We start from the raw sequence: 433,878 nt of genomic DNA on the forward strand, positions 1-433,878 counted from the left end.
GACAGACGGCCGACCCGACCCCTCAGTGGTGGTTTCGCGGCGTGAAAGAGGCGGCAAACCCTTAACTATCTAGTTCGTGAAGTGGAACGTAATGGCCAGTGAGTCGACGGAGGAGGGGGCCGTCACGGTCGAGCTGCCGGCGGAACTCGACGAGTGGCTCGACGAGCGGGCGAGCGCGCTCGGGGTGGAGCGTGCGGAACTCGTTCACCAGTTGCTGGCGTCGTATCGGGTGGCGACCGACCAGGACGACGCCGAGTCCGTGGCGGCGCTGTTCGACGCCGACCGGGCCGTCGAGGAGGCGATGGGCGACCGGTTGGACGCCGTCGTGGCCGCCGCCGTCGACGACGCCGTCGACGGGCGCGTCCCACCGGCCGTCGAGTCCGCCGTCGGCGACCGCCTCCCGGACATCACCGACGCCGTCGAGGGGCGTCTCGACGCCCGGTTCGAGACCGTCGAGGACGACTTTCAGGAGAAGATAGACGACGTCCGGAGCCGGGTCGTCCAGCTCAAACGCGAGCTCGACGGCAAGGCGGCGGCCGACCACGACCACGAGGAACTGGCGGCCATCGAGGACCTCGAGGCCGACCTCGCGTCGCTGAACCGCGACCTCGCCGCGGCCCGGAACGACCTCGAAGACGACCTCCAGGACCAGTCGGCCCGCGTCGACGACGTCGAGCAGCGGCTCGACGACCTCGACGACCGACTGGACGACGTCGAGGAGAAACTCACGCGCGTCGCGTGGGTCGTCAGCGACCTCCGCAACGACCAGGGGGGCCGCGACGCCCACCAGAAGGCCGTCGACCGAATCAAGCGCGCCGCCGCGCAGGAGGGCGTCTCGACGGCGTCCTGCGAGAGCTGCGGCGAGTCGGTCGACATCGGCCTGCTGACGGACCCGCAGTGCCCCCACTGCGGGTCGACGGTCTCCGACGTCCGGCCCGAGGGCGGCATCATCCGCAAGAAAGCGCGGCTCGTGACTGCCGCACAGCTGGAGGCCGGGCCGAGCGATGAGTGACGACGACCCAGAGGACCCCTTCGAGGAGTTCGACGTCCCCGACGACCGGTCGGGCGACCCGTTCGAGGAGCTGGAGGGGCCGGCCGAGAACGACACCGAGGGACCCGGCGACTCGCTGGACCCGGTGGCCGACGTGACGGCGGACACCGGAGTCGACGGCGCCACGCCGCCGGACGACCAGCCGCCGACCGACCCAGAGTCGGCCGCCGACGCGGCGTCGACCGTGGCCCCGCCGCAGTCGGGCGAGCGCGACGCGGACCCGTTCTCGGAGATGGGTGAGCGCGGTGGCGACCCCTTCGCCGACGGCGAGAGCGTCTTCGAGTCGGTCGACGTCGGCTCCGTCGACCCGGACGAGGTGTGGGACTCCCTCGGCGACGACGAATCGGCGACCCCAGCCCCCGACGGGAAGCGCTACGCCGAGGTGTCGAAACACCGCTACTGCGAGCAGTGCGAGCACTTCTCCGGCCCGCCGGAGGTCCGCTGTACGCACGAGGACACCGAGATTCTGGAGTTCCTCGACATGGAGACGGTCCGCCTGCTGAACTGTCCGGTCGTCGCCGAACAGCGAGAACTCGGCAACGAGGAGTAAGAGTAACGTCTTTTTGTCGCCGTCGCGGATGGCCGAGCATGCAGTTCTGCGACGACTGTGGCTCGATGATGCACGCCGACGGCGACGAGATGGTCTGTCAGTCCTGCGGCGCTCGCGTCGCCAAGGACGCGGACAGGGCCGCGGACTTCGTCAGCACGGCCGAACAGAGCGACGACGACGTCATCGAGACGGAGGAGGGCGCCGACTTCGAGGGCAAACCGACGGCCGACGACGTCACCTGCGAGGAGTGTGGCCACGGGAAGGCGTGGTACACCATCAAACAGACCGGGTCCGCCGACGAGCCGCCGACGCGGTTCTTCAAGTGCCAGGACTGTGGCTACCGCTGGCGGGAGTACAACTAAGCCGTCCGCGGCCCGCCATCACCCATGACACTCGAATCGCGGACCCGCGACGCGGTCCGCACGGAGCTCGAGCGCCTCATCGACACCTACGGCGACGTCCCGGTCCGGCGAGACACCGTCACCAACGCGCCGGACTTCTTCGAACGGGGCGAGAAACTCGCCGCGGAGGGGTGGCTGGGCGACGCCGGCGCGTGGGTCACCGACGACGCGGGGCGCGTCCTCCTCATCAGGCATCGCGGCGCGCCGGAGACGTGGGGCACCCCCGGCGGCGGCCACGAACCCGGCGAGGGGCTGGACGACACCGCCCGCCGCGAGGTCCGCGAGGAGACCGGCGTCGACTGCACGCTGACGGGGCTGTACTACGCCCGCTGGAAGACCATCGTCCACGCCGACGACGCGGACCGGCGTCTCCACATGCTGACCGTGGAGTTCGACGCCGAGGCGACCACCGAGGACATCGCCGTGAACGACGACGAGGTGCTCGACGCCCAGTGGTTCGAGACGGTCCCCGAGGAGCTCCACGAGATCCCGGCCACGCGGAGCACCGACGAGTCGGCCTGAACGCTCAAAACGCAGCCGGAGCCTCCTGAAAGCACTTACACCGGCCGCCGGTAGCCCGGGTATGCGCCGCCGCACCCTCCTCGCGCTCTGTGGCTCGCTCGTCGCCGGCAGCGGCTGTCTCGGCGTGGGCAACGACACTACCCCGGGCGACGAGAGCGTGACACCAGCACCCGAACCGACCACCGAGAGCGACACACGCGCCGGGACCGGTGTCAGCGTGCAGTCGGCCGTCGTCCAACCGGGCGTCGTCGCACCGGACAGTCCGGACTCCATCGGCGTCCACGCCGACGCCGGTCAGTACCTCCTCGTCGACGTCGCCGTCGACGGCCACCCGCCCGCCCACTCGGCCTTCGGGTGTCACTTCGACGACGAGACGTACCGACCGACGAGGTTCCACAGCGGGCTCTACCGGAACGGCGAGTGGGGCGCCGGCTACGGCGACGGGAGCGGCGGCGTTCTCGTCTTCGCACTGCCGGCGACTGGCGACGCCAGCGACGCTCGACTCACGTGGAAGCACGGCGAGTGGGCGCCGCCGGCACGGGTGCGCTCTCGGCTCGAAGACTCGCTCCCGTCCTTCTCGGTCGCCCTCGACGGTCCGACGACCGTGACGGCGGACGACGACCCGACCGTCAGTATCCGCATCACCAACGAGGGCGACCGAACCGGTCGGTACGCGTTCGCGCTGAACCGGTCCGGCCCGCGAGTCGCGTCCGCGCCGGTGGCACGCGTCGTCGGCGAACTGGGCCCCGATGCACCCACGACCCGGGAGGTGGACGCCGAGAGCCCTTACGTCGCCGACCCGCCCCGCGAGGCCGTCTATCGACTCGACGCGGCCAGCGAGGAAAACGACGCCCGGCTGACCATCTCGCCGGCCGAGACGGGGACGGCGACAGACACCGCGACGTCGGCGGAGTGAGCGGCCGGTTCAGGCGGCGACGACGACCCACGCGAGGACGACGAGCGCCCCGCCGGCGACCGTCGACCCGACGGCGTGGGTCCGGAGCTCGTCCAGCAGGTCGTGGGAGTGTTCGTGCAGGGAGCAGACCTCGTCGATCTCGCTCCCGGCCTCGCAGTTCGGCAGGAAGTCCATCGCGACGTGGAGGAAGATGCCGGCGGCGAACCCGAACACGACGGCGTTGACGACCGGGGTCTGTGGCACCGGCAGGAGCGCCGAGGGAATCGCGGTCAGGCCGACGCCGGCCGCCGGGAGCAGGAGCGCGGTCGCGGACTTCCCGTCGCGGTTGAGACGGCGAGCGGCGGCGTAGCCGGCGGGCCCCTTGTGCGAGACGATGGCGAGGCCGAGGAGCAGCCCCAGCGTCGGCATCGAGGCGTAGACGAGCCCGATGATGAGGCCCGCCGACAGGGCGTGGGCGGCGATGGCCGCGGTGGTCGTGTCGAAGGCCGTGTCGACGTGGGTCAGGCGGTGCCCGACGGTGTGGGTACCGTACCCGGCGACGATGCCGGCGGCGATGCCGATACCCCCGATACGGGGCGTGCCGGCGGCGCTTCCCAGGCCCATCGCCTGCGGGACGAGGAACATCGCCGCGGAGGCGACCATCGCTCCGCTCGCGAGGCCGTACCCCCAGACGAGACGGTGGGGGTTCGTCTCTGCGGCCCGGGCACCGAGCCACGCGCCCAGTCCCATGGCCACGAACGCGACCCACGAGATGACCAGGACCTTCCGGAGGCCACCGGTGGCCCCGACGGCCGAGAGCGCGAGGAGGCCGACGACGCTCGCGAGGCCGACGAGCGACAGCCCTCCGTTGTTATTAACTACGCTTGTACTGTTAATAGCCATTGACTAATGCAACCGCAGTATTACTAATAAACCCGTCGGTCGCCGGTCAGCGGGTCGCTCGGCGGTAGTCGCCCCAGTCCAGTATCGCGCCGTCTAGGTCGTCGGCGGGGGCGTCGGTGAGCGCCCAGACCACCATCTCGGCCACGTCGGCGGGGTCACGGCCGCCCTCGCCCGAGAGGTCGGTGCCGACCTTCCCCGGGTCCACGGCGCCGACCGGCACCTCGAGGTCGGCGGCGAACCCGCGGGCGACGGCCTCGGCCGCGGCCTTCGAGACGGCGTAGGAGCCGTATCCGGGCATCCCCTCTCGGGCCACGGCCCCCGTCGGGACGACGACCCGGGCGGCCGGTGCGAGGTAGGGGACCGCCTCGCGAACCGTGGCGAACACGCCGCGGGCGTTCGTCCGGAGGTGGTCGTCGAACGCCGCGTACGACTCCTCGGCGAGCGGCGTCTCGCCGGCCTCGCCGTGGTAGACGCCGGCGTTGGCGACGACGGCGTCGACGTCGCCGTTTATCCGGGCGGCCGTCTCGAGGAGTCGTTCGACGTCGAACTCGTCGCGGACGTCGGCCCGCACCGCAGTGACCGCGCCACCGTCGTCAGCGATGTCGTCCGCCACCGCCTCGAGCGCCGTCCTGTCGCGGGCACAGACGACGGCGTGTCCGCCCGCCGCCGCGACGGCGCGTGCGACCTGCTCCCCGATACCCCGACTGGCGCCGGTCACGACCACTGTCGTGTCCTCCATGGGGTCGTATTCGGACTCCAACCACATCTCCGTTGCCACCGTCCGGGCCGGGGTCAGCGGGCCGGCGTCGCGCTCCCGTGCCCCAGTCTGCCACACCAATCCAGTTTGGCCGCGTGTTTATTGTTCGTCCGGGCCTCAGAGATGCACAATGAGTGACCTGTCCGGAGAAGACGTCGTCGTCGTCGGCGGTGGGTTCGGTGGCCTCTCGGCCGCGTGCTACCTGGCCGACGCCGGTGCGGACGTGCGGTTGTTGGAGAAGAACGAGCAGCTGGGCGGTCGCGCCTCCCGTCTGGAGGCCGAGGGGTTCAAGTTCGACATGGGGCCGTCGTGGTACCTCATGCCCGACGTGTTCGAGCGGTTCTTCGCCGACTTCGGGAAGGAGCCGAGCGACTACTACGACCTGACCCGACTGGACCCCCACTACCGCATCTTCTTCAAGGACGGCGACCGGCTCGACGTCACCGGCAACAACGACGAGATGCGCGAGAAGTTCGAGGAATACGAGCCCGGCGCGGCCGAGGCGTTCGACGAGTACCTCGCGACCAGCGAACGCCACTACGAGACGGCGATGGACAAGTTCGTCTACGAGGACCGCTCCACCCTCCGCGACTGGGTCGACCTGGACGTGATGACGGCCGCGCCCATCGGCCTGCAACTGCTCGGGTCGATGCAGGGCCACGTCGAGGACTACTTCGAGCACCCGAAACTCCAGCAGATAATGCAGTACACGCTCGTGTTCCTCGGCGGGTCCCCGAAGAACACGCCCGCACTGTACAACATGATGAGTCACGTCGACTTCAACCTCGGCGTCTACTACCCCGACGGCGGTATCGGGGCCGTCGTCGACGGCCTCGTCGAACTCGGCGAGAGTCTGGGCGTCACCTACGAGACGGACAGCGAGGTCCGAGAGATATCCCGTCGGAAGGAAGGATTCCTCGTCGAGACGGTCCACGGCGACACGCGCCACCCCGACGAGGTGGTCGTCAACGCCGACTACGCCCACGCCGAGCGCGAACTCCTGCCGGACCACGAGCGCCAGTACGACGACGACTACTGGGACGACCGGACCTACGCCCCCTCGGCCTTCCTCATGTACATGGGCGTCGAGGGCGACGTCGACCCGCTGGAGCACCACACGCTCGTCCTGCCGACCGACTGGGAACCGCACTTCGACGACATCTTCGAGGAGGCCGACTGGCCCGACGAACCGGCCTACTACCTCTGTGTCCCGAGCGAGACGGACCCGTCGGTCGCCCCGGAGGGCCACTCGAACCTGTTCGTCCTCGTCCCCATCGCGCCCGGACTGCACGACGGCGACGCGATCCGTGAGGAGTACCGCGAGAAGATTCTGTCGGATATCGCCGAGAACACCGGCGTCGACCTGCGCGACCGCATCGTCTACGAGAAGCAGTTCGCCGTCTCGGACTTCGGCGAGCGCTACAACGCCACCGAGGGGACGGCGCTGGGACTGGCCCACACGCTCCGCCAGACCGCGCTCCTGCGCCCGAACAACCGCTCGTCGGCGGTCGACGGCCTCTACTTCACCGGGTCCTTTACCACGCCCGGCATCGGCGTCCCGATGTGTCTCATCAGCGGCGAACACACCGCACAGCGACTCATCAGCGACAACGAATGAGCACCGTCACGGACCGCCTGAGCGAGGTCGCCCCCTCCGAGGACACGCGACTGGGCTACCTGTTCTGGCTCTCGCGCCCGCGGTTCTGGCTGTATCAGGGCGGCCCCGTCGTCGTCGCGGTGACCTACGCGGCCGACGGGCCGGGCGAACTGTTCTCGCCGCTGGCCGTCGCCCTGTTCCTGTACTTCACCGTCCCCGCGAACGTCTTCCTCTACGGCGTCAACGACGTCTTCGACCGGGACGTCGACGAGCACAACCCCAAGAAGGACGAGGGGCGGGAGGTGAGCTACCGCGGTGACTCGGTGGTGGTGGCGACTATCGTCGGGTCTGGCCTGCTCGCCGCCGCGTTCCTCCCGTGGCTCCCGATGCTCGGCGTCGTCGCGCTGCTCGCTTGGGCGGCCCTCTCGGTGGAGTACTCCGCCCCACCGCTGCGGTTCAAGACGACGCCGTTCCTGGACTCGCTGTCGAACGGCCTGTACATCCTCCCCGGCGTCGTCGCCTACGCCGCCATCGAGGGCGTCGCGCCGCCGGCCACCGCCGTCGCGGGCGCGTGGCTCTGGACGATGGGGATGCACACCTTCTCCGCGATTCCGGACATCGAACCGGACCGCGAGGCGGGCATCCAGACGACGGCGACGTTCCTCGGGGAGTCCAACACCTACTACTACTGCGTGATGTGCTGGCTCACCGCCGCGTTCGTGTTCACGTACACCCACTGGGTGTTCGGCGCGCTCCTGCTCGTCTACCCGGGTCTGGTCTTCGGCATCCTCGCCGCCGGCGTCGACATCGAGGAGGCCTACTGGTGGTACCCGGCCATCAACTCGCTCGTCGGCATGGTGTTCACGCTCGTCGGCCTGTGGGTGATGCTGTATGGCTGAGACGCCGCGACTGCCGGCCGACCGGCACGAGGCGGGCGCGCGACTGGACGCGCTCGTCCGGGAGCACCGCTTCACCATCGCCGTCGTGTTCCCGCTGGTCGGCGCGGTGACGCTGCTGGCGAGCGCCGAGGGACTGCTCCCGCCGCCCCTGGCGTTCAACCCCTTCTTCGTCCTGTTCGGGACGCTCGTGATGCGTCTGCCGCTGGTCGCGGGCGTGTTCCCCCTGCTGGACCGGAAGGCGGCGCTCGCGCTCGTCGCATTAACCGCCTACTCCTACGGCATCGAACTGTACGGCGTGACGACCGGGTGGCCCTACGGCGAGTTCTCCTACGGCGTCGACCTGGGGCCGATGCTGTTCGGGGAGGTGCCGCTGGGACTCCCGGTATTTTTCTTCCCGCTGGTGTTGAACGCCTACCTGCTGGTCCTCCTGCTGCTCGGTCGGTGGGCCGAGTCGACGCCGGTGCGCCTGCTGGCGACGCTGGCGACGGTCATGCTCGTCGACCTCGTCCTGGACCCCGGCGCCGTCGCCATCGGCTTCTGGGAGTACGAAGTCCAGCAGTTCTACGGCGTCCCGTGGCAGAACTACCGGGGGTGGCTCCTCTCCGGGACCGTCGCCGTCGTCCTGTTCGACTGGGGGTTCGACCGGGCCGGGCTTCGCCGCCGCCTCGAACAGTGCGAGTTCATGCTCGACGACCTCGTGAGCTTCGTCCTCCTCTGGGGCGGCATCAACGCCTTCTACGCGAACTGGGTGCCCGTCGCGCTGGCGGCCCTGCTGGGCGCGGGCCTGCTGTGGACCGACCGGTTCGACTTCGACCTCTCGGAGACGCGGCTGGGCGGCGTCGTGTTGCGGTGAGCGGCCCGTAGCGTCGGCAGGGCCGGCGTTAGTCGGTCGACGGCGCCCGCATCCAGCGACCGTGTGAGGACTATCTGGCTCGTCTGTTCGGTCACATGGGAATCTTCGAAGTGATATACGGCGGCATACTGTGCTAATAACTACCACGGTCGGTGTCGAATCCGACGTAGAGCGCCTCTCGGCGGAGCGCGCTCACCGTGGAAAGTGATTACAATGGCTACCGAACGACAGACTGCGGGCGGTGAGGAGGGACAGTTCGAACTCGGCTCGCGGCTTCGGCAAGGGTCGCTGTTGATGGCCCTGGCCGGCGTCGCGTTCATCGGCTATGGCATCGTCTTCCTCGTGATGAACTTCGTGGGGAGTGGCTTCGAACTCGGCGTGCGTACGCTCGACGGCACGACGAAGGCGGCGTTGAACCCGACGGTGGCGTACTACATCAGCCACCTGCACGTCGCGACCGCCGCGTTCATCATCTCGACGGGCATCGCAGTCACTGCCCTGTCGTGGTACGGCGTTCGACAGCGACTCAGATGGGCGTGGGCTACCGCAGTACTCGCAGCCGTCGTCGGGCTGGCGCTCGCGCTGCCGATGCACTACACCGCAGACGCGTTCGCCCACGACTGGCTGGTGCATCTGGGGCCCATCTATCTGGCGACGGTCGTCTTCGTCGTCGGTGTCGTGCTGTCCTACCGGGGCGTGCGCGCCGCGGAAGCAGGCAGCGCGTGAGACAGTCAGAGCGACCCCGTCCGCGCTCGGCGTGCTGCGTTCGCCGACCCGTCGAGCGGCTGGTCCGACAGCGGGTCCCCGAACGTGTGGTCACGCGACACCGTCCGGCTTCCGGCAACGCCGACGTTCGCCCGTGCGGTTATCCGACTCCGCCGCCAACCCCTGCCGATGACAGCACTGTTCTCGCCGCTCGACCTCCGAGAGACGACGATACCGAACCGCGTGATGGTCTCCCCGATGTGCCAGTACTCCTGCGAGGACCGGGACGGCCTCGCCACCGACTGGCACCGCACCCATCTGGGTTCGCGGGCCGTCGGCGGCGCCGGCCTCGTGATGACCGAGGCCACCGCCGTCGAACCCCGCGGTCGCATCTCGCCGGAGGACCTCGGCATCTGGAGCGACGACCACGCCGCGGCGCTCGAACCCATCACCGAGCAGATTCACCGGCAGGGTAGCGTCCCCGGCATCCAGCTGGCCCACGCCGGCCGGAAGGCCTCGACCAGTCGGCCGTGGGACGGGCACGACCCCCTCCAGCCGGACGCGGGCGGCTGGGAGACGGTCGGGCCGAGCGGCGACCCGTGGCCCTACGAGGACGGCGCGGCGCCACCCACCGAGCGACTCGACCAGGACGGTATCGAGGGCGTGCTACAGTCGTTCCGCGCGGCCGCCGAGCGCGCCCGCGACGCCGGCTTCGAGGTCGCTGAGGTCCACGCCGCCCACGGCTACCTCCTCCACGAGTTCCTGTCTCCGGTGACGAACCACCGCGCGGACGACTACGGCGGCGACTTCGAGGGCCGAACGCGACTCGCCCGCGAGGTCACGGCCGCGGTGCGCGAGGTGTGGCCCGACGGCAAGCCCGTGTTCGTCCGCATCTCCGCGACCGACTGGCTCCCGGACCGCGACTCGTGGACCGTCGACGACTCCGTGCGACTCGCCGACCGCCTCGCCGAGGCCGGCGCGGACCTGATAGACGTCAGCGGCGGCGGCATCCACCCCGAGTCCCGCCCGGCGTACGCCGGCCCGAACTACCAACTCCGCTACGCCGAGCGCATCCGCGCGGAGACCGAGTCGGACGTCGGCGTCGGCGCCGTCGGCGGCATCACGACGCCGGAACAGGCCGAGGCCATCGTCGCCAACGACCGGGCCGACCTCGCCATCGTCGGCCGGGAACACCTGCGGGACCCGTACTTCGCGATGCACGCCGCCGAGGCGCTGGACGCGACCGACGAGATAGAGGGGCCGCCGCAGTACCGTCGCGCGTTCGGGTTCTGACGGCCGACGCTCCGGCGGTGTCGAACGCGGCGACGGACACGGTCACACCGAGTCGAGGTCGAGGTCGACGGCGTACCAGTCAAGCACCAGCAGGAGCGCCGCGCCCACGACGGCCGCGCCGGCGAACGCCACCAGCACGTCCGTCGAGAAGCCGACCTCGGTCCGGACCTCGAACACCGGCGCGCGGAGCGCCCCGACGACGAGGGCCACGAGGAACGCCATCGTCGCCCGTCGGTTCCGGTCGAGCGCGCGGCGGACGGCCCGCGAGATGGTGAACAGGCCGACCAGTCCGCCGAGGACGAAGGTCACGACGACGACGCCGACGTCGACGACCTGTGTCACGGACCCGCCGGTCACGAGGCCGACGAGGGCGTCCACGAACTCGCTCAGCGCCGTCGACATCCGGGTGTACTGCCCGAGGATGACCAGCAGCAGCGACCCGGAGATACCGGGCAGGATCATCGCGCTGACGGCGATGGCGCCGGCGACGAACACCAGCAGGAGGCCGTCGCTGGCGAGGAACGGCGTGGGCCCCGAGAGGACGAACGCGACGAGGAAGCCGACGACGGCGGCGCCGACCTGGAACGCCGACTCGAAGCGGAGTTCCTTCAGGAGGACGACGGCCGAGGCGGCGATGAGGCCGAAGAAGAAGCCGAACAGAAGCGTCGGCGCGTCCTCGCTGAGGACGTGGACGGCCCGCGTGACGACGACGACGGCGGTGGCGACGCCGGCCAGCAGCGCGAGGCCGAACCAGCCGTCTATCTCCTCCCAGACCCCGACCGCCGCCCCGACCGAGACGCCGCCGTCAGTCGGCACGAACGCGGTCAGGAGGTCCCAGACGCGCTCGGGCGTGATGGCCGTGATCATGGCGATGAGGCGGCCGTAGATGCCCGCGATGAGGGCGATGGTCCCGCCGGAGACGCCCGGCACGGCGTCGGCGCTCCCCATGCAGATACCGATGGCGAACGTCCGCGCCCACTCGCGCAGCGGGGGGACGGAGCCACGGAGGGTCGGCGACGCGTCGGCGGTCTGGTCGGCGGCAGTCATTGCCTCATCGTACCGCCATCTGTCTCAAGTCTCTTGTGGAGTCGCCCGCCACCCAAACGGGAATGTGGGTGCGGCGCCAAGTCGGGCCGATGTCCTCGTTGGACCTCGACAGACCGGACGGCGTGGTGTTCACTGGGGTACTCCTCACCGTGGTATCGACGTTCCTCCCGTGGCAGCGACCCGGTGGGGGACTCCCCGACGCCACCGCGACGGCCGGGTACGAAGGGCTGGGCTTTCTCGCCGTCGTCGCCGCGCTCGCCGTGTTCGCCACGGCGGCGGTGCTGCGGCACGACCGGACGAGCGCGCTGGTCGCCGTCGGCGGCGGCGTCGGCGTGCTGGCGCTCGCGCTCGTCGCGTTCGTCCGCCTCGGCGGCCCGATGCGGCCCGGCGTCGGCCTGTTTCTGGCGGCCGAGGCCGGCGTCGTCGTGAGCGCGGGCGGGCTGCTCGGCCTGCGCACCTACGCCTGAGTCAGTCGTCGCCGGCGACGACGAGGACGCCGTTGTTGAGCGACGCCGTCCCCCCGGACGCCGGGAGCGAGACGTCGTACTCCGTGTGGTAGACCGGCGTGTCGACGGCGACGACGGCCGTGTCGCCGAGCAGTTCGACGGTCACCGCCTCGTCGTCGACGGGGTAGAGGTCGACGGCGACGGTCCAGCCGTCGCCGTGGTCGGCCCGCGAGACGTCCAGCTCGTCGGTGTCGTGTGTCGCGTCCATCGGACGTGGGTAGGTCCCACAGCCGTATAGGGGGCCGTTCGGCGCGTGCCGAATCAGAGGTACCCCCACGCCTGCAGGCGGTCACCGTCGCCGCCGGGCCGGTCGCTGGCGTCGGTGTACCACCGGTCGCCGATGTCCGTCCGGTAGAAGCAGTTTGGCATGAGGACGTTCCGCGCCCGGTCGTAGGCCCGCTCCTGTGCCTCGCGCATCGTCTCGCCCTTGCCGGTGGCGACGAGGACGATGCCCGAGGTGCCGGCGACGCGCCACTGGCCGTCCGGGTAGACGGCACCGGCGACGGCCTCGTCCGTCCCCTCGTCGCCGACCGGCACCCGCTTGACGTCCTCGATGTGGTACTCCTCTCGCACCGCGTCGTCGTCCAGCGCCACGGGCGCGTTGCGGGTCGTCTCGTCGAACAGTTGCTCGTCGTCGTAGGGGAACGGCGGCATGCACACGCGGACGCCGACCTGGTACCCCGAGTGGACCCGCAGGTCGGGGTCCCGGCCGTTCGCGATGGCCTCGAAGAACGCCCCGATGGGCGTCTCCATCCCCTCCTCCTGGATGTAGATGGACGGGTAGCCGAAGCGCGGCGTGAACTCCAGCGGGTAGACCCCGTCGGCGTTGACGATGCAGTTGACGTCCATGCTCCCGACGTACCCCTCCTCGGCCAGCAGCGGTTCGAGTTTCCCGAGCGTCTGCTCGAACAGCGGACACCGGTCGGTCCAGAACATGCTCGTTCCCATCTCGCCGGTCGAGGGGCCGATGTTCGAGGGGAACAGCTTCTTGTGCTCGAAGTTGACGTTTATCGGTTCGACGAACCCGTCGCCGTTGCAGAAGCCACAGATGGCGACCTCGACGCCCTCGATGCGCCGCTGCAACTGGAACCCCTTCATCCGGTGGCCCCACGCCTTCTCGTAGGCCTCGAGTACGGACACCACGTCCGAGCCGTCGTCCTCCCGGCCGACGTACAGCAGCCGTTTGACGTTCTGGACCTCGCCGAGCGGTTTCACGACGTACGGCGCCGGGTTCTCCCGGACGTACTCGATGCCGGCGTCGAAGCGCTCGAACTCGCGGTGGGGGAGCGTCTCCACGCCGTGGTCCTCCAGGGTCTCCATGGCGAACCCGCGGTCGTCCTCCAGTCGGTCGGTGAGTTCGGTGCCGCCGACGACGGCCTGGCCCTCGGCCCGCAGCTCCTCGGAAATCTTGCCGGTACCTACGTCGCTGCCGTCCCAGATGTCGTCGAAGACGACGACGTCGGCCCACTCCAGGTCGGCCCGCCAGTCCTCGCTCTTGGTGACGAACCCGTCGCCGATCTCCCGTTCGGCGGGGTAGTGGTTGCTGATGAAGTAGCGCACGTCGTGGCCCTCGCGTTCGACGCGCCACGCGATGTCGGCGATGAGCGGGGCGTCCAGCGAGCAGAAGAGGAAGTTCGCCATACCCGACGTGCACCCGCCGGCGGCCTAAACGTTCGCCCGTCAGCGACAGGTGCAAGATTCTGCACCAAGGGAACCGTTTTAACCTCGTTGGCAGAACGTCCGAGTATGACACGAGATGCACTCGCGACGGCGAGCGACCTCCTCGAATCGGCCGCCGACGACACCGCCAGCGACGACGCCAGCGAGCGACTCGGCGACCTCGCCGACCAGTTGGAACGGCTCTCGACGGCGGACCGGGGCCCCGACCACGGCCGCCTCGCCCGCATCCAGTCGGCGTTGAACGACGTCGCCACGGGCGACGGCGCGGACGTCGCCGACACCATCGACGAGGCCGACGACGCCATCAACGAGTACCGCTCCGACCTCGAAGGGGTCTGAGACGTCGAGACCCCGTTTCCTGCTGGTACTGTTCCAGACTGAGTGGGAACGCGCGGTCGCGCCGGTGTGGACACCGGTATCGACCACGCCGCCCACGTCAACCCCGAGGCGCCGACCGAGACGGCTCCAGAAGACGACTGGGCGGTCGACGACCCCGGAAAACCGCGTTAATTCGGCTGAATCCCGGTCGACGGACTGACCGGTTCTTGTCCGTCCACTCCCTCGACTCGGGTATGCCAACACACGGACTCGTACCGTTCGGACTCGTCGAGGCATTGGTCGCGTTCGTCGTCAGCCTGCTGGTCGGCGCGACGGCCATCCACGTCGCGTCGCTGTACGTCTATCGGGACACCGACCAGTACCTCCGGTTCAAGTACGCCCTCGGCACCGCGGTGTTCGGTGCCCTCGCCTGGGTCCTCACCTCGTGGCTCCCGCTCGTGGGTGGGGTACTGGCGCTGGTCGCCTGGGTGGCCGTCGTGCGATGGCGGTACCGGGGCGGTTGGACCCGGGCCGCGACCACAGGCGTCCTGGCGTGGGCGCTGGCCGTCGTCGTCGTCGCCGCGCTGGAACTGCTGGGCGTCCGGGCCGTCTCGGCCTTCGGCGTGCCGGGCGTCTGACAGACCGCGACGAGTGTCGGCGTCGTCGCCCTCGGTGCCGGGTTCACGGTCGTCGTCCGCCGGGTCACTGCTCGTAGGCGGTTCGTAACGGGTGTCGGTACCGGCACAGCGACGTATCGATGCCGGCCCACGGTCCGACGACTCCCGCCGACGACGTGGCCGGCTACACCTCGCCGTCCAACTGCTCGGCCAGCATCGGGACGAACGTGCCGATGTCGGTGACCATGCCGACGGCCTGTGCACTGCCGCGGTCCAGCAGCTGGGTGACCGTCGAAGGGTTGATGTCGACACAGACGACCCGCGTCGTCGAGGGGAGGCAGTTGCCCACCGCGACGGAGTGCAGCAGGGTCGACAGCATCAGCACCATGTCGGCCTCGTGGGCCTGTTCGCGGATGGCGTTCTGGGCCTCGACGGCGTCGGTGATGGTGTCGGGCAGGGGGCCGTCGTCGCGGATGGACCCCGCCAGCACGAACGGCCGGTCGTTCTCGACGCACTCGTACATCACGCCGGACTCGATGGTGCCCGACTCGACGGCCGCCTCGATGCCGCCCTCGCGGATGACCTCGCTGATGGCGTAGATGTGGTGTTTGTGGCCGTGCCGGGCGTGGTCCAGCGTCTCCGTGTCGACGCCCAACGACGTGCCGTAGAGGTCGCGCTCGATGTCGTGGACGGCGAAGCCGTTGCCGGCCGAGAGCATGTCGACGTACCCCTCCCGGACGAGGTGGGCCATGTCCTCGCGGGCGCCCGAGTGGATGAGTGCGGGGCCACAGACCGCCAGCACCTTGCCGCCGTCACGCTTCGTCTCCTCGATGGCGCCCGCTATCTTCTGGATGGTCGACTCGGAGGGACGCTCGGCGGAGACCCCGCCCTGCATGAAGCCGAAGGCGCCGCCGGAGTCGCGGGGCCGCGACGGCGGGTCGACCCTGATGCCCGTCTCGCCGACGACGATGCGGTCGCCCTCCTCGACGGCGTTGAGCACCTTCGTGTAGGCCCGTGGCTCCGCACCGTCCTCGACGACGACCGCACAGTCCATCTCCATGTGTTCGACCTCGAGCCACTCGCCCTCGTAGCGGATGTACGTGGGATGGTTCGTCGTCGAGTAGAACCCCTTCGGGACGACCTGGTCCGCGGGGGCCTGCTGGAGCTTCGCGTCTTTCGGGTCGGCGGGGTTCGCGCCGTGCTGGTGGAGCTCGTGGACGATGGACTGGAGCGTCGCCTCGTCCTCGGCCTCCACCAACAGCCGGGCGTAGGACTCCTCGTCCTTGCGCCGGCCGATGTCGAACTCCTCGACGGTGAACGAGCCCCCGAGGTCCATGATGGTCCCGAAACTGGACTCCATCATCCCCGAGTCGATGATGTGGCCCTCGAGCTCCACTTCGCGAGAGACAGCCATGCACGGGGAATGGCGGCAGTCGCGTAAGACGGTTTTGGGTGCCCGCTACCCGGACCGGCGACGCACCACGACGTCGGCCTCCTCGCAGTAGGCCCGGAGGCGCTGCTCGAACGCGCCCTCGCCCGGCCACTCGACCGGTGCCCCGAGCGCGTCGGGGTCGCCGACGTAGCACTCGACGGTCCCGTCGCCGGCGGCGAGCGGCAGCGAGAGCCGAACGTACAGCCCCCGGTCGACGCCCTCGTACTCGTCCAACGCCGCGACGTCGGGCGTCCGGAGGAGCCGGCCCTCCGTGGTTCCGCCCGGCGCCAGCGTCGGGTAGCGCCCGTCGACCCGCCGGAGGCCGACCAGCTCCGCGGCCCCGCGGTAGTCGTAGGTGTCGAGCAGCGACCGCGCCGTCGCGTGGTCGGTCAGCGTCCCGTAGACGAACACGTCCATCGTCATCCCCGCTGGACTCGGACCGGCGCGCCGCCCGTGACGGTCGCGAGCGGGTCCACGTCGTCTATCTCGGCGACGACGCTCACCGGCGAGGCGGCCCGCGGTTCGTCGCCGCGACTGGCCGGCGTCGGCCCCCAGAACAGACACAGCGCGTTCCCCTGTGGCCAGTAGGCGACGGCGCCGACGGGCACCTCGGTCCGTGTGTCCTCCGGCGGTACGTCGACCGGCACCGCGAGGTAGAGTTCGTCGCCCCACCGCGTCGCGTCGCCCGAAACCGGCAGCGCCTCGACGAGTGCGTCCCGGGTCTCGTGGTTCCCGTCGGTCCACGACGCGGTGAGCGTCGCGTCGCCGACCCGCAGGCTGAGGTCGCTCATGCCCGTCGGTGTGGGTGGCAGGCCCAAAGCTTCACGGGACGCCCCGTCCAACCTGCCGCGTCCCCGCCGGTCAGGCCTCGTCGACGGAGCGCTCGACGCGCCACGAGCGGTCCGGGTCCCGCGCGCAGAGCCGCTCGTAGAACCGCCGCAACCCCGCCGACTCCGTCGTCGGGAGCACGTGCAGGCGGACGGTGCCGTCGCGCACGGCCACCCGGAACACGTCCGCGGTGCCCTCGTCCCGGACGAGCCACAGCGGCATCGGCAGGTCGTGGAAGTCGCCGTACCGGTACGGCCCGTCGGCGAGGATGTCGGCCACGACGCCGGCGAGGTCCGACGTCGGCAGGTCCGGGTCCGGGCGCAGTTCGAACTCCGTCCCGCCCTCGTACTCGACCCCGCTCCCGTGGGGGAACCGGCGTTCGGGGCGCCGCGGAATCGAGAACGAGGGGTCCGTCGTCATGTGCCTTCGCGCCACGGTAGGGCGCGGTCCCGTTTAAATTCGCGGGCGGCAGCTCTCTCAGGGCGTCTCGTCGCCGTCGGGGCGCGTCATCGCGACGCTGTACATCGTCCCGGCGAACTCCTCGCCGATGGCCTCGACCAGACGCTCGGCCCGGCGTTCCAGCGGGTCGCCCAGCTCCGGCGGGAGGTCCTCGATGGCGTCCGTCACGACGCCCGCGTGTGCAGAGAGGTGGCTCGCGGTCCACGGCACCGGGTCCAGCAGCGTCCGTTCCCTGTCGAACGTCCAGCCGTGACCGGCGAAGACGCGCCTCAGCAGAGCCGCCGGGTAGAAGGTCAGCGCCGAGCGGCCGGCGGCCAGTTCGCTGGCGGCGTTCTCGACGGCGAAGAGGTCGCGGACGGCGGCGCTCTCGGGGAGCGGTTCGTAGTCGTCGACGACGAGGTGACACCCGGCGGCCGCGACCCGCGAGAGCTCCGCCGCGACGGCCGCCAGCGCCGCGGGGTCGAGGAGGTTACAGAGCCCGTGGGCGGTGACGAGGTCCACCGAGTCCGGACGGAGAGGGGTCCGTCGGAGGTCGGCCTCGACGACGACGAGGCGGTCGGTCGCGCCGTCACAGCGGTCCCGTACCGTCGCGGCGTGGTCGGGGTCGTCCGTGACCGCGTAGACGCGTTCGGCCCCGGCGGCCAGCAGGCCGGCCGTCGCGTTGCCGACGCCGGCGCCCGCCTCGAGACAGACCCGTCCCTCCACCGGCCGGTCGGCGAGCGCCGCCTCGACCGTCTCGGGCACGGCCTGCGACGCTGACTCCCCGGCCACGGGTCAGTGGTGGAGCTGTTCCGGCACGGGGCTGTCGTCGTGGCGCGACTGCTCGATGAGGCTCCGCTGTGTCGCCTCGTCCATCCCGTCGTAGCGGCCGGCGGCGTCGAGCACCATCGAGACGAGTTTCGGGTCGCCCGGCGTGACGACGGTGCTCAGGCCCTGCGAGGCGGCGAAGTCGAACCGGTCGCGGATCGCCTCGGGGGTGTCGACCGGTTCGTACCAGTTCGCGTACGGGCGGTCTGCCTCGGGGAGTTCGGACGTGGGCGGCCACGACCCCTTCGCGAACGCCTTGATGCCCAGCGTGCCGATGTCCTCCGCCTCGGCCCGCTCCAGCACCGCCTCGTAGTCGTGCTCGTCGTCGTCCTTCCCGACGACCACCGGGTTCAGCGGGAACATCAGCGTCTCCAGGTCGTCGATGCGGTCGATGGCGTCCCGAATCAGTCCGGGGTTCCCGTGGCTCGTCAGCCCGATGTGGGCTATCTTCCCCTCGGCCTTCGCCTCGCGGATGGCCGCGAGCGCGCCGTCGTCGCCGGTGATCTCGTCCAGTTCGGACTCGTACTCCAGCCCGTGAATCTGGTAGAGGTCGATGGTGTCGACCCCGAGGCGGTCCAGCGACCGCTCCAGTTTGTCGGCCGCCCCCTCGTAGCCCCGCTCCTGGGTCTTACAGCCGAGGAAGATGTCCTCGCGGTGCTGCCGGAGCTTCGGACCGAGCTTCAGTTCGGCGTCGCCGTAGGTCGGTGCCACGTCGAAGTGGTTGACGCCGTGGTCCAGGACGTGCTCGACCATCTGGTTCGCGCCCTCCTGTTCCAGCCAGTTCAGAGCGATGGCACCGAACGTCGCCACGGTGCTCTCCTGTCCGGTCGCGCCGAGTGGTCGGGTCTCCATACCGGGGCGTCGGCCCGGACGCGCAAAACTGTTGGTGAGGCTTTTGCCGCTCGCCGCCCTCGCTCGGAGTATGTGTGGCCGTTACAGCCTGTTCGCCCCGCCGGCGGACGTCGAAGCCCGGTTCGACGCGTCCTTCGACTTCGCGTTCGAGCCCCGCTACAACGCCGCGCCGAGCCAGTCCCTGCCGGTCGTCACCGACGAGGACCCCGACACCATCCAGCGCATGGAGTGGGGGCTGATACCCTCGTGGGCCGACAGTCGCTCGGACCACGGCTACATCAACGCCCGGGCAGAGACCCTCGGGCAGAAGCGGTCGTTCGCCGACGCCTACGAGTCCCGCCGCTGTCTGGTGCCGGCCGACGGCTTCTACGAGTGGACCCAGCGGGACGGCGGGAAACAGCCCTACCGCGTCGCGCTCCCCGACGACGCTATCTTCGCGATGGCGGGTCTCTACGAGCGGTGGGAACCGCCACGGCGCCAGACCGGTCTCGGGGAGTTCGGCGGGGGTGGCGGCGACGGCGGCGAGGACGACGTGATAGAGACGTTCACTATCGTCACGACCGAACCCAACGACGCCGTCCGCGACCTCCACCATCGGATGGCCGTGATTCTCGACCCCGACGAGGAGGCGACGTGGCTCTCGGCCGACACCGACGTCGCCGCGGACCTGCTTGACCCCTACGACGGCCCGATGCGGACCTACCCCGTCTCGACGGCGGTCAACAGTCCGAGCAACGACCGCCCGGAACTCGTCGAGGAGGTCGAGGCGTAGGGTTTCGACACCCGCAGTTTTCTGGTGGGGGCCTTACCCCGACCAATCGTGAAGGCCGCGATATGCAATCGGTCGCGGCGCCACCGGAGACACGCACAGTCGCATCGGACGTGACGGACCTCGTCGGCGACACGCCGCTGGTCCGTCTCGATTCGTTCGCCGAGAATCTGCTGGGGAAGTACGAGGCGGCCAACCCGTACTCGGTGAAGGACCGCATCGCCGCCTACATCGTCGAGGCGGCCGCCGAGTCGGGCGAACTACCCGATGGCGGCACCGTCGTCGAGGCGACCAGCGGCAACACCGGCATCGGACTCGCGGCGGTGTCGGCCGCCCGCGGCTACGACTGCGTACTGACGATGCCCGAGTCGATGAGCGAGGAGCGGCGGCGCCTGCTGTCGGGGCTGGGCGCCGAGCTGGTGCTGACGCCCGCCGACGACGGCATGAGCGGGGCCATCGAGCGAGCGGACGAACTCGCCGCGGCAGACGACGCCGTCCGGGCCAGCCAGTTCGAGAACGCGGCGAACCCCCGCGCTCACCGGGAGACGACCGGCCCCGAGATATGGCGGGACACGGACGGGGACGTGGACGCCGTCGTCGCGGGCGTGGGCACCGGCGGCACCATCACCGGCATCTCGGAGTACATCAAGGAGGAGCGGGGTGCGGCCCTCACGTCCGTCGCCGTCGAACCCGAGGCCTCCCAACTGCTGTCGAACGACGACCCGGACAGCCACGGCATTCAGGGCATCGGGCCGGGGTTCGTCCCGGACGTCCTCCGGACCGACCTGCTGGACGAGGTGCGCGTCGCCAGCGAGGCCGACGCCGTCGCGGCGACCCGTCGCCTCGCCGCCGAGGAGGGGCTGATGGTGGGCATCTCGGCCGGGGCGGCCCTGCACGCCGCCACCGAGTACGCACACGACAACCCCGACGAGACCGTCGTGGTGGTCCTGCCGGACACCGGCGAACGCTACCTCTCGACGGACCTCTGGGACGGCGACGAGTAGTCCGGTCCTACCGGACGAACTCGTGGGGGTCCGTGTCCTCGGTCAGAGCGCGCCCGCCGTCGTCGTCCCGAAACGCCTCGCCGGCCAGCAGGAGATAGAGCGAGCACCCGGTCGAGAGCAGGACCCCCGCCAGCGGCACCGCCAGCGTCGCCCCCGAGAGCAGCGGAAGGAGTTGCACGACCGCGAGGCCGCCGAACGCGACGACCCCGACCCAGCGGCCCCACGGTCTCCGGAGGGCGACTCCGACGCCAGCGGGGACGAGGAGCAGTCCGAGGAACGACTGAGCGACCCCGAGGACGAGCGTCGGGACACCGACCGCCGAGAGGACGGCGAGAGCGCCCGCGGCGGCGTTGACGACGCCGAGGCCGAGCGCCACCGCCGCGACCACGTACAGTCCGCCTTCGCCGCTCTCGTCGACCATAGCACGGACTGGACGGGGCGACGACAAGTGCTTTCGGTAGCAGAAACCGCTCGCGGGACGGCTTACTGGACGCGACCGAACGCCAGCGTCCCGCTGATGCTCTCGATGTAGGCGTTGACGACCTGGCCCTCGCGGGCGCCGGAGACGAAGATGGTGTACTTGCCCTTCTCGGCGACGCCGTCGCCCTCGCGGCCGGTGCCGGTGATCTTGACCTCGTAGGTCTCGCCCTCCTCGAGCGTGGGCGTCTGCTGCTGGGTGTTCTTGCTCGCGCTCTTCGAGACGGGCCGGAACGCACCACAGGCCTGACAGCGGAGCATGTCGACGCCGTCCTCGGTCTTGAGGACGGTGTCGGGGAGGCCACACTCCGAACACGTGACGTACTCGGCCACGTAGGCGTCGATGGCGGCCTGGAAGTCCGCGACGTCGAACGACCCGTTGTAGCGGGCCTCGCCGCCGTCGAACTGGCCGTTGGTCCCGAACTCGCGCTGGATGCTGCTGTGGAGGTGCTGGGCGTCTCGCGAGAGGGCGTCGGCGATGGACTCGAGGTTGGTCAGTCGTGTGAACGCCCCGTCTGTCTGTCCCTCGGGGTCGGGGATGGAGAGTCGCTCACCCGCCTCTCTGGGCTGGTCTGGAAGCACGTCGTACGCTCGCTGGAGTGCGGCCTCGTAGTTCATACCTGCTAGAGCGCGTTCTGACGTAAATGGGTTCCGTGATAGCCGCTGCCAGGTCCCGGCGACGGGGCCCAGGACCCCGTAGGCGGCGGGTAAGCTCGGCTTCACGAATCGCCGTCGAGATATGCGCAGTATAACAAATTCCTACTCTCCGGTTGCGTTCGGTATGACGGACACTCCGCCAGAATCGGTGAACCGACGCCAGTTCCTCGCGACGACGGCGACGGCCGCCGGTGGGCTCGCCCTAGCCGCCGGGTCGGTCACCGCCCACGACGACAGCTTCGTCGTCGAGCAGGGCGACCGGTGTTTCCGTGTCGAACCCCTCTCGGGCGACGAGCCGGTTCGGGACCTCTACCGCTGGGGGCAGGAGGACTACTACTACAGTTCCACCGGGACGACGGACCTCCAGCGGGCGGACACGAGCATCCTGTTCCTCTACGACGGCCCCGACGGCCTGAGTCTCGTCGTCGTCCACGACAAACTCGACGACGACACCGACGGCGGCTCCGTCTCGTTCACCATCGAGAACATCCCCGTCGAGGCGACGTGGGTCGTGAAAGACGACTTCTACGAGGGCGACTCGAACTACGACCGCTGGGACATCGACGACACGGAGACGACCGTCGACTGGACGTGGGCCGCCGAGCGAACCGACGGCGGCGCGCTCCGGGGTCTCGACGACGACGACCTCTCGCTGGTCATCAGGCCGCGGTTCAACGAGGACGCTGCCCTCTTCGAGGAGTACTACGACGGGCGCATCGACCGCTGGGAGTTCCTCTCGGGCGACCTCGACGACCCGGACCGGTACCGGCTGTCGCTCGGGCGGCGCCTGCGTATCCGTCGCGGGTCCTGTGACGACGACCACCACCACGACGATGACGACGATGACGACCACGAGGACCGCGACCGCGACGACCACGACGATGACGACGATGACGACCACGAGGACCGCGACCGCGACCGCGACGACCACGACGACGATGACGACGATGACGACCACGAGGACCGCAGGAAACGCGGGCGCGACGAGAAGGACGAGGAAGACGGGAAGGAACGGGGGCCACCGGACCACGCGGGACCGCCGGACCACGCCGGCCCGAAGGAGGACTCGAACGCACCGGACCACGCGGGACCGCCGGACCACGCCGGCCCGAAGGACGACGACGAGGACGACGACTGACCGCTCAGCAGTCGCCGAGCGGAATCCGGAGGCCGGCACCCTCCCGTTCGACGGTGGTGCCGAACGGGGCCGAGAGCGAGCGCATCCGGTCGCGTAGCCACGCCGCGGCCGCGTCGCCGGCGGGTGTCACCTGCGAGTCCTCGATCTCGACCGGCACCAGTTCGAGCGCCGAGAGGGTGCCGTCGTCGACGACCAGTTCGAACAGGAGGCTCCGGTCGTTGTGCAGGCCGTCCTTGACGAGGTAGTCGTCGACGAAGTCGCCGGCGTCGTAGACGATTGGTCGGCCCCGGTACGTCTCGACGCCCTGTATCACGTGGGCGCTGTGGCCGTGGACGACGTCGGCCCCGCGGTCGACGAGCCACCGGGCGAACGACCGCTGTGCCTCCGAGGGCGCGGTCTCCCAGTTGGGACCCCAGTGCAGGGAGACGACCAGCAGGTCAGGGTCGAGCTCGCGGGCCCGTGCCAGCGCCCCGCCGACCCAGTTCCGGGTGAGCCGGTCGCTCCGTCGCAGCGGGGCGTAGGCGGCCCCTGCGGCGTCCGCGCGGGCGGCGTAGCTGGGCGACTGGTCGGTGACGGCGACGACGGCGACGTCGAGGCCGCCGACCGTGAGGTGGGCCGGTTCGAAGGCCGACTCCCTGTCCGGTCCAGCGCCGGCCGTGGGGACGCCGGCGTCGTCGAGGTGTGCGAGCGTGTCGGCCAGCGCTCGCGGACCGAAGTCGAGGACGTGGTTGTTCGCCAGCCCGGCGAACGCCGTCCCGGCGCTGTCGAGAGCGGGCACCGCCCACGAGGGATGGGCCCGGAAGTGGTAGGTCCGGCCGGGCCGCGGGTCGCCGCGAGCGGAGACGCAACACTCCAGGTTCAGGAACAGGCCGTCGAGGGCGTCGAGGCGGTCGGCCATCCCGTCCCAGACGCCGGTCGGGTCGTCGCGCCAGCGCTCGTCGACGTTGCGGCCGAGCATCACGTCGCCGACGAACCCCAGCCGCGCGCTCCCGTCGCCCTCGACGGGGGCCGGACACTCGACGGACACCTCGCCAGCACTGCCCAGACAGCCACCGAGGCCTGCGAGCGACGACGCGAGGAGGCTCCGACGAGTGAGCACGACCTTGCCCGATACGACTGTCCCACCCGTATTGAAGCTCCGGGGCCAGCGTCCGCTCACGACACACGGCCGGGTGGATTACTTTCGGTAACTGGACGGTGCCCCGTGTCGTCGGCGCCGACGAGGACGTTCCGCCGCCAGTCGGGGCCCGTCTCGGGGAAGTCCGTGCGGTGGTGTGCGCCCCGTGACTCCTCGCGTTTCCCGATGACCAGCGGTTCGACGCCGTGTTCGGCCAGTTCGATGGCGACGCGGGCCCCCGCGGCCCCACCGCCGACGAGGAGCACCGGCACCGACACCGTCTCGTACTCGACGTCGTAGTCTCGTGGCGACGGCGCACTGCCCGTCCGGAGTCGGTCTCGCATGGTCGCACGTAGGCGTCGCGTCGCAAGCGCGTGGGCGCGACCCCGGACTCGCCCCCGGACTCCACAAGAATTTCAGGCCGTCACGTTCATCGATACGGGCTAGATGGAGACGGACTCGGACCGCCGTGCCCGCCTCGGTGGCCTGACGCTCGTATCGCTCGGTCTCGTGATGGCGGCCGTCGCGTCCTACGACGTCGTCGAAGACGTCCTCGTACAGGGTGACCTCGTCGTCCTGACGCTGCTCGAAAACGCCGTCCCGTTCGCGCTGGCCCTCCTCGTCGTCGGTGCCGGCGTCCGCGTCGCCACCGACGACGGACCGGTCGAGGACCGGTTGGCGGTCGTCCGCTGGGCGCTGGTCGGGACCGGTGGCGTCGCGCTGATGGTGCTGTGGACGCTCGGGTTCCAGCTCTGGCAGGGGACGGTCAAGCCCGCGTTCATCGTCTCGTACACCGCTATCTGGGGCTGTGTCGCCGGCCTGCTCGTCGGCGTGTACGCCGTGAGACAGCGCAGACGCGAGCGGACCATCGAACGGGTCACCGACGTCACCGCCGAACTGTGGAACGTCGACACGGCGCTGGTCGGGGCGTCCTCCCGCCCGGCGATGGAGCGGGCCGTCTGCGAGCGGCTGACCGACGTCGGTCGGTTCGACTACGCCTGGATAGGCGACGCGACGTCGGAGCGCGACGATGTCGAACCGCGCGTCGAGAGCGGGCTGGACGGGTCGCCCGGCGGCCCCGCCGTCACCGACGGCGGCACCACCATCCAGCAGGCGGCCCGGCGCGACGGCGAACCCGCGGTGGACCCGTCACCGAGGGGGTCGCTCGCCGCGAGAATCGCCGTCCCGGTCCAATACGACGGCGCGCCCTACGGGGTCCTGACGGTCGGTATCGACAGCGACGCCGAGTTCGGGCAGTTCGAACGCGAGGCCCTCGACAACCTCGGCCGGCGGCTGGGCGACGCCATCCACGCGCTCCGCTCGCGGGAGGCGCTGCTCTCGGACACGCTCGTGGAGTTCACCGTCGAGGTCACCGGGGCCGAGCAGTTCTGTACGTCCGCGACGACGGCCACCGACGCGACGCTCGAACTGTCGGCGGCCGACGCCACGGTGGACGCGCCGCTTGCGTTCTTCACCGTCCACGAGGGCGACCCGGAGGCGGTCGCCTCGGCCGCCGAGGCCCACGACAGCGTCGCGGAGGCCGTCACGCTCACCGACCGCGAGGCCGACCCTGGACTGCAGGTGGTCTACGACGACGTGCCCTTCTTCGCGACCGTCACGGAGGGCGCAGGGAGACTGGCGGACGTGCACGTCGCCGACGGCACGGCGACGGTGGAGGTCTGGTACCCCCGGTCGGCCGACACTCCCGAGGCGTCGCAGTTGCTCGACACGCCCCCAGAGAAGACGGAGCTGGTCGGGCGCCAGACCGTCGAGGTCGATCCCGACCACGTCGAGGCCGTCGAGGACCGGGTCCTCGACTCGCTCACCGAGCGACAGGCGACCGTCGCACGGACGGCGTACTACGGCGGGTACTTCGAGACGCCCCGGGAACGCACCGGGGAGGAGCTCGCCGCGTCGCTGGACATCACGTCGCCGACGTTCCACGACCACCTCCGGGCGGCCGAATCGAAGCTGTTCGAGGCGGTGTTCGAACCCGAACAGGGGGACTGACACTAATTTATGAGCCATGGCCTCTTTCAGGTCGGGGAGCGAAGTGTGACGATATGTTTACTGACACCGCCCCTCGGGTTCGTCGGGAGGTCGCCGAGCCAGAGGCGTCGCTCGCCGTGGTCGTCACCCGCGCCGTGGCCGACGCGAAGGGGGTCGACCCGACGGTGCTCCGCCCGTTCGACACCGTCGTCCCGAGCGATGCGCTGTCGACGCTCTACGAGGACTCGGAGACGGAGTTCGCCGTCCAGTTCGAGTACGCCGACCACCCGGTCGCCGTCCGCGAGGAGGGGGAGGTCCGTGTCTACCCCGCCGACGCCTCGCTCGGGGAGTGAGTCAGCGCTCGACGGCGACGACGTGCGCGTCACTCGGGTCGAACCCGACGACGACGTCGTCGCCCGGCGGGTCGGTGGTCCGTAGCCGGAGCGTCCGACCGCCCCAGTCGAGGTGCGCCCGCGTCGCTTCGCCGAGGAACTCCGTGCTCGTCACCGTCGCCGACAGCGTCGTCTCCCCACCGTCGAGCGAGAGCCGCTCGGGTCGGAGACAGAAGGTGAGCCGGTCGCCGACGCCGGCCTCGTGCCGGTCCTCGAGGCCGACGGCGAGCGGTTCGCCGCTCACGTCGACGGTCGCGACGGGACCGTCCGAGCCCACGCTGACGTCGGTCACACGCCCCGAGAGGACGTTGTTGTCGCCGACGAACGAGGCGACGAAGCGGGTGGCGGGTCGGCGATATATCTCCCGGGGCGTCCCGACCTGTTCGACGGTCCCGTCGCGGACGACGGCCACGCGGTCCGAGACGGCCAGCGCCTCCTCCTGGTCGTGCGTGACGTACACCGTCGTGATGCCGAGCTCCTGCTGGATCTCGCGGACCTGCACGCGCAGTCGCTCGCGGAGTTTCGCGTCCAGCGCGCTCATCGGTTCGTCCAGCAGGAGGAGGTCCGGCCCCGGCGCGAGCGCGCGGGCCATCGCGACGCGCTGCTGTTGCCCGCCCGAGAGCGTGTCCGGGTCGCGCTCTTCGGCCCCGGCGAGGTCGACCAGTTCCAGCAGGGTCGACACCCGCTCGTCCCGCGAGACGCCGCCCGGCGGGTCGGTAAAGCGGAGGCCGTAGGCGACGTTCTCGCCGACGCTCATGTGGGGGAACAGCGCGTAGTTCTGGAAGACGACGCCCACGTCGCGGTCCTCGGGCGGGACGCCGGCGACGCTCTCGCCGCCGAACCTGACGGTGCCGTGCGTCGGCGTCTCGAACCCCGCGAGCAGGCGGAGCGTCGTCGTCTTCCCACAGCCGGAGGGGCCGACGAGCGTGAAGAACTCGCCCTCCCGGACCGACAGCGAGACGTCCCTCAGCGCGGTGGTGTCGCCGTAGCGTCGGCTGACGCCGTCGAGCGCCACCGCCGGCGGCTCAGAAGCCACCGTCGGCACCCCCCAGTCGGTCGATGACGACGAAACTGCCGGCCGTCACCACGAGCAGGACGACGCCCATCGCCGTCGCGGGACCGAGCCGTCGGCCGATGAACCGCTCGATGGCGACGGGCATCGTGAACTGGTCGGTGCCGGTCGCCAGCACCACCGTCGCGGAGAACTCGCCGACCGAGATGGCGAACGCGAAGGCAGCCCCGGCGACGACGGCCGGCCACACCAGCGGCAACTCCACGTCGCTGAGGACCCGGGCGCGGGGCGCACCCAGCGCCCGCGCCGACTCGACGAGCGACTGGTCCAGCCCCTCCAGTCCGGGGGCGACGGTGCGGACGACGAACGGGTACCCGGAGACGGCGTGGGCGGCGACGATGGCGAGGGCACCGCCGACAGCGAGGCGCGTCCCGCCGACCTCGACGCCGAACACCAGTCCCCGGAGGAGGCCGATGCCGACGACGATGCTCGACACCGCGAGCGGGGCCATCCCGACGGCGTCGACGACTTTCCGCCCGCGGTACTCGCGGGTCGTGAGGACGGCGACGACGACCCCCATCGGCAGGGCCAGCAGGAGGGACCCGACGCCGAACAGCAGGGAGTTTCGCACGGCGTCCCACGGCGTCACCTGGAAGGCCGCGGCCGTCGCCTGTCGCCGGACGAGGAACTGGTAGTGGACCAGCGTCAGCCCGTCCGGCCCGCTCACGCTCGCGTACACCATGCTCGCGATGGGGGCGACGAAGACGGCGAGGGCGACGACGCCGTACGCCGCGAGACCCGCCCTCGGGAGCAGGTCGCCGAGCGAGCGCGACGGCGGGCGGAGCGGCCGCCGGGGGAGCGGGCGGATGCCGCGCGACCGGACGCTGTGGCGCGCCTCGTACCGGAGGTAGGCGTACAGCAGGCCCAGCGAGATGGCGAGTTCGACGACGGCCAGCGCCGCGGCCTCGGCGTACTCGAAGTCCCGGATCAGCTGGTAGACGAACACCTCGACCGTCGCGAGCTGGAACCCGCCCAGCGCGAGGACGATGGGGAAGGTACCGAACGTGAACACGAACGTGAGCGCCGCGCCCATCAGCACCGAGGGGTACAGTTGCGGCGCGACGACGTCGAGGAACGCCCGGCGCGGACTCGCCCCCAGACTCCGGGCCGTCTCGACGGCGCTGGCGTCGACGGACTCCCACGCCGCCGTCGTCACCCGCGCCACGAGCGGCGCGTTGTAGAACGCGTGGGCGATTATCACGGCCTCGAGCGTGAACAGCAGGCGGACCTCGCCCAGCCCGAGCGCGCCCAGCACGGCGTTCAGCGTCCCGTTCTGGCCGAACGTGGCGACGAAGCCCACCGCGACCATGATGGAGGGGAGGACGAACGGGAGGATGGTCAGGGAGCGCAGCGTCCGGCGGCCGGGGAACTCGTAGCGGGCCAGCAGGTACGCCGCCGGCAGCCCGAGGGCGACGCTCGCCACCGAAGAGAGCGCCGCCTGGTAGGCTGTGAACCCGACGACGCCGAGCCGCCGGTCCGGCGAGAGGAGGTCCCCGAGCACGGCCAGGGGCGACCTACCCGCCGCCAGCCCGGCGAGGTCGCCGACGTAGAACGGGTCGGTGAGGATACCGACGAACACCGACAGCGTCGCCCGGCCCTCCACGACGACGCTGTCGACGAACACCGTCGCGACAGGGTAGTAGAAGATGCACAGCAGGAGCAGTACCGTCCCGGCGGCCAGCGTCGGGAGCGCGTACCGTTCGAGACGGACCCGGACCTGTCCCGCCGCGGTACCGCGTCCGCTGTCCGTCCGCTCGGCGGCGTCGGTCACGTCAGTTCTGGGCGAACTGCTGGCTCCAGTCCTCCACCCAGCCGCCGACCGAGCCCTGCAGTTCGTCGTAGGTGAACGTCACCGGCTCGGGCGGTTCCAGCGCGAACTCCGCGTAGTCGCTGGGGAGGTCGGCGTTCGTCGTCGCCGGGAACGCGACGTTCCGCACCGCGATCTCGCCCTGCACCTCGGGGCGCAGGAGGAACTGCATGAACTCGCGGGCGAGGTCGGGTTCGTTCGCGTTCTCGAAGACGGCCATCCCCTCGGGGTTGGCGTACCCCTGGTCGTTCAGGAACCGGATGCGGTGCTTCTCCAGGTCCTGGTCGTAGCGGTTCGCGTACACCCGGTCGGTGGAGTAGGAGGTGACGATGGGGGCCTCGCCCTCCGACCACGCGCTGTACGAGTCGTCCCACGACCCCAGCACGCGGACGTCGTTGGCCTGCAGGTCGGCCCAGTAGTCGAGGTAGCCGTCGGCGCCGAACTGCTTGACGGTGTGGAGCATGAACGCGCGCCCGGTGTCGGAGCTGCTCGGGTTCTGCGTGATGAGGTCGCCGGTGTGGTCCTCGGTCAGCAGCCCGTCGAACGTCTCCGGGGCCGTCGTCGCCGTCCCGTCGAAGACGAGGCTGACGTAGCCGGTGTCGAACGGCACCGCCCGGCCCTCGGGGTCGAAGGTCAGCCCGTCTTTCACGTCGTCCTGCCCGCTCAGGTCGCCGGCCTCGGCGAACAGCGACTCCTCGAGCGTCTCGTCGACCCGCACCAGGTCGTCCGCGTTCACCCCCACGTAGAGGTCGGCCTCGACGTCGACGCCGGCCTTCCTGCGCTCGATGTAGTGGTTGAGCTCGTTGCTCGGCGTCTGCCACACCAGTCGGGCGTCGAACTCGCTCTCGAACCGCTCTTTGAGCCACGCACCCGGGCTGGAGGAGGGCGCGTCGATGAACGGGCTGTACGTCCCGACCACGAGCGTCCGTCGGCCGCTCTCGGTGCCGGTCTCACCCGTGGTCCCGATTCCGCTACACCCTGCCAGCGAAGTGGCGACCGTCGCGCCGGCCGCCGCGAGGAAACTGCGTCTCTCCATTACCCCGTGGTCACACCCAGTGGTACTTAACCCCCGTGTTCTCCGAGGACGCGGCGTGGGTCCACGGAACCGGCCGCTCGCCGGGGTCGTCTCGCCGGACTCAGCCGAACAGGAGGACGGCGTTGTAGCCGGCGACGCCGACGGTGACGGCGGCGAACAGCGCGAGGAAGACGGCCGCGTCGCGGTCCGAGAGCAGGGCCCACCCGCCGACGAGCCACACCATCGCCGCGAACTTCACGAGCCAGAGGCCGGCCACGCCGAACTCCGAGATGAGCGCCGCCACGACGACGTTCCCCTCGCGGTAGCCGGCCGCCAGCCCCGAGAGCGTCAACAGGACGTCGGCCACCGTCGACGCGAGGATGAGCGCCCAGAGGACGGCGTGCGCGCGGGTCATCCGCCGCGCCCGCCGGAGGGTGAACAGCGCGTCGTCGTCCTCGTCGGTCGAGACCACGGGCATCGACGGACCCAAGGGCTGGACCGGCATGAGAGCTCGGGTCGGTGGGCACCCGGGACCGAGTTTTAGAGGCCGGGCGGCGTAGCCCGACGCGATGGACCTCGTCGGCAAGTGCCCGCCGGACCCCGACTCGCTCGACGCCGCCGCCGACCGTGGCTTCGACAGCGTCGAACTCCACCTGCGACCCGCCGACCTCGACGACGTGGCGGCGACGGCCGCGACGGTCGACGCGTCGCCAGTCGACGCCGCCACGGTGCACACGCTCCACGCCCGCCCGGACGACGCCGAGCCGTTCCGCCGGAGCGACGCGCTGGCCGCCCGCCTCGACGCCTACCTCGTCGTCCACAGCCAGTACGCCCAGCACACCCACGTCGACACGCTGGAGGGCTACGGCTTCGAGGCCCGGTACGGCTACGAGAACAACCCCGGCGCGACCCCGTTCCACCTGCGGAACCTCCTGCTGGACCGGGGCCACGACCTCGTGCTGGACACGGCGCACCTGTTCATGTCCCAGCCGGACTACCTCGACGGCCTCCGGGACCTCCTCCGGGCCGACGGCGACCGTCTCCGGGTGGTCCACTTCAACGACGCGACGCCGACGGTGGACGGCCTCCCGGTCGGCGACGGCGAGGTGCCCCTCGAACGCACCGCCCGACTCCTCGACGCCCACTTCGACGGGCGCGTCGTCCTCGAGGTGATGCCCGACCACCAGGCCGACGCACTCCGGCAGGTCCGGGAGTGGGTGGGCTGACCCCGTTCCCACGCACCTTTTTGCCGGTCTATCCCGATTGTCCCGACAGGATGGCAGCCGACGTACTCGACCGGGCGCCGGACGACCGTGTGCAGGTGCTAGACGCCGACGGCGAGGTGGTCGCACCGGACCTCCTCCCGGACCTCGACGACGAGGCGCTGGTCGAGATGTACCGCGACATGCGCTTCGCCCGCCGGTTCGACGAGCGCATGATAAGCCTCCAGCGGCAGGGCCGACTGGGGACCTACTCCTCGCTGGCCGGTCAGGAGGGCGCACAGGTCGGGTCGACGTACGCGCTGGCCGACACGGACACGCTGTTCTACCAGTACCGGGAACACGGGGCGCTCGTGGCGCGCGGCCTCCCGTGGGAGTACCTCCTCTACTGGATGGGCCACGAACGGGGCAACGCCGCCCTCGCCGACGTGAACGTCTTCCCGCTGAACATCTCCATCGCCGGCCACATCCCCCACGCAGTCGGGTGGTCGTGGGCGGCCAAACGCGACGGCGACGAACAGGTCGGCGTCGTCCACTTCGGCGACGGCGCCACCTCGGAGGGGGACTTCCACGAGGCGATGAACTTCGCCGGCGTGTTCGACACCCCGACGGTCTTCGTCTGTAACAACAACCAGTGGGCCATCTCGGTGCCCAGAGAGCGCCAGACGGCCAGCGACACCATCGCCCAGAAGGCCGCCGCCTACGGGTTCGACGGCGTGCAGGTCGACGGGATGGACCCGCTGGCCACCTACGTCGTCACGAAGGCGGCCCGCGAACGGGCGCTGGACCCGGCCGAGGGGGAACGCCGGCCGACGCTCATCGAGGCGGTCCAGTACCGCTTCGGCGCCCACACGACCGCCGACGACCCGGAGGTGTACCGCGACGAGGACGAGGTCGAGGCGTGGCGCGACCGGGACCCGCTGGCACGGTTCGGCGCATTCCTCTGGGACCGGGGCCTGCTGGACCAGGAGCGCCTCGACGCGATGAACGAGGCGATAGACGACGAGTTGGCCGACATCGTCGACCGGGCCGAGGACGTGGCCGCCGACCCGACGGACCTCTTCGCCGACGTCTACGCAGAGTCGACCGACGAACTCGACGCACAGCGCGCGTATCTGAGCGAACTGCGAGCGCGCCACGGCGACGACGTCCTGCTGGACGAGTGAGTGCGGCCCGGCGGATTCGAGAGACGGCGCCGGGACCGGTGGCCGAACGTACGCGTATCCACACATACATGGGCGTGGTTGTGGTATGGCCCGTATGGTCCACATCGACCTGACCACCAGTCAGGAGCAGACGCTGACTGCGCTGGTCAACCACCACCGCTCCGGGGACGGGCCGGTGAAAGGCCAGACCATCGCCGACGACGTCGACCGGAGTCTGGGCACCGTCCAGAACCAGATGCAGAGCCTCGCCCAACTCGGCCTCGTCGAGGGCCACTCCGGTCCGGAGGGGGGGTACGTCCCGACCGACCAGGCCTACGCGTCGCTCGGGCGCGACCCCGACGCCGAGACGGAGTCGCTCACGCTCGCCCGCGAGTTCGAGCGGCTCGACGTCACCGTCGACGGGATACGGTTCACGACCGTCAACCACCCCGACGAGTGTCGCGCACAACTGCACCTCCAGCAGTCCGTCGGCCAGTTCTCGGCCGGGCAGGCCGTCGCGGTCGGGCCGACGCCGAAACACAACCTCGTCGTCGCCGGGACGGTCGTCGCCATCGACGACACGCAGAACACGCTCATCCTCGACGTCGCACAGGTCGAGGCGCCGGTGGAACCGCCGGAGTGAGCCGTCGTGGCGTCAGCCGCCGCGCTTCCGGTACCAGACGCGCTGGCCGACCGGTGACGCTCCCGCCTCGACGTCCAACCTGCCCAGGAAGAGGTCCCGCACCGCGAACGTGACGACCAGCTCGACCGTCTCGCCGTCGTCGGACGCGACGGTGACGACGCAGTGCCCGTCGCGCTCGCCGATGCGCTCGATGGTCCCGACCGACCACTTCTCGACGTGGTGGCTCGGCTCCCGTGCGTGGATTCGGTCGTGGTTCACGTTTCCCTTACGTCAAGCACGGTGTTGAGCGTACTGCTCTCGCCGCCGGAGGCGGTCGATTTACCCGCCTGCGGGCCGACCCGCGGGTATGGGAGACCCCTTCGACGACTTCGACCACGAGACGCACATGCGGCGGGCGTTCGAACTCGCACGCGAGGCGGCGGACCGCGGGGACCGTCCCTTCGGGTCCGTCCTCGTCAGGGACGACCGGATAGTGCTCGAGGCGTCCAACCGCGTCGTCACCGAGGACGACGTCCGGCGCCACCCCGAACTCGACCTCGCGATGCGGGCCCGCCGCGAGTTCTCGCCCGCCGAGCGCGCCGAGACGGTCATGTACACCAGCACGGAGCCGTGTCCGATGTGCGCCGGCGGCATCCGCCACGCCGGTCTCGGCCGCGTCGTCTACAGCGTCGGCGGCCGCGACATCGGCGACTTCACGGACCAGAGCGCCCCGGTCCAGTCGGCGGCGGTGCTGGCCGGCGTCACGGAGGTCGTCGGCCCGGTGCTCCACGAGGAGGGGCGGGCGATACACGAGGCGTTCGACTGGTAGTCACCGCTGCCACTCGTAGAACCACCAAGCGCTCCCGAGCAGCATGAGGCCCGCGCCGAGCGCGGAGGTGGCCGGTTCCGGGATGACGAACAGGACGAACCCGGCGACCAGCATCGTCACGGGCTCTATCTCGTCGTAGTAATCGATGAGAGACATGCGGCGACAGTACGACGGCCTCCCTCAAAGCGGTTGGCACCCGTGGCCTCTGGCAGAGCCACGTCGCGGCGGTGGCCGAGTGGACGCGCCGGCGGCTTGCATACTCCGGGTGGGGCTATATGCGCCCAGACGTGGTAGCTACGGGCGAGCCATGACTGCTGTCCAGAACTCGCCGCTGAACAGACTCAGCGTGCTCTCGACGCTCGTCGACGCCGCGCTCGCCTTCGTCCGCGGTCGGACGAAGAGCGGCCTCGTACTGCTCGGTGCCGCCGCCCTCTCCAGACGGGTCCCCGGCATCGGAACCGCCGCCTCGGTATTGCTCAGACTGGTTCGACGGCTCCGGTGACGACGTCGTCGGGCGACCGCGACGCGGTGTGGTCGCTCTGGGACTGGTCACCGCCTCGAAGCGGTCCGCGGACGCCCTCCCACAGCCGTGTCTGTGGCCGGGCGTCCCGCGACGGCCTTACGCGTCGGTCTGTTCGACGCAGTCGTCGCCGCCGTCGTCGCCGGCGCGCTCCTCGACGGCGAGCGAGGCGTCGGTCGCGGTCCCTGCACTCTGTGCGTTGACGGTGAGTTCGACGGGGTAGTCGCCGGCCGACGCGGGGTTCTGCGCGTCCTCGAAGACGAGGACGACCTCGTCACCCCGCTGGAGCTGGTAGCTCCCGCCGAACCCGACGGTCAGCGTCGTCCCGTCGTCACTGGCGCCGACGCCGCTCAGGTCGTCGGCGACGGACTCGTCGACGGCCGCCCCGTCGGCGTCGTCACCGCGGTCGATACCGACGGCCCTGACGTCTCCCTGCCCGACGTCGGAGACGTCGGTCCCGTTCTCCCCGTAGGAGACGGCGAGGGAGTTCAGGGAGCTCCCGGCCGCGTCACCGTCGACGGTGACCGTCGCCGTGTGCGCGGCGGTCGAGTCAGCTGTCTCGGGGTCGGCGGCGATGCTTCCCTCGGTCGCTGCGCTGGCGACGAGCGGGCCAGCGGCGACGAGCGAGACGACGACGGCGAACGTGACTCCGAGCTGCCGGAGCCGGGACGTGTCGGACATTGCTTGTCGAAGGGCTCGGGGACGTCGGGACGGCAGTGCGTGACGCCACACGAGCGGGTCGACCGTTCGGATGGGTCCCGGAATATTATCGGCGCGGTAAGGGTCGAATACCCGATTATCGCCGCGTTAATGCGACGTGGATACCACTAAATACGGGGTTCGTCGGTGGCGTCGGCCGCTCGACGGTCTCGCTGCGGCACGGAGGCCGTCGGCCTCACTCCATGTAGCCCAGCGACTCGAGACGGCTCTCGACCTCCTCGCGGTCGACGGCGTCGTAGTTCGCGTCCTCGTCGTCCGAGACGGACGCGAGGACCTCCTCGACGACGAACTCGACGTAGGCGCTCGCGTCGTCGAAGTCGGTGTACTGGAGGCGCTGTTCGACGTCGTCGACCAGGCCCGTCGGCAGTTCGACGCGTGTGACGTTCTCGGCGGGGACATCGGACCGTGACATGGACGACGGGACCGGGGGCTAGCATAAAAACGGCCCCTACTGTTCAGCCGTGACATCGTACAAATAGCGCGTTTACCGGCTGAAAAAGCCGGCTTACGTGCTGAATAGTAACCCCCGCTCTCCGACTCCCAGAGGGCACATGCCCGACGACCAGAGCGTGGTCCTCGTCACTATCGACAGTTTCAGAACCGACTACTGCGGCGCCGCGGCCGGCGATGCTGACACGATGCCGACACTCGCGTCCCACGCCGAGGACGGCCTGGTGTTCGAGAACGCCGTCGCCCCCGGCGCGGCGACGTTCGCCTCCGCGACCTCCTTCCTGACGGGGACGGACCCCGTCGAACGGCCCGGCGCCGACGGCGCGACCCGCGAAGACATGAAGGCACACGTCCGGGAACACATGGCCGCTCGACGGAGCGTCGCCGAGGAGTTCTCGGAGCGGGGCTACGAGACGGCCGCGTTCACCGCCAACCCGTGGACCTCGCGGTACTTCGGGTTCGACGAGGGGTTCGACCACTTCGAGGACTTCATGGAGGACGACGCGTCGAGCGACCTCCTCGAAGGCGGTGAACAGGAGAGTACCGTCGGGACGCTGGCGATGAACGCCGCCAACTGGTGGCAGGGACAGGACATGTTCATGTCGTGGGAGGCCCTCGCCGACGAGATTCAGGAGTGGACGGCACAGGCCGACGACCCGTACTTCCTCTGGGTCTTTCTGGTCGACAGCCACCTCCCCTACCTCCCGCCCGAGGAGCACCGCACCCAGTCCCGTCTGAAGACCTATCCCGCGAACATGGGCCTGTTCCTCAGTCGGGACCTCCCCTTCGAGTCCGTCCTCCGGGACGTGCTGACGACGGCCTACGAGAACTCGCTGGCCTACACCGACGAGTTCCTCTCCGTGCTCACCGAGGCGGTGGGCGAGGACACCCTGACCGTCGTCCACGGCGACCACGGCGAGGCCTTCGGCGAACACGGGATGTACGGCCACGGCCGCCAGCTGTACGACGAACTCGTGAACGTCCCGCTCGTGGTCTGTAACGGCCCCACGGGACGGGTCGAGGAACCGTTCTCGCTCGGTCGACTCCCGGCGCTGCTGCACGGCCTCGCCAGCGGCGACGAGACGGTGCCCGACCGGCTCACCGAACCGTACGTGTTCTCCTCGACGCGGATGCCGAACGTCGCCGTCCGCGGGCGGGACTGGAAGTACATCTGGTCGCCCGACGACCGGGAACTGTACGACCTCACCGACGGCGAGGCGGCCGAACTCGACGACGAGCAGCTGCGCGACGTCGGGCAGGCCCTCGTCGACTTCTGGCGCGGGTCACAGGCCGAGAAAGAGCGGGTCGTCGCCGCCGCACAGGACCTCGCCGAGAGCGGGCGGGTGTAGGGACGGCCGGTCACAGCGACCGCTCGGGGTCGCCGTGGAGGAGCATGTCCGCGACCATCTGGTCGAAGGCGTCCTCGTCGACCGACTCGACCACGCGGGTCCGTGGCTCGCCGTCTGTGATGCCGAGCTCGTCGACGAGGCTGTACCCTCGCGTCATCCCCTCGCGCTCGTCCACGTCGACGAAGTACGTCCCGGCCTCGGTGACGATGTCGGGGTTGAGGAGACACGCCATCGCGAGCGTGTCGGGTTGGGTGGCCGCGTCGACGCCGAACCGCTCCTGGGAGAACTCGCGGGCGTGGCTCGTTATCTCGGTGAAGAACTCGGCGTAGGGCGTCTCCGCCGCCGCGAACCGGTCGAGTGCCTCGCCGTCGATGGTCCCGTGGCGGACCGTCAGCCCCCAGTCGACGAGCGTCAGGTCGAGTTCGTTCACCACGATCTTCGCGGCGTCGGGGTCGACCCAGAAGTTGAACTCCGCCGAGGGCGTGTCGTTGCCCAGCGTGTTCACCGCACCCCCCATCACCCACACCTCGTCCAGCAACTCGTCGAGGGCCGGTTCGCGCCGGACCGCCATCGCCACGTTGGTCAGCGGGCCGATGCAGGCCAGACTCACCTCGCCCGGGGACTCCCGGGCGGCCTCGACGATGGCGTCGACGGCGTGGCCGTCCGCCGAGGGGATGCCCGTGTCTGGGTAGAGGTCACCGCCCAACCCCCCGTCGCCGTGGACGTGGTCGACGTGGTCGAACTCCTTGAGCAGCGGCCGGCGCGCCCCCTCGTAGACCGGCACCGCGTCGGCGACGCCAGCGAGGTCGAGGGTGTACTTCGCGTTCTCGACCTCGTAGTCGAACTCGACGTTGCCCGCGACGACGGTCAGCGCCTCGACGTCGACGGAGTCGGCGAGAGCGGCCATGAGGATGGCCTGCGTGTCGTCGCCCGCGGTGTCCGTGTCGATGATGAGTCTCCGTACCACGGTACGAGTTCGCACGCAGTTTACTTAATCCTCCCGACAAGACGTGTCCCTCGGGGTCCCGTGACCCGTACAGCGAATCGGCCGTGGCCGGTTTGACCGCTCGCGACCGACGACTCGGCGAACCCGGACGTTCGCCGTTTCTGTACTGCCTCTGTGACCACATCCCGACCGAGCGGACGCCGTCAGTTCTGAGCGGCGAGTACGGGGAAAGGGGCCTCGGCACTCATAGGGTTCGTCACCGTCGGGGAGTCACCCCGACTCGGAACGCGCTGTCGTCATCGGCCATCGGGGCTACCCCCTCCGACGGCAAGACGGTTCCCCCTCGCCGCCGCACAGGAGAACAAACGATAAACCGGGTCGAACCCTTCCGGCGACTATGAAGCGACGACGTCTGCTGGCGCTGGTGGGGACGGGGACCGTCGGGGCGCTCGCGGGGTGTGGCGGTGGCAGCGACGCCACGGGCGAGTCCATCGAGGACCACCCGGCGGCGGCGAACTACCGCGAGCAACCGCGACTGGGTGAGCTGGGCGGCCACGTCGTCCTCGCGTTCGAGGACCCCTCCTGCCAGCGGTGTGCGGCGTTCCACGAGAACACGGTGCCGGAGATTCGCTCGAACCTCGTCGACTCGGGGGCGGGCGCGTACGTCGTCCGCACGTACCCGGTGGTCTACCCGTGGGGCGAGCCGGCGACGCAGGCGCTCGAAGCGACCTACGCCCGCGACGACGCCGCGTTCTGGTCGCTGTTCGAGCACTACTTCGCGACGCGGTCGCAGTTCACCGTCGACAACGTCCTCGAGCGGACGGCGTCGTTCCTGAACGCGGAGACGTCGCTGGACGGCGACGCCGTGGCCACGGACGCACGCGAGAAGGCCTACGACGACGCCGTGCAGGCCGACATCGCGGCCGCGGAGGACGCCGGCCTCGGCGAGACCACCCCGGTCATCCTCCTCTTCCGGGACGGCGACTTCGTCACGAAGGTCAACGGGAGCGTCGGGTACGACGTCATCGCCGAGGCCCTCGGGGAGGCGAACTGATGCGCGCGGTCCGGATCGGTCGGCGGCTGCCGGTCCGTGGCCGCGACTGGCGCCTGATGGGTCGGACGGCCCGACTCGTGCTGACGCTCCCGCTGTACGCCGCCGTCGCCGCCGTCGCGGGCGTCGCCTCGCTGACGGCGTTCGTCGTCTCGCTGAACGTCCCGCTGGTACTGGACCTCGTGATCGGCGGGTCCCTGCCGCTGGCGAGTCGGCTGACGGTCCTCCTCGAACTCTACCCGTTCGTCGGCACGTTCTTCCACCCGGCACAGGGCGTCCTGCTGGTGGCCGTCGCCGCGCTGACCGGCGTGGACGTGGCGATGGCGACCTACCACTTCCGCGAACACGGCCTGCAGATACGACAGGGCGGGGCCGGCGCCGCGGGCGTCCTCCTCGGGACGCTCGGCGCCGGCTGTGCGGCCTGCGGGTCGGCCGTCCTGCTGGGGTTGCTCTCGCTGCTCGGCGTCTCGACGTCGCTGCTCTTCCTCCCGCTGGACGGGCTGGAGTTCGCCGTCGGCGCGCTCGTCGTCCTCACGCTCTCTATCTACTGGCTCGCCGACGGGATGCGCGGCGGCGAGATAAACGGCTGTCCGGTCGACGTCTGACCGTCGTCAGTCGGTCGTCGCGCGTTCGCCGGCGGCGCTGGCGCCGGCGTCGCCCGCGGCGTCGGTGTGGTACTGCTGGAGTTCGAACTGCAGGCTCTCAGCGTCGGTCGCGAACGTGTCGACGCTGTCGACCATCTCGCCGACGAGGGCGTCCTGCTGGTCGGCGGTGCTGGCCACCTCCTCGGCCTCCGTCGCGGTCTGGTCGGCGATGGCGCTGATGTCGTCGATGAGGGCGACCACCTCCTGTGCGCTGTCGGCCTGCTGGTTCGTCGCGCGGTCTATCTCCTGGATGCTGTCGTTGACGTCGACGGTCGCCTCCACGACCTCCTCCAGCGTGGTGATGGTCTCGGAGATGGTGTCGCTCCCGCGGTCGACCGCGGACTCCATCGTCTCCATCGCCGCGACGGAGTCGCCGACCTGCGAGCGGAGCGTCTCGATGAGGGTCTCGACGTCGGCCGTCGCGTCCCTGGTCTCGGTGGCGAGTTGCTTTATCTCGTCGGCGACGACGGCGAACCCGTCGCCGGCCTCGCCGGCGCGGGCGGCCTCGATGGAGGCGTTCAGCGCCAGCATGTTCGTCTCCTCGGCGATGCTGTCGATGACGTCCAGAATCTCGGCCACGTCCTCGGCGATCTCGTCGAGGCGCTCGACCTCGGTGGCCGCGGTCGTCGACTGGTGGCGGATGGCGTCGACGGCGCTCTGGGCCTCCGAGGAGGAGCGCTGGGCGTCGCGGCCGAGTTCGGCCGCGGTGTCGCTCCGGTCGGCGATCTCCGTGACCGAGGAGGCCATCTCCTCGACCGTCGCCGAGAGGTCGCCGAGTTCGTCGGCGGCGTCCCCGAGCTGGGCGCGCTGGGTCGACGCGCCGTCGGCTATCTCGTCGACGCTCTCGGTGACCGACGCGGTCTCACTGCGGACCCGCTGGCCCTGACTCGCGACCCGGTCGCTCTCGTCGGCGATGCGCGCCGAGATGGCCTGTCCCTGCGCGATGGCCCGTTCGAGCGCGTCCAGCGTCTCGTTGATGGCCGTCCCGACGTCGGCCATGGCGTCGCTCATGCTCTCGTCGTCGACGCGGGCGGTCAGGTCGCCGTCGGCCGCGGCCGCGAGCGTGTCGCGGTACTGCGTGGCCTTCAGTTCGAGGTGGCTGGAGAGCGCTTCCATCTCGCTGCGCTCGCGTTCGGCGTTCTCCGTGGCCGCCTCGGCCTCTTCGCGGGCCGCCTCCGCGCGCTCCCGTGCGCTCTCGGCCTCTTCGATGGACTCGCCCAGCGAGTGGGCGGTCCGTTCCAGCGTGTCGTACGTCTCGCCGATCTCGTCGACCCGGTCGACGCCGAAGTCGATGTCGTACGCGCCGTCGTCGACGGCAGTCGCCTTCTCGTTGATCTCGATTATCGCGCGGTAGAGTTCACAGTAGCCCAGGAACCCGGTACAGAGGACGATGGCGGCGGCGAAGGCCACTGCGGGGAGCGCGTCGGCGAACAGCGTCGCCGCGACGGCCGGCCCGACGACGACGGAGACGAACGCCAGCAGGAACAGACGGACACCGAAGTCCCGGCGGAGGGGACCCGGGAGGTACGGTTCGACGGCCATCGGGACGGCGCCGACAGCCACCAGCAGTCGGCCGACGAGGCGTCCCTCTGCCGTGTCGGTACTCATCGAGCCCCCTCCGTGGGACAGGCAACCCCGACGAGTGACGGCCGGCGGGATATCGAATCGGACATACCCGAGATAGCGGCCCGGAGGCCCAAAAACGACGACCCCGGATTATCACAGTTGATGTTCGCGGGCCGGCGTCGACCGCTCAGTTCGTCGTCGTGATCTCGACGACGTCGCGGTGGTCCAGTTCGGTGTCGGCCCCGACCTGCCGCCCGGAGCGCACGTCGTGGGCGTGGAGGAAGCCGTCGCCGATGTCGGTGTGCAGGAAGTACGCGAAGTCCTCGGCGGTCGACCCGTCGGGCAGGACGAAGCAGTCCTGCAGGAACGTGCCGTCGTCCTGTGGCTTTCGCGCGCCGGGGAAGACGGCGATGGCGTCCAGTTCCTCGAACAGGGCCGTCTCCAGGGCCCGCTGGACGCCGGTGCCGTCGAACTCGTCGACGAACGAGCGGATCTGTTCGAGGCCGGCGGCCTTCTCCTCGGGGAGGTCCGCGGTCACCTCGAAGTCGTCGTCGCCGGGGCGGTAGTCGAGGACGCCCTGCTCGTCGCCGTTCTTCAGCGCCTTCTCGGCGTGGGCCGAGACGGGGACGAACGTGAGGTGTTCGTACTCGGGGTCGGAGGTGACCGTCTCCCAGTTGTCCTGTGCCGTACCGGTGTCCATCTTGTTGGCCGCGATGACCATCGGCTTGGTGCGGATGCGTATCTCGCGGGCCAGCGCCTCCCGGTCCGCCTCGTCCCACGCGTCGGGGTCCAGTTCCATGTCCAGCGCGAGGACGACCTGCTTTATCTCGTCCTCGCTGATCTTGAACGCCGACATCTGCTCGGCGAGGTCGGCCTCGATGTCCTTGTCCTCGCCGTGGTAGCCCGAGCGGTACCGCTCGATGCCCTTCTCGAGGATGTCGAGGTACCACATGTCGAGTTCGTTCTCGAGGAAGTCGATGTCCTCGCGGGGGTCGTGGTCCTCGGTGGGTTCGCCCTCCAGGTCCGTCTCGCCGGTGAAGTCGACGACGTGGACGAGCACGTCGGCCTCGTTGAGGTCCGAGAGGAACTGGTTCCCGAGGCCTTTGCCCTCGTGGGCGCCCGGAACGAGGCCGGCGACGTCGACCAGTTTCGTCGGGACGAAGCGGACGCCGTCAGCGCAGTAGCCGTGGTTGGGGGTACAGCTGTGCTCGAACTCCGGAGCGGCACACTCGACCCGGACGTACGCCTCGCCCATCGAGGGGTCGATGGTCGTGAACGGGTACGCCCCTTCGGGGACGTCGTTCATCGTCGCCGCGTTGAAGAAGGTGGACTTGCCGACGGAGGGCTTGCCGACGAGTCCGATCTTGTAGCTCATTGAGAGCTAGGAGACGAATCGGCGGCTAAAACGTTGCCAAACGGAGCGAGGGCGAGTGAGAGTGCCAAACACGGCCCTCCTCTCCGTACCGACGAGCAGGTGCTGTGGCGACGGTGACACGGCCGTAGCGACCCCCAGCGAGGTCCCCCCACTGCGGCCCCCCACCGCTGCTCGACAGCCGCCGTCGGTCGCCGTCTCGCGTCGAGGCGCCTCACCTCGGCCGGGTCCCCGCTAACTCCACAACGACAGCTCGTAGACGTTCACCGGCAGCTTCTCGTCGCCGAACCGCTCCTGCCGGCGGTCGACGTGGTCGAAGTGCTTCCGGTAGAACGCGTTCCCCATCTCGTTGTCGACGAGCACCTCGTCGCGAATCTTCCGGACCGAGAGGCTCTGGAGGTGCTTCTCGCCGCGGTCGAGGAGCCGGGTCCCGATGCCCTCGCCCCAGTAGTCCGGGTGGACGTAGAGGTCGAGGTCGCCGATGCCGGCCGGGTCGGTCATCCCGCAACTGGCGTACCCCACCACGTCCTCGTCCGCCGTCGCGACGAACAGGCCGATGTCGTCGAAGTCGACCATCTCGCCGAGGTGGTCGTCGTCGTACCCCTCGGCCAGCAGCTCCTCCACCTGCTCCTCCCCGAGGATGTCGTCGTAGATGGCGTGCCAGGAGGCACGGGCGACCTGCCGAATCGACGAGATGTCCGTCTCGTCCGCTGGTCTGATGTTCAGCTGGAACGACATATGTGAACGTATCACGCCCACACCCATAGAACTAGCCCGGCGAGCCCGGGGACGTCGCGCTATTCGCCGGCGCGTTCGCGGGCGGCGGCGACGACCAGTGGCAGCGTGATGGTCGCGTCGGCGTACACCGAGACGTTCCGTGCGTCCTTCTCCAGCTTGCCCCACGAGCGGGCCTCGTCCAGCGTCGCGCCGGAGAGCCCGCCGGTGTTCGAGGGGTCCATCGTCAACTGGACGGCGTAGTCGTAGGCGTCCGGCGAGACGAGCATCGTCTGGAGGACGTAGTTCTTCGGGACGCCGCCGCCGACGACCATCGCGCCGGCGCTGTCGGCCTCGTAGGCGATGTCCGTAATCTGGGTCATGTCAGCCAGCGCGTCCACGGTGAACTCGCTCGTCTGGGAGTACATCCAGGCCTGCAGGCCCAGCACGGAGTCCTGGAACGCGGGGCAGTACACCGGGACGTCGTTCTCGTAGGCCGCCGCGAGCACCCCGGCGTCCTCGGCGACGTCATCGCTGGCGTTGACCTCGCTGTTGGCCCGCCCGAGCTCCTCGGTCATGCGCTGGATGGACACCGTGCCCTCGTCCTCCAGCACCGAGAACACCTCCTCGCGGAGGTGGCCTTCGAACAGCGCGAAGTGCTCCTGCGGGAGGTAGACGTTGTAGATGCGGTCGACGCCCTCGTCGCGCAGGGTCTCGTCGTGTTCGCGCTCGGTCCGCTCGGGCGGCGTGACCTCGCCGTGGTGGTGCTTGCCGCCGATGGCCTCGATGGTGTCGTGGGTCAGGTTCGCGCCCGTCGTCACCAGCACGTCGACGTGACCGTCCCGGATGAGCTCCGAGACTACGGCGCGCATCCCGGTCGGCACCATCGCGCCGGCCAGTCCGAAGAAGGTGGTCACGTCGTCGGCCAGCATCTCGGCGTAGACGTCGACGGCCTCGTGGAGGTCGTTCGCGCCGATACCGGCCTCGCCGTAGCTCTCGGCCAGTTCGCCGACGGTCATCCCGGCCCGGGCCTCCGCGTGCCCGATGGGGTCGTGACGGAACGTCTCGCGGTCCTCGTGGTCGCTCATTGTCGGTCCCGAGTCGGTCCGTCGGCTTGAACGGCGTGGTTCGTCCCGGCGTTGGCTCAGACCGTCCCCGCCGGGACGACCCCACCCGCCACAAGACCATTGACCCTCCCGCCCGTCGGATGGTACGATGCCCGCGTCGAACGTCTCGTCGTCGCTGTCCGAGCACACACGGACACGGTTACAGGGTGGGGTTACACACGTCGCCGACCGCGACCCGCTGCCGGTCCGGAGCCCGTTCACCGGCGAGGAGCTGGGCGCCGTCCCGGCGTGCCAATCGGCCGACGTCGCCGAGGCCGTCCGCAGGGCACGGGCGGCACAGACCGACTGGGCCCGGCGACCGCTCGAGGAGCGAGCGGCCGTCCTCCAGCAGTTCGCCGACGAGGTGCTGGCCCACCGCGAGGAGCTGCTCGACGTCGTCCAGTTGGAGGCCGGCAAGGCGAGACTCGACGCACACGTCGAACTGCTCGACGTCGTCCTCAACGCCGACTACTACGCCCGCGAGGGGCCGAGTCACGTCGCGTCGACCCGGCGAGGCGGCGGGTTTCCGCTGCTGACGAGGGCCGTCGAACACCACGACCCGGTCGGCGTCGTCGGCCTCGTCGAACCGTGGAACTACCCCCTGACGCTCGCTATCTCGGACATGCTGCCCGCGTTGCTCGCGGGCAACGGCGCGGTGCTGAAACCCGCCGAGGCGACGCCGTTCTCCGCGCTCCGGGCGGTCGAACTCCTGAAAGACGCCGGCGTCCCGGACGACCTCGTCCACGTCGTCACGGGTCACGGTGAGACGCTCGGGGAGCCACTGATTTCGAGCGTCGACTACGTCACCTTCACCGGGAGCACGGAGACGGGCCGGACCGTGGCGTCGCTGGCCGGCGAACACCTCGTCGACGCCTCGATGGAACTCGGCGGGAAGAACGCCGCGGTGGTTCTGGACGACGCCGACGTCCCGCAGGCGGTCAGGGGGACCGTCCACGGGAGCTACGCCAACGCCGGCCAACTGTGCATCTCCTTCGAGCGAATCTTCGTCCACGAGGCCGTCTACGACGAGTTCGTCGACCGGTTCGTCGACGCGACCGAGTCGCTTGACCTCGGCGCGTCGCTCGCCTTCGGCCCGGACGTCGGGTCGCTCATCGGCCAGCACCAGCTCGACACGGTCGAGGACCACGTCGCCGACGCCCGCGAGCGCGGCGCCACCGTCGAGACGGGCGGGCGCCGACGCGAGGCGGTCGGGCCGCTGTTCTACGAACCGACGGTGCTGACGGACCTGCCCGACGACGCCACCGCCGCCTGCGAGGAGACGTTCGGCCCCGTCGTCTCGATAACCCCCGTGGCCGACGCCGACGAGGCGGTCGCACGCGCCAACGACACCGACTACGGCCTCCACGCCAGCGTCTGGACCGGTGACGCAGACCGTGGCGAGGCGCTGGCCCGCCGCATCGAGGCCGGGTCGGTCTGTGTCAACGACGCCTACCTCGGCATGTGGGCGTCGACGGACGCACCGATGGGCGGGGTCGGCGACTCCGGTATCGGCCGCCGCCACGGGCCCGCCGGTATCCGGAAGTACACGGAGTCCCAGACGGTCACGACCCAGCGCCTCCACCCGCTGGTACCCGTCGAGGGTCTCCCGAACCGCCTCGCTGCCACCGGTGCGACGCTGAGCATCCGTGCGCTCCGTCGACTCCGACGGATCTCACCGCTGGGCGGGCGCTGATGCAGTTCCTCACCGGCTTCCCCGGCTTTCTCGGGTCGGCGCTCGTCGGCCGACTGCTCGACCGGAGCGACGACACCGTCACCTGTCTGGTCCAGTCCGCCTACCGGGAGACGGCGGAGCGCCGGGCCGGCGAACTGACCGACGACGCTGGCGTCCCCCGTGAGCGCGTCCGGCTCGTCGAGGGCGACGTGACGGCGCCGGACCTCGGACTGGCCGACTACGACCGCCTCGTCGAGGCCGCGGCGACGGTGTACCACCTCGCCGCCGTCTACGACCTCGGGGTCGACGCCGACGTAGCCGACCGGGTCAACGTCGACGGGACCGACCACGTCCTCGACTTCGCCGAGGCCGCCGACGTCGAGCGGTTCCACTACGTCAGCACCTGCTACGTCAGCGGCCGCTACGACGGGACGTTCACCCACGCCGACCTCGACGTGGGCCAGGACTTCCACAACCACTACGAACGCACCAAGTTCGAGGCGGAGGTCGCCGTCCGAGAGCGGCTGGAGGCGGGGCTCCCGGCGACGATATACCGGCCGGCCATCGCCGTCGGCGACAGCAGGACCGGCGAGACACAGAAGTACGACGGCCCGTACTACCTCCTGTCGCTGCTGCGCCGCCAGCCCCGACTCGCGTTCGCACCGGCGCCCGCCGCCCCGGACCGCTACCGCCTGAACGTGGTCCCGCGGGAGTTCGTCGTCGACGCCATCGCCGAACTCTCCGGGCGGGACGACACCGTCGGCGAGGTGTACCAGCTCTGCAACCCCCACCCGCCGACCGTCGGACGGCTGGTGCGCGCGCTGGGCTGGGCCAGCGACCGCTGGGCCGTCCCGGTTCCGGGGACCGTCGGCCCCTCGTACGCGGCGCTGTCCCGCCTGCCGCGACTCGCCGACAGGCTCGGCGTCGAACCCGAGACGCTCCCGTACCTCTCTCACGCGACGCGGTACACCGACGAGAACACGCGGCGGGCGCTCGCGGGCACCGGTGTCAGGTGTCCGCTGTTCGAGGCGTACGTCGACACGCTGGTCGCGTACGTCCGCGAGCACCCGGCCGTCGACGACGCGGCGATGGTGTAACACCCGGGCCACCGTCGCGTGTGCCCACGTCCCGTAGAGTTATGTCGCCCGGTTGTCTACTTCCGACGATGGAGCCTGAACACGCGTTCCTCCCGCTGTTCGCGGTCGTGCTCTCGCTGGGCGTCACCGGGCTTCTCGTCGTGCCGTCCTGGTCGATGCTGTTCGCCGCCCTCGCGGCCGTCTCCTGTCTCGGCATCGGTGTCGTCGCCTACGCCACCTACTGGTGTTGACCCCCGTCAGACGACCCGCGCCACGGCCTCCGAGAGCCCCGACAGCGGGACCGTCTCCACGTCGACAGCGGGCGCGTCTACCTCGCGTTCGGTGAACCCCGTCCCCGTGGCGACGAGGACGACGTCGTCGCCGGCCGCGAGGTCGCCACGGTCGCCCAACCGGCGAGCGCCCGCCAGCGCCGTCGCGCAGGCGCTCTCGACGAACAGGCCCGCGCCGCTCGCAAGCGCGCGGCGCGCGTCGAGGATGGCGTCGTCGTCGACCGCGAGGACTCCGCCGCCGGTCGCGCGGGCGGCCGCCAGCACGCGGTTGCCGCTCGGCGGGTCGGCGTTGGCGATGGAGTAGGCGACCGTCTCCCCCGCCTCGACGGGTGTGACGACGTCGTCGCCCCGGTCCCACGCCTCGGCGATAGGTGCACACGCCGCCGCCTGCACGAAGTACAGTCGCGGCATTCGGTCGAGGCGGCCCGCGGCCGAGAGGTCCCGGACGGCCTTCCAGACGCCGCTGGCGTGGCCGCCGCTGGAGACGGGGAGCACGACGGCGTCGGGTACGTCGGGCGCGAACGACTCGGCGACCTCGAGGGCCGTCGTCCCCTGGCCGGCCACGCGGAGCGGGCTGTCCGAGTTGACGAACCGGACGCCGGCCTCCGACCCGACGCGGAGCGACTCGCGGTAGAGGCGGCCGTAGTCGCCGTCGACCCGGAGTATCGTCGGGTCGTAACGAGCGAGCAGCGCCAGCCGTTCGACCGGGACGTCCGCCGGCACCAGCACCAGACAGTCCAGCCCGACGCTGGCGGCGTGCGCGGCCATCGACCGGGCCATGTTGCCGTGCGAGACGGTGCCGACGGCGTCGTCCCCGGCCGCTGTGGCCGCCGCGACGCCGACGGCGCTCCCGCGGTCCTTGAACGTCCCCGTCGGGTTCGCCCCCTCGTACTTCACGTGGACGGTCGCGCCGACGTCGTCGTCCAGTCGGGGCGCGCGCACCAGCGGCGTCCCGCCGGCGCCGGCACCCAGCCCGTCCGGGTCGACGTCCGGCAGGAGGGCCCGGTACCGCCACAGCGAGCGCTCTGTGGTGGCGGGCCAGTCGAACCCCGACGGGTCGGTCCGGACCCAGTACGGTTCGCCGCAGTCACAGCGGGGCCCGTCCGCCAGCATCGCCGTCGCCCCGCAGGCGTAACAGGAGAGCGACAGGTCCATACGGGCGGTTCGGCCGTGGGGAACCTAACGCTGCCGCCGGTCAGTCCAGCGCGAGTTCGGCGCCACAGCAGTCCGAGCGGTAGCGCGCTCGCTCCCGGACCAGTTTGCAGTCCCGGTAGCGCCGCGCGACGAGGTCGCCGCAGTCGCTACACGACAGCACGTACTTCGGGTCGGCGAACGCGGGGCAGTGGACGTCGGTGTCGAGGGCGGCGGCACGCGCCCGGAAGGCCGCGCCGTGGTCCGTCGTCCCGTCGCGCTGGTACTGCTCGACGTGGACGAGTTCGTGGCGGAGGGTCGCCTCCCACTCGCCCCGGTCGAACGCCTCGAACGCCGCGCGAGTCAGCGACAGCGTACAGGGGAGCGGCCGGCCGTCGGCCCCGTCGACCGCCGCCCAGTCGTACGGCACTCCCACTTCGGCGTCCGGGAGTCTCGGCCGCTTGACCGCCGCGGCGCGGCGCTTCGCGCGGGTCGACACCTCCCAGTCGACGAGGTCGAAGCGCACGTCGACGCCCCGTTCCCGCCGCACGTCCCGGCAGTACGCGCGGGACCACGCGACGATGTCGGCGTCGGTGGTCACCGCGTCGTAGGCGACGGCGTCGCCCATCAGAGGCCGGTCGGGCAGTCGACGAAGGTCGTCTCCAGCCCCCACTCCTCCAGCCGCGACTGGAGCGAGCGGACGCCGAACGTCTCGGTGGCGTAGTGGCCCGCCAGCACGACGCTGATGCCGGCCTCGCGGGCCTCGTGGTACACCTGCTGTTTGCCCTCGCCGGTGACGAGGACGTCCGCCCCGACGTCGACGGCTTCGTCCACCCAGTCGACGCCGCTCCCGGTGACGACGGCGACGTCCTCGACGAGCGACGGGCCGAAGTCCAGCGTCCGGATGGACTGCCCGCCGGTGTCGAGGTCGGCTTCCAGCGTCTCGGCGAGGTCCGCGACGGTCGTGGCCTCGGCCAGTGTCCCGCGCTGGCCGACGTACTCCGCCCCCAACTCGCCGAACGGGGCGCGGTTGTCGAGGTCCAGCAGGTCCGCGAGGCCGGCGGCGTTGCCCAGCGACTGGTGGCCGTCCAGCGGGAGGTGGGCGACGTACAGCGAGAGGTCGTCGTCGACGAGCGGCGCGACCCGCTGGTAGGTCGTCCCGGTGAGGCGTTCGACGCTCCCCCAGACGACGCCGTGGTGGGTCACCAGCATGTCCGCGCCGGCGTCCTCGGCTCGCTCGATGGTCTCGACGGCCGCGTCGACCGCCAGGGCGACGTGGTCGACCGGTCGGTCGGCCGGGCCGACCTGCAACCCGTTGGGGCTGGCGTCAACGTCGGCGTACGAGGCTACGTCGAGTTCGTCGTCGAGTCGGGCGGCGATGTCGCCTGTGTGCATGGCCGGGTGTTCAGCCGCCGGGGTGGTAGGCCTTACTCCGCCTCGACGAACTCGCCGTCCTCCTCGGCGATGAGGCCGCGGTCGACGGCCGCGTCGATGATGGCGTCGAACTCCTCGGGTTCGATGTCGTAGGCGTTGACCGCCACCGCCCGGATCTCGTCGCGGTCGACCGGCAGCTGGCGGTTCTGGAGCAGGCGCATCACCTTGCTGTACTCCAGCCGGGTCAGCGACGGGCCGTCGTCGCCGGCGTCCTCGGTCGCGTCCGGTCCGCTGTCGGTGGCCGCGCCGGACGACCCGGCCTCCGTCGCCGCCGCCTCGGCCGCGCTCGGCGAGGTCGTCTCTGTGGGCGACGCCTCGCGCTGTTCGTCCGTCTCGGCCTCGGCCATCGGATGTGGGCGGTCGGGGGCCGTCTCCGCACCCGCGGCGTCCTCGTCGTCGAGCAGTCCCCCTGCGTCGGCGTCCGGCTCGCCCTCGCCGGTCTCGCTGGCGTCGCCGACGGCCATCGGGTCCGGTTGGGGCGCCATCCCGGACTCGTCCATCAGGCCGCTCTGGTCGGCCGGGTCCTCCTCGGTCGCGGCGACGACCCGCTTCAGCACCGCCGCGAGCTTCCGCCGACAGGTCGGACAGAGCGTGACCTGCTGGTCCGGCGTCGACTCCGTCTGGAGGGCCTTCGGAACGACGGGGTACTCGGAGAGCGAGGCGTCGAGGGCCGCACCGCAGAAGTAACACGACGAGAGTCGGTCCATGGTGACACGTCCTCGCCCCTCGGTCTTAAAACCGGCACGCCCTAGGTCGGACAGCCTCCCATCATGGCCTTCTCCCGGACCTCGGCGGGGACCGTCACCGCGACGTGCTCGCCGTAGTCGCGGTACCGGGTCCCGAGCGTCGCCGTGGCCGTCTCGCCGTCGCCGGAGACGACCACCGTCACCTCGCTGCGGACGGGTCTGTTCGTCTCCGCGTCGAGCCAGAGGGCGACGGTGAGGCTGTCGACGTTCGGTGACCCGAACAGCGGTCGACTGCCGGCGCCCTCGCCGTAGCGGTCGAGTTCCGACTTCGAGGGCGACCCGGTGAGGTGCACCAGCTCACGACCGTCGACGGTCTCCGTGCCGTTGTGGTAGAGGTCGCCCGTCGAGAGCAGCGCCAACTGGCGGCCTATCGGGGTCGTCTCGCGCCAGTCGCGCTCGGCCGGGACCTCCTCCTGGCCCCAGAAGACGCTCGGCCCGCCCCCGACGCCGGGACACTGGACGTACGCCGTCCGGTTGTCGACGTAGGACCGTCTGGTGGTCCCGTCGACAGTCAGGTTGGTGGCGGCGTGCCGCGTCGTCAGGTTGATCCGGCCCGTCCCGCTGCCCCCGACGCGGCGACTGCTCGTCGACGACTCGACGGTGAACGAGAGGTCGTAGCGGTACGAATCGAGCGTGGCGGCGCGCTCGCGGGCGGCGTCCAGTCTGTCGACGGCCGCCTGCTCGCGGACCGGGCCATCGCCGAGGACGGAACACCCCGCGAGGACGAGACAGACAGCCAGCGCTAGGTGGAGGGCAGGGCGCATAACCGGGCTACTCCCGCCGACAGAATGAAACTTGTGTCAGGGTGCGGCGTGGGCGAAGACGAACGCTCGCAGGAGCTTCGCCGCCAGCGTCGCGGCCTGTCCGTCGTCCCGGTCGTTGACCTCGACCACGTCGAACCCGACGGCCCGCGGCGCGACCGACCGCACCACGTCGCGCAGCTCGCGGGGCGCCAGCCCGAACGGCTCGGGCGTGCCGGTCCCGGGCGCGAACCCCGGGTCGGCGGCGTCGATGTCCACCGAGATGTACGCCGACTCGCCGTCGAACGACGGCGTCCAGTCGGCCACGTCCTCCGGCGGGACGACCGTCACGTCCTCGGCCGCCGCGCGGTCCCACTCGGCCTCGCTGCCGGTGCGGGCGCCCAGTACGACCGCGCGGTCGGCCACCGACAGCGCGTGGCGGGTCACCGTCGCGTGGGAGTACTCGTCGCCGGCGTAGGACTCCCGGAGGTCCAGATGGGCGTCCAGACAGACGAACACGTCGGGGTCGAGCGCGCGGACGGCGGCGACGCTGACGGTGTGTTCCCCGCCGACCACCAGCGGGACGGCCCCGTCCCTGTCGAACTCGGCGACGGCGCTCCGCAGGAAGGTCAGGTACTCGGCGGTGTCGGCCGTCGGGCCGACGTCGCCGTGGTCGTACACCCCCAACTCGGTGAAGCGGTGGCCCGAGCGGCGGTCGTAGTCGTCGAACTGTTCGGCGAACTCGCGGACGCGGCGCGGGCCGAACCGGGCGCCGGGACGGAAGGAGGTCGAGGCGTCGAGCGGCGCCCCCACGAGGGCGTAGTCCGCGGCCTCGCGGTCGGCGACCGCGCCGGGGAACATCGTTACGAGCGGGTGATCTTGCGCTGTTCCTCGTACTCGAGGTACTCGATCTCGTCGTCGGGCTGGAGGTCGACGTCGTCCGGCATGAGCATCGTGAACGTCTCGTAGGTGTCGAGGTCCATGACCTGCGCGTCGTCGCCGCTGACGGAGACGACCTGCCCCTGTTTCCGGTCGATGATGGGGACCCACACCTTCGCGTCGACGGGCTGGGAGAGCGAGCGCTTCTTGCTGTCGAACACACCGCGGGCGTCGATACGGGCCTTCGCACTGCCGTGCTTGCCGGGCTTGGCCGTGCTGTAGGAGTCGATCTTACACGGTGCGTCGTCGATCATGACGTAGCTGCCCTCGTCGAGTTCGCGAACCTCAGTCTGCTCTCTTGCCATACGGCCGGGTTGCCCCTGTTGGGGTATAAACGGTTTGGAATGGCGCAGTCACCGTCCTCCGGCCCGAACTGCGGTCGCACCCCCGTTCAGGCGTCCTCGTCGTCGAAGGCGGTCGTCATCCCGCCCGCGCTCTCGCCCTGCCGTTCGCGCATGCTCTGGCGCGTGAACTGCGGTTTCGCCCGGACGCCCTTCTTCGAGCGGAACGACCACCACAGCGCGCCCCCGAGGCCGACGACGCCCGCCCCGGCGACGGCGGCGACTACCGGCGTCGCCTCGGCGTAGAGGAACGCCGTCGAGAACACCGTGCTGGCCAGCAACATGCCGAGTATCAGACGCTTGGTCATGGTCGCCAGCAGGCGGTCGGAGTCCTCGATGTCGGCCCGTATCTGGAGGTCCTCTCGCTCGACCCTGTCGAGGACGGACTCGAGCTTCGGCGGGATGCGGACCGCCGACTGCGCGGCGTCCTGTACCTCGTTCGCGCGGTCCTCGACGTAGTTGCGGACGCCGGCGGCGATGTACCCCTCCTCGCGGAGGTACTCGGTCGCCACCGAGATGAAGTCGAAGTCCGGGTCCAGGGTCACGCAGACCCCCTCGACGACCGTCGCCACGCGAAGGACGAGCGCCAGGTTCGAGGGCAGGCGCAGCGGGAACTCGTAGATGGTGTCCTCGACCTGCTGGATGATCTGCTGGACGCGGTACTGCTCGATGTCCTCCCCGCGGGCGTCGGCGATGGCCAGTTCCATGACGTCCCCCATCACCTGCCGGTCGGCCTCCGGGGAGAGGGTGCCCATCTCGATGAGGGCGTCGAGGATGGCGTCGATGTTCTGGTCGGCGACGGCGGCGTAGAAGTCGACGATTTTCTCCTGGACGAACGGGTCGACCCGACCCGACATCCCGAAGTCGTAGAACACGAGCTTGCCGTCGTCCTGGACGGCGAGGTTCCCGGGGTGGGGGTCGGCGTGGAAGACCCCGTCGTCGATTATCATCTGGAGGTAGGCCTGCTGGAGCGTCTCTGCCAGTTGGGTCCGGTCGAAGCCGCGCTCGTCTAAGTCCTCGATGTCGTTGATCTTCGTCCCGGGGACGTACTCCATCGTGAGGACCCGCCGCGTCGAGTGGGAGTCGACGACCCGGGGGATGCGGACGCGGTCGTTGTCGGCGAAGTTCTCCCGAATCTCGCCCAGCATCCGGGCCTCGCGCTCGTAGTCCATCTCCTCGCGGATGGTCTTCGCGAACTCGTCGGCCAGCGTCTCCAGCGAGAACGACCGGGACTCGTCGATGAAGTACATCAACAGCGGGAGCGACCAGCGGATGACCCGCAGGTCGGCCTCGACGAGGTCCTCGATGTCCGGCCGGCGGACCTTCACCGCGACCGACTCGCCGTCGACCTCCGCGCGGTAGACCTGTCCGAGCGACGCCCCGCTGATGGCGTCGGTCTCGAACTCGGCGAACCGCTCGTCGACCGGCCCGAGTTCGGCCTCGAGGACGCGTCTGGCCCGGTCCCACTCGGCGGGGGGCACGCGGTCCTGCAGTTTGGAGAACTCGTCGATGTACTCGGGCGGGAGGATGTCTGGGCGTGTCGAGAGCAACTGCCCGAGTTTGATGAACGTCGGCCCGAGGGTCAACAGCGAGTCCAGCAGCGCCGCCGCCCGCTCGCGCCGCTGTTCGCTCGTGACCTGTCGCGAGGAGCCGAACAGCAGGAACCGGTTGCGGTCCCGTGCGTACGCGAGCAACAGCGGGAGGAACTGCCATGCGACGACGAAGAACCGTCGGTACGCGCGGAGGTTCACCTACAGGGTCCCCCGCTCAGCCCTCGTCGATGGGAATCGTCGTGCTCGGCGCGGCGGTGGCCTTCGGGAGGGTGAGCTCGAGGACGCCGCGGTCGACGGTGCCCTCGGCCCCCTGTCCGGTCGCGTCCGGCGGGAGCGGCAGTTCCACGTCCAGGAACACCGACCGGTCCTCGCGGACGAACCGGAACTCCCGGGGAACGTCCTTACTGCGCTGTCCTTCGATGACCAGACGGCCGCCTTCGACGCTGACGTCGAGTGTCTCCGCGGTCACGCCCGGCAGGTCCAACACGAGCAGGTACGCCTCCTCGGACTCGAGCACGTCCGCGAACACGGCGTCCGGGAGGTCCCGCAACGCCTCACGCAGCGCTGACATGGGCAGGTCTAGGGAGGGCGGTGCGTTAAACCCGGCGGTATCGGCAGGCTCAGGAGTGGGCTCGGGTCGCCGCCGCCGTGGTGTCACAGGACGAGCGGGACCGCGAACAGCAGGCCCAGCACGGCGAGGCCGAGTCCCAGACCGACCTGCCAGAGGCCGCCGCGGGCGATGCGCCACGCGGTCCCCCGCTCGGACGTGTCCGAGACGACGAAGACGGGTGTCCCGTCGCCGTCGGAAATCACGGCGTCGACGAGGTCGCTCCCCCACTCGACGGGCGGTCCGCGACCGGCCTGTCCGTAGACGTAGACGGACTCACCGACGTCGAGGCGGCGCTCGGTGAACCGCTGTCTGTTCCCGACGTGGAGCTCGGTGACGAGCAGGTTCACCGTGGCGTCCTGCGGGTCGACGGCGTCCGTCTCGGCGACGTATCGGGCGAGCCTGTCGGGCAACTCCGTCCCCGGTGAGACGGTCACGGTGTGGTCGCCGAGGCGGACGTCCGCCCCCGTCGGGTCGACGCGCACCCGGTCCGTGCCGTCGTCGACGACGAAGTCCACGCCGTCCATCCCCTCGTCGAGCGTGTGCCAGGAGGACTGTTTGCCCGACGACCGCAGTTCCTCGACCTCGTAGGTGTAGGCCAGACACGCCGACCCGGTGAACGGGGCCGTCACCGTCCCGTCCTCGCCCGCCACGGCGGTCCCCGATATCTCGACCGGACCGGTGTAGCCGTGGAGCTCTCGGACGGGGACCGGGTCGTTCCGGAGGACGTGGTACACCGTCGTGAGTTCGCGGCCGCCGGTGTAACAGAGGTAGCCGGCGACGGCGAGGGCGGCGAGGGCGACGACCTGTGGGAGGACCATGCCCGGACCCGCGGCGGCGAGGCGCAAAAGCGTTCCCGAAGCGCCGGTGGAATTGCCACACTCCGGAGTCTTTTGCCGTCGCAGTCCCAACGACGGGTATGGCCGGGGCTTCGCCGACGGACACCGAAGAGTGCAGCCTGGAGACCGCCCGCCGCCAACTCGGGAGCTACGCCGTCCCGGTCGACCGGACCGACCGCATCCCCCTGTCGGTGGCCGTCGGGCGGGTGCTGGCGACGGACGCGACGGCCAACGAGCAGGTGGCCGACGCCGCGCTCGACGTCGGCGAGACGGTGTTCGAGCGCGGGCGTCAGGTCCGGCCCGCCGACGTGGGGCTCCTCCAGAGCGCCGGCGTCACCGAGCTGCTCGTCCGGCAGCGGCCGCAGGTCGGCATCCTGCCGACCGGCGACGAACTCGCGCGCCACGTCTCCGGGGCGGACACTCGCATCGAGACGGCGGGGTTCACGCTCGCCCAGTACGCCGACCGCTGGGGCGGGAAGGTCACCTACCGCGACCCGGTCGCCGACGACCCGCCGGCGCTCCGGATGGCCGTCCAGCGCGACCTGACGCGGGACGTACTCGTGGTCACCGGGACCGAACCGGGCGACGCGCTCCGGGAGGTCGTCCGCGAGCTCGGCGACGTCGTCGCGGACCGGGTCGCCCTCTCGCCGGGCCGGGAGACCGGAATCGCCGTCGTCGAGGACCGGCCGGTGCTCCTGTTGCCGGAGTCGGCGGTCGCGGCCCGCGTCGGCGCGCTCCAGTTGCTCCGCCCGCTGCTGAAGGCCTTCGGCGACGCGCCGCTCACCCCCCACCCGACGCGGACGCTCCCGCTCACCGACGGCATCGACGCCGACCCGTCCCGACACACGTTCGTCCCGGTCGCGGTCGACGAGGCGGGCGCCACCCCACTGCCCGGCACCGACGTCGCCACCGCGACGCGGGCCGACGGCTGGGTGGCCGTCCCGGAGGGCGTCGCGGGACCGGCCGCCGGCGACGGTGTCGACGTCGAGGACTGGGACTACCTGCCGTAGCCGGTCGTCGGAATCGGGACGGCAGTTCGGCGGACGACCCCCCTAGAGGTCGAGCAACGACGTGACGCGGTGGTCGCCCCGCACGCACCGGTCGGTCGAGACGGGCGACTCGCGGTGGACGTGGATGCCGTCCAGTCCGGCATTCCAGGCGGCGCCGATGTCGCCGGGGTTGTCGCCGGCCAGCGCGCCGACGTGGCCGTTTCGCCCGACGCCCATCTCGCCCATCGCCCGGCGGACCGGTTCGGGGTCCGGTTTCCAGCCGATGTCGTCGTCACAGCAGACGACCGTGTCGAACCAGTCGGCGATGTCGAGGTGGTCCAGCACCGGTTGGGTCAGGTAGTCCTGACAGTGTGTCACGAGCCCCACGGGGTCCGTCCGGTCGGCGAGGAACTGCTCGGCGTCCTCGTAGAGGTACGTCGCCTCGGCGCGGGCCTGCGGGTCCTCCTCGTCGTGGAACGCGGCCCAGAACCGCTCGGGCGCGACGTCCCGTTCGGCGAGGAGTTCGGCGCGGGTATCGCCCTGCCCGTACCAGAGGCGAGCGGCGTCCTGTTCGGTGAACCCCTGACCGAGGCGGTCACCGACTCGGGCCATGACCTCGACCGGGTACGACGGGTCGACGTCGACCAGCGTCCCGTCGAGGTCGAACAGCCAGAAGTCGTAGTTGGGGGGCATGGGGACACGTTTGTAGGACAGTTCCGGGTATAGTCTTTCTGCCCCTAACGGCGGCCTAGAGAGCAGCTAACACGGTCGCGAAATCACTCGACGCGGATGGAGCTCCCGAGGTACTTCGAGAGCACCTCGGTGACGTTCTCGGCGTTGAACGCCTCGAGGTCGGCGGCGATGGCCGCTCGCAGGTCGTCCAGATACGCCTCGTCGGTCTGGAGTTCGCTGAACGACGCGGACTCGACCGGGACGCCCAGCGCGTCCTCGGCCTGCCGGCGGAAGTGTCCCTCGTCGGCGAGCTCGCCGCGCCAGAGGTTGTCCCGGAAGAACAGCCACCCGTCCTCGCCGGGTGGGTCCGCCGCCCGGTACAGCACCGTCTCGAAGTGGTCCGGGTCGGCGGCGAGGCCCTCCCCCGGCGCGAGGCGGTAGGTCACGCGGAAGACGTAGCGGGCCGCCGCGTCGTCGGGGTCGGTCACGGCCCTACTCGTAGATGCCGTTCAGCCGGTCGGCCATGTCGATGTCGTTGTCGGTGATGCCCCCCGCGTCGTGGGTGGTCAGTCGGACCTCGACCTCCCCCCAGCGGACGGTCATCTCCGGGTGGTGCCACGCGTCCTCGGCGACGCCCGCCGCGGCCGCGAGGAACCCCGACGCGTCGAGGTAGGCGTCGAACTCGTAGGTGCGGACGATCTCGTCGCCCTCTCGCTCCCAGCCATCGGGGAGGCGCTCGGCGATCTCCGTATCGGACAGCAGGTCTGCCATACCCTACCGGTGACGTGCCAGCCGCAAAACGGTTGGGTCGGTCGCCCCGACGGCGAACGAGCGGCGGTGAGACCGCCTAGTCGTCGGCCAGCTGCTCGAGGACCGCCGGCGGTATCTCCTCGCGCATCCCCTCCGGGATGTCCTCGATGGCCATGTCCTCGAACGCGGCCGGCGGTTCGCCGGTCTCGGGGCCGAACTCGGGGTCGAACAGCTCCAGCGCCGTCTGGATGGTCGTCCAGTCGTCCTCCTCGGCGGCGTCGCGGAGGCTCCGGGTCGGCGCCGCGAGCAGTTGCGAGACGATGGCGTCGGCCATCGCCTCGACGACCTCGCGCTGGTCCTCGTCGAAGTCCGCGCCGGCCATCGCCGTGTTGAGTTCGGCGGCCTTGACCTGTTCGGCGCTCTCGTACATCGCCGAGATGACGCGGTCGGCCCGCTTGCGCTTGTACTGGGTCAGCAGGTGGTCGAACTCCTCGTCGACGAGGCGCTCGACGGCCTCCGCGGCCCGCCGACGCTGCGCGCGGGTCTCCTCGGTGACCGACTCCAGCGCGTCGAGGTCGTAGACGGTGACCCCGGGGACCTCGTCCGCACCGGCCGGGACGTCCCGCGGCTGTGCGATGTCGACGACGTACGTCTCCCCGCTGCCGGCGAACGTCTCGGCGTCGAACACGTGGTCGTTGCTCCCGGTCGCCGTGACGACGATGCGGGCCTCCTCGAGGGCGGCCTCGGCGGCGTCGAGCGCGACGGCGCTGGCGTCCGCGTCGATGGTGTCGGCGACGTGTTCGGCGTGCGGGACGGTCCGGTTGGCGACGATGACGCGGTCGACGCGCGTCGAGAGCGCCTTCGCGGCGAGCTGGCCCATCTCGCCGGCGCCGACGACCAGCGCCGTCTCGCCGTCCAGCGAGCACTCCCGGTCGACCAGCCTGACGGCGGCCGACGCCAGCGAGACGACGCCCTCGTTGATGCGCGTCTCGTCGCGGGCGCGCTCGCCGACGTGGATGGCCTTCGTCACACCGTCCTCCAGCAGGGGGCCGACGCCGCCGACGCCGCGGGCGTCCTCGTAGGCGTCGCGTAACTGGCCCAGAATCTGGTCCTCGCCGAGCACGATGGACTCGAGGCCGGCGGCCACGCGGAGCAGGTGGCGCAGGCTCTCCTCGTGGTCCATCGTGACGACCACGTCGTCGGGGATGTCGCGGGTGAACAGCGAGAGGGCGTCCAGTCCCGTCTCGTGGTCGGGCGCGACCACGTACCCCTCGGTCCGGTTGCACGTCTGGAGGGCGAGCGCCTCCTCGACGCCCGGTCTGGCGAGCAGCGACTCGACGGCGTGGCGCTGGCTGTCCGTCGCTGCCGTCTCCAGTTGGTCGACGCTCGCACGGTCGTGCGAGACGCGTACACCGACGATGACGCCGTTGTCCTGCATCACGTGGTCTCACCCGGGAAATCTCCGATCACGTCTTCAGCTACCTGTCGAGCTTTGGGTCTTCCACTATCTAAAGCCTTCCAAACCGCTCGGTCCCTGACGACGGTGCGGACGGCGTCCCGCCGTTCGGCCGGCGGGACACCCTCCGATTTGAGGGTCTCTCGCAGGTCGCCGGTCAACTCGGCCATCTCGCCCGCGCCGGCGAACTCCGATTCGAACCGCTCGCGGAGGTGCTTCGACAGCGCCGGCGCCCGGCCGCCGGTGGCGACGGCCATCGTCACCGGGTCGTCCCGGACCGTCGCTGGCACGACGACGTTGCCGACGGACTGGGCCCCGTGGTCGTCGGCGCGGTTGACGAGCGCGCCGCGCTCCCGGGCGGCCGACTCGGCGGCCGCGTTCAGGGCCGGGTCGTCCGTCGCGGCGACGACCAACGCGGGGTCCGTTCGCGCCACCCACCCGCGGACCTCGTCGGCGTCGGGCGCGGCCCGAACCAGCTCGGCCCCGCCGAACTCGCGCTCGCCGAACTCGGGGCTCACGACGACGACGGACGCCTCCTCGGCGAACCGGCGGGCTTTCCGCGCGCCGACGGGGCCGCCGCCGACGACGAGCACGGTCTCGCCTTCGAAGTCGTGGAGTAGTGGTATCATCCCTGGTCGGGGGCCGATTCGACGTTCGCCTCGGCTCTGTCCTTAACTCTAATGCCCGTCTTCTTCAATATTCGTGTCGAGAACAGGGTGTCCCAGTCGTCGTCGCCGACGTCCCAGTACTCGGACATCCGGTCGTGGACCTGCTGGATGCGGCGCTCGCTCTCCGCCTCGGTTCGCCCGTGGGTCATCGCGAAGAAGTTGTACGGCCAGACGTCCTCGTGGCGCGGCCGCTCGTAGCAGTGGGTGACGAAGTCGAACTCGGCGATGGCCGGCCCCACCTCGTCGACGACCTCGTCCGGCACGTCCCAGACGGTCATCCCGTTCTCCGAGTAGCCCAGCGCGTAGTGGTTCGGGATGGCGCCGACCCGGCGGACCTTCCCCTCCTGGTCGAACCGCTTGATGGTCTCTATGACCCACTCGGTGTCGGCGTCGATAGCGTCGGCCACGTCGGCGTACGGCGTCTCGGTGATTGGGAGGCCGCCCTGAATCTCCAGTACGAGGTCCAGTTCTTCGGGGGTCAACGACTGCCGGTCGGTGGGTGTCACGTCCGGGCCGGCGTCCGAGCAGTCGACGGCCTGGGTCTGTGGGCCCTCGACCGGGAACTTCGCGCCGACGTGGAACTCCTGCTGTTTGGGGAGGTTGAACGTCGGCTCGCCGGTCTCGGCCTCTATCTCGGCCAGTACGTCCTCGACACGGCTCTCCTCGGCCACCGAGAGGACGAACCACATGTTGAGGTAGGGGTGTTCGCGCTCGTAGTTGTGGGCCACCTCGGGGTGGGCGTTCACCATCTCGGCGTGCTCGTCGTAGGCGTCTTCGGGGGCGTGTGTCGCCACCAGCGTCGCCGTGCCACCGATCTCCTCGGCGTTGATGAGCGCGCCGAAGCGCGTCAGGACGCCCTCCTCGTCGAGTCGATGGACCCGTTCGAGGAGGTCGTCCGCGCTCACGTCCACGCCGTACTCGGCCAGTGCGGCCGCCGCCGGTTCGAACGGCCGCTCGACGACCGGGAACCCGCCCTGAAACGCGTTGAGGATGGCCCTGTCCACCCGCCCGAGGTCTTCGCTCATGCACGAGGGTCGGGACTCTGTGGATAAAAACGGCGCGGGAGCGGTATCGCCCCACACGGGCGGGACTGGCCGGTCAACGGCCCGCTCCGTTCCGCTCGACACAGCGCTTTAGCGCCTCCAGCACGTACTCGTCCCGTGCAGATATCCACCGCTGAACTGGCGGTGCGGTTGCTGGTCTACTGCTTCGTACTGGTGGGTGCGCCGCTCTCGTTCGTCCTCATGTTCCGCCTCATGGACTACGCAGCGAAGGACTCGCTCGTCGAGCAGTTCAGCGGCCGGCGCGCCGGCCCCGACACGGGGCAATTGAACGCCTACTTCGAGCAGGCTGGCGTCGAGGCCCGGACCTGTCGGTTCTGTGGGTCAGCGAACGGTCCGGACTACAGCTACTGCCACAACTGTCAGGAACGGCTGGCTGACTAGTCGCCGCGGACGCCGGTGACCGCGAAGCCGCGGTCCTCGACCGCGTCGAGGATGGCCTCGTGGTCCGCGCTGGCCTCGTAGTAGAAGACGAGGTCGAACGACCCGTCGCGCAGGAGCTGCTGGCACTCCCAGACGAACTCCTCGCCGTCCAGCGTCAGGCCCTGGTGCTGGTTCGACGCGAACTCGGGGTCGTCGCTGCCGGAGTAGACGAACGTGTCGCTCGGGTCCATCCCGTACCCCTCGGCGATGTCGTCGCCGACGTCGATGGTGGCCTGCATCATCTCTATCTCGTCGCTGCCGTCGTACTCCGTGTGGACGACGGCGCCGTTGAGCTGAATCTCGCCGGGCTCCAGCAACTGCTTGGTCCGGCGGTACAGGTCGTCGTCGAGTGCGTCGGCGTCGCTCATACCGTAGGCTGAGTCTGGGGCCGTCTAATGCACTTCGGATTCAGACGGCGTGGCGGCCGCTCTCGCCGCTCCGACACGCTCGTCGCGACGAACGTGTTCGCCTACAGGCGCTTCACGTTCTCCGCACGCGGCCCCTTGTCCGCCTGCACGATGTCGAACTCGACCTCCTGCCCCTCTTCGAGGTCGGGGCCGCCGACGTCCTCCATGTGGAAGAACACGTCCTCCTCGGAGTCCTCCGTCTCGATGAAGCCGTACCCGCCCGTGTCGTTGAAGAAGTCGACTGTGCCTGTCGCCATCGTCACAACCTCTGGAGGTTCTTCGCGCGCGGACCCTTGTCCGCCTGCTCTATCTCGAACTCGACCTCCTGGCCCTCCTCGAGGTCGGGGCCGCCGACGTCCTCCATGTGGAAGAACACGTCCTCGTCCGCGTCGTCTGTCTTGATGAAGCCGTAACCGCCCGTATCGTTGAAGAAGTCTACCGTACCGGTCGCCATTGCGTCCGAACGTAGACGCCGGGGGTATTAAAACTATGCGGCGGTGTCACACGGGCGGTCGGAGCCACAAACGCCTTATCGCTCGGTTGATATGCTTCGGGTGATGCAAGACAGGGTCCGCAGTCTCGGCTACGCCGCCTACGAGCGACTGCTCCGCTGGGAACTGTCCGGGACCCCGAGCCACGTCGCCGTCATCCAGGACGGCAACCGACGCTACGCCCGCGAGCGAGGCGTCGACGCGAACCGAGGCCACAGCGAGGGCGCCGAGACCACCGAGGCGCTGCTGGACTGGTGTGACGAGCTCGACGTCGACGAGGTGACGCTGTACGCCTTCTCGACGGAGAACTTCGACCGCCCGAAGGACCAGCGCGAGCACATCTTCGACCTCGTCGAGCAGAAGCTCCGCACGTTCGCCGACGCCGACCGCGTCCACGACGCCGAGGTGTGTATCCGCGCCATCGGCGAGACGGAGATGCTCCCGGAGCGGGTCCGGGAGGCCATCGACTACGCGGAGGCCAGAACGGCCCAGTACGACCGCCTGAACCTGAACGTCGCGCTGGCCTACGGGGGGCGCGCGGAGCTCCTCGGCGCGGCCCGCGACGTGGCCGAAGCCGTCGAGGCGGGCGAGTTGACGCCCGAGGACGTCGACGTCGACACCGTCGAGGAGCGCCTCTACGAGGGCCCGACGCGGGACGTCGACCTCATCGTGCGCACCGGCGGCGACGAGCGTACCTCGAACTTCCTGCCGTGGCACGCCAACGGCAACGAGGCCGCGACGTTCTTCTGTACGCCCTACTGGCCGGAGTTCCGGAAGATAGACTTCCTCCGGGCCATCCGGACCTACGAGAACCGCGAGGAGTCGTGGCGGACCACCCGCGCGCGCCGGGCGCTGACGCTCGTCCGCGCGGTGGAGAACGCCGAGGTGCCACAGGCCCGCCGGGTGCTGGGTCGGTTCCGCGACGCCCTCCCGAACGGCGAACGGGAGGCCCTCGACGAGGAGTACGAGGCCGCGGACTGAGCGCGGTGACAGGCGGACGCGGGTGTCCGGGACGGGACGCGCCGGCTACCGTTCGGTCACGGAGAGGACGCGACCGGCGGCGACGGTCTGGCCCATGTCCCGCACGGCGAAGCTCCCGAGTTCTGGAATCTCGTCGCTCGGCTCGATGGACAGCGGCTTCTGCGGTCTGACCGTCACGACGGCCGCGTCGCCCGACTCGATGAAGTCGGGGTCGGACTCGAGCGCCTCGCCGGAGGACGGGTCGACCGTCCGGTCCAGCGACTCGACGGTACAGGCGACCTGCGCGGTGTGGGCGTGGAAGACCGGCGTGTACCCCTCGGTGATGACCGACGGGTGCTGCATGACGAATATCTGGGCCTGGAACGTCTCGGCGACGGTCGGCGGGTCCGCCGCGGGGCCACAGACGTCGCCCCGCCGGATGTCGTTCTTGCCGATGCCGCGGACGTTGAACCCGACGTTGTCGCCGGGTTCGGCGAGGTCGACCTCCTCGTGGTGCATCTCGATGGAGCGGACCTCGCCGCTGGCGTCCGAGGGCTGGAACGAGACGTCGTCGCCGGGCCGCAACTGCCCCGTCTCGACCCGGCCGACCGGGACGGTCCCGGCGCCCTCGATGGTGTAGACGTCCTGAATCGGCAGGCGGAGCGGCGCGTCCGTCGGCGGTTCGGGCTCCTGCAGGTCGTTCAGTGCGTCGAGCAGCACCCGGCCGTCGTACCAGTCCATGTTCGCGGACCGCTCGGCGACGTTGTCGCCCTGCAGCGTTGTCGCCCTGCAGGGCCGACATCGGGATGAACGAGGCGTCCGACGTGGGGAACTGGACCTGATCCAGCAACGCCGTGACCTCCTCGACGACCTCCCGGAACCGTGCCTCCCCGTAGTCGACCATGTCCATCTTGTTGACGGCGACGACGAGTTCGCCGATACCTAGCGTGCGGGCGAGGAAGACGTGTTCGCGCGTCTGCGGCTGGACGCCGTCGTCGGCGGCGACGACGAGGACAGCGTTGTCCGCCTGACTCGCCCCGGTGATCATGTTCTTCACGAAGTCCCGGTGGCCCGGACAGTCGACGATGGTGAAGTAGTACGCATCCGTGTCGAACTTCTGGTGGGCGATGTCTATCGTCAGCCCCCGTTCGCGCTCCTCGGCGAGGTTGTCCATGACGTAGGCGAACTCGAAGCCGCCCTTGCCCTTCTCCTCGGCCTCCTCCCGGTACTGCTCGATGACGTGTTCCGGAACGCTCTCGGTCTCGTACAGCAACCGGCCGACCAGCGTGCTCTTTCCGTGGTCGACGTGGCCGATCATGGCCAGATTCTGGTGCGGTTTGTCGGTGGTCATTGGTCCCACCTCGCAGCGTTCGGAGAGTACGACGCGCGTGAGCAAAAAGGCACGCGTCCGTTCGTTCGGTTGACACGCTGCGGTCGGGTCGCCCTACCGACCGAACCGCCGCTGGCGCTCCTGGTAGTCCCGCAGCGCCCGCAGGTAGTCCCGGCGGCGGAAGTTCTGCCAGTTCACGTCGGTGAAGTACAGTTCGGAGTAGACCGACTGCCATATCATGAAGTCGGAGAGCCGCTCGGCACCCGTCTTGATGACGAGGTCCGGGTCCGTCGGGAAGACGAGGTGGTCCTCGACGGCGGCCTCGTCGATGTCCTCGGGGGCCAGCGTGCCGGCCTCGACGTCCTCGGCGAGCTTCTGGACCGCCGTGGCGAACTCCGACTGGCCGCCGAGACCGATGGATATCTGTATCGGCGCGTCGGCAGCCGTCTCGTCGTCCGGCCCGCGGACGGCGACCGGTTTCGGCGTGCGAAGATCGGCCAGTTCCCGCCGGATCGTCGGCACTACGTCCTCGTCGAGGACGCTCACGTACACCACGAGCGTCGTCGCTTCGTACTGGACCGCCCAGTCGAAGAACCGCTCCAGCGTTGTGTACGCGCCCTCTGTCAGCAGGTCCCGCTCGGTGATGACCAGCGCCACCGTCTCCGGCAGGGCCGCGTCGCTCATCCGGAGGCGCGCGGCGAGATACCTATCGTAGACACCCACACCGACGGGTACAGTCACAGTTCGCCTAAAGTTCACGGTCCGGGGCCGGCGACCGAGCGTGCTCGCAACGTACTGACGGATAGCCCGCAAGTTCGGAAAGGGTAAGTGGCTCTCGGGGATACCGGCGGGACGTGACTTCGACAGTCAGACGCGCCGGGGCGTTCGCCGCGGTCGGCACGCTGGCCTTCGTCGTGCCGGTCGCGACCCGCATCCAGTCCCCGGCCCTCGCGACTGTCGCCGCGACGGCCCCGTTCTTGCTGGTCGCGGTCCTCGCCATCACCGTCCTCGAACAGGGGACGGTGCTGTTCGAGTTGTTCGCCCGGCCGGGCGACTACGAGGACGGCAAGCTGTACGGCCTCGCGGCCTTCGCGCTCGCCGCCGCCGGCCTCGCCCTGCTCGCGGTCCAGTTCGAACTCCCCGTCTGGGTGTTCGTCGGCACCGTCGTGCTCGTCGCCTACGGCAACCTCGGCCAGCGACTGGCCGCCCGAGTTCGGACGGACGAAGTCGTCGCCTCGGCCGGGTTCGTCGTCAGCGGGTTCGCCACCGGCGTCGCCGCGCAGGTCGGCGCCGCACGGATACAGGGCGCGACGGTGGCGTTCCCGGACACGCTGTTCCTCGCCGCCAGCGGCGCTCTCGTCGCCGCGTTGCTCAGGTCGGTGCTGTTCGAGCGCGACGACCCGCTGGTGATGCTCTCGGTGGGCTTGCTGCTGTGGCTGTTCTTCGAACTCGACCCGTCGGTGGCCTCCCAGCGGGTGTTCGTCGCGCTCGGCATCTCCGCCGTCCTCGGCTACGTCGCCTACGCGCTGGACACGGCCTCGCTACCGGGGATGCTCACCGGCGTCCTCCTGTCGCTGTTGACCATCGTGCTCGGTGGGTACGGCTGGTTCGCCATGCTCATCACCTTCTTCGGCCTCGGCGGCCTCTCGACGAAGTACCGCTACGAGGAGAAGCAGGACCGCGGCATCGCCGAGGAGAACGAGGGGGCCCGCGGGAGCGGGAACGTCCTCGCGAACTCCATCGTCGCGCTGGTCGCCGTCCTCGCGTGGGCGGCGAGTCCGAGCCACATCGCCGTCGACCCGGACCTGTTCCTCTACGCGTTCGCCGGCGCCGTCGCCGCCGCCATGACCGACACCTTCTCCAGCGAGTTCGGCGGCCTCTACGACAACCCCCGACTCATCACCACGTTCCAGCGCGTCGAACCCGGCACCGACGGTGGCGTCACCTGGCAGGGCGTCGTCGCCGGCCTGGTCGGGTCGGGCATCATCGCCGGCATCGCCGCCGCCACCATCGGCGCGGTCGGGTCGGTGGGCGCGACGGTGATCCTCGCCTGTGGGTTCGTCGGCATGACCGTCGACAGCCTCCTCGGCGCGACCGTCGAGGGCTCCCTCGTCGGGAACCAGGGCGTCAACGCGCTGGCGACGCTCGCTGCGGCGCTCACCGGCGTCGCCGTCGCCGTGGGCCTCGCGCTGGTATGATCCGCCCAGCCACGGAGGCGGACCGTGACCGCCTCGAGGCCGTCCAGTCGGCCGCACTCGACCACCCGTGGCCGGGGCTCCTCGACGTCGCCATCGACGGGCCGCCGGTGGTGCTCGTCCTCGACGAGAACGGCCCGATAGCGTACGCGCTGGTCGTCCCCGACCACCCCGTCGCCTACCTCGCGGAGTTCGCCGTCGCGCCACCGCTGCAGGGACAGGGCTACGGGACGCGACTGATGGACGGGCTGCTCGACAGGCTCCGCTCGGAGGGGTTCGAGACGCTCAGACTCACCGCCCGGGCCGACGACGAGCGAGTCAGGTCGTTCTACGACGGGTTCGGCTTCGAGCTCGTCGACCACCTCCCGGACCACTACGACGACGGCGACGGGGTCCTGCTGGCGCTCGCGCTCTAGCCGACGGTCCGGACCTGCACGCTCGTCGGCTGCTTGACGTACTCCCCGTCGCCGGTGGCGACCACGACGTCGACGCCGCGCTGGGCGGCGACGTCGAGCACCTTCTGCGAGCAGGTGTCGTCGAGGACTATCGTCCGCGGCGTCCCCTCGCAGCCGTCGACCAGCGAGACGACGTCCGCGGCGTCCCCCTCCGCGAGGACGGTCAGGTCCTCGTCGAGCAGTCGGACGGTCCCGCTCCCGCTCCGGATGACCGCGTCGACGTGGTCCGAGAGCCTGCTCGGCTCCGTCTCGTCCGTCTCGTCCGCTCCCGCGGTGGACGCGGTCTCCCGTGCTGCCGTCCCGTCGGCGGCCTCCTCTCCCGCCGACGACGGTGCCGCGGGGTCGGGACCGTCGACCGCCGCTGGCGGCGTCGTCTCGCGGTCGTCCGTGCCAGCCTGTGCCCCGTCGACGGTCCCCGCCCCGTCGGCGCTGGTCTCGACGGCGTCGAGCGCGGCCGCCGGCGACTCCGCGTCGGCGACGGACTCGTAGGGCACCTTGTCGCGGAGCGCCTTCATCGCGTCGGCGCGCGAGAGGTCCTCGACCGACCGGCCCCGGGGTGCGACGGCCACGTAGTCGACGTCGCCGACCTGTGCCAGCTCCTTCAGGATGAGGTCGCCGCCCCTGTCCCCGTCGAGGAAGGCGGTCACGGTCCGCTCGCTCGTCAACTCGGCGACGGCATCGGGGACGTCGGTCCCTTCGACGGCGATGGCGTTCTTCACGCCGTACTTCAGCAGCTGCAGGACGTCAGCGCGTCCCTCGACGACGACGATGGCGTCGGAGTCGGCCACCCGCGGGCCGGCGGGGAGCCCCTCGTACTCCGTGATGTCCTCGACGCGGGCCCGCTGTCGGACCGTCTCGACGATGTCCTCGGTCTGGACGGACTGTTCCTCGAAGTCGGCCAGCAGCTCCGTCGCCCGGTCGACCACCTCGCGGCGTTTGGCGCTCCGGACGTCCTCGATCTCCGAGACGGCGATCTCGGCCCGGCAGGGCCCTATCTGCTCGATGGTCTCCAGCGCCGCGGCGAGGATGGCCGTCTCGACCTTGTCGAGGCCGCTCGCGACCGTTATCTGGCCGAACGACTGCCCGCTCTCGGAGCGTATCTGCACGTCGATGCGACCGACCTTCTTCGAGTCCTGCAGGTCCCGCAGGTCCAGTTCCTCGCCGAGCAACCCCTCCGTCTGTCCGAACACCGCGCCGACGACGTCGCTCCGCTCGACGACGCCGGCGGCGGTGATGTCCGCGTGTATCAGATATTTCGCTGTGTCGTGCATTATCCCGGACTCCCGGCCCGTCGCAGAGACCGTCGACAGACCGTTGTCACTATCCTTACGTTGGCGACGACGCTCCAAATAAGCTTGGCGTCGGCGGTCTGTCTGGTGGTTAGTCCCACGCAGTGACGGCGGTCACCGCGCCAGTACGCCCTCTAGGACGTCGATACCGTTCTCCATCGAGGCTGTCGGGTCCGCGGGGTCGTCGTGTTCGAAGACCAACCACTCGGTCCCGGCGTCGCGGGCGGCCTCGACGACCCCTGGCAGGTCGACGACGCCCGCGCCGAGTTCGGTGGGTTCCCCCGCGGCGGTCACGTCCTTGACGTGGACGACCGGCACGCGGCCGGCGAGCTCCGAGAGGAGCGCCGCCGGGTCGCGGCCGGCCGCCTCCGCCCACCCCACGTCGAGTTCGAACCCGACGGCCGTCTCCGCGGCGAGGCGGTCGAACGCCGTCTCGGTCCCCACGGGGACGAACTCGTGGTCGTGGTTGTGGTAGAGGAGCGGTCTGTCGAACTGGGCCGCGAGGTCGTCCAGCATCGCGGCGGTCTCGGCCACCGTCGCCGCGTCGGCGAAGTGGTCCGTGTCGAGATACGGGACGACGACGTACGGGACGCCGAGCGTGTCGAGTTCGGCGGCGACGCCGGCCGGGTCCGCCCTGAGTTCGTCGGCGCCGACGTGAGCGCCGGCCGCCACCAGTCCCACCTCGTCCATCGCTCGGGCGGTCTCCGGCGGGTCCTCGATACCGGCGAACTCGACGCCGTCGTATCCGGCGGCGGCGACCCGGTCGAGTAGCGCCGGCGTCGAGGCGTCGAGGTTCCGGAGCGTCCACAACTGGACTGCCGTGTGCATACCTCCCTCTGGCGGCGCGACTGTCATATAACCGGCCCCACAATACGGTCCCATGGGATTCAGCGAAGCGAGCATCGACCCGGCACGGTTCCTCGAGGACGTGGAGATGCGCGTCGGCGAAGTCGTCGACGTGGCGGACTTCCCCGAGGCGCGAAAGGACGTCTACAAACTCGAGGTGGACTTCGGCGAGGAGACCCTGCAGTCGGCGGCGGGCCTCACCGACTGCTACGACCACGAGGACCTGCTGGGCGCACAGGTCGTCGCCGTCGTCAACCTCGGGACCGTTTCCATCGCCGGGTTCGAGAGCGAGTGTCTGGTCACCGGCGTCGACGGCGACGACGGCGTGGTCCACCTGACGACCGAGCGCGACGTCGACCCGGGGACCCGCGTGTACTGAAGAGAGAAATTCTTCATAACTTCGCTGTGAAGGTTCGATACCCATTAGTATCGCCAGTGTCTACCGTTCGTCAATATGAGCGTCGTGCGAACCGTCGGCTGGACAGTCGTCGCCGTCGTCCTGATGGCGCTGGCCGTCCCGTGGTTCCTCTGGGACAGTGCGGGTGTCGCGTTCGGTCTGCCGGTGTGGCTCTGGTGGCACGTGGGCTGGATGGTGCTGGCGAGCGTCGTCTTCGCCGTCTTCGCCAGGACCGACTGGGGCCTCGGCGTCGAGGGGGTGCACTGAGATGGCCGACACCGCACTCCAGCTGGGTATCGTCGGCGCGTACATGGTCGTCGCGCTGGCGGTGGGCGTCGTCGCCTATCGCCTGACCGACCGGAGCGCCGAGGACTACTACCTCGCGAGTCGGACGCTGGGGACCGTCGTCCTCCTCTTTACGACGTTCGCGACCCTGCTCTCGGCCTTCACCTTCTTCGGTGGGCCGAACCTCGCCTTCGCCGCCGGCCCCGAGTGGATTCTGGTGATGGGGCTGATGGACGGCATCATCTTCGCCGTCCTCTGGTACGTGCTGGGGTACAAGCAGTGGCTGGTCGGCAAGCGCCACGGCTACGTCACGCTGGGGGAGATGCTGGGCGACCGGTTCGGTTCGACGCCGCTCCGGGTCCTCGTCGCCGGCGTCAGCCTCGTCTGGCTGTTCCCGTACGTGATGCTCCAGCAGAAGGGCGCCGGGCAGGCCATCGTCGGCCTGACCGAGGGCGCGGTGCCGTTCTGGGTCGGCGCGGGCGGCATCACGCTGTTCATGATCGCCTACGTCGCCGTCTCCGGGATGCGCGGCGTCGCGTGGACGGACACCTTGCAGGGCCTGTTCATGCTCTCGCTGGTCTGGGTCGCCGTCGCGTGGATTCTGACCGCCGTCGGCGGCGCGGGCGAGGCCACCGCGGCCCTCGCCGAGACGAACCCCGAGTTCCTCGCGCTGGGCGGCGGGCTCTACTCCCCGCAGTGGATGCTCTCGACGGCCATCAGCATCGCCTTCGGCGTGACGATGTTTCCCCAGATAAACCAGCGGTTCTTCGCCGCCGGGTCGAAGACGGTGCTGAAGCGGACGTTCGCGCTGTGGCCCGTCCTCGTCCTCCTGCTGTTCGTCCCGGCGTTCATGCTCGGCGCGTGGGCCGCCGGCCTCGGCGTGACGGTGCCGGAGGGGAGCAACGTCGTCCCGGCGCTGCTGGCCCAGTACACGCCGACGTGGTTCGCGGCGCTGGTCATCGCCGGCGCGATGGCCGCGATGATGTCATCCAGCGACTCGATGCTCCTCTCGGGGTCCTCGTACCTCACACGGGACGTCTACCGCCCGCTGAAGCGCGTCTTCGGCGCGGGCGAGGCGGCCGCCGAGGACGCCCGCGAGGCGCTCGTCGCCCGCCTCGGCGTCGTCGTCTTCGCGACGCTGTCGTTCGTCGCCAGCCTCTACACGCCGGGGACGCTCGTCCAGATAGGCGACACCGCCTTCAGCGGGTTCGCCCAGCTGACGGTGCCCGTCGCGCTGGCGCTGTACTGGCAGGGCACCACCCGCTACGGGATGTACGCCGGCATCGGCGGGACGCAGGTGTTCTACGTCCTGCACGTCTTCCCCGTCGTCGAGACGCTCGCCGGCCTCGTCGGCGCCACCGTCGCGCTCCCGACCGCGTACATGGGCTGGACGCCCGGCGTCGTCGGTATCCTGCTCGGACTGGTCCTGACGGTCGGCGTCTCGCTGGTCACCTCGACCGCGCCGGAGGAGGACCCGGCGGTCTACCGGGTCGACGGCGTCGACGCGGACTGACGCCCGGCGACTCCGCGTGTGCCGACCGGGCGCACGACCGGGCGACCGTTATCAGTCGATGCGGCCAACGCCGGGTGCATGACGCTGGAACAGTCGCAAGCGCCCGATTTCACACTCCAGAGTACCAGTGGCGAAGCGGTCTCACTCTCGGACCACCTCGGCGACGGCCCGGCGGTCGTCCTCGTCAACCGCGGCCACTGGTGCAGTTTCTGCGCCGAACAGCTCCAGACGTTCAGCGAGGTCTCCTACGACCTCTGGTTCAACGACGGCGTCGACATCCTGCCGGTCGTCACCGACCCCATCGGTCCCGTGACGGAGATGCGGGACCGCTACGACCTCGACATCCAACTGCTCGCCGACCCCGACGGCGAGGTCGCGGAGCAGTACAGCGGCACCGAGGAGACCAGTCACGGTCTCACCGGCATCGCCGCCACCTACGTCGTCGACGAGTCGGGGACGGTCCGGTACGAGCAGGTCGCCGACCACCCCGGCGACCGGACCTACGGCAACTGGGTGCGGTACTTCATCCGGAACGGCTACGAGGACCCGTTCGGCGAGTGAGGTGGAGGCCGCCGTGGCCGAGACGTGAACCTACAAGGGCGTCCGGGCCGACGCTCCGACATGGACGTTTCAGAGAACGTCGGCGGCCGCGACAGACTCGCCCGTGCAGCCCTCGCAGTGGTCCTCACCATCGCCGCGATCCGCTCGTTCCGGAACGGCAAGCGCATGCGGGGCCTGCTGGCCGGTGCCGGTGCGCTCGTCTTCGGCTTCAACGCGAGCACGAAGTACTGCGGCGTCAACGACGTCCTCGACATCGACACGTCGGTCGGCGTCGCCGAGGACGAGGCCGACGACGACACGGCAGTGGTATCGACCGACGACGAGACGACCGACTCGGCGACGGAGAGCGCGACCGCCGGCGCGTCGCTGACCTGTGCCGCCTGCGGCGAACCCATCGTCGTCGGCGAGTCCCGAAGCCCGAACGAGGACGGCGAGACGGTCCACGACGCCTGTAAGTAACTGGTCGGACGCCCCGTCGCCGACGCGGCGGGACTCTGCAGGTTTTTATAACCGTCCGTGACGGGAGTTGGGGTATGCAGACCCACATCGTCCCGGTCGGCTTCGACTACGACCGGCTCATCGCGCCACTGGTGCGCGAGCAACTCGACGTGGACCGCGTCATCCTGCTGGAGGGCGCCGTCGGCTCCGAGGCCAACGTCGAGTACTCGCGCAACCTCGCCGAGAAGCTGGAGAAAGACTACAGCAACCTGCTGGGCGCCGAGACGGAACGGGTCGTCGTCGCCGACGTCTACGACTACGACGAGGCCTTCGAGCAGGCGTTCGAACTCATCAACGCCGAACTCGACGCCGGGGGCGAGGTGTGGGTCAACGTCTCCGCGATGCCCCGGACCGTCTCCTTCGCCTTCGCCACCGCCGCCCACTCCATCATGGTCGAACGCGAGGGCGACCGGGACCGCATCCACACCTACTACACCGTCCCCGAGAAGTACCTGGAGACGGAGCTCGCCGAGGAACTGCGCCGGCAGGTCGACCTCCTGCAGGACCTCCGCGAAGGCGAAGGCGTCGACGACCGGGTCGACGAGCGACTGGCCTCCGCGCTGGACCTCTTAGACGAGTTCGACGAGCGCGGCACCACCATCGGCGCCAAGGAGATAGACGGCTCGCACATCGTCGAACTCCCGGTCGCGTCGTTCTCGAACGTCAAGCCCTTCGAGGAGGTCATCCTCTTCACGCTGGGCGAACACGGCGAGTTCGAGTCCGTCTCCGAACTGGCCCAGGAACTGGCCCGCGATTTGGGCGAGGAGTACACCGACTCGTTCCGCTCGAAGGTCATCTACAACGTCGACCGACTCGGCCCCGGCGGCAAGGGATACATCGAGCAGGAGGAACACGGGAAGTCCTACCGCACCCGCCTCTCCCGCATCGGCGACCTGTGGGTCCGCGCGCACTCGGCCGACGAGCGTCCGCACGAACTGCCATAGGGACCGCGACGACCGTGTCGGGACCGACCCGCCTCGCTCCGAGCCCCCCGCTCGGCCACTGTGCCACCGTCAGCAAACCGAAGTCGTTTAGCCCCCGGTTGGCCCACATACACGTAATGGCGCGTCGAGCAGTCTCCGGAGCCGTTCTCGTACCCGTCGTAGTAGGGGCCCCCACGCCCCACTAACCCCACACCTCGACGCCCGCACCGTTTTCGACCGACACGCCGCAGTTCAGACATGAGTGACACACAGGACCCACCGACCGAGGAATCGCCATCCGACCAGTCCGAGAGCATCGACGGGGAGTACGACCCCCGCGAGATAGAGCCCAAGTGGCAGGACCACTGGGTGACCGAGGACACCTACGCCTACGACGGCGACGCCGACACCCGCTTCACCATCGACACGCCGCCGCCGACGGTGTCGGGCAACCTCCACATGGGCCACCTCTACCAGTTCACCCTGCAGGACTTCGTCGCCCGCTACCACCGGATGGCCGACGACACCGTCTACTTCCCGTTCGGTTACGACGACAACGGCATCGCCTCCGAGCGACTGACCGAGCGCGAACTGGACATCCGCCACCAGGACTTCGAGCGCCGCGAGTTCCAGGAGAAGTGCCGCGAGGTCTGTACGCGCTACGAGGACGAGTTCACCGAGGACGTCCAGTCGCTGGCCATCTCCGTCGACTGGGACAACACCTACAAGACCATCGCGCCGGAGGTCCAGCGGGTCTCCCAACTGTCCTTCCTCGACCTCTACGAGCAGGGTCGGGAGTACCGCCAGCGCGCGCCGACCATCTGGTGTCCCGACTGCGAGACGGCCATCTCGCAGGTCGAACAGGAGGACGAGGACAAGCACACCAAGTTCAACGACATCGCCTTCGACCTCGTCGAGGACGGCGACGGCCCCGTCGAGGACGAGACGTTCACCATCTCGACGACGCGCCCGGAACTCCTGCCGGCCTGTGTCTCGGTCTTCGTCCACCCCGACGACGACGCGAACCAGCACCTCGTCGGCGGCACCGCGCGGGTCCCGCTGTTCGGCCAGGAGGTCCCCATCATCGCCGACGAGCGCGTCGACATGGAGACCGGCAGCGGCCTCGTCATGTGCTGTACGTTCGGCGACCAGAACGACATCGAGTGGTACCAGGCCCACGACCTGGACCTCCGCCTGGCCATCGACGAGTCGGCGACGATGACCGAGGTGGCCGGCGACTACGAGGGGATGAGCACGACGCAGGCCCGCGCGGCCATCATCGAGGACCTGGACGTCGAGGGCTACCTGCTGGAATCGCGTGACCACGAACACACCGTGCAGGTCCACGAGCGCTGTGGCGTCGAGGTCGAGTACCTCGTCACCGAGCAGTGGTACATCAAACTGCTGGACAAGAAAGAGGAGTACCTGCAGGCCGGCCGCGACATGGAGTGGTTCCCGGAGAAGATGTACAGCCGCTACCAGCACTGGATAGAGGGGCTGGAGTGGGACTGGTGTATCTCCCGCCAGCGCGACTCCGGCATCCCCATCCCGGTCTGGTACTGCGACGAGTGCGGGGAGCCGGTGTTGGCCGACCCCGAACAACTGCCCGTCGACCCGCTCTCGGACGACCCGCCGGTCGACGGCTGCCCGGAGTGTGGCCACGACACGTTCACGCCCGAAGAGGACGTCTTCGACACGTGGGCCACCTCCTCGCTCACGCCGCTCGTGAACGCGGGCTGGGACTGGACCGCGGACGGCGACGCCGACGCGGACGGCCCACAGTCCGTCGCCGACGGCACGTTCGAGATGGAGATGCCGGAGCTGTACCCGTTCGACCTCCGCCCGCAGGGCCACGACATCATCTCCTTCTGGCTGTTCCACACCGTCGTCAAGTGCTACGAGCACACCGACGAGGTGCCCTTCGAGAACGTCATGGTCAACGGGATGGTGCTGGACGAGAACCGCGAGGCGATGTCGAAGTCGAAGGGCAACGTCATCCCACCCAGCGAGGTGCTGGAGAACTTCCCGGTCGACGCCGCCCGCTACTGGGCCGCCGGGACCTCCATCGGCGACGACTTCCCGTACAAGGAGGGTGACCTCGAAGCGGGCGAGCGCCTGCTCCAGAAACTCTGGAACGCATCCCGACTCGTCGACCAGTTGACCCCCGCTCACGACGCGGTCGGCGACGTCGACGCGGCCGACCTCTCGGCCGTCGACCGCTGGCTACTGGCGGAACTGGACGCCACAATCGAGTCGGTCACCGCGAAGTTCGAGGACTACGCGTTCTCGAAGGCCCGCAACGAACTGCGGTCGTTCTTCTGGAACACGTTCTGTGACGACTACCTCGAAATCGCCAAACAGCGCCTCTCGGACGGCGGCGACGCCTCGACGGAGTACACGCTCCTGACCGCCCACCGCACGTTCCTCAAACTGTTCGCGCCGTTCCTCCCCCACATCACCGAGGAGCTCTGGCATCGCGTCTACGACGAGGCCGAGTCGGTCCACACGACCGACTGGCCCGTCGCGGGCGGCTACGAGGCCGACCTCGAAGCGGGCGAGACGGCGATGGAGGTCGTCTCCGCGCTCCGGCGCTACAAGACCGAGAACGGCCTGCCGCTGAACGCCGACCTCGAACACGTCGAGGTGTACGGCCACGTCGAGGGGTTCGCCGCCGCCATCGCCGAGGCGATGCACGTGGAGACGCTCGAGACGTTCGAGGACGCCCCGGACATCACCACCGAGGTCGGCGACATCGACCTCGACTACTCCCTCGTCGGCCCGGAGTTCGGCAGCGACGTGGGCGCCATCGACAGCGCCATCGAGTCGGGCGACTACGAGATAGACGGCGACACGCTGGTCGTCGCCGGCGGCGAGTTCGAACTCGACGCCGAGATGTTCGAAATCGAGGAGTCCCGGACCTACTCCGGCGAGGGCGAGATGACCGAGACGGAGACCGCCGTCGTCGTCGTGCGGTAAGCGACCGCAGTCTCGCCAGCCGTCGTCGCGTGTCTCGCCGAGACCAGTAGCGTCAATGTCGCCCGGACGGTACGTCCGTGCATGCAGGACGAGGCCGCGATACGCGACCGCATCGAGGCGCTCCGCGACGAGTACGACAGCCACGACCCGCCGTCCTCCGAACTGGAGGACGAGGCGGAGGTGGCGATTCTGCGCGCCATCGAGGAACTGGAGTGGGTGCTAGAGGAGCGCGACGCCGACGACTCCTTCACCATCTGAGCCGCTCACTCGGTCGCCGACCGGCGCTTCAGTTTCTCGACCCGCGTCGACAGCGCCCAGAACGTCGCGGCGAGGGTCAGGAGGACGGCCCACCCGGCCGCGAGGTCGTGGGCGAGGACGGTGTGGTCGAACGTGTACGCGCCCACCAGCGGTTCGCCGCGGAGCCACGTGTGGTGGGGCCCGCCCAGCACCGGCACGAAGTAGTCGACGACGTCGTTGAAGCCGTACCAGAACACGGCGACGGCGACGGCCGGCACGGAGAAGCTCGCGTAGCGATGGATGAGGCACGCCTCGACGGCCATCGCCAGGTGCGAGAGGATGAGGAACCAGTAGAGCCACGCCGCGATGCCGCCCGGGCCGTTGACGACCAGCTGGACGAACGGCGTCCACAGGCCGAGTTTGATACAGCCGAAGAAGGCGAGCATGTGTAACCACTCGACGTCCCAGTCGAGTCGCCACGCGGCGAACGAGAGGCCGATGAACAGCGTCGCCACGGGCGAGTCGGGGATGAGTGGGTAGGCCAGCACCGGCGCGGCCCCCAGTTGCCCCTCGACGAGCGGCGGCGCGAGGTTCAGCGGCCGCCCGGCGTAGTACCAGAACCCGAAGAGGGTCCCGACGAGGTTGACGAGCGCGATGGGCCACGCCAGCCGCAGGCCGACGTTCTCGAGCCACTCGGGGAGCGGCGCGACGTACCGGGGCAACCCCTCTGTCGCGGGCACCGGCCCGTCGAACACCCGCGCGACAATCGCCTCGATGCGCCCGCCGACGCCCTCCTGCGTGGCCATGTCTCCGCTGTGGGATGGGGCGGGGAAAACGCTATCGGGCAGGTCCGGCGCCCGCGCTCAGACGCGGACCTCGAACCGCGCGCCGCCCGCCTCGCTCTCGGTGACGTCGACGGTCCACCCGTGCCGGTCCGCGACGGTCTCGACGATGGCGAGCCCGAGGCCGGTCCCCCCGACGGCGGTGGTGTACCCCGTCTTGAACACCCCATCGCGCTCGTCCTCGGGGATGCCCGGACCGTCGTCGGCGACGAAGAACCCCGCCCCGTCGTCGAGGGGGCCGACGGTCACCGTCACGTCGGCCCCGGCGTGGTCGATAGCGTTGTCGACGAGGTTGTCGACGAGGCGGTTCAGTTCGGTCGGGTCCGCCTCGACGGTCGGGAGGTCGCCGACCGACAGCGTCGCCTCGCCGGTGCTGTGGCTGGCCCACGCTTCGGTGACGGTGTCGGAGAGGGCCACGGGTTCCGGCGTCGGTTCGACGTCGCCGTGTCTGGCGAAGCTCCCGAGCTCGTCGGCCAGCGCGGCGATGCGGTCGTGGCTCCGTTCGATAGCGTCCAGTCGGTCGTCGTCGTCGACCGTGTCCCGGAGCAACGCGACGTTCGAACTCGCGACCTGCAGCGGCGACCGGATGTCGTGGGCGACCTCGGCGAGGAACTGTTCGAGGCGCTCCGTGTGGCGCTCCAGGGACTGCTCGTAGTGTTTCCGGTCGCTGATGTCGAACGTGATGCCGATGAGACCGACGATGTCGCCGTCCTCGTCGCGCCACGGCACCTTCGAGGTGAGCGCCCACTCGTTGTACCGTTCCTTGTCGGTGACGACGTCTTGCTCGTAGTTGTCGTCCAGGTGGTCGAAGCTGTACGTCTCGCCGACCTCGTCGATGGTCTGTTCCTCCTTGTGGATGATCGGTTCGCCCGTCTCGATGACCGACATGTCGTCGGCGTAGGTACCATCGGCGTGAGTCGCCGGATACAGTTCGGCGTCCGTCTTGCCGATGGCCGCCTCGGGGTCGTCGACGTGTGCGTGACTCATCCGGAGGTGACGCCCCTCCTCGTCCTTGACGTACATGTGGTGGGGAATCTGCTCGAATATCGTGTCGAGCAGACTGCTCTCGTAGGCGAGCCGCCGCTCGGTGCGTGCGTGGTCGACGGCGTTCTCGATGCGGTTCTCCAGCATCTCGAACGTCTCGCTGTCCCCGCTCTTCTGGACGTAGTCGGTGACGCCCGCGGAGATGGCCTCGCTCGCCACCTCCTCGCTCCCCTTCCCGGTGAACAGGATGAACGGCACGTCCGGGTGTGTCTCCCGGACCTCGCGCAGGAGTTCGAGACCGTCGACGGGCTCCATGTCGTAGTCCGACACGATACACTCGACGTCGCCGTCGGCGAGTCGCTCGGTCACCGCCGTCGGGTCGTCGACGGGGACGACGTCCAGCGTCTCGGACTGGCGAGCGAACAGCGCCGTCGCCACCTCCAGGAAGTCCGCGCTGTCGTCGACGTGGAGGACCCGTATCTGTCCGGTCCGGTCGGTCGGGGGCCACTCCGGATTCATTGGCGATGTATCGTCTGCCGGGGATAAAATACCACTAGCACGGAAGCGACCGCCGGCGTCGGTTCCTGTCCCCGCCAAGGACACGCGTTAAGTAAATCCAGTCCCAACCCACCCTCAATGCCTGAAGCTACCGATTTGGAGGACCTCCGCCGCGGTACCGACCTCGTCAAGCGCGGGTTCGCGAAGATGCAGAAGGGGGGCGTCATCATGGACGTCGTCACGCCAGAACAGGCCCGCATCGCCGAGGACGTCGGTGCCGTCGCGGTGATGAACCTCGAGGCCGTCCCCGCGGACATCCGCAAGCGCGGCGGCGTCGCCCGGATGGCCGACCCCGCCTCGCTGCAGGCGGTCATCGACGAGGTGTCCATCCCGGTGATGGGCAAGGCCCGCATCGGCCACACGAAGGAGGCCGAGATTCTCGAGGCCGCGGGCGCCGACATGCTCGACGAGAGCGAGGTGCTCACGCCGGCCGACGACCGCTACCACATCGACAAGCGGGAGTTCACCGCGCCGTTCGTCTGTGGGGCCCGGAACCTCCAGGAGGCGCTGCGCCGCATCGACGAGGGCGCGGCGATGATCCGGACGAAGGGCGAGGCCGGCACCGGCGACGTGAACCAGGCCGTCCACCACCAGCGCAACATCAAGGGCGCCATCCGCAAGCTCGAGGGCATGAGCTACGAGGAACGCGAGAAGTGGGCCCGCGAACACGAGGCGCCCGCGGACCTCGTCCACGAGACGGCCGACATGGGCCGGCTCCCGGTGGTCAACTTCGCCGCCGGCGGCATCGCGACGCCCGCCGACGCCGCGCTGATGATGCACCACGGCTGTGACGGCATCTTCGTCGGCTCGGGTATCTTCGGCGCCGAGGACCCCGAGGCGATGGGCACCGCCATCGTCGAGGCCGTCAACAACTGGGACGACCCCGAGCGGCTCACCGAGATCAGCAAGAACGTCGGCAAGGGGATGAAAGGCGACGCGAACGCCGACCTGCCCGAGGAGGAGCAGCTCCAGGGCCGCGGCGTCTGAGCGGGCGACGCACCTTCTCCGTCCTCACTCTCGCCAGAGAGCGGTGTAGCCTCGCTCTCGGGGCCGGAAACGAAGACACAAGTCACTACGGGGGTGATATGGGGGTGTGCAGGCGACGGACACCACGACGGCGGCCGCGGACCGGTCCAGCCAGACGCTGCTCGACCTCGTGCAGGCGCTGCAGGAGTCACTCGAGGCGCTCGCGTCCTCGGAGGGCCAACTCGCCGCGACGGCCATCCTCCTCGGCGTCCTCGTCTTCGGCGTCGTGGTCCTGCCCGCGCTGCTCGACCGCCTGCGGACCCTCGCGGTCGACCAGCTGGAGTCGGGGTGGCTGACCCGGCTGGCCCGGTACACGCCGACGTCGTTCCGCGGCATCCTCTTCCGGACCGCCCAGGTGACGCTGCTGTTGCTCGTCGTCGTCTCCTTCCTCGTCGTCTGGGACCTCGTCGACGTCGTCGGGTCGCTGCGCCCGTACGTCGAGAGCGACGACCCGACGCTGTTGCGGACGCTCCAGACGGTGTTGCTGACGGCCGTGGCGTTCGTCCTCTCGGACCAGCTACAGCGGACCATCGACCGCCTGAGCCTGGCGCTCGACGACTTCACCGAGCACCAGGAGGAGATACTGCTCCGCCTCGGGCAGGTGACGATATTCGTCACCGCCGGGGCGACCATCCTCGCCATCTGGGGCATCAACATCGGCGGCCTCCTCGTCGGGGCCGGGTTCCTCGGCATCGTCGTCGGGTTCGCGGCCCGCCAGACGCTGGGGTCGCTCATCGCCGGGTTCGTCCTCATGTTCTCCCGGCCGTTCACCATCGGCGACTGGGTCGTCGTCGGCGAGCAGGAGGGCATCGTCACGAACATCACCATCTTCAACACCCGGCTGGAGAACTTCGACGGGGAGTTCGTCATCATCCCGAACGACCAGGTCAGCAACGAGGCCATCACCAACCGGAGCCAGAAGGGACTGCTCCGGCTGACCCTGGACGTGGGCATCGACTACGACGCCGACGTGGAGGCGGCGATGGACACCGCGGAGGCCGCGATGGCCCGCGTCGCCGACATCGTCGACTCGCCGCCGCCGCAGGTCATCCCGAAGTCCTTCGGCGACTCGGCCATCGTCCTCGAACTCCGGTTCTGGATCGACCACCCGACGCCGCCCCGCAAGTGGCGCGCCATCTCGGCCGTGGTCCAGGAGATAAAGGCGGCCTTCGACGAGGAGGACATCTCCATCCCGTTCCCCCAGCGGACGCTCAAGACCAGGGGCGAGGGACAGGTCGAAGAGGCCGTCCGGTCGGTCGGCCCGGAGGCGGAGGACTAGTCGAACAGCCCGTCGAGCACGAGCCCGGCCCCGAGCAGCCAGCTCCCGGCGAGCAGGCCGAGCGCGCTCGCGTGGAACAGCCACGCACGGCCGTACCCACCGACCAGCGGCGCGTCCGCCGCCGCGAGCACCGCGTCGACGCCGGCCGCCAGCGTCGGTGCGTCGACGACCATTCCGGCGCCCGTTCCCACGACCAGCGGCAGCGTCGCCGCGGCGAGGGCCAGTCCGGCCCGCGTCGCCCGCCGACCGACGACTGCCGGGTCCCCGGGGGTGGCCGTGTCGACCCTCGAGCGCCGCTGTGACATGTCGTGACATAGCGCTCGGGAAGGTATAAATCCCCCAGAACAAGGGGTGCCACCGGCCGCCCCACCCTTCGAGTAGTATCCGCTTGCATCCGGGTGGTCTGACGGCGACACGGCGGTAGGCGTCGCCTGTCGAAGCTATTATCCCCGGGCGCACGAACGGAGTGGTATGAGCACTCCGCCGGGGGAGTATTACACCGAGGAACGCTGGCAGAACTGGCTCGACCGCATCGAGGAGGAGGGTGTCGACCCCGAAGACGAGGACTCGGCACGCCTCCTGTTGAACCTGCAGGACGACGCCGCCATCGCCATCGCGAAGATACTCACCGACTACGAGGACGGTACGCTTGACGAAGAGACGACGCTCGACGAGCTGGCCGGGGTCAGAGAGATCGTTCTCGACGACATCGAGATGGACGACGAGGAGACGCTGATGCTCATCGACGGCGTCCAGACATCGCTGGTCTGTGTCTTCTACGCCGCCGAGGAGTACGTCGCCGAGGGTCCGGCCGACGAGGCGACCGTCGCCGACTACGTCGGGGCCGCGGCCGACGCCGAGGCCGAGGAGGACCTGGACGCGGCGCTGGGCTACTGTGTGCAGGCCGGGACGCGCATCATCGACGGCGACGAACTGGCGATGGACGTCGCCGAGGACCTGGAGTACGGGCTGGTCTCCGAGTGGGTCAACGGGCTGGACAGTCTCCAGACCGCGATGAGCGACCCCGAAGTCGTCGAAGAGGAAGACGAAGACTGAACCGCAGCCGTCACGCCGCAGTCCCGCACTCGGCTGTTGAGCCGGCGGACAGGTTTTTACCTACCAGTACGTAACTACGTTGCATGGATTTGGTGGGTGACGAGCGAGGGCAGTCGGTGCAGATCGGGGCTGTGCTGTTGTTCGCCGTCCTCATCGTCGCCTTCTCGTCCTATCAGGCGTTCGTGGTCCCCGACCAGAATCGCGCCGTCGAGTTCGACCACAACCAACGGGTGCAGTCCCAGATGCAGGAGTTGCGGAACGTCGTGGTATCGACGACGGGAGAGACGAGCGCCAGGGCGATTTCTGTAGCACTCGGGACACAGTACCCGAGCCGAGCAGTGGCGGTCAACCCCGGACCACCGACAGGGGCATTACGGACGGTCGGAACGACAGATAGCGACGTTACTTTCGACATCGACAACACGACCGCCACTGGTGAGGCAGACGATTACTGGGACGGCTCACTCAGGCAGTACAATACTGGCGGTATCGTGTACGCACCGAACTACAACCTCTACACGAACGCACCCACCACCGTCTACGAGCACACAGTCGTCTACAACGAGTTCCGGACCGACTCACTGCCGAAGTCAGGCCAGATACTCGTCGACGGCCGCGACATCACGGTCGTGACGCTGAACGGGTCGCTGTCGCGCACCTCCGCCGGTACCGCTAGCGTCGACGTCCGGCCAGTGAGTACCTCCGAGCGGTCTATCGACGTGGAGAACTCCGGCGGTCGGATCAACCTCTCGTTCAGGTCCCGGCTCGACAACAGTACGTGGGAGGCGCTACTCGACTCGGAGTACGACGAGGCCGACGGCGACGCGAGTCCGGACAAGTACGTCGCCAACATCAGCTCGACGGACCTCGGGAACGGGCTGTACCGCATCGACATTCTACTGGAGCCCGGCACCTACGACCTCCGGATGACGAAAGTCGGTGTCGGGACACGGGTCCGGAGCGAGGAGGTCAGTTACCTCACGAACGTCACGACCAACGGCACGTCGGCGACTGCGGGTGAAGCGACGAAAGTCGTTGTCGAGGCACGTGACCGGTACAACAATCCCGTCTCTGGGCGGTCGGTCAACGCGACGAGCAACGCGACCGGTGCGCTGGCGAGGACGACGGCCACGACGGGCGACGACGGGCGGGTGGCGTTCAGGTTCAACGCGTCGAGTGCGGGTACCTACCGCGTCCGGACGAGTCTCGATAGTATCGGTGGCGATTACGCGGCAAGCGGCCAGCGGAACGTGACGGTCGTCGTCGACGTCAAAGCGGCAGCGACAGACGGGAATGGCGGTAATGCGGGTTCATCGACGGGCGCGGGGGGAAGCGGCGAGTCGACGTACTCGACCAGCGACAACTCCGAGACCGTCACCGACGAGAACGGACTCTGGAAGAAGATTCAGTACACCGACCAACTACGGTTTAGTCAGGGCCAGCGGGTCATCCTGCCGGAAACGAGCACGCAGAGCGACCGTCTCGTAACTGGGTTCACACTCAGCAACGAATCGAGCGATACCAAGTATGCGGTGCGGTTGGAACTCGTAAAGAAGGCCAGTGGCAGTTACAACACCAAGAAGGTCTTCATCACCTACTATGCCCCGAATAACCAGAATCAGAACTCGCTGTCTCTCACCAGGCGGGCTGCGGACCGAATATTCAATGCGACGGCCTACGACGGGACGAATCTCCTGAACCCGGAGATCTACCTCTCGAATCCGAGTTACAGCAAAGGGTCGTTCGGCGACTACCAGGACAACATCACGCGGATGGATGATTCTACGGTCACGCTGACGTTTTCGGAGCAAACCGGTCGAACGCAGCTAACGCTGTGGGACCGAACGCTCATTCAGTCGGTCTCGCCGTCCCCCGACTCGCCTGCCGCGCTCGACACCGATGACGATGGGGAGTTCGTGGCCCTGCACTTCCGGAGCCCGGTGGACACCACGGGTTGGACCATTGAGGACGACGAGGGCGACGTGACTTCGCTCCCCAGCAAGACGTTGAACGGCCGAATATACTTCGCCAAGGACGAGGCCGCCTTCGAATCCGAACGCGGTATCGCCGACGACAGAGCCTACTCGTTGGACACGCCGTTGGACAACAGCGGTGACGCACTGAAACTTGTCGACGCGAACGGCGACCTCCGCGACGAGTTCGCTTACGAGAACGGCACCTCCCCGACGACCTCGAACGGGACGACGGTCGCCGTGGGGAAAGGTGGGGTGGCGAATCGGACGAGCGACGGCGTGTTCAAGCGTGACACCGATACCGAGACGGACTGGAACGTCGTCGGCGAGAACACGTACTTCGACCGGACGCCCCAGCCCGGGGTCGCGTTCACCGACGGCGGGACGTTAGCGTCGTACTCCAGACTAGGCGAACTGACGACCTACGCACAGTCGGCTTCTGCGGTCGGTAGCAAAGTCGTCGACTTCGATTCCAACGGCGAGGCCGACGTGCCGTTCGTCAACGCGACCGGGAACAGACCGGGCCTGTACGTCACCGACTCAGAGACGACGAGGGAAATCTCTGCCAACAACAACAACCTGAAACTCAAGCCCACCAATATCGGTGTCGGTGACTTCGACGCCGACGGTGACGACGAGGTTTATTTCATCAGGGACAACGGGAAGATTCGACGCGGTACGCCGGGCAATAGCAACGATGTCACAAACGCGGACGCGATTGCAATAGCCGGTCTAGCCGACATCGATGGCGACGGAAGCACCGAGATCGCGTACTGGGGTGGAAACGGTGTATCCTCGCTGAAATATGTCGATGATGACGGCGCGGTTATCGACACGACCTATAGCGCTGTCGGTACCGCCGACGGCATCGGGGTCGGCTCACCCGCTGACTTCGACGGTGATGGCACCGCCCGAGTCCCTGTCGTCACCAGTGACCAGGACATCGTGCTGGTCGACGAAACCGGAGCAACCGAGACGATACTGAGCGGGGCATCCCCGCAAGAGTCGTCGATAGCCGCGTTCGACATCGACGACGATACCGAGGTGGAAATCGTCTACCTCGATGGCAGCGGCCGGTTGACGAAACTCGAATACAACGGTGACACGACGGTCTTAGAAGATACGGCAGGAAACGACGTGACAGCAGACAGTAGCACCGGGACCAGATAACCGGTTCGACATTCGTCGAAACACCAGTCGACAGTAACTTATCCACCCCCGTCGACCCTCCAGCTATGACAGCAGTCGGTATCGACGCGATGGAGATATGGACAGGCAAGCTGAAACTCGACCTCGCCGAGACGTTCGCGCCGGCGCAGGGCGACGACCCGGGGAAGTACACGAAGGGGCTGGGGCTGCACGCCTCCTCGTTCCCGGACGTCTACGAGGACATCGTGACGATGGCGGCCAACGCCGCCCACCGACTGATGGAACGCAAGGGGCTCGAGCCGGCTGACATCGGCCGCATCGACGTGGCGACGGAGTCCTCCTTCGACAACTCCAAGCCGGTCTCGACGTACGTCGCCGGCTGTCTCGAACAGGTGTACGACGGCGACTTCCACCACGCGAACAAGGGCGAGCGGAAGTTCGCGTGCATCTCGGGCACGCAGAGCCTCGACGACGCCTACAACTGGATTCGCGCGGGCCGGAACCGGGGTCGCGCGGCCATCGTCATCGCCACGGACACGGCGCTGTACGCCCGCGACGACCCGGGCGAGGCGACGCAGGGGGCCGGCGCCGTCGCGATGCTCGTCGACGAGGACCCGAGTCTCGTGGAACTCTCCACCGAACAGGGGTTCGGCAGCGCCGACGAGACGGACTTCCTCAAACCGAACCAGCAGTTCCCCTCCGTCGACGGGAAGCGCTCGGTGAACGTCTACCTCGCACGGATGCGCGAGGCGCTTGACGACTTCGCCTCGCAGGTCGGCGACATCCACCCCGACGACTACCCGCTCATCCCGTTCCACACGCCGTTCCCCGGGATGGTCCGGAAGGCCGCGGCGCTGGGGTACCGCCACATCATCCGCGGCACCGACGTCGAGGAGCTCGTCGCCGAGGAGATCGGCCACCAGCCGATGCGCGAGGACTTCGAGTCCGACGACGAGTTCCGCGACGCCATCCGGGAGTACACCGACGCGCTGACCGAGACGGAGCGCTATCAGGACTGGTACGCCGACACCATCGACCCGACGCTGGAGATATCGCGCGAGGTGGGCAACTGGTACACCGGGTCGGTCCACATCGCCCGCGCCGCCGGGCTGAAACACGCCCGCGAACACGGTCGAGAGCTGGACGGGCAGCAGCTACTGGTCGCCTCGTACGGGTCCGGCGCACAGGCGGAGGTCCACGCCGAGACCGTCGTCCCCGGCTGGGAGGAGGAGATCGCGCAGTTGAACATCGACAAGCAGAACCGCGAACGGTACGACCTCTCCTTCGAGGAGTACGAACAGATCCACGACGTCCACAACCACGACACGGAGGCCGACGTCGAGGAGTTCACCGCGCCGGAGTCCGAGTTCGTCTTCGACGGCTGGGGCCGGATGGGTGAACGGAAGTACCGGTACGTGGAGTAGCGAGGCACCGAGCGAAGCGAAGGTCACCGAATCGAAGCGACGAACGGGGCGAGACATCCCGCAGCCACACGGCCACCGTGGGCGGCGGCGGACGCTGACGAGAGGCGCGCGATACGGGGGCCACGAACGCGAACGTACTTTCTTCGACCCCCCGTCGGCTACTCACCGAGAGACACGCTGATGGGAATCCAACGGCTTGAGCCGCCGGACTGACGGCTTCAGCCGTGGCGCACCCTGTTCTGACCACCGGCACATTTTTACTTTAGATTAGTCTAATCTAGACTATGCTAACATCTAACAAGGTGTCGCCAGCCGGCCTTTCGGTACGGGCGAGTTCTGGGGGAGGTGCGGTCTGATGTCCGACGACGGGCCACTGCCGGCCGGCGACCACGGGGACGCGGCGGCACTCACGGAGTCGCTCACGGACAGACTCGTCAGTGCGGTCGAAGACGACGCGGCGGTCAGCCGTCGTGCGGTGTTGGGTGGTCTCGGCCTCGCGGGCGCGAGCGCCGTGGGCCTCGCCGGCGGTGCCAGCGCGGCCGGAGACCAGGAGGACAGGGCGTCGCCGCACGGTCGCGCCGGCGTCGTCGGCGAGTTCCAGTCCGCCGACTTCGACCCGCACGAGTTCCTCCGAACCTTCGAGACGGGGACCGTCAAGACGGAGGGCGGACAGCGGGTCCGGGAGTTCGAACTGGACGCGTCGCTGCGGGAGATAGAAATCGCACCGGGCGTCACGTTCCCGGCGTGGACCTACGACGGGCAGGTCCCCGGCCCCACCCTGCGGGCCGTCGAAGGAGAACTCGTCCGCATCCGGTTCTCCAACGGGCAGGAACACCCCCACACTATCCACCCGCACCTGAAGAACGTGAACCCGCGGATGGACGGGATTCCGCAGAACGGGCCGGGCGTCGTCGAACAGGGCGAGCGCTTCGTCTACGAGTGGCAGGCGAAACCGGCGGGCTGTCACTTGTACCACTGCCACTCGATGCCGCTGAAAGAGCACATCCACCGCGGCCTCTACGGGGCGATGATCGTCGACCCCGACCCCGAACGGGTCCGGGAGCAACCCCGGGAGTACGTCAACTACCACGGGCCGATGACCGACGACCTCCGTGCCGAACTGGTCACGGAGGCCGAACTGCGCAACCACGAGTACCGCGCCGACGAGGTCGACGAGATGGTGATGGTGATGAACGGCTTCGACACCAACTTCGACGGCGACAACGAGGTGTACGCCGCGAACACGCGGGCGTTCGCCTACGGCGTGGGGTCGACCGACGCCGAGAACGGCGAGTGGGAGGCCGGCGAGACGGTCCGCCCGATACGGATTCGGCGCGACCAGCGCCAGCGGGTGTACCTCGTCAACGCCATCGAGTTCGACCTCGTCAACTCCTTCCACACCCACTCGCAGTTCTTCGACTACTACGACCACGGGACGACGCTCAAACCGACCCACAAGACCGTCGACACCGTCATGCAGTGTCAGGCACAGCGAGGCATCGTCGAACTGGACTACTCGGACCACGAACCCGGGTTGTACATGTTCCACGCCCACCAGTCGGAGTTCGCCGAACTGGGCTGGATGAGTTTCTTCGAGGTGCAGGCATGACCCGCGAACGCACCGACGGCGGCGCGACCGTCGCTCGCGGCGGGATGCCCTTCGGCCTCCCGACGTGGGTCGGTGCCGTCGCTCCCCTCGTCTTGCTCGCGGTCGTCGTCGCCGGGTTCGTCCTCCTGAACCCCTTCGCCGGACTGGCGACCGGTGGCGCGCTGCCCGACATCGCGGTCACGCACACGTCGCTCCCGAACGACGAGACCGTCGTCCTGCACGTGACGAACAACGGACCGAACCCCGTGACAATCAACCAGGTGCTCGTCAACGACGCCTACTGGGACTTCACGCTGTACGCCGGCGGCGAGGCGACGAACACCCTCGCGCCGATGGAGAGCGGGCGCGTCGTCGTCCCGTACCACTGGACGCCCGGGTGGGACCTGCACGTCGGCCTCGTCCTCAGCGACGGGACGACGTTCGCCCACACCATCACGGCGCCGCAGGTGTCGCCGGGGCTGACCGGCGAGTTGCTGGGCTTGCTCGCCGTCGTCGGCCTGTTCGTCGGCGTCGTCCCCGTCGCGCTGGGGATGCTCTGGTTCCCGGTGCTGCAGGAGATGAGCGACCGCTCGCTGCACGCCGTCCTCCTGTTCGCCGTGGGCGTGCTGGCGTTCCTCGCGTTCGACGCCGGGTTCGAGGCGTTCGAGTTGGCGGCCGAGGTGCCCGGCGCCTTCGAGGGGGACCTCCTCGTCGTGCTGGGCATCCTCGGGGCGCTCCTGCTCGTACAGGCCGTCTCGGCGTGGAACGGCTCGGGTGACGTGAACCCGCTGGGAATCGCCTACCTCGTCGCGCTCTCTATCGGCCTGCACAACCTCGCCGAGGGACTGGCCATCGGGAGTTCGGTGGCGCTGGGCCGCGTCTCGCTGGGCGCGTTCCTCGTCGTCGGCTTCATGATTCACAACGTGACGGAGGGGCCGGCGGTGGTCGCACCCGTCGCCGACGGCGAGCGCCCGGCCCTCTGGCACTTCGCCGCGCTGGGGTTCGTCGCCGGCGCGCCGGTCGTCCTCGGCGGGTGGATAGGGAGCGTCGCCTTCTCGCCGACGCTGGGGGCGCTGTTCCTCGCCATCGGCGTCGGCGCCATCCTGCAGGTGAACTGGGAGATAGGGACGATGGTCCGCAGGCGCGGGTCCCTCGGGATGCCGACGAACGTCCTCGCCTTCCTCGCCGGCCTCGCGGTGATGTACGGGACGGACCTGCTGGTCACGCTGTGAGCGACGCGGCCGCCGGTGTTACGGGAGGCTCCGCAGTCCGTCCAGTACGTCCTCCAGGTCGCTGTCCGTGACGGCCAGCGAGAAGTCGTCGATGCGCGCCAACTCGGCCGCCTTGTCCCACACGTCGTCGCTGTCGAGCCCGTGGAGGACGACGGCGTTCGGCGTCGGCGAGACGACCCGCATCGCCACGAGCGGCGACTCCCCGCGGGTGACGTTCGTGAACACGAGCGCCCGGTTGGTCGACTGGCCGTACAGCTGGTAGAACTCGTCGGAGGAGAGCCGCGTGATGGCGGCGATAGAGTTGATGACGGTGTGACCGGCGACGGTGTCCTGCCCGCCGCGGTGGAGTTCCTCGGCGCCGATGGCGTCGTACACGCGCTCGACGCCGACGTTGGCCGAGTACTCCCGCAGGTCGTGGACGACGTCGCTGTCGAACCCCGAGGAGAGGACGCGGGCGTGCTGCCGGATGTGGTCGCCGCCCCGCTCCTCGTCGATGTCGAGGAGCGCACCGACGAGCCGCCGGACGACGGCGATACCCGGGTTGTCCCGGCGCCCGCTCTCGTAGTCGGAGACGACCGACGGTGAGACGTCCAACCGGTCGGCCAACGCCGTCTGTGCCACGCCGAAGTCGGTACGCCACTTCCGCAGAGTCGCCCCCGGGTCGTCGCTGAGTGCCACTTCGCCGGCTATCTTCTCGGCGAGTTGGGCGCGCGCGCCGCGTGTCATTAGTTAGCAAGAATATCGGACTGGAACAAAAACGTACCGGAACGACGGTGCCCATCAGGACGCCGTCAGCGACTCTTCGACGACGACGGCGCCCGTCGGCGCGTGGACGACCCGGACGGTGAACCGCTCGCCGTCGGCGAGGGCACACTCGCTGGTCGCCAGCCGGAACTGGGCCGTCTCGCCGGCGCTCCACGTCCCGTCGTCGTCGACGTCGCCCGTCCCGATGGGGCCCTCGACGGCGTCGTAGGCGTTGTCGAAGACGTCGTCGCCGCGGACGTACTCGTCGGTCGGCCGCAGGTCGTCGCCCGTCGCCGGGAGGTTCACCAGACGCCCCGTCTTCCCGCAGGCGTCCTCCGCGTCGACCACCAGTTCGAGGGCCGCGACGCGCAACGGGTCGCCGGCGAGGTGGGTGAGGCGGACTATCTGGTCGGTGTAGTGGCCCCCGCCGGCCGCGTACCGCTCGAACTCGCCGCTGGACTGCGCGACGGTCGGTGCGGGGTCACGCAGTTCGCGTGCGTACCCGACGGTCGCGGCGGTCACCGAGGCGGCGAGGACGACGACGAGCGCGACGAGCAGCACCACCCCGACGACGGGCGTGGCCGCCCGCTGGTCTTCGGGCTGGCTCCGGGCTGGACGTGCCACGGCCGTCGGTGGTCACGCCTTCCCACCTAAACGTTCGCGTCAGTCGCCGCCGAGGACCGTCCCGAGGGCGGCCCCGAGCGTCCCGAAGACGACGGGGTAGACGACGCCGGCGAGGACGACGGCGGTCAGGAGGTCGGGCGACCCGCCGCTCCCCTCGCCAACCCTGACGGCGAACAGCACCGCCCCGACGACCGCCAGCGGGAGGTAGCCGAGCGTGACCGCCGGGCCGACACGGAGCGCACGCGCCGTCTCGACCGCGCCGTCGACGCGGGCGGCCGCGAGGCCGGCGGCGGTCAGGAGAGCCGGCGGAATCAGGTACAGCACGGGCGAGAGCGCGTCGCTCTCGGCGATGAAGTTCACCGCGTCGGTGCCACCGAACAGCGGCACGTCGACGGTGATGGTCGTCGTGACGAACTGGGCGTTGAAGAACACCCAGCCGACGATCTTCCAGGCGGCGTTCTCGTCGCCGAACGCCTCGGCGATGCCGGTCAGTATCGAGTCTCTGACCACGGAGATGCTGAGGGCGTACACCAGTACGTACGCGAGGACGAACGCGACGGCACCCGCCGCCGCGGCGGCGACGTAGCTACGGCTGTCTTCGTTCATGGCGGGTCAGACGGGGCCTCCCGCCGATAAATGTCTTCGGGCCGCTCGTCGGGTCGCGCACGTCCGCAACCCCTAAACGCCGGTCGCACCAACCACGAACCAATGGACTGGACGGAGAAGTACCGCCCGAGTACGCTCTCGGAGGTACGGGGCAACAACAAGGCCCGCGACGCCCTGAAGGAGTGGGCCGACACGTGGGAGAACCACCGCGAGGCGGTCGTCCTCCACGGCACGCCCGGGGTGGGCAAGACCTCCGCCGCACACGCGCTGGCCAACGACATGGGCTGGCCGACCATCGAACTCAACGCCAGCGACTCGCGCACGAAGGACGTCATCGAACGGGTCGCCGGCGAGGCCGCCAAGTCGGGGACCCTGACCGCCGGCGGCGCGGGCCGTCGGCTGGTCATCATGGACGAGGCCGACAACATCCACGGCAACGCCGACCGTGGCGGCGCACGGGCCATCTCCTCGCTCGTGAAGGAGGCCAACCAGCCGATGATACTCATCGCCAACGAGTACTACGAGATGTCCAACTCGCTGCGCAACAGCTGTCAGGACATCGAGTTCTCCGCGGTGCAGAAACGCTCCATCGTCCCCGTCCTCCGTGACATCTGCCGGAAGGAGGGCATCGAGTACACCGACGCCGTCGTCGAGGACATCGCCGAGCAGAACAGCGGCGACCTGCGCGGGGCCATCAAGGACCTGCAGGCGACCGCCGAGGGCCGCGACCGCATCGAGGCCGACGACTACGTCTCCGGCGAACGGGACACCTCCGAGGGCATCTTCGAGTACCTCGACGTCGTGCTGAAGGAGGGCACCGCCGAGGAGGCCCTGAAGGCCAGTTACGACGTCGACGAGACGCCCGACGACCTCATCAACTGGATAGAGGACAACATGCCCAAGGACTACGAGGGCGCCGAACTCGCGCGGGCCTACGGGTTCCTCTCGAACGCCGACCGATGGCTCGGTCGGGTGCGGGCGACCCAGAACTACTCGTTCTGGCGCTACGCGGGCGACAACATGACCGCCGGCGTCGCCGCCGCCCGCGACGGTACGAAGGGCGGGTGGACCCGCTACGGGCCCCCCTCCTACTGGTCGAAACTCGGGCGCTCGAAGGGGACGCGCCAGACCCGCGACTACGTCGCCCAGCAGATAGCCGCCGTCGACGGCGTCTCGATGCGGACCGCTCGCCGCGAGATCATGCCGTTCCTCGCGACGATGACCCACCACTGCACGAACCGCGAACTGACGGTGGCGATGGCCGCCACCTACGACATGGAGGCCGAACACGTCGCCTTCGTCACGGGGTCGGGCGAGGACACCAACAAGGTCCAGTCCATCGTCGAGGACGCCGAACGGTTGCAGGAGGAGGCCGCCGTCGAACACTCCGGGGGCGCGTTCGCCGGCGGGTCGGCCAGCGGTGCCGAGGCGAGTGCGGACGACGAGGCCGACGAAGACGACGGCGACGACGACTCGCAGGCGACGCTCGGTGGCGTCGCCGACGAGGGCGAGACCGGGGACGACGAGGAGGTGCCCGACAGCGAGTCCGCCGACGAGGACGACCAGCAGTCGGGTCTCTCGGACTTCATGTGAACACTCACCGCACATAAACGCCAGTAATACTCCCGTCCAGTCGGTTTCTGTCCCCCTGCCCACGATCCGGCCATGAGCGACGGCTACGCCATCGTCGACCCCGAGTCGGTGCCGGACGACCAGTTCCAGACCTGCGAGTCGACCGTGCGGCGACTCACGGACCCCCTCGGCGCCGAGGCGATGCGGGTCAATCAGGTCGTCGTCGACCCGGGCGAGGTGACGACGCCGCACACCCACGACGGGCAGGAGGAGGTGTTCGTCGCGCTGACCGACGCTCAGATAGCCATCGAGGGCGAGGTACAGGACGTACCGGCGAACGGCGTCGTCCGCGTCCACGAGGACACCGTCAGGAACCTCTGTAATCACACCGAGACGCGGCACGTCTGGCTCGCGTTCGGTGCGCCGCCGGTCGGCACCGCCGAGGACTTCGGGGCCTACGTCGTCGAAGACGACGGGTAGTCAGGCCTGTCGCTTCCCGCCGATGCCGGGGACGGACGTGCGCTCCTCGACTATGTTCATCAGGAGCGACGCGGAGACGACCAGCGCGAGGTAGAACAGCGCCGCCAGCACGAACAGCTCCGTGTAGCGGAAGGTGTCGTTGGCGATGGACTCGGCCTGGAAGAACAGCTCACGGACCGTGATGAACGCCGCGAGCGAGGAGTACTTGATGAGGTAGACCAGCTCGTTCGACCAGCCGGGGATGGCGTACCGGAGCCCCTGCGGGAGGACGACGTAGCGGATGCCCGCCACCTTCGAGAGGCCGATGGAGCGCGCGGCGGTCAGCTGGCCGACGTCGACGGACTCCAGCGCCGACCGGATGTACTCGGCCTGGTACGCCGCGCTGTTGAGCGTGAAGCCGATGATGGCGACCCACACCGCCGTCGCCGGGACGAACCCGACGCCGACGCCCGGCACCTCGCGGATTATCTGGGTCAGCGGCAGGCCGAAGTACAGCACGAACAGCTGTGCGAGCAGCGGCGTCCCCCGGATGAGTTCGGTGTACGACAGCGAGAGCCACCGCAGCCCGCGGCCGCCGTACACCCGGGCGACCGACAGCGGCACCGCCAGTACGAACCCGAAGGCGATGCCGGCGACGGTGAGGACGATGGTGAGCCACGCGCCGCGGGCGAGCGAGGGGAGCGAGGGGATGGCGCCGGCGACGAACCCGAGCAGTCCCGCGACCACGTCCAGCGGCGCGCCGGCGACGCCCAGCGAGGCGGCGGTCGCACCGAGCGACTTGGCGGCCGCCGCGAACGGCGCCGCCGGCACGAACGACTGGTCGCTCGGGAACGCCATCCCGTCGGGCAGGAGGAAGTCGTTCGTCCAGCGCAGGAGCAACCAGCCCCAGAACGCCGCGAGGCCGACGAGCGCCCACGGCCTGTCGGTGTCGACGGTGACGGTGGTGCGGACCTCGTCGGCGACGGACGGCTCTTCGGCGCTCATCAGTGGCCGTTCGACTGGAGTCCCGTCAGGAACTCGCTGGTGCGGTCGTGTTCCGGCCGCTGGAACAGCTGTTCGGGGGGCCCCGACTCGACGATGCGGCCGCTGTCGAGGAAGTGGATGTCGTCGGCGGCAGAGCGGGCAAAGCCCATCTCGTGGGAGACGACGAGCATCGTCATCCCGCGCTCGGCGAGGTCGCGCATCACCTCGACCACCTCGCCGACGAGTTCGGGGTCCAAGGCGCTGGTCGGTTCGTCGAACAGCATCAGCTTCGGCTCCATCGCCAGCGCGCGGGCGATGCCGACCCGCTGTTGCTGGCCACCCGAGAGTTCGGCGGGGTAGGAGTCGGCCTGGGCGGCCAGCCCCACCTGTGCGAGGTGGTCGGCGGCGCGGTCGGTGGCCTCCGCCGCCGACATGCCGAGGACCCGTTTGAGGCCGAGCGTGATGTTCTCCAGCGCGGTGAGGTGGGCGAAGAGGTTGAAGTCCTGGAACACCATCCCCACGTCCTGCCGGAGTTCGTTCACGTCGGTGTCGGGGCCGTAGACCGGCGTCCCGTCCAGCCAGACGTCGCCGCTGTCGATCTCGGTCAGCCGGTTGATGCAGCGCAGCATCGTCGACTTCCCGCTGCCGCTGGGGCCCATGAGGACGTCGACGTCCCCGCGGTCCATCTCGAAGCTGACGCCCTTCAGTACCTCCTCGTCACCGTAGGACTTGTGTACGTCCTCGACTCGTAGCAGTGTCATGCGTTCTCACCCGACGGAATCGCGTAGTAGTCGCTCAGCCGGTCCAGCGCCCGGTTCGTCCCGAAGGTCAGCACGAAGTAGATGGCGCTTATCGCGACGAAGACCTCCAGCACGGCCGTTGACCGCCCGCTCTGCGTGAACAGGTCGTAGCCACGCGTCAGCAGTTCCGCGAGGCCGATGGCGAAGGCGATGCTCGTGTCCTTCAGGACGATGGTGAACTCGTTCTGGAACCCGGGCATCGACCGCCGGAGGGCCTGCGGGACGACGACGTACCGGATGGCCTCGAACCGGCTCATCCCGACGGCGCGAGCGGCCTCCATCTGCCCCTCGTCGACGCTCTGGAGCGCCCCCCTGAATATCTGTGACTGGTAGGCCGCGCTCCGCAGGCCGAGGCCGACGGTGGCCGTCACGAACGCCGACTTCGATATCGAGACGACGAAGAAGAGGACGAGCATGATGACGACGATGGGCGTCCCGCGCAGGACGACGCCGCTGACGCTCACGACCCGTTCCGCGAGGCCGTCGCCGTACACCTCGACGGCTCCCGCCGGGAACCCGACCAGGAAGCCGAGCAGGAGGCTGGTCAGCGTCAGCCCGACGGTGACGGCCGCGCCGGTCAGCAGGTAGTCGAAGTTGCCGACGACGAACGCCCAGTCGCCTGCCTGCAACATCGGTCTACTCGCCGAACCACTTCTGGGTCAGTTCCTCGTAGGTGCCGTCCTCGCGGACCGTCGAGAGGCCGGCGTTGAGCGCCTCCTGTCGGGCGTCGTCGTCGGTGCGGACGCCGAAGCCGAACTTCTCGCCCGTCTCGTAGACGAACGCCACCTCGACGGGGCGGTTCGCCGCGAACGTGTTGGCGACCGGCACGTCGATGACGACGGCGTCGACGTTGCCGTTCTCCAGGTCCTGTATCGCGAGGACGTAGTTGTCGTAGGCGTTGTACTGGTTCTCGGTTATCTCGTCGCCGACGAGTTCGTCCTGCACGACGCCCTCCCCGGTGGTCCCCTTCTGGGCACCGATGGAGCGGTCGGCGAGGTCCGAGAGGCTCCCCGGCGAGAAGTCGCCGTCCGCGCGGACGACGATGGCCTGGTCCGAGGAGTAGTACGGGTCGCTGAAGTCGATGGTCTCGTCGCGCTTCTCGTTGATGGTCATCCCGGCCGCGATGACGTCGATGTTGTTGTTGGTGAGCGCGGGGATGAGCGAGTCGAACTCGAACTCCTCCCAGCCCTCGAAGGAGTAGTCGGTCTGTTCGACGACGGCCTCCAGCAGGTCGATGTCGAAGCCGACCAGTTCGCCGCCCTCCTTCATCTCGAACGGCGGGAACCCCGGGGCGGTCCCGGCGGTGATGGTCTGTTCGCTGCCGCCGCCGCTGCCGCCGTCGCCGGAGCAACCGGCGACCGAGAGCGTCACTGCCGTCCCACCGACGGTGGTGAGGTACTGTCGTCGCGAGAGTCCTCTGTCTGACATAGACGGTACATCGTCGCTGGCCGGGATTAGTGTTACGAACCGGTTACTACCGGTGTTGTACGTTCTTCGAAAAGAACGGGCGGAACCGGACAGTCAGTCGGAACTCGGGCTGGCGTCCGTGTCGGCCGTCGAGTCGCCCGTCGCCGCCTCCGACCTGGTTTCGGCGGGCGACCCGGTGTCGTCGAACGTCCACGCGGTCGCCGCGACCAGCGCGGTCAGAATCGTCAGCGCGGCGGCGTGGTGCAGCACCTGCGCCGTGGCACCGAAGTTGATGATGGTGTTCGCGCCCAGCAGTATCTGGACGGGGAGGACGACGGTGGCGACGGCGGTGGCGTACTTCACCCGGGTCGAGTAGCCGCCGCGCCACGCCGCGACGGCCGACCCGAGGATGGCGAACCCGGTGACCATCGCGACCAGCCGATGGAACCACTCGACGAAACTCGCCCAGTTCGCCGGGAACAGCCCCATCCACCCGTCACAGAGCGGCCACCGCGCCCCGCAGGTCAGTCCCGCGCCGATAGCACCGGTGTACACGCCGAGCAGGATGAGCCCGAAGGTCATCGCCGTCGTCGCCGTGAGCAGCCGACGGAAGCGGTCGGTCATACTCGATTCTTGGTGCGCTCGTATTTATCCCCTTCTTTGAGTGACCGACGGGCGAACGACGCCGCCGAAGTGACGCGTCCGACGGCCAGCGGGCCGTGGCCACGGCGGCGGGAACTGCCGTCGAGGGCGAGAGTGCCGACGAAGAATTTCGACAAGCGTTGTTGTCGGATACGTCGTTTGACGCGAAACCCGCCTTTTTGACGACCGGGGACGACGTCTCGATATGGGACTTGACGAAGACGCGCTCGACTACCACAGCCGTGACCCGCCCGGCAAGATAGAGATCGCGACGACGAAACCGACCAACACACAGCGTGACCTCTCGCTGGCGTACTCTCCGGGGGTCGCCGCTCCCTGTGAAGAGATAGCGAAGAACCCCGAGAAGGCGTTCACCTACACCGCGAAGGGGAACCTCGTCGGCGTCGTCTCCGACGGCTCTGCCGTCCTCGGACTGGGCGACATCGGCCCCGAGGCCGGCAAGCCGGTGATGGAGGGGAAGGGCGTCCTGTTCAAGCGCTTCGCCGATATCGACGTCTTCGACATCGAACTGGACACCGACAGCGCCGACGCGATGGTGAACACGGTCCGGGCGATGGAACCGACCTTCGGGGGCATCAACCTCGAGGACATCGCCGCCCCCGAGTGTTTCGAGGTCGAGCAACGCCTCCGCGAGGAGATGGACATCCCGGTGTTCCACGACGACCAGCACGGCACCGCCATCATCTCGGGGGCCGCGCTCGTCAACGCCGCGGACATCGCCGACAAGGACCTCGCGGACCTCGACATCGTCTTCTCCGGGGCCGGCGCGAGCGCCATCGCCACCGCCCGCTTCTACGTCTCGCTGGGCGCGACGCGGGAGAACATCACCATGTGTGACTCCTCGGGCATCATCACCGAGGACCGTGCCCAACACGAGGACCTCAACCAGTTCAAGCGGGAGTTCGCCCGCGACGTGCCCGAAGGTGACCTCGCCGACGCCATGGCCGGGGCCGACGTGTTCGTCGGCCTCTCCGTCGGCGGCATCGTCGACGAGACGATGGTCCAGTCCATGGCCTCGGACCCCGTCATCTTCGCGATGGCCAACCCCGACCCCGAGATCGACTACGAGACCGCCAAACAGGCCCGCGACGACACCGTCATCATGGCCACCGGCCGGTCGGACTACCCCAACCAGGTCAACAACGTGCTGGGGTTCCCGTTCATCTTCCGCGGGGCCCTGGACGTGCGCGCCACCGAGATCAACGAGGAGATGAAGGTCGCCGCTGCCGAGGCGCTGGCCGACCTCGCCCGGCAGGACGTCCCCGACGCCGTCGTTAAAGCGTACGGCGACCAACCGCTCCAGTTCGGCCCGGAGTACATCATCCCCAAACCGCTGGACCCCCGAGTGCTGTTCGAGGTCACGCCTGCTGTCGCCAGAGCAGCCATGGACAGCGGCGCCGCGCGCAAGGAACTGGCCCTCGACGACTACGTCGAACGGCTGGAGGCCCGACTGGGCAAGTCCCGCGAGATGATGCGCGTCGTGCTCAACAAGGCCAAGAGCGACCCCAAACGCGTCGTCCTCGCGGAGGGCGACGACGAGAAGATGATCCGGGCCGCCTACCAGCTGGTCGAACAGGGCATCGCCCAACCGGTCCTGCTGGGCGACGCCGACGAGATAGAGGCGACCCGTCGCCGGTTCGGCCTGGAGTTCGACCCCGTGGTGGTCGACCCCGAGACAGCGGACGTCGAGGCGTACGCCGACCGCCTGTACGAACTCCGCCAGCGCAAGGGCGTCACCCGGCGCGAGGCCGAGGAACTGGTCCGGGACGGCAACTATCTGGGTAGCGTGATGGTCGAGATGGGCGACGCCGACGCGATGCTGACGGGGTTGACCCACCACTACCCGTCGGCGCTGCGCCCGCCGCTGCAGGTCATCGGCACGGCCGACGACGCCGAGTACGCCGCCGGCGTGTACATGCTGACGTTCAAGAACCGGGTCATCTTCTGCGCGGACGCGACGGTCAACCAGGACCCGAACGCCGACGTGCTCGCGGAGGTCACGCGTCACACCGCCGAACTGGCCCGCAGTTTCAACGTCGACCCGCGGGCGGCGATGCTGTCGTACTCGAACTTCGGCAGCGTCGACACCGAGGGCACCCGCAAACCCCGCGAGGCCGTGGCGAAGCTACAGGCCGACGAGCGGGTGGACTTCCCGGTCGACGGGGAGATGCAGGCCGACACGGCCGTCGTCGAGGACATCCTCAACACCACCTACGAGTTCTCAGAGCTCGACGACCCGGCGAACGTGCTCGTCTTCCCGAACCTCGAAGCGGGCAACATCGGCTACAAACTCCTCCAGCGGCTGGGTGGCGCCGAGGCCATCGGGCCGATGCTCGTCGGCATGGACAAACCGGTCCACGTCATCCAGCGTGGCGACGAGGTCAAGGACATCGTCAACCTCGCGGGCGTGGCGGTCGTGGACGCCCAACAGGAGTAGCACGGCGACGCAGTCGCCGTCTCGTCGCTACGTCCGACCGCGACGCGGGGCAGTGGTCACCCCCCTGTCGGCGGGTTGAGGAAGAGGGCGTCGACGACGGCCGTCAGCGCCAACACCGACCCGGCGGCGAGCGCCTTCGGAACCGCCACGTCGGCCAGTCCGGCGGCGACGACCGTCAGCAGGAACGCCGTGGGGATGAGAGCGAGCACGAAGTCGTACCGAGAGACCGACGGTAGCGGTGCCGTTCGGTCCGTATACTGTCCGTCCGAACCGCGAGTCCTGCTGCTACTGGTACTCATCTTCCTGTCACCTCCCAGGGTATACTATACATCCACTCCCACTTAAAGTTTGAGCTGTGTGACGTTGGGGGAACGTTTTCGAAGTCACGAACGAACGTCTCTATAACTTATGCGGTGCTAACCCCTCTCCACTCGATACAAGTGTATACTGGCGGACACGTGCCACGGAGGTTTTCCCGTCGGCGTCTCACCGACGAGGTATGCCCGAGACAGTCGCGGTCACCGGCGGCAACGGCCGAGTGGGACAGGCGGTCCTCGAACACCTCGGTTCGGAGGAGTACCGCACCGTCAACCTCTCTCGCGGGAAGCCCGACGAGTCGCACTCGGACGCGTATCTGACGACGGACCTGCTGGACGCCGGCGAGGTGTACGGGTCGCTCGCGAAGAGCGACGCCGACGCAGTCGTCCACCTCGGGATGCTCCCGACGCCCGAGCGAACGCCGGGGTACCGCACGTTCGAGAGCAACGCCATGTCCACGTACCACGTGCTGGAGGCCGCCGGCGAACTCGGCGTCGAGACGGTGACGCTCGCGTCGAGCTTCAGCGCCATCGGCGGCGGCTTCGAACCGGACCCCATCACCGTCGACTACCTCCCGGTCGACGAGTCCCACCGACTCACCCCGTCGACGGCCTACGGGGTGGGCAAGCAGACGCTGGAGACTATCGCCGACGGGTTCGCGCGACGGGCCGACGACCGACCCCGCACCATCACCTCCCTGCGGTTCCCGTGGGTCGTCGACGACGAGCTGGCCCGCGAGGCGTTCGTCGAGGCCGACCGGACGCTCGACGGCCTCCGGGCGGCCGACGCGCTCCACACCCAGCGCAACACGCTGTTCACCTACGCGCACGTCTCGGACGTGGTCGACCTCGTCCGGCGCACCGTCGAGGCGAGCTTCGACGGCCACGAGCGCGTCTGGGTGTCGGCCCCCGACACGAGCGCCGCGACGCCGACGAAGGCGGTAGTCGCCGACCTGTTCCCCGACGCCGAGGTTCGGGCGGACCTCTCAGACCACGCCGCGCTGGTCGACACCGCGAAGGCGGAACGGCTGTTCGACTGGACGCCGTCGTGGCGCTGGCGCTCGCTCGAGTGACGGGTGGTCGCGGTCGATTAGGTGTCGTATAAGCCGCGGAGCGGGCGCCGTCGACGTCTACGGGCGCGCCTGAGTCGCCGACCCGCGCGACCGGTCAGTCCGAGGCGCCGCCGCGCTCGGACCGGGAGGGCGGCGGCACGCGCTCGTCCGTCGACGTGGTTCGCGGGAGGACACAGCGGTCCGGTTCGCCGTTGACGTGGGCGTACTGGTCCGGCGCGTTCGCGAGCGGGTGGGCCGGGTTCCGGTCGCTGGAGATGCGGGCCGCCCGGACCTCGCCGAAGCTGTTGACGCGGGCCTGGATGCCGCGCCAGTGGAGGCCGGTCGCCGGCGGCACCGAGACGCTGTGGGGCGGGTCGTAGGCCGACCCGTGTGTCGCCAGCACCTCGGCGTTGACGTTCTCGGCGAGCTGGTCGTGGTCGATGAGCAGGCCGACGCGGGCGTCGGCCGGCGCCCGTGTCGCGAGGACGTCCAGCCCGAGGTGGAGCGCCCGGTACTCGGCGACGTTGTTGTCCGGCGCGTTGTCCGGTACCGAGAGGCGGACGACTCGCTCGCCGTCGAGCGTCTCGACGACGACGCCGAGGCCACCGCGCTCCGTCGGGCCGCCGTCGCCCGCGACGGGGTCGACGCCGTGCTGTCGGAACGACCCGTCTGTGGCGATGTAGAAATCCCGGTGGTGGCTGCGAGGGGGGTGCGCGATGTGCGGCGTCGGTGACTCGTCGAACAAATCTCGTAAGGTCGGCCGGCCGTAAGCGGCCATACGACCCTTTAGACGACTGGGATTATAAATATGTGGCCCCGACTCACCGAGTGAGACGCCGCGAGGGGACCGAGCGCGGCCACTCCCGTCGTCTCACTCCCGGGCGTACGAGTGCCCGAGGAGCAGCGCGACGGCGTTGCAGGCGACCAGTGCGGCGAAGGCCGTCCTGACCGCCGGGGTCTGCAGGCCGGAGGCCAGCAGGGGGAGGTAGAGGAACGGGAGGGCGATGGCTGTCCAGAAGGCGATGCCACGGAGGGACTCGAGGAGGGTCTGGGGAACGTTCGGGACCGTTTCGTCGAGGCGGGCGAACAGTTCGTGTGCTGACGAACTCGACATGGGGTGACCTGCTCACCCGTAGCACGGAGACCGGCTTATAACCGCGAGAGCCTTCGCCCGATTTCGTCTCGTTTCACGCGAAGCCCCGCGACGGCCCGACGTTTCACGACCCGGTCAGAGGCACGGAGACCTTTTAGAAACCGCTCTCTCCCCGTGGACGGTGGTTCTATAGCACTACGGAACGGTACGGACGCCGCCGTCTCTCACGGCCCCAATATAGAGACGGTAAGTTCCTGGTCTACAGCCGGCACCGTCACCGTCTCGACGACGTGGTCGAGTATCTCCGCTCGCCACTCGTCGACGCGCCGTTCGTGGTAGGTCCGATGGCGCTCCACGGAGTAGGTCCTCTCGGCGTCGGCGCGGAGCTCGTCGGCGGTGTCGTCGGGCGTCGGATAGGGGGGCGCCGCGTCGGCCACCAACCGCTCCGGGGGGACGTGGAGCGTCTCGTCGCCGTCCTCGTCCGCCTGTACCACGTGGAGACGGGCCCGCATCCGACCGCTGTACGGCGGCGTGGCCCGGAGCACCGTCTCCGGACCGTCACGGGTGGTCGCCTCCAGTGCCGCGACGAGGTCGTCGGCGCTGACGGCCAGCGAGCGAACGACCGACGGGTCGGGTGACATCGACGGCTGTACGACGGCCAGCCACAAAGCCCCGACGCATCGGTTCACATCCGGTCGCTGTAGTCCCACGAGTGCAGCCGGTCCGGCGTTATCGTGATGGTCACCTCGCGTCGGTCCGGGGAGAGGAGCCGCTCGGCCAGGGGCGAGTCGGTCCCGCCGAGGTACCGGTCCATGAGGGCCCGGAGCGTCTCCTTGTCGTCGTCCGGCGCGACCGACGCGCTCCCGTTGCCCCTGACGCCACGGTACGGGGGGTCGTTGGTCGACACCTCGAAGCTGACGACGTCGTCGTGCTCCAGATAGCGGACGACGTCGGCGTCGGCGGCGGTCGCACACCGTATCGTGCCGTCCTCGTAGCGATACCACAGCGAGAGCATCCAGGGGTCGCCCTGCGGCCGCCGACAGCCCAGTCTGATCGGCACCGTCGTCGTCTCGAGGAAGTCGGTGAGTTCGTCGGTGGACCACGGACCCGTGACAGAGACCATCGGGTGCCGATAGGTCGGCCGTCGTAAACTGCTCTGGGGTGGCTCCCCTCGGTCCACCGGTTTCAGAATCACCACTGATAATCCGAGAGGTGGATTTATTACAGCTATCCGGCAAGAACGAGACCAGAACAGCCGGGCGGGACACGACGATGGAGAGAGAAAGTGTGCACGTGGGAACCCGAACTGCGACGGCGACCGTGCTCGTGGTCGACGACGAACGCGACGTGGCCGAACTGTACACGACGTGGCTGCAGCGAGACCACGACGTTCTGAGCGCCCACGACGGCCAGACCGCACTGGAGAAACTCGACGCGGGCGTCGACGTCGTCTTCCTGGACCGGCAGATGCCGGGGATGTCGGGCGACGACGTCCTCGACGCTATCGACGACCGGGGTATCGACTGCCGCGTCGTGATGGTCACCGCCGTCGACCCGGACTTCGACATCGTCGAGATGCCGTTCGACGACTACCTGACGAAACCGGTCGACCGCGACGACCTCCTCGACGTCGTCGGCGAGATGCTCGTCCGTGACTCCTACGACGACCACCTCAAGCAGTACTTCGCCATGGCCTCGAAGAAGGCGACGCTCGAGTCCGAGAAGAACGCCGCCGAACTCGACGCCCACGAGGAGTACCACGAGGTCTCACAGCGCGTCGAGGAACTCCGCCGGCAGGCCGACCAGACCGTCTCCGAGTTCGACGACTTCGAAGCCGCGTTCCGCGACTTCGGCGGCTGACCCGGTCCCTACCGGGGGCTCGAGACCACGTCTGCGTCGGTCGGCCCCTGCCCGTCGTATCTCGCGACGAACGAGTCGAGTCTGTCGGCGTCGTCGGCCCCGGGGAGCCGTCGCGTCGCCGTCTCGCAGTCGGCGTCGACGTCCAGTCGGTCGCAGACGAGGTCGGTCGTGCTCTCGGCCATCTGCCGGTAGGTCGTCAGCTTCCCGCCGACGACGCTGACCAGGTTCTCGACGCCGTCCGCGGCGTGGTCCAGCCTGAAGAACCCCCGCGAGATACCACGCCGGTCGCCCTCGCCCTCGTCGGGGGCGTACAGCGGTCTGACCCCCCACCACGTCCGGACCTCAGGGGCGTCGGCGACCGGCGGCAACATCGCCGCACACTCCTCGACTGACCGCTCGACCTCCCACTCGGCTCTCTCGTAGTCGTCGGGGTCCGAGACGGGGACGCTCGTCGTGCCCAGCACCGCCTCGTCCTCGTGCGGGACGACGATATCGCCGTCGTCCGGGTCCCGACACCGGTTCAACACCGGGCCGAGCGCGTCGTACTCCACGGAGACCATCACGCCGCGTGCGGGCGCCATCTCGACGTCGAGGCCGGCCTTCGCCGCGACCTGTCCCGCCCAGGCACCGGCCGCGTTGACGACGTAGTCGGGCGCGACCGTCTCGTCGGCGTCGCCGCCGAGCGTTGCGGTCGTCACCCGCCCGTCGGTGACGGTCAGCGACTCGAGCGGGGCGTGCGGGTGGATCGTCGCGCCGTTGGCCTCGGCGTCGGCCGCGTTCGCGGCGACGAGGCGCGAGGGGTAGATGACGGCGTCGGGTACCCGCATCGCACGCTCGACGTCGTCGGTCAGGTCCGGGACCAGCTCGCGGGCGGCGTCCGGGTCGAGTTCTGCCGTCTCGATGCCGACGGCCTCGCAGGCGTCGCGTTTCGCCTCGAAGTAGTCCGGGTCGTCGCCGGGCAACTGCACGAACAGGCCGCCGGTGTCGCGGATGCACTCGCCCGCGATGTCTCTGAGGACACGGTTCTCCTCGATACACTCCTCGGCGCCCGTCGCGTCGGCCTCCGCGTAGCGCGCACCGCTGTGCAGGAGGCCGTGCGAGCGACCGGAGGTGCCGCTGGCGAGGCCGCCGCGCTCGGCCAGCGTCACGTCGACGCCCCGCAGCGAGAGGTCACGGGCGACACCGACACCGGTCGCACCGCCGCCGACGACCAGTACTGTGGTAGTGCGTGTCATCACTAGGTGTTGGTCTGGAAACACATGGGTCTAGCGCTCGGCCCGACCGCCCGGCACGCCCTACGGTTTGACGAGCACCTTGATGGCGTCACGTTCGTCCATCGCGCGGTACCCCTCCGGGACGCCGTCCAGGTCGACCGTCTTCGTGAAGATGGGCGACGGGTCGAGCGTCCCCTGCAACACGTCGGCCATCAGGTCCTCGGCGTAGGCCCGGACCGGCGCCACGCCGCCGCTGAGCGAGATGTTGTCGCCGAACATCCCGAAGAGGTCGAGGCCGTCCTCGTTCACGCCGTGCGGGACGCCGACGTAGCCGACGGTCCCGCCCGGTCGACAGACGTCGATGGCCGTCTCCATCGCCGACGCGGCGCCGACGCACTCCAACACGTGGGTCGCACCGCCGTAGGTCGTCTCTCGGGCCTGTTCGACGGCCGCCTCGCCGCGGGCGCTGATGGTCTCGGTGGCGCCGAACTCACGGGCCAGCTCCAGTCGGTCCTCGTGGTGGCCCATCGCGACGATGCGCTCGGCGCCGAGCCGACGCGCGGCGAGGACGCCACAGAGACCGACCGCGCCGTCGCCGACGACGATGCAGGTGTCGCCCTCGTCGACGCCCGCGCTCACGGCCGCGTGGTGACCGGTGCCCATCACGTCGGTCAGCGGCAGCAACGCCTCCAGCGTGGCCTCGTCGTCGGCGTGTCGGTCCGGCACCCGGACGAGGGTACCGTCGGCCTCGGGCGCGCGGACGTACTCGCCCTGTCCGCCACCGTTGTCGCCGCCCCACGAGTCGCCGTTCACGCAGGACGTGTGCAGGCCCTTCCGACAGAACTCGCAGCGTCCGCAGCTGACGAGGAAGGGCGCGAACACCCGGTCGCCGGGTTCGACCGAGCGGACGTCCTCGCCGACCGCCTCCACGATGCCCATCGGTTCGTGACCGACGCGGGAGCCCTCCTCCCGGTCGCTCTCCCCGCGGTAGAACCACAGGTCGGAGCCACAGACCGCCGTGTGCGTCACACGGACGACGGCGTCGGTCGGCGACTCGACCTCGGGTTTCGGGACCTCTTCGACGGTTATCTCGCCGGGACCGCGAAAGATGGCTGCGCGCATACCCGGCGTTCGGCCCGCCCGTGGAAAACCGTTCGCCCCGCAGGGATAAGGGCCGTCGAGCGCTACGCCCGCACATGGACGCCCGAGCGACGATCCACGACTACTACGACTCGCTACGCCACGGTGCGCCGCTGGACACCTTCTTCGCCGACGACCGGCCGGCGGACGACCCGATCGTGAAGTTCGGCGTCTCCGAGCGGTTGGTCGGGTCCGACGCCATCCAGACGGGGCTCCGCGACCAGACGGCCTCGACGTCCGACTGGACCGTCGACAGCCACGACCTCCGGGTCACGGAGCGCGACAGCGTGGCGTGGTTCAGCGACGTCGTGGCGCTGTCGTGGGACGAGGGTGACGCCCACCACGAGTGGTTCACGCGCTGGAGCGGGACGCTCGAACACCGCGACGGCGACTGGCGGTTCGTCGGGATGCACGTCAGCGTCGCGGCGGACCTCTGAGGCCACGCCGTTCGCGACGCGTCCGCTCACAGACCGAGCGCAGTCGCTCGCCGATGCGAGCCACAGACAAAGTATGCCCGGGGAGGGCTCCGAACCCTCGATCTCCGCATAACCCAGGTCCGGGGCGTGACGAGCACCCCTCGGGTCATGCCGGTTGGTACCGCATGAGTCGTAAGACCCTATGAGTGCGGCGCTATGTCCAGCTAAGCCACCCGGGCGCGAGTGCACTCGGTCGTTGGCCGCTTGCCGTCTTGAAGGTTCTCATCTGCCGTGGGGCTGTGGGACTCTCCCACGGCGGCCGGTCACTCGGGGGACCCACGGATTTAAGCCATCACGCTAGTATGCACCCTGCATGGAGATTCCCGACCTCGTCCGGCAGGAACTCGGGGACGAGGAGATCCAGGCCGGCGTCAACCTCGGTGACGAGGACGCAGTGTGTTTCACGCCGACCCGGACGCTCGTCTACCGCGGCGAGGGGCTGCTCAGCGACGAGAAGGTCGCTGCACACCCCCACGACTTCGAGCGACTGACGATATCCGAAGGCCGGCGCAAGACCAAGTTCACGCTGTACTACACCGACGAGAAGCGTGACTTCGGCGTCCCGAACGACCGCGCGGGGACCGTCCTCGAACGCCTGCTGGAGGGCACGCTCCGCGTCTCGAACGGCATCGCCGCCGACGAGAGCGTCACCGGCGTCTTCCGGTTCAGCGAACTCACGCTGGTCGTCACCGACACGCGACTGCTGAAACACCTGGGCAACGTCACGTGGGACGCCGACTACGAGGCCTACGCCTTCGAGGACGTCACCGGCCTCGACTTCGAGGAGGGGAGCGTCGCCACGGCAATCGTCCTCGGCGTGAACGACCGGCCCGAACGAATCAAGGCGCCGGCCGAGCAGGCCCCGAAGGTCCGCAAGACCCTGCAGGAGGCGCTCTTTGCCTTCCACGACGTGTCCTCGCTGGCCGACCTGAACGCGAAGGTCGGCACCGACCCCGAAGAGGGGAGCGACGCCGGCGGCGGCCTCGGCCTCGAATCGGGCATCGACCCGCTCGTCGGCGACGACGAGGGGGCCGACGAGGACCAGTCCGAGCAGCGCCCCACGCAGTCCGCCGCGGCCGCGACACAGCACCAGTCGTCGACGACCGACGCCGAGCAGACGACCGAGTCGCCGGTCCAGCCGTCCGCGTCGGCCGACAGCGCCGGCGACATCGAGGCCCTCGAACAGCAGGTCGCCGAGCTCACGGCCGCCGTCGAACGCCAGAACGAGCGCATCGAGAGTCAAGAGGAGACCATCAAGACGCTCATCAAGGAGCTCCGACAGGGCCGCTGAGGCCGCGGTCACGGCCCGCGAGGGTCGCCACCCGCTACTCCCGTCCCAGCACCTTCCTGATGCAGGTCGACCCGAACGGGCCGAGCTCGCCGCCGTCGAACTGGACGAAGTGGCCCGTCGAGATGCTCGCGCCGCAGCGCTCACAGGAGAAGTCGCCCTCGCGGACCACCACGTCGCCCTCGAAGCTGACGTAGGTGCCCCGCGTCCGGGGGCGCACGAGGCCGTCCTCGCGGTCGATGACGCCGCGCATCGCCGCGGTGTCGAGTATCTCGCGCTGGAGGCCGGGGTTGGTCGTCACCGTCTCGATGCGGTCCATGGCCTCGGCCACCGAGAGTGCCTCCTGTTCGAGGTGGGCGAGCAGTTCCACCCCGAGTTCGACGGGGTCGCTGTCGGCGTCGTCCACGGCGGCATCTCGTCCGCCACCGGATTAACGCTTACCACAAGAGGTTTGCCGCTCGCTGTCTCTGTCTCGGGTAGATGGACCGTCTGGTGAAGCGGCAGGTGCTGGGGTCGGCCGCACTCGCGGCCGTCGTCGCCGTGGCCGCCCTGATTCTCTCGCCGGCCCGCATCATCGCAGAGGCGATGCATCTGGCGGACCACCCCGTGTATCTGGCGGGCCTCATCGTCGCGCTCTACCTCGTCCGGCCGCTGTTCGCGTGGCCGACGATGCCGCTGTCGGCGTTCGTCGGCTTCGTCCTCGGCGTCGAGTGGGGGTTCCCCGTCGCGCTGATGGGCGCCCTCGTCACCTGTCTCATCCCCTATCGCTTCGCACAGAAGGCGGGCGAACAGGGCGGGATGTTCGGCTGGCTGGGCGAGTCCGGCCAGCGGATCATGTCGGTGACCGGAGAGACGCGGGGCGTCCTCGCCGCCCGCCTCTCGCCGGTCCCGGCCGACCCGGTGTCCTACGGCGCTGGCTTCGCCGACGTCTCGACCCGGGCGTTCGTCGTCGGCACGTTCCTCGGCGAGATTCCGTGGGTCGCCGTCGAGGTGATCGCCGGCGCGTCGATGCGGTCGCTCACGCTGACCGGCCTGTCGATCGAGGCGCTGCCGCACCTCCTGGCCCTGTTCGGCGCGATGGCGGTGCTGGTGCTCGCCGGCCCGACCTACCGGCACTTCAGCGGTCGGCCGGAGTCGTCCTGAACTCGAAGCGTGCGCCGCCGGCCGCACTCTCGCTCGCGTCGACCGACCACCCGTGGGCGGTCGCGATGTCCTCGACGATGGCGAGACCGAACCCGGTCCCGCTCTCGCTGGTCGTGTAGCCGCGCTCGAAGATCCGCTCGCGTTTCGACGGCGGTATTCCCGGCCCGTCGTCGGCGACAGCGAAACCGGTGGGCGACGCCCCGTCGGTCATCGTGTCGACGGTCACGGTCACGGCCGTCGCCGCTGACTCGTCGCTCCCGGCCGGTCGGTCGGCGCCGCCCTCGACGCGGCCGCTCGCGTCGCTGTGTTCGATACTGTTCCGGAAGAGGTTCTCAAGCAGTTCGCGCAGGCGGGCCGGGTCGGCCTCGACCGTCGTCGTGTCGGCACACTCCAGCGCCGCCCCGTCGGTATCGACGTTGGCCCACGCCTGCTCGGCGGCGGTCCCGACGTCGACGTGCTCCGTCGTGCCGACGGTCTGGCCCTGTCTGGCCAGCGACAGCAGGTCGTCGATGAGCCGCTCCATCCGGTCGGCCGCCTCTGCCGCGTCGCCGATGTGGTCGACGTCGCCGGTCTCCTCGGCCAGCGCGATGCGCCCCTGCACGACGTTGAGCGGGTTCCTGAGGTCGTGACTGACGACGGACGCGAACTCGGCGAGGCGCTCTTCGCGCTCCTTCCGCTCCGCGATATCGCGGACGACGCCGGCCGTCCCCGCGAACTCGCCCTCGGGGGCCGGCAGCAGCGCCATGTTGTTCTCCGAGGGGATCCTCTCGCCGTCCCGCGTCACCACGTCCATCTCCAGCGTGGCGCTGTCGGCCGCCTCGCCGGCCAGCAGGTCCTGTACGACCTGTTCACCGCGCTCCAGTCCCTCGTCGGTCATGATGACGCCGATGTGCCGGCCGACGAGCGCCTCGGGGCTGTAGCCGGTCATCGGTTCGATGGCCTCGTTGACGAACGTGAACACGCCCTCGTCGTCGAGCGTGTAGACCGGGTCGTCGACGGCCTCGACGATGGTCTCGTAGCGTTCGAGTTCCCGTTCGCGTTCGATCCGCTCCGTGATGTCCCGGATGACGCCGACGGACCCGACGAACTCCCCCTCGTCGTTCACCAGTGGGGCGACCTTGTCCTCGTTCACCGTCCGGTTCCCGTCGGCGTCGACGGTGCGCATCTCGAACGTGGCCCACGTCCGGTCGGGGTTCGACAGCAGGTCCTGGATTATCTCCCTCGCCGTCTCGACGTCCTCCGGCAGCATGAAACTCGTCGGGTCGGCGCCGACGATCTCCTCGCGGTCGTAGCCGAGGTGGTCCGCCATGGCCTCGTTGGCCATCTGTATCGTCCCGTCGGTGTCGAGGACGTACATCGCGTCGCCGACGTTCTCGACGAGGGTCGCGTACTGTTCGAGTTCCCGTTCGCGGGCCTTGCGCTCGGTGATGTCGCGTGCGATGCCGGCGATACCGAGCACGTCACCGTGGGGGTCCTCGATGAGCGACCCGCGGAACTCGTGGCGGATCAACTCGCCGTCTTTGGTCTCCACGGGCAGTTCGAGCGTCGCCTGCCCCTCGGCGACGGCCGCTTCGAGTCGGTCCAGCAGCTCGTCGTGGTACGTCTCGGGGACCAGGTCGAACGCGTCCATCGACGCGAGCGCCGCGTTCGTGTACCCGGTCACGTCGAGGACGGTGTCGTTCCACCGGAGCAGGTCTCCCTCTGGGCTGACGAGGTAGAACGCGTCGTCGATGGCGTCGACGAGCGTCTCGGTGAACTGTCGCTCCTGTTCCAGTTCGCGCTCGCGCTGCTTCCGGGCGGTGATGTCCGTGACGAACCCCTCGAGCAGTTCGACACCCTCGTCGTCGGTGTCGACGACCCGGCCGCGCTCCCAGAACCAGCGCGTCTCGCCGTCGGCGGTCTCGACCCGGTAGGTGACTTCGAACGGCTCGTCGGCGGCGAGGCAGGTCTGGACCTGCTCCCAGAGCCGGTCCGTCTCCTCGTCCACGATGATGTCTCCCCAGGACACCTCCCCCGACTCTATGGTCTCCGACGCGTAGCCGACCAGCTCCTCGCTGCCGTCGCTGACGAACTCCATGGGCCACCCGGGTTCGTTCCGTGCACGGTAGACCATCCCCGGGAGGTTCGAGATGAGCGTCGAGAGCTGTCGCTCCGACTCCTCGAGGGCCGTCTTCGCCCGGTTCTCCCCAACGGCCCGTCTGATCCGGTTGGCCAGCACCGTGTACTGGTCGGTGCCGACGTCCTTCTGCAGGTACTCGGTCACGCCGGCCGAGATGGCGTCGCTCGCGATCTCCTCGTTGCCCTTCCCGGTGAAGAGGATGAACGGCAGCTCGGGGAACTCCTCGCGGACCGCCCTCAGGAGCTCCAGACCGTTCATGTCCGGCATGTCGTGGTCGCTCACCACGCAGTCGAACGGCTCCGACCGGAGCCGGTCGAGCGCCTCACAGGCGTCCTGTTCGGTGGCGACGGCGACGTCCTCGTCCACCCGTTCCAGATGCATCGCGGCGACATCCCCGAACTCCGGTTCGTCGTCGACGTGGAGGACGCGAATCTCGCCATCGCTTTCCATTGTAATACGTCTGCGGTTCCATCGTAATAAATCCGCCAGCAGTCCGTCAGTAGAACGTGTCGGCACAGTCGTAGACGACGCCGTGTTCCGGACAGACGTACTTGCAGTGCCGATGGTACATCGCGCGGTCGCACATCGGACAGGGCCGGCCGCCTGACGCGTCGCTCATACGCGGTGGGACGGACTCCCGACGCTTCGCTCTTTGGGGTCGAAATTGGAACAACGCCTTTTGACGGGTAGCGCCTTCGAGCGAGTATGACCGACGACGTTCTCGACACGAGGGGTGGACGGGTGCTGGTCAGCGTCGCCGCCGGGGTGGCCGGCCTCGCCGGTTCGTACGCCCTGACGGGGGCCGCGCCGGCCTTTCTGGCCTCCCCCGTAGAGCGGGCACTCGCCCGGGCCATGCCCGGTGCGATAGTCTCGTTCGCCATCACGACCCTCGGGAGCCTCGGCCAGCAACTGAACTTGCTGACCGCCGTCGCCGTCGCGGGCCTGTTCGTCGCGCTCGCGGCCCGGGCGGCCATCCTCGCGGGCGCGGCGGCCAACAACCGCCTCCTCCCGGCGGTCGGGACGGCCGTCGTCACGTGGGCCGTCGCCGTCGCGCTCACGGGTGAACTCGTCCTCTCGGCAGGCGCGGCGCTCCCCGCGGCCGGCGTCGTCGCCCTCGCACAGGCGCTCGACGCGTTCGGCGCCGACGCGGCGCCCATCTCCTCGAAGCGGCGCCGCGCGCTCTCGACCGTCGGCGTCGCGCTCGGCGCCGGCGTGCTCGGCTACCGACTCGGCGGCCAGCGGTCGCCCACCGCGACGGCATCCGGCGCTCCACCCCTCGCCGCGCCCGGGGCCGATACGGAGGACGCACAGACGAAGCTCGACGCCGCGAGCGACGCCTCGCTGGCCGTTGACGGCCTCGACTCGCTGGTCAGCGAGACGTTCTTCGAGGTGGACATCAACTCCATCGACCCGCAGGTCGACGCCGGCGACTGGACGCTCTCGGTGACGGGCGCCGTCGAACAGGAGGTCACGCTCGACTACGACGAGCTGCGGTCGATACCCGCCGAGAACCGCTTCTCGACGCTCCGCTGTGTAGGTGATTCCCTCAACGGCAAGAAGATGGACACGGCGCTGTGGACCGGCGTCCCCGTCGACAGGTTGCTCGAGGAGGCCGGCGTCCAGAGCGGGTGCGAGTGCGTGATGCTCCGGGCGACCGACGGCTACTACGAGGAGTTCCCCATCGAGGCGCTCCGCCGCGGCCTCCTCGTCTACGGCATGAACGGCAACGTCCTCCCGCGCGGGCACGGCTACCCGGTCCGGGCGCTCGTCCCGGGCCACTGGGGCGAGGTCAACGTCAAGTGGCTCACCGAGATCGAGGTCCTCGACCGCGAGGCCGAGGGCTACTGGGAGCAACGCGGTTGGCAGGGCACCGGCCCGGTCAAACCCGTCGCCAAGCTCCACCACGCCGAACGGCTGGACGACGGCCGCCGCCGACTGGCGGGTCACGCATACGGCGGCCTGCGCGGCGTCTCCCGCGTCGAGGTGTCCACCGACGGCGGTGCGACGTGGGCCGACGCGACCCTCTCGGACCCGCTCCCGGCCGTCGACGGTGACGGAGCGGCCGAGGACGCGTGGCGCCAGTGGGCGTACACCTACGAGCCACCCGGCGGCGGCCACACCGCCGTCGTGCGGATGGTCGACGCGGCGGGCGACGTCCAGACCGCCGAGGAGACGGACCCCGTCCCGAGCGGTCCCTCGGGCTGGGTCAGTCGCGAGTTCGCCTGAACGGACAACACACATCCGTCGGGACGCCGTCTCCCCGGTATGACCGAGACGATAACGGGCGAGGTCGTCCACGTCGTCCCGCCCGACGACCTCGACGACTACGACCTCGACCCCGACCTGCGCTCGCTGGCCGACTCCCGATACGTCCTCGTCTGTCGGAAGGGCGGTCGCCCGTCGTGGGTCGAACGGGTCGTCGCCTTCTTCCGGCGGACGCCCATCGAACCGGTGACGCTCGTCGCCGACACGGCCGCCGAGGAGGGCGAGGACGTGACCGCGAGCGTCGAGGCGACCGGCGTGACCGGCGTCTACGACGTCGTCGAGTTCCGATAACGAACCGCGTCGGGCGAGGTGAAAAACGGGCTCCGGTGTCACACGCTCCGTCTGGCCGTCCCTACCTCAGCACTCGGACCAGCCACAGGACTCGCAGGTCTTGCAGCCCTCCGAGTAGTACAGCGAGAGCGACCCGCAGTCGGGACACTCCGGGCTCTCGCCGGCGTCGATGAGGTCCTGCTGGTCGCCGGTCGTGCCGGCGTCGGCGTTCGGCCCGTCGGCGGTCTGGGTGCCGCTCGGTTGGGCCTGCGGGCCGCCGTCCGTCTGGGTGGCGGCGTCACGCTCGGCCTCCTCCTCTTCGGCCGTCTCCTCCAGCGTGACCTGCTGGGGATAGGCCTTGTCGACGTCGCCGTCGAGGTACCGGCGCAGGGCCGTGCCGATGGCGTCCGGGATGGACTGGATCTGCTCGCCCTTGTCCCAGGCCACCTTCGGCGAGCGGATGCCCTGCAGTTCGTCGGCTATCTCCTCGGGGTCGACGCCCGAGCGCAGCGCCGTCGAGATGGTCTTCGCCAGCGCCTCGGTGAAGGAGGCGGTGAAGCCCCCGCTGTTGCCGATGTTGGCGAACAGCTCGAACGGCCGCTCGGCCTCGGGGTCCTCGTTGATGTTGACGTACAGCTTCCCGTAGCCGGTGTCGATGCGCTGGGTGACGCCGTGGAGGACGTCGGGCCGCGAGCGCTTGCGGGCGAAGTCGGACTGCTCGCCGTCGGCGACCGAGAGCATCCCCTCGACGGACTCGTCGAGAGCGGCCTGGACGGCCTCGTCCTCGAGGAAGCCCTCGATGCCGCCGAACATCTCCTCCAGTTGGGCGACCAGTTCCTCGGTGTCCATGTCCGAGAACTCGGTGTTCTGGGCACGGGTCGTCAGCACCTGCTTCGAGCGGGTGCCGTCGCGGTAGTAGGTGACGCCCTTGCCGCCGTGTTCGTAGATGTACTCGAACACCTCGGCGGCGTCCTCGACGGTCGAGTCGTTCGGGGCGTTCACCGTCTTCGAGATGGCGGAGTCGACGCCCTCCTGGCAGGCGACCTGGACGCCCGCGTGGTCCTGCGCGGAGAGGTCGCCGGTCGTGACGAACAGCTCGCCGATGGCGTCGGGCACCGTCGTCAGCCCGTCGACGCCGTCGAACTCGTTGTCGGCCATCTGCGCCTGGGCTTCCTCCTTGACGGCCTCGACGTCGATGCCGTTCTCCTCTAGCGCGCGGAGGAAGTAGTCGTCGAACTCGACGAGCATCTCGTCGCCCTGGACGTCGTCGGAGACGTTCTTGTAGTAGGCGACGTTGTAGATGGGCTCACACCCGCCGGTGGTGTTGCCGATCATCGACGTGGTGCCGGTCGGCGCGATGGTCGTCGTGTTGTGGTTGCGGATGGGGAAGCCGTCTTCCCAGTCGTCGGCGTCCTCGCCGGTCTGCTTCTCGAACCACTCGCGGTACTCGGTCGGGTTCGCGTACTTGGAGTTGTCCCACTCCTCGAAGACGCCGCGGTCCTCGGCGAGCTCGCGGCTGGCCTGCTTCGAGCCGTGGTTGATGTGGCGCATGACCTGCCGGGCGATCTCGTTGGCCTCGGGCGAGCCGTACTCGACGCCGAGCTGGATGTACAGCTGGGCCAGTCCCATGATGCCCAGCCCGATCTTGCGCATCTCCCGGACCTTCTGCTCTATCTTGTCGACCGGGAAGTCCGACATCGTGACGACGTTCTCGAGGAAGCGGGTGCCGAGTTCGATGCGCTGGTCGAGCTCCTCGACGTCCAGCGCCTCGTCGAGGAACGCCGAGATGGCGGCCTCCTGCGAGTCGTACTCGTCGGCGTGTTCCTCGGCCCAGACGCGGTAGTCCGGGGCGTCCATCGCGGCCAGCGTCGAGAGGTTGATGTGTCCGAGGTTACAGGCCTCGTACTCCTCCAGCGGCTGCTCGCCGCAGGGGTTGGTCGCGAGGATCTGGTGCTCGGGGTGCTCCTCGACGTCGAAGGAGTGTTGCTTGTTGACGCGTTCGAGGTAGATGACGCCCGGTTCGCCGTTCTCGTGGGCGCCCTCGACGATGCGCTCCCAGAGCTTCTCGGCGGGAATCGAGAGTTCCTCGCCGACCTCGACGTACTCGCCGAGGTCGAACATCTCGTACAGCTCCTTCGTCTCGGCGGTGGCGACGTGGGGTTCCTCGGTGCGCGGGTTCGTGAAGGTGAACTCCTCGCCGTTCTGCAGCGCCTCCATGAAGTCGTCGGTGACGCCCACCGAGATGTTGAAGTTCGAGAGGTGGCCCTCGACGGCGTTCCGGAGGTGCTTCGGGACCTTGCCGTCGTCGTCGATGAGTTCGCGGGCCTCCTCCAGTGCCTCGGCGAAGGAGTTGTGCGTGAAGTCGTCCGGGTCGTTCAGCCGGAGCGTCTCGGCCAGCGAGACGTCCTTGTTCTTGGCGTGGATGAACTGGATGACGTCGGGGTGGGAGACGCGCATGACGCCCATCTGGGCGCCGCGTCGGGCCCCGCCCTGTGCGATGGTCTCGCACATCTGGTCGTAGGTCCGCATGAAGGTGATGGGGCCGGAGGCGATGCCGCCGGTCGAGCCGACGGGGTCGCCGTACGGGCGGAGCTTCCAGAACGCGTAGCCCATGCCGCCGCCGGACTGGAACACCTGTGCCGCCTCCTTGGCGGTCTGGTGGATGTCGTCGATGTCGTCGCCGGGCGAGTCGACGAAGCAGGCCGAGAGCTGCTGGAGCTCGTCGCCGGCGTTCATCAGCGTCGGCGAGTTCGGCATGAACGAGAGCTGTTCCATCTGCTCCTGGAACGCGTCGGCCGTCTCCTCGACGTGGGTGCGGACCTCGTCGGGGAGCTCGGGGACGACCGTCTCGTAGGCGAACTTGTTGACGTTGTACACCGAGAGCGTCGTCTCGACGTCGTCCTCGGCGGTGGTGCCCTTGCCGAACACCTCGGCGGCGAGCTCGTCGCGCCGGGGGTGGTCGGGCTTGAGCTGGTCGGGCGTGACCGTGACCTCGACGTCGCGCTTCTCGGCCTCGAAGACGGCCTCGGCGAGCGCGATGTTCTTCGCGACCCGGTCGAAGAGGTCCTCCGGGTCCTCGACGAGGTCGCCGTTCGCGTCCTTCCGCAGATAGCGAGCAGGCAGAATGTTGTTGTAGGCGTTGCCCGTCAGTCGCTCCTGGATGGTGTCCCCGTCGGTACGCTTGATAGGCAGCGTGAGTTCGTCGGCGGAGAGCTCTGCGTCGCTCATACGTCGGTCCTCCCCCCGACAGCGTCCGTCTGCCGGTCGATACCCCTCTCGACTGCTGGCCGAGTTCCTGTCATTTCTGGCGGCGAATACGTAGTCATGGATGGCGTATAACGCTTGCTTTCTCCAACTTCTGTCAGATTCCGTAGCTATCAGAGAGTCGGTACTACGGTGGTTGTCGGTCGGTCTCGACGACGCGCACGGCGCGGCCGTGTACGACCACTAGCAACGTCGGTCACTCCTTAATGGTGAGTAGACCGCAGTGAAAGTAAAATGTTCCCACCACCAACCGCAGGACCGCGACCAGAAATCCAGTAGAAATCGGCGGGGGTTTCGGGTGGAGATTCTGACTTCGATTCACCTACACAGTCGGTGAAAACTGTGCGTCAGACGCTCCGCAGTCTTGCGGTTATCGGGCGACAACGGTGCCGTCCTGCGGTGCGGGCCAGTTCCCAACTAGCCACGAAGTATATGTGTCCGTCTCGCGTTCCCCTCCGTATGCTCTCGCTGTTGCAGCTGGGGCCGCTCGGGTCACCGCCGTCGTTGCTCGTCGGACTGGTTCTCATCGCGCTCGTGTTGCTCGTGGGCCGGTTCGTGATGAAGGTGGCGTGGCGACTGGTCATCCTCGCCATCGTCGCCGTGACGGTGCTGTGGGTGCTGGGTATCCTCGGCTTCAACGTCGCGTTCTAGACGCCGTCGAGGAAGTTCCGGATGACGTCGTGGCCCACCGCGGTCAGCACCGACTCGGGGTGGAACTGCACCGCCTCGATCGGATACTCGCGGTGACGGACGCCCATCACCAGGTCCGTCCCCGCCTCGGTCGTCGTCGTGGCCGTCACGTCGAACGCGTCGGGCACCTCGTCGGCGACCAGCGAGTGATAGCGGCCGCCCTGGAACCCCTGTTCTAGGCCGCGGAAGACGCCCTCCCCGTCGTGGTCGATGGGGAACGCCTTCCCGTGGATCGGTTCCGGGGCACGGCCGACGGTGCCGCCGTAGGCGTACACCGCGGCTTCGAGGCCGAGACAGACGCCCAGCGTCGGCACCTCGGGGCTCAGCTCACGGAGGACGTCCATCGTCACGCCGACGTCGCGGTCGTTCTTCGGGTGGCCCGGCCCCGGCGAGAGGATTATCGCGTCGGGGTCGAACGCGCGCACCTGTTCGAGCGTCGCCGTGTTGCGGACGACCTCCGTCTCGGCGTGCTCGGAGACGTACTCGACGAGATTGTAGGTGAAGGAGTCGAAGTTGTCGACGAACAGCACGCGCAGGTCGTCGAGCGCGTCGTCGGCGGCCTGCGTCTGCGCGCTCATCGGTCCACCTCCGTCGTCGCCGCCGTCAGGTCGTCGGGCGTCTCGATGCGCTCGAGGGCCGCGAGGACGCCGTCCATCTTCTGTTCGGTCTCGACGTACTCGCTCTCCGGGTCCGAGTCCGCGACGATGCCGGCGCCGGCCTGCACCGTCACGCGGTCGTAGCGTTCGTCTGCGTCGGGTCCGGCGTCCGGGAGCGCCACGCCGTCCTCGACGGTGGCCGACCGGATGACGATGGCGAAGTCGGTGTCGCCGTCCCAGTCGAAGTAGCCGACGCCGCCGCCGTACGGGCCCCGGGGCGAGCGCTCGAGTTCGTCGATTATCTCCATGGCGCGTATCTTCGGCGCGCCCGAGAGCGTGCCCGCGGGGAACGTCGCCCGCGCGGCGTCGAAGGCGTCGCAGTCCGCGGCCAGCGTCCCCGTGACCGTCGACTCGATGTGCTGGACGTGACTGTACTTCAGGACGTTCATGAACTCCTCGACGCGGACCGACCCGGCCTCGGCGACCCGGCGGACGTCGTTCCGTGCGAGGTCGACGAGCATCGTGTGTTCGGCCCGCTCCTTCGCGTCGGCGAGCATCTCGCCGGCCAGTCGCCGGTCCTCGACGGGCGAGTTCCCGCGCGAGCAGGTGCCCGCGATGGGGTTCGAGACGACGCGGTCGCCGGCCACCGAGACCAGCGTCTCCGGACTCGCACCGACGATAGAGAGGTCGTCGTAGCCGAGCAGGTACATGTACGGCGAGGGGTTGACCTCTCGGAGCGCCTCGTACAGCCCCAGCGGGTCGACGTCGCCGTACAGCTCGCGAGTCCGGGAGATAACGCCCTGATAGATGTCGCCCGAGAGGACGTACTCCTTCGCTCGCTCGACGGCGTCCTCGTACTCGTCCTGCGGCCCGGCCACCTCGGCCTCGCGGGTGAACCCGCCGGTCGAGAGCTCGTCGGCCCCCGAGAGCGCCGCTTCGACGCGTTCCGCCTCGGCGACCAGTTCGTCGTAGCGCTCGCCGGCGTCGTCGCCCACGCGGACGACGGGGGTGAAGAGGAGCTCGACGCTCCCCTCGGCGTGGTCGAACCGGAGCGTCGCCGTCGTCAGGACGAACTGCGCGTCGGGGAACCGCGAGTCCGGGCGGTCCAGTCCGACCTCGTCCAGCCAGAGGTCGTAGACGGCGTCGTACGAGAGGAAGCCCACGAGGCCGCCCTCGAGGTGCTGGCGGTCCATCTCGGGGAACCCGCGCAGTTCCACGTCGGGCATCGCCGCCCGCAGGTCGTCGACCACGTCGCCGCCGTCGGTCGTCACGAGGTCGGCGTAGCGGTCGTCGAACACCTCGACGTCGCTCTCCGCGCCGGTCACCGTCACGACCGCTCGGGGGTCGTAGCCGACGAAGGAGAACCGGGCGTGCCGGTCGTCGGTCTCCGGGGCGAACGCGCCGTCGGGGTCGCTGGAGGCGACCTTCTCGGCGCTCTCTAAGAGGAAGGTGTAGTCGTTCGATTCGACGTCGCTGGTGCGACCCGACAGGGCCGCGTAGGCCGCCAGCGGTTCGACGTCGACGTCGAGTTCGGCCGCGGCCCGGACGACCACCGGCCGGTCGGCCTCGGCGTACTCGAGGAACGCCTCGCGGGAGACGTCGAGGGTCACGCCGACACCTCCGCGTCGGCGGCCGCGACGGCCGCGACGAACCGCTCGACGGCGTCGTGGTCCTTCACGCCGCCGCTCGACTCCACGCCGCTCGCAGTGTCGACGGCGAACGGTCGGACCGTCTCGACGGCCTCGGCGACGTTCGCGGGCGTGAGCCCGCCCGCGAGAACCACCGGCACGTCGACGGCCTCGACCAGTTCGCGGGTCCGCCCCCAGTCGTGGGTCTCGCCGGTGCCGCCCGCGCCCTCGTCGTCGACGGAGTCCACGAGGACGGCGTCGGCGTGGTCGGCGTACTCGGCGAGGTCGTCGGCCTCGGCGTCCACGACGGCGATGACCTTCTGGGTGACGCGCCGGGAGAGCGCACCCAGCTCCGGCGGTGTGAGGCCGTCGTGGACCTGCACGGCGTCGGGCTCGACCTCGTCGACGCGGACGACGGCCTCCTGGACCGTCGCCGGCATCGTCACGAGGACGCTGGTCACGAGCGGCGGAACCCCGTCGACGAGGGCCGCGGCGGTGTCCTCGTCGACTTCGCGGGGAGTGTCGACGGGGACGCCGTGGATGACGCCGACGGCGTCGGCCCCCGCCGCCACGACGGCGTCGCGGTCCTCGGGGGTGGTCACGCCACAGAGCTTGACCCGCGTCATGCGCCGACGAGGTCCTCTAGCTTGGCGGCGGCCGCGCCCGAGTCGATGGCCTCCCGGGCGAGTTCGACGCCCTCGGTGTGCGTCTCGGCGACGCCCGCGACGTAGATGGCCGCGCCGGCGTTCGCGAGGATGATGTCGCGCTTCGCGCCGGTGACCTCGCCGGCGACGATGCCGCGCAGGTCCTCGGCGTTGGCCTCGGGGGACCCGCCGGCGACGGCCTCGATGTCGTGGGTCGCCAGTCCGATGTCCTCGGGCGTGATGCTGTACTCCGAGATGGAGTCTCCGGTCACCTCGGCGACGGTCGTCTCGCCGTGGATGGCGATCTCGTCCAGCCCGCTCCCGTGGACGACGAGCGCCCGCTCGACGTCGAGTCGGGCCAGCGCCTCGGCCATCACCGGGACGAGGTCGGGGTCGTAGACGCCCAGCACCTGCGCGTCGGCGTCGGCGGGGTTCGTCAGCGGGCCGAGGATGTTGAAGACGGTCCGCATCCCGAGTTCCTTCCGCGGGCCGATGACGGCCTTCATCGCGGGGTGGAAGACGGGGGCGAGCATGAAGCCGATGCCGTCGCGCTCGATGCGCTCCTCGACGGCCGGCGGTTCGGCGTCGACGTCGACGCCGGCCACCTCCAGCACGTCGGCACTCCCCGAGGAGGAGGACACCGAGTAGTTGCCGTGCTTCGCCACAGGGACGCCCGCGCCCGCCGCGACGATGGCGCTCGTCGTCGAGACGTTGATGGTGTCGTAGTCGTCGCCGCCGGTCCCGCAGGTGTCGACCAGTCCCTCGCGGTCCGGTTCGATGGTCCGGGCGGCGTCGCGCATCCCCTCTGCGAACCCGGCGATCTCGCTCTCCGTCTCGCCTTTCGCCCGCAGTGCGGTCAGCAGGGCGCCGATCTGGGCTTCCGTGGCTTCCTCGAAGACGAGCGTCGCGACCTCGCGTGCCTCGTCCTGTGTCAAGTCCTCGCCGTCCGTGACGCGTTCGATGTACTCCTGCATGACATTCACCAATGAGCTATTTCGTGTTGTGATGTACAAATCCGTACACTGACTTAAGGCTATCGGGCCGACCACCGTCCCGGCGGCGTGTGCGCACAATCAACAGACGACGTTCGGGTCCGGAATTCGAAACCTTCAATTATACCCCCCGGCAACAGAGAGGTGTACGAGGCAGCGAGGGTTCGTGGTCTAGGTCGGTTATGACACCTCCTTGACATGGAGGAGGCCGGCGGTTCAAATCCGCCCGAACCCACTACTTCTGTCGCGAACGAGTCCCCCCCAGCGACGCAACCGTCTTCGTGACGTTCTCTGCGAGTCACGCGTTCTCGGCGCGCCCGACCGGCTCGACGTCCGTAGCGTCGCCTACGCGGCCCGGCGCGCCAGTCGTGGGGTTCCCCACGCGTGGGAACGTTCCAGTAGTTTCTTAGCCGAGCCATCGTAGCGACGGATATGGAGGAGACTCTCCGGTCGACGCGGTCGTTCGAACAGTTCGTGCTTCTGTCGGTCGTGGAACTGTCGCTTGCGGGCGAGACGCCGGCACACTCCTACGACGTGACGCAGGCGGCGAAGGCCCATCTCGACGACCTGAGCCGGGACCCCTTCGGCGGCGTCGAGCGGCAGGAGGTCATCTCGGCGCTGCGGTCGCTGGCCGAGGTCGGGCTACTGGCGAAAGACCAGACGACGTCCGCGACGGGCAAAGGCCGACCCGCCTACGCCCTGGCCGTGGACGCCGACGCGGTGCTGGACGAACTAGCCGAGGCCGAGGCCGTCGGGCCGTACGTCGAGACGCTCAGGACGAAGGCGTAAGTTCAGACGATACTCACGTCGGCGGCGGTCCGTTCGAGCGCCGGCGGCGCGCCGTTCTCGAGGCGCTCGAGCCGGTCCATGATCGTGTGGACGACGTCCCCGTCCGTGCAGGGCGCGACGTGTGCGAGCTCGCCGTCGTGGTACTCGGCCAGTCCCATGACCGGGAGGACCATCGCGTCGTAGGCGCCGTCGGTGACCTCCGACCCGACCTCGCTGGTCTGGTAGAACGACTCCAGCGAGACGTTGTTCGAGAGCGCCCACTGCCGGAACTCGGCGACGCGGTTGAGGATGTACGTCCCCTCCTCGGTGTTGGCGGCGGCCGACTCGGGGGCTATCTGCTTCCCCCAGACGACGACGTTGTACCCGGCGATCTCGTCCTCCCGGTCGAGTCGGTCGAGGTGGTCGATGACGGCCTCCTGTCGCTCGTGGGCCCCGTCCGGGAGCAGCGACCGGACGTACAGTTCGATTCGGGGCGTCGGTGTGTCCTGGCTCATGTCTGGGTGGAGTCATGAAGTCGATGCCACATATGCGTTCCGTGAGAAGTGTATGCACGTCTCGGGACAATATATACTCCTAATAACCGCACGAAGGCGCGCGGTTGCGATGTTGGAAATTACCATCGTTATTCTCGTCTCGCGGGCGAGTTAACGATGGAAAACCCACATGAACGGTGTGTGATACGACGTCACGACTCGTCGCGGCGACGGAGGTTCTCGTGGATGCCCAACACGAGTGCCGGGACGACGACCATGAAGATGTGCTCCTCGATGGGGATGCCGAGCAGGTCGACGCCGGTCCGCAGTCTGATGGCGAACACGCCCACCTCGAGGGTGTACCAGTCCCAGACGTACGCGACCGGGTAGAGCACGACGATGGTCCGGCCGGCGAGACGGAGGGCGTCGGCCCGCCACAGCAACACCAGTGCGACGGCCCCCCAGACGACCTCCGTAACCAGATACGTGTAGGGACCGAACACACCGATGTCGGGAAGCATATCTGACAGACGGCCCGGGGTTCCTAAAGTTTGGCCCACCTCTCGTGACACGGGAACTAAACCAACCTTGATAACCCTTCACGTAGAATCTGCGGACGTGAAGCACGATGGACATTGCTGACATCGCCACCAGAGAGTTCGTCGAGGTCGACGCCAACAAGCGCCTCGGGAAGGTCCGTTCTATCTTCGAGCGGGAGAACCCGAAGGGCATCATCGTCACCGAGGACGGTGCGTACGCTGGCGTCATCACGCAGAAGCAGTTGGTCCAGTCCCACGTCGAGGACGACGCGAAGGCGGGGGCGATGACTCGCTCGGCGCCGAAGGTCGAGCGGACCGACGACGTGCGCGAGGTCGCGCGCGTCTTAGTCGAGGGCGGGACGAAGATCGCCCCGGTGTTCCAGGGCGACGAGCTCTGGGGTATCGTCACCGAGGACGACATCCTCGAGGCGGTCCTCGAGAACCTGGACGCGCTGACCATCGACCAGATATACACCGAGGACGTCATCACCATCAGGGAGGACACCAACGTCGGGCAGGTCGTCAACCTCCTGCGGAAGCACGGCATCTCCCGGCTCCCGGTCCTCGACGACACCGATTCCCTCACGGGGATGGTCACCCGACACGACATCGTCGACGTCGTCGTCCGGGACATGAACAAGGCCACGCGGGGCGACCGCTCGGGCGAAATCGAACGGGTCCTCGACCTGCCAGTCTACGACGTGATGAACAGCCCCGTCGAGACGGCCAACCTCGGCGACTCGGTGCGCGACGCCGTCGAGCGGATGCTGGAGCACGACTTCGCCGGCCTGGCGGTGACCGCGGACGACGACGACAGCCACGTCGTCGGCATCCTCACCAAGACGGACGTGCTCCGGGCACTGACCTACACCGAGGAGGACCACATGGACGTCCAGATCACCAACATCTCCCTGCTGGACACCATCAGCCGCGAGGACATCCGGGCCGACATCAGCGACGTCGCAGACAAGTACCAGGCGATGCAGGTCCAGCACGCCCACGTCCGGTTCCACGAACACAAGGAGAAGCTCCGCGGCACGCCGCTCATCCAGTGCCAGATCCGCCTCCGGACCAACAAGGGGCAGGCCGCCGGCTCCGGCGAGGGGTACGGCGCCGCGACGGCGTTCAACGTCGCGCTGGACAAGCTCGAACGGAACGTCCTCGAACTGAAGGGCGTGCAGGCCGACGAGGAGTACCGCGGCCAGCTCCTCCGGAAACTGGGCGAACTGTAGCGACGCCCCACTCTTCGAGTTATTTTTCGGCTGTCGAGACGTCAACCGTGACAGCAGCAGGTGCGTCGACACGTCGTCTCCGCGTCGTCGGGTCCTGCCGCTCTCTGTTCGGTGTCGTCGCGTCGATTTGGCCGCCGCTCGTGGAAGTTAGAGCGACGGTTTAGGGCAGACAGCGGTAACCGCACGTGGAAACCACGCGGGTTGAAAGGTAGCCGTCTGACCGTGCCGTCTACCACTATCTCTCTCGGTGCCGCGTAAAACCCCTCCGATACGCGAGTGCGGTAGGTCACTGTCTCGGATGGCCTCGCAAACGGCGTCGTCGGTGGCGAACTGGGACGGCCGTGGCTGCTGGCGTGAGCAGAGAGTGGTGGCCGCAGACGACCGAAGAAATCCGACGAAATACGAAGTGGTCGCTACTGGAAGCCGATGCGACCGCCGCTGCCGGCCTGCCGCTGCGGGCTGGACCCGCCCTTGAACTCCTCTTGCATCTGCTCGTAGTACTCGCGGATGTCGTCCGTGATGGTCGGCCGGACGCTGTCCATGGCCTGGCGGAAGTGGCGCATCTCCACCTCCTCGGCGTCGTCGGACTCGCGCAGCGCCTCGATGGCGGCTTCGCGGGCAATGGACTCGAGGTCCGAACCGACGAAGCCGTCGGAGCGCTCGGCGAGTTCACGCAGGCTGACGTCGGGTGCCAGCGGCGTGTCGTCGGTGTGGATCTTCAGTATCTGCTCGCGGCCCTCGACGTCGGGCTCGCCGATCATCACGAGGCGGTCGAAGCGGCCCGAGCGGATGAGCGCCGGGTCGATCATGTCCGGGCGGTTGGTCGCGCCGATGACCATCACGTCCTCCATCTCCTCGAGGCCGTCGAGTTCGGTCAGGAGCTGGTTGACGACCCGCTCGGAGACGTTCGAGCCCATGTCGCCGCCCCGGCCCGGCGCCAGCGAGTCGAGCTCGTCGAAGAAGATGACCGTCGGGGCCACCTGCCGGGCCTTCCGGAACGTCTGGCGGATGGCCTTCTCCGACTCGCCGACCCACTTGCTGAGCAGCTGCGGGCCGCGCACCGAGATGAAGTTCGCGTCCGTCTCGTTGGCGACGGCCTTCGCCATCAGCGTCTTCCCCGTCCCCGGCGGGCCGTACAGCAGGACGCCCGAGGGCGGCGTGACGCCCATGCGCTCGAACTTCTCGGGGGAGTTCATCGGCCACTCGACGGCCTCCTGGACCTGCTCTTTGGCGGGGTCGAGACCGCCGACGCTGTCCCACGACACCTTCGGCAGTTCGACGAGGACCTCCCGCATCGCGCTCGGGGACACCTCGTTGAGCGCGCCCTTGAAGTCCTCGCGCTTGATTATCATGCGGTCGATGAGGCTCGGCGGGATGTCCTCCTCGTCTAAGTCTATCTCGGGGAGGTACCGGCGCAGGGCCTTCATCGCGGCCTCCTTCGTCAGGCTCTCGATGTCGGCGCCGACGAAGCCGTGGGTGTCGGTCGCCATCTTCGCGAGGTTGACGTCGTCCGAGAGGGGCATCCCGCGGGTGTGTATCTGGAGGATCTCCTCGCGGCCCACCTCGTCCGGGACGCCGATCTCGATCTCGCGGTCGAAGCGGCCCGGCCGTCGCAGCGCGGGGTCGACCGAGTCGACGCGGTTCGTGGCGGCGATGACGATGACCTGCCCCCGCGATTCGAGGCCGTCCATCATCGTCAGCAACTGGGCGACGACCCGGCGCTCGACCTCGCCGGTGACGTCCTCGCGCTTCGGGGCGATGGAGTCCAGTTCGTCGATGAAGATGATGGCGGGGGCCTCCTCGCTGGCGTCCTCGAATATCTCCCGGAGCTGCTGTTCGGACTCCCCGTAGTACTTCGAGATGATCTCCGGCCCGGCGATAGAGAAGAAACTGGCGGAGGTCTCGTTGGCGACGGCCTTCGCGAGCAGGGTCTTCCCCGTGCCCGGCGGCCCATGGAGCAGAACCCCCTGGGGCGGCTCGATGCCGAGCTTCTTGAATATCTGGGGGTGTTTCATCGGCAGTTCGACCATCTCGCGGACCCGCTGGATCTCGTTCTGGAGGCCGCCGATGTCCTCGTAGGTGATGCCGCCGCCGGTCTTCTCGAAGCCCGAGATGGGCTCCTCTCGCAACTCGACCTCGGTGTCCTCGGTGATGAGGCAGACGCCCTCGGGTTCGGTCTCGACGGCGATGAGCGGGATGGCCTGGCCGGGCGAGCGCATGAACGGGTGGTTCGTCGAGGACATCACCGGGACGATGTCGCGCTCGACGACCGGCCGCTTCAGGATCTGGCGTTTGACCATGCCGGCGGCGTCGGAGCCGAACTGCACCGACGCCTCCTCCGGCGGTGCGAGCACCAGCTTGTCGGCCTTCTCGGCCTCGGCCTTGCGGATGGTCACCCGCTCGCCGATGCCCACGTCGGCGTTCTGCCGCGTGAAGCCGTCGATACGCACCGTGTCGGTGTTCCAGTCCTGCCGGTCGGCACGCCACACCTTTGCGGCCGTCGTGTCGCTCCCCTCTATCTCGATGATGTCGCCGGGCGAGAGTTTGAGATGCAGCAACGTGTCGGGGTCGAGGCGGGCGATGCCGCGTCCCGAGTCGTTCGGGTACGCCTTCGCCACTTCCAGTTGCACTTCGTTCATAGTAGAGTCGGGCTACAGAGAACTCGGGTAGCACGAGAGATATGCTTTATGCTACCGGCGGGCAGGACGCGACAGCGACGGGTTTATATGTGAACTGCTACCATGCGTCAGTCGACGCCCGACGGCGCCCCGTTCTCGACTCGTTCGACCCACACCCGGCCCGGACCGACCGTCCTTCCGTTGCCCGGTGCCCGGCCGATACGCTACACCGACTGCCGCCACCGCCGCGTTTGATAAGGCTGGGCGCGATAGCGCCGGTATGGTATTTCTCGTTCCCTTCGACGGGTCGTCGCTCGCAGAGGCCGCACTCGACCGTGCGGTGACCTACGCCGCCGCGATGGACGTCGACGTCGTCGCCGTCAGTCTCGTCCCGACGGGGTCGGACTACGCCCAGCGCCGCCGCCGCGTCGACCCCCACGAGGACTTCGCCGCCGAGACGGCAGCCTCGGACCTCCGCCGGAAGATAGAGGAGGCGACCGACGACGCCGAGCTCAACTACGAGGACGTGAGCGCGTACTCGGCGAACGAGCTCTCGGAGACGGTTCGACAGGTCGCCCGCGACGTCGACGCGAGCGTCGTCTTCCTCGGGAGCGCGGACACCGAAGACGTCGTCGTCCCCATCGCCGAACTGGCCGAGGAGGACGCCTACGACGTCCACATCGTCCGGCGCTCCTGAGGCCGCTGTAGCAGGCCTTTTCTCCGGCGGGTGCGAGGGGCCGAGTATGCGAACACTCGCCTTCGACGGTCGGATGGGCGCCGCCGGCGACATGCTGCTTGGTGCGCTCCTCGCCGCCGGTGCCGACCGGACCGTCCTCGCCCCCGTCGAGGCCGCCCTCGACGTCGAGTACGCCGTCTCGACGGTCGACCGCAACGGCATCGGCGCCACACGCGTCGAGGTACTGCTGGCCGACGCGGACGACGAACACGGCCACGACGACGCAGGCCAAACACACGACCACGGCGACGGTCACGACCACAGCCACGCCCACGACGGGGACCACTCGCACGACCACAGCCACGACCACACGCACGCTGAGGGCCACGGTCCGACCCGAAGCTACGCCGAGGTGGTCGACATCGTCGAGGGGATGGACCTGCCCGACCCCGTCGAGGCCGACGCCCTCGCCATCTTCGAGATTCTCGGCGCGGCCGAGGCCTCCGTCCACGGCACCGACCTCGACGACACGCACTTCCACGAGGTCGGGGCCGACGACGCCATCGCGGACGTCGTGGGCGCGGTGCTGTTGCTGGACGACCTCGGCGTCGACCGCGTGGTGACGACGCCGCTCGCGACCGGCGGCGGCACCGTCGAGATGAGCCACGGCACCTACCCGGTACCGACGCCGGCCGTCGTCGAGATAGCCGAGCGCGCCGACTGGTCGCTCCGGGGCGGGCCCGTCGACGCCGAACTCCTCACCCCGACCGGTGCGGCCATCCTCGCCCACGTCGCCGACGGCGTCGACCGACTCCCGACGCTGACCGTCGACAGCTCGGGGTACGGCGCCGGAGGCTGGACCTTCGAGGACCGACCGAACGTCCTCCGGGCGATGGTCGGCCAGAGCGAGGGCCGCCTCCGGCGGGACGACATCACGGTGCTGGAGACGAACCTCGACGACGCGCCGCCGGAGCTGCTCGGCGACCTCCAGCGCTCGCTCGGGGACGTGGGTGCACGCGACGTCTCCGTCCTGCCGGCGACGATGAAGAAGTCCCGGCCCGGCCACCTCGTGAAGGTCGTCTGCAAGCCAGAGGACGCCGACCGGGTCGCCCGCCGACTCGCCGAGGAGACGGGAACGCTCGGAGTCCGCGAGCACGGCGCCGGCCACCGCTGGGTCGCCGACCGGACCTTCGAGACGGCGACGGTCACCGTCGACGGCGAGGAGTACGCGGTGGCAGTGAAGGTCGCGAGCGACGTCGACGGCGACGTCTACGACGTGAGCGCCGAGTTCGACGACGCGGCGGCCGTCGCCGAATCGACGGGGCTGCCGGTCCGCGAGGTGCTCCGGCGGGCAGAACAGCAGGTCCAGCAGTCGGACTAGCGCTCGGTCGGGTCCGGACCGTCGCGGTCGGTGTCCTCGCCGCGGTGTTCCGCCAGCGCGTCCTCGATGGTGAGCTCGCCGTCCGCCACCCGCCGGGCGAGTTCGGCGTCGATGGCCCGGTTGGTGTCGCTGGCCTCGCGCGAGCGGTCCTTGATGCGCTGGAGTTCGCCGGCCGTCGGTTCGACGTCGCGGCTGACTATCTCCTCGCCCTCCAGCCGGGCGATGTTGACCGCCGCGAGCACGTCGCCCATCCCGCGGGCGCCGGTGCCGAGATACGGCGTCGTCCCCGTCTCGTCGACCAGTTCGACCGGGACGTCCTCGATGTCGTCGATGACCCGTGAGCCGACCAGCCGTGCCCCGTCGCCGATACGGACGAGGGGGTCGACGGCGTCCTCGACCTCTCGGCCCACGACCGCCGCGGCGTCGGCGGCCGGCACCTGGAACGTGGCGACGACCATCTCGCCGTGCAGCACGGCGATACCGGGCCTGTCGCCGGGGTCGATGCCGACGACGGTCCGACCGGTCTCTCCCCGGAGCGCCTCGATGGCCGCTTCGACGGCCCGCCGCGGGCGGTCGGGGTCTGCCGCTACGAGGTCGACGCCGTCCGGAATCGCCACGTCCTCGCCAGCAGCGACGACAGCCACCGCCGTCTCCTCTGGCCAGTCGTCGTCGGGTTCGATGGTGGTGAACGTCACGCCGCGGTCCCGTAGCTCCGTGACCACGCCGTGGTACACCTCGAAGTCACCCGTCGCGACGACTATCACGCACCGGACTTGGGCGGGTACCCACTTACGAGTGCTGGGTCGTGGTGCCGGACCGGGCGTCGACGACCACTTTCCGGAGGACGGCGACGCCACCGACGAGTACGAGCGCGATAGCCACGACGTCGACGACGAGGCCCAGCGCGGCGAACACGGTCGCGAGGACTCCTGGCAGGACGCCCGCACCGAGTGCGTGTGCGACGTTCAGTATCGGATACGGGTCGACGGTCAGGTCGAACAGGAGCAGTCCGGCGACCACGACGGCGTACAGTCGGCGGAAGGTCGGTCCAGTCGCGTACGACAGCAGTTCTCGGGGGTCCTCGGAGGGCATGCGCCACGGTTCGGACAAGGCCGGAAAAAGCGTGGCGGCCACCTGACCACCGACCGTTTTTTGTCGTGGCACCGAAGGAGACCCTATGTCGCCCTCCACCGGCAGTGACGGTTCGCAGCGGGACGCTGACCCGCTCTTCGGCGTCGTCGTCGGCGGCTACCTCGCACTGCTCGCCGCCCCGCCCGTCGTCCTCGCCGTCGACCGACTCGTCTCGCCGTCGTCCGGTGGGCCTACGGCGTCGTCCTCGTCACGTTCGTCGCCGTGACTGGGCTGGGGTGGCTCACGAGCGCTCGATGGCCCACGCTCCCAGTCCGCCTCGGCCGGACCGTCGCCCGGTGGGTACCGGTTGTGGTCCCGGCCGGGTACGCGCTCGTCGGGTTCGCCTCGCTCGGCGCGACCGGCGTCGCCGGCGTCCTCGCGTTCTTCTTCGGCCTGTTCGCGATGCTACTCGGGTTCGCACTGGGCGTGATGGCCCGGACGCGATACACGGACACAGTCACCGCCGACGCCGCGACGGACTGTACGTTCACCGCCGGGTGGCCGGAACGGGCACGGCGCCGATTGCTGTACGTCGCCGGGACCCTCGTGACAGTCGCCGCCGTGGGGTTCGTCGCCGGCCTGCTCACGGACCGGTTCTGGCTCCGTCTCGGGTCACAGATACTCTTTCCCGTCGGCATCGTCCTCGGCACTGGCGGCGAGGAACACGCCTACGCCGTCACCGACGCGGGGCTCGAACACCGGATTCCGGTCGCGAGACGCCTGTTTCCGTGGTCGGCGTTCGACGGCTACGTCCGAACCGACGACGCGCTGGTGCTCCGTCGCCCGTGGCGAGTCGACGTCAGGCTAGCACTCGCGGACGTGGACGACCCGGACGTCCTCGAGAGCGCGGTCGCCCGGTATCTCGACTGACCACAGGTGCGAGCGTTTTTATCCGAACGCGTCGAAGACGGCAGCGTGAGCGACCACGTCTCGACCGGCTGTGACCCGCTGGACGAGCTGTTGGGAGGGGGACTGGAGCGCGGCGCCGTCACGCAGGTGTACGGGCCGCCGGCGGCCGGGAAGACGAACCTCGCGCTGTCCGCGGCGCTGGACGTCGCCGCCGACGGCGACGCTGCACTCTACGTCGACACGGAAGGGCTCTCGCCCGACCGCATGGAACAGATAGCCCGCGGGCGCGCCGCCGGGACCGACCAGACGGTCGACGACCTCGCCGGCCGTCTCATCGTCTCGGAGGTGTACGACTACGACGAGCAGACCGAGGCCGTGCAGGACGCCGCCGAGTTCGCGGCCGAGATCGAGCTGATCGTGCTGGACAGCGCCACGGGCTTCTACCGACTGCGACGCGACGACGCGGACGGCGGCGAGACGCTCCGTGACGTGGCCAGACAGATAACCCACCTCCTCTCGCTGGCCCGCAAGCACGACCTCGCGGTCCTGTTCACGAACCAGGTGTTCACCGACCCCGACAGCGACCGGTCGACGGCGCTGGGCGGGCACACGCTGAACCACTGGTCGGGCGCCATCCTCCGACTCGACCGGTTCCGGGGCGGCAACCGCCGCGCCACGCTGGAGAAGCACCGCGCGAAACCCGCCGGCGACACCGTCCAGTTCAGCATCACCGACGACGGCCTCGTCGGCGACGACGCGGTCGAGACGCCGCGCTGAGCGACGACCGGTTTCAGTGTCTGATAGCGTGACGGACGGATTTTTAAGCGAGAGGGACGCCGATGCGGATAGTCGTGAACTACGTCGCCGATCTCAGGGCGTTTCTGGAGGGGTTCGTCACCACGGAGGCACGGGTGGCGGCGACAGTCGTACTGTTGCTCGCGGCGCTCGTGACGGCCATCGTCCTCGCGCCGCGGGTCGTCGGGACCGTCCACCGGTCGGTGAAGTACCTCGTGTTCGGGAGCGACAGGGTGCCGTTCGAGCCGCCGGAGTTCGACTGGCGGCTGCCCGTCACGGCCCTGGTCCGGACCCTCCAGTTCGCGGTGCTGCTGGGCGCCGTCCTCGCGGTGCTGGTCGTCTGGGGGTTCGTCGACCTCGCGGCCGTGGCGGTGACGACGATGGCCGGCCTGATTCCGACGCTGGCCCAGGGGCTCGCGACCATCGTCCTCGTCGGTGGGACGCTGGCCGGCATCGACGTCCTTGAGACGGCCATCGAGCAGTACGCCGAGGAGTCCGACGCCCTGAACCAGCACCAGCAGGGCATCGTCTTCCGGGTCCTCCAGATCGTCGTGTTGCTGGCGGCGGGGCTCGCCACGCTGACCGTCTGGGGCGTCCCGCTGGGGAGTCTGGCCGTCGGTGCCGGCTTCCTCGGCATCGTCGTCGGGACGGCCGCCCGGTCGACCATCGGGTCGCTCATCGCCGGGTTCGTGCTGATGTTCGCCCGACCGTTCGAGATCGGCGACTGGGTGGCCATCGACGGCGACGAGGGCATCGTCACGGACATCACGATAATCAACACGCGGATGCGCAACGCCGCCGGCGAGGAGATCGTCATCCCGAACGATGTCGTCTCGAACGCGACGGTGACCAACCGGACGAGTCTCGAACGCCTCCGCCTGTCGGTGGACGTGGGCGTCGACTACGACACCGACGTCGAGGCGGCCGAGGCCCTCATCGCCGACGTTCTCGACGACGTCTCGGGAGTCCTCTCGAACCCGACGCCACAGGTCGTCCCGAAGTCGTTCGGCGACTCGGCCGTCGTGCTGGAGTGTCGGTTCTGGATCGACCACCCGAGCGCCGCCAAGCGAGCGATGACGACGGCTGCCGTCGTCCGCGAGGTGAAAGCGGCGCTGGACGAGGCGGGTATCAAGATCCCGTTCCCGCAGCGCGAACTCCTCGGTCGCGAGGAGTCCGGCGGGTTTCAGGTCGCCGACGGCGACGGCACCGGGTCCCCCCGGCCGACCGCCGAGCAGTTCGAGCGCAGTCAGTAGATGAGGTCGTCGTCGTTCTCGACCATGTACAGCGTGCGGGCGGCGATGTTGACGGCGTGGTCGCCGACCCGCTCGATGTCCCGAATCGTCAGCAGCAGGCGCGAGACGTCGGCCATCAGCTGCTCGATGTCCTCGTCGCTGGAGTCGGCGTCTATCTCGCGTTCGATGAGGTCCCGGACGACCGTCTCGGAGGCCGTCTCACAGCGCTCGTCGACCTCGTCGTCGGTGTCGGCGATGGTGTAACAGAGGTCGGGGTCCTCGCGGTCGTAGGCGTCCATCGCGTTCTCGACCATCCCGATGACGACCTCGGCGACCTCCTGGATGTCGACCTCCGGGAACACGTCGCGTTCGGCCTCCAGCGAGTACTCGCCGAGGTTGGTCGCGAGGTCGCCGATGCGCTCGAGGTCGGTGATGATCTTGAACGACGCGGCGATGAACCGGAGGTCCGAGGCGACCGGCTGCTGGAGGGCCAGCAGGTCGATACAGTCCTGCTCGAGGTCGAGATACAGCTGGTTGATCTCGTCGTCGCCGTCGATGACCTGCCAGGCCATCTCCTCGTCTTTCTGTTCGAGGGCGGAGAGCCCCAGTCGCAACCGGTCGAGGACGACTTCGGACATGTAGAGGACGTCCTCGCGGAGCGATTCGAGGAGCTCCTGATACGATTCGCGTGGCATGGTCGGGACTCCCCCGGCCGGGCGTATCAGCCTTTCCCTTCTCGTAATATACGCCTCCCGAGAGCTACGTAGCTCCCGGTAGTCGCCGCCACCGGCGACGGCGCGGTCAGTAGACGAGGTCGTGGCTCCCCGTCACCATGTACAGCGTGCGGGCGGCGACGTTGACGGCGTGGTCGCCGACCCGCTCCAGGTCGCGGACCGTCAGGAGGTAGCGCTTGGTGTCGGCCAGCAGCGCCTCGGTGTCCCCGTCGGCCGGGGAGTGGCGCGCCAGGGTCCGGACGAGGTCGTCGGCGGCGGCCCCACAGCGCTGGTCCAGGTCGGTGTCGGCGGCCGCCACCTCGCGGCAGCGCTCGGCGTCGCCGTCTTCGTAGGCGGTCAGCGCGCCGTCGAGCTGGGCCAGCGCCATGTCGGCGATGTCGGCGATGGGGACGTTCGGGATGGTGTCCGACTCCATCGCCTCGACGTACCCACCGAGGTTGGCCGCGAGGTCGGCGACCCGTTCGACGTCGGTGAGTATCTTGAACGACGCGACGACCACGCGGAGGTCCGAGGCGACCGGCTGGTACAGCGCCAGCAGGTCGATACAGTCCCGTTCGAGCGCGAGATACCGCTCGTTGACGGCGTCGTCCGTCGTCGCCACGGCCCGCCCCATCGCCGGGTCGCGCCGCTCGTAGGCCGTCGTGGCGCGGTCGAGCCGGTCGACGACGTCGGTGCCGAGAGCGGCCACGTCGGCCCGGAGGCGGCCGAGCCTGTCCTCGAAGGCGTCGCGCGGCATCCGTTCGTGATGTGGTGTGCGCGTCGGTTTAGCGTGTCGGTGGCGGGGCCTGCGGTCCAGCGTGGCTCGGACCGCTGGCGACTCTGGCAGTTTTAATAGGCTCCCCTCGCCACCACACGATGAAACGGATGACCGGTGACACGGGCGTCGCGGCGCCGTCGGGCCGACTGGTGGGGTCGGGGCGACGGCGTCACACAGGGACGGAGAGCTCGCGCGTCGACGCCACTGGGGTCGACAGATGAACACCATCGTCGACTGGCGCAAGAGCGTCGCGCTCACCGGCACCGTCGTGAAGTACCTCTCGGTGGCGATGCTCGTGCCGCTGGTCGTCGCGCTGGTGTACGGCGAGGACGCGGGCGTCTTCGGCGTCGCCATCGTCGGCACCGTCCTGCTCGGACTGGCCGTCGAGCAACTGGACCCCGGGACCGAACTCCGGGAGCGCGAGGCGCTCCTGTTCGTCGCGCTCACGTGGTTCGTCGTCGCCGTCGTCGGCGCCGTCCCCTACGTACTGGCGGGGATGGGCACCGAGTCGACGCTCGCCCATCCCGTCAACGCCCTCTTCGAGTCGATGTCCGGGTTCTCGACCACCGGCGCGACCGTGATGGGCGACATCAGCGTCGGCGCCCACTCGCACGCCATCATGATGTGGCGGCAGGTCACCCAGTGGCTCGGCGGCATGGGCATCATCGTCCTGATGGTCGCCATCCTGCCCGAACTGGCGGTCAACGGCGCGCAGCTCATCAGCGAGGAGGCCCCCGGGCCGACGCTGGAGAAACTCACGCCGCGCATCAGCGAGACGGCGCGCATCCTCTGGCAGGCGTACTTCGCGTTCACGGTGTTGCTGGCCGTCCTCCTCTATAGCCTGCACCTGACCGGGTTCGCGCCGAACATGGACCTGTACAACGCTATCGCCCACGCGTTCTCGACGCTCCCGACCGGCGGCTTCTCGACGAAGGCCGAGAGCATCGCCGCCTTCTCGGCGGCGGTGCAGTGGGTCATAATCCCGTTCATGGTCGTCGCCGGCACCAACTTCGCGCTGTTCTGGTACCTCTTCGACGGCGAGGTGAGGGCCGTCTTCGAGGATACCGAGTTCCGGGCCTACGCGGGCGCGACGGCCGTCTTCACCGCCGTCCTGTTCGGCCTCCTGTTCTCCGGCGCGGCCCCGACGCTCGCCATCGGCGGGACCACGGAGGGCGCACTGGAGAACGCCCTGCGGCAGGCCGCGTTCCAGGTCGGGTCGCTGATGAACTCGACCGGGTACGCCACCAGCGACTTCGCACAGTGGGAGGCCCACAGCCAACTCGTCTTGCTACTGGTGATGTTCGTCGGCGGGTCCGCCGGGTCCACCGGCGGCGGTGTCAAGGTCGTCCGCTGGCTCATCGTCCTGAAGACGCTCCGGCGGGAACTGTTCCACGCGAGCCACCCGGACGCCGTCTCGCCGGTCAGACTCGGGGACGTCGTCGTCGACGAGGAGGCGATACGGGGCGTCGTCGGGTTCACGCTGCTCTATCTGCTGCTGTTCGGCGTGGCGGCGGTGTTCATCATCTTAGACGCCGCCCGCGTCGGTATCGCGCTCACGCCGATGGAGGCCGTCGGTGCGAGCCTGGCGGCTATCGGCAACATCGGCCCGGCGTTCGGCCGACTCGGGCCGTTCGGGTCGTACCTGATGCTGCCGGACACGACGAAGGTGGTGATGATCCTCCTGATGTGGGCCGGGCGACTGGAGATAATCACGGTCCTGGTCGTGTTCACGCGCTCGTTCTGGCGGCGCTGACTCGCTCAGAACAGCTCGCCGGGGACGCACTCCTCGTTCTCGGCGAGCAGACAGACGACGGGTTCTATCTGCTCGAACGCCGGGCCGCGCGTGACGACGCCGGTGTCGCGGTCCCACTCGACGACGCCAGCGTCTGCCAGTTTCGGGAGGTGGTTGTGGTACAGTTCGATGGCGACCGTCGAGTCCGTCGCCGTCGCTCCATCACCGGCCACCGCGGGCCGGCTCTCGGCACTGGCGCCACGCGTCAGAATTGCCTCTGGGAGCTCGACGGACTCCGAATCGCAGAGCGTGAGCAGTATCTGCCGCCGGTAGTCCGCTGCTAACAGTTCGAACACCGACGATGCCCCCAACACAAAGTAACAATTTAACGACATTCCTAATAAATGTTACCGCACAGTCAGGAGCGCCAGTAGGCCCGCGTCAACAGCACGAACACTGGCAGGATCTCCAGCCGTCCGGCCCACATCAGGAAAATCATGTACACCTTACTGGTCCACGCGAAGCCCGTGTAGCCGTTCATCGGCCCGACGGCGCCGAATCCCGGCCCGACGTTGCCAAGCGTCGCGGCGACGGCGGACATCACCTCGAGGACGGACAGCGAGTAGCCGACGCGGGCGCAGTCGACGAAGACGACGGCGACGCTGACGAAGAAGATGACCAGATACAGGAGCGTGAAGGCGTAGATGCCGCGGAGCGCTCGCTCGTCGAGGACGCGACCGCCGAGCCTGACCGGCGAGACCGCCTCCGGGTGAATCGTCGTGAACAGCTCCCGGCGGAGCGACTTCAGGATGACGAGCCACCGGACCATCTTGATGGCCCCGCCCGTCGACCCGGCGGACCCGCCGACGAACATCCCGAACAGGAGAAGGTACTTCGTGGCGTCGCTCCACGTGTTGAAGTCCATCGAGGCGTACCCCGTCGTCGTGACGATGGAGGTGACCTGGAACGTCGCGTGCCGGAGCGACCGCTCCGCGCTCCCGCCGATGGGGAGGACCTGCTCGGGCAGCGACGCGAGGCCGGGGCCGAGGCCCGCGAACAGCAGGCCGGCGATGACGGCCGACAGCGCGGCCATCACGCCGGCGTAGAACCGGAACTCGCTGTCCTCGCGGAACACGCCGAGGTTCCCCTGGGTGGCCCGCCAGATGAGCGCGAAGTTGGTGCCGGCGACGACCATGAACGGGATGACGACCCACTGCACCGCCGCCGAGAACGCCTCGATTGAGCGGGCGGCCGGCGAGAACCCGCCGGTCGGCATCGTCGTCAGCGGGTGGGCAATAGCGTTGTACAGGTCCATGTTCGGCGCGAACCCGGTCAGGTGCAGCCCGTAGAGGAGCAGGAACTCGAGGACGGTGAACCCGAGGTACGCCAGCCACAGCGCGCGGGCCGTCTCGGCGATGCGGGGCGTGAGCTTCTCGATGCCGGGGCCGGGGGCCTCGGCGTCCATCAGCTGGGCGCCCCCGACGGAGAGCTCCGGCAGGATGGCGACGGCGAGGACGACGATACCCATGCCGCCGAGCCACTGGGTCAACTGCCGCCACAGCAACAGCGCGTGGGAGTGCCGTTCGAACCCGATGCTCCCCATGACCGTCGCCCCCGTCGTCGTGAACCCCGACATGGACTCGAAGAGGGCGTTGACGGGGTTCGCGAGCGTCGACTCGGTCCCCATCCCCGCCAGTACGTAGGGGACGGCGCCGACGACGGTGACCGCGAGCCACGTGAGCGACACCATCAGGAACGCCTCCCGCGCTCCGAGGTCCGGGTCCGCGTCGAGGCGCTCGAGGGCGATGCCGCCGAAGACGGTCAGGACGATGGTGACGCCGAAGACGCCCACGTCCTCCCCGTAGTACAGCGCCAGCAGCATCGGCGCGAGCATCGCCACCGAGAGGTACTTGACGACGCTCCCGACCAGCGACACCGCCGCTCGCCAGTCGACGCGGAGGGTGCGTGACTGCGCCGTCGTCCCGAGCATGGTCAGAGGACGGCGCTGGCGGCTTCGAGCGACTCGGCGTCGACGAACAGGACGACGTGGTCGCCCTGCTGGATGACGGTGTCACCGCGCGGGATGACGAGTTCGCCCGCGCGGGTGATGGCGCCGATGACGACTCCGTCCGGGAGGTCGGTGACCGACTCCCGGATGGGGCGGTCCGCGAGGACGCTCTCGGCCCCGACCTCTATCTCCAGCACCTCCGCGCGGTCGGACTCGATGATGGCGACGTTCTCGGCCTGATGTTCGCGGGTGAACCGCGTTATCTCCTCGGCGGTCGCCTCGCGCGGGTTGACGGCCACGTCGACGCCGACGGCCTCGAACAGGGGGACGTACGCACCCGAGTCGACGACGGCGACGGCGCGGTTCGCGCCGAGGCGTTTCGCCAGCAGGCTCGCCAGCAGGTTCTTCTCGTCGTTGTCCAGCGCCGCGACGACGATGTCCACGTCGGCGACGTGTTCGCGTTCGAGGAACTCCCGGTCGGTCGCGTCGCTCTCCAGGACGGTGGTCCCGTCGAGCTCCTCGGCGAGCTCGCGGGCGCGGTCGTGGTCCTGCTCGACGAGTCGCGGCTTCAGCCCCCGGTCCTGCAGTAGCCGTGCGGTGTGGTAGCCGACGTCGCTCCCGCCGACGACGAGGACGTTCCGCGCGCCGTCGACGTCGGGCGCTATCTCGTGGGCGAAGGTGTGGACGCTCTCCTGGCTGCCGATGACGATGACGTCGTCGCCCGGTTCGAGGACCGTCTCCCCGCGCGGGATGACGACGTCGTCGTCCCGGAGGATGGCCGCGAACGTGAGCGACTCGTAGCGGTCGGCCTCCTGGACCGTCTGGTCGGCGACGGGGCTCGACTCGGCTATCTCGAACTCGGCCATCTGGACGAGGCCGTCGGCGAACGTCTCGACGTCCTGTGCGGCCGGCAGTCCGACGACCCGCGTGATGGTCTCTGCTGTCAACAGGTTCGTCGCGACCATGTGGTCGACGCCGAAGGCGCGCTCGGACTGCTGCCACGTCCGGAGGAACTTCGCGCTCTTGACCCGGGAGATGGTGAACGCGTCCGTCACTGTCATGGCGGTGCCACAGGTGACGATGTTCGTCTCGTCGTCGTCGGTGCTGGCGATGATGATGTCGGCCCGTTCGACGTTGGCGTCCTCCAGCGTCGAGAGGTCCGCGCCGTCGCCCTCGACGCCCAGTACGTCGACGTCGTAGACGAGTTCCTCGACCCGGTCGCCGTCGATGTCGATGACGGCCACCTCGTGTGTGTCGGCCAGACTCCCCGCGATGGCCGACCCGACTTCACCGGCGCCGACGATTACGACGTACATCTGCGACCCTCCGCGTCGTACATACCCGGCCCGTTCTGCGGGCCGGGTGAAGTGTATTTCCATCTCACCGACTCCGGGCAGACGTGAGGGTTAAGGGTTCTGCGCGACTGGGAAGGGATATGTATTGGCCAGCCACGGTTACGTCGTCAGACCGCCGACAGCACGGGCGAACTACGGGGGGACGGTGCCATGGCTGACCTGCTCGACCGGGTCGTCGTCCCCGTCGCGAGCGAAGCGGACGCCGAGGCGTCCGCTCGCGCGCTCGCACGGCAGTCCTACGGCGAGGCCGTCTTCGTCCACGTCGTGGAGAAGGCCGGCGGCGCGCCGGACAAGGCGGGCGTCGAACAGCGGGAGTTGGAGGCCCAGGAGATGTTCGAGGCGGCGCGGGCCGTCCTCGGTGACGTCGAGACGGACATCTACTACGGCACCGATGTCGTCGAGACGATATTCGACGCCGCCGAGGACGTCGACGCCTCCGCCGTCGTCGTCACGCCGCGGGGCGGGAACCGCCTCGTCCAGCTCGCGACGGGCGACGTCGCACTGCGGTTGGTGACGGAGAACGACCGGCCGGTGGTCGTCCTCCCGGCCGACGGAGACGCCGAGGACCCCGAGGACGGGACATGAGTGACGAGGAACTCGCGAAGGACCTCGGCCCGCTGGCCGCGCTGACCATCGGCGTCGGGACCATGATCGGGGCGGGCATCTTCGTCCTGCCCGGCGACGCCATCATCAAGGCCGGGTCGATGGCCTCCGTCGCGTTCGTGCTCGGCGGCGTCATCGCCATGTTCACCGCGCTGTCGGCCAGCGAACTCGGGACGGCGATGCCGCGCTCCGGCGGGGCGTACTACTACGTCAACCACGCGCTCGGGCCGCTCTTTGGCTCGGTCGCCGGGTGGGCCAACTGGCTCGGACTGGCCTTCGCGAGCGCGTTCTACATGGTCGGGTTCGGCCGCTACATCGCCCGCATCTTCGGCCTTTCGGGGACCCTCGGCGTCGGCCCCGTGTCGATATCGGCCGTCAAACTGGTGGCGCTGGCCGGCGCGGCGCTGTTCGTCTTCATCAACTACGTCGGCGCGAAGGAGACCGGGCGCCTGCAGAACGCCATCGTCATCCTGCTGGTGGCCATCCTCGCCGTGTTCACGCTGCTGGGCACGCTCCGGGCCGCCCCCGAGAACCTCCCGGAGGCCCGGAGCGTCGTCACGACCCTGGAGACGACGGGTCTCATCTTCGTCTCCTATCTGGGCTTCGTCCAGATCACGAGCGTCGCCGAGGAGATACAGGACCCCGGGAAGAACCTCCCGCGGGCGGTCATCGGGAGCGTCGTCCTCGTGACGGTCATCTACGCGCTGGTGCTGGTCATCATGAGCGCGGCCGTCCCGCAGGGGTTCATCGCGGGCCTGTACGAGAACCTCGCGCCGGGCGAGACGGCCCCCATCGCCGTCGTCGAGGTGGGCCAGTACCTGCAGGGCGCAGCGATGGGCGGCGCGCTCCTGTTCGGCGGCCTGCTCGCCACCGCCTCCTCGGCGAACGCCTCCATCCTCGCGTCCTCGCGCATCAACTTCGCGATGGGGCGCGACCGCATCGTCACGCCGGCGCTGAACGAGATCCACCCCCGCTTTGGCACGCCGTACCGGGCCATCGGCATCACGGGCGGCCTCATCCTGCTGTTCATCGTCGTCGGCGACATCACGCTGCTCTCCGGGGCCGCCTCGGGGCTGCACCTCATCATCTACGGCCTGCTGAACGGCGCGCTGGTCGTGATGCGCTACGTGAACCCCGAGGAGTACGCCCCCGACTTCACCGTCCCGCTGTTCCCGCTGCTCCCGATTCTCGGCGGCCTGCTCTCCTTTGCCCTGCTGGCGTTCGTCGCCTCGGACGCGCTGTTGCTCTCGTTCGGTATCGCCGGCGCGGCGATACTCTGGTACGTCCTCTACGCGCGTACCCGCACCGAGAAGCAGGGTATCCTCTCGGAGCACATCCTCTCCCGCTCGGAGGAACTGCCCGACGCGGCCGTCAGCGCCGCCGCGGGCGTCCAGCCCGACGGCGGCCAGTACCGCGTGATGGTGCCGCTGGCCAACCCCGAACACGAGAAGGACCTCATCACGCTGGCCAGCGCGCTGGCCAAGCAGCGCGGCGGGACCGTCGTCGCGACCCACATCGTCACCGTGCCCGACCAGACGGCGCTGGCCGGCGCCGCCGAACGGGCCGACGAGATAGACGAGACGTCCGAACACCTCCTGAACCGGGCCCGCGAGGACGCCGAGACGTTCGGCGTCGACGTCGAGACCCACACCATCATCTCGCACAAGTCCTTCGAGGCCATCTTCGACGCGGCCCGGACCCACACGGCGAGCCTCGTCGTGATGGGGTGGGGCCCCGACGCGCACGGGTCGCCCGGGCGCGCCGAGTCCGCGATGGACGAACTCACCGAGGCGGTCCCCTGTGACTTCCTCGTCCTGCGCGACCGCGGCTTCGACCCGTCGCACATCCTGCTCCCGACCGCCGGTGGGCCGGACTCGGACCTCTCGGCGTCGGTGGCACAGATGCTCCAGGCCGAGTACGACTCGGAGGTGACGGTGCTCAACGTCACCGACGACGACCCGGCGGACGCCGAAGAGTTCCTCCGGACGTGGACGGCCGACCACGGTCTCGACGACGCCCAGATACGCGTCGAGGAGGGCGACGTCGAATCCGCCATCGCGACGGCCGCCGAGGACGCGACGCTGTTGCTCGTCGGCGCGACGGAGGAGGGCCTGCTCCGTCGCCTCGTCTCCGGGTCGCTGGTCATGGACCTCGTCGACGACGTGGACTGCTCGGTGCTGTTGGCGGAGAAACACCGGAAGCGCGGCCTGCTCGAACGCCTGTTCTAGCGGCCGTTCTCCCACATCGCGAGTATCTCCTCCAGCGTCTCGTCGTCCATCTTCTCCCCGTTGGTCCGCGGGACGTAGGCGTCCTGCTCGTTCCAGTGGACGGCCCGCTGGACGTCCGCGAGCCCGATGTCGCCGTCGCGGGCGACGACGCGGGGGACCGACAGCGGTTCGATCTCGGTCACCGGCGGGTCGAGCAACTCCGTCAACATCGTCGAGGGTTTGATGACGTCGAGCCCGCGTTCGGCGATGCCGGTCATGGTCTCCCGGAAGGCCGACTCGGATATCCAGCCGCCCGTCCCGACCTGGTGGTAGGCCAGGACGACCGTCTGGCCGTACTTCTCGGCGAGGTCCAGCGTCGCCTCGACCTGGTCGCGGTTCTCGCCGAACACGCGGCCGACGGTGAGCGGCCCCGTCAACCGCGCGCCGTGTGGCATACTGCCGTCGGTGAACGCCAGATAGTGGTAGTCGCTGACGATGCTGCGGATGCGCGGCGAGGTGCCGCTCCACGGGTAGGTGAATATCGACGACCCGACCTCGAACCCCCGGTCGAGGAGCCACTGCTTGGCCTCTGCGACCTGCCGCCGCGCCGCCTCGTTCGAGAGCTCCGGGAGGTCCAGGTGGTCGACGGTGTGGCTCCCTATCTCCCAGCCGGCGGCCCGCATCTCGCGCATCTCGGACTCCCCGAGGTAGTCGTCGCGGTCGACTCGGCCGGTGTTGACACACGCGACGGCGGGGAAGCCGTACGACTCCAGAATCGGGAGCGCACGCGTGTACTGGGTGATGCCGCCGTCGTCGAACGAGAGGACGACCCGGCCCCCGTCGACCCGCGGGCTCGTCCCGAGGTCGTCCAGCCAGACGAGCATCGGGGCGTCGGAGTCCCGGTTGAATTGAATCCGTATCTCCTCGACAGAGGAGAGGTCGGGGTCGCCGGACTCGTCGGTCACCCCGAGGTCGATGCGGAACCACCCGTACGTCGGCGAGATGGTCCGGCGGTTCATCTCGACGTAGTCGCCGTCCTCGTCCTCCACCTCGACGACGAGTTGTTCGGTGTCCGGGTCCCCCAGACGGAGCGCGAGCGAGAGGTCGCGGTCCGAGAGGTCCAGTTCGTCGAACTCCCTGCTGATGGCGAGTCCGTCCGCGTCGCTGTTGGCGGGCGTCGAGAGCCGCGCGGACTGTGACCCGCGGTACACCTCGCTCGTGTCGGCGCTCAGCGACCCCTCGTCCTCGCTCCACGCGTCCAACTCCTCGAAGTCGTCGAGACGCTCGTCCGGGTCGGCGTAGCGGTCCGTGCTCTCGAAGTCCGTCGTGAGCAACGGGTGGCGCTGCTGGGCGCGTGCCCGTCCGAGGGTTCGACCGCCGCTGGCGAGCGCGAGGGCCGCGGCCCCGTGCTTCAGTACGGCTCGGCGCGAGACCGGCGGGATGTCGGTCATTCGACCCCGACTAACGGTGATTCGGGTATTGTTATTGCGAGCTTTGTCACCGGGGTGGCGTTACGCGGCGTTTACTCCGGTGACGGGAAAGCGCCGCTTACCCTGACAATGCGGCCATAACAAACCGACGTGAAGCCCGGCCTACTGACACCGATGGTTCCGCTTCGGCGTCCAGCCTCCCCCACGGTGTCGACGAGTGACCACCCGCTGCGACGAGGTCGGCCGGCGTGATGACCGTGTCACGTCGCCGCCTCGTCGCAGTCGCGCTCGCGCTCCTCGCCGTCGTCGCCGTCCCGTCGGCAGTCGCGGCACCGGACGACGCCGTCACGGTCGAGCAGTCCCTGACGGCCGACAACGTCGCCCCGGGCGAGTCGGTGGGATTCACGGCGACCGTCGCGGTCGAGGACGTCGACGCGCCCGCGATCGACGTCTCCGTACCGGCGAACTGGACGATCGAGGTGGTGGACGACGGTGACAGCGACGCCAGCTCCGGCAGCGCGTGGCTCTGGCGGGACGGGGACGAACACACGGTCGAGCTGACCCTCGGAATCCCCGAGACCGCCGACGGCGGGAGCTACGAGGTCGCCGCGACCGGGTCCGGCATCTATCAGGACACCGGCGACCGGGTCACCGACCGGACGAGCGACGAGGTCGAGGTCGGCGGGCCGGTCGCGGTGACGGCCGACGCGGGCGAGAACCGGACGGTCACCCCGGAGACGAGCGTCGAACTGGACGGGAGCGGGTCGACGGCTCCGGACGACGCGGAACTCACGTACCGCTGGACGCAGGTGAGCGGTCCGTCGGTCGCGCTGGCCGACAACGGGACGGCGACGCCGTCGTTCGCCGCCCCCGACGTGACCGACGCGGCGACGCTCGGGTTCGAGTTGACCGTCGCCGACGCGAACGGGACCACTGACACCGACCGCGTCGCCGTGACCGTCGAACGGCCGAACCGGCCGCCGACGGCGAGGGCTGGTGACGACCGTTCGGTCGCGCCCGAGACCACCGTCGAGTTGAACGGGACGGGGTCGACCGACCCGGACGGCGACGACCTCGCGTTCGCGTGGCGACAGGTCGACGGGCCGAACGTCACGCTGACCGACGCGAGGACGGCGACGCCGGAGTTCGAAGCCCCGGCCGGCAACGACACGCGACTGACCTTCCAGATGGCCGTCAGCGACGGCACCGCGGAGGCGGTCACCGACACCGTCGCGGTGACCGTCGCGGATACGAACGCCGCACCGACGGCGATCGCCGGGCCCGACAGACGCGGGGACCCCGGGACGACCGTCGAACTGACGGGGACGGGGTCGACCGACCCGGACGGCGACGACCTCGACTACGAGTGGACGCAGGTCGACGGGCCGAGCGTCGACCTCGACGACGCCGACAGCGCGACGCCGGCGTTCGTGGTCCCCGAGACCGACGGCGCGGCGCGGCTCACCTTCGAGTTGACCGTCAGCGACGGCCGGGAGACCAGCACGGACAGGGTTACCGTCACCGCCGAGGGTGCCCCGTCCCCCGTCGCGGAGGCCGGTGCCGACCGCTCGGTCGTCGAGGGGAACACCGTGACACTCGACGGGACGGCCGACGACGCGCCCGACGCATCCTACGAGTGGACGCAGGTCGGCGGGCCGTCGGTGACGCTGGACGACGCCTCGGCCCGGACGCCGTCGTTCGGCGCCCCCGCCGTCGACGGCGAGACGACGCTCACCTTCGAGTTCACCGTCACGGACGACCGCGGCCGGAGCGACACCGACTCGACGGCCGTGACGGTGCGGCCCCAGTCGGACGGTGGGGACTCGGGTCAGAGCGACGGCGACGACGGCGGGAGCGACTCCGGCGGGAGCCGAGACACCGACGAACGTGACGCAGGCGGCGGTGGTGGCGGTGGGGGCGGCGGTGGCGGGTCAGCAGCGCCGCCGGAACCGAGCGGGCCGACCGTCGGCATCGACCGACCGGACGGCCGGAGCGCCATCGTCAGCGTCGCCGCGGCCGACGACGACCCGGTCGGCGTCACGCCCCGGGTGGCGGACGACGGTCTGCGCTTCGAGCGACTCAGCGTCGCGCCGAGCGCGACGCCCGCTATCATCCGCGTGGCCGGACCGAACAACACGAGCCGCGCCGTCGTCGGCGTCGGACCGCTCGGCACGCTGGCGACCGACACCGCCGCCAACGCCACGGTGACGGCGACGTTCAGCGTCGCCGGGGCCCGCCTCGGCGACACCGACCCCGCGTCGGTGACGGCGTTCCGCGTCGACGACGGGGCTGTGACCGCCCTGAACACGACGCTGGTCGAAACGAGCGGTGGCCGGCACGTCTACAACGTCACGACCACGGCTCCCGCCGAACTCACCGTCGGCGTCCCGGTCCCGGCGCTCTCGGTGACGGACGTCAGGACCAACGTCTCCGAGGTCGGCGTCGGTGACCCCGTCGAAGTGACGGTCACGGTGACCAACGCGGGCCGGAGGGAGGGGACCGAGACGGTGCGACTCGACGACGCGGGCACGACGGCGAACCGGACCGTCACGCTGGCGGCCGGCGAGACGACCGAGACCACGTTCGTCCGACGGTTCGAGTCGGCCGGTGACCGGACGGTCCGCGCCGGCGACGCGTCGGCGACGGTGACCGTCGGCGAGGCGTCCACGCCCGCGTCCGGTGGCTCCGCCACGCCGTCGTCGGCCGCCGGGACAGACACCGAGGGGCGGACCGACGGCCAGACGACCGGCGGGTCCGGCCCGGGGCTCGGCGTGGCTGTCACGCTGGTGGCGGTCGTCGTGGCCGCCCTGTTAGCCCGCCGTCGCTGATTTCGCCCCTCCCCAAAGCTATTCGTCCGGTGGCACCTACGCCAGATAGTGTCATCGTACATGAAATTGTCACCAGCTACCACGGCAGCGTACGTGGTCGTCGTCACCGCCGCCGTCGTGACAGCGGTCGTCCTGGGCCCGGTGGTCTGGGACGTCACCGCGAGCGCGGGCGGTGACCGGGAGCACGTCGCCGTCGTCACTCTGCGCGGCGGGACCACCGACGCCAACGTCGCCGCCGTCACGCAGCGGCTCAGACAGATACGGGGCAACGACTCCGTCGCCGCGGTCGTCCTCCGCGTAGACAGCCCCGGCGGCCCCGTCGACGCCAGCGAGGAGTTCTACCTGGCGGTCAACCGGACCGCCAGCGAGATGCCGGTGGTCGCCTACGTCGAGGGGACCGCCGCGTCCGGCGGCTACTTCGGGATTTCGCCGGCCGACGAGATAATCGTCAAGCCGAGTTCGAACGTCGGGAGCATCGGCGTCATCGTACAGGCCCCCCGGAGCGCCATCGAGGACACCGCGCGCCAGCAGGAGCAGTTCGTCCGGTCCGGGCCCGACAAGGCCCAGATAAGCCTCGACAGCCTCCGCCAGGACATCGAGACCCTCCAGCGGGCGTTCGTCGGGACGGTGCTGCGCCACCGGGGCGACGAGCTCACGCTGAGTCGGTCCGAGGTGGCCAGCGGCCGCACGTACCTCGGAACGCGCGCGGTTCAGAACGGGTTCGCCGACCGTATCGGCGACGTCGGGACGGCCATCGAACGGGCCGCCGAACTCTCGCCGGACATCGAGGGCGACCAGTACGACGTGGTCTACGCCGACACGCAGCGCCCCGTGCAGGTGTTCGTCCTGGACGGGAGCGTCGAACGGGTCGAGGGCGACGTGGTCTACGTCGACCGGCCCGACGACACCCGGGAGCAGGAGTTCCAGCGCCCGGTCGAGTACTACGCCGTCTGGGGCGTCCCCGCGGGGAACGCATCCGACGGGGAGGTGTACGTCTATGACTGAGGGTCGCGTCGTCACGCTGGTCGCGACGTACATCGTCGTCGCGGTCCTGCTCGTCGGCGCGACGGCGCTGCTCGGGCTCCTCGTCGGCGGGACGGTCGGGACGCCCGACGGTGCCGGTATCGAGGGCCAGTCCCCGGCACAGTTCCAACCGGACCGCGTCAACCCCGAGGTCGACCCCGAGACGGGGCGTATCGCCGTCGACCGGGGTGACGCTCGCATCCTCGTCGACACCGACCACGGCAACCAGTTCGAGGAGTCGGACCTCGAACCCACCGTCGAGGCCGCGTTCCGGGCCGGCCACACGGTGACGTTCTCCGACGACGTCGAGGCCGACCGGCCGTACAACCGGACACTCGCGGGCCGGTCGGGCCTGCTGGTCGTCCAGCCCACGGAGGGGTTCTCCGACGGCGAACGGGCGGTCATCCGCAACTTCACGGCCGAGGGCGGCCACGTGGTCGTCCTCGCGGAACCGACCCAGTCGCGCGTCTCGACCGGCCTGTTCGGCGGCGGGGCCACCTCCGTCTCCTTCGGCGCGAACGACCTGACCGAGTCCTACGGCGTCCGCATCGGCGCCGAACCGCTGTTCAACGTCGAGGACTCGGCCAACGACAACAACTTCAAGAGCATCTACAGCTCGCCGCGGGGCGACGACCCGCTGACCGACGGCGCCGAGACGGTCACCTTCGACGCCGGCGGTTACGTCGTGGTCAGCCGGACCAGCGACGCCGAGGTGGTGTACCAGTCTGCCCCGGGGACTCAGACGCTCGACTCCCGCCGCGCCGGGCAGTACCCCACCGTCGCCCGCACGGAGAACCTCGTGTTCGTCGCGGACACGACCCTGCTCGAGCGGTCGGAGGTGTACGACGCCGACAACGAGGTGTTCGTCGGGAACCTCCTCTCGTTCCTCGCCGCCGGGGACGCGCCCGAGAGCCTCCCCGGGGCGCCCGAGCCCGACGACGTTGACGGCACGAACGGCGGTCAGACCGGCAACGGGACCGCCACGCCGACCAACGAGACGCCGACGCCGTCTACCTGAGCGGGCGATAGGAGTGCCCGAGACGGCTCCCGTCCGACCAGACTACACGGTTCCCGAGTGTCGACGTCGCTTTGAGACAGTACTGCCGCTCGTGGGCTCGCTCTGAAAGAATGCGGTGTCGGGAACCGGGTGTAACCGACCGGAAGTCGTGGTGCGATACGCGGCGGCTCAGCCGAACATCTGGCGCATCATCGGGTGCATCTCCATGAGCTGCTCCTCGGCGATCTCCTCGTACAGCTTGTACGTGATGGAGACCGTCAGCAGCAGCCCCGTCCCGGAGACACCGCCGATGGTGCCCAGCATGTTGGCCATGACCGCCAGCAGCCCGACCAGGGCACCGCCGATGACGGTGACCTGCGGGATGTATCGTTCGAGCACCTTCTCGATGACGCCGACGTTCTGCCGGAAGCCGGGGATCTGCATCCCGGAGTTGTGGATCTGCTTCGCCGTCGCCTCCGGCCCCATGTCGGTCGTCTCGACCCAGAAGACCGCGAAGACGGCGCCGCCGACCAGCATGAACGTCAGGTCGATACCGACGCGGATGAGTATCTGCCACGCCGGCTGGGCCGTCGTCTCCAGCCACCACATCCAGTCACCGGGCGACTGGATAGGCGCCAGGTAGTAGAACAGGCCGCCGGTGGCCTGTCCGTTGTCGTAGGTGCCCAGCCACGCCGGGAGCGAGCCCAGCTGGGACTGGAGGATGCGGCCGAGGAACTGGATGTTCGCCTGCAGCGCCCGGACGAGAATCATCGGCAGGACGCTGGCGTAGATGAGCTTCACGGGGAAGCGACCACGCGCGCCCTTCACCCGGGCGTTCGAGAGCGGAATCTCGACGCGGACGGACTCGGCGTAGACGACCACCGAGAAGATGAGGACGGTCGTGATCAGGGCCAGCAGCCGGCCCTGCCCCATGAAGAGGGTCTGGAGCCCGGACGCACCGAGCACCGGACCGATGGACTGCTCGCCGACGATGAACAGGTACCAGGTGTGCAGGATGCCGCTCTGCCCGCCGATGAACGGCGTCGCGAGCAGACCGCCCAGCAGTCGCTGGCTCACGCCGGCGACGATGAACAGCCCGATACCGGAGCCGACGCCCCACTTCGAGATGACCTCGTCCATGAACAGGATGAGGACACCGCCGACGAATATCTGCGCGAAGATGAGCCACTGGACACCGGTCTCGCCGATACCCAGCGACTGCGCGACGGCCGTGTCCGCCGGCAGGAAGCCGCCCGCAAAGACCATCGGCAGTCCCGTCAGACAGATCATCACCAGGACCAGCAGCTTCTGGAGGCCCTGATAGAGGATCTGGTCACGCGGGTCGTCCTGCGTGTTCAGCCCGAGCAGGTTCGCCCCACCGAGCAACTGCAACACGATGGACGCCGTGACGATGGGTCCGATACCCAGCTGCAAGATGCTCCCCTGTCCAGAGGCGAGAATCGACCCGAATCGGCCGAAGACGTCCTGACTGGCGTCGATGTCGAGGCCGAACAGCTTGACGTTCGTCAGGAAGAAGTACAGCATCAACACGCCGCCCGTCCACATCAGCTTGCGCTTGAACGGGACGTGGCCCTCCGGACGCTGCACTGCCGGCATCCGGACGAGCAGCGGTTCGGCGGTGTCCTTCCAGCTCATAGGTCCTTATTCCTCGTCGTCCGCGTCGTCCTCGGCGGCTTCTTCGGCGGCCTCCTGCCGCTCCTGGCCGAGTTCGGTCAGTTCGGTCTCGCCACCGGCGGCCGATATCTTCTCCTCGGCACCCGCGGAGAAGTCGTCGGCGACGACGGTGAGCTCGTTCCGGACCTGTCCGGCACCGAGCACCTTCACGACGTCGGCGTCGTCGGCGTCCTCGACGACCTCTCGGGCGTCGATGTGGTAGCCGTCGCCGTCCTCCTCAGCGAGGCCGTCGGCGACCAGCAGCGGGGCGTCCTCGTCCAGTTCGCGGACGTCGACCGTCGCGACGGTCTCCTGGACCTTCTCGGGACGCGTGAAGCCGCTCTTGCCGAGCGGCTCGTAGTTGTGCATCTCGTGTTTGGCACGCCCGGCGGCCCCGCGGCCACCGCGGTGCCCGGCACCGCGTCGGTTCTTGTGCGAGCCGCCGCCGTGGGTGCGGGACCCGCGCTGTCGTCGTTTCTTGCTCGTCATTATCGCATCGCCTCCAGCAGTGCGTCGATGCCCTCGGAGTCGTGCCGCCCGAGTTCACCGCCCTCCTTGGTGGGGTGCTTGATGCCGTCGTGACCGCCGCGCGGCGGGTGGAGACGGAGCGTCGGCGAGAGGCCCTGGTCCTGCAGCGTCGTCTCCTCGGAGACGAGCGCCCACGCCAGGCCCTCGATGTCGTCGTAGTCGGTGTTCTCGGCGACCCACTCGTCGTCGACGTCGGCGTCGCCCTCGGCGGGTTCGGCGCGCTTCTCCAGGAGCAGTTCGACCGTCTCCTGGCTGGGTTCGCCGAAGGCCACGAAGTCGTTGACCTTCGAGACCATCCCGTTGTACGTGTCCGTCTCGGGGACGAACGTACAGTGGTTGACGTGGTGGATGTTCAGCATCTTCAGCGTGTCGTGGATGTCCGTATCCATGTTCACGTCGCCGCGGATCTGAACGAGCGCTTGCATCACTCGATCACCTCGCGCTTCTCGAAGGTCCGCTCGGGGACGCGCGCCTCGGCCGTGTTCTTGAGGGCGTTGAACGTCGCCTTCGCGAAGTTGACCGTGGTGCGCGTGTTCCCACTGGAGCGGGTCCAGATGTCCTCGATGCCGGCCAGTTCGAGCACCTTGCGGACGGTCTCCCCGCCCGCGAGGCCCAGCCCGCGCGGGGCCGGCTGGAGCTCGACCTCGACGCTCCCGGCCTTGCCCTCGGTGCGCAGCGCGACCGTGTGGGGACGGCCACAGCCACACTCCCAGGACCCGCAGCCGCGGGAGACGTCGATGAGGTTCAGTTTGGCCACGTCGATGGCCTTCTGGATGGCACCGCCGACCTGGTCGTCACGCCCTTCGGCGTAGCCGACGAGGCCGTCGCGGTTGCCGACTGCGACGACACAGCGGAACTTCACCCGCCGGCCGGAGTCGGTCATCCGCTGGACCATGTTGATGTCCAGCACTTCGTCTTCCAGGTCGGGAACGAGCTGGTCGACGACTTCCGATTCTTTCAGGGGAAGCCCCGAGTTCAGCGCCTCCTGCATGGAGTCGATGTCGCCCTCGGCGACCTGCTTGCCGAGGCGTGTGCGGGGTTCCCAGCCGTTGTCAGCACTCATAGTTCGATGTCACCTTCCAGTAGGGTCTCCCGTACTTCGTCGAAGTGTTCCGGGAGGTCTTCGGCGTCGAAGTCCCCGCTGTACAGCGGGTCGTCCAGCTGCTCGGCGTACTCGGCGATGTGGGCACCGCGGGTGCGCTGCCAGTCGGCGAGCACGTCGTCGTTGTGGGGGACGTCGAGCCCGGCGTCGATTGCGCCTTCCTGTATTGCGAATACTTTGCTTCCGGGGGTCGGGGAGTTGAGGCCGATGTCCAGCACCGCTTCCTCGACGCCCGCTTCCTGTGCGCGAAGGCCGGCCAGCAGGCCGGTGAGGTACGCCGAGGGCATGTTGCCCGTCGGGGCCTCCCAGCCGTAGTCGGCCAGGTCACTGGAGTGAGCGGACGCGAGCGTGCGGTCGCCGTCGGGGCCCAACGTCACCAGCTGCGCCCTGACGTGCTTGTTGCTCTTTCGAGCAACGAGGCGGGGCTTGCCGGATTTCAGCAGGCGCAACCGCTGATGGTAGTCGGTACGGGCCTCGCGGCGTCGCCGCATCGGCACGTTGTATCGTGGTCCTGTCGCCATTATTCGTCACCGTGGTTTGCGTCGATGTATCGTTCGAGGTCGGCGACACTGTCGAACTCGCCACCGCCGGCCTTGTCGTACAGGTCGCGGTACTGCGAACTCGAGAGTGTGCCGTCGTCGCGCAGCTCGCGCAGTTTCTTGCGCTGGGCGCGGATGCGCGACTCCCATTCCTCTTTGGGGTCCTGTCGTGCCCCGGCCTTGCCCTTCCGGGAACCGGCTCCCTTCTGGTGGCCGTAGGCGCGCTTCTTCTGGCGTTCCCGGGCGCGGCCGCGGGAGTTGCCCTTCTTGTCTTTCGCCTGGATGGCGCCCTCATCTACCAGTTCGCGGACGTCCTCGCGGGTGATGGCGTCCGCGATGTCGCCCTGCCGGTCGGGGTTGAACCAGACGCGGTTCTTCCCGACGTCGAGGACGTCTGCTGCGAGTCGCTTCTGTGCGGAGAGGTCCGTCATTACTCGTTCACCTCGACTTCTTCGTAGGTGGGGTTGAGCACGCGGATACCCGCGTCCTCGGCCTCCTCCTCGATACGCTCACGCTTGCGAGCGCCGACCTTGGAGGCGATGCGGACCGCCTCGACGTCCCCGTCGACGCCCTCGAGGTCGGCCACGTTGTGCACGCGGACCTCCTCGAAGCCGGAGGGGTGTCGACCGCGGACCGCCTTCGGGGAGCGGAAGCCCGCCTCGACCGTGTCGCCCTTGCCCTTGATGCCGCGGCGCTGCTTCGAGAGCTGGCCGCGCGGGCGGCGCCACGACGTCGAGACGCGCTTCTTCTTGTGGTGGTCCTGTCGGTTGAACTGCGGCGTGCCGACGCGGTGTCGCTGTGCCAGCAGTCGAGCCTCCTCGTCGTCGAGGTCGGGCGTCTTGTCGGCGAGCCCGCGGGGCTGGAGCTCCGTCTCCACGTCCGCCTCGGGCTCTTCCTCGGCGCCTTCCTCTTCGACTTCGGCCTCGGTCTCGGTGTCGACCTCGAGCCCGCCGACGTCGGCCTTGATACGGGCCGCGAGGGCGTTCCCGACGCCGTCGACCTCCGCGAGTGCGGACTGGTCCGCGGCGCGGACGTCGTCGACCGTCTCGAAGCCGGCCTCGCGGAGCGAGTCGGCCTTCGAGTCGCCGACGCCGCTGATGTCGGTCAGCTCCATCTCGTCGTCGCTGTCGGACTCGGCCTCCTCGGCGACCTGGTCGGCGTCCTCGGCCGGCTCGCCGTCGAGCGGCTGCTCCGACTCGACGTCGGCCTCGGGGGCGCCGCCCTGCGTGAGCGCTTCCTCGTTCGCGTCGGCGTCGCTGCTCTTGTTGTCGGGGTTGTCTGCCATCAGGCGTCACCTCGGTTCGGTTTCTGGGTGATGTACACCCCGTCCTGGAACACGCGCACGTCCTTGTCGTTGATGCGCGTGAGCTGTTCGATGTCCGCGGCGGTCTGACCGACGGCCTCGATGTCGGGGCCAGTCAGCGTCAGTTCCTCGCCGTCGACCTGGACGTCGGTCTCACCGTGGACGGTGGTCCGACGCGCGGCCTTCTCGCCGAGGAAGTTCTCGATGACGACTTCGTCGCCTTCGACGTCGACCTGCATGGGGAAGTGAGAGTAGAAGACCTCCATCTCGTACTCCCAGCCCTCGGTCACGCCGTGGAACATGTTCTCGATGTGGCTCTCGAAGGTACCGATAGTCGACATCGTCTTCGCGTCCTCCACCTCGGACTCGACGACGACGGTGTCGTCCTCGACCGAGACGTCGATGTCGGGGTACCAGAGCCGACGTGTGACACTGCCGTTGGGCCCCTCGACGGTGAGGTCGAGATGGTCCAGTTCGGCGGTCACGTCCTCCGGAATCTCCAGTTCTACTCGTGACATTGTCAGTATACGTACGCGATGACCTGGCCACCGACGCCCTCTTCGCGGGCCTCGTAGTGGCTCATGATGCCGTGGCTGGTCGTGACGACGAGGGTCCCGTAGTCACGGGCGGGGAGGAACCGCTTCTCCCACTTCTCGAACTCGTCGGCACCCGCAGAGTAGCGGGGCTTGACCGGGCCACACTCGTTGATGGCACCTTTCAGTTCGACCTCGAACTCGCCGGCCTTGCCGTCGTCGACGAAGGTGAATCCGTCGATGTACCCGCGGTCGTAGAAGACCTCGAGGACAGAGCCGATTTCGTTCGAGGCGGGCGATACCGTCTGCTCCAGATGCCCGACGCTCTCGGCGTTATCGATGGCCGACAGCGCGTTGGCGAATGGGTCGTTTCCTGTCATGGTTAGCTGTACTTCTTGAAGCCCATTCCCCGAGATATCTCGCGGAAGCACTGGCGACACAGCCAGATGTCGTACTTGCCGACGAGCCCCTGTTCGCGCCCGCAGCGCTGACAGGACTCGAGCTGGCCGGTCCGCTCTGTCTCGGCGGCGTCGGGCTCTTCTGTGGTTTCACTTTCGCTCATTCACTGACCTCCACGTCGAATGTCGACTCGATGAACGCCGTCGCGTCTTCGGGGTTGAGTCGGTGGTTCGACGGAATCGAGCGCGACGCCTTGTCGCGCTTGGCGACGCGGTACCCCGGGCGGACGAGGTTGACGGTGACGTCCAGCCCGTAGATTCCGATGCTCGGGTCGTACTCCTGGCTCGGGAACTCCGTGTGTTCCTCGACGCCGAAGCTGAAGTTGCCGGTGTCGTCGAACTGGGTCGCCGACAGGTCGGCGAGCGGCAGGGCCGTCTCGAGGAACTCCTCGGCGACCTCGTCGCGAAGGGTGACCTTCGCACCGATGGGGTCGCCCTCGCGGATGTCGAACTCGCCGACGGTCCGCTTTGCCTTCGTCCGGACGGGGCTCTGGCCGGTGATCTCGCCGAGGATGTCCTCGGCGTTGGCCAGGTCGCGGCCACCGTGGCCGATGCCCATGTGGACGACGACCTTCTCGACGCTCGGCTCCCGCATCTCGTGGAAGTCGGCGGACTCGCTCTCCGAGCTCATTCGTCGTCACCTCCGCCCGTGAAGTTCTCGTCGATGACGACGACGTACTCTTCGACCGTCTCGAAGCCGCCGTCGTCCTGGGAGACGAGCACGTTGTTCTGGGCCGAACCGGGCGTGACCTGAATCTCGTCGATGGTGCCGATCTCGCCGGCGTGTGCGCCGTCGACGGCCGTGACGAGAGCGCCCTCCTCGTACTCGAAGTGGGCGATTATCTCGCTGGACTCGTTGTCGACGACGATGGAGTCGCCGCCGGCGTAGGTCTGGTCGTCCTCGACGACGAGGGTCTCGCCGTCGTGGAGGCCGAGCTGGACCTCGCCACCGTCGACGTGGGTCTTGGTGACGATCTTGCCCAGCTTGGACTCGGCGGCGTCCGCCTCGATGGCGGTCAGGGCCAGCCGACCGCCCTCGCCGGGGAACACTCGGTAGTACTCTTCGCGCTCGGTGAACGCGAGGATGTCGAACATCCCGACAGGGCGCTCCTCGTCGGAGACGGCCTTGCCGTTGATGAGGACGTTGTCCTCGTTGAGCGCGTAGCGCGCTTCCTTGCGGTTGTCGGCGTAGCCCAGCACGTCCCGCAGGACGATGAGCAGGGGGACCCCCGACTCACCGTGCGGGCCGGCGCCGGCCTTCACCGTGAACGTTGCCGTCTTGCGCTCTACGGGCCAGCTGTTGGGGACCGAGAGGCGCTTCTGGTGGTTACTCATGCGGAATCATCCTCCGATTCGAGACGCGATTCCCGCTCGTCGTCCTCGAGGTCCAGGTCCGTGACCCGAACGTTCGAGGTGTCGAGCGGGCGAGGGACCTCTTCGCCGTCCGTCTTCTCGAGGGTGACACCCTCGACCTCGATGGTGGCGTCCTTGAGGTCGACGTCGACGACCTCGCCCTCTTCGCCGGCGAAGTCACCGCGGAGCACCTCGACGGTGTCTCCGGCGTTGACGCGGACGTTGCGCTGGCCGTACTCCTCGCGGAGGTCGGCCGACAGCGTCGCCCGGACCTGCTTGTGACGCTCGTGGAGCGGGGCGCGTCGTTGACTCGTTCGCTGTTTGTGTGGTTGCTCACTCATGGTTCTATACGATCATCGTCGCCGCGGAGGCGACACTCCCGAACCGCTCTGCGACTTCCCGCGAGATGGGGCCTTTCAGCTCGGTCCCGCGCGGGTCCTCGTTCTCGTCCACGATGACGGCCGCGTTGTCTTCGAACTTGACGCGGGTGCCGTCGGGACGGCGGATGGGCTTTCGCTGACGGACGACCACGGCCTCGAGCACCTGGCGACGCATCTCCGGCGTCCCCTTGGTGACCGAGACGGTGATCTTGTCGCCCAGACCGGCCTTCGGGTGTCGGCTCTTCGTCCCCGAGTAGCCGTGGACCGAGATGACCTTCAGCTCGCGTGCGCCCGTGTTGTCGGCACACGTGATGAGCGAACCCTTCTCGAGTCCCTGGGTGACGTCTGCGTTCAGCGCCTCCATTATTGCTCACCGTCCTCGATCGCCACGACGACGTGGCTCTTCGTCTTCGAGAGCGGTCGACACTCTGCTATCGTGACCGTGTCACCGACCGCGAGGTCGAGACAGTCCGGTGCGTGAGCCGGAACGCGGCTCCGCCGCTTCATGAAGCGGTCGTATTTGGGCACCTTCACGTCGTACTCGCGCTCGACGACGACGGTCTTCTCCATGTCGGTGGAGGCGACCTCACCGTCCAGTGTCTGACCGCGCACGGAGAGCTCTCCGTGGAACGGGCAGTTCTGGTCGGTACAGGTCGTCTCCGGTTCCTGTACGTTCAGTCCTAGCGCCATTTGGAATCACCTGATTTCTCTGTGCGGCGAGCGGGACGGGCGACGAGTATCGAACCGTCCACCCGGACTCGCTGTCCCGATGGCAGGTCGAAGGCGAACGTCGCGCTGTCCTTCGGCACGTGCCACACCCGGTCGGCTCCTTCGACGGCCAGCGTCTGGGTCGTCTCCACGACGACCGTCCCGCTGATACCGACGGCGTCCGGGCTGGACGCGGCGACGACCTCGACGTCGAGGCCGACGAGTTCGTGACGTGGGAGCGTCTCGGGTGTCAGTGGCATTATTCGTCCTCCGGCTGGAGGTCGCCTTCTTCGCCCTGAATCGTCTTGATCCGGGCGATGGCCTTCTTCAGTTCCTTGATGCGGCCCGGGTTCTCCGGGGCGCCACCCGCGGCCTGCACGGCCCGGGCGTTGAGCAGTTCCGTCTTCAGGTCGTCGAGTTCCGCCTCGCGTTCGGCGGGCGTCATGTCACGGATCTCCTGGACGTGTAGGACGGTCATTCTTCGTCATCCTCCATCTCGTCCATGAGCTCTTCCGCTTCGGCTTCGACGTCCTCGTCGAGTTCCTCGTCGACTGCGTCTTCGAGTTCCTCGACGTCCACGTCGTCGACGTCGTCGTCGGTCGGGACCTCGACGTCTTCCTCGACGATCTCCTCTTCGACGACCTCTTCGTCGATTTCCGCTTCGGTCTCGTCGGGCTGGTCGTGACCAACCTCGGTCGTCTCGGCGTCGTCTTCCGCTTCGGGTTCGCCTTCGAGGAGTTCCTCGACCGACTCGCCGTCGGTCTCGGCGACGTACTCCTCGACCTCGACGTCCTCGTAGATCTCGAAGTCGTCGGGGAGTTCGGCGTTCGGCGGGATGATCTTCACGCGGACGCCGATGGTGCCGAGCTTCATCACGGCGACGCCGACGCCGCTGTCGACGATGTCCTCGGCGGGTTCGCCGTTGTGCTTGATGTAGCCGCGGTTGAACTTCTCGACGCGCGAGCGGGCACCCGTGACCTTCCCGGAGAGGACGATCTCGGCGCCCTTCGCGCCGGCTTCCATGATCCGGTCGATGGTCGTGTGACCGGCCTTGCGGAAGTACCAGCCGCGCTCGAGGGCGTTCCCCAGACGGTCCGCGACGATGCGGGCGTTGAGGTCCGGCTCCTCGACTTCCTGGACGTCGATCTGCGGGTCGTCGAGGTCGAACCGCTCTTCGAGTTCCGTCGTGATCTTGCGGATGTTCTTTCCGCCCTTGCCGATGACCATGCCGGGCTTCTCGGCCTTCAGGACGATCTGGGTCCCCATCGGGGTTTTGGCGACGTCCATGCCGCCGTACCCCGCGCGACCGAGTTCGTCCGCGAAGAACTCGTCAATCTGGGTCCGCTGGAGGCCGTCCTCGATGAACTGCTGTTCGTCGGCCATCAGTTCTCGACCTCCTCGAGGATGAGTTCGACGTCGACCAGCGTGGAGTTCCACGCGGACGCACGCCCCATCGCGCGGGGCTTGCGACCCTGCTGTTCGCCGACCTTGTGGGCGGCGACGTGCATGATCTCCATGGCCTCACCGTCGAAGCCCTGGTGGTCGGCGTTGCCGACGGCGTTCTCCAGCAGGTCGATGAAGGCCTCGGAGGCCTTCTCCGGGTAGCGACCGGCGTCCCACCCGTCGACCTTGCTCTTGTGACCGACGCCCGAGTTGTGCTGCTTGAACGCGACCGGCTGGTCGCCCTCGATGACAGCCTCGAGGAACTCGACGGCGTCGCCCGCCGTCTTGCCCTTGATCTCTCGGGCGATGGCCTTGCTGTGCTTGTGGCTCATCTGCCGCTCACGGAGCATCGCTTTCGCGGTCGTGTCCGGATCGGCGTCGACTGAGTAGCTGATTCCCATGATTACTTGAGCGGTACGAACTTCGAGGAGCGTGTCGCTCCGATGCCGGCCTGACCGTGTTCGACCGAGGTGCGGGTGAGCTGGAACTCACCGAGGTAGTGACCGAGCATCTCGGGCTCTACCTTCACGCGCTCGAAGCTCTGGCCGTTGTGGACGGCGAAGGTGATGTCGACCATCTCCGGCAGCACCGGCATGTCGCGCAGGTGCGTACGGATGGGGTCGTTGGCCGTCGCCTCCTCGTCGGCCTCGCGGGCCTTCTCGAGCAGTTTCTGCTTCTCCTCGGTCAGACCGCGCTTGATACTTCGCCGCTGGCGTGCGGGGAGCAGTTCCGCGACTTCCTCGAGCTCCATCTCCTGCAGCTCGTCGAGCGTGTGGCCTCGGAAGGAGAACTCTCCTTCGTGGCCGATTTGATATTCCGAACTCATTCGTCACCACCTCGGCCGGTTCGTTTCGAGGCGATGTCCCCGACCTTCCGGCCTGGCGGAGCGTTGCGGGAGATCGATTTGGGCTTGCCGGGGTGCTGTCGGCCGCCGCCACCGAACGGGTGGTCGACGGCGTTCATCGCGACACCACGGACGTTTGGCCACTTCGTCCCGCGGGCTTTCATCTTGTGATACTTGTTGCCGGCCTTGACCATCGGCTTGTCAGTGCGGCCGCCACCGGCGACGACGCCGATGGTGGCGCGGCACTGCGGGTCCAGGCGCTTCATCTCCCCGGAGGGGAGCTTCACGACCGCGACGTTGCGGTCGTGGGTCAGCAGCGTCGCGTTGACACCCGACGCGCGGGCGAAGCGCCCGCCGTCGCCGGGGCTGGACTCGACGTTACAGACCGGGACCCCTTCGGGAATCTCCGCGAGCGGGAGCGTGTTCCCGGGGGCGATCTCGGCGCTGACGCCGACCTGCAGTTCGTCGCCCACGCCGACGCCTTCCGGCGCCAGCACGAGGCGGTGGTCGCCGTCCTCGAACTCGACGGCCGCGACGGGCGCCGAGCGAGCGGGGTCGTGTTCGATGTCCACGACGGTCCCGGCGACGAGGTCGCCGTCTTCGACTTTACGGTGCTGAAGGTCGGCCTTGTAGCGGTGCGAGGGCGCCCGGAACGTGGACGTCCCGCGACCGCGTCGTTGTCCCTGAATTCGTCGTCCCATCGTTAGAACACCCCGATCCTGGAGGCGACTTCCTGCGCGTCGTCGTCCTCGGAGAGGCGAACGACGGCCTTCTTCTCGCCGTCCATCGTGTTCTGTGTGTTCACGTCGACGACGGTGACGTCGTACTGGGACTCGACGGCCTCGGTGACCTCCGGCTTCCCAGCCGCGTCGTCGACGACGAACTGGAGCTTGTTGTCGAAGTCCATGTCGTTCATGGCCTTCTCGGTGACGTGGGGGTACTTGATGACGTCCCAGCTCATCGTTCGGCCACCTCCTCGAGTGCGGACTCGGTGAAGACGGTGAGCCGACCGGGCTGTGCGCCGGGTGCGAGGTCCTCCGCGTTGACCTCCCGGGCGGTAGCCACGTCGACGCCCGCGAGGTTGCGGGCGGCCTTCGAGGGCTTGTCGCTGGTCACGAACAGGATGGAGGAGGGGCGGCGGTACTTCCGGCCGCGTGCCTTCCCCTGTCCGGCCTTGATCTTCGTCTCGTCGGCGCGCTCGACGTCGGCGTGGACGTCCAGCGCTTCGAGGACGTCGACGACCTCCTGGGTCTTGACGAGGTCCTCGAAGTCGTCGGAGACGACGACGGGCACCTCGTCGCGGTCGAACTCGTGGCCGCGTTCGGCGACGAGCTCGGCGTCCGTCGTGGCGGCGAGCGCCGAGCGGACGGCGAGCTGCCGTTCCTTGTCGTTGATGTCGACGGAGCGGTCCTTCTCGGCCTTCGGCGGGTGGGCGCGTCGGCCCTTGACCGCCTGCGGGACGCGGCGGGCACGGCCGTCCTGCTTCGGGACGTGTGCCTGGCCGCGGCCGCTACCGAAGGACTCGGCCGGCGTCCGGAGACCGGCGTACTCGTCGGAGCCGTAGTCCTGCTTCCGGTTTGCCTGGGCGGCGGTGACGGCCTTCTGGATGAGGTCGGGTCGCACGGGCGTCTCGAAGACGTCCGGCAGGTCGACCTCGCCGTCGGCCTCGCCGTCCAGAGTGTAGATTGTTGCCTGCATGGGTTATCCCTGGTTCGATTCTGTGGAGACGTAGCGCACCTCGGGGTCGAGGCGCGGCTGGTCGTTCGGACGCACCGCGGGCCGGAAGCGAACCAGACGCTTGTCCGGACCGGGCACCGACCCCTTCACGAGCGTGTAGGGGCCGTCGACCTCGCCGTAGTTGACGAAGCCACCGTCGACGGTCGCGTCGTCGCCCTCGCCGATGTCGATGAGGCGCTTGTTCAGTTCCGTGCGCTGGTGGTAGCCGGTCTGCCCCTGCTGGGGGACCGTCGAGCGCACGCGGGAGGGGTTCCACGGGCCGAGGTTGCCGATCCGGCGCCGCCAGCCCTGCCGGGCGTGCTTGCCCTTCCGCTTCTGGACGCCCCAGCGCTTGACGGGACCCTGGGTCCCCTTGCCCTTCGTGACGCCGGCCACGTCGGCGTACTCGCCGGCGCGGAAGACGTCGTTCATCGAGTGCTCGCCGCCGTCGGCGACGAGTTCGAGGGCGTGGCTGAGGCGGTCCTCGAGGGAACCACCGCCGACGCGAGTCTCCATCACGTCGGGCTTCTTCTTCGGGACGCTCTGGACGGCGTCGGGGACGGTGTGCGTGATGAGGCGCACGTCCCCGAGGTCACCGGCCTCGAGTGCGTCGCGTACCTGTTCCTCTGCAGCGTCCGGGTCGTGGTCCTCCGGCAGGTTCAGTGTCCGGTCGAGCTCCCCGTGGAACTCGTCCGTCCAGACCTCCGTCAGCGGACGCTTGCCGTACGGCGTATCTTCGTACGCTCGCAGGGCGACGGCGCGCATCGGCGGCGTCTCGACGACCGTCACCGGGACGGTCTCTTCCATCCCCTCGCGCGGGGAGTTGGGTTCGTCGTTGACGAGCACGACGTGAGTCATGCCCGCCTTGTAGCCGGCGAACCCTTGAACGCCGGGCTGGCCGTCGTCGGACGGCCAGCTGTTGAAGCGCGGCGTCTCGCTCGTCGAGCGCTTGCGCGGGCCGAAGCCCAGCGAGCCTTTGCGTGGTCTGCTTGATTGTGGCATACGTTTACTCCGTGAGGGTTAGACAGGCGAGGGAGGCGAACAGTGCTTCTTCCGTCCGCACGACCTCGCTGCCCTGGTTCGGAACCGTATTCAGCCAGAGGTCGAACCCTGTGGGGTCGTCGTCTGTCTGGTCTCGTCCGACGGAGCCCGGGTCCACGTCGAGTATCGACGGTAACCCACGCTCGGGGGCTCCGAAGGCGACTGTCATGCCGCCCTCGGCGTCCCGTCGCTCGGCCAGACGGCCGAGACGGTGTGTCGTCGCCGGCTCTCCGTACCTCGAAGAGGCGATGGTGAGCCCGGCGTCGTCACGCGAGAGTGCTGCATCGAGGTCCGCGGAAACGACGTCGAACCCCGGCGTGGGGTGGTCGACGAGTTTCGCCCGGACCGGCCGTCGCGAAGAGACCCTGACGGTCACGCGCTCCCCCTGTCCCACGTCCAGACCGTCTGGAACGGGGAGGGAGATCGGGTGTTGCATGCCGCAATTGACCCGTACGCGCCCATCAGCTCCGACCTCGGTCACGATTCCCTGTCTTAACGACCCCGAACCCTCAGATCCGGAGCCGGTCTGTGAACGCACGCGGAGCGGCGGCAGGACGCCGACGTACTCTAGTTCGTCCCGCTTGCCCCACATCTCCTTTCGGAGGTGCGGCGGCGTCGCGGCGTACCGCAGCACGGTTTCGACGAACCCGTCTTCCCACTTGCCCCGCCCGTCCGGGTCGGGGAACACCGTCAGCCGGTCGACCCGGAACACCGTGGCCGCGCGGGCCACGTATCCGAGCTTTCGAGTCGCCTCGCGGCGGTCCTCGGCTTCCCGTGTGAGGGAGTCGGGCACGAGTACGCTGGTCGTCATGCCGTGACGCTTCCACGTCACGCCACTAGACTGTAGCGATACTTCTCCGTCCCTACGGTAAAAAGACCCCGCTTCGCGCACGCGTTGGGACGCGTTCACACGGCCCGTCACAGTCCGTAGCCCGTGAACCGCCCACACGGGCCTTGCCGGTTCCGAAAGGCCGTGGCGTGCTATCCACTCTCGGGAGACCTATGCGCCGAATGCCCTCACGTCCCACGATTGTCCTCGGAAAACGGAAGGCTTTTTACCGTCACCCTCGCCAGATTGGAATGCAGAGAGGCGCAGTGCGCCACGCTGGGCGCTGGTAGTGTAGTTGGTATCACGTGACCTTGCCATGGTCACAACCTGGGTTCAAATCCCAGCCAGCGCATTTCTGTCGACGCCGACCGACGAGCGAAGCGAGTCGCGTCGCGAGACGAAATCGCCCTGGATTTGAAGCACGGAAATCCGAGGGAAGCGAGGATTTGCATCGGGTTCAAATCCCAGCCAGCGCATTTCTCGGACCTCGACCCGTGAGCGGAGCCGCCAGTACTCACTCGGAGTCCCGGTAACAACCGCTCACTGTTCGAGGTCGCGTTCGACGCCCTCGCACTCGTCGGCTATCTCGTCGAGCTCGGCCTCCAGGCGGTCGATGTCCGCTTGCAGGCGGCGGAACTCCTCGTTCTCGCCGAGTTCCGGCGGCGACTTCTCCTGTGCGAGGACGTTCCGCTTCACGCGCTTCTGGCTCAGGTCTCGGTACGTCTCGTCGTACTCGGCCAGCGAGAGCAGTCGGTCGACCGCCTCCTGTACCGCCTCGGTCGTGACGGGCTTGACGAGGTAGTCGTCGACGCCCATGTCGATGATGTCGAAGTCGGGTTCGATGGCGGTCACCATCGCGACGTAGCAGTGGTCGGTGCGGGCCTGTACCTCTCGGAGGAGGTCCTCCCCGTCGACGTCGGGGAGCGTGCGGTCGAGGAGGACCACGTCTATCTCGTCTGTGAGGCGGTCTATCGCCGCCTCGCCAGTCGTGGCCGTCGACACGTCGTAGGACTGCGAGAGGACCCGTGAGTAGGCCTCCCGGAGGGGTGGTTCGTCCTCGACGAGGAGGACCGATGGGCGGGAGTCGCTCACGACACCCCTTTTTTGTGTTGGGATGGCAATAAATCTAGGTGTCGAGACCCGCGAACGCCACAGTTAGGACGCCGCCGCCCGACGACCAGGTATGACCTGTATCGGCTTCCTGTCCGTCGCACCGGTCGTCGAGGAGAGCATGGCCCCCTACGTCGCCGACGCCGTCGCGGCCCTCGAGGCGTTCGACGTCGAGTACGAGACGACGCCGATGGGCACGATAATCGAGGCCGACGACAGCGAGGAACTGTTCGCGGCGGCCCACGCTGCCCACGAGGCCGTCGGCGCGCAGTCCGACCGCGTCGAGACGTTCCTGAAGATAGACGACAAGCGCGGCGTCGACCAGCGTGCGAGCGAGAAGGTCGACGCCGTCGAGTCCGAGCTGGGCCGTGCCGCACGGAGCGACGGGTCCGAAGGCGGAGATTAAAAGGCAGGCTGCCAAAGACCGCGTATGGACAGTCTCAACCGGATGGCCACGGAGCTCGTCGACGAGGCCATCGACTTCGCCGACGAACTCACGATAGACGTACACGCGCTCTCTGGCGACGCCGCGGTGCTGGACTTCGGCGTCGAGGTGCCCGGCGCCGTCGAGGCCGGGCTGGTCCTCGCGGAGATACAGACCGCGGGGCTCGCGACGGTCCAGTCAACGATGGACGCCGTCGCCGGCGCGCCGCTGACCCACGTCGAACTGTCGACGGACCACCCGGCGCTGGCGCTGCTGTGCTCGCAGAAGGGCGGCTGGGAGCTCTCGGCCGACGGCTTCGAAGGGCTGGGGAGCGGCCCGGCCCGCGCGCTCGTGGCCGAGGAGGAGGCGTTCCAGCGCATCGGCTACCGGGAGGAGGCCGACTTCGCCGTCCTCGCGGTGGAGACGGACGAACTGCCGGACGAGGCCGTCGCCGCACAGGTGGCCGAGCGCACCGGCGTCCCCGAGACGGGCGTGTTCCTCCCGGCGTTCTCGTCGGCGAGTGTCACCGGCAGCGTCGTCGCCGCCGCCCGGGCGGCCGAACTGGCCGTCTTCCGGCTGGCCGAACTGGGCTTCGACCCGGTCTCGGTGCTCTCGGCGAACGCGCGCGCCCCCGTGGCGCCCGTCGCCGGCGACGAGGCGACGGCGATGGCCCGGACGACGGACGCGCTGGCCTACGGCGGCGAGGTCCACCTCACCGTCGACGAGTCGTTCGACCGGTTCGACGAGGTGGCCTCCGTCGCCGGGCGCGAGTACGGCGAACCGCTGGAGGCGGTCTTCGAGGCGGCCGACTGGGACTTCGCGGACCTCCCCGTCGAACTGTTCGCGCCGGCACAGGTCACCGTCGACGTCGTCGGCGGCGACACGCACGTCGTCGGCGACACGCACGAGGACGTCCTGGCCGAGAGCTTCGGGCTCTGATGCGCTACAAGGTGGCCCCGCCGGCGCGGTCGCTGTCCTTCCTCGACGACGCGAGGGCGGCGGTGCCGCTGGTCCCGGACGACGAGTCGGACTGCTGTCGTGCCATCCAACGGGCCACGGACGTCCCGGACCGCGAGAACGCGCGCGAATACCTGACGTTCCTCCGGGCGCTCGGCCTCGTCGCGGAGAGCGAGCGGGGGTACTACCGCACGCGGACCGACCCGGACGGGGAGACGCTGGCGACGGCGTTCCGCGAGAACGTCTTCGGCGCGGCCGAGGTGCTCGATACGCTCGGGAGCGACCCGCTGACCGTCGACGAGGTGTTCGCCGCGGTGCGGCCGGCGATTCCGCGCTGGGAGCGAGAGCGACACGTCGACTGGGAAGGTGTCTGGCACACGCGGGTCGAACACCTGCTGGGGTGGGCGACGGTGTTCGGGGCCGCACGGGACACCGATGCGGGGTTCGTCGCGGCGTAGCCGTCGAGTCCAGGCCACCACAGCTTCTTGCCGTCGGCACTCGTCAACCAGCTTATGCGAACGACGCCTACGGAAGGGGTAGCATGAGCACACCGGTCTGGCACGGCTATCCGCCGTACAGCCCGGGGACACAGCCGGTCTCCGCTCGCGCGTACGGGTTCGACGCCGCCTACGCCGGGGCCCCCGCGTGGGACATCGGTCGCCCGCAGCGGGCGTTCGTCGAACTCGCGGAGGCGGGCGAACTGCGCGGCCGGGTCCTGGACGTCGGCTGCGGGACCGGTGAGCTGTCGCTGTATCTCGCGGCCCGCGGCCACGAGGTCCTGGGCGTCGACTTCGCGCCGCAGGCCATCGCACAGGCGCGCCAGAAGGCGCACTGGCGAGGGAGCGACGCACAGTTCCTCGTCTGGGACGCCCTCTCGATAGGCGACCTCCCGTTGCGGTTCGACACGGCGACGGACTCGGCGCTGTTCCACTGTCTGAACGACGCCGAGCGCGACCGGTACGTCGCGGCGCTCCGAACGGTCCTCCGGCCCGGCGCGGGCTGTTTCGTCCTCGCGGCGGCCGCGCCCGAACGCTGGGGCCGACGACCCGGCGGCGTCGCCTACTCGGAGTTCCGGTCCCGGTTCGGCGAGGGCTGGGACCTCCGGTGGGTGCGCAACGCTGCGTTCGAGAACCGGCGGTACCCCTACCAGCACCCGGCGTATCTGGCGAAGGCGGTCCGTCAGTAGGCGATACCGACCCGCGCCCGGTGGTAGGTGTCCTCGACGAGCGTCTCGTAGAGGAACGCCGCCACGTCACCCGTCGAGACCGACTGCCCGCCGTCCGGGAGGTAGTCGACGGCCGTCCGGTAGTGGTTGGTCGGCGTCCCCTCGGGCATCCGCGGGGGACAGACGAGCGTCCAGTCGACGGTCGAATCCCGCAGGCGTTCGTAGACGTCCTGGTGGGCCGTCGCCACCTGCCGCAGGTGGTCGGGGAACTCCGGCGTGTCGAGCCGGAGTCGGTTCGGCGTCGCCTGCAGGATGCCGGCCGCCCCCACGGTGACGAGGCGGTCGACGCCGCTCGCCGCCATCGCCGCGAGCACGTTCTCGATACCGACCGATAGCACCGCCGGGGACTCGCCCGCGTCCGGACCGACGGCGAGACAGACGGCGTCGTGGCCCGGGACGGCGGCGGCGACCGCCTCGGCGTCGGTGACGTCACCTTCGACGACCCTGCTCCCTGCCGGGGCCGCCGCGGCGTCGCGGACGAACGCGGTGACGGCGTGGCCGTCGCTGGTGGCGTAGTCGCAGATACGACGGCCGACCCGACCGCTCGCGCCGAAGACGAGAATATCCATGTCCGTCTAGACCGCGTCGACGGATAAAGCCGTAGTACCTAACGGGTCAGTCGGTGACGATGTCGGTGACGGTGCCGACGCCCTTCGAGCGGCCCTCGCGGAAGACGAACTTCTGGCCCTCCTCGACGAGATACGGTCTGAACTTGAACTCGACGGTCGTCTCCCCGGCGTCGCCCGGCAACAGCTGGCCGTCCGAGGGGTGGAAGACGGCGGCCTCGCTGACGGTCTCGAGGTGGACGACGGGTTCGTACCCGTCGCCGATGCGGGTCGGGTGGTTGAGCACCATCACCTCGGCCTCGAACTCCCGGACCGGCGTCGGGTCTGCGTCCCTCGGGAGCAGGACCATCCCGCGCTCGACGTCCGCCTCCCGGACGCCCTTCAGCGCGATGCCGACGATGCGACCGGCCTTGGCCTCGTCGACCCGGTAGTAGTGCATCTCGATGGAGCGGACCTCCACCTCACGGAAGGCGCCGTCCTGCATCGGGCCGAGGAGGAGTTCGTCCCCGGCCTCCACCTCGCCGGACTTGATGGTGCCGGACGCGACGGCACCGACCCCCTGGACGTTGTACGTGCGGTCGACGTACATCCTGAACTCGCCCACTTCGCCGGCGGTCTTCGGGAGCGCCTCGAACATGGCGTCCAGCGTGTCCATGCCCGCCTGCGTCACGGCGCTCGTCGTCACGACGGGGACGACCGTCTCGGATATCTCCTCGATGGCGGCGTCGACGCCGTGGCGCTCGACCCGGAGCGGCGTCTTGTCCACCTCGCGGAGCGCCCGCTCGACGCTCCGCTCGACCTCGGTCACCCGCTCCTCGGTCACGAGGTCCGTCTTCGTGATGGCGACGATGGTCGGCAGGTCCGTCGCGAGCAGGATACCCAGGTGCTCCCGTGTCGTCTCGGTGACGCCGTCGTCGGCGGCGACGGTAAGCAGGCCGTAATCGAGCTTCTGCCCGACCAGTCCGCGGATCGTCGTCCGGAGCCACGGCTCGTGACCGACGGTGTCGACGAACGACACCAGCCGGTCGGACTCCTCTACAACGCGTGCGCGGTCACTTTTCCGATGCGGGTTGTCCATCCGGACCGGCCCGTCGTCGTCGAAGCCGTAGACGCCGTAGGAGAGGTCCGCCGAGAGGCCGCGTTCGACCTCGTGGGGCTGGACGTCGAGGAACCCACGCGTGTTGCCCTCGCCGTCGTCGGGCTCGCCGGTCACCAGCGACCCGACGAGCGTGGACTTGCCGTGGTCGACGTGGCCGGCGGTGCCGACGACGATGTGGTCGTCGTCTTCGAGTACCGCCCCCTCTCTGACCGTGGCGACGCCGACGATGCCCTCCGGCCCGTCGCTCTCGCCGGCCGCGTCCGAGACGCCGTCGACGCCCCACGTCTTGACCTCCTCGATGTGGGCGCCGGCCTCCTCGGCCAGCAGACTCAGCACGTCCATCGACTCGGAGAACGCTTCGGGGGCGATGCCGGCGAGGCCGCCGTCGTCGGTGACGCCGACGACGTAGGTCGCCTCACCGTCGCCCGAGAGGACGCGGTGGCGGAGCTGCGCGGTCAGGGATTCGAGCCGACCCTCCGAGAGATGCAGGTCCTCGGTGAGCCGTTCCTTGAACTCGACGCTGCCGCCCTCCTGTTCGCCGCGCTCCAGCGCGCGCCGGAGGACAGCCCGGTCGGGGCTCATGGGAGTCCGTAACGGAGGACGAGATAAAAGCCTTCCCCGGGTTCGGGGCCGCTTACCGGTGTTTTCGGCTGTGGACGAGTCTGTCTCTCACAGTAGCGCCCTGTGCGTCGACGGACCGGAACGGGCTGACGGCTGGCCCCGAGACACAGCCCTACAGGGCCGAGGAGACGTGACACTCACCGACGCCTACGGCCGGTAGGGGGCCACCGCCTCGAGGAAGCCGTTGGCGTACCGGGCCTCGGTCACCCGGTCGGCACGGGCCTTCGCCGTCTCGTCCGCGTTCGCGACGGCGACGGCCTCGCCGGCCACGTCGAACGCCTCCGCGTCGTTCTCGGAGTCGCCGACCGCGAGGAACGACGACGGGGCGATTCCCAGCTCTGCACAGACCGCCTCCAGACCGGTCCCCTTGTCGACGCTCGGGTCGGTGACGTGGTACGCGAAGCCGGTGTCGAGGACGACGAGCCCGGCCTCCTCGGCCAGCCGTTCGAGTGGCTCCAGCGGCTGGTCGAGGCTGACGACGAGTTCCGTCTCGCGCCAGCGGTTCGCGAGGTCGACGGTTCCGAAGCCGAGTTCGTGGCCCAGCTCCCGGTAGCCCTCGCCGACGGCGAGACAGGCCTCGTGGTCGCCGCGCAGCTGGAGTTCGTCGGTCGCCTCGACGAACACGACGCCGCCGTTCTCCGCGACGACGGCTCGCTCGATACCGAGGAACTCACACAGGGCGATGGGATAGGGCATCGCCTTCCCGGTCGCGACGACGACGGGCTCGGGCCACTCGCGCAACACGGGGAACACGCGCGGGTCGACGGCGCGGGACGCGTCGGTGAGCGTCCCGTCGATGTCGACGAGTAACGGGGGCGTCTCGGACATACACGTACTGGCGACCGGACCGGTTTGGCCGTTGCGATACGACTGGTCGGTCTGTGGTGCCAGTGGCTCGCCGGGGGTCGAGCGGCCGGTCACGACGACCGGTTCAGTCGTCGGTCAGCATCTCGTAGGCGGCCTTGACGCGCTTGAACTCGGCCTCGGTTCCGGTGTCCGTATCGGGGTGGACCTCCTTGACGCGTTCCCGGTAGGCCTGTTTGACCGCCTGTTCGTCGGCGCTGGGGTCGAGGCCGAGACGGTCGTACGCCTCCGACAGCGTCGGGCCGTTCGACTGCCCAACGGGCCCGCGCTGACGCTGCTGGGCCTGGCGGCGACGTCGCTGTTGGCGGGCCTGGCGGGCGCGTCGGCCGAAGCCGTCCGCCCGCCGCCCGTCGCGTGGCGGGGTCCACTCCTCGCGCGGCCCGGCGCCGAACCCACCCCGCCGACTCCCGCCGGACTCGGTGGCCGCGCGCCGCTCGACGCGCTCGTAGAGGTTGGCAGCCATCTTCCCACTCAGATGGTAGTACATGAGGTACGTGGAGGCGGCGAACATCAGGGCCAGGAAGAGCACGGCCGGGTTCACCAGTATCCCCACCACCGTCAGCAACGCTGTCAGTACCGCGAACACCGCGGCGACACCCGTGATGAGCCGGTCGTACTGCACGATTCGTGGTTCGGCCTACAGGACCGTAAGCGTCTCGCCTGTCGCCCCAAGCGTTCAATACGCCGAGCGTGCTAGTCCGTGACATGAGCGTCTCCGGGCTCTGTGACCTGTGTGACCGGCCCGACGTCGACCACGGCTGTGACCGCTGCGGGCGACTCGTCTGTGACCGTCACTGGGACGAGACGACCGGGCTGTGCGTCGAGTGCAGCGTCGAGGCCGGGCAACCGGGCGACCGAACTGACCCCGAGGACCTGCCCGACGGCGTCGACACCTACCGGTTCTGACCTACCGGAACCGGTTCAGTTGCTCCTTGAGTCGCTTCGCCGACTGTCCGGCCGCCTCGAAGAACTGCTCGGGGGCCCCGCGGTCGGCGGCGTCTTCTCCGGCGAAGATGATACCCCGCGAGGAGTTCACGAGGCCGACGCCGTCGGCGAGTCCGAACTCCACGGCGGCCTCCGCGTCGCCGCCCTGCGCGCCGACGCCGGGGACGAGGAACGGGATGTCGGGGACGAGTTCGCGTATCTCCTCGAGTTCTTCGGGCGCGGTGGCGCCGACGACGAGGCCGACGTTCCCGTTGTCGTTCCAGAGGTCGGCGAGGTGGACGACCCGTTCGTACAGTTTCTCGCCGGAGGCCAGTTCGAGGTCCTGCAGGTCGGCGCCGCCGGGGTTCGAGGTGCGCCCGAGGACGAACACGCCCTTGTCCTCGTGCTGGAGGAACGGCTCCAGCGAGTCGCGACCCAGGAACGGGTTGACGGTGATGGCGTCGGCGGCGGGGCCGTGCTCGTCGTCCAGGACCGTGGCGTACTGGCGGGCGGTGTTCCCGATGTCGCCCCGTTTGGCGTCCAGCAGGACCGGAACGTCCTTCCCGTGGGCGTACGCGATGGTCTCCCGGAGCGCCCGCCAGCCGTCGGGGTCCTCGTAGAACGCCGCGTTGGGTTTGTAACAGGCGGCGTACTCGTGGGTCGCGTCGATGATGCGGCGGTTGAACTGCCAGCGGGGCAGGTCGGCGTCACGGACGGCGTCGGGGAGGCGGGCCGGGTCCGGGTCCAGTCCGACGGAGACGACGCTGTCCGCGGCCACGATGCGGTCGTGGAGCCGGTCGAAGAAGTGCATAGGTAGCGGGCCGCCGGCGACGGATACAAGCGTTTCCCTCTGTGGCCGCGGCCCGCGGCTGAGAATCAATTCTGAGAATCAGACCCCGAGTCTATTTCACACCCCGAATGAAACTGAGCCTATGGACCGTTCCCTCGATGTCGGGCACGTCGCGGAGACGCTCCCGGACCTGCGACAGGCACTCGAGGACCCCCGGCTGCGGCCGTTCGGACTCGTCGGCGGCGTGGGGCTGCTCGTCGTCGGTGCGCTACTGTCGCTGATGCCCACGTCCGGGTCGTCGGCGTTCTGGTCGAACGCCGTCGCCGCCACGCTCGTCTTCGTCGGGGTTCCGCTGTTCTGCCTCGGCCTCGCGGCGCGGGAACCCGCCTCGGACTCGTGGTTCCACATCGGCGTCGACCTCTCGACCAAACAGCGCCAGGCCGTCGCCGTCGGCACGCTCTGTATCACGCTCGCCCCGATAGTGATGGCGGTCGGCTCGCCGCTCGGACTCACGGTCGTCGTGCTCGCGACGGCCGCGACGATGACGTTCGTCGGGTCGGCGCTGGTGCTCACCGGGTTCATCGCGTGGACGGCCGAGACGCTGGCCGAACCGGGGTCGACCTGACTACCCCAGTCGGTCGGCGAGCACGTCGACCAGCGCCTTGACCGCCGCGCCGCTGTGGGCGACGACGACGGTGTCGTCCGCCGACTCCTCGACGGTCACGTCCTCGCGAGCGACGTCGACGGCCACCGACCCGGAGAGCCGCAACCGCGCCGTCTCGGGCGTGACGTGGACCTCGGCGAGCCGGGTGCCGTCGGCCTCGATCCCGAAGGCGAAGGCGCCCTCGGGCGTCGGGTCCACGTCCGGGTCGGCGTCGACAACCGACAGCGTCCCGAGCGCCCCCCGTTCGAGCCCCGTCACCTCGGAGGCGAGCAGCTGACCGATTCGCTTCCCGTCGGTGATGCGGTCCTCGACCATCAGACCTCCTCCCGCGCCTCCTCGGCGATGCTCTCGACGGCGACGCCCTCGCTGCGGGCGTAGACCACGGCCGCGGCCTCCAGGGTCACGCCGAGATCCGACTGCAGCGAGTTGATGCCGGCGACGGCCGTCTGCTTCTCCACGCCGCTCTCGACGACGGCGTCCAGCACCCGCTCGAACGTCGACCGTGACTGGAGGACCTCCTCGCCGGGCGAGAACCCGTCCGGAACGTCGACGCTCCCGGCGTCGAACGTGACGAGGAGGGCGTCGGACTCGCGTTCGACGAGGCCCTCGCTGGCGGCGACGTCGACCAGCGACTTCGCCTGGTCCGGCGAGAACCAGTTCCGGTCGAGCGACAGGGCGACGACGAACTCGCTCTCGGCCATCCGGTCGGTCCCGCGCTGGCGGAACGGCGCGGCCACGGCCGTCTTCAGACTCATCGTTCGGGCAACCGTCTCGCCCCCGGGTAACGATTACGGTTACGCCGCCGCCCGACGCGTCGGGCGATGTGCGGGCCGTCACGCTCCGACACACTCCGGTCCGGCATCGAACGCTTCAAGTAGCCGCTGGGTCATGACTCGGGTATGAAAGACCAGGGACGCTCCCCTCGCAAGCGCACAGGCGGTCGACGACGCCCGAACCACAAGAAGAAGAAGCACGAGCTCGGCCGTGAACCGACGGAGACGCAGGTCGGCGCCCAGAAGCTGAAGGTCGTCGACTCCCGCGGCAACACCCAGAAGATCCGCGCCGTCACGACCGACGTCGCGAGCGTCGCCGACGGCGCCGAGACGGTCGAGGCGACCATCGAGAACGTCGTCGAGAACCCGTCGAACCCCAACTACGCCCGCCGGAACATCATCACGAAGGGCGCCATCGTCGAGACCTCCGAGGGCGAGGCCCGCGTCACCTCCCGTCCCGGCCAGGACGGCCAGGTCAACGCCGTCCTCGTCGAGTAACCCGTTCTCGCGGCCTTCTACACACGCCTCGCCCTCGCCAGCGGCCGGTCTGGCCGGGCGCCGACGTGCCGGTCGGTGACGATAGCTGGTGCAGGCCGTCGTCGAGATGCCGCTCCGAGAGCGACGGCGACGACCACCCCGTCGGGATGCTGACGGTGAACGACGGTACCTGAAAACGAGGGGCCCGGCGGAGACGTCGGTAGAACGGCTTCGCGACTAGGGGCGCGGTGCGGCCTTCTGGAGCGCGCTCTCGGCGATGTTGCCGCCGTAGTCGGCCGTCCGCGAGAGGGAGTCGACGACGCGGCCGAGGATCTGTGCGCTCTGTGGGTCGAGTTCGCGGACGTCGGTGTCGACCTCGCGGGCCGTCTCGTCGACGCTGGGAATCTGGCCACGGGCCTCGTTGGCCAACTCGACGGCCTCGTCGGAGTCCTCCGCGAGGAGGGCGTCCATCGCCGTCTCCGAGACGGCGGTGGCCTCCTCCTCCAGCTGTCGGAGCAGGTCGGCTGTCTCGCCGGTTATCTCTCCGATCTCCTGGGACAGGCCGGCTATCTTCGTCGCGTGGTCGGCGATGCGCTCCAGCTGGCGGGCGCTGGACTGGTAGTCGAACACCGTCTCGCGGGGGAACCCGATCTCGTTGGCCGCCGTCGGGTTCCGGAGGACCGTCCGGAACACCCGCGAGACCATGTACCAGAGGCGGTCGACGTCGTCGTCCCGTTGCATCACGTCCTGTGCGAGGTCGTCGTCGTCCTCGATGAGCGCCTCGACGGCGTCCGAGAGCATCGTCAGCGAGACGAGTCGCATCCGCGTGATGGCGTTGTGGACCGACAGCTCCGAGGAGTCGAGCAGGTCCTGCAACACGACGCGGTCGGAGGTCTCCTCGATGACCTCCAGCCCCACCAGCCCCTGTGTGGCGTCGCGGATGATGCGGCGCTGTTCGGCGGTGATGCGGGGCGCCTCGAGACGGATGACGTCGAACCCGCTGACGTACATCGTCATCACCGCGCGCGTGAGCTCGTGCTTGTTGTCCAGCCCGCCCACGTCCAGCGTCCCCTCGACCCTGTCGTCGTCGCGCTTCGGTGCGAGCAACAACAGGTCCTCCTCCGCGTGGAACTCGACGACGCTGCCGGCGCTCACGTCGTTCTCCGTGGCCCAGTCTTTCGGAAGCGAGACGGTGTACGTCGAACCGCCGGTCACCTGCACCTTGCGGGTCTCCATGTACGTCCGTATCAGTCCCCCCGCGACATAAATCCCGCCCTATCTATATATTCGATGACCTGTCCACCCGTACAGGAGCGAAATGCGCCGAAAACAGCTGTAGAGCTACCTGTGTGCGTAATCGGGTGTCGAGTCGAGTGGACCGGGCGGCTGCGCGAGAATTCCAGTTCTGCTGCCGTTTCGGGCGTCGAGAGGGTAATATCCGTATCATACCAGTCCCCCTGACACACGTTCTCAACTTTTTCCTATATAGACAACGTAGCCAACTATACACGTCATAGTAGAGTACTTATTTATCACTGGTCTCCGTCCCGATGATGACAGACTCACCGAACCGCGGCGTCTCGCGTCGTAGTTTTCTGGCAAGCACCGGTGCCGTCGGAGCGCTCGCCCTCGCAGGATGTACCGAAGGTCCGTCCAGTGGTGGCTCCGGCGACGGCGGCGGTTCCAGCGGTGACGGCGGTTCGAGCGGTCTCTCCGGCGAGATAAACATCACCGGGAGCAGTACGGTCTACCCCGTCGCGACGGCCGTCGCGAACCGGTTCCAGCAGGAACACTCCGGCGTCGACATCAGCGTGAGTTCGACCGGGTCCGGCGGTGGGTTCAGCAACCACTTCTGTGTCGGCAACTCGGAGTTCAACAACGCGTCCCGCCCCATCTCGGAGGAGGAGAAACAGCTCTGTAGCGACAACGACATCGAGTACCACGAGGTCAACGTCGCCACGGACGCGCTGACGGTCATCGTCAACAGCGAGAACGACTGGGTCGACTGCATGACCCCCGACCAGCTCAAGCAGATATGGCGCGCCGACGGCGCGTCGAACTGGTCCGACGTCAACAGCGAGTGGCCCGACGAGCCCATCAGCCGCTTCGGCGCCGCCGACACCTCCGGCACGTTCGACTACTTCAGGGAGGCCATCCTCGGTGAAGAGGCCAACCACACGAGCAACTACGAGGCCACCGAGCAGGACAACCTCATCCTCCAGGGCGTCCAGCAGGACCAGTACGGTATCGGCTACTTCGGCTTCGCGTACTATCAGGGCAACAAGGACGCCGTGAAGGCGCTGGGCATCGACAACGGCAACGGCTGCGTCAAGCCGTCGCTCGAAACGGCGAAGGCAGGCGAGTACAAGCCCCTCTCCCGCCCGCTGTTCACGTACCCCAAGAAGAGCGCGCTCGCCGAGGAACACGTCGCCGAGTTCGCCCGCTACTACGTCGAGCAGAGCGCCAACTCCTCGCTCATCGCCGACGAGATCGGCTACGTCCCGAAGACCGAAGAGGGCATGCAGGAAGAGCTGGACGCGCTGAACGAGGTCATCGACGAAGTCCAGTAGCGACTACGTATCCCGATATTGAGACACAATAGCCCTATAGATACAATCCGGGTACTTTTTCCCGAGATACGGTATATGACTCAACGACCACGATGAGCAACGAGGGACAGACTCCGGACCTCACAGGGGACCGGGGGTTCAGGACGGTCCGGGAGTCGACGTACAGATACGCCCTTGCCGGGTGTGCCGTGTTGTCCGTCCTGACGACCGTCAGCATCATCGCGGTGCTGGTGCTCGACGCGGCCGACTTCTTCTCGGTCGTTCCGATCGCCGAGTTCCTCGGCGGGACGCGGTTCAGTCCGAACCTCCAGCCCCAGAGTTTCGGCGTCCTCCCGCTCATCCTCGGGACGCTGCTCATCACCATCGGGGCCGCGGTCATCGCGCTCCCCGTCGGCCTGCTGACGGCCATCTACCTGAGCGAGTACGCGACCCAGCGGACCCGGTCGATTCTCAAGCCCATGCTGGAGGTGCTCGCCGGCGTCCCGACCGTCGTCTACGGCTACTTCGCTATCGTCTACATCACGCCCGCGCTGAACGTCGCTCTCGACTGGCTGAACTCGACGCTCGGGCTCGGGCTCCCCAACCTGGGCCTGTTCAACGGGCTCTCCGCCTCCATCGTCGTCGGCATCATGATCATCCCGATGGTCTCCTCCATCAGCGAGGACGCGATGAGCTCCGTGCCCGACTCGCTACGACAGGCCGGCTACGGCCTCGGGGCGACGAAGTTCAACGTCTCGCTCCGCATCGTCGTCCCGGCCGCCGTCTCGGGCATCGCGTCGTCGTTCATCCTCGCCATCTCTCGGGCCATCGGCGAGACGATGGCCGTGGTGCTGGCCGCCGGCTCACAGCCACCGGACATCCCGGCGGTCCAGTCGGCCTTCGGCATCCCGTACGTCGCGCCGGGTGACCTCCTCGGACTGTACACGGAGAGTTCGGCGACGATGACCGTCGCGATGATCGACATCGCGAGCGGGGACATCTCGGGGGGGTCGACCGCCTACAAGTCGCTGTTCGCCATCGGCCTCACGCTGTTCGTCATCACGCTGGCGATGAACGTCGTGAGCGACGTCGTGGCGAGCCGATACCGGGAGGAGTACGAGTAAATGGCGACACAGACACCGACACAGGAGACGACGGAGTTCGGCGAAGTCAGCCGGCTCAAGGGAATCGTGTTCAAGTACACCTCGTTCGCCGCGTCCATCGTCGGTATCCTCGCCCTGGGGGTCCTGCTCGCGTACGTGTTCTGGGACGCCTTCGGGCTGGAGTCGGCGGGGACGACGTGGTACCTCGCCTACACCGCGACGCTGCTGGTGCCGCTGCTCGCCTTCTTCGCGTACGCACGGACGAGGCCCGACGTCGTCGCCGGGGCGTTCGAACTGTTCAGCCTCACGCTTGGCGGCGTGATGCTCACCGTCGCGACGGTCATCGTCCTCTCGGTCATCGCCAGCCCACCGGTCTGGTTCGCCTACTTCCTCACCGTCGTCGGTCCGGCCATCGGCATGTACGTCTACGGCCAGTACGATCGGGAGGCGACGTGGGTCGGACTGGGCATCCTCGCCGCCGTCGTCGTCGGCCCCGTCGTCGGCACACTGGCGCTGGACACGCTCGGTTCGCTCGGCGCCATGCTGGGCGCACCGGGCATCTACTTCCTGTCGCTGGTCCTGCCCGGGGCGGGGCTGGCCGCCTTCCTCGCGTACGACCGGCTGGAGCTCTCGAGGCGACAGAGCGCCGGCATCGGCGTCGGCCTCCCGGTGCTGGCTATCGTCGGCGTGCCGGTCGTCGACATGGTTCCCCAGATCGCTCGCTCGGTGTGGCTCATCGGCCTCGTGATGTTCGGGTTGCCCGTCGGCTACACCGTCGTCAACACCGCGCAACGACGCGAGCGGTGGGCCGCCTTCGCGTTCCCCGCCATCGCCGTCCTCGGGTTCCTCCTGGGCGAGTTCGTCGTCGGCGTCGTCGGCGCGACCGAGCCCTCGCCGTGGCTCGACTGGCAGTACGTCACGAGCGGCCCCTCGATCTCCAACGCCGCCGAAGCGGGGCTGTACCCGGCCATCATCGGGTCGGTGTTCCTCATCGTCCTCGTGAGCGTGTTCACGTTCGTCTTCGGCGTCGGCACCGCCATCTACCTCGAGGAGTACGCACCGGCAACCGGCCCGGTCGGGACGATCACGCGACTCGTCAACGTCAACATCTCGAACCTCGCCGGCGTCCCCTCGGTCGTGTACGGGCTGCTCGGGCTGGGTATCTTCGTCAACATCGACGCCCAGCTCGGCCCGATTACCTACGCCGGGTTCGGCGTCGGGACGGTGTTCACCGCGTCACTGACGCTCTCCCTGCTCATCCTCCCCATCGTCGTCATCTCCGCACAGGAGGCCATCCGGTCGGTGCCCGACTCGCTCCGGCAGGCGTCCTACGGCATGGGTGCGACCCGGTGGCAGACCATCCGGAACGTCGTGTTGCCCCGGTCGCTACCGGGCATCCTGACGGGGACGATTCTGGCGCTGGGTCGGGCTATCGGCGAGACGGCACCGCTCATCATGATCGGTGCGGCGACGACGAAGTTCTCGCCGCCGTCCGGACTGTTCAGCAAGCTCACCGCGATGCCGATGCAGATATACGCGTGGGCGTTCCAGCCCTCGCCCGACTTCCGCTACGGCGTCGTCGCGGCCGGGGTCGTCACCCTGCTCATCGTCCTGCTGACGATGAACAGCGTGGCGATTCTCGTGCGGAACAAATACCAACAGGAGGCTCACTAATGACGACAGAGGACATGGCGACAGAGACCGAGGCACAGGACGACGAGGCAGACGAGGAGTCGCTCATCAGCACCGACCCCGGCAAGGGCGGGTTGGACGAGAACGCCGACCGCGGCGGCGTCACCGCCGGCAAGACCATCATCCAATCGCGCGACCTGGACGTCTTCTACGGCGAGACGCAGGCACTCCAGGACATCGACCTCGAGATACCCGAGAACCAGGTGACGGCGATGATAGGCCCCTCGGGCTGCGGGAAGTCGACGTTCCTGCGGTGTATCAACCGCATGAACGACCTCATCGACATCGCCCGCGTCGAGGGGGAACTCTCCTTCAAGGGCAAGAACGTCTACGACGACGACGTCGACCCGGTGGCGCTCCGCCGCCGCATCGGGATGGTGTTCCAGCACCCCAACCCCTTCCCGAAGAGCATCTACGACAACGTCGCCTACGGCCTGCGAACGCAGGACAAGACCGAGAACATGGACGCGGTCATCGAGGAGTCCCTGAAGAAGGCCGCCCTCTGGGACGAGGTCAAGGACCGCCTCGACGAGTCCGCACTCGACCTCTCCGGCGGGCAACAGCAGCGACTCTGCATCGCCCGGGCCATCGCCGTCGACCCCGAGGTCGTCCTGATGGACGAGCCGGCGTCGGCGCTGGACCCCATCGCCACCTCCCAGATAGAGGACCTCATCGAGGAGCTCTCCGAGGAGTACACCGTCGTCATCGTCACCCACAACATGCAGCAGGCGGCCCGCATCTCCGACAAGACGGCCGTCTTCCTCACCGGTGGTGAACTCGTCGAGTTCGACGACACGGACAAGATATTCGAGAACCCCGAGAGCCAGCGCGTCGAGGACTACATCACTGGCAAGTTCGGGTAACGCCGTCCGCTTTCCTCGAGTCGCCTCACTCGGACAGCGTCGCCTCGGTGTCGATACCGTACACGGCACGCGGCGTCTCGACGTGTGCGGTTCGCACCGCCTCCTCGTGGCCCTCCTCCAGCAGCCAGCGGACCCGACGCGGTACCGTCTTCGGCCCCAGTACCGCGCCGGGTCGGTCCGGGTCGTCGATGTAGTCGGTCTCCATCAGGAACGGGTCGCCTTCCTCGATAGCCACCTCGAGTTCGTCCTTGTCCGCGAGGACGGACTTCGTCGGGCCCCGCAGCCGGCCGCCGGAGTAGTGCTTGACGACCTGCTGGCGGTCGAGGCCGCGCTCCTCGGCCCACTGGGCCACCTGCTCAAAGTCCTCGCCGCCCTCCGTGTGCAACTGCACGGCGAAGCCCCCGTCGGCGGCCAGCTCGAACGCGTGACACATCACTTCGTTCGAGGCGTCCCAGACGGCCTCGGCGACGTCGTAGTGGGGACGCCCCGACTTGATGGCCAGCGCCGGGCCGTCGCTGACGTACTCGGCGGCCACGTCCAACCCCGTCTGCATGATGTCCCGGGCTTCCTCGGCTGTGTAGCCGTCCTCGACCAACTGCGAGACCAGCGCCGGATGGACGCCCAGCACCGGCCACGCACGGCCCGGCAGCACCTCGGTCGCCGACTCGACGGCGCCGACGGTCAGGTCGAACGCCTCGCGGAAGGTGTCCTCGTCGGTGGCGGCCTCCACGAGGTGCCACGACGGCTTGTTGAGGACGAGCAGGTGGGTGCCGCCCTGTTCGGCGAACTCCTCGACGGCCTCGACGTTCCGGCCCTGTACCGGGTCCAGATGCATGTGGTTGTCGAGCACCGGCGTTGCCTCGATGTCCATGTCCCGGGGTCCGGCCCGCGCGCAAAAGGGGTTGGCTATTCGACGTCGGCTTCCAGCGACAGCGAATCCTGGGCCGCGTTCTGCAGGGCGTCCGACTTCCCGTGCTCGCCGGGCGCCAGCGCGACGGTCCGGACGCCGTTCCGGGCGGCCACCTCGAGTGCCGGTTTGAAGTCCGTGTCGCGCGAGGCGACCACCAGCACGTCGATACGGTCGGCCGCGACGGCCTCCGTCGCGTCGACGGCCAACCGGACGTCGACGTCGCCGCTGGTCGTGACGACCTCGAAGCCCCGGGCCTCGCCGGCCTGTATCAGGCCCGGCGAGGCGTTCTCGTCGAGGTAGAGTCTGGTCGCCGTGAGCGGGCCGTACGATTCGGCGATGGTCCTGACCTCGTCCAGGTCGACGTCGAACTCGCTGCGCAACACGTTCGGCCCGTCGACGAACAGGCCCACGCGCGTCCGGTCGTCGGTGTCCTCGCCGACGAGGCGACGGAACAGGTTCATGAGGCTTCTCGCCCGCCGCTGGGCTTATGTGTGGCGTTTCGGGTGTCTGGCTCCGACCGAGCGGTAAACAGGATATCGCTATATCGAATCCGTCGCTGACCGCGACAGCAGCGGCATCGACTGGTCGCGAGCGCCGTCCGAGTGTCCTCGAAAGCGGTGCCACAGACGCCGGTCCGCGCTCCTCACGCGCGCCCGGTAGGTTCCGCCCGGACCGTCCGGTCGCGCTTCGGCTCCGTCGAGGGTGTCGAACGGCGTTGCGTGCGGGAAGGGGGAGGCGACGAACAGGAGGGCCCCGCTACCTGGGCCTCAGCCCGCCGACAGGGTGCCCCGAGCAGCCGTCGCAACTGTGCGTAGTCGACCTTCCCGTGCGGGCGCGTTTGAATAGATTGCCCGACGCTCCCTCGCGCTCGATACCGGCAACACCGATGGCGACGGGCGCCTGCAGGGCGCCGCCGAGTGCGGCGAACCAGTCCGAATCGGCGCCGAGACAGTCGACGGTGTCGGCCACCGATTCGGCTGGTCCGGTCGCATCGGCTCGCCCGGGCCTGACCTACCATCGGGTAGTTCGACAGTGGGGCTGTGGTCGTGGATGCGAACCCGAGGGTCGTCGTCCTACATCGACCGGTGAACGGGGCGGCGGGACTTCTGTCCGTCACCCTGCGACGATACGCCCTCGTGGCGTCGCCGCGCCCAACTCGCCGACAGTGTCTCCATCGACGAGGTCCCATCTCCCCACCGGTCGACCGCGCGGGGGAAGACGAGGAACGAGACACGCGGACCGAGCCGGCGACCCGGCTTCGGCCGCAGACCGGTCAGAGCTGTGGGGCCCGCGCTTCGGCCGAGAGGGACGAGCGAGCCGTTGTCTGCCGCCCGGACAGAGCCGAGCTCTACGAGGTATTCGAACATTTGATATCGCGCTATGCGGTTCATGCGTCGGGTTGGAAGCGCGGTCCCACGGCAGCGGAGGCCAAGTAGTAAGGTGGCCGGGGGCGATTTCCCGGCTATGACACTCCGCTCACCCCCGCTCGCTGGAGTCCACCAGGCGGCGGGCGCAAGCATGACCGACTTCGGCGGGTGGGAGATGCCGGTCGAGTTCGCGTCGATACGGGAGGAACACGCCGCCGTCCGGTCCGCCGTCGGGAAGTTCGACGTCTCGCACATGGGCGAGATAACCGTCGACGGTCCCGACGCAGAGCGCCTCACCCAGCGGCTGACGACCAACGACGTGGCGGCGCTGGACCCGGGCGAGGCACAGTACGCGGCGATAACGGACGAGGACGGCGTCATGCTCGACGACACCGTCGTCTACCGCCTCCCGGAGGGCGAGGCAGACGAGTTCCTGTTCGTCCCCAACGCCGGCCACGACGAGGAGATGGCCGAGCGGTGGGCATCGCACCGCGAGGCGTGGGGCCTCGACGCGACGGTGACCAACCGGACGACGGAGTACGCGATGGTCGCGGTCCAGGGGCCCGACGCCCCGGACCTGCTCGGCGAGGTGACGGACCTCTCGCTGAGCCGGCTGAACCAGTTCGACGTCGGACGCGGGACCGTCGGCGGCGTCGACTCGCTGGTCGCGCGCACGGGCTACACGGGCGAGCGCGGGTTCGAGATACTCTGTCCGTGGGACGAGGCCGAGGCGGTGTGGTCGGCGCTGGAGTGCCAGCCGTGCGGCCTCGGCGCGCGCGACACCCTCCGTCTGGAGATGGGTTTTCTCCTCTCCGGGCAGGACTTCGACCCCGAGGACGAACCGCGGACCCCGTACGAGGCCGGCATCGGGTGGACGGTCGAACTCGGCACCGAGTTCGTCGGCCGCGACGCGCTCGAACAGCAGGACGCCGAGGGCGTCGCGGAGAGACTGGTCGGCATCGAACTCGTCGACCGCGGCGTGCCGCGCCACGGCTACGAGGTCACCTCGCCCGACGGCGAGCCGCTCGGCCACGTGACCAGCGGGACGATGAGCCCGACGCTCGGCGAGGCCATCGGGCTGGCGTACCTCCCCACCGCGTACCGCGACCCCGGCACCTCGGTCCGCGTGGTCGTCCGCGGCGAACCGAAGAAGGCACGTACCCGGGCCACGCCATTCATCGACTGATGAGCTTCGACGTTCCCGACGACCTGCGATATCTGGAGTCCCACGAGTGGGTGCGCGTCGACGACGGTACCGCGCGCGTCGGTATCACCGACTTCGCACAGGACGAACTGGGCGACGTGGTCTTCGTCGAACTGCCGGACGAGGGCGCGGACCTGACCGCCGGCGAGGAGTTCGGCGTCGTCGAGTCGATAAAGGCCGTCTCGGACATCTACGCCCCTGTGTCGGGCGAGGTGACCGCCGTCAACGACGCCCTGTTCGACGAGCCGGAACTGGTCAACGAGGCTCCCTTCGGCGAGGGCTGGATGCTCGAGCTCGAGCTTGCCGACGAGGGCGAACTCGACGCGCTCCTCTCGCCGGACGCGTACCGCGACCAGATAGCGTAGGCCCGCGTTCGCCCGCGTGCGAGTCTCTCGCGCGGACCGGGGGAAGGAGTAGGCTAATGTGCAGCCAGTTGTTAGCACCACCCATCCTGTCCACCCGTGCGGATGGGCCTTCCGACCTATGAGCGAGAGAGACGTACCCACAACTGGCAGTCCGTACGCACCGCACACGCCGGCCGAGACGGCGGCGATGCTCGACGCCATCGGCGTCGACGACGTCGAAGCGCTGTTCGACGTGCCCGACGCGGTCGCCTTCGACGGCGAGTTCGGCATCGACGCCCGCGGCGAGCGTGAGACACGCCGGGAGGCGGCCCGCCTCCTCCGGCGCAACGACGACCTGACCGAGTTCCTCGGGCGGGGCCACTACGACCACTACGTGCCGAGCGTCGTCGACGACCTGTCGAAGCGGTCGGAGTTCCTGACCTCCTACACGCAGTACCAGCCGGAGGTCGCACAGGGGTTCCTGCAGGCCCTCTTCGAGTACCAGTCGCTGCTGGTCGAGCTGACGGGGCTGGGGGTCGCCAACTGCTCGATGTACGACGCCGCGACGGCGCTGGGCGAGGCGGCGACGCTCTCCCAGCGGGTCCGCTCGGTGTCGGGCGACCGGATTCTGGTGCCCGAGCACCTGCGCGAGGGCAAGCGCGCCGTCCTGGAGAACTACGCCGACGGCCCGGACCTCGCCGTCGAGTCGTACCCGATGACCGACGGCCAGGTCGACGTCGCCGCCCTCGCCGAGACGGCCGACGAGGACGTGGCGATGGTGTACGCCGAGACGCCCAGCGTCCGGGGCGTCGTCGCGGAACGCCTCGCCGACGTGGGCGACGTGACCGACGACCACGACGCCCTGTTCTGCCTCGGGTCGGACCCGGTCGCGCTGGCGCTCCTGGAGCGGCCCGCGGACGTGGGCGCCGACGTGGTGGTCGGCGACGCCGCCACGCTGGGCATCGGCACCGCATACGGGTTCGGCCTCGGGATGTTCGTCACCCGCGAGGCGTACCTGCGACAGGTCCCCGGCCGCCTCGTCGGGGCCAGCGACGACGCCGACGGCCGGCGGGCCTACACGCTCACGCTCCAGACCCGCGAACAGCACATCCGCAAGGAGCGGGCCACCTCGAACATCTGCACGAACCAGGCGTGGGTCGCGCTCCGCACCGCGATGCACGCGGCGTGGCTGGGCCCGCAGGGCCTGGTGGACCTCGCAGAGGAGTGCGTGACCCGCGCCCGCGACCTCGCGGCCGAACTCGACGACGTCGTCGGCCTGCAGGCGCCGGTCCACGACGGCCACCACTTCCGGGAGTTCGTCGCTCACACCGACCAACCGGCGCGGGCGGTCGTCGAGGACCTCGCCGCGCGCGGCTACGCCGTCCACGCCGTCGACGAACACCTGATACAGGTGTGTGCGACGGAGGTGACCGCCGACGAGGAGGAGGCGTTCGTCGAGGCGATGGCGGAGGTGGCCGCATGAACTACGACCAGGCCCGCTGGACCGACGACGACGGCGAGCGCTACGAACCGCTCCTCTCGGAGAAGGCCAACCGCGAGGTCGAGGTCCGGGACTCGCCCCTGCCCGAGGACCTGACCCGGGACTCGCTGGAACTGCCCGACCCCGCCGAACCGGAGCTCGCCCGGCACTACACGCGCCTCTCGCAGATGAACTACGGCGTCGAGAGCGGGCCGTTCCCGCTGGGGTCCTGTACGATGAAGTACAACCCCTCGTTCACCGAGGCCGTCTCCCGGCGGGCCGAGGCCGCGGTCCATCCCGACCGGCCCGACAGCACCGTCCAGGGGACGCTCGCGCTCTGTCACCGCCTGCAGGACTACCTGGGCCGCATCGGCGGGATGGACGCGGTGACGCTCCAGCCACCGGCCGGCGCCGCCGGCGAGTTCACCGGCATCCAGATAGCGAAGGCCTACCACCGGCACAACGACGACGAGCGCTCGGAGGTGGTCATCCCCGACTCGGCCCACGGGACGAACTTCGCCACCGCGGCGATGGCGGGCTACGACGTGGTCGAACTCCCCAGCGGCGAGGACGGCCGCGTCGACGTCGAGGCACTGGAGGCGGCCGTCGGCGAGGAGACGGCGGCGCTGATGCTCACCAACCCCAACACGCTGGGGCTGTTCGAGCGCGACATCGAGCGAATCGCCGACGTCGTCCACGACGCCGGCGGCCTGCTGTACTACGACGGTGCGAACCTCAACGCCCTCCTCGGTCGCGCCAGACCGGGCGACATGGGGTTCGACGTGATGCACTACAACGTCCACAAGACGTTCGCGACGCCCCACGGCGGCGGTGGGCCGGGTGCCGGCCCCGTCGGCGTCACCGAGGCGCTGGCGGACTTCCTGCCCGACCCGCACGTGCGGTCCAGCAAGGGCGGCTACGAGTACTACACGCCCGACCACTCCATCGGCAAGGTCCACGGCTTCTACGGCAACTGGCCGGTCCTCCTGAAGACGTTCGCCTACGTCACCCGACTCGGCGACGCGGGACTGGCCGACGCCAGCGCGAAGGCCGTGTTGAACGCCAACTACCTCGCCGAGCAGATCCCCTACGAGGTGCCGTTCGGCCCGTTCCACCACGAGTTCGTCGCGAGCGCCAGCCCGCAGGACGCCGCCGACGCGGCCAAGCGGATGCTCGACCACGGTGTCCACCCGCCGACGACGAAGTGGCCCGAGATCGTCGACGAGGCGCTGATGACCGAGCCGACGGAGTCAGAGAGCAAGCGCTCGCTGGACCAACTGGCGGCGGCGTTCTCGGCGGTCCACGGCGAGGACGACGAGACGCTGGCGTCGGCGCCCGAGCGGACGGCCGCCGGGCGCATCGACCAGGTCGAGGCGGCGAGGAACCCACGGCTCTCGTGGCAGGCGCTCGATTCTGATACCTGATAATCTGGGCCGGGTTTATTAGTACGTGGCACTCGGTTACGTTGTAACCACCAGCATGTCCGAGCAGTCTGTCGTCTTGCACGTCCGTCCCGCAACGGTGGCCGACGGTGTCACCTCGCTCTCGCTCTCGGCGGGTCCCGGCGTCGAGGTGACGTCGGTCACGTCTCGCGATGCAGCCCTCGACGCAGCCGCTGCCGTCGACCCCGACGTCGTCGTCTGCGACCACGTCCCCGACGCCGGCCTCGACGGCCTCGCCGTCATCGACGCCTTCAGCGACCAGCACCCCGGCGTTCCGGTGTTGCTGTGTACCCCCGACCCCGACGGCAGCGTGGCCGCCGAGGCGACGCGCCGGGGCGCCACCGAGTACGTCCCCCGGAGCGAGACGGACCCGGCCGAGCGGGTCCGGGCGGTACGAGCGGGACGGGACGGTCCGGAGAGCGGCGACACCGGCGCCACCATCGCGTCGCTGCCGACCGACCTCTCGGCGTCGTTCGACGCCATCGCCGGGAGCGTCTCGGACGCCATCGTCACCATCGACGCCGACAGCACCGTCGTCTACGCCAACGAGTACCTCGCGGAGCTGACCGGCTACGACCGCGAGGAGCTGGTCGGCGAACCGTTCGTCAAACTCATCCCCGAGCACCTCCGTTCGGCCCACGAGGAAGGGGTCGCCCGGTATCTGGACACCGGCGAGAAGTCCCTGGACTGGGACTACCTCGAGCTCCCGCTCGTCGACGCCGACGGGACCGAGCTGACGGTGTCGGTCTCCTTCGGCGACTTCGAACGCGACGGCGAGTGGTACTGTACGGGCGTCATCCGGAACATCTCCGAGCGCAAGGAGCGCGAACAGCGACTCATGGACACCAACCGTCGGCTCGACCTCGCGCTCGACGGCACGGAAACCGGCGTCTACGAGTGGAACCTCGAGACGGGCGAGGTGACCTGGGACGAGGCGACCGCCGCGCTGTTCGACACGACGCCGGAGGCGTTCGGCGGGACCGTCGAGGACTTCCACCAGTACATCCACCCGGACGACCGCGAGGAGTTGGAACGCGCCTTCCGGGCGGCGCGCGAGCACGACGAGCAGTACGAGGCGGAGTTCAGGGCGCTCCTCGACGGCGAGACGCGGTGGCTCTACACCAACGGGGTCATCGAGGAACGCGACGCACAGGCCCCGCGGCTTGTCGCCATCGCCACCGACATCTCCGAGCAGAAACAGCGTGAGCACGAACTCCAGACGAACAACGAGGCGTTGCGGGAGCTGACGCGACTGGCGACGCGGGACGACCTCACGAACGCCGAGACCATCGACGCGGTGCTCGAACTCGGCGCCGAGCGACTGGACATGCCGGTGGGGTACATGAACCGCATCGACGGCGAGGACTACGAGGTCGTGCAGGTCGTCGGCGAGAGCGACGTGCTCGAGCCCGGTCTGACGACGGAACTGGCGAACACGTACTGCAAGCGCATCGTCGAGACCGGCGAGACGCTCAGCGTCCTCGACGCGCCGGCCGAGGGGTGGGCCGGCGAACCGGCCTACGAGATGAGCGGGTTCGCCTGCTACTTCGGCGGCGCGATACACGTCGACGGCGAGCTCTACGGGACGCTCTGCTTCGCGGGGGAGCGGGCCCGGAAGGAGCCGTTCACCGACGCCCAGCGGCGGTTCGTCGAACTCCTCATCGAGTGGGTGAGTCGGGAGCTCGAACGGCGCCTGCGGGAGGACGAACTCGAGCGCTACGAGGACATCATCGAGGCCGTGGACGACGGCGTCTACGCGCTCGACGACGAGGGCAACTTCGAGTTCGTCAACGGGGCGATGACCGAGCTCACGGGGTACGACGAGGACGCGCTCCTGGGCACGTACACCGGTGCGGTCAAGAACGACGCGAGCGTCGAGCGCGCGGAGTCGGTCATCCGGGAGATGCTGTTCGACGACCGCGACGACGAGGCCACCTTCGACCTCGAGATACAGCGGGCCGACGGCACCTCGTTCCCGGCCGAAGACCACATGACGCTCCTCTACGGCAAGGACGAGTCGTTCGTGGGGAGCGCGGGCGTCATCCGGGACGTCACCGACCGCGTCGAACGCGAACGGGAGCTCCGGGAGGCGCGCCAGCGCATCCAGCAGATACTCGACCGCATCGGCGCGGCCTTCTTCGCCGTCGACGACACGTGGGAACTGACCTACTGGAACCACCGCGCCGAGGAGGTCCTCGGGGCAGACGCCGAGATGGTGATGGGCGAGAACCTCTGGGAGATGTTCCCGGAGGCCGTCGGGTCCACGTTCTACGAGGCCTACCACGAGGCCATGGAGACGCAGGCGCCGGTCTCCTTCGAGGAGTTCTACCCGCCCGTCGAGAAGTGGTTCCGGGTCAACGCCTACCCCTCGGAGAACGGGCTCTCGGTGTACTTCCACGACATCACCGACCAGAAGGAACGCGACCAGAAGCTCTCGGGCCTCCTCGAGACCACGCGGTCCCTGATGCAGGCCCACACCGCGTCGGAGGTGGCCGAGACGGTCGTCGACGCCGCGCAGGACCAGCTCGACTTCGACCTCAACCTCGTCAGACTCCACGACCCGGAGACGGACACCCTGCAACCGATCGCGGGGTCGGACTCCCTGCCCGACCGCCCGGTCTACGACGACGACGAGGCGTTCCCCGGCGAGGCGTTCCAGCGCGGCGAGCCGATTCGCGTCGACGACTTCGAGGAGGTCGAGTCGTACGACAACCGCCACGCGAACGCCGCGATGTACGTGCCCATCGGCGACCACGGCGTCCTGAGCGTCGCCGCCGCGGAGACGGACGGGTTCGACGACGCGGACCTCTCGGTCGCCGAGATCCTCGCGTCGAACGCCGCTGCCGCGCTGGACCGCGTCGAACGCGAGCAGGACCTCCTGCGCTACGAGACGGCCGTGGAGAACGTCCGTGACATGGTGTACGTCCTCGCCGAGGACGGGACCTTCCAACTCGTCACCGAACCGCTCGCCGAGTGGCTCGGCTTCGATCGGTCGGAGATGCTCGGGCAGCACCCCCGGACGGTGCTGGACGACCACTCGGTGGCCGCCTTCGAACAGCGCATCCGCGACCTCCGACAGCAGAGCGACGACGGGTCGATGCAACTGGAGACGTCGCTCGTCACGGCCGACGGCGTCGAGCGGCCGGCCGAGATAGAGGTGTCGCTCATCGACGACGACGTGTTCCGGGGGACGGTCGGCGTGGTCCGGGACCTGACCGAACTCAAACAGGCCCGCGAGGAGCTCCGCGACGAGCGCGACCGCTTCTCGTACCTGTTCAACAACCTCCCGGACGCCGTCGTCGAGACTGAGTTCACGGCGGACAGACAGGCGGTGCGCTCGGTGAACCCCGCGTTCACCGAGGTGTTCGGGTTCGACCACGCGACGGTCCTCGACCAGGAACTGACGGACCTCATCGCCCCGCCGGACGAGGCCGCTCGGCTGGAGGCCGACCGGCTCGCGGAGGCCAACGCGAGCGGCGAGTCGGTGCAGGCCGAGATCCGCCGTCGGACCGACCACGGGTTCCGCGACTTCCTCTACCGGGGGGTCCCCTACCAGCGCGACGACGGGCGGATGTGGGGCTTCGGCATCTACACGGACATCACCGAGCAGAAAGAGCGCGAGCGGCGGCTCGAGGTGCTCAACCGCGTGCTACGGCACAACCTCCGGAACGACCTCACCGTGGTGATGGGGCTGGCCGACGAACTGGCCGAGCGACTCGACGACGAGACCCGCCTCTCGCTGGTCGAGCGCCTCCAGCGGAAGGCCGCCGACGTGGCCTCGGTCAGCGACCGGGCCCGCGACATCGAGCGTGCGGTGCGCCGGGACGACGCCGGGACGAGACCGGTGGACGTCCCCGACGCCGTGGCCTCGCTGGTCGAGACGTACGCCGACGAGTACGGGGGGCGCATCGAGACGAACATCCCGTCGGTCGACGCGTCGGCCGCCGACGGCCGCTTCACCCGCGTCGTCGGCGAGTTGCTGGAGAACAGCCTCGAGTACGCCGGGCCCGACCCGACCATCACCGTCGACGTCGACGTGAGCGCCGACCGCGTCTCGGTGACGGTGGCCGACGACGGGCCGGGGATTCCCGACCACGAACTGGACGTGGTGACCGGCGACGAACCGATCACGCAGTTGAGTCACGGCAGCGGCCTCGGCCTGTGGCTGGTCATCTGGGTGACGGAGTCCTACGGCGGGACGGTGACGTTCGACGAATCGGCGACGGGCGGTACGTCGATAACGCTCGACCTCCCGCGGACGGACGTCTAGACGGCGTCCCGGATGCGCTCGGCGAGCGTGCGGTACTGCTCGGTGCCGGTCCCCTTCTGGACGAACGCGGTCACCCCGGCCTCCGTGGCCGCCGGCTGTACGTCCGCCGGTTCCCGCGCGCTGAACAGCAGGAACGGGAGCGACTCGTCCTCCTCGCGGATCGCCGCACACAGTTCCAGCCCGTCGAGCCGCGGCATCTTGAGGTCGCTGACGACCGCGTCGTACTCGCCGGTCAGCGCCATCTCGAGGGCCGTCTCGGGGTCGGCTTCGCTCGTCACCGAGAGGTCGTCCTCCTGACCGAGGAACGTCGCCACGATCTCGAGCACGTCACGGTCTTCGTCGACCAGTAGGACCTCCAGACTCATCATGCAGTAGTTCCGGTCCGAGGTGGTAAAACTCCCGGTCACTGCATCTCGTCCAGCGCGACGAACGCCGACCGGTCGGCCGTGAGCCACGTCGACATCCGCGGCACGCCGGAGAGGCCCGGCGGGTACATCGTACAGCGGTCGGGGCCGTCGGAGTACTGCACGACCGTCAGTGACAGGTCGACGTCGCGGTCGTCGGGACCACTGCGCGCGTCACCGGCCGCCCAGTCCGGGTCGAGGCTCATTGGCTCTATCCGACGGCTCGCCCACCACCGACAAAACGACTGCTAAGAGCACTCCGTACGGCTATTGAGCCGTCTATGCGGTCTGCCCGGTGTCGACCTCGCCGTCGATGCGGACGAAGCCGTAGTCACACTCGGGGCAGTGCCACTTGACCTTCGTCCCGAGGTGCATCGTCGTGCTGGCGACCTTCCAGAAGTCGCGGTACTCCTCACACGCCGGACAGTAGTGCTCCAGTTCGAGGCTCATACGGGACGCTTCTGTACGGCCCCAATTGAAGGTCCCGGTTTCCGCCGGTTCGCACCCCGTCGTGACCCGAAGACGCAAACCGATCGCGCCCGTCCCGCGGGTATGGGACGACCGGACCGCGAACCGACGCGCCCGACCGCACTGGCACTCGACGCCGCCGCGCCGCCGCCCGAGGCGACAGCGACGGCGACGTTCGGCATGGGCTGTTTCTGGGGGCCCGACGCCCGCTTCGGTGCCATGCCCGGCGTCGTCCGGACGCGCGTCGGGTACGCGGGCGGGAGCGACCCGGACCCGAGCTACTACTCGCTCGGCGACCACACCGAGGTCGTACAGGTCGAGTACGACCCGACGGAGGTCGCCTACGAGGACCTGCTGGACGCGTTCTGGGCGAACCACAGTCCGTTCTCGGCGCCGCACAAGCGACAGTACCGCGGCGTCGTCCTCGCCCACGACGACGCCCAGCGAGAGGCCGCAGTCACGTCGAAGGCGGCGCTCGAGGACCGGACCGGAAAGTCCGTCCAGACGCCCGTCGAAGCGCTGTCTGCGTTCTACCGGGCGGAGGACTACCACCAGAAGTACGAGCTCCGCTCGACGCCGGTCGTCGCCGACGAGCTCGAGGACGTCTACGGGCCGGCGTTCGTCGAGTCGACGGTCGCCGCCCGTCTCAACGGGTTCGTGGCCGGCCACGGCGACGACGACCGGCGCCGCGAGCTGCTCGCCGACCTCGACCTCACCCCGGCGGCCCTCTCGGAGGTCCGCCGACGGCTCTGACCCGCGCACCCTCGCCGCCCGCGTCGCGACGCGCCCAAACGGTTCGCCCACGGCTATAAGAGCGTGGCAGACCCACCTCCTCTATGACCATCTACACCGGCCGCGGCGACCAGGGGCAGACGGACCTGCGGACGATGGACCGCGTCTCGAAGGACTCCCGCCGCATCGAGGCCTACGGCACCGTCGACGAGGTCAACGCCCTCGTCGGCGTCGTCAGACCGACGGGCTACGACGACCTGGACGACCACCTCCGGGAGGTCCAGAACCACCTCCACATCGTGCAGGCCGACTTCGCGAACCCGCAACCCGACGAGGACGACCCCCAGATAACCGAGGCTCACGTCGAGGAGATAGAGGCCATCATCGACGAGGCCAACGAGGAACTGGACCCGCTGGAGTCGTTCATCCTGCCCTCCGGGTCCGAACCCGGCGCGAAGCTCCACCACGCGCGGGCGGTCTGTCGCCGGGCCGAGCGTCGCTCCGTCTCGCTGGCCGCCGAGGAGGCCGGCGTCAACGAGACGGCCATCGTCTACCTGAACCGCCTCTCCGACGCGCTGTTCACCCTCGCGCGGCTGGTGAACAAGCGCGAGGGCGTCCGCGAGGAGAGCCCGGACTACTGAGGACTTTCTCTGCATTTTTCCGCGTCGGGCTGTTCCGTCGAGGCAAGAATGTCGGACACAGTCGCGCCTGACGTGACGGTACGGGGTCCCGACGGCGACCCCGAAGTGACGGTCGTGGCGGGGATACACGGCGACGAACCCAGCGGGGTGCGCGCCATCCAGCGGGTCCTCGACGCGGGCCACGAGTTCGAGCGCCCGGTGCAGTTCGTCTACGCGAACCCGCCGGCGCTGGCGGCCGACCGCCGCTACGTCGACGTGGACCTGAACAGGGCGTTCCCGGGCGACCCGGACGGCGAGGCCCAGGAGGAGCGACTCGCCGCCGAACTGCTCGACGTCGTCGGCGACACGCCCACGCTCTCGCTGCACGCGACACACTCGCAACCGGAACCGATGACGCTGGTCTCGCGCGAGTACCCGACGGCGCTCGAGACGGCGGCGGCGCTCCCGACGCCGTCGGTCGTAGACACGAGTCGGAACGTCGACGGGACGCTGAACCAGTTCGCGCCCGTGGTCACGGTCGAGGCGGGGCGACAGCGGACCGAGGACGCGACGGACACGGCGACGATGCTCGTCGAGACGTTCCTCCGGATTCACGACGTGCTCCCGGGCGCCATCCCCGAGGGCGACCCGACGTTCTACGAACTGGACGATGTCGTGGAGAAGCCCGACGACGCGCCGCCGGGCGCGGCGTGCAAGGAACTGTACGACCTCGAGGCCGAGAACTTCGAACTGGTCCAGGAGGGCACCGTCTGGGCGACCATCGACGGCGAACAGGTCCTCGCGGACGAACCGTTCGTCCCCATCCTGATGTCCGAGTGTGGCTACCAGGACATCTTCGGCTACAAGGGGTTCGTCGCCGGCGAGACCCTCTCGGACGCGCGGACGTACTGGGAGCGGGACTGACCGTCGAGAGCCGACGGGAGTGCTCGTCGGCTCCGGACGGTCTGCCCACCAGCTACTTGTCGGATGGTACCGTGGTGCAGACCGATGGCAGCGACGTTCGAACTATACACCGACAGTGCAGACCAGTGGCGGTGGCGGCTCCGCCACTCGAACGGCAACATCATCGCCGACAGCGGCGAGGGCTACGCCAGCAAGGCGAAGGCCAAACAGGGTATCGAGAGCGTGAAGTCCAACGCCCCGGACGCCGACGTCGAAGCGCAGTGACGACCGGCACGGGTTCGCAATAGCAAAGTGACCGGCCCGGAACGGTGAGGTATGAAAGCGACCGCGAAAGCCCACCCCATCCAGGGGCTGGTCAAGTATCACGGGATGCGCGACGAGGAGCTCCGGCTCCCGTACCACGACAGCATCTCGGTCTGTACGGCGCCGAGTCACTCGAAGACCACCGCCGAGTTCGACCCGGCCCGCGAGGACGACACGTACGTCATCGACGGCGAGGCGGTCGAGGGCCGCGGGGCCGAGCGCATCGACGCCGTCGTCGACCACGTCCGGGAACTGGCGGGCATCGACCACGGCGTCCGCTTCGAGTCGACGAACAACTTCCCGACCAACATCGGCTTCGGCTCGTCCTCGTCGGGCTTCGCCGCCGCCGCGATGGCGCTGGTCGAGGCCGCCGGACTGGACATGACGCGACCGGAGATATCGACGGTCGCCCGCCGCGGCTCCTCGTCGGCCGCCCGCGCCGTCACCGGCGCCTTCTCGCATCTGCGGACCGGGATGAACGACAAGGACTGCCGGAGCGAGCGCATCGAGACCGACCTCGAGGACGACCTGCGCGTCGTCGCCGGGATGGTCCCGTCCTACAAGGAGACGGAGGCCGCCCACGCCGAGGCCGCCGACAGCCACATGTTCGAGGCCCGGATGGCCCACATCCACGGCCAGATATCCGACATGCGCGACGCCCTCTACGACGCCGACTTCGACCGGGCGTTCGAACTCGCGGAACACGACTCGCTCTCGCTGGCGGCGACGACGATGACCGGGCCCGCGGGGTGGGTGTACTGGCAACCCCGCACCATCGAGATTTTCAACGCCGTGCGGGAACTGCGCTCGGAGCACGACGTCCCGGTCTACTTCTCGGTGGACACCGGCGCGAGCGTCTACGTCAACACCACCGAGCAGTACGTCGACCGGGTCGAGGAGACGGTCGTGGACTGCGGCGTCGACACCCGCGTCTGGGAGGTCGGCGGCCCCGCCCGCGTCCTCGGCGAGGACGCCGCGCTGTTCTGAGCCGACTTCTGACCGACCGGCTGGAACAGGACTATCCCGCTCCGGACCCTACCAGTGGCCATGCGCGTCGCCGTTCTCGGTGCCGGATACGCCGGCCTGACACTCGCTCGCTCGCTCGAACGGACACTCCCGGAAGCCGCGGACCTCGTCGTCGTCGACGAGCAACGCGACCACCTCGTCCAGCACGAACTCCACCGGGTCGTCCGACGACCCTCGCTCGCCGACGACATCACGGTCCCGCTGACCGAGGTGCTCGACTGCGAGGTTCGGCGGGCCGCGGTCACGGAGGTCGACGCCGATGCGGGCGCGGCGACGCTACGAACGGGAGACGGTGAGGAGACGCTGGAGTACGACGTCGGAGCGGTGTGTCTGGGTGCCGAGACGGCCTACTACGACCTCCCGGGTCTGCGAGCGCACGCGACGCCGCTGAAGCGCCTCGACCACGCCCGAGAGATACGCGAGGACTTCCTCGGACTCGACGACGGCGACCGGGTCGTCGTCGGCGGCGCGGGCCTCTCCGGCGTCCAGGTGGCCGGCGAACTCGCGGCGCTGGCCGACGAGGAGGGCGTCGACGTCGAGGTGCTCCTGTTGGAACAGGAGGACGCGGTCGCACCGACGTTCCCCGAGTCGTTCCAGCGAGCGGTCCACGACTCGCTGGTCGACGCCGGCGTGACGGTGCGAACGGGAACTGGCGTCTCGGGCGCCGAGGCGGACTCCGTCCGACTCGAGTCGGGCGAGGACCTCGCCTACGACCAGCTCGTCTGGACCGGCGGGATTCAGGGGTCGGCAGCGCTCCACGACGAACGCCCGGTCGTCCGGGCGGACCTCCGACTGGGCGAGTCGACGTTCGCGGTCGGGGATGCCGCCCGCGTCGTGGACAGCGACGGCGAGGCGGTGCCGGCCAGCGCCTCGGCCGCCATCCGCGAGGCCCGGGTCGCGGCCGACAACGTCGCGGCACTCGTCGACCACCGCCTCGACGGCGACGGCGGGTTCGAACCGCGCCTCACGCAGTACCACTTCGACGTGCCGGGGTGGCTCGTCTCCGTGGGGAACGACGCCGTCGCGAAGGTCGGTCCGACGGTGCTGACCGGCCGGGCGGCGCTCGCGCTGAAGACGACGGTCGGCGCGGGCTACCTCGGGAGCGTGGGTGCCATCCAGAACGCGACGGACCTCGTCCGAGAGGAGCTGAACGTGGCGGTCGACGAGGCGGACGTCGACGCGGACGTCTCGGACGTGGTCGACGTCTCGGAGAAGTAGGCCGCTCAGTCCTCGCCGGTCGCCGCCGCGAGCGCGTCGTCGGGTTCGACCCAGATGACGAACTGGTCGTGGTCCTCCCGGTCGACGACGCCGCGGACGTACTCGGCGTCGACCGGCGGGTCGTTGACCTCCGACTCGGCGACCGGGACGACCTGCCGGACGCTGTCGACGACCCACCCGACGGCGCCCTGCTCCTCGAACACCTCGGGGTCGAAGACGACGATGAGGTCCTGACTGCCGTCCTCGGTTATGTCCATCATCTGCTTCGGTTCGAGGATGGTCGTGATCTGGCCGCGCAGGTCGACGACGCCCTCGACGTAGTCGGGCGTGTTCGGGACACGCGTCACGGCGTCGCGCTTGACGATCTCCTCGACGTACTCGATGTCGAGGCAGTAGTACTCCTCGCCGAGGGCGAACTCCAGCACCCGGACGAGCTCCTCGGTCTGGGTCGACGCCTCGTCCACCCCGGCACCGCGCGCGCCCTCCGTCCGACCGGTCCCGCCGGCCGCCATCGCCTCCTCGAGGAGCTGCTGGTCGGGTAGTTCGACGCCGGTCGGTCCCTGCATCGGGGACGCCGTCGCCGAGACGTCGCCGGTCTGGGTCCCCGCACCGACGTCGGCGTCGGTCCCCTCGCCCGTGATCTGTGCGGCGGCGGCCGCAGCCCGTTGGGCGACCTCCGTCGGGTCCGCCTCGGAGCCCGGGTCCGCGCCGTCGACCTCCGTCTCGGCGTCGCCCTCTGTGGCCGTCTCGACGGGGTCGTCGTCGGCGTCGTCGGCCGTCGAGGCCCGGTCGGCGGCGCCCTCGTCTACCGGTTCGGCGCCGGTCGCCTCGTCGTCCGCCTCGCTGTCCGTCGACGCGTCCGACTCGCCGTCGTCGGGTTCGTCGTCGTTCCTGTGCCCCGTGCGCATCTCCCTGATGCGCTCTGCTCGGTCCATGCGGTCGTCGTCACTCATGCTGTTACCTCCGTGTAGCCGAACTGCTCGTCGAGCGTCGCGGCGATGTCGCTGAAGACGTCGGCCATGTCACAGCGCTCCTCGGTCGCGAAGACGGACTTCCCCTCGGTGTAGGCCCGCTGGAGGGCCACGCGCTTGCGGACCTCCCACACGGGGCTGTCCGGGAACGCGGCGTCGAACCACTCCAGCATCATCTCGTCCTCCGAGGTCGTCTCGATGCGGTTCGCCACCACGCCCAGCGTCCCGACGGTGGCGCCGGTCTGGCGCTCCATGGCGGCCATCTGGTCCATCAGGAGCTCGATGGCGCGCTCGGAGGTGGCCTCCGCCAGCGCCGGGATGAGGATGTGGCCGGCGGCGTACACGCCGGTGTCGGTCAGTTTCCCGTAGAACGGCGGGGAATCGATGACCACGTAGTCGTAGCCCGTCACCGTCTCCAGGGCGCGGTCCAGCGTGTCCAGCGCGTGGTCGCCGGTCACCGTCGCCGGCGTGACGTTGACGGCGAACTGCGAGAGCGCCGCCGGGTCGACGTCGTGCCCCTGCGTGCGGACTCTGGCGATGAGGTCCGCGATGGTCAGTTCGTGTTCCGCCTGGAGCATGTCGATGCTGGAGGGGACCACGTCCATCTCCTCGTGTTCGACCACGAGGTCACCCAGCAGCGCGGGGTCGCCCGTCAGGGCGTCGAACAGCGTCGGTGGCTGGGCGTCGTACGCCTCGGTCAGGCCCAACCCCTCCGTCGCGTTGCCCTGCGGGTCGAGGTCCACGAACAGGACGTCCCGGCCGCGGTCGTTCAACGCACCGGCTACGTTGATGGCTACCGTCGTCTTGCCGGTCCCGCCCTTCGCGTTCGTCACGCAGATGCGGGCGGGGTCGGTCGTTGCGTGCCGGCTCATCGTCGAAGTGGCTCCACCTCGGTCGTGGGTCACTATAAAAATACGCCCCCGATTATCAACGGCGTAACTCGGGGCCGGCGGACGAATCGGCGGGCAGGCGGCGTGAGCGAGCGTCTGACGGCAGTCAGACGGGGTGCAAGATTTAACTTAGCGTAGATAAAATGGAGACAACATGACTATCAATCCGCGCGACTACGACCTCGACGAGTTGCGCGAGATGGCTCGCAAGCGCGGTGACCGGAGCGGTGGGCTGGGTGACGACGAGGAGATGCCCGACCCGTCGAACCTGGGCGTGGGACTCGAAGACGCCGACGAGGAGGTGCTGGCGGGCAGTTCCTTCCGGTCGGGGCTGTACCGCGAACTGCTCCCGTTCCTCGCCGGCGACGGGCAGGAGAAACCGTATCTCGCCTCGCTGCCCGAGACGTACGCCGCCGAGTTCGTCGTCTTCGAGTGGCTGGAGTTCCTGCTGATGCACTCCGGGTACCAGGGCGCCGACGAGGCGCTGGCCTACTACGAGTCCATCGACTGGATAACCGAGGAGGTCGAGGCGGCCCTCTCGGACTACCTGCTGGGCATCGACGAGTCCTCGACCAACGACGCCAACGACCTCAGCGTCGACGACCACATGCTGAGTCTGGTGTACATCGCGAAGCTCACCGCGATGACCTGAGGTCGGTATCAGCGCTGATTCTTGACGTGAGGTTATATACCGGGCCGGCGACAACACGCCACCGTACATGAGTGACGACGACGCGGAGGCCAGTGGTGGAAGCGGCCGTTCGGTCCCTATCGGTGTGAAACTCGGTAGCACCCGGACGGTCATCGCCCTCCCCGACGAACACGGGACCGAGAACCGCATCATCAAGACGCTGACCTGCATGGCCACCTACGAGGACGCGCTGACCGGCGAGGAGAAGGTCCTCTACGGCGAGGAGGCCGCCCGCGAGTACCCCGACCGCGTGCAGTACATGCTCCGGTCGGGCCTGCCGGAGGACAGCGACCGCGCGGAGATGACGAAGACGTTCTTCGAGGCCCTCATCGAGGAGAACGACCTCCCGGCCGACAGCGGTGTCGTCTACGCCATCCCGACCATCGACAACCCGGCCGGACTGGAGAACCTCCGGTCGGTCATCGAGGACTCCTCCATCGGCCTCGACATGGTCGAGAGCTACCCCGAGTCGCTGTGTGGCTCTATCCCCGCCTTCGGCGACGACCTTGAGGCCATCGACGAGATCTTCATCTCGGTGAACATGGGGTCGACGAACCTCGAAGCGTCCGCCTACCGCCGCGGCGAGCAGCTCGCGCCGTTCACGACGGGCGCGGTCACCGGCAACGAGGTCGACCGGATGATAGCGAACTACGTCGAGGAGGAGACACAGGGCCGGGTCAACATCGACACCCAGACCGCCCGCGAGTACAAGGAGGAACACGCCGACTTCGAGGCGTTCGAGCCGTTCACGGACATCATCCAGCAACCCGGCGGCGGCACCCACGAGTTCACCATCGAGCGCTCGGTGATGGACGCCGTCGACGAGTACCTGGACGACGCCGTCGACGAACTCGCCAACACGTTCCTACCCGAGCTGGCCAACGACTACATGAAGGTGTACCAGCTGGCGCTGGACCGCCCCGTCGTCCTCACCGGTGGGATGGCCTGCATCCCCGGCATCGTCGAGGAGTTCGAGCGGCGGCTCAGCGAGGAACTGAACCGCGAGATAGCGGCGACAGCGGCCGACCAACCGGACGTCGCGCCGACCGTCGGGGCACAGCGCATCGCCGCCCGCCTCGTCGAGAACAGCTGACTACCCGCTCCAGCAGTCGAGCCACCGCTCGACGACCGGCCGCATCGCCCGGTCGCGCCGCGGCCGCTCACCCGAGAGGATGGCGAACACGTCGGTGTCGATCCGGACGTCGAGTCCCCCCTCGACACGGTTCTGTCCCCCACTGTGGTCCGTCGTCTCCAACCGTACCCGTGGCATGGCGCTGGCTATGCAACCATGAACTGTAAACCTCAGTCAGACGCCCGTCTGCCGTCCTGTCATCGGAACCACTTCACACGAAGGTAACTGCTGGACGGCTCCCGAATCAGCCCGGCGGACCGAGAAAGTAAGGCGGATACCGGAAAATTCCACCGAATATTATCGGATTAGATAAGTGAATATCATAGTCACCGACGCTGTACGTCGCACTGATGGGTCAGGTTATCAAAGTAGATAATCGAGGGGGTGCGACGCCCGACGTGCTCACTCGGACCGGACAGGGTGGGTTCCTGTCCGCGGGCTATCTCTGCGACCAGCCGGCGGTGGCGGTCCTCGACGACGCCGAGACGCCGCAGTTCGTCCTCACGAACCGCAAGAACGGCGTCAGTATCGAGTCTCCGGAGTCGACCGATCACGTCACGCCGGGCAGCGGGTATCGGACGGTCGCCGTCCTGACCGACCGCCGCGTCGTCGTTCTGGTGGGTGACGCGGACGGCGACACGCAGTTCTCGGTGCCGCTGGTCGAGGTCGAACAGGTCGAACACACGACGAGCATCCGGCGCGGTCGGCTCACCTTCCGCCGCGAGGGTGGGTCGACGTGGCACGTCCACACCGGGACCGACGGCCTGGCCGAGGTCGCCGACTACCTCGCCGCCGCCTCGCAGGCCTGGATACGCGTCGAGAACGAGTGCAACAGGGTGACACAGACGCTCGTCACCGCCAGGGACCACCGGGACGACGGCGCGTACGACGAGGCGCTCTCGACCGCCCGCCGCGCCGAGGACCACCTCGAAACCGCGCGGGCGACGGCGTTGCGGTTCTCGACGGACCGGCCCGGCGACGCCCTCCGGAAGCGACTGGACCCGGTCGAATCGCGCTGTGTGAACACCGTCGCCGAGATCCGGGTCGGCCGCGCCAGACAGGCCACGGACGAGGGCGAGGCCCGCTGGCGCGAGGACGACTACGAGGCCGCCTACGAGGCCTACGAGCGCGCCCGGAGCGAGTACGAGGCCGTCCTGTCGCTCGACCAGACCCGCCTCGACGACGTCGAGTCGATACGCGAGGAACGGGAGCGCCTCGACCGGATCGTCGGCCACCTCGAACAGTCGCCGCTCCGCCGCGCCGTCAGGGCCGACAACGCGGCCGCGGACGCGGACGACCCGGCGGTCGCGGCCGACCGCTGGACGGAGGCGATGGCTCACTACCGGCGCGTGCTGGAACTGGACTGGGGGAGCGGCGACCGGCGTTTCGCCGGGGACCCCGAGAAGGTGCGCGAGCGACTCGGGACGGTCGCGGAGCAACTCACCGGGGCCCAGCGGGCAGTCGCCGTCGACGCCATGCGGGCCGGCGACTGGTACAGCGACGCCGAGCAGTACGAGGCCGCGCTCGCGGAGTTCGAGGCCGCGGCCGAGGCCTTCGAGACGGCGCTCGCGACGGCCCGGGACTGCTACCCGGACGCCGTCGACCACCTCGAGGCGGAGCGCGAGGCGGTCTCCCAGCGTATCGAGCGGACCGAAGCGATACTGGCCGGCGACGAGGTGGGCGACCACATCGACGGGGACGGCGACCCGGACCACTCGGTGACGGCGACCATCGGCGACCCGGTCCCCGACGACGACGGGCCGACGGCTATCGAGGCGGCCATCGAGGCCACCGCGACCCGACCCGGACCGTCGCTCACCGGCGGGGGTGTCCCGGAGTCGACGGCGGCGCGCCTCCGCCGACTCGACAAGCGGGAGCTGACGACGGTGGTGGCCGAGGCCCTCGACGAGACGGTGTGGTCGGCGGCCGAGGCCGACGGGTCGCCGTTCGACCTGCTCGCCCGGCGGGACGACCACGTGATGGGCGTCGTGGTCGCCGACACGCGGGACGAGACGGTGGGTGCGGCCGCCGTCGAGCGCTGCGCGGACCGCGCGGCCGAGGGCGACGTCGACGCGGTGGCGCTCGCGGCGGCGGTACCGCTCGAGGACGGGCTCTCGTCGCTCGCGGCCGAGCGCGACGTCCGGGTCCTCGACGGTGGGTCGCTCTCGGCTATCGTCGACGCACAGGACGTCGCGCTCCCAGAGTCGACGCGGCGCGTCCTCGAAGAGTAACCGACACCTCGCGCGGTCCGCGCAGACGCCGAACACCGGCCGCGCGACCCGGTGTACCCTCGGTCCGGCCTCGGCGCGGGCCGACTCGGTGGCGCTCTGGCGGGCGAATCGACCGAGAGCGCCCCGGGAGAACCAACGCTTAATACCGGCGACAGTCTATCATCAACTATAATGTACTGTTCGCACTGTGGGACACGGATGACGTACAACGACGAGACGACGAAGCTCACGGAGTTCGTCTGTCCGGACTGCCACGACACGCTCATCGACTGGAAGGCGGAGGCCCGGGGCGCGCGCATCGACTGACACGGGGGTTCGGTTCTCGCCCGGTCTGCGGACGGTTCTGCCGCCCGTCCGCGCACGTTCGCGCAGGAACAGACACGAACGATTGCCGAATCCTTTTATATTTGAAGGGGTGAGTACCTCCAATGGTAGAGTCGCTACGTGTCGGTTGTCTGTTCGTCGACGCCTGTTCCGACGAACAGGCAGCAGCGTACGAGTGGTGCGAGGAGGCGTTCGACGACGTCAAGCGGTGTTCTCTCGCAACTGTCGACCCGACCGACTACGACGTCCTCTGGTGGCACCGCGACGACCCCTTCGACGGCGACGCCGTCGCGGGCCCCGCAGGGGAGGCACTCGCTGCCTACGTCCGGTCCGGCGGGGCGCTCCTGCTGACCCTCGGTGCGATGACCGCCGTCGAACCGCTGGGGTTCGACCCGGTCGGCCCCGACGCGGTCGGGTGGGAGGAGATTCCGGAACCCACGGGCCCGCTCTGGAAGGCGCTGTACGCGGACCACCCGGTCGCCGAGGGGTTCGACACGCTCCGCGTCCACACCCGCGGTCCCGGGGTGACGGTGCCCTACGCGCGCTACGAACACGTCGCGCCGATGGAGGGCGACGTCCTCGCCAGCACGGCGCGGGGCGACACCGACGTGGTGAAGGGGATGGCCACCGTCGTCTGGCACCCCGACGAGGGCCGCGTCCTCGGTATCGGTTCGGCCGTCTCCTTCCGCCAGCCGACCCACGACATCTGTCACCGCAACCGCGAGACGCTCGTCTCGAACGCCCTGACCCACCTCGCCGACGGCGACGCGGTCCGGTTGACCGGCCGCCCGAAGGACGTGGCGACGCTCACGGCGATGCGCGAGGCGCTGGGCGACGACTCGCTCCGCCCGACGTACCACGTCACCTCGCCGGCCAACTGGCTCAACGACCCGAACGGCCTCATCCACTGGAACGGCCAGTACCACCTGTTCTATCAGTACAACCCGACCGGCCCCTTCCACAACACCATCCACTGGGGCCACGCGGTCAGCGACGACCTGATACACTGGGAGGACAAGCCGGTCGCGCTCTCGCCGTCGCCGGACGGCCCGGACCGGGACGGCTGTTGGTCCGGGTGTGCGGTGGACGACGGCGGCACGGCGACCATCCTCTACACCGGCGGGCGGGACAAGAAGCAGTTGCCCTGTATCGCGACGGCGGCCGACGAGGAGCTCTCCGCGTGGGTCAAAGACCCCGACAACCCGGTCATCGAGGCGACGCCCGCCGAACCCGAGGTCCTCCGGACCGAGGACTGGGAGGGCGAGTTCCGCGACCACTGCGTCTGGCGCGAGGACGGCGTCTGGCACCAGCTCATCGGCGCGGGCATGGAAGACGGCGGCGGCACGGCCCTGCTGTACGTCTCCGAGAACCTCCGGGACTGGGAGTACCGCGGCCCCATCCTCAGCGGTGACCGCGACACCGCGGGCACCGTCTGGGAGTGTCCGGAACTGCTGGACTTCGGCGACCGGCACCTCCTGCACGTCTCGAACTACGAGGACGTGGTGTACTTCCTCGGCACCTACGAGGACGGGGAGTTCACGCCCGAACGCCGGGACAAACTCGACCACGGCGACTTCTACGCGCCCCAGTCGATGTGGACCGACGACGGCCGCATCCTCACGTGGGGCTGGATTCCGGAGGCGCGGGACGTGAGCGCACAGTGGGACGCTGGCTGGTCGGGCGCCATGTCGCTCCCGCGGGAGCTGACGCTGGCCGACGACGGCGGCCTCTGTCAGCGGCCCGCGCCCGAACTGACGGACCTCCGCGGGACCAACACCCACCACGACGAACTCCGGCTCTCCAGCGGTGACCGCCGGCGCCTGGACGTCGAGAGCCGCGCGTTCGAACTGCGTGCGACGGTCCGACTCGAGGACGCCGAGGCGGTCGAACTCTCCGTGCTGGAGACGCCCGACCGCGTCGAACGGACGCCGGTCCGCTACACGCGCGACAGCGAGATACACGTCGACCGCTCGGAGTCGAGTCGGGACCCACAGGCGACGACCGCCACCCAGCGGATGCGGGTCACGCCGTACGACTCGCCCCTGTCGCTGCGCGTGTTCGTCGACGGGAGCGTCGTCGAGGTGTTCGCCAACGAGCGCCACTGCCTGACCAGCCGCGTCTACCCGTCCGACGAGGACGCCACGGGCGTCTCGCTGGCGGCCGAGGGCGGCCGCGCGACGGTGGCGTCGCTCGACGTGTGGGAGATGGAGAGCGCGTGGGCCGCCGAGCGGGACCCGAGTTCCCGATAGAACCGTCCGCGGCTCAGGCGCCGTAGCCGCCCCGGCCGTCGTCCTCGGCCCGCGCACGGCGTATCAGTTCCCGCTCGGTCGGCGGCAGTCGCTCACCGGTCATCGGGACGTGCCAGTGACCGAGTTTCCCGACGATGCGCGTCGTCGTCCCCTGCACGTCCAGCCGGAGCGTCGGACCGAGCGTCCCGCCGAACCGCCGCATCTGCTCCGACTCCGGGAGGTGTGCGATCTCGTCCAGCGTCTCCCCCGCGAAGTCGTAGTAGTTGAAGAAGCTCTGGACGAGCACCTCGTCGTCGTGGGGGAACGCCATCCACGAGTACGACTGGAACGGCGCGTTCTCGGGGTTCGTCGCGACGAGACCCGACCCGTTCAGCGGGACGTAGTCGCCCCGGAGGTCCTCGGCGACGAAGCCGTACAGCGCGTCGTACCCCTCCAGCCCCGGGGCGAACGTGTGGAGGTGGCTGGAGATGAACAGGTAGTACAGGCCGTCCCTGTAGACGATGTGCGGGCGTTCGAGCTCCTGGTTGACGCCGACGGCGTCCAGTAGCGGGTCCTCCAGTTCCCACGCCAGCGGGTCGCCCGTCGGCGAGCGAGCGATGCCGACGCTGCCGTTGTACCCCTGCTGGGCGGCGTCGCCGTCGCAGACGTCGCTCCCCTCGGGGACGGGGGAGTTGGCCTCGAAGAGGAGCCACGTCTCGCCCGTCTCGGGGTCCTCGAAGAACCACGGGTCCCGGAAGGTGTATATCATCGCGCGGGACTGGTCCTCGCGCTCGTAGCGCTCGCCGTCGGGGTGGAGGAGTTCGTGGTGGGTCCACGGACCGCGCAGCGAGAACCCGTCGGTCGTGTCGATGGTGCCACCGCCGGCGCCGACGATGCGCTGGCCGTAGGTGAGGTCGTCCGCGCCGTCCTCGCCGGCGGCGGTGTAGAACAGGTACACCGAGCCGTCGTCGTCGTACAGCGCCGACCCGGCCCACTGGCGCTGGCCCAGCGCGTCCTCGAAGACCGGGCCGCCGTCGGACCAGTTGCGCCCGTCGTCCGAGTAGAAACAGCGGATGGTCGCCACGTCGTGGCGCTTGCCCGGCAGGAGGTCCGAGGGCGCGGTCAGCGAGAAGCAGACGCGGTAGCCGTCAACCTCGGCGAGTGTGCCGTCCCGGTTGCGCAGGAGCCACGTGTCCCAGATGTGGAGGTGCGGAATCTGGTCGTCCTCGGGCGGGTAGAAGACGGGCGCGACGGTGTCGTCGCTCCGCTCGATGCGTGCCGCGTGCTCGCGTGTCCAGCCGGCGCGGGCTCTGAAACCCGGTGCCCCGTCGCCGAGCGAGTCGTGGGTCATGCATCGGTGTGCGTCCACGACCGGGATAAGGGTTTCTGGATGACTACAACTGCTGTTGTATATGCGTTTCTGTCCGTTTCGGGACCACCTACTCCGCGGTCCCCTCGAACTCCTCGGCGTCGACGCGCGAGAGGCGCATCGCGTTGCCGGTGACGCCGACGGTCATCCCGGCGTCACCGAGCAACACCGCCAGCGCGACGCCGACGTAGCCGGTGACCGCGCCGACCGCCAGCAGGAGCTTCAGGCCCAGACTGGACCAGACGTTCTGCTGGATGACGCCGGTGGCCTTCTTCGAGAGGGTCGCGAGGTAGGGGAGTCGCGCGATGTCGTCGCCCAGCAGCGCGATGTCGGCCGTCTCGATGGCCGCGTCGCTCCCGGCCGCCCCCATCGCGATGCCGACCGTCGCCGTCGCCAGCGCCGGCGCGTCGTTGACGCCGTCGCCGACCATCGCCACGTCGTCGTACTCCGCCAGCAGTTCCTCGACGGCGGCCACCTTCTCGTCGGGCAGTAGCTCGGCGCGGTAGTCGGTGATGCCGACCTGTTCGGCGATGGCGCGGGCCGTGCGCTCGTTGTCGCCGGTGAGCATCACCGGTTCGATGCCGAGGTCGCGCAGGCGCTGGACCGTCTCGGCGGCGCCCGGGCGCAGTTCGTCGGCGACGGCGACGACCCCCTCGAGCGAGTCCTCCGTCCCGACCAGCACCACGGTCTTGCCCTCGTCCTGTAGCCGCGGGATGGTGTCCTCGACGAGGTTGAGACAGCCCTGCCGGTCACACAGCTCGCGGACCTCGCCGGCCAGTTCGCCGGAGGGGTCGACGACGTGGGCGTGGTCCAGTTCGAAGCCGAGGTCGTCGAACAGGCCGGGCTTGCCGGCGTAGTGGCGCGTCCCGTCGAGGGTCGCCTGCACGCCCTCGCCGGTCAGGCTCTCGAAACTCGTCGGCTCGGTCGCCTCGACGGCCGCCGCCTCGGCGTGGGCGACGATGGCCTCGCCGATGGGGTGTTCGGACCGCGTCTCGAGGCCGCGCGCACACCGGAGCACGTCCGTCTCGGTGCGGTCACCGACGGGCACGACGTCGGTGACGGAGAGTTCGCCCTTCGTCAGCGTCCCCGTCTTGTCGAGTGCTATCGCGTCGACGCCGCCCATCGCTTCGAGGTGGGTGCCGCCCTTCACGAGGACGCCGTGGCGGGCGGCGCTGGTGATGCCCGCGACGACGGTCACGGGCGTCGAGATGACGAACGCGCAGGGGCAGGCCAGCACGAGGAGGGTGATGCCGGTGACGAACCACTCGAGCCACGGCGCGCCGAGCAGGAGGGGTGGGCCGACGGTGACGGCGACGGCCAGCGCCACCATCAGTGGCGTGTAGTAGTTCGAGAACCGCTCGACGAACTGCTCGCGCTCGGTCTTCTTCGCCTCGGCGTCCTCGACGAGCCGGATGACCTGCGAGAGGGTGTCCTCGCCGGGCGGTGCGGTCACCTGCAGTTCGAGGTAGCCGCCCTCGTTCATCGTCCCCGCGTAGACGGCGTCGCCGGGGACCTTGTCGACCGGGACGGACTCGCCGGTGACCGGGGACTCGTCGACGGCCGACTCGCCCTCCAGCACGTCGCCGTCGGCCGGTATCTTCTCGCCCGGCCGGACGACCACGCGGTCGCCGACACGCACGTCGTCGACGGGGACGGTGACCTCCTCGCCGTCCCGCAGGACCGTCGCCTCGTCGGGCGCGAGGTCGACCAGCTCCCGCAGGGAGTTCCGGGCGCGGTCCATCGCGTACCCCTCCAGCAGCTCGGCGATGCTGAACAACACGGCGAGCGTCGCCGCCTCGACGTACAGCGTCTCGTCGCCGACCACCGAGGCCGTGATGGCGCCGACGATGGCCGCCGACATCAGGAAGTCGATGCCGAGGTTCCGCTGGCGGGCGGCGACGACGCCACCGCGCAGTATCTCCTGGCCGGCCGCCGCGACGGCCCCCAGGAAGAGGAGGTCCGCGAGCGCGAACTCGACCAGTCCCAGCGGCCCGACCGGGCCGACGGCGGCGACCGGTATCGGGGCCAGTCCGAACTCGGCGAGGAGGCCGACGGCGAGCAACACGGCGCCGACGGCGGTCTTCTTCGCGCGGGCCGACTGCCAGACGGACGCGCGCTCGTCGCTCCTCGGCACGTCCGTCTCGTCGCCGTCGCTCGCGCTCTGGACCGGGTAGCCCGCCCGTTCGACGGCCGAGACCAGCGTCTCCCGGTCGACCGCGTCGGGGTCGAACGTGACTACCGCGATACCGCTCCCCGGGCGCGTGTCGACGGCCGTCACACCGGGGAGGTCGGCGACCGCCGAGTCGACCGTCGCCGCACAGGACGAACAGTCCATCTCCGGGATACGGAGGCGGAGGGTTCGTGCGTCCTCACTGCTCATACGCGACGGTAGTCGGCGGAATCTTATTAATCCAGCTGCTACGAAACCCGGTATAGTTGGTCTTTGTTAATAATTTAGATGGCGCGCGTTATTATTCTTCGACGGAGTCCTCGTCCTCCGGGAGGCCGACGCCGTCGGGGGCGCTGATGTCGAGCGGCCGGACCCACTCGTACCAGATGTACACGACGCCGAGGCCGTACCCCAGCGCCCAGACGGCGCTCCCGACCCACGGGTACCCCATCTGGCTCAGGAACCCGTTCGCGAGGCCGGGGACGATCACCACGGCGGCGATGGTGACACCGAGGACTATCGTATCGTCGCGGTTCATCGACACCGCACCCCCGCTCCGGGGACAGTCATGGCCGCACGTACGCGCTGGCAGCGTTTAGGCGTGGCGTTTGCCCGACAGCCGACGGCCGAGAGCGGGGACCGCCCCTCGCCCCACAGCCAACCCATTTTTATTAGAGTACGCCCTACGCCGGGTGACGGGAATGTCTCAGAACCACACTGGCCGGTCGTCAGAAGAAGATATTGAGTGGTGCTACGACGCCGTCCACCGGGTCTCGCGGACGTTTAGTTTGACAATTGCGGAACTCGACGAGCCGATGGCACGCGACATCTGTGTCGGGTATCTCCTCTGCCGCGTCGCCGACACCATCGAGGACGCGGGCCACATCCCCCGGGGGTACAGGCCGACCTCCTCCGACTGTACAGCCGGACGCTGGACCCCTCGGCGGACGCCTCGATTCGCGCGTTCGACGAGGCGGCCGGGGAGTGGCTCCCCGCCACAATGACCGACGACTGGGAGGTCGTCGACAACGCCGGTCGCGCGGTCGGCGTCTTCCGCTCGCTCGACACCCACTCGCTGGACGCCATCCGCGGCCCCGTCCGCGAACTCGTCGACGGGATGGCGATGTTCGTCGACCGCTACGCCGACGAGGGCGGCCTGCGCATCAAGACCCTCGAGGAGCTAGAGGAGTACTGCTGGTACGCCGCCGGCACCGTCGGCACCCTCGTGACCGGGCTCGTCTCCCACGAGGCCACCGACGAGCAGGTCCAGCGGATGGAAGAGAACGCGCGCTCGTTCGCCCTCCTGCTCCAGTTGGTCAACGTCGCGAAGGACGCCGCGACCGACATGGAGGAGGAGAACAACGTCTACCTCCCGCTGGAACTGCTCCGCGAGGAGGGGCTCGACCACGGCGACGTGGGCGACCCGAGCAACGTCGACTCGCTGGTCCCGGTCATCGAGCAGGTGACCGCCCGGGCCGAGAGCTACCTCGACGGGGCCCAGACGTGGCTCGACGCCATGCCCGAGACGCGGGGCAACTCGCTGTCGGCGTGGGCCATCCCCTTCCTCCTGGCCGTCGGGACCATCCGGGAACTCCGCGCTCGCCCGGCCGACGTCATCGAGCAGGGCAACGTGAAGATAACCCGCGAGGAGGTCCACGCGGTGTGCCAGCAGTTCGTCGGCGACGGCGACCCGTCCATTGGCGACCTGCGGCGGAAGATCCGCCAGCGACCCCTCCACGAGTACTGACGCGGCGACCGTCGGGACATTCCTCTCCGCGGACCGGGCGTGGTCCGCACAACCCTGAAACGTCGGCCACCCGTAGCCGTGGCCATGAGCGAGACGCTCGAACTCCCGAACGGCGACGCGGTGTCGCCGGACGACGTCTTCCTGTACAACGACTACCCGTACCGGCTCGTCTGGCTCGATAGCGACACCCACGCCTTCGAACTGTCGCCGCTGTACTGGGGCGACAGCGGGATGGACATCCCGTTCCGCGACCGGGCGGCGCTCGTCGACCAGTGGGAGACGGACTCGCGGGGCTTGCTCTCGGACGACGAGTGGGTCGAGTGGTTGGAGTCGGCGGTCTCGGACCCGCGGTTCGGCGACGAGGAGGTGGCGGAGCTGGCCGAGGAACTGCCCGTCGACTGGGAACCGCCCGGCAGCGACTCCTCGTCGACCGGCGGTCTCCGGGACAAGCTCGGGCTCTGAGCGGGGCGGGCCGCCCGGCCGCTTTTGTTTCGCGGGCGCCGATGCCGACGCGTGACCTTCAGCATCTGCGTTCGGGAGTCCTACGAGGACGAGAGCGGGGCCGAGCAGACGCGGTACGGCGTCGCCGTCACCACGCGACTGGCCGGCGTCGGGACGCTGTGTCCGTTCGCCAACGAGCACGGCGCCGTCGCGACACAGTCGCTCGTCAACGTCGAGCTCGGCCGGAAGGGCGTCGAGTACCTCGCCGACGGCCTCGCCGTCGACGACGCGCTCTCGGCGCTGCTGGCGGCCGACGAGGGCCAGCCCTCGCGGCAACTCCACGGCGTCGACGACGACGGGACGTTCGCCTTCTCCGGCGAGGAGTGTGGCGAGTGGTTCGGCCACCTCGAACGCGAGGGGCTGACCGTCGCCGGGAACCTCCTCACGGGCGAGACCGTCATCGAGGCGACGGCCGACGCGTTCGAGGACGCCGACCCCGACGCGCCGCTCCCGGAGCGTCTGATAGACGCGCTGGCGGCGGGCCACGCGGAGGGCGGCGACAAGCGGACCGACCTCGAGATCCAGTCGGCCGCGCTGAAGGTGACGACCACCGAGGAGCGGGAGATGGAACCGTACGACGAGGACCTGCGGGTCGACGCCACTCGAACGCCCGTCGAGGACCTCCGCGAGACGTACGAGCGCGCGGGCGAGAGCTTCGCGGCCGCCGTCGCGAAGTACGAAGACGAGTACGAGGCCGACAGCCTCGACGACGAGTGAGCCCGACTCTGCAACCTATTAGGACGCAGGGCCTGAGACACCGGACATGGAACTCATCTGGTTCGCGGCCGGCGGCGGCGTGCTGGTCCTCGTGCTGGGGCTGGTACTGCTTCGACGCCGAGGCTCGTCGGACGCGGCACAGTCCAGACGCGCCCACGAGGACGCACAGCAGCGCGACCCACCGGTCGACATCGGCGAGACGTACGAGTTCGGCATCACGGAGTTCACGGACCACCACTCCGGCGACCGCGTCGCCGTCGGGAAGGTGGAGGGGTTCGTCCTCTTCACCGAGGACGTCCCGTCATCGCTCTCGGAGGGCGACGTCGTCCGCGCACGCGTACTGTCGTTCAACCGGGGCCACACCTCCGCCGACGCACAGTTCGTCGAGACGGCGTAACGCAGCGCGCCACGGGCCGTTCTCCGCTGTACCGTGAGACGTTCTCGTCGGGAGACTCCGGGCAGTCGCCGGGTCTGTCCATCCCACCGCCGAGCCCCTGTAAGTATAACAGTACTAATATTTGTCCTCGTAGTTCGTAGCCGGTCACAGTATGGTACACACACTCACTCGAATCGCCGTCACGCTCGCCGTTCTGGTCACCGCCGTCGTGGGGCTCTCGATGCCTGCCGCCGCCGTTCCGCTGGACGGCGACGACGGCGACGTGGCCGTGCTGCCGGGGGACAACGTGCAGGCTCCCGGGCAGGTCGGCGTGATGCCCGGCGACAATCAACAGGTTCCCGACGGGACGTTCCTGAAAGCGAAGAAGGCCTTCGACGAGCACGTCCCCAAGACGAGTGCGTGGGGTGCGCGGGACCGACTCTTTACGAGTGACTGAACCGTGTCTCACCGACTCGGAGCACGCACAGTACTCCCAGCGTGAGTCTGGGTGGAGGTGGACCGGAGAAAGACTCGCTTCTTCGTCTATCGGGGTCCGAAGCCGCCACACGCATCGCTGCTCACGGTCTGGTCGCAGGAAAATGGGTTGGGGCGGATTCGAACCGCCGACTTCCTCCGTGTGAAGGAGGTATCATAACCGGACTAGATCACCAACCCGGCTACACCGGTGGCTATTCGACCGGATACATTAAGAATTGCGTTCCGACTACGCTTCCGTCTCGTCTTTCTGGCGGTAGGACTCGATCTTCGACCGCGCGTCGGCGATGGCTTGCTCTGCCTCACCCTCGGCGTTCTGCTGGAGTTCTTTCAGGTCGGCCTTGACCTTGTCGAGGCGGCCCGGCTCCGGTTCGCTCTCCTTACCGGTCAGCTCTCGGAACCGCTGCTCGACGGGTTCGAGTTCCTCTTTGACGCCCTTGCTCGCTGTTTCGCCGGCGCGCTTGAGGTAGTACCGAGCATCTTCGAAGTGCTTGTTCATATCTGTCCCTTGGCGAACGACGAATAAATCCTTTGTGCCCGACCGGGCGTGTGCGAACTGTTTTCCATCCCGCCATACATCGTCGTGGTATGTTCACACGTGTATCTATCCCGACGCCGTTCCAGGTCGGGGCGGTCAACGCCTACGTCGCCGGCCGGACCGTCGTCGACCCGGGGCCGGACAGCGAGGAGGCGTGGTCGCGGCTGCTGGAGACGCTGGAGGCGCGGGAGCTCACACCCGGTGACGTCTCACAGGTCGTCGTCACCCACCCGCACCCGGACCACTTCGGACTGGCGAGTCGGTTGCGCTCCGAGGGGGCCCGCGTCCTCGCCAGCCCCGAGGCCGCGGCCATCATGCGGGACTTCGCCGCCCGCCTGGAGTACGAACAGTCGTACTTCTCGGACCTCTTCGAGCGCTGTGGCATCTCCAGAGAGACCGCAGAGGCGGTCACACAGCTCCCCGAGGCGTTTCTGGCCTACGCCCAGAGCGTCGCCACGGACCGGGAGCTGACGGCCGGTGACACGCTCACCGTGGACGACGAGCGCGTGTCCGTCGACAGCGTCGCCGGGCACGCCGCGGGCGAACTCATCTTCTCGTACGACTACGACGGCCGACGCGAGGCCATCGTCGGGGACAACGTCCTGGGCGACATCACGCCGAACCCGTTCCTCCAGCCACCCGAGGACCGCGGCGGCCAGCGGCCACGCGTCCTGCCCGCGTTCAACGACTCGTTGCGCTGGCTCCGCGAGCAGGGCCACGACCGGTTCCTGACCGGTCACCGCGAACCGGTCGAGTCGCCGCGTGACCGCATCGACGCCATCCTCGCCGAACACGACCAGCGAAGCGAGGAGGTCGCCGACATCGTGAGCGAGGGGGCGACGACGCCCGCGGACGTGATGACGGCGCTGTTCGGCGACCTGCCGGCGACGGAGTACTTCTCGGGGATGAGCGAGGCTATCGGCCATCTGGACGTGCTGGAAACGCAGGGTCGCGTCGAGAAACGGGAGAGCGGCGGCGTCTTCCTCTACGAGCTACAGTAGCTCGACGGCCCGGAACGCGAGGCTGGAGACGTAGTCGAAGCCGGGGACCAGCAGCACCGTCACGACGGCGGCCGAGACGATGGCGGTGTAGAGCCCGGTCGGGTACGACTCGATGGACCGGTCGCCGGTCGGCTCCTCGATCCACATCGCCTTGACGACGCGGGAGTAGTAGAACAGCGACAGGGCGCTGTTGATGACCAGCGCGGCCGCGAGCGACCACGCGCCGACGTCGAGCGTCGCCGAGAACAGGTAGAACTTCGAGAAGAACCCGCCGCCGATGGGCAGGCCGGCGAGGCTGAAGAGGAAGACGGTCATCGCGGCACAGGCCAGCGGGGCCTGCCGACCGAGGCCGTTGTAGTCCTCGAAGCGGCGACCGACGCCCCAGTACTCGGCGAGCGCGATGAACAGGAACGCGCCGGTGTTCATGAACCCGTAGACGAGCAGGTGGGCCATCCCGGCGCTCATCGAGAGGGCCATGCCGTCACCGGAGGCCGACAGCGCGGCCAGACCGATGAGGATGTAGCCGGCGTGCCCGACGCTGGAGTAGGCCATCATCCGCTTGACCTTCTCCTGGGTGGCCGCGGCGAAGTTCCCGATGAACATCGTCGCGATGGCCAGCACCTGGAAGACGACGAACCAGTTCAGCGCCTCGCCGCTGGAGACGAGCGCGCCGATGGGGAAGGCGACGGCGAACGCGCGGAACGCGAGCACGAACCCGGCGGCCTTCGAGGCCGAGGAGAGGAACGCCGAGATGGGTGCCGGCGCCCCCTCGTAGGCCTCCGGCGCCCAGAACTGGAACGGGACGGCGGCGATCTTGAACGCGACGCCGCCGATGACCATCATGATGCCGACGCCCAGCACGGACATCGGGACGGCGGGCGACCCGGCCTGGGCCTGCACCGTGCCGTCGACGATGGTCTGGACGGTGCCGCTCTCGATGGCCGTCGCGACGGCGTCGAACCGGAGGACGCCCGTCGCGGCGTACACCAGCGAGATGCCGTAGGCGAACACCGCCGAGGACACCGCGCCGATGAGGAAGTACTTGAGCCCGGCCTCGACGCTGCCGCGGTTCTTCTTGAGGAACGCGACGAGCGCGTAGGAGGGCAGCGAGACGAGCTCCAGGGCGACGAACGCCGTCGCGAGACTGTTCGCGGCGCTCAGCACGGACATCCCCGTCGCGGCCAGCAGGACGAGCGCGTAGAACTCCGCCTGGTAGGCGTGGTTCTCGACGTAGTCCGTGCTGGCCAGCGTCACGAGCGCGGTGACGCTCGCGACGATTATCATGAAGAACAGGGCCATCTGGTCGACGACCAGCTGCCCGTTGAACAGCACGGGCGTCCCCTGGCCGCCCTCGCTGGTCGGGATGCCGGTGCCGCCGAAGATGAACCACACGGCGAACGCCAGCGACGCCAGCGACCCGACGACGGAGACCCCGCCGAGGAGGCTCGTGTTCGTCGTGTCGGGGTCGACGCTGTCGACCAGCAGCAGGACCAGCGCCGTCGCGGCGAGTGCGAGTGCCGGCGCGAGACCCGCCCAACTCGGTAGCTGATGGACCATCTATGCACCACCTCCAGTGAGCGGCGTGATCGCGTGTTGAATCATGTCGTACGAGAGGTCGGGGGCGACACCGAGCAGGATGACCAGCAGGAGGAGGACGGCCAGCGGCGCGACGTCGTGGAACGCCGCCGGGCCGACCTCGTAGTCGGTCTCCAGACTGAAGCCACCGAACAGGGTGCGTTGCATCGCCCACAGCAGGTAGCCGGCGACGACGACGATACCGAACATCGCGGCCGAGGTCAGCACCGGCGCGGCGCTCCCGAGCGTGGCCGCGTCGAACGCGCCCTGGAAGATGAGGAACTCGCCGGCGAACCCGGCCATCAGCGGCAGGCCCATGTAGCCGAACGCGGCGGCCACGAAGATGCCGACCGTCCACGGCATCCGGTCCGCGAGGCCGGACATGTCGCCGACCATGCGCGTGTGCGTCGTGTTGTAGATGACGCCGACGGTCATGAACATCAGGCCCGAGATGAGGCCGTGGGCGACCATCTGGAACGTCGCCCCGCCCATGCCGTGGGGCGTGAACGCGACCAGTCCGAGGATGACGTACCCCATCGACGAGATGGAGGAGTACGCGACGATGCGCTTGAGGTCACGCTGGGCCAGCGCCAGCATCGCGCCGTAGATGACGCTGACGACGCCGACGATGGCCAGCGGGACCGCGAGCGCCTGGGCCGTCTCCGCGAGCATCGTGAAGTTGAACCGCAACAGCGCGTAGGTCCCCATCTTCAGGAGGACGCCGGCCAGCATCACCGACACCGGCGTCGGCGCCTCGACGTGGGCGTCCGGCAGCCACGTGTGCAGGGGGAAGACGGGTACCTTCACCGCGAACCCGAAGAACATCAGGACGAACGAGATGGTCGCCAGACTGAACCCGGCGATGGTCGGCAGCCCGGACGCGGTCCGGAACGCCTCGGCCATCGCGGGCAGGGCCAGCGACGTGAGGTCGGTGTTGAACACCAGCGCGAACAGCCCCGCGAACATGATGAGCGAGGCCACGTTCGTGTAGACGAAGAACTTGATAGCGGCGTACTTCCGCCGGGGACCGCCCCAGACGCCGATGAGGAAGTACATCGGGATGAGCACGCCCTCCCAGAAGACGAACCAGAGGAAGAAGTCGAGCGCCGCGAAGACGCCGATGAGGCTCGTCTCCATGAACAGCATCAGCCCGTAGAACTGGGACTGACGCTCGTCGATGGGCGTCCACGCCGAGACGATGGCCAGCGTGGTCAGGATGGTCGTCAGCGCGAGCAGCGGCATGCTGACGCCGTCCAGCCCGACGTAGTAGGACACCTGGTAGCCCGCGAGGTCTATCCACGGGACCTGCTGGCCGAAGGCCACCTCACCGGGCGAGAGGAGGGCGTTGCCCGCCCCGCCGTTCTGGGTGAGGAAGACGTAGTACATGTACACCGAGGCGAGCGCCGGGACGGCGCTGATGGCGGCGGCGAGCTTGCCGGCGTAGCGGTTCGGCGAGAGCATGACGGCGGCGCTCCCGAGCAGTGTCACCGCGAGGAGTGCAGCGACCCACATTCAGAACCACCCCCCGGCGAGGCCGAAGACGGCCAGCAGGAGCACCAGCCCCAGCGTCAGCAGCGCCGCGTAGTTGTTGACGACGCCCGATTGGATGCGGCGGATACGGCTCCCACCGAACAGGCTCACGCTGGAGACGCCGTTGACGACGCCGTCGACGACGCCCTGGTCGAACTTGTCCATCGCACGGGCCAGCGGGTGGGTCAGCCCCGTCGCCAGCCACACCTGATACTCGTCCTGGTAGTAGTTGTGCATGAGTAGCGTCTTCAGACCGCCCAACTTGTCCGTGTGTTCGACCGGGTCCGGGCCGCGGTACAGCATCGTCGCGGCGCCGGCACCGGCCAGCGCCAGCCCCAGCGAGACGGCCGCCGAGGCCAGCAACGTCCCGGTCGAACCGAGTGGTTCGCCCGCAGCGACGCCCGCGACGTCGTGGAGCAGTTCCTCGTAGTGGTGGGAACTGGTCACGAGTGCGGCCGGCCAGCCGCCCTCGTCGGGTCCGGCGAGCCACGCGTGCAGGAAGTCGATGTGCGCGCCGGTCAGTTTCGCGACGGGCTTCATGTTGATGAACCCGACCGTCGCCGCCAGCACTCCCAGCACCGCCAGCGGCCCCTTGACGTTCCAGCGAACGCCGTGGGGGTCGCGTGCGGTGTCAGAGCGGGCGTCACCGTGGAAGGTGAGGAACACCATCCGGAAGGTGTAGAAGCCGGTGAAGAAGACGGCCAGCAGCCCCATCGCGTACGCGAGGATGTAAGTCGTCGCGAGACCGCCCTCGCTGCCGAGCCCGTGGATGAGTGCCTCGTACAGCACCTCGTCCTTGGACCAGAAGCCGGCGAATGGCAGGATGCCGGCCAGCGCCAGCGACCCCGAGAGGAACGTGTAGTAGGTCACTGGCATCTTCTCTTTCAGACCGCCCATGTCCCACATGTTCTCGTTGTGGTGCATGGCGATGATGACCGACCCGGCGCCGAGGAACAGCAGCGCCTTGAACACGGCGTGGGTGGTCAGGTGGAAGACGGCGGCGATGTAGCCGCCGGAGCCCAGCGCGAGCATCATGTACCCGTACTGGGAGATGGTCGAGTACGCGAGGACCTGCTTTATCTCCTGTTTGACCAGGCCCATCGTCGCGGCGAACAGCGCCGTGAAGCCGCCGACCAGCGCGATGACGGCCAGCGCCGTCGGGGAGATGGCGTAGAAGCCGTACATGCGCGCGACGAGGTAGACACCGGCGGCGACCATCGTCGCGGCGTGGATGAGCGCGGAGACGGGCGTCGGACCCTCCATGGCGTCCGGGAGCCACGTGTGCAGCGGGAACTGTGCGGACTTGCCGATGACGCCACCGAGGACGAGCAGCCCCAGCACCGTGAACCAGGCCTGTGCGCCGAGGCCGACGGTGTCGAGCATCGCGATGGGGCCGGTCTCGCCGTCGACGACGGCGTGCTCGGCGAGCACCGGGAAGCTCTGGGCGACCACTTCGCCGTTCTGGGTGACGGGGGCGAAGAGGCCGGTCCCGAAGGTGGCGAAGATGCCGACGACGCCGATGAGGAAGAAGTAGTCACCGAAGCGGGTGACGAGGAACGCCTTCTTCGCGGCGCTCGGCGGGCCGTCCTCGCGGAACCAGAACCCGATGAGCAGGTACGAACACAGGCCCACCAGTTCGAAGAACATGAAGGCCATCAGCAGGTTGTTGGCGACGACGAACCCGAGCATGCTCGCCGTGAACAGGCCGAGACCGGCGTAGTAGCGCGGCAGGCCCGTCTCGCCCTCGTCGTTCATGTAGCCCAGCGAGAAGATGTGGACGAGGAACGAGATGAGCGTCACGATGAGCAGCATCAGCGCCGAGAGCGGGTCGAGCAGCAGGCCGAACCGGAGCGTGACCGACTCGACGCCGGCGACCCACGTGTAGATGAACTCGTTGTGGTAGCCACCGCCGGCGACGGTGAGCGCGACCCAGATAGAGAGCAGCAGCGACCCGCCCGTCGCGGTGATGCCCGCGAGCGCGCCGCCTTTCGGCATGCGGTCGCCCGCGAACAGTGCGACGAGGAACGATACGAACGGCAGCAGGACGATCGCCGGAGCGTATGTGAATGCAGCCATCTGTTACCACCTCATCGTCGTCGCCTTCGTGACGTCCACGTCACTGAAGTTGCGGTACAACACCAGGATGATACCGATACCGATAGCCACCTCGGCCGCGGCGAGTGCCATCCCGAACAGGGCGAACACCTGCCCGGTGAGGTTGCCGTGCTGGAGCGAGAAGGCGACGAAGTTGATGTTCGCCGCGTTGAGCATCAGCTCGACGGACATCAGGAAGACGAGCGCGTTCCGCCGGGTCAGGATGCCGAACAGACCGATGCAGAACAGCGCGGCCGAGAGCAGGAGGTACAACTCCGCCGGAATCACGACTCGTCACCTCCCACGCCGTCCGCGTCGCCGCCGTCGGCCGCGACGGCTGGTTCGTCGGTGTCCGTGTCGTCGACGCCGAGGTCGACTATCTCGCCGGCCTCCTCGCGGCGGGCCAGCATGATGGCGCCGACCAGCGCCGCGACCAGCACGACGTCGATTATCTCGAAGGCCACGAGGAACCCTTCGCCGGGCACGGCGGCCTCGTTCTCGCCCATAATCGCGCTCGGGGCGATGTCGAACATCGCCGCGCCCAGGCTCTTCGTGATCGCGGCGGACTCGCCGAACCCGACCGGGTTCGGGAACGAGGCGCCGAGGAACACGACGCCGAGAACGACGAACAGGGCGACCGCCGCGAGCCCCGCGACGAAGCTCCCCTCGGTGTTGAGTTCCGGTTTGCTGGTCATGGTGCCACCTCGATGACCGACTCGTCCTCCCGAGTCAGCATCACCGCGAAGGTGATGAGGATGAGGACGCCGCCGATGTACACCAGAATCTGCATCGTTGCGACGAACGCCGCCTGGTTCATGACGTAGAACACGGCGACGCTGACCAGTGACACACCCAGTAACAGCGCCGAATGCCAGACGTCCCGGACTAACACGACGCCTGCCGCGCTGCCCACCGTCACCAACGCGAACAGCGCGAACGCGATTGACTCGTACAGTGCCATCTTACTTTGAGACTCTTTCCGGCGTCCCTTTGAAGATTCCTCTTTCGTCTCGCCTGCAGAGGGGTCTGTCACCGGACCGTCCGGTGTCGGCGACGGAAAATCGGCACTCGTCACACACGGACGGGACGTCGGAGAAAGAACCGAGCGGTTACTGGTAGTCCACTTCGCCGTCGCCCTCGCCGATCCACGCGCCCCGGTCGGGTTCGCGGGACTCGAGCGGGTCGATGTCCTTGTACCACGGCACGTTCTTGAGTTGCTCCTTGTCGTAGGCGAACTCGTCTTTCGTGTCTGCGGTGAACTCGAAGTTCTGGGTCAGCAGGATGGCGTCGGTCGGGCAGACCTCCTCGCACAGCCGGCAGTAGATACACTGGCCGATGTGGAGGTTGTACTGCTCGCCGTTGCGCTGGTCGTCCATCACGATTTGGATGGTGTTGTTCGGACAGACGTTCTCGCACTGCCGACACCAGATACACCGCTCTTGGCTCCACTTGTGGACGCCGCGGAAGCGGGGGCTCACCTCGGGGGCGACGTCCGGGTACTCCACCGTGAACGTCTCCCCGTCGAGGGCGTGTTTCATCGTCGTCGCCATGGACTTCAGGATGCCAATCATTGTGGGTTACCTCCGATAGTCGCGGGTGCGGTCATCAGGCGATCACCCCGACGATGACCGCGGTCAGCAGCAGGTTCGCCAGCGAGAGGACGAGCATCCCCTTCCAGCCGATCTCGATGAGCTGGTCGATGCGGACGCGCGGAACCGCCGAGCGGGCCCACTGCGTGAACAGGAAGACGCCCCATATCTTGACGAGGAACCAGACGATGCCGAGGCTCGCCGGGCCCGGCCCGGCCGGGCCTCCGAGGAAGATGGTGGCGATGATGGCCCCGCCGAGGAAGATGTGGATGAACTCGCCCAGGTAGATGAGGACGAAGTACACCGAGGAGTACTCGGTCTGGTACCCCGCCACGATCTCGGTCGGTGCCTCCGGGATGTCGAAGGGGTTGCGACCGACCTCGGCGAGGTTCGCGATCATGAACAGCACGAACGCGAAGGGGTTGACGAACGCGTACCACGAGGGCAGCGGCCCGATGAGGGTCTGCTGCTGGGCCGCGACGATCTCGCTCATCTGGAGCGAGCCGGCGAAGATGACCACCGACGCCCCGGTGAGGATGAGCGGGATCTCGTAGGCCACGTTCTGTGCGACGGCGCGCAGGCCGCCGAGGAACGAGTACTTGTTGTTCGACGCGTAGCCGGCCATCACCAGCCCCACCGACGCGATGGAGGCCGTCGCGAAGACGTAGGCCAGCCCGACCTCCGGGTCCGCCAGGTGGATGCCGCTCCCCATCGGGATGACGGCGAAGCCCAGCAGCGCGGAACTCGCGATGATCAGCGGTGCGAGGTCCCACGCGGGGCGGTCGACGCCGTCGGGCACGATGAGCTCCTTCGAGAGCAGTCGGACCGCGTCGGCCACGATGATGAACAGGCCGTACGGGCCGATACGGTCGACGGCGATACGGTCGGTGAACGCGGCGGTGATCTTCCGCTTCGCCCACGGCCCGGCCAGCGCCGTGTTGGTCATCATCAGCGTCCCGATGAGCGCCGCGCCGACGAGGCTCATCAGGATCATGACCGGCGTGCTGTTGGGGTCCAGCCCCACGAGGTTGGCCAGCGTCTCCGGGAGCGGGGCCGACTGCATCAGCGGTCCACCTCCCCGAGCACGATGTCGAGGCTACCCAGCGAGGCGACCATGTCCGGGACGTACTCGCCCTGGGACATCTCGGGCAGGGTCTGGAGGTTCGAGAAGCACGGACTCCGGATCTTGAACCGGGCGGGCTTGTCGGTGCCGTCAGACCGGATGTAGATGCCGAGTTCGCCCTTCGCGCCCTCGACGGCACGGTAGATCTCCTTGTCCGGGTCCGGACGGAGCGTCCGGGGGACGTTGGCCTGGATCTCGCGCTCGTCTTCGGGCCACTGCTCCAGCAGGTCGACACACTGCTCGATGATGCGGGCCGACTCCTCGACCTCGCGCATGCGGACGAGGACGCGACTGAAGTTGTCGCCGCCCTCCTCGGTGACGACGTTCCAGTCGAGCTCGTCGTAGTAGCCGTAGGGGTCGTCCCGTCGGAGGTCGTAGTCGACGCCGGAGCCGCGGGCGACCGGGCCGGTGGCGCCGTACTGCTTGACCATCTCCTCCGAGAGGACGCCGGTGTCGACACACCGCATCTGGAAGATCTCGTTGCCCGTGATGAGGTCGTGGTACTCCTCCAGCTTGTGCGGCAGGTCGTCGAGGAAGTCGCGGGTCTTCTCGAAGAACTCCTCGCGGGGCTCGGGCAGGTCCCACGCGACGCCGCCCAGGCGCATGTAGTTGAACATCAGGCGCTGGCCGGTGAGGTCCTCGAGGATGTTCTGGACGACCTCGCGGTCGCGGAACGCGTACTGGAAGATGGCGGTGAAGTCGCCGAAGACGTCCAGCGCGAACGTCCCGAGCGCGAGCATGTGCGCGGCGATGCGGCACAGTTCCGCGCTCATCGTCCGGATGACCTGCGCGTACTCGGGGACCTCGATGTCCGCGAGGTCCTCGGCCGCGCGGGCGTACGCCCACTCGTTGAGGATGCCGGCCGAGACGTAGTCCCACCGGTCCGGGTACGGCATTATCTGGTGCCGGTAGGTCCCGTTCTGGCACATCTGCTCCTCACAGCGGTGGAGGTAGCCGATGTCCGGTTCGATGTCGGCTATCTGCTCGCCGTCCAGCACCGTCTTCACGTGCAGGACGCCGTGGGTCGCCGGGTGGTGGGGACCGATGTTGACGAACATCGTGTCCGGGTCGTCCTCGCTGCGGTGGTCCTCCTCCAGCGGGTTGGCGTTCTCCCGCAGCGTGACGATCTGTGGCTGGTCCTGGTTGTAGTCCTGCGAGAGCGGGTGGCCCTGCCACGTCTCGGGCAGGAGGATGCGACGCAGGTCGGGGTGGTCGTCGTAGTCGATGCCGACGAGGTCGTAGGCCTCCCGCTCGTGCCAGTCGGCCGTGTCGTAGACGCGGGCGGCCGACTCGTTGTGCGGGTCGTCCTTCGGCGACGGGACGACGACCGACAGTTCCTGCGTCGGGTCGTCGAACTTCCGGAGATGGTAGATAGACTCGTACCGGTCGTCGTACTCCTGTGCCGTGACGCAGGCGCAGTGGTCGAACCCGGCCTCGTTCTTCAGCGTCGAGAGGACCTCCTGCACCTCGTCGGGACGGATGACGAACCCCTCGGCGTTGACGTGTTCCTCGCGGTCGAGGACGTGGCCGCCGAGCAGGTCCGCGAGCGCGTCGTAGTCGAGGCCGTCCTCGGTGACGCCGACCTCGGTCGCCGTGTCGGGAGTGGGTTTTTCGAGACTCATGGTTATGGCGAGTTGTCCCAGTTGTACCGCATGACGAGGTCGTCCTCGTCTATCTCGTCGGCGAGCTTGTCGACGAGTTCGTCCTGTTCGAGGTCACCGAACTGTTCGAGCTCGTACGGTTTGACCGTCACCGGCGAGGACTCGCCGTTGGCGATGCGCTCCTGCAGTTTCGCGACGCCGTAGACCAGCGCCTCGGGGCGCGGTGGGCAGCCGGGGACGTGGATGTCCACGGGGATGACCTCCTCGGCGCCCTTGACGACGTTGTACCCCTCCTGGAACGGGCCGCCGGAGATGGTACAGGACCCCATCGAGACGACGAACTTCGGCTCGGGCATCTGGTCGTAGACGCGCTTCATCCGCGGGGCGAACTTCGAGACGATGGTCCCCGGGACGATGATGACGTCGGCCTGCCGCGGCGACGCGCGCGGAATCCCGGCGCCGAAGCGGTCGAGGTCGTGCTTGATGGCGTAGGTGTGGATCATCTCGATGCTGCAGCAAGCGATACCGAACTGCAGCATGAACATCGAGGAGCCCCGGACCCAGTTCATGAACTTGTCGAACTTGGTCAGGATGAACGGCGTCGACCCGAACGCCTCGCGAAGCGTGGAGTTGAACCGGTCGTCAGCGCCGTCACCCATGCGGGCTTCCTGCGTCGATACGTCTTCGACCGCCGGTGGTGTCTGGTCACTACTCATATGTGTCTGCCCCCTTCGTGGCACGCGGACTGCGCACCCATCTCACTGCGCCGTTACGCCACGCCCAGCCGAGTCCGACGACGAGCACGCCGATGAACACGACCATCGGCAGCAGGACCTTCGACATCCCGACCGCGCCGACGGCGTCGCGGTAGATGACCGTCCACGGGAAGATGAGGACGGTCTCGATGTCGAAGACGACGAACAGCAGGGCGACCATGTAGTACTGGATATTGAACTTGATCTGCCTGCTGCTGCCGGTCGGCACCTCACCGGACTCGTAGGTGGCGGTTTTGCCTTGTTCGGGCACGCGCGGACGCAGGAGGCTCGACACCACCATCATCGTGATGGGGATAGCGAGCGCCACGACCGCGAGTGCGCCGATGGCGATCCATGGATTACTCATTCCGAAATCTCCTATCGTGCGACGGTTAGAAGTACTGGCATATAAGGGTTGATAACCACTACGGCGCCGGATTTCGGGCGGTTCGGCGGTCCTTAAAACGGGCGGCCCGTGCGGTCCTCAGTCCCAGTATTCGTCCTTGAACCCGGGCGTCCCGAGTTCGTGCAGGTCGCGCGAGACCTCGCCGACCTCCGCCTGGAGCCCCTCGTGGTACTCGACCAGCCGGTCGCGGAGCTCGTCGTGTTCGCGGGAGAGCATCTGGACCGCGGTCAACGCGGCGTTGAACGACTTGCCGGCGTCGACGGCGGTTATCGGCGCGCCCTGGGGCATCCCGATGACGGAGTCGACCGACTTCTCCTGGACGGGGACGCCGATGACCGGCAGCGGATAGGCGATGCTCGCCGTCATGTTCGGCAGGTCGGCGGACTTCCCGCCCGCGCCGGCGATGATGACGTCGACCCCGCGGGCCTCGGCCGTCTCCGCGTACGCGTACATCAGGTCCGGCGTTCGGTGGGCCGAGCAGACGAACGTCTCGAAGGTGAAGCGGGCGTCGGGCGCGTCGGTGTAGTCCGTCTGTTCCTCGAAGCCGAGTTCGTCGGCGAGTGCGGCGTAGGCCCCGGGCCGTTTCCCCTTCCCGCCGGCCATCGTCGGGAGGTCCGAGTCCGACCCCATGACGATGCCGACGTCGGGCGTCAGTTCGTTCGGGCGGTCCATCTCGGCTTCCGCGTGGAGCTGGTCGACGAGCGACTGGACGGAGTCGGCGGTCATACGCGGGTGTCCGACCGGCGGGGGTGTAAGTGTAGGCGATTTCCGCTCGTCACTCGGCGTCGAGCACCGTCGCGAGCGCGTCGTAGCACGCCTGCGGGTCGGCGGGGAACAGCCTGAGCGGCCGGGTCCGGCCGGAGACGCTGACCCTGAGCGCGCCGCGTTTCCGGTAGGTGAGCGCGGTGCTGACCAGCCCGGCGACGACGAACAGGGCCGCGAACGGGAGGTTCCGACCGACGGAGGCGAGCCCGAACCCGACGAGCCCCAGACTCATCACGACGAGGAACCAGTCCACGTCCTGCAGGGTCACGTCGACGACGCCGGAGAGCGGGACGGCGACGGACTCCCCGTCCGGCCGGTCCACCAGCAGTCGGTCACCGGTGACGGTAACCCGGCCTCCACGTCGTAGCGGGCCGTCGTACACGGTCTCCCGTTCGTCGGGCATCGGGAGTCAGTCGTCGCCCGAGACCGGCGGCTTGTCGCCGCCGCGACCGCGGACGCGGTCGAACGCCGAGACGAACTCGTCGTCGTCCTCGGTGAGCTCCGCCCACGCGGTGAGGCCGCGCTCCTCGCGGGTACCGGGGATGGTGTTGTCGAGGACGAACGCGACGATGCCCCCGACGACCATCCCGGTGCCGCCGACGACGAACAGCGTCGTCGCGACGACGTCGGTACCCAGCACCGCGCCGAGCACCGGGACGCCGGCGAGGCCCTGCTGGAGCGCCGTCGCGCCGCCGGCATCGAGCCCCTGCCCGACCTGGCTCATGTACTCAGGGACGGCGAGGCCGGCGAACAGCGCGAACCCGACGATGAAGATGTTGCGGTTGGCGTCCAGGTCGACGTACTTCAGCTGGGAGAGGCCGACGGCGGCTATCTGGCCGAACATGACCATGTAGAGGCCGCCGATGATGGGAGCGGGGATGGTCGCGAACAGTTCACCCATCGGCCCGAAGTAGCCGACGATGATCATCACCGCAGCGCCTATCTGGACGACGTAGCGGGAGGCGACGCCGGTGATGGCGATGGCGCCGACGTTCTCCGTGTAGGAGGTACAGCCGTTCCCGGTACCCATGATACCGGCGAAGACGTTGCCGACGCCCTCCATCCCGATGCCGTGGTCGATGCGCTTCGCGCTCGGGGCGCCTTTCCCGGCGATGCGGGCGACGGAGTGGTAGTCGCCGAAGCTCTCGACGACGGAGGCGAGCATCCCCGCCATCATGCCGACGACGAACCCGGGAGTGAACTGCGGCAGCCCCCACTGGAACGGGTAGATGGGCTGGAGCAGGGGCGCGCTCGTGACGCTCCCGAGGGCGACGTAGCTCACCGACCCCTCCGCGAAGACGCCGGTCACCGAGAGCACGGCGGCGACGCCCCACGCGAAGGCGATTCCGAGGAGCACCGGGAACAGTTTGAACGCGCGGTGGCGCCGGTCGAGGTACTGCGAGAAGACGACGATGGCGAGCATCGTCAGCCCCAGGAGCCACCAGTTCTGGCCGGTGCCGGGCGCGGCGAAGTTCGGGTTCGATATCTGGGGGACGTTGAACAGCGCGAGGCCGATGAGCGCGATGACGGGCGCGATGACGACCGGCCCCATGTACCGCTTGAGCTTCCCCATCACGCCGGTGTAGCCGATGGCCATCTCCACGAGGCCGGCGACGATGACCGCCCCCTGCAACTCGACGAGCATCGTCTGCCAGTCGGCCCCCTGTTGTGCGAGGACGCCGATGATGGCGAGGCCCGGCGCGAGCATCGAGAACGTCCCGCCCTGCACGATGGGGTAGCGGTTCCCGATGGTCGTCTGGGCCAGCGTGGCGATGCCCGAGACGACGAAGAACGTCCCGATGAGCCGGCCGACCTGACCGGGCGCCGCCTCGAACATCCCCATCGCGCCCGCGAGCCCGAGCGGGATGGCGACGGACGCGCCGATCATCGTCAGGTAGTGCTGCACGCCCAGCAGTATCGACTCGCCCCTCGGGGGTCTGTCCTCGATGCCGTACTCCACGAACCCGGCGGCCGACGTCTCGCCCGCGACGTCCGGCCCCTCCGGGGTGAAGTCCTTCTCCACTTCCTCGAAGTCGTCCGCGCTGTCAGAGCCCATATGCCAACTATAGTGGTCCTGAGCGTGGGGCCACAAATTTCTTGCCAGTTGGCTCGCTCCCTGCTGCAGGGAGCGCTGGACGCCCACACGGAAAGGAAAACGCTCTTAGCCCGGACCGACACATCTGCGTACATGAGCAACGGGGACGACGAGACCGCCGAGGACGCCCCTGCCGAGGAAGACGGCGCGGGCGTCGGTAGCGAGGAACTCGAATCGCGGCTCGACGAGGCCAGCGAGGGCCTCGAGGCCGCCGAGACGGAAGCGGACCTCGACGAGGTCGAAGCGACGCTCGACGGCGTCGAGAGCGACCTCGAGGCCGCCGACCTGCCCGAACCCGACGAGGACGACGAGGACGCGGAGGACCCCCGAGAAGCGCTCGAATCCCGCCTCTCGGACCTGCGCGACGACCTCGAATCCCAGCGCGGACCCTACGCCGAGGACGTCGTCGATATCGTCGAGACCGCACAGGGGACCGTCACCGACAGCGAGTGGACCGACGACGGCGAGGCGGAGGCCCACGAGGCCGTCGAGACGTTCCTCGCGGCCAGCGAGGAGTACGTCGACCACGACGCCGACGCCGGGTCGGACCTCGACGCCGCGGCCGACGCCCTCGGGACGGTCGCCGACGCCGTCGAGAGCGCGAACTTAGACGCCGACGACGACGCGGAGACCATCGCCGGCCTCCTCGAGGCCGCCGAGACGCTCGACGACGACCTCGAAGCGGCGGAGGTCTGGGACGACCTCACCGTCCACGAGCAGCTCGACGCCAAGGGGTTCTACGACGTCCTCACCAACGAGAACCGCAAGGACTTCCCGGCCGAGTGGAACGCCGCGAAGATCCACGCCAAGGAGGGCAACCTCGACGTCGTCCTCTTCGCGCTGGACAAACTGGGCTCCGAGTTCATCGAGGAGTACTTCGTCGACATCCTCTATCACCTCGGGAGCGACGCCGAACCCGCCTTCGACGTGATGCACCAGCGTGCCCAGAAGCGCGACAAGGGCCCCATCAAGGTGCTCGGGAAGATAGGCGACGACCGCGCCACGGAGACGCTCCACGACTTCATCGACGGGGACGGCGACCCCGCGCTCCAGAAGGTGACCATGCGCTCGCTGGGCGCCATCGGGAGCCCCGAGTCGGTCCAGCCGGTCGCGAACCGACTCGACGCCGACAACGACGAGGTTCGGTCCGTCGCGGCCCGGTCGCTGGGACTGCTCGGCGACACCCGTGCCGTCGACCCCCTCGCGGACGTCCTCGAGAGCGACGAGAGCGACGAAGTCCGCGCCTCCGCCGCGTGGGCACTCCGCCAAATCGGTACCGAGGCCGCGCTCGACGAGGCGGCGAAGTACGCCGACGACCGCGCCTACCTCGTGCAAGCCGAGGCCGAGAAGGCCGAGAGCGCGTAGCCCCGAGCTTTTTGTACGGAGGGGCGACCAGCCCCGCCGATGCAGTCGTCCCCCGCACGGCAGGTCGGTCGGAGACGGACAGCGACGCTGGTCGGCGCTCTCGGACTCACCGTCCTGGTGCTCCTCGCGACCGTCACCGCCGCGGCCGGCGTCGCGGCCCCGCCGCAGTCGGCAGACGACGAGCGACCGAGCATCCACGCCGTCTACCCGGACCCGGTGGCCGGCGGCGACCGTGGCGAGTTCGTCGTCCTCGACGTGCCCGAGATAACCGACCTGGGCGCGTACGCGCTCACGGACGGCCACACCACCGCCCGACTCCCGAACCGGACCGCACAGGGGCGCGTCTACCTCACGGCCCACCCCGACCGCGTACGGAACCTGACGGGCGAGTTCGTCTACGGCCTCGACTCTGCCGTCGCCCTCGCGAACGGGGGCGACAGTCTCCGGTTACTCCGGAACGGCACCGTGGTCGACAGGGTGCGGTACCGCGACGCCGACGAGGGTTCGGTCGGCGTCGTTCGCGGGTCGACGATGCGCTGGCGGCCGCTCGGCGCGACGGACCGGCCGGTCGTCTCCGGCAGAGCGGGCGAGGTCCGAGCCTTCACGCTCCCCGACGCCCCGACCGCACCGCTCGCACCCCTCCGGGACGCCGACGACCGACTGTATCTCGCCGGCTACACCCTCTCGTCGGCCCGCGTCGCGGACGCACTCGTGGCCGCCCACCGCCGCGGGGCCGACGTGCGCGTCCTGCTCGAGGGGTCGCCGGTCGGCGCCCGTACTCGCGCCGAGGCCCGGACGCTCGACAGACTCGCCGCCGCGGGCGTGGACGTGCGACTCGTCGCCGGACCGCACGCTCGCTACACGTACCACCACGCGAAGTACGCCGTCGCGGACGGCACCGCGGTCGTCCTCACGGAGAACTGGAAACCGGCCGGAACGGGCGGGAACAGCAGTCGGGGCTGGGGCGTCACGACGGGCCAGCCCCGGGTCGTCGAGGGCCTCGACGAGACCTTCCGGGCCGACGCCGGGTGGCGGGACGCCGTCCCGTGGGCCGAGTACCGCCGCGGGCGGCAGTTCGAGCGGGGCGAACCCGCCGACGAGACGTACCCGTCACGGTTCGACGCAGAGTCTCTCGCCGTCGAGCGGACCGATCTGCTCGTCACGCCGGACAACGCACAGCGCGAACTCGTCGCCGAACTCGACGCCGCCGACGAGTCCGTCGCGGTCGTGCAACCGACCGTCGGCGGGTGGGACGAGCCGCTGCTGAGGGCACTCCGCCGGGCCGCCGACCGCGGCGTCGAGGTCCGACTCCTCCTCAGTTCGGCGTGGTACGTCCGCGAGGAGAACCGTCGGACCGTCGACCGGTTCGAGGCGTGGGCAGCGCGGACGGGTGCCCCGCTGTCGGTCAGGTTGGCCGACCCCGGCGGTCGCTTCGCGAAGATACACGCGAAGGGGGCGGTCCTCGACGGCGAGCGAGTGGTGCTGGGGAGCCTCAACTGGAACGAGCAGGCCGCCACGACGAACCGCGAGGTCGTCCTCGTGTTGCACGGCGAGGGGGTCGCCGAGTACTTCGGACGGGTCTTCGCAGCGGACTGGTCCGGGGGCCGCCCGGCGGTGCCGCTGGGGCTCGTCGGTGCCACGCTCGGCGCCCTCGCCGTCGGCGCGCTCGCCGCCAGACGAGTGCGGTTCGAGAGATAGTGCGTCGAGAACGTGTCGTCGCGCCGCTCAGACCTCTTCGGGGAGTGCGGTCGAACTACCGAGCTCCTCGTCGATCTCGGCCTCGGCCATCTTCTCGACGAGCGCCTCTATGACGGTGTCGCGCATCCCGGAGACGAACTTGATGGAGCCGACGACGAGGTGCCCCCCGCCGGAGACGCCGCCGCCGTCGACCTCCTCGGTCAGTTCCGAGACGTAGCGCGGGATGTCGAGACGCACGCCGTCACTGCGGAGAACGGCGAAGTCGGGGCCGTAGCCGATAGTGATGACGGGGTCGCCCGTCTCCGCTACCTTCCGGTCGTGGATCTCGCCGGTCGTCTTCCCCGGCGCGGGGTAGGTAAAGCGGTGGGCGTGGTTCTCGACGTCGATGCGGTAGAGGTGGGCGCCGTTGTCGAGCCGCTCGTGTTCGACGTGGCTCATCGCCGCGTCCAGCTGGTCCTCGACGTCGCGCTCGGCCTTCTCGGCGAGGAAGTCGACGAGTTCGCCGTGGCGGTCCCGGTCGTCCGAGTCGACGTTGAGTACGTCGCTGATGAGTTGCTCGCCGGAGCTGTACCGGAGCCAGTGGGTGGCGTAGTCAAGCGCCTCGCCGATGTCGCGCAGGTCCGACTCCTCGTACCCCTTCTCGCTGGCGAGGGCCAGGTAGTCGCCCATCGCCTCGGCCTCGGAGCGGTCCGAGAGGCCGGCGACGGCGGGGACGTGCTGGAGGTCGTCGGTCAGGTCCGGGTCTATCATCCGGGCCAGCTCCACGCAGAGCATCCCCGTCGTGATGCGGTAGTCCTCGTCGTGGAGGTAGGGGTTGACGTGCTGTTCGATGAGCGGCTCGACGGCCTCCGGGTCGGGGTGGTGGTGGTCGACGACGACGACGGGGATGTCGTAGTGCCGGAGGTTGCGGTAGGCGGGCGTGTCCTCCTCGGTCGACCCGTTGTCGAGCATCAGCACGAGGGGGAGCTTCTGGCCGTGGCGGGTGCGGTCCTCCAGCGCGAAGTTGAGGTCCCGCGTCACGTCCTCCATCTCGTAGTAGGGGGCCTTGCTCGGCAGGCGCTTGAGGAGGTGCTGGGGGGCGTCCCCGTCCTCGTAGTGGTCGGCGATGAACCGTTCGAGGGCGACCTGCAGGGGGACGCTGGCACAGAGGCCGTCGCCGTCGGCGTGGTGGCGCATCCGGATGGGGCGCCCTTCGAGGACGGTCTTCCGGAGTTCGGTGGCGACCTCGCGGAGGTCGTCCCACAGCTTCTCGAAGGCGGGCCACTCGACCAGCGGGTCGATGTCGGTCGGTTCCGCGGCGGCGGCCAGCGCCTCGTCGAGTGCCGTCTCGACGGCGGCGGCCTCGTCACCGCCGAGGACGGTCAGCGAGTCGACCTCGACCTGCACGCCGCCGTCCCGCTCCTCGGCGCGGCCGGAGACCCGGACGACGTCGTCCATCTCGACGTCGGGGTAGGCCCGGACGCCGGCCTCCTCGAAGGCGGCACACGGGACGATACCGGTGCCGTCACGGACCTGGAAGACGGTCGGGCCGCCGGTCTGTTTTATCTGGACGACCTGTCCCTCGACGACGACGGTGTCGCCCGTCTCCTCGTCGAGGTCCGTGACGTCGGCGGCGGTCCCGTGCGGGACGTGTTCCTCCTCGTAGTCGGTCAGGCGGACCTCCTCGAAGCTGAGGTCGCCGTCGGGGCGGACCTCGCCCAGTTCGACGACGAGGTCGTCGCCGACCTCGTAGGCGCCCAGCAGGTTCGAACTGTGGACGAGCCCGGACACCTCCTCGGAGAGGTCGACGAAGACGCCGTAGTCGACGACGCCGTTGACCGTCGCTCGGTAGCGGGCACCTTCCTCTACGTCGTCGGCGGTACACTCGGCAGCGAGATCGTAGACGATGGTTCCCCCGTCGGGAACCGCGGCACCGTCGTCGGTGCCAGTTGGCGGAGACATTTGGCGTCACTTCGGCACTCCCCCGTTTGTACCCTTCGGAATCGCTGGCTAGCCGATGCGGGCAACCAGCGCCGTCCGACCAGCGCGGCGAGTGACACCGACCTGCCGAGAGCGGAACCCTTAGAAAGCGCCCGACCCGAGCCTACAGGTATGGGGCTGTTTCGTTCGGGCGGCATCCTCGGCATCGCCGAGTCGGCGCTCGACTTCGCGCGGGCCGCGTCCGAGGAATCCCATCCGAACGAGTACATGGGACTGCTTCGCGGCGACGACGCCGCCAAACTGGGACTGGACGAGGACGGCACCGTCCTCACGGACGTCCTCGTCATCCCGGGGACCGAGTCGAACCCGGTGAGCGCGACGGTCAAGACGAGCATGGTGCCCAACGACATGCGCGCCGCGGGGTCGATCCACTCACATCCCAACGGGGTCCTCCGACCGAGCGACGCCGACCTCGCCACGTTCGGCCGGGGGGACGTCCACATCATCGTCGGCTACCCGTACGGACCGGACCACTGGCAGGCCTTCGACAACGAGGGCGAACCGGTCGACCTGCCGGTACTCGACGTCGACCCGCCCGAGGAGTCCTTCTTCGACTTCGACCAGAGCGACATCGACCGGGAACTCCGCGAGGAGGAGTTCGACTCGTGAGCCGCGTCGTCGCACAGGGGACCTTCGACATCCTCCACCCCGGGCACGTCCACTACCTGCGGGACGCGAAGGCGATGGGAGACGAACTCCACGTCATCGTCGCCCGCTCGGTCAACGTCACCCACAAGGAACCACCGGTGATTCCGGACGAACAGCGCAGGGAGATGGTCGCCGCGCTCAAGCCCGTCGACGAGGCCCACCTCGGCCACCCCGAGGACATCTTCGTCCCCATCGAGCGCATAGACCCCGACGTCATCGCGCTGGGGTACGACCAGCACCACGACGAGGAGCAACTGCAGGCGGCGCTGGCCGACCGCGGCATCGACTGCGAAATCCGGCGTGCGAGTCCGCTGGACCGGGAGGACTCCGACCGTCTGCTCTCGACGGGCCGCATCATCGACAGGGTCCTCGAAGAACGCGCGTAGACGGTCGGACGCCGCTTTTGCAGACCGGAGCGGGGCTTTCGACGGTCCAGTCCAGCGGGCAGGTCTGACCGTCACGGCCGGCCGGCCGCTGAACGAGCGAGGACGGTCCCTGCCGGGCACCGAGTCGCGTCGGCGACGCTTTCGCCCCGGTCTTGCGGCTGACGGGCTATCAGAGGGCCCACGGGACCTACACCCGGCCAGCGTTCTGGGAGCGCCACGTCGAACAGCCGGTGGTCTGACGACCGCCGGTGGCACAAGACACTTATCTGTCATCCGAGCACCGTCCGATATGCCCTCCACCCGCAGGTCCTTCCTCGCAGCCACGGCGGCCACCCCGTTCGCGCTCGGCGTCGCCGCCGCAGACGGGGCGCTCGGCGTCCAGTGGCGCCAGTCGTTCCCGGGGGAACGGCTCAGAGACAGCACCCGCGTCGGCGACACGACGGTCCTGCTCACCGGCCGCCCGGACGAGTCGGGGACGCTCCGGGCCGTCGCCGACGACGGGTCGCGCCGCTGGGCCCGTCCCGTCGCGGAGCCCCCCGCCGTCGAGGCCGTCACCGGGACCGCCGACGGGGGCGTCCTCCTGGCTGGTCGGGCCGAGACCGGCGACGACCACGTCGTCGTCGCGCGCCTGACTCCCGACCGCTCGCTCGCCTGGCGCCACCGTGTCGGCGTCGGCTACCACGACGACGAACTCCGCGTCCGGCCGCTCGGTGACGGTGCCGTGCTGGTCTCGAACGAACTCGGGACCCACGCCGTCTCGACGCGGCTCCAGCACGTCGTCGCGGACGGCACCGTCCGCTGGGACGACACCCGGGACGGCCTCGCCGGCCTCGTCACCGGCACCATCGACGGCGACCTCGCCGTCGGCGGGTACGCCTTCGAGTCCGAGTTCCACGGCTGGCTCGACCGGATAGCCCCGGACGGCGGGACGGTCTGGGCGCGCCGGTGGCCGACGTACCTCGACGTCGCCAACGCTGGCCCCGCCGGCGGCGTGACGGTGGCGACCCTCCCGGACGACGAGGGCGGCCCCGGCTGGCGGTACCGCTACCTCGCGACCGACGGCGTGACCGAGCGTACCTGGAGGCACAACTTCGACGGCGACGCGCCGACGCCGGTGGCGACCGCACGGCTGGCCGACGGCGGCGCGATGACCGTCGCCGACGTCGACGAGTCGGGCCGCGTGTTCTTCCTGCGGACCGGACCCGAGGGCAGCCCCGACTCCGCCACCGTCGTCCCCTACGAGAGCGCTACGGTCCCGCGGGCGGTCTATCCGCTAGCCGAGGGGGCCATCGTCGCCGGACACGCGCAGTCCGCCACCGACCCCGGCGCCTGGGTCGCCCGGCTCGCTCCCGGGGCGCCACAGCAGCCGACCGACGCCGGGACGCCGACGGGGACCGACACGCGGACCCGGACGACCCGGACGGCGACCGACACCGAGGTGACGCCCTACCCACCGCCGCCGACGACCACGTCCGAGACGACGACCGGGGACAGCGGCCCCGGATTCGGCCCGCTGGCGGCGCTGGCAGGCATCGGGACGGCGACGCTCGCGAAACTGCGAGACGACGAGAAGGGGGTCTGATTAGATGAGGTCGTGCTCGGCCAGCCGGTCGACGGCCTCCTGCAGGCGCTCCTTGCTGTTCGCGTAGGAGATGCGAGCGTAGCCGGGCGTCCCGAACGCGCTGCCGGGGACGGTGGCGACCTGCGCGTCCGAGATGGCGGCGTCGCACCACTCGGTGTCGTCGCCGTCGGGCGCTATCTCCGGCATCATGTAGAACGCGCCCTGCGGTTCTGGGACGTGGACGCCGTGGTCCTCGAACAGGCCCATGAGGAACTCGCGGCGCTCGGCGAAGGCCTGTCGCATCTCCTCGACGGCCTCGTCGGTGTTGGTGAGCGCCTCGATACCGGCGTGCTGGACGAAGTTCACGGCACAGGAGACCGAGTGGGAGTGGACCTTCCCGGCCTGCGAGACGAGCTCCTCCGGCGCGGCGAAGTAACCCAACCGCCACCCGGTCATCGAGTACGCCTTCGAGAAGCCGTTGAGCGTGACGGTACGGTCCTCCATCCCGTCGAGGGTGCCGAGGCTCGTCGCCTCGACGCCGTCGTAGGTAATCTCCTTGTATATCTCGTCGGAGATGACGGTGATGTCGTGTTCGACGGCGAGGTCACGGACGCCCTCCAGCGCGGCGTCGGAGTAGACGGCCCCGTGGGGGTTGCCCGGCGAGTTGACGACGAGCAGTTCGGTGTCGTCCGAGACGGCGTCGGCGAGGTCGTCGAGGGCGCCCTCCAGCTGGAAGTCGTGGGCGGCGGTGTCGACGCGGGTCAGCGTCCCGCCGGCGAGTTTCGCCATCGCCTCGTAGGAGACCCACGCGGGGTCCAGCAGGGCCACCTCGTCGCCGTCGTCGATGACGGTCTGGAAGACCTCGTAGAGGGCCTGCTTGCCGCCCGGCGTGACGATGAGGTTCTCGGTGCCGTACTGCGTGAGGCCGTCGTCGTGGAGTTTGTCGACGAGGGCCTCTTTCAGTTCGGGGATGCCGTTCGAGGGGGTGTACCCCGTGTGGCCGGCGTCCAGCGCGTCCTTCGCGGCGTCCTTGATGTTCTCGGGCGTGTCGAAGTCGGGTTCGCCGACCGAGAGGTCGACGACGTCCTTGCCCTCGGCCTCGAGTTCGGCGGCCTTGTTGCTGATCGCGAGTGTCGCGCTCGGTTCTACACGTTCGACGCGGGAAGCGAAGTCCATAGTCATAGGTTTGCGAGTTCGATGGCGCTCGTGACGGCCGACCCGCCCTTGTGGGTGCGGGCCTCGGCCTCGTCCTTGCTCATGCCCGGACCGATGATGCCCAGCGTGACGGGGGTGTCCCGGTCGAGCGAGACGTCGGTCAGGCCCTGTGCGGCGGCGTCGGCGATGACCTCGTCGTGGTCGGTGTCGCCTTCGATGATGACCCCCAGCACCGCCACGGCGTCGACGTCCTCCCGACGTGCCAGTCGGTCGGCCGCCAGCGGCGTGTCGTAGGCCCCGGGCACGGTCACCGTCTCGACGATGTCTGCGTCGTGGTCGGCCGCGGCAGCGCTGGCCGACTGTCTCATCGCCTCGATGACGGCACCGTGTTTGTCGTACTGGGCGACGACCAATCCGAGCTGCACCATATCTGTGTGGGTGGCTGTCGTCCCTAAAGAACTACCGTTCCGGCACGGCGAACCAGAAGGGTTCTAATCCTGCCCCTGCTTGCCACCACCATATGGCTACGTCGAGCGGTTTCCTGCCCGCCCTCCAGAACGCGCGCCGCCGCGTCAGTTCGTGGGTCAGGGCCGACGAGTACGCGACGGTCAAACTCGTCGTCGGCATCACGCTCCTCGCGCTCGTCCTGCGACTGGTCTCGCTCGGACAGCGGGTCGCACACTTCGACGAGGGCCGCGTCGCCTACTGGGCGTGGCACTACGGCGACACCGGCTCGTTCGCCTACCGCTACATCATCCACGGGCCGTTCATCCAGCACGTCGACCGCTGGCTGTTCGCCGTCGTCGGCCCCTCGGACTTCGCGATGCGGCTCCCCGTCGCCGTCGTCGGCGGTCTCATGCCGCTGGTCGCCCTCCTCTTCCGCCGCCACCTCCGCCGGACGGAGGTCGTCGCCGTCGCACTCCTGCTCGCGGTCAACCCCGTCCTCCTGTACTACTCGCGGTTCATGCGCAGCGACATCCTCGTCGCGGCGTTCATGTTCGTTGCCTTCGGCTGTATCGTCCGGTTCTACGACACCCGGCGACCGCGCTACCTCTACGCCGTCGCCTTCTTCATGGCGCTGGGCTTCGCCTCGAAGGAGAACGCGCTCGTCTACGTGTTGACGTGGCTCGGCGCGACGGGGCTCCTGCTCGCGAAGGTGCTCGTCCTGCCGAACGGCTTCCGCGACGCCGTGCTGTTCATCACCGATACGCCCTCGGCCGGCGAGATTCGCGACCGCGTCGTCGGCCGGGTGCGGGGCGACGTCGCGCTCGTCGTGGAGACCGTCCGGTCGTTCCGCGACCGCCACGACAGTCCGCTCGGTGTCTTCGGCGTCTACGCCGGCCACGTCGCGCTCGGCGTCCTCCTGTTCGCCGCCGTCTCGCTGTTCTTCTACGCGCCCCGCGGTGCCGGCGTCGCCGGCATCCAGCACCCGCCGGCCCCACCGTCCGGCGGGTCGGTGGGCTTCTGGGAGGGCGTGACCAACCCGGCGCTGTTCGGCGAGATGGTCCAGACGACCGTCGACCGCGTCGTGGACCAGTGGAGCGAGTGGCTCAACCCCGCCTCCGAGAAGACCGCCTCGGACTACGAGCGACACCTCGGCGTGTTCCTCAAGGCGATGGCGTACGCCTCGGCCCCGCTGACGGCGTTCGCCGGCCTCGGCTACGTCCTCGACCGACTGGGGTACACCGCGCCGCGCCACCTCGTCCCGTTCCTGTTCTACGGCGGGTTCGTCTCCATCTTCGGCTACCCGCTGGGGACCGACATCGGCGCGCCGTGGATCGTCGCCCACGCCGTCGTCCCCCTGGCCGTGCCCGCGGGCGTGGCTCTCGCGGCGGTGTTCCGCTGGGGGCTGGAGTCGCTGTCGACCGACGACGAGACGGGCGTCGCCATCGCGACCGTCGTGTTCCTCCTCCTGACGGTGCTGGTCGCCAACGTCGCTGTCACGCGCGTCTACACCAACACGACCGCCGACAGCAACGAGCTCGTCCAGTTCGCCCAGCCGGACCAGTCGGTCAGGGAGGCCCTGACCGAGATGGACCGCATCGCCGCGGCCCACGACGGCGGCCCGGACGTCGTCGTCTACCACGGCGAGTCGGGCGACGACTACGACGAGAACAACGCCTACGTCGAGCAGAGCAGGGACACGTGGGACGAGGGGTGGTGGAACACCTTGCCGACCTGTATCAAGTGGTACAACACGCTCCCGATGCCGTGGTACTTCGCGGCCAACGACGTCTCGGTGGCCTGCGAGAACGAGGAGACGGCGCTGGGCGTGCGCGCGATGCAGAACCAGCCGCCCATCGTCATCACGCAGGTGTACGACTCGACGGTGCCCGGCGAACGCCTCCGGGCGGCGGGTTACACGAACGAGAGCTACATGATGCGCACCAGCGGCTACAAGAACACGTTCACCGTCTGGACCCATTCGGAGTACGCGGCCAACGCGACGGCCGAGTGACGCCGCACGACGCCCCGGTCGCTCGCCGGGCCAGAAATCAACGCTTATGCGCTCGCCAGCGAAAGCGCGCCACATGACACGCACGTCTCCCGGCCCGACCGTCGGCGTGGTCGGCGGGGGCCAACTCGGACGTATGATGGGCGAGGCGGCCGCGCCGCTGGGCGTCGAACTCGTCGTCGCCGACCCGACGCCGGACTGCCCGGCCGCACCGGTGGTCCGCGACCAGCTGGTCGGCGGCTTCGACGACGAGGAGACGTTCCGCCGGCTGGCCGAGCGCGCGGACGTCCTCACCTACGAGATAGAGCTGGCCGACCCCGACGTCCTCGAACGCGTCGCCGAGGAGACGGGGACGCCGGTCCACCCCGACCCCGACACCCTCCGCACCATCGAGGACAAACTCGTCCAGAAGCGACGGCTCTCGGAGGCCGGGGTGCCGGTCCCCGAGTTCCGCGCCGTCGAGACGGCCGACGAGCTGCGCGAGGCCTGCGAGGAACTGGGGTACCCGGCGATGCTGAAGGCCCGCACCGGCGGCTACGACGGTCGCGGGAACGTCCCCGTCTCCGGCCCCGAGGACGTCGAGGCGGCCATCGACGACGTCGCCGGCCCGGCGATGGTCGAGGAGATGGTCGACTTCGAGCGGGAGCTGGCGGTGATGGGCTGTCGCGGCGACGGCGAACGCGACGCCTTCCCGGTCACCGAGACCATCCACGAGGCGGAGATACTCCGCGAGAGCGTCGCGCCGGCACGCGCGAGCCAGGCGGTCCGTGACCGCGCCCACGAGGTCGTGCTGGACGTCTTAGACGTGATGGACGGCCGCGGCGTCTTCGGCATCGAACTGTTCCAGACGGCCGACGACGAGATTCTGCTGAACGAGATCGCCCCGCGGCCGCACAACTCCGGCCACTGGACCATCGAGGGCTGTCACACCTCGCAGTTCGAACAGCACGTCCGCGCCGTGCTGGGGATGCCGCTGGGCACGACCGAACAGCGCGACCCCACCGTCTCCGCCAACATCCTCGGGGACGTCGACGAGCGCCAGCCAGCGGCGCTGTACGGCGACGAGACCGTCTTCGAGACCGACCGCGCGCACCTCCACTGGTACGGCAAGCACGAGGTGTACGAACTGCGGAAGATGGGTCACGTCACGATGCCCGGCGACGGGGACGTCGACGGGTTGCTCGCCGACGTCCGGGAGCTGCGCGACGGCCTCACGTTCCGGGACTGAGTCTCTCGAAACGCCCGTGGACACCGGCTGGTCGCCGCGTCGAGCGATTCGCGAGGCCGGCCCCCACTCGGTCGGACGTCAGGCCGACTGTCGACCGGTCTGCTTCTCCTCGACGAGTTCGAGAAAGCGTATCTCCGGGTCGCCTTTCACGCCCGCTTCGTCCATCTTCTCGCGCAACGCCTCGGAGTCGACGAACTCGCGGGCACCGTCCATCGAGTCGAACTCGAAGACGCCGAGAACCTCGTTTTCGTCCGCCGCCGAGCGGAACAGTCGGTAGCCCTGTTGGCCGTGCTCGACCCGGCGCTCGTCGTCCTCGTCGAACACCGGTTTCCACTCCTCGAAGTCGGCCACTTCGTGTCGAATCAGTACGGATGGCATTGGGGTCACTCCACGGAGATATTGTTGGCGAGCCATCATAACTTGCGGTTGCCAGATACCAGTTCGTCGTGGCCCTGTTACTCCCAGCGGTGTTTCTCCTCGCCCGTCCCGAACCGAGGCGTCTTTGTCCGTCCGGTCCCGATGCGGGCGTATGGAGCGACGGGCCTTCCTCCGGGCGGTCGGACCGGCCGCGGCGGTCGGACTGGCCGGGTGTATCGGCGGACGCGGGGCGAACACCGACTACGACGTCGGCATGGGCGCGAAGGTGTACCGCCCGCAGGAGCTTCGGGTCGAGCCGGGGACGACCGTGACGTGGCTCAACACGAGCAAACAGGGCCACACCGTCACCGCCTACGAGGACACCCTCCCAGAGGGGGCCGACTTCTTCGCCTCGGGCGGCTTCGAGAGCGAACAGGCCGCCCGTGACGCGTGGGGCAACGGCACGGAGGGGACGCTGTTCCAGGGCCAATCGTTCGAACACACCTTCGAGGTGCGCGGGGAGTACCCGTACTTCTGCATCCCGCACGAGCGCGGCGGGATGGTCGGGACCGTCGTCGTCACTGACGACCCGGGACCGACCGAAGAATAGCGCGTTCGAGTGCCGAACGGAGTTAGGCTTCCTCGACCTCGACGTCTTCCTCGTCGACGTCGACGGCCGTCTCCTCTTCGGCGGCGACCTCCTCGGGGCGAGCCTCGAGGGTGGTCTTCTGGATCTCGACGCGGCGGAGCGGGTAGATCTCCTTGGCCTCGCCGTAGATGGCCGAGGAGAGCCGCCCCTCGACGACGCTGTCGACGAGCTCCTCGAAGGTGCGGTCCTTCGCGGTCTCCTCGACGAGGTCGATCATCGTGCGTCGGATGGCCTTCTCCTGGGAGGCGTCGGCCTTCTTCGTCGTGACGGCGACCGGCTGGATCTGGACGCGGTAGTCGTCCGTCGTCAGCACGGTCACGAAGGCCTCGACCTTCGAGGAGCCGCGGCGGACGAGCGAGCGCAGGTAGTCCCGCGTCAGCTCGTGCTTGACGAACTCCGTGTACGCGGAGTCGCTGGCGACCTCGTTGATCTTGAAGGTCAGCTTCGTGTTGTTCTCGCTGGCGTCGTTCTTCAGTTCACCCAGCGTGGTTTCGATGGTGCGACCGAGCACCTTGTCCGGTTCGTCTGCGGGTGTCTCACCGAGCACCTCCCGGTCGAACTGTTCGGGAGCCTGCACGGTGTACCACCGCTTCTGCTGTTTGCGCTTGGAGACGCTTCGTTCACTCATGGTTGGATTGTGTTGGTTGGTCGGAGAGCTGTGCTGCGACCCGGAGGTTGACGATGTAGTCGTCGACGGTCGACTGCAACCCGCCCGTCGAGTCGCGCTCGACGGTGGTGACCACCGCGTCGCCGTCGACGCGGGTGGTCATCTCGGTGGTGTTGTCCGGCCGGAGTGCGGCCGCGACGCGCTCGGCCCGGGCCGGCGTGCCGTGCGTCGTGCGGATCTCGGCCCGTCTCATAGTGCCTCCCTGAACGCCGTGATGAAGTCGGCGGTCGACACGTCGAACCGCGCGCTGGCGCGGGCGCCGTGTCCCACCGATTCGCCGTCGACGGCGTCGGCGGCGGCCCGCATCGCCGCGGCCACGTCCCGGCCGTCGGTGGCGCGGGCCGCGGCCTCGCCGTCCGTGACGACGAGCGTCACGGGTTCGGGCGCGCGGAAGTCGGCCACGAGACGCGCGACGGTGCCGACGGGCATCCGGTCGCCGCGGGCGACGAACAGGCCGTCGTACCGGCCCGTCGTCGCGTCGGCGACGGCGGCGTGAGCCCGGCGGGCGTGGGTCCGCCACGCCGAGAGGGCGTCCGCGCGGACGCTGTCGTGGCCGAGCGCCAGTGCGATGCCGACCCCGGGGCGTTCCCGGGCGACGGCGTCGAGCACGTCGGCGTAGCCGCCGACCGTCTCGAACGGCCCGCCCACGTACGGGTGGAGGACGCGACCGAGGGCGTCGGCGGCCCGCGGCGGCGCGTCGTCCGCGCCCGTGACCGACAGCGCGACCAGCGACGCGACGCGCCGGTGGTCGTCGTCGGTCGGCTCGGCGGGCAGGTCGAGTTCGGCCAGCGTCGCTCGTGCCTGCTCCTCGTCCCCCGAGAAGGGGCCCGAGAGCAGCGTCGAGTGGGCCAGCCCGTCGGCGAGGTCCGCGACCGGTATCGCGAGTCCGGGGCGGCGGTCGAGGCCCGCCTGTTCGGCGGCGCTCTCGACCGACCCGTCCACGTCGCCGCCGGCGATGGTGCCGGCGAGCGCGAGGGTCGGACTGGTCGCGGTGCCGAGTTCGCGCGCGGTCTCGAAGGCGGTCGCGGCCGGCCGGTCGGCCAGCGCGTGGTCGGCGGTCGGGAGCGAGCGACCGAGGGCGACTGTCACGTCGGCCTCCGTCGTCCGGTCGGGGTCTGCGAAGGGGGCGACGACGCTCGCCTGGAACGGCGTCCCGGCGGCGTCGAGTGCCCGCGCCAGCACGCCCGTCGCGGCCAGCGCGGCGCCGGTCGCGTCGCTGACGAGCCGAACGAAGTCGGCGGCGCCGAGCGACGCGGCGACGTCACTGGGAGCGGGGGCTGGCGTCTGTTCCCGACCGGTGGTCGACATTATTCGTCGTAGAGCAGCGCGACGGCCTTGTCGTAGCTGTAGGTGAAGTCCTCGTCGAGTTCGTCACCGCGGTAGTAGTCGACGAGGCGGCGGATCTTCGACTGCGTGTTCTGGAGTGCACGCTTGTTCTGGTGGTCGCCGGGGTTCTCGTCCATGTGGTCGCGCAGGCGGACCGCGCGCTCCATCAGGTTGCGGAGGTCCTCGGGCAGGTCGCCCTCGGCGTCGTTCTCCTCGAGAATCTCGGTGACCTTCTTGCCGGTCGCGAGCTTGACGTTCGGGACGGGCGTGCCCTGGACGCCTTCGTCGCGTAGTTTGAGGCCGATCTCGCTGGGCGAGTGGCCCTGTTCGGCGAGTTCGACGACGCGTGCCTCGATGGCGTCGTCGTCGACGTCGCTCCACTCCGGGGGTTCGTCTGCCGCGGGCTTGTCCGAGTCGGACGAGCCACGACGGCGTGTGTGCATTCGTGCCATTGTTGTCGATTGGAACCGCACGAACCGCTCGTCGCTGCCGGTAGCGAGGCGTATCGGCATCGGTAGATGCCAAACACGGCCGCAATCCCGAGCCGTGGAATCCCACGGCGTGTCAGATTTGCGGTCGTGCTGTTCCCGTTGGAGGGTCGTCGGTCGCGCGACTAAACCGTTTCCATCTCGGGCTCGTGGCCAGTAGACATTTGTACTGGTACGTCAACCGAGCGTGCATGGATAGACGTGCGTTCCTCCACAGCGGTGTCGCGGCCGCCGGTGTGGCACTGGCCGGGTGTGACAGCGACGCGCCGATGGGGACGCTCGCGACGTACGTCAGCGACCAGCCTGGCGACATCGGGGACTTCGACTCCTGTGTCGTCGCCGTCGACGAGATTCGCGTCCTCCCGAGGGCGGCCGCGACCGAGACGGAGGACCACGAGGGCGACGAACTGACCTTCTCCGTCGGCGGCGTCAGTCTCGACCTCGTCGACCTGACCGGCGAGGCGGCCGCGCTCGCCGACACCGTCGAACTCCGGACCGGGGAGTACGCGTACCTGAAGCTCGGTGTATCCACCGTCGAGGCGTCGCTGGCCGACGGCGGGACGGCGATGATGTCGATCCCCGGGAACGCTCTCCTGAAGTTCCCGCAGCCGTTCGAGATCCGCGCCGACGAGACGACGCGCTTCACAGCCGACGTCACGCCCGTCGCTCAGGGCGAGACCGGCCGATACGTGCTCAGTCCGGTCGCCGAGGAGACGACGGTCAGGTACGAGTGAGAGTTCGCTACATCCGCGACGAGACCCGCTTTCACCAGCAGACATCCGGATTACAATTCGGATTGTGTGGCGGACCGTTGGTGAGTGCGATATTCGCACCATCGGTCCTGCAGGCAGGGTCGAGGTGACCTCGAAAAGTACCGTCTCGCCACGCCTCGGTCAGCGGCTCTGGAGCTCTGGTGGATGCCGCTGAAGAACCGGCCGTGAGGTACGCGGTCCACCGCGTGCGGCCAGAGCGTTTATCACGTTTGATAGGTAAGGGTGCACGATGAGCAGAGGCCGGGGTCACGTCGGTGAGCGACGGCGCGCGCAGTCGTCGCCGCTGGGGCTCACACTCGTTATCGCGCTGGTCATCGCTTCGACGACGGCGGTCGTTGCGCTCGGTGCCGGTGCGATATCAGACACGCAGGCACAGCTCGACGTCGAGCGAACGGAAAAGACGATGACTCAGCTCGATTCGCAGACGGCGCTCGTCGCACTCGGCGAATCCGACGTCCAGCAGGTCGATATCGCGTCACCTGGGTCCAAAGGATACCGGGTCGAGAGCAGTGCGGGCCGGATGAAGTTGTCCTACGAGAATGTGAGTTCGGGTGTTGAGAAGACTATCTTCTCGACCGAGATGGGGCGGGTGGTCTACGAACTCGACGACGGGACGACGCTGGCGTATCAGGGCGGTGGAGTCTGGCGGTCCGCCCGTGACGGCAACTCGGTCATGGTCTCGCCACCGGAGTTCCACTACAGGGAGGCGACGCTGACGCTCCCACTGGTGACAATCGGCAACGACGGGTCCGTCGACGGTCGCGCCGTCGTCACGCGGAACGACACCAAGCAGTACTTCCCCAACACGTCGATAAACAACGAGTTCCGGAACCCGCTCGAAAACGGGAAGGTGCAGGTCACCGTGACGAGCGACTACTACCAGGCGTGGGGGCGGTACTTCGAGACCCGTACCGACGGGCGTGTCGAGTACGACCACCCGAACGACAAGGTGACCATAACCCTCGTCGCGCCGCTCCAGAACACCAAAATCACGTCGGCGACCTCGAGCCTCTCCGCGAGTGGGTCCTTCGAAATCAACGGCGGGACCAACGTGCTCTGTGGTCCCAGCGTCTACACGAACAGCTACAACTCCAGTGGCACGGACGACGGCTACTGCGCCCAGTCACCGGGCCGAGCTGGCGACGTGGTCTACGGGGGTGACGTCGACATAAGCAACGGTGCAGGTACCAACGATATCAAAGGTGACGTCGTCTCGGGCGGGACCGTCTACGTGGGCAGCGGTGGCGGTGGCGGGAAACCGGAAGTCTACGGGAACATCAGCTATACAGACAACTGCGAACCGTCTGTCTCCGATTGCGAGGACCAGATTACCTACGGACCGGGGACCGTGAGCCAGATCAGCGGCGTCGACGAGGCACCGTCGATAGACGGGCTGATCACTACCAGAGTCGACGAGGTCGCCACCGACAACGACAACAGCGCGACGGGAAACATCTCTTCTAACAGCCTCGACTTCGCCAACGCTGGCACCACAGACACCGTCGAACTCTCACAGGGGACGTACTACCTCTCCGACCTCACTGTCTCCTCCTACGATACAGTCTTCCTCAACACGACGGAAGGTGACGTCGTACTGGTCGTCGAGGACAATGTCAAACTCGAGAACGACGCGAACATCACCGTCCTCGGAGACGAATCGGCAAGCGTCTACGTCGACGGGACGGGCACGTACAACGGGAACCACCTCTACATGGGTTCGTCGAGCAACATCACCAACGCTGGCGACGACGCTGCCCAGTTCCGTATGTACGGCAAGTCCAACTTCACCGCGATGATCGGGAGCGGGGCCGGCGGCAACCTCGCGAAGTTCGTCGGCGTCATCTATGCTCCGCCCGGCGAGAGCGGGACCGGAAGCGTGACCCTCGACGGTGGGGACGTGTACGGTGGCATCCTCACCGGAACGACCACCATCGACGGCGGGAACGGTGGGAGTATCCACTACGACGAGGCGCTCCAGACACAGCGGGTGCTCGAACGGAGTGGCACAATCACCAAAGTCACGTACATCCACGCGTCGGTAAATCAGGTCAACGTCACGGGTGCCTGAGGCCCGACGTCCGTCCGACCGGCGTCATCAGCCGACGTCGCCGGTCACTGGTCGATGTTGACCGCGATGTCGTGGTAGACGACGTAGACGCGGTTGATGCCGCTCCCGTACTCACACGAGACGGTGTTGGCAGTCGTCGCCGTGTCGTCACACACCCGACTGAAGTAGTCCGCCCAGAGCGACTGTCGCGGCGAGTCGGTTAGGGTGATGCGAATCTCGTCTGCCGCACCCGTCGCGTTCGCGTAGGCCATCTCCGTTCGTCGTTCGTCGGTTCTGACGAGCACTGTAGAGCCACCGAGGCTCTGCTGAGTCGGCCGGTTGAGGCCGACCACGGGCACGAGGACACGGTCACTCCGGACGATGAACGGTGGCTCACGGACCACGACACCGCCGTCACGAGTCGTCCGGAACACGGCGCCGAGTTCGTAGGCGATGGCGCGCTCTCGGTTTCCCCTGTACTCGATTGGACGCACCGTCCAACTGCCGACGGTATTGAACCCGCTTCCTTCGTCGACGTCGACCGTGACGGTGACGTTTTCGCCGGTCACCAACTGCTGCTGGCCGAGGCTGATCTCGGTCGCTCGGCTCGGGGCACCTCGCTGGTGGATGTCCGCGACGTTGTCGGCGAGGACGTCGAAGGCCCGTTCGGCGTTCTCCATCTGCTCGGCGTCGCGGGTATCCTGCAGACTCCCCAGGCCGGCCACGGATACGACAGCGACGGAGGACAGAATGAGCCCGAACACGAGCGAGTAACTCAGGACCTCGCTCACTGCTCGCTCAGACATCCTGCACCTCCAGTGACCCACTATCGTACGCGATCTGGACGACACCGCCGTCCGCGGCAGTGTCGGCTAGCGGCGTCTCCGTCTGGACGCTGACGCTCACAGATATCTCCGGTCGGGCCGACCTGAGCACCACGGCTGGTCTGGACGAATCGAGTGTTATCTGGTAAGTACTCCCCGTCACCCGGTCCGGAAACTGTTGGGATATCTCGACAGTGGGGGTACTGCTGTCCGCGGCGACGACCAGTCGGTCTGCGCGCATGAGGTCCGAGACGATCTGCTGGCCGACGACCGTGAGTTCGTTCCTGATGACCTGTTCGCGGCGGTCGTCGACGTAGTTGCCACCAGCGACGAGCAGGCCAGTCACGAGCGTCGCCGCTATCGCGAGCGTCAGCGTGTACCCGAGCGCCGTCGAGACGGCACGGTGGTCACGCATCTGGTTCACCCGGAGCGACCCGTACATCTGTCTCGTAGCGCATGTTCGCTGTCTCGTAGGTGTAGCGTACCGTCACTTCGTACAGCGCATCCGTGTTGAACGGTTGGCCGCTGCCGATGAGGCCGAGGTTCGGCAGGACGAGGTTCCCGTCGTCGTAGACGACCAGCGAGAAGTTACCCGAGATCTGGTCCGCGTTCTTGAAGTAGATGTCGTACTGCTGATTCGTTCCCGGGTCGACACCGGTGCCGGACCCGAAGTGGAAGTTCCGGCCGTCAGGCGTCGTCCGAAGCGCGTCGCAGGGCTCGTCGTCTATCGTACCCTCTGTGACGTCGACACGGAACGTCGGGCTGGCACTGTCGACGGTGACCTCACAGTCCTCCTGACGGTTGGTACCGCTCTCGTTCCGAATCGTCCGTACGTGTACCGTGTCTGTCCCGTCACGATAGAGGCGCATCCGCCAGCTGTTCCGGTTGCCGACGGCACCCGACTCGTTGACCTTGACCTCGAACGCCGAGCTGTTGGACGTCGCGGCGATACTGCTGGCGTTGATGCGGAACGCTCGGGTCCCGTTGCCTCCACTGACCCGCTCAACGTCGCCGGCCAACTCGTAGTCTGTCGCGCCGCCACTGGACTCGAACCCGTCGGACTCGTTGTGGACGATACGGACCCCGTTCTGTTTACTCTGGTAGGTGACTTCCACTACCCGTCCCGTCCGTGCCTGCTGATACCCCGTCTGTGTACTGACGTTCCTGACGCTCGCCTGGACGGCGTCTTCGAGGCCGGCATACCCAGCGGAGGCGTTTCGCCGATTGGCGACCGCCACGGCCTCGCCGACGTTCGCTTCGACCATCGCCCGCATGTCGAGTGCGTCGTCGCTGCCGGCCGTCTCGCCACGGGTCGCGAGGTTCTCGGAGTAGATGGCCGAGTTCACGATGAGCGCCAACACGACGAATATCACGGCCAACGCGAAGGCCGCGAGGAGGATTATCTGTCCGCGGTCCGACCGGCTCAAATCCGCCACGCGACCACCTCCACGCGAACTGTGTTGTACAGGTTGCTGCCTCGGTCGGGCATCGGGTACGTCGAGTTCTCGTCACCCAACTCTGTGGCGTTGCGGGTCCCGTCGGCTTCGACGAGGTGGTCGTCGTCGACGAGGACGATCGTGTGCGTCGCAGTCACGGCGTTGTCGCTCGGGACGCCGTTGTAGATGTACCGCCGCGTAATCGATTCTTCGTCGTTGTTCTGAAATCGGAGATAGACGTTGTACGCGATGCCGCGTTCGTTGAACGACCGTTCGAGCATCGTCCCGAACGTGTTGTTGGGAGGTGCGCTAGAGTAGTATCCGAGGTCCTCGCTGCTGTCGTGGAAGCGGCGAGAGCTGTTGTTCCAGTAGAGGACGGCTGATTTCAGCGCGTCTGTCTCTGCTGCCGACGCCAGGACGCCTTGCCCGGTCGCTTGCTGCTGGTTCTCGATGTGTTGACTGGAAGTACTCGCAGACAGCGGCGTGACCGCAGTCATCTGGAGCGCGAAGATGAGACTCGTGAGCAGGAGTAGGGCCCCGACGGTCGCTTCGAGCGTGTGTGCCTGGCCGCGCATGTTACCACATCACCACGTACACTGTCACGTCCGTCGCATCGAGCGAGACGACTCGCAGTGCGGTCACCGAGGCGTCGTTGTCTTTCGGCGGCCGGTCTCCCCGAGTGAAGGGCACGTCGCAATCACTGTTGGTCGCTTCGAGAAGACCCGTTTCTTGCCCGTCTGCTTCCCAGCAGAGAAGGTCCTGACCGGCCCCGCTCGTAGAGACGTTCCCCCGGATCGTGACGTTGAGATTTTGTCGGGCTCCGTCCAACTGAAATTGTGACTCGACACTCCCCGAGCCGTAGTTACACTGTGCTGGACTGTTGCCATCGAAGAACTCGACCGTACAGTATTCGTCTAGAGCATATGGGTTCTCAGGGTGAGCGAGAACGCTCTTCGTGAGGTCGTCTGCCACTCTGTTGGAGATGACCGTCTCCTCCTGTGTACTGTCGGTGAACGGCGCCAGCACCCCGGGGATGAACAGGAACACGAAGATGAGCACCGCCAGAAAGAGGCTCATCCCGATGGCAAAATCGAGCGTCGTCTGGCCGCGCATCAGTGTTCTCGCCCCGCTTCGTGGCCGCACCGCTCACGGCCACCCGGTCTCTCAGTGCCAGTTCCCTTGCCGTACATGTATCGCCTGCGCAGTCCCACGCTACGCGGTGTCTGACGGAGTGTCGCACTGGACACTCTTGTACATTGTGGCGGTCCCATCCGGGAGTGCGGGACGGCAGCGACTCCCACGTCCGCCCCGGTTCGATGGGTTTAAGAAAGGTCGTCGGATACGATTGAGTGCAGCGAGGGCTCGTAGATCAGGGGTAGATCACTCCCTTGGCATGGGAGAGGCCCCGGGTTCAAATCCCGGCGAGTCCACTTGAAAATAGCCGTGGTGACGGGGGAACCCCGAACCGCGTTTTCACCGTCCTCAAACGCTTAGCAGAGCGTTTCGGATTTTTAACGTCTCCCTCCGCAAATCGAGATGACCAGCCGAACAAACGGGGGGCTCGCCCTCCGGCTATTTCGCGGAGGGAAATTTGCCGCTACTGCGGCGACTACACCGACCGGCACGAGATGTGTCCCGCCCTCGCCGATGGGAGGTGTCGGCCATGACGCCGACCCTGGAGACGCCCTGTCTCACGCAGGGCAACTGGGTCCGGCGACCGCGCGATTCCCGGGACGTCGACGGGCGCGACCTCTGTGACCAGTGTTTCCCTGACGGCTGGGACACAGTCATCGAGAAAGACGTCGAGACGTTCCTGACGACGCGGCGGACCGGTGCGAAGCTCCACCGTAGCATCGACACGGGTGACGACGCCGACACCAGTGAGTTCGGTGACCACGACTACCCCGACCGAACGCTCGCCGCTCGTCTGAGCTCCGGTGACGTCACCGTCGATCACGAGTTCGAGTGGGACCGCGCGGGAGGTGACGTGTAGATGGTCTCGCACGACGACGAGTGCGCGTCTCATTCGTTCTGGTGGCGGTTCCGGTCGCTACCCGTAGCTGTCTGGTCGGTGCCGTCGTCCGTCGCTGGCGTCGGGTGATCGGTGTCGGCTCTCGCCCGGTCGACGGCGTGTCGGGTGCCCTGTCGGCTAGCGACCTACAGCGTCCCCAGCACGAGCGGGAGTGCCAGCAGCACTGCCGACAGGCCGGCCCAGTTCGCCGTCGCGAGGATCGACGCGATGGTCGCGTAGCCAGCCAGGTGGACGAGCGTGGCGCGGTCGTTCATGTGCCACCTGCAAGGAGTTCGCCGACGAGATCGCGGCTGGCGCCGGCCGCCTCACGCCGTGCTCGCTCGCGCCGTCGTTCGTCGACGTTTCGCCAGTCGGTTCGGTACGCTCGAATCGCGGTGTCACCCGCGCAGTCCGGCGGTTCGTCGCCACCGGACGGGTGATCAGTCATGGGTAGGGGTACAGGCCCGCGGTTCGACCGCGGGTTGGCCGCGAATGTGACTATCAGGTGATATACCCGCCGTTGAAATAGGGAACAGTGCCAGCCTGTGGCCAGAAAACCGTGATAGAAGATACGTTTAATAGCCTAGATATGGCCCATCCGCTATGCAACAACTCCAGACCCGAGGTGGGTCAGGACTGGTGACGGTGCCGAAGGACTTTCTCGAACGTGACGGGCTTCTCGACGAGAACGGTGAACCGAACGACGCACACCTGACCGTCGAGCGGTTGGGTGAGCGCGCGTACGTTGTCCGGGTCTGTGACGGCGACGTGCCCGAGCTGGCCGAGTGTGAGTTCATCCAGCGCATCGCCGCCGAGCGCGTCCTCAATGAGGACGTGCTAGGGCGACGGCACGGTGAGTGAATAAGTGAAAATCTGGCGTACGAGGCAAATGAAATGTGTCGCAAAAAATAGGAACTGCGAACTTTTTATGACTCGTCTGCGCCAACCTCGCCGTTGACTTCCCCACCGGTCGTTGCCGTCGCACTCCGGTTGTTGACCGTCACAGTGAACGTCGCGGTATCGCTCGACTCGATTAGTTTGGTGCCGCCGTTTCCAGGCTCTCCATTGTACACGGCACAGGTGAACCGCATCTGCACGTCCGTTTCTTGCTTACCGCCGTCATTGTCAGCCTCGAACACGGACGTGCTGTACTTGTTGGCTGCGTCACGAAGGTCTGGGTCGCTCCCAGCGATTGCGTAATCTTCGTTTCCGTTTTCGTCACCGTAGTTGAATTCGAAGTACCCGTCGGTTCCGGTTTGCTGCGTTTCGTCGTTCGAGCCGCCCCAGTTTGCACCGAGTTCACCATAGTCTTCACCGTGGCTGCGCCAGCTACTGAAGCCGCCACCAGTGTTCACGCGTGACTCGGTTTTGTAGTACCCGTAGGTGGCATTCTGGTCAAGGCCATCCCACGTGAAAATCAGGCGCCCGCCGAAGGCGACCCATTTGATCTCTCCGTCGTCGGTGGTGACCGCAGACGGACTCGTTGCCTGAAGGTCCGTATCTGATGCTGCTGCACTGCCGGTGAAGGCCGCAAATCCGACACCGGACGCCGCGACAGCTCCGATTCCGCCAATTCCTTTCAGTATGGAACGTCGTTTCATATGTTTACCTGCCCCCACAGCCCTTCTCCGTGCCGTCTTCAGCACCCATTCGCTGCGGGAGACAACCAATACGTGACCGTCGCTTCCATTTATTCATCAACTCACTAAGGTATAGTCAATGAATGCTATCTCACTAGTTAGAGAGTGTATACTCTATGATATCTGTCTCTGTTGAAACCCTCAGACCGTGACAGGAGGTGCGTGCTAAATATAGAGGATACAGTCAGCACAGTACCTCCGTTTCTTTCAGGTACCTCCTACTGAATCAGCTGCTCAGTGTGAGTGCGTAGTTACCAGTCGTTGCACCAGCCGAACCGATAAGTGACAGCTATTGATTGCGGTTCCCCCCGAACTGATGGTATGCACGACGGGACAACCAAATTGAGGCGCGTTCTTTGTACGTTCGGTCTTGGGGCGCTGCTGGTGGTCGCGGGCTGTACTGCCCTTCCATTCAGTGGCTCGTCCGTTCAAGAGCGCCCGGTTACGGTTATCCTTAACAACTCGGCAAGCACAAATCACACGTTCGAAGTGTCAGTGGTAGAACTACCGGCTGAATACACCCTTCGCTTAAATGACGGCCGTGTTGACACCACCTCGATTGGCCAAGGAATCCGCTCCCACAATCCCGGAGATAACCAGACATTCACGACAGTCGAACTACCCGAATCGGCCCGTCTCCATGGACGGTACACGCTTGCTGCTGGCGAAACAAGTCAGACTTCCATTGAAGATTTCCCTCGACGCTTTGCCGTGGTTGTTGTCGTCTCTCGGGAGGTGGGGGAAATCGTGTGGTACGTCACGGTCAATTGTCATGAGCAGGCTCTTGCAGGGTTCGAAGTCATCCGTTTCTCCGATTGGGTCGGTGTCTCACACTCGTGCGTTTGAGACTCGTGTAGTCCGTGGCGGTAGTTCCCTCCCCTGTATCGACCGCTCAGTAGGTGTGCGAATGTGTGGTCAGGGCGTAGACGGGTAGTATGTTGCGGCTATTCACGGACTTGTAGCGCCATCTCGTGGTATGAACCGCCGGACATACTTGGCGGCGGCAGGGACTGTCGCCCTCAGTGGATGTCACGGGAGGTTCACCGGGAACTCCCGCCAAAGTCCTGGGGAAGTTACCTGCACCGCTGACCTCCCACCGAGCTCGTCAAGCGGGCCCGGTAACGGCTCGTGGCTGACCGAACTCCACGATATGCAGAATACCGGCCAGACGGATGCCGCGGGACCGTCTGGGTGTGTCGAGACGCGGTGGACGTGGACCCAAGAACGGCGGCTATTTGGGACACCGGTTATTGACAAGGGTTCCGCTTACGTACCCCATTCGGTGATTGATGACGTTTCGTTCGTTGTTCTCGCTGCCGAAACGGGCGACGAACAGTGGCACTACGATGGGGTTCCATTGACGCCCAGACGGACACCGACGCTCGTCGACGACACACTCTATCTCGTGAGTTACTCAGCCATCGATGCAGTCGATGTGCACGCACAGACATCCCGCTGGCACATTCCATTTCATCTCGAAGGGGAGCTGTCTCACATCGAGGGGTTACAGCCGCCACGCGTCGCGAATGGCGTCGTATACCTCGCGGCTGACCCCGGGGCGGTCCTCGCATTAGATGCAGACACCGGCGCGCTTCGGTGGATCCACGATATCGAGGGACTCCCCCCGACCGTTCGCATCGAGGGCGATAGCGAGGAACACGCGGCGGTACGCCGCCAAGGAAAACCTTTCGCGCCGGTAGCGGTGACGGACCAGCGTGTCTACGTCTCCAGTTGGGATCTCTCGCTGTACGCGCTCACCGCCGAGACTGGCGAGCGTGAGTGGGCGTTCTCCCCCGGGATGGATCACTTGGATATGCTGCACGCGCCCACGGTTGTCGACGGTGCCGTCTACACCCAGACGGAGGATGCTGTCCTGTACGTCCTTGATACCGAGACAGGCGACCTGTTGTGGACGTACGACGAGTACGGCGAATCCTCCGATGGCGTCTCACCAGTCGTCGATGAGGAGTCGGTGTACATCATCGCCGGGACCTCGACCGAGAACCTGTTCTTGGTAGCACTGAACCAAGCGGATGGCACCGTCCAGTGGGAACGCCCCGTCGGACCGCCATTCCAAGACCCCGTCGCAGACGAAAACACGATTTATCTCGACCAGGGGCGGAATGTAGATGCGATCGAGAAAGCGACGGGAGAACTGAAGTGGGAGCTTCGAATGAACAGCGCGCTCGCTGCACCCGCGACAATCGTGGATTCGGCCATCTTCGTGGCGGATACGGCGGGAACTGTCTATGGTGTCTGGTAAGTCTTCTCGCGCTCTCTAGATCCCCATCGAGCGGGAAGTCCTTTTTCTGTACTGACCGCTCATCATCTTTCGATGATTGGCCCTGAAGCGTGCTGACTATGCGCTCTGTATTCAGCACGGCTCCTGAAACCTATCACCGATTAAGGAGTTTAACAAGGTCAGCATTCAAATGCGTCTGATAGCACGTCTAATTCGGATATTTCTGTCACTCCGTGTCGACGGTGACCGTGCGCTCGACGGCAACATGCATCTCGCGCGTACTGAGGCGGTCGGCGACCTCGGCGAGGACGTCGTCGCCAACGTGATCCGCGAGGAAATCCAGCGCGTCACGCTTTGCGCTGAGGTCCTGATGGGCGTGTTCGGTGGCGTGGATGACCGCAGCGGTGTTGTTGCCGACGCCGAACACGTCTTTGGCCTGCTGGATGGACTCGTAGCGGTGGGCATAGCCGTCGTCGGCATCGGTTCGGATGCGGACCTGACTCGGAATGTCCTGACTCATGTCTGTGGCCACGGCCCCCAGAAGCCTAGTTTTTCCGGCTCCCTCGAATTTGCTGAGTATATAAAGACCGGCCGAATCCTACAGACGCCGCGGGTTGAGGCGGGGGCGTGCCGCGGTCGTCGCGACCAGCTCGGCTGCGTAGTGGCCACGAAGTGAGCGGGTCTCGTGGCCACTATCGCGAATCGGTTTCTCTCGACGTGCGACCCCCAGTGGTCATATCCAGATCCATCTGAATGGTCTTCACACTGTGACGGTTTCTTGAGTTGCGGTTACGAGGGGCCAATGCCAGCCCGATCACGGTTGATAACCCAGTATACCGAGTAAAATCCGGTTGTCTGTTACGACTTGTACAAGCAGTCGTGTCTTGTGATTACTTCTCAATGGGCTTTCTCAGATTCTGTAACCGGAGCATTGTATTTACGTATCCAGACCGCCACAATCTGGTAACTGCCGAAAACGAGTGGGAAACCCCCACCCGAGCAACTGGAGTTGTCTGCGTGGCAACTTGTGCGTTTCCCTCGTTTCGGCGGGTAAGACAATGAAATTGCAAGAAATACTCAACAACGACGATGCTGTATCACCTGTTATCGGCGTGATACTTATGGTTGCGATTACGGTAATCCTTGCGGCCGTGATTGCGACCTTTGTTCTCGGTCTCGGTGATCAAGTTAGTAACACCGCCCCACAAGCCAGCTTCTCATTTGATTACGATAGCACTGCCACTAGTCCGTCTAACACTACTCTGGGGAGTGATGGTGCTCTAACGATCACTCACGACGGTGGAGATACTATAAACAGCGCTAATCTCTATATACAGGATAATGATGGAAATAGCGTCACAGACTCTTATGCTGAACACTTCTCTGGTTCTGGTTCTACCGGAGTGGAAGTGAGTGCGGGAACTTCAGCTAAGGTCCGAGTAGGCAGTGGTGATACCATTCGCGTTACTTACCGGGATTCGTCTGCGGATTCCTCGGCAACACTCGCGAAATGGACCGGACCCGACGCCTAACACTCGCTACTCTTTTTATCAGTCGGCCGTGGTGAATCGCCAGACGTAGCTTGATTTCACGAGTTCAGCGATTGCTTGATGTTGTGAACCGCACACATCAGGACGAGTTCACGAAATTCAGCGTACCAGGTTCGCGCACGCACGGCGTCGCCGAGCGTGCGCTTGATCGTCGAGAAGACGGTCTCACACATCGCTCTCTGGCGGTATCGAGGCCCATCGATCCGCGCGTTGTGCGCGTGATCGATGGGCCGGAACTCACGATGTTTGATCAGCGGTCTTACGCCCTCTTCGCGGAGTTTCTCGCGTAAATCCATCCAATCATAGCCTTTGTCGGCAGCGAGGCTGGCGAGGTCGCCCGCGTTGCGGCGGGCGACCTGCCAGCCGAGCTGTGTGTCGTGGCGTTTCTCGGTCGTACAGTGAACGTCCAGAATGGCTTGGCTTTCTGTGTCGACGAGAGCAGTCGTTTTGAGCGTCTGAACCTGGTAATTCGTCCGCCGACAGTAGTGCTTGCTAGCGTTTTCGCGGTCGAAGAATGTTGCGTCAATGGCGGCGTGACCAGATAGCTCGTGCAACTGCGCCGAGAGGCGCAGCAACACTCGCCAGAGTGCTGTCTTGATTCTGTCAAACCACTTGATTAGCGTGGAGTGATCGGGGAGATCGGCCGCTTCAAGGCCGATATCCCCGAGTATTTGTGGCATCCCACTCAGCAAATCAAGTGCTTCTCGGTAGGATTTTTCCAGGTAAACCCGCAGACAGTGCAGCGACACCACCGCATACTCGGCGAAGCCGCCACCCCCTTCGGGGGCGGCGACTTCGCCTCGCTCACCAACAGCATTTTTAGCTAACTGGGCCGCTTTCTTCGTGAAGCGGGAGATCTTCGACATGAACCATCGGCGGTTTCCCGCTTCAACTCCCTAGTTCTGACGGTCGAAACCGACGCCATCCAGTGATTCACCAGAGCCTATCAGTCCAATATTCTACAAACTTGTCGGCGAAGTTACAAATCTGCAGGGATTGGTGGAGGCCTTTGCGGAAACATATGCGTCCGCAAGTACATTAGATTCGTGGGAATTGGTCCAACAGTATCAGCATGTAACTGGATATTCCGCAAATCACCCGAACAAAGATCTGCTGCGGTGGCATCGGCACTGGAGCTGCCACGATCAAGAATTCGACTGTGGGTTGACGCCAACGGACAACCCGACGTTGTCCGAGGTATGCAACAAGCAGCAGTAAACGGCTGGCTTGACCTCACCTGAGACGAATCGACAATTCGTCATCTCACGATTCTTGTTGTGTGGATATTCAGCACAGTAGCGTGAATGAGAACTATCAACCCGCTTTTGCCGTGGATGAGGTGCCAGTAGTATTGTCGAGGCAACACTTGATGAGCTTGGAACCGGTGCGCTCGCATTCCGTGAGGACGACCTAGAACGGGCAACAGAGGTCCGTCCTGATGTAGATGCGAGCATATTGGGTCGTCTTTTAGTTGCGCTGGGTGCACCAGTTGGTTTCAAAAACTGGGACCGCGAAATAGGCCTCTCCGAGTATCTTGCTGGTGCCCCAGAGGATATTCGCCTTACATTTGTCATGATATACGGCATGAATCGGGTACTGACCGATCGGCCCAGCCTTCAACACTGATCCAATTAGCTGAACAGCGGGATACCGTCTTTCAGGGTCAGTTGAACCATTGTTCGAGTCTTTGACCACTGCTGATGCCCTCCGTGGTGATGCTGAATCCTATCGCCTTTCTGCTGATGCGGCTACAACACTTGGAAAGGTGCCGCCAGTTATCTCAGATGATGAGTCCTCAGCGTAGTTCTGTTAGACAGCCCTCAAAAGTACTCAAGTGCAATTTCAAGGCCGACTTGAAGGTTTACAGCACTGACTTGGAGGCCCTTCAAACAACATAACCGACTACTACTTTTATTACAATTGATAACCGTGGGTCTTCTGTATGGATCTTAAGCAACTCTTAAACGACGACGATGCGGTATCACCGGTTATCGGTGTGATTCTCATGGTCGCGATTACGGTGATCCTCGCGGCCGTGATTGCATCATTCGTACTTGGGCTCGGGGATCAGGCTCAGCAGACGACGCCCCAGGCGAGCTTTAGCTTCGACTTCGATAGTTCAGTCTCAGTGACTAGCGGTAATGAACTAACAAATAGTACTGTAAAGTCCAGTGACGGTGAATTAACCATTACTCATGACGGGGGGGATACTATTGACTCGAGCAGGCTCAGTGTGAAAGATAGTGAGGGTAATTCAATATCACCATTTAGTGGAGAGGTTAGTGCTGGCTCATCTGTCGACCCAGAAATTGACAGTACCGACACAATTAGAGTCGTTTATAGTGGAGAGAGCGGAGACAATTCAGCAACACTCGCTACCTACAACGCACCCAATGCATAACCATGGATATTAAAAAACTCATTCCGCCAATCTCCGATGACGATCAAGCTGTCTCGCCCGTCATTGGCGTGATTCTAATGGTTGCGATTACGGTTATCCTCGCGGCCGTGATTGCTTCGTTCGTACTCGGGCTCGGGGATCAGGCACAACAGACCACTCCGCAGGCGAGCTTTAGCTTCGATTTCACAGACAATGCAGGTGGTGCGGCTGACGAATTGGTCGTTACTCACGATGGTGGGGATACGATTACAGCGTCCACCCTCGCATTCAAAGCAAGTGGTGTTGAAGGTAATGACAGCGACGGATCTGCATACAGTTCCGATGTGAGGATTGTAAATGCCAATAGTTGGAGTGACATTGGTAGTTCCGGTGACGTGGCGGCTGGATCTTCCATCACTCTAGATGGTGATGAATTCGTGTATGATCCGTCAGGTTCAACTAACGCACTTGATTCGTCTGCAGATAAAGATGGTGACACAAACGGAGACTATGTTGAACTCGAAGGTGCTACGATCCGCATCACGTATACGAGCGAATCTGGCGACAACAGTGCTACGCTTGCGACGTGGGAAGGTCCTGACGCGTAATCGTAGCTAATTCATTTTTTATTTTTAGCGCTTACGAGTGGAAACACAATCACTTTCACTCCGAGCATGGCTTGTCCTTTAGTTTCTACTTGTTCACCAGACATCTACAATGCTCACGGACGCCCGGGCTATAGACCCAGAGTACGTTCCTCGTGACCCTCACCACCGTGAAGGTCAGATAGATTACCTCTCATCAATTCCTGCGCCATCATCACTCGAATACGCGGAGGACATCTGCACCTTTGGCCTTCCGGTGCTGGAAAGATGACTTTCGCGAAGTACACGCTCGCCAGCTCAAACGTGAGATGGTGAATCTTAGCTGGGGTTACGTGAACTGCCTGCGAGACAACTCTGTCGGTGCGGTCGTCCATGCCTTCGCTCGCGATGTCGGCGCCGGCGCAGATCTCCGATTTGAAGGGACGCCGACGTTGATTCGACGTCTTCGGGACCATGATCAGCAGGTCATTGCAGTCCTTGATGAGGTCACCGTAATCGACAAGGAACCACTGCTGGCCTTGTACGAAATCTCGAACGTTTCGCTCATCTGTCTCATCACTGCTGAAACGGAGTGGTTGAACTCGCTGAATCAAGCGGCCACATCACGGATGCAAAACGCTGCGACCGTCCGTCTGGAGAAGTACAGTCACTCGGAACTGGTTGACATTCTTGATGCGCGGGTCGCCCACGGGCTAATCTCCTCTCGCGTCGCCGACGGTGCGATCGAACACATCGCAGACCTGCCACCGGCGATGTCGGGATGACATTGCTTTTCTCCGGCGAGCGGCGGTTCACATTGAGCGCGACGAGATGCGTGAGCTGACCGCAGAGGTTGTCGACGCGGTCGCGGACGACGCCGAGCCGGATATCCACCAGCGTCGTATCCGCTCGCTGAGAACTCATTAGCGGTTTCTGTTCCGCATCATTGACGGGGCAGGCGAAATCGACAGCGGGACGCTTCACGCACGATACGAGGAGCGGGCCGATTCGCCGAAATCTCAGTCATCACGTAGTCGGTATCTTCGGCATCTCGAACGATACGATCTCATCGAATCCGAGGGGTCTGCCAGAAACCGATGCTACCACTCGGTCTCGATTTTCACATGTTCATAGAACTCTCAGATAGCGGCTCTCTTACCTACTTTTACCCATCACCTACCCATTCACCCCGACCCTCAAATTCGGCCGTGACAGTCCAAATTACCAATCCGGTTAATCGAGATACTCGTGTAGCACGCACGGATGAACCGGCGTCGCACTTATCCGTCACGGGCACGGCTCTACCCCACGAGGGTAGCGGACGCCCGGCTAGAGTAGCGGTCGCGTCGTCTCAGACGTCGGCCCGTAGCTCCCGGTCGTTTTCGCCGACGCCGTAGAGAAACAGACAGACGAGCGTGAGCCCGAGCAACCAGAGGCAGACACCGGTGAGGATAAGGTCTGACATACCCGGGACGTGGGCGGGACGCCACATTGCTATGAACAGCCTAACTCACCGGTGCCGTCCGCAGAGGCGAGTCCACAACTGCAGACACGGGTGGCGCACGACTGTCTCTCGTTGGGCCGGCGTAGCAACGCTGACGATTCCGGTGGTCTTCCGGGCCGTCTGGGTCGCGGTCTCGCAGGTCCGGTTCGCTCGCCGCGGCGAGCGAGCGGACCGATCACCCCACGGCCATCCACACGACGAGCGCTATCGTCGAGAGGACGACGGCGAACTTCACGCCCGCCATCAGGTTCACCTCGCGGATGTAGCCGGCGATGAACGAGGAGAGGAGCGCCTGCAGGGTGACGGCGTGGAAGAACAGCATCGACAGGAGGTCGACGTCGACGCTGCCGCCGAAGCCACCCCCGGGTGCGCCGGACCCGCTGGCACCGGAGGCCTGGGTCGCCAGTCCGGACATCACGTCCAGGAACTGCGTCTTCAGCAGCGCCATCACGCCCAACAGGGTGAGGTAGGTCATGATGATGATGACCATCTGCATCCGGGTGCGTGACTTCCGCTCGCGGGCGATGTCGTCCTGGTTCTCGGAGGCCTGTGCGGCCGTCGAGAGCACGTCCTGGATCTGGCTCGAGGCCTCCTGTGCCTCGGCGATGAGCTTCACCGTCCGGGCCAGACGCGGGACGTGGTACTTGTTGTTGAACTCCCTGAGAGCCTCCTTGAGGCTGGTCCCGTAGTTGACCTTCGCGTGCATCGTCTCGAACTCCTCGGAGAGCTTCCCCGCGGACGTCTCGGAGACGACCTTGATGGACTCCAGGAGGGTCATCCCGGTGTCGTTCGCCGAGGCGAGCTTCCGGAGGTTGTCCGAGAGGTTGCCGATGATGGCCTTCCGCGAGCGCTGGTTCCACTCGTAGAAGATGGTGAGCGGGACGAAGTTGATGTACATCGGGACGTACACCCAGAAGAACGTCCCCGGGACGGGCCGGGCTATCATCCCCTCGAGCGACAGCGGTGCCTGCCCGAGGACGACGGCGGCGACGATGGCGAGGATGGAGAGCGGCACCGTCAGTCCGAGGACGAGCATCGGGTGGTCGCGGAAGAACAGGTGTGGCTGCTTGAGAATCTGGAGGAGCTCGTGGGTCCCCTCGCGGCTCTTCACGCGGTCGAAGACCGCGTAGCTCCCGGTGTACTGCTCGACGAGGCCGAGGTTGAACACGCCGATGCCCTCGTCGACGACGATGTCGTCCTCGCCGGCGTCGGGGCGGAGGTAGCCGTCGCCGATGGAGTCCTGCGTGACCGTCGAGACCAGCACGAGGAAGGCCATCCCGGTCAGCGGGATGAGGCCGTAGACGGTGCCGTAGATGAGCGTCTGCTGGGCGTTGCCCATCATCGACATGATGACGAGGATGATGATGAGCAGGAGGGGGAACAGCGAGAGGGTCATGTACATCTCGCCGAACAGTTCCAGCGTCTCCAGCATCTTCTCCTGTTCCTGTCGGGCGGTCCGCATGTGCTTCTCCTTCTGGTCCTCGAGGAACGAGGTCATGTCCCCCCCGGAGTTGATGATAGAGAGCATGTCGGTGAGGAACTGCGAGAGGCTGTCGGAGGGCGTCTCGAGGGCCTGGTTACGCACCGCGGTCCGGTAGTCCGTGTCGAAGTACTCCGTCTCCAGCACGATGGACTGGAACTCCTTTGCCACCTCGCCGTAGGTGTCGTCGGCCTTCCCCATCGCCTGCAGGATCTCGAGCTGGTTCAGCCCGCCCACCGAGAGGGCGTACATGAACGAGATGGCGTCCGAGAGGAGGATGTTGATCTCGCGTTCGCGGGCGCTCGCCCGGAAGTACGGGATGGAGACGAGCGACCCGAACCCGATGCCGAAGCCGATGGCACCGAAGACGATGCCGGTCACCAGCACGAGGAAGGGGATCTTCAGCGCGTCGATGACCGCGAGCAGCGTCTCGTTCTGGATGACGATACCGATGAACGTCGGCCCCTCCGAACCCGAAAAGAGCAGCGTGACGAGCAGGTAGCCCAGGAGCGTCCCGACGAGCCAGAGCGCCAGCCCGGCGATGACGCCGACGGCCAGCGCCCGCGCGAGGAACATCTCGACGTTGTCGGCCATCCGGGCCTCGGCGAGCTTCGTCTCGACGCTGTCGACGAAGTCGCCCTCCTCGTCGAACAGCGTCTGGAAGGCCGGGTAGAAGGCGTCGCCGAGAGCGCCACCGCTCCCGAGCTGTTGCTGCCCCTTCGTGTCGAGGCTCATCCGCTATCTGCCTCCTTCCCGGCCTTCGGGACGAACTGCCCGAAGCCGCTCTCGTCCTCGTCTTCCTCGGCGTCAGCGAGCGCGTCGCCGTCCATCAGCGCCGAGACGATGTCGGTGGTGTCGCCGCTGGTGAACTGGTCGAACAGCGGGTCGGCGTTGTCGAGCACCGATTTGGTCTCCTCGACCATCTCCGGCGGGGCGTCGGGACGCGGGACCATCTCCTCTTTCTCGGGGTCGATGTTGATCTTGACCGACTCCATCTCCCGCAGGTCCTCGAGGGACTGTTCGAGCTGGTCGTTGGCGATGAGCGTGAGGATGGTCTCGGGGTCGTTGATGAACGCCTGGATCGTTGCGGCGACCTGCGTGTAGGTGTTCAGTCCCTGTTCGATGAGGTACGCGAGGACGACCTTCCGCTTGAACAGCTCCTCGTCGAGCTTCTCCTGGGTCCACCCGCGGTCGAACTTGACCTCCTCCAAGGTGTTGGAGTTGCCCATCTGGATGTACTCGTCCGTCTCGGCGCGCCACTCGTAGACGTCCCGGACGTTGATCTCGTCGTTCTCGGCGGAGTACTCGTTGATCTCCGTGAGCGACTTGTTCCGGCGGACCTTGTTGCCGTCGACGCGGGTCTGGGTCTGGATGGAGACGAGGTCCAGCGCCGTAAACAGCGTCTTCGAGACGTTGATGGGTTCGGTCGTGAACCGCTTGATGACCTCGCCGACGGAGTCGGCGTGGAACGTGGTGTAGGTGGTGTGGCCCGTCGACATGACCTGGAACAGCGTGCGACCCTCCTCGCCGCGGATCTCGCCCATGACGATGTAGTCCGGGCGCTGTCGGAGCGCGGCCTCCAGCAGGTCGAACTCGTCGACGTCGCCGGTGTCGTCCTCGCCGAAGGAGGGGCGAGTGACGCTTGCCACCCAGTTGCGCTGTGGCAGTTCGACCTCGCGGGTGTCCTCGATGGAGACGATCTTCGAGTTCGAGGGGATAAAGAGCGAGACGGCGTTCAGGCTCGTCGTCTTCCCCGAGGCCGTCCCGCCGGCGAAGATGAGCGACTTGTGGTTCTCGATGCAGAGCCAGAGGAACGCCATCTCGTCCAGCGAGAACGTGTTCCAGTTGATGAGGTCGATCGGAGTGAACGGGACGTCCTTGAACTGCCGGATGGTGTAGTTGGTCCCGTGGTCCGAAACCTCCCGGCCCAGCGTCAACTGGGCACGCGACCCGTCCGGCAGCGTCGCGTCGACCTGTGGCTGTCGCTTCGAGATACCCTTCCCCGAGCGCTGGGCGAGCTTCACGACGAAGTCGTCGAGTTCCGTCTGTCCGTGTTCGACGTTCGAGATGATCTGTTCGTAGTCGGTGTGGTAGACGAACACCCGCGAGTTGTAGCCGTCACAGGAGATGTCCTCGACGTTGATGTCGTGTTTGATGGGGTCGATGCGGGCGTAGCCGATGAAGTCCCGTTTCAGCTCGTACAGCAGCTTCTCGACCTGGTACTCGTTGAGCGTCGCCGGGTCGTCCTCGAGAAACGCCGGTTCGGGCCGGGCCGAGATACCGTCGAGTTGCCCGACGTCCTCCGGTTCCTCGTCCGCCTCGCCCATGTCGAACAGCTCCTTCATCTGGTCGAGGATGCCGCCGCCCTCGCCGGTGTCGGCCCCGACCGTCCCGTCGTAGAGGTCGTACCTCGAGAGGAGGTTCTCGGCCTCGCGCTGGATGACCTCGGCCCGGTCGGCGTTGGACCCCTGGACGATGACCTCGTCCTCGGAGTACTTGATGGCGGTCTTGAGCTTCCCCGAGAGGAACTCCTTGAGGTCGCCCTCGATGGGGTTGAGATACGGTTCGACGACGTAGTACTTCTTCTCGTTCTCCTTGCGGGAGTGGAAGATGACGACGCAGGCGTAGGGCTTGTTGACCCAGTACCGCTCCAGCTCCTTGAAGTGGGACTTCTTGCTCTGCGGGACGGCCTTCTCGAGGTCGTAGCGGTTGACGACCGTCGTGTGCCCCCGTCTGGTCGAGAAAAAGGCGTCCTCGTCCAGCTCCGGGTTGACGTCGACGGTGTTCTCGTCGACGACGTCGGCCAGTTCCGACGCGAGGTCCTCGGCCCGCGAGAGGCGGTTCTCGGTGTGGTCCGGGTCGAAGCCGAGGTGCTCCTCGGCGTCGAACGGGACGACCTCGCCCTCACCGTCCCGCGGGAGCGCGCCGTCCTCGTAGTAGTACTCCTGTTTGAAGTGCTCCCACGTGTAGACGTCCTTGGTGACGGGCGTCGTCGTCGGGTCGAGGTACGCCTCGAACGGCCCGTTCAGCGTGAGTGCCGCGCTCGCGGCCGCCTCCAGTTTGTCCTCGAGCTGTCGTGGCTCGAATCCGAGGTACTCGCTCCGGTCGAATCGCCCCCCGTCGTGGAACTCCCGTCGCACGTCGTCCCACGTGTACTCCCCCACGGCGGCTGGCCGGTCGGCGTCGGTCCCACCCTCGCCGACCTCGCCCGGCTCCGTCCCCCCCGTGTCATCAATTGCCATTGTGTTTCATCTGCTGGTTGGTGTGAAAAAACTTGTTGCCAGTGAGCTGACCCGCGACTCCCCTGACGGTGACCCTGACCTGCACAGTTTGAGCGTGATTGAGGAGGAACTATCCTTAAGCTTTCGGCACCTCTATTATGCTTGATAACTGGGCGCCAGCCCCGGTCCGAGACGGTGCCGTCGCCGTTACTGGAGGAACGACTCCATGCGGTTCATCGCCTCCTTGAGGTCGTCCAGTCCCGTGGCGTACGAGAGGCGGAGGTGGCCGTCGCCGCCCTCGCCGAAGGCAGTCCCCGGGACGACGGCGACCCCCTCGGACTGGAGCAGTGCCTCGGCGAACTCGCCCGCGTCGTCCCACGGGCACTCGGGGAAGGCGTAGAAGGCACCGGCCGCGGGGAAACAGTCCAGCCCCATCCCCCGCAACCGCGAGAGGACGTAGTTCCGCCGCCGGTCGTACTGGGCGGTCATCTCCTCGACGTCCTCCCAGCAGTTGTCGAGCGCCTCGATGGCGGCGTACTGGGCGGTGGTCGGCGCCGACAGCATCGTGTACTGGTGGACGCGGTTCATCGCCTCGACGGCCTCGGGTGGGCCCATCGCGTAGCCGAGCCGGAACCCGGTCATCGCGAACGCCTTCGAGAACCCGTTGAACACGACGGTCCGTTCGCGCATCCCCGGGAGCGTCGCGATGGAGGTGTGGTCGTGTTCGTAGGTCAGGTCGGCGTATATCTCGTCGGCGAACACCACGAGGTCGTTCTCGCGGCAGAAGGCCGCCACCTCGCGGAGTTCCTCGCCGGTCATCGTCGCGCCCGTCGGGTTGTTCGGGTAGCAGTAGACGAGGGCGTCGGCGTGGGCCGCCCCGGACTCCTCCAGCACCTCGCGGGTGAGTTTGAACTCGTCCTCGACGCGGGTCGGCACGTCGACGACGTCGACGCCGGCGAACGTCGCGCCGGGGACGTAGGAGACGTAACACGGCTGGGCGACGGCGATGCTGTCGCCGGGGTCCAGCAGCGCGCGAAAGGCCAGGTCGAGGCCCTCGCTCGCGCCCGCGGTGACGAGTATCTCGTCGTCGGGGTCGTACGACAGGTCGTGTCGCTCGGCCTCGTAGCGGGCGATGCGGTCGCGCAGTTCGCGCTTGCCGCGGTTGGCGGTGTAGGAGGTCTGGCCCCGTTCCAGCGAGGTGATGGCGGCCTCGCGGGCGGCCCACGGCGCGGAGAAGTCCGGTTCCCCCACGCCCAGCGAGATGATGTCGTCCATCTCCTCGGCCAACTCGAAGAACCGTCGGATACCCGACGGTGGCACCGCGTCGACGCGGTCGGCTGGTTCGAACGTCATGGCGAGACGGAGAGCCGGTCGTCGTCGTCGTGGTCGTCGAACTTCATCCCCTGTTCCTTGTACGACTCCATGATGTAGTGGGTGACCGTCTGGGTTATCTCGGGGATGGGCGCTATCTTGTCGCTGATGAAGTGCGACACCTCCCGCATGGAGTCGCCCTCGACCTCGAGGTCGAAGTCGTAGTCACCGCTGACGAGCCGCAGCGAGGTCACCTCGGGGAACTTCCCGATGCGGTCGGCGATGTCGCTGTAGTTGGTCTCGCGGTCCAGCGCGACGTTGAGTTCGACCGTCGCACGGACCCGCTCCTCGTCGGTGTCGACGGCGCTCCAGTCGACGACGGCCTGGTACCCGCAGATGACGCCGGCCTCCTCGAACTCGTCGACGATGGTCTCCACCTCGCTCTCGGTGAACCCCGTCATGTGGGCGAGGTCCTCCGTCGTGTAGCGGGCGTTCTCCCGCAGCAGGTTCAGAATCTCGCGGCGACTGCTCATACACAGAGGCGGACGGTCCCGAACAAAAGCCTTGCTCAATGGTGAGAGGGACTGGCACGCCGCCGGTCGGTCGTCGAAACCGACGCGAGGTTTAATTGGGTCGCGTCCATCGGGTCGGTTGATGTTCGAGGACGCCGCGAACGAGACGGGGGTCGACACCGGGTGGGGACACGTCGCGTCGCACGACGGCGCGCCGGCCGTCATCGACGCGCTCCTGCGGCTCGACGCCGACGCCACGTACACGAAGACGGAACTGAGCGACGAGGCCGGCGTCCCGCTGAAGACGCTGTATCTCGACGGGACGCTCGACCACCTCGTCGAGATGGGCTTTCTGGAGAAAGAGGCGACAGAGGGCGAGGAGGTGCGGTTCGCCGTCGACACGGAGACCGGCGTCTACGAGGCCGCGGCGGCGTTCGACGCGGCCATCGCGGACCGGCTGGCGGGCGGGAAGTGACGCACGCCGAACCACACCGTTCTTTGCGGGGGCCCGCCCACAGGGGACTACCGTGGTCTCCGACGCCCAGTCGCGCCTCGTCGTCGGTCTGGTCGGCGGCTCGCACCTCGTCAACCACGCCTACTTCATGCTGCTGCCGCCGATATTCGGCCCGCTGAAGGCCGACCTCGGCCTGACCGACGCCCAGCTGGGCATCGCGCTGGGGACTGTTGGCGTCGTCGTCACGGCGCTCCAGCTGCCGTTCGGGTCGCTTTCGGACTCGCGGAGTCGGACGTCGGTGCTGGCCATCTCGCTCACCTTCGGTGCCCTCGGTGCGGTTCTCACGGCCACCGCCCAGAGCTACGGGTGGCTCCTCGCCGCGAGCGTCGTCACCGGCGTCGGTATCGCCGGCCATCACCCCGCTCACTACCCGCTCATCGGGGCCGCGACGACGGCGGACACCCGCGGTCGGGCGTACAGCGTCCACGGGTTCACCGGGGCGCTCGGCTTCGCCGCCCCGCCGGCCGTCGTCGCGACGGCGAGTACGCTCGGCGTGGACTGGCGGGTCGCCATCGGCGCCATCGCAGCCGTCGGCGGCGTCTACGGCGCCGCGTGCCTGCTCGCGTTCGACCGCCGCGTCGACGAGTCGATTACGCACCCGACGGGGGCCGAGCGGTCGAGCGACGCCCCGCTCGCGGCGCGAATCCGGAGCGAACTCCGCTCGGTCCTCGCCTCGCCGCCCATCGTCGCGCTCACCGTCCTCTGGTTCGTCACGTCGATGGCCGGCTGGGGTATCAAACAGTACACGGCGACGCTGCTCTCGTCGGGCTACCCGATTCCCGACGCGACGGCGAACTTCGCCGTCTCGGCGATGCTCGTCACCGGCGCGGTGCTCATCTTCGCCGGCGGGTGGCTCACCGACCGCTACTCGCCGGGGCCGGTGCTGGTGGGCGGGTACGCCGCACTCGTGGTCGTCGCCGGACTGCTGGCGCTCGGGACGCTCCCCGTTCTCGGCGCGCTGGCGCTCGTCCTCGTCCTCTCGGCCACCGTCGACGGCAGCAGGCCCGCCCGGGCGTCGCTGGCCGACGCGCTCTCCTCGGCGGACTCGGCGGGCAAGAACTTCGGACTGCTCACCGTCGGTATCTCCGGCGGCGCGGCCGTCGCCCCGCCGGTCCTCGCCGTCGTCGTCGAACGGGCCGGGGTCGCCGCGGCGTTCTGGGCCGTGGCGAGCATCGGCGTCGTCGCTATCGGCCTGACGGCCGTCGTGCTGGCCGTCGGCGGCGGGAGTCGGCGACAGAGCTTCCAGCCCGGCGACTGAGTGGTCCGTGGGCTTTTATCGAAAGACAACGTAGCGCCGGACGACATGGTCTCGCTCGACTCTGACTCCGAAGTACTCGAACGTGGCGACGTCGCACCGCCGTTCGAACTGCCCGGCGCCGACGGGGAGACGTACGCGCTCGACGACTTCGCCGGCTACGAAGCGCTGCTGGTCGTGTTCACCTGCAACCACTGTCCCTACGCGAAGGCGAAGATACCGGAGCTGAACCGCCTCGCCGAGGAATACGACGACCTCGCGGTCGTCGGCATCAACCCCAACGACGCCGAGGCGTACCCGGACGACTCCTTCGAGCGGATGCAAGAGCTCGTCGAGAGCGGCGAGGTGGCCTACGACGCCTACCTCCGCGACGAGAGCCAGACCGTCACGGCGGCCTACGGGGCCCGCTGCACGCCGGACCCGTTCCTGTTCCGCAACGACGGTGGTCGGTTCCGACTGGCCTACCACGGGCGGCTCGACGACGCTCCGAACCCGGACGACGACCCGAGCGATAGAGAGATGGCCGGCCACGTCGAGACGCTGCTGGCCGGCGACGAGGTCACGAGCGCCGAGAAGCCGTCCCGCGGCTGTTCCATCAAGTGGGCCGCCGGTAACGAACCCGACTACTGGGACGTCTGACCGGCCAGCCACCCGCGCGAGCCCGCCGACCGAGCCCTCGTCACCGGTCCGGTGACCACCCGGGACGGTCACGTGCCCGTGTCGCCGGAAAACACACGCGTCCGTTCCTCTCGCCACGCTCGCTCATCTTTAAGGACTAGTGAGACGATTGTCACCACGTACCATGAAGAAGCTCATCAACGACCCGGACGACGTGGTCGACGAGATGCTCGACGGGATGGTCGCGGCGTATCCGGACCGCGTCCGTCGCCTCGACGGGACGAACGTACTGGTCCGCGGGGACGCCCCGGTCGACGGGAAGGTCGGCGTGGTCAGCGGCGGCGGGAGCGGGCACGAACCGACACACGCGGGCTACCTCGGCGAGGGGATGCTCGACGGCGCGGCCGCGGGCGAGGTGTTCACGTCGCCGACGGCCGACGAACTCGAGGGGATGGTCGGCGCCGCCGACAGCGGCGAGGGCGTCCTGATGGTCGTCAAGAACTACGAGGGCGACGTGATGAACTTCGAGACGGCCGGCGAGATGGTGGAGATGGAGGGCACCGAGGTGGCCGAGGTCGTCGTGAACGACGACGTGGCCGTCGAGGACTCGCTGTACACCTCCGGTCGGCGGGGCGTCTGTGGCACCATCCTCGTCCACAAGGCCGCCGGCGCGAAGGCCGCCGAGGGGGCCGACCTCGAGGAGGTCCAGCGGGTCGCCCAGAAGGTGGTCGACAACGTCGGCACGATGGGGATGGCCCTGACCTCCTGCGTGACCCCAGAGAAGGGCGAACCGACGTTCGACCTCGGCGAGGACGAGATAGAACTGGGCATCGGCATCCACGGCGAACCCGGCGTCGAACGGACCGACATGATGGACGCCGACGCCATCACCGAGGAGCTCACCGAGACGGTGCTCGACGACCTCGACCTCGACGAGGGACAGGAGGTCGTCACCATCGTCAACGGGATGGGCGGCACGCCCCAGATGGAGCTGTTCGTCGTCAACCGGCGGCTGCAGGAGCTGCTCGGCGACCACGGTCTGGAGACGTGGGACGCGTGGGTCGGCGACTACATGACCTCGCTGGACATGATGGGCTGTTCCATCACGGTCTGTGCCGTCGACGACGAGCTGAAGGACCTGCTCGGCGCGCCGGCCGACACCCCGGCGCTGACGGTCCGATGAGCGACGACGGTGCCGCAGTCGTCGCCGCCGTCCGGGCCGTCGCGGAGCGGATAGAGGCCGAGCGGAACTACCTCACCGAACTCGACTCCGCCATCGGCGACGCCGACCACGGGGGGAACATGGCCCGTGGCTGGAAGGCGGCCGCCGAGGAGGTGGCGGCGCTGGACGACCCCGACCCGGCGACGGTGGTCAAGACGGCCGGGAAGACGCTGCTCTCGGAGGTCGGGGGTGCGTCCGGACCGCTGTACGGCGGGTCGCTCGTCTTCGCCAGTCAGGAACTCGCCGACGGCATCACCGCCGAGACGGCCGTGGCGTTCGCGGAGACCTACCTCGAGAAGGTCCAGGACCGCGGCGACGCCGGCGTCGGCGACAAGACGATGGTCGACGCGCTGGTGCCGGCCGTCCACACGTTCAAGAAGTCCGTCGAGACGGACGACCTCCCGCCGGTCGAGGCGCTGGCGAAGGCCGTCGCGGCCGCCGAGCGGGGCGTCGACTTCACGGTCCCCATCCGCGCCTCGAAGGGCCGGGCGTCGTACCTGGGGTGGCGCTCGGTGGGCCACCAGGACCCCGGCGCGACCAGCACGCTGTACATCATGGAGGAACTGCTCGACGTGGCGACGGACCACGCCGACGTCGCCGAGGCGCCCGCCGTCGACGCCGCGTCGCCGACGGTACCGGACGGCGAGGAGGCCGCCGAGGACTGATGGTCGGCCTCGTCGTCGTCTCACACGGTCGGAAAGCCGCGGAGGGCATCGCCGAGGTGGCCACCGAGATGGGCGGGGACACCCGCATCGAACCGGTCGGCGGCGACGGACAGGGCGGGTTCGGGACGGTGCCCGACGACATCGAGGACGCCCTCGCGGCGGCGGACGACGGCGACGGCGTCGTCGTCCTCGTTGACCTCGGGAGCGCGGTGATGAACGCCGACGTCGCCATCGAGATGAGCGACGTGGAGGCCGTCATCGCCGACGCGCCGGTCCTCGAAGGGACGGTCAACGCGGCCGTCGCGGCGACCAGCCCGAAGGCGACGCTGGACTCGGTCCGCGAACAGGCCGAGGCCGCCCGCGACGTGGACAAACTCTAGGCCCGGTCGAGCCGTGCCGCCACCGCCGACCGCGTCTCGCAGGCGAGGACCTCGTCCGCGAGTTCGGCGGCCTCCCCGCTGTCGATCTCTCGAACCCGGGCCTTGACTGCCGGCACCGTGACGGCGCTCATGGAGAGCTCGTCGAGGCCGAGGCCGACGAGGAGCTCGGTCAGGTCGGGGTCGCCGGCCATCTCGCCGCACATCCCGACCCACGCGTCCGCGGCGTGGGCGGCGGTCACCGTGCGGTCGATGGCCCGGACGACGGCGGGGTGGAGCGGGTCGTGCAGCGCCGCGACGCCGTCGTTCTCCCGGTCGGCGGCCATCACGTACTGCGTGAGGTCGTTCGTGCCGATAGAGAGGAAGTCGAGTCGGTCGGCCAGCGCTCCGGCGACGTAGGAGGCCGCCGGCGTCTCCACCATCGCCCCGAGGCTGGGTATCGCGTAGTCGACGCCCTCGGCGTCGAGCGTCGCGGCGACGGCCTCGACACGACTCAGCACGTCCTCTATCTCCTCGACGCGGGCCACCATCGGCACCATCACGGCGAGCCCGTCGCCGGCGTCGGTCGCCGCGGCCCGGAGGAGCGCTCGCAACTGCGTCTCGAAGAGGTCGGCGTGGTCGCCCAGCGAGAGGCGGACGCCGCGCTGGCCGAGGAACGGGTTCGGTTCGTCGGGAAGGTCCAGATAGGGGACCTGCTTGTCCCCGCCCACGTCTAGCGTCCGGACGACGACGCGCTCGCCGGGAAAAGCCGCCAGCGCGGCCGTCATCGCCTCGTACTGCTCGTCCTCGTCCGGCGGCGCGTCCCGGTCGAGGAAGAGGAACTCCGTCCGGTAGAGCCCGACGCCGTCGGCCCCGCGGGCCGCCGCGGGGTCCAGCTCCGCGGGTCGACCGACGTTCGCGGCCACCTCGACTTCGCGCCCGTCGGCCGTCTCGACGTGGTCGGTGACGACGGGGGCCTCGACGCCCGCGGCGGCCGCCCGACGGTCCTCGTCCGGGTCTACGACCACCTCACCGGCCTCTCCGTCGACGAGTACGGTCGCGTCCTCGGGGACGGCCTCGAGGCCCTCGCCGACTCCGACGACCGCCGGAATCGCGAGCGACCGGGCGATGATGGCGGCGTGGGAGGTCCGCCCGCCGGTCACCGTCGCGATGCCGGCCACCGCGTCGGGGTCCAGAGCCGCGGTGTCACTCGGCGTGAGGCGGTCGGCGAGCAGGACCGTCCCGTCGGGGAGCGCCCCGAGGTCGGCCGTCTCCACGTCCAGCAGTGCCCGGAGGAGGCGGTCACGGACGTCCCGCAGGTCGTCGGCGCGTTCGGCCATCCGGCCCTCCATCCCCTCGAACTGGGCGATGGCGTCGGCGTACGCGTCGTCGACGGCGTGTTCGGCGGGCGCCCCGTCGTCTATCGCGGCCTCGACGGCGTCGACCAGTTGCGGGTCGTCGAGGAACTGCTCGTGGGCCTCGAAGACGGCGGCCTCGTCCTCGCCGACGGCCTCGGCCGCCCGGTCGCGCGCCGCGCGGATGGCCTCGCGGGCGGCGTCCCAGGCGCGCTCGAACCGATCTCGCTCCGCCTCGCTGTCGACGGACGCGGGGTCGGGTCGGTCGGGGAGGTCGAGCCCAGACGGCCGGTACCAGCGGGCGGTCCCGACCCCCGACAGCGGCGTGCTCCCGACGCCGGTGAACGTCTCCACGCCGTCTCACCCCTCGCCGTCGACCGGCGTCGTCAGTATCGCTTCGAGGGCGTCGAGGGCCTCGCTCGCGTCCGCGCCCTCCGCGACGATGCGGACCGACTCGCCGTGTTCGACGTTGAGACCGGTGACCGCGAGCATGCTGTTGGCGTCGACCATGCCGGCCTCGCCGTCGTCGGCGCGGCCGACCGTCACGGTGGCGTCGTACTGGGTGACCGTCTGGACGAACTTCGAGGCCGGGCGCGCGTGGAGGCCGGCCTCCGGGACGACCGCGACTGTGCGTTCCATACGCCCCAATGGCGTGCGTGAACCATTACCGTGTTGCCGGCACCCAACGGTTTAGTCCTCCCCTCTCGTCGGGCACTGGTGTGAGTCGTCCAGTCGGGTATCTGTCGCTCGCGGCCGCCGTCGTCTCTGCCGGCGGCGTGGCACTCGTCCAGCGGGTCGGGGTGGAAGGGAGCGTGGAGGGCATCGCGGTCGCCTTCCTCGCCGTCAAACTGCTCTCGCTCGCGGCCGTCGGGTTCGCCACGTACGGCTGTTACCGCATCCTCCTGAGCGTGTACGACCAGCGGACGGCGGACAAGCGGCGGCGACACGACGCGAAGAACCTCTTCCGGCTCGGGTTCGGGCTCGCCGGGACGCTGGCCGCGCTCGGGGTCGTCACCGAGCAGTGGGTCGGCCTCCTGTTCTCGCTGGGTATCGTCGGGTTCGCGGTCACCTTCGCGCTCCAGCAACCCCTGTTCTCGCTCATCGGGTGGCTGTACATCATGGTAAAGCGGCCGTATCAGGTCGGGGACCGCGTCGCCATCGAGGACTCGAAGGGCGACGTGGTCGAGGTGTCCTTCCTCGTGACGACGCTGTGGGAGATAAACGGCGACCTCGTCTCCTCGAACCAGCCGTCCGGGCGGAGCATCACGCTGCCCAACAGCGTCGTCCTCTCCTCGCACGTGAAGAACTTCACCCAGGAGGAGTTCCCGTACGTCTGGAACGAGCTCTCGGTGCAGGTGGCCTACGAGACGGACTTCGAGTTCGCCACCGAGACGATGCGCAGCGTCGCCGACGACTATCTGGGCGACGAGATGGCCGCCCGCATCGGCCGGTACCGGGAGCGCCTCGACGAGACGCCGGTGGAACTGGAGGTACAGGACCGGCCGACGGTCAACGTCGTCCAGGAGGAGTCGTGGGTGGAGTTCCGCCTGCGCTATCTGGCCCACCCGCGACGGGGACAGCGGGTGAAGAACGAACTGTACCGGCGCATCCTCGCGGCGTTCAACGAACACCCCGACCGGGTGAAGTTCCCCGTCAGCCGGAACCGGTGAGGCGAGGGTTTACCGCCCGCCCGGTCTGACGCCCCTGTATGGACGAGACGCCGCTACCGGACGTGACCGAACAGTTCGCACGGACGCTGGCGCCCGACCGGGACGAGGTCATCGCCGAGATGGACGCGAAGGCGGACAGCGAGGGGTTCCCGACCGTCGGCCCCGCCGTCGGGGGGTGGCTCCGGATGCTCGCCCGCATGACCGACGCCGACCGCGTCTTCGAGTTCGGGTCCGGCTTCGGCTACTCGGCGTACTGGATGGCCCCGGCGATTCCCGACGACGGCGAAATCGTGCTGACCGAGGTCGACGCCGACGAACTGGCCGAGGCCCGCGAGTTCCTCGCGCGCGGTGGGTTCGCCGACCGGGCCGCCTTCGAACACGGCGACGCCATCGAGGTGGTCGACGACTACGCCGGCCCGTTCGACGTGGTGTTGATAGACAACGAGAAGGACCGCTACGCGGAGGCGTTCGAGGCCGTTCGCGAGAAGGTGCCGGTCGGTGGCGTCGTCGCCGCGGACAACGCCATCGAGGCCGGACCGCTGGAGTTCGAGGACGTCCGGGCGCTCCTCGCGGGCGAGGACGTGGACGCCAACGCGACGAGCCGCGGTATCGCGACGTACCTCGAACGGGTCGGCGACGACCCCGACTTCGAGACCGGGCTGTTGCCGCTGGGCGAGGGCGTCGCGGTGAGTGTACGAGTGGCCTGAAATTTCAGGCTGTTCGTCGGCCGACCCGAAGAGTGATTCGTGTCCGTGTTGATAGTTCACGCACACCATGGCAGAGAGTGGTTCGGATTCCACGGCGGACGTGTTCGGGCTCGACGGTGCCGTCATCGACCGGACGGCCGAGAAGGCCGAGATGGAGACGGACCGGTTGCTGGGTGCGCTCGACATCCTGCACGCCGAACTCATCGGCCGACACTCGAACCTCGAGCGGACCACGGAGTACGTGACGGAGGGCGGCGTCCGCGCGTACCGCGTCGAGGAGTCCGTCTGGGACGACTTCTTGGGCGAGTTCGACTTCGCGTCGAACACCGAGGCCGCCGTCCGCTACGCCCACACCGAACAGGCCCGCCTCCTGTTCGCCAAATCGGTCCGGGGCGACGACCACTTCGGCTCCGACGAGGAGGGCGTCGTCGTCGGTATCGACACGGCCGAGCAGTTCTGAGCGGCCCCCATTCTCGCCTGCGAAAATGGGGGTGCATAGCTTATGTGGCAGGCCCGGCAAGTCAGCGCCACCCGAACACTCATGAGTCTGATGATAGATATCCGGAAACTCGGCCTGTTCAACCAGATGGCGAAGGAGGGGGGCAACACCGTCGCCAACCATCTGAGCCAGATGACGGGGATGGAGACGGAGATGGAGATCACCAAGATCAACTTCATCGACATTCCGGACATCAAGACCCACGTCGGCGACGAGAAGCAGATCGGCATCAGCATCGAGATGGTCGAGAAGCCCCACGGGCACATCCTCTTCCTGTTCAACGCCCGGAGCGCGAAGGACCTCGCACACGGCATGATCGGCGACATGGGCGAGACGGACCCCAACGCGAACGGCTTCACCGACATGGAGCGGTCGGCGATCCAGGAGATCGGCAACATCATGACCAGCGGGTTCATCGACGGGTGGGCGAACGTCCTCGAGACGACCATCGACATCTCGACGCCGAGTTTCACGTTCGGGCCCGGCAGCGGCATGGTCGACCAGTTGGTCGGCGGCCGCGACAACGAGATGGCGCTGATGTTCGACTCGCGGGTCCACGCGCTGGACTCCGACATCAACGTGAAGGTGTACACGTTCCCCGAACTGGAGGAACTGGTCGACCTGATGCAACAGATAGAGGTCTGAGGTGAAACAACGCCGAGTCCTTCACGATTAATTTACCGACCTTCTTGTAGGATGCGCTCTACTCACACGGTATGCCAGGTGGCTCAGCCCAGACGCTGCGACCGTTCCTGTGGCGCGCGGACCAACTGTACCCGGACACCGAGATCGTGTCCCGCACACACGAGGGTCTCGTCCGCTACGACTACGACGAGTTCGCCGACAGGGCCGCTCAGCTAGCCAACGCGCTCGACGAGGCGGGGTACGGCGACGGCGAACGACTCGGGACGTTCTGCTGGAACCACCACCGTCACTTCGAGACGTACTTCGGCATCCCGGGGATGGGGGCCCAACTCCACACCATCAACCCGCTCCTGCCGGACAAGCACGTCCAGTACATCGTCGAGAACGCGCAGGACCGGACCATCTTCGTCGACCAGTCGCTGCTGCCGAAACTCGAGGGCGCCGTCGCCGACGACCCCGAGCCGTTCGAGTCGGTCGAGCGGTTCGTGGTGATGGGCGATACGGTACCGGAGACGGAGTTGAACGCCGTCGCCTACGAGTCGTTCGTCGGCGACCAGCCGACGACCTACGACTGGCCGGCCCTCGACGAGGACCGCCCGGCGGGCCTCTGTTACACCTCCGGGACGACCGGGCGGCCGAAGGGCGTCGAGTACACCCAGCAGATGCTGTGGGGCCACACGATGGCCATCCAGTCCCCGCAGGGGATTCCGCTGGACGACGACGACGTGATGATGCCCGTCGTCCCGATGTTCCACGTCAACGCGTGGGGCCTGCCGTTCTCGGCGACGGCCGGCGGCGCCAAACACGTCTATCCCGGCCCGCAACCGGAGCCGGCGGACCTCGCGAACCTCATCGAGGAGGAGGGCGTCACCGTCACCGCGGGCGTGCCGACGGTGTGGCTCGGCCTGATGGAGTACGTGAAAGAGCACGACGTGGACCTCTCCTCGCTGGAGCGGTTGGTCGTCGGGGGGAGCGCCGCGCCCGAGGCGATGATCCGGTTCTTCGACGACCACGGGGTCGAACTCGTCCACGCGTGGGGGATGACCGAGACGTCCCCCGTCGGCTCCGTCGCCCACCTGAAGTCCGACCTCGAGGAGGCCGACTACGAGACCCAGCTCCAGAAGCGGTCGAAACAGGGGCTCGTCACGCCCGGACTGGAGTACCGGGTCATCGACGACGACGGTAACGAGATTCCCCACGACGGCGAGGCCTTCGGCGAACTCCAGATCCGCGGGCCGTGGGTGACGACCGAGTACTTCCAGCGCCCGGAGGCCAACGAGTCGGAGTTCGAGGACGGCTACCTCAAGACCGGCGACGTCGTCTCCGTCGACGAGGACGGCTACATCAAGATCGTCGACCGCGCGAAGGACGTCATCAAGAGCGGCGGCGAGTGGATCTCCTCGCAGGAGCTGGAGAACACGCTGATGGCCCACGACCACGTCTCGGAGGCGGCCGTCATCGGCGTCCCGCACGAGCGGTGGCAGGAGCGACCGCTGGCGCTGGTCGTCCCGAGCGAGGGGGCCGACGCGGACACGCTGGCCGACGAGCTGCGCGACCACGTCCTCGAGGAGTACCCGAAGTGGTGGGTCCCGGACAACGTCGTCACCATCGACGAGGTGCCGAAGACGGCGACGGGGAAGTTCAACAAACAGGCGCTCCGTGAGGAGTACGCCGACGAGTCGCTCGTCGAGGGCCGCGTGCCGGAGGACGCCTCACCGGAGTAAGGGGCCGCTACCGTCGCTCGGGGTTCCTCACTGCACGCCGGCAATCAGCGAGCGGACCTCCTCGCGGTAGGCCGCCGGTTCCAGACCGAGGTCGACGTCGACGGTGACGCTGATGCCCGAGCTCAGGTCGTTGTCGATGCTCTGTGCGAAGTTCTCCCCGGGGTAGGCGCCGCCGGACACCAGCACGTAGTCGCCGTGGTGCCACACCGCCAGCACCGCGTCGATGGCGATGTCCGCCGGCGGTATCTCGACGCTCTCGGACTCGCTGACGTCGAAACTGATGCCCTCGAAGGGGTAGACGGCGCTCAGGGTCACCGTCTCGGCCGTCTCGCCCGTGTCGACGTCGATGCTCCCGGTGCCGGTCTGTTCGATGTCCGTCAGCCCCTGCTTCCGCATCTGCTGTTCGAACTGGTCGCGTGCGTTCGCCTGTACTTGGTCGATTATCTGCTGTTGGCCGACGCCGGCAGGGAGGTTGTCCAGGTTCGGGCTGAAGTCGATGCGGGAGGCGAACCACACCGACAGCGCCGTCTGGACCTGTCCGAGGGTCCGGTCGGCCACCGTCCGCGCCAGTGCTGCGTCCTGATACTGGAGGGTGTGCTGGACCGCCGTCACCGTCACCGGGCCGTAGGACTCTTCGAGGACGGTGCCGCTGTTCTCCCCTGTCTCCTCCCATCCACCGGATTCCAGTCGGTCGGTCGGTACCGACGGCCGCGGCGTCTCCGCGGCGGCGAAGAACGACGAACACCCGCTCAGCCCGGCGGCGCCGACACTCGCACCGATAGCCAGATACTCACGACGGTTCATACCGGTGGGTCGTGACTCCGTTCAAAAAGTGTGCGGTTCCGATTATCAGTATTTTCGAGGGAACAACCCCTCCGAGGTTTCTGCGAGTTCCACGAGGTATATGGTGACACCGTCCATGATACACTCCATGGAGTTACTCTCTGATTACCCGGTCCCGGACCACGCCCTCGAGGTCAAGCAGGCGGCCCGGGAGTTCGCCGACGAACACATCGCACCCAACGCCGCCGACTACTACGAGTCGGGCGAGTATCCCCACGAGATCCTCGAGGCGGGGATGGACGCGGGCCTCGTCGCACAGGACCTCGGAGAGGAGGTGGGTGGCAAGGGGTACGACTTGCACCAGGTGCTGGCCATCGCCGAGGAGTTCTACAAGGCCGACGCCGGCATCGCCCTGACGCTGCAGCTGGCGAGCTTCGGCGCGGAGATCGTCGAGGAACACGGCGCCGACTGGCAACACGAGGAGTTCCTCCGCCCCGTCGCCGAGAACGACCAGATCACCGGCCTCGCCGTCTCCGAACCGGAGACCGGCAGCGACCTCGCCGGCATGACCACCAGCGCCGAGAAGGACGGCGACGAGTGGGTCCTCAACGGCGAGAAGTACTGGGTCGGCAACGCCGTCGAGGCCGACTGGCTCACCCTCTACGCGAAGACCGGCGACGACCCGAACAACCGCTACGGCAACTACTCGATGTTCATCGTCCCGACGGACGCGCCGGGCTACCACGCCGAACACATCCCGGAGAAGATAGCGATGCGGGCCTCGAAACAGGGCCACATCGTCCTGGAGGACTGCCGCATCCCCGAGGAGAATCTCGTCGGCGTCGAAGGCGCGGGGTTCTACATGCTCGCGGAGTTCTTCAACCACGGCCGCGTCGTCGTCGCTGGCCACGGACTCGGGATGGCCGCGGCCGCAATCGAGGAAGCGTGGGAGTTCGTCCACGACCGCGAGGCCTTCGGCAAGACGGTCGACGAGTTCCAGGCCGTCCAGCACAAACTCGCCGACATGCACCTGAACTTCCAGTCCGCTCGGTCGCTGACGTGGGACGCCGCCGACCGCGTCGCCAACCAGGAGAACGCCGGCTACTGGGCCGCGCTCGCGAAGACGAAGGCGACGGAGGCCGCGACGGACTGCGCCGAGAAGGGGATGCAGCTCCACGGCGGCCGCTCGGTGCTGCAGGAGAACCGCATCTCCCGGGTCTACCGCGACGTGCGCATCCCGGTCATCTACGAGGGGGCCAACGACATCCAGCGCAACCTCATCTACCGGCAGGCCCCGCAGTAGGGCCGGCCCGACTCCGTCCCGCTCGGGCGGCTCGTGTGGCTCTCCCGGTCTTGTGAACTCTTCTCACGCCGCGTTTTTGCTCTCAGACGCCCTCTATAGCACATGGACGATATCAGCGTCACCTTCGTGGACCGCGGGCGCGTGCAGGCGGACCGCAACTTCGTCGTCGACGGCACCAGCGTCGCGACGGCGTCGAACCCCGACCCCGACCACGAGTACGAGACGTACGTCGTCTGGAACCTCGTGATAGAGACGCCCGAGCGGACGGTCCTCTGGGACACCGGCTCGCATCCCGAGGCCGGCGACGGCTACTGGCCCGAACCGCTGTACGAGGCGTTCGCCCACGTCGACGCCGCCGAGCACTCGTTGACCGACGACCTCGGGGCCGCGGGGTACGACATCGCGGACATCGACGCCGTCGTGATGAGCCACCTCCACCTGGACCACGCCGGCGGCCTCTACAACTTCGCCGGCACGGACGTTCCCATCTACGTCCACCGCGAGGAGCTCCCCTTCGCGTACTACAGCGCGAAGACCGACGAGGGCTCCATCGCGTACCTCGCGAGCGACTTCGACCACGACCTGAACTGGCAGATAGTCCACGGGGACTCCTACCACCTCACCGACGGCGTCAAACTGCTCCACCTCCCCGGCCACACGCCGGGGCTGCTCGGCGCGCTCGTCGACCGCCCCGACGACCCCCTGCTGGTGGTCGGTGACGAGGCCTACGTCGAGGCGAACTACGCGGGCGCGCCGATGGCGACCAGTCTCCTCTGGAACAACGGCGCGTGGAAGGACAGTCTGGAGCGGTGCCGGGACGTCCAGCGCGAGACCGGCGCGGAGGTCCTGCTGGGCCACGACCTCGCCGTGTTCGAGGACCTGGCGTAATCAGCCCTCCTCGGGGACGAGCGTCAGGACGTCGCCGTCCTCGGTCCGGACCGTCCACACACCGTCGGCCCTGTCGACGGCGGCCCAGACGCCGAAGAAGAGGTGCAGGTCCAGCTCGACGGCGTTGACTCGTCGTCCGGTCTCCTCGATTCGGTACGTCTCAGGGTCGGTGGCCATCGGACTGGAAGGTCGGTCTCGCCGTCGCGTCACACCGGGCGCCCGGCTACTACTGCTCTACGAACCCGTAACTCGTCTCCAGGTGCTCGATTATCCAATCGACCGTGTCCCCGTCGTACGTCCAGAAGCCGTAGAACTGCCTGGGCTCGCGTTCCTCGGCCAACAGGGCACACTTCTGGCTGGGGTCGCCCCCGCCGTCGAAGACGACGAACCACGAGTCGGCTATCTCGTCGCTCCGTTCGAGGTGGAGCGTGAAGGTGCTCTGGTCGGGTGGTTCGACGTCCGGCACGGCGTAGGCGTGGACGTCGACGGCGGACTCGCCGAGCCGCTCGTACAGGTCGAGTTCGCCCTTCAGCGTCGAGAGCGTCTGGAACCCGGCGTACAGGGCCCCCTCGCCGACGCGCCACGCCCGGTCCTCGATCTCGCGGGAGGCCGCGACCATCCGGGCGATGGACCACGAGGTGAACATGGTCTCGTCGAGGTGGTCGAGGATGGACCGGTACGGCCGCTCGTCGTCGGTGAGGTGCCGGTCGCGGTCCGCCAACGACTCGTAGAACGCGTCGAGGTCCGTCGCGGTGACGACGCCGTCCTCGTCGCTCAGCGTGATGAACTCGCCGGGACGGCCGCTCTCCGTCCGCTCCGTGACGACGCGGACGTTCCGGTCGGCGAACTGCTCGCGCAGCTCGTCCGCGGCCGTCTCGTCGGCGTTGAACACCGTGAGTGTTTTCTCGTGGTGTTCAACACCAGCGATGAGTTCCGTGAGCGACATTCACACGAACAGTGTGGTGAGCGACCGATTTAGGCCTTGCGACGAGGCCGTCTCGTCCGGGTGCCACGGTCGGGTATTCGTTTCGCCGTTTCCGCCGCAAATCTGAGTCACAGGCCCCATTAATCACGATTAATGAACCTTGATGTAGTGGAAAATCTTTAGTCGTGGCCCCCCAATCTCCCGGTACGGCACCAGAGCTGGGGCCGAGGATTTCACCATGACAGACAACGAACTAATCTGGCGAATCGCTGGTGGTTCCGGGGACGGAATCGACTCGACCAGCCAGAACTTCGCGAAGGCCCTGATGCGTTCGGGACTTCACGTTTTCACACACCGTCACTACCCGTCGCGCATCCGGGGCGGCCACACGTACGTAGAGGTACGCGCGAAGGACGAACCCGTCCAGTCGCGCGGCGACGGCTACAACTTCCTGCTGGCGCTGGGTGACTCCTTCGCCCGGAACCCGCAGGAGGAGGCCTACTACGGCAAGGAGGAACTGAAACCGCTGTACGAGAACTTCGACGAACTCCGCGAGGGCGGCGTCCTGCTCTACGACGAGGGGCTCCTCGACGAGGAGGACGTCGAGGAGATCGAACTCGAAGAGGCCGCCGAGGAGAACGGCTGGCACGTCGTCCCGATGGACCTCCGCGGTATCGCCAAGGAGCACGGCCGCGAGATCATGCGGAACACGGCCGGTATCGGCGCGACCGCGGCCATCCTCGACATCGGCACCGAGGAGTTCGAGGGCCTCATCAAGCAGAACATGGCCGGCGACATGCAGGAGGCCAACCTCAACGTCCTGCAGGACGCCTACGAGGCGGCCTCGGAACTCGACATCGACCACGACATCGAGGTGCCCGAGAACTCCCACGACGAGGAGCAGGTCATCCTCTCCGGGTCCAACGCCATCTCCTACGGCGCGCTCGACGAGGGCTGTCGGTTCATCTCCGGGTACCCGATGACCCCGTGGACCGACGTCTTCACAATCATGTCCCAACACCTGCCGGAGTTCGGCGGGATCTCCGAGCAGGTCGAGGACGAGATCGCCGCGGCGGCGCTCGCCCTCGGTGCGTCCCACGCCGGCGTGAAGGCCATGTCCGGGTCCTCCGGCGGTGGCTTCGCGCTGATGTCCGAACCGCTCGGACTGGCGGAGATGACCGAGACGCCCATCGTGCTTGTCGAGGCGATGCGTGCCGGTCCCTCGACCGGGATGCCGACCAAGCCCGAGCAGGCCGACCTCGAACACGTCCTGTACACCTCGCAGGGCGACTCCGCCCGCGTCGTGTTCGCGCCCGCGAACATCCGCGAGTGTTACACCCAGACCCGCGCCGCCTTCCGGATCGCCTACGAGTACCAGATTCCGGCCATCGTCGTCTACGACCAGAAGATCCAGGGCGAGCTCCGGAACCTGCCGGCGAGCCACTTCGACGAGGAGCCGAACGCCGACCCCGGGTCGGTGCTGACCGAAGAGGAGATCCAGGACGCGGCACACCACTCCTCGGGCAAGTTCCAGCGGTTCCTCCACGAACCGGAGGACGGCTCGAACGTCAGTCCGCGCTCGGTCCCCGGCCAGAAGGACGGGCGCTACCTCGCCACGGGTAACGAACACAACCCGTCGGGACACATCAGCGAGGACCCCGAGAACCGCATCGCCCAGATGAACCGTCGGCTGAACAAGCTCGACGACATCCGGGCGGACTTAGACGAGAACGCGGGCCACCAGACCTACCACGGTCCGGAAGACGCCGACTACGGCGTCCTCGTCTGGGGGAGCCAGCAGGACACCGTCTTCGAGGCCGTCGACCGCCTCAACGAGAACGGCCACTCCGTGAAGGCGCTGGGCGTCTCCGACATGATGCCCTACCCCGTCGAAGAGGTCAGCGAGTGGCTCGACTCCGTCGACGAGGCGCTCGTCGTCGAGATGAACGCCACGGCGCAGTTCCGCGGCCTGACCCAGAAGGAGATCGGCAAGTACGGCGACAAGATGTCGAGCCTCCTCAAGTACAACGGCAACCCCTTCGAGCCCGCCGAGATCGTCGACGGGTTCGAATCCAGTATCAACGGCGAGGACCTCGCCGCGACCAACATGAAGTACCTCCCCGCAGCGGGTGACTAACCATGAGTGCATTCAGTGCAATCGGCGAAGAACGCGAGATAGACCGTGACGAGTTCACACCCGGCATCGAACCGCAGGCGACGTGGTGTCCGGGCTGTGGTGACTTCGGCGTCCTCAAGGCGCTGAAACAGGCCATGCCCGAGGTCGGGAAGAACCCCGACGAGGTCGCGCTGTTCACGGGCATCGGCTGTTCCGGGAAGCTCAACAGCTACTTCAACAGCTACGGGTTCCACACCATCCACGGCCGCTCGCTGCCCGTCGCCCGGGCCGCGAAACTGGCCAACCCCGAACTCGAAGTCATCGCCGCCGGCGGCGACGGCGACGGCTACGGCATCGGTGGGAACCACCTCATCCACACGGCCCGTGAGAACCACGACATGACGTACATCGTGTTCAACAACGAGATCTTCGGGCTCACGAAGGGCCAGACGTCGCCGACGTCGCCGAAGGGTCACAAGTCGAAGACCCAGCCACACGGCTCGGCGAAGTCGCCCATCCGACCGCTCAGCCAGTCGCTGAACGCCGGTGCGACGTACATCGCCCGCACCGCGGCGGTCAACCCCAACCAGGCGAAGGAGATCATCGCCGAGGCCATCGAGCACGACGGCTTCGCGCACATCGACTTCCTGACCCAGTGTCCGACCTGGAACAAGGACGCGAAACACTACGTCCCGTACACGGACGTCCAGCAGTCCGACGACTACGACTTCGACCTCTCGGACCGCGCGGAGGCCGCCGAGATGATGCGCCAGACCGAGGAGAAGCTGTACGAGGGCGAGGTCCTGACAGGCCGGATGTACGTTGAGGACGCGCGCCCGTCCTACGGGCAGGAGAAGCGCGCCATCGGCGAGATGCCGGAAGAGCCGCTCGCAGAGCGGTACTTCGACGAGGACGCGGAGTGGGAGCGGACCTACGACAACCTCCTCGAACACCACAAGTAACCGTCCGTCCCGGGCGTCCCCGCGCTGTGTACGGGGTGCCCGAACCCGGGTTTCCGGTTCGGAAGATATTTTTTCGTCCACGGAAAAGAAACGTACATGAGTGCCGAGTCTACGGAGCGTCGAATCCTGTCGGTTCTGGAGGACGATGCGCAAGCATCGTACGCAGAGATAGCGAACAGAGCGGACGTCTCGAAGCCGACCGTCCGCAAGTACATCAAGAAACTCGAAGAGGAGGGCGTCATCGTCGGGTACTCCGCCGACGTCGACCCGAAGAAACTCGCCGGGCAGTCCATCGCGATGGTCGGCATCGACGTCGCCAGCGAGCGCTACGTCGAGGCCACGCGCAAGCTCAAGGACATCGACGCCGTCGAGTCGCTGTACACGTCCAGCGGCGACCACATGCTGATGGCCGAGGTCCGCGCGACCGACGGCGACTCGCTGGCGGCGGTCATCGAGGACGACATCCTCTCGCTCGACGGCGTCACTGCCGCCCACCCGTCGTTCCTGCAGGAACGACTGAAGTGACGGGTTTTTAGACGCTCCGGAGCGGACCGGAAGGTATGCCGTCTCGGTTGGTCCTCGGAGCGGGTTCGACCGCACTGGCGCTCATCGACGCCGCAAGCGACGGTCACGACCCGCTCCACGTCGTCACCGACGACGAGCACCGAGCCGAGACGATACGGACCGACAACGTCGCCGTGACCGTCGGCGACCCCGCCGACAGGGCGACGCTCGCCGCACTCGACCTCGACCCGGACAGCGTCGTCGTCGCGACCGAGGCCCCATCGGTCACCGTCGCCGCCGCTGAGACCGCGGGGACGCTGTTCGCCGACGCGTTCCTGTTGGGCTACCTCGGCACCGACGCGACGGCCGACCAGCGCGAGCGGCTCGACGCCGTCGCCGACCGCGTCGTCGACGGCGCGACGGTCGTCGTCGACAGGCTGTACCAGACCGTCGGGAGCGACGGGACGCGGACCCGGCACCTCCAGCAGGTGCTCCGAGACATCGACGGGCACCTCGCGATCGTCGCCCACGACAACCCGGACCCGGACGCCATCGCCAGCGCCGTCGCACTCGGGAAACTCGCGGAGCGGGCCGGCTGTACCGTCTCAATCTGCTACTACGGCGACATCTCCCACCAGGAGAACCGCGCGTTCGTGAACCTGCTCGACTACGACCTCGTGAACCTCGCCGACGACGACCCGGACGCGCTGGAGGAGTACGACGGCTTCGCGCTCGTCGACCACTCGCGGCCCGGTGTCAACGACCAGTTGCCGGAGGACCTCCCGATCGACATCGTCATCGACCACCACCCGCCGCGGCTCCCGGTCGAGGCCCGCTACGTCGACCTGCGAAGCGCCGCCGGCGCGACCAGTACCCTGCTCGTCGACTACTTCCGGCGCTTCGACGTCGACATCCCCGAACCCATCGCGACGGGGTTGCTCTTCGGCATCCGGGTCGACACGAAGGACTTCCGCCGGGAGGTCTCCGCCGAGGACTTCGAGGCCGCCGCCCACCTCGTCCGACGCGCGGACATGAGCGCGCTCCAGCGCATCGAGGACCCCAGCGTCAGCGCCGAGACGCTGTCGGTCATCGGGCGAGCCATCGACAACCGAGAGCAGGAGGGGTCGGTGCTGCTGAGCTGCGTCGGCGAGCTCGGCGACCGGGACGCGCTGGCCCAGGCCGCCGACAGACTGCTCGATCTGGAGGACGTCCACGCGACGATGGTGTACGGCGTCATCGACGGCACCATCTTCGCCTCCGCGAGGGCCCGCGGTGCGGACATCGACCTCGGCGAGGCCCTCCGGGACGCCTTCGGACAGATCGGGTCCGCCGGCGGCCACGCCGACATGGCCGGGGCCCAGATAACGCTCGGGGTGCTCGACTCCATCGACGACCGGGACGAGTCCCTGCACGAGATCGTCCGCTCGGTTGTCAACGACCGGTTCCTCGAGGCGGTCCAGTCCCGCTCGCACCGCTTGCTCGGCAGCGTCTACGGCTCCTCGGAGTACGGCCCCGAGACGTACGCCGAGATGCGACCCGACCCGCTCGGGAACCCGGCGGGCGAGGGCGAGGAGTAGCCGAGACTTTTTCATCGTCCCCGGCCAACTCGAAGTGATGGACGAAGCGAGTCGGCCGACGGTCGGGGAGTACATGACGCGCGAGGTGGCGACCGTCGAACTCGACGACACGGTCGGTGAGGTGGCGAAGCGCATCGCCGAGAGCGACGAATTCAGCGGCTTCCCGGTGACCGACGGCCGGCGCGTCGAGGGGTTCGTCAGCGCCCGCGACCTCTTGCTGGCGGGCGACCACGAACCGATGTTCCGGGTGATGACCGGCGACATCCTCGTCGCCCACCCGGACATGGCGGTGCAGGACGCCGCCCGGGTCATCCTCCGGTCGGGCATCCAGAAGCTCCCGGTCGTCGACGACGCGGGCCACCTCGTCGGCATCATCTCGAACGCCGACGTCATCCGCTCGCAGATCGAGCGGGCGACGCCGGACAAGGTGGAGAAACTCGGCCGCACGCTGGAGAACATCCACGGCATCACCACCCACGAGGAGCGCCGCGAGGTCGAGCTGGCCCGCCTGACCCCGACCCAGAAGACGGTGTACGCCGACGAACTGGAGGGCCGCGTGTACGAGCTCGAACGGGGACTGGCCGAGCCGCTGGTCGTCATCGACAACGGCGGCGACCTGCTGCTCGCCGACGGCCACCACCGGGTGAAGGCGGCCGACAGACTCGGCGTGGACCGGATGGACGCCTACATCATCGTCCTCGAGGGCTCCGTCGAACTCGGGATGGCCGAGACGGCCGCCGACTCCGATCTGGAACGCATCGACGACATCGAGGTGGTCGACTACGCGCGCCACCCGCTGGTCGAGACGACCCAGCGGTTGCAGGACGAGTGACCGTCTACTGACACCACGCGGTCGTTCGCCCGGCGGTCGCCGGCCGACCCGCCGGCCCGGTCGCCGTGGGCGGCGGGACGACCGCCCGAACACTCTTGCGGACTGGTGACATATGTCGCGGTATGTACGACGAGGATGACCTCCAGCGGATACGGGACGCCAAGGGCGAGTGGGAGCGTGAGACACTCGACCCGGTACTCGACGCCTACGGCGAACGCAGCGAGCGGTTCGCGACCGTCTCGAACCTGGAGGTCGACCGCCTGTACACCCCGCTGGACGTGGCCGACACCGACTACGAGGCCGACCTCGGGTTCCCCGGCGAGGAACCGTACACCCGCGGCGTGTATCCGACGATGTACCGCGGCCGGCAGTGGACGATGCGGCAGTTCGCCGGGTTCGGCACGGCCGAGGAGACCAACGAGCGGTTCCACTACCTCATCGAGGAGGGACAGACCGGCCTCTCGACGGCGTTCGACATGCCGACGCTGATGGGTCTCGACTCCGACGCCGCGATGGCCGACGGCGAGGTCGGCAAGGAGGGCGTCGCCGTCGACACGCTGGCGGACATGGAACGCCTCTTCGACGGCATCGACGTCGGGGAGGTGTCCACGTCGTTCACCATCAACCCCAGCGCCCCGGTCGTCTACGCGATGTACCTCGCCATCGCCGACCAGCAGGGCGTCCCGCGCGAGGAGGTGCGGGGGACCCTCCAGAACGACATGCTCAAGGAGTTCATCGCACAGAAGGAGTGGGTCGTCCCGCCGGAGCCCTCGCTGAAGTTGGTCACGGACGTCATCGAGTTCGCCAGCGAGACGACGCCGAAGTTCAAGCCCGTCTCCGTCTCCGGCTACCACATCCGGGAGGCCGGTGCCACGGCCGTCGAGGAGCTCGCCTTCACGCTGGCCGACGGGTTCGCCTACGTCGAGGACTGTCTGGACCGGGGACTGGACGTCGACGAGTTCGCCCCGCAACTCTCCTTCTTCTTCAACGCCCACAACTCCATCTTCGAGGAAGTGGCGAAGTTCCGGGCCGCGCGACGCATCTACGCCCGCGTGATGGACGAGTGGTACGACGCCGAGGCCGACGCCAGCAAGCAGCTGAAGTTCCACACCCAGACCGCCGGCCAGTCCCTGACGGCCCAGCAACCGCTCAACAACGTCGTCCGCGTGACGATCCAGGCCCTCGCCGGCGTGATGGGCGGCACCCAGAGCCTCCACACCAACAGCTTCGACGAGGCGCTCGCGTTGCCCTCGGAGGACGCCGTCCGGGTCGCCCTGCGCACCCAGCAGATCATCGCCGAGGAGTCCGGGGCGGCCGACATCGTCGACCCACTGGGCGGGAGCTTCGCCGTCGAGGCGCTGACCGACGAGATAGAGTCGAAGGCCATGGCCCACATCGACCACGTCCGCGACGAGCTGGGCGACGGGTCCGTCCGCGACGGCGTCCTCGCCGGCATCGAACAGGGGTACTTCCAGCGGGAGATACAGGACTCGGCCTACGAGTACCAGCGACGCGTCGAGGACGACGACGAGGTGGTCGTCGGCGTCAACGCCTACACCGTCTCGGAGGACACCGAGCCGGACGTACTGACGGTCGACGAGGACGTCCAGCGCCGCCAGCGGGACCGCCTCGAGGCGGTCAAGGCCGACCGTGACGACGCGGCCGTCGAGGCCGCCCTCGACGACGTGCGGGCGCGCGTCGAGGCCGACGAGAACGTGATGCCGGCCATCGTCGACGCGGTGAAGGCCTACGCGACGATGGGGGAGATCATGGCCGTCTTCGAGTCAGCGTACGGCACCTACCGGGAGACTGCCGGGGTCGTCTGACGCCGCTCACTGCGGGTCGCGCTTGCCCGCTTCGTCGTCGGTCCGCCGCGAGACGACGACGACCAGCGCCAGCAACACGCCGAGGCCGAGGCCGACGGTGACCAGACCGTAGATGGCGACGCCGAGCGGCGTCGGCGGGAGGGCGATGAAGCCGAACAGCTCCGGTTCGAGGTCGGCCGGACGGATGTTGCCGAGCACGAACCCCATCACGCCGGCGAGGGCGACGATGACGACGTACAGCTGGACGACCACCCGCTCTCCGGACCGCCCGGCCGATTGCTCGCTCATGCTCCCGGCTAGGTGACAGAGACGATTAGCCTTTTTCACTTCCAGCCCGTAGCGTGGTTATGAGCCAGAAGGAACTGCTGTTCGTCGTCCTCGCCGGGATTGCCGTGATGATGTTCGTGACGGCCATCGTGCTCGTCTCGGGCGCCTGAGGCGCGGCGGTACGAACAGCACTACGACGTCGTTACTCGTCGGAGAAACGGACCGCGTTCAGTCGTCGCTTCGAGCGCCGGTCAGTGCGGACTGCTCCTCGTCCTCGCCGCCGTCGGTGACGGCCGTCTCCAGTTTGCGGTCGAACCACTGGAACTCGCGGTCGAGCATCCCGTCGCGCTCGAGGTTCCACGGGTCGCCGTCCTCGACCTTCGGGCCTTCGAGCCACGACTGGACGACGTTCCAGACGAAGATGAGCTGGCCGACGAACAGGAGCACTGCACCGGCGGTAGCGAGCAGGTGGTACGTCTGGACCTGTGCCAGCGGCGCGATGGCGCCGTCGAACTGGTAGGTGGCGTACCGGCGCGGCATGCCGAGGTAGCCCAGCGCCAGCATCGCGAAGAACGTGACGTTGGTCCCGATCATCGAGAGCCAGAAGTGGGCCTTCCCGAGGGTGCGCTGGTACATCCGCCCGGTGAACACCGGGAACCAGTAGTAGATGCCAGCGAAGGCGGCGAAGCCGATGGCGCCCATCACGATGTAGTGGAAGTGCCCGACCACGTAGTAGGTGTCGTGCAGCACGAGGTCCACCGGAATCGCGGCGAGGAAGACGCCGGTGACGCCGCCGATGATGAAGTTCGAGACGAAGCCGATGCAGAACAGCATCGGCGTGGTCAGTCGGAGGCGGCCGTTCCACATCGTCGTGATCCAGTTGAACGTCTTGACGGCGCTCGGGATGGCGATGGCCAGCGAGACGGCCATGAAGGAGGCCCGCAGGCGCGGGTCCATGCCCGTCGAGAACATGTGGTGGGCCCAGACGCCGAACGAGAGCACACCGATAGCCAGCGTGGAGTAGACGACGAACTTGAAGCCGAACAATTTCCGGCCGGCGAACTTCGGCAGGATGAGGCTCACCAGTCCCATCGGCGGCAGGACGAGGATGTACACCTCGGGGTGGCCGAAGAACCAGAACAGGTGTTGCCAGAGCAGGGGACCGCCACCCTCGACGGCGAAGAACGTCGTCGCGAGGTTCCGGTCCAGCAGGAGCATGACGATGGCGCTCCCCAGCAGGGGGAAGGCAAAGAGGATGAGCGCCGACTGGGTGAGGATGGTCCACGAGAAGATGTCGAGGTTCGCCCACGTGACCTCCTCGTCACGCTCGGTGAAGACGGTCGCGATGAAGTTGATGGCGCCCATCGTGGCCGCGACACCGGAGAGGTGCAGGCCCAGCAGCATCAGGTCGACGCCGGGGTTGGCCTGTTCGACCGACAGCGGGGTGTACATGGTCCACGCTGTCTGAGCGGGTTCGATCATGTTCTCGGTGACCGGCGCGAGGAAGAAGCCGGCCCAGATGAGCAGAGCGGCCGGTGGGAGGAGCCAGAAGGCGATGGCGTTGATGCGGGGGAACGCCATGTCGTCGGCGCCGATGAGTAGCGGGATGAAGTAGTTCGCGAACGCGGCGATGATGGGCGTCCCGAACAGGAACAGCATGGTGATGCCGTGACTCGTCAGGATGGAGTTGTAGGCGTTCGCGCCCAGCAACGCCCCGCCCGGAGTGACGAGTTGCAGACGGATGAGCAGCGCCATGATGCCACCGACGGCGAAGGCGATGACGGCGTAGACGCCGTACAGCAGCCCGATGTCCTTGTGGTCGACTGTGGTTAGCCAGCGAACGATACCTGCGGGTTTCTCACGGTGGACGACGGTCTCGCCCGTGGCGGTGCCGCCGCCCGCCAGCGGCGTGTACGACCGCCAGTTCTCGATGCGCGTGAGAAGCGCTGCGATACCGACGAGGAGGACGGCCATCAACCCCGTCAGCACTAGATCTCCTGCTGCCATGGTCGCACGTCAGGACTGGCAGATAATGAAAGGGTCGGTTCCGCGGTGGGTGGGTTTGAATCCGATTACTCGTCGTCGCCGTCCGCCGAGCCCTCGTCCAGTTCCGACGGCGCCTCCTCGCCGTCCTCCAGCCCGGTGACCTCGCCCTCCGGTTCGTTCACGGCGCTGGCCTCCTCGAGCGACTCCTGTTTCTGCTCTGCGTCCTCGATGGCCCGGCCGGCGTAGTACGTCAGCACCGCCAGCAGGAGGAACATCGATATCATCAGCGCGAACTGCAGGCCGCTGAACACGGGGTCGGTGCCGAACGCCGGCACGACCGCGAACGCGGCGATGAAGAAGAGGATGATACCGAGTGGGATGACGTTGACGGTGAGGTCGAGTAGGGTATCCTTTTCGAACCCGAACAGTGCCATGTATGGTTCGGCGTTGGCGCAGGCCAGTAAATAGACTGTTGGTTTCGCTCAGACCTTGGTCTGTTCGGCGACGGACCCCGCGCCCCCCATCGCGACCATCACGGCGCCGGCGACGACGATGGCGACGAGACGGGTGAACAGCGGTCCCTCGCCAACGTTCGCGAGCGTGAACGCCGAGGTCGGCAGCTGGAGGACGGCGACGAGCGCCGCGAGCGAGGCGAGCAACACGCCGACGCCGACGAGCGTCGGCCACGGGCGGGTGGCGTAGCCCGACTCCGTGAGGATGCCGGCCACGCTGCCGCCGAAGAGGATGAGACCGAACACCGCGACCGGGAACAGTCCGATGAAGACGCCGACCTCCGAGAGTGCGAGGCCGAGAGCGACGAACACCGGCCACGGACTCGACATCCGATACTGGTCACTCAGACCCGGTTGCTCTTCCATACTCTCCGTTCGGACTCGGTCGGCATATGCCCATCGGACTCGCCGTGACGCGGCCCCTGAGCGGGTGGGACACGGCGTCGAACCCGTCTGTGTCTGGGAGTACCGACGGAAGCGGTCACCGGGGAGACACGTGTCTGACGGGGCACAAACTATTTGTCTGCCATGCGGCTTCATGAAGGTAATGAGTACGCAGACGGTAGAGCTGGTTTCAGAGTGGGACTCGGTGCCTTTCGACGGCGGGTACGAGGGGCTCCGGGCACTCGCAGACCAGGAGTTCTCCGGCGCCGTCGTCACCGGTCCGACCCGGCTGTTCATGTTGAACGGGACGGTGGTCGGCATCCTGGACGGCGACATCGAGGCCTTCGAGTCCGGTAGTGGTACCGCCCGCGAAGCACCGCACGAGGCCCTCCCCCTGCTGGCAGTCATGCAGGCGCGCGCGGACGAGGTCCGGGCCAAGTACTACACCCAGGAGACCCCGATATCCGACGTCGACCGCACGCTCTCTGACGGGAACTTCACCGGCTTCGTCGAACTCTCCGAGAACGTCCTCTCCGGCGACTACTATCTGGTCTACCATCAGGGTCGCTCGATGAGCGTCGCCTGGGTCGGGAGCGCCGAGCGACTCGTCACCGACGACGAGGCGTTCGAACAGGCAGATGACGAAGTCGGCATCTACGAGGTGAAGCCCGCCGAGATATCGCCCATCGAGATTCCGGCGCCGTCGACGGGGACGGAGACGGCCGACCAGGCGGGTGCTACCGACGCGACCGGTGCCGTGCCCGCGAGCGACGTGGCCGACGACACCACGGCGCCCGACGACACTACGGAGCCCGACGAGGACCCGGTCGACGCCGACCAGTCCGCGGAGAGGGACGTCGCGGACGCCGACCGCGGCGCGGCCGAACCCGACACGGACGAGTCGGCCGTCGACCTGGGACCAGGACCGGCCGCCGGTGGTCCCCCGGGGTCGAAGGCCGCCGGCGCGAACCAGGGTGCCGCGGCGAACCGCTCGGAGACGGTCGAGTCGTCGGACGAGGAGACCGAACCGGAGCAGTCCCAGCAGTCCCAGCAGGGCCAGTCACGGACTCGGGACGACGTATCGGAGACTGCCGACACGTCCGAGCGGTCGGCCGAGACCGACCAGCGACAGTCCACGCCGACCTCGACGGAGTCGGCGGCTTCGTCGGCGTCCCCTCGACAGCGCACCAGCGACCCCGAGCCGGCACCCCAGCCAGACTCGGACCCCCGAGACCGCCGCTCGCCCGTAGAGCCGGGGGCACACTCGGAGACGGCTCCGTCGAACGGTGCGAGCCGAGACAGTGGCGGTGGCGGCGCCGTAGCGACGACGTCGGACCTCGAGACCCGTTCCATCCCGTCGCTGGACCCCGAGCTGTCCGCGAACTCGCCGGACACGTCGACCACGAGCGAGGACGCGGCCACCGTGTCGAGCCGCGACCGTCCTCAGCAGAGCCAGCCTGCCGACACGCAGGCCCAACCGGCGACCACGGAACCCACTACACAGACGACCGAGGAGGCGGCCGCCCAGTCGCCGGCGCCCGGGGCGGTGGCCGACCTCGAGGCGGAACTCGACGGCAAGGAGGCCGAGATCGCGCGACTGGAGTCGGAGATAGACGACCTGGAGACGACGAACGAGGACCTCCGGGCCGAGCGTGACCGCCTCCAGTCCGAACTGGAGGAGGCGAGAGCGGAGATAGAGCGACTCGAAGACGGACTCGCGGAGGCCCGGAGCGACGAGGCCCCCTCGGCCGGGACTCGCCTCTCCGTGCCGGAGGCCATCGACGGGACGAACCTCTTCGTGCGCTATCACTCGAAGGGGGAGGCGACGCTCGCCGAGGCCCACGACGGGAACGCGGACCCGACGCAGGTCGAGGAGAACCTCCGACTGGAGTACCACACGCAGTTCGACGCCTCCGACGCCACGGTCGACGGCACCGACTTCGAGACGTTCCTCCAGGACAGCCTCCACTACCGGTTCGTCGAGTGGCTGATCCGGAACCTGCTGTACGAGATCCGCGACACCGGTCACGCGAGCGCGATGCAGGTCCTGTACGACGCCCTGCCCGAGATAGACCGGGCCGAACTGAACGGGAAGGTGACGGTCACCTACGTCGAGGACGGACAGGAACACCGCTCACAGGAGCAGTTCGACGTCGTCGTCCGCGACCGGATGGGGAACCCGCTGCTCGTCGCGAACATCAACGACAGCCGGCAGCCGGCGACCGAGGGCCAGATGACCGACATCGTCCGGAACGCCGAGCGCGTCGGCAACGCCTCGGACTCGCTGGCGGCGGCGTTCCTCGTCACGAGTAGCTTCTTTGAGCCCGAGGCGCTCGAGACGGCCGAAGAGGCGACCTCCAGCGGACTGTTCAGTCGCGACAAGCGCAAGAGCTTCGTGAACCTCTCGCGGAAGGACGGATACCACCTCTGTCTCCTCGAGGCGAGAAATCAGGAGTTCCACCTCGCGGTACCGGAACTCTGAGAGCAGAGCGGAAACGCGTTAGCCTTCTATCTCGGCCGCGTCCTCGATCTTCATCCCTTCGAGCTTCTCGATTATCTCGTCTATCTTCTCGTCCAGGTCGTCGACGAATTCGCCCGTCTGTTCGGTCGTGATGGCACCCTGGCTGGAGGGCTCGATGAGGTTCTCCTCTTCGAGGACGCGCAGCGAGTAGCGCACCTTGTGGTGGGGGTAGCCCGTCTCGTTGGACATCTTCACGATACCGATAGGCTCGTTCTCAATAACCATGCGGAGCACTTGCAGATGGCGCTCCAGCATGTCGACTTCCTTCTCAAGCCTGTCTATCATGGCAATTGTTAACTTGTGTTTGCGGGATTTAAAAGTTGCCCTCGCACACCCGTCTTTGCCGGTTTTTGCGTTCGAAGAGGTGGGTATTAAATGCGTCGTAACGTCTCCCATGCCAACCTGTCTCGCCCGGCGACCGGACCGAGAGGGACCGTAATCTGTTTATCACGGTGGCCGGAACGTCCGTGCGATGACCGTAACCATCGTCGGCTCGCAACTCGGCGACGAGGGGAAGGGCGGCATCGTCGACCTGTACGGCGACGACGTGGACGTCGTCGCGCGCTACCAGGGCGGCGACAACGCCGGCCACACCGTCGTCCACGAGGGCGAGGAGTACAAGCTCTCCCTGGTCCCGAGTGGAGCCATCCGCGGCAAGGTCGGCGTCCTCGGCAACGGGTGCGTCGTCAATCCGCGAACGCTGTTCGACGAGATAGATACCTTGCAGAACCGCGGCCTCGACCCGGACGTCCGCGTGGCCGAGCGTGCACACGTCATCCTGCCGTTCCACCGCGTGCTGGACGGCATCGAGGAAGAGGTCAAGAGCGAGACGGACGACGAGGTGGGGACGACCGGCCGCGGTATCGGCCCGACCTACGAGGACAAGGCCGGCCGCCGTGGCGTGCGGGTGGGCGACCTGCTCGACGGCGATGTCCTGCGCGAGCGCCTGGAGTACGTCGTCCCGCAGAAACGGGCCGTCGTCGAGGACGTCTACGGCCTCGACGTCGAGGACCTCGAGGACCCCGACGCGCTGGACGTCGACGCCCTCTACGAGGAGTTCCGCGAGTTCGGCCGCCGCTTCGAGGCCGAGGGGATGACGGTCAACGCCGGTGCCTTCCTCACCGAGGCCATGGAGAACGGCCAGAACGTCATGTTCGAGGGGGCACAGGGGACCATCATCGACATCGACCACGGCAACTACCCCTACGTCACGTCCTCGAACCCGACGGCCGGCGGCGCCGCCGTCGGGACCGGCGTCAGTCCCGGCGTCGTCGGCGGCGGCGAGGTCGTCGGCATCGTCAAGGGCTACCTCACCCGCGTGGGGAGCGGCCCGCTGCCGACCGAACTCGGCGGCGTCGTCGGCGACACGCCCGGCTACGACGAACAGGGCGAGGGCGAGAACGAGGACCTCGCACACTACATCCGCGAGGAAGGCGGCGAGTACGGCACCGTCACCGGGCGCCCCCGACGCGTCGGATGGCTGGACATGCCGATGCTCCGGCACGCGACCCGGGTCTCCGGGTTCACGGGTCTGGCCATCAACCACCTCGACGTGCTGGCGGGCCTCGACGAGGTGAAGGTCGGCCACACCTACACCCTCGACGGCGAGGAACTGACGTCGATGCCCCCACGCACCGAGCAGTGGGCGGAGTGCGAGGCGAACCTCCGGCGCTTCGAGGGCTGGGACGAGTTCGACCCCGCCACCGTCGCGAGCGAGGGCTACGAGGCCCTCCCCGAGAACGCTCGGACCTACGTGGAGTACATCGAGGCCGAACTCGACACGCCGGCCTACGCCATCGGCGTCGGCCCGGGCCGCGGCGAGACCATCGTCCGCGAGTCGCCGTTCTAACGGTCCAGTATCTCCGTCTCGAGGTCCGCGACCGCCGTGAGCACCCGCTCTCTGTCTGGCTGGTCGACGTCGTGCGCCCGGAGCGCCGCGTCGAGGTGGCCGGCCACGGCCGCGAAGTCGTCCTCGGTCAGGTCAAGGTGGGCGTGGGCGGCCCGCATACTCTGGCCGTCGTAGCTGTCCGCGCCCCCGGTGACGGCCGCGAGGAACTGCCGCTGGTGCTCCCTGAGCGCCTCGACGTCCGTGTCTTCGAAGTACTGGACGAGCGATTCGTCGGCGAGCACGCGGTCGTAGAACGTCTCGACGACCGCTTCGATGGCCGCCTCGCCGCCGAGGCGGTCGTACAGCGTCTCGCTCATGCGATTGGAAGCGGACTCCGTGACCAAATACTTCGCGGCTCGCGCCAGACAGTACGCTTTTAGGGCTACCGGACCGACGCAGGAGTATGAAAGAGGACCTGATGGACATCATCTGCTGTCCGCTGGACAAACACAACCTCGACCTCGAGGTCGAGGACCGTGACGACGAGGAGATCCTGTCCGGCCAGCTGGTCTGTACGGAGTGTGGCGAGGTGTTCCCCATCGAGGACGGCATCCCGAACCTGCTCCCGCCGGACATGCGCGACGAAGCGCCGGCCTGAGTCGCCTGAACCTTTTTTGCGTGTCCGCGCCGAGACTCCGACGTGCCTGACTCGCTCCCCGTCCACGTCAACCGCGAGGAACTCCACGGGCTAGAGGTGCCGGCGACGTTCGAGACGAGCGAGAGTTTCGACGTCCGGCTCGTGAACCACGGGGAATCGACGCACGTCCACCTCCACCTCGACGACGCGCTGTCGAGCCTCGCGAGCGTCGAGGCGCCGAACCACCACGTCGAGCGGGACAGCGAGCGCCGGGTCCGGGTGACCCTGACCCGCGATGGGGCGGTCCGGGGCAAGCTGAAGGTCGTCACGGCCTACGGCGCGACGACGCGCTACGTCGACGTCGTCGTCACCGAACCGGACCGGAGCGACGACCCGGTCGAAGTCGACGAGGACCTCGCGAAGCCCCAGCCGAGACCCGACCCCGGGTCCGACTCCGTCCTCGCCGACGTCCCCGACGCGCCGGTGCTCGCGGTCGGTGGCGTCGCCCTCCTCGCGGCCGTCGGCGCCGCGTTCTTCGTCCAGAACGTGGTCGTGTCGCTGGCGTCGCTCGTGGTCGTCGTCGGCGTGCTCGCGACGGTGTACGCGGTGCTCTCGACCTAGTCGTCGCCGTCGGACGCGACGCCACAGAGGTTGCCGTCGTCGTCGAACAGCTTCGCCCTGAGGAACCGCACCCGGTACCGGTTCGCCCCGTCGGAGGTGTCGGCCTCGCGGATGTCGGCGGCCCGGCCGTCGGCGACGGCGTCGACGATGGCCTCGACCTGCTCCTTCTCGCTGGGGGTCAACTCGAACTCGTAGGTCCGGGGGTCCTCGGCCTCGAGCTTGGTCCACTTGCGCGCGGCCGAGACGACGAGCGAACACGGCTCTCGGCAGGGGAACTCGCCGTCGCCGCCGTCCACGTCGAGGTCGGTGTCGGCGTCGTACCCCCACTCGCGGCGTTTCAGACACTGCGAGTCGTCACAGCAGGCCTCGGCGACCCAGTTGACGTGTTCGTACCCCTCGCCGCGGTCCCACGTCTTGACGACGCCGTAGATGCCGGTCTGGCGTTCGACGGTCTCGTGCCAGTGGGTCACGTCCAGCTCGCCCGCCCGTTCGCGGTACCAGTTCTGCACCGTCGCGGGGTAGAACGTGTGGACGGCCTCGACGAGCGCGGCGGGGCCCAGCGACGGGAACGCCCACCCGCTCCGGAGCGACGGTGCGGTCTTGAGCGGCCGATAGCGTCCGCGCTCGTCGTGCTTCGCGATGTCACGGGCAGCGGTGGGGTCCTCGTACGTGTCCAGGTCGTCGACCGGCGTCCCCACGTCGGCCGCGTGCCGGAGGTCGTACACCCGCCCGCCGTCCTCGGTCAGCGAGACGGTGACGGCGAGTTCGCCCCACTCGGTCGTGCGGCCGTCGGAGAGCGCGTCGTACCGCTCGGGGACCGGGGTCGACTCGGCGCCCTCCAGCCACCGGAGGAAGGCCCACCGCGGTTCGGCCTGCGGGGCGGTGGCGTGCCAGAAGTACCAGTTGGTGACGTACGGCGCGTAGTCCGCGGCCACGTCGCCGAACTCGTCGGTTGCGACGACTGTCGCCGAGCCGTCGGCCGTCTCGACGGCGTAGCTGTCGCCCTCGACCTGCGCCTCGATGCCGTCGAACGAGATACCGTCCGACGCGGCGTCGGCGAACGCCTCGACGTGGGTCTGGTCCATACCGATGCGGTAGGGTTCGGACCGCAAAAAGCCGCCCGTTCCGCCGCGCGAACTACCGCTAGTCGCCCGTCGCCGGGTTCCCCCCGCCGGTCTCCTGTCGGACCTGCTCGATGGCCCCGCTCACGTCGGCGCCCGCGTCGGCCGCCCGCTCCAGCACCACGTCGGCCATCAGCGGCTCGGTGCCGACGGCGCCGGCGTACCAGATGTCGTGCCCGTCGACGGTCTCGGGGGTGTCCCACCCGGTCCGGTAGTCGTCAGTCAGCCCCATGTCCTCCGGGATGTCCTCCTGCGTGTGGTAGCCGTCGGCGATAAAGAGGGGGACGACGACGACGTCCTCGCTCTCGAAGTAGTCGGTGACGTCGTCGACCTCGGGGTCCTCGTCCATGAACAGCGCCTGCACCTCGTCGAAGCGGTCCATCGCGCCGATGCGTTCGGCGTGGTACTCGATGGCCTTCGCGGAGTTCTCGTTGCGCTCGGTGCCGTGGCCGACGACGGCGAGGCCGAACCCCTCGCCCACCTCGGGGTCGCCCGTCACCGACTTCGCCCGCTGGACGATGACGTCGCTCATCGAGTCGTGGGTGCCGACCGGCCCGCAGTAGTGGACGGTCTGGCCGGTGTCGTCGGCGGACAGCGTCGCGTGCGTGGCGCTCGTGCCGTCGGAGTCCCACAGTTCGGGGTCCCACCCGTCGAGGCGGAACTCCCGCGGGATGACCTGTTCGGTGAAGTACCCCTCCGAGATGAACAGCGGCACCAGATACACCTCCTCGGCGTCGACGGTGCGCAGCCCCTCTCGGAACGACGGTTCCTCCTTCCAGAAGGCCTCGCGGACCTCGTCGAACGCGCCGGTCGCGCGGATGGTGTCCGCGTGTGAGAACGTCGGCGTGCTCGACTCGGCGTTGAGATGCGAGCCGTGGGCCGCGATGACGAGCGCTTGGTCCATACCTCGCCGTTGGGCCGAACCGCTCTTAGGGGCTTCGCTGGCGGTCCACACCGCACCGGCGCACGCTGTCCGGTCACCGCCGACCGGTTCGCGCACCCGTCGCTACCGTCGTCGCCGTCGCGAGAACGTGCCGGTGGTGGTGTCGAGCGTCGACGCCACCGGGTCACAGCGCCGTCAGCAGCATGAACGCCAGCACGACCGCGGCCCCGACCAGCGTGGCGTGTCCCGCCGCACCGACCGCGAGGACGATTCCGGCGACGATGCGCTCTACCGGTGCGAGCGGCTGCCCGAACGCCGCCCGCTCTCGTTGTGCGATAGCCATCTGTCTTCCCTCGTTTGGAGAGACGCACCGGCCCCTATCAATACCGCACGACGGTTCTCAGTCAGTGGGAGCGCCGATGGAACGGTTTTTGCGCCTCCCCGATGACCACCCGGTATGTCACTCGCCGCCGCCACTCGCGACGCCGTTCGAGCGCGCCCGTTCCTCTACGACGCGCTCCGGGCCGGCGTCGTCAACTACACCGCCGCCGCCCGCACGTTGGACGTCGACGGGGACACCGACGCCGTCGCCACGGCGCTGCGCCGCTTCGCCGAGGAACTGCCCGAGGACCCGGCCCACGAGAGCGAGGCGCGCGTCTCGATGCGGAGCGGACTGGGGCGGTCGGACGTGGCCGGAAGCGACCCCCTCCTCGCGATCGGCGACGCGGCGTTCGTCGAGGGCACCGGCTCGCTCACTGGCATCGTCGCCACCGGGGCGCTCTCCCCGGCGGCACTCGGCGACGTGCTGGGCCGCCTACGGGCCGCAGACGTGCCCGTGGAGGCGGCCGGCGTCGCCGACGACTCGCTCGTGGTGGTCGTCGAGCGACGCGACGGGCCCGACGCCCTCCGGGTCGTCGAGGCCGCGGTGGGCCGCTGAGCGGGACGCTCACAGCCCGGTTCCGACGCCTTGAAGCGGCCCGGCGCAGTGTCGTTCGACAATGACGCTCCGCGTGACGAACACGCTGACCGGCGAGACAGAGCCGTTCGAGCCACGCGACCCCGACTCCGTTCTGCTGTACTACTGTGGCCTCACGACCTCCGACCCGCCGCATCTGGGCCACGCTCGCGGCTGGGTCCACGTCGACGTGATGTGCCGCTGGCTGGAGTGGCTGGGGTACGACGTCCGCCACGTCGAGAACTTCACCGACGTCAACGAGAAGATCGTCGCCCGCGTGGGCGAGGACGGCGACAGCGAGGCCGACGTCGCTCACCACTACGTCCGGCAGGTCATCGAGGACATGCGCTCGCTCAACCTCGACCGGGCCGAGGTGTACCCGCGGGTCTCCGAACACGTCCCGGAGATCATCTCGCTGGTCGAGCGACTCGTCGAGAGCGGCCACGCCTACGAGGCCAACGGGTCGGTGTACTTCGACGTGACGAGCTTCGAGGAGTACGGCAAACTCTCGAACCAGACCGTCGAGGACATCGAGGCGCAGGGCGAGGACGCCGAGCGCGAGAAGCGCCACCCCGCCGACTTCGCCCTCTGGAAGGCCGGCGGCGTCGACCCGGACGACATCGAAGAACACCGCCACCCCGAGGCCGCGCCCGCCGAGGAGGCCTGCGAGACGGCCCAGACGTGGGACTCGCCGTGGGGCGAGGGTCGACCGGGCTGGCACATCGAGTGCTCGGCGATGTCGATGACCCACCTCGACGAGACCATCGACGTCCACGTCGGCGGGCAGGACCTCGTCTTCCCCCACCACGAGAACGAGGTGGCCCAGAGCGAGGCCGCGACCGGCCAGCGGTTCGCGGACTACTGGCTCCACGTCCGCCTGCTGGAGACGAAAGGCGAGAAGATGTCCTCCTCGCTGGGGAACTTCTTCACCGTCGCCGACGCCGTCGAGGAGTTCGGGGCCGACGTCCTCCGGACCTTCCTGCTCTCGACGGCGTACTCCTCGCGGGCCACCTACAGCGAGGCGACCATCGGCGAGGCCGAGGAGCGCTGGGACCGGCTGCAGCGCGGCTACGAACGGGCCGTCGAGGCCTGCGACAGCGTCGACGCCTACGCGAAGGTGGCTGACGAGACGCTCCGGGACGCCGTCGACGAGGTCCGCGCGGAGTTCGAGGCGGCGATGAACGACGACTTCAACACCCGCGAGGCGACGACGGCGCTACTCGACCTCACTGGCGCCGTCAACACTCACGTCGACGGCCACGAGGCGGCCTACGACTACCGCGGTCTGCGGCGGGCCGTCGAGACGTTCGAGGAGTTGGGCGGCGGCGTCCTCGGCCTCTCCTTCGGCGCGGAGAGCGAGGAGGGCGACGTCACACTCGCCGGTGACCTCGTGGAACTCGTCCTCGACGTGCGCGAACAGGAGCGTGCGGACGGCAACTACGAACGGGCCGACGAGCTGCGCGACGAACTCGAGGCGCTCGGCGTCGAGGTGCAGGACACCGACGACGGGCCGACGTACCGACTCTGAACCGACGCCGAGACGTAGCGTACCCGACACTACTCGGCGGAAGTCGTCGTGGACACGTGCTATCCACTGACAGTACGTACTTATATCCTCTCGGGATGATTATATATTCGTCATGATTACTCTACCGTATAGCCCTCGGATACTCACGCTCGTGGTGGTCTTCGCACTGGTCTTCGGGTCGACTGCCGGCCCGGTGGCTGCCCAGAGCGACCAGCCGGCGTGGGCCGACGAGATGTACGCCGAACTGGAGGGGATGGTCGGCGTCTACAACGAGAACGTCGACGCCAGCGACCTCGGCGTCGCCGGTGACCAGTTGAAGAACGAACGCGTGAACCTCGTGGTGACGGACCCGAACGGGACGGCGGCCACGGCCTCGTTCCGGATGGACGGCGACCTGCGGATACAGGAACTGAGCCAGGGCACCCGTGACGACGCGACGATGAAGATGACCACCGACCGCGCGACGCTGACCGGCATCGTCGAGTCGAAGGACCCCGCGAAGGCGTTCCAGAACGCCATCACCGGTGGGGACATCACCATCGACGGTCTCGGGACCGTGAACGCCGTGAAGTGGGTCGTCATCAACACCATCGTCGGGCTGTTCGGCTGACGCCGGCGAACAGCTTTTTTACGCCGCACCGTCTCGTAGTCAACACTGATGCGAAAGCCGTTGCTCTCCGCGCTCGTCGCCCTCCTCGTCGTCTCCGCCGGTTGTACGGGTCTCATCACCGGCGAGACGGTCGCCTTCGAATCCGAACCGGCCACCGTCGAGGACTCGGCGCGCCAGTCGGCGGGGTACGAACTGACGAACTCGACCGAACAGAACATCACCCGCCAGGTCACCTTCGCCGGCCAGGACCGCACGATTCGGGTCGTGAACCACGTCCAGCAGTACCAGCGCGGCGTCGACCTCGGACCGCTCGGGTCCATCCCGCTGGCCCAGTTCGTCGTCGTCTCGACGCCCGGCGCGAAGGTCGCCGGCCAGACGCTGAACCCGGCCGCACAGTGGTCGAACCGCCGTGTCGTCGAGCAACTCGCGAGTCGGACCGGAAGCGTGAGCGACGTCCAGTCGGAGGGCAACCGGACCGCCGAGATCCTGGGCGAACCCCGTGACGTCGGGATGTTCTCCGGCACCGTGACCGTAGAGGGCCAGGAGGTCGACGTGACGATGCACGTCGCCAGCTTCGAACACGAGGGCGACGTGCTCGTCGTCCTCGCCGTCCACCCCGACCAGATAAACGAGCGCGCCAGGGTCGACACGATGTTCGGCGGCATCACCCACAGCGGGGACTGAGCCTCGGGGTACGCTTTTTTACCGGCACCGTGATTGGTGGGGCATGCAGCCGGTCTCGCTGGCGGGCGCCGCCCTCACCGTCGCCGGAATCCTCGGCTACGCCCTCGGCGTGACGACGCCGTATCCGGGGCGGTCGTTCTCGATGACCGCGCTCATGCTCGGTCTGACCGTGCTCGCGGTCGGCCGGTCGAACCGGTCGGAGGGTGACTCGTGATATCGGCGCTGGTGTACGCCGACGGGACGGCGGTCCCCTACGACGACCTCGACAGCGCCCGCCGCGCCGTCGGGACGACGTGGGTCCACGTCGCCGAGGCCACCGACGACGAGATAGACGCCGTCGCCGCGGCGTTCGACCTCCACCCGCTGGCCATCGACGACGTGCGGGGCGACGTCAGGGCGAAGACGGAGGAGTACGCCGACCACACGTTCGTCCTCGTCAAGAGCGCCGCGCTCTCGCCCGGCGAGACGACCTTCGAGAAGGAGGTCCGGACCGCCCCCATCGCCATCTTCATCGGCCGTGACTGGGTCGTCACCCTGTCGACCGGGGCGGCCACCCCGGTACGACGGGTGATGGACGCCGTCGAGCGCGGGGACGAACGGCTCCTCCACCGCGGTCCCGACTTCACGGCCTACCGCGTCGTCGACGTGGTGGTCGACGCCTACTTCGACCTGCTCGACGACGTCGAGACGGACATCGAAGAGATAGAGGAGGAGGTCACCGTCTCGACGGACATCGAGACGCTGGAGAAGATAAACGACGTCCGCCGGGACCTGCTGTCCTTCCGCAAGCAGGTGTGGCCCGCCCGCGAGGCCGTCGGCGTCCTCGCCCGCGGCGACCCACAGCAGATACAGCCACAGACGGAGAAGTACTTCCGCGACGTCCACGACCACCTCGTCCAGATCGTCGACCTGACCGAGACGTACCGGGACCTCGTCGCCGGCGCGCGCGACATCTACCTCAACACGCTCTCGCAGTCGACCAACGAGGTGATGAAGGTGCTCACCGTCGTCGCGACCATCTTCATCCCGCTGACGTTCGTCGTCGGCGTCTACGGCATGAACTTCGGCGAGAGCGCCTACAACATGCCCGAACTGGGCTGGACCTTCGCCTACCCGGCGACCATGCTCGGGATGGTGCTGATGGTCGCGGTGATGCTCGTTCACTTCCGCCGTCGGGGTTACCTATAAGACGAGGGGGACCAGCAGGACCCCCATCAGCGTGGCACGCCGGCAGTCGAAGCGCGGCGGCAGGTGGCCGACGAGCGTCGCGGCCCCGAACGCGGCGACGCCGACCGGCCCCGCGAACACCCCGGAGAGGACGACGAGGGCGGCCAGGACCGACACGGAGAGCCACGCCGGGTCCAGTCGACCGACGGTCCGTAGGTACCGGTCGCCGAGCCACGGGACGAGCACGGCGCCGGCGACGGCCGCGACGGCCACGGCGGTCAGGAGCGTCGGGAGCGCGAGCGGGACGCTCGCCCGGTCCAGCGCGACGAGGACGCCGGTCCGTGCGTCGCCGAACGTGACGAGGGCGAACAGCGCGAACACCGCCGTCGCCGTGTTCACGCCGCTGGTCGTGACGACGAAGGCGCGGGGCCCCCGCGTGGAGGTGAGGCCCAGCGCCAGCGTCGCCGCGATGGCGCTCGAGACGCCCGGCAGGTAGCCGACGACGGCCCCGCACAGCGTCCCGACGGTGGCCAACGTCGCGACCGTCCGACCCGGCGTCGTCACTGCCGGGTCCGCCTGCGGCGGGACGCCGTCGCCGCCGATGGCCGCGAGCAACACCGGTGCGCCGAACAACCCCGCGAACAACGGGACGAGGACGTCGGCGACCGGCAGGACGCCCTCGACGGGTGCGTCGAGGAACATCAGCCCGAGGCCGCCACTCGCGCCGAGCGACGCCGCCGCTCCGACGCGTCGCCGGCCCCCTCGCTCCGTCAGCACGAGCAGGGCCGCGATGGCCGCGAGCACGACAGAGAGGTTGGCCGACACCACGGGATATACACGTCTCATGACGGCGGTGACCGGGAGCGCCAGCGGCGCCGCGAGCAGGACCGCGCCGCCGCTCCCGAGCGCCGACAGGCGGAGCGCTTCGCGACCCCGTCCCTCGACCACGAGTCGGTGCCCCGGGAGCGCGCCGGCGGCCATCGCCGGGTCGGGGACGCCGAGTGCCAGCGCCGGCACCACGTCGAGGAAGGTGTGTGTCACGCCGGCCGCCAGCATCGCGGCGCCGACGTACACGCGGGGGCCCGGGACCTGGCCGGCCGTCGCCGCGAGCAACAGCGCCAGCGTGTTGGCGTGCAGGCCGGGGACGAGGCCGCTCAGCGTCCCGAGGCAGACACCGCCCGTTATCGCGACCACCACTCCCGCGACTGCCAGCGGGTCCGCCGTCAGCCTGACCGGGAGCATACGCTCGCTGGCCCCGGCTTCCTACTTCAAGGTCCGGACGGCGCGACCGCTGGTCGGTCGGGCGCGAAAGAAATCCGGTTCGAGTACGGCCGAGTTAGCCGAAGAGCTCGCCGAGGCCCTCGCCGCTGGCCTCGTCGTCCTCGTCGTCGTCGCCGTCGTCGCCGTCGTCTGCGGCCTCTTCTTCGGCCTCGTCCTCGTCGCCCTCGTCGGCGCTCTCGTCACCCTCGGCGGGTGCGGCGGCGCCGCCACTGGCGGGGACGGGCGCGGCAGATGCCTGCTCGACGGCCTCCTCGATGTCGACGTCTTCGAGGGCGGCGACGAGTGCCTTGACGCGGGACTCCTCGACGTCGACCCCCGCGGCTTCGAGGACGTCGGTGAGGTTGTCTTCGTTGATCTCTTCGCCCGATTCGTTCAGGATGAGTGCAGCGTAAACGTATTCCATTGTTCTGTAGTGGTGGTAGTGTTAGAACATCGCTCCGAGCGCGTCGCCGGCGTCTTCGTCGTCATCGTCGTCGTCCTCGGCCTCGTCAGCGTCGGCCTCGGCGTCGTCGGCGTCGTCCTCGGATGCGGTGTCCTCGGTCTGGTCGTCGGTCGATTCCTCGGTGGCCGGGGCGGCATCCACGTCCTGGAGCTCCTCCGGCAGCGCCTCTTTGTCGTCGATCTGCGAGGCGAGGGCACGGACCTGTGCATCGGCCTTGCTCACGAGGTCGGGGACGACCTCGGGGTCCTCGATGGCGGCCTGGAGCGCGAGGCTCTTGGCGTCGCCACGAGCGGACTGGAGCATGGTCGGCAGGGTCTGTGCGGTCGGGTATCCGGCGTTGACCGAGAGGTTGAACGCCTGCCCGGCGGCCGCACGGATGTCCTGCTCGTACTCCTCGACGTCGAGTTCGAGTTCCTCGGGTTCGAAGAGGACGCCGTCGGCGAAGACCCCGCGGAGGTCGAGTCCGACCTCTTTGGGTTCGATGCCGAGTTCGTTGAGGACGTTCGCGAGGTCCTGGGAGACCTCCTCGCCGGCGTCGAGCACCGTCGAGTCGGAGAGGACCTGGATCGACCCCTCCTGGATGCGGGCGTCCGCACCGATAGCCTGCAGTTCGCCGACGAACGGCCCCGGGTCGACACCGGTGTCACCCTCGGGGATGACGATGTCGTTCGGAGCGACCTCGCCGGCGCCGATGGGCGCGGGCGTCTTCGACGCTTCGAGTTCCTGGAACAGCGAGAACGGGTTGCTGTTCGTGCCGATGAGGCCGACCTGCCCGCTGACGAACTGCGTCAGCTCTTCCAGGCCGTCGTCGACCTCCTCGAGGGCGCGTCGGAGCAGCGTGTTCCGGGAGACCCGGAGCTCCGCGGTGCCGTGGAGGTCGCGGCGCATGTCCTGCAGCTGCCGGGACGGGATTCCGGCGATGTTGACGACGCCGACGCTCTCGTAGGACTCGACCATCTCGACGATGGAGTCGACTTCGTCCTGCTTCCACTGCGGGATGGTCTCTGTCTTGCGTTCGGCGCTCATATCAGGCCACCTCCACAGCGGGGCCCATCGTCGTCTTCACGAAGACGGTGTCGATGTTGAGCGGCCCCTTCTCGAGGTCGGCGTGCAGTCGACGGATGATGACGTCGATGTTGTCGGCGATGTCCTCGGCGGACATGTCTTCGGCGCCGACGCGCGTGTGGAACGTCCGACGCTCCCCGCTGCGCAGCTGCACGGTGTTCTTCATGCGGTTGATGACCTCGACGACGTCGTCGTCGGGGTCGAGCGGTTCCGGCATCTTCCCGCGTGGGCCGAGGACGGTCCCGAGATATCGGCCGATGTCCTGCATCATGTCCTTCTCCGCGATGAAGAAGTCGGTCGCATCGGCGAGGTCCTTGGCGGCGTCGTCGTCGCCACCGAGTTCCTCGAGTTCGTCCTCGTCGAGTACGTCGTCTGCTGCCTCCTCGGCACGGAGGGCTGTCTCGCCCTCGGCGAAGACCACGATGGTGGTCTCCTGACCGGTGCCGGCAGGCAGAACGACGGACTCGTCGACGCGGTTCGACGGGTCGTTTAGGTCCAAATCGCGCAGGTTGACTGCGAGGTCGACCGTCTCGCGGAAGTTCCGCTCAGGTGCGTCCTCGAGTGCGCGAGAGACTGCGTTCTCTATTTCCTGGTCTGCCATTGTTCACCTCCGTAGTACGCCAAACGGCTTCTACGGGTCAGTGAAACAGGCGGATGCCTGTCTCGTACGGGGAGAGGCCAATGCGACACTTAAAGCCGTCGAACCGACACTAGCGGCGGCAGCGGGCGGGGTCGCCGACACCGGTCGCTGTCCAGCTCGGTACCGGAGAGAAGACGGCAGAACCGCTCCGCGGCGCTCGTGACTCGTTACGCCGCGGCGGCGGCGAACTCGTCGTCGTACTCGCCCTCGTCGATGCGCTTCTTGAACTCGCGCGGGTCGTTGCCCTCGATGGTGACGCCCAGCGAGGTGCAGGTACCGACGACCTCCTTCGCGGCGTTCTTCAGGTCGTAGGCGAGCAGGTCGGACTGCTTCTGCTCGGCTATCTGCATGACCTGGTCGACGGTGAGGTTGGCGACGAACTCCTCGTGGGGCTCGCCGCTCCCGGTCTCGAAGCCGGCCTCGTCCTTGACGAGTTCGGCCGTCGGCGGGACACCGACGTCGATGGTGAACGAACCGTCGTCCTCGTACTCGATGGTGACGGGGACCTCGGTGCCGTCGAACGCCTCTGTCTGGTCGTTGATCTCCTGCACGACTGCCTGCACGTCCACGGGGGTCGGACCCAGCTCGGGACCGAGGGGCGGGCCAGGGTTGGCCTGCCCGCCAGGGACGAGCACTTCGATAGTTCCAGCCATGTACGGTCAATCCGTCCCGGCAGTTTAAAGGATTGCGTTTCACCCAGCGCCGCGTGAGGCCCACACACGGTCCCTGTGCGGACGGCCGGTGGTCGCCGGCCGTCGTCAGCAGAGAACCGTCGACGCCGCCACCGGTGGCCGCGTCAGGCGAAGGTCACGCCGTTCATCGCGAGGAAGTCGCCAGCGTCCTTGATCTCGACGGGTGAGCCGATGATGCGGACCTTCGGTCCCTCCTTTCGGACCGTGACCATGAACCGGCTCTCGAGTTCGTCGCGGATGCCGTCGAGTGCACCGGCGGGTAGGAGGATCTGCGTGCTGTCGCGGAACCGATCAGCACCTGCCATTATCGAAATTTGACAGCGGGCATCGTATAGGTGTGTCGGAATCGCAGAGCCGTCGCTCCGCACACACTTCCGCCGAATCCGCGACGACACGGCGGGAGACGCTTTCTCGTCAGTGATACTGTGGGGACGCCGGCCGCGATACGGGCCTCGCCGGAGAGGGAAGAAAACCTTATTCGGGACGAGGGGCCGACGTACAATCAATGGGGCTCGAAGACGAGATACAGGAACTCGAAGACGAGATAGCGGACACGCCCTACAACAAGTCGACGGAGGCCCACATCGGTCGGCTGAAGTCGAAACTCGCCGAGAAGAAGGAGAAACTCGAGCAGCAACAGTCCGGGTCCGGCGGCGGTGGCGGGTACGGCGTCGAGAAACACGGCGACGCCACCGTCGCGCTCGTCGGCTTCCCGAGCGTCGGGAAGTCCACCCTGTTGAACGCCCTGACCAACGCCGAGTCCGAGACCGGGTCCTACGAGTTCACGACGCTGGACGTCTACCCCGGGATGCTCAAACACAAGGGGGCGAACATCCAGATACTCGACGTCCCCGGCCTCATCGAGGGCGCGGCCGGTGGCCGCGGCGGCGGCAAGGAGGTGCTCTCGGTCGTCCGGACCGCCGACCTCATCGTCTTCATGGTCTCCGTCTTCGAGATAGACCAGTACGACCGCCTGCGCGAGGAACTGTACGCGAACAAGATCCGCCTCGACACCGAGCCCCCGCGGGTGAACATCCGCAAGAAGGCCAAAGACGGGCTGACGGTCAACAGCTCCGTCGACCTCGACCTCGACGAGGAGACCATCAAGAGCGTCCTCCGCGAACACGGCTACGTCAACGCCGACGTCACCATCGGCGAGCAGGTCGACCTCGACAGGCTCATCGACGGCGTGATGGACAACCGCGAGTACGTCCCCTCCATCGTCGCCGTCAACAAGGCCGACCTCATCGAACCGGACTACCTCCCGACGGTCGAGTCGGAACTGCGAGAGCGCGGCATCGACCCCGAGGAGGCCATCTTCATCAGCGCCGAGGAGGAGAAGGGGCTCGACGGCCTGACAGAGCGCATCTGGGACGAACTCGGGCTCGTCCGCATCTACATGGACAAGCCGGGCCGCGGCGTCGACTACGAGGAGCCGCTCATCCTCCGCGAGGGCGACACCGTCGACGACGCCTGCCGGAAGCTCGGCGGGAGCTTCGACGAGCGGTTCCGGTTCGCCCGCGTCACCGGACCGAGCGCCAAACACGACGAACAGCAGGTCGGGCGGGACCACGAACTGGCCGACGAGGACGTCCTGCGCATCGTCGCCCGGAAGTGAGCGCCGCTCGGCACGGCCCCGCACGTAATCTCGACCGTTCACGCGTGCGGGTGCCGAGGACGAGTAAGAGACAAGGCGACGAGGCCCTGCCCTCCGGTATGGCCGCTGCCCCCCGTCGCCGCCTCGCCGCCGTCCTCGTCGCCGGCCTCGTCCCGTGGACGGTCCTCGTCGTCGGCGGCGAACTGACGATGGTGTTCACGGTGGGTCTGTTCAACACGAACCCGCCACAGCTGGTCTCGATATACGACTTCTTCTTCCGGTTCACCGACGGCCTCCCCCCGTTCATCGAGTCGTGGGGGACCGGCGTCGCGCTGTACCTGCTCGCACTCGGGAGCGCGCTTTCCGGCGTCGTCTGGCGCGAAGACCCCCGCATCACGGCCCTCTCGCTGGTCGGTGCGGGACTCACGCAGGTCGGCCTCGCCGTCGGGTTCAACAGACGTATCGGCTACGTCGCGCTCCCGGTGGGCACCGTCGTCCTCCTCGCCCTCGCGTGGTGGTACTACTGGCCGCTGCTTCGGCCACCGTCGAGCCCCGCGACGGAGTGAGCCGGCGTCGCCGGGTACGCCACGGGTCCTGCGCTCCGACCACGGTCCCGAGAGCCGTGGCGACCGGACGGTCACGCGGGACCACACGGGGACGAAGCCGAGATGGTGACGGGGTGACACCAGCCCGCCAGAAGCCCGAGTCTCCCGACGGCCGGGACGACCGACGCGAGTGCGCTCGGCGTGCACACACCGGTGTAACGACAAAGCATATAGGCGGGATTAGCCAACGTAGGGACGAATGTATCCGCCCGTCCTGCAGTCCACCGTGACGCTCGGTGGGTTCAGTTTCGACCCGCTGGTGTGGTCGGAACCGCTGATGTGGCTGGTCCTCGCGGCGTTCCTCGGCAGCGCGGTGCTCCACCAGTTCGAGACGGGGTGGGCGCGCCGTGTCGCCGTCGCCGGGTGGGGGCTGTTCGCCGCGTTCTGGCTGGTGCTCACGCCACACTTCGTGCTGACACAGAAGAGCGCCATCGAGGGCGTGGGCGGACTCGCCGCGGTGCCGCTCTCGCTGTACGCGGGCTACCTGCTGTGGAACGGGCGCGACTCGCTGTTCGTCCTGACGCGTGCGGTGGGGCTCATGGGCATCGTCTACGTGCCGTTCATCACCATCGACCCGCTCAGGCAGTGGCTCGTCGAGGTGGTGACCGACCAGACGGCGTTCCTGCTGTCGCTGGTCGGCGTCGACCCGCTCGTCGTCGACGGACTCTCACACGACGGCATCAGAATCGCGACGAAGCAGTACCCCTACGAGAGCACGTTCTGGTTCGACCACGACGGGGGGCCGATCACGTACAACATCCTGCTGGCGTGTACCGGGATGGGGAGCATCTCCATCTTCGCGGGCGGCATCCTCGCCGTGTCGGCGCCGTGGCGCCGGAAGCTCCGCACCCTCGCGATGACGGTGTCGGTCATCTACGTGCTGAACCTGTTCCGGAACGTGTTCATCGCCATCTCGTTCGGGCAACAGCGGATGCAGTGGTTCGAGGGGACCGTCATGTCGCTGTTCGGCCTCTCGGACCCACGGATGGTGTCGTACTACGTCGCGGACCGCATCCTCGCACAGACGGGGTCGGTCGTCGTCCTCGTGGGCATCACGTGGTTGCTGGTCCGCGAGCTCCCGGAGATAACGGTTCTCGTTGAGGACCTGTTGTTCCTCGTGACGGGGACGGAGTACGACCTCCAGAGCGCGTTCGACATCGAGGGCGAGGAGACGGAGGCGGCCGCGACGCCCGGCGACGACTAGGGCAGCCCGGCGACGGCGTCTAGCGCGTCTTCTTCCATCGGGTGGAGGGTACCCGGAATCACGAGGAGGTGGAGCGGGTCGCCGAACGTTCGCCCGGCGAGTTCCGGGAGTGTGTCCGCGACCACCGACGGCTCGGGACTCCCCGCCCGCGCGACGACGACGCCGAGCGTCTCGGGGAACGCCTCCGCGAGCAGGCCGGCTGCGTGGTCCGCGGTCATGTAGGTGTCGTCGCTGTCGTCCCAGTGGGGGTCGTCCACCTTGATGTCCAGATACACCAGGGTGTGGAGGTCCCGTGAGCGGTTGTCTTCGATAGTCGCGACGACGCTGTCGGGGACGCCGTCCCCGCCGTGGGCCTGTTCGAACGGGAGCGTCGTCGCCTTGCCGAACCGGTAGTTCTGGAGGCCGGTCAGGGAGCCGGCAGCCGTCTGTGCCGTCGTGCCGTGGACGACGCGGGTCTCGATGCCGCGTTCCTCGGCGCGCAGACGGAGGTCGGTGTGGGTCGTCGAGACCATCGTGTCGCCGGCGGTCAGGAAGACCACGTCGTCGGTCTCGGCGGCGTCCAGGACCGGTCCGGGGTCCCGTTCGACGCCGGCCCGGTCGCGGACCTCGATGGTCGTGTCGTGGTACTCCTCCAGCGATTCGAGGTCGGTGCCGACCAGCCGACTGGTGTAGAACTCCGCGAAGACGCGGTCGGCGTCCCGTATGGCGTCCCGCCCGGCGACGGTGACCGAGCGCTCGTCGTAGAGGCCGAGGCCGACGAAGGTGAGCATACCCAGCGTCGGTCGTCGCGGGGGATAAAGGGCGCGAAGCGTCAGGCTTACCGCCGGCCGTCGGGGAGAGAGGGTATGAGCGTTCCCTGCGTTCGCGTCGCACGCGAGGACGGCGAGGCGACTCGCCGGCGGCTGGCCGAGTCGGACCTCGTGGACGACGGCTACGACATCACGGTCGAGGACGGGTCGCTGTACGTCCCGGTCACCGACCCGACGGCCGTGCCCGAGGACCTCTCGGTCGTCGAGTTCGACGCGCCGGTCCGCGAGGGCCAGACGATGCCGGCGGACGTCCTCGGGTTCGACCCGAGCTACGAGCGCATCGGGGACATCGTCATCGTCGACGAGGACGACCCGGCGAGGGCCCGGGAGATAGCGGCCGCCGTGATGGATTCGGACCTGCCGGTCGAGGGCGTGCTGAACCGCGCTTCGAAGATAAAGGGCGAACAGCGGGTCCGGGACTGGGAGGTGCTGGCCGGCGACACCACCGAGGTCGTCCACCGCGAGTACGGGTGTGCCTTCGAACTGGATCTCGCGGAAGTGTACTTCTCGCCGCGGCTCGCCACCGAGCGGCACCGCGTCGTCGAACAGGTCCGCGAAGGCGAGCAGGCGTTCGACATGTTCGCCGGCGTCGGGCCGTTCGTGGTCCCGTTCGCGAAGCGGGGCGCGACGTGCGTCGGGACGGACATCAACGAGACGGCCGTCGAGTACCTCCGACGGAACGCCGAGCGCAACGGCGTCGCCGACCGCGTGACCGCCATCTGTGGCGACGTCCGCGACGTCGCCGCCGATTACGAGGGGTGGGCCGACCGCATCGTGATGAACCTCCCCCACAGCGCCGACGCGTTCCTCGACACCGCGGTCCGGCTGGCCGGCGACGACTGCACGCTCCACTACTACGACATCCAACCCGACGAGGACCTGTTCGGGCCGGGTGAGCGGGCGATTCGCGCGGCGGCCGGCCCCGAGTACGACGTGACCGTCGAGACGCGGCGGGCCGTGCGCTCGTACGCACCGGGCGAGCAGAACGTGGTGTTGGACGTCAGACTACGGCGCTGACCGACGGTTCGGGCCCGTACAGGTGACGAACAGTTATGTGGGTCGGGCAGGTGATGCGAACTAGCGACAGATGGGTGTGAGCGCGGCCGACGAAATCGACGTACGTGACATCTCGCCCACGGCGTGGCGACTGCTCCGCGTCGCGGCCGGGTTCGGACAGCGAGAGGTCGAGACGGAGGTCGACGACATCATGCAGGCACACGTCTCGATGTTGGAGAGCGACACGCGCAGTCTCTCGGAGGCGCGGCTGGAGGACCTGTTCGAGCTGTACCGCGCCGAGATCACCGAGGAGCAGCTGTGCGTGCTGGTGGAGCACTTCTGACCATGATGGGGGTACACACGCGACCGACGGACGGGACAGTGAGGGGAGACCGGTGTGAGCGGTGGTGGTGGCCGTGACGTGGAACGGACACGCCAGGCCACGGCGACTCGTCGTGGCGCTCGTCACCGCCGTCGTCGCCACGGCGCTGGTCGCCGCGGCGCCGACGCCGACGGGACTCGACCCGGCCGCACAGTACGCGCTGGCGACGATGGTGCTCGCGGCGAGCCTCTGGGTCACGAAGGCGCTGCCGCTGCCGGTGACGGCGCTGCTCATCCCGGTGGCGCTGACCACCTTCGGCATCTACGACTCGATGGAGCGGGCGCTGTCGGGCTTCGCCGACCCGCTCATCTTCCTCTTCATCGCGGGGTTCATGCTGGCGGAGGCGCTCCAGACCCACAACATCGACCGGCGACTGGCGCTCACTCTCATCAACCGGATGGGGCGGTCGCCGCGACTGCTCATCCTGGCCATCATGCTGGCGACGGCGTTCATGTCGATGTGGGTGTCAAACACCGCGACGACGGCGATGATGACGCCCGTCGCGCTCGGCGTGCTCGCGCAGGTGGTCGGCCGCGAGTCACCCGAGGGCGAGGTGTCGAACATGCGCGTCGCGACGCTGCTCGGGACGGCCTACGCCGCGAGCGTCGGCGGGGTCGGGACGCTCATCGGGACGCCGCCCAACGTCGTGGCCGTCGCCTTCCTCGACCGACTGGTCGGCGTCGAGATATCGTTCGCCCAATGGCTGGCCGTCGGCCTCCCGATAGTCGCCGTCACGCTGCCGCTGACGTGGTACGTCCTGACGTTCTGGCTGTACCCTCCGGAGATAGACAGCGTGCAGGGCGCACAGGAGCAGGCCGCGACGTACCTCGAGGAGGAGGGGGACCTGTCCCCCCGTGGTCGGCGGGCCGCCGTCATCTTCGCCGTCACGGCGGGGCTGTGGATACTCGGCGGCCTCGGGTTCCTGTTCGAGGGCCTCCTGCCGGACCCGTGGTTCGTGACGCTGTTCGGGGGCGACGGCGAGAGCGTCTTCGGCCTCACCGGTCACCGAGGGGTCCTCTACTTCGTCGTCGTCGGACTGCTGGCCATCCCGGCGCTGGTGCTCTCCGACGCCGACGACTGGGACAACCTCGTCGACATCGACTGGGGGACCATCGTGCTGTTCGGCGGCGGCATCTCGCTGGCGGACGCGCTGGCCGAGACCGAGGCGACGAACTGGCTGGCCCGGAGCGTCTTCGACGCCGTCGTCGGCGCACCGCTGGTGCTGGTCGTCCTCGCCGTGGTCGTGTTCACCGTCCTCGTCACCGAACTCTCCTCGAACACGGCGACGACGACCATCCTCGCGCCGATCCTCATCGGACTGGGGAGCGTCCTCGCGGGCACGCTCGGCGTCGACCCGATCCCGGCGGCGGTGTTCCTCACGGTGACGGGCGCCATCGCGGCCAGTTTCGCGTTCGCCCTCCCGGTCGCGACGCCGCCCAACGCCATCGTCTTCGGGAGCGGCCACCTCGAACAGCGGGACATGATACGTGCCGGCGTCGTCCTGAACGTGCTGATGACCTTCGTCCTCACCATGTTGCTCGTCGTCTTCTTCTCCGTGCTCTGGCCGACCGTCCTCTGGTGAGCGGTCGGTCGGTAACCGTGTCGTTCCCGCGTACGCTACCGGCTACCGAACAATCCTTAATGTTTAATAGGCCGTGTCACATTGGCCCGTACAGAGCGTGTATCATTGATACACGCCACTACCAAACCCATGACGCGAAAACAAGACCGACGGCAGTTCATCAAGGTTGCAGGGAGCGCAGGCGTGTTAGGATTGACCGGCCTCGCGGGCTGTTCCGGCGACGGCGGGGACGGCAGCGGCGACGGCGGCGACGGCGGTAGTGACGGTGGCAGCGACGGCGGCAGCGACGGGGGGTCCACCGGCGACGGCGGGAGCGGCGAGTCGAACGTCCTCCGGCTCGGGGGGTCGATGAGCCTCTCCGGGGACAACGCCGACCTCGGCCAGCTGTACAAGGACGCCTACGAACTCACCATCCAGCGCATCAACGAGTCCGGCGGCGTCGAGGCCGGCGACGGCAACACGTACGAACTCGAGATGGTGTTGCGGGACGACGGGACCGACGCCTCGGCGTCGAAGTCGATATACCAGGAGCTCATCGACCGGGAGAACATCGACTACCTGCTGGGGCCGTACTCCAGTACGGTGACCCTACCGGCCAGCGCCGTCGCGGCGCAGAACGGGAAGCCGATGGTCGAGGGCGGCGGTGCCAGCCCGGAGATCTTCGCGCAGGGCAACGAGTGGATCTTCGGCCTCCTGCCGACGGCCAACAAGTACGCGAAGAGCTACATCGACATGTGCCTCGCGCAGGACTCGGCGCCGGAGTCCATCGCCATCCTCGCGGAGGACGGCACCTTCAGCCAGTCCACGGCCGAGGGCGCCCGCAACAAGATATCGAACACGGACCTCGAACTCGTCGTCGACGAGACGTTCCCCTCGGACACGTCGGACCTCTCGACGAACCTCGGGAAGGTCCGCGAACAGGGCGCTGACATCCTGCTGCTGTGTGCCCACCAGAAGCACAACATCATCCTGGCCAACCAGATGGAGAGCCAGAACGTCAACGTCGACGCGGCGATGGGGACCGTCGGCAGCCTCAACGAGTCGTTCAAGAACGAGGTCGGCCCGAACGGCGACTACATGTACGGCCCCTCCTCGTGGGCGGTCAACGCCAACTTCGACGACCCCGTGTTCGGCAACACGCAGAACTTCGTCTCGGCCATCGAGGAGAACTACGACTACACGCCGGACTACCACAGTGCGGCCGCCGAGGGCGTCATCCTGACGTTCATGAACGCCTTCCAGTCCGTGGACGAACTGGGCCCGACGCCGGTCCGCGACCAGATCCGGAACTCGGACTTCTCCTCGGTGTACGGCAACGTCGCCTTCGACGACAGCGGGGTCATCGACAAGAACATGCTGGTCTACCAGTGGCAGCCCGACCCCGGCCTCCAGATCACGTACCCAGAGAACGTCGCCCAGTCTGACCCCATCTACCCGATGCCGGACTGGAGTGAACGGTAACACAGATGGCGTTCACGCAGTTCGTCGTCAACGGCCTGCTCATCGGGGCGCTGTTCGCGGCGGTCGCCGTGGGCTTCGCGCTCATCTGGGGCGTCGTCGACATCATCAACCTCGCCCACGGCGAGATGGTGATGCTCGGCGGCTACACCTCCTACTGGGTGCTGACCCTCCTCACCGGCAACGCCGAGGGGTCGCCGTTGCTGTTCCTCGTGACCATCCCGGTGGCCATCCTGGTGCTGTTCGGCGTCGGGTACGCGCTCCAGCGGACGCTGGTCTCGCGGGTCATCGGGACGGACATCTTCCTGACCTTGCTGGTCACGTTCGGCATCAGCATCGCCATCCAGCAGCTCGCGCTGCAAGCGTGGTCGGCGAACCCACGCTCGATACAGGTCAGCTTCGGCGACCCGTCGTTCACGGTGGCGGGGCTCGTCGTCCCGAAGATGAAGCTGGTCGCGTTCGTCGGCGCCATCGTGCTGACCGCGGCGCTGTACCTGTTCCTCCAGAAGACCCGGACGGGGCGGGCCATCCGCGCCGTCTCGCAGAACCCGGAGGCGGCGGCGCTGGTCGGCATCGACGTCGAACACACCCGCGCGGTGACGTTCGGCGTCTCCTCGGCCATCGCCGGCGGGGTCGGCGCGTTCATCGCGACCATCCTCAACATCCAGCCGCAGATGGGCCTCATCTACACGCTGAAGAGCTTCGTCATCGTCGTGTTCGGCGGCGTCGGCTCGATTCCCGGCGCGCTGGTCGGCGGACTGCTACTCGGCTCCGTCGAGGAGCTGACCGCGGGGTTCATCTCCTCGCGGTGGACGCTGGCAGTGAGCTTCACGCTGCTCATCGTCCTCCTCGTCGTCAAACCGCAGGGCCTCTTCGGTGAGGGGGCGGAACAATGAGTGCGGAATCGGAGAACAACAGCGGGCTGCTCCGCTCACTCGTCCCGCCGGACCAGGTCGACCGCCTGTTCGGCGTCTGCGGTGCCCACGGGTGGAAACTGCTGGCGGCCGGCGCGGTGGTCGGTGCGCTCCCGCCGCTGCTGGGCCTCCAGCAGGGGTACTACATGACCGTCGTCTCCGAGATGTTCCTGTTCGCCATCCTCGCGCTGTCGTGGGACATCGTCGGCGGACAGACCGGCTACCCGAGCTTCGGGAACATGGCCTTCTTCGGCATCGGTGCCTACACCACCGCCATCCTCATCAAGGACTTCGCGATATCCTTCCCGGTCGCTATGGTCGTCGCCGGCCTCGTCGCCGTCGCCTTCGCGGCGGTCATCGGCGCCGTCGTGTTGCGCCTGCGGGGCCACTACTTCGCCATCGCGACGCTGGGCGTCCTGCTCGCGGCCCAGCAGATATCACGGAACCTGGACATCACCGGCGGTGCCAGCGGGAAGATCCTGCTGGAGGTGCCCTCGGGGACCGTCTTCTACTACCTCTTCCTCGGCGTCCTCGTCGTGGAGATGGCCGTGGTCTACTACCTCTCGAACACGCGCTTTGGCTTCATCCTGAACGCCATCCGCGACGACGAAGAGAAGGCCACCGCCATGGGGTTCAACACGACCTACTACAAGACGGCCGCGTGGATGCTGGCCAGCCTCTTCACCGGCGTGGCCGGCGGCGCGTACAGCCTGTTCAACACGTTCATCGACCCACAGACCGCCTACAACGGCGCGTGGAACGTCGAGCTCATCGCCATGGCGCTGCTGGGCGGGTCCGGCACCGTCGCCGGCCCGGTCATCGGCGCGTTCGGCCTCCACACCGTCATCGAGGTCGTGGAGACGGCCTTCGTCGGCTGGCAGCTCGTCTTGCTCGGCATCGTCGTCATCGTGACGGTCATCGGGTTCCCGGAGGGGGCCGTCGGCACCCTCCGAGAGTACGCCAGCGAGATGGAGTACTACAAGCGCGGCGGCATGGCGGCCGCCGACAGCGGCGAGGAGGTGAGTGCCGATGAGTGAGGCCACCGACGCGGCCGCCACCGACCCACAGGGCGAGCGGGCAGTCCTGCGGACCGACGGCGTCACCAAGCGCTTCGGCGGCCTCACGGCCGTCGACGACGTCGACGTCGAGGTGCAGAACGGCGAAATCGTCGGCCTCATCGGCCCGAACGGGGCCGGGAAGTCGACCCTGTTCAACTGCATCACCGGGACGCTCAACGCCGACGAGGGGCGCGTCTACCTGCAGGGACAGGACGTCACCGACTGGCCCGAGTACAAGATCGCCCGGGCCGGCCTCGGGCGGATGTTCCAGGAGACGCGCATCTTCGGCGACATGACCGTCCGCAAGAACCTCCTGCTGGCCGCACAGGAGGGCGGTGCCGGCGTCGGGAACCTGCTGCGTCGACCCGACGACTCGCTGCTCGAACGCACGCACGAACTGCTCGACTACGTCGACCTCGGCGGCCTCGCGAACACCCGCGCGGGCCGGCTGAGCTTCGGCCAGCAGAAGCTCATCGAGTTCGCGATGGAACTGATGGCGGAGCCGGACCTGCTGTTGATGGACGAACCGGCGGGGGGAATCAACCCCTCGATGCTGGAGAACCTCATCCAGTACATCCGCACCGCCAACGAGGACGAGGAGGCGACAATCTTCCTCATCGAACACAACATGGACTTCGTGATGGAGATCGCCGACCGCATCTACGTCCTCGCTCACGGGGAACGCATCGCCGAGGGCACCCCCGAAGAGATCCAGAACGACCAGCGCGTCCTCGACGCGTACCTCGGGAGGGAGTGAGATGGCCACGACAGACTCAGACACCACGACGACAGAGGACCCGATACTCGCGATGGACGACGTGACGTCCGGGTACGGCAACACGACCGTCCTGCACGACGTCAGCATGGCCGTCGAGGAGGGACAGATAGCGTGTCTCATCGGCCCGAACGGGTCGGGCAAGTCCACGCTGATGAAGAGCATCTACGGCTTCGCCGACGTGCAGTCGGGGAGCGTGACGTTCCGGAACGAGGACATCACCGGGCGCTCGCCACAGGAGAACCTCAAGAACCGGATGAGCTACGTCCTGCAGGACGCCAGCGTGTTCCCGGGCATGACCGTCCACGAGAACATGCTGATGGGCGGTTACGTCTTCAACGACGACGAAGAGGCCGCCCAGCGCGCCGAGGTGCTGTACGACGAGTTCCCGGTGCTGGGCGACATCCGCCAGCAGAAGGCCGGCACCCTCTCCGGGGGCCAGCGCCGCCTGCTGGAACTCGCCCGGGCGCTCATGGTCGACCCGGACCTGATGATGCTCGACGAACCGTCCATCGGGCTCGAACCGCGGTTCATCGACGATGTCTTCGAGCGCATCGAGCAACTCAACGACCTCGGGACGACCATCCTGCTCGTCGAACAGAACGCCGAGAAGGGACTGTCGGTCGCCGACCGCGGGTTCGTCCTCGCCAGCGGGGAGATAAAGTTTACCGGCACCGGCACCGAACTGCTGAACGACGAGGAGGTCGGACGACTCTACCTCGGTGGCTAACATGTACCGGATACTCGTACCCGTCGACGCCGACCCGGACCGTGCCCGCGGCCAGGCCGCCTTCGTGGCGGAACTGCCGACAGCCGCGGAGAACATCGAAGCGATAGTGACCCACGCGCTGACCCCGGATGAGATCGACGCGCCCGACGAACTCCAGTCGGTCGACCGCGTCGAGACCGTCCGGCTGGTCCGCGACTACCTCGAGGAGCGCGACGTCGCCGTCCAGTTGGCGGAGGGCAGTCTGCCGCCGGCCGACGGCATCCTCGAACTCGCCACGGAGTTCGACGTCGACCACATCGCGATGGGGTCCCGAAAGCGCTCGCCGACGGGGAAGGTCGTGTTCGGGAGCGTCGCCCAGCAGGTCCTGCTGGAGTCGGACGTCCCGGTCACCGTCGTCGGTGCCCGGGAGGCGTGAGAACGCGTCTCTCGACGCCCCTGATTCGCAATCCTTATTGCGGTTATCGCTGCAAGTACCGTGTGCAGACAGGCACACCCGAGACGAGTCGTCGTCACGTGCGTCTGGCAGTGTGTGCCCGCGCCGGTGTAGCTCAGACTGGCAGAGCGAATCCTTCGTAAGGATTAGGCCGAGGGTTCAAATCCCTCCACCGGCTCTTTCTGACCGAGTACCACGAGGTCGAAAGAGACCTCTGTGGAGGGATTTGAATCAGGGAGGAGCTTCGCTCCGACCGTGGTTCACAATCCCCTCCACCGGCTTCCTGCGACGAACGAACGTGAGGAGCGGCAGCCAAACAGGGATTTGAACGGGACCGAGGTTCTGCGCGAAGCGCAGGTTCTCGGGCGTAGTTCACAATTCCCTCCACCGGCTTGCTTCTCCGGACACTATCAGTCGGTGGCGTCGTCGTTCGCTACTCGCCAGTCTCGAACTCGAACGCGGTAATCTCTCCCCGCCAGTACGGCAGTTCCCCCTCCGGAAGGTTCCACGCTACCTCGCCACGAGTCGGTACGACCAGCCCGCCTCGCTCGGCGTACTCCCCGAACCGTCCGGTCCAGCGGGCCGTCTCGAACCCGTGGCCGACGGCGCGGTGTCGCCGGTCGGCGACCACTCGCTCGACCAGATTGTCGTCGTCGAAGTGGAAGTCCAGCGACGCGGTCACGTCGCCGTCCGCGAGGGTGGCGCGGGCGGTGCTGTCGTCGACTGGCGCCCACTCGACGCCGTTCTCGGGTAGCAGGGCCGTCGGGAACCAGACGGCCTCCGCGAGGTAGCGGCTCAGTTCGCCGGCGTCGAGTTCCGGCGACGGGTCGGCGTCGGCGACCGGCACCGTCCAGAGGAGGTGGGCGGTCAGCGAGCCAGTGCCGCCGACGTAGCTGTCGACCACGTGCACCGGCACCACCGACCGCAGGCGAACCGTCGCGTCCCAGACGAACCCCGGCGGGTCGACGGCGTACGTCTGGGTGGCGTCGAACGGGTGCCACGCCGAGTCGGCGTCGCCGAGGCGGAACGTACCACGCTGGGTCAGCGTCGCCGTCCGGACGTAGGGCGTTCCGGGTTCGAGGACCGTCTCGAAGTACCGGCGGGCCGGGACCGGGAGGTCCGCGTAGTCGTCTTCGGTGACGACCCGAGGAGAGGTATCGCCGGGTGCGGCAGACAGGTCGGCCGTCAGTCGGGCCATCCGCGACGCTCGTCGGCGTCTGCCCGCGAGGACCGTCCCGACGGCGGCGCCCGTCAGCCCGAGCAAGACAGTGCGACCCGATACCCGTCGCGTCAGGGCCTCCGACGCGGCGTGAGTGGTGAGTGGTGGAGTCATCGTCGCTCGTGTGCTGGTCGTCCCGCAGCCGAGAAATAGGTGAGCCGGGCGCGTGATAGCACGGCGGTACCGCGGACGCCCGAGCGCCCGCTTCCGCCCTACCGGTATAAACGTCCCTCACAGGTGACGCAGTAGACAGACTCGCCGCGGGGTCGAAGGACCGACCGAGAGATGACACGACATCGACGCCGACGAGCCGGAGCGCCCGACGACCACGGCCCGTGCGGAGGTGACTGACCGTGTCGTATCGGAACGCGTGGCACCGCGACGGCGGCGAGGTGACCTGTCTCGCCTGCGGCGAGTCGGTGCCCCGCGACGACGCCCGCGAGTACGACAAGCACGGCGACCGCTGGGACCGGGACGAGAAGGAGTTCGAGTTCCTCTGCAAACCGTGCTACCGCGAGTGCTGTCACAGTCCACGGCGGGGGCTTGAGGACCGGCTGGTCGAGGCCGGCGCCGGAACGACGGACCGCGAGACGTTCCTGCGGCGGTACTGCGCGCTCGCAAGCGAGGAGGCTCCCGAGCGCCAGCCCTGACCGGTCCTCAGGGCGTGATGACCGCCCGCCCCTCTATCTCACGGTGTTCCAGCTTCTCGGCCACGGTGTTGATCTCCTCCAGTTCGTACTGGGTCGTGTGCAACTGGACGGCGTCGCGTTCGACCAGTGCGACCAGTTCCTGTAGTTCGGTGTACTGGCCGACGATGTTGCCCTGATAGGCGAACTCCCCGTTGACCAGCGCCTGTGCGGGCTCGTGGATGTGGCCGCCGTAGCCGATGATGTGGTGGTCGCCGCCGGCGGCGCAGATGTCCGGTGCCAGCGCCGTCGTCTCGTCGGCGCCGACGAAGTCCAGCACCTGTGCGGCGCCGACGCCGTCGGTGATGTCGGCTATCTCGCTCGCCACGTCCTCGCTCGTCGGGTCGATGGTGTAGTGGACGCCGAGGTCGGTCGCCAGCTCCCGGGCCTCCTGCTTGATGTCGACGGCGACGATGTCGGCGGCGCTCATCTCGTCGATGCACTGCAGGCCGATGTGACCGAGGCCGCCGATGCCGACGACGACGCAGGCGTCGCCGGGGTTCAACCCGCGGACGGCCTTCTTCGCCGCGTGGTAGGCGGTGATACCGGCGTCGGCGTGGGGTGCGATGTCGGCCGGGTCGACGCCGTCCGGCAGCGGGATGACGGACCGTTCGCTCGTGTGGAGTTGATCGGCGAACCCGCCGTCGACGGTGAGACCGTTGAACGCGTCGTTCTCGCAGTACATCGTCTCGCCCTGCCGGCAGGGCCGACAGGTCCCACACGTCTGGACCGGGTGGCAGATGACCTGGTCGCCCTCCGAGACGATGGTCACCTCGTCGCCCGTCTCGACGACGGTGCCGGCGTTCTCGTGGCCCAGTGTCAGCGGGAGTTCCTGGGGGACGTACTCGGTCCACATCCCCTCGATGATGTGGTTGTCCGTCTGGCACCAGCCGGCCCCCTCGACCTCGACGACGACGTCGCCGCTGTTCGATACCTGTGGGGCGTCTACGTCGTCGATAGAAAGTCCGTTCGCCATGTCGTCGGTGTACTCGTGGAGTCGTGCTGCGCGCATCGGTTCAACGTGCGGCGGTGGCCATCATAAACATACATTATAATATATATTTCATATGTATTATCGACAGACAGTCCGCCACTGGGACTGAGAGTGTAAAGATTACCTATAATACCTAATTATTTTCAATGATAGTTATTTGGGTGGCGTCCTCAGTCGGGGTTGCATGTACGAGGCAAACGGCGAGGAGATATTCGTCATCGACGGACACGTCCACCTGTGGGACGCGACCGAGGAGAACATCAAACACGAAGGCGGGGAGCAGTTCATCCAGTGTTTCTACGACTATCACACGGGATTCACACCGGAGGAGCGGGAGTGGACGCTCGAGGAGTACCGGAAGTACGGGGCCGACCGGATGGTCCGGGACCTCTTCGAGAACGCCGCCGTGGACATGGGTATCTTCCAGCCGTCGTACCTCACCGATTTCTACGAGGAGGGGTTCAACACAATCGACCAGAACGCGGAACTGGCCGAGGAGTACCCGGAGCGGTTCGTCAACAACGGTCGGTTCGACCCGCGGGAGGGCGAGGCGGGCTTGCGTGACCTCGAACGGCAGAAAGAGGAGTACGACATCGAGGGCGTGAAGGTGTACACGGCCGAGTGGAAGGGCGAGTCGAAGGGCTGGCGACTGGACAGCGAGGACTCCTTCGAGTTCCTCGACAAGTGCGTCGAACTGGGTATCGACAAGATACACGCCCACAAGGGGCCGACCATCCGACCGCTCAACCGGGACGCCTTCGACGTGGCCGACGTCGACGACGCGGCCAGTTCCTACCCCGAACTGGACTTCATCGTCGAACACGTCGGACTCCCCCGACTCGACGACTTCTGCTGGATCGCCGCGCAGGAACCGAACGTCTACGGTGGTCTCGCCGTCGCCGCCCCGATGGCGCAGAACCGACCCCGGAAGTTCGGCGAGATAATGGGCGAACTGCTGTACTGGCTGGGCGAGGACCGCATCCTCTTCGGCTCGGACTACGCGCTCTGGAACCCGGACTGGCTCGTCGAGACGGTGATGAACGCCGAGATGACCGACGAGCAGAAAGACGAGTACGGCGTCGAACTCGACATCGACGTGATGAAGAAGATCATGGGCGAGAACGCCGCCGAACTGTACGACATCGACATCGAAGCGAAGAAAGAGCAGTTCAAGAACGACGATATCTCCGAACAGTTCGGACTCTCGGACCACTACGGCGCCCAGGACGCCGCGGCCGACTGATGTCCGGGAGCTCTCCCGGCCGGACCGAGGCGACCGGCCCGGCGGCCGGTGGGTCGGTACCGGCCCGCGAAGCGGTCTGGGACCGACTCGACCGCGTGGACGACCCGGAACTCGACACCTCCATCGTCGAGCTCGACTACGTCGACCGGGTCGACATCGAAGACGGCGCGGTCGACGTCGCGTTCACGCTCCCGACGGCGTGGTGTTCGCCGGCGTTCGCGTGGATGATGGCCACCGACGCCCGCGACGAGATCGAGTCGCTCCCCGGTACCGAGTCCGTGCGCATCGAACTGCGGGACCACATGCACGGCGAGGAGATAACGCGGGGCGTCAACGACCGCGACTCGTTCGGGTCGGTGTTCCCCGACGCCGACGGCGGCGTGGACGCGGTCCGGGCCACGCTGGACGACAAGGCCCGCTTCGCCCGGCAACACGACGCCGTCGCGGCGTGCAGAGCGGCCGGTCTCTCGCCAGCGCAGATAGTCGGTCTCACGCGCGGCGACGTCGACCTGACCGAGACCGGGGCCGTGGTCGGACTCGACGGCGTCAACGTCGTCGTCGAGCGGGGGCCCGTCGCCGAGTATCTGGAGAAGGCACGGGCCAGCGGCCACGTGACCGACGCCGACGACCTTCTCTTCCGGACACAGGACGGGGACCCGATTCCGGTCGAGCGGTTCGAGCTGCTGCAGAAACGGACCCGTCTGGCCAGCGTCAACGTCGACGGACAGGGGGCGGTCTGTGACGCCCTGAACGAGTCCAGACGGGCGAAACTGGACCGGGACTGACCGAGACCCGCGCCCGCGGTCGCTTCTTCACGGTCGGCGGGCCAGCAGGAGGGCCACGGAGAGGACGGCGACGGCGGCGGCGGTGACGCCGAACCCGGGTCCGAACGCGGAACTGGGAACCTCGCTCCGTGCGCGAATCGGTTCCTCGACGGGTTCGTCGGCGCTGTACTCCCAGACGGCCGTCCGGTTCTCGACGAGGTCGGCGTTCGACGCGGCGACGTCGCCGGGCATCGTGAGCTCGTAGCGGACGGCCACGCCGTCCCCGAGGGCCACGTCGTCGTCCTCCTGGACGGTGACGAACGTCCGGTCCACGTATGTGAGGTTGCCGTTCCGGACGGTGGCGTTCACGTCGCTGTCCGGCCCGGGGTTCCAGTCTGTGAACTGCATCCGGACGGTGACGTTGTCGCCGTCGAGCGTCTGCTCGTAGGTCATGTTCGCCATCCGACTCTCGTTGACGCCGTCGGTCAGGTACGCCTCGACGGAGTCGTACCCCTCGCTCTCGGCGGTGCTCTGCAGCGCGTCGAAGACGGTCCCGCTCATCTCCAGGTCCACCTCGTAGGCGGCGACGGTCCCGTCGGCGTCGACGGTGGCGTCGACGGTGGCGGTCATACACCCGGAGAGGGCGAGCAGGACGACGAGGGCGACGGGCAGGAGGGAGTGTCGCATACATCGCCGTCTCCCACCGGCGGAATAAACGTTGCCGCTAACACGAGTCAGTGGGTCAACACGAGCAGCTGGTCGTCGGTCCGGACCAGACAGAACGGGCTCCCCGGGTCGCCGAAGCTGTTCGTCCGGTTCTCGCTGACGAACAGGCGCTCGAAGGGTTCGCCGCAGGCCGGACACGCGAACCCGTCGCGGTTCGCCAGCGTCATCGTCCCGCGGTCCTGTCGCAGGAGCTTCAGGCCGTGGCGGTAGTCGTGGACGTCGAAGCCGTCGCTGACGTCGAGTCGGTCCATGGAGAACAGAGAGCGGACGGTCGCTTAAAGCTTAGACGAGGTTCGCGCCCATGTAGAGGACGACGACGAGGAACACCCAGACGACGTCCACGAAGTGCCAGTACATCGAGGCCGTCGAGACGGAGGTGTGCCGTTCCGGTGAGTACTGACCGTAGTACGCCCGGACGAAGACGATGCCCAGCAGGACGGCCCCCATCGTGACGTGCAGGCCGTGCAGGCCCGTCAGGCCGTAGAACGCGGAGCCGTAGATGCCCTGCGCGATGGTGAAGTTCTCGTGGACGATGAACTCGTAGTACTCGTACACCTGCCCGCCGATGAAGACGATGCCCAACAGGAGCGTCAGGCCCAGCAGCTTCATGAACCGCGAGCGGTTCCCGTTCAGCAGGGCGACGTGGCTGTAGTGGAGCGTCACCGAACTGACGAGGAGGATGACGGTGTTGACGACGACGAGCGAGCCCCAGACGTGCGGGATGGCGGCCTGTGTCCACACGTCCGTCCCGCGCACGATGAAGTAGTAGACGAAGCCGGCACCGAACGTCGCCACCTCGGACCCGAGGAACAGCAGCATCGCGAACTTCAGCGTGCGGCCCGAGTGGTGGTTCGTGCCGCGTTCCCAGAAGTCAGAGACGAAGGCGTGGTAGAGCCAGCCGTATATCCCGACGAGGAACAGGCCGACGCTGGCGACGGTGGCGCCGGCGCCGATGGTCGTACTCACGAGTGCGCTCTCGCCCAGCGAGAGGACCAGCAGTGCCGCGCCGACGTAGATGCCCGACCCGCCGATGGCAGTCACGAACGGCCACCAACTCGCCTCGCCGAAACCGCGGGGCCAGTCCTCCGTGGCCGGGAGGTGGTGGTCCCCGTGTCCGCTCTCCGTGTGTTCTTCGATCTGGCTCATACGGACCCCTTGCGAAGCGATTACTAAAAGCCCATCCAATTCCGCGCGCCCGACGCGGGCCGATGTCGGAACCTACTCCACGCCGAAGTCCGTACCCCCGACGATGACAGCACGCCGACGCAGCCTCCTCGCGGCCGCCGTGGGGTCGCTCTGCTGGCTGTTCGCCGTCGGGACGGCCAGCGCTCACGGCGGGAGTCTGGCCGCGGGCGGCCGCGAGTCGCTGACGATTCCGACGTGGCTGTTCCTCTCGACGGGCGGGGCCGCCGTCGGTGCGTCGTTCCTGCTTGCCTCGTTCGTCACCGACCGGTCGTTCGTCGAGCGCGTCCACGACTGGGGGACGCCGCTCGCCGACGGCGGGGTCCGGATTCCGCGGCTGCTCGGCCGCGCGGTGGGGCTCGTCGGCCTCGCCGCCGTCCTCGTCGTCGGCTTCCTCGGTCCGACGACGCCCCGGACGAACCTCGCTATCCTGCTCGTCTGGGTTGGCTGGTGGGCGGGCCTCGCCATGACGACGTACCTGGTCGGCAACAGCTGGCGCGTCCTCAACCCGCTCTCGACCCTCGCGCTCGCCCTCCCGTCGCTGGACCGCGACTACCCCGAGCGACTGGGCGCCTGGCCCAGCGTCGTCGGCCTCTTGGCGCTCGTCTGGCTGGAGGTCGTCAGTCCGCTGGCCGACGACGCGCGACTGCTGGCGACCGTCGTCCTCGGCTACAGCGTCCTGACGCTCGCCGGGGCCGTCGTCTTCGGCCGCGAGACGTGGTTCGCCGAGGTGGACCCGGTCGAGCGGGTCTTCCGGTACTACGGCCGCGTCGCGCCGGTCGGCCGCCGCGCGGACGGTTCGCTCCACCTCGGACTGCCCGCGATGGCGCTCTCCGAGCGGCGACTGGTCGACGGGGCCGACGAGGTGGCGTTCGTCGTCGCGCTCCTCTGGGTGACCACCTACGACGGCCTCGTGACGACGCCGGGGTGGCGCGACCTGACGACGCCGCTGGTCGACGCGGGGCTCCCGGCCCACCTCCTGTATCCGCTCGCCCTCGTCGTCGGGTTCGGCCTCTTCCTGGGCGTCTACCGACTCGCCGTGCGGGTGAGCACGCGGACGGCCGAAACGTACCTCGTGCCCGACACGCTCGCCGAGCGGTTCGCCCCGCCGCTGCTGGCCATCGCCGCGGGCTACCACTTCGCGCACTATCTGGGCTACTTCCTCTTCCTCGCGCCGGCGCTGGGGACGGCCACGCTCGCCCCGTTCGCCGACCCCGCGTCGGTCCCCGTCTACCAACTGCCGGCGTGGTTCGGCGGCGTCGCGCTGGCGTCGGTCATCGTGGGCCACCTGCTGGCTATCTGGGTGGCCCACGCGGCCGCGTTCGACCTGTTCCCCTCGCGGTTGCAGGCCATCCGCTCGCAGTACCCGTTCGTTGCCGTGATGGTGTTCTACACGATGACCAGCCTGTGGGTCGTCTCCCGCCCGGAGGTGCCACTCCCCCACCTATGACCGACCACGACTACGACGTGCCCGCCGACGCACCGGTCTACGAGTGTGCCTACTGCGACCGCCCGTTCGCCCGCGAGGAGTGGCTGGCGCTCCACCGCGGCCTCGACCACCCCGAGGCCCTCGACGACGACGAGGTGGCGGCGTTCCGGGCGGCCCACGCCGAGGAAGAGGACGACCTCGGGACGTTCCGCCTGCAGGCGCTGGGCGCGCTCGTGGCGATATACTTCGTCCTCCTGATGGTCTACGCCCTCGTCTGACCCCGGCCCGCCTGTCGCCGGTGTATCCCGACTACGGAGAAGCGACACGTTGATGGGTCGCTGAGCGAGTACACGTAGCCATGGACCTTCGCGTCATCGACAAGTCGGACACGGAACTCTCTATCGAGATTGCGGGCGAGGACCACACGTTCATGAACGTCATCAAGGGCGCCCTGCTGGAGACGGAGGGCGTCACCGCGGCGACGTACGACGTGAACCCCGAGCAGTCCGGCGGTCAGACAGACCCCGTCCTGACAATCAAGACCGAGGAGAACGTCGACGCGCTGGACGCCCTCGAGGACGGGACGGACCGCGTCATCGAGAAGGCAGACAGCCTCACCGACGCGTTCGAGGCCGCCGCGTAAGCGCCTCGCCCGCTCTCAGCAGACGACGTAGGTGACGAACACGCTGCCGTCCGGCGCGACGTGGACGTCGACGCCGACGGTGCCCGCTTCTGCCGCGCGGAACCGGTTCCCGCGCTCGACGTAGCTATCGACCAGCGACGACGCCAGCGCCGCCTCGCCGTCGAAGTCGCTCACCGACCGGCCGGTCCGCTCGTAGGCGACCTGATACGCGACGACGCCGGGCCGTTCGCAGGCGAGGTCGAACCGCTGGAAGGCGTCGCGCTCGGGGCCCGACCCCTCGCCCGCACGGGCCGCGACGATGGCCTTGTTGTAGTAGGCCGCGGCGTCGTCAGCGGTGGCGTTCCGTGTCAGCGCGCCCGCGCCCTCGCTCGTCCGCCGTTCGTTCAGCGCCGCGACGTAGGCGTCCTCGGTCTCGGCGAGCGAGAGCCCGCCCGCGGTGTCCGCGCTGCCCGGAGCGTCGGGAATCGCTGGCGGGCCGGCGGCCGCCTCGCCCCCGAACCCCGGAAGCGTGACGACGCCGAACACCGACAGCAGGACGACGCCCAGCAGGAGGGCGACGGCGGCGTAGCCGGCGACGTACTTCGGTTCGATGACGTCCCGCCAGCTCGTGCCGATGTCCGCCATCGGGTCGGTGTCGGCCACCCGTTCGCGCTCGAAGTTCGCGCTCCCACACCGCCTGCAGGGTGGGGAGTTGCGCTGGTGCTGGCGGCCACAGTCCTGACAGACCCAGACGGAGCCGCCGTGGACCTCGCCGTCTGCGGACCGGGTCGGACCGACGGGCTGGACCGCCCGCTCGTACGTGCCGTGGCCGCAGTTGTCACAGGGCGGGTCGTTCTCCTCGTGAGGTTTGCCGCACCACTCACACCGCCATTCCATTGGGTAACCGTAGGTGACCGAGCTACAAAGAGTGCGCGGAACTGGCGTGTGACCGCGCTGGGGGCTGGCCCCACGACGGTCGCCGACCCGCCCTACAACCGGACCGGGATGCCCTTGCTGTCCAGATACCCCGTTCCCACCTTTTCCGACTCGGGTGCGCCACGGGCGCACCACTCCTCGCAAAAACGTGGGCGAAAAAAGCGCGTCGTCGCTCGCGGTGCTCGCTCCGCCCCGTCCTACAACCGGACCGGAATCCCCTTGCTGTCCAGATACTCCTTCGTCTCCGCGATGGAGTACTCGCCGAAGTGGAAGATGGAGGCTGCGAGGCCGGCGTCGGCGCCGGCGTCGACGAACACCTCCTCCATGTCCGCGGGGCTGCCACAGCCCGAGGAGGCGATGACCGGCGTCGAGACGGCGTCACAGACCGCCTTCATCAGCGGGATGTCGTAGCCGTCCTTCGTCCCGTCGGCGTCGATGGAGTTGACGAATATCTCGCCGGCGCCCCGTTCCTCGGCCTCCATCGCCCACGCGACGGCGTCCAGACCGGTGCCCTCGCGGCCGCCCTTGACGGTGCACTCGAACCAGCAGGACTCGCCGTCCACATCGACGTAGTGCTCGCCCTCGTCGTCGAAGCGGCGGCGGGCGTCCAGCGAGATGACGATGCACTGGCTGCCGAAGGCGGCGGCGCCCTCCTCGATGAGTTCCGGCTCGGCGATGGCACCGGAGTTTATCGACACCTTGTCGGCGCCGGCCCGCAGGGTCTCCTTGATGTCCTCGCGGGTGCGGATGCCGCCGCCGACCGTGAGGGGGATGAACACCTCGTCCGCGACGGCGGAGACGGTCTCGAGCATCGTCTCGCGGCCCTCGGCGGAGGCGGTGATGTCGAGGAAGACGAACTCGTCGGCCCCGGACTCGTTGTAGGCCTTCGCCATCTCGACCGGGTCGCCGGTGTACTCCAGGTCCTCGAAGTTGACGCCGGTGTAGACGGCCGCCTCCCCGTCCTCGTCGACGTCGACGTCGATGCAGGGGATGATTCGCTTGGTGAGGGTCATCTGATACCCGCACCTTCGCCGCAGGGCCGTTTGACGGTTTCGACTGGCGCAATCCGCGGGCCGTCAGTCCCGCGAGAGCGCGAACAGCCCGTCGTGGCTCCCGACGAAGACGCGGTCGCCGACGACCGCCGGCGTGGCGGAACTGTACCCGACCGGGACCGACCAGCGCCGTTCGCCGTCGGCCAGCGAGACGGCGTAGCAGTTACCGTCGTTGCTCCCGACGTAGGCCGTCCCGCCGTCGGGGGCGACGGCCGGCTGGGTCACCAGCCAGTCGTCGGCGTCGAAGCGCCACCGCTGGTCGCCGGTGTCACGGCGATGGGCGTGGAGCGACCCGCTGGCCGTGCCGAGCAACACCGTGTCGCCGGTCACTACCGGCCGACTGTCGGCGAGCGCCTGTCCGGTGTCGACCCGCCAGCGCTCGCGGCCGTCGGCCGCGTCCAGTGCCACCAGCTCCCCCCGGTCCTCCTCGGGGTCGCTCGTCGCGACGTACACCGTCCCGTCGACGAGCGCGGGCGTCTGGGTCCGGTGGCCGCCGAGGTCGGCGTGCCAGCGCTCGGCGCCGTCGGCCGCGTCCAGCGCGTAGACGGTGCCGTGGTCGCTCCCGACGACGACAGTCTCCGCGGTCGCCCCCGGGGGCGTGAGTCCGTCGGCGTCGTCGAGGGCCGTCCACCGGACCGTCCCGTCCGCGCCGTCGAGGGCCGTCAGACCGCCGCCGCTCACGTACAGCCGCCCGTCGACGGCGGTGATCGACTCCAGCGACGACACGTCCGGCGTCTCCCAGAGGACGCTCCCGTCGTCGACTCGGAGCGCCTGCGCGCGTCCACAGCCGGCGACGAACGCGCGGTCGGTGCCACCGACCTCGTCGACGGCGAGGCCCGAATCGTAGCAGACGGTGTCGCCGGGCTCGTCCAGCAGGACGCGCCAGCGTTCGGTTCCGTCCGCGGCGAAGGCGAGCGCGCGCCACGTCGTCAGGACCGTGAGCGTGCCGTCGGCGGCCGCCAGCGCACCGATGGTGCCCTCCGTCGTCCGCCGCCACACGACGCGTTCGTGGCGCTGGCCGGTGACGCTGTCGAGACAGCCAGCGACCCCCGCACTTCCGAGGGCACCGACCGTTGCCAACAGCCGTCGGCGAGTGTACTCCATGGTCGTCATCGACCCGGTACCGGAAAGTGTCTTCAGGTCGCTCAAACCCGGCTTTGACCGAGCGAATCCGACAGGTACAGGTAGGCGCTTCCAGAACGCACGTGCATGGGAGACGACCACCACGCCGAGGACCGTCCGGAGTTCGACCCCGAGAACGTCGACCTGCCGTCGAAGGAGCCGCCGCTTCGCGAGACGGCGCCCCAGAGCGACTTCACGATGTCGCAGGTGTCGACCGGCGCCGTCGTCGCGCTCGTCGGCCTCGCGCTCACGTTCGGTATCGCGTTCGCGCTGGTCTAAACTGCCCTTCCTCTCTCCGGTCGAAGCAGCCGCGTAGCCGACGGTTCAGGCCAGCTCGTCGTCGATGGTCGACCGGAGGTCGGCGATTTCGCCCGCGTGGTACTGCAGCGTCTCGTCGTTGAGCGTGAGGTCGAGGTGGTTCGACCCGTTCGCCTCGCCCAGTTCCGTCACCGGGGCGACGCCGTCGAAGGCCTCGCGCACGGCCGCGGGGTCGGTCGTCTCGAAGACGACGCGGCCGGGCCGTTCGTTGAACAGGAGGCGCTTCCGGGTGCCGCGCTCGACCGTCTCCATCTCGACGCTGGCGCCGGCGTCCTCGTGGACCATCTCGGCGAGTGCGACCGCGAGGCCGCCGTGGCTCACGTCGTGGCTGGCCAGCACGTGGTCCTCGTCGGCCACCTCCGCGATGGTCTCGACGAGGCCGGTCGGGTCGGCCGGCAGTTCGGGGAAGGCGTCGGTGCCGCCGAAGACGGCGGTGTACTCGGAGCCGCCGAGACGCGGGTCAGCCTCCCCTTCCAGGGCGGCGTCGCCGACGACGACGAGGGTGCCCTCGCCGGACAGTTCCATCGGCGGCGCGTCGTACCCCTCCTTGACGCCGACGAGCGCGAGCGTCGGCGTCGGCGGGATGGGGCCGGCCACGGAGTCGTTGTACAGCGAGACGTTGCCGCCGACGACGGGGACGTCTAAGTCGCTGCACATGTCCGCGAGGCCGTCGACGATGCCCTTGAAGCCGCCGTAGACGTCCGGCTTCTCGGGGTTCCCGCCGTTGAGACAGTCGACGGCGGCGTGGGGGGTCGCGCCCTTCGCGGCGACGTTGGTGGCGTTCTCCAGCGCCACGGCGCGGGCGCCCTCGTAGGGCGCGGCGTCGGTCCAGTTGGGGTCCGCGCCGGCAGAGAACGCGAGTCCGGTCCCGGCCTCGCGGATGGCGAGGAGGGCGGCGTCGTCGCCCGGCAGGACGCTCGTGCGGACCTGCACCTCGTGGTCGTACTGGCGGTACACCCACCGCTTGGAGGCGGTGTTTGGGCTGGCGACGATGCGCTCGAACGCCTCCGAGAGGTCGACCGTCGGCAGGTCGCGCTCCTGTTCCGGCGGGTCCTCCGCGGGCAGGTCGTTCATCGGCGCGCCGTCCCCGAGGAACTCGGCCTCGACGTCGACGACCGTCTCGCCCTCGAAGGTGCAGACGTAGTTCGTGCCGGGTTCGGTCAACTCGCCGATGACCGAACAGCCGAGGTCGTAGCGTTCGGCCAGTTCGGCCACGCGGTCGACGTTCTCCGGCGCGACCTCGTACACCATGCGCTCCTGGCTCTCGGCGAGCAGGTACTCCATGGCGTTCATGTTGGGTTCGCGCTCGTGGACGCGGTCGAGTTCGATGCGGGCGCCGAGACCGCCCTTCGCGACGAGTTCGGAGGATGCCCCGCCGAGCCCGGCCGCGCCGAGGTCGCGGGCCGACTCGACGAGGTCCTCGTCGAGCAGCGCCTCGTTGCACTCGATGAGCAGCTTCTCCGTGTACGGGTCCCCGACCTGCACGGCCGGTCGGTCCTCCGTCTCGGCGTCCTCCGCGAGGTCCTCGCTGGCGAAGGAGGCGCCGCCGAGGCCGTCACGGCCCGTCGAGTTGCCGACGAGGACGAGCTTGTTACCCGGTTCCTGCGCCTCGGCGGTGATGGTGCGCTCTGGCTCCATCAGGCCGATGCAGGAGACGTTGACGAGTGGATTGCCCTCGTAGTCGTCGTGGAAGGCGACCGACCCGGTGACCGTCGGTACGCCGATGCAGTTGCCGTAGTGGGAGATGCCCTCGACGACGCCCTCGAAGAGGTAGCGGGAGTGTTCGCGCTCGAAGTCGCCGAAGTACAGGCAGTCGGCGAGCGCGATGGGATAGGCGCCCATCGAGAGGGTGTCGCGGACGATGCCGCCGACGCCGGTGGCGGCGCCGTCGAACGGGTCGACGTAGGACGGGTGGTTGTGGGACTCGACGCCCATCGTGATGTACATCTCCTCGCCGTCGCCGTGGCTCGGGAGCGAGACGACCGCGGCGTCGTCGCCGGGGCCGATGACGACCTGATCGCCCTCGGAGTCGAACGCCGTCAGGAGCGGTCGCGAGGAGCGATAGGCGCAGTGCTCGCTCCAGAGGTTCTCGAAGAGAGCGGCCTCCGCCCGGGTGGGCTCCCGACCGATCTCGTCGACCACGATGTCGTGGTCCGCGTCGGACAGGCTCATTAGGTTCCCGTGGCCCCCGGCCGGCTAAATCGCTTTCCATGCAGTCGCGCCGACGCCGACGACGCCGGCGTTCACCCGTCTGCGGGCGCGAGCAGGCTGTCGACGTACGCCGCCCAGCCGGCGCGGAGGTCCTCCCCCACGTCCATCTCCAGCGCGACGTGGAACCCGGTCGACCCGTCGGCGGCGGCCAGCAGGAACGCGGCGGTCGCTCGCGGGTCCACGTCCCGGAAGACGCCCGTCTCGACACCCTCGGCGACGATGCGTTCGAGCTCGTCCAGCGTGGCCGATTCGAGCGCGAGCAGCGGCCCCCGGAGCGTCTCGTTGTACGGCGCGTGCGAGAGCAGTTCCATGACGGCGACGTGGACGCCCGCGGCCTCCTCGCCCGGCGAGCGGAACAGGTACTCGCAGGCGGCCCGCAACTCGGCCTCCGGGCCGTCGGCGGAAAGCGCCGCCAGCTCCTCGCCCAACCGGCCCGCGGCGGCCTCGAGGAACGCCGCTATCATCTCGTCCTTGCTGTCGAAGTAGTAGTACAGGCCCGCCTCGCTGTTCTCGTACTCGTCGGCTATCTTCGCCGTCGTGAGGCGTTCGTAGCCGTGTTCGGCGAGCGCCCGTCGAACCGCGCTGACCACCTCGGCGCGGGCCTCGGCGTCCATCTCCGGCATACGTTCGAGTGAGCGCTCACTCGCTTCAGCCTTTCGCCCCGCCTCACTCGACGACGTACGAGCGGTGCTCGCCGCGGCTCTCGACGTCGACGAACCGGTAGCGCCGCGCGTCTGTCAGCTGGCCGGCGAACGCCGCGTCGTCGGCCCCGTCGACGTCGTACACCTCGTCGGCGCCGACGAACCCGCGGGCGCGGAGCGTCTCGACCACGTCCTCGGGGAGGTCCCGGTCGGCCGGGAGTTCGACGACGAGCAGCCGGTCGGTGAAGCTCTTGGCCGTCCACGCGTCGGCGACGTCTGGGCGGGCGGCGAGGTCGGCGGCCAGCGAACGGGCCGTCTCGTCGCGGTCGGACATACGCGTGGGTTCGCTCCCCCGCCGGGAGTCGACAGTCCCGAAGGTGTTCGCCCGTTCAGAACGGCGTCTCGACGTCGGTCTCGTCGGGCATGCCGTCGTCGCCGTCGTCGTCCACATCCGCCGGTATCTCGCCGGTCTCGCGGTAGGTGTCCTCGAGCTGTCGCAGTTTGCCGTTGATGGCGACGCTCTGGTGGTGCATCGGGTCGACGCGCACCTTCACGAGGTCGTACTCGTGGCGCCCCCCGAGGCCGTTCCACGCGCGGAACGCGCCGACGGTCAGCGTGTCGCTCTGCGGGCAGAACTCCGTCGTCGGGGTGAACTCGGCCCGTAGGACCGCCGGGTCGTCGGTCTCGCGCGCGTACCGGAACCCGGCGTCTGGGTGTCGGTGGTCCAGGTTCAGGCGCGCGAGGTTGTAGCCGAAGGTCATGTCGTAGACGCCGCGCTCGGCGAACAGGTCCATCGTGAGGCGGTGGAACGCGGCGTGGTCGGCGCCGGTCAGGGCCTCGTGGCCCTCGAGGAACTCGCCCGCCTCGGGGACGTGTTCTGGCGCGAACGAATCGTAGTCGTCGAAGCCGGTGTCGTCGCCGCCGCGGATGCCCGAGAGGAGGCTCATGGGCGGACGTACGCGTCGCGGCCCACAGACAGTGTCCCCGAACACGTTCGGCGGAACCCCCTCCGGCGGCTGGCGCCCACGTCCACGTGATGGTCACCACGAGCATCGACGCCGAACGCGAGTACGTCGACGACGGGTTCTCGGCACAGACGATTCACGAGACGCCGAACCAGAAGGTCGTGCTGGGCTACTTCGAACCCGGACAGTTCATCCCCGTCCACGCGCCCGACAGCGACGTGGCGATGACGGTCCTCAACGGCGAGGGGACGGTCCGCGACAGCGACGAGGAACGCGCGGTCGAGCCGGGCGACGTGGTCGCGGTACCGGCCGGCGAGGACCGCGGTATCAGAGCCGAAGGGGGCCGACTCGAGGCGACGCTCGTCACCGCGCCGCCGCCGACCGACGCCGAGCACGAACCGGTCCGGCGGGGCCTGAAGCGCGGCGAGTTCGACCCCGGGTGACGAACACGTTCGGGAGAAGTCCCTCCGCCGGGGCGGGGGAAGGTTCGGGTGATGCCCGCCGCGAAACTCGACCTCCGGAACATGGCACCGCCCGAGCGACACCCGACCATCCACTCCGCCTTCGACGAGCTGGACCCGGGTGAGACGCTCCGCATCGTCAACGACCACGAACCGAAGCCGCTGTTCTACGAACTGCAGGCCGAAGTCGAGGAGTTCGACGCCGAACGCTACGACTGCCGCAAGGAGGGGGAGGGGAAGTACGTCGCCGACCTCCCGAAGGAGGCATGAGCGGCGCCGACGCCGCCGGCCTCGAACGCGTCTCGCTGTCCGACCTCGACGGCTCGGGCCGCGCCCAGCTGTTCGAGGGCGAGCCGAAGACGGTTCGGCTGACGCTCTCGGAGGGCGAGGCGATTCCGGCCCACCAGCACCCGGGTCGGGACATCGTCTTCCACCTGCTGGACGGCGAGGTGGACCTCACCCTCGGCGAGACGACGCTCTCGCTGACCGCCGGCGACGTCGCCCGGTTCGACGGCGACCAGGACATCTCGCCGGCCGCGGTTACCGACTGCGAGGCGCTGCTGGTACTGGCCGCGGCCGAGTGACCGCTCCCCGCCTGCGGTCCTGACGGGACGGACGACGTTTTCAGGCCGGACGACCTAGAGCGGGTATGGGTGTTACGGGACGATGGACGCTGACGACCGCCCGGAGGCGACGGCCGTGACCGAAGACGAGCCGGTCGACGACCACCCCGTGCTGCTGTTCGACGGCGTCTGCAACCTCTGTAACCGGACCGTACAGTTCGTCATCCCGCGCGACCCGACCGGAATCGTCCGGTTCGCACCGCTCCAGTCCGAGGCCGGGACGGAACTACTGGAGCGGGTCGGTCTGCCGACCGACGAGATGGAGTCCGTCGTCCTCGTCGAGGGCGAGGACGTGTACCGGAAGTCGGCCGCGGCCATCCGCGTCGCGGAACTGCTCGGGTGGCCCTACAGCCTCGCCAGCGTCGGGCGACTCGTGCCCGACGGACTGCGTGACGCGGCCTACGACGTCGTCGCGGAGAACCGGTACGACTGGTTCGGCCGCAAGGACCAGTGCATGGTGCCCGACGACGACGTGAGCGACCGCTTCCTCGGCTAACCGAACAGCTCGACAGCCGTCTCGACGGTCCCGTCACCGACGGTGCTGGACCGGCGGAGACTCGCCCGCGGGACCGCGAGCAACCGCTCGGCGAGGCGCTCGCTCAGCCGTTCGACGGCGGCCACCTGTTCGTCGGTCAGGTCGCCCTGCGCCCGCAGCTGTTCGAGCGCCGCCTCGAGCTGTTCGGCCCGTATCTCCGCGGCGCGGGCCTCCATCTGTCCGATGGCCTGTTCAACGTCGGTCGTCGTCTCGCGGGTGTCGTCGTTCACACTCATGCTTTCCAGATGACGGTCACGGTCGCGTCGTCGGTGTCGACGGTCGCGTAGTCGTAGCCGCGGTCCTCGAGCTTCGGGTAGAGGTGCTGTGGCGCACGGTCGTTGTACTGGACGAGGACGGTGTCGTCGTCCAGTTCCGGCAGGCGTTCGAGCGTCTCGGCCAGCGGCTTCGGCGGCCCGAGTTCGCGGACGTCCAGTCGCTCCGTCGGGGCGTCGGTCGGGGCGTCCGTCTCCGCGACGACGGCGTCGGGTGCCAGTGACATGGGTGGACGTTGACGCTCCTGTGCGCCGACGGTTTCCCCGAACGTGTTCGGCCACACCGACAGCAGGCCGGGGCCCGAACCGACGAGTGATGAGCGCGATACCCGGAGACGTCGACACGGACGCGGGCCCGCCGATGACGATTCCGCTTCGGCACTTCGTCGTCGCGCTGGCCTTCCTCGTGGCCGGCGTGGCCGTCGGGGTGGCGGGCGGTCGCGGCGGGCACCTCGCACAGGTCCACCTGCTGCTCGCCGGCTGGGTCTGTCTCACCATCATGGGTGCGATGACGCAGTTCGTCCCCGTGTGGTCGGGCGTCGCCCTCCACTCGCGTCGCCTCGCCGCGCTGCAGTTGCCCCTCGCGGCCGCCGGCTTCGCGGGACTGGCGGCCGGCCTCCTGTCCGGTGTCGCGGCCGTCCTCCCGGTGGCCGGCGCGCTCGCTGTCGCCGGCGTCTGGACGTTCGTCTACACCGTCGGCCGGACGCTCGCGGCCGCCGAGCGGGACGTGACGGCGGCGCACTTCGCCGCCGCACTCGGCTTCTTCGTCCTCGTGACGAGCGCGGGCGTCGCGCTGGCGCTCGACCACGCCGTCGGCGTCCTGCCGGTCGCGGGGCTCACGCGGGCGGACCTCCTGCTGGCCCACGCCACGCTGGCGGTGTTCGGCGCCGTCCTGACCACCGTCGCGGGCGCGCTCGCGCAACTCGCACCGATGTTCACCCAGACCGACGGGACTCGCGTCGGCGACGCGCTCCAGCGGGCGGAGACGGTGGGCTACCCACTCGGCGTCCTCCTCCTCGCCGCCGGGCGCCTGCTGGGTCGTCCGACCGTCGCCCGCGTCGGCGCGCTCCTCGTCGCCGGGGGGTTGGCCGTCGTGGGCCTGCTGGTGGGCCGGCGACTCCTCGCTGCCAGCGTCGAGTGGACGCCGATGCTCTCCCGGTACGCCGTCGTCGCCCTCTCGCTGGCGGTCTGGGCACCGCTCTCGGCGTGGGCGTGGTGGCAGGACCCGCTCGCCTACGGCGCGCTGTTCGGCCACCCGGCCCTCGGGCCGCTGCTGCTGATGGGCGCCGTCGGGTTCGTCGTGCTGGGGACGCTGTACCACGTCGTCCCGTTCGTCGTCTGGGTCCACCGCTACAGCGACCGCCTCGGCTTCGAGGACGTGCCGATGATAGACGACCTCTACGACGACCGGGTCGCGCTCGCGGACGGCCTCTGTCTGGGCGCCGCGACGGCCCTCGCCGTCGGGACCGGGGTCGGGTCGGTACCGCCGGGAACGGGCCTGCTCGTGGGCTCGCTCGCCCTCGTCGGGGCGGTGCTGTTCGCCGGCAACCTGCTCGCGGTTCTCGTCGAACACGGGCCACAGTCGCTGCCGGCGCTGGTCGGCGGTCGGTTCGTGGACGAACCCGAGCCCTGACCCGTTCATTCCTCGCTGGGCTGGTCGGTGTACAGCGAGTACGTCAGGACGGCGAACCCGGCGGCGGTGAACACGCTCTCGACGGCGGTGCTCGTCGCCACCGGGAACTCGAGTATCTGGTGGAGGCTCCCGGCCAGCAGCGCCCCGGCAGTCACGAGCCCGATGCCGACCCAGAGGGCTCGCATCGCGGTCGCTCTCGTTCGGTTGTACGCCCTGTACGTCAGCGTCGTGAGGACGGCCCCGCAGACGAGCGTCACCGTCTTGGCCGCCACGAGCAGCACGGTACTGGGGTGCATCGTCGTGCGGAGTGTTCCGCGACTCTGGACAATATAAACCGGCGCGCGTTGCCAGCGAGTGAGAAGCCCCGCCTCAGCGCACGTACAGGGAGTAGAGGATGATACCGAGGCCGACTGCCGTCAGGGCGCTGGAGACGAAGACGCTCGTGTAGATGAGGTTCACTCCGAAGTAGGTCCCGACGACGAGGTCGAGCACACCACCGAGTATCGCACCGAGCGTGACGACGCCGAACCCATAGGTGAGCCACTTGTGCTGTGGCGTCCCGGTCCGGTCGTAGGCCTGATACGAGTAGTAGGTTATGAGCCCACCGATGATGAGGATGAGCGTCTTCGAGACGACGACACCGACCTGTGAACTTGGTATGTGTACCATGTGTTACGTCTCCTTGCGAACTTCCGACCAGAGGTTCTCCAGCCGCTGGTCCGGGGACCGGGCGCGATGCGTGATGTCGACGGCGAACTCCCGGTTCTCGTCGAGCGCGATGACCACCTCCTCGAAGTCGACCGCGTACCGGCTGGCGTGCTGTCCGTCCGGTCGGACCTCGACGCCCTCGTACAGCAGCGACGAGTCGGTCAGTAGTTCGAGCTTACGGTAGGTCGTCGACAGTGGGACGTCACTCTGCTCCGAGATCTCGCTCGCGGTCATCGGCTCGTCGAGCACGCTGACGATGTCCCGGCAGTCCTCGTCGTCCAGTGCGTCGAGAACCGTGGTGAGCTCCGGTGTCTCGTCGTCAGCGAACGGGTCCCGAACCATCCTTGTCGCCAACTCATCTCCCGCACCCTTTAACCTAACCGACTCACGGCGACCGTCGGAAACCGGCACTTGAGGGGTGTATGCCCGAAGTATTCGGGGTCACACGTGATCGTGCTCGCACCCCATTCCCAGCGTCTGAGAACGGTTCTACCCCGGTGAGAACGTCCCTGCGGGGGTTTATACACACACTCGTTACGTTCAGGTGTCCATGAGCAAACGAGTCGGTGCACCTGGTTCAGGTATCTCGCGTCGTGACTTCGTGAAGGCCTCCGGCCTCGGCGGAACGCTCGCTCTCGCTGGCTGTACGGCACCGGGCGACCCGCAGGAAGCCGTCGACACGTCGACGGAGACGGCCGCCAGTCAGACCGGCGGCGACCTCCCGTCGACGTCGCCGCCCGAGATCGTCAACGTCGACGAACAGGGCGGCGAGGTGACGCTCTCGTCCGTCCCGGCACAGCACCACGCGCACCCGGGCGAGTCGATGGGTGGCCCCGTCGAACTCCCGCAGGTATGGGCGTTCAAGGCCGACGACGGCGACCCGAGCGTCCCCGGCCCCATCCTCCGGACCACCGAGGGCGAGGACATGGAGGTGACGCTTGACAACACGAACGGGATGCGCCCGCACACGGTGCACTTCCACGCGGTCTCGAAGAAGTGGGAGGACGACGGCGTCCCGACGACCACCGGCGTCCGCGTCGACCCGGGCGAGAAACACACCTACACCATCCCGGCCGACGTGCCCGGCACCCACCTCTACCACTGCCACTACCAGACCCCGCGGCACCTCGACATGGGGATGTACGGCATCTTCCGCGTCGACCCGAAGGGGTACGAACCGGCCGACAAGGAGTACTTCCTCTCGCTCAAGGAGTGGGACTCCCGCCTCAACCGCCAGATGGCCGGGATGGACGCCACTTACGACCCACGTAACCGCCGGCCGGACACCTTCACGGTCAACGGCAAGTCCGCGCCGCGCACGCTCCACCCCGAGGACGGCTCGCCCATCATCGTCGAACAGGGCGACACGGTCCGCCTGCACATGCTCAACGCGGGGTACATGGACCATCCGATGCACATCCACAACCACCGCTTCGAGGTGACCCACAAGGACGGCGGCGAGATTCCCGACGCCGCCCGCCACGAGCAGGACGTCTGCTCGATTCCGCCGGCGGGGCGACGGACCGTGGAGTTCACGGCCGACGCCGACCCCGGCATCTACCTCATGCACTGCCACAAGGTCAACCACGTGATGAACGGGAGCGCCTACCCCGGCGGGATGCTCACCGGCGTCGTCTACAAGGAGGCGATGCAGACGGACATCTTCAAACAGTTGATGGAGTACGCGGGGTACGAAGGCTGAGTGAAACGAAGCCTTCGGAACGAGCGGGCGGCGTAGCCGCGAGCAGCGAGGGTTGAGCGAAGCGAAGCCCTCGGACCGAGCGAGCGGGGAGCGACCCGTGAGTCACGAAGGCTGAGCGAACCGCCCCCTCGGCCTAATCGCGGGGGCCGGAACGAGTGTGAATCGCCCGAACCGAGACGACCGATTTCTCCGCCGACCGTCCACGAGCGACCAGCGAGCGGTGGGTCCACGTCGTCCGCCCGACGGTAGCCACGCGGTGTCGCCGTGACAGCCGGACCTACACGATTGTTTAGGCAAGCCTAAACGAAAAGGTCGGCCCGAATTTGTTCGCACCCGTCGTCGGTCCCCGAGAACTGGGGTTGCCTACAAACCCGAGGCCGGAGAACCGTCGCCTGTATGGAAGTATCACGACAGACGCTCGCGAAGCTGCTCGTCGCCGCGTTCGTCGTCAACCTCGTGGTGATGGGCGCGGGCGCCGCGCTCGCCTACGAGAAGGCGCCGCCCATCCCCGACCGCATCGTCGGTCCCGACGGCGAGACCATCGCGACCAGCGAGGACGTACAGCACGGGAAAGAGACCTTCCAGAAGGACGGCCTGATGAACCACGGGTCGATACTGGGCAACGGCGCGTACTACGGCGTCGACTACACCGCCGACACGCTGGACCTGAAGGTCCAGTACATGCGCCAGTACCACGCCCGGCAGGAGTACGGGAATGACTTCGACGCGCTCTCGGCGGAGCGACAGGCCGCCATCGAGACGCGCGTCGAGCAGCGCCTCGACCGGCAGGCGGCCGGCGACGTGGTGGAGTACTCCGCCGCCGAGGTGTACGCCCACGAGCAGATCCGTGAGGAGTACGTCGAGCGCTACCACGAGGGGAGCCACGAGCGCGGCGTCCCCGAGGACATGATCGCCAGCGAGGACGCCGCGCGCGACTTCGCCGACTTCGCGCTCTGGACAGCGTGGTACTCCCACGCCGACCGGCCGGCGGGTGACCACTCCTACACGAACGAGTGGCCCTACGCACCCGGCGCGGGCAACGACGCCACCGCCGCGGCGATGACCTGGAGCGTCGTCGCCATGGTGTTGCTCGTCGCCGGTGCGGGCGCGGCGGTGTGGCTCTACCGCAGCATCGACCTGCCCGAACCCGAGGTCGAGGGCATCGACGTCCCCGCGCCCGACGAGGTGGCGCTGTTCCCCGGCCAGCGGGCGGCCACGCGGTTCATCCCCATCGCCGCCGGGTTGTTCCTCGGGCAGGTGTTGCTCGGCGGTCTGCTCGCGCACTTCTACGTCGAGCGCGCCTCGTTCTTCGGGCTGGGCGAGCTCGTCGGGGTGAACGTCCTCCAGTGGCTCCCCTTCGCCATCGCGAAGACGTGGCACATCGACATGGGTATCCTCTGGATAGCGACGCTGTGGCTGGGCGCCGGCCTGTTCCTCCCGCCGCTGTTGACCGGCCACGAACCGAAGCGACAGGGCACCCTCGTCAACGTCCTGCTGGGCGCGCTCGTGGTCGTCGTCGTCGGCGGCCTCGTCGGCATCTGGCTCGGTATGCAGGGCTTCTTCGAGGGCGACCTCTGGTGGTGGCTCGGCAACGAGGGGCTGGAGTACCTCGAGGTCGGCCGCGTCTGGCAGCTCGGCCTCCTCGCCGGCTTCCTCATCTGGGCCGGGCTGGCCTACCGCGGCTTCAAGCCGCTGCTGGACGACGAACCGAAGTACGGCCTCTCCCACCTCATCCTCTACGCCGGGGGCTCTATCGCCCTGCTGTTCACCGCCGGCCTGCTGTACACCCCGGAGACCAACATGGCCGTCACGGAGTTCTGGCGCTGGTGGGTCGTCCACATGTGGGTCGAGGGCGCCTTCGAGTTCTTCATCGTCGCCATCGTCGGCATCACGCTGGTGTCGATGAACCTCCTGAAGCGCCAGAGCGCGGCCAAGGCCGTGATGTTCGAGGCGCTGCTGGTGATGGGGACCGGCGTCATCGGCGTCTCCCACCACTACTGGTGGATCGGCATGCCGGACCTGTGGGTGCCCATCGGGAGCGCGTTCTCCACGCTGGAACTGGTCCCGCTGGTGTTCATCCTCTACGAGGCCATCAACGAGTACCGCGCGATGGCCACCGGGGGCGAGAGCTTCCCGTACACCATCCCGTTCATGTTCATCGTCGCCTCCGGCGTCTGGAACTTCGTCGGGGCGGGCGTGCTCGGGTTCTTCATCAACCTGCCGCTCATCAACTACTACGAACACGGCACCTACCTCACCGTCGCCCACGCCCACGCGGCGATGTTCGGCGCCTTCGGCTTCCTCGCGCTGGGGATGGCCAGCTACATGCTCCGCATCACCGTCGACCCGAGCGACTGGGACGGCTCGTGGCTCCGCGCCGCCTTCTGGTGCTGGAACGTCGGCCTCGCGGTGATGGTGCTGGGCTCTGTCACCCCGGTCGGCTTCCTCCAGCTGGAGGTGGCGTTCACCGAGGGGTACGCCGCCGCCCGGAGCGTCGCCTTCTACGAGCGGCCGCTCGTGGAACTGCTGTTCTGGGCGCGGATGCCCGGTGACACGCTCATCATCCTCGGGACGACCATCTTCACGGCCGACGTGCTCCGGAAGCGGTTCTCCCTCCGGTCGGTGTTGGCCGGCGACGACGAACCGGTCTCGGACCCGGTCGTCTCCGACGACTGAGGACCGTCGCGGTATTCGCTTCGCTGCGTCTCGACGAACGGCGGCGACCGACGCGAGAGCGCGAGCCGCCTTACGGCCGCCCCCGATAAACTGCATGCGACTGTATCGAACCCGGACGGGTTCGTCCGGGTTCCCATCGCATGAGAACACGGTACACCCGTTTTTTGTGGGGCAGACAAGTGACGCGTATGGGAGAACTCGACCACGAGGTGGACGCCCCGCGCGGCGCGACCAGCCGTGAGTGGGAAGTGTTCTGTCGCGAGGCGTCGTCGGACCCGCTGACTCACGTCGGCAGCGTCAGCGCACCGTCGCCCGACATCGCCCGCGAGCAGGCGACCCGACTGTTCGCCCACGCCGCCGAGGCCCTCTGGCTCTGCCCGGCCGACGAGACGGTCCGCGTCCAGGACGAGTCGCTGGCGCTTGACCCCGCGTCGGACGCGGCCGACGCGACGATGGACGAACAGGCGATGCACGCCGAGACCCTGCGAGGTGAGCGCGAGTGATATCCGTCTCGAAACTGCTGACCGACCTCGACGCCGAGGGGGACGGCCTGCGCTACGACGCCGCCGAGGAGTCCACGAAGTCCCAGATACGCGACGAGAAACAGCGCCGCCCGGTCGTCGTCTGGAACGTCACCAAGCAGTGCAACCTCTACTGCGACCACTGCTACGCCGCCGCCGACACCGACATCGCAGACGGCGAGCTGACGACGGCTGAGGGGAAGGCCCTGCTCGACGACCTCGCGGACTACGGCGCGCCGGTGATTCTGTTCTCCGGCGGCGAACCGCTCGTCCGTCAGGACCTCGAGGAGCTCGTCGCCTACGCGAACGACGTGGGCGTCCGTCCGGTGCTCTCGACCAACGGCACCCTCATCACCGAGGAACGCGCCGAGTCGCTGAAAGCGGCGGGGCTGAAGTACGCCGGCGTCTCCGTCGACGGCCTCCCGGAGCGCAACGACGACTTCCGCGGGATGGAGGGAGCGTTCGACGGCGCCGTCCAGGGCATCCAGAACTGTCTGGACGCGGGCCTGAAGACCGGCCTCCGCTACACCATCACGGAGCGCAACGCGCCCGACCTGGAGGGGGTCGTCGACCTGTTGACCGACGTGGGCGTCGACCGCTTCTGCTTCTACCACCTGGACTACGGCGGGCGCGGCACCGAGATCGTCGACGCCGACCTCACGCCCGTCGAACGCCGCGAGGCCGTAAAGCGGGTGTGTGACATGACCCGCGAGTACCACGACCGGGGCGAGGAGATAGAGACGCTGCTCGTGGGGAACTACGCCGACGCGGCCTACCTCGTCGAGTACGCCCGCGAGCACATGGGCGACGCGCAGGCCCGCCGGGTCTACGAGTACCTCCGGGTCAACGGGGGCGACCCGACCGGCGAACGCGTCGCCGACGTCGACTACCAGGGCAACGTCCACCTCACGCAGTTCTGGCAGGGGTACTCGCTGGGCAACGTCCGCGACCGGCCGTTCGGCGACATCTGGGAGGACGAGTCGAACCCGCTCCTCCGGGCGCTCAGGGAGCGCGAGGACCGCCTCACCGGGAAGTGTGCCGACTGCCGCTACTCGGACGTCTGTCGCGGCGGCTCCCGGCTCCGGGCGCTCACCGTCGAGGACGACCTGTTCGCGCCGGACCCACAGTGTTACCTCGACGACGAGGAGGTCCGCGGTCCGGAGCCGTTCGCCGGCGGCGACGCGACGAGTCCGGCGGACTGAGCGCCGTCAGGGCGCCGCCTCGTCGATTCGGCGGGCCACATCAAACCCCCCTGTGCTGAGGCCACGGCCTGATTCGGCTTCACGCAGTACGTCCACGTGCGGCCGTCGTACCACGGTCGCGACGTATCGTGTCAGTGACTCCAGTCTCGTGGGAGTGAGCAGTACGGTTCGTTCGGGCTACCGACCGCCCGCTGGGCACGGGCGGTCACTGCTCGCGTTCTCTTTCAGTGACAGTACGGCCGGTGTACCGGGGCGCTTTTGCCCGGGCCACCTCTATGACCGTCCGTGCTGTCGGTCGAGCTTCACACGCACTCGGCGCTGTCCCACGACGGGCGCGACCCGGTCGAGCTACTGCTGGCGCAGGCGGAGGCCGTCGGACTGGACGCGCTGGCGGTCACCGACCACGACGAACTCGACGCGAGTCTGGCGGCCGCCGAACTCGCGCCCGACTACGGCCTCGTGGGCATTCCGGGGATGGAGGTCACGTGCGCGGCGGGCCACGTCCTCGCGCTGGGCATCGAGTCGCCGATTCCGGCGGGCCTGTCCTTCGCCGAGACGCTCGACCGCATCCGCGACCAGGGGGGCCTCGCCGTCGTCCCGCACCCGTTCCAGGAGTCCCGTCACGGCGTCCTCGAACACATCTCGAAGGACGAGCTCGCGACGGCCGACGCCATCGAGGTGTACAACTCCCGGCTGCTGACCGGGCGGTCGAACCGGCAGGCAGAGCGGTTCGCCCGACGGCGGGGCCTGCCGATGACCGCCGGGAGCGACGCCCACATCGCCGAGATGGTCGGGCAGGCGGTCACGAAGGTCGACACCGACGAGCGGTCCGTCGACGCCATCCTCGACGCTATCGAGGAGGGGCGGACGACCGTCGAGGGCGAGCGAACGCCGTGGCGCATCAGCTTCCGGCAGGCCGCCGGGGGCGCGAAGCGCCGCGTGAAGAGCCGGCTCGGGAGCTTCCTGGACTGATGGCGGGCGCAGACGAGGCGACCGTCCGCGCCGCCGTCGAGTCCGGTGACCCGCTCCCGGGCACGGCCGGCTTCGCGGGGCGACTCGACGGGGCGCTCGTCCGGGACGTCCTCGGGCGGTACCCCCTGTTCGTCGAGCGCGGGGCCTCCGAGTGGCCGGTCACGGACGCCGACTGGAGTGCCGACCCCACCGACCTCGACGACCCAGAGCCGTTCCCGGCGGGCCACGTCCGCGACGCCGACGGGACGCGCGCGGTGTGGTCGCTGCCGGACCCGGCCCCCGTCTCGGACCGAGCGACGGCCGTCGCGGCCGTGCGGGACGCCGTCGAGACGAGCGTCGACGCCGTGGACGCGGACGGCCTCGCGGTCGCGTTCTCCGGTGGCGTCGACTCCGCGTTGCTCGCCGCCCGACTGGACGCGCCGCTGTACGTCGCCGGGTTCCCCGACAGCCACGACGTCGAGGCGGCCCGGTCGGCGGCCGACCTGCTGGACCGCGAGGTGCGCGTGGTCGAGTTGACCCACGACGCCATCGAGCGCGTGGTCCCCGACATCGTCGCCGCTACTGGGCGGACGAACGCGATGGCCGTCCAGATAGGGCTCCCGCTGTACCTGACCGCCGAGCGCGTCGCGGCCGACGGGTTCGACCGCCTCGCGCTCGGACAGGGGGCCGACGAGCTGTTCGGCGGCTACGCCAAGGTGGCGAAAGCGCCCGAGGACCCCCGCGTCGAGGCCGACACCGTCCGCGGTGCCCAGCGCGAAGTCCTCGCGACGCTCCCCGACCAGCTACCCCGCGACATCCTGACGCTCCGGGCCGCGGGCGTCGAACCGGTGACGCCGCTGCTCCACGACCGCGTGGTGGCGGCGGCCCTGCAGCTGGACGACGAGCTGCTCGTCGACGGCGAGACGCGCAAGTGGGCGCTCCGGCAGGCGGCGCTCGGGTCCCTGCCCGAGGCCGTCGCCATGCGGGACAAGAAGGCCGCCCAGTACGGGTCGCTGGCCGCCCGGGAACTCGACCGACTGGCCCGACAGGCCGGCTACAAGCGCCGGATGGACGACCACGTCACCCGGTACGTCGAGTCGCTGGTCGAGTGATCACTCCCGCGTCGCGCCACTCCCGGTGACGGCGACGGGGCGCTCGGAGTCCAGGATGACCGCCTGACTCACGCTCCCGAAGACGAGCGCGCCGAGCGGCGAGCGCTTCCGGCCCCCGAGGATTATCATGTCCACGTCGTGGTCCTCGGCGGCGGCCACGATGCGTTCCTCCGCGTCACCGTATGTGGTCAGTGTCTCGACGCTGACGCTCGCCTCGCGCAGTGCCTCCACCATGGCCTTGCCGGCCGGCGTCTGCTCGACGGTGGTCTTCTCGGCCATCGTCTCGTCGTCGAAGACGTGTAAGACGATGGCCTCCACCTCCTCGTCGGCGTACGGCAGCGCGGTCGTCGCGGCCACCTGTGCCGTCGCCCGCGCCTCGCTCGCGTCAACGGGGAGTAACACCTGATACATGCCCCCCGAGACGCGACTCTGCGGAATAGTTATCGACCGCTTACCGCCTCGATGGCTCGGGTCCCTATCTCCACGACGTCGGCCGGAATCTCGTCGCGCCGGTCGGCGAGGTCCGCGGCCGAGAACCACGTCCAGTCGGCGGCCGGTTGCTCGCCGGGCCCGGGGTCGATGTCGCGGGACGGGGCCTCGCCGTAGAAGATGAAGTCGACGTGCTGGTGGCCCACCTCGCCGCTCTCGTGGACGTCGATGTCCTCCAGCAGGAAGTGCTGTGGCTGCGGAATCGAGCGGACCGTCTCGCTCTCGATGTCCTCCTGTGGGGCGACGAGGTCGACGGTCATGCCCAGTTCCTCGCGGGTCTCCCGGAGCGCGGCCTCGTGGGGCAGTTCGTCCCGGTCGACGTGGCCGCCCGCGGGCAGCCACATGTCGAGCTTGTCGTGTTCGTGCAGGGCGACACACCCCTCGCTGACGGCGTAGACGGTCGCGACGAAGTGACGGGTCGTCTCCATACGACGGCGGAGGGAACAGAACCCCCTCTACGTTACGAAGTTCAGGGGTGGACGCTGTCTTCCGCTTCCAGCAGTTCGTGGTAGCGGTTCCTGATGGTGACCTCGGAGATGTTCGCGACCTCGCTGACCTCGCTCTGGGTGACCTTCTCGTTGGTCAGCAGCGAGGCCGCGTAGACGGCGGCGGCGGCCAGCCCGACGGGCGACTTCCCGGAGTGGACGCCCTCCTCCTTGGCGTTCTTCAGCAGCTGGCGGGCACGGCGCTCGACCTCCTCGGAGAGGTCGAGGTCCGAGGCGAACCGGGGGACGTAACTCTCGGGGTCGGCGGGCTGGATCTCGAGGCTGAGCTCCCGGACGACGTAGCGGTAGGTGCGTGCGATCTCGTCTTTGCCGACCCGCGAGACGTTGGCTATCTCGTCGAGCGACCGGGGCGTGCCGGCCTGTCGGGCGGCGGCGTACAGCGACGCCGTCGAGACGCCCTCGATGGAGCGCCCCGGAAGCAGGTCCTCGTCCAGCGCGCGGCGGTAGATGACGCTCGCCGTCTCGCGGACGTTCTCGGGGAGGCCGAGCGCGGAGGCCATGCGGTCTATCTCGCCCAGCGCCTGCTTGAGGTTGCGCTCCTTGGAGTCGCGGGTGCGGAACCGCTCGTTCCACGTCCGGAGCCGCTGCATCTTCTCGCGCTGGCGCGAGGACAGGGAGTTGCCGTAGGCGTCCTTGTCCTGCCAGCCGATGTTCGTCGACAGCCCCTTGTCGTGCATCATGTTCGTCGTCGGGGCTCCCACGCGGGACTTCTCGTCTTTCTCCTTCGAGTCGAACGCTCGCCACTCGGGGCCGGGGTCTATCTCGTCCTCCTCGACGACCAGCCCACAGTCCTCACAGACGGTCTCGCCGCGCTCGCTGTCGGAGAGCAGTGAGCCACCACACTCGGGACAGACGAGCTCCTCGTCTGTCCCCTCTGTCGTCTCCTCCACGTCGGTTTCGTTTTCATTCGTGTATCGGCGGATGGTGGTATCGGTCATTGGTTGCGAACTGACGGGTCTGGGTACCCGAAAAACGTCTCTTGTACCCTTTTGTTGTGGCCGGAGCAACTTAAAACCTTTCCCAAATCGCAAAGCTATCGTTTCCTTTTCGAAAAACACAGTTGGCAGTTCTTGCCGAAATACTCCTCTATCGAGAACAGCCCCCAACAGTTTGGACCCCTGTTTCGAAACGCTTACCGCCGGCCCGATACTCCGGCCGGACATGAGCGACAACGCTGTCGACCCGAGCGAGGTGCGTCACATCGCCGACCTCGCCCGTATCGACCTCGACGACGACGAGGTCGAGCGGTTCACCGAGCAGTTCGGCGAGATTCTGGCCGCCTTCGAGGCGCTGGACGAGGTGCCGGAGACCGACCGCGAGGCCGACCTCGCGAACGTCATGCGCCCCGACGAGGTCCGCGAGAGCCTGAGCCAGGAGGAAGCGCTCCGGAACGCCCCCGAGTCCGAGGCCGGGCAGTTCAAAGGGCCGAAGGTGTCGTGAGATGACCGACTACAACGGCTACATCGCCACCGAGACCATCGAGGGCGCCGACGACGGCCCCCTCGCCGGTCGCACCGTCGCGGTCAAGGACAACATCTCCACCGAGGGCGTCCAGACCACCTGTGGGTCCGCGATGCTGGAGGGGTACGTCCCGCCCTACGACGCGACGGTCGTCGAGCGCCTGAAGGAGGCCGGTGCGACCATCCCCGGGAAGACCAACATGGACGAGTTCGGGATGGGGACGACCACCGAGACCTCGGCCTACGGTCCCGTGGAGAACCCCGCCGCCGACGGGCGGGTCCCGGGTGGTTCCTCCGGTGGCTCCGCGGCCGTCGTCGCGGCGGGTGACGCCGACATGGCGCTGGGGAGCGACACGGGCGGGTCCATCCGCTGTCCGGCCGCCTTCTGTGGCGTCGTCGGCATCAAGCCCACCTACGGCCTGGTCTCCCGGTACGGCCTCGTCGCCTACGCCAACAGCCTCGAACAGATAGGCCCCATCGCGCCGTCCGTCGAGGAGGCCGCGGAGCTGCTGGAGGTCATCGCCGGCCCGGACGAGCGCGACGGGACGACGCGAGACGCCAGCGAACAGGTCGCGGACTACGCGTTCGCCGACGCCGCCGACGGCGACGTCGACGGCCTCTCTATCGGCGTCCCGACGGAACTGCTCGACGGCGCCGACGAGCAGGTCGTCGAGACGTTCTGGGACGCCATGGCCGACCTCGAATCCCAGGGCGCGAGCTACCACGAGGTCGACCTCCCGAGCGTCGAGCACGCCGTCGAGGCGTACTACGTCATCGCGATGTCGGAGGCCTCCTCGAACCTCGCCCGCTTCGACGGCGTCCGCTACGGCCAGTCGGGCGGCTACGAGGGCAACTGGAACGAGTCGTTCGCCAATTCGCGCGAGGAGGGCTTCGGCGAGGAGGTCAAGCGCCGCGTCCTGCTGGGCACCTACGCCCTCTCGGCGGGCTACCACGACAAGTACTACAAGAAGGCCCAGGACGCCCGCGCGTGGGTCAAGCAGGACTTCGACGAGGCGCTCTCGGAGGCCGACGTGCTGGCGTCGCCGACGATGCCGGTCCCGCCGATGAAGCGCGGCGAGAGCCTCGACGACCCGCTGACGATGTACCTGGCCGACGCCAACACGACCCCCGTGAACCTCGCGAACCTCCCGGCAATCTCGGTGCCCGCCGGCGAGACCGAGGACGGCCTCCCCGTCGGCCTGCAACTCGTCGGGCCGGCCTTCGGCGAGCGGACCATCATCCGGGCCGGCAGCGCGCTGGCGTAACGACGCGGGCGTGCGTCCGGGTCGGCGGCTCGCCGCCCGGAGAGGGACGCTTTTGTCACTCCGTCTCTACGGTCGGGTATGAGCGACGACGACGGACGACTGGCGTGGATCCACTGGCCGACGATGGCGAAGGGCGTCGCCGTCGGGGTCGGCGTCGGCCTCATCCTCGCACTGGTGCTGGAGGACTTCGCGTTCGGGATGCTGTTGGGCGTCGTGAACGGGCTCGCCTTCGGCATCGGGTGGTCCCGCTCGCGGTGATACCCCGGTAATCAGGTGCCACGCTTTTGTCCGACAGCGACCAACCCGAACCGTGAGCGACGTCGTCGTCTGGCACCGAGCGGACCTCCGAACGGTCGACAACGCCGCGCTGGCGGCCGCGGCCGACGCCGACCGGGTCGCGCCGGTGTTCGTCGTCGACCCCGAGTACTACGGCCCCGGCGGACTGGCCTGCGACGCCCGCCTGCGCTTTCTCCACGAGTGTCTCGCGGACCTCCGCGAGCAGTACCGGTCGCTCGGGAGTGACCTCGCCCTGTTGCACGGCGACCCCCGAGAACGGGTGGCCGACCTGCTCGCCGAGGGCTACGAGGTGTACGTCAACCGTGACGTGACCGCCAGACGGGGGCTGGACCGCGACCGGGCGCTGTTGGACCGCGAGGGCGTCACCGTCTTCGCGGACGACGGCCTCCGCCGACCCGACGCGCGGGCCCCGGACGGGACCGTCGCCGCCGACACCCGCGAGGACTGGGACGACCACTGCGAGGCGTACTTCGAGGGCGACCAGCGTCCGCGGCCCGAGTCACTCGGGCCGAACCCGCTTGACGGCGACGTGACCGTCGCGGACGTCGAGGCCCGCTACGACGTGTCGCCGTCGAAGTCGAGCGTGCCGGAGGGCGGCACCGTCGCCGGGAACGAGCGGCTCTCGGCGTTCGTCGACCGACTCGGGGAGTACCCGAGCGTCGTCTCGCCGCCGGCCGCCGCCGAGGCGCGCTCTTCGCGGCTCTCGCCGTACCTGAAGTTCGGCGCGCTCTCCCACCGCGAGGTGTACCAGCGGGTACAGGCGGCCCCGTCCTCGCGGGGGCGGTCGATGTACACCTCGCGGCTGTACTGGAACCGCCACTACCACCAGAAGCTCGCCGACTGGCCCGGCTGGACCGACCGAGCGGTCAATCCCGTCTTCCGGGGGCTGTTCCGGGACCGCCACGACCCGGAACTGGACCGGGCGTGGCGCGAGGGCCGGACGGGGTTTTCGGCCGTCGACGCCGCGATGCGGGCGCTGACCGAGACGGGCTACGTCAACTTCCGCTGGCGGGCGCTGGTGGCGACCTTCTACGTCTACGTCCTGAAGCAGTGGTGGAAGCGGGGGGCGGACTTCATGTACTACCACCTCGTCGACGCCGACCCCGCCATCAACTACACGCAGTGGCAGTCTCAGTGCAACCTCACCGGCGTCCACCCGGTGCGGGTGTACGACCCGGCCAAGCAGGTCCGGGAGTACGACCCCGACGGCGAGTTCGTCCGCGAGTACGTCCCCGAACTCGCACCGCTCCCAGACGAGCACCTCGCGCGCCCCGAACAGACGCCGGTCCACGTCCAGCGGGAGTGTGGCGTCGACGTCGGCGAGGACTACCCGTACCCCGTCGTCGACTACGACCACGAGGCCGAGCGTGCGCGGGACCTGTACGCCTCGCTGGCCGACCGGGCCGAAGAAGCGCTCTCGGACCCGCGGGTCCGCCGTCGGTGTTCGTTCTCGAACCGGGGTCGGCGCCGGACCGACGGCGACGACGACGCGTCGGGACAGGCCAGCCTCTCGGACTTCTGAGCTACAGGATGGAGTCGTAGACGGTCGCCAGCCGGTCGACGGCGTGGTCGACGCTGACCTGCTCCCGGCGCCCCAGACAGTTCTCGCTGAGTCGGTCGCGTTCGTCCAGCGTCCGCTCGATGGCCCGCCGGAAGCCCGCGACGTCGCCCTCGTCGTAGGTGTACCCCGTCTCCCCGTCGTCGATGGTATCGGAGAGCGCGCCGGCGTCGACGCCGGCGACCGGCGTCCCACAGCAGTTGGCCTCCAGCGCGACCAGCCCCTGCGTCTCGACGGGACTCGGGAACGCGAAGACGTCCAGCGCGCCGTACAGCTCCGGGAGTTCCTCGCGGTCGAGGAAGCCCAGAAAGCGGGCGTCGACGTCGCCCTCGGCGGCCGTCGCCTCGAGCTCCTCGCGGGCGGGCCCGTCGCCGCCGAAGACGACGGTCACGTCCAGTCCGTCGCAGGCCGTGAGGACGTCCTCGAGGCACTTCTCGTGGCCGTGTCGCCCGGTGTACCCCACGAGGGGGCCGTCGGGGAGGTCGTGGCGCGCCCGGAAGTCGCTGTCCGGGCGCGGCGCGAAGAACTCGGTGTCGACGCCGTTCGAGATGACCTCGACGCGGGCGTCGGCGCCGACCGTCTCCCGGATGTGGGCGGCGGCGCGTTCGCTCGGCGCGACGACGACGGCGGCGTGGTCCAGAAACCACCGCTCGTAGTGTTCGGCGCTGGACTGGACGGCCGCCTCGACGGTGGTGTTCGAGGAGACGTACTCGGCGTACTCGCCGGTCGGCGTGTGGTAGGAGGCCACCAGCGGCGCGTCGAGCTTCCGCGCGAGCCGCTGGCCGGCCATCCCCAGACTGAACGGCGTGTGGGCGTGGACGACGTCGGCGTCGTCGACCGCGTCGGGGATCTGGGGCATGCCGAGACGGAACCCCTCGTAGAAGGGGAACGGGAGACTCCGGACGGGGAACTCCCCGGGCTCGGGGTCGTGGTCGCTCTTCGGGTAGACGACGTCCATCCGGCCGCCGCGGGCGTGCCAGCGGTCCCGCCACGTCTTGACCGTGTACGTCACCCCGTTGACCGTCGGGAGGTACGTGTCGGTGAACGCGGCCACCTGCGGCAGTGTCATCGACGCGGCGTAAACAGACCAGCGGGTAAACCCTTGCTATTGGCCGCGATGCGAGCCTCCGCCGGTGCGTTTTTGAGCCCCCGCCAAGTGCATCTGCCAATGGCTTCGGACCGCTGGCTGTACGCGTGGGCACTGGGGTCGGTCGCGTTGGGGGCGGCATCGCTGCTCGTCCCGTTGTACTTCGTCACCATCGGCGGGAGCACGCTCCTGTTGGGCGTCCTCGCCGGCGTCGCCGCCGCGGCGGGCGCACCCGGCGCGCTCCTCTTCGGTCGCATCGCCGACCGGACCGGCAGACGGCGCTCGCTCGTCCTCGGAGCGCTCGGTCTCGCCGGCGGGTCGATACTGCTCGTCGCCCTCACGGACGTCGAGTGGGTCGTCATCCTCGGCAACGGCCTCCTGTGGTTCGCGGCGGGCGCGGCCGCTCCCGTCCTCACACTGCTCGTCACCGTCGGCGCGCTCGAGCGCGAGTGGCCCGGCCGGTTCGCGACGCTCAACCGCTATCAGGGGTGGGGCTGGGCCGGTGGCCTCGTCCTCGGGCTGGCGTGGACGGCCACCCTCTCCGGACCGCTCGGGACGGAAGTCGCCCAGCAGACGCTGTTGTGGGTCTGTGCCGGCGTCGCTATCGTCTCGGCGGTACTGGGCGCGAAGTGGCTGCCGGCCGACCCGGAACAGGGGTTCGACCGGCCACGCCCCAGTCGCATCGCCCGCGCCATCGCACGCTCGCGGCGACTCCCCGTTCGGAGTGCGACGTTCCCGGTCGGCCCGGCCCGCGTCTACTGGCTCACTCGCTCGATGCACCCGCGGGAACTCGCGGCCCGTCTCACGCCGGCCCTCTCGCTGTACTTCGCCGCCGTCGTCGCCGTCTTCGCCGGGTTCGGCGTGTTCTGGGGGCCGCTCCCGTCGTACCTCGCGGGGACGCTCGGCTACGGGTCCAGCGTCATCTTCGCGCTGTACCTGGTCTCGAGCCTCGGGTCGGCGCTGTGTTACGGCGTCGCGGGTCGGCTGGCCGAGCGCTACGACGCCACCGGCCTACAGACCGGCGGGCTACTGGCCCGCGCCGCGCTCCACCCCGCCGTGGCCGTCGTCGGCGCGCTGCTCCCGGTGACGGCGGTCGGACTCGTGACGAGCGGCGTCGTCTTCGTCGGCATCGGCGTGGCGTGGGCCGTCGTGGCCGTCACCGCCGCCAGCATCGTCACGCGCCTGGCACCACCGGCCATCAGGGGACAGGCACTCGGCCTGTACACCGCGCTCTCCGGCCTCGCCAGCGGCGTCGGCTCCGTCCTCGGCGGCTGGCTGGCTGGGTACGGGTTCACCGTCGCGTTCGGTGCCGCCGGCGCGCTCGTCCTCGTCGGTACCGCCCTCGTGGCGGTCCTCTGGCGGCGCAACCCACAATCCACGACGAACGTCGCCCCGACGGCGGACTGAGGCGGCCGCTCAGACCAGTTCCTCGTACGTCTCGACCAGTCGCTCGCCGACCCGGTCGAGGCCGTGGTCGCGGGCCGTCGCCTTCGCGTTCTCGCCGAGTCGGTCGCGGAGGTCGGGGTTGGCCTCCAGACGCGCCAGCGCCTCGCGGAACTCCGCCTCGTCCGAACAGATGAGACAGTCGTGGCCGTCCTCGTAGTACTCGCGGAAGACGGGGATGTCCGAGAGGACGACGGCCTTCCCGCAGGCCATCGCCTCCAGCACGACGATGCCCTGGTTCTCGACCTTCGAGGGGAACAGGAACACGTCGCCCGCGCCGTAGGCGCCGCGGACGTCCTCGACCCACCCGGTGAAGGTGACGTTCTCGGGCGGGTCTGCGGTCCACTTCCGCACCTCACTGGACCCGTGTGGACCGTCGTCGTAGGTGCCGAACCACGCGAAGTCGTGGTCGGTCTGCTGGGCCAGTTCACAGAACGTCGTCAGCCCCTTCCGCTCGAAGACGCTCCCGACGGCGAAGACGACCATCCCCTCGAGGTCGTACCTGTTCCGGTACTCCTCGCGGAACGACTCGAACCCCTCGAGCGGGGCCGTGTCGACGCCGTTCGTGACGGGGCGGATGGGGGCGTCGACGGGGTACTCTTCGAGGACCCCCTTCGTGTACTCGGAGGGACAGAGCACCGTATCCGCCTGCGAGTAGAACCACTTGAGGTACTCGCCCAGCGCCGGCGCGACGAGGTTCGACCCGCGGAAACTCCCGCGGAAGTCCTCGCGGGTGACGTGGGCGTGGAGGACCAGCGGGATGTCGTTGCGCGTGGCGTGGCGGGCGACGGCGACGGACCCCGGCCCGATCATGTTGCAGTGGGCCACGTCGTACTCACGGAAGACGGGGTCGTCGAACGCGACGTTGCCACCGACCGCCCACCCGGGGTGGCCGTCGGTCCACGGGGTGGTGAGGACGTCGACGTCGGTGTCGGCGAGCGCCTGTCGCTGGTGGTCGACGGACGTGCCGATGCCCGACCGGTCGAGGCGGTCGGCGAGTTCGAGGTAGTTCAGGACGCGCACGGACGGTCGGACCGTTGCCGCCAGCAAAACTGTACCGACTCCGTTCGCAGTCCGGAAGGCGTTTTTACGCGCCGGCCGAGAGAGGAGTGATGACAGACGAGGCGACCATCGCCCGCGAGCGCATCGACCGCCTCCAGTCGATGGCCCGCGAGGCCGTCCGCGAGGGCCGCGAGGACCGGGCCCGCGAGTACGTCGGGCGTGCGCGCCGCATCGCCGAGCGGCACCGCCTCCGTCTCCCGCGGGCCTTCGAGCGGTCGATATGCCGCTCCTGTGATACGTTCCTCGTCCCGGGGCGGAACGCGCGGGTCCGGACCCAGTCCGGCCACGTCGTCGTCACCTGTGAGTGTGGGTCACACGCTCGCTACCCCTACGACTGAGTTTCTTTACGACTGTTGGTTTTAAACGTATCGCCGCCCTTTGTCCCTCCATATGCCCGAGACGTCTCGCGAGCAGCGAATCCACGAACTCGACGCGACACTTCGCGTCGGAAAGAACGGTATCGAACCGGTGGTCGACGAACTCGACACGCAGTTGAGTGACAACCAATTCGTGAAGGTGAAGTTCCTGCGGTCGGCCCGCGGCGGCACCACGACCGAAGCGCTCGCCGACGAGATGGCCGACCAGGTGAACGCGTCGGTCGCACAGGTGCGAGGTCACACCGCGGTGTTCGAACGATGATGCTCCAGCAGGGACTCACACCTATCGCGCGCTTCCTCGATAGCATCGGCGTGCCGGCGGCCGACGCCATCGGGTCGGCCCTGACGTTCTTGCTCGTCTTCGTCGTCATCTACCTGCTCGGTCGTGCCTTCGTCGTGCCGGTCGTCGACCGGGTGCTCAAGCGCCGCGACCTCGACGAGCACGCTCGCAAACCACTGAACAAGGTGACGAGTATCGTCCTCGTGTTCGTGGGCATCGCCGTCGCGTTCGGCATGGCGGGTTACGGCGATTTCCTGCAGTCCCTCGCGACGGTGGCCGCGGCCGCGACGCTGGCCATCGGGTTCGCGATGCAGGACGTGCTGAAGAACTTCGTCGCCGGCATCTTCATCTTCACCGACAAGCCGTTCCGCATCGGTGACTGGATCGAGTGGGACGGCAACGCCGGCGTCGTCGAGGACATCAGCCTCCGCGTCTCCCGCGTGCGCACGTTCGACAACGAACTGCTGACGGTCCCGAACTCCGAACTCACCGACGGCGTCATCAAGAACCCAGTCGCGAAGGAGCAGCTCCGCCTGAAGTTCGTCTTCGGCATCGGCTACGACGACGACATCGACAAGGCGACCGACATCATCCTCGAGGAGGCCGAGAGACACGAGGGCATCCTCGAGGACCCGGCGCCCTCCGTCCGGCTGGTCGAACTCGGCGACTCCTCCGTCGGTCTCCAGTCCCGCATCTGGATAGACAACCCCAGTCGCTCGGACTTCGTGAAGACCCGCGGCGAGTACGTCCAGTCGGTCAAGGAACGGTTCGACGATGAGGACATCGACATCCCGTACCCGAACCGCACCATCGGCGGCGGCCTCGAACTCGCCGGCATGGACGGCGTCGTCGAACCGGCCGACGACTGACGACGCCTCGTTTCTCTGTCTTCGCCGTCACTGCCGAGCGACGGCCGTGCCGACCGCCCGACCTCGGGAGCGCCGTGACTACGCTGTCCGTCGGCAGGTCCCGCAGGATTACCGGTTCGCGGAGCCTCGGCTATCGGGCGGTGATACCGGATGAATGGACGGACAGCCGGGATTGCCCGACGTTCGGGCGTGGGTAATCCCGTTTGCCTCCTCCACCCCGCGACCCCACGAGCGACGGGTGTCCGATGGTCCGCTGCTCACTTCCGTGCCTGACGGGCTGCCATCGATCAACCACGTGGGCGCATCCCTGCAGATGCGACCACGTGGACCGCCGTCCCCGTGGGACGAGGCTTCTACGTTGGCTCACGGGGTCCACGTCCGTCTGACCGGACGCCCCCGGGGTTCGGTCCCCGCTCATGACCACAGTGCGGGCGAGGAGGGGGGCCAAGCCCCCCGACCTAGTCCACTTCGATGGTCCGCCGCCGCCCCATAAGGGCCTTTCGGAACATCCGGGGACCGCGCGGCGATACGCTCAGAAGAGGCCGAGCGCGCGAGCGAACCACGCCGACCCGACGGGCACGGGGACGCTGGCGAGGACGACCGCCCACCGGTGGTGTTCGATGAGCGTCGACTCCGAGAGGCCCAGCACGAGACTGACCGGCACCGTCGCCGCCCAGACGAGGCTCAACCCGACGATGAACAGGCCCAGGACGAGCGTCGCGCCGGCGGCGATGCTGGGGTCGGTCCGCCCCTCCCGACCAGCCGCGAGGACGATGATGGCGACCAGCGCGAGCACGCCCGGGATGACCGGTGAGACGCCGCCAGACCCGTAGTAGGCGCCGACGGCGCTCGTCGTCTCGACGACGAGGTACGGCACCGCGAGCGAGAGCAGATAGAGGACGCAACCGGCGATACCGACGGTCGGTGCGGTCCGGAGGTGGTTCATACCCGCGCTCCGGCCGGCGGCGTCTTAACACCGACGTTCGAGCGAAACGAGGAAATGGCCGCTCGCTCTAGCCCCGGACATGGGATTCGGTTCGACGGCGAAGAAGATACAGAAAGTGGCCGACGTCGCCGACAAGCTCTACACGAAGGTCAACGAGCTGAAGACACAGGTACAGGAGCTCAGCGAGACGGTCGAGGACACGAACGGCCGCGTCGACGACGTCGAGCGCCAGCTGGCCGAGCAGCGCGCACTGTTGGAGGCGCTCGCCGAGGAACGGGACGTCGACGTGGACGCGGTCCTCGCCGAGTCGGTTGAGCAGGCACAGGCCGAGGAATGAGCCCGCCGGTCACAGGTCGACGGTCCGTGTCTCGCGATTCGGGAGGCGAACCGTCGCAGTCCCGTCGCCGGTCAGTTCGACGGTGCCGTCGAACAGGTTGGTGAGGGCGGCTACCGTCTCGTCGTCGTGGGCCGTCGCCGTGAGCGTGTAGAACCCCACCGCGTCGGCGTTGGCGACGCGCGACGTGAACACGTGGACGAACCGGAACACGCTCTGGTGGGACGAGTAGACCAGTAGCGGCGAGAGCGAGTCTACCAGCACGCGGGTCCGTTGGATGCCCTGTGCCGTGTAGTGGGACCGGACGAACTCGGCGAACTTCCTGTTGATACCGCTCGTGTCACTGGGTGACGACGTGAACTTGGTGTCGCCGTCGCCCGCGACCGAGTGCCCGATGGTCTCCGAGACGGCGTCGACGACGCGGAGCGTCGGTTCATCTCGGTTCTCTCCTGCGAACAGTACCCGGTAGTCCGAGCGCACCCTGTCGGCGGTGTCCCGCGTCGTCACGACGAGGGCGCCCTCACCCTGTCTGGACCCGGTCGCGAGCGCTCGCATCCCGAAGCGACGTTTACCGCAGAGTGGTGGCCCCGTGACGAGGACGTTCGTCCCGGGTTCCAGCGCGAAATCGAACGGTCCGTGTCCGATGTCGTACATTCCGGCCTCACTGGTCCGCTGAGGGTAGCGGGCGTATCGACGCGATGTTTGTACGAGTATCCGAACAGACATATAATCCTTGTCCTGTCGAATCCCAGAGAGGCGACGACGTCGCGGAGCCGTGCGTGGGGGTCCCTCACGAGCGCGATACGGAACCGGTTGGTTTAAACCGGAACGCCGAGTTACGTCTCCACGTAGGGCGCTTAGCTCAGCCTGGACAGAGTGCTTGGCTTCGGACCAAACCGTCGGGGGTTCAAATCCCTCAGCGCCCGTGCAACGAACCGACGAGCGATGCGAGTCGGTGACGTGAACCGGCACTTCGGATTCGAACCCTGGAAGACGAACGAAGTGAGTCTTCCTCCGGTTCAAATCCCTCAGCGCCCGTGACTTCTCCGCGAACGACAGTGAGTGCCGAGGTGTGGCGACCCAGGATTCGGACCAGTCCCCTCGAAAGCAATCCCTGGGAAGCGTACGCCAGTCGTGGCAGTGGGGCCGCCTCACTCTCCGCCCGTCGCCTGACTTCGCGTCGAGAGCCGTCCGGTGGTCCGCCGCTCGTCGGTCTCCGCTTCCACCGGGTAACCCACCGACGGAGCGGGAACGACCGCGGACGCCCCGGCGCCGGTATAAATAGGTTATAGGATTAAGCTACAGAACAATGCCCTCACACGCCCTCTCTCTACGTGTATGACGCAGAGAGCCCGTCGCGACGACCGAAGCAGAGCTACCGAACCGGACTTCTACATCCCCGCGGGCACCACCGGGTCGTTCGTGGCCAGTCGCATCGAACGTTTCTGGGCGACGCTGTTCAACCACGGCATCAGCCCATCGGCGTAGCTCCGGACGACCGCGTCGAGACAGTCGGTCGACGGCGACCGCACTGCTTTCTGAGCGGGTTCCCTCGGCCCGACCGACGTGTACGAGAGAGAAGTAGTGAACAGCAACTCAGTGCCCCGAACCCGTTACCAATCGACTCAGTTAAGTCGCCACGCGGCCACCTCTACGTCCCTGACAGCGAGTCCCGGCCCGTCGATTCGCACCCGGCGGCTCGAAAGCGCGCGCCCTCGAACCGAGAAAGTCGATACCACTCGTTCTACAGAACATGACTGATATCAAAGCGGTCGTCCGCGTCGAGCACCCGGACATAGTGCTCACAGAGACAGTCGCCCACGACCGACGTTCGAAAGTCAAGTCCGTGTCAGAGGCAGGAACCGACCCGTCGTCGGGGAAGTTCTTCTACCACATAGAGTCGCCCGACTTCTCCGAGTTCGAGGACGGGCTGCGGAACGACAACACCGTCGGCGGATTCGAACGCGTCATCGAGACCAGAGACGACGAGGCGATATACAGCTTCGAGTACACGGACGAAGCGAAGCTCCTCTCGCCCGTCATCTCGACCGCCAACGGTGTCATACTCGAGATGCAGAACGAAGGACAGGCCTGGATACTGTCGATATGGCTCCCCGAGCGGACGAACCTCGTCCACCTCTGGGACTACGCCCAGCAGAACGACATCGACATCGAGTTGCTGCGGGTGAACGAGTACGCCAGTCTGGGCAACACCGACGCCGGACTGACCGACAGCCAGCGGGAGGCGCTCCTCGCCGCGTTCGAGACGGGGTACTTCGAGGAACCGCGTGACGCGACGCTCGGCGAGGTCGCCGCCGACCTGGACATCTCCCAACCGGCAGCCAGTGGACTCCTCCGGCGCGGTATCAAGCGGCTCATCGTGTCGTCCCTGCTCGACGACGGCGCGGAGCAGGAGTGACCGACGGCGACCGTCGGCGCGGGGCCCGTCACGATGACCCTGCGGCGCTCGGTCTGGCTACGTCCCCGGTGGCACCCACTGACTGAGCGGGTCTCGCAGGCGGTTAATGCGCTATTCTGTTCGGAGACGCGAGCGACACGTCGCGGGTACTCCCCGCAGAACCGGACTACGACCGGTCTCGATGCCCGCATCCCGACGGAACCCCCGCGGTGACGGCTCCACGTTTCGGTGACACTGAGACGGTGCGAACACGGACCGTGTCGAATCGAGCGCGTCGGGGTGAGGCGTTTAGACAGGTGCTAAGCCCCGCGTGGCCGCGTGAAGCGTCACGGGTACCTAAGAGCCACCGACACTACTCGAGTCTGTGAGCGAGGAGACGAAGCACACCCGACGGAGAGCCCTCCAATCGATTTGCGGCGTCGCCATCGCCGGTCTCGCCGGCTGTACCTCGGTCGGCTCCTCGGATTCGACGGGCGACCCCACCGAGACACCGACTGGGACCGAGACACGAACGGACACGCGAACGCCCGAGCGGACGGCTACCGAGACCTCCGACGGCGCCCAGTTCGTCGAGAACCCGGCGGCAGTCCATCCGACGCTGGTCGAGGAGACGTCGGTCCCGGACGACGAGGTCCTGCTCGGCTTCCGTCTCGAGGACTCGTCGCTCCCGTTTACGACCGAGGTGTATCACGCGCCGGACGACGCCGAGATACAGGCCACGGAGACGTACGACACCCAGGACCTCTCTGCGGTGGGGCTGGTGCCCGAGTCGCCGCGGGCGCTCGACACCGTCGAGACCGACCGCGAGGACGTCCACTACGGGACCACGACTGTCGGTGAGCCACTGGCGGTCACGCTCGTCGCGCGCCACGACGGCGAGACGTTCGACTGGAGCGCCTGGTCCCGGACCGGCTACCCGCACGACGGCCACGACGAGTCGGACCCCGCGCTGCGCGTCGACTGTTACTGCGGCGGCGCCATCTACACCGCCCCGGGTGGCGGGACGTGGGCGCGGGTGATTCAGGTGACGCCGACGGAGCGCGTCGACCCCGGGACGAGCGTGGTGCTCAACTGGACGTCGAGCCGGGCCTGAACCCCGGCCCCGGGTCCACGGACGTCACCACCGACCGCACCGGTTATTGCGCTCCCGGTACTGGCAGGGGCTGTGACAGACTGGCCACCGGCCGAGCCCGCCGACGCGACGGCGGTCGCCGAACGAAGGGACGAACTGGTCGAGGCGGTCCGCGACCACGCCGGGCAGATCGCCTACCAGTTGGCCCGCCTGCAGGGCGGCGACTACGGACAGGCGACCGTCGAGACGGACGGCGGCGAGTGGACGGTCAAGTACGAGGGCGGCGACCTGGAGTACCTCCGCTACGACCCCGGTCGGGGGCAGGAGGTGTACGTCATCTCGACCAAACAGCCCCCAGAACCGGACGCACTGGCCGACGCGCTGGTCGACTACCCGGCCTTCGTCGAGGGGTTCCGCGACTACGTCGAGTCGCTGGACGGGGTCCTCGACGACGTCGGGACCGAGTTCCCCGAGGTGGCGACCACCGACGGCGTCGTCGGCGAGCGCGACCGCGTCCTCGGCCGCATCCGCGAGGTGTGCGACCGCATCGCCGGCGAGCTCCAGCGTTACGAGGGCGGCGACTACGGCACCTACGCCACGCGGATCGACGGCACCCGCTGGGAGCTGAAGTGGGAGGGTGCGCGGGCGTCGTACCTCCGGGTCGGCGGCACCGGCGGCCTCTACCTGCTCTCCCAGTACGAACCGCCGTCGGCGGCCGACATCCGCGAGTACGCGCCGCGGTTCCGGGGGTTCGTCGCGGCGTACAACGACCACGTCGCGGAACTGGAGTCGGACCTCGCGACCGTCGAGTTGTGAGCGAGTCCGGCGACGGGCGTGACCCGGCCGGCACGCCGGTCGTCGTGTCGGTAGACCTATACGCACGGGCCGCCCCTCTCCACCGTGGATTCTAACGACGTCCGTGACGAGTGGGCGGACCGTTCCGGCGAGTACTCGCCGACGTACTACGCCCACTACGGCCCGGACGAGACGAGCGAGTTGGTGCAGTCGATTCTCGACGCCGAAGTCGGGCGAGCCGCGAGCGTGCTGGAGGTTGGGTGTGGCGTGGGCCGCCACCTCGCCGCGCTCGCCGAGGCGGGCTTTACGGACCTGACGGGCGTCGACGTCAACGCGGAGGCGCTCGACGTCCTCGCGGAGACGTACCCCGAACTGGCCGAGACGGGGTCGTTCCACGCCGAGGCCATCGAGGCGTACGCCACCGACGTCGCCGACGACGCCTTCGACGCCGTGTTCTCCGTGGAGACGCTCCAGCACATCCACCCCGACGTCGAGTGGGTGTTCGACGACCTCGCGCGTATCGCCGGGGACTGCATCGTCACCGTCGAGAACGAGGGCGGCGAGTACGGCACGGTCAACTACGTCGACGAGGACGTCCCGCTGTACTACCGGGACTGGAACCGCGTGTTCACCGACCGCGGGTTCGTCGAGACCACCTCGTCCGAGCGCAAGCGCGACACGGTCCGCGTGTTCCGGCGGGCAGAGCAGTAGGTCGCGAGACTCAGTCCGCCCCCTCTCGCGGGACCCAGCCACAGTCGCCGCAGGTCTCGATAGCGCTCCCGCGACGGAGACGGCCCCCACAGGAGGGACACGGCGCTCGGGAGTCTGGTGCAGCGGTCATCTCAGTCGTCGTCGCTGGTGACGATGTCCGCCGAGAGGCCCTGCGCCATCTGGATGTCCTTCGAGTTGTTGAGCGTCCACGCCGTCCGGTCGGTGACGGCCTCGATGATCTCGCGGGCCGACGGGTAGCCGTTCCCGGAGCGTTTGACGCCGCCGAAGGGGAGCTGGACCTCCGCGCCGATGCAGGGGAGGTTGCCGTAGGCGAGGCCGAGCTCCGCGTGGTCGCGGTAGTAGTTTATCTGGCGGTAGTCCTCGGAGACGATGGCGCCGGCCAGTCCGTATGGGGTGTCGTTCTGGATGTCGACGGCGCGTTCGATGTCACCGTCGTACTCCAAGAGGGCGACGTGGGGGCCGAACACCTCCTCGTGCGTACAGCGCAGGTCGGCGTCCGGGTCGGCCTCGTAGACGAACGGCCCGACCCAGTGGCCGTCCTCGTGACCCTCCGGAATCTCCTCGGGGTCGAGTTCCGTGCGGTCGACGAGGACGTTCACGCCCTCCTCGCGGGCGAGGTCGTTGTACTCGGTGACCTTCTCGCGGTGGTCGGCCTCGATGAGCGGGCCCATGAACGTGTCCTCCTGTAGGGGGTCGCCGACGGCGACCTTCGAGGCCACGTCGACGAACCGCTCCTTGAACTCGTCGTAGACGTCCGTGTGGACGACGAGGCGCTCCGAGGAGACACAGCGCTGGCCGGTGGTCTTGAACGAGGACATCACCGCCGAGTGGACGGCGATGTCCATGTCGGCTTCCTCGGTGATGACGACGGCGTTCTTCCCGCCCATCTCGCAGGCGGCGCGCTTGCCGGAGACGCCGCCGACCGAGTCGGCGATCTGGTGGCCGACTTCGGCCGACCCGGTGAAGAGGACCGTCTCCACGTCGTCGGACTGGACGATGGCGTTCCCGGCGTCGCCGTACCCCTGCACCATGTTGAACACGCCGTCGGGGACGCCCGCCTCGTCGAACAGTTCGGCGATGACGTTCGCGCATCTGGGCGTCTGCTCGGCCGGTTTGAACACGACGGTGTTCCCCTCGACGAGCGCGACGGCCATGTGCCAGTAGGGGATGGCGATGGGGAAGTTCCACGGGGTGATACAGCCGACGACGCCGCGCGGCTTGCGGCGCATGTAGGCGTCCTTCGCGGGAATCTCCGAGGGGACGATGTCGCCGCTCGGGTGGCGGGCGTCGCCGGCGGCCCACTCGACCATGTGCGCGGCCTCGACGACGTCGGCGCGGCCCTCGCTGATCTCCTTGCCGCACTCGCGGGTGACTATCTCGCCGTACTCGTCGACGTTCGTCTTCAGTTCGTGGTAGACGTCCCAGAGGTACTCCGCGCGGTCGATGCGGGAGAGTTCCCGCCACTCGTCGTAGGCCGCGTCGGCGGCCTCGACGGCCCGTGCTACGTCCTCGGGCGTCCCGCGGCGGAACTCGCCCAGCGTCTCGCCCGTCGCGGGGTTCCGGCTCGCGAACGTCTCGGAGCCCTCGCCGTCGGTCCATTCGCCGTCGATGTAGTGCTGATGTGTCGCTGCCATATCATCTTCTACGCCGAGCGAGCGCCAATAGCCCCATCCGACCATGGACGGGTGGACGATTCAGGGCCGCACAGGTCGCGGGTGGTAAAAGGGGGCCGACCATGGTCGGCAGGGGTTTGTGAAAGCGTCACGTACATACTCGGATAGAGGCTACCTATACCCATGAGCATACAGAAGCAGGTACCGGGGACGAGGCTGACCCTCGACCTCTGGCACCCGAACTGCTGGGCCATCGACGCCACCGAGCAGACGGGCGGCGGGGTACTGGCACACGCGATATACAACTCCCCGGCGACGAGCGGCGAGATGCCGACGTCGGTCAACGGGCTGTTCACGGCGTTCGGGGACACCGAGGCGGAGGTCGAGCAGTTGCTCGAAGCCATCAGCGAGTCGGACCGGGCCGGCGAGCTGCAGGAACTGCAGGAGCGGTTCGGTCGCCAGCGCAACGCCCCCGGCAACGTCGTCCGTGAGTTCTTCCTCGAGTACGACCCCGACGACATGGTGTGTCCCACGCTGCTGGAGAACGGGTTCGTCCACAGCGCGCCGGTCCGTATCGAGGACGGCCGCGAGGAGTGGCAGGTGTGTTTCGCCGACGAGCGCTCGAAGATAGAGCCCGCCCTCGAGCGGGTCCGCGAACAGGCCGGCGCCGAGGTGAGCGTCGCCGCCATCACGGCCTCCGAGTCGGCCACCTCGGAACGCGAACAGCGCCTCGACTCGCTGACCACCGCCCAGCGCAACGTCTTCGAACACGCCCGCGACTCGGGGTACTACGAGTGGCCCCGCGAGACGTCGACCCGCGAACTGGCCGACGACATGGACGTCTCGAAGACGACGCTGTTGGAACACCTGCGGAAGGCCGAAGCGAAACTGCTGGACCCGTAGTCAGCGACCGACGACGGCCCGGAGCGCGAACAGGGCGTTGGACTTCCGCTCGCGGATGCGCCGGTAGAAGTACGAGAACCACTTCTCGCCGTAGGGGATGTACTGATAGACGGTCACGTCGTTCGCGAGGTCGAACTGCGCGCGTTCCCGGACGCCGGTGAGCATCTGCACCTCGTAGGGGGTCCCGTACTCCGCGTGGAGTTCGCGGGCGTACTCTATCATCGCCGGGTCGTGGCTCCCGACGGCGATCCCGCCCTCGAAGTGCCGGAACATGTACTCGAGGTACTCGCGGTAGACCTCGTCGACGCGGGCCTTCTCCCGGTAGGCGACCTCCGCGGGCTCGTCGTACGCGCCCTTGACCAACCGGACCTTGCCCGGGAGGTCGGCGAGGCGTTCGAGGTCGTCGCGGGTGCGTCTGAGGTTCGCCTGCACGCAGACCCCCACGTTCCCGTCGGTCTCGCGGGCGTGGCGCTCGAAGGCGTCCAGCGTCACGTCCGTGGTCGTGTGGTCCTCCATGTCTATCCAGACGAGACAGTCCGCGGCGTCGACGATGCGGGCGAGGTTCTCCTCGAACACCTCGTCGTCGACGTCGAGGCCGATCTGACTCGGCTTGACGGAGATACAGGCGTCGGTGTCTCGCGCCGCGAGCGCCCGCACGAGGTCGACGTACGCCTGCGCGTCCGCGTCGGCGTCCGAGCGGTCGTCGTAGTGCTCGCCGAGGAGGTTCAGGATGCCGCGCACGCCACGGTCGTTCAGGTCGTCGACGTGGTCCATCGCCGCCGACGCCGTCTCGCCCGCGACGAAGTTGCTGGCGATAGGTGGTATCATACACACAGGCAGGGACTACCCCCACCTATAACGGCTCCCGACCAAATATTACAGTCTTATTGCGGGGGGAAAAATCAGCGATGCCCTCGCCGGACGGGCATCGACCGGCCGGCCCGTCCATGGTCGGGACTGCGTTAACGATGGTCCTTGTGGCATGAGGTACATAGACATGGAGTCAGACGATTCATCGAAGCAGCTCGACCGTCGAACCGTCCTCAAAGCGTCAGGCCTCGCCGGCCTCACCGGCCTCGCCGGCTGTGTCAGCACCACCGACGACGGTGGCGACGGGGGCGGTAGCGACGGGAGTGACGGCGGGAGCGGCGGTGACGGCACCGAGACCGACGGCGACGGGGGAAGCGGCGACGGCGGGAGCGGCCCCTACACCATCGGGATGGTCAACTCCCTGACGGGGTCGCTGTCGGCGTTCGGTGAGCGCAACAAGCGCGGCAAGGAGCTCGCCCTGGAGGCCGTCAACGAGGTCGGCATCGACGGCCGCGAACTCGCCATCACCGTCGAGGACTCCGAGAGCGAGAGTCAGGGCGGCGTCTCGGCGGCCCAGAAACTCGTCAACCAGGACGGGGTCCCGTTCCTCATCGGCGCGGTGGGGTCCGGCGTCTCGCTGGCCATCTACGAGAGCGTCGTGCAGGGGACCGACGTCGTCCAGTTGAGCCAGAACTCGACCGGCCTCTCACTGACGGACTTCCCCGGCCTGCTCCGGATGTCCCCGACCGGCCGGACCCAGTCGACGGCGCTGGCGAACATCATCACCGAAGACGGCTACGACAGCGTCGCGCTGACCTACGTCAACAACGACTACGGTCAGAGCCTGGCCGACGCGTTCGTCGAGGCCTACGAGGGCGAGGTGGCCTACAACAGCCCCCACGACCAGGAACAGCAGTCCTACTCCTCGGTCGTCTCCGAGATGAACTCCTCGGGCGCGGAGGCGTGGCTGTTCATCACCTATCAGGCCGAGTTCGCGACGATGGTCAACGAGGTGTACTCCAGCGGCTACGAGGCGCAGTTCTACGGCGCTGACTCCGTCTCCGGGGACAACGTCATCGAGAACACCCCCGAGGGGAGCATGGAGGGGATGAAGATCGTCGTCCCCTCCGCGCCGGTGGAGGAAGAGAACTACAAGCAGTTCGCGTCGGACTTCGAGGCGGCCTACGGCGAGCAACCGACGGCGTGGTCGGCCTACGCCTACGACTGCGTGGTCACGGCGGCCCTCTCGATACAGGCCGCCGACGAGTTCACCGGGGCCGCCCTACAGGAGACGGTCCGGGACGTGACCCGTCCGGAGGGCGAGCAGGTCACGTCCTTCGAGGCCGCGAGCCAGATTCTCGCCGACGGCGGCGGGCCCAACGACGTCGACTACCAGGGCGTCAGCGGCCCAATCGACTTCGACGAGAACGGTGACCCGGTCGGCTTCCTGCAGATCCTGACCGTCCAGGACCACGACTACGTCGGCACCGGCTTCCTCGAATCCTGAGTCGGCTCATGGTCTTCGACTATCTCGCCAGCGGGCTCGTGTTCAGCAGTATCATCGTGCTCGGCAGCATCGGCCTGTCGCTCATCTACAGCATCGCCGACTTCGCGAACTTCGCCCACGGGGACACGATGACCGTGGGGGCCTACGCGGCGTTCGTCACGTTCGGGGCCGTCGGCGGCCTCGGGACCAGCGTCCTCGGTCTCCCCGTGGGGTTCTTCGTGGCGTTGGTGGCCGGCATCGTCGTCGCCGCAGTCGTCGCCGTCGTCACGGAGAAGGTCGTCTACGACGGGATGAACGCGGGGTCCATCGAACTGCTCATCACGTCCATCGGCATCGCGTTCGTCTACCGCGCCATCATCCAGATCGGCTTCGGCGCGGACTTCACGCGCTACGAGGTCCAGACGCTGCGGCCCATCGAGGCGCTGCTCCCCTACGGCGTTCGCGTCACGGAGCACGACGTGGCCATCGTCCTCTCGGCGTTCGTCCTCGTCGGCAGCCTGCACGCCCTCCTCCAGTACAGCGACCTCGGCCGGAAGATGCGCGCCATGGCGGACAACCCCGACCTCGCGCGGGTCAGCGGCATCCGCACCGACCGCGTGAAGCTGTGGACCTGGATAATCGGCGCCGGCCTCGCGGGGTCCGGCGGCGTGTTCCTCGGGCTGTACAACCAGCTCTCGCCCCGGATGGGGTTCAACCTCCTCCTGCTCATCTTCGCCGCCGTCATCCTCGGCGGCATCGGCTCCGTCTACGGGGCCATGCTCGGGGGGTTCCTCATCGGGATGATAAACCAACTGACCCCGGTGCTCTCGGACATCGCGCTGCTGACCGACATGGGCGCGCTGTTGCCGCTCGTGCCCGACAGCTTCGGCATCACCATCGGCATCGAGTACGCCAACGCCATCGCGTTCGTCATCATGGTGGCCGTGCTGCTCGTCAGACCGAACGGCATCGCCGGGGAGGCGAACTGAGATGCGCGTGCTCTCCGACCCGAGCGGGTACTGGGGGGACCTCACGCGGTCCGAACGGGGCGTCGTCGCGTTCGTCGTCGGGTTCGCCGGCCTGCTGTTCGTGGGGCTGCTGACGGGCGCGCTCGCGCCGACGTACTTCCTCTATCTCGTCGGCCTCGCGGGGATGTACGCCCTGCTCTCGTTCGGCCTGAACTCCCAGTGGGGCTTCACCGGCCTCATCAACTTCAGCGTGGCCGCGTTCTTCGGCATCGGGGCGTACGGGACGGCGCTGATGAGCGCCAGCAGTTCGCCCATCGCCGGCGACCTGCTCCCCATCGTCGGTCTCGTCGTCGCACTGGTCGTCGCCGGCGTGCTGGCGCTGGCCATCGGGATTCCGACGCTCCGCCTGCGGGCGGACTACCTCGCCATCGCCTCGCTCGGACTGGCCGAGGTCGTCCGCCTCGTCGTCCTCAACGAGCGGCAGTTCACCAACGGGAGCGCCGGCGTGCGGGGCATCCCGCCGTTCTTCGAGGGGTTCCCCGTGCTGGCGGACTTCCCGCAGATGATGCCCGGCCTGGCCATCCGCCCGCTCCCCGGGACGACCATCGTGCTCGAGACGCCGTTCTGGGGCGCGCTGCTGAACGTCGTCGTCGTCCTCGGGTTCGTCGGCGGGAGCTACGCCGTCCTCCGGCGGGCCCACCGCTCGCCGTGGGGGCGCGTCCTCCGGACCATCCGCTCGGACGAGGACCTCGCGCGGGCGCTGGGGAAGAACACCTACGGCTTCAAGATGCAGTCGTTCGTCCTCGGGAGCCTCGTCATGGCGCTGGCGGGCGTGTTCTACGCCCATCTGAACCTGTTCGTGAGTCCCGGCGACCTCGACCCGGTGACGACGTTCTACGTCTGGGTCGCGGTCATCCTCGGCGGGAGCGGGTCGAACCGCGGGGCGCTGTTCGGCGGCGTCGTCATCGTCACCATCCGCGAGGGGACGCGCTTCCTCAGCGGTATCAGCGGGTTCGTGCTCGACCTCGGCGTCGTGGCCCTGCAGTTCGACCTGGGCTGGCTCTCCGAGAACGTCGCGCCGATTCGGTTCCTGCTCATCGGCGTCCTCATCGTCGTCCTCATGCGGTACCGGCCGCAGGGCGTGCTGCCGCCACAGCGCGAACTCATCTGGCCGAGCGTCGTCGACGAGGCCCCCGACAGGCCGGACAGGGGCGTCCGAGAAGCCAAGGCAGGTGGTGGCGATGACTGACGCCGACGCGACGGCGGCGGACGCCACCGCGGCGGACGTGGCGGCCGACGACGGGGCGGACGAGACGACGGCGGACGAAGACGTCGTCCTCCGCGTCGAGGACCTCCAGAAGTCCTTCGGCGCGCTGACCGCCACCGACCACGCGACCTTCGAGGTGGAGCGGGGGACCATCACGGGACTCATCGGCCCGAACGGGGCCGGGAAGTCGACGCTGTTCAACCTCGTCTCCGGGTTCTACGAACCGGACGGCGGCCGGGTCGAGGTCAACGGCACGGAGGTCACGGGGATGGAACCGTACGAGATCGCCGACCACGGCCTCATCCGCACCTTCCAGACGCCGCGGAAGCTAGAGGGGATGACCGTGCGGGAGGCGATGCTGGTCGGGCCGCGGAAACAGCCCGGCGAGTCGTTCCTGAACCTGTTCTTCAGGCCCGGCGACGTCGGCGAGCGCGAGGCGGCGAACCTGGAGGAGGCCGAGCGCATCCTCGAGGAGTTCGAGATAGACCACCTCTCCACCCAGCCGGCGACCAAGATTTCGGGCGGGCAGATGAAACTCGTCGAACTCGCCCGCGCGATGCTGGCCGAACCGGAACTGCTCCTGCTGGACGAACCGGCCGCCGGGGTCAACCCGACGCTGCGGAACAAACTCGCAGAGCAGATCCGCCGCCTCAACGAGCAGGGGACGACGTTCCTGCTCATCGAACACGACATGGACTTCGTCATGAAACTCGCCGACCCGGTCATCGTCCTCGACCAGGGGAGCGTCCTCATGGAGGGGACGCCACAGGAGGTACAGACCGACGAGCGCGTCATCGACGCCTACCTCGGGGGGAGCCCATGAGCGGCGACGCCGTGCTGGCGCTGTCCGACGTCGACAGCGGCTACGGCGAGGTACAGGTCCTCGACGACCTCACCCTCCACCTGAACGCCGACGAAATCGTCTGTCTCATCGGCCCGAACGGGGCCGGCAAATCGACAGTGCTCAAGACGGCGTTCGGGATGCTGACGCCGTGGGAGGGGACCGTCACCTACCACGGCGACGACATCGGCGGGATGGCCCCCGAGGACATCGTCCGCGAGGGCATCGGCTACGTCCCCCAGACCGACAACGTGTTCGGCTCGCTCACCATCGAGGAGAACCTGCGGATGGGCGGCGTCGCCCGCGAGAGCGGGCTGGACGAGGTCATCGCGGATCTCTACGAGCGGTTCCCCCTGCTGGACGACACCCGGAAGGCGAAGGCGAAGACCCTCTCCGGCGGCCAGCGGCAGGTGCTCGCGTTCGCGCGAGCGCTGGTGATGGAACCCGACGTGCTGCTCATCGACGAACCGTCGGCCGGACTGGCGCCCAACACCGCCGACGAGGTGTTCGGCCACGTCCAGGCGGTCAACGACATGGACACGGCCATCCTGATGGTCGAACAGAACGCGAAGAAGGGGCTGGGCATCTCCGACCGGGGCTACGTGCTCGACCAGGGGACGGTGCGGTTCGAAGACGCCGCCTCGGAGCTGCTGGACAACGACGACGTCTCGAAACTGTATCTGGGCGGCTGACGGGCTCGACGACGACGGGCAGCGCCCGGTCACCCCACCACGTCGAGTGTTCTCGGGCTGACTGGTTCGGCCCCGCGGGGGCGATGACGGTCTCCGGGGGCGACGACTGTCACCAACGTCGCCACCGGCCGCTCCGTCCCTCACCCCACCGTGTCGAGTGTTCTGGGACCCTCGAGTGGGCGAGTCTTCTGAGCCGTACCTCGGTCGGCTCTCGCCACGTAGCGACCGCGTGGCCTGCACCCCCTCTCCCACCCCACCGTGTCGAGTGTTCCGGGGAGCGGACGGTGGGCCGACCGCGCGGTCGGTTCGGTGCCTCGTTACCGACAGAGGGTGTCACCCTCCCCGAGCTACCGCGGTTCCGCCGCGGTGAGAACGGACCATTGAGGTGGCTTCGGTCCAACGGTCGGACGCACCGCCGTTCGCTCGCTCGAACACTCGACACGGTGGGGTGGCGCTTTGCGGCCTCAATCGCTTCACTCGACGCAGTCGACACGGTGGTTTTATATATCGAATGTCCATACGGTGTGGCAATGGCGAGGTTCACCCGTGACGAGGAGGTGTTCCGTGACGAGGACATGCTGCGGGAGGACTACCAGCCCGACTCCATCGCCGCACGCGACGAGGAACTGGCGTCCTACGAGAACGCGCTGCAACCGGTCATCAACGGCGCGCAACCGCGCAACATCTTCCTCTACGGGAAGGCGGGGGTGGGAAAGACCGCCGTCACTCGGTTCCTCCTCTCGCATCTGCGTGAGGACGTCGCCGAGTACGATGACGTCGACCTCTCGGTGTACTGGCTGAACTGCACGAACTTCTCCTCGTCCTACCAGGTCGCGGCGAACCTCGTGAACCTCCTCCGGCCGGCGAACCAGCAGATAAGCACCACCGGCTACCCACAGCAGACCGTCTTCGACATGCTGTACGAGGAACTGGAGGACATCGGCGGGACGGTCCTGCTGGTGTTAGACGAGATAGACCACATCGGCGAGGACGACGACATCCTCTACGAGCTCCCGCGGGCGCGCTCGAACGGCTACCTCGAGACGGTCAAACCGGGCGTCATCGGCATCAGCAACGACTTCGGCTTCCGCGAGACGCTCTCGCCGAAGGTCAAGGACACCCTCTGCGAGGAGGAGATACACTTCCCCCCGTATCAGGCGCCGGAACTGGAGTCGATACTCACCCAGCGCGTCGAGGGCGCGCTGCGTGCCGACGCGCTCTCCGAGGGGGTCCTACAGCTCTGTGCCGCCATCGCCGCACAGGACACGGGCAGCGCACGGCAGGCGCTCGACCTCCTGTACAAGGCCGGCGACATCGCCCGGACCCAGGACGACCCACCGATCGTCGAGGAACACGTCCGCCGGGCCTCCCAGGAACTCGAACGCGGGCAGATACGCCACGGGATGCGGGAGCTGACCCACCACGGTCACCTGACGCTCATCGCGACGCTCTCGCTGGCGTTCGAGGACCAGATGCCGGCGCGCGTGCGCGAAATCTACCCCGTCTACCGGTCCGTCGCGGACCAGTCGGGGACGGACCCGCTGGTCCGCCGCCGGATGCACGACCACCTCGCCGACCTCGCGATGGTCGGCATCCTCCAGCGGACCGTCCGGAACGAGGGGCGGGCCGGCGGGCAGTACCACGAGTACGAGTTCGACGTGCCGCTGGACCTCGTCTGCGACGTCGTCAGGGAACTGGACGACATCGCGATGCCGAACGTCGTCGCGCGGCACATTTGACCGGACGATAGCGGCAGTCGGGGACGCCCGGCGGTGACGGTCGAAGACGCCGACCCCCGCTCCGACGCCGTGAGAACACTCGACACGGTGGGGTGGGGGTGCCGGACGCGGCCGACGTGTCGCCTACTTCGGCCCGCGGTCTGCAGGACTACCGGTGGGTCGCGGGTGTCGGGTGACTCGGCACCGGAGGAGTCGGACGGAACGCCGGTGCTCGCGCGACCCAGTCGGACGGACCGCGGGAACACTCGACACGGTGGGGTGGGAGGGAGATTGGATGGGCGAGTCACGGACATCGACTGCCTGTATCGACTCTCCGAGTCGGCGGTCCCGGCCGGACGCGTCTCCTCGTCTCCCCACATCAGGTACGTGGAACACTCGACACGGTGGGGTGGGCGTGTCCGCCGCCACGGCCGTGGCGTGGAACTATGACCGCTCCGTGCGTACCGGCCCGGTACCGATGTACGACACCATCCTCGTGCCGACCGACGGGAGCGACCACGCACAGAGGGCGGCCGAACACGGCGCGTACCTGGCCGAGCTGTTCGACGCGTCGGTCCACCTGCTGGCCGCCGTCGACGTCGACGCGGCCAGTGGCCCGTTCTCGGCGGGTGGCGTCGACGACGAGTTCGTCGCGCGACTGGAGGCCAACGCCGAGTCTGCCGTCGATGTCACGGCGTCCGGGATGGGGAGCGTCGAGGCGGTCCGACGCGAGGTGATGACCGGCCGGCCGTCGGACGTGATCCTCGACTACGTGGCCGACCACGACGTCGACCTCGTCGCGATGGGGACGCACGGCCGCAGCGGCCTCAAGCGGGTGCTGACGGGCAGCGTCGCGGAACACGTGTTGCGCCGGTCACCGGTACCGGTCCTCAGCGTCCGTGCGACCGAGGCGATGCGGGTCGCGGAGGGGTACGACGAGGTGCTGATTCCGACCGACGGCAGCGACGCGGCGGCGGCCGCGGTCGAACACGGCGTCGCCGTCGCCGACCGGGCCGACGCCCGGGTCCACGCCGTCAGCGTCGTCAACCTCGGCGACGTCACCACGGGGTCGGAGCTGGGCATCCCGCAGGGTGTCCTCGACGGACTCGAGGCCTCGGCCGCCGAGGCGGCGGAATCCGTGGCGGAGGTCGCGCGCGACGCGGGTCTCGAGGCGGTCACGGCGACGCCGACGGGCTATCCGGGACACGAACTACTGGCGTACGTCGAGGACGCCGGGATAGACGTCGTCGCGATGGGGACGCACGGACACACGGGTCTCGACCGGGTCGTGCTGGGGAGCACGGCCGAACGCCTCGTCCGTCGGTCGACGGCTCCCGTTCTCACGGTCCGCACGGGGCAGCGCGAGGACTGACGGCACCGAGGCGAGGGGGGACCCGCCGAGCGGCGGTCAGGACTTATAGCCCACCCAACCAAACTGGTATAGATATGGAGTCAGACCACCCCGTGTCGATGACGGACGACGAGGTAGACGCGTTCCTCGGTACCGGCGGCACTGGCGTCCTCTCGCTGTCGAGAACGGCGGTTCACTCCCCACACTCGGTCCCGGTGTCGTACGGGTACGACGCGGACACCCGGACGTTCTACTTCCGCCTCGCGGTCGGTCCGGAGAGTGCGAAGACCGACCTCGACGACCGCCCCGTCTCCTTCGTCGTCCACCGACAGGTCGACGGGCGGTGGCAGAGCGTGGTCGCCACGGGCGAGCTCGAAGACGTCGGGCGGGACGACATCGCGAGCGAGACGCTCGACGGCCTCGGCCGCGTCGAGATCCCGCTGATAGACATCTTCGAGAACCCCACGCGCGTGGTGGACTTCGAGTTCTACCGCCTCGTCCCCGGGGAACTGACGGGTCGCGCCGAGTCTGCCGGTCGGACCTAACCGGGCAGGAGGAGGTTGGCGGCGGCGACGACGAGGCCGGCCAGCGCCATCCGGGCTGCCGCGACGTACCACCGCTGGTCGGAGATAGAACCCATGTACGCCCCGAAGGCGCCGAGCACGCCGACACCGAGGCCGACGGCGGCGATGGCAGCCTCGGTCATGGTCAGCAGCGTCCCCTCCAGCAGGAACGGCGACAGCGGAATCAGGACGCCGACGGTCGGTCCCAACCCGCTCATGACCGCGTGGAGCAGTCTGGCGCCGCGCTGGTCGCGCTGGATGCGGGTGTCGTCGAGGTCCGTGAGCATCGCACGTTCGAGGCGGCGTATCTCGGCGCGCGTCTCGGCGCGTTCTATCTCCCAGACGCTCCAGACCGCCGAGGTACCGAGGCCGACGGCCGCGCCGAGGCCTATCTTGACGACCGTGAGACCGTCCGGGACGCCCGAGAGCACCGCGCCGACGACGACGCCGATACAGGTCAGCGTCCCGTCGAACCCGTTCGAGACGAAGTACCGCCGCGAGATGGCGAGGACGTCCTCCTTGCCCAGCAACCGGGCCAGCAACTCGCGTGCGGAGACCACGGGCTCACCCGTCCTGTAGTGTCGGCCGGTCGTCGACGACGTACTCGCCGCAGGCGACCTGGTCGACCGAGTGGACGCTGCCACCGAGTTCCTCGATGGTCGACTCGACGGCCGCCACGTCGAGCGCGTCGCCCTCCAGGGTGACCTTCACGTTCTGGACCTCCTGGTCGAGTTCGATCAGCGACGTGGTCGCACCGTCGACGCTCTCCGTGTCGCTGATTCGGTCGGTGAACGCCAGCAACGGCGGGTCGTGTGGTTTCAGCACGTCCACGACGAGTCGGCGGACTGGGGCCATATTCGACACTCCGGTCGGACGGTACGTAAAGCCGCGGCTCGTGTCAGCGGCAAACAATTTTGGTATCGGGCGGAGTCGGTTCGCCCGTGAACTCGCCCGCCCACGCCCAGTCCACCGACGCCGTCTACGACGCCCTCGACAGCGACGCCGGGGGGCTGTCGGCCGAGTCGGTCCGAGCGCGGCGGGCCGAACACGGCCCGAACGAGGTGGCTCGCGACGCGGGACGGTCGGTGCTGGGCATCCTCCTCGCACAGTTCCAGAGCGTCCTCATCTACGTGCTGGTGGTCGCGGCCGCGCTGTCGGTCTGGGCCGGCCACGCCGTCGATGCAGTCCTCATCGTCGTCATCGTCGTCGCCAACGGGCTGTTCGGGTTCGTGCAGGACTACCGCGCCGAGGAGAGCCTCGCCGCGCTCCGGGAACTGACCGCGCCGACAGCGACGGTCCGGCGCGACGGGGCGACGACCGAGGTGGAGGCGACGGAACTGGTTCCGGGGGACGTCGTCGAACTCGCCGGCGGGGACGTGGTGCCGGCGGACTGCCGCCTCGTCGAGACGACGGGGCTGGAAGTCGACGAGGCCGCCCTGACCGGCGAGAGCGCCCCCGTCGCGAAGGCGGTCGACCCCGTCGAGGCGGACACGCCGCTGGCCGAACGGACGTCGATGGCGTACAAGGGGACGAACGTCACACGCGGGCGGGGCGTCGCCGTCGTCACCGCGACCGGGATGAACACCGAGGTCGGCGCCATCGCGCAGGAACTGGCCGGGACGGAGTCGACGGAGACGCCGCTCCAGCGGGAACTTGACTCGCTCGGGCGAACGCTCGGTCTCGGCGTCGTCGTCCTCGCCGGTCTCGTCGTGCCGCTCCTGCTCTGGCAGGGCACGGACCCGTTTCAGGCCGCGCTGACGGCCGTGTCCCTCGCCGTCGCCGCCGTCCCCGAGGGGTTGCCGGCCGTCGTGACGCTGACGCTGGCGCTCGGGGTCCGGCGGATGGCCGACGAGAACGCGCTGGTCCGTCGCCTGCCGGCGGTCGAGGCGCTGGGCGGCGTCGACGTGATATGCACCGACAAGACGGGGACGCTCACCCGGGGCCAGATGGCCGTCAGCAGGGTCTGGGTCAACGACAGCGTGGCCGACCTCGACGCCGGCGAGGCGTCCGGCGACCGGGTCGACCTGCTGTTGCGGGCCGGGGCGCTCTGTAACGACGCGACGCCGGGCGACGAGGGTGGCGACCCGACGGAACGGGCGCTCGTGGCGGCCGCCGAGGACGCCGGTATCGACGTGGCGGCGCTCCGGGACGACCACCCCCGGACCGACGAGATTCCGTTCTCCTCCGAGCGCAAGTGGATGGGGACGGTCCACGGGGAGCGCTCGTACCTGAAGGGCGCGCCGGCGGTGGTCCTCTCGAAGGCCGACCAGGTCCTGACCGAGGACGGACCGGAACCGCTGACCGAGGCGGCGGCCGACCGGATTCGCGAGCGGGTCCACACGTTCGCCGACGACGCTCTCCGGGTCCTGGCCGTGGCGTACACGGAGGGAGGACTCGACGACGACGGGGCCTCGGAGGCCCCACTCGTGTTCGTCGGCCTCGTCGGCCTCATCGACCCGCCCCGGGAGGAGGTGGCCGACGCCATCGCCGCCACGGAGCGGGCGGGCATCGACGTGAAGATGGTGACCGGCGACAACGTCCGGACGGCCGCCGCCATCGCCGAGTCGCTGGGGATGGCCACCGAGGTGATGGCGGGTCGTGACCTCGCCAAACTGGACGACGAGACGCTCCGGGACCGCGTGGAATCGGTCGACGTCTTCGCCCGCACCGCGCCCGAACACAAGGTGCGCATCCTGCGGGCGTTGCAGGCCAACGGCCACCGCGTCGCGATGACCGGCGACGGCGTCAACGACGCGCCGGCGCTGAAACACGCCGACATCGGCGTCGCGATGGGGGTGCGCGGCACCGACGTCGCGAAACAGGCCAGCGACATCGTCCTGCTGGACGACAACTACGCGACCATCGAACGGGCCGTCGAACGCGGCCGGGCCATCTTCGACAACGTCTGGAAGTTCGTCGCGTACCTCCTCAGCGCGAACGTCGCGGAGGTGGCCATCGTCTTCCTCGCGTCGCTGTTCGGCTACCTCGTCCTGCCGGCGGTGCAGTTGCTGTGGATAAACCTCCTCACCGACGGCCTGCCGGCGGTGGCCCTCGGAGCGGACCCGGCGAGCGGGGACGTGATGGACCGCCCGCCGCGGGACCCCGACCGGGGCATCGTCGACCGGGGGATGCTCGGGCTGATGGGCGGGATGGGCACCGTCTCGACGGTCGTGATGCTCGGCCTCCTCGTACTGACGCTCGACGGCGCGGCCGCCGTCACGCCCTACGCCATGACGATGGTGTTCACCGGGTTCGTCGCCATCGAGTTCGAGAAACTGTACGTCATCCGGTGGCTCAGGGAGACGGCCACGTTCGCGAACCCGTGGCTGGCCGGCGCGGTGACCGTCTCCGCCCTGTTGCAACTGGCCGTCCTGTACACGCCGCTGCACGAGTACTTCGGCACCGTCCCGCTCGGACCGGCCGACTGGGCCCTCGTGGGGGCGGTACTCGCCGTCTCGCTGCCGGCCTACCTCGCCGTCGCAGTCGCGGTCAGGCGGTGGGACCGGGCCGCCAGGTGAGGCCCGCTCTAACCCGGCCCCGCGCTTTATCGTGTCGGCCGACGAACGTGTAGGCGGGTCGTCCCGCCGACCACACCGCCACCTCCAGTCACGACTGCCCATGTACGACCACATCCTCTTCCCGACGGACGGGAGCGACACGGCCGAATCGGTCCTCGACTACCTCTGCGACGTCGCCAGAGCGCACGACGCGACCCTCCACGTCCTGCACGTGGCGGACACGAACCGCGACAGCGTCACCGACGTCCGCGGGGAGATAGTCGACGTCCTCGAACAGGCGGGCGAGCGAGTCGTCGAGGCCACGGTCGACCGCGCGACGGAGCGGGGCGTGGACGCCGAGGGCGAGGTGCTACAGGGCGACCCGTCGCTGACCATCGCCGACTACGCCGGCGAGTACGGGATGGACCTCGTCGTGATGCCGACCCACGGCCGCCGCGGCCTCGAACGCGTGTTGCTGGGGAGCGTCACCGAACGCGTCCTCAACGCCGCCCCGGTGCCCGTCCTCGTCGTCAACCCCGACGGCGAGGCGGCGTACCGGTACCCCTGCCGGCACGTCCTGGTGCCGACCGACGGCAGTCCGGGGGCCCGGCGGGCGCTGGCCGAGGGCGTCGACGTCGCCGCGGCGACGGGGGCGACGCTGCACGTCCTCCACGTCGTCGAGACGGGGTCGCTCGGGCCCGACGCGCGGTCGGTGGTCAAGGACAGCGAACTCGACGACCACGCCCACGACATCGTCGACGCGGCCGTCGAGACGGCCGAGGCCGAACTGGACTCGGTGACCGGGCGCGTCGTCTACGGGACGCCCCACCGCCGGATCCGGAAGTACGTCGAGAGCGAGGGCATCGACCTCCTCGTCCTCGGGACGCAGGGACGGACGAACTTCAGCTGGTACGCGCTCGGCGGCGTCAGTTCGAAACTCGTCCGCTCGTCGCCCGTGCCGCTGTTGATGACGCGGACGGTCGAGGACTGAGCGACCGCGCGGGCCAGCCGGGGCCACCGGACGCGAGACCGGCGACGAAGGCGACGCCCGCCGCGAGCATCCCGGTACCGGGCATCTCGACGCCCACCACCGAGCACGTCCGCGCCAGTAGATGCTTGTATCCGGGGCGATTAGTGCCGGCATGAGCCGCGCGCAGGCGCTGTGGGACCTCCTCTCGGACAGTGACGAACTCACCATCGTCTGCCACAACAACCCGGACCCGGACTGTCTGGCCAGCGCGCTGGCGCTCGGCCACATCGCGTCGAACGCCGGCATCGACGAACGCCGCATCCTCTACAGCGGCGAGATATCCCACCAGCAGAACCGGGCGTTCGTGAACCTGCTGGACATCGACCTGCGGCCGTTCGATCCCGACCTGGTCCAGAACCGGCCGTCGGGCTCGCTGCTGGCGTTCGTCGACCACTCGACGCCCGGCGGGAACAACCGGGTGCCGGAGGGGACGGCCGTCGACGTCGTCCTCGACCACCACCCGGCCGACGACGTCGAGGCGAGGTTCGTCGACCACCGCGAGGACGTGGGCGCGACCGCGACCATCCTCGCGGAGTACGTCCGCGACCTCCCGATGGACCCGTCAGCCCGCGTCGCGACGGCCCTCCTCTTCGCCATCCGTCGGGAGACGCTCGGCTTCCTGCGGGGGGTCACGCGCGCGGAGTACGACGCCGCGGCGTACCTCCACGAGTACGCCGAGCCGGACCTCCTCAGACAGCTCTCGACGCCGGCGGTCAGCGGCGCGACGGTCGACGCCATCGCCGACGCCATCCACAACCGGAGCGTCAGGGGCTCGGTCCTCATCTCCCACGTCGGCCGGACCAGCGAACGCGACGCGCTCCCGCAGGCGGCCGACTACCTCGCCACCCTCGAGGGCATCGAGACGGCCATCGTCTTCGGCATCATCGACGACTCCATACAGCTCAGTGCCCGGACGAGCGACTCCAGAATCCACATCGGTGAGGTCCTCCAGAAGGGCTTCGACGACGTCGGGAGTGCCGGCGGCCACCGCGAGATGGCCGGCGCCGAGATACCACTGGGCATCTTCTCCGACTACACCAGCGACGACGACGTGCTCGTGGGCATCGTCGAACAGGTCATCAACAGCCGACTGCTCGCCGCGCTCAACATCAAGGACGACGACGGAGGCAAGGACGCCGACGAGACGGAGTGACGCTCAGACGAACCGGAACGTCTCGAGGTTCTTCGGGTTGAACGTCCGCATGTTGAACTTCTGGTACAGCGCCGAGGAGAGCTGGTTCGTGGAGCTCTCGTCGCCGTGGACACAGAGGACCTTCTCGGGCCGGGGGTGCATCGTCTCGACGAACGTCTCCAGGCCCTGCCGGTCGGCGTGGCCGGAGAAGCCGTCCACCGTCTCGACGCCGAGCTTCAGGCTGACCCGCTCGGCGCGCGGCCCGCTCTTGTCGGACATCGAAATCTCGTCCTGTCCGCGCTGTATCTGGCGGCCGAGGGTCCCTTCGGCCTGATAGCCGACGAAGACCATCGTGTTGTCGGGGTCCCCGCCCAGCAGGCGGAGCCACGACATGACCGGGCCGCCGGTGACCATCCCGGAGGTGGTGAGGATGATGGCCGGTTCCTCGTCGACGATGTCCTGTCGCATCTCGTCGCCCCCGTCGACCTGCTGGAACTGCTCGGCGAGGAACGGGTTGTCGTCCTGGTAGAGGATGCGGTTCCGCAGGCTCTCGCGGAGGTACTCCGGGTAGGCCGTGTGGATGGCCGTCGCCTCCCGGATCATCCCGTCCAGATAGACGGGCATCGTCGGGATGTCGCCGTTGCTCATCGCCTCCTCAAGGACGAGCATCAACTCCTGGGAGCGGCCGACGGCGAAGGCGGGGATGAGGATGTGACCCTGCTTCTCGTGGGCCTCGTTGATGACGCGCTTGAGGACCCGCTCGGAGTCCTCCTGGTCGGTCTGGTAGTCGTTCTTCCCGCCGTAGGTCGACTCGAGGACGAGCGACTCGACGCGCGGGAAGTCGTTGACCGCGCCGTCCAACAGGCGGGTGTCCTTGTAGTGGATGTCCCCGGAGAACGCGACGTTGTACCGGCCCTCGCCGATGTGGAAGTGACACACCGCCGACCCGAGGATGTGGCCGGCGTTGTGCATGGTGAGCTTGATGTCCGGCGCGATGTCGGTGACGTTGCCGAACTCCAGCGGGATGGTGTGTTTCAGGGCGTCACGGACCTGCTGGCTCTCGTAGGGCGGGGCGCGTCCCTCCTTGGCGGCGACGTCGAGGTAGTCCAGTTGGAGCAGGCCCATCAGGTCACGCGTCGGCGCGGTGGTGTAGATGGGGCCGTCGTAGCCGTACTTGAACAGGATGGGGATGAGCGCGGAGTGGTCGAGGTGGGCGTGGGTCAGGACGACGGCGTCGATGGAGTTCGGCCCGGCCGCGAGCGCCTCGGGCACCTGCAGGTACGGGACCTCGCCCTCGGCGCCGGGCTTGTCGCCGCAGTCGATGAGGATGCGGGACTCGGGCGTCGAGAGGATGAAGGAGGCGCGACCGACCTCGCGGCAACAGCCGAGCGTGGTCAGCCGGACCCAGTCGTCGTCGGCCGTCGTCGGGCGGTTTATCTGGCGGCCGACCCGCTCGAGGATGTCACGGCGCTCGTCGCGTTCCTGTTTCAGGAAGTTCCGGACGTTCGACACCGTGGACGACTCCATCGGCGGCGTCCGGACGACTTCGGGCGTCCACCCGACGCTGGCGGCTATCTGGTCCAGCGTCTCGCCGTGCCGGCCGATGACGCGACCCGGCTTCTCGGCCTCGATGAACACTTCGCCCGTCGCGTCGTCGAAGTCGAGGTTCTGGACGCCGGCGTCCTCGGGGATGGTCTCCTCTATCTTCGCCCGGGCCTCCGTCTGGGGGACCAGTGCGTCCGCCGTCGGACGGACGTTGATGCGTTTCCGGAGGGTCTGTGCGAGGTTCCGGACGATACCGTCCCGGTTGGCGATCTCCTTCGCGTCGGGCGTGTATATCACCAGCTCCGGGCCCTCGAACGTCACCGACGAAACGGTGATGTCGTCCGGCGTCTCCTCCTCGACCTGTGCTTTGATCTTCTCGAGCGTCTCGTCTGCGGTACTCATGTATGCGGGAAACTGCGATTGAAGACTTCGGCCGTCGAAGAACAACGGCTATCGAATGTCGTTATCTAGGGGATGTGCGACCACGGATAAGAACCTTTGCTTCCCGAGACGGCGACCGAAACGACCGGCAGCCGGGGTGTGACGCGATACCGTGCGCCGACGAGCGGTGGGACCGTCCCACTTTAGTGGCCGACACGCCACCCTCCACACATGGGTTTCGGTAGCTACGACGAGTCCGAACAGAAGGACCAGGACGTAGACACGGACGACAGCGAGGGCGTCACCGTCCACGAGAACGACCACGACGGCGAGGTCTCGTTCGACACCGAGGCGTCGACGAGCGACCTCGTCGACAAGCTCGGCGACATCAAAGACGACGAGTAGCGACCGCCGACCGCGGACGGCCGTTCCGGACCTTCTTCGCCGCCCACGCCGACAGCTACGGGTCGACGGTCAGGCGTTCAGCGTCGCCTCGAGGTCCCCGTTCTCGTCGAGCTGCTCGAGGATGTCGCTGCCGCCGACGAACTCGCCGTCGACGAACGTCTGGGGGATCGTCTCGCGGCCGCTGTACTCCGAGAGGGCCTCGCGGTAGGCCTCCGTGGCGGTCAGGACGTTCACCGTCGCCACGTCGTCGCGGTACTGCTTGATGAGACCGATGGCCTTCCGGGAGTAGCCACACTGGGGCATCATCTCGTTGCCCTTCATGAACAGGGCCACCTCGTTGTCCTCGATGGTCTCGTCGACGGTCTCCTGTACCTCTTCGCGTGAGAGTTCCTCGGGTTCGAAGCTCATGGGTCCCCGTAACACGTCGGGAGGGAAATGACTACCGCCGCCGTCGGCTCACTCTGGCGTCGAAGTGGTCAGTTCGATGGCGTGGATGTCCCGCGTGAGGTGGTCGCCGAGGGCGTCGTGGACGAGCTGGTGCTGGTCGACGAGGGACTTCCCCTCGAAGGCCGGCGACACCACGTCGACGGCGTAGTGCTTGTCGTCGTCGGGGTCCCGCGGCGTCGTGACCGTCGCCTCTGCGTCCGGAATCTCTGCCTCGATGAGTGCCGCGACTTCGTCGGCGTCCATGTCTGCGGTCAGGTCCCCGCCGAGGAAAACAGTTGGCTTCCGCACGCGGCGACGGACGCCGGGCCCCGCCACTCGTGTCCCAACGGTCGAAGGCCATCACCACGACCGGGGAGTACCGATAGGTTCGGACTCGTGGTGTCCGCAAGTCCTCGGCGTGCGGGCCCGGTGTGGGCAGCGCGGTCCGGCGGTGCCGGTCAGTTCTCGACCGGGTCGACGACGATCTCGCCGCTCCCGCGAACGACCACCAGCAGGCCAGCGTGTGTGAAGGAGAGCTCGATGTCGTCCTCGGCTGAGAGGAGCAGTCCGTCCATCGCCTCGAGGTCGACCGTCTCGTACAGCGGCCCGATCTCGGTCGGGTCGCTGTTCATCGCGACGCCGATAGACCGGCACACCGCCTCGCTCGGCGGTATCTCGTCCCAATCGAACCGGTGACGAACCGGTTCCGTACCGTCTACGTCCGCTGTGATCGCTTCGACCCCGCCATCTGAACTGTCGATGCTCGTCATTTGCTGTTCTAACCCTGCCTTAGACTCTGGTCCTAATCAAAAGGGTCTAGCGTTTTCACAGGCTGAAAGAACCGTCCGACGCCGGCGACCAGACCCGGCCGAATCGGCTGGGAGACCCCTCTCCGTACCTACCCGAGAAGCCGCTGGTGGGTCGGTTTCATACACCGGTCCTGTACCACGCGGCGGCCCGCCGCCTCGGCCCGCTCGACGGCGTCGTCGTCGTGGATGCCCAGCTGCAGCCAGACGACCTGTACGTCGTCGCGTTCGAGGGCGGCGTCGACGATGCCGCCGACCTCCTCGCTCGGGCGGAACACGTCGACGATGTCTATCTCCCCGGGGACGTCGGCGAGCGAGTCGTAGCACTCCCGGCCGAATATCTCGTCGGCGAACGGGTTGACCGGGACGACGTCGTATCCCTGTTCGAGCAGGTACTTCGGAATCTCGTGGGCGTCCTTCCCCGGCGTGGTCGAACAGCCGACCACGGCGACCCGGTTCAGCCCCAGTATCTCGCGGAGTGTCTCGTCGTCAGTGACTGGCATACCCAGTCGTACGTGCCCGGGTGTCAAAAACCGGACGCCGTATCCGGGGCTTTCGCACGACCGACCACATCGCGCTCCGAGGAGGGGTCGCAGTCGAGGCCCGGCGAAACGGGCCGCTGGTAGCCGTCCTCGAGCCACCGTCCGTCCAGGGCCGGACGAAGGCTGGGACGGAAGGCCCGAGGACACGCTCGCCACCCGGTCGTTCACATAAGTGATTTATGAGATGGTGCCGAACTTCGAGTATCGCCTATCTCGGGGCCATCGAGACGCTTCCATCATGACCGAGGACCAATCGAGGGACGACGCATCGGGCGTGCCCGCTTCGACCCAGAGGCGGTGGACGTCCACGGAAGAGCTGATCGAGGCACTGACCGACGCCGTCGCCACGGAGACCGGTCGGTCCGTCGGGGACCTCCCACCCCTGTACGACGCCGTCGAGATGGAGGCGCTCCAGACGATTCTGACGGGGCAGCAGGACGATACCACGGTCCAGCTGTCGTTCACCTACGCTGGCACCCGGGTCAACCTCGACAGCGACGGGTACCTCTACGTCCAGGAGCGGACCGGCGACTCGAACTGAGCACCGTCCCCGACGGCCTCGCGTGCACGTCGACGGACGGGCCGACCCGCGCGTCGGGCGACCGCTGGTATCTCTCCCGTACTCGGCTACTTCGCGGGGTACCCCGGACGCGTGTGCCACGGGCGGGCCGGCGTCTCACGACCGCTCCGAGGCGAGCGATTCGAGGAAGCCCTCGGCGCGCTCGCGACCCAGTCGTTGGAGTTCGGCGACGAACCGCGGTCGCCGGTCGACCTTGGTCGCGCAGGGCAGCTGTCTGCCCATCTCGATGCGGCGAATCTCGGTGTGGGTGAACTTCTCTGCCGGGAGGGTGCCGTCGGCGACCCAGTCGTTGACCCGCTCGATGAACCGCAGTTCCTGATTGAGCGAGATGTTGCCCGACAGCTGGTTCCGTCGGTCGGCGATGGCCTCTGCGGTCCGGGGTTCGCCCTCGAACTGCTGTGGGTTGATCTGGACTATCCAGAGCTCTTCGGGCTTGCGCCCGGGCGGGACGTGGAACAGGTCGTTGATGGGTGGGTTCTGCGAGAAGAGGCCGTCCCAGTGGAGGTGGCCGTCTATCTCGACGGCCTCGAAGAGGTTGGGCACCGCCGCCGACGCCAGCACCGCCTCGGCGGTGACGCCCTCGTTCGTGAACGTCTCGAAGACCCCGGCGTTGACGTTGACCGTCCCGACGACGAGCTCCGGCGCGTCGGCCGTACAGAGGTCCGGAATCGCCCCGAAGTCGACGTACCGTTCGAGGACGGTGCGGATGCGTTCCTTCCCGACCTCCGGGCCGGGAATCTGGTAGGGCGTGACCTGCGGCAGCGGGAACCCAGCGCTCTCGAGCCGACTGAGGCCGGTCACCCAGTCGTTGGTGAGGCGGTCCGCGGCGTCGGTCGCGGCGAGGTCGTCCCACAGCGACCGGACGACGTCGCTGGCCGTCTCCGGCCCGTCGGTCAGCAGGCCGTACCAGACGGCGAGCGCGTTGAACGCGCCGCCGGAGGTGCCGCTGATGCCGACGAGGTCGTACCCGTCGCCCCAGTCCTCCAGCAGCCGGCAGAGCACGCCGGCGGTGAAGGCGGTGTGGCTCCCGCCGCCCTGGCAGGCGATGGCGACGCGCGTCGGGTCGCCGTCGGCCGACGCGGCACGCCGGGCATCACTCATACGTGTGGGTGTAGCCGCCGTCGAACAGCAGGTCCCCGCCGTTGAGGTGTCTCGCGCGGGTCGAGAAGCCGAACACGGACAGGTTCGTCACCCCCGCCGGAGTCATCGTCGCCTTCGTGCGGGCCTGCCCGAGCAACACGTCCTCGACCACCTCGCGGTCGGAGATGCCCCGCTCCGCGACGGTGTCGGCCCCGAAGTACGGGTCCGCCAGAACGAGGAGGTCGTCGTGGGTCAGGTCGGGCGCGCTGAGGTCGAACTCGGAGCCAGTCACGTCGTATCACTCGATTGGAACGTCGACCCCCGGCACATTAACTCTCCCTCACGGCCGGTCCGGCCACCCGATAACCGGGCGGTTACCGAGCGACTTTACGTAACCAGACCGTACGAAGTAGTGTACTGTAACCCCTCTTACGACGATGGCTAGGAACACCAGCGACACCGACGACCCGGCCGACAGGTACCCCACGACGGGGCCCGACACGGAGACGTACGACCGATACCGACACGTCACGACCGGTGCCGAGACGATTCTCTACGACACCGAGGCCGAGGACGCGTGGATACAGGCCACACTGTCGCTGGCCCTCGAGGACTGGCGGTGACCGCAGGTCGGCCGACGGCGGCCCGCCGAACCCCGTCGGAACCCCCCTCGGACGCGACGCTCGTCAGCGGACGCTCTCGTCGTCGGTGTCCGGTTCTCGGAGGTTCTCCTGGCCCCACTGGGCCATCGCGGAGATGACCGGTTCGAGCGACGCGCCGCGGTCGGTCAGCGAGTAGTTGACCCGGAACGGTTGCTCGTTGACGACCTCGCGGTCGACGAGCCCCTTCTCCTGGAGGTCCTCGAGGCTGTCCGAGAGCACCTTCGAGGAGATGCCGTCGACGTCCTCCTTCAGTTCGTTGAACCCCGAGGGACCGTTCTCGAGGAGGCGGTGGACGATGACCGGGTGCCACTTCTTCCCGATGAGCGTCGCCGTCGTCGTGATGGGACACCAGTCCTCCCCCGCACACCACACCTCGAGCCGCTCCGATGTCTCGCTCATACGCGGTCGTTCGGGCGCCACCGACTAATAGTTACACCGCGTAATCGGGTAACCAGCAGTTACCAACTGCTCACGCCATTCGTACGCGAGTGCCGCGCCACGGAGGCGAACCGGTTCGGTCTACGTAACCCTACGGTAACTGAACAGTTAGGTGCCGGCCGGCCGAGACCAACCCTATGACCGACCCGTTCGTGGTCGTCGGTGGCGACGCCGCCGGCCTCAGTGCCGCCAGCAAGTTCGCGCGCGAGAACCCAGACGGCGACGTCGTCGTCTTCGAGAAGGGCACGTGGGTCTCCTACGCCCACTGCGGCACGCCCTACTACGTCAAGGGTGAGGTCGACCACCTGACGGACCTCCTCTCGCTGTCGCCCGCGGACGCCGCCGACCGGGGCATCGACCTCCGGCGGGAACACGAGGTCATCGGGGTCGACACCGAGGCGGAGACCGTCACGGTCGAACACGCGGGCGACCGGTTCGACCACCCGTACGGCGACCTTCTCGTGGCGACGGGCGCCCACGCCGTCACCGACCCGATTCCGGGGAGCGACCGCGAGATGGCCTTCACGATGCACGGACTGGACTCGGCGGCGGCGGTGCGGGCGGCGCTCTCTCCGGCCGGCGAGCAGTGGGTCGACACCGACGTCGAGTACGTCGACGCCGACCTCGTCCGCCGGTACACCGACCGGGACCCACCGGAACGGGTCGCCGTGGTCGGCGGGGGCTACGTCGGCATCGAGATGGCCGAGGCGTTCCGGGCGCACGGACTGGAGACGCACGTCTTCCAGCGGTCGGCCCACCTCCTGCCGCCGTTCGGCGACGCCGTCTGCGAGCGCGTGGCCGACCACCTCCGCGAACAGGGCGTGACCCTCCACCTGAACACCGCCGTCGAGGAACTGGCCGGCGGCGACAGCGTCGAGGCCGTGGTCCACGAGGCGGGGCGCGTTCCCGTCGACCTCGCGCTGGTCGGTATCGGCATCGCTCCGAACACCGAACTCCTCTCCGAGACGCCGGTCGAACTCGGCGACTCCGGCGCCGTCGCGGTGGACGACTACGGCCGGACGAACGTCGAGACGGTCTACGCCGCCGGCGACTGCGCCGAGGCCCGCCACGCCGTCACCGGCGAGTCGACGTGGGTGCCGCTGGGCCTCACCGCGAACCGGGCCGGGCGCGCCATCGGGCAGACGGTTGCGGGCGACCCGGAACCGGTCGGTGACGTGGCCGGGACCGCCGTCGTCAAGGCGTTCGACCTGGAGTGTGGCCGGGTCGGACTCGTCCACGAGGACGCGGCCAGCGACGCCGGGTTCGACCCCGTCTCGGTGTCTATCGACGCCGGCTCGCGTTCGGGGTACTACCCCGGTGGCGACGAGACGACGGTGACGCTGACCGCCGACCGCGACTCCGGCCGGGTCCTCGGCGGGTCCATCGTCGGCCGCGACCGGGCGGCCATCCGCATCGACACGCTCGCGACGGCGCTGGAGTCGGACCTCACGGTGGCCGAACTCGAACGGCTGGACCTCGCGTACGCGCCGCCGTTCAGCCCCGTTTGGGACCCGATTCTCGTCGCGGCGAAGGTGCTCCGAGGGAAACTCGAGTAGCCCTCAGCGGTTCCCGCCCGCGAGCGCGCTGGCCGCCGGGAGGGTCCTGAGCCGCCACATCGCCAGCGTGCCGACGAGCGGGCCGACGACGAGCGGGAGGAAGGCCCACTGCCAGCCGACCCGCTCGGCCACCAGCGGGAGCAACTGGATGGAGCCGATGGTGAGCAGGAACCCGACGGCCGTCTGGAGGGTCAGCGCGGTGCCGACGTAGCGCTCCTCGGCCAGTTCGGTCACGCAGGCCGAGAACTGCGCGGAGTCGGCGACGATGGTGAACCCCCAGACCGCGAGGAAGGGGACGAGGACGACCAGCGGCGCGTCGAAGACGACGCCGGCCAGGACGGAGAAACTCCCGCTGACGACCATGCTCGCGCCGGTGACGGTGGTCCGTCCGAGGCCGTCGGCGAGTCTGCCGGCCACGAGCGCGCCGAGGCTCCCGATGCCGATGGTGCCGAACGCGATGAGTGCGGCCAACGTCGGCGTCGCGACGGCGCTGTCGCGGGCGGCGAAACTCGCCGCGAGGTAGACGGGTATCCACGTCCAGACGGCGTACAGCTCCCACATGTGGCCGAAGTAGCCAAGGTTCGCCAGCATCGTCGGCCGGTCTGTGACGATGCGGCGGACGGCCCCGGGGTCGAACGGCGCGGCCGGCGACTGGTAGGGCCCCGGTCGTGCGCCGAAGACGAGCACGCCGCCGACGGCGGCCAGTCCGGCGGCGACGAGTAGGACGAACTGCGGGCGACCCACCCCGCCGACGGCCCGAACGAGGTGTGGGAGCGCCGACCCGAGGGTGAGTGCGCCGACCAGCGCGCCGATGGCGAGGCCGCGCTGTCCCCGGAACCATCCGGCGACGAGTTTCATGCCCGGCGGGTAGACGCCCGCCAGCGAGACGCCGGTGAGAAAGCGGAGCGCGATGGCCGGACCGGCGCTGTCGACGACGAGGCCGAGCGCCGCGGTCAGCGCCGCGCCGAGGAACGCCGACACGGCGAAGAGGTAGCGCGTCGGGACGGCGTCTGAGAGGGTCAGCGCCGCCGAGAGCACCGCGCCGACGACGAAGCCTATCTGGACCGCGCTCGTGAGCCACGCGGACTCCGTCGGCGTGAGGTTCCACTGGGCGGTCAGTTCCGGCGCGACGGCGGAGGCGCTGAACCACAGCGACATCGCCAGTAGCTCGGCGACGCCGACCAGCGCGAGCATCCGCCAGCGACCGGCACGCTGTCGGTCTGTCCTCGCGGCCTCTCTGGTGGTCTCTCGGCGTTCGTCGGTGTCAGTCGCCATCGTCGTGTACGGTGTCGTGGGTCCCTCTCGGTCTCGGCCCTCCATCACGTTCCGCGTCTGATGCCGTACAGAGATTGTGCGTCTGCGCTAATCAACGTACTGCAACTCTGCCGTAACCCCGTAACTCCGGCGATACGGCCCGCCCAGGGAGTAAGTGGCAATACCGTTATAACTCCTCTCGGCGCGTCGGTACGGGTTGCTATGGCATCACAAGAGCGGAGCGCAGACGTGGCGGTCCGGGAAGCGTCCGACCGGTTCTACGACGCGCTGGAGCAGATGGCGAACGGGAACCCGGACCCCATGTCGAGCGTCTGGGCACACGACGACCACGTGACGACCATGCATCCCATCGGCGGCCGGGAGATAGGGTGGGACGCGGTGCGAGGGCCGTGGAGCGCCGTCGCGGAGATGTCCTCGGACGGGCAGGTGACGCGAACAGACCAGTTCATTCGCGTGTTCGACGACACCGCGTACGAAATCGGCACGGAGAAGGTGTCGATGACCTTCGCAGGGGAGCCAATCAGCCTCGAGGTCAGAGCAACCAACGTGTACCGGCTGGTGGACGACGAGTGGAAGATAATCCACCACCACGCCGACATCGACGAGGAGTTCGTCGCGCTCGTGGAGCGGTCGGCCGACGAGTGAGCGCCGGATAGCTCGCCGTCCGGTGGAGTCACCACGCGGCGTCGAGGACGTCCACGATGTCCTTGCGCGTCGGGTCCAGGCCCGCCGGCGCGTTCGCCATGAACGCGTCCGAGCGGACGTCCTCGGCGACGCGGGGGAATTCCTCGCGTGTCGGGCCGTCGACGTCACGCAGGCGCGTCGGCAGGTCCAGCGCGGCGGCTACCTCCGCCACGCGCTCGACGACGGCCGCCGCGGGGTCCTCGGCGTCGGCCACGCCGAGCGCTTCCGCGAGCAGGTCCCGGCGGCCGTCGACGGCGTCGAACAGGTACTCGAGCGCGTGGGGCGCGATTACGGCGTGGGCGGCGCCCTGTTGCACGTCGTACGTGCGCGTGAGGCCGTGCCCGAAGGCGTGAATCAGCGAGAGGGTCGTGACGCCCGGCCGGGAGATGCCGTACTGGACGAGCGCGATGCCCTGCGTGAGTTTCTGGTAGACGGCGTCGTCCTCGCTCCCCTCGCCGAACGCCAGCAGCCCGTCCTGCAGCAGGTCGAGGCCGCGCATCGCCGTCGCGTCGGTCACCGGCGTCGCCGTGCTCGCGTACAGCGTCTCGACGCCCTTGTCGAAGCCGTTCATCGCCGAGGCGGCCAGCACGCCGCGCGGCGTGGTCGCCACCAGCTCCGGGTCGTAACACACCGCGGCGGGCATCAGGTTCGGGGCCGAGATACCGCCGCTCGCCGGCTCCGCGACGGGACAGGTCGCCGGGTCGGCCGTGACGCCGGCGACCTGCGAGAGGTCCGCGCCGGCGAGCGTCGTCGGGACGGCGACGACCGGCGGGAGCCCGTCGTCCGGAATCTGTATCGTCCCCGTCTCGACGAACTCGCGACCCACGGTCTCCGGGTCACGGTCCGCTGCCGCGACGGTCGCGAGCGCCTTCGCCACGTCGAGGCTGCTCCCGCCGCCGACGGCGACTACCGCGTCGGCCTCGACGGCGCGGAACCGCTCCAGCGCGTCGTAGGCCGTCCCCAGTCGCTTCGCCGGCGTCGTCTCCGCGAAGACGCCGGCCAGACGGTCGCCGAGGCCAGCCCTGACCGGGTCCATCACGGCCGGCGTCTCGCCGACCGTCGACCCGGTGACGACGAGCGCCCGTTCACAGCCCAGTGTGGCCAGTTCGTCCGCCAGCCCGGCGACGCAGTTCGGCCCGTAGCGCAGCGTCGCCGGGTGGTACTCGAAGCGGAACGGCGCGGCCGTGTCGTCGGTACGGAGGTCGGCCATCGGTGGGTCACTCCGAGGGGACGGTCGGCCCGTCGAACGCCGGGAGTCGCTGTTCGATGGCCTCGCGTTCGTCCTCCAGCCACTCGGGGAGGGCGAGCGACTCGCCGAGTTCGTCGCTGGCCTCGTCGGCGGTGAAGCCCGGCCCCATCGTCGATATCTCGAAGAGGACGCCGTTGGGCTCGCGGCAGTACAGCGCCGTGAAGTACGTGCGGTCGATGATGTCGCTCGGACCGAGTCCCCGCTCCTCGTAGGCCTCGCGGTAGGCCTCGAGTTCGGCGACGTCCTCGGCGCGGAACGCGACGTGGTGGACCGTCCCCACGCCCATCCGACCGCGCTCCTCGTCCGTCTCGACGACGTCGACGACCGAGCCGAACCCGCCGGCCGCGCTGCGGTAGCGGTGGCGTCCGTCCTCGGTCGCCTCGTGCTCGTAGCCGAGGACCTCCGTGAGTATCTCGGCGGTCGGTTCGACGGCGTCGACGGCGAGCGTCACCGAGTAGAAGCCCCGTAGCTGGTGCTCTTCGGGGACCGGGCTGTCGTCCCACGGCACCGCCTCCGTCTCGGCGTCGGTCGCGACGAGTTCGATGCCGATGCCGTCCGGGTCGTCGAACCGGAGCACCGTCTCGCCGAACCGCTCGCTCCGCTCGACGTCGACGCCGTGGGACTCCAGGCGCTCGGTCCAGTACGCCACCGAGTCCGTCGGGACGAGATACGCCGCGGCCTGCGTCTGTCCCGCACCGAACTCGCCCCGTCGGCCGCGGTCGGTCCACGGGAAGAAGGTGACGTTCGTCCCCGGCGTCCCCTCGCCGTCGCCGAAGTAGAAGTGATAGGTGCCGGTGTCGTCGTGGTTGACCGTCTTCTTGACGAACCTGAGTCCGAGGGTCCCGACGTAGAAGTCCGCGTTCCGCTGTGGATCGCCGGCTATCGCTGTGACGTGGTGAATCCCGGCCGTTTCGGGTGACATGCGCCGTACTACGGGGTCGGTGCTTGTGGCCCTTTCCTCACACGCGTGTCACCGGGAGACACGAGGGTTACCACGTCACCGCGGGCAAGTGAACGGTTAACACGGACGGCTCACTACACCCACTATGCCGTGTCCCTATCTGGAGTACCGCGACACCAGCGCCGACCAGTCGTTCGACGAGGCCCGCGCGTTCTGTACCGTCGTCGATGAGTTCGTCCAGCCCATGCGGGCCGACGTCTGTAACGACCGGTACGCACTCGACCACGAGTCCCACTGCGAGATATACCGCGCCCACGCGGAGGCCGACGAGTGACCTACGAGGCCTACCTCGACGGCGACCCGGTCGTCGTCACCGCAGCGCTGACCGGCGGCGTCCACGGGAAAGAGGCCAACCCCAACGTCCCGGAGACGCCCGAGGAGATAGGGCGCGCGGCCGGCGAGGCCGAGGCCGCCGGTGCCTCCGTGGTCCATCTCCACGCCCGGCGACCGAACGGCGAGCGGAGCTTCGCCACGGAGCGCTTCCAGGCGATCGACGACGCCGTCCGTCGGTACACCGACGACGTCATCATCCAGCACTCGACGGGCGGGACCGGTGCGCCCGACGCCGACCGACACCGCCCGCTTCGGACCGACCCGCCGCCGGAGATGGCCTCGCTCGACATGGGGCCGCTGAACCGCTACGACCACCTCACCAGCGAGAACACCCGCGGACTCGTCGACTCCCTCCATGCCGAGATGGTCGACCGTGGCATCAAGCCGGAGCTGGAGGTGTTCAACGACGGGCACCGGAACGAGGTCCACGGCCTGCTGGCTCGCCGCGACCTCGCAGACCCGGTGTACGCCACGCTCATCTTCGGCCCCGGGACGCTCACGCGGCCGCGGCCGGAGCACTTCCTCACCGCTATCGCGGACCTGCCAGACGGCGCGACGTTCAACACCCTCGGGTTCGGTCGCCACCAGCTGCCCTTCGCGACCATGGGCATCCTCTTCGGCGGGCACGTCCGCGTCGGGCTGGAAGACAACGTCTACTACGAACGCGGCGAACTGGCCGAGAGCAACGCCCAACTCGTCGAACGCGTGGTCCGGGTCGCCGACGAACTCGGTCGGCCCGTGGCGACGCCCGACGAAGCTCGGGCGATACTCGGTCTGTGACCCCCGTCCCGTACACAGGCGTTACAACGCTGCACGGACAACTGGTGGTATGGGCACGCTCCGCTGTCGTCGCTGTGGGGAACCGCTGACGACCGGCCTCCTCGCGACACGCCGGCGTCACTGCTGTCTCAACGACACGCCCATCGCCGGGGCCTGTCCCAACCACGGGCCGGTCGGGCCCCACGACGCCGTCGAAGAGTAGCGCCGCCGCTCGCCGGGGACTGACGCTGAAAGAAGTGTTCTCGGTCTACGCGACGACGCCAGCGGCGGCGATGAACGACCATCGCGTCCCGCTACTGGCTTCGCGCTGTTTCGCTGCTGCACGTGTCTCGTCTCGTGGGTGTTTCCAGTTCATCGTACCTTCCCTACACGTCCGACGGGTAAAAGTATTCGCTTTTTGATATAATGTCGTGGTCGTTCATGGACAACAGGATACTCCTGAAGCGGCTGTTGAGGGGTCGGAGTGTACTTTCGAGGCTCAGGATGGGGTGAATGTGAAAAATGCTTCGGTCAAATTATAATATTCTATACTAGTACTCGGCGCCTCACAGCGCGAGCCACCACCACGTCATCGCGCTCGCACACGCGTGGACGACCATCGCTCCGACCGCCGGGAACGGGGAGCGCTGTCGAGTCACCACGACGCCGCCCCAGAGGAGGAACGGGAGCGCGAGCGACTGCCCCGCCAGCACCGACGGTGGAAGCACGGTCCCGGCGAGCGCGACCGTCGACAGGACGGCTCCCGCCGCCAGCGTCCAGTAACCGCGTGTGAGTCCGCGCGCGGACCACCTGACGGCGAGCGTCCGCTTCCCCGTCCGCGCGTCGGCCGCCCGGTCCGGCCAGTGCGTCGCGACGAGGTTACACCCGACGAGCATCGTGAACGGGAGCACGGCGGCTGCGACCGTCCAGGTGACCGTCCCGACGACGGCGGCGCCGAACAGCGGGAGACAGAACCCGCCCAGCACCGCGTTCGTCAGTTCGCCGAGCCCTCTCCTGACCAGCGCTGCTGGGGGTAACGAGTACGCCAGCCCGAAGACCAGGATACCTGCCAGCAACGCCAACGCTGTCGGCGGCAGCAGGCCGGTCCACCACGTCGCGGCACCCGACGCGACGGCGGCGACGACGACGGCGCCGCCCGCACGCGCGAGGATAGCACGGTCCACGCCAGTACGCTCGAGCGCCCCGCTCCCACCGGAGAACGGGGTTCGCTCGGTCAGTCTGTCGGTCTCGACGTCCGCGTACTCGTTCGCGTAGTGTACGCCGGTCGCGACGAGGACGAGGACGCCGGCGCCTGCGAACACCGGCGTCCACGGAACGACCGACGTCGCCGCTCGCGCTCGCTCTATCCCGATGCCGAGGGCGTAGACGAGCACCACGAGTGCCAGTTGACTCGGCCGCGCACTCTTCCACAGGACCCACGCGCGCGGATACTTGTCTGGTACGTCCATGTCGTCGGTCAGGGTGACGGGACGTACGGCCACTCGTCCCTTCAATCACGGCACTATCTCCGGGTAGACGGCCCTTTCAACCTCTGCGTCGGCCATATCTTGGTAACAATTGGCAAGATAATACTATAACCCCTCGTCCATTATCCGGTACTATCCATGAAGAAGCAAGAGCTCATTCACCTGCATAGTCTTCTCGCTCAGGTACAGCATCACTACGAGGCAGAGGCCGAGACGACCGTCCAGCACGACGAGTACGCCGACCTCGGGGTCAAACCGACATCGATCCACAAGTCGAAGACCGACCACAAGGACGCCGTCTTCGCGCTCGCCGACGGCCTCACCGACGACATGGTGGCCGAGAGCGACGAACCGCTGACCCTCACCGCTGACTGAGCCGATTCTCGCGGCCGTTCCGCAGTGCCACCCGTCCGCTACCTACCGGTTTGTCTCTCACCGAGTCCCGTTCTCGTGCCGGTCCGTGTGGTACGCGGTATCGCAACTCTCAGTTCCTTTATACGCCGAGGGGCCGTACTTAGCGTGTGAGTGAAGATACAGGGCGACGGAACCTCCGGATGCCCAACGACGACGAACTGTTCGCGGTCGTAACAGAGCACAACGGTGGCAACCACGTCCGAATCCAGTGCGAGGACGGCGAGAACCGCATGGGCCGCATCCCCGGCCGCATGAAGTACCGGACGTGGATCAACGAGGGCGACATCGTCCTCGCCGAACCGTGGGACTGGCAAGACGAGAAGGCGAACATCGAGTGGCGCTACAAGGGCCAGGACGCCGACCAGCTCCGGGCCGAGGGCCACATCGACTCCCTGACTGCCTGATTGACGTATTCTGCCGCCGCGCGCTGACACCCACAGAGAGTGTTCTTTCCGCCTGCTGCGTCCGGTAGTGACCGGTGCGCTTGCGAGGCCGTCGAGCCTGCCCACAGAACTCTCGCCGGCTCGCCCCGCCCGCGAGCGCGACTCCGGAGAGATATGACGTCTCTATAGCGCCGACGCCGGCGAGCCGTCGCTTCGCCCGCTCTGCCGACTTCTCAGACAGGCGACTACTTTTCCGCTCTTTCTGCTGCCTTCCTGCGGTTGTGTACGTGAAGGTCTCACGTCACGTATGCGCTATGTGGGGTCGGCACAGGGCGTCCGCGAGACGAGTCATTTATGTATACCCCTCCCATCGGATATGATGCGAAGGTCGCCCCGGGTCGCCCCGGGTCGACACGGTCCGTCGCCACCCGGCGACGGGCCACCCATCATGAGGATTCCACCCCTGCGGTCCGCCGTCAAGATGGAATCTGATGTGAGCCCACGGACCCATACAGTAGTCACCATCGACGTAGGAGTCGATGGGTTACGCTTCCGACGGAGTGCAACCACTTCCGCCGCTGACTCATGTCAGCACATTCCGGTTGATCCTGCCGGAGGCCATTGCTATCGGAGTCCGATTTAGCCATGCTAGTCGCGCGAGTTCAGACTCGCGGCGTATAGCTCAGTAACACGTGGCCAAACTACCCTACAGACCGCGATAACCTCGGGAAACTGAGGCCAATAGCGGATATCACTCTCAGACTGGAGTGTCGAGAGTGAGAAACGTTCCGGCGCTGTAGGATGTGGCTGCGGCCGATTAGGTAGATGGTGGGGTAACGGCCCACCATGCCCATAATCGGTACAGGTTGTGACAGCAAGAGCCTGGAGACGGTATCTGAGACAAGATACCGGGCCCTACGGGGCGCAGCAGGCGCGAAACCTTTACACTGCACGAGAGTGCGATAGGGGGACTCCGAGTGCGAGGGCATATAGTCCTCGCTTTTCTGTACCGTAAGGTGGTACAGGAACAAGGACTGGGCAAGACCGGTGCCAGCCGCCGCGGTAATACCGGCAGTCCAAGTGATGGCCGATATTATTGGGCCTAAAGCGTCCGTAGCCTGCTGTGTAAGTCCATTGGGAAATCGGCCAGCTCAACTGGCCGGCGTCCGGTGGAAACTACACAGCTTGGGGCCGAGAGACTCGACGGGTACGTCCGGGGTAGGAGTGAAATCCCGTAATCCTGGACGGACCACCAATGGCGAAAGCACGTCGAGAGACCGGACCCGACGGTGAGGGACGAAAGCCAGGGTCTCGAACCGGATTAGATACCCGGGTAGTCCTGGCTGTAAACAATGCTCGCTAGGTATGTCACGCACCATGAGTGCGTGATGTGCCGTAGTGAAGACGATAAGCGAGCCGCCTGGGAAGTACGTCCGCAAGGATGAAACTTAAAGGAATTGGCGGGGGAGCACCACAACCGGAGGAGCCTGCGGTTTAATTGGACTCAACGCCGGACATCTCACCGGTCCCGACAACAGTAACGACAGTCAGTTTGACGAACTTACTCGAGCTGTTGAGAGGAGGTGCATGGCCGCCGTCAGCTCGTACCGTGAGGCGTCCTGTTAAGTCAGGCAACGAGCGAGACCCGCATCCGTAGTTGCCAGCGATACCCTCGAGGTAGTCGGGTACACTACGGAGACTGCCGCTGCTAAAGCGGAGGAAGGAACGGGCAACGGTAGGTCAGTATGCCCCGAATGGACCGGGCAACACGCGGGCTACAATGGCCACGACAGTGGGATGCCACGCCGAGAGGCGGAGCTAATCTCCAAACGTGGTCGTAGTTCGGATTGCGGGCTGAAACTCGCCCGCATGAAGCTGGATTCGGTAGTAATCGCGTGTCAGAAGCGCGCGGTGAATACGTCCCTGCTCCTTGCACACACCGCCCGTCAAAGCACCCGAGTGGGGTCCGGATGAAGCCAGGATACCCTGGTTGAATCTGGGCTCCGCAAGGGGGCTTAAGTCGTAACAAGGTAGCCGTAGAGGAATCTGCGGCTGGATCACCTCCTACAGCCCGGGATCGAGGCTCTGCCTCGACCCACCTTAACTGACTGGTGGCCACAAGCCACCCGCACCGTCAGCGCGTAACCACTGACGACTGTATGGGCCCGCTGGGCTCACAAAGACCCCTCCGAGACGGAGTCTCCTCACCGAGACGCCGGGTGCAACTCCCGGCAGGTCCGTACTTCGTATCCATGCCTTCCGGCATGGGTACGACGACAGATGCACCAATCCGGGTGAAACCGCGATTGGGAAGGGTCGATTCGCCCACCATCTACCACCTTGGGGGCGAGGATGAAACCGTGTGTACGTGCGATCCAGGCGTCCACTGGACTCGTTCAGTGTAACGAGTCACAACGACGTTGGCTACTATGCCAGCTGGTGGATAGCTCGGCTCGAGAGCTGAAGAAGGACGTGCCAAGCTGCGAAAAGCCTAGGGAAGCCGCACGGAGGCGAAGAACCTAGGATCTCCGAATGGGAATCCCCACAGCAATTGCTTCGCGCAATGAGGAACCCCGAGAACTGAAACATCTCAGTATCGGGAGGACAAGAAAACGCAACGTGATGTCGTCAGTAACCGCGAGTGAACGCGATACAGCCCAAACCGAAGGTCTCACGACCAATGTGGTGTTCGGACTGACTCCCAGCAGCAGACCATTTCGATGAAGTCCCTTGGAACAGGGCGTGACACAGGGTGACAACCCCGTAATCGAAATCAGTACGCTGTGCGTCAGTTCCAGAGTAGCGGGGGTTGGATATCCCTCGCGAACGTCGCAGGCATCGACTGCGAAGGCTAAACACTCCTCGAGACCGATAGTGCACAAGTAGTGTGAACGAACGCTGCAAAGTACCCTCAGAAGGGAGGCGAAATAGAGCTTGAACTCAGTTGGCGATGGAGCGACGGGGCATACAAGGTCCTGTAACGAATGACCGACGCGCGAGCGTCCAGTAAGACTTACAGGAAGCCGATGTTCCGTCGTACGTTTTGAAAAACGAGCCAGGGAGTGTGTCTACATGGCAAGTCTAACCGGAGCATCCGGGGAGGCACAGGGAAACCGACATGGCCGCAGCCTCACGGCGAGGGCCGCCGTCTTCAAGGGCGGGGAGCCACGTGGACACGACCCGAATCCGGACGATCTACGCGTGGACAAGGTGAAGCGTGCCGAAAGGCACGTGGAAGCCTGTTAGAGTTGGTGTCCTACAATACCCTCTCGTGATCTACGTGTAGGGGTGAAAGGCCCATCGAGTCCGGCAACAGCTGGTTCCAACCGAAACATGTCGAAGCATGACCTCCGCCGAGGTAGTTCGTGGGGTAGAGCGACCGATTGGTGTGGCCGCCTCCGAGAGGAGTCGGCACACCTGTCAAACTCCAAACCTACGAACGCCGTTCGACGCGGGGATTCCGGTGTGCGGGGTAAGCCTGTGCACCAGGAGGGGAACAACCCAGAGATAGGTTAAGGTCCCCAAGTGTGGATTAAGTGTAATCCTCTGAAGGTGGTCTCGAGCCCTAGACAGCCGGGAGGTGAGCTTAGAAGCAGCTACCCTCTAAGAAAAGCGTAACAGCTTACCGGCCGAGGTTTGAGGCGCCCAAAATGATCGGGACTCAAATCCACCACCGAGACCTATCCGCACCCGTCAAAAGGTGACCGAGTAGGTTGGCGCTCTATTTGGATGGAAGCGGGGGCGAGAGCTCCTGTGGACCGAATAGTGACGAAAATCCTGGCCATAGTAGCAGCGATAGTCGGGTGAGAACCCCGACGGCCTAATGGATAAGGGTTCCTCAGCACTGCTGATCAGCTGAGGGTTAGCCGGTCCTAAGTCATACCGCAACTCGACTATGACAAAATGGGAAACGGGTTAATATTCCCGTGCCACTATGCAGTGAAAGTCGACGCCCTGGGGTCGATCACGCCGGGCTTTCGCCCGGTCGAACCGTCCAACTCCGTGGAAGCCGTAACGGCAGGAAGCGGACGAACGGCGGGATAGGGAAACGTGATTCAACCTGGGGCCCGTGAAAAGACGAGCATGGTGTCCGTACCGAGAACCGACACAGGTGTCCATGGCGGCGAAAGCCAAGGCCTGTCGGGAGCAACCGACGTTAGGGAATTCGGCAAGTTAGTCCCGTAAGTTCGCGATAAGGGATGCCTGCTCCGGAACGGAGCAGGTCGCAGTGACTCGGATGCTCGGACTGTCTAGTAACAACATAGGTGACCGCAAATCCGCAAGGACTCGTACGGTCACTGAATCCTGCCCAGTGCAGGTATCTGAACACCTCGTACAAGAGGACGAAGGACCTGTCAACGGCGGGGGTAACTATGACCCTCTTAAGGTAGCGTAGTACCTTGCCGCATCAGTAGCGGCTTGCATGAATGGATTAACCAGAGCATCACTGTCCCAACGTTGGGCCCGGTGAACTGTACATTCCAGTGCGGAGTCTGGAGACACCCAGGGGGAAGCGAAGACCCTATGGAGCTTTACTGCAGGCTGTCGCTGAGACGTGGTCGCCGATGTGCAGCATAGGTAGGAGCCGCTACACAGGTACCCGCGCTAGCGGGCCACCGAGGCACTAGTGAAATACTACCCGTCGGTGACTGCGACTCTCACTCCGGGAGGAGGACACCGGTAGCCGGGCAGTTTGACTGGGGCGGTACGCGCTCGAAAAGATATCGAGCGCGCCCTAAGGCTATCTCAGCCGGGACAGAGACCCGGCGAAGAGTGCAAGAGCAAAAGATAGCTTGACAGTGTTCTTCCCAACGAGGAACGCTGACGCGAAAGCGTGGTCTAGCGAACCAATTAGCCTGCTTGATGCGGGCAATTGATGACAGAAAAGCTACCCTAGGGATAACAGAGTCGTCACTCGCAAGAGCACATATCGACCGAGTGGCTTGCTACCTCGATGTCGGTTCCCTCCATCCTGCCCGTGCAGAAGCGGGCAAGGGTGAGGTTGTTCGCCTATTAAAGGAGGTCGTGAGCTGGGTTTAGACCGTCGTGAGACAGGTCGGCTGCTATCTACTGGGTGTGTCATGGTGTCTGACGGGAACGATCGTATAGTACGAGAGGAACTACGATTGGCCGCCACTGGTGTACCGGTTGTCCGAGAGGGCAGTCGCCGGGTAGCCACGCGGCACGGGGTAAGAGCTGAACGCATCTAAGCTCGAAACCCACCTGGAAAAGAGACACCGCCGAAGGTCCCTGTACAAGACAGGGTCGATAGACTCGGGGTGTACGCACTGAGGTAACGAAGTGTTGAGCCCACGAGAACTAACAACCTGAAGCCATCATTCATACGCACTGTGACTCGCTTCACCGACGATTTACTCGTCGACTGGACGAGTCCAGGCGCAAACTGGATCGCACGTACACGTATCGACCCGACCGAGTTGGAGTATCGCGGTTCGACTCCGCGACTCGGCGTTAGGCGGCCATAGCGGCGGGGTTGCCTCCCGTACCCATCCCGAACACGGAAGATAAGCCCGCCAGCGTTCCAGGGAGTACTGGAGTGCGCGAGCCTCTGGGAAAGCTGGTTCGCCGCCACCATTCATACTCATACTTTCATCGAGCCTCGCGGAGAGTCATCTCTCCGCGGGGCTTTTTGCATGTAGAGCGAGCGGCGGCACTGTCGACGGCGAGCGGAACGTTTTCGACCGTGGTCGGCCACGGCACGATATGCCCGAGAGACCGATAGCAGCGGCGACCGACGGCGGGACCGAGCGGCTCGGCACCGTCGTTCACGTCCCGGAGGGCGACCGCTCGTACGCGAAGCGGGCGCTCAGGAACGTCGAGAACCTGTTGGACGACGAGACGCTGCGGAGTGACGTCACGGTCGTCTGTAACGGCGGTGGCGTCGAACACCTCCTGAGGTCGGCGGCGGCCGCCGCCCGCGTCCGGGGGCTGATCGAGCGTGGGGTCGACGTGTGCGCCTGCCAGAACTCCCTCGAGAGCGGCGGCCACGATGCCGACGAACTCGTCGACGGCGTCAGGACCGTCCCGACGGCGATGGGCGAACTGACCAGACAGCAGGCGTCGGGGAGCGCCTACGTCCGGCCGTAGTCACTCCTGGATGAGGTCGAGGAGCCGCTGGTAGTGAGTCCCGAAGGCGTCGTCGGAGCGGTTCCGGGGGCGCTCGACGTCGACGTCGACTATCTCCCGTATACGACCGGGCTCTTTGGCCATGACGACGACGCGGTCGGCCAGCTTGACCGCCTCTTCGACGTCGTGGGTGACGAAGAGGATGGTCTTGCCCGTCTCGGCCCAGATGTCGAGCAGTTCGTCCTGCAGCATCTTCTTCGTCTGGGCGTCGACGGCGCCGAACGGCTCGTCCATCAGGAGCAGACCGGGGTCGACGGCGAGGGCGCGCGCGAGGGCGACGCGCTGTTTCATCCCGCCGGAGAGGTCCCGTGGGTAGCTGTCCTCGAACCCGTCGAGGCCGACGAGGTCGACCAGCTCCTGGACCCGTCGCTGGCGTTCGGCCGAGTCGACGGCCCCGTCCTTCTCGAGTCCGAACCCGACGTTGCCGGCGACGGTGCGCCACGGGAAGAGGTGGTACTCCTGGAAGACGAGTCCGAGGTCGGGGCCCGGACCGTCGACGCGGTCGCCGTCGAGCGAGACGGTCCCGCTCGTCGCGTCCTCCAGCCCGGCGATAATTCGGAACAGCGTGGTCTTCCCACAGCCGGACGGGCCGACGATGCAGACGAACTCGCCGGCCTCGACGTCGAAGGTCACGTCGTCGAGGGCCTGCACCGGCCCCTGTCCGCTGTCGTACTGCTTCCCGACGCCGTCGACGCGGACCCGCGGCGTCTCGGCCGGGTCCTCTAGCGCCATGCCAGCGCCCTCCGTTGCAGCGTGCGGAACGCCACGTCGACGAGCAGGAACATCAGACTCAACACGAGGATGTAGGTGATGACGACGTCGACCTGGAGGTTGTTCGAGGCGCGGAGGATGCGCCGACCGATGCCGGCGACGCCGAATATCTCGGAGGCGACGACGAGCATCCAGCAGCGGCCGATGCCGGTCCGGATGCCCGTGGTGATCTCGGGGAGTGCGGCGGGGAGGACGACGGCCCTGATGAGTTCGAGGTCGCCCTGGACGCCGAGACTGCGGGCGACGTCGAGGAGGTCCTCGGAGACGCCCTCGACGCCGCCGTAGGTCGCGTAGAAGTTGATCCAGAAGGCGCCGATGGCGATGATGAACGCGGCCCCGGCGTGGTTGATGCCGACCCACGCGATGGCGAAGCCGATGAGCGCCAGCGGCGGGACGGGGCGGAGCACGCGGACGACGGGGGACGTGAGGTCGTCTAAGAGGGGGCTCCACGCGAGGGCGACGCCGGCGGCGATACCGAGTCCCGTCCCGAAGAACGCGCCGGGGACCCAGTGGAGGGTGCTGTTCAGGAGTGCGGTCAGCATCCCGCCGCCCGTGGCCTCCGCGTAGAACGTCGCGCCGACGGCGAGGGGCGAGGGTAACACGTACGACGGCTGCGTGAGCGATGCGAGCCACCAGAGGACGACGAACGCGACGATACCGGCGGTGCCACGGAGCGCTCGCTGTGGGTCGATGTCGGCGAGCGCACCGGCGACGGTGTCGTCGGCGTGGTCGACCTCGTCGGAGACGTCGATAGCCATTGGTGTGGTGTGTGAGCGAAGCCAGTTAGAGGCTGTCGTAGACGCTGTAGTCGAATATCTGGTCGAGCGACAGCCGCTGGTCTATCTGCCCGTTGTCGTTGGCGAACTCGGAGAAGATCTCCGTCCCGTTCTCGATCTCGCGCGGGTCGGTGACGAAGTTCGAGAGGGGGCCCTGCAGCGCCGAGAGGGCCTGGTCGGCGTCCATCCCGATACCCTCCTCGACGATGCCGGCGGTCGGCTCGGGGTTGTTCTGGATGAACTCGGTCGCCCGGACGTGCTGCTCGAGGAACTGCGCGGCGACGTCGGTGCCGCGGACGTCGTCGCTCATGAGCGTCACGGCGGCGGGCTGGCCCGGCATGATCTCGCTCGCGAGTCTGAACGTCGAGACGGGGACGTCGGCCTGTTCGGCGCGGGTCGGCACCGGCTCCATGATGGAGGAGCCGTCGATCTCGCCGTTGGCGATGGCCTGCCAGACGGCGTTGGCGCCGTTGATCTCGAGGATGTCGACGGTCGCGGTGTCGACGCCCGCCTGCTGGAGCCAGTACCGCAGGAGCACGTCGGGCACCGACCCCTGAGGGAAGGTCCCGAAGCGGAACTTACGGCCCTTCTGCTCCTCCCAGACCGCGAAGGCGTCGGCGCCGTGCTCGTCCCAGAGGGCCTGGAGGTCCTCGTGTGCGAGGATGGCCATCGGCTCCTTGATGTTCGCGGCGGTCACCTTCGCGGGGATACCCCGGTCGATGACGATCATCGAGGGGACGATACCGAACATCGCCACGTCGAGTTCGCCGCCCCCGTAGGCCTGCACGATGGCGGGGCCGTCGGTGAACTCCTGTCCGTCGATGGTCGCGTCCACCGCCTCGAAGTACCCCTCCTGTTCCATCACGAAGTACTGCAGGTCGGGGAAGATGGGCATGTAGGCGACCGAGAGCGAGTCGCGGCCACCGGAGCCACCGACGCCGAGACAGCCGGTGAGGCCGGCGGTCGCGGCGACGCCGCTACCGGCGAGATACGCACGTCGAGAGAGTGTCGTCTGGTCAGTCACGAGTGGCGAGGCTAGCGGCGTCGAACGCTTATGCGCAGAGACTCCGTCAAAATCGTCGGCCACTCCGAACGCCCGAGCAACCGTGTATCGCCGCTATTCGCCGGCTGCCGGAACTGAGACAGTTACCTACCGAAACTATGTCGTCGTAGACAGGGGCAAAAAATGCCGATAGCCGTGTGGGCTACCCGTCCCGGTCGACGTCGACCGACGCCCTGACGTCGCCGGCAGACCGCGCGACGTCGACGGTATAGCGGCCGTCGTCGACGGTCCAGCCCCCGTCCGAGTCGTACCGGGAGAACGCGAGTTCGTCGAGCGAGAGCGAGACGGTCCGGGACTCGCCGGCGTCGAGCTCGACGGACTCGAAGCCGGCTAGCTCCCGAACCGGACGGTCGACGCCCTCGACGGCCGGCGGCCGGACGTACGCCTGCACGACCTCGCGACCGGGGCGGTCGGCGACGTTCTCGATGGTCACCTCGACCGTGGCGTCGTCGACGGCCACGGCGTTGCGGTACTCGAAGGTGGCGTAGGAGTGGCCGTGACCGAACGGGTACGTCGGGTCGTCGGCCGTCGCGTCGAAGTGCCTGTACCCGACGAACAGGCCCTCGTCGTAGTGGGCCACGCCGTCGACGCCGGGGAACCGTCGCTCGTCGCTCGTGGGGTAGGCGTCCTCGGGTGCGAACGTGACCGGGAGCCGGCCGCCGGGGTCCCGGTCACCGTAGAGGACCGACGCGAGCGCCGACCCGTCGGCCTGGCCGGGGTACCACTGTTCGACGATGGCCGCCACGTCGTCGCGCCAGGGCGTCTCGACGGGACCGCCCGAGCGAACGACGACGACGGTCCGGTCGTTGACGGCGGCGACGGCGTCGACGAGCTCGTCCTGCCGGCCCGGGAGCGAGAGGGAGTCGCGGTCGCGGGCCTCCGTCGTCGCGTCCCGGACGACGACCACTGCCACGTCGGCGTCGGCGGCGGCGTCGACGGCGTCGTCCAGCGAGGGCTCCGTGGCCGGTGCGGGGCTCCCCTCGGCGTCGTGGCCGCTCTCGACGAACGGCAGCAGGTCGAACAGCGAGACGTCCTCGATCTCGGGGACGCCCCGGGCGACGGTCACCGTCCCGTCGGCCCGCGTCTCCACGCCGTCGGCCGGACTGACCGAGTGGAACGGCGTCGTCTCCGAGGACCCGCCGCCGCCCAGTTTCGGTTCGTGGACGTGGGGGCCGACGAGAGCGACGTCCGCGTCGTCGTCCAGCGGGAGGACGCCGTCGTTCTCCAGCAGGACGGTCCCGCGGGCGGCCACGCGCTCGGCGAGGTCGCGGTGGCGCTGGCTGTCGAGCTCGCCGGACCGGTCCCCGTCGGCGAGCAGTCCGATGCGGGCCATCTGTCCGAGGACGCGACGGACCATGTCGTCGAGTCGCTCGGCCGGGACGTCGCCGTCGTCGATGGCGGCGGCGAGCGGGTCGCCGAACAGGCCCGCGTGGGTGGCGTCGGGGATGCCGTCGGGCCACTCGAACTCCTCGAGCGCGTCGTCGCCGTCGCCCGCGGCGACGCCGGGCATCTCCACGTCCAGTCCGGCGTTCGCCGCGCCGACGGTCGTCTCCAGCCCGTACCAGTCCGAGACGACGTAGCCGCCGAACCCCCACTCGTCTTTGAGGAGGTCGCCGACGAGCCGTTCGTGGTCGCTCATGTGGGTCCCGTTCACGCGGTTGTACGCCGTCATCACCGACCCGACGCCGGCCTCGACGGCGGCCCGGAACGGCGGGAGGTACAGTTCGCGGAGCGTCCGCTCGTCCACGTCGGCGCTGACGGTCGTCCGGTGTGTCTCCTGGTTGTTGGCGACGAAGTGTTTCACCGTCGCGACGACGTCCTCGGACTGGATGCCGGAGACGAGCGCCCGGCCGACGTCGCTCGCGTGGACCGGGTCCTCGGAGAGGTACTCGAAGTTGCGGCCACACTGGGGGACGCGGACGACGTTCACGCCCGGTGCCAGTAGCGCGTCCTGGTCGTGGGCCCGCGCCTCGCGGGCCATCGCCGCGCCCTGGGTCCGCGCGAGGGCGGGGTCGAACGCCGCCGCCGTCGCGATGGAGGCCGGGAACGCCGTCGCACGCTCGCCCTCCGCACGGATGCCGAGCGGCCCGTCGACCAGTCTGAACGGCGGGACGCCGAGGCGCTCGACGCCGGGGAGGTAGCCGGTCGCGGTCCCGGCCGGGTCCTCCGTCCCGCGGACGAGCGCCAGTTTCTCGGCACGGTCCATCTCGGCGAGGAGTGCGTCGACGTCGGGTGGGGTCCGGACCATCGGATACCGGGTCGTCGGTCCGGAGCGATAAAGCCGTTGGCACGTCCGCGGGACGGCACAACCGGTATCAGTCTCTCCGGCGAAGGGCCGGTATGACGGACGAGACTGGGGCACTCCCGGCCGGGACCGGTATCGGGCGCGTCGCGCTGACCGTCGGCGACGCGGACGACACCGCCGAGTTCTACGAGACGGTGGTCGGACTGACGGTCAACGAGCGGCGAGACGACCGGGTCGTTCTCGGTGCCGGCGAGACGCCGCTGCTGGAGCTCCACGAGGACCCCGAAGCGCCCGAACGGTCCCGCACGTCGGCGGGCCTGTTCCACACGGCGTTCCGGGTGCCGTCCCGGGCCGCGCTGGGGGACGCGCTGGAGCGCATCGACGCCGAGTGGCAGCTCTCCGGGGCGTCCGACCACCTCGTGAGCGAGGCGCTGTACTGCCGGGACCCGGAGGGCAACGGCGTCGAGATCTACCGCGACCGACCGAGAGCGGAGTGGGACGAGACGCCCGACGGCGGCGTCGAGATGGCGACGGAACCGCTGGACGCGGCGGGCGTCCGCTCGGACGCGACGGGGGCGGAGACGGTCCCGGAGGGGACCGACGTCGGGCACGTCCACCTCGAGGTCACGTCACTGGACGCGGCACAGGCCTTCTACGTCGACGCGCTGGGGATGAGCGTCCGGACGACGTACGACGGCGCGCTGTTTCTCGCCGCGGGGGACTACCACCACCACGTCGGTGCGAACGTCTGGAACGGCCGGACGGACCCGGCGAGCGGCCGCGGACTGGCGTGGTTCGAACTGGTCCTCCCGGACGCAGCGGCCGTCGAGGCGGCGTCCGACCGGCTCTCGGCGGCCGGGTACGAGGTGGCGACGGCGGGCGAGGTAGCGACGGTGGCCGACGAGGACGGCATCACGCTGCGTCTCCGGTCCTGAACCGGTTGTGTGAGTGTTACCGGCTACTCAAGAGGACGGACGCGGTAACAGGGGTATGGCAACGAGGGCTGTACACGAGGCCGAGTGGCAGACGACAGACGCGGGCGTCGCGGAGGGGCGGCGATGAGCGGGCCACACCAGGGCCAGCAGCTCGTCACCGCCGGCACGCCGTTAGAGGAGGCCGACGCGGCGATGGTGCTCGTCCACGGGCGCGGGGCGACGGCCCGGAGCATCGTCCAGATGGGGCGAGAGGTCCACCGGGACGGCCTCGCACTGCTGGCGCCGCAGGCCGCCGGCAACACCTGGTACCCGAACTCCTTCCTCGCACCCGTCGAGGACAACGAACCCGGGCGGAGCTCGGGCCTGCAGGCTGTCGGCGACGCCGTCGAGACGGCCACCGAGGCCGGCATCGACCGGGAACGGGTCGTCCTCCTGGGCTTCTCGCAGGGGGCCTGTCTCGCGAGCGAGTTCGTCGCCCGGAACCCGCGCCGCTACGGGGGCCTCGCGGCTCTGAGCGGCGGTCTCATCGGCGAGTCCGTCGACCCGACGGAGTACGAGGGCGACGTCGAACGGACGCCGGTGTTCGTCGGGTGTAGCGACGTCGACCCGCACATCCCGCTGGAACGGGTCCACGAGACGACCGAGACGTTCGAGCGGTTGAACGGCGACGTCGACGAGCGCATCTACGAGGGGATGGGCCACGGCGTCAACGAGGACGAACTCGACGCCGTCTCGGACCTGGTCGCGGACCTCCTCGACTGAGGCGTCGGCGGCCCGGTTACTGCGGACTCACCGCGAGGCTTTGACCGATGCGTCCGTACACCGGGTATGGACGCGACACGCCGCGAGTGGCTCCGCGCGGTCGGTGGCCTCGGCGTCGTCGGTCTCGCCGGATGTAGCGCCACCGGAGGCTCCGGCGACGGGGGCGAGGAGACCGACCGAACAGACAGCGCGACGGCCGAGTCCACGTCGTCGGCCGGGCGCCCACCCACGGCGGCCCAGTCGCTGTTCCTCGGTCACGACGTCGAGACGATATCGGACAGCATCGTCAGCGGCGGCGTTCCGAAGGACGGCATCCCGGCCGTCGACGACCCGACGTTCGGGCCGCCGGACGAGGCCCCACTGGACCCCGGCGACCCGGTGTTCGGCGTCGTCCGTGACGGCGAGGCGAAGGCGTACCCGCAGCGCATCCTCGTCTTCCACGAGATAGTCAACGACACCATCGCTGGGGACCCGGTGGCGGTGACGTACTGCCCACTGACCGGCACCGCACAGGGGTTCGAGCGCGGCCCCGTGGAGTTCGGCGTCTCGGGGCGCCTCGTCAACTCGAACCTCACGATGTACGACCGGGGGACCGATAGCTGGTGGCCCCAGATGCTCGCGACGGCCGTCCGCGGCGAGATGCGGGGCGCGACGCTGCGGGAGTTCCGGGTCGTCTGGACCACGTGGGAGGCGTGGCGGACCGAACACCCCGAGACCGTCGTCCTCACCGAGGACACCGGCTTCCAGCGACGGTACGGAACCGACCCGTACGGCAGCTACAACCCGAGGCGGGGGTACTACGCGAGCGAGCGGACGCTGTTCTCGCCGCTGGAGTCGGACGGACGGGCCGACCCCAAACGAGTGGTCATCGGGACCCGGACCGCGGCGGGCGCACTCACGTTCGACAAGGCGACGTTACTCGAAGAGCGCGTCCTGACGGGCGACGTCGACGGCACCCGGTACGTCGCCGTCGCCGACGACGCGCTCGCGACGGGATACGTCTACGCGAACCCAGACGAGGTGGCGGTGGAGGCCGCCGACGACGGCTATCGGGTCGACGGCGAGACGCACGCACCCGGCGCGCTGCCGCTCGACAGGACCCTCGCCTTCGACGGCATGTGGTTCGCGTGGGCGGGGTTCTACCCCGGGGTCGGCTATGTCCGCTGACGTCGCCACCGGGTCGGAGTCGGCGACGACCCGCCTGGAACGGCTGGTGCGACAGACGGGGGTCGCGGTTCGGGGGGCGCTCTCCCGGCGCGACGGACGCGGGACGTTCGCCGCGACGAGTCTCCTGTATCTCGTGGTGTATCTCGTCGGACTGGGCCACCTCGGCCTCGGGCCGTGGGGGTTCGAGGTGTCCGTCGTCGCCGACCCGCTGACCCGGGCGACCCGGCTGGTCAGCCCGTTCCAGTGGGAACCGGTGGCGCTGGTCGTCGCGGGCCCGGTCGAACTCCTCGTGTCACCGCTGAACGTCGCACTCGGGGCGGCGCTGGCGACGCTCGTCGGCGTGAACCTCGCCGTCTCCGTGGTCGCCTACCGTGGTCCGCAGGCGTGCAGAATCGGGCCGGGTGCGGGGGCGGCGGCGGGGCTCCCCGGACTGCTCTCCGGGTTCGCCTGTTGCGGACCGACGGTACTGCTGGTGGTGGGACTGCAGGCCAGCGCCACCGTCCTCACGGTGTTCCGGTGGCTCGTGCCGGTCGCGGGCCTCGCGCTGGTCGGGACGCTGCTGTGGGTCGGGACGAAGGTGGACCCCGACGGCTGACTACTCGACGTCGGCCAGCGTCCCGAACTCGTCGACGGGGACCACGGAGTAGTCGATGTTCAGTGTGTCCTTCGTCGCGCGGATCTTCCCGACGAACGTCGATATCTCCTCGAGGTCCCCCTCTAAGACGAACAGCTCCATACAGCGGTGTTCGCCGACGTGGCTGTGGAAGTTCGAGGCGACCAGCCCCTCGTGTTCGTGGCGCAGGCGCATCATCTTCTCCTCGACGGTCGTGGTGTCGTAGTCGAAGAGGACGGTGACGATGCCCATCAGTTCCCGGCCCTCCAGTCGCTTGTCCTCGAACTCGCCCAGCAGGTTCCGACTGGCCTCGCGGATGATTTCGCTGCGGCCCGTGTAGCCGTGCTCCTCGGCGAACTGGTCGATGCGCTCCAGCAGCGACTCCGGCATGGAGACACTGACGACGGTCATGTATTAACCCAGCACCCGTTTCCTATTAAGGATTATCGAACGGCGCGGGACCGACGGACGACGGCCCGCTCTCCGGTCTCTCCGTGGGGAAAACTTATAATTAGGTCGTAAGACGGTCCTAACAGTATGACTGCCAACGTCGTGACCGACGTTAACCGGCCGTACGTCCCGGGGACGGGGGCGAAACTCACCGCCGAGATCGAGGTCGAGCCGGGACAGCAGGACGAGCGGCCCACGCGGCAGATAGCGCTGTGTATCGACGCCAGCGGGTCGATGGCCGGCGACGAGATAGCGCGGGCCCGGTCCGGCGCCGAGTGGGTGTTCGGGCTGCTCGAGGACGACGACTACGTCTCCATCGTCGCGTTCGACAGCGACGTCCACGAGGTGCTGGCGGCGACGCGGTGGGGCGACATCACACGCGAGGCGGCGATGGAGCGGGTCGCCGACATCGCGGCCGGCGGCGGGACGGACATGTACCGGGGCCTCGCGGCCGCGGCGGAGTCGCTCCGGCAGCTCCCGGACGACGGCAACACCGCCCGCCGCGTCCTCCTGCTCTCGGACGGGAAGGACAACACCCACGACACGCCGGAGTTCGAGACCCTGGCCCGCGAGATAGACGGCGAGGGCATCCGCATCAAGTCCGCCGGCATCGGGAGCGACTACCGCGAGGAGACCATCCGGACGCTCGGGAGCGTCGCCCGCGGGGAGTGGACCCACCTCGAAGCGGCCGGCGACATCGAGGACTTCTTCGGCGACGCCGTCGAGGAGGCCGGCACCGTCGTCGCCCCCGACGCACAGCTAGAACTGGACGTGGCCGACGGCGTCGAGGTGAGCGAGGTGTACCGCGCACTGCCACAGACACAGGAGGTCACGCCGGAGTGGAACGCCAACACGACGGTGGTCAAGCTTCCGGACCTGCTGGACCGGGAGACACAGCGCGTCGTCCTCAAGGTCCACGCGCCCGCCCGCGACATCGGACAGGAGGTCACGCTCGCGGACGTGACGCTGACCGCAGACGGCGAGACGGCCACCGGCGCGATAACCGTCGAGTACACCGACGACGCCGAGAAACTGGGCGAGCACAACGAGGGCGTCGACGTCGACCACCGCCAGACGGTCATCAAGACGGAACTGGGCAAGGGCAACGTCGCCGAGGCCCAGACACAGATAGAGCGGATGACGCAAGTCCACGGCGCGGACACGGAGGCCGTCGAGGCGGCCGAACGCCAGACCGAGATCGTGATGGAAGGGGGGCGAGAGGAGCAGAGCAAGGCGACGAAGATAGTCACCGACGAGGGCCTCCAGAAGTGACGGCCGCGACACCGAGCGAAGACCGGCGACGGACCGACGGGGCCTGACCATGGCCTGGGAACCCGACCCCGGCGACGTCGTCGCCGGGCGGTACGAGCTCGCGGAGTTCCTCGGCAAGGGCGGGTTCGCGAAGGCCTACCGCGCACTCGACACCCAGACCGGCGACGACGTCGTCCTGAAACACCCCAACTACAGCGAGTCACAGAACGACCGCGGCGTCATCGAGGAGTACTTCGAGAAGGAGGCCGAGACGCTCGAACGCATCGCCGCCGCCGGCGGTCACGAGAACGTGATGGCGCTGTACGAGACCGTCGAGGACCGCGGGACGCCGTTCCTCGTCGTCGAACTCGTCGCGGGCGGTATCGAACTCGACGAGGTCATCGACCAACACGGCCCCGTCGACGCCGAACAGGTGCGCCAGATCGGCGTCGACCTCGCGGACGCGATGGGGTTCATCCACGAGAACGAGATCGTCTACCGGGACCTGAAACCGGAGAACGTGATGCTCACGCCCGACATCACGCCGACGCTCATCGACTTCAACACGGCGACGGGGTTCGACGCGACGGGCGACCCGTCGACGGGGAACTCCGGAACGACGATTCTCGGCCCGTTCAAGCCCCGAGAGGTCGCGGAGGCGAGCCGGACCGACGTCCGACAGGGGCCGTGGTCCGACGTCTACTCCATCGGGAAGATACTGCTCTTCCTGCTGAAGGGCAGCGTGCCGAAGAAGGACGGCGTCAACCCGCAGGACTTCGGGGCGGACTGCCCGGACGACCTCGCGGAGATCGTCGAGCGAGCGACCCAGTCGGACTACCGCCAGCGCTACCGGAACGCGACAGTCCTGCGGGACGTGCTGGCGGCGAGGGACCCGACGCCGCCGGCGACGGCCTCGGTCCGGTACATCCAGGCCGACCAGCGGTTCACCGTCGAGCCCGGCGACACCATCGGTCGCGCGGGTGCGAACGGCCCGCCGGCGTCCATCACTATCGACGACCCGCAGGGCGAGTACATCTCTTCGGTGCAGGTCCAGTTCGACACGGAGGGCGACGACTGGTATCTCGTCGACCGGAGCCTCAACGGGACGTTCGTCCAGAAGGGGTCGGGGTGGCAGCGGGTGCTGTGCGAGGCGGGGCGCGAGCGCCTCCGGAGCGAGGGGGAGGACCCGACCGACCGCCACGGCGACGTGCCGCCGGAGTCGGTCCGCCTGCGCGACGGCGACCTCGTCTCGCTCGTCCACCCGACCTACGGCGTCACGTTCGAGTTCACCACGGAGTAACCATGCGATACGCAACCACCTACGACATCGGCGACCGGAAGCGCGGACAGGGAATCAACGAGGACAGCATCTCGATGACCGTCTTCGAGGAGGGGCACCGGGACGGCTACCGGGGGCAGACCCGCCCCGTAGACGACGCCGACGGGGACGAGCACGAACGGCCGGTCAACCGGTCGGCCGGCGTGTTCGTCCTCGCGGACGGCGCCGGCGGCCACGACGCGGGCGACGCGGCCTCCTACATCGCCACGACGGTCGTCGCGGAACGCCTCGCGCCCGTCGCCGTCCGGGCGGTCAGGAGTCATCCCGACGGCTTCGACGTGGACATCGGTCCCGAGGCGTTGCCTGACGCGCTCGGCCCCGAGGACGTGCAGGACGCCATCGAGAGCGCCGTCGTGGAGGCCCACCGGGAGATACTCAGGTACGCCGGCGAGTCCGGCACCCAGTCGTACACCACCGTCGTCGCCGGCGTCTACGCCGATGGGAAACTCCACCTCGGGTGGGTCGGCGACAGCCGCGCGTACCTCGTCAACCGCGCCCGCGAGGAACTCGTCCGCCTGACGAAGGACCACGCCGTGGTGCAGGAGTGGGAGGACGCCGGCGAGATAGATCCCGTCGAGGCCCACGTCCACCCGAACGGCAACGAGATAACCCGGGCACTGGGCGGGTCCGGCCACGAGGACCCCGACCGAGCGACGGTCGACGTGGACACCCGGACCGTCCGCCTGTTCGCCGAGGACACGGTGCTGGCGACCAGCGACGGCCTCGTCGACGCCCAGACCGACGCCCCGGACCTCTACGAGCAGTACGTCGACTCGGACAGGTCCGAGGACGCGGCCGAGGCGGTCCGCGAGGCCGTCGTCACCGACGACGAGATTCGGGACGTGTTGCTCGGCGCCGAGTCGCTCGAGACCGCCGCCGCCGAGTACGTCTCGCTGGCCAACGACCGCGGCGGGAAGGACAACGTCTCGGTGCTGCTGTTCGAGGACGACGCGCTCCCCGAGACGCCCAGTAATGGCGGCCTACCGATACGGGCGGTCGACCCCGACGTGGACGTCGCGGACCGCGAGACGGTAATCATGTCCGACGAGTGAGGGGAACTGTTTTGCGTCTCGACGTGAAAGCCGCTCACGAACGAGTATGTCAGACGCGAGCACCGGACAGACCGTGGAGTGCCCGATCTGTGGGGAGTCGTTCGACCCGACGGTAGCGGGCGGGTGGTGTACGAACACCGAGTGTGGTGAGTGGCAGTACACGGACGACGGGGGCGAGGGCGGCGACGAGAGCGAGGTCGACGACGGCGACGGCGACCTGCTCTCGGCGGCCGCCGACGCGGCCTCGGACGACGAGGCGACCGACGGGCCGGCCACGACCGACGACGAACCCGAAGCACGAACGGCCGACGAGACGCCGACGGACGATGCCGAGACCGGGGCGGCGACGGAGGCCGAACCCGCGACCGGAGAGAGCGACGCGGCCGCGGCTGAGGATGCGAGCGAGACGGACGCGGACGAGACCGAGCAGGCGGACGAGACGACCGCCGCCGACCACGCCCCCTCGACCATCGACTGTCCGGACTGCGGGACCGAACTGGACGCCGAGGCGAACTTCTGCGTGGAGTGTGGGGCCGACGTTCGGGACGTCGACCCGGCCGCCCCGCTCACCGAGTGTCCAAGTTGCGGCACCGACGTCGGCGAGACCGACAGCTTCTGTGTCGAGTGCGGTGAGAACCTCGACGCCCACCGTGGCGACGCCGACGGGGGCAGTGCGGGCGAGAGCGACGAGACGGCGCCCGACTCCGACGACGACGCGGCGACTGCCGACCCGGCCGAGACCGAGCCGGCGGCCGAGGACGCCGTGGAGGCGCTCGAGGCGCAGTCCGACGACGAGAGGGGGTCGGAGCCGGTGCCCGACTCGCTCGTCCTCGAGGTTCGGGGTCGGGAGATACCCGTCGAGGACGGCGACACGGTCGGCCGCGAGGTCCGTGCGGCACTGACCGACGCCGGCCGACCGGAGGACGAGGCGGTCCGCGTCCACCGCGAACACGTCCGGTTCGTCCGCGAGTCAGACGCCTTCTACCTCGTCGACCTCGGCGACAACCCGACCAGCCTGAACGGTCGCTCCCTCCAGAAGGGCGACCGCGAACCGGTCGCGCCCGGCGACGAACTCGAACTGTCCGGCGTCGCCACCGTCACGATTCGCGCGCCCTGACCCGACCACACGAACTAAACCGCCCCTCGGCGATACCCCAGTAATGGCCGACACCCTTCCAGTCGCGGAGTTTCGACGGTCGCTCTCGCTGATGCGGAGCGAGGCGTGGGTGCTCACCGGAGGGTTGGTCGGCGCGCTCGGGTACGCCCTCTGGGTCCTCGCGACGGGAATCGCGGCCGGGAGCGCCGCACCGTGGCTCGCGAACCGCGGCGTGACGTCGGTCGGTGGCGTCACCGTGACCGGCCTGTCGGTGGTCGCACTGGTGCTGTGGGTCCTCCTCCCCGCCGCCGTCGTGACGGCCCTCGTCGCCCGACGGTTCGTCAACGAACACGGGAACCTCGACAACCGGTACCGACTGGACCACCCGAGCCTCCTGCTCGCACCGCCGGGACTGGTGTTGGTCGGGAGTCTGGCGGCGACGGTCACGACCGGACGGTCGGCGGCGCTGACGGCGATCGCCCTCGTCGCGAGCGTCCACCTGCTCGTCCGCACCGTCGCGTACGGCTACCGCGTCTACACGCTGTCGGTCCCGCGACTGTTCACGGCACTGCTGGGCGCCGGCAGCGCGGCGCTCACCGGTGGCGCCCTCGTCGCAGGGACCCTCCTCGCCGGCCTGAGTGCGACGGCGCGCGGGCCGATAGCGCGGGCGGGGATACCGACGGTGGTCGAGACCGGGCTGGCACTCGCCGGCGTGGCTCCGGGTGACGCGCTGGCCGGCCTCGTCACGGTGCCCGCGCTCCTCGCGACGACCTATCTCGCGGTCCAGTTCGTCGCTGGAACCGTCGTCCGGACGCGGGCGCCGCTGGCGAACCCGACGCGACGCCCGGGACAGCGGTTCCCGATAATGCCCCCGGTGAGCCACGGTGACCCCGGCGAGAACGACGATGGGAAACCCGAAGGCGACGCGGCTCCGGCCGATGACGCATCGGCGGCGGCCGACGCCGAAGCGGGGGCCGAGGAGTCCGTCGACGACCACTCCCAGACGCAGGTATTCACGCCGGACGACCCCACCTCCGGACCGGATGACGCGCCGACGGAAGTGGCCGCCGTCGACGGGATGGCGGCGGACGACGACGGGACGGACGACGATTGGGAGGACGACACGGCCGTGTTCTCGTTCGACCGGGGGAACCCGTCGCCGGACGCCTGTGACGCCTGCGGCGAGACGGTGGCCGCGGACGCCGACGTGTCGTTCTGCCCGAACTGCGGCGACCGGCTGGACTAGACGTCGAAGACGACGTACGCCCGCCACCCGCCGTCGGTCAGTTCGAGTGCCATCTCCGAGTACGTGACAGCCTTGACCTCGCGGGCGGTGACCGCCGACAGCGGGACGCCCCGAGCGCTGGCCGCGACGCGCCACTCGTCGCCGCTGCCGTCGACCGTCGCCTCGTTGTCGACCGGGAGGACGCTCCGCACGTCGCGCTCGTATATCAGCTGGTCGAGGTAGTCGAACAGCAGTGCCTCGCGCGACTCCGCGGTGACGGTCAGGTCGAACCGGCCGCCCTCGTCGGGGACGGCGTCGCACATCGCGGCGGCGAGGCCGTCTGCGACGGCGGCGAACGTCGCGCCGAGCGTCCCGCCGGTGGCTTCGACGGCGACGTCGGCCGTGTGCTCTCGGAGGTCGAACGGCATCACCCGACACTCGGGCCGCCGGGGAGAAAGCGGTACGGGTTCGGCCCGACCGTCAGGGGCGTCGGTCCGACCGGTTCGCCTTGCGCCGCATGAGGGCGGCGAAGGCCAGCGGCGAGAGGAACGCCATCGCGATGACGGCGGCGAGCGCGGTGACGGGACCGCTGGCGGACCCCGTGCGACCGCCGGCACCGCTCGTCGTGTTCCCGCCGCCGCTCTCGGCGCTCGCGGTCGCCGTCGCTGTGTCCCCACCGCTACCGCCGCCCGAGGCCGACCCCACGACGACGGCGCCCTTCATCCCGAGGCCCTTGTGGGGCTCACAGACGTACTTGTAGATTCCCTCGCTGTCGAACGTGTACGAGTACGTCGTGCCCTGCTCGGAGACCAGGCCACCCGAGTCGAGGGGGCCGTCGCCGTCAGAGACGACGTTGTGGCCGCCGCCGTTGCCGGTCCAGGTCCAGACGACTTCGGTACCGGGCGAGACGCGGACCGCCGCCGGGTCGAAGGCGAAGGCGCCGCCGTTCCCCTCGGCACCGACGGTTATCTCGACGGTGTCCTGTCCGGTCTTGTCGACGGTGCCGTCGAAGTTCCCGACGCCGTCGAACCACCCGCCGTAGTCGGGTCCCTGCTGTGCCGATACCGTCGCCGTCGTAGCGCCCAGTGCGACCGCACCGGCGGTCGCCTGTGCGAACTGTCGTCGTGTCATCGAGCCAGTCATGGGTGTGATGCTGGACGACGCGGCCACCGGCCGCCGGCGACCGCTCGTCCCTGTCCGTGAGTGGGTTCCAGACGGGGGTAAAAACTGAGGGGTGTTCTCAGCCGGTAGGAACCGGTGCGATGGTGTTCGAGACGGCGGTCCTACACCTCGCATCGCCCCTCACGGGGTCGCTCGCCACGACGAACCCACAGTTCCGTCGAGGGAACGAAACCGTGCTATTCGGTGACGACCGTCAAATAGACTTAATATGTCACCTCTCGATGGTGTAGACACCTGACCCCGACCGACGAGGTGTTCACATGACCCGTACCACTCCTGCCCCGACGTCATCGTCCATCGCGCACCGGCTATTCGCCGGCGGATGGGCCTCCGGACGCGGCATCGCCGCCGCGTATCCGGTGTCTCTTGCTGGGGGCCGGTGTGGTCGGGTGAGCGCCCGTCCGATTCACCCCGCAGCGTAGGGGCACAGCGCCACCGTGGGACGGCCGTCCGGTCGCGCGGACACCCACTGCGGTGGGGCCTCGATTTCGACCCCCGATATCGGCGACGCCGCCGACCCTGAAGTGCCCACGAGGGTACCTGACTGGCATCGGCGCCCGGCCGTCGTCGGTCGTCGGGAGCGACGCACCACAGACCAGACACATCTCCAGGGAGCGGCGCGCCCGTCGCTCCGCCCGACGTGCTCGATCGGCGAGCCCCCGTCCCGGGGCCGGTTCGACTCCGGCCGTCGGCGTATGTCGCTCCATGCGACCGTCCCCGTCGACGCATCGGCCGACGTCTCGCTCCGGGTCCCCCGCGGTGGGACCGAAGACCTAGAGAGCGGTGTCGCCGCCGTGGTCGAGGGCGTCGACGGCGTCTCCGCCGTCACCGTCGACCGCGTGACCAGCGTCCGACCGACGTTCACCGACATCCGTGTGGACGCGGACGTGTCCCTCACCATCGCCGTCGCCGCGGACGCCGACCCCGAGACGGCGGTGGCCGAGCGACTCGCCGACGGGTTCGGCATCACGTCGGTGAGCGAGCTCACCGCCGAGGCGGTCTGAGTCGTCGCTCCACCCCTCTGTGCCCCCGCGTCCACTGGCGGACACCGGCACTGTCCGGGCCCGGGTTCGACCCCCGGCGGGGGCGGAGACACTATGCGACCGACGTACCTGCTCGCCATCGCTAACCAGCGACGAGAACGGACGGACAGCGACGAGAGACGCCGACGCACCCGCCGTCGGTAACCCCGCGGGTTTCTGCCGTATCCACAGTCCGACGATGAATACGCGAGAGGCGTCGCCGTTCGATTCCCCGCGGCCGGAGCCGTGTCGCACCCCGGGGAAAAACGACCGCAACATTGGGGCTCCGTGTGAACTGTCGTTCTACCCTTCCTAAACGCTTGTCCCGGAGGTATTCGCACCCGTTCCGAGGGGACTGGAACACGGTTCCCGATACAAGGCGTCGACGTGCGTACCGACTGGTGATGCACATACGCCACCACCGACAGCGGAACTGGGGTGGTGCCCCATGACACTGTCGCGCCGTGACTTCCTGAGTGCGGCCGGTGCCGGTGCCATCGGCGCACTCGTCGGCAGTGGCTGGGGTGCCTCGCAGGCGACCGACCCGGTGACGAGCGTCGACAACCCCCTCACGTCGTACCCGAACCGCGACTGGGAACAGGTGTACCACGACATCTACGCCTACGACGCCGTCGACTGGACGGTCTGTCACCCCAACTGCACGCAGTCCTGTGCGCTGAACTTCTACATGAAGAACGGCGTGCCGATACGTGCCGAGCAGGTGTACCACAACGAGGAGCCGTCCGTGGGACCGTCCGGCTACGAGGACGCCGGCGTCAGCCAGAACTGGAACCCACGCGGCTGTATGAAGGGGCTGACGCTCCACCGACGGACGTTCGAACCCTCCCGTATCAAGTACCCGATGGTCCGCAAGGGGTGGAGCCCGGACGAGCCGAACCCCGAGGGCCGCGGCGAGGACGAGTTCGAGCGCGTCTCGTGGGACGAGGCCATCGACCTGCTGGCCGAGAAGATGGCGTCGCTGGAGGACAACAAGCGGTTCCACGTCTTCAACGCCATCAAGGCCGACGGCCTGTTCACCCGCCACGGCGCGGGCCGGCGCCTCGCCTCGGTCTTCGGGGGCTGTGAGTGGACGGAGTACGACTGGTACGCCGACCTGCCGCCGGGCCACGTCATCACGACCGGCTACCAGACCAGCGACGCCGACGCCGCCGACTGGCGCAAGTCCGACTACACCATCATCCAGGGGAAGAACCTCATCCACAACAAGCTCGCGGACAACCACTGGTTCCAGGAGATGCGCGAGCGCGGCGGGGAGATGGTCGGCATCTACCCCGACTACTCGCCGACGGTCCAGAAGTGCGACCGGTGGCTCCCCATCCGGCCGGGGTCCGACCCGGCCATACCGCTCGGCGTCGCCTACGTCGTCATCTCGGAGGACCTGTACGACGCAGAGTTCATGCGGCAGTTCACGAGTCTGCCGTTGCTCGTCCGCGACGACGACGACAAGTACCTCCGCGCCCACGAGGTGTTCTCCGACCACAGCGAACCCGAGGGCGAAGAGGAGTACGGCGAGTTCGTCGTCCTGGACCAGTCCGGGAACCCCGTCGCCGTCTCCCGCGAGGAGGTCGGCGAGGAGATGCCGGTCACGCCGACGCTGGAGGCCGACACCGACCTCTCGCTGGCCGACGGGTCGACGGTGGGCGTCCGCACGGACTTCACTCGCCAGAAGACGAACGTCCTGGAGAACTACTCGCCCGAACAGGTCGAGGAGATCACGACCGTCCCGGCGGACGCGCTGGCGACGACGGCCCGGGAGTTCGCCGCCGCCGAGAACGCCCAGTGGTTCACGGGCGAAGGTATCAACCACTGGTTCCACGGCAACAGCGCGCTCCAGCGCTCTATCTTCTTCGTCCAGTCGATGCTGGGCAACGTCGGCAAACCGGGCTGTGGGTACTACAACTACTCCGGCCAGTACAAGATAGAACTGCTGGACGGCTACCCGCAGTACGTCAACCCCGACGGGCACTCGGCCCACGGGATGTACCCCGGGTACGCCCTCGCGTTCTTCGGCGGCGAGCGACTGGACCCCCACGAAATCCGCGGGGACTTCGACCGGGAGCTGGACCTCGTCCCGCAGGGCGACGCCGAGGAGCCGGTGATGCCCAAAGGGGCCGAGTCCTACACGATGTCCAAGCCCTCGGTCCTGTGGACGATGAACTGCAACCTCCTGAACCAGACGAAACATCAGGAGCACGTCATCGAGAACTTCGTGAAACACCCCGAGACGGACAACGAGCTGTTCGTCGTCTCGGACATGCACATGACCTACTCCGCCCGGCACGCCGACATCGTGCTCCCGGTGCCATCGTGGCTTGAGTGTGACTACCCGGACATCACCGTCGGGCCGGAGAACCCGTTCGTCCAGATGGACCACGGGGTGATGGACCCGCTGTACGACACCAAACAGGACGGCGAGATAATCGCGCTCGTCGCCGAGCGACTCGACGAGAAGATCCCGCCCGAGGAGCGCCGCGTCGACTCCTACCGAGAGTACTTCGCGGAGTTCCTGGACGACGACGGGGACGTGACGAACTACATCCAGGAGGCGTTCGACGCCGGCATCACGACCCAGGACATCGACGTCGAGGACCTCGAGGACGGCCCGGAGCGGCTGAACCTCAAGACCTATCCGCGGGTCCCCTTCTACTCCCAGATTCACGACGACCGGCCGTTCTACACAAAGACCGGTCGGATGGAGTTCCACAAGGAGGAGGACCGGTTCGTCGAACTCGACCGGGACGACCTGGACCACATCGAGAGCGTCGAGGGGACGCCGTACGAACCGAACGCGAAGTGGCCCGAGGCCGGCGAGGGGTCCAACGACCTCTACGAGGAGGGGTACCAGTTCTACTACAACACCCCCCACTCGAAGTACCGGACCCACTCCTCGTGGGGGATGACCGACTGGAACCTCATCTGGTCGGCCCGTGACTTCGGGAGCGTCAGCGCCGACCCCGAGGGGACAGAGCGGCTGATAGACGACTTCTCGTTCCCGGAGGGGGAGGGCGACACAAGCGACGCGCCGCCGCTGGGAGAGGCCTTCGTCGAGATGCACCCCTCCGACGCCGCCGACATCGGCGTCGAGAACGGCGACTACGTCCGCATCAGCGGCACCCGCGGCGACACCGTCGTGCGCGTGATGGTCAGCGAGCGCCAGCGACCCGGCGACGCCGGCGACATGGGCCAACTGACCATCTGGCACGGCTGGTGGCCCCAGCACTTCCCCGACGACGAGGCCTCGGAGGACGGCATCAAGGGGTTCAACGTGACGACGAACATCTGGCTGGACCCCGGCCAGGAGACCGACGACCTCGTCCACAAGGGCGTGTTCGGCGACCCGAACGTCTCCGACGTGGTTGACGAGGACGTCGCGTGGCACGGCGCGGAACTCGAACACGGCTACGAGGAGACGGTGTGGGCGCCCACCGGCGTCAACCGGGACGACCTCGTCACCGTCGAGAAGTACGAGGAGGCCGACTGGTGGCCCGGCGACGCCAGACGGGACGACCTGATGCAGGACTACATCGGCGGCAGTCTGCAGGGAGGTGGCAACTGATGGCGAAGACCTACAATCCACAACTCGGCCGCGAACAGCCCTACCCCTACGAACACCGCGAGGAAGAGCGGGACTACCACTGGGGGATGGTCATCAACACGAACCGGTGTATCAACTGCAACACCTGCTCCTTTGCCTGCAAGTCGACGTGGACCAGCGGCGAGGGCGAGGAGTACATGTGGTGGATGAACGTCGAGACCGAACCCTACGGCGGCTACCCGATGGGGTGGGACATGAAGCTCCTCTCGGAACTCGACGAGGACCAGACCATCTTCGAGGCCGCCGACGCCGACGAGCAGGTCAAGGGGTACATCGCCCAGAAGGAGGCTTGGGAGTACCCAGCGCTGGGCGACGACCAGGCCCACGGCGAGTACCCCCGCGGCGACGTCGTCGAGTCCGACCTCGAGAACGACGAGTACCACGACGTCTGGCAGTTCTACCTCCCGCGGCTCTGCAACCACTGCAAGAACCCGGCCTGTCTCGCCGGGTGTCCGCGACAGGCCATCTACAAGCGCGAGGAGGACGGCATCGTCCTGCTGGACCAGGAGCGCTGTCGCGGCTACCGCCGCTGTGTGAAGGCCTGCCCGTACCACAAGCCGATGTACAACCCCGAGACGGGCATCACGGAGAAGCCCGTGGGGTGTTACCCCCGCATCGAGGAGGGGAACGTCCCGCGGTGTGTCTCCTCGTGTATCGGGAAGACCCGGCTCCACGGCAACATCAACCGCGGGCCCGACGCCGACTCACCCGGAGGCGACGCACCCGGCGGCCGGTCGCCAATCAACTACCTCGTCCACTCCGACGAGAAGGTGGCCCTGCCGCTGTACCCGCAGTTCGGGACCCAGCCGCAGGTGTTCTACATGCCGCCGTACCACGTCCCGCCGGAGTTCCTCACGCAGATGTTCACGCCGAACACCGAGCAGAAGCGCAACGACTGGCCCGGCTCGACCTACGAGGAGTCCATCCGCATCGTCCAGGAGCGGGTCCGGGACCCCAGTCACCACGTGCTGGGCATCCTCCAGTTGTTCGGCGCGACCACCCGTCTCATCGAGACGTACACCGTGAAGGAGAACCGCGTGAAGGGCTGGGACCAGAACGGCGAGAAGGTCGTCGACATGCCCATCTACGAGGACATCGAGGTCCGCGAGGGCGAACAGTGGACGAACCAACCATGACGGGGGACAGCATGACCGACACGGACATCGACACGACCGACCCCGCGTTCCACAGCTCCCGCGCGGCGCTGTACGCCGCGACGGCAGGTGTCTTCGTCTACCCCGACGAGGAGACGATAGCGGACCTCCGAGACGAAGATGCCGTCGAGGGCATCGAGCGCGCGGCCGACCGACTCGGCCTCGCGAACGAGGCGATGCGGTTCACCGACGCCATCGCCGAGGCCGACCCGTCCGACCTCCAGTCGACCTACACCGACCTGTTCGGCCTGCCGACGGACGAGGGGACCTACCCGGTCGTTCCCTACGAGGGCAACTACACGGCCGGCGAGGAGATAGACAAGCAACAGCGGCGCATCGCGGCCGTCGTCGGCCTCCTCGAGACTGTCGGGCTGGAACCGAGCGAGTCGTTCGGCGAGCGGCAGGACCACGTCGCCACCGAACTGGAACTGCTACAGGTCGCGGCCGGCCAGCGAGCCGTCGTCGTTGAGCGGGCCGACGACCCGAGCGAGAACGAGGTGGCGACGGAGATACGCGGCGTCGAGGCGGCGGCGCTGGCGAACCACCTCGCGCCGTTCGTCCCGGCGATGGCCCACGACCTGCGGGCGACGACCGACTGCGAGGTGTATCTGGCCGCCGCCGACCTCGCGGAGGCGCTCGTCGAGCTGGACGACGCGGTCCACCCCGACCCGCCGACGAGTCCCGACGAACTGTCGCCGCCGGGGGTGACGGCGCGATGAGCGTCGCCGACCCCCTCTCGCGGCTCCGCCGGTCGCGCCTCGTCGACGGCGAGGCCGCGGTGCGCTCGACGCTGGTCGCCGTCGTCGTGGCCGCCGGCGTCCTCCTCGCACAGGGCGCGGTGGCCGCGGCGGTCACGAGCGGTGCCCAACCGACCGCACAGGTCATGACGGCACCGACCTCGCCGACCGCGGCGACGTGGGACGACGCGCCCGTCCGGACCGTCTCGCTCCAGAAACAGCAGATGGCGGTCCCCTACGGCGGGGGCTCGACGGACGAGCTGGACGTGCAGGTGGCGACCAACGAGAGCCACGTGGCCTTCCGCCTCTCGTGGGCCGACCCGACTCGCGACGACGGCATCGACTCGCCGCGCAACTACAGCGACGCCGTCGCCGTGATGGCCCGCGCCGGCGAGCAACCGCCCATCACGATGGGGGCCGCCGGCGAACCGGTCAACATCTGGTACTGGCGGTCCAGCTGGCAGTTCGGGAACAAGAGCTCGGAGTGGTCCGGCGACATGTACGCCTACCCCCACCCGGACGCCGAGACGAAACCCGGCCGGGCCGCAGACAACCCGCTCTCGCGGGCCGCCTACGAGAACTACGCGCAGAACTACTACGCCGAGGGGTACGGCTCGCTGAGTCACGCTCCCACCCAGCCGGTACAGGCCCGCGGTGCGCGCACCGAGAACGGCTGGGCGGTGACGTTCACCCGGAAACGCCAGACAGAGGGCCAGTTCGACGCCTCGTTCGACGGGTCGGAGACGGTGTATCTGGCCTTCGCCGTCTGGAACGGCAGCGCCGACGAGGTCAACGGCAAGAAGTCCATCACGCTGCAGTACTCGACCCTGAACGTCGAGAGCGGGACGCTCAAACCGCCCGAGAGCGGCGGGTCGAGCTCCGGGGCGTCCGGGGATAGCGGCGGCGGCGCCGGCGAAAGCGGCGGAAGCGCCGGCAGTTCCGGCGGCGCGGACGGTTCCGGGTTCGGCGAGTTCGGCGGGATGCTCGGCACCGCGGTCTCCGCCATCGTCGCCTCGTGGCTCGTCGCCTACTGGAGGCTCGCACGATGACGTTAGACGACTACCACAGCGCCCGCGACGGCGCACCGGCCGAGGACGAACAGGCCCTCCGCGAGTGCCTGAGCGACCCGAGCGAGCGGCGCAGTGCCGCGCTCGCGCTGGTCGACGTCGCCGAACGGGACGGCCTCGCGGACGAGACGGTCGACGCGCTGGCTCGCGTCGTCACCGAGACGGGCGGACCCGACACCCGGCAGTTCGCCGTCGAGGCGCTCGGGCTGGCCGGCGCGGGCGTCGACGCGGTCCGGCGGGCGCTGGCCGACGACCACGAGTGGGTCCGCGCGGAGGCCGTCGTCGCGCTCTCTCGGGCCGCGCCCGACGAGACCGACGCGCTCCGGGCGGCGCTGGACGACGACAGCGGGTGGGTCCGGCGCAACGCGACCATCGCGCTGGGGAAACTCGGCGCCGTCGACCACGACCTGCTCGTCGACCGCATCAAGACCGACCCGCACCCGGCCGCTCGGGAGTACGCCGCGCAGTTCCTCCCGGAGGTCGCCGCGGACACCGACGAGGCGGTCCGCATCCTCGCCGCGTTGCTGGCCCGCGACCCGAACGCCTACGTCCGGGCGAAGGCCGCCGACGGCCTCGGCGAACTGGCGACCGACCGCGCCGAGGACGCGCTGGAACGGCAGGGGCTGTCCGACCGGAGCGACGACGTGCGCCGGACCGCGAAGGTGGCGCTCGCGAACGCCCGGGGCACCGACCCGGACGACATCGAGGTTCCGGGAGCGGGCGGCGACGAGGGTGCGCCGCCGATGGCCTCGCCGCCCGGCGGGTCCGACGCGCCGAGTCCGGCGGACCCGCGGCCAGGCCCGGACCACGGCGGACAGGGTCGGCGGGACCAGCACCCGCCCAGCGGCCCCGGGCCGGCCCCGAGTCGCGAGTACGGCCACGACGGAGGTGGGCCGCGATGAGCGGGGCCGACGAGGCAGAGCCACAGCAGTCGGTGGCGCTGTCGGTCCCCCCGGAGTACGCGGCCGAGTTCGTCGCCGAGGTGTTCGAGGACGCCGAGCGGTCGACCGACTGGCCGACCGTCGTCGACGCGTACGTGCCCTCG

474 protein-coding genes, 7 tRNA genes, 3 rRNA genes, 1 other RNA gene and 3 pseudogenes (1 of these 488 cut by a window edge) are annotated in these 433,878 nt (G+C 68.3%); 245 read left to right on the forward strand and 243 right to left on the reverse strand.

Going from position 1 to position 433,878, the window contains the following annotated elements; genetic code table 11:
* Positions 1-91 precede the first annotated feature (91 nt).
* The 5 genes from ACV7GQ_RS03065 (at position 92) to ACV7GQ_RS03085 (ending at position 3,440) form a co-directional block, all read left to right on the forward strand.
* Positions 92-1,012 carry a TFIIB-type zinc ribbon-containing protein gene (locus ACV7GQ_RS03065; protein WP_470312086.1) on the forward strand — a complete coding sequence of 307 codons (921 nt, stop codon included), beginning with the start codon at positions 92-94 and terminating at the stop codon, positions 1,010-1,012.
* Positions 1,005-1,601 (forward strand): DUF8135 domain-containing protein, encoded by a 597-nt coding sequence (locus ACV7GQ_RS03070; RefSeq protein WP_470312087.1) that lies wholly within the window; start codon positions 1,005-1,007, stop codon positions 1,599-1,601. The genes ACV7GQ_RS03065 and ACV7GQ_RS03070 overlap by 8 nt, the downstream gene beginning before the upstream one ends.
* Before the next feature lie 38 nt (positions 1,602-1,639).
* On the forward strand, positions 1,640-1,963 hold the full coding sequence (locus ACV7GQ_RS03075; protein WP_470312088.1) for a transcription factor S: 324 nt from the start codon (positions 1,640-1,642) through the stop codon (positions 1,961-1,963).
* Between the two features lie 24 nt (positions 1,964-1,987).
* On the forward strand, positions 1,988-2,524 hold the full coding sequence (locus ACV7GQ_RS03080) for an NUDIX hydrolase (protein WP_470312089.1): 537 nt from the start codon (positions 1,988-1,990) through the stop codon (positions 2,522-2,524).
* Positions 2,525-2,585: 61 nt separating this feature from the next.
* A complete protein-coding gene (locus ACV7GQ_RS03085) occupies positions 2,586-3,440 on the forward strand; it encodes a hypothetical protein (protein ID WP_470312090.1) in 855 nt (284 codons plus the stop codon).
* 9 nt (positions 3,441-3,449) lie between these two features.
* Here ACV7GQ_RS03085 and ACV7GQ_RS03090 read toward each other — a convergent pair whose 3' ends face one another.
* Together ACV7GQ_RS03090 and ACV7GQ_RS03095 are read right to left on the reverse strand one after the other, a co-directional pair.
* Positions 3,450-4,322, reverse strand: coding sequence for a ZIP family metal transporter (locus tag ACV7GQ_RS03090; protein ID WP_470312091.1), 873 nt, complete (start codon positions 4,320-4,322; stop codon positions 3,450-3,452).
* A gap of 46 nt (positions 4,323-4,368) precedes the next feature.
* Positions 4,369-5,061: an SDR family NAD(P)-dependent oxidoreductase gene (locus ACV7GQ_RS03095; RefSeq protein ID WP_470312092.1), complete on the reverse strand. Its 693-nt coding sequence runs from the start codon at positions 5,059-5,061 to the stop codon at positions 4,369-4,371.
* Positions 5,062-5,209: 148 nt separating this feature from the next.
* On the opposite strand from ACV7GQ_RS03095, the gene crtD reads away from it, so the two are divergent.
* From crtD to ACV7GQ_RS03120, 5 genes are all read left to right on the forward strand, one after another.
* Positions 5,210-6,697 carry a carotenoid 3,4-desaturase gene (gene crtD, locus ACV7GQ_RS03100; RefSeq protein ID WP_470312093.1) on the forward strand — a complete coding sequence of 496 codons (1,488 nt, stop codon included), beginning with the start codon at positions 5,210-5,212 and terminating at the stop codon, positions 6,695-6,697.
* A complete protein-coding gene (locus ACV7GQ_RS03105) occupies positions 6,694-7,575 on the forward strand; it encodes a prenyltransferase (protein ID WP_470312094.1) in 882 nt (293 codons plus the stop codon). Before crtD ends, ACV7GQ_RS03105 begins: the two co-directional genes overlap by 4 nt.
* Positions 7,568-8,428 (forward strand): bisanhydrobacterioruberin hydratase, encoded by an 861-nt coding sequence (gene cruF / locus ACV7GQ_RS03110; protein ID WP_470312095.1) that lies wholly within the window; start codon positions 7,568-7,570, stop codon positions 8,426-8,428. Before ACV7GQ_RS03105 ends, cruF begins: the two co-directional genes overlap by 8 nt.
* Positions 8,429-8,641: 213 nt before the next feature.
* The gene (locus ACV7GQ_RS03115; protein ID WP_470312096.1) at positions 8,642-9,154 is read left to right on the forward strand and encodes a hypothetical protein; all 513 of its coding nucleotides are present in this window, start codon (positions 8,642-8,644) and stop codon (positions 9,152-9,154) included.
* Between the two features lie 168 nt (positions 9,155-9,322).
* A complete protein-coding gene (locus tag ACV7GQ_RS03120) occupies positions 9,323-10,426 on the forward strand; it encodes an NADH:flavin oxidoreductase/NADH oxidase (RefSeq protein ID WP_470312097.1) in 1,104 nt (367 codons plus the stop codon).
* A 42-nt stretch (positions 10,427-10,468) separates the two neighbouring features.
* Here ACV7GQ_RS03120 and ACV7GQ_RS03125 read toward each other — a convergent pair whose 3' ends face one another.
* Positions 10,469-11,473 carry a DUF368 domain-containing protein gene (locus tag ACV7GQ_RS03125; RefSeq protein WP_470312098.1) on the reverse strand — a complete coding sequence of 335 codons (1,005 nt, stop codon included), beginning with the start codon at positions 11,471-11,473 and terminating at the stop codon, positions 10,469-10,471.
* 89 nt (positions 11,474-11,562) lie between these two features.
* Here ACV7GQ_RS03125 and ACV7GQ_RS03130 point away from each other — a divergent pair, with 89 nt between their 5' ends.
* Positions 11,563-11,940 (forward strand): hypothetical protein, encoded by a 378-nt coding sequence (locus ACV7GQ_RS03130; protein WP_470312099.1) that lies wholly within the window; start codon positions 11,563-11,565, stop codon positions 11,938-11,940.
* A gap of 1 nt (position 11,941) precedes the next feature.
* On the opposite strand, the gene ACV7GQ_RS03135 is transcribed toward ACV7GQ_RS03130, so the two are convergent.
* Positions 11,942-12,187: a DUF7127 family protein gene (locus tag ACV7GQ_RS03135; RefSeq protein ID WP_470312100.1), complete on the reverse strand. Its 246-nt coding sequence runs from the start codon at positions 12,185-12,187 to the stop codon at positions 11,942-11,944.
* Positions 12,188-12,240: 53 nt separating this feature from the next.
* Positions 12,241-13,620: a phosphoribosylglycinamide synthetase C domain-containing protein gene (locus ACV7GQ_RS03140; protein WP_470312101.1), complete on the reverse strand. Its 1,380-nt coding sequence runs from the start codon at positions 13,618-13,620 to the stop codon at positions 12,241-12,243.
* A gap of 105 nt (positions 13,621-13,725) precedes the next feature.
* On the opposite strand from ACV7GQ_RS03140, the gene ACV7GQ_RS03145 reads away from it, so the two are divergent.
* Together ACV7GQ_RS03145 and ACV7GQ_RS03150 are read left to right on the forward strand one after the other, a co-directional pair.
* Positions 13,726-13,998 carry a DUF7553 family protein gene (locus ACV7GQ_RS03145; RefSeq protein WP_470312102.1) on the forward strand — a complete coding sequence of 91 codons (273 nt, stop codon included), beginning with the start codon at positions 13,726-13,728 and terminating at the stop codon, positions 13,996-13,998.
* Between the two features lie 233 nt (positions 13,999-14,231).
* On the forward strand, positions 14,232-14,615 hold the full coding sequence (locus ACV7GQ_RS03150; RefSeq protein ID WP_470312103.1) for a hypothetical protein: 384 nt from the start codon (positions 14,232-14,234) through the stop codon (positions 14,613-14,615).
* Positions 14,616-14,778: 163 nt separating this feature from the next.
* Here ACV7GQ_RS03150 and ACV7GQ_RS03155 read toward each other — a convergent pair whose 3' ends face one another.
* From ACV7GQ_RS03155 to ACV7GQ_RS03180, 6 genes are all read right to left on the reverse strand, one after another.
* Positions 14,779-16,008, reverse strand: a complete 1,230-nt coding sequence (locus ACV7GQ_RS03155; RefSeq protein ID WP_470312104.1) for an ornithine cyclodeaminase, nickel-pincer nucleotide-dependent — start codon at positions 16,006-16,008, stop codon at positions 14,779-14,781.
* A 45-nt stretch (positions 16,009-16,053) separates the two neighbouring features.
* A complete protein-coding gene (locus ACV7GQ_RS03160) occupies positions 16,054-16,443 on the reverse strand; it encodes a gamma-glutamylcyclotransferase family protein (RefSeq protein ID WP_470312105.1) in 390 nt (129 codons plus the stop codon).
* Positions 16,444-16,445: 2 nt separating this feature from the next.
* Complete coding sequence (locus ACV7GQ_RS03165) at positions 16,446-16,817, reverse strand: cyclophilin-like family protein (protein ID WP_470312106.1); 372 nt, start codon at positions 16,815-16,817, stop codon at positions 16,446-16,448.
* A 70-nt stretch (positions 16,818-16,887) separates the two neighbouring features.
* The gene (locus ACV7GQ_RS03170; RefSeq protein WP_470312107.1) at positions 16,888-17,274 is read right to left on the reverse strand and encodes a hypothetical protein; all 387 of its coding nucleotides are present in this window, start codon (positions 17,272-17,274) and stop codon (positions 16,888-16,890) included.
* A 57-nt stretch (positions 17,275-17,331) separates the two neighbouring features.
* Positions 17,332-18,084 (reverse strand): methyltransferase domain-containing protein, encoded by a 753-nt coding sequence (locus tag ACV7GQ_RS03175; protein WP_470312108.1) that lies wholly within the window; start codon positions 18,082-18,084, stop codon positions 17,332-17,334.
* 3 nt (positions 18,085-18,087) lie between these two features.
* On the reverse strand, positions 18,088-18,972 hold the full coding sequence (locus tag ACV7GQ_RS03180; RefSeq protein ID WP_470312109.1) for an aldo/keto reductase: 885 nt from the start codon (positions 18,970-18,972) through the stop codon (positions 18,088-18,090).
* 70 nt (positions 18,973-19,042) lie between these two features.
* On the opposite strand from ACV7GQ_RS03180, the gene ACV7GQ_RS03185 reads away from it, so the two are divergent.
* Positions 19,043-19,744 (forward strand): SOS response-associated peptidase, encoded by a 702-nt coding sequence (locus ACV7GQ_RS03185; RefSeq protein WP_470312110.1) that lies wholly within the window; start codon positions 19,043-19,045, stop codon positions 19,742-19,744.
* Between the two features lie 62 nt (positions 19,745-19,806).
* Positions 19,807-20,745 carry a cysteine synthase A gene (gene cysK / locus ACV7GQ_RS03190; protein ID WP_470312111.1) on the forward strand — a complete coding sequence of 313 codons (939 nt, stop codon included), beginning with the start codon at positions 19,807-19,809 and terminating at the stop codon, positions 20,743-20,745.
* 7 nt (positions 20,746-20,752) lie between these two features.
* Here cysK and ACV7GQ_RS03195 read toward each other — a convergent pair whose 3' ends face one another.
* Both ACV7GQ_RS03195 and ACV7GQ_RS03200 read right to left on the reverse strand, forming a co-directional pair.
* The gene (locus ACV7GQ_RS03195) at positions 20,753-21,166 is read right to left on the reverse strand and encodes a hypothetical protein (RefSeq protein ID WP_470312112.1); all 414 of its coding nucleotides are present in this window, start codon (positions 21,164-21,166) and stop codon (positions 20,753-20,755) included.
* Between the two features lie 62 nt (positions 21,167-21,228).
* Positions 21,229-21,840: a translation initiation factor IF-2 subunit beta gene (locus ACV7GQ_RS03200; RefSeq protein WP_220618888.1), complete on the reverse strand. Its 612-nt coding sequence runs from the start codon at positions 21,838-21,840 to the stop codon at positions 21,229-21,231.
* 163 nt (positions 21,841-22,003) lie between these two features.
* On the opposite strand from ACV7GQ_RS03200, the gene ACV7GQ_RS03205 reads away from it, so the two are divergent.
* Positions 22,004-23,017: a hypothetical protein gene (locus ACV7GQ_RS03205; protein WP_470312113.1), complete on the forward strand. Its 1,014-nt coding sequence runs from the start codon at positions 22,004-22,006 to the stop codon at positions 23,015-23,017.
* A gap of 4 nt (positions 23,018-23,021) precedes the next feature.
* Here the strand turns inward: ACV7GQ_RS03205 and ACV7GQ_RS03210 are convergent, their stop codons facing one another.
* Positions 23,022-24,116 (reverse strand): CapA family protein, encoded by a 1,095-nt coding sequence (locus tag ACV7GQ_RS03210; RefSeq protein ID WP_470312114.1) that lies wholly within the window; start codon positions 24,114-24,116, stop codon positions 23,022-23,024.
* A 56-nt stretch (positions 24,117-24,172) separates the two neighbouring features.
* Entirely contained in the window at positions 24,173-24,478 is a 306-nt protein-coding gene (locus ACV7GQ_RS03215) for an FAD-dependent monooxygenase (protein ID WP_470312115.1), read from the reverse strand.
* Positions 24,479-24,581: 103 nt separating this feature from the next.
* Here ACV7GQ_RS03215 and ACV7GQ_RS03220 point away from each other — a divergent pair, with 103 nt between their 5' ends.
* Complete coding sequence (locus ACV7GQ_RS03220) at positions 24,582-26,144, forward strand: helix-turn-helix domain-containing protein (protein ID WP_470312116.1); 1,563 nt, start codon at positions 24,582-24,584, stop codon at positions 26,142-26,144.
* Positions 26,145-26,197: 53 nt separating this feature from the next.
* Positions 26,198-26,476 (forward strand): HalOD1 output domain-containing protein, encoded by a 279-nt coding sequence (locus ACV7GQ_RS03225; RefSeq protein WP_470312117.1) that lies wholly within the window; start codon positions 26,198-26,200, stop codon positions 26,474-26,476.
* 1 nt (position 26,477) lies between these two features.
* Here ACV7GQ_RS03225 and ACV7GQ_RS03230 read toward each other — a convergent pair whose 3' ends face one another.
* From ACV7GQ_RS03230 to ACV7GQ_RS03245, 4 genes are all read right to left on the reverse strand, one after another.
* Positions 26,478-27,551, reverse strand: a complete 1,074-nt coding sequence (locus ACV7GQ_RS03230; RefSeq protein ID WP_470312118.1) for an ABC transporter ATP-binding protein — start codon at positions 27,549-27,551, stop codon at positions 26,478-26,480.
* Positions 27,541-29,358, reverse strand: a complete 1,818-nt coding sequence (locus ACV7GQ_RS03235) for an ABC transporter permease (RefSeq protein ID WP_470312119.1) — start codon at positions 29,356-29,358, stop codon at positions 27,541-27,543. The genes ACV7GQ_RS03230 and ACV7GQ_RS03235 overlap by 11 nt, the downstream gene beginning before the upstream one ends.
* A gap of 1 nt (position 29,359) precedes the next feature.
* Positions 29,360-30,430 carry a thiamine ABC transporter substrate-binding protein gene (locus ACV7GQ_RS03240; RefSeq protein WP_470312120.1) on the reverse strand — a complete coding sequence of 357 codons (1,071 nt, stop codon included), beginning with the start codon at positions 30,428-30,430 and terminating at the stop codon, positions 29,360-29,362.
* Positions 30,431-30,530: 100 nt separating this feature from the next.
* Positions 30,531-30,887, reverse strand: coding sequence for a DUF5658 family protein (locus tag ACV7GQ_RS03245; protein WP_470312121.1), 357 nt, complete (start codon positions 30,885-30,887; stop codon positions 30,531-30,533).
* Between the two features lie 91 nt (positions 30,888-30,978).
* Here ACV7GQ_RS03245 and ACV7GQ_RS03250 point away from each other — a divergent pair, with 91 nt between their 5' ends.
* The 3 genes from ACV7GQ_RS03250 (at position 30,979) to ACV7GQ_RS03260 (ending at position 33,417) form a co-directional block, all read left to right on the forward strand.
* Positions 30,979-31,635, forward strand: a complete 657-nt coding sequence (locus ACV7GQ_RS03250) for a sugar phosphate isomerase/epimerase family protein (protein ID WP_470312122.1) — start codon at positions 30,979-30,981, stop codon at positions 31,633-31,635.
* 50 nt (positions 31,636-31,685) lie between these two features.
* Positions 31,686-32,795, forward strand: a complete 1,110-nt coding sequence (gene pdhA / locus ACV7GQ_RS03255; protein WP_470312123.1) for a pyruvate dehydrogenase (acetyl-transferring) E1 component subunit alpha — start codon at positions 31,686-31,688, stop codon at positions 32,793-32,795.
* 94 nt (positions 32,796-32,889) lie between these two features.
* A complete protein-coding gene (locus ACV7GQ_RS03260) occupies positions 32,890-33,417 on the forward strand; it encodes a TrmB family transcriptional regulator (RefSeq protein WP_470312124.1) in 528 nt (175 codons plus the stop codon).
* 12 nt (positions 33,418-33,429) lie between these two features.
* Here the strand turns inward: ACV7GQ_RS03260 and ACV7GQ_RS03265 are convergent, their stop codons facing one another.
* Complete coding sequence (locus tag ACV7GQ_RS03265) at positions 33,430-33,675, reverse strand: DUF7861 family protein (RefSeq protein ID WP_470312125.1); 246 nt, start codon at positions 33,673-33,675, stop codon at positions 33,430-33,432.
* 88 nt (positions 33,676-33,763) lie between these two features.
* Here ACV7GQ_RS03265 and ACV7GQ_RS03270 point away from each other — a divergent pair, with 88 nt between their 5' ends.
* On the forward strand, positions 33,764-34,225 hold the full coding sequence (locus ACV7GQ_RS03270) for a nucleoside deaminase (RefSeq protein WP_470312126.1): 462 nt from the start codon (positions 33,764-33,766) through the stop codon (positions 34,223-34,225).
* Here ACV7GQ_RS03270 and ACV7GQ_RS03275 read toward each other — a convergent pair whose 3' ends face one another.
* Positions 34,226-34,381 (reverse strand): hypothetical protein, encoded by a 156-nt coding sequence (locus ACV7GQ_RS03275; RefSeq protein WP_470312127.1) that lies wholly within the window; start codon positions 34,379-34,381, stop codon positions 34,226-34,228.
* A 151-nt stretch (positions 34,382-34,532) separates the two neighbouring features.
* Here ACV7GQ_RS03275 and ACV7GQ_RS03280 point away from each other — a divergent pair, with 151 nt between their 5' ends.
* On the forward strand, positions 34,533-34,727 hold the full coding sequence (locus ACV7GQ_RS03280; protein ID WP_470312128.1) for a hypothetical protein: 195 nt from the start codon (positions 34,533-34,535) through the stop codon (positions 34,725-34,727).
* A gap of 117 nt (positions 34,728-34,844) precedes the next feature.
* Here ACV7GQ_RS03280 and ACV7GQ_RS03285 read toward each other — a convergent pair whose 3' ends face one another.
* Positions 34,845-35,426, reverse strand: coding sequence for a hypothetical protein (locus ACV7GQ_RS03285; RefSeq protein ID WP_470312129.1), 582 nt, complete (start codon positions 35,424-35,426; stop codon positions 34,845-34,847).
* 214 nt (positions 35,427-35,640) lie between these two features.
* Positions 35,641-35,877 (reverse strand): hypothetical protein, encoded by a 237-nt coding sequence (locus ACV7GQ_RS03290; RefSeq protein WP_470312130.1) that lies wholly within the window; start codon positions 35,875-35,877, stop codon positions 35,641-35,643.
* A 139-nt stretch (positions 35,878-36,016) separates the two neighbouring features.
* Between ACV7GQ_RS03290 and ACV7GQ_RS03295 the strand changes: the two genes are divergently transcribed.
* Positions 36,017-37,264, forward strand: coding sequence for a sulfatase-like hydrolase/transferase (locus ACV7GQ_RS03295; RefSeq protein WP_470312131.1), 1,248 nt, complete (start codon positions 36,017-36,019; stop codon positions 37,262-37,264).
* A 10-nt stretch (positions 37,265-37,274) separates the two neighbouring features.
* Here ACV7GQ_RS03295 and ACV7GQ_RS03300 read toward each other — a convergent pair whose 3' ends face one another.
* Complete coding sequence (locus tag ACV7GQ_RS03300; protein WP_470312132.1) at positions 37,275-38,231, reverse strand: nucleoside hydrolase; 957 nt, start codon at positions 38,229-38,231, stop codon at positions 37,275-37,277.
* Positions 38,232-38,607: 376 nt separating this feature from the next.
* Here ACV7GQ_RS03300 and ACV7GQ_RS03305 point away from each other — a divergent pair, with 376 nt between their 5' ends.
* Both ACV7GQ_RS03305 and ACV7GQ_RS03310 read left to right on the forward strand, forming a co-directional pair.
* Entirely contained in the window at positions 38,608-39,264 is a 657-nt protein-coding gene (locus ACV7GQ_RS03305; RefSeq protein ID WP_470312133.1) for a DsbA family protein, read from the forward strand.
* Complete coding sequence (locus tag ACV7GQ_RS03310; protein ID WP_470312134.1) at positions 39,264-39,866, forward strand: hypothetical protein; 603 nt, start codon at positions 39,264-39,266, stop codon at positions 39,864-39,866. The genes ACV7GQ_RS03305 and ACV7GQ_RS03310 overlap by 1 nt, the downstream gene beginning before the upstream one ends.
* A 6-nt stretch (positions 39,867-39,872) precedes the next feature.
* Here ACV7GQ_RS03310 and ACV7GQ_RS03315 read toward each other — a convergent pair whose 3' ends face one another.
* From ACV7GQ_RS03315 to ACV7GQ_RS03330, 4 genes are all read right to left on the reverse strand, one after another.
* Complete coding sequence (locus ACV7GQ_RS03315; RefSeq protein WP_470312135.1) at positions 39,873-41,513, reverse strand: methyl-accepting chemotaxis protein; 1,641 nt, start codon at positions 41,511-41,513, stop codon at positions 39,873-39,875.
* A gap of 145 nt (positions 41,514-41,658) precedes the next feature.
* Positions 41,659-42,846, reverse strand: coding sequence for a redox-regulated ATPase YchF (locus ACV7GQ_RS03320; protein WP_470312136.1), 1,188 nt, complete (start codon positions 42,844-42,846; stop codon positions 41,659-41,661).
* A gap of 231 nt (positions 42,847-43,077) precedes the next feature.
* A complete protein-coding gene (locus ACV7GQ_RS03325; protein ID WP_470312137.1) occupies positions 43,078-43,581 on the reverse strand; it encodes a GNAT family N-acetyltransferase in 504 nt (167 codons plus the stop codon).
* Between the two features lie 59 nt (positions 43,582-43,640).
* Positions 43,641-44,645, reverse strand: coding sequence for a deoxyhypusine synthase (locus ACV7GQ_RS03330; RefSeq protein WP_470312138.1), 1,005 nt, complete (start codon positions 44,643-44,645; stop codon positions 43,641-43,643).
* A gap of 127 nt (positions 44,646-44,772) precedes the next feature.
* Between ACV7GQ_RS03330 and ACV7GQ_RS03335 the strand changes: the two genes are divergently transcribed.
* The 3 genes from ACV7GQ_RS03335 (at position 44,773) to ACV7GQ_RS03345 (ending at position 47,662) form a co-directional block, all read left to right on the forward strand.
* Positions 44,773-46,356, forward strand: coding sequence for a succinic semialdehyde dehydrogenase (locus tag ACV7GQ_RS03335; RefSeq protein WP_470312139.1), 1,584 nt, complete (start codon positions 44,773-44,775; stop codon positions 46,354-46,356).
* Entirely contained in the window at positions 46,356-47,432 is a 1,077-nt protein-coding gene (locus ACV7GQ_RS03340) for an SDR family oxidoreductase (RefSeq protein ID WP_470312140.1), read from the forward strand. Before ACV7GQ_RS03335 ends, ACV7GQ_RS03340 begins: the two co-directional genes overlap by 1 nt.
* 68 nt (positions 47,433-47,500) lie before the next feature.
* The gene (locus ACV7GQ_RS03345; RefSeq protein WP_470312141.1) at positions 47,501-47,662 is read left to right on the forward strand and encodes a hypothetical protein; all 162 of its coding nucleotides are present in this window, start codon (positions 47,501-47,503) and stop codon (positions 47,660-47,662) included.
* Between the two features lie 6 nt (positions 47,663-47,668).
* Here the strand turns inward: ACV7GQ_RS03345 and ACV7GQ_RS03350 are convergent, their stop codons facing one another.
* The 10 genes from ACV7GQ_RS03350 to ACV7GQ_RS03395 all read right to left on the reverse strand — a co-directional run bounded on the left by ACV7GQ_RS03350 (position 47,669) and on the right by ACV7GQ_RS03395 (position 56,013).
* Positions 47,669-48,856: a pyridoxal-phosphate dependent enzyme gene (locus ACV7GQ_RS03350; protein ID WP_470312142.1), complete on the reverse strand. Its 1,188-nt coding sequence runs from the start codon at positions 48,854-48,856 to the stop codon at positions 47,669-47,671.
* Positions 48,857-48,896: 40 nt separating this feature from the next.
* Positions 48,897-49,460: a transcription elongation protein SprT gene (locus ACV7GQ_RS03355; RefSeq protein ID WP_470312143.1), complete on the reverse strand. Its 564-nt coding sequence runs from the start codon at positions 49,458-49,460 to the stop codon at positions 48,897-48,899.
* The gene (locus ACV7GQ_RS03360; protein ID WP_470312144.1) at positions 49,460-50,227 is read right to left on the reverse strand and encodes a Nif3-like dinuclear metal center hexameric protein; all 768 of its coding nucleotides are present in this window, start codon (positions 50,225-50,227) and stop codon (positions 49,460-49,462) included. The genes ACV7GQ_RS03355 and ACV7GQ_RS03360 overlap by 1 nt, the downstream gene beginning before the upstream one ends.
* A 32-nt stretch (positions 50,228-50,259) precedes the next feature.
* Positions 50,260-50,973: a hypothetical protein gene (locus tag ACV7GQ_RS03365; protein WP_470312145.1), complete on the reverse strand. Its 714-nt coding sequence runs from the start codon at positions 50,971-50,973 to the stop codon at positions 50,260-50,262.
* Between the two features lie 41 nt (positions 50,974-51,014).
* Positions 51,015-51,776: a LolA-like protein gene (locus ACV7GQ_RS03370; protein WP_470312146.1), complete on the reverse strand. Its 762-nt coding sequence runs from the start codon at positions 51,774-51,776 to the stop codon at positions 51,015-51,017.
* Positions 51,777-51,812: 36 nt separating this feature from the next.
* Positions 51,813-52,613 (reverse strand): agmatinase, encoded by an 801-nt coding sequence (gene speB / locus ACV7GQ_RS03375; protein WP_470312147.1) that lies wholly within the window; start codon positions 52,611-52,613, stop codon positions 51,813-51,815.
* A 2-nt stretch (positions 52,614-52,615) separates the two neighbouring features.
* Positions 52,616-52,996, reverse strand: a complete 381-nt coding sequence (locus tag ACV7GQ_RS03380) for a translation initiation factor IF-5A (RefSeq protein ID WP_470312148.1) — start codon at positions 52,994-52,996, stop codon at positions 52,616-52,618.
* A gap of 86 nt (positions 52,997-53,082) precedes the next feature.
* Entirely contained in the window at positions 53,083-54,783 is a 1,701-nt protein-coding gene (locus ACV7GQ_RS03385; RefSeq protein WP_470312149.1) for an ABC1 kinase family protein, read from the reverse strand.
* 16 nt (positions 54,784-54,799) lie between these two features.
* The gene (locus tag ACV7GQ_RS03390; protein ID WP_470312150.1) at positions 54,800-55,156 is read right to left on the reverse strand and encodes an Hsp20/alpha crystallin family protein; all 357 of its coding nucleotides are present in this window, start codon (positions 55,154-55,156) and stop codon (positions 54,800-54,802) included.
* Positions 55,157-55,239: 83 nt separating this feature from the next.
* The gene (locus tag ACV7GQ_RS03395) at positions 55,240-56,013 is read right to left on the reverse strand and encodes a GIDE domain-containing protein (RefSeq protein ID WP_470312151.1); all 774 of its coding nucleotides are present in this window, start codon (positions 56,011-56,013) and stop codon (positions 55,240-55,242) included.
* 98 nt (positions 56,014-56,111) lie between these two features.
* Between ACV7GQ_RS03395 and ACV7GQ_RS03400 the strand changes: the two genes are divergently transcribed.
* Positions 56,112-57,041: a molybdopterin-binding protein gene (locus ACV7GQ_RS03400; RefSeq protein ID WP_470312152.1), complete on the forward strand. Its 930-nt coding sequence runs from the start codon at positions 56,112-56,114 to the stop codon at positions 57,039-57,041.
* A gap of 42 nt (positions 57,042-57,083) precedes the next feature.
* Here the strand turns inward: ACV7GQ_RS03400 and ACV7GQ_RS03405 are convergent, their stop codons facing one another.
* The 6 genes from ACV7GQ_RS03405 to ahbB form a co-directional block, all read right to left on the reverse strand.
* A complete protein-coding gene (locus tag ACV7GQ_RS03405; RefSeq protein ID WP_470312153.1) occupies positions 57,084-57,713 on the reverse strand; it encodes an HAD family hydrolase in 630 nt (209 codons plus the stop codon).
* Positions 57,714-57,796: 83 nt separating this feature from the next.
* Complete coding sequence (gene lwrS, locus ACV7GQ_RS03410; protein ID WP_470312154.1) at positions 57,797-58,180, reverse strand: LWR-salt protein; 384 nt, start codon at positions 58,178-58,180, stop codon at positions 57,797-57,799.
* Between the two features lie 4 nt (positions 58,181-58,184).
* The gene (locus tag ACV7GQ_RS03415; RefSeq protein ID WP_470312155.1) at positions 58,185-58,463 is read right to left on the reverse strand and encodes a 4a-hydroxytetrahydrobiopterin dehydratase; all 279 of its coding nucleotides are present in this window, start codon (positions 58,461-58,463) and stop codon (positions 58,185-58,187) included.
* Positions 58,464-58,539: 76 nt separating this feature from the next.
* Positions 58,540-59,880 carry a glutamyl-tRNA reductase gene (hemA, locus tag ACV7GQ_RS03420; protein ID WP_470312156.1) on the reverse strand — a complete coding sequence of 447 codons (1,341 nt, stop codon included), beginning with the start codon at positions 59,878-59,880 and terminating at the stop codon, positions 58,540-58,542.
* Positions 59,880-60,527: a precorrin-2 dehydrogenase/sirohydrochlorin ferrochelatase family protein gene (locus tag ACV7GQ_RS03425; RefSeq protein WP_470312157.1), complete on the reverse strand. Its 648-nt coding sequence runs from the start codon at positions 60,525-60,527 to the stop codon at positions 59,880-59,882. Before ACV7GQ_RS03425 ends, hemA begins: the two co-directional genes overlap by 1 nt.
* Complete coding sequence (ahbB, locus tag ACV7GQ_RS03430) at positions 60,524-61,591, reverse strand: siroheme decarboxylase subunit beta (RefSeq protein ID WP_470312158.1); 1,068 nt, start codon at positions 61,589-61,591, stop codon at positions 60,524-60,526. Before ahbB ends, ACV7GQ_RS03425 begins: the two co-directional genes overlap by 4 nt.
* A gap of 135 nt (positions 61,592-61,726) precedes the next feature.
* On the opposite strand from ahbB, the gene ACV7GQ_RS03435 reads away from it, so the two are divergent.
* Positions 61,727-62,011 carry a DUF7577 domain-containing protein gene (locus ACV7GQ_RS03435; protein ID WP_470312159.1) on the forward strand — a complete coding sequence of 95 codons (285 nt, stop codon included), beginning with the start codon at positions 61,727-61,729 and terminating at the stop codon, positions 62,009-62,011.
* Here the strand turns inward: ACV7GQ_RS03435 and ACV7GQ_RS03440 are convergent.
* From ACV7GQ_RS03440 to ACV7GQ_RS03450, 3 genes are all read right to left on the reverse strand, one after another.
* Positions 62,008-62,418 carry a DUF5778 family protein gene (locus ACV7GQ_RS03440; protein ID WP_470312160.1) on the reverse strand — a complete coding sequence of 137 codons (411 nt, stop codon included), beginning with the start codon at positions 62,416-62,418 and terminating at the stop codon, positions 62,008-62,010. The two genes, ACV7GQ_RS03435 and ACV7GQ_RS03440, sit on opposite strands and share 4 nt — an antisense overlap.
* A gap of 101 nt (positions 62,419-62,519) precedes the next feature.
* Positions 62,520-62,714, reverse strand: a complete 195-nt coding sequence (locus tag ACV7GQ_RS03445; protein WP_470312161.1) for a cold-shock protein — start codon at positions 62,712-62,714, stop codon at positions 62,520-62,522.
* A gap of 2 nt (positions 62,715-62,716) precedes the next feature.
* Positions 62,717-62,911: a cold-shock protein gene (locus ACV7GQ_RS03450; RefSeq protein WP_220618946.1), complete on the reverse strand. Its 195-nt coding sequence runs from the start codon at positions 62,909-62,911 to the stop codon at positions 62,717-62,719.
* Between the two features lie 103 nt (positions 62,912-63,014).
* On the opposite strand from ACV7GQ_RS03450, the gene uppS reads away from it, so the two are divergent.
* Entirely contained in the window at positions 63,015-63,929 is a 915-nt protein-coding gene (gene uppS, locus ACV7GQ_RS03455) for a polyprenyl diphosphate synthase (protein WP_470312162.1), read from the forward strand.
* Positions 63,930-63,974: 45 nt separating this feature from the next.
* Here the strand turns inward: uppS and tuf are convergent.
* Both tuf and ACV7GQ_RS03465 read right to left on the reverse strand, forming a co-directional pair.
* A pseudogene (gene tuf, locus ACV7GQ_RS03460) lies at positions 63,975-65,259 on the reverse strand (translation elongation factor EF-1 subunit alpha).
* Positions 65,260-65,352: 93 nt separating this feature from the next.
* Positions 65,353-65,961, reverse strand: a complete 609-nt coding sequence (locus tag ACV7GQ_RS03465; RefSeq protein WP_470312163.1) for an undecaprenyl diphosphate synthase family protein — start codon at positions 65,959-65,961, stop codon at positions 65,353-65,355.
* Between the two features lie 131 nt (positions 65,962-66,092).
* On the opposite strand from ACV7GQ_RS03465, the gene ACV7GQ_RS03470 reads away from it, so the two are divergent.
* Together ACV7GQ_RS03470 and ACV7GQ_RS03475 are read left to right on the forward strand one after the other, a co-directional pair.
* Entirely contained in the window at positions 66,093-67,436 is a 1,344-nt protein-coding gene (locus ACV7GQ_RS03470) for a DUF92 domain-containing protein (protein ID WP_470312164.1), read from the forward strand.
* On the forward strand, positions 67,433-67,849 hold the full coding sequence (locus ACV7GQ_RS03475) for a GNAT family N-acetyltransferase (RefSeq protein ID WP_470312165.1): 417 nt from the start codon (positions 67,433-67,435) through the stop codon (positions 67,847-67,849). The genes ACV7GQ_RS03470 and ACV7GQ_RS03475 overlap by 4 nt, the downstream gene beginning before the upstream one ends.
* On the opposite strand, the gene dnaG is transcribed toward ACV7GQ_RS03475, so the two are convergent.
* Both dnaG and ACV7GQ_RS03485 read right to left on the reverse strand, forming a co-directional pair.
* The gene (gene dnaG / locus ACV7GQ_RS03480; protein WP_470312166.1) at positions 67,846-69,159 is read right to left on the reverse strand and encodes a DNA primase DnaG; all 1,314 of its coding nucleotides are present in this window, start codon (positions 69,157-69,159) and stop codon (positions 67,846-67,848) included. The genes ACV7GQ_RS03475 and dnaG overlap by 4 nt on opposite strands.
* 132 nt (positions 69,160-69,291) lie before the next feature.
* The gene (locus ACV7GQ_RS03485; protein WP_470312167.1) at positions 69,292-70,005 is read right to left on the reverse strand and encodes a sugar phosphate isomerase/epimerase family protein; all 714 of its coding nucleotides are present in this window, start codon (positions 70,003-70,005) and stop codon (positions 69,292-69,294) included.
* 52 nt (positions 70,006-70,057) lie between these two features.
* Here ACV7GQ_RS03485 and ACV7GQ_RS03490 point away from each other — a divergent pair, with 52 nt between their 5' ends.
* From ACV7GQ_RS03490 to ACV7GQ_RS03525, 8 genes are all read left to right on the forward strand, one after another.
* Positions 70,058-70,402 (forward strand): tRNA-binding protein, encoded by a 345-nt coding sequence (locus tag ACV7GQ_RS03490; protein WP_470312168.1) that lies wholly within the window; start codon positions 70,058-70,060, stop codon positions 70,400-70,402.
* A gap of 75 nt (positions 70,403-70,477) precedes the next feature.
* Entirely contained in the window at positions 70,478-70,687 is a 210-nt protein-coding gene (locus ACV7GQ_RS03495) for a DUF3311 domain-containing protein (RefSeq protein WP_470312169.1), read from the forward strand.
* 1 nt (position 70,688) lies between these two features.
* Positions 70,689-72,218, forward strand: a complete 1,530-nt coding sequence (locus ACV7GQ_RS03500; protein ID WP_470312170.1) for a sodium:solute symporter family protein — start codon at positions 70,689-70,691, stop codon at positions 72,216-72,218.
* A gap of 78 nt (positions 72,219-72,296) precedes the next feature.
* Positions 72,297-72,779 (forward strand): peroxiredoxin family protein, encoded by a 483-nt coding sequence (locus ACV7GQ_RS03505; RefSeq protein WP_470312171.1) that lies wholly within the window; start codon positions 72,297-72,299, stop codon positions 72,777-72,779.
* 60 nt (positions 72,780-72,839) lie between these two features.
* Complete coding sequence (locus ACV7GQ_RS03510) at positions 72,840-73,238, forward strand: YgaP family membrane protein (RefSeq protein WP_470312172.1); 399 nt, start codon at positions 72,840-72,842, stop codon at positions 73,236-73,238.
* 74 nt (positions 73,239-73,312) lie between these two features.
* Positions 73,313-74,221 carry an HFX_2341 family transcriptional regulator gene (locus tag ACV7GQ_RS03515; RefSeq protein WP_470312173.1) on the forward strand — a complete coding sequence of 303 codons (909 nt, stop codon included), beginning with the start codon at positions 73,313-73,315 and terminating at the stop codon, positions 74,219-74,221.
* A gap of 237 nt (positions 74,222-74,458) precedes the next feature.
* Positions 74,459-77,176 (forward strand): valine--tRNA ligase, encoded by a 2,718-nt coding sequence (locus tag ACV7GQ_RS03520; protein WP_470312174.1) that lies wholly within the window; start codon positions 74,459-74,461, stop codon positions 77,174-77,176.
* An 81-nt stretch (positions 77,177-77,257) separates the two neighbouring features.
* A complete protein-coding gene (locus ACV7GQ_RS03525; RefSeq protein WP_470312175.1) occupies positions 77,258-77,434 on the forward strand; it encodes a hypothetical protein in 177 nt (58 codons plus the stop codon).
* 5 nt (positions 77,435-77,439) lie between these two features.
* On the opposite strand, the gene ACV7GQ_RS03530 is transcribed toward ACV7GQ_RS03525, so the two are convergent.
* Positions 77,440-78,219, reverse strand: a complete 780-nt coding sequence (locus ACV7GQ_RS03530; RefSeq protein ID WP_470312176.1) for a DUF1405 domain-containing protein — start codon at positions 78,217-78,219, stop codon at positions 77,440-77,442.
* A 57-nt stretch (positions 78,220-78,276) separates the two neighbouring features.
* Complete coding sequence (locus ACV7GQ_RS03535) at positions 78,277-79,758, reverse strand: sensor histidine kinase (protein ID WP_470312177.1); 1,482 nt, start codon at positions 79,756-79,758, stop codon at positions 78,277-78,279.
* Between the two features lie 117 nt (positions 79,759-79,875).
* On the opposite strand from ACV7GQ_RS03535, the gene pdxS reads away from it, so the two are divergent.
* Both pdxS and ACV7GQ_RS03545 read left to right on the forward strand, forming a co-directional pair.
* The gene (gene pdxS / locus ACV7GQ_RS03540) at positions 79,876-80,784 is read left to right on the forward strand and encodes a pyridoxal 5'-phosphate synthase lyase subunit PdxS (RefSeq protein WP_470312178.1); all 909 of its coding nucleotides are present in this window, start codon (positions 79,876-79,878) and stop codon (positions 80,782-80,784) included.
* Between the two features lie 106 nt (positions 80,785-80,890).
* Entirely contained in the window at positions 80,891-82,102 is a 1,212-nt protein-coding gene (locus ACV7GQ_RS03545; RefSeq protein WP_470312179.1) for a mechanosensitive ion channel family protein, read from the forward strand.
* Here ACV7GQ_RS03545 and ACV7GQ_RS03550 read toward each other — a convergent pair.
* A complete protein-coding gene (locus ACV7GQ_RS03550; RefSeq protein WP_470312180.1) occupies positions 82,099-82,407 on the reverse strand; it encodes a hypothetical protein in 309 nt (102 codons plus the stop codon). The two genes, ACV7GQ_RS03545 and ACV7GQ_RS03550, sit on opposite strands and share 4 nt — an antisense overlap.
* A 166-nt stretch (positions 82,408-82,573) precedes the next feature.
* Between ACV7GQ_RS03550 and ACV7GQ_RS03555 the strand changes: the two genes are divergently transcribed.
* Positions 82,574-83,158, forward strand: coding sequence for a DUF2150 family protein (locus ACV7GQ_RS03555; RefSeq protein ID WP_220618968.1), 585 nt, complete (start codon positions 82,574-82,576; stop codon positions 83,156-83,158).
* A 74-nt stretch (positions 83,159-83,232) separates the two neighbouring features.
* Here ACV7GQ_RS03555 and ACV7GQ_RS03560 read toward each other — a convergent pair whose 3' ends face one another.
* Positions 83,233-83,379, reverse strand: a complete 147-nt coding sequence (locus ACV7GQ_RS03560) for a hypothetical protein (RefSeq protein WP_470312181.1) — start codon at positions 83,377-83,379, stop codon at positions 83,233-83,235.
* Between the two features lie 335 nt (positions 83,380-83,714).
* Positions 83,715-84,047 (reverse strand): hypothetical protein, encoded by a 333-nt coding sequence (locus ACV7GQ_RS03565; protein ID WP_470312182.1) that lies wholly within the window; start codon positions 84,045-84,047, stop codon positions 83,715-83,717.
* A gap of 37 nt (positions 84,048-84,084) precedes the next feature.
* On the opposite strand from ACV7GQ_RS03565, the gene ACV7GQ_RS03570 reads away from it, so the two are divergent.
* The 4 genes from ACV7GQ_RS03570 to ACV7GQ_RS03585 all read left to right on the forward strand — a co-directional run bounded on the left by ACV7GQ_RS03570 (position 84,085) and on the right by ACV7GQ_RS03585 (position 90,524).
* On the forward strand, positions 84,085-86,301 hold the full coding sequence (locus ACV7GQ_RS03570; RefSeq protein WP_470312183.1) for a hypothetical protein: 2,217 nt from the start codon (positions 84,085-84,087) through the stop codon (positions 86,299-86,301).
* A 65-nt stretch (positions 86,302-86,366) separates the two neighbouring features.
* Positions 86,367-87,704: a hydroxymethylglutaryl-CoA synthase gene (gene hmgB / locus ACV7GQ_RS03575; protein WP_470312184.1), complete on the forward strand. Its 1,338-nt coding sequence runs from the start codon at positions 86,367-86,369 to the stop codon at positions 87,702-87,704.
* Positions 87,705-88,059: 355 nt separating this feature from the next.
* A complete protein-coding gene (locus tag ACV7GQ_RS03580) occupies positions 88,060-89,313 on the forward strand; it encodes a multicopper oxidase domain-containing protein (RefSeq protein ID WP_470312185.1) in 1,254 nt (417 codons plus the stop codon).
* A complete protein-coding gene (locus tag ACV7GQ_RS03585) occupies positions 89,310-90,524 on the forward strand; it encodes a ZIP family metal transporter (protein ID WP_470312186.1) in 1,215 nt (404 codons plus the stop codon). The genes ACV7GQ_RS03580 and ACV7GQ_RS03585 overlap by 4 nt, the downstream gene beginning before the upstream one ends.
* 18 nt (positions 90,525-90,542) lie before the next feature.
* On the opposite strand, the gene ACV7GQ_RS03590 is transcribed toward ACV7GQ_RS03585, so the two are convergent.
* The 3 genes from ACV7GQ_RS03590 to ACV7GQ_RS03600 are packed head-to-tail and all read right to left on the reverse strand — an operon-like array spanning position 90,543 to position 92,498.
* Positions 90,543-91,250: a helix-turn-helix domain-containing protein gene (locus ACV7GQ_RS03590; protein WP_470312187.1), complete on the reverse strand. Its 708-nt coding sequence runs from the start codon at positions 91,248-91,250 to the stop codon at positions 90,543-90,545.
* A 54-nt stretch (positions 91,251-91,304) separates the two neighbouring features.
* Positions 91,305-91,892: a type IV pilin domain-containing protein gene (locus tag ACV7GQ_RS03595; protein ID WP_470312188.1), complete on the reverse strand. Its 588-nt coding sequence runs from the start codon at positions 91,890-91,892 to the stop codon at positions 91,305-91,307.
* 39 nt (positions 91,893-91,931) lie between these two features.
* Entirely contained in the window at positions 91,932-92,498 is a 567-nt protein-coding gene (locus ACV7GQ_RS03600; RefSeq protein ID WP_470312189.1) for a DUF7978 family protein, read from the reverse strand.
* A gap of 102 nt (positions 92,499-92,600) precedes the next feature.
* On the opposite strand from ACV7GQ_RS03600, the gene ACV7GQ_RS03605 reads away from it, so the two are divergent.
* On the forward strand, positions 92,601-94,091 hold the full coding sequence (locus tag ACV7GQ_RS03605) for a replication factor C large subunit (protein WP_470312190.1): 1,491 nt from the start codon (positions 92,601-92,603) through the stop codon (positions 94,089-94,091).
* 72 nt (positions 94,092-94,163) lie between these two features.
* Positions 94,164-94,550 carry a cupin domain-containing protein gene (locus tag ACV7GQ_RS03610; protein WP_470312191.1) on the forward strand — a complete coding sequence of 129 codons (387 nt, stop codon included), beginning with the start codon at positions 94,164-94,166 and terminating at the stop codon, positions 94,548-94,550.
* Here the strand turns inward: ACV7GQ_RS03610 and ACV7GQ_RS03615 are convergent, their stop codons facing one another.
* From ACV7GQ_RS03615 to ACV7GQ_RS03635, 5 genes are all read right to left on the reverse strand, one after another.
* Complete coding sequence (locus tag ACV7GQ_RS03615; RefSeq protein WP_470312192.1) at positions 94,551-95,534, reverse strand: amino acid ABC transporter permease; 984 nt, start codon at positions 95,532-95,534, stop codon at positions 94,551-94,553. It abuts the gene before it with no gap.
* A complete protein-coding gene (locus ACV7GQ_RS03620) occupies positions 95,534-96,274 on the reverse strand; it encodes an amino acid ABC transporter ATP-binding protein (protein WP_470312193.1) in 741 nt (246 codons plus the stop codon). Before ACV7GQ_RS03620 ends, ACV7GQ_RS03615 begins: the two co-directional genes overlap by 1 nt.
* Complete coding sequence (locus ACV7GQ_RS03625) at positions 96,271-96,945, reverse strand: amino acid ABC transporter permease (protein WP_470312194.1); 675 nt, start codon at positions 96,943-96,945, stop codon at positions 96,271-96,273. Before ACV7GQ_RS03625 ends, ACV7GQ_RS03620 begins: the two co-directional genes overlap by 4 nt.
* Before the next feature lie 4 nt (positions 96,946-96,949).
* The gene (locus ACV7GQ_RS03630) at positions 96,950-97,741 is read right to left on the reverse strand and encodes a basic amino acid ABC transporter substrate-binding protein (RefSeq protein ID WP_470312195.1); all 792 of its coding nucleotides are present in this window, start codon (positions 97,739-97,741) and stop codon (positions 96,950-96,952) included.
* A 93-nt stretch (positions 97,742-97,834) separates the two neighbouring features.
* Positions 97,835-98,344, reverse strand: a complete 510-nt coding sequence (locus tag ACV7GQ_RS03635) for a COX15/CtaA family protein (protein WP_470312196.1) — start codon at positions 98,342-98,344, stop codon at positions 97,835-97,837.
* A 223-nt stretch (positions 98,345-98,567) separates the two neighbouring features.
* Between ACV7GQ_RS03635 and ACV7GQ_RS03640 the strand changes: the two genes are divergently transcribed.
* On the forward strand, positions 98,568-100,820 hold the full coding sequence (locus tag ACV7GQ_RS03640) for an NADP-dependent malic enzyme (protein ID WP_470312197.1): 2,253 nt from the start codon (positions 98,568-98,570) through the stop codon (positions 100,818-100,820).
* A 56-nt stretch (positions 100,821-100,876) separates the two neighbouring features.
* Here the strand turns inward: ACV7GQ_RS03640 and ACV7GQ_RS03645 are convergent, their stop codons facing one another.
* Entirely contained in the window at positions 100,877-101,119 is a 243-nt protein-coding gene (locus ACV7GQ_RS03645; RefSeq protein ID WP_470312198.1) for a DUF8015 family protein, read from the reverse strand.
* Positions 101,120-101,319: 200 nt separating this feature from the next.
* Between ACV7GQ_RS03645 and ACV7GQ_RS03650 the strand changes: the two genes are divergently transcribed.
* Complete coding sequence (locus tag ACV7GQ_RS03650; RefSeq protein ID WP_470312199.1) at positions 101,320-102,210, forward strand: NAD-dependent epimerase/dehydratase family protein; 891 nt, start codon at positions 101,320-101,322, stop codon at positions 102,208-102,210.
* A gap of 94 nt (positions 102,211-102,304) precedes the next feature.
* On the opposite strand, the gene ACV7GQ_RS03655 is transcribed toward ACV7GQ_RS03650, so the two are convergent.
* The 4 genes from ACV7GQ_RS03655 to ACV7GQ_RS03670 form a co-directional block, all read right to left on the reverse strand.
* On the reverse strand, positions 102,305-102,967 hold the full coding sequence (locus tag ACV7GQ_RS03655; RefSeq protein WP_470312200.1) for a ribonuclease H family protein: 663 nt from the start codon (positions 102,965-102,967) through the stop codon (positions 102,305-102,307).
* A 93-nt stretch (positions 102,968-103,060) separates the two neighbouring features.
* The gene (locus tag ACV7GQ_RS03660; protein ID WP_470312201.1) at positions 103,061-103,303 is read right to left on the reverse strand and encodes a DUF8028 family protein; all 243 of its coding nucleotides are present in this window, start codon (positions 103,301-103,303) and stop codon (positions 103,061-103,063) included.
* 203 nt (positions 103,304-103,506) lie between these two features.
* On the reverse strand, positions 103,507-103,923 hold the full coding sequence (locus tag ACV7GQ_RS03665; RefSeq protein WP_470312202.1) for a DUF8009 family protein: 417 nt from the start codon (positions 103,921-103,923) through the stop codon (positions 103,507-103,509).
* Between the two features lie 44 nt (positions 103,924-103,967).
* Complete coding sequence (locus ACV7GQ_RS03670; protein ID WP_470312203.1) at positions 103,968-104,405, reverse strand: pyridoxamine 5'-phosphate oxidase family protein; 438 nt, start codon at positions 104,403-104,405, stop codon at positions 103,968-103,970.
* A 149-nt stretch (positions 104,406-104,554) separates the two neighbouring features.
* Here ACV7GQ_RS03670 and ACV7GQ_RS03675 point away from each other — a divergent pair, with 149 nt between their 5' ends.
* Positions 104,555-105,142, forward strand: coding sequence for a HalX domain-containing protein (locus ACV7GQ_RS03675; protein WP_470312204.1), 588 nt, complete (start codon positions 104,555-104,557; stop codon positions 105,140-105,142).
* Positions 105,143-105,150: 8 nt separating this feature from the next.
* Here ACV7GQ_RS03675 and ACV7GQ_RS03680 read toward each other — a convergent pair whose 3' ends face one another.
* Together ACV7GQ_RS03680 and ACV7GQ_RS03685 are read right to left on the reverse strand one after the other, a co-directional pair.
* On the reverse strand, positions 105,151-106,377 hold the full coding sequence (locus ACV7GQ_RS03680) for an FAD-dependent oxidoreductase (RefSeq protein WP_470312205.1): 1,227 nt from the start codon (positions 106,375-106,377) through the stop codon (positions 105,151-105,153).
* Positions 106,378-106,437: 60 nt separating this feature from the next.
* Entirely contained in the window at positions 106,438-107,478 is a 1,041-nt protein-coding gene (locus tag ACV7GQ_RS03685; RefSeq protein WP_470312206.1) for a zinc-dependent alcohol dehydrogenase family protein, read from the reverse strand.
* A 74-nt stretch (positions 107,479-107,552) separates the two neighbouring features.
* Here ACV7GQ_RS03685 and ACV7GQ_RS03690 point away from each other — a divergent pair, with 74 nt between their 5' ends.
* Positions 107,553-107,933, forward strand: coding sequence for a nuclear transport factor 2 family protein (locus ACV7GQ_RS03690; RefSeq protein ID WP_470312207.1), 381 nt, complete (start codon positions 107,553-107,555; stop codon positions 107,931-107,933).
* A 74-nt stretch (positions 107,934-108,007) separates the two neighbouring features.
* Here the strand turns inward: ACV7GQ_RS03690 and ACV7GQ_RS03695 are convergent.
* Positions 108,008-108,151 (reverse strand) — tRNA-Met (locus ACV7GQ_RS03695).
* A 134-nt stretch (positions 108,152-108,285) separates the two neighbouring features.
* Here ACV7GQ_RS03695 and ACV7GQ_RS03700 point away from each other — a divergent pair.
* Complete coding sequence (locus ACV7GQ_RS03700) at positions 108,286-109,263, forward strand: DUF7115 domain-containing protein (protein WP_470312208.1); 978 nt, start codon at positions 108,286-108,288, stop codon at positions 109,261-109,263.
* A 34-nt stretch (positions 109,264-109,297) separates the two neighbouring features.
* On the opposite strand, the gene ACV7GQ_RS03705 is transcribed toward ACV7GQ_RS03700, so the two are convergent.
* On the reverse strand, positions 109,298-109,666 hold the full coding sequence (locus ACV7GQ_RS03705; protein WP_470312209.1) for a DUF5830 family protein: 369 nt from the start codon (positions 109,664-109,666) through the stop codon (positions 109,298-109,300).
* Between the two features lie 74 nt (positions 109,667-109,740).
* Here ACV7GQ_RS03705 and ACV7GQ_RS03710 point away from each other — a divergent pair, with 74 nt between their 5' ends.
* Entirely contained in the window at positions 109,741-110,403 is a 663-nt protein-coding gene (locus tag ACV7GQ_RS03710; RefSeq protein WP_470312210.1) for a TVP38/TMEM64 family protein, read from the forward strand.
* On the opposite strand, the gene ACV7GQ_RS03715 is transcribed toward ACV7GQ_RS03710, so the two are convergent.
* A complete protein-coding gene (locus ACV7GQ_RS03715) occupies positions 110,378-112,972 on the reverse strand; it encodes a PAS domain S-box protein (RefSeq protein ID WP_470312211.1) in 2,595 nt (864 codons plus the stop codon). The genes ACV7GQ_RS03710 and ACV7GQ_RS03715 overlap by 26 nt on opposite strands.
* Before the next feature lie 46 nt (positions 112,973-113,018).
* Positions 113,019-113,141 (reverse strand): HVO_2523 family zinc finger protein, encoded by a 123-nt coding sequence (locus tag ACV7GQ_RS03720; protein WP_470312212.1) that lies wholly within the window; start codon positions 113,139-113,141, stop codon positions 113,019-113,021.
* Positions 113,142-113,227: 86 nt separating this feature from the next.
* On the opposite strand from ACV7GQ_RS03720, the gene ACV7GQ_RS03725 reads away from it, so the two are divergent.
* Both ACV7GQ_RS03725 and ACV7GQ_RS03730 read left to right on the forward strand, forming a co-directional pair.
* Positions 113,228-114,748: a sulfite oxidase gene (locus ACV7GQ_RS03725; RefSeq protein ID WP_470312213.1), complete on the forward strand. Its 1,521-nt coding sequence runs from the start codon at positions 113,228-113,230 to the stop codon at positions 114,746-114,748.
* Positions 114,749-114,787: 39 nt separating this feature from the next.
* On the forward strand, positions 114,788-115,078 hold the full coding sequence (locus ACV7GQ_RS03730; RefSeq protein WP_470312214.1) for a DUF7526 family protein: 291 nt from the start codon (positions 114,788-114,790) through the stop codon (positions 115,076-115,078).
* Between the two features lie 66 nt (positions 115,079-115,144).
* On the opposite strand, the gene ACV7GQ_RS03735 is transcribed toward ACV7GQ_RS03730, so the two are convergent.
* A complete protein-coding gene (locus ACV7GQ_RS03735) occupies positions 115,145-118,285 on the reverse strand; it encodes an adenosylcobalamin-dependent ribonucleoside-diphosphate reductase (RefSeq protein WP_470312215.1) in 3,141 nt (1,046 codons plus the stop codon).
* A gap of 495 nt (positions 118,286-118,780) precedes the next feature.
* Here ACV7GQ_RS03735 and ACV7GQ_RS03740 point away from each other — a divergent pair, with 495 nt between their 5' ends.
* On the forward strand, positions 118,781-118,972 hold the full coding sequence (locus ACV7GQ_RS03740) for a DUF8029 family protein (protein ID WP_220620579.1): 192 nt from the start codon (positions 118,781-118,783) through the stop codon (positions 118,970-118,972).
* On the opposite strand, the gene trpG is transcribed toward ACV7GQ_RS03740, so the two are convergent.
* From trpG to trpD, 4 genes are read right to left on the reverse strand one after another with little or no spacing between them, the layout of a single operon-like run.
* A complete protein-coding gene (gene trpG, locus ACV7GQ_RS03745; RefSeq protein WP_470312216.1) occupies positions 118,969-119,589 on the reverse strand; it encodes an anthranilate synthase component II in 621 nt (206 codons plus the stop codon). The genes ACV7GQ_RS03740 and trpG overlap by 4 nt on opposite strands.
* Positions 119,586-121,217: an anthranilate synthase component I gene (gene trpE / locus ACV7GQ_RS03750; protein ID WP_470312217.1), complete on the reverse strand. Its 1,632-nt coding sequence runs from the start codon at positions 121,215-121,217 to the stop codon at positions 119,586-119,588. The genes trpG and trpE overlap by 4 nt, the downstream gene beginning before the upstream one ends.
* Positions 121,214-121,861 carry a phosphoribosylanthranilate isomerase gene (locus ACV7GQ_RS03755; protein ID WP_470312218.1) on the reverse strand — a complete coding sequence of 216 codons (648 nt, stop codon included), beginning with the start codon at positions 121,859-121,861 and terminating at the stop codon, positions 121,214-121,216. The genes trpE and ACV7GQ_RS03755 overlap by 4 nt, the downstream gene beginning before the upstream one ends.
* Entirely contained in the window at positions 121,858-122,853 is a 996-nt protein-coding gene (gene trpD / locus ACV7GQ_RS03760; protein ID WP_470313135.1) for an anthranilate phosphoribosyltransferase, read from the reverse strand. The genes ACV7GQ_RS03755 and trpD overlap by 4 nt, the downstream gene beginning before the upstream one ends.
* A gap of 178 nt (positions 122,854-123,031) precedes the next feature.
* On the opposite strand from trpD, the gene ACV7GQ_RS03765 reads away from it, so the two are divergent.
* Positions 123,032-123,106 (forward strand) — tRNA-Val (locus ACV7GQ_RS03765).
* Positions 123,107-123,303: 197 nt separating this feature from the next.
* A complete protein-coding gene (locus ACV7GQ_RS03770) occupies positions 123,304-123,660 on the forward strand; it encodes a hypothetical protein (RefSeq protein ID WP_470312219.1) in 357 nt (118 codons plus the stop codon).
* A 2-nt stretch (positions 123,661-123,662) separates the two neighbouring features.
* Here the strand turns inward: ACV7GQ_RS03770 and ACV7GQ_RS03775 are convergent, their stop codons facing one another.
* Both ACV7GQ_RS03775 and ACV7GQ_RS03780 read right to left on the reverse strand, forming a co-directional pair.
* Complete coding sequence (locus ACV7GQ_RS03775; RefSeq protein ID WP_470312220.1) at positions 123,663-124,154, reverse strand: HTH domain-containing protein; 492 nt, start codon at positions 124,152-124,154, stop codon at positions 123,663-123,665.
* A 191-nt stretch (positions 124,155-124,345) separates the two neighbouring features.
* Complete coding sequence (locus ACV7GQ_RS03780) at positions 124,346-124,654, reverse strand: lycopene cyclase domain-containing protein (protein WP_470312221.1); 309 nt, start codon at positions 124,652-124,654, stop codon at positions 124,346-124,348.
* Positions 124,655-124,761: 107 nt separating this feature from the next.
* Here ACV7GQ_RS03780 and ACV7GQ_RS03785 point away from each other — a divergent pair, with 107 nt between their 5' ends.
* Positions 124,762-125,904 (forward strand): CBS domain-containing protein, encoded by a 1,143-nt coding sequence (locus tag ACV7GQ_RS03785; protein WP_470312222.1) that lies wholly within the window; start codon positions 124,762-124,764, stop codon positions 125,902-125,904.
* Between the two features lie 413 nt (positions 125,905-126,317).
* On the opposite strand, the gene ACV7GQ_RS03790 is transcribed toward ACV7GQ_RS03785, so the two are convergent.
* Entirely contained in the window at positions 126,318-128,543 is a 2,226-nt protein-coding gene (locus ACV7GQ_RS03790) for a CDC48 family AAA ATPase (RefSeq protein WP_470312223.1), read from the reverse strand.
* 259 nt (positions 128,544-128,802) lie between these two features.
* On the opposite strand from ACV7GQ_RS03790, the gene ACV7GQ_RS03795 reads away from it, so the two are divergent.
* Positions 128,803-129,219 carry a universal stress protein gene (locus tag ACV7GQ_RS03795; protein ID WP_470312224.1) on the forward strand — a complete coding sequence of 139 codons (417 nt, stop codon included), beginning with the start codon at positions 128,803-128,805 and terminating at the stop codon, positions 129,217-129,219.
* Between the two features lie 46 nt (positions 129,220-129,265).
* Positions 129,266-130,579: a nickel pincer cofactor biosynthesis protein LarC gene (gene larC, locus ACV7GQ_RS03800; protein WP_470312225.1), complete on the forward strand. Its 1,314-nt coding sequence runs from the start codon at positions 129,266-129,268 to the stop codon at positions 130,577-130,579.
* Here larC and ACV7GQ_RS03805 read toward each other — a convergent pair.
* Positions 130,576-131,343 carry a hypothetical protein gene (locus ACV7GQ_RS03805; protein WP_470312226.1) on the reverse strand — a complete coding sequence of 256 codons (768 nt, stop codon included), beginning with the start codon at positions 131,341-131,343 and terminating at the stop codon, positions 130,576-130,578. The two genes, larC and ACV7GQ_RS03805, sit on opposite strands and share 4 nt — an antisense overlap.
* 25 nt (positions 131,344-131,368) lie before the next feature.
* Positions 131,369-131,671 carry a hypothetical protein gene (locus ACV7GQ_RS03810; protein ID WP_470312227.1) on the reverse strand — a complete coding sequence of 101 codons (303 nt, stop codon included), beginning with the start codon at positions 131,669-131,671 and terminating at the stop codon, positions 131,369-131,371.
* A gap of 85 nt (positions 131,672-131,756) precedes the next feature.
* Between ACV7GQ_RS03810 and ACV7GQ_RS03815 the strand changes: the two genes are divergently transcribed.
* The 4 genes from ACV7GQ_RS03815 to ACV7GQ_RS03830 all read left to right on the forward strand — a co-directional run bounded on the left by ACV7GQ_RS03815 (position 131,757) and on the right by ACV7GQ_RS03830 (position 134,607).
* The gene (locus tag ACV7GQ_RS03815; RefSeq protein WP_470312228.1) at positions 131,757-131,936 is read left to right on the forward strand and encodes a hypothetical protein; all 180 of its coding nucleotides are present in this window, start codon (positions 131,757-131,759) and stop codon (positions 131,934-131,936) included.
* A gap of 83 nt (positions 131,937-132,019) precedes the next feature.
* On the forward strand, positions 132,020-132,580 hold the full coding sequence (locus ACV7GQ_RS03820; protein WP_470312229.1) for a hypothetical protein: 561 nt from the start codon (positions 132,020-132,022) through the stop codon (positions 132,578-132,580).
* A gap of 45 nt (positions 132,581-132,625) precedes the next feature.
* Positions 132,626-133,336 (forward strand): DNA repair and recombination protein RadB, encoded by a 711-nt coding sequence (radB, locus tag ACV7GQ_RS03825; protein WP_470312230.1) that lies wholly within the window; start codon positions 132,626-132,628, stop codon positions 133,334-133,336.
* 62 nt (positions 133,337-133,398) lie between these two features.
* Positions 133,399-134,607 (forward strand): mechanosensitive ion channel family protein, encoded by a 1,209-nt coding sequence (locus ACV7GQ_RS03830; RefSeq protein WP_470312231.1) that lies wholly within the window; start codon positions 133,399-133,401, stop codon positions 134,605-134,607.
* On the opposite strand, the gene phoU (ACV7GQ_RS03835) is transcribed toward ACV7GQ_RS03830, so the two are convergent.
* Complete coding sequence (phoU, locus tag ACV7GQ_RS03835; RefSeq protein ID WP_470312232.1) at positions 134,601-135,281, reverse strand: phosphate signaling complex protein PhoU; 681 nt, start codon at positions 135,279-135,281, stop codon at positions 134,601-134,603. The genes ACV7GQ_RS03830 and phoU (ACV7GQ_RS03835) overlap by 7 nt on opposite strands.
* 106 nt (positions 135,282-135,387) lie before the next feature.
* Positions 135,388-136,056, reverse strand: coding sequence for a phosphate signaling complex protein PhoU (phoU, locus tag ACV7GQ_RS03840; RefSeq protein WP_470312233.1), 669 nt, complete (start codon positions 136,054-136,056; stop codon positions 135,388-135,390).
* 238 nt (positions 136,057-136,294) lie between these two features.
* On the opposite strand from phoU (ACV7GQ_RS03840), the gene ACV7GQ_RS03845 reads away from it, so the two are divergent.
* Positions 136,295-137,830, forward strand: coding sequence for a TrkH family potassium uptake protein (locus ACV7GQ_RS03845; protein ID WP_470312234.1), 1,536 nt, complete (start codon positions 136,295-136,297; stop codon positions 137,828-137,830).
* A 5-nt stretch (positions 137,831-137,835) separates the two neighbouring features.
* Here the strand turns inward: ACV7GQ_RS03845 and ACV7GQ_RS03850 are convergent, their stop codons facing one another.
* Genes ACV7GQ_RS03850 through trkA form a run of 3 tightly spaced genes read right to left on the reverse strand, consistent with a single transcriptional unit; the run spans position 137,836 to position 141,133 of the window.
* Positions 137,836-138,183 carry a DUF7344 domain-containing protein gene (locus tag ACV7GQ_RS03850; protein ID WP_470312235.1) on the reverse strand — a complete coding sequence of 116 codons (348 nt, stop codon included), beginning with the start codon at positions 138,181-138,183 and terminating at the stop codon, positions 137,836-137,838.
* Between the two features lie 44 nt (positions 138,184-138,227).
* Positions 138,228-139,799, reverse strand: coding sequence for a TrkH family potassium uptake protein (locus ACV7GQ_RS03855; RefSeq protein ID WP_470312236.1), 1,572 nt, complete (start codon positions 139,797-139,799; stop codon positions 138,228-138,230).
* Between the two features lie 2 nt (positions 139,800-139,801).
* Entirely contained in the window at positions 139,802-141,133 is a 1,332-nt protein-coding gene (trkA, locus tag ACV7GQ_RS03860) for a Trk system potassium transporter TrkA (protein ID WP_470312237.1), read from the reverse strand.
* 189 nt (positions 141,134-141,322) lie between these two features.
* Between trkA and ACV7GQ_RS03865 the strand changes: the two genes are divergently transcribed.
* Positions 141,323-141,757 (forward strand): universal stress protein, encoded by a 435-nt coding sequence (locus tag ACV7GQ_RS03865; RefSeq protein WP_470312238.1) that lies wholly within the window; start codon positions 141,323-141,325, stop codon positions 141,755-141,757.
* Positions 141,754-144,003, forward strand: a complete 2,250-nt coding sequence (locus tag ACV7GQ_RS03870; RefSeq protein WP_470312239.1) for an amino acid permease — start codon at positions 141,754-141,756, stop codon at positions 144,001-144,003. Before ACV7GQ_RS03865 ends, ACV7GQ_RS03870 begins: the two co-directional genes overlap by 4 nt.
* Here ACV7GQ_RS03870 and ACV7GQ_RS03875 read toward each other — a convergent pair.
* Positions 144,000-145,433: a polysaccharide deacetylase family protein gene (locus tag ACV7GQ_RS03875; protein ID WP_470312240.1), complete on the reverse strand. Its 1,434-nt coding sequence runs from the start codon at positions 145,431-145,433 to the stop codon at positions 144,000-144,002. The genes ACV7GQ_RS03870 and ACV7GQ_RS03875 overlap by 4 nt on opposite strands.
* Before the next feature lie 230 nt (positions 145,434-145,663).
* On the opposite strand from ACV7GQ_RS03875, the gene ACV7GQ_RS03880 reads away from it, so the two are divergent.
* Genes ACV7GQ_RS03880 through ACV7GQ_RS03890 form a run of 3 tightly spaced genes read left to right on the forward strand, consistent with a single transcriptional unit; the run spans position 145,664 to position 150,281 of the window.
* The gene (locus tag ACV7GQ_RS03880) at positions 145,664-148,240 is read left to right on the forward strand and encodes a PKD domain-containing protein (RefSeq protein WP_470312241.1); all 2,577 of its coding nucleotides are present in this window, start codon (positions 145,664-145,666) and stop codon (positions 148,238-148,240) included.
* Positions 148,241-148,300: 60 nt separating this feature from the next.
* The gene (locus tag ACV7GQ_RS03885; RefSeq protein WP_470313136.1) at positions 148,301-149,245 is read left to right on the forward strand and encodes a S49 family peptidase; all 945 of its coding nucleotides are present in this window, start codon (positions 148,301-148,303) and stop codon (positions 149,243-149,245) included.
* The gene (locus ACV7GQ_RS03890) at positions 149,238-150,281 is read left to right on the forward strand and encodes a DUF4350 domain-containing protein (RefSeq protein WP_470312242.1); all 1,044 of its coding nucleotides are present in this window, start codon (positions 149,238-149,240) and stop codon (positions 150,279-150,281) included. The genes ACV7GQ_RS03885 and ACV7GQ_RS03890 overlap by 8 nt, the downstream gene beginning before the upstream one ends.
* 168 nt (positions 150,282-150,449) lie before the next feature.
* On the opposite strand, the gene secY is transcribed toward ACV7GQ_RS03890, so the two are convergent.
* Genes secY through ACV7GQ_RS04015 form a run of 25 tightly spaced genes read right to left on the reverse strand, consistent with a single transcriptional unit; the run spans position 150,450 to position 164,693 of the window.
* Positions 150,450-151,916, reverse strand: coding sequence for a preprotein translocase subunit SecY (gene secY, locus ACV7GQ_RS03895; RefSeq protein ID WP_470312243.1), 1,467 nt, complete (start codon positions 151,914-151,916; stop codon positions 150,450-150,452).
* Positions 151,917-151,922: 6 nt separating this feature from the next.
* Positions 151,923-152,423: an uL15m family ribosomal protein gene (locus ACV7GQ_RS03900; RefSeq protein WP_470312244.1), complete on the reverse strand. Its 501-nt coding sequence runs from the start codon at positions 152,421-152,423 to the stop codon at positions 151,923-151,925.
* Complete coding sequence (gene rpmD, locus ACV7GQ_RS03905) at positions 152,423-152,887, reverse strand: 50S ribosomal protein L30 (RefSeq protein ID WP_470312245.1); 465 nt, start codon at positions 152,885-152,887, stop codon at positions 152,423-152,425. The genes ACV7GQ_RS03900 and rpmD overlap by 1 nt, the downstream gene beginning before the upstream one ends.
* Positions 152,887-153,525 (reverse strand): 30S ribosomal protein S5, encoded by a 639-nt coding sequence (locus tag ACV7GQ_RS03910; RefSeq protein WP_166971568.1) that lies wholly within the window; start codon positions 153,523-153,525, stop codon positions 152,887-152,889. Before ACV7GQ_RS03910 ends, rpmD begins: the two co-directional genes overlap by 1 nt.
* Positions 153,522-154,085 (reverse strand): 50S ribosomal protein L18, encoded by a 564-nt coding sequence (locus ACV7GQ_RS03915; protein WP_470312246.1) that lies wholly within the window; start codon positions 154,083-154,085, stop codon positions 153,522-153,524. The genes ACV7GQ_RS03910 and ACV7GQ_RS03915 overlap by 4 nt, the downstream gene beginning before the upstream one ends.
* On the reverse strand, positions 154,085-154,534 hold the full coding sequence (locus tag ACV7GQ_RS03920; RefSeq protein WP_470312247.1) for a 50S ribosomal protein L19e: 450 nt from the start codon (positions 154,532-154,534) through the stop codon (positions 154,085-154,087). Before ACV7GQ_RS03920 ends, ACV7GQ_RS03915 begins: the two co-directional genes overlap by 1 nt.
* Positions 154,534-155,388 carry a 50S ribosomal protein L32e gene (locus ACV7GQ_RS03925; protein ID WP_470312248.1) on the reverse strand — a complete coding sequence of 285 codons (855 nt, stop codon included), beginning with the start codon at positions 155,386-155,388 and terminating at the stop codon, positions 154,534-154,536. The genes ACV7GQ_RS03920 and ACV7GQ_RS03925 overlap by 1 nt, the downstream gene beginning before the upstream one ends.
* Positions 155,388-155,924 carry a 50S ribosomal protein L6 gene (locus ACV7GQ_RS03930; RefSeq protein ID WP_470312249.1) on the reverse strand — a complete coding sequence of 179 codons (537 nt, stop codon included), beginning with the start codon at positions 155,922-155,924 and terminating at the stop codon, positions 155,388-155,390. Before ACV7GQ_RS03930 ends, ACV7GQ_RS03925 begins: the two co-directional genes overlap by 1 nt.
* A gap of 2 nt (positions 155,925-155,926) precedes the next feature.
* The gene (locus tag ACV7GQ_RS03935; protein WP_470312250.1) at positions 155,927-156,319 is read right to left on the reverse strand and encodes a 30S ribosomal protein S8; all 393 of its coding nucleotides are present in this window, start codon (positions 156,317-156,319) and stop codon (positions 155,927-155,929) included.
* A 2-nt stretch (positions 156,320-156,321) separates the two neighbouring features.
* Positions 156,322-156,501: a 30S ribosomal protein S14 gene (locus ACV7GQ_RS03940; protein ID WP_220620785.1), complete on the reverse strand. Its 180-nt coding sequence runs from the start codon at positions 156,499-156,501 to the stop codon at positions 156,322-156,324.
* Positions 156,498-157,028, reverse strand: coding sequence for a 50S ribosomal protein L5 (locus ACV7GQ_RS03945; protein ID WP_470312251.1), 531 nt, complete (start codon positions 157,026-157,028; stop codon positions 156,498-156,500). Before ACV7GQ_RS03945 ends, ACV7GQ_RS03940 begins: the two co-directional genes overlap by 4 nt.
* Positions 157,025-157,732 (reverse strand): 30S ribosomal protein S4e, encoded by a 708-nt coding sequence (locus tag ACV7GQ_RS03950; protein WP_470312252.1) that lies wholly within the window; start codon positions 157,730-157,732, stop codon positions 157,025-157,027. Before ACV7GQ_RS03950 ends, ACV7GQ_RS03945 begins: the two co-directional genes overlap by 4 nt.
* Entirely contained in the window at positions 157,729-158,091 is a 363-nt protein-coding gene (gene rplX, locus ACV7GQ_RS03955) for a 50S ribosomal protein L24 (protein WP_470312253.1), read from the reverse strand. The genes ACV7GQ_RS03950 and rplX overlap by 4 nt, the downstream gene beginning before the upstream one ends.
* A gap of 4 nt (positions 158,092-158,095) precedes the next feature.
* Complete coding sequence (locus ACV7GQ_RS03960) at positions 158,096-158,494, reverse strand: 50S ribosomal protein L14 (RefSeq protein ID WP_166971550.1); 399 nt, start codon at positions 158,492-158,494, stop codon at positions 158,096-158,098.
* Complete coding sequence (locus ACV7GQ_RS03965) at positions 158,494-158,820, reverse strand: 30S ribosomal protein S17 (RefSeq protein WP_166971548.1); 327 nt, start codon at positions 158,818-158,820, stop codon at positions 158,494-158,496. Before ACV7GQ_RS03965 ends, ACV7GQ_RS03960 begins: the two co-directional genes overlap by 1 nt.
* Positions 158,811-159,098, reverse strand: coding sequence for a ribonuclease P protein component 1 (locus ACV7GQ_RS03970; RefSeq protein ID WP_470312254.1), 288 nt, complete (start codon positions 159,096-159,098; stop codon positions 158,811-158,813). The genes ACV7GQ_RS03965 and ACV7GQ_RS03970 overlap by 10 nt, the downstream gene beginning before the upstream one ends.
* Positions 159,098-159,316: a 50S ribosomal protein L29 gene (gene rpmC, locus ACV7GQ_RS03975; RefSeq protein ID WP_166971544.1), complete on the reverse strand. Its 219-nt coding sequence runs from the start codon at positions 159,314-159,316 to the stop codon at positions 159,098-159,100. Before rpmC ends, ACV7GQ_RS03970 begins: the two co-directional genes overlap by 1 nt.
* Positions 159,313-160,221: a 30S ribosomal protein S3 gene (locus tag ACV7GQ_RS03980; protein ID WP_470312255.1), complete on the reverse strand. Its 909-nt coding sequence runs from the start codon at positions 160,219-160,221 to the stop codon at positions 159,313-159,315. The genes rpmC and ACV7GQ_RS03980 overlap by 4 nt, the downstream gene beginning before the upstream one ends.
* Entirely contained in the window at positions 160,221-160,682 is a 462-nt protein-coding gene (locus ACV7GQ_RS03985; RefSeq protein ID WP_470312256.1) for a 50S ribosomal protein L22, read from the reverse strand. Before ACV7GQ_RS03985 ends, ACV7GQ_RS03980 begins: the two co-directional genes overlap by 1 nt.
* 2 nt (positions 160,683-160,684) lie before the next feature.
* Positions 160,685-161,107 (reverse strand): 30S ribosomal protein S19, encoded by a 423-nt coding sequence (locus tag ACV7GQ_RS03990; protein WP_470312257.1) that lies wholly within the window; start codon positions 161,105-161,107, stop codon positions 160,685-160,687.
* Positions 161,104-161,826: a 50S ribosomal protein L2 gene (locus ACV7GQ_RS03995; protein WP_220620794.1), complete on the reverse strand. Its 723-nt coding sequence runs from the start codon at positions 161,824-161,826 to the stop codon at positions 161,104-161,106. The genes ACV7GQ_RS03990 and ACV7GQ_RS03995 overlap by 4 nt, the downstream gene beginning before the upstream one ends.
* A 2-nt stretch (positions 161,827-161,828) precedes the next feature.
* On the reverse strand, positions 161,829-162,086 hold the full coding sequence (locus tag ACV7GQ_RS04000; RefSeq protein WP_470312258.1) for a 50S ribosomal protein L23: 258 nt from the start codon (positions 162,084-162,086) through the stop codon (positions 161,829-161,831).
* Positions 162,083-162,823, reverse strand: coding sequence for a 50S ribosomal protein L4 (gene rpl4p, locus ACV7GQ_RS04005; RefSeq protein WP_470312259.1), 741 nt, complete (start codon positions 162,821-162,823; stop codon positions 162,083-162,085). Before rpl4p ends, ACV7GQ_RS04000 begins: the two co-directional genes overlap by 4 nt.
* A gap of 3 nt (positions 162,824-162,826) precedes the next feature.
* Complete coding sequence (rpl3p, locus tag ACV7GQ_RS04010; RefSeq protein ID WP_470312260.1) at positions 162,827-163,843, reverse strand: 50S ribosomal protein L3; 1,017 nt, start codon at positions 163,841-163,843, stop codon at positions 162,827-162,829.
* A gap of 4 nt (positions 163,844-163,847) precedes the next feature.
* Positions 163,848-164,693, reverse strand: a complete 846-nt coding sequence (locus tag ACV7GQ_RS04015) for a putative RNA uridine N3 methyltransferase (RefSeq protein ID WP_470312261.1) — start codon at positions 164,691-164,693, stop codon at positions 163,848-163,850.
* Between the two features lie 298 nt (positions 164,694-164,991).
* On the opposite strand from ACV7GQ_RS04015, the gene ACV7GQ_RS04020 reads away from it, so the two are divergent.
* Positions 164,992-165,063, forward strand: a tRNA-Gly gene (locus tag ACV7GQ_RS04020).
* A 188-nt stretch (positions 165,064-165,251) separates the two neighbouring features.
* Here the strand turns inward: ACV7GQ_RS04020 and ACV7GQ_RS04025 are convergent.
* A complete protein-coding gene (locus ACV7GQ_RS04025) occupies positions 165,252-165,803 on the reverse strand; it encodes a response regulator (protein WP_470312262.1) in 552 nt (183 codons plus the stop codon).
* Between the two features lie 91 nt (positions 165,804-165,894).
* On the opposite strand from ACV7GQ_RS04025, the gene ACV7GQ_RS04030 reads away from it, so the two are divergent.
* The 4 genes from ACV7GQ_RS04030 to ACV7GQ_RS04045 all read left to right on the forward strand — a co-directional run bounded on the left by ACV7GQ_RS04030 (position 165,895) and on the right by ACV7GQ_RS04045 (position 168,388).
* Positions 165,895-166,227 carry an MTH1187 family thiamine-binding protein gene (locus ACV7GQ_RS04030; RefSeq protein ID WP_470312263.1) on the forward strand — a complete coding sequence of 111 codons (333 nt, stop codon included), beginning with the start codon at positions 165,895-165,897 and terminating at the stop codon, positions 166,225-166,227.
* Between the two features lie 24 nt (positions 166,228-166,251).
* Positions 166,252-167,184, forward strand: a complete 933-nt coding sequence (gene mch, locus ACV7GQ_RS04035) for a methenyltetrahydromethanopterin cyclohydrolase (protein WP_470312264.1) — start codon at positions 166,252-166,254, stop codon at positions 167,182-167,184.
* Entirely contained in the window at positions 167,184-167,660 is a 477-nt protein-coding gene (locus ACV7GQ_RS04040; protein WP_470312265.1) for a double winged helix-containing putative transcriptional regulator, read from the forward strand. The genes mch and ACV7GQ_RS04040 overlap by 1 nt, the downstream gene beginning before the upstream one ends.
* A gap of 83 nt (positions 167,661-167,743) precedes the next feature.
* A complete protein-coding gene (locus ACV7GQ_RS04045) occupies positions 167,744-168,388 on the forward strand; it encodes a class I SAM-dependent methyltransferase (protein WP_470312266.1) in 645 nt (214 codons plus the stop codon).
* Here ACV7GQ_RS04045 and ACV7GQ_RS04050 read toward each other — a convergent pair.
* From ACV7GQ_RS04050 to ACV7GQ_RS04065, 4 genes are all read right to left on the reverse strand, one after another.
* On the reverse strand, positions 168,382-168,996 hold the full coding sequence (locus ACV7GQ_RS04050; protein WP_470312267.1) for an NAD(P)-dependent oxidoreductase: 615 nt from the start codon (positions 168,994-168,996) through the stop codon (positions 168,382-168,384). The two genes, ACV7GQ_RS04045 and ACV7GQ_RS04050, sit on opposite strands and share 7 nt — an antisense overlap.
* Before the next feature lie 46 nt (positions 168,997-169,042).
* Positions 169,043-170,674, reverse strand: coding sequence for a GTPBP1 family GTP-binding protein (locus ACV7GQ_RS04055; protein WP_470312268.1), 1,632 nt, complete (start codon positions 170,672-170,674; stop codon positions 169,043-169,045).
* A 186-nt stretch (positions 170,675-170,860) separates the two neighbouring features.
* Positions 170,861-171,541 (reverse strand): phosphoglycolate phosphatase, encoded by a 681-nt coding sequence (locus tag ACV7GQ_RS04060; RefSeq protein ID WP_470312269.1) that lies wholly within the window; start codon positions 171,539-171,541, stop codon positions 170,861-170,863.
* Positions 171,542-171,644: 103 nt separating this feature from the next.
* Entirely contained in the window at positions 171,645-172,199 is a 555-nt protein-coding gene (locus ACV7GQ_RS04065) for a J domain-containing protein (RefSeq protein WP_470312270.1), read from the reverse strand.
* 83 nt (positions 172,200-172,282) lie between these two features.
* On the opposite strand from ACV7GQ_RS04065, the gene ACV7GQ_RS04070 reads away from it, so the two are divergent.
* A complete protein-coding gene (locus ACV7GQ_RS04070) occupies positions 172,283-172,483 on the forward strand; it encodes a hypothetical protein (protein WP_470312271.1) in 201 nt (66 codons plus the stop codon).
* 1 nt (position 172,484) lies between these two features.
* Here the strand turns inward: ACV7GQ_RS04070 and pyrF are convergent, their stop codons facing one another.
* Positions 172,485-173,312 (reverse strand): orotidine-5'-phosphate decarboxylase, encoded by an 828-nt coding sequence (gene pyrF, locus ACV7GQ_RS04075; protein ID WP_470312272.1) that lies wholly within the window; start codon positions 173,310-173,312, stop codon positions 172,485-172,487.
* A 121-nt stretch (positions 173,313-173,433) separates the two neighbouring features.
* On the opposite strand from pyrF, the gene ACV7GQ_RS04080 reads away from it, so the two are divergent.
* Positions 173,434-173,916, forward strand: coding sequence for a hypothetical protein (locus ACV7GQ_RS04080; RefSeq protein ID WP_470312273.1), 483 nt, complete (start codon positions 173,434-173,436; stop codon positions 173,914-173,916).
* Here ACV7GQ_RS04080 and ACV7GQ_RS04085 read toward each other — a convergent pair whose 3' ends face one another.
* A complete protein-coding gene (locus ACV7GQ_RS04085; RefSeq protein ID WP_470312274.1) occupies positions 173,917-174,270 on the reverse strand; it encodes a DUF7993 family protein in 354 nt (117 codons plus the stop codon). It abuts the gene before it with no gap.
* On the reverse strand, positions 174,270-174,710 hold the full coding sequence (locus ACV7GQ_RS04090; protein WP_470312275.1) for a DUF2240 family protein: 441 nt from the start codon (positions 174,708-174,710) through the stop codon (positions 174,270-174,272). The genes ACV7GQ_RS04085 and ACV7GQ_RS04090 overlap by 1 nt, the downstream gene beginning before the upstream one ends.
* A 144-nt stretch (positions 174,711-174,854) precedes the next feature.
* Between ACV7GQ_RS04090 and ACV7GQ_RS04095 the strand changes: the two genes are divergently transcribed.
* The gene (locus ACV7GQ_RS04095; protein WP_470312276.1) at positions 174,855-175,226 is read left to right on the forward strand and encodes a 30S ribosomal protein S8e; all 372 of its coding nucleotides are present in this window, start codon (positions 174,855-174,857) and stop codon (positions 175,224-175,226) included.
* Between the two features lie 216 nt (positions 175,227-175,442).
* Here ACV7GQ_RS04095 and ACV7GQ_RS04100 read toward each other — a convergent pair whose 3' ends face one another.
* Positions 175,443-176,441, reverse strand: coding sequence for a PhoU domain-containing protein (locus ACV7GQ_RS04100; RefSeq protein WP_470312277.1), 999 nt, complete (start codon positions 176,439-176,441; stop codon positions 175,443-175,445).
* A 317-nt stretch (positions 176,442-176,758) separates the two neighbouring features.
* Between ACV7GQ_RS04100 and ACV7GQ_RS04105 the strand changes: the two genes are divergently transcribed.
* The 4 genes from ACV7GQ_RS04105 to pstB all read left to right on the forward strand — a co-directional run bounded on the left by ACV7GQ_RS04105 (position 176,759) and on the right by pstB (position 181,412).
* Positions 176,759-177,775: a phosphate ABC transporter substrate-binding protein PstS family protein gene (locus ACV7GQ_RS04105; RefSeq protein ID WP_470312278.1), complete on the forward strand. Its 1,017-nt coding sequence runs from the start codon at positions 176,759-176,761 to the stop codon at positions 177,773-177,775.
* A gap of 92 nt (positions 177,776-177,867) precedes the next feature.
* Positions 177,868-178,878 (forward strand): phosphate ABC transporter permease subunit PstC, encoded by a 1,011-nt coding sequence (pstC, locus tag ACV7GQ_RS04110; RefSeq protein ID WP_470312279.1) that lies wholly within the window; start codon positions 177,868-177,870, stop codon positions 178,876-178,878.
* Positions 178,879-180,531, forward strand: coding sequence for a phosphate ABC transporter permease PstA (gene pstA / locus ACV7GQ_RS04115; RefSeq protein WP_470312280.1), 1,653 nt, complete (start codon positions 178,879-178,881; stop codon positions 180,529-180,531).
* Positions 180,531-181,412: a phosphate ABC transporter ATP-binding protein PstB gene (pstB, locus tag ACV7GQ_RS04120; RefSeq protein ID WP_470312281.1), complete on the forward strand. Its 882-nt coding sequence runs from the start codon at positions 180,531-180,533 to the stop codon at positions 181,410-181,412. Before pstA ends, pstB begins: the two co-directional genes overlap by 1 nt.
* Before the next feature lie 25 nt (positions 181,413-181,437).
* Here the strand turns inward: pstB and ACV7GQ_RS04125 are convergent, their stop codons facing one another.
* Positions 181,438-182,283 (reverse strand): TatD family hydrolase, encoded by an 846-nt coding sequence (locus tag ACV7GQ_RS04125; RefSeq protein ID WP_470312282.1) that lies wholly within the window; start codon positions 182,281-182,283, stop codon positions 181,438-181,440.
* A gap of 35 nt (positions 182,284-182,318) precedes the next feature.
* Positions 182,319-182,783 (reverse strand): NYN domain-containing protein, encoded by a 465-nt coding sequence (locus tag ACV7GQ_RS04130; RefSeq protein WP_470312283.1) that lies wholly within the window; start codon positions 182,781-182,783, stop codon positions 182,319-182,321.
* Between the two features lie 1,003 nt (positions 182,784-183,786).
* On the opposite strand from ACV7GQ_RS04130, the gene gcvT reads away from it, so the two are divergent.
* The 5 genes from gcvT (at position 183,787) to ACV7GQ_RS04155 (ending at position 192,429) form a co-directional block, all read left to right on the forward strand.
* Positions 183,787-184,875 carry a glycine cleavage system aminomethyltransferase GcvT gene (gcvT, locus tag ACV7GQ_RS04135; RefSeq protein WP_470312284.1) on the forward strand — a complete coding sequence of 363 codons (1,089 nt, stop codon included), beginning with the start codon at positions 183,787-183,789 and terminating at the stop codon, positions 184,873-184,875.
* Complete coding sequence (gene gcvH, locus ACV7GQ_RS04140) at positions 184,875-185,258, forward strand: glycine cleavage system protein GcvH (protein WP_470312285.1); 384 nt, start codon at positions 184,875-184,877, stop codon at positions 185,256-185,258. The genes gcvT and gcvH overlap by 1 nt, the downstream gene beginning before the upstream one ends.
* 118 nt (positions 185,259-185,376) lie before the next feature.
* A complete protein-coding gene (gcvPA, locus tag ACV7GQ_RS04145) occupies positions 185,377-186,720 on the forward strand; it encodes an aminomethyl-transferring glycine dehydrogenase subunit GcvPA (protein WP_470312286.1) in 1,344 nt (447 codons plus the stop codon).
* Positions 186,717-188,141, forward strand: coding sequence for an aminomethyl-transferring glycine dehydrogenase subunit GcvPB (gcvPB, locus tag ACV7GQ_RS04150; RefSeq protein ID WP_470312287.1), 1,425 nt, complete (start codon positions 186,717-186,719; stop codon positions 188,139-188,141). Before gcvPA ends, gcvPB begins: the two co-directional genes overlap by 4 nt.
* 55 nt (positions 188,142-188,196) lie before the next feature.
* Complete coding sequence (locus tag ACV7GQ_RS04155; protein ID WP_470312288.1) at positions 188,197-192,429, forward strand: PAS domain S-box protein; 4,233 nt, start codon at positions 188,197-188,199, stop codon at positions 192,427-192,429.
* Here the strand turns inward: ACV7GQ_RS04155 and ACV7GQ_RS04160 are convergent.
* The 3 genes from ACV7GQ_RS04160 to ACV7GQ_RS04170 form a co-directional block, all read right to left on the reverse strand.
* Positions 192,426-192,794 (reverse strand): response regulator, encoded by a 369-nt coding sequence (locus ACV7GQ_RS04160; RefSeq protein ID WP_470312289.1) that lies wholly within the window; start codon positions 192,792-192,794, stop codon positions 192,426-192,428. The two genes, ACV7GQ_RS04155 and ACV7GQ_RS04160, sit on opposite strands and share 4 nt — an antisense overlap.
* Positions 192,795-192,832: 38 nt before the next feature.
* Positions 192,833-193,039 (reverse strand): DUF7511 domain-containing protein, encoded by a 207-nt coding sequence (locus ACV7GQ_RS04165; protein WP_470312290.1) that lies wholly within the window; start codon positions 193,037-193,039, stop codon positions 192,833-192,835.
* 73 nt (positions 193,040-193,112) lie between these two features.
* Positions 193,113-193,283 (reverse strand): DUF7838 family putative zinc beta-ribbon protein, encoded by a 171-nt coding sequence (locus tag ACV7GQ_RS04170; RefSeq protein ID WP_220619440.1) that lies wholly within the window; start codon positions 193,281-193,283, stop codon positions 193,113-193,115.
* A gap of 102 nt (positions 193,284-193,385) precedes the next feature.
* On the opposite strand from ACV7GQ_RS04170, the gene msrA reads away from it, so the two are divergent.
* The 6 genes from msrA to ACV7GQ_RS04200 all read left to right on the forward strand — a co-directional run bounded on the left by msrA (position 193,386) and on the right by ACV7GQ_RS04200 (position 198,124).
* Entirely contained in the window at positions 193,386-194,054 is a 669-nt protein-coding gene (gene msrA, locus ACV7GQ_RS04175; protein ID WP_470312291.1) for a peptide-methionine (S)-S-oxide reductase MsrA, read from the forward strand.
* Positions 194,055-194,137: 83 nt separating this feature from the next.
* The gene (locus tag ACV7GQ_RS04180) at positions 194,138-194,674 is read left to right on the forward strand and encodes a cob(I)yrinic acid a,c-diamide adenosyltransferase (RefSeq protein ID WP_470312292.1); all 537 of its coding nucleotides are present in this window, start codon (positions 194,138-194,140) and stop codon (positions 194,672-194,674) included.
* 48 nt (positions 194,675-194,722) lie between these two features.
* Positions 194,723-195,577, forward strand: a complete 855-nt coding sequence (locus ACV7GQ_RS04185; RefSeq protein ID WP_470312293.1) for a M14 family metallopeptidase — start codon at positions 194,723-194,725, stop codon at positions 195,575-195,577.
* Positions 195,578-195,661: 84 nt separating this feature from the next.
* Positions 195,662-195,841, forward strand: coding sequence for an HVO_2922 family protein (locus ACV7GQ_RS04190; RefSeq protein ID WP_470312294.1), 180 nt, complete (start codon positions 195,662-195,664; stop codon positions 195,839-195,841).
* A gap of 51 nt (positions 195,842-195,892) precedes the next feature.
* On the forward strand, positions 195,893-196,867 hold the full coding sequence (gene mvaD / locus ACV7GQ_RS04195) for a phosphomevalonate decarboxylase MvaD (protein WP_470312295.1): 975 nt from the start codon (positions 195,893-195,895) through the stop codon (positions 196,865-196,867).
* Between the two features lie 60 nt (positions 196,868-196,927).
* Positions 196,928-198,124 (forward strand): NAD(P)/FAD-dependent oxidoreductase, encoded by a 1,197-nt coding sequence (locus ACV7GQ_RS04200; RefSeq protein ID WP_470312296.1) that lies wholly within the window; start codon positions 196,928-196,930, stop codon positions 198,122-198,124.
* A gap of 5 nt (positions 198,125-198,129) precedes the next feature.
* Here ACV7GQ_RS04200 and ACV7GQ_RS04205 read toward each other — a convergent pair whose 3' ends face one another.
* Both ACV7GQ_RS04205 and ACV7GQ_RS04210 read right to left on the reverse strand, forming a co-directional pair.
* Positions 198,130-199,077 (reverse strand): chemotaxis protein CheW, encoded by a 948-nt coding sequence (locus ACV7GQ_RS04205; RefSeq protein WP_470312297.1) that lies wholly within the window; start codon positions 199,075-199,077, stop codon positions 198,130-198,132.
* Complete coding sequence (locus tag ACV7GQ_RS04210; RefSeq protein ID WP_470312298.1) at positions 199,074-199,967, reverse strand: ParA family protein; 894 nt, start codon at positions 199,965-199,967, stop codon at positions 199,074-199,076. Before ACV7GQ_RS04210 ends, ACV7GQ_RS04205 begins: the two co-directional genes overlap by 4 nt.
* A gap of 172 nt (positions 199,968-200,139) precedes the next feature.
* Between ACV7GQ_RS04210 and ACV7GQ_RS04215 the strand changes: the two genes are divergently transcribed.
* Both ACV7GQ_RS04215 and ACV7GQ_RS04220 read left to right on the forward strand, forming a co-directional pair.
* Positions 200,140-200,637, forward strand: a complete 498-nt coding sequence (locus ACV7GQ_RS04215; RefSeq protein ID WP_470312299.1) for a FlaD/FlaE family flagellar protein — start codon at positions 200,140-200,142, stop codon at positions 200,635-200,637.
* A 67-nt stretch (positions 200,638-200,704) separates the two neighbouring features.
* Positions 200,705-201,769 carry a hypothetical protein gene (locus ACV7GQ_RS04220; protein ID WP_470312300.1) on the forward strand — a complete coding sequence of 355 codons (1,065 nt, stop codon included), beginning with the start codon at positions 200,705-200,707 and terminating at the stop codon, positions 201,767-201,769.
* On the opposite strand, the gene ACV7GQ_RS04225 is transcribed toward ACV7GQ_RS04220, so the two are convergent.
* The gene (locus ACV7GQ_RS04225) at positions 201,770-201,946 is read right to left on the reverse strand and encodes a hypothetical protein (protein WP_470312301.1); all 177 of its coding nucleotides are present in this window, start codon (positions 201,944-201,946) and stop codon (positions 201,770-201,772) included.
* Positions 201,947-202,158: 212 nt separating this feature from the next.
* On the opposite strand from ACV7GQ_RS04225, the gene ACV7GQ_RS04230 reads away from it, so the two are divergent.
* The 3 genes from ACV7GQ_RS04230 to ACV7GQ_RS04240 all read left to right on the forward strand — a co-directional run bounded on the left by ACV7GQ_RS04230 (position 202,159) and on the right by ACV7GQ_RS04240 (position 206,612).
* Positions 202,159-204,039, forward strand: coding sequence for a hypothetical protein (locus ACV7GQ_RS04230; protein WP_470312302.1), 1,881 nt, complete (start codon positions 202,159-202,161; stop codon positions 204,037-204,039).
* A gap of 171 nt (positions 204,040-204,210) precedes the next feature.
* The gene (locus ACV7GQ_RS04235) at positions 204,211-204,345 is read left to right on the forward strand and encodes a hypothetical protein (RefSeq protein WP_470312303.1); all 135 of its coding nucleotides are present in this window, start codon (positions 204,211-204,213) and stop codon (positions 204,343-204,345) included.
* Positions 204,346-204,467: 122 nt separating this feature from the next.
* A complete protein-coding gene (locus tag ACV7GQ_RS04240; RefSeq protein ID WP_470312304.1) occupies positions 204,468-206,612 on the forward strand; it encodes a GH32 C-terminal domain-containing protein in 2,145 nt (714 codons plus the stop codon).
* A 13-nt stretch (positions 206,613-206,625) separates the two neighbouring features.
* On the opposite strand, the gene ACV7GQ_RS04245 is transcribed toward ACV7GQ_RS04240, so the two are convergent.
* The 3 genes from ACV7GQ_RS04245 to ACV7GQ_RS04255 all read right to left on the reverse strand — a co-directional run bounded on the left by ACV7GQ_RS04245 (position 206,626) and on the right by ACV7GQ_RS04255 (position 210,668).
* Entirely contained in the window at positions 206,626-207,942 is a 1,317-nt protein-coding gene (locus ACV7GQ_RS04245) for a glycoside hydrolase family 68 protein (RefSeq protein WP_470312305.1), read from the reverse strand.
* 88 nt (positions 207,943-208,030) lie between these two features.
* Entirely contained in the window at positions 208,031-210,340 is a 2,310-nt protein-coding gene (locus tag ACV7GQ_RS04250) for a heavy metal translocating P-type ATPase (RefSeq protein ID WP_470312306.1), read from the reverse strand.
* Positions 210,341-210,431: 91 nt separating this feature from the next.
* Positions 210,432-210,668 carry a DUF7996 family protein gene (locus ACV7GQ_RS04255; protein ID WP_470312307.1) on the reverse strand — a complete coding sequence of 79 codons (237 nt, stop codon included), beginning with the start codon at positions 210,666-210,668 and terminating at the stop codon, positions 210,432-210,434.
* Positions 210,669-210,831: 163 nt separating this feature from the next.
* Between ACV7GQ_RS04255 and ACV7GQ_RS04260 the strand changes: the two are divergent.
* The 5 genes and pseudogenes from ACV7GQ_RS04260 (at position 210,832) to ACV7GQ_RS04280 (ending at position 213,928) form a co-directional block, all read left to right on the forward strand.
* Positions 210,832-211,877: pseudogene (locus tag ACV7GQ_RS04260) on the forward strand (phytoene/squalene synthase family protein).
* Positions 211,878-211,961: 84 nt separating this feature from the next.
* Positions 211,962-212,339 (forward strand): hypothetical protein, encoded by a 378-nt coding sequence (locus tag ACV7GQ_RS04265; protein WP_470312308.1) that lies wholly within the window; start codon positions 211,962-211,964, stop codon positions 212,337-212,339.
* Positions 212,340-212,390: 51 nt separating this feature from the next.
* Positions 212,391-213,095, forward strand: coding sequence for a DUF1028 domain-containing protein (locus tag ACV7GQ_RS04270; protein ID WP_470312309.1), 705 nt, complete (start codon positions 212,391-212,393; stop codon positions 213,093-213,095).
* Positions 213,096-213,141: 46 nt separating this feature from the next.
* Entirely contained in the window at positions 213,142-213,492 is a 351-nt protein-coding gene (locus ACV7GQ_RS04275) for a TRAM domain-containing protein (protein ID WP_470312310.1), read from the forward strand.
* 151 nt (positions 213,493-213,643) lie between these two features.
* Positions 213,644-213,928 carry a hypothetical protein gene (locus ACV7GQ_RS04280; protein ID WP_470312311.1) on the forward strand — a complete coding sequence of 95 codons (285 nt, stop codon included), beginning with the start codon at positions 213,644-213,646 and terminating at the stop codon, positions 213,926-213,928.
* 143 nt (positions 213,929-214,071) lie between these two features.
* Here ACV7GQ_RS04280 and ACV7GQ_RS04285 read toward each other — a convergent pair.
* A tRNA-Val gene (locus ACV7GQ_RS04285) sits at positions 214,072-214,146 on the reverse strand.
* Positions 214,147-214,195: 49 nt separating this feature from the next.
* Positions 214,196-214,465: a DUF7553 family protein gene (locus ACV7GQ_RS04290; RefSeq protein WP_470312312.1), complete on the reverse strand. Its 270-nt coding sequence runs from the start codon at positions 214,463-214,465 to the stop codon at positions 214,196-214,198.
* 89 nt (positions 214,466-214,554) lie between these two features.
* On the opposite strand from ACV7GQ_RS04290, the gene ACV7GQ_RS04295 reads away from it, so the two are divergent.
* Complete coding sequence (locus tag ACV7GQ_RS04295) at positions 214,555-215,505, forward strand: MBL fold metallo-hydrolase (RefSeq protein ID WP_470312313.1); 951 nt, start codon at positions 214,555-214,557, stop codon at positions 215,503-215,505.
* Here ACV7GQ_RS04295 and ACV7GQ_RS04300 read toward each other — a convergent pair.
* From ACV7GQ_RS04300 to ACV7GQ_RS04365, 14 genes are all read right to left on the reverse strand, one after another.
* A complete protein-coding gene (locus tag ACV7GQ_RS04300; RefSeq protein WP_470312314.1) occupies positions 215,497-217,062 on the reverse strand; it encodes an NADH-quinone oxidoreductase subunit N in 1,566 nt (521 codons plus the stop codon). The genes ACV7GQ_RS04295 and ACV7GQ_RS04300 overlap by 9 nt on opposite strands.
* Complete coding sequence (locus ACV7GQ_RS04305; RefSeq protein WP_470312315.1) at positions 217,063-218,592, reverse strand: complex I subunit 4 family protein; 1,530 nt, start codon at positions 218,590-218,592, stop codon at positions 217,063-217,065.
* Positions 218,593-220,686, reverse strand: a complete 2,094-nt coding sequence (nuoL, locus tag ACV7GQ_RS04310; RefSeq protein WP_470312316.1) for an NADH-quinone oxidoreductase subunit L — start codon at positions 220,684-220,686, stop codon at positions 218,593-218,595.
* A gap of 3 nt (positions 220,687-220,689) precedes the next feature.
* Positions 220,690-220,992: an NADH-quinone oxidoreductase subunit NuoK gene (nuoK, locus tag ACV7GQ_RS04315; protein WP_220619466.1), complete on the reverse strand. Its 303-nt coding sequence runs from the start codon at positions 220,990-220,992 to the stop codon at positions 220,690-220,692.
* Positions 220,989-221,399: an NADH-quinone oxidoreductase subunit J family protein gene (locus ACV7GQ_RS04320; protein ID WP_470312317.1), complete on the reverse strand. Its 411-nt coding sequence runs from the start codon at positions 221,397-221,399 to the stop codon at positions 220,989-220,991. The genes nuoK and ACV7GQ_RS04320 overlap by 4 nt, the downstream gene beginning before the upstream one ends.
* Entirely contained in the window at positions 221,396-221,665 is a 270-nt protein-coding gene (locus tag ACV7GQ_RS04325) for an NADH-quinone oxidoreductase subunit J (RefSeq protein ID WP_470312318.1), read from the reverse strand. Before ACV7GQ_RS04325 ends, ACV7GQ_RS04320 begins: the two co-directional genes overlap by 4 nt.
* 148 nt (positions 221,666-221,813) lie before the next feature.
* Positions 221,814-222,275, reverse strand: a complete 462-nt coding sequence (locus tag ACV7GQ_RS04330) for a NuoI/complex I 23 kDa subunit family protein (protein WP_166971403.1) — start codon at positions 222,273-222,275, stop codon at positions 221,814-221,816.
* A gap of 34 nt (positions 222,276-222,309) precedes the next feature.
* Complete coding sequence (locus tag ACV7GQ_RS04335) at positions 222,310-223,356, reverse strand: complex I subunit 1/NuoH family protein (protein WP_470312319.1); 1,047 nt, start codon at positions 223,354-223,356, stop codon at positions 222,310-222,312.
* Positions 223,356-225,038, reverse strand: coding sequence for an NADH-quinone oxidoreductase subunit D (locus ACV7GQ_RS04340; RefSeq protein ID WP_470312320.1), 1,683 nt, complete (start codon positions 225,036-225,038; stop codon positions 223,356-223,358). Before ACV7GQ_RS04340 ends, ACV7GQ_RS04335 begins: the two co-directional genes overlap by 1 nt.
* A 2-nt stretch (positions 225,039-225,040) precedes the next feature.
* Positions 225,041-225,733 carry an NADH-quinone oxidoreductase subunit B gene (locus ACV7GQ_RS04345; protein WP_470312321.1) on the reverse strand — a complete coding sequence of 231 codons (693 nt, stop codon included), beginning with the start codon at positions 225,731-225,733 and terminating at the stop codon, positions 225,041-225,043.
* Positions 225,726-226,139: an NADH-quinone oxidoreductase subunit A gene (locus ACV7GQ_RS04350; RefSeq protein ID WP_470312322.1), complete on the reverse strand. Its 414-nt coding sequence runs from the start codon at positions 226,137-226,139 to the stop codon at positions 225,726-225,728. Before ACV7GQ_RS04350 ends, ACV7GQ_RS04345 begins: the two co-directional genes overlap by 8 nt.
* A gap of 117 nt (positions 226,140-226,256) precedes the next feature.
* A complete protein-coding gene (locus ACV7GQ_RS04355; protein WP_470312323.1) occupies positions 226,257-226,904 on the reverse strand; it encodes an AIR carboxylase family protein in 648 nt (215 codons plus the stop codon).
* 49 nt (positions 226,905-226,953) lie between these two features.
* Positions 226,954-227,346, reverse strand: a complete 393-nt coding sequence (locus ACV7GQ_RS04360) for a hypothetical protein (RefSeq protein WP_470312324.1) — start codon at positions 227,344-227,346, stop codon at positions 226,954-226,956.
* Between the two features lie 6 nt (positions 227,347-227,352).
* Positions 227,353-228,999, reverse strand: coding sequence for a uracil-xanthine permease family protein (locus ACV7GQ_RS04365; RefSeq protein ID WP_470312325.1), 1,647 nt, complete (start codon positions 228,997-228,999; stop codon positions 227,353-227,355).
* A 132-nt stretch (positions 229,000-229,131) separates the two neighbouring features.
* Between ACV7GQ_RS04365 and ACV7GQ_RS04370 the strand changes: the two genes are divergently transcribed.
* The gene (locus ACV7GQ_RS04370) at positions 229,132-230,403 is read left to right on the forward strand and encodes a HEAT repeat domain-containing protein (protein WP_470312326.1); all 1,272 of its coding nucleotides are present in this window, start codon (positions 229,132-229,134) and stop codon (positions 230,401-230,403) included.
* A 39-nt stretch (positions 230,404-230,442) separates the two neighbouring features.
* On the forward strand, positions 230,443-232,101 hold the full coding sequence (locus ACV7GQ_RS04375; RefSeq protein ID WP_470312327.1) for a phospholipase D-like domain-containing protein: 1,659 nt from the start codon (positions 230,443-230,445) through the stop codon (positions 232,099-232,101).
* Positions 232,102-232,128: 27 nt separating this feature from the next.
* On the opposite strand, the gene ACV7GQ_RS04380 is transcribed toward ACV7GQ_RS04375, so the two are convergent.
* Positions 232,129-234,042 (reverse strand): DHH family phosphoesterase, encoded by a 1,914-nt coding sequence (locus ACV7GQ_RS04380; RefSeq protein WP_470312328.1) that lies wholly within the window; start codon positions 234,040-234,042, stop codon positions 232,129-232,131.
* 150 nt (positions 234,043-234,192) lie between these two features.
* On the opposite strand from ACV7GQ_RS04380, the gene ACV7GQ_RS04385 reads away from it, so the two are divergent.
* The 3 genes from ACV7GQ_RS04385 to ACV7GQ_RS04395 all read left to right on the forward strand — a co-directional run bounded on the left by ACV7GQ_RS04385 (position 234,193) and on the right by ACV7GQ_RS04395 (position 236,697).
* The gene (locus ACV7GQ_RS04385; protein ID WP_470312329.1) at positions 234,193-234,690 is read left to right on the forward strand and encodes a Mov34/MPN/PAD-1 family protein; all 498 of its coding nucleotides are present in this window, start codon (positions 234,193-234,195) and stop codon (positions 234,688-234,690) included.
* Positions 234,687-235,115: an FAD synthase family protein gene (locus ACV7GQ_RS04390; protein WP_470312330.1), complete on the forward strand. Its 429-nt coding sequence runs from the start codon at positions 234,687-234,689 to the stop codon at positions 235,113-235,115. The genes ACV7GQ_RS04385 and ACV7GQ_RS04390 overlap by 4 nt, the downstream gene beginning before the upstream one ends.
* Positions 235,116-235,404: 289 nt before the next feature.
* A complete protein-coding gene (locus ACV7GQ_RS04395) occupies positions 235,405-236,697 on the forward strand; it encodes a hypothetical protein (RefSeq protein ID WP_470312331.1) in 1,293 nt (430 codons plus the stop codon).
* Here ACV7GQ_RS04395 and ACV7GQ_RS04400 read toward each other — a convergent pair whose 3' ends face one another.
* Together ACV7GQ_RS04400 and ribH are read right to left on the reverse strand one after the other, a co-directional pair.
* Positions 236,698-237,858 carry a pyridoxal phosphate-dependent aminotransferase gene (locus ACV7GQ_RS04400; RefSeq protein WP_470312332.1) on the reverse strand — a complete coding sequence of 387 codons (1,161 nt, stop codon included), beginning with the start codon at positions 237,856-237,858 and terminating at the stop codon, positions 236,698-236,700.
* Entirely contained in the window at positions 237,855-238,259 is a 405-nt protein-coding gene (gene ribH, locus ACV7GQ_RS04405) for a 6,7-dimethyl-8-ribityllumazine synthase (protein ID WP_470312333.1), read from the reverse strand. Before ribH ends, ACV7GQ_RS04400 begins: the two co-directional genes overlap by 4 nt.
* 92 nt (positions 238,260-238,351) lie before the next feature.
* On the opposite strand from ribH, the gene ACV7GQ_RS04410 reads away from it, so the two are divergent.
* Together ACV7GQ_RS04410 and ACV7GQ_RS04415 are read left to right on the forward strand one after the other, a co-directional pair.
* Positions 238,352-240,289: a flippase activity-associated protein Agl23 gene (locus tag ACV7GQ_RS04410; protein ID WP_470312334.1), complete on the forward strand. Its 1,938-nt coding sequence runs from the start codon at positions 238,352-238,354 to the stop codon at positions 240,287-240,289.
* A gap of 73 nt (positions 240,290-240,362) precedes the next feature.
* Positions 240,363-241,514, forward strand: coding sequence for a 5-(carboxyamino)imidazole ribonucleotide synthase (locus ACV7GQ_RS04415; RefSeq protein WP_470312335.1), 1,152 nt, complete (start codon positions 240,363-240,365; stop codon positions 241,512-241,514).
* Positions 241,515-241,592: 78 nt separating this feature from the next.
* On the opposite strand, the gene ACV7GQ_RS04420 is transcribed toward ACV7GQ_RS04415, so the two are convergent.
* Positions 241,593-241,892 (reverse strand): hypothetical protein, encoded by a 300-nt coding sequence (locus ACV7GQ_RS04420; RefSeq protein ID WP_470312336.1) that lies wholly within the window; start codon positions 241,890-241,892, stop codon positions 241,593-241,595.
* A 151-nt stretch (positions 241,893-242,043) separates the two neighbouring features.
* Here ACV7GQ_RS04420 and ACV7GQ_RS04425 point away from each other — a divergent pair, with 151 nt between their 5' ends.
* On the forward strand, positions 242,044-242,481 hold the full coding sequence (locus ACV7GQ_RS04425) for a plastocyanin/azurin family copper-binding protein (RefSeq protein ID WP_470312337.1): 438 nt from the start codon (positions 242,044-242,046) through the stop codon (positions 242,479-242,481).
* A gap of 22 nt (positions 242,482-242,503) precedes the next feature.
* Here ACV7GQ_RS04425 and ACV7GQ_RS04430 read toward each other — a convergent pair whose 3' ends face one another.
* The 4 genes from ACV7GQ_RS04430 to ACV7GQ_RS04445 are packed head-to-tail and all read right to left on the reverse strand — an operon-like array spanning position 242,504 to position 244,965.
* Positions 242,504-243,148 (reverse strand): 30S ribosomal protein S3ae, encoded by a 645-nt coding sequence (locus tag ACV7GQ_RS04430; RefSeq protein WP_470312338.1) that lies wholly within the window; start codon positions 243,146-243,148, stop codon positions 242,504-242,506.
* Positions 243,141-243,380: a KEOPS complex subunit Pcc1 gene (locus ACV7GQ_RS04435; protein ID WP_470312339.1), complete on the reverse strand. Its 240-nt coding sequence runs from the start codon at positions 243,378-243,380 to the stop codon at positions 243,141-243,143. The genes ACV7GQ_RS04430 and ACV7GQ_RS04435 overlap by 8 nt, the downstream gene beginning before the upstream one ends.
* Positions 243,377-244,495, reverse strand: coding sequence for a hypothetical protein (locus ACV7GQ_RS04440; protein WP_470312340.1), 1,119 nt, complete (start codon positions 244,493-244,495; stop codon positions 243,377-243,379). Before ACV7GQ_RS04440 ends, ACV7GQ_RS04435 begins: the two co-directional genes overlap by 4 nt.
* Positions 244,495-244,965: a 30S ribosomal protein S15 gene (locus ACV7GQ_RS04445; RefSeq protein ID WP_470312341.1), complete on the reverse strand. Its 471-nt coding sequence runs from the start codon at positions 244,963-244,965 to the stop codon at positions 244,495-244,497. The genes ACV7GQ_RS04440 and ACV7GQ_RS04445 overlap by 1 nt, the downstream gene beginning before the upstream one ends.
* 227 nt (positions 244,966-245,192) lie before the next feature.
* Here ACV7GQ_RS04445 and ACV7GQ_RS04450 point away from each other — a divergent pair, with 227 nt between their 5' ends.
* Entirely contained in the window at positions 245,193-245,735 is a 543-nt protein-coding gene (locus ACV7GQ_RS04450) for a DUF4382 domain-containing protein (protein ID WP_470312342.1), read from the forward strand.
* A gap of 268 nt (positions 245,736-246,003) precedes the next feature.
* Positions 246,004-247,842, forward strand: a complete 1,839-nt coding sequence (locus tag ACV7GQ_RS04455; RefSeq protein ID WP_470312343.1) for a DUF7289 family protein — start codon at positions 246,004-246,006, stop codon at positions 247,840-247,842.
* Positions 247,843-247,886: 44 nt separating this feature from the next.
* Here ACV7GQ_RS04455 and ACV7GQ_RS04460 read toward each other — a convergent pair whose 3' ends face one another.
* From ACV7GQ_RS04460 to ACV7GQ_RS04480, 5 genes are read right to left on the reverse strand one after another with little or no spacing between them, the layout of a single operon-like run.
* Entirely contained in the window at positions 247,887-248,627 is a 741-nt protein-coding gene (locus tag ACV7GQ_RS04460; RefSeq protein WP_470312344.1) for a DUF7289 family protein, read from the reverse strand.
* Positions 248,620-249,060 (reverse strand): DUF7266 family protein, encoded by a 441-nt coding sequence (locus tag ACV7GQ_RS04465; RefSeq protein WP_470312345.1) that lies wholly within the window; start codon positions 249,058-249,060, stop codon positions 248,620-248,622. The genes ACV7GQ_RS04460 and ACV7GQ_RS04465 overlap by 8 nt, the downstream gene beginning before the upstream one ends.
* Entirely contained in the window at positions 249,053-250,081 is a 1,029-nt protein-coding gene (locus ACV7GQ_RS04470) for a DUF7261 family protein (protein ID WP_470312346.1), read from the reverse strand. Before ACV7GQ_RS04470 ends, ACV7GQ_RS04465 begins: the two co-directional genes overlap by 8 nt.
* Positions 250,069-250,656, reverse strand: coding sequence for a DUF7288 family protein (locus tag ACV7GQ_RS04475; protein ID WP_470312347.1), 588 nt, complete (start codon positions 250,654-250,656; stop codon positions 250,069-250,071). The genes ACV7GQ_RS04470 and ACV7GQ_RS04475 overlap by 13 nt, the downstream gene beginning before the upstream one ends.
* Before the next feature lies 1 nt (position 250,657).
* Positions 250,658-251,194 carry a DUF7287 family protein gene (locus tag ACV7GQ_RS04480; protein ID WP_470312348.1) on the reverse strand — a complete coding sequence of 179 codons (537 nt, stop codon included), beginning with the start codon at positions 251,192-251,194 and terminating at the stop codon, positions 250,658-250,660.
* Between the two features lie 245 nt (positions 251,195-251,439).
* On the opposite strand from ACV7GQ_RS04480, the gene ACV7GQ_RS04485 reads away from it, so the two are divergent.
* Positions 251,440-251,511 (forward strand) — tRNA-Ala (locus ACV7GQ_RS04485).
* Between the two features lie 233 nt (positions 251,512-251,744).
* Entirely contained in the window at positions 251,745-252,074 is a 330-nt protein-coding gene (locus ACV7GQ_RS04490; protein ID WP_470312349.1) for a hypothetical protein, read from the forward strand.
* 164 nt (positions 252,075-252,238) lie between these two features.
* Here ACV7GQ_RS04490 and ACV7GQ_RS04495 read toward each other — a convergent pair whose 3' ends face one another.
* Complete coding sequence (locus tag ACV7GQ_RS04495) at positions 252,239-252,367, reverse strand: hypothetical protein (protein ID WP_470312350.1); 129 nt, start codon at positions 252,365-252,367, stop codon at positions 252,239-252,241.
* Positions 252,364-252,540, reverse strand: coding sequence for a hypothetical protein (locus tag ACV7GQ_RS04500; RefSeq protein WP_470312351.1), 177 nt, complete (start codon positions 252,538-252,540; stop codon positions 252,364-252,366). Before ACV7GQ_RS04500 ends, ACV7GQ_RS04495 begins: the two co-directional genes overlap by 4 nt.
* A 155-nt stretch (positions 252,541-252,695) precedes the next feature.
* Between ACV7GQ_RS04500 and ACV7GQ_RS04505 the strand changes: the two genes are divergently transcribed.
* Positions 252,696-252,953 (forward strand): DUF8053 family protein, encoded by a 258-nt coding sequence (locus ACV7GQ_RS04505; RefSeq protein WP_470312352.1) that lies wholly within the window; start codon positions 252,696-252,698, stop codon positions 252,951-252,953.
* Positions 252,954-253,018: 65 nt separating this feature from the next.
* Here ACV7GQ_RS04505 and ACV7GQ_RS04510 read toward each other — a convergent pair whose 3' ends face one another.
* Positions 253,019-253,693, reverse strand: a complete 675-nt coding sequence (locus ACV7GQ_RS04510) for a hypothetical protein (RefSeq protein WP_470312353.1) — start codon at positions 253,691-253,693, stop codon at positions 253,019-253,021.
* Between the two features lie 1,189 nt (positions 253,694-254,882).
* On the opposite strand from ACV7GQ_RS04510, the gene ACV7GQ_RS04515 reads away from it, so the two are divergent.
* On the forward strand, positions 254,883-255,995 hold the full coding sequence (locus tag ACV7GQ_RS04515; RefSeq protein WP_470313137.1) for an outer membrane protein assembly factor BamB family protein: 1,113 nt from the start codon (positions 254,883-254,885) through the stop codon (positions 255,993-255,995).
* 205 nt (positions 255,996-256,200) lie between these two features.
* Here the strand turns inward: ACV7GQ_RS04515 and ACV7GQ_RS04520 are convergent, their stop codons facing one another.
* On the reverse strand, positions 256,201-256,494 hold the full coding sequence (locus ACV7GQ_RS04520; protein ID WP_470312354.1) for a DUF7692 domain-containing protein: 294 nt from the start codon (positions 256,492-256,494) through the stop codon (positions 256,201-256,203).
* A gap of 538 nt (positions 256,495-257,032) precedes the next feature.
* On the opposite strand from ACV7GQ_RS04520, the gene ACV7GQ_RS04525 reads away from it, so the two are divergent.
* Positions 257,033-257,506, forward strand: coding sequence for a type IV pilin domain-containing protein (locus ACV7GQ_RS04525; protein ID WP_470312355.1), 474 nt, complete (start codon positions 257,033-257,035; stop codon positions 257,504-257,506).
* Between the two features lie 56 nt (positions 257,507-257,562).
* Here ACV7GQ_RS04525 and ACV7GQ_RS04530 read toward each other — a convergent pair whose 3' ends face one another.
* Positions 257,563-258,390, reverse strand: a complete 828-nt coding sequence (locus ACV7GQ_RS04530) for an IS5 family transposase (protein ID WP_470312356.1) — start codon at positions 258,388-258,390, stop codon at positions 257,563-257,565.
* Between the two features lie 1,076 nt (positions 258,391-259,466).
* Between ACV7GQ_RS04530 and ACV7GQ_RS04535 the strand changes: the two genes are divergently transcribed.
* From ACV7GQ_RS04535 to ACV7GQ_RS04550, 4 genes are all read left to right on the forward strand, one after another.
* Complete coding sequence (locus tag ACV7GQ_RS04535) at positions 259,467-259,925, forward strand: type IV pilin domain-containing protein (protein WP_470312357.1); 459 nt, start codon at positions 259,467-259,469, stop codon at positions 259,923-259,925.
* Between the two features lie 2 nt (positions 259,926-259,927).
* Entirely contained in the window at positions 259,928-260,512 is a 585-nt protein-coding gene (locus ACV7GQ_RS04540; protein WP_470312358.1) for a type IV pilin domain-containing protein, read from the forward strand.
* 109 nt (positions 260,513-260,621) lie between these two features.
* Positions 260,622-260,780 (forward strand): hypothetical protein, encoded by a 159-nt coding sequence (locus ACV7GQ_RS04545; RefSeq protein WP_470312359.1) that lies wholly within the window; start codon positions 260,622-260,624, stop codon positions 260,778-260,780.
* 37 nt (positions 260,781-260,817) lie between these two features.
* Positions 260,818-261,273, forward strand: coding sequence for a Cdc6/Cdc18 family protein (locus ACV7GQ_RS04550; protein ID WP_470312360.1), 456 nt, complete (start codon positions 260,818-260,820; stop codon positions 261,271-261,273).
* Positions 261,274-262,167: 894 nt separating this feature from the next.
* Here the strand turns inward: ACV7GQ_RS04550 and ACV7GQ_RS04555 are convergent.
* From ACV7GQ_RS04555 to ACV7GQ_RS04570, 4 genes are all read right to left on the reverse strand, one after another.
* Complete coding sequence (locus ACV7GQ_RS04555) at positions 262,168-264,207, reverse strand: type II secretion system F family protein (protein WP_470312361.1); 2,040 nt, start codon at positions 264,205-264,207, stop codon at positions 262,168-262,170.
* Entirely contained in the window at positions 264,204-266,714 is a 2,511-nt protein-coding gene (locus tag ACV7GQ_RS04560) for a type II/IV secretion system ATPase subunit (protein ID WP_470312362.1), read from the reverse strand. The genes ACV7GQ_RS04555 and ACV7GQ_RS04560 overlap by 4 nt, the downstream gene beginning before the upstream one ends.
* A 186-nt stretch (positions 266,715-266,900) precedes the next feature.
* Positions 266,901-268,046, reverse strand: coding sequence for a pyridoxal phosphate-dependent aminotransferase (locus tag ACV7GQ_RS04565; RefSeq protein WP_470312363.1), 1,146 nt, complete (start codon positions 268,044-268,046; stop codon positions 266,901-266,903).
* Complete coding sequence (locus tag ACV7GQ_RS04570) at positions 268,043-268,537, reverse strand: Lrp/AsnC family transcriptional regulator (protein WP_220619507.1); 495 nt, start codon at positions 268,535-268,537, stop codon at positions 268,043-268,045. Before ACV7GQ_RS04570 ends, ACV7GQ_RS04565 begins: the two co-directional genes overlap by 4 nt.
* A gap of 121 nt (positions 268,538-268,658) precedes the next feature.
* Between ACV7GQ_RS04570 and ACV7GQ_RS04575 the strand changes: the two genes are divergently transcribed.
* From ACV7GQ_RS04575 to dhaM, 6 genes are all read left to right on the forward strand, one after another.
* Positions 268,659-268,991 carry a hypothetical protein gene (locus ACV7GQ_RS04575; protein ID WP_470312364.1) on the forward strand — a complete coding sequence of 111 codons (333 nt, stop codon included), beginning with the start codon at positions 268,659-268,661 and terminating at the stop codon, positions 268,989-268,991.
* A 52-nt stretch (positions 268,992-269,043) separates the two neighbouring features.
* Entirely contained in the window at positions 269,044-270,288 is a 1,245-nt protein-coding gene (locus tag ACV7GQ_RS04580; RefSeq protein WP_470312365.1) for an MFS transporter, read from the forward strand.
* A 45-nt stretch (positions 270,289-270,333) separates the two neighbouring features.
* Complete coding sequence (locus ACV7GQ_RS04585; protein WP_470312366.1) at positions 270,334-270,924, forward strand: thioredoxin family protein; 591 nt, start codon at positions 270,334-270,336, stop codon at positions 270,922-270,924.
* A 163-nt stretch (positions 270,925-271,087) separates the two neighbouring features.
* Positions 271,088-272,086, forward strand: a complete 999-nt coding sequence (gene dhaK / locus ACV7GQ_RS04590; protein WP_470312367.1) for a dihydroxyacetone kinase subunit DhaK — start codon at positions 271,088-271,090, stop codon at positions 272,084-272,086.
* Positions 272,083-272,790, forward strand: coding sequence for a dihydroxyacetone kinase subunit DhaL (dhaL, locus tag ACV7GQ_RS04595; RefSeq protein WP_470312368.1), 708 nt, complete (start codon positions 272,083-272,085; stop codon positions 272,788-272,790). The genes dhaK and dhaL overlap by 4 nt, the downstream gene beginning before the upstream one ends.
* A complete protein-coding gene (dhaM, locus tag ACV7GQ_RS04600; protein WP_470312369.1) occupies positions 272,790-273,170 on the forward strand; it encodes a dihydroxyacetone kinase phosphoryl donor subunit DhaM in 381 nt (126 codons plus the stop codon). Before dhaL ends, dhaM begins: the two co-directional genes overlap by 1 nt.
* Here dhaM and ptsP read toward each other — a convergent pair.
* Both ptsP and ptsH1 read right to left on the reverse strand, forming a co-directional pair.
* A complete protein-coding gene (gene ptsP / locus ACV7GQ_RS04605) occupies positions 273,167-274,855 on the reverse strand; it encodes a phosphoenolpyruvate--protein phosphotransferase (RefSeq protein WP_470312370.1) in 1,689 nt (562 codons plus the stop codon). The genes dhaM and ptsP overlap by 4 nt on opposite strands.
* A gap of 6 nt (positions 274,856-274,861) precedes the next feature.
* Complete coding sequence (gene ptsH1, locus ACV7GQ_RS04610) at positions 274,862-275,140, reverse strand: phosphocarrier protein HPr (RefSeq protein WP_470312371.1); 279 nt, start codon at positions 275,138-275,140, stop codon at positions 274,862-274,864.
* An 80-nt stretch (positions 275,141-275,220) separates the two neighbouring features.
* Between ptsH1 and ACV7GQ_RS04615 the strand changes: the two genes are divergently transcribed.
* The 5 genes from ACV7GQ_RS04615 (at position 275,221) to ACV7GQ_RS04635 (ending at position 279,746) form a co-directional block, all read left to right on the forward strand.
* Positions 275,221-276,171: a mechanosensitive ion channel family protein gene (locus ACV7GQ_RS04615; RefSeq protein WP_470312372.1), complete on the forward strand. Its 951-nt coding sequence runs from the start codon at positions 275,221-275,223 to the stop codon at positions 276,169-276,171.
* 38 nt (positions 276,172-276,209) lie between these two features.
* Entirely contained in the window at positions 276,210-276,878 is a 669-nt protein-coding gene (locus ACV7GQ_RS04620) for an O-methyltransferase (RefSeq protein ID WP_470312373.1), read from the forward strand.
* Between the two features lie 67 nt (positions 276,879-276,945).
* Entirely contained in the window at positions 276,946-277,338 is a 393-nt protein-coding gene (locus ACV7GQ_RS04625; protein WP_470312374.1) for a DUF8048 family protein, read from the forward strand.
* Between the two features lie 81 nt (positions 277,339-277,419).
* Positions 277,420-278,022 (forward strand): chemotaxis protein CheC, encoded by a 603-nt coding sequence (locus tag ACV7GQ_RS04630; RefSeq protein ID WP_470312375.1) that lies wholly within the window; start codon positions 277,420-277,422, stop codon positions 278,020-278,022.
* A 71-nt stretch (positions 278,023-278,093) separates the two neighbouring features.
* On the forward strand, positions 278,094-279,746 hold the full coding sequence (locus ACV7GQ_RS04635) for a long-chain fatty acid--CoA ligase (protein WP_470312376.1): 1,653 nt from the start codon (positions 278,094-278,096) through the stop codon (positions 279,744-279,746).
* A gap of 27 nt (positions 279,747-279,773) precedes the next feature.
* On the opposite strand, the gene ACV7GQ_RS04640 is transcribed toward ACV7GQ_RS04635, so the two are convergent.
* Complete coding sequence (locus ACV7GQ_RS04640; RefSeq protein WP_470312377.1) at positions 279,774-280,550, reverse strand: DUF6517 family protein; 777 nt, start codon at positions 280,548-280,550, stop codon at positions 279,774-279,776.
* Between the two features lie 127 nt (positions 280,551-280,677).
* Between ACV7GQ_RS04640 and ACV7GQ_RS04645 the strand changes: the two genes are divergently transcribed.
* Together ACV7GQ_RS04645 and ACV7GQ_RS04650 are read left to right on the forward strand one after the other, a co-directional pair.
* Positions 280,678-281,832 (forward strand): acyl-CoA dehydrogenase family protein, encoded by a 1,155-nt coding sequence (locus ACV7GQ_RS04645; protein ID WP_470312378.1) that lies wholly within the window; start codon positions 280,678-280,680, stop codon positions 281,830-281,832.
* Between the two features lie 102 nt (positions 281,833-281,934).
* Positions 281,935-282,720, forward strand: coding sequence for an N-acyl homoserine lactonase family protein (locus tag ACV7GQ_RS04650; protein WP_470312379.1), 786 nt, complete (start codon positions 281,935-281,937; stop codon positions 282,718-282,720).
* On the opposite strand, the gene ACV7GQ_RS04655 is transcribed toward ACV7GQ_RS04650, so the two are convergent.
* Together ACV7GQ_RS04655 and ACV7GQ_RS04660 are read right to left on the reverse strand one after the other, a co-directional pair.
* The gene (locus ACV7GQ_RS04655; protein WP_470312380.1) at positions 282,721-282,897 is read right to left on the reverse strand and encodes a hypothetical protein; all 177 of its coding nucleotides are present in this window, start codon (positions 282,895-282,897) and stop codon (positions 282,721-282,723) included.
* Between the two features lie 49 nt (positions 282,898-282,946).
* Positions 282,947-283,666 (reverse strand): DICT sensory domain-containing protein, encoded by a 720-nt coding sequence (locus ACV7GQ_RS04660; RefSeq protein ID WP_470312381.1) that lies wholly within the window; start codon positions 283,664-283,666, stop codon positions 282,947-282,949.
* 217 nt (positions 283,667-283,883) lie between these two features.
* Between ACV7GQ_RS04660 and ACV7GQ_RS04665 the strand changes: the two genes are divergently transcribed.
* From ACV7GQ_RS04665 to ACV7GQ_RS04690, 6 genes are all read left to right on the forward strand, one after another.
* Positions 283,884-285,782, forward strand: a complete 1,899-nt coding sequence (locus ACV7GQ_RS04665; protein WP_470312382.1) for a 2-oxoacid:acceptor oxidoreductase subunit alpha — start codon at positions 283,884-283,886, stop codon at positions 285,780-285,782.
* Positions 285,783-285,784: 2 nt separating this feature from the next.
* Positions 285,785-286,723 (forward strand): thiamine pyrophosphate-dependent enzyme, encoded by a 939-nt coding sequence (locus tag ACV7GQ_RS04670; protein ID WP_470312383.1) that lies wholly within the window; start codon positions 285,785-285,787, stop codon positions 286,721-286,723.
* A gap of 96 nt (positions 286,724-286,819) precedes the next feature.
* Complete coding sequence (lrpA1, locus tag ACV7GQ_RS04675; protein WP_470312384.1) at positions 286,820-287,248, forward strand: HTH-type transcriptional regulator LrpA1; 429 nt, start codon at positions 286,820-286,822, stop codon at positions 287,246-287,248.
* 35 nt (positions 287,249-287,283) lie between these two features.
* A complete protein-coding gene (locus ACV7GQ_RS04680) occupies positions 287,284-288,804 on the forward strand; it encodes a DHH family phosphoesterase (protein ID WP_470312385.1) in 1,521 nt (506 codons plus the stop codon).
* A 37-nt stretch (positions 288,805-288,841) separates the two neighbouring features.
* A complete protein-coding gene (locus tag ACV7GQ_RS04685) occupies positions 288,842-289,636 on the forward strand; it encodes a CBS pair associated ParBc domain-containing protein (protein ID WP_470312386.1) in 795 nt (264 codons plus the stop codon).
* A 122-nt stretch (positions 289,637-289,758) separates the two neighbouring features.
* Positions 289,759-291,462 carry a methylmalonyl-CoA mutase family protein gene (locus ACV7GQ_RS04690; protein ID WP_470312387.1) on the forward strand — a complete coding sequence of 568 codons (1,704 nt, stop codon included), beginning with the start codon at positions 289,759-289,761 and terminating at the stop codon, positions 291,460-291,462.
* Positions 291,463-291,468: 6 nt separating this feature from the next.
* Here ACV7GQ_RS04690 and ACV7GQ_RS04695 read toward each other — a convergent pair whose 3' ends face one another.
* From ACV7GQ_RS04695 to ACV7GQ_RS04710, 4 genes are all read right to left on the reverse strand, one after another.
* Positions 291,469-291,750, reverse strand: coding sequence for a DUF7520 family protein (locus ACV7GQ_RS04695; RefSeq protein ID WP_470312388.1), 282 nt, complete (start codon positions 291,748-291,750; stop codon positions 291,469-291,471).
* 207 nt (positions 291,751-291,957) lie between these two features.
* Positions 291,958-293,736: a cytochrome c oxidase subunit I gene (gene ctaD / locus ACV7GQ_RS04700; protein WP_470312389.1), complete on the reverse strand. Its 1,779-nt coding sequence runs from the start codon at positions 293,734-293,736 to the stop codon at positions 291,958-291,960.
* Positions 293,737-293,801: 65 nt separating this feature from the next.
* Positions 293,802-294,149: a DUF6684 family protein gene (locus ACV7GQ_RS04705; protein ID WP_470312390.1), complete on the reverse strand. Its 348-nt coding sequence runs from the start codon at positions 294,147-294,149 to the stop codon at positions 293,802-293,804.
* Between the two features lie 48 nt (positions 294,150-294,197).
* A complete protein-coding gene (locus ACV7GQ_RS04710; protein WP_470312391.1) occupies positions 294,198-294,593 on the reverse strand; it encodes a DUF7541 family protein in 396 nt (131 codons plus the stop codon).
* A gap of 181 nt (positions 294,594-294,774) precedes the next feature.
* Here ACV7GQ_RS04710 and ACV7GQ_RS04715 point away from each other — a divergent pair, with 181 nt between their 5' ends.
* Positions 294,775-297,093: a DUF7527 domain-containing protein gene (locus ACV7GQ_RS04715; RefSeq protein WP_470312392.1), complete on the forward strand. Its 2,319-nt coding sequence runs from the start codon at positions 294,775-294,777 to the stop codon at positions 297,091-297,093.
* A gap of 18 nt (positions 297,094-297,111) precedes the next feature.
* Here the strand turns inward: ACV7GQ_RS04715 and ACV7GQ_RS04720 are convergent, their stop codons facing one another.
* The gene (locus ACV7GQ_RS04720; RefSeq protein WP_135304560.1) at positions 297,112-297,417 is read right to left on the reverse strand and encodes a hypothetical protein; all 306 of its coding nucleotides are present in this window, start codon (positions 297,415-297,417) and stop codon (positions 297,112-297,114) included.
* Positions 297,418-297,604: 187 nt separating this feature from the next.
* On the opposite strand from ACV7GQ_RS04720, the gene ACV7GQ_RS04725 reads away from it, so the two are divergent.
* Positions 297,605-298,981 carry an adenylosuccinate synthase gene (locus ACV7GQ_RS04725; RefSeq protein WP_470312393.1) on the forward strand — a complete coding sequence of 459 codons (1,377 nt, stop codon included), beginning with the start codon at positions 297,605-297,607 and terminating at the stop codon, positions 298,979-298,981.
* On the opposite strand, the gene ACV7GQ_RS04730 is transcribed toward ACV7GQ_RS04725, so the two are convergent.
* The gene (locus ACV7GQ_RS04730) at positions 298,978-299,337 is read right to left on the reverse strand and encodes a group I truncated hemoglobin (protein WP_470312394.1); all 360 of its coding nucleotides are present in this window, start codon (positions 299,335-299,337) and stop codon (positions 298,978-298,980) included. The two genes, ACV7GQ_RS04725 and ACV7GQ_RS04730, sit on opposite strands and share 4 nt — an antisense overlap.
* Positions 299,338-299,423: 86 nt before the next feature.
* Between ACV7GQ_RS04730 and ACV7GQ_RS04735 the strand changes: the two genes are divergently transcribed.
* Both ACV7GQ_RS04735 and ACV7GQ_RS04740 read left to right on the forward strand, forming a co-directional pair.
* Positions 299,424-299,618, forward strand: a complete 195-nt coding sequence (locus ACV7GQ_RS04735; protein WP_470312395.1) for a methytransferase partner Trm112 — start codon at positions 299,424-299,426, stop codon at positions 299,616-299,618.
* 42 nt (positions 299,619-299,660) lie between these two features.
* Complete coding sequence (locus tag ACV7GQ_RS04740) at positions 299,661-300,218, forward strand: DUF7524 family protein (protein ID WP_470312396.1); 558 nt, start codon at positions 299,661-299,663, stop codon at positions 300,216-300,218.
* On the opposite strand, the gene ACV7GQ_RS04745 is transcribed toward ACV7GQ_RS04740, so the two are convergent.
* The 3 genes from ACV7GQ_RS04745 to ACV7GQ_RS04755 all read right to left on the reverse strand — a co-directional run bounded on the left by ACV7GQ_RS04745 (position 300,215) and on the right by ACV7GQ_RS04755 (position 302,565).
* Positions 300,215-301,303 carry a DR2241 family protein gene (locus ACV7GQ_RS04745; protein WP_470312397.1) on the reverse strand — a complete coding sequence of 363 codons (1,089 nt, stop codon included), beginning with the start codon at positions 301,301-301,303 and terminating at the stop codon, positions 300,215-300,217. The genes ACV7GQ_RS04740 and ACV7GQ_RS04745 overlap by 4 nt on opposite strands.
* A gap of 58 nt (positions 301,304-301,361) precedes the next feature.
* The gene (locus ACV7GQ_RS04750) at positions 301,362-302,243 is read right to left on the reverse strand and encodes a CbiX/SirB N-terminal domain-containing protein (protein WP_470312398.1); all 882 of its coding nucleotides are present in this window, start codon (positions 302,241-302,243) and stop codon (positions 301,362-301,364) included.
* Positions 302,244-302,406: 163 nt separating this feature from the next.
* Complete coding sequence (locus tag ACV7GQ_RS04755; RefSeq protein WP_470312399.1) at positions 302,407-302,565, reverse strand: hypothetical protein; 159 nt, start codon at positions 302,563-302,565, stop codon at positions 302,407-302,409.
* Positions 302,566-302,679: 114 nt separating this feature from the next.
* On the opposite strand from ACV7GQ_RS04755, the gene ACV7GQ_RS04760 reads away from it, so the two are divergent.
* The 6 genes from ACV7GQ_RS04760 (at position 302,680) to corA (ending at position 307,187) form a co-directional block, all read left to right on the forward strand.
* A complete protein-coding gene (locus tag ACV7GQ_RS04760) occupies positions 302,680-303,159 on the forward strand; it encodes a DUF7523 family protein (RefSeq protein ID WP_470312400.1) in 480 nt (159 codons plus the stop codon).
* A gap of 61 nt (positions 303,160-303,220) precedes the next feature.
* On the forward strand, positions 303,221-304,705 hold the full coding sequence (cysS, locus tag ACV7GQ_RS04765) for a cysteine--tRNA ligase (RefSeq protein WP_470312401.1): 1,485 nt from the start codon (positions 303,221-303,223) through the stop codon (positions 304,703-304,705).
* A gap of 112 nt (positions 304,706-304,817) precedes the next feature.
* On the forward strand, positions 304,818-305,315 hold the full coding sequence (locus ACV7GQ_RS04770; RefSeq protein ID WP_470312402.1) for a hypothetical protein: 498 nt from the start codon (positions 304,818-304,820) through the stop codon (positions 305,313-305,315).
* Between the two features lie 48 nt (positions 305,316-305,363).
* Positions 305,364-305,999 carry a DUF6517 family protein gene (locus ACV7GQ_RS04775; protein WP_470312403.1) on the forward strand — a complete coding sequence of 212 codons (636 nt, stop codon included), beginning with the start codon at positions 305,364-305,366 and terminating at the stop codon, positions 305,997-305,999.
* 43 nt (positions 306,000-306,042) lie between these two features.
* The gene (locus tag ACV7GQ_RS04780) at positions 306,043-306,213 is read left to right on the forward strand and encodes a hypothetical protein (RefSeq protein ID WP_470312404.1); all 171 of its coding nucleotides are present in this window, start codon (positions 306,043-306,045) and stop codon (positions 306,211-306,213) included.
* Positions 306,210-307,187: a magnesium/cobalt transporter CorA gene (corA, locus tag ACV7GQ_RS04785; RefSeq protein ID WP_470312405.1), complete on the forward strand. Its 978-nt coding sequence runs from the start codon at positions 306,210-306,212 to the stop codon at positions 307,185-307,187. The genes ACV7GQ_RS04780 and corA overlap by 4 nt, the downstream gene beginning before the upstream one ends.
* Here corA and ACV7GQ_RS04790 read toward each other — a convergent pair.
* From ACV7GQ_RS04790 to ACV7GQ_RS04815, 6 genes are all read right to left on the reverse strand, one after another.
* Complete coding sequence (locus ACV7GQ_RS04790; protein WP_470312406.1) at positions 307,182-308,408, reverse strand: tripartite tricarboxylate transporter permease; 1,227 nt, start codon at positions 308,406-308,408, stop codon at positions 307,182-307,184. The two genes, corA and ACV7GQ_RS04790, sit on opposite strands and share 6 nt — an antisense overlap.
* Positions 308,409-308,502: 94 nt before the next feature.
* A complete protein-coding gene (gene rpl12p, locus ACV7GQ_RS04795; protein WP_220619552.1) occupies positions 308,503-308,850 on the reverse strand; it encodes a 50S ribosomal protein P1 in 348 nt (115 codons plus the stop codon).
* Between the two features lie 21 nt (positions 308,851-308,871).
* Positions 308,872-309,915, reverse strand: coding sequence for a 50S ribosomal protein L10 (locus ACV7GQ_RS04800; protein ID WP_470312407.1), 1,044 nt, complete (start codon positions 309,913-309,915; stop codon positions 308,872-308,874).
* Position 309,916: 1 nt separating this feature from the next.
* Positions 309,917-310,555, reverse strand: coding sequence for a 50S ribosomal protein L1 (locus ACV7GQ_RS04805; protein WP_470312408.1), 639 nt, complete (start codon positions 310,553-310,555; stop codon positions 309,917-309,919).
* 206 nt (positions 310,556-310,761) lie between these two features.
* Positions 310,762-311,247 carry a 50S ribosomal protein L11 gene (locus tag ACV7GQ_RS04810; protein WP_470312409.1) on the reverse strand — a complete coding sequence of 162 codons (486 nt, stop codon included), beginning with the start codon at positions 311,245-311,247 and terminating at the stop codon, positions 310,762-310,764.
* 143 nt (positions 311,248-311,390) lie between these two features.
* Positions 311,391-311,591 carry a VNG_1110C family protein gene (locus ACV7GQ_RS04815; RefSeq protein WP_470312410.1) on the reverse strand — a complete coding sequence of 67 codons (201 nt, stop codon included), beginning with the start codon at positions 311,589-311,591 and terminating at the stop codon, positions 311,391-311,393.
* A gap of 200 nt (positions 311,592-311,791) precedes the next feature.
* Between ACV7GQ_RS04815 and ACV7GQ_RS04820 the strand changes: the two genes are divergently transcribed.
* The 3 genes from ACV7GQ_RS04820 (at position 311,792) to artA (ending at position 314,692) form a co-directional block, all read left to right on the forward strand.
* A complete protein-coding gene (locus tag ACV7GQ_RS04820; protein ID WP_470312411.1) occupies positions 311,792-312,904 on the forward strand; it encodes an OBG GTPase family GTP-binding protein in 1,113 nt (370 codons plus the stop codon).
* 98 nt (positions 312,905-313,002) lie between these two features.
* Entirely contained in the window at positions 313,003-313,449 is a 447-nt protein-coding gene (locus ACV7GQ_RS04825; RefSeq protein ID WP_470312412.1) for a TIGR04206 family protein, read from the forward strand.
* A gap of 238 nt (positions 313,450-313,687) precedes the next feature.
* A complete protein-coding gene (gene artA / locus ACV7GQ_RS04830) occupies positions 313,688-314,692 on the forward strand; it encodes an archaeosortase A (RefSeq protein ID WP_470312413.1) in 1,005 nt (334 codons plus the stop codon).
* Here the strand turns inward: artA and dph5 are convergent.
* Entirely contained in the window at positions 314,689-315,462 is a 774-nt protein-coding gene (gene dph5, locus ACV7GQ_RS04835; protein ID WP_470312414.1) for a diphthine synthase, read from the reverse strand. The two genes, artA and dph5, sit on opposite strands and share 4 nt — an antisense overlap.
* Before the next feature lie 75 nt (positions 315,463-315,537).
* On the opposite strand from dph5, the gene ACV7GQ_RS04840 reads away from it, so the two are divergent.
* From ACV7GQ_RS04840 to ACV7GQ_RS04885, 10 genes are all read left to right on the forward strand, one after another.
* Positions 315,538-316,518, forward strand: a complete 981-nt coding sequence (locus ACV7GQ_RS04840; RefSeq protein WP_470312415.1) for a class I SAM-dependent methyltransferase — start codon at positions 315,538-315,540, stop codon at positions 316,516-316,518.
* Between the two features lie 70 nt (positions 316,519-316,588).
* Complete coding sequence (locus ACV7GQ_RS04845) at positions 316,589-316,840, forward strand: hypothetical protein (protein WP_470312416.1); 252 nt, start codon at positions 316,589-316,591, stop codon at positions 316,838-316,840.
* A 73-nt stretch (positions 316,841-316,913) separates the two neighbouring features.
* Positions 316,914-318,461, forward strand: a complete 1,548-nt coding sequence (locus tag ACV7GQ_RS04850; RefSeq protein WP_470312417.1) for an SLC13 family permease — start codon at positions 316,914-316,916, stop codon at positions 318,459-318,461.
* Positions 318,462-318,590: 129 nt separating this feature from the next.
* Positions 318,591-319,922 carry an amino acid ABC transporter substrate-binding protein gene (locus ACV7GQ_RS04855; protein ID WP_470312418.1) on the forward strand — a complete coding sequence of 444 codons (1,332 nt, stop codon included), beginning with the start codon at positions 318,591-318,593 and terminating at the stop codon, positions 319,920-319,922.
* Between the two features lie 5 nt (positions 319,923-319,927).
* The gene (locus ACV7GQ_RS04860) at positions 319,928-320,815 is read left to right on the forward strand and encodes a branched-chain amino acid ABC transporter permease (RefSeq protein WP_470312419.1); all 888 of its coding nucleotides are present in this window, start codon (positions 319,928-319,930) and stop codon (positions 320,813-320,815) included.
* Positions 320,812-321,870, forward strand: coding sequence for a branched-chain amino acid ABC transporter permease (locus ACV7GQ_RS04865; protein ID WP_470312420.1), 1,059 nt, complete (start codon positions 320,812-320,814; stop codon positions 321,868-321,870). The genes ACV7GQ_RS04860 and ACV7GQ_RS04865 overlap by 4 nt, the downstream gene beginning before the upstream one ends.
* Complete coding sequence (locus ACV7GQ_RS04870) at positions 321,863-322,648, forward strand: ABC transporter ATP-binding protein (protein ID WP_470312421.1); 786 nt, start codon at positions 321,863-321,865, stop codon at positions 322,646-322,648. The genes ACV7GQ_RS04865 and ACV7GQ_RS04870 overlap by 8 nt, the downstream gene beginning before the upstream one ends.
* A 1-nt stretch (position 322,649) precedes the next feature.
* Positions 322,650-323,396, forward strand: coding sequence for an ABC transporter ATP-binding protein (locus ACV7GQ_RS04875; RefSeq protein WP_470312422.1), 747 nt, complete (start codon positions 322,650-322,652; stop codon positions 323,394-323,396).
* A 1-nt stretch (position 323,397) separates the two neighbouring features.
* A complete protein-coding gene (locus ACV7GQ_RS04880) occupies positions 323,398-323,811 on the forward strand; it encodes a universal stress protein (protein WP_470312423.1) in 414 nt (137 codons plus the stop codon).
* 122 nt (positions 323,812-323,933) lie between these two features.
* Positions 323,934-324,007, forward strand: a tRNA-Thr gene (locus ACV7GQ_RS04885).
* A gap of 255 nt (positions 324,008-324,262) precedes the next feature.
* Here the strand turns inward: ACV7GQ_RS04885 and ACV7GQ_RS04890 are convergent.
* Positions 324,263-325,162, reverse strand: coding sequence for a DUF6920 family protein (locus ACV7GQ_RS04890; protein ID WP_470312424.1), 900 nt, complete (start codon positions 325,160-325,162; stop codon positions 324,263-324,265).
* A gap of 239 nt (positions 325,163-325,401) precedes the next feature.
* Between ACV7GQ_RS04890 and ACV7GQ_RS04895 the strand changes: the two genes are divergently transcribed.
* Complete coding sequence (locus ACV7GQ_RS04895; protein ID WP_470312425.1) at positions 325,402-325,698, forward strand: DUF7562 family protein; 297 nt, start codon at positions 325,402-325,404, stop codon at positions 325,696-325,698.
* A gap of 7 nt (positions 325,699-325,705) precedes the next feature.
* On the opposite strand, the gene ACV7GQ_RS04900 is transcribed toward ACV7GQ_RS04895, so the two are convergent.
* Positions 325,706-326,746: an NAD(P)-dependent alcohol dehydrogenase gene (locus ACV7GQ_RS04900; RefSeq protein ID WP_470312426.1), complete on the reverse strand. Its 1,041-nt coding sequence runs from the start codon at positions 326,744-326,746 to the stop codon at positions 325,706-325,708.
* 166 nt (positions 326,747-326,912) lie between these two features.
* On the opposite strand from ACV7GQ_RS04900, the gene ACV7GQ_RS04905 reads away from it, so the two are divergent.
* Together ACV7GQ_RS04905 and ACV7GQ_RS04910 are read left to right on the forward strand one after the other, a co-directional pair.
* Positions 326,913-327,971 carry an amidohydrolase family protein gene (locus tag ACV7GQ_RS04905; protein ID WP_470312427.1) on the forward strand — a complete coding sequence of 353 codons (1,059 nt, stop codon included), beginning with the start codon at positions 326,913-326,915 and terminating at the stop codon, positions 327,969-327,971.
* Positions 327,971-328,756 (forward strand): metal-sulfur cluster assembly factor, encoded by a 786-nt coding sequence (locus ACV7GQ_RS04910; protein WP_470312428.1) that lies wholly within the window; start codon positions 327,971-327,973, stop codon positions 328,754-328,756. Before ACV7GQ_RS04905 ends, ACV7GQ_RS04910 begins: the two co-directional genes overlap by 1 nt.
* Positions 328,757-328,783: 27 nt before the next feature.
* On the opposite strand, the gene ACV7GQ_RS04915 is transcribed toward ACV7GQ_RS04910, so the two are convergent.
* Genes ACV7GQ_RS04915 through ACV7GQ_RS04925 form a run of 3 tightly spaced genes read right to left on the reverse strand, consistent with a single transcriptional unit; the run spans position 328,784 to position 330,607 of the window.
* Positions 328,784-329,422 carry a PGF-CTERM sorting domain-containing protein gene (locus tag ACV7GQ_RS04915; RefSeq protein ID WP_470312429.1) on the reverse strand — a complete coding sequence of 213 codons (639 nt, stop codon included), beginning with the start codon at positions 329,420-329,422 and terminating at the stop codon, positions 328,784-328,786.
* Between the two features lie 47 nt (positions 329,423-329,469).
* The gene (locus tag ACV7GQ_RS04920; RefSeq protein WP_470312430.1) at positions 329,470-329,712 is read right to left on the reverse strand and encodes a DUF7385 family protein; all 243 of its coding nucleotides are present in this window, start codon (positions 329,710-329,712) and stop codon (positions 329,470-329,472) included.
* A 31-nt stretch (positions 329,713-329,743) separates the two neighbouring features.
* Positions 329,744-330,607 (reverse strand): cytochrome c oxidase subunit 3, encoded by an 864-nt coding sequence (locus tag ACV7GQ_RS04925; RefSeq protein ID WP_470312431.1) that lies wholly within the window; start codon positions 330,605-330,607, stop codon positions 329,744-329,746.
* 103 nt (positions 330,608-330,710) lie between these two features.
* On the opposite strand from ACV7GQ_RS04925, the gene ACV7GQ_RS04930 reads away from it, so the two are divergent.
* The 3 genes from ACV7GQ_RS04930 to ACV7GQ_RS04940 all read left to right on the forward strand — a co-directional run bounded on the left by ACV7GQ_RS04930 (position 330,711) and on the right by ACV7GQ_RS04940 (position 332,715).
* The gene (locus ACV7GQ_RS04930; protein WP_470312432.1) at positions 330,711-332,093 is read left to right on the forward strand and encodes a hypothetical protein; all 1,383 of its coding nucleotides are present in this window, start codon (positions 330,711-330,713) and stop codon (positions 332,091-332,093) included.
* Positions 332,090-332,350, forward strand: a complete 261-nt coding sequence (locus ACV7GQ_RS04935; RefSeq protein ID WP_470312433.1) for a DUF7410 domain-containing protein — start codon at positions 332,090-332,092, stop codon at positions 332,348-332,350. Before ACV7GQ_RS04930 ends, ACV7GQ_RS04935 begins: the two co-directional genes overlap by 4 nt.
* Positions 332,351-332,430: 80 nt before the next feature.
* Positions 332,431-332,715 carry a DNA-directed RNA polymerase subunit L gene (locus ACV7GQ_RS04940; protein WP_470312434.1) on the forward strand — a complete coding sequence of 95 codons (285 nt, stop codon included), beginning with the start codon at positions 332,431-332,433 and terminating at the stop codon, positions 332,713-332,715.
* Positions 332,716-332,730: 15 nt separating this feature from the next.
* On the opposite strand, the gene ACV7GQ_RS04945 is transcribed toward ACV7GQ_RS04940, so the two are convergent.
* The 3 genes from ACV7GQ_RS04945 to ACV7GQ_RS04955 all read right to left on the reverse strand — a co-directional run bounded on the left by ACV7GQ_RS04945 (position 332,731) and on the right by ACV7GQ_RS04955 (position 335,786).
* Positions 332,731-333,591 (reverse strand): hypothetical protein, encoded by an 861-nt coding sequence (locus ACV7GQ_RS04945; RefSeq protein ID WP_470312435.1) that lies wholly within the window; start codon positions 333,589-333,591, stop codon positions 332,731-332,733.
* Positions 333,592-333,827: 236 nt separating this feature from the next.
* A complete protein-coding gene (hisF, locus tag ACV7GQ_RS04950) occupies positions 333,828-334,643 on the reverse strand; it encodes an imidazole glycerol phosphate synthase subunit HisF (protein ID WP_470312436.1) in 816 nt (271 codons plus the stop codon).
* A 63-nt stretch (positions 334,644-334,706) separates the two neighbouring features.
* Entirely contained in the window at positions 334,707-335,786 is a 1,080-nt protein-coding gene (locus ACV7GQ_RS04955) for an outer membrane protein assembly factor BamB family protein (protein ID WP_470312437.1), read from the reverse strand.
* A gap of 105 nt (positions 335,787-335,891) precedes the next feature.
* Between ACV7GQ_RS04955 and ACV7GQ_RS04960 the strand changes: the two genes are divergently transcribed.
* Positions 335,892-336,083 carry a DUF7550 family protein gene (locus ACV7GQ_RS04960; protein ID WP_470312438.1) on the forward strand — a complete coding sequence of 64 codons (192 nt, stop codon included), beginning with the start codon at positions 335,892-335,894 and terminating at the stop codon, positions 336,081-336,083.
* 45 nt (positions 336,084-336,128) lie between these two features.
* Here ACV7GQ_RS04960 and purL read toward each other — a convergent pair whose 3' ends face one another.
* The 4 genes from purL to ACV7GQ_RS04980 form a co-directional block, all read right to left on the reverse strand.
* Positions 336,129-338,294 (reverse strand): phosphoribosylformylglycinamidine synthase subunit PurL, encoded by a 2,166-nt coding sequence (gene purL, locus ACV7GQ_RS04965; protein ID WP_470312439.1) that lies wholly within the window; start codon positions 338,292-338,294, stop codon positions 336,129-336,131.
* A 71-nt stretch (positions 338,295-338,365) separates the two neighbouring features.
* Entirely contained in the window at positions 338,366-338,956 is a 591-nt protein-coding gene (locus ACV7GQ_RS04970; RefSeq protein WP_470312440.1) for a TetR/AcrR family transcriptional regulator, read from the reverse strand.
* 43 nt (positions 338,957-338,999) lie between these two features.
* The gene (locus tag ACV7GQ_RS04975; RefSeq protein WP_470312441.1) at positions 339,000-339,308 is read right to left on the reverse strand and encodes a hypothetical protein; all 309 of its coding nucleotides are present in this window, start codon (positions 339,306-339,308) and stop codon (positions 339,000-339,002) included.
* 55 nt (positions 339,309-339,363) lie between these two features.
* A complete protein-coding gene (locus ACV7GQ_RS04980) occupies positions 339,364-339,921 on the reverse strand; it encodes a DUF7998 family protein (protein WP_470312442.1) in 558 nt (185 codons plus the stop codon).
* An 89-nt stretch (positions 339,922-340,010) separates the two neighbouring features.
* Between ACV7GQ_RS04980 and ACV7GQ_RS04985 the strand changes: the two genes are divergently transcribed.
* From ACV7GQ_RS04985 to ACV7GQ_RS05000, 4 genes are all read left to right on the forward strand, one after another.
* Entirely contained in the window at positions 340,011-340,382 is a 372-nt protein-coding gene (locus tag ACV7GQ_RS04985; RefSeq protein ID WP_470312443.1) for a cupin domain-containing protein, read from the forward strand.
* 51 nt (positions 340,383-340,433) lie between these two features.
* Positions 340,434-340,670, forward strand: coding sequence for a DUF2249 domain-containing protein (locus tag ACV7GQ_RS04990; protein ID WP_470312444.1), 237 nt, complete (start codon positions 340,434-340,436; stop codon positions 340,668-340,670).
* A complete protein-coding gene (locus ACV7GQ_RS04995) occupies positions 340,667-340,984 on the forward strand; it encodes a cupin domain-containing protein (RefSeq protein ID WP_470312445.1) in 318 nt (105 codons plus the stop codon). The genes ACV7GQ_RS04990 and ACV7GQ_RS04995 overlap by 4 nt, the downstream gene beginning before the upstream one ends.
* A gap of 82 nt (positions 340,985-341,066) precedes the next feature.
* Positions 341,067-341,519: a thiol-disulfide oxidoreductase DCC family protein gene (locus tag ACV7GQ_RS05000; RefSeq protein ID WP_470312446.1), complete on the forward strand. Its 453-nt coding sequence runs from the start codon at positions 341,067-341,069 to the stop codon at positions 341,517-341,519.
* Here the strand turns inward: ACV7GQ_RS05000 and ACV7GQ_RS05005 are convergent.
* Together ACV7GQ_RS05005 and ACV7GQ_RS05010 are read right to left on the reverse strand one after the other, a co-directional pair.
* Entirely contained in the window at positions 341,516-341,794 is a 279-nt protein-coding gene (locus tag ACV7GQ_RS05005; protein ID WP_470312447.1) for a glutamyl-tRNA reductase, read from the reverse strand. The genes ACV7GQ_RS05000 and ACV7GQ_RS05005 overlap by 4 nt on opposite strands.
* Positions 341,791-342,057 carry a DUF2249 domain-containing protein gene (locus tag ACV7GQ_RS05010; RefSeq protein WP_470312448.1) on the reverse strand — a complete coding sequence of 89 codons (267 nt, stop codon included), beginning with the start codon at positions 342,055-342,057 and terminating at the stop codon, positions 341,791-341,793. Before ACV7GQ_RS05010 ends, ACV7GQ_RS05005 begins: the two co-directional genes overlap by 4 nt.
* 89 nt (positions 342,058-342,146) lie before the next feature.
* On the opposite strand from ACV7GQ_RS05010, the gene ACV7GQ_RS05015 reads away from it, so the two are divergent.
* Positions 342,147-343,463 (forward strand): hypothetical protein, encoded by a 1,317-nt coding sequence (locus ACV7GQ_RS05015; protein WP_470312449.1) that lies wholly within the window; start codon positions 342,147-342,149, stop codon positions 343,461-343,463.
* A gap of 5 nt (positions 343,464-343,468) precedes the next feature.
* Here the strand turns inward: ACV7GQ_RS05015 and ACV7GQ_RS05020 are convergent, their stop codons facing one another.
* The 3 genes from ACV7GQ_RS05020 to ACV7GQ_RS05030 form a co-directional block, all read right to left on the reverse strand.
* Positions 343,469-343,759, reverse strand: coding sequence for a DUF7521 family protein (locus ACV7GQ_RS05020; protein WP_220619591.1), 291 nt, complete (start codon positions 343,757-343,759; stop codon positions 343,469-343,471).
* Positions 343,760-343,832: 73 nt separating this feature from the next.
* Complete coding sequence (locus ACV7GQ_RS05025; RefSeq protein WP_470312450.1) at positions 343,833-344,132, reverse strand: DUF7521 family protein; 300 nt, start codon at positions 344,130-344,132, stop codon at positions 343,833-343,835.
* 3 nt (positions 344,133-344,135) lie between these two features.
* A complete protein-coding gene (locus tag ACV7GQ_RS05030; RefSeq protein ID WP_470312451.1) occupies positions 344,136-344,513 on the reverse strand; it encodes a helix-turn-helix domain-containing protein in 378 nt (125 codons plus the stop codon).
* Positions 344,514-344,721: 208 nt separating this feature from the next.
* Between ACV7GQ_RS05030 and ACV7GQ_RS05035 the strand changes: the two genes are divergently transcribed.
* The 6 genes from ACV7GQ_RS05035 (at position 344,722) to ACV7GQ_RS05060 (ending at position 352,335) form a co-directional block, all read left to right on the forward strand.
* On the forward strand, positions 344,722-345,873 hold the full coding sequence (locus tag ACV7GQ_RS05035; RefSeq protein ID WP_470312452.1) for a multicopper oxidase domain-containing protein: 1,152 nt from the start codon (positions 344,722-344,724) through the stop codon (positions 345,871-345,873).
* Between the two features lie 396 nt (positions 345,874-346,269).
* On the forward strand, positions 346,270-348,549 hold the full coding sequence (locus tag ACV7GQ_RS05040; protein ID WP_470312453.1) for a nitric-oxide reductase large subunit: 2,280 nt from the start codon (positions 346,270-346,272) through the stop codon (positions 348,547-348,549).
* A gap of 188 nt (positions 348,550-348,737) precedes the next feature.
* Positions 348,738-349,052, forward strand: a complete 315-nt coding sequence (locus tag ACV7GQ_RS05045) for an Htur_1727 family rSAM-partnered candidate RiPP (protein WP_470312454.1) — start codon at positions 348,738-348,740, stop codon at positions 349,050-349,052.
* Entirely contained in the window at positions 349,049-350,272 is a 1,224-nt protein-coding gene (locus tag ACV7GQ_RS05050; protein ID WP_470312455.1) for a TIGR04347 family pseudo-SAM/SPASM protein, read from the forward strand. The genes ACV7GQ_RS05045 and ACV7GQ_RS05050 overlap by 4 nt, the downstream gene beginning before the upstream one ends.
* 285 nt (positions 350,273-350,557) lie before the next feature.
* Entirely contained in the window at positions 350,558-351,244 is a 687-nt protein-coding gene (locus ACV7GQ_RS05055) for a PHP domain-containing protein (protein ID WP_470312456.1), read from the forward strand.
* Positions 351,244-352,335 (forward strand): asparagine synthase C-terminal domain-containing protein, encoded by a 1,092-nt coding sequence (locus tag ACV7GQ_RS05060; protein WP_470312457.1) that lies wholly within the window; start codon positions 351,244-351,246, stop codon positions 352,333-352,335. Before ACV7GQ_RS05055 ends, ACV7GQ_RS05060 begins: the two co-directional genes overlap by 1 nt.
* Here ACV7GQ_RS05060 and ACV7GQ_RS05065 read toward each other — a convergent pair whose 3' ends face one another.
* The 3 genes from ACV7GQ_RS05065 to ACV7GQ_RS05075 are packed head-to-tail and all read right to left on the reverse strand — an operon-like array spanning position 352,336 to position 354,268.
* On the reverse strand, positions 352,336-352,746 hold the full coding sequence (locus ACV7GQ_RS05065; RefSeq protein ID WP_470312458.1) for a universal stress protein: 411 nt from the start codon (positions 352,744-352,746) through the stop codon (positions 352,336-352,338).
* 29 nt (positions 352,747-352,775) lie between these two features.
* Positions 352,776-353,252, reverse strand: a complete 477-nt coding sequence (locus tag ACV7GQ_RS05070) for an NUDIX domain-containing protein (protein ID WP_470312459.1) — start codon at positions 353,250-353,252, stop codon at positions 352,776-352,778.
* Between the two features lie 41 nt (positions 353,253-353,293).
* The gene (locus tag ACV7GQ_RS05075; protein WP_470312460.1) at positions 353,294-354,268 is read right to left on the reverse strand and encodes a transcription initiation factor IIB; all 975 of its coding nucleotides are present in this window, start codon (positions 354,266-354,268) and stop codon (positions 353,294-353,296) included.
* Between the two features lie 223 nt (positions 354,269-354,491).
* On the opposite strand from ACV7GQ_RS05075, the gene gatC reads away from it, so the two are divergent.
* The 4 genes from gatC (at position 354,492) to ACV7GQ_RS05095 (ending at position 357,874) form a co-directional block, all read left to right on the forward strand.
* Entirely contained in the window at positions 354,492-354,770 is a 279-nt protein-coding gene (gene gatC, locus ACV7GQ_RS05080; protein ID WP_470312461.1) for an Asp-tRNA(Asn)/Glu-tRNA(Gln) amidotransferase subunit GatC, read from the forward strand.
* A 1-nt stretch (position 354,771) separates the two neighbouring features.
* Positions 354,772-356,055, forward strand: coding sequence for an Asp-tRNA(Asn)/Glu-tRNA(Gln) amidotransferase subunit GatA (gatA, locus tag ACV7GQ_RS05085; protein ID WP_470312462.1), 1,284 nt, complete (start codon positions 354,772-354,774; stop codon positions 356,053-356,055).
* Positions 356,056-356,133: 78 nt separating this feature from the next.
* Entirely contained in the window at positions 356,134-356,313 is a 180-nt protein-coding gene (locus tag ACV7GQ_RS05090) for a hypothetical protein (protein WP_470312463.1), read from the forward strand.
* 52 nt (positions 356,314-356,365) lie between these two features.
* A complete protein-coding gene (locus tag ACV7GQ_RS05095) occupies positions 356,366-357,874 on the forward strand; it encodes an FAD-binding domain-containing protein (RefSeq protein ID WP_470312464.1) in 1,509 nt (502 codons plus the stop codon).
* Between the two features lies 1 nt (position 357,875).
* Here the strand turns inward: ACV7GQ_RS05095 and ACV7GQ_RS05100 are convergent, their stop codons facing one another.
* On the reverse strand, positions 357,876-358,979 hold the full coding sequence (locus ACV7GQ_RS05100) for a glycosyltransferase (protein ID WP_470312465.1): 1,104 nt from the start codon (positions 358,977-358,979) through the stop codon (positions 357,876-357,878).
* A gap of 48 nt (positions 358,980-359,027) precedes the next feature.
* Between ACV7GQ_RS05100 and ACV7GQ_RS05105 the strand changes: the two genes are divergently transcribed.
* Positions 359,028-360,404 (forward strand): MFS transporter, encoded by a 1,377-nt coding sequence (locus ACV7GQ_RS05105; RefSeq protein ID WP_470312466.1) that lies wholly within the window; start codon positions 359,028-359,030, stop codon positions 360,402-360,404.
* 9 nt (positions 360,405-360,413) lie between these two features.
* Here the strand turns inward: ACV7GQ_RS05105 and ACV7GQ_RS05110 are convergent, their stop codons facing one another.
* Positions 360,414-361,463 (reverse strand): glycosyltransferase family 4 protein, encoded by a 1,050-nt coding sequence (locus tag ACV7GQ_RS05110; protein WP_470312467.1) that lies wholly within the window; start codon positions 361,461-361,463, stop codon positions 360,414-360,416.
* Positions 361,464-361,552: 89 nt separating this feature from the next.
* On the opposite strand from ACV7GQ_RS05110, the gene ACV7GQ_RS05115 reads away from it, so the two are divergent.
* Genes ACV7GQ_RS05115 through ACV7GQ_RS05125 form a run of 3 tightly spaced genes read left to right on the forward strand, consistent with a single transcriptional unit; the run spans position 361,553 to position 363,028 of the window.
* Positions 361,553-361,840 carry a ribonuclease P protein component 4 gene (locus tag ACV7GQ_RS05115; RefSeq protein WP_470312468.1) on the forward strand — a complete coding sequence of 96 codons (288 nt, stop codon included), beginning with the start codon at positions 361,553-361,555 and terminating at the stop codon, positions 361,838-361,840.
* A 52-nt stretch (positions 361,841-361,892) separates the two neighbouring features.
* Positions 361,893-362,141, forward strand: a complete 249-nt coding sequence (locus tag ACV7GQ_RS05120) for a YhbY family RNA-binding protein (protein ID WP_470312469.1) — start codon at positions 361,893-361,895, stop codon at positions 362,139-362,141.
* Entirely contained in the window at positions 362,141-363,028 is an 888-nt protein-coding gene (locus tag ACV7GQ_RS05125) for a mechanosensitive ion channel family protein (protein ID WP_470313138.1), read from the forward strand. The genes ACV7GQ_RS05120 and ACV7GQ_RS05125 overlap by 1 nt, the downstream gene beginning before the upstream one ends.
* A gap of 152 nt (positions 363,029-363,180) precedes the next feature.
* Here ACV7GQ_RS05125 and ffs read toward each other — a convergent pair.
* An RNA gene (gene ffs / locus ACV7GQ_RS05130) (signal recognition particle sRNA) lies at positions 363,181-363,497 on the reverse strand.
* Positions 363,498-363,560: 63 nt separating this feature from the next.
* Positions 363,561-363,974, reverse strand: coding sequence for a DUF7548 family protein (locus ACV7GQ_RS05135; RefSeq protein WP_470312470.1), 414 nt, complete (start codon positions 363,972-363,974; stop codon positions 363,561-363,563).
* A gap of 79 nt (positions 363,975-364,053) precedes the next feature.
* Here ACV7GQ_RS05135 and ACV7GQ_RS05140 point away from each other — a divergent pair, with 79 nt between their 5' ends.
* On the forward strand, positions 364,054-364,311 hold the full coding sequence (locus tag ACV7GQ_RS05140) for a DUF5798 family protein (protein WP_470312471.1): 258 nt from the start codon (positions 364,054-364,056) through the stop codon (positions 364,309-364,311).
* A 9-nt stretch (positions 364,312-364,320) separates the two neighbouring features.
* Here ACV7GQ_RS05140 and ACV7GQ_RS05145 read toward each other — a convergent pair whose 3' ends face one another.
* Positions 364,321-364,962 carry an RAD55 family ATPase gene (locus ACV7GQ_RS05145; protein WP_470312472.1) on the reverse strand — a complete coding sequence of 214 codons (642 nt, stop codon included), beginning with the start codon at positions 364,960-364,962 and terminating at the stop codon, positions 364,321-364,323.
* Between the two features lie 197 nt (positions 364,963-365,159).
* Here ACV7GQ_RS05145 and ACV7GQ_RS05150 point away from each other — a divergent pair.
* The 6 genes from ACV7GQ_RS05150 to ACV7GQ_RS05175 all read left to right on the forward strand — a co-directional run bounded on the left by ACV7GQ_RS05150 (position 365,160) and on the right by ACV7GQ_RS05175 (position 369,305).
* Positions 365,160-365,234 (forward strand) — tRNA-Arg (locus ACV7GQ_RS05150).
* Between the two features lie 412 nt (positions 365,235-365,646).
* Positions 365,647-365,796: a hypothetical protein gene (locus ACV7GQ_RS05155; protein WP_470312473.1), complete on the forward strand. Its 150-nt coding sequence runs from the start codon at positions 365,647-365,649 to the stop codon at positions 365,794-365,796.
* Between the two features lie 265 nt (positions 365,797-366,061).
* Positions 366,062-366,727, forward strand: coding sequence for a helix-turn-helix domain-containing protein (locus ACV7GQ_RS05160; protein ID WP_470312474.1), 666 nt, complete (start codon positions 366,062-366,064; stop codon positions 366,725-366,727).
* Between the two features lie 364 nt (positions 366,728-367,091).
* Complete coding sequence (locus tag ACV7GQ_RS05165; RefSeq protein ID WP_470312475.1) at positions 367,092-367,820, forward strand: hypothetical protein; 729 nt, start codon at positions 367,092-367,094, stop codon at positions 367,818-367,820.
* 72 nt (positions 367,821-367,892) lie between these two features.
* Positions 367,893-368,615: a profilin-fold protein gene (locus tag ACV7GQ_RS05170; RefSeq protein WP_470312476.1), complete on the forward strand. Its 723-nt coding sequence runs from the start codon at positions 367,893-367,895 to the stop codon at positions 368,613-368,615.
* 84 nt (positions 368,616-368,699) lie between these two features.
* On the forward strand, positions 368,700-369,305 hold the full coding sequence (locus tag ACV7GQ_RS05175; RefSeq protein ID WP_470312477.1) for a class I SAM-dependent methyltransferase: 606 nt from the start codon (positions 368,700-368,702) through the stop codon (positions 369,303-369,305).
* A 131-nt stretch (positions 369,306-369,436) separates the two neighbouring features.
* On the opposite strand, the gene ACV7GQ_RS05180 is transcribed toward ACV7GQ_RS05175, so the two are convergent.
* Complete coding sequence (locus tag ACV7GQ_RS05180; protein WP_470312478.1) at positions 369,437-370,960, reverse strand: aldehyde dehydrogenase family protein; 1,524 nt, start codon at positions 370,958-370,960, stop codon at positions 369,437-369,439.
* A gap of 162 nt (positions 370,961-371,122) precedes the next feature.
* Here ACV7GQ_RS05180 and ACV7GQ_RS05185 point away from each other — a divergent pair, with 162 nt between their 5' ends.
* Entirely contained in the window at positions 371,123-371,842 is a 720-nt protein-coding gene (locus ACV7GQ_RS05185) for a helix-turn-helix domain-containing protein (RefSeq protein WP_470312479.1), read from the forward strand.
* On the opposite strand, the gene ACV7GQ_RS05190 is transcribed toward ACV7GQ_RS05185, so the two are convergent.
* Positions 371,843-372,670 carry a proline dehydrogenase family protein gene (locus ACV7GQ_RS05190; RefSeq protein WP_470312480.1) on the reverse strand — a complete coding sequence of 276 codons (828 nt, stop codon included), beginning with the start codon at positions 372,668-372,670 and terminating at the stop codon, positions 371,843-371,845. It abuts the gene before it with no gap.
* Between the two features lie 169 nt (positions 372,671-372,839).
* Between ACV7GQ_RS05190 and ACV7GQ_RS05195 the strand changes: the two genes are divergently transcribed.
* The 8 genes from ACV7GQ_RS05195 to ACV7GQ_RS05230 all read left to right on the forward strand — a co-directional run bounded on the left by ACV7GQ_RS05195 (position 372,840) and on the right by ACV7GQ_RS05230 (position 381,520).
* Positions 372,840-374,159, forward strand: a complete 1,320-nt coding sequence (locus tag ACV7GQ_RS05195) for an ABC transporter substrate-binding protein (RefSeq protein WP_470312481.1) — start codon at positions 372,840-372,842, stop codon at positions 374,157-374,159.
* 8 nt (positions 374,160-374,167) lie between these two features.
* Positions 374,168-375,127, forward strand: a complete 960-nt coding sequence (locus ACV7GQ_RS05200; RefSeq protein WP_470312482.1) for a branched-chain amino acid ABC transporter permease — start codon at positions 374,168-374,170, stop codon at positions 375,125-375,127.
* Between the two features lies 1 nt (position 375,128).
* The gene (locus tag ACV7GQ_RS05205) at positions 375,129-376,355 is read left to right on the forward strand and encodes a branched-chain amino acid ABC transporter permease (RefSeq protein ID WP_470312483.1); all 1,227 of its coding nucleotides are present in this window, start codon (positions 375,129-375,131) and stop codon (positions 376,353-376,355) included.
* On the forward strand, positions 376,348-377,196 hold the full coding sequence (locus ACV7GQ_RS05210) for an ABC transporter ATP-binding protein (RefSeq protein WP_470312484.1): 849 nt from the start codon (positions 376,348-376,350) through the stop codon (positions 377,194-377,196). Before ACV7GQ_RS05205 ends, ACV7GQ_RS05210 begins: the two co-directional genes overlap by 8 nt.
* Entirely contained in the window at positions 377,193-377,906 is a 714-nt protein-coding gene (locus ACV7GQ_RS05215; RefSeq protein WP_470312485.1) for an ABC transporter ATP-binding protein, read from the forward strand. The genes ACV7GQ_RS05210 and ACV7GQ_RS05215 overlap by 4 nt, the downstream gene beginning before the upstream one ends.
* A 530-nt stretch (positions 377,907-378,436) precedes the next feature.
* On the forward strand, positions 378,437-379,645 hold the full coding sequence (locus ACV7GQ_RS05220; RefSeq protein WP_470312486.1) for an orc1/cdc6 family replication initiation protein: 1,209 nt from the start codon (positions 378,437-378,439) through the stop codon (positions 379,643-379,645).
* A 457-nt stretch (positions 379,646-380,102) separates the two neighbouring features.
* A complete protein-coding gene (locus ACV7GQ_RS05225) occupies positions 380,103-380,996 on the forward strand; it encodes a universal stress protein (protein ID WP_470312487.1) in 894 nt (297 codons plus the stop codon).
* Positions 380,997-381,070: 74 nt separating this feature from the next.
* Positions 381,071-381,520, forward strand: a complete 450-nt coding sequence (locus tag ACV7GQ_RS05230) for a pyridoxamine 5'-phosphate oxidase family protein (RefSeq protein WP_470312488.1) — start codon at positions 381,071-381,073, stop codon at positions 381,518-381,520.
* On the opposite strand, the gene ACV7GQ_RS05235 is transcribed toward ACV7GQ_RS05230, so the two are convergent.
* Both ACV7GQ_RS05235 and ACV7GQ_RS05240 read right to left on the reverse strand, forming a co-directional pair.
* The gene (locus ACV7GQ_RS05235) at positions 381,517-382,098 is read right to left on the reverse strand and encodes a VIT1/CCC1 transporter family protein (RefSeq protein WP_470312489.1); all 582 of its coding nucleotides are present in this window, start codon (positions 382,096-382,098) and stop codon (positions 381,517-381,519) included. The two genes, ACV7GQ_RS05230 and ACV7GQ_RS05235, sit on opposite strands and share 4 nt — an antisense overlap.
* A 4-nt stretch (positions 382,099-382,102) precedes the next feature.
* Positions 382,103-382,393, reverse strand: a complete 291-nt coding sequence (locus tag ACV7GQ_RS05240; RefSeq protein ID WP_470312490.1) for a DUF211 domain-containing protein — start codon at positions 382,391-382,393, stop codon at positions 382,103-382,105.
* A gap of 86 nt (positions 382,394-382,479) precedes the next feature.
* On the opposite strand from ACV7GQ_RS05240, the gene ACV7GQ_RS05245 reads away from it, so the two are divergent.
* From ACV7GQ_RS05245 to ACV7GQ_RS05255, 3 genes are all read left to right on the forward strand, one after another.
* The gene (locus ACV7GQ_RS05245; protein ID WP_470312491.1) at positions 382,480-385,056 is read left to right on the forward strand and encodes a cation-translocating P-type ATPase; all 2,577 of its coding nucleotides are present in this window, start codon (positions 382,480-382,482) and stop codon (positions 385,054-385,056) included.
* A 100-nt stretch (positions 385,057-385,156) separates the two neighbouring features.
* Positions 385,157-386,026, forward strand: a complete 870-nt coding sequence (locus ACV7GQ_RS05250) for a universal stress protein (RefSeq protein WP_470312492.1) — start codon at positions 385,157-385,159, stop codon at positions 386,024-386,026.
* A gap of 151 nt (positions 386,027-386,177) precedes the next feature.
* Entirely contained in the window at positions 386,178-387,218 is a 1,041-nt protein-coding gene (locus tag ACV7GQ_RS05255) for a DHH family phosphoesterase (RefSeq protein WP_470312493.1), read from the forward strand.
* 3 nt (positions 387,219-387,221) lie between these two features.
* Here the strand turns inward: ACV7GQ_RS05255 and ACV7GQ_RS05260 are convergent, their stop codons facing one another.
* Positions 387,222-389,144 (reverse strand): beta-CASP ribonuclease aCPSF1, encoded by a 1,923-nt coding sequence (locus ACV7GQ_RS05260; RefSeq protein WP_470312494.1) that lies wholly within the window; start codon positions 389,142-389,144, stop codon positions 387,222-387,224.
* A 210-nt stretch (positions 389,145-389,354) separates the two neighbouring features.
* On the opposite strand from ACV7GQ_RS05260, the gene ACV7GQ_RS05265 reads away from it, so the two are divergent.
* The gene (locus tag ACV7GQ_RS05265; protein WP_220619633.1) at positions 389,355-389,528 is read left to right on the forward strand and encodes a DUF5786 family protein; all 174 of its coding nucleotides are present in this window, start codon (positions 389,355-389,357) and stop codon (positions 389,526-389,528) included.
* Between the two features lie 69 nt (positions 389,529-389,597).
* Here ACV7GQ_RS05265 and ACV7GQ_RS05270 read toward each other — a convergent pair whose 3' ends face one another.
* The 4 genes from ACV7GQ_RS05270 to ACV7GQ_RS05285 form a co-directional block, all read right to left on the reverse strand.
* Positions 389,598-389,936 carry a glutaredoxin family protein gene (locus tag ACV7GQ_RS05270; protein WP_470312495.1) on the reverse strand — a complete coding sequence of 113 codons (339 nt, stop codon included), beginning with the start codon at positions 389,934-389,936 and terminating at the stop codon, positions 389,598-389,600.
* 48 nt (positions 389,937-389,984) lie between these two features.
* Positions 389,985-390,218: a BolA/IbaG family iron-sulfur metabolism protein gene (locus ACV7GQ_RS05275; RefSeq protein WP_470312496.1), complete on the reverse strand. Its 234-nt coding sequence runs from the start codon at positions 390,216-390,218 to the stop codon at positions 389,985-389,987.
* A gap of 194 nt (positions 390,219-390,412) precedes the next feature.
* Positions 390,413-390,724, reverse strand: a complete 312-nt coding sequence (locus ACV7GQ_RS05280) for a HalOD1 output domain-containing protein (protein ID WP_470312497.1) — start codon at positions 390,722-390,724, stop codon at positions 390,413-390,415.
* A 128-nt stretch (positions 390,725-390,852) separates the two neighbouring features.
* Entirely contained in the window at positions 390,853-391,263 is a 411-nt protein-coding gene (locus ACV7GQ_RS05285) for a CoA-binding protein (protein ID WP_470312498.1), read from the reverse strand.
* Between the two features lie 277 nt (positions 391,264-391,540).
* On the opposite strand from ACV7GQ_RS05285, the gene ACV7GQ_RS05290 reads away from it, so the two are divergent.
* On the forward strand, positions 391,541-391,843 hold the full coding sequence (locus ACV7GQ_RS05290; protein ID WP_470312499.1) for a HalOD1 output domain-containing protein: 303 nt from the start codon (positions 391,541-391,543) through the stop codon (positions 391,841-391,843).
* 135 nt (positions 391,844-391,978) lie between these two features.
* On the opposite strand, the gene ACV7GQ_RS05295 is transcribed toward ACV7GQ_RS05290, so the two are convergent.
* Both ACV7GQ_RS05295 and ACV7GQ_RS05300 read right to left on the reverse strand, forming a co-directional pair.
* Positions 391,979-392,983 (reverse strand): patatin-like phospholipase family protein, encoded by a 1,005-nt coding sequence (locus ACV7GQ_RS05295; RefSeq protein ID WP_470312500.1) that lies wholly within the window; start codon positions 392,981-392,983, stop codon positions 391,979-391,981.
* Positions 392,976-393,170, reverse strand: a pseudogene (locus ACV7GQ_RS05300) (D-beta-hydroxybutyrate dehydrogenase); the annotation flags it as partial. The pseudogene ACV7GQ_RS05300 and the gene ACV7GQ_RS05295, both read right to left, overlap by 8 nt.
* Positions 393,171-393,399: 229 nt before the next feature.
* Between ACV7GQ_RS05300 and ACV7GQ_RS05305 the strand changes: the two are divergent.
* On the forward strand, positions 393,400-393,585 hold the full coding sequence (locus ACV7GQ_RS05305) for a DUF7331 family protein (protein WP_470312501.1): 186 nt from the start codon (positions 393,400-393,402) through the stop codon (positions 393,583-393,585).
* Positions 393,586-393,648: 63 nt separating this feature from the next.
* Here ACV7GQ_RS05305 and ACV7GQ_RS05310 read toward each other — a convergent pair whose 3' ends face one another.
* On the reverse strand, positions 393,649-394,023 hold the full coding sequence (locus tag ACV7GQ_RS05310) for a winged helix-turn-helix transcriptional regulator (RefSeq protein ID WP_470312502.1): 375 nt from the start codon (positions 394,021-394,023) through the stop codon (positions 393,649-393,651).
* A 176-nt stretch (positions 394,024-394,199) separates the two neighbouring features.
* Here ACV7GQ_RS05310 and ACV7GQ_RS05315 point away from each other — a divergent pair, with 176 nt between their 5' ends.
* The gene (locus ACV7GQ_RS05315; RefSeq protein ID WP_470312503.1) at positions 394,200-395,618 is read left to right on the forward strand and encodes an FAD-dependent oxidoreductase; all 1,419 of its coding nucleotides are present in this window, start codon (positions 394,200-394,202) and stop codon (positions 395,616-395,618) included.
* Positions 395,619-395,621: 3 nt separating this feature from the next.
* On the opposite strand, the gene ACV7GQ_RS05320 is transcribed toward ACV7GQ_RS05315, so the two are convergent.
* A complete protein-coding gene (locus ACV7GQ_RS05320; protein ID WP_470313139.1) occupies positions 395,622-396,812 on the reverse strand; it encodes an MFS transporter in 1,191 nt (396 codons plus the stop codon).
* A gap of 282 nt (positions 396,813-397,094) precedes the next feature.
* On the opposite strand from ACV7GQ_RS05320, the gene ACV7GQ_RS05325 reads away from it, so the two are divergent.
* Complete coding sequence (locus ACV7GQ_RS05325) at positions 397,095-397,538, forward strand: YybH family protein (RefSeq protein ID WP_470312504.1); 444 nt, start codon at positions 397,095-397,097, stop codon at positions 397,536-397,538.
* Between the two features lie 28 nt (positions 397,539-397,566).
* Here the strand turns inward: ACV7GQ_RS05325 and ACV7GQ_RS05330 are convergent, their stop codons facing one another.
* Together ACV7GQ_RS05330 and ACV7GQ_RS05335 are read right to left on the reverse strand one after the other, a co-directional pair.
* Entirely contained in the window at positions 397,567-398,787 is a 1,221-nt protein-coding gene (locus ACV7GQ_RS05330; protein ID WP_470312505.1) for an iron-containing alcohol dehydrogenase family protein, read from the reverse strand.
* 7 nt (positions 398,788-398,794) lie between these two features.
* On the reverse strand, positions 398,795-399,748 hold the full coding sequence (locus tag ACV7GQ_RS05335) for a ring-cleaving dioxygenase (RefSeq protein WP_470312506.1): 954 nt from the start codon (positions 399,746-399,748) through the stop codon (positions 398,795-398,797).
* Between the two features lie 124 nt (positions 399,749-399,872).
* Here ACV7GQ_RS05335 and ACV7GQ_RS05340 point away from each other — a divergent pair, with 124 nt between their 5' ends.
* From ACV7GQ_RS05340 to ACV7GQ_RS05350, 3 genes are read left to right on the forward strand one after another with little or no spacing between them, the layout of a single operon-like run.
* Positions 399,873-400,061, forward strand: a complete 189-nt coding sequence (locus tag ACV7GQ_RS05340; RefSeq protein ID WP_470312507.1) for a hypothetical protein — start codon at positions 399,873-399,875, stop codon at positions 400,059-400,061.
* Positions 400,058-400,900, forward strand: coding sequence for a beta-keto acid cleavage family enzyme (locus ACV7GQ_RS05345; protein WP_470312508.1), 843 nt, complete (start codon positions 400,058-400,060; stop codon positions 400,898-400,900). The genes ACV7GQ_RS05340 and ACV7GQ_RS05345 overlap by 4 nt, the downstream gene beginning before the upstream one ends.
* Before the next feature lie 49 nt (positions 400,901-400,949).
* Entirely contained in the window at positions 400,950-401,102 is a 153-nt protein-coding gene (locus tag ACV7GQ_RS05350) for a hypothetical protein (protein ID WP_470312509.1), read from the forward strand.
* Positions 401,103-401,445: 343 nt separating this feature from the next.
* On the opposite strand, the gene ACV7GQ_RS05355 is transcribed toward ACV7GQ_RS05350, so the two are convergent.
* A complete protein-coding gene (locus ACV7GQ_RS05355) occupies positions 401,446-402,381 on the reverse strand; it encodes a prenyltransferase (protein WP_470312510.1) in 936 nt (311 codons plus the stop codon).
* A gap of 123 nt (positions 402,382-402,504) precedes the next feature.
* On the opposite strand from ACV7GQ_RS05355, the gene ACV7GQ_RS05360 reads away from it, so the two are divergent.
* The 6 genes from ACV7GQ_RS05360 (at position 402,505) to ACV7GQ_RS05385 (ending at position 409,271) form a co-directional block, all read left to right on the forward strand.
* On the forward strand, positions 402,505-402,741 hold the full coding sequence (locus ACV7GQ_RS05360; protein WP_470312511.1) for a UPF0058 family protein: 237 nt from the start codon (positions 402,505-402,507) through the stop codon (positions 402,739-402,741).
* A 146-nt stretch (positions 402,742-402,887) separates the two neighbouring features.
* Positions 402,888-403,184 carry a translation initiation factor eIF-1A gene (locus tag ACV7GQ_RS05365; protein ID WP_220619651.1) on the forward strand — a complete coding sequence of 99 codons (297 nt, stop codon included), beginning with the start codon at positions 402,888-402,890 and terminating at the stop codon, positions 403,182-403,184.
* 574 nt (positions 403,185-403,758) lie between these two features.
* Positions 403,759-405,229, forward strand: a 16S ribosomal RNA gene (locus tag ACV7GQ_RS05370).
* Positions 405,230-405,577: 348 nt separating this feature from the next.
* Positions 405,578-408,506: ribosomal RNA gene (locus tag ACV7GQ_RS05375) — 23S ribosomal RNA — on the forward strand.
* A 129-nt stretch (positions 408,507-408,635) separates the two neighbouring features.
* A 5S ribosomal RNA gene (rrf, locus tag ACV7GQ_RS05380) occupies positions 408,636-408,758 on the forward strand.
* The 16S, 23S and 5S rRNA genes sit together here, the layout of an rRNA operon.
* A gap of 129 nt (positions 408,759-408,887) precedes the next feature.
* On the forward strand, positions 408,888-409,271 hold the full coding sequence (locus ACV7GQ_RS05385) for a DsrE family protein (protein WP_470312512.1): 384 nt from the start codon (positions 408,888-408,890) through the stop codon (positions 409,269-409,271).
* On the opposite strand, the gene ACV7GQ_RS05390 is transcribed toward ACV7GQ_RS05385, so the two are convergent.
* The 4 genes from ACV7GQ_RS05390 to ACV7GQ_RS05405 all read right to left on the reverse strand — a co-directional run bounded on the left by ACV7GQ_RS05390 (position 409,272) and on the right by ACV7GQ_RS05405 (position 414,168).
* Complete coding sequence (locus ACV7GQ_RS05390; protein WP_470312513.1) at positions 409,272-410,042, reverse strand: ABC transporter ATP-binding protein; 771 nt, start codon at positions 410,040-410,042, stop codon at positions 409,272-409,274.
* Positions 410,033-410,839 carry an ABC transporter permease gene (locus tag ACV7GQ_RS05395; protein ID WP_470312514.1) on the reverse strand — a complete coding sequence of 269 codons (807 nt, stop codon included), beginning with the start codon at positions 410,837-410,839 and terminating at the stop codon, positions 410,033-410,035. Before ACV7GQ_RS05395 ends, ACV7GQ_RS05390 begins: the two co-directional genes overlap by 10 nt.
* A 25-nt stretch (positions 410,840-410,864) precedes the next feature.
* On the reverse strand, positions 410,865-411,881 hold the full coding sequence (locus ACV7GQ_RS05400; protein WP_470312515.1) for an ABC transporter substrate-binding protein: 1,017 nt from the start codon (positions 411,879-411,881) through the stop codon (positions 410,865-410,867).
* Positions 411,882-412,062: 181 nt separating this feature from the next.
* The gene (locus tag ACV7GQ_RS05405) at positions 412,063-414,168 is read right to left on the reverse strand and encodes a beta-glucosidase (protein WP_470312516.1); all 2,106 of its coding nucleotides are present in this window, start codon (positions 414,166-414,168) and stop codon (positions 412,063-412,065) included.
* 92 nt (positions 414,169-414,260) lie between these two features.
* On the opposite strand from ACV7GQ_RS05405, the gene ACV7GQ_RS05410 reads away from it, so the two are divergent.
* The 4 genes from ACV7GQ_RS05410 (at position 414,261) to ACV7GQ_RS05425 (ending at position 417,624) form a co-directional block, all read left to right on the forward strand.
* Positions 414,261-415,100 carry a VOC family protein gene (locus ACV7GQ_RS05410; RefSeq protein ID WP_470312517.1) on the forward strand — a complete coding sequence of 280 codons (840 nt, stop codon included), beginning with the start codon at positions 414,261-414,263 and terminating at the stop codon, positions 415,098-415,100.
* A gap of 123 nt (positions 415,101-415,223) precedes the next feature.
* Positions 415,224-415,862, forward strand: a complete 639-nt coding sequence (locus tag ACV7GQ_RS05415; protein WP_470312518.1) for an alpha/beta hydrolase — start codon at positions 415,224-415,226, stop codon at positions 415,860-415,862.
* A gap of 66 nt (positions 415,863-415,928) precedes the next feature.
* Positions 415,929-417,029: a DUF3179 domain-containing protein gene (locus tag ACV7GQ_RS05420; protein WP_470312519.1), complete on the forward strand. Its 1,101-nt coding sequence runs from the start codon at positions 415,929-415,931 to the stop codon at positions 417,027-417,029.
* On the forward strand, positions 417,019-417,624 hold the full coding sequence (locus tag ACV7GQ_RS05425; RefSeq protein ID WP_470312520.1) for a hypothetical protein: 606 nt from the start codon (positions 417,019-417,021) through the stop codon (positions 417,622-417,624). The genes ACV7GQ_RS05420 and ACV7GQ_RS05425 overlap by 11 nt, the downstream gene beginning before the upstream one ends.
* On the opposite strand, the gene ACV7GQ_RS05430 is transcribed toward ACV7GQ_RS05425, so the two are convergent.
* Complete coding sequence (locus ACV7GQ_RS05430) at positions 417,625-418,053, reverse strand: CopG family ribbon-helix-helix protein (RefSeq protein WP_220618629.1); 429 nt, start codon at positions 418,051-418,053, stop codon at positions 417,625-417,627.
* A 126-nt stretch (positions 418,054-418,179) separates the two neighbouring features.
* Between ACV7GQ_RS05430 and ACV7GQ_RS05435 the strand changes: the two genes are divergently transcribed.
* From ACV7GQ_RS05435 to ACV7GQ_RS05455, 5 genes are read left to right on the forward strand one after another with little or no spacing between them, the layout of a single operon-like run.
* Complete coding sequence (locus ACV7GQ_RS05435; RefSeq protein ID WP_470312521.1) at positions 418,180-419,364, forward strand: vWA domain-containing protein; 1,185 nt, start codon at positions 418,180-418,182, stop codon at positions 419,362-419,364.
* Between the two features lie 49 nt (positions 419,365-419,413).
* Positions 419,414-420,643 carry a protein kinase domain-containing protein gene (locus ACV7GQ_RS05440; RefSeq protein ID WP_470312522.1) on the forward strand — a complete coding sequence of 410 codons (1,230 nt, stop codon included), beginning with the start codon at positions 419,414-419,416 and terminating at the stop codon, positions 420,641-420,643.
* A 2-nt stretch (positions 420,644-420,645) separates the two neighbouring features.
* On the forward strand, positions 420,646-421,734 hold the full coding sequence (locus ACV7GQ_RS05445) for a PP2C family protein-serine/threonine phosphatase (RefSeq protein ID WP_470312523.1): 1,089 nt from the start codon (positions 420,646-420,648) through the stop codon (positions 421,732-421,734).
* A gap of 46 nt (positions 421,735-421,780) precedes the next feature.
* The gene (locus ACV7GQ_RS05450; protein ID WP_470312524.1) at positions 421,781-422,851 is read left to right on the forward strand and encodes a double zinc ribbon domain-containing protein; all 1,071 of its coding nucleotides are present in this window, start codon (positions 421,781-421,783) and stop codon (positions 422,849-422,851) included.
* A 43-nt stretch (positions 422,852-422,894) separates the two neighbouring features.
* Positions 422,895-424,076 (forward strand): zinc ribbon domain-containing protein, encoded by a 1,182-nt coding sequence (locus ACV7GQ_RS05455; RefSeq protein WP_470312525.1) that lies wholly within the window; start codon positions 422,895-422,897, stop codon positions 424,074-424,076.
* Here the strand turns inward: ACV7GQ_RS05455 and ACV7GQ_RS05460 are convergent.
* Both ACV7GQ_RS05460 and ACV7GQ_RS05465 read right to left on the reverse strand, forming a co-directional pair.
* On the reverse strand, positions 424,073-424,483 hold the full coding sequence (locus tag ACV7GQ_RS05460) for an archease (protein WP_470312526.1): 411 nt from the start codon (positions 424,481-424,483) through the stop codon (positions 424,073-424,075). The genes ACV7GQ_RS05455 and ACV7GQ_RS05460 overlap by 4 nt on opposite strands.
* Before the next feature lie 52 nt (positions 424,484-424,535).
* The gene (locus ACV7GQ_RS05465) at positions 424,536-425,186 is read right to left on the reverse strand and encodes a halocyanin domain-containing protein (RefSeq protein ID WP_470312527.1); all 651 of its coding nucleotides are present in this window, start codon (positions 425,184-425,186) and stop codon (positions 424,536-424,538) included.
* A 746-nt stretch (positions 425,187-425,932) separates the two neighbouring features.
* Between ACV7GQ_RS05465 and ACV7GQ_RS05470 the strand changes: the two genes are divergently transcribed.
* The 7 genes from ACV7GQ_RS05470 to ACV7GQ_RS05500 all read left to right on the forward strand — a co-directional run.
* Complete coding sequence (locus ACV7GQ_RS05470) at positions 425,933-426,241, forward strand: hypothetical protein (protein WP_470312528.1); 309 nt, start codon at positions 425,933-425,935, stop codon at positions 426,239-426,241.
* Positions 426,242-426,707: 466 nt separating this feature from the next.
* Positions 426,708-429,836, forward strand: coding sequence for a molybdopterin-containing oxidoreductase family protein (locus ACV7GQ_RS05475; protein WP_470312529.1), 3,129 nt, complete (start codon positions 426,708-426,710; stop codon positions 429,834-429,836).
* Positions 429,836-431,011, forward strand: a complete 1,176-nt coding sequence (locus ACV7GQ_RS05480) for a 4Fe-4S dicluster domain-containing protein (RefSeq protein ID WP_470312530.1) — start codon at positions 429,836-429,838, stop codon at positions 431,009-431,011. The genes ACV7GQ_RS05475 and ACV7GQ_RS05480 overlap by 1 nt, the downstream gene beginning before the upstream one ends.
* The gene (locus tag ACV7GQ_RS05485; RefSeq protein ID WP_470312531.1) at positions 431,008-431,748 is read left to right on the forward strand and encodes a TorD/DmsD family molecular chaperone; all 741 of its coding nucleotides are present in this window, start codon (positions 431,008-431,010) and stop codon (positions 431,746-431,748) included. The genes ACV7GQ_RS05480 and ACV7GQ_RS05485 overlap by 4 nt, the downstream gene beginning before the upstream one ends.
* Entirely contained in the window at positions 431,745-432,815 is a 1,071-nt protein-coding gene (locus tag ACV7GQ_RS05490; protein ID WP_470312532.1) for an ethylbenzene dehydrogenase-related protein, read from the forward strand. Before ACV7GQ_RS05485 ends, ACV7GQ_RS05490 begins: the two co-directional genes overlap by 4 nt.
* Positions 432,812-433,735, forward strand: coding sequence for a HEAT repeat domain-containing protein (locus ACV7GQ_RS05495; RefSeq protein WP_470312533.1), 924 nt, complete (start codon positions 432,812-432,814; stop codon positions 433,733-433,735). Before ACV7GQ_RS05490 ends, ACV7GQ_RS05495 begins: the two co-directional genes overlap by 4 nt.
* Positions 433,732-433,878, forward strand: the beginning of a protein-coding gene (locus ACV7GQ_RS05500) for a hypothetical protein (protein WP_470312534.1). Its footprint extends 408 nt past the window's final position; 147 of the gene's 555 nt are visible here — the first part of the coding sequence; the start codon lies at positions 433,732-433,734; its stop codon lies beyond the right edge, outside the window. Before ACV7GQ_RS05495 ends, ACV7GQ_RS05500 begins: the two co-directional genes overlap by 4 nt.

The sequence above is a fragment of the Haloarcula sp. MBLA0163 genome, from assembly GCF_055632435.1.

Coding starts and splice junctions, on each gene's coding strand:
- ACV7GQ_RS03065 (WP_470312086.1), top strand. CDS start 92: ATGGCCAGTGAGTCGACGGAGGAGGGGGCCGTCACGGTCGAGCTGCCG.
- ACV7GQ_RS03070 (WP_470312087.1), top strand. CDS start 1,005: ATGAGTGACGACGACCCAGAGGACCCCTTCGAGGAGTTCGACGTCCCC.
- ACV7GQ_RS03075 (WP_470312088.1), top strand. CDS start 1,640: ATGCAGTTCTGCGACGACTGTGGCTCGATGATGCACGCCGACGGCGAC.
- ACV7GQ_RS03080 (WP_470312089.1), top strand. CDS start 1,988: ATGACACTCGAATCGCGGACCCGCGACGCGGTCCGCACGGAGCTCGAG.
- ACV7GQ_RS03085 (WP_470312090.1), top strand. CDS start 2,586: ATGCGCCGCCGCACCCTCCTCGCGCTCTGTGGCTCGCTCGTCGCCGGC.
- ACV7GQ_RS03090 (WP_470312091.1), bottom strand. CDS start 4,322: ATGGCTATTAACAGTACAAGCGTAGTTAATAACAACGGAGGGCTGTCG.
- ACV7GQ_RS03095 (WP_470312092.1), bottom strand. CDS start 5,061: ATGGAGGACACGACAGTGGTCGTGACCGGCGCCAGTCGGGGTATCGGG.
- crtD (WP_470312093.1), top strand. CDS start 5,210: ATGAGTGACCTGTCCGGAGAAGACGTCGTCGTCGTCGGCGGTGGGTTC.
- ACV7GQ_RS03105 (WP_470312094.1), top strand. CDS start 6,694: ATGAGCACCGTCACGGACCGCCTGAGCGAGGTCGCCCCCTCCGAGGAC.
- cruF (WP_470312095.1), top strand. CDS start 7,568: ATGGCTGAGACGCCGCGACTGCCGGCCGACCGGCACGAGGCGGGCGCG.
- ACV7GQ_RS03115 (WP_470312096.1), top strand. CDS start 8,642: ATGGCTACCGAACGACAGACTGCGGGCGGTGAGGAGGGACAGTTCGAA.
- ACV7GQ_RS03120 (WP_470312097.1), top strand. CDS start 9,323: ATGACAGCACTGTTCTCGCCGCTCGACCTCCGAGAGACGACGATACCG.
- ACV7GQ_RS03125 (WP_470312098.1), bottom strand. CDS start 11,473: ATGACTGCCGCCGACCAGACCGCCGACGCGTCGCCGACCCTCCGTGGC.
- ACV7GQ_RS03130 (WP_470312099.1), top strand. CDS start 11,563: ATGTCCTCGTTGGACCTCGACAGACCGGACGGCGTGGTGTTCACTGGG.
- ACV7GQ_RS03135 (WP_470312100.1), bottom strand. CDS start 12,187: ATGGACGCGACACACGACACCGACGAGCTGGACGTCTCGCGGGCCGAC.
- ACV7GQ_RS03140 (WP_470312101.1), bottom strand. CDS start 13,620: ATGGCGAACTTCCTCTTCTGCTCGCTGGACGCCCCGCTCATCGCCGAC.
- ACV7GQ_RS03145 (WP_470312102.1), top strand. CDS start 13,726: ATGACACGAGATGCACTCGCGACGGCGAGCGACCTCCTCGAATCGGCC.
- ACV7GQ_RS03150 (WP_470312103.1), top strand. CDS start 14,232: ATGCCAACACACGGACTCGTACCGTTCGGACTCGTCGAGGCATTGGTC.
- ACV7GQ_RS03155 (WP_470312104.1), bottom strand. CDS start 16,008: ATGGCTGTCTCTCGCGAAGTGGAGCTCGAGGGCCACATCATCGACTCG.
- ACV7GQ_RS03160 (WP_470312105.1), bottom strand. CDS start 16,443: ATGGACGTGTTCGTCTACGGGACGCTGACCGACCACGCGACGGCGCGG.
- ACV7GQ_RS03165 (WP_470312106.1), bottom strand. CDS start 16,817: ATGAGCGACCTCAGCCTGCGGGTCGGCGACGCGACGCTCACCGCGTCG.
- ACV7GQ_RS03170 (WP_470312107.1), bottom strand. CDS start 17,274: ATGACGACGGACCCCTCGTTCTCGATTCCGCGGCGCCCCGAACGCCGG.
- ACV7GQ_RS03180 (WP_470312109.1), bottom strand. CDS start 18,972: ATGGAGACCCGACCACTCGGCGCGACCGGACAGGAGAGCACCGTGGCG.
- ACV7GQ_RS03185 (WP_470312110.1), top strand. CDS start 19,043: ATGTGTGGCCGTTACAGCCTGTTCGCCCCGCCGGCGGACGTCGAAGCC.
- cysK (WP_470312111.1), top strand. CDS start 19,807: ATGCAATCGGTCGCGGCGCCACCGGAGACACGCACAGTCGCATCGGAC.
- ACV7GQ_RS03195 (WP_470312112.1), bottom strand. CDS start 21,166: ATGGTCGACGAGAGCGGCGAAGGCGGACTGTACGTGGTCGCGGCGGTG.
- ACV7GQ_RS03200 (WP_220618888.1), bottom strand. CDS start 21,840: ATGAACTACGAGGCCGCACTCCAGCGAGCGTACGACGTGCTTCCAGAC.
- ACV7GQ_RS03205 (WP_470312113.1), top strand. CDS start 22,004: ATGACGGACACTCCGCCAGAATCGGTGAACCGACGCCAGTTCCTCGCG.
- ACV7GQ_RS03215 (WP_470312115.1), bottom strand. CDS start 24,478: ATGCGAGACCGACTCCGGACGGGCAGTGCGCCGTCGCCACGAGACTAC.
- ACV7GQ_RS03220 (WP_470312116.1), top strand. CDS start 24,582: ATGGAGACGGACTCGGACCGCCGTGCCCGCCTCGGTGGCCTGACGCTC.
- ACV7GQ_RS03225 (WP_470312117.1), top strand. CDS start 26,198: ATGTTTACTGACACCGCCCCTCGGGTTCGTCGGGAGGTCGCCGAGCCA.
- ACV7GQ_RS03240 (WP_470312120.1), bottom strand. CDS start 30,430: ATGGAGAGACGCAGTTTCCTCGCGGCGGCCGGCGCGACGGTCGCCACT.
- ACV7GQ_RS03245 (WP_470312121.1), bottom strand. CDS start 30,887: ATGCCCGTGGTCTCGACCGACGAGGACGACGACGCGCTGTTCACCCTC.
- ACV7GQ_RS03250 (WP_470312122.1), top strand. CDS start 30,979: ATGGACCTCGTCGGCAAGTGCCCGCCGGACCCCGACTCGCTCGACGCC.
- pdhA (WP_470312123.1), top strand. CDS start 31,686: ATGGCAGCCGACGTACTCGACCGGGCGCCGGACGACCGTGTGCAGGTG.
- ACV7GQ_RS03260 (WP_470312124.1), top strand. CDS start 32,890: ATGGTCCACATCGACCTGACCACCAGTCAGGAGCAGACGCTGACTGCG.
- ACV7GQ_RS03270 (WP_470312126.1), top strand. CDS start 33,764: ATGGGAGACCCCTTCGACGACTTCGACCACGAGACGCACATGCGGCGG.
- ACV7GQ_RS03275 (WP_470312127.1), bottom strand. CDS start 34,381: ATGTCTCTCATCGATTACTACGACGAGATAGAGCCCGTGACGATGCTG.
- ACV7GQ_RS03280 (WP_470312128.1), top strand. CDS start 34,533: ATGACTGCTGTCCAGAACTCGCCGCTGAACAGACTCAGCGTGCTCTCG.
- ACV7GQ_RS03285 (WP_470312129.1), bottom strand. CDS start 35,426: ATGTCCGACACGTCCCGGCTCCGGCAGCTCGGAGTCACGTTCGCCGTC.
- ACV7GQ_RS03290 (WP_470312130.1), bottom strand. CDS start 35,877: ATGTCACGGTCCGATGTCCCCGCCGAGAACGTCACACGCGTCGAACTG.
- ACV7GQ_RS03295 (WP_470312131.1), top strand. CDS start 36,017: ATGCCCGACGACCAGAGCGTGGTCCTCGTCACTATCGACAGTTTCAGA.
- ACV7GQ_RS03305 (WP_470312133.1), top strand. CDS start 38,608: ATGAAGCGACGACGTCTGCTGGCGCTGGTGGGGACGGGGACCGTCGGG.
- ACV7GQ_RS03310 (WP_470312134.1), top strand. CDS start 39,264: ATGCGCGCGGTCCGGATCGGTCGGCGGCTGCCGGTCCGTGGCCGCGAC.
- ACV7GQ_RS03315 (WP_470312135.1), bottom strand. CDS start 41,513: ATGAGTACCGACACGGCAGAGGGACGCCTCGTCGGCCGACTGCTGGTG.
- ACV7GQ_RS03320 (WP_470312136.1), bottom strand. CDS start 42,846: ATGAGCTACAAGATCGGACTCGTCGGCAAGCCCTCCGTCGGCAAGTCC.
- ACV7GQ_RS03325 (WP_470312137.1), bottom strand. CDS start 43,581: ATGTCGTTCCAGCTGAACATCAGACCAGCGGACGAGACGGACATCTCG.
- ACV7GQ_RS03330 (WP_470312138.1), bottom strand. CDS start 44,645: ATGAGCGACCACGAGGACCGCGAGACGTTCCGTCACGACCCCATCGGG.
- ACV7GQ_RS03335 (WP_470312139.1), top strand. CDS start 44,773: ATGCCCGCGTCGAACGTCTCGTCGTCGCTGTCCGAGCACACACGGACA.
- ACV7GQ_RS03340 (WP_470312140.1), top strand. CDS start 46,356: ATGCAGTTCCTCACCGGCTTCCCCGGCTTTCTCGGGTCGGCGCTCGTC.
- ACV7GQ_RS03345 (WP_470312141.1), top strand. CDS start 47,501: ATGGAGCCTGAACACGCGTTCCTCCCGCTGTTCGCGGTCGTGCTCTCG.
- ACV7GQ_RS03350 (WP_470312142.1), bottom strand. CDS start 48,856: ATGGACCTGTCGCTCTCCTGTTACGCCTGCGGGGCGACGGCGATGCTG.
- ACV7GQ_RS03355 (WP_470312143.1), bottom strand. CDS start 49,460: ATGGGCGACGCCGTCGCCTACGACGCGGTGACCACCGACGCCGACATC.
- ACV7GQ_RS03360 (WP_470312144.1), bottom strand. CDS start 50,227: ATGCACACAGGCGACATCGCCGCCCGACTCGACGACGAACTCGACGTA.
- ACV7GQ_RS03365 (WP_470312145.1), bottom strand. CDS start 50,973: ATGGACCGACTCTCGTCGTGTTACTTCTGCGGTGCGGCCCTCGACGCC.
- ACV7GQ_RS03370 (WP_470312146.1), bottom strand. CDS start 51,776: ATGCGCCCTGCCCTCCACCTAGCGCTGGCTGTCTGTCTCGTCCTCGCG.
- speB (WP_470312147.1), bottom strand. CDS start 52,613: ATGTTCCCCGGCGCGGTCGCCGACCGCGAGGCCGCGGACTACGCCCTC.
- ACV7GQ_RS03380 (WP_470312148.1), bottom strand. CDS start 52,996: ATGGCAAGAGAGCAGACTGAGGTTCGCGAACTCGACGAGGGCAGCTAC.
- ACV7GQ_RS03390 (WP_470312150.1), bottom strand. CDS start 55,156: ATGTCAGCGCTGCGTGAGGCGTTGCGGGACCTCCCGGACGCCGTGTTC.
- ACV7GQ_RS03395 (WP_470312151.1), bottom strand. CDS start 56,013: ATGGTCCTCCCACAGGTCGTCGCCCTCGCCGCCCTCGCCGTCGCCGGC.
- ACV7GQ_RS03400 (WP_470312152.1), top strand. CDS start 56,112: ATGGCCGGGGCTTCGCCGACGGACACCGAAGAGTGCAGCCTGGAGACC.
- ACV7GQ_RS03405 (WP_470312153.1), bottom strand. CDS start 57,713: ATGCCCCCCAACTACGACTTCTGGCTGTTCGACCTCGACGGGACGCTG.
- ACV7GQ_RS03415 (WP_470312155.1), bottom strand. CDS start 58,463: ATGGCAGACCTGCTGTCCGATACGGAGATCGCCGAGCGCCTCCCCGAT.
- hemA (WP_470312156.1), bottom strand. CDS start 59,880: ATGCAGGACAACGGCGTCATCGTCGGTGTACGCGTCTCGCACGACCGT.
- ACV7GQ_RS03425 (WP_470312157.1), bottom strand. CDS start 60,527: ATGATACCACTACTCCACGACTTCGAAGGCGAGACCGTGCTCGTCGTC.
- ahbB (WP_470312158.1), bottom strand. CDS start 61,591: ATGAGCGAAGACCTCGGGCGGGTGGACAGGGCCATCCTCAACGCGTTT.
- ACV7GQ_RS03440 (WP_470312160.1), bottom strand. CDS start 62,418: ATGAGCGACGCCGACGCACTCGACGACGACCTGTACCGCCGGACCAAG.
- ACV7GQ_RS03445 (WP_470312161.1), bottom strand. CDS start 62,714: ATGGCGACAGGCACAGTCGACTTCTTCAACGACACGGGCGGGTACGGC.
- ACV7GQ_RS03450 (WP_220618946.1), bottom strand. CDS start 62,911: ATGGCGACCGGTACGGTAGACTTCTTCAACGATACGGGCGGTTACGGC.
- uppS (WP_470312162.1), top strand. CDS start 63,015: ATGCAAGACAGGGTCCGCAGTCTCGGCTACGCCGCCTACGAGCGACTG.
- ACV7GQ_RS03475 (WP_470312165.1), top strand. CDS start 67,433: ATGATCCGCCCAGCCACGGAGGCGGACCGTGACCGCCTCGAGGCCGTC.
- dnaG (WP_470312166.1), bottom strand. CDS start 69,159: ATGCACGACACAGCGAAATATCTGATACACGCGGACATCACCGCCGCC.
- ACV7GQ_RS03485 (WP_470312167.1), bottom strand. CDS start 70,005: ATGCACACGGCAGTCCAGTTGTGGACGCTCCGGAACCTCGACGCCTCG.
- ACV7GQ_RS03490 (WP_470312168.1), top strand. CDS start 70,058: ATGGGATTCAGCGAAGCGAGCATCGACCCGGCACGGTTCCTCGAGGAC.
- ACV7GQ_RS03495 (WP_470312169.1), top strand. CDS start 70,478: ATGAGCGTCGTGCGAACCGTCGGCTGGACAGTCGTCGCCGTCGTCCTG.
- ACV7GQ_RS03500 (WP_470312170.1), top strand. CDS start 70,689: ATGGCCGACACCGCACTCCAGCTGGGTATCGTCGGCGCGTACATGGTC.
- ACV7GQ_RS03505 (WP_470312171.1), top strand. CDS start 72,297: ATGACGCTGGAACAGTCGCAAGCGCCCGATTTCACACTCCAGAGTACC.
- ACV7GQ_RS03510 (WP_470312172.1), top strand. CDS start 72,840: ATGGACGTTTCAGAGAACGTCGGCGGCCGCGACAGACTCGCCCGTGCA.
- ACV7GQ_RS03515 (WP_470312173.1), top strand. CDS start 73,313: ATGCAGACCCACATCGTCCCGGTCGGCTTCGACTACGACCGGCTCATC.
- ACV7GQ_RS03520 (WP_470312174.1), top strand. CDS start 74,459: ATGAGTGACACACAGGACCCACCGACCGAGGAATCGCCATCCGACCAG.
- ACV7GQ_RS03525 (WP_470312175.1), top strand. CDS start 77,258: ATGCAGGACGAGGCCGCGATACGCGACCGCATCGAGGCGCTCCGCGAC.
- ACV7GQ_RS03530 (WP_470312176.1), bottom strand. CDS start 78,219: ATGGCCACGCAGGAGGGCGTCGGCGGGCGCATCGAGGCGATTGTCGCG.
- ACV7GQ_RS03535 (WP_470312177.1), bottom strand. CDS start 79,758: ATGAATCCGGAGTGGCCCCCGACCGACCGGACCGGACAGATACGGGTC.
- pdxS (WP_470312178.1), top strand. CDS start 79,876: ATGCCTGAAGCTACCGATTTGGAGGACCTCCGCCGCGGTACCGACCTC.
- ACV7GQ_RS03550 (WP_470312180.1), bottom strand. CDS start 82,407: ATGTCACAGCGGCGCTCGAGGGTCGACACGGCCACCCCCGGGGACCCG.
- ACV7GQ_RS03555 (WP_220618968.1), top strand. CDS start 82,574: ATGAGCACTCCGCCGGGGGAGTATTACACCGAGGAACGCTGGCAGAAC.
- ACV7GQ_RS03565 (WP_470312182.1), bottom strand. CDS start 84,047: ATGCGGTACAGCCCGTTCCCGAGGTCCGTCGAGCTGATGTTGGCGACG.
- ACV7GQ_RS03570 (WP_470312183.1), top strand. CDS start 84,085: ATGACGAAAGTCGGTGTCGGGACACGGGTCCGGAGCGAGGAGGTCAGT.
- hmgB (WP_470312184.1), top strand. CDS start 86,367: ATGACAGCAGTCGGTATCGACGCGATGGAGATATGGACAGGCAAGCTG.
- ACV7GQ_RS03580 (WP_470312185.1), top strand. CDS start 88,060: ATGTCCGACGACGGGCCACTGCCGGCCGGCGACCACGGGGACGCGGCG.
- ACV7GQ_RS03585 (WP_470312186.1), top strand. CDS start 89,310: ATGACCCGCGAACGCACCGACGGCGGCGCGACCGTCGCTCGCGGCGGG.
- ACV7GQ_RS03590 (WP_470312187.1), bottom strand. CDS start 91,250: ATGACACGCGGCGCGCGCGCCCAACTCGCCGAGAAGATAGCCGGCGAA.
- ACV7GQ_RS03600 (WP_470312189.1), bottom strand. CDS start 92,498: ATGAACGAAGACAGCCGTAGCTACGTCGCCGCCGCGGCGGCGGGTGCC.
- ACV7GQ_RS03605 (WP_470312190.1), top strand. CDS start 92,601: ATGGACTGGACGGAGAAGTACCGCCCGAGTACGCTCTCGGAGGTACGG.
- ACV7GQ_RS03610 (WP_470312191.1), top strand. CDS start 94,164: ATGAGCGACGGCTACGCCATCGTCGACCCCGAGTCGGTGCCGGACGAC.
- ACV7GQ_RS03615 (WP_470312192.1), bottom strand. CDS start 95,534: ATGAGCGCCGAAGAGCCGTCCGTCGCCGACGAGGTCCGCACCACCGTC.
- ACV7GQ_RS03620 (WP_470312193.1), bottom strand. CDS start 96,274: ATGACACTGCTACGAGTCGAGGACGTACACAAGTCCTACGGTGACGAG.
- ACV7GQ_RS03625 (WP_470312194.1), bottom strand. CDS start 96,945: ATGTTGCAGGCAGGCGACTGGGCGTTCGTCGTCGGCAACTTCGACTAC.
- ACV7GQ_RS03630 (WP_470312195.1), bottom strand. CDS start 97,741: ATGTCAGACAGAGGACTCTCGCGACGACAGTACCTCACCACCGTCGGT.
- ACV7GQ_RS03635 (WP_470312196.1), bottom strand. CDS start 98,344: ATGACCGACCGCTTCCGTCGGCTGCTCACGGCGACGACGGCGATGACC.
- ACV7GQ_RS03640 (WP_470312197.1), top strand. CDS start 98,568: ATGGGACTTGACGAAGACGCGCTCGACTACCACAGCCGTGACCCGCCC.
- ACV7GQ_RS03645 (WP_470312198.1), bottom strand. CDS start 101,119: ATGAGTACCAGTAGCAGCAGGACTCGCGGTTCGGACGGACAGTATACG.
- ACV7GQ_RS03650 (WP_470312199.1), top strand. CDS start 101,320: ATGCCCGAGACAGTCGCGGTCACCGGCGGCAACGGCCGAGTGGGACAG.
- ACV7GQ_RS03655 (WP_470312200.1), bottom strand. CDS start 102,967: ATGGCCGCTTACGGCCGGCCGACCTTACGAGATTTGTTCGACGAGTCA.
- ACV7GQ_RS03660 (WP_470312201.1), bottom strand. CDS start 103,303: ATGTCGAGTTCGTCAGCACACGAACTGTTCGCCCGCCTCGACGAAACG.
- ACV7GQ_RS03665 (WP_470312202.1), bottom strand. CDS start 103,923: ATGTCACCCGACCCGTCGGTCGTTCGCTCGCTGGCCGTCAGCGCCGAC.
- ACV7GQ_RS03670 (WP_470312203.1), bottom strand. CDS start 104,405: ATGGTCTCTGTCACGGGTCCGTGGTCCACCGACGAACTCACCGACTTC.
- ACV7GQ_RS03675 (WP_470312204.1), top strand. CDS start 104,555: ATGGAGAGAGAAAGTGTGCACGTGGGAACCCGAACTGCGACGGCGACC.
- ACV7GQ_RS03680 (WP_470312205.1), bottom strand. CDS start 106,377: ATGACACGCACTACCACAGTACTGGTCGTCGGCGGCGGTGCGACCGGT.
- ACV7GQ_RS03685 (WP_470312206.1), bottom strand. CDS start 107,478: ATGCGCGCAGCCATCTTTCGCGGTCCCGGCGAGATAACCGTCGAAGAG.
- ACV7GQ_RS03690 (WP_470312207.1), top strand. CDS start 107,553: ATGGACGCCCGAGCGACGATCCACGACTACTACGACTCGCTACGCCAC.
- ACV7GQ_RS03700 (WP_470312208.1), top strand. CDS start 108,286: ATGGAGATTCCCGACCTCGTCCGGCAGGAACTCGGGGACGAGGAGATC.
- ACV7GQ_RS03710 (WP_470312210.1), top strand. CDS start 109,741: ATGGACCGTCTGGTGAAGCGGCAGGTGCTGGGGTCGGCCGCACTCGCG.
- ACV7GQ_RS03715 (WP_470312211.1), bottom strand. CDS start 112,972: ATGGAAAGCGATGGCGAGATTCGCGTCCTCCACGTCGACGACGAACCG.
- ACV7GQ_RS03720 (WP_470312212.1), bottom strand. CDS start 113,141: ATGAGCGACGCGTCAGGCGGCCGGCCCTGTCCGATGTGCGACCGCGCG.
- ACV7GQ_RS03725 (WP_470312213.1), top strand. CDS start 113,228: ATGACCGACGACGTTCTCGACACGAGGGGTGGACGGGTGCTGGTCAGC.
- ACV7GQ_RS03730 (WP_470312214.1), top strand. CDS start 114,788: ATGACCGAGACGATAACGGGCGAGGTCGTCCACGTCGTCCCGCCCGAC.
- ACV7GQ_RS03735 (WP_470312215.1), bottom strand. CDS start 118,285: ATGAGCGACGCAGAGCTCTCCGCCGACGAACTCACGCTGCCTATCAAG.
- ACV7GQ_RS03740 (WP_220620579.1), top strand. CDS start 118,781: ATGCTCTCGCTGTTGCAGCTGGGGCCGCTCGGGTCACCGCCGTCGTTG.
- trpG (WP_470312216.1), bottom strand. CDS start 119,589: ATGAGCGCGCAGACGCAGGCCGCCGACGACGCGCTCGACGACCTGCGC.
- ACV7GQ_RS03755 (WP_470312218.1), bottom strand. CDS start 121,861: ATGACGCGGGTCAAGCTCTGTGGCGTGACCACCCCCGAGGACCGCGAC.
- trpD (WP_470313135.1), bottom strand. CDS start 122,853: ATGCAGGAGTACATCGAACGCGTCACGGACGGCGAGGACTTGACACAG.
- ACV7GQ_RS03770 (WP_470312219.1), top strand. CDS start 123,304: ATGGAGGAGACTCTCCGGTCGACGCGGTCGTTCGAACAGTTCGTGCTT.
- ACV7GQ_RS03775 (WP_470312220.1), bottom strand. CDS start 124,154: ATGAGCCAGGACACACCGACGCCCCGAATCGAACTGTACGTCCGGTCG.
- ACV7GQ_RS03780 (WP_470312221.1), bottom strand. CDS start 124,654: ATGCTTCCCGACATCGGTGTGTTCGGTCCCTACACGTATCTGGTTACG.
- ACV7GQ_RS03785 (WP_470312222.1), top strand. CDS start 124,762: ATGGACATTGCTGACATCGCCACCAGAGAGTTCGTCGAGGTCGACGCC.
- ACV7GQ_RS03790 (WP_470312223.1), bottom strand. CDS start 128,543: ATGAACGAAGTGCAACTGGAAGTGGCGAAGGCGTACCCGAACGACTCG.
- ACV7GQ_RS03795 (WP_470312224.1), top strand. CDS start 128,803: ATGGTATTTCTCGTTCCCTTCGACGGGTCGTCGCTCGCAGAGGCCGCA.
- larC (WP_470312225.1), top strand. CDS start 129,266: ATGCGAACACTCGCCTTCGACGGTCGGATGGGCGCCGCCGGCGACATG.
- ACV7GQ_RS03810 (WP_470312227.1), bottom strand. CDS start 131,671: ATGCCCTCCGAGGACCCCCGAGAACTGCTGTCGTACGCGACTGGACCG.
- ACV7GQ_RS03815 (WP_470312228.1), top strand. CDS start 131,757: ATGTCGCCCTCCACCGGCAGTGACGGTTCGCAGCGGGACGCTGACCCG.
- ACV7GQ_RS03830 (WP_470312231.1), top strand. CDS start 133,399: ATGCGGATAGTCGTGAACTACGTCGCCGATCTCAGGGCGTTTCTGGAG.
- phoU (WP_470312232.1), bottom strand. CDS start 135,281: ATGCCACGCGAATCGTATCAGGAGCTCCTCGAATCGCTCCGCGAGGAC.
- phoU (WP_470312233.1), bottom strand. CDS start 136,056: ATGCCGCGCGACGCCTTCGAGGACAGGCTCGGCCGCCTCCGGGCCGAC.
- ACV7GQ_RS03845 (WP_470312234.1), top strand. CDS start 136,295: ATGAACACCATCGTCGACTGGCGCAAGAGCGTCGCGCTCACCGGCACC.
- ACV7GQ_RS03855 (WP_470312236.1), bottom strand. CDS start 139,799: ATGCTCGGGACGACGGCGCAGTCACGCACCCTCCGCGTCGACTGGCGA.
- trkA (WP_470312237.1), bottom strand. CDS start 141,133: ATGTACGTCGTAATCGTCGGCGCCGGTGAAGTCGGGTCGGCCATCGCG.
- ACV7GQ_RS03865 (WP_470312238.1), top strand. CDS start 141,323: ATGGCTGACCTGCTCGACCGGGTCGTCGTCCCCGTCGCGAGCGAAGCG.
- ACV7GQ_RS03870 (WP_470312239.1), top strand. CDS start 141,754: ATGAGTGACGAGGAACTCGCGAAGGACCTCGGCCCGCTGGCCGCGCTG.
- ACV7GQ_RS03875 (WP_470312240.1), bottom strand. CDS start 145,433: ATGACCGACATCCCGCCGGTCTCGCGCCGAGCCGTACTGAAGCACGGG.
- ACV7GQ_RS03880 (WP_470312241.1), top strand. CDS start 145,664: ATGACCGTGTCACGTCGCCGCCTCGTCGCAGTCGCGCTCGCGCTCCTC.
- ACV7GQ_RS03885 (WP_470313136.1), top strand. CDS start 148,301: ATGAAATTGTCACCAGCTACCACGGCAGCGTACGTGGTCGTCGTCACC.
- ACV7GQ_RS03890 (WP_470312242.1), top strand. CDS start 149,238: ATGACTGAGGGTCGCGTCGTCACGCTGGTCGCGACGTACATCGTCGTC.
- secY (WP_470312243.1), bottom strand. CDS start 151,916: ATGAGCTGGAAGGACACCGCCGAACCGCTGCTCGTCCGGATGCCGGCA.
- ACV7GQ_RS03900 (WP_470312244.1), bottom strand. CDS start 152,423: ATGACGAGCAAGAAACGACGACAGCGCGGGTCCCGCACCCACGGCGGC.
- rpmD (WP_470312245.1), bottom strand. CDS start 152,887: ATGCAAGCGCTCGTTCAGATCCGCGGCGACGTGAACATGGATACGGAC.
- ACV7GQ_RS03910 (WP_166971568.1), bottom strand. CDS start 153,525: ATGAGTGCTGACAACGGCTGGGAACCCCGCACACGCCTCGGCAAGCAG.
- ACV7GQ_RS03915 (WP_470312246.1), bottom strand. CDS start 154,085: ATGGCGACAGGACCACGATACAACGTGCCGATGCGGCGACGCCGCGAG.
- ACV7GQ_RS03920 (WP_470312247.1), bottom strand. CDS start 154,534: ATGACGGACCTCTCCGCACAGAAGCGACTCGCAGCAGACGTCCTCGAC.
- ACV7GQ_RS03925 (WP_470312248.1), bottom strand. CDS start 155,388: ATGGCAGACAACCCCGACAACAAGAGCAGCGACGCCGACGCGAACGAG.
- ACV7GQ_RS03930 (WP_470312249.1), bottom strand. CDS start 155,924: ATGTCACGAGTAGAACTGGAGATTCCGGAGGACGTGACCGCCGAACTG.
- ACV7GQ_RS03935 (WP_470312250.1), bottom strand. CDS start 156,319: ATGACAGGAAACGACCCATTCGCCAACGCGCTGTCGGCCATCGATAAC.
- ACV7GQ_RS03940 (WP_220620785.1), bottom strand. CDS start 156,501: ATGAGCGAAAGTGAAACCACAGAAGAGCCCGACGCCGCCGAGACAGAG.
- ACV7GQ_RS03945 (WP_470312251.1), bottom strand. CDS start 157,028: ATGAGCTCGGAGAGCGAGTCCGCCGACTTCCACGAGATGCGGGAGCCG.
- ACV7GQ_RS03950 (WP_470312252.1), bottom strand. CDS start 157,732: ATGAGTAACCACCAGAAGCGCCTCTCGGTCCCCAACAGCTGGCCCGTA.
- rplX (WP_470312253.1), bottom strand. CDS start 158,091: ATGAGTGAGCAACCACACAAACAGCGAACGAGTCAACGACGCGCCCCG.
- ACV7GQ_RS03960 (WP_166971550.1), bottom strand. CDS start 158,494: ATGGAGGCGCTGAACGCAGACGTCACCCAGGGACTCGAGAAGGGTTCG.
- ACV7GQ_RS03965 (WP_166971548.1), bottom strand. CDS start 158,820: ATGGCGCTAGGACTGAACGTACAGGAACCGGAGACGACCTGTACCGAC.
- ACV7GQ_RS03970 (WP_470312254.1), bottom strand. CDS start 159,098: ATGCCACTGACACCCGAGACGCTCCCACGTCACGAACTCGTCGGCCTC.
- rpmC (WP_166971544.1), bottom strand. CDS start 159,316: ATGACCGTCCTACACGTCCAGGAGATCCGTGACATGACGCCCGCCGAA.
- ACV7GQ_RS03980 (WP_470312255.1), bottom strand. CDS start 160,221: ATGGCCGACGAACAGCAGTTCATCGAGGACGGCCTCCAGCGGACCCAG.
- ACV7GQ_RS03985 (WP_470312256.1), bottom strand. CDS start 160,682: ATGGGAATCAGCTACTCAGTCGACGCCGATCCGGACACGACCGCGAAA.
- ACV7GQ_RS03990 (WP_470312257.1), bottom strand. CDS start 161,107: ATGAGTTCGGAATATCAAATCGGCCACGAAGGAGAGTTCTCCTTCCGA.
- ACV7GQ_RS03995 (WP_220620794.1), bottom strand. CDS start 161,826: ATGGGACGACGAATTCAGGGACAACGACGCGGTCGCGGGACGTCCACG.
- ACV7GQ_RS04000 (WP_470312258.1), bottom strand. CDS start 162,086: ATGAGCTGGGACGTCATCAAGTACCCCCACGTCACCGAGAAGGCCATG.
- rpl4p (WP_470312259.1), bottom strand. CDS start 162,823: ATGCAGGCAACAATCTACACTCTGGACGGCGAGGCCGACGGCGAGGTC.
- rpl3p (WP_470312260.1), bottom strand. CDS start 163,843: ATGCCACAATCAAGCAGACCACGCAAAGGCTCGCTGGGCTTCGGCCCG.
- ACV7GQ_RS04015 (WP_470312261.1), bottom strand. CDS start 164,693: ATGACGACCAGCGTACTCGTGCCCGACTCCCTCACACGGGAAGCCGAG.
- ACV7GQ_RS04030 (WP_470312263.1), top strand. CDS start 165,895: ATGACCTGTATCGGCTTCCTGTCCGTCGCACCGGTCGTCGAGGAGAGC.
- mch (WP_470312264.1), top strand. CDS start 166,252: ATGGACAGTCTCAACCGGATGGCCACGGAGCTCGTCGACGAGGCCATC.
- ACV7GQ_RS04040 (WP_470312265.1), top strand. CDS start 167,184: ATGCGCTACAAGGTGGCCCCGCCGGCGCGGTCGCTGTCCTTCCTCGAC.
- ACV7GQ_RS04045 (WP_470312266.1), top strand. CDS start 167,744: ATGAGCACACCGGTCTGGCACGGCTATCCGCCGTACAGCCCGGGGACA.
- ACV7GQ_RS04050 (WP_470312267.1), bottom strand. CDS start 168,996: ATGGATATTCTCGTCTTCGGCGCGAGCGGTCGGGTCGGCCGTCGTATC.
- ACV7GQ_RS04055 (WP_470312268.1), bottom strand. CDS start 170,674: ATGAGCCCCGACCGGGCTGTCCTCCGGCGCGCGCTGGAGCGCGGCGAA.
- ACV7GQ_RS04060 (WP_470312269.1), bottom strand. CDS start 171,541: ATGTCCGAGACGCCCCCGTTACTCGTCGACATCGACGGGACGCTCACC.
- ACV7GQ_RS04070 (WP_470312271.1), top strand. CDS start 172,283: ATGAGCGTCTCCGGGCTCTGTGACCTGTGTGACCGGCCCGACGTCGAC.
- pyrF (WP_470312272.1), bottom strand. CDS start 173,312: ATGCACTTCTTCGACCGGCTCCACGACCGCATCGTGGCCGCGGACAGC.
- ACV7GQ_RS04080 (WP_470312273.1), top strand. CDS start 173,434: ATGGACCGTTCCCTCGATGTCGGGCACGTCGCGGAGACGCTCCCGGAC.
- ACV7GQ_RS04085 (WP_470312274.1), bottom strand. CDS start 174,270: ATGGTCGAGGACCGCATCACCGACGGGAAGCGAATCGGTCAGCTGCTC.
- ACV7GQ_RS04090 (WP_470312275.1), bottom strand. CDS start 174,710: ATGAGTCTGAAGACGGCCGTGGCCGCGCCGTTCCGCCAGCGCGGGACC.
- ACV7GQ_RS04095 (WP_470312276.1), top strand. CDS start 174,855: ATGAAAGACCAGGGACGCTCCCCTCGCAAGCGCACAGGCGGTCGACGA.
- ACV7GQ_RS04100 (WP_470312277.1), bottom strand. CDS start 176,441: ATGGAGACCCGCAAGGTGCAGGTGACCGGCGGTTCGACGTACACCGTC.
- ACV7GQ_RS04105 (WP_470312278.1), top strand. CDS start 176,759: ATGACAGACTCACCGAACCGCGGCGTCTCGCGTCGTAGTTTTCTGGCA.
- pstC (WP_470312279.1), top strand. CDS start 177,868: ATGAGCAACGAGGGACAGACTCCGGACCTCACAGGGGACCGGGGGTTC.
- pstA (WP_470312280.1), top strand. CDS start 178,879: ATGGCGACACAGACACCGACACAGGAGACGACGGAGTTCGGCGAAGTC.
- pstB (WP_470312281.1), top strand. CDS start 180,531: ATGACGACAGAGGACATGGCGACAGAGACCGAGGCACAGGACGACGAG.
- ACV7GQ_RS04125 (WP_470312282.1), bottom strand. CDS start 182,283: ATGGACATCGAGGCAACGCCGGTGCTCGACAACCACATGCATCTGGAC.
- ACV7GQ_RS04130 (WP_470312283.1), bottom strand. CDS start 182,783: ATGAACCTGTTCCGTCGCCTCGTCGGCGAGGACACCGACGACCGGACG.
- gcvT (WP_470312284.1), top strand. CDS start 183,787: ATGACACTCCGCTCACCCCCGCTCGCTGGAGTCCACCAGGCGGCGGGC.
- gcvH (WP_470312285.1), top strand. CDS start 184,875: ATGAGCTTCGACGTTCCCGACGACCTGCGATATCTGGAGTCCCACGAG.
- gcvPA (WP_470312286.1), top strand. CDS start 185,377: ATGAGCGAGAGAGACGTACCCACAACTGGCAGTCCGTACGCACCGCAC.
- gcvPB (WP_470312287.1), top strand. CDS start 186,717: ATGAACTACGACCAGGCCCGCTGGACCGACGACGACGGCGAGCGCTAC.
- ACV7GQ_RS04155 (WP_470312288.1), top strand. CDS start 188,197: ATGTCCGAGCAGTCTGTCGTCTTGCACGTCCGTCCCGCAACGGTGGCC.
- ACV7GQ_RS04160 (WP_470312289.1), bottom strand. CDS start 192,794: ATGAGTCTGGAGGTCCTACTGGTCGACGAAGACCGTGACGTGCTCGAG.
- ACV7GQ_RS04165 (WP_470312290.1), bottom strand. CDS start 193,039: ATGAGCCTCGACCCGGACTGGGCGGCCGGTGACGCGCGCAGTGGTCCC.
- ACV7GQ_RS04170 (WP_220619440.1), bottom strand. CDS start 193,283: ATGAGCCTCGAACTGGAGCACTACTGTCCGGCGTGTGAGGAGTACCGC.
- msrA (WP_470312291.1), top strand. CDS start 193,386: ATGGGACGACCGGACCGCGAACCGACGCGCCCGACCGCACTGGCACTC.
- ACV7GQ_RS04180 (WP_470312292.1), top strand. CDS start 194,138: ATGACCATCTACACCGGCCGCGGCGACCAGGGGCAGACGGACCTGCGG.
- ACV7GQ_RS04185 (WP_470312293.1), top strand. CDS start 194,723: ATGTCGGACACAGTCGCGCCTGACGTGACGGTACGGGGTCCCGACGGC.
- ACV7GQ_RS04190 (WP_470312294.1), top strand. CDS start 195,662: ATGGCAGCGACGTTCGAACTATACACCGACAGTGCAGACCAGTGGCGG.
- mvaD (WP_470312295.1), top strand. CDS start 195,893: ATGAAAGCGACCGCGAAAGCCCACCCCATCCAGGGGCTGGTCAAGTAT.
- ACV7GQ_RS04200 (WP_470312296.1), top strand. CDS start 196,928: ATGCGCGTCGCCGTTCTCGGTGCCGGATACGCCGGCCTGACACTCGCT.
- ACV7GQ_RS04205 (WP_470312297.1), bottom strand. CDS start 199,077: ATGAGTGACGACGACCGCATGGACCGAGCAGAGCGCATCAGGGAGATG.
- ACV7GQ_RS04210 (WP_470312298.1), bottom strand. CDS start 199,967: ATGAGCCGGCACGCAACGACCGACCCCGCCCGCATCTGCGTGACGAAC.
- ACV7GQ_RS04215 (WP_470312299.1), top strand. CDS start 200,140: ATGACTATCAATCCGCGCGACTACGACCTCGACGAGTTGCGCGAGATG.
- ACV7GQ_RS04220 (WP_470312300.1), top strand. CDS start 200,705: ATGAGTGACGACGACGCGGAGGCCAGTGGTGGAAGCGGCCGTTCGGTC.
- ACV7GQ_RS04225 (WP_470312301.1), bottom strand. CDS start 201,946: ATGCCACGGGTACGGTTGGAGACGACGGACCACAGTGGGGGACAGAAC.
- ACV7GQ_RS04230 (WP_470312302.1), top strand. CDS start 202,159: ATGGGTCAGGTTATCAAAGTAGATAATCGAGGGGGTGCGACGCCCGAC.
- ACV7GQ_RS04235 (WP_470312303.1), top strand. CDS start 204,211: ATGTACTGTTCGCACTGTGGGACACGGATGACGTACAACGACGAGACG.
- ACV7GQ_RS04240 (WP_470312304.1), top strand. CDS start 204,468: ATGGTAGAGTCGCTACGTGTCGGTTGTCTGTTCGTCGACGCCTGTTCC.
- ACV7GQ_RS04245 (WP_470312305.1), bottom strand. CDS start 207,942: ATGACCCACGACTCGCTCGGCGACGGGGCACCGGGTTTCAGAGCCCGC.
- ACV7GQ_RS04250 (WP_470312306.1), bottom strand. CDS start 210,340: ATGAGCAGTGAGGACGCACGAACCCTCCGCCTCCGTATCCCGGAGATG.
- ACV7GQ_RS04255 (WP_470312307.1), bottom strand. CDS start 210,668: ATGAACCGCGACGATACGATAGTCCTCGGTGTCACCATCGCCGCCGTG.
- ACV7GQ_RS04265 (WP_470312308.1), top strand. CDS start 211,962: ATGAGCGAGACGCTCGAACTCCCGAACGGCGACGCGGTGTCGCCGGAC.
- ACV7GQ_RS04275 (WP_470312310.1), top strand. CDS start 213,142: ATGGAACTCATCTGGTTCGCGGCCGGCGGCGGCGTGCTGGTCCTCGTG.
- ACV7GQ_RS04280 (WP_470312311.1), top strand. CDS start 213,644: ATGGTACACACACTCACTCGAATCGCCGTCACGCTCGCCGTTCTGGTC.
- ACV7GQ_RS04290 (WP_470312312.1), bottom strand. CDS start 214,465: ATGAACAAGCACTTCGAAGATGCTCGGTACTACCTCAAGCGCGCCGGC.
- ACV7GQ_RS04295 (WP_470312313.1), top strand. CDS start 214,555: ATGTTCACACGTGTATCTATCCCGACGCCGTTCCAGGTCGGGGCGGTC.
- ACV7GQ_RS04300 (WP_470312314.1), bottom strand. CDS start 217,062: ATGGTCCATCAGCTACCGAGTTGGGCGGGTCTCGCGCCGGCACTCGCA.
- ACV7GQ_RS04305 (WP_470312315.1), bottom strand. CDS start 218,592: ATGTGGGTCGCTGCACTCCTCGCGGTGACACTGCTCGGGAGCGCCGCC.
- nuoL (WP_470312316.1), bottom strand. CDS start 220,686: ATGGCTGCATTCACATACGCTCCGGCGATCGTCCTGCTGCCGTTCGTA.
- ACV7GQ_RS04320 (WP_470312317.1), bottom strand. CDS start 221,399: ATGACCAGCAAACCGGAACTCAACACCGAGGGGAGCTTCGTCGCGGGG.
- ACV7GQ_RS04325 (WP_470312318.1), bottom strand. CDS start 221,665: ATGGCACTGTACGAGTCAATCGCGTTCGCGCTGTTCGCGTTGGTGACG.
- ACV7GQ_RS04330 (WP_166971403.1), bottom strand. CDS start 222,275: ATGATTGGCATCCTGAAGTCCATGGCGACGACGATGAAACACGCCCTC.
- ACV7GQ_RS04335 (WP_470312319.1), bottom strand. CDS start 223,356: ATGCAGTCGGCCCCGCTCCCGGAGACGCTGGCCAACCTCGTGGGGCTG.
- ACV7GQ_RS04340 (WP_470312320.1), bottom strand. CDS start 225,038: ATGAGTCTCGAAAAACCCACTCCCGACACGGCGACCGAGGTCGGCGTC.
- ACV7GQ_RS04345 (WP_470312321.1), bottom strand. CDS start 225,733: ATGAGTAGTGACCAGACACCACCGGCGGTCGAAGACGTATCGACGCAG.
- ACV7GQ_RS04350 (WP_470312322.1), bottom strand. CDS start 226,139: ATGAGTAATCCATGGATCGCCATCGGCGCACTCGCGGTCGTGGCGCTC.
- ACV7GQ_RS04355 (WP_470312323.1), bottom strand. CDS start 226,904: ATGACCGCCGACTCCGTCCAGTCGCTCGTCGACCAGCTCCACGCGGAA.
- ACV7GQ_RS04360 (WP_470312324.1), bottom strand. CDS start 227,346: ATGCCCGACGAACGGGAGACCGTGTACGACGGCCCGCTACGACGTGGA.
- ACV7GQ_RS04365 (WP_470312325.1), bottom strand. CDS start 228,999: ATGGGCTCTGACAGCGCGGACGACTTCGAGGAAGTGGAGAAGGACTTC.
- ACV7GQ_RS04370 (WP_470312326.1), top strand. CDS start 229,132: ATGAGCAACGGGGACGACGAGACCGCCGAGGACGCCCCTGCCGAGGAA.
- ACV7GQ_RS04375 (WP_470312327.1), top strand. CDS start 230,443: ATGCAGTCGTCCCCCGCACGGCAGGTCGGTCGGAGACGGACAGCGACG.
- ACV7GQ_RS04380 (WP_470312328.1), bottom strand. CDS start 234,042: ATGTCTCCGCCAACTGGCACCGACGACGGTGCCGCGGTTCCCGACGGG.
- ACV7GQ_RS04385 (WP_470312329.1), top strand. CDS start 234,193: ATGGGGCTGTTTCGTTCGGGCGGCATCCTCGGCATCGCCGAGTCGGCG.
- ACV7GQ_RS04395 (WP_470312331.1), top strand. CDS start 235,405: ATGCCCTCCACCCGCAGGTCCTTCCTCGCAGCCACGGCGGCCACCCCG.
- ACV7GQ_RS04400 (WP_470312332.1), bottom strand. CDS start 237,858: ATGACTATGGACTTCGCTTCCCGCGTCGAACGTGTAGAACCGAGCGCG.
- ribH (WP_470312333.1), bottom strand. CDS start 238,259: ATGGTGCAGCTCGGATTGGTCGTCGCCCAGTACGACAAACACGGTGCC.
- ACV7GQ_RS04410 (WP_470312334.1), top strand. CDS start 238,352: ATGGCTACGTCGAGCGGTTTCCTGCCCGCCCTCCAGAACGCGCGCCGC.
- ACV7GQ_RS04415 (WP_470312335.1), top strand. CDS start 240,363: ATGACACGCACGTCTCCCGGCCCGACCGTCGGCGTGGTCGGCGGGGGC.
- ACV7GQ_RS04420 (WP_470312336.1), bottom strand. CDS start 241,892: ATGCCATCCGTACTGATTCGACACGAAGTGGCCGACTTCGAGGAGTGG.
- ACV7GQ_RS04425 (WP_470312337.1), top strand. CDS start 242,044: ATGGAGCGACGGGCCTTCCTCCGGGCGGTCGGACCGGCCGCGGCGGTC.
- ACV7GQ_RS04430 (WP_470312338.1), bottom strand. CDS start 243,148: ATGAGTGAACGAAGCGTCTCCAAGCGCAAACAGCAGAAGCGGTGGTAC.
- ACV7GQ_RS04435 (WP_470312339.1), bottom strand. CDS start 243,380: ATGAGACGGGCCGAGATCCGCACGACGCACGGCACGCCGGCCCGGGCC.
- ACV7GQ_RS04440 (WP_470312340.1), bottom strand. CDS start 244,495: ATGTCGACCACCGGTCGGGAACAGACGCCAGCCCCCGCTCCCAGTGAC.
- ACV7GQ_RS04445 (WP_470312341.1), bottom strand. CDS start 244,965: ATGGCACGAATGCACACACGCCGTCGTGGCTCGTCCGACTCGGACAAG.
- ACV7GQ_RS04450 (WP_470312342.1), top strand. CDS start 245,193: ATGGATAGACGTGCGTTCCTCCACAGCGGTGTCGCGGCCGCCGGTGTG.
- ACV7GQ_RS04455 (WP_470312343.1), top strand. CDS start 246,004: ATGAGCAGAGGCCGGGGTCACGTCGGTGAGCGACGGCGCGCGCAGTCG.
- ACV7GQ_RS04460 (WP_470312344.1), bottom strand. CDS start 248,627: ATGTCTGAGCGAGCAGTGAGCGAGGTCCTGAGTTACTCGCTCGTGTTC.
- ACV7GQ_RS04465 (WP_470312345.1), bottom strand. CDS start 249,060: ATGCGTGACCACCGTGCCGTCTCGACGGCGCTCGGGTACACGCTGACG.
- ACV7GQ_RS04475 (WP_470312347.1), bottom strand. CDS start 250,656: ATGCGCGGCCAGGCACACACGCTCGAAGCGACCGTCGGGGCCCTACTC.
- ACV7GQ_RS04480 (WP_470312348.1), bottom strand. CDS start 251,194: ATGCGCGGCCAGACGACGCTCGATTTTGCCATCGGGATGAGCCTCTTT.
- ACV7GQ_RS04490 (WP_470312349.1), top strand. CDS start 251,745: ATGACGCCGACCCTGGAGACGCCCTGTCTCACGCAGGGCAACTGGGTC.
- ACV7GQ_RS04495 (WP_470312350.1), bottom strand. CDS start 252,367: ATGAACGACCGCGCCACGCTCGTCCACCTGGCTGGCTACGCGACCATC.
- ACV7GQ_RS04500 (WP_470312351.1), bottom strand. CDS start 252,540: ATGACTGATCACCCGTCCGGTGGCGACGAACCGCCGGACTGCGCGGGT.
- ACV7GQ_RS04505 (WP_470312352.1), top strand. CDS start 252,696: ATGCAACAACTCCAGACCCGAGGTGGGTCAGGACTGGTGACGGTGCCG.
- ACV7GQ_RS04510 (WP_470312353.1), bottom strand. CDS start 253,693: ATGAAACGACGTTCCATACTGAAAGGAATTGGCGGAATCGGAGCTGTC.
- ACV7GQ_RS04515 (WP_470313137.1), top strand. CDS start 254,883: ATGCAGAATACCGGCCAGACGGATGCCGCGGGACCGTCTGGGTGTGTC.
- ACV7GQ_RS04520 (WP_470312354.1), bottom strand. CDS start 256,494: ATGAGTCAGGACATTCCGAGTCAGGTCCGCATCCGAACCGATGCCGAC.
- ACV7GQ_RS04525 (WP_470312355.1), top strand. CDS start 257,033: ATGAAATTGCAAGAAATACTCAACAACGACGATGCTGTATCACCTGTT.
- ACV7GQ_RS04530 (WP_470312356.1), bottom strand. CDS start 258,390: ATGTCGAAGATCTCCCGCTTCACGAAGAAAGCGGCCCAGTTAGCTAAA.
- ACV7GQ_RS04535 (WP_470312357.1), top strand. CDS start 259,467: ATGGATCTTAAGCAACTCTTAAACGACGACGATGCGGTATCACCGGTT.
- ACV7GQ_RS04540 (WP_470312358.1), top strand. CDS start 259,928: ATGGATATTAAAAAACTCATTCCGCCAATCTCCGATGACGATCAAGCT.
- ACV7GQ_RS04545 (WP_470312359.1), top strand. CDS start 260,622: ATGCTCACGGACGCCCGGGCTATAGACCCAGAGTACGTTCCTCGTGAC.
- ACV7GQ_RS04550 (WP_470312360.1), top strand. CDS start 260,818: ATGGTGAATCTTAGCTGGGGTTACGTGAACTGCCTGCGAGACAACTCT.
- ACV7GQ_RS04555 (WP_470312361.1), bottom strand. CDS start 264,207: ATGAGCCTCGACACGAAGGGGCAGCAACAGCTCGGGAGCGGTGGCGCT.
- ACV7GQ_RS04560 (WP_470312362.1), bottom strand. CDS start 266,714: ATGGCAATTGATGACACGGGGGGGACGGAGCCGGGCGAGGTCGGCGAG.
- ACV7GQ_RS04565 (WP_470312363.1), bottom strand. CDS start 268,046: ATGACGTTCGAACCAGCCGACCGCGTCGACGCGGTGCCACCGTCGGGT.
- ACV7GQ_RS04570 (WP_220619507.1), bottom strand. CDS start 268,537: ATGAGCAGTCGCCGCGAGATTCTGAACCTGCTGCGGGAGAACGCCCGC.
- ACV7GQ_RS04575 (WP_470312364.1), top strand. CDS start 268,659: ATGTTCGAGGACGCCGCGAACGAGACGGGGGTCGACACCGGGTGGGGA.
- ACV7GQ_RS04585 (WP_470312366.1), top strand. CDS start 270,334: ATGGTCTCGCTCGACTCTGACTCCGAAGTACTCGAACGTGGCGACGTC.
- dhaK (WP_470312367.1), top strand. CDS start 271,088: ATGAAGAAGCTCATCAACGACCCGGACGACGTGGTCGACGAGATGCTC.
- dhaL (WP_470312368.1), top strand. CDS start 272,083: ATGAGCGACGACGGTGCCGCAGTCGTCGCCGCCGTCCGGGCCGTCGCG.
- dhaM (WP_470312369.1), top strand. CDS start 272,790: ATGGTCGGCCTCGTCGTCGTCTCACACGGTCGGAAAGCCGCGGAGGGC.
- ptsH1 (WP_470312371.1), bottom strand. CDS start 275,140: ATGGAACGCACAGTCGCGGTCGTCCCGGAGGCCGGCCTCCACGCGCGC.
- ACV7GQ_RS04620 (WP_470312373.1), top strand. CDS start 276,210: ATGGACGAGACGCCGCTACCGGACGTGACCGAACAGTTCGCACGGACG.
- ACV7GQ_RS04625 (WP_470312374.1), top strand. CDS start 276,946: ATGGCAGAGAGTGGTTCGGATTCCACGGCGGACGTGTTCGGGCTCGAC.
- ACV7GQ_RS04630 (WP_470312375.1), top strand. CDS start 277,420: ATGAGTCTGATGATAGATATCCGGAAACTCGGCCTGTTCAACCAGATG.
- ACV7GQ_RS04635 (WP_470312376.1), top strand. CDS start 278,094: ATGCCAGGTGGCTCAGCCCAGACGCTGCGACCGTTCCTGTGGCGCGCG.
- ACV7GQ_RS04640 (WP_470312377.1), bottom strand. CDS start 280,550: ATGAACCGTCGTGAGTATCTGGCTATCGGTGCGAGTGTCGGCGCCGCC.
- ACV7GQ_RS04645 (WP_470312378.1), top strand. CDS start 280,678: ATGGAGTTACTCTCTGATTACCCGGTCCCGGACCACGCCCTCGAGGTC.
- ACV7GQ_RS04650 (WP_470312379.1), top strand. CDS start 281,935: ATGGACGATATCAGCGTCACCTTCGTGGACCGCGGGCGCGTGCAGGCG.
- ACV7GQ_RS04655 (WP_470312380.1), bottom strand. CDS start 282,897: ATGGCCACCGACCCTGAGACGTACCGAATCGAGGAGACCGGACGACGA.
- ACV7GQ_RS04660 (WP_470312381.1), bottom strand. CDS start 283,666: ATGTCGCTCACGGAACTCATCGCTGGTGTTGAACACCACGAGAAAACA.
- ACV7GQ_RS04665 (WP_470312382.1), top strand. CDS start 283,884: ATGACAGACAACGAACTAATCTGGCGAATCGCTGGTGGTTCCGGGGAC.
- ACV7GQ_RS04670 (WP_470312383.1), top strand. CDS start 285,785: ATGAGTGCATTCAGTGCAATCGGCGAAGAACGCGAGATAGACCGTGAC.
- lrpA1 (WP_470312384.1), top strand. CDS start 286,820: ATGAGTGCCGAGTCTACGGAGCGTCGAATCCTGTCGGTTCTGGAGGAC.
- ACV7GQ_RS04680 (WP_470312385.1), top strand. CDS start 287,284: ATGCCGTCTCGGTTGGTCCTCGGAGCGGGTTCGACCGCACTGGCGCTC.
- ACV7GQ_RS04685 (WP_470312386.1), top strand. CDS start 288,842: ATGGACGAAGCGAGTCGGCCGACGGTCGGGGAGTACATGACGCGCGAG.
- ACV7GQ_RS04690 (WP_470312387.1), top strand. CDS start 289,759: ATGTACGACGAGGATGACCTCCAGCGGATACGGGACGCCAAGGGCGAG.
- ACV7GQ_RS04695 (WP_470312388.1), bottom strand. CDS start 291,750: ATGAGCGAGCAATCGGCCGGGCGGTCCGGAGAGCGGGTGGTCGTCCAG.
- ctaD (WP_470312389.1), bottom strand. CDS start 293,736: ATGGCAGCAGGAGATCTAGTGCTGACGGGGTTGATGGCCGTCCTCCTC.
- ACV7GQ_RS04705 (WP_470312390.1), bottom strand. CDS start 294,149: ATGGCACTGTTCGGGTTCGAAAAGGATACCCTACTCGACCTCACCGTC.
- ACV7GQ_RS04710 (WP_470312391.1), bottom strand. CDS start 294,593: ATGGAAGAGCAACCGGGTCTGAGTGACCAGTATCGGATGTCGAGTCCG.
- ACV7GQ_RS04715 (WP_470312392.1), top strand. CDS start 294,775: ATGAGTACGCAGACGGTAGAGCTGGTTTCAGAGTGGGACTCGGTGCCT.
- ACV7GQ_RS04720 (WP_135304560.1), bottom strand. CDS start 297,417: ATGATAGACAGGCTTGAGAAGGAAGTCGACATGCTGGAGCGCCATCTG.
- ACV7GQ_RS04725 (WP_470312393.1), top strand. CDS start 297,605: ATGACCGTAACCATCGTCGGCTCGCAACTCGGCGACGAGGGGAAGGGC.
- ACV7GQ_RS04730 (WP_470312394.1), bottom strand. CDS start 299,337: ATGAGCGAGACGCTGTACGACCGCCTCGGCGGCGAGGCGGCCATCGAA.
- ACV7GQ_RS04735 (WP_470312395.1), top strand. CDS start 299,424: ATGAAAGAGGACCTGATGGACATCATCTGCTGTCCGCTGGACAAACAC.
- ACV7GQ_RS04745 (WP_470312397.1), bottom strand. CDS start 301,303: ATGGACCAGACCCACGTCGAGGCGTTCGCCGACGCCGCGTCGGACGGT.
- ACV7GQ_RS04750 (WP_470312398.1), bottom strand. CDS start 302,243: ATGGACCAAGCGCTCGTCATCGCGGCCCACGGCTCGCATCTCAACGCC.
- ACV7GQ_RS04755 (WP_470312399.1), bottom strand. CDS start 302,565: ATGGCTATCGCACAACGAGAGCGGGCGGCGTTCGGGCAGCCGCTCGCA.
- ACV7GQ_RS04760 (WP_470312400.1), top strand. CDS start 302,680: ATGTCACTCGCCGCCGCCACTCGCGACGCCGTTCGAGCGCGCCCGTTC.
- cysS (WP_470312401.1), top strand. CDS start 303,221: ATGACGCTCCGCGTGACGAACACGCTGACCGGCGAGACAGAGCCGTTC.
- ACV7GQ_RS04770 (WP_470312402.1), top strand. CDS start 304,818: ATGATTACTCTACCGTATAGCCCTCGGATACTCACGCTCGTGGTGGTC.
- ACV7GQ_RS04775 (WP_470312403.1), top strand. CDS start 305,364: ATGCGAAAGCCGTTGCTCTCCGCGCTCGTCGCCCTCCTCGTCGTCTCC.
- ACV7GQ_RS04780 (WP_470312404.1), top strand. CDS start 306,043: ATGCAGCCGGTCTCGCTGGCGGGCGCCGCCCTCACCGTCGCCGGAATC.
- ACV7GQ_RS04790 (WP_470312406.1), bottom strand. CDS start 308,408: ATGCTCCCGGTCAGGCTGACGGCGGACCCGCTGGCAGTCGCGGGAGTG.
- rpl12p (WP_220619552.1), bottom strand. CDS start 308,850: ATGGAATACGTTTACGCTGCACTCATCCTGAACGAATCGGGCGAAGAG.
- ACV7GQ_RS04800 (WP_470312407.1), bottom strand. CDS start 309,915: ATGAGCGCCGAACGCAAGACAGAGACCATCCCGCAGTGGAAGCAGGAC.
- ACV7GQ_RS04805 (WP_470312408.1), bottom strand. CDS start 310,555: ATGGCAGACCAGGAAATAGAGAACGCAGTCTCTCGCGCACTCGAGGAC.
- ACV7GQ_RS04810 (WP_470312409.1), bottom strand. CDS start 311,247: ATGGCTGGAACTATCGAAGTGCTCGTCCCTGGCGGGCAGGCCAACCCT.
- ACV7GQ_RS04815 (WP_470312410.1), bottom strand. CDS start 311,591: ATGGCAGGTGCTGATCGGTTCCGCGACAGCACGCAGATCCTCCTACCC.
- ACV7GQ_RS04820 (WP_470312411.1), top strand. CDS start 311,792: ATGGGGCTCGAAGACGAGATACAGGAACTCGAAGACGAGATAGCGGAC.
- ACV7GQ_RS04825 (WP_470312412.1), top strand. CDS start 313,003: ATGGCCGCTGCCCCCCGTCGCCGCCTCGCCGCCGTCCTCGTCGCCGGC.
- artA (WP_470312413.1), top strand. CDS start 313,688: ATGTATCCGCCCGTCCTGCAGTCCACCGTGACGCTCGGTGGGTTCAGT.
- dph5 (WP_470312414.1), bottom strand. CDS start 315,462: ATGCTCACCTTCGTCGGCCTCGGCCTCTACGACGAGCGCTCGGTCACC.
- ACV7GQ_RS04840 (WP_470312415.1), top strand. CDS start 315,538: ATGAGCGTTCCCTGCGTTCGCGTCGCACGCGAGGACGGCGAGGCGACT.
- ACV7GQ_RS04845 (WP_470312416.1), top strand. CDS start 316,589: ATGGGTGTGAGCGCGGCCGACGAAATCGACGTACGTGACATCTCGCCC.
- ACV7GQ_RS04855 (WP_470312418.1), top strand. CDS start 318,591: ATGACGCGAAAACAAGACCGACGGCAGTTCATCAAGGTTGCAGGGAGC.
- ACV7GQ_RS04860 (WP_470312419.1), top strand. CDS start 319,928: ATGGCGTTCACGCAGTTCGTCGTCAACGGCCTGCTCATCGGGGCGCTG.
- ACV7GQ_RS04865 (WP_470312420.1), top strand. CDS start 320,812: ATGAGTGCGGAATCGGAGAACAACAGCGGGCTGCTCCGCTCACTCGTC.
- ACV7GQ_RS04870 (WP_470312421.1), top strand. CDS start 321,863: ATGAGTGAGGCCACCGACGCGGCCGCCACCGACCCACAGGGCGAGCGG.
- ACV7GQ_RS04875 (WP_470312422.1), top strand. CDS start 322,650: ATGGCCACGACAGACTCAGACACCACGACGACAGAGGACCCGATACTC.
- ACV7GQ_RS04880 (WP_470312423.1), top strand. CDS start 323,398: ATGTACCGGATACTCGTACCCGTCGACGCCGACCCGGACCGTGCCCGC.
- ACV7GQ_RS04890 (WP_470312424.1), bottom strand. CDS start 325,162: ATGACTCCACCACTCACCACTCACGCCGCGTCGGAGGCCCTGACGCGA.
- ACV7GQ_RS04900 (WP_470312426.1), bottom strand. CDS start 326,746: ATGCGCGCAGCACGACTCCACGAGTACACCGACGACATGGCGAACGGA.
- ACV7GQ_RS04905 (WP_470312427.1), top strand. CDS start 326,913: ATGTACGAGGCAAACGGCGAGGAGATATTCGTCATCGACGGACACGTC.
- ACV7GQ_RS04910 (WP_470312428.1), top strand. CDS start 327,971: ATGTCCGGGAGCTCTCCCGGCCGGACCGAGGCGACCGGCCCGGCGGCC.
- ACV7GQ_RS04915 (WP_470312429.1), bottom strand. CDS start 329,422: ATGCGACACTCCCTCCTGCCCGTCGCCCTCGTCGTCCTGCTCGCCCTC.
- ACV7GQ_RS04920 (WP_470312430.1), bottom strand. CDS start 329,712: ATGGACCGACTCGACGTCAGCGACGGCTTCGACGTCCACGACTACCGC.
- ACV7GQ_RS04925 (WP_470312431.1), bottom strand. CDS start 330,607: ATGAGCCAGATCGAAGAACACACGGAGAGCGGACACGGGGACCACCAC.
- ACV7GQ_RS04930 (WP_470312432.1), top strand. CDS start 330,711: ATGACAGCACGCCGACGCAGCCTCCTCGCGGCCGCCGTGGGGTCGCTC.
- ACV7GQ_RS04935 (WP_470312433.1), top strand. CDS start 332,090: ATGACCGACCACGACTACGACGTGCCCGCCGACGCACCGGTCTACGAG.
- ACV7GQ_RS04940 (WP_470312434.1), top strand. CDS start 332,431: ATGGACCTTCGCGTCATCGACAAGTCGGACACGGAACTCTCTATCGAG.
- ACV7GQ_RS04945 (WP_470312435.1), bottom strand. CDS start 333,591: ATGGAATGGCGGTGTGAGTGGTGCGGCAAACCTCACGAGGAGAACGAC.
- hisF (WP_470312436.1), bottom strand. CDS start 334,643: ATGACCCTCACCAAGCGAATCATCCCCTGCATCGACGTCGACGTCGAC.
- ACV7GQ_RS04955 (WP_470312437.1), bottom strand. CDS start 335,786: ATGGAGTACACTCGCCGACGGCTGTTGGCAACGGTCGGTGCCCTCGGA.
- ACV7GQ_RS04960 (WP_470312438.1), top strand. CDS start 335,892: ATGGGAGACGACCACCACGCCGAGGACCGTCCGGAGTTCGACCCCGAG.
- purL (WP_470312439.1), bottom strand. CDS start 338,294: ATGAGCCTGTCCGACGCGGACCACGACATCGTGGTCGACGAGATCGGT.
- ACV7GQ_RS04970 (WP_470312440.1), bottom strand. CDS start 338,956: ATGCCGGAGATGGACGCCGAGGCCCGCGCCGAGGTGGTCAGCGCGGTT.
- ACV7GQ_RS04975 (WP_470312441.1), bottom strand. CDS start 339,308: ATGTCCGACCGCGACGAGACGGCCCGTTCGCTGGCCGCCGACCTCGCC.
- ACV7GQ_RS04980 (WP_470312442.1), bottom strand. CDS start 339,921: ATGAGCCTCCTCTCGGGCATCCGCGGCGGCGACGACACCGGCTTCGAC.
- ACV7GQ_RS04985 (WP_470312443.1), top strand. CDS start 340,011: ATGGTCACCACGAGCATCGACGCCGAACGCGAGTACGTCGACGACGGG.
- ACV7GQ_RS04990 (WP_470312444.1), top strand. CDS start 340,434: ATGCCCGCCGCGAAACTCGACCTCCGGAACATGGCACCGCCCGAGCGA.
- ACV7GQ_RS04995 (WP_470312445.1), top strand. CDS start 340,667: ATGAGCGGCGCCGACGCCGCCGGCCTCGAACGCGTCTCGCTGTCCGAC.
- ACV7GQ_RS05000 (WP_470312446.1), top strand. CDS start 341,067: ATGGACGCTGACGACCGCCCGGAGGCGACGGCCGTGACCGAAGACGAG.
- ACV7GQ_RS05005 (WP_470312447.1), bottom strand. CDS start 341,794: ATGAGTGTGAACGACGACACCCGCGAGACGACGACCGACGTTGAACAG.
- ACV7GQ_RS05010 (WP_470312448.1), bottom strand. CDS start 342,057: ATGTCACTGGCACCCGACGCCGTCGTCGCGGAGACGGACGCCCCGACC.
- ACV7GQ_RS05015 (WP_470312449.1), top strand. CDS start 342,147: ATGAGCGCGATACCCGGAGACGTCGACACGGACGCGGGCCCGCCGATG.
- ACV7GQ_RS05020 (WP_220619591.1), bottom strand. CDS start 343,759: ATGCACCCCAGTACCGTGCTGCTCGTGGCGGCCAAGACGGTGACGCTC.
- ACV7GQ_RS05025 (WP_470312450.1), bottom strand. CDS start 344,132: ATGGTACACATACCAAGTTCACAGGTCGGTGTCGTCGTCTCGAAGACG.
- ACV7GQ_RS05030 (WP_470312451.1), bottom strand. CDS start 344,513: ATGGTTCGGGACCCGTTCGCTGACGACGAGACACCGGAGCTCACCACG.
- ACV7GQ_RS05035 (WP_470312452.1), top strand. CDS start 344,722: ATGAGCAAACGAGTCGGTGCACCTGGTTCAGGTATCTCGCGTCGTGAC.
- ACV7GQ_RS05040 (WP_470312453.1), top strand. CDS start 346,270: ATGGAAGTATCACGACAGACGCTCGCGAAGCTGCTCGTCGCCGCGTTC.
- ACV7GQ_RS05045 (WP_470312454.1), top strand. CDS start 348,738: ATGGGAGAACTCGACCACGAGGTGGACGCCCCGCGCGGCGCGACCAGC.
- ACV7GQ_RS05060 (WP_470312457.1), top strand. CDS start 351,244: ATGGCGGGCGCAGACGAGGCGACCGTCCGCGCCGCCGTCGAGTCCGGT.
- ACV7GQ_RS05065 (WP_470312458.1), bottom strand. CDS start 352,746: ATGTATCAGGTGTTACTCCCCGTTGACGCGAGCGAGGCGCGGGCGACG.
- ACV7GQ_RS05070 (WP_470312459.1), bottom strand. CDS start 353,252: ATGGAGACGACCCGTCACTTCGTCGCGACCGTCTACGCCGTCAGCGAG.
- ACV7GQ_RS05075 (WP_470312460.1), bottom strand. CDS start 354,268: ATGACCGATACCACCATCCGCCGATACACGAATGAAAACGAAACCGAC.
- gatC (WP_470312461.1), top strand. CDS start 354,492: ATGAGCGACAACGCTGTCGACCCGAGCGAGGTGCGTCACATCGCCGAC.
- gatA (WP_470312462.1), top strand. CDS start 354,772: ATGACCGACTACAACGGCTACATCGCCACCGAGACCATCGAGGGCGCC.
- ACV7GQ_RS05090 (WP_470312463.1), top strand. CDS start 356,134: ATGAGCGACGACGACGGACGACTGGCGTGGATCCACTGGCCGACGATG.
- ACV7GQ_RS05100 (WP_470312465.1), bottom strand. CDS start 358,979: ATGACACTGCCGCAGGTGGCCGCGTTCACCGACACGTACCTCCCGACG.
- ACV7GQ_RS05105 (WP_470312466.1), top strand. CDS start 359,028: ATGCGAGCCTCCGCCGGTGCGTTTTTGAGCCCCCGCCAAGTGCATCTG.
- ACV7GQ_RS05115 (WP_470312468.1), top strand. CDS start 361,553: ATGACAGACGAGGCGACCATCGCCCGCGAGCGCATCGACCGCCTCCAG.
- ACV7GQ_RS05120 (WP_470312469.1), top strand. CDS start 361,893: ATGCCCGAGACGTCTCGCGAGCAGCGAATCCACGAACTCGACGCGACA.
- ACV7GQ_RS05125 (WP_470313138.1), top strand. CDS start 362,141: ATGCTCCAGCAGGGACTCACACCTATCGCGCGCTTCCTCGATAGCATC.
- ACV7GQ_RS05135 (WP_470312470.1), bottom strand. CDS start 363,974: ATGAACCACCTCCGGACCGCACCGACCGTCGGTATCGCCGGTTGCGTC.
- ACV7GQ_RS05140 (WP_470312471.1), top strand. CDS start 364,054: ATGGGATTCGGTTCGACGGCGAAGAAGATACAGAAAGTGGCCGACGTC.
- ACV7GQ_RS05145 (WP_470312472.1), bottom strand. CDS start 364,962: ATGTACGACATCGGACACGGACCGTTCGATTTCGCGCTGGAACCCGGG.
- ACV7GQ_RS05155 (WP_470312473.1), top strand. CDS start 365,647: ATGACGCAGAGAGCCCGTCGCGACGACCGAAGCAGAGCTACCGAACCG.
- ACV7GQ_RS05160 (WP_470312474.1), top strand. CDS start 366,062: ATGACTGATATCAAAGCGGTCGTCCGCGTCGAGCACCCGGACATAGTG.
- ACV7GQ_RS05180 (WP_470312478.1), bottom strand. CDS start 370,960: ATGGCAGCGACACATCAGCACTACATCGACGGCGAATGGACCGACGGC.
- ACV7GQ_RS05185 (WP_470312479.1), top strand. CDS start 371,123: ATGAGCATACAGAAGCAGGTACCGGGGACGAGGCTGACCCTCGACCTC.
- ACV7GQ_RS05190 (WP_470312480.1), bottom strand. CDS start 372,670: ATGATACCACCTATCGCCAGCAACTTCGTCGCGGGCGAGACGGCGTCG.
- ACV7GQ_RS05195 (WP_470312481.1), top strand. CDS start 372,840: ATGGAGTCAGACGATTCATCGAAGCAGCTCGACCGTCGAACCGTCCTC.
- ACV7GQ_RS05200 (WP_470312482.1), top strand. CDS start 374,168: ATGGTCTTCGACTATCTCGCCAGCGGGCTCGTGTTCAGCAGTATCATC.
- ACV7GQ_RS05205 (WP_470312483.1), top strand. CDS start 375,129: ATGCGCGTGCTCTCCGACCCGAGCGGGTACTGGGGGGACCTCACGCGG.
- ACV7GQ_RS05210 (WP_470312484.1), top strand. CDS start 376,348: ATGACTGACGCCGACGCGACGGCGGCGGACGCCACCGCGGCGGACGTG.
- ACV7GQ_RS05215 (WP_470312485.1), top strand. CDS start 377,193: ATGAGCGGCGACGCCGTGCTGGCGCTGTCCGACGTCGACAGCGGCTAC.
- ACV7GQ_RS05220 (WP_470312486.1), top strand. CDS start 378,437: ATGGCGAGGTTCACCCGTGACGAGGAGGTGTTCCGTGACGAGGACATG.
- ACV7GQ_RS05225 (WP_470312487.1), top strand. CDS start 380,103: ATGTACGACACCATCCTCGTGCCGACCGACGGGAGCGACCACGCACAG.
- ACV7GQ_RS05230 (WP_470312488.1), top strand. CDS start 381,071: ATGGAGTCAGACCACCCCGTGTCGATGACGGACGACGAGGTAGACGCG.
- ACV7GQ_RS05240 (WP_470312490.1), bottom strand. CDS start 382,393: ATGGCCCCAGTCCGCCGACTCGTCGTGGACGTGCTGAAACCACACGAC.
- ACV7GQ_RS05250 (WP_470312492.1), top strand. CDS start 385,157: ATGTACGACCACATCCTCTTCCCGACGGACGGGAGCGACACGGCCGAA.
- ACV7GQ_RS05255 (WP_470312493.1), top strand. CDS start 386,178: ATGAGCCGCGCGCAGGCGCTGTGGGACCTCCTCTCGGACAGTGACGAA.
- ACV7GQ_RS05260 (WP_470312494.1), bottom strand. CDS start 389,144: ATGAGTACCGCAGACGAGACGCTCGAGAAGATCAAAGCACAGGTCGAG.
- ACV7GQ_RS05265 (WP_220619633.1), top strand. CDS start 389,355: ATGGGTTTCGGTAGCTACGACGAGTCCGAACAGAAGGACCAGGACGTA.
- ACV7GQ_RS05270 (WP_470312495.1), bottom strand. CDS start 389,936: ATGAGCTTCGAACCCGAGGAACTCTCACGCGAAGAGGTACAGGAGACC.
- ACV7GQ_RS05275 (WP_470312496.1), bottom strand. CDS start 390,218: ATGGACGCCGACGAAGTCGCGGCACTCATCGAGGCAGAGATTCCGGAC.
- ACV7GQ_RS05280 (WP_470312497.1), bottom strand. CDS start 390,724: ATGACGAGCATCGACAGTTCAGATGGCGGGGTCGAAGCGATCACAGCG.
- ACV7GQ_RS05285 (WP_470312498.1), bottom strand. CDS start 391,263: ATGCCAGTCACTGACGACGAGACACTCCGCGAGATACTGGGGCTGAAC.
- ACV7GQ_RS05290 (WP_470312499.1), top strand. CDS start 391,541: ATGACCGAGGACCAATCGAGGGACGACGCATCGGGCGTGCCCGCTTCG.
- ACV7GQ_RS05295 (WP_470312500.1), bottom strand. CDS start 392,983: ATGAGTGATGCCCGGCGTGCCGCGTCGGCCGACGGCGACCCGACGCGC.
- ACV7GQ_RS05305 (WP_470312501.1), top strand. CDS start 393,400: ATGGCTAGGAACACCAGCGACACCGACGACCCGGCCGACAGGTACCCC.
- ACV7GQ_RS05310 (WP_470312502.1), bottom strand. CDS start 394,023: ATGAGCGAGACATCGGAGCGGCTCGAGGTGTGGTGTGCGGGGGAGGAC.
- ACV7GQ_RS05315 (WP_470312503.1), top strand. CDS start 394,200: ATGACCGACCCGTTCGTGGTCGTCGGTGGCGACGCCGCCGGCCTCAGT.
- ACV7GQ_RS05320 (WP_470313139.1), bottom strand. CDS start 396,812: ATGCTCGCGCTGGTCGGCGTCGCCGAGCTACTGGCGATGTCGCTGTGG.
- ACV7GQ_RS05325 (WP_470312504.1), top strand. CDS start 397,095: ATGGCATCACAAGAGCGGAGCGCAGACGTGGCGGTCCGGGAAGCGTCC.
- ACV7GQ_RS05330 (WP_470312505.1), bottom strand. CDS start 398,787: ATGGCCGACCTCCGTACCGACGACACGGCCGCGCCGTTCCGCTTCGAG.
- ACV7GQ_RS05335 (WP_470312506.1), bottom strand. CDS start 399,748: ATGTCACCCGAAACGGCCGGGATTCACCACGTCACAGCGATAGCCGGC.
- ACV7GQ_RS05340 (WP_470312507.1), top strand. CDS start 399,873: ATGCCGTGTCCCTATCTGGAGTACCGCGACACCAGCGCCGACCAGTCG.
- ACV7GQ_RS05350 (WP_470312509.1), top strand. CDS start 400,950: ATGGGCACGCTCCGCTGTCGTCGCTGTGGGGAACCGCTGACGACCGGC.
- ACV7GQ_RS05360 (WP_470312511.1), top strand. CDS start 402,505: ATGAAGAAGCAAGAGCTCATTCACCTGCATAGTCTTCTCGCTCAGGTA.
- ACV7GQ_RS05385 (WP_470312512.1), top strand. CDS start 408,888: ATGCCCGAGAGACCGATAGCAGCGGCGACCGACGGCGGGACCGAGCGG.
- ACV7GQ_RS05390 (WP_470312513.1), bottom strand. CDS start 410,042: ATGGCGCTAGAGGACCCGGCCGAGACGCCGCGGGTCCGCGTCGACGGC.
- ACV7GQ_RS05395 (WP_470312514.1), bottom strand. CDS start 410,839: ATGGCTATCGACGTCTCCGACGAGGTCGACCACGCCGACGACACCGTC.
- ACV7GQ_RS05405 (WP_470312516.1), bottom strand. CDS start 414,168: ATGGTCCGGACCCCACCCGACGTCGACGCACTCCTCGCCGAGATGGAC.
- ACV7GQ_RS05410 (WP_470312517.1), top strand. CDS start 414,261: ATGACGGACGAGACTGGGGCACTCCCGGCCGGGACCGGTATCGGGCGC.
- ACV7GQ_RS05415 (WP_470312518.1), top strand. CDS start 415,224: ATGAGCGGGCCACACCAGGGCCAGCAGCTCGTCACCGCCGGCACGCCG.
- ACV7GQ_RS05420 (WP_470312519.1), top strand. CDS start 415,929: ATGGACGCGACACGCCGCGAGTGGCTCCGCGCGGTCGGTGGCCTCGGC.
- ACV7GQ_RS05425 (WP_470312520.1), top strand. CDS start 417,019: ATGTCCGCTGACGTCGCCACCGGGTCGGAGTCGGCGACGACCCGCCTG.
- ACV7GQ_RS05430 (WP_220618629.1), bottom strand. CDS start 418,053: ATGACCGTCGTCAGTGTCTCCATGCCGGAGTCGCTGCTGGAGCGCATC.
- ACV7GQ_RS05435 (WP_470312521.1), top strand. CDS start 418,180: ATGACTGCCAACGTCGTGACCGACGTTAACCGGCCGTACGTCCCGGGG.
- ACV7GQ_RS05440 (WP_470312522.1), top strand. CDS start 419,414: ATGGCCTGGGAACCCGACCCCGGCGACGTCGTCGCCGGGCGGTACGAG.
- ACV7GQ_RS05445 (WP_470312523.1), top strand. CDS start 420,646: ATGCGATACGCAACCACCTACGACATCGGCGACCGGAAGCGCGGACAG.
- ACV7GQ_RS05450 (WP_470312524.1), top strand. CDS start 421,781: ATGTCAGACGCGAGCACCGGACAGACCGTGGAGTGCCCGATCTGTGGG.
- ACV7GQ_RS05455 (WP_470312525.1), top strand. CDS start 422,895: ATGGCCGACACCCTTCCAGTCGCGGAGTTTCGACGGTCGCTCTCGCTG.
- ACV7GQ_RS05460 (WP_470312526.1), bottom strand. CDS start 424,483: ATGCCGTTCGACCTCCGAGAGCACACGGCCGACGTCGCCGTCGAAGCC.
- ACV7GQ_RS05465 (WP_470312527.1), bottom strand. CDS start 425,186: ATGACACGACGACAGTTCGCACAGGCGACCGCCGGTGCGGTCGCACTG.
- ACV7GQ_RS05470 (WP_470312528.1), top strand. CDS start 425,933: ATGTCGCTCCATGCGACCGTCCCCGTCGACGCATCGGCCGACGTCTCG.
- ACV7GQ_RS05475 (WP_470312529.1), top strand. CDS start 426,708: ATGACACTGTCGCGCCGTGACTTCCTGAGTGCGGCCGGTGCCGGTGCC.
- ACV7GQ_RS05480 (WP_470312530.1), top strand. CDS start 429,836: ATGGCGAAGACCTACAATCCACAACTCGGCCGCGAACAGCCCTACCCC.
- ACV7GQ_RS05485 (WP_470312531.1), top strand. CDS start 431,008: ATGACGGGGGACAGCATGACCGACACGGACATCGACACGACCGACCCC.
- ACV7GQ_RS05490 (WP_470312532.1), top strand. CDS start 431,745: ATGAGCGTCGCCGACCCCCTCTCGCGGCTCCGCCGGTCGCGCCTCGTC.
- ACV7GQ_RS05495 (WP_470312533.1), top strand. CDS start 432,812: ATGACGTTAGACGACTACCACAGCGCCCGCGACGGCGCACCGGCCGAG.